This is a genomic window from Sphingobacterium sp. G1-14 (assembly GCF_002196555.1).
GTDB classification, from domain to species: Bacteria; Bacteroidota; Bacteroidia; order Sphingobacteriales; family Sphingobacteriaceae; genus Sphingobacterium; species Sphingobacterium siyangense.
In genome coordinates this window covers 5,764,422-6,225,794 of the sequence record NZ_CP021381.1, presented here as the reverse complement: position 1 = coordinate 6,225,794, position 461,373 = coordinate 5,764,422, and the positions used below count along the sequence as shown (strand labels likewise).

The 461,373-nt window shown below is 40.1% G+C and carries 368 protein-coding genes, 6 tRNA genes and 1 riboswitch (2 of these 375 running past the window's edge); of the genes, 212 read left to right on the top strand and 162 right to left on the bottom strand.

From position 1 onward, the window contains the following. On the top strand, positions 1 to 378 hold the 3' portion of the coding sequence (locus tag CBM24_RS26660) for a methyltransferase RsmF C-terminal domain-like protein (RefSeq protein ID WP_088163348.1). It extends 990 nt beyond the left edge of the window; the window shows 378 of its 1,368 coding nt (coding positions 991-1,368); its start codon lies beyond the left edge, outside the window; it ends in the stop codon at positions 376 to 378. Between the two features lie 46 nt (positions 379 to 424). Here the strand turns inward: CBM24_RS26660 and coaBC are convergent, their stop codons facing one another. The 3 genes from coaBC to CBM24_RS26645 are packed head-to-tail and all read right to left on the bottom strand — an operon-like array spanning position 425 to position 2,874. Beyond that, the gene (gene coaBC, locus CBM24_RS26655; protein ID WP_088163347.1) at positions 425 to 1,621 is read right to left on the bottom strand and encodes a bifunctional phosphopantothenoylcysteine decarboxylase/phosphopantothenate--cysteine ligase CoaBC; all 1,197 of its coding nucleotides are present in this window, start codon (positions 1,619 to 1,621) and stop codon (positions 425 to 427) included. A 10-nt stretch (positions 1,622 to 1,631) separates the two neighbouring features. After that, entirely contained in the window at positions 1,632 to 1,961 is a 330-nt protein-coding gene (locus tag CBM24_RS26650; protein ID WP_075990346.1) for a DNA-directed RNA polymerase subunit omega, read from the bottom strand. Then, positions 1,945 to 2,874, bottom strand: coding sequence for an outer membrane protein assembly factor BamD (locus CBM24_RS26645; RefSeq protein ID WP_075990345.1), 930 nt, complete (start codon positions 2,872 to 2,874; stop codon positions 1,945 to 1,947). Before CBM24_RS26645 ends, CBM24_RS26650 begins: the two co-directional genes overlap by 17 nt. A gap of 242 nt (positions 2,875 to 3,116) precedes the next feature. Between CBM24_RS26645 and CBM24_RS26640 the strand changes: the two genes are divergently transcribed. Next, positions 3,117 to 3,392, top strand: a complete 276-nt coding sequence (locus CBM24_RS26640; protein WP_075990344.1) for a NifU family protein — start codon at positions 3,117 to 3,119, stop codon at positions 3,390 to 3,392. A gap of 58 nt (positions 3,393 to 3,450) precedes the next feature. Continuing rightward, on the top strand, positions 3,451 to 4,098 hold the full coding sequence (locus CBM24_RS26635) for a hypothetical protein (RefSeq protein ID WP_088163346.1): 648 nt from the start codon (positions 3,451 to 3,453) through the stop codon (positions 4,096 to 4,098). Here the strand turns inward: CBM24_RS26635 and CBM24_RS26630 are convergent. The 11 genes from CBM24_RS26630 to polA form a co-directional block, all read right to left on the bottom strand. Further along, positions 4,095 to 5,324, bottom strand: a complete 1,230-nt coding sequence (locus CBM24_RS26630; RefSeq protein WP_088163345.1) for an FtsX-like permease family protein — start codon at positions 5,322 to 5,324, stop codon at positions 4,095 to 4,097. The two genes, CBM24_RS26635 and CBM24_RS26630, sit on opposite strands and share 4 nt — an antisense overlap. A 5-nt stretch (positions 5,325 to 5,329) precedes the next feature. Continuing rightward, the gene (locus CBM24_RS26625) at positions 5,330 to 5,971 is read right to left on the bottom strand and encodes an MBL fold metallo-hydrolase (RefSeq protein WP_088163344.1); all 642 of its coding nucleotides are present in this window, start codon (positions 5,969 to 5,971) and stop codon (positions 5,330 to 5,332) included. Positions 5,972 to 6,015: 44 nt separating this feature from the next. Further along, positions 6,016 to 6,762 (bottom strand): shikimate dehydrogenase family protein, encoded by a 747-nt coding sequence (locus CBM24_RS26620; RefSeq protein WP_088163343.1) that lies wholly within the window; start codon positions 6,760 to 6,762, stop codon positions 6,016 to 6,018. 98 nt (positions 6,763 to 6,860) lie between these two features. Continuing rightward, positions 6,861 to 8,273, bottom strand: a complete 1,413-nt coding sequence (locus CBM24_RS26615; protein ID WP_088163342.1) for a tetratricopeptide repeat protein — start codon at positions 8,271 to 8,273, stop codon at positions 6,861 to 6,863. Positions 8,274 to 8,453: 180 nt separating this feature from the next. After that, complete coding sequence (locus CBM24_RS26610; protein ID WP_088163341.1) at positions 8,454 to 9,845, bottom strand: OmpA family protein; 1,392 nt, start codon at positions 9,843 to 9,845, stop codon at positions 8,454 to 8,456. A gap of 240 nt (positions 9,846 to 10,085) precedes the next feature. After that, positions 10,086 to 11,096 (bottom strand): inorganic phosphate transporter, encoded by a 1,011-nt coding sequence (locus CBM24_RS26605; RefSeq protein ID WP_046671636.1) that lies wholly within the window; start codon positions 11,094 to 11,096, stop codon positions 10,086 to 10,088. A gap of 36 nt (positions 11,097 to 11,132) precedes the next feature. After that, complete coding sequence (locus CBM24_RS26600) at positions 11,133 to 11,780, bottom strand: DUF47 domain-containing protein (RefSeq protein ID WP_046671637.1); 648 nt, start codon at positions 11,778 to 11,780, stop codon at positions 11,133 to 11,135. A 90-nt stretch (positions 11,781 to 11,870) separates the two neighbouring features. Continuing rightward, positions 11,871 to 12,908, bottom strand: coding sequence for a sensor histidine kinase (locus tag CBM24_RS26595; RefSeq protein WP_075990338.1), 1,038 nt, complete (start codon positions 12,906 to 12,908; stop codon positions 11,871 to 11,873). 63 nt (positions 12,909 to 12,971) lie between these two features. Continuing rightward, a complete protein-coding gene (locus CBM24_RS26590) occupies positions 12,972 to 13,625 on the bottom strand; it encodes a phosphatidylserine decarboxylase family protein (protein WP_088163340.1) in 654 nt (217 codons plus the stop codon). Positions 13,626 to 13,649: 24 nt separating this feature from the next. Continuing rightward, the gene (locus CBM24_RS26585) at positions 13,650 to 14,780 is read right to left on the bottom strand and encodes a toxin-antitoxin system YwqK family antitoxin (RefSeq protein ID WP_088163339.1); all 1,131 of its coding nucleotides are present in this window, start codon (positions 14,778 to 14,780) and stop codon (positions 13,650 to 13,652) included. 4 nt (positions 14,781 to 14,784) lie between these two features. After that, on the bottom strand, positions 14,785 to 17,586 hold the full coding sequence (gene polA, locus CBM24_RS26580) for a DNA polymerase I (RefSeq protein ID WP_088163338.1): 2,802 nt from the start codon (positions 17,584 to 17,586) through the stop codon (positions 14,785 to 14,787). A 106-nt stretch (positions 17,587 to 17,692) separates the two neighbouring features. On the opposite strand from polA, the gene rsgA reads away from it, so the two are divergent. After that, a complete protein-coding gene (gene rsgA, locus CBM24_RS26575) occupies positions 17,693 to 18,613 on the top strand; it encodes a ribosome small subunit-dependent GTPase A (protein ID WP_075994557.1) in 921 nt (306 codons plus the stop codon). A gap of 89 nt (positions 18,614 to 18,702) precedes the next feature. Here rsgA and CBM24_RS26570 read toward each other — a convergent pair whose 3' ends face one another. Further along, entirely contained in the window at positions 18,703 to 21,156 is a 2,454-nt protein-coding gene (locus CBM24_RS26570) for a hypothetical protein (RefSeq protein WP_198386005.1), read from the bottom strand. Beyond that, positions 21,116 to 22,153 carry a hypothetical protein gene (locus CBM24_RS26565; RefSeq protein ID WP_088163336.1) on the bottom strand — a complete coding sequence of 346 codons (1,038 nt, stop codon included), beginning with the start codon at positions 22,151 to 22,153 and terminating at the stop codon, positions 21,116 to 21,118. The genes CBM24_RS26570 and CBM24_RS26565 overlap by 41 nt, the downstream gene beginning before the upstream one ends. 95 nt (positions 22,154 to 22,248) lie before the next feature. Here CBM24_RS26565 and CBM24_RS26560 point away from each other — a divergent pair, with 95 nt between their 5' ends. The 5 genes from CBM24_RS26560 (at position 22,249) to CBM24_RS26540 (ending at position 30,038) form a co-directional block, all read left to right on the top strand. Continuing rightward, entirely contained in the window at positions 22,249 to 24,144 is a 1,896-nt protein-coding gene (locus tag CBM24_RS26560) for a hypothetical protein (protein WP_088163335.1), read from the top strand. A gap of 178 nt (positions 24,145 to 24,322) precedes the next feature. Further along, a complete protein-coding gene (locus CBM24_RS26555; protein ID WP_232475641.1) occupies positions 24,323 to 26,113 on the top strand; it encodes a TrkH family potassium uptake protein in 1,791 nt (596 codons plus the stop codon). Positions 26,114 to 26,223: 110 nt separating this feature from the next. Then, on the top strand, positions 26,224 to 26,910 hold the full coding sequence (locus CBM24_RS26550; protein ID WP_075990332.1) for a potassium channel family protein: 687 nt from the start codon (positions 26,224 to 26,226) through the stop codon (positions 26,908 to 26,910). Positions 26,911 to 26,913: 3 nt separating this feature from the next. Continuing rightward, the gene (locus tag CBM24_RS26545; protein ID WP_088163334.1) at positions 26,914 to 27,234 is read left to right on the top strand and encodes a YbjQ family protein; all 321 of its coding nucleotides are present in this window, start codon (positions 26,914 to 26,916) and stop codon (positions 27,232 to 27,234) included. Between the two features lie 323 nt (positions 27,235 to 27,557). Further along, positions 27,558 to 30,038, top strand: coding sequence for a YfhO family protein (locus tag CBM24_RS26540; protein ID WP_088163333.1), 2,481 nt, complete (start codon positions 27,558 to 27,560; stop codon positions 30,036 to 30,038). Between the two features lie 28 nt (positions 30,039 to 30,066). On the opposite strand, the gene CBM24_RS26535 is transcribed toward CBM24_RS26540, so the two are convergent. After that, complete coding sequence (locus CBM24_RS26535; RefSeq protein WP_088163332.1) at positions 30,067 to 30,663, bottom strand: ribonuclease HII; 597 nt, start codon at positions 30,661 to 30,663, stop codon at positions 30,067 to 30,069. Between the two features lie 269 nt (positions 30,664 to 30,932). Here CBM24_RS26535 and CBM24_RS26530 point away from each other — a divergent pair, with 269 nt between their 5' ends. From CBM24_RS26530 to fabD, 3 genes are all read left to right on the top strand, one after another. Next, a complete protein-coding gene (locus CBM24_RS26530; protein WP_088163331.1) occupies positions 30,933 to 33,770 on the top strand; it encodes an outer membrane beta-barrel protein in 2,838 nt (945 codons plus the stop codon). A gap of 227 nt (positions 33,771 to 33,997) precedes the next feature. After that, positions 33,998 to 35,227 (top strand): M16 family metallopeptidase, encoded by a 1,230-nt coding sequence (locus CBM24_RS26525; protein ID WP_198386004.1) that lies wholly within the window; start codon positions 33,998 to 34,000, stop codon positions 35,225 to 35,227. A gap of 220 nt (positions 35,228 to 35,447) precedes the next feature. Next, positions 35,448 to 36,338, top strand: coding sequence for an ACP S-malonyltransferase (gene fabD / locus CBM24_RS26520; RefSeq protein WP_088163329.1), 891 nt, complete (start codon positions 35,448 to 35,450; stop codon positions 36,336 to 36,338). Between the two features lie 285 nt (positions 36,339 to 36,623). On the opposite strand, the gene CBM24_RS26515 is transcribed toward fabD, so the two are convergent. Next, positions 36,624 to 37,355 carry an RDD family protein gene (locus CBM24_RS26515; RefSeq protein WP_088163328.1) on the bottom strand — a complete coding sequence of 244 codons (732 nt, stop codon included), beginning with the start codon at positions 37,353 to 37,355 and terminating at the stop codon, positions 36,624 to 36,626. Between the two features lie 114 nt (positions 37,356 to 37,469). Here CBM24_RS26515 and CBM24_RS26510 point away from each other — a divergent pair, with 114 nt between their 5' ends. From CBM24_RS26510 to CBM24_RS26485, 6 genes are read left to right on the top strand one after another with little or no spacing between them, the layout of a single operon-like run. Continuing rightward, positions 37,470 to 38,432, top strand: coding sequence for a stage II sporulation protein M (locus tag CBM24_RS26510; RefSeq protein WP_088163829.1), 963 nt, complete (start codon positions 37,470 to 37,472; stop codon positions 38,430 to 38,432). Beyond that, positions 38,423 to 39,334 (top strand): ABC transporter permease, encoded by a 912-nt coding sequence (locus CBM24_RS26505; RefSeq protein ID WP_088163327.1) that lies wholly within the window; start codon positions 38,423 to 38,425, stop codon positions 39,332 to 39,334. The genes CBM24_RS26510 and CBM24_RS26505 overlap by 10 nt, the downstream gene beginning before the upstream one ends. Continuing rightward, on the top strand, positions 39,324 to 40,205 hold the full coding sequence (locus CBM24_RS26500; RefSeq protein WP_088163326.1) for a DUF4129 domain-containing protein: 882 nt from the start codon (positions 39,324 to 39,326) through the stop codon (positions 40,203 to 40,205). The genes CBM24_RS26505 and CBM24_RS26500 overlap by 11 nt, the downstream gene beginning before the upstream one ends. After that, positions 40,202 to 41,395, top strand: a complete 1,194-nt coding sequence (locus CBM24_RS26495) for a DUF4350 domain-containing protein (protein WP_088163325.1) — start codon at positions 40,202 to 40,204, stop codon at positions 41,393 to 41,395. Before CBM24_RS26500 ends, CBM24_RS26495 begins: the two co-directional genes overlap by 4 nt. Then, positions 41,392 to 42,381, top strand: coding sequence for an AAA family ATPase (locus tag CBM24_RS26490; RefSeq protein ID WP_088163324.1), 990 nt, complete (start codon positions 41,392 to 41,394; stop codon positions 42,379 to 42,381). Before CBM24_RS26495 ends, CBM24_RS26490 begins: the two co-directional genes overlap by 4 nt. Further along, positions 42,381 to 43,709, top strand: coding sequence for a DUF58 domain-containing protein (locus CBM24_RS26485; protein ID WP_088163323.1), 1,329 nt, complete (start codon positions 42,381 to 42,383; stop codon positions 43,707 to 43,709). Before CBM24_RS26490 ends, CBM24_RS26485 begins: the two co-directional genes overlap by 1 nt. On the opposite strand, the gene CBM24_RS26480 is transcribed toward CBM24_RS26485, so the two are convergent. Next, positions 43,702 to 44,106 (bottom strand): Dabb family protein, encoded by a 405-nt coding sequence (locus CBM24_RS26480; RefSeq protein WP_198386003.1) that lies wholly within the window; start codon positions 44,104 to 44,106, stop codon positions 43,702 to 43,704. The two genes, CBM24_RS26485 and CBM24_RS26480, sit on opposite strands and share 8 nt — an antisense overlap. Positions 44,107 to 44,278: 172 nt before the next feature. Beyond that, positions 44,279 to 45,532 (bottom strand): methionine adenosyltransferase, encoded by a 1,254-nt coding sequence (gene metK / locus CBM24_RS26475; protein WP_088163322.1) that lies wholly within the window; start codon positions 45,530 to 45,532, stop codon positions 44,279 to 44,281. A 306-nt stretch (positions 45,533 to 45,838) separates the two neighbouring features. On the opposite strand from metK, the gene CBM24_RS26470 reads away from it, so the two are divergent. From CBM24_RS26470 to CBM24_RS26350, 24 genes are all read left to right on the top strand, one after another. Next, positions 45,839 to 46,717 carry a diacylglycerol/lipid kinase family protein gene (locus CBM24_RS26470; protein WP_075990318.1) on the top strand — a complete coding sequence of 293 codons (879 nt, stop codon included), beginning with the start codon at positions 45,839 to 45,841 and terminating at the stop codon, positions 46,715 to 46,717. A gap of 4 nt (positions 46,718 to 46,721) precedes the next feature. Next, entirely contained in the window at positions 46,722 to 47,072 is a 351-nt protein-coding gene (locus tag CBM24_RS26465) for a translation initiation factor (RefSeq protein WP_075990317.1), read from the top strand. A gap of 432 nt (positions 47,073 to 47,504) precedes the next feature. Next, positions 47,505 to 48,329 (top strand): MotA/TolQ/ExbB proton channel family protein, encoded by an 825-nt coding sequence (locus CBM24_RS26460; RefSeq protein ID WP_088163321.1) that lies wholly within the window; start codon positions 47,505 to 47,507, stop codon positions 48,327 to 48,329. A 101-nt stretch (positions 48,330 to 48,430) separates the two neighbouring features. Then, complete coding sequence (locus CBM24_RS26455) at positions 48,431 to 49,093, top strand: ExbD/TolR family protein (RefSeq protein ID WP_088163320.1); 663 nt, start codon at positions 48,431 to 48,433, stop codon at positions 49,091 to 49,093. 24 nt (positions 49,094 to 49,117) lie between these two features. Next, entirely contained in the window at positions 49,118 to 49,675 is a 558-nt protein-coding gene (locus tag CBM24_RS26450; protein ID WP_075990314.1) for an ExbD/TolR family protein, read from the top strand. A 31-nt stretch (positions 49,676 to 49,706) separates the two neighbouring features. Then, entirely contained in the window at positions 49,707 to 50,594 is an 888-nt protein-coding gene (locus CBM24_RS26445) for an energy transducer TonB (RefSeq protein ID WP_088163319.1), read from the top strand. Between the two features lie 330 nt (positions 50,595 to 50,924). Beyond that, entirely contained in the window at positions 50,925 to 51,851 is a 927-nt protein-coding gene (locus CBM24_RS26435; protein WP_232475640.1) for a PstS family phosphate ABC transporter substrate-binding protein, read from the top strand. Positions 51,852 to 51,876: 25 nt separating this feature from the next. Then, positions 51,877 to 53,676 carry a tetratricopeptide repeat protein gene (locus tag CBM24_RS26430; RefSeq protein WP_088163317.1) on the top strand — a complete coding sequence of 600 codons (1,800 nt, stop codon included), beginning with the start codon at positions 51,877 to 51,879 and terminating at the stop codon, positions 53,674 to 53,676. Positions 53,677 to 53,795: 119 nt separating this feature from the next. After that, on the top strand, positions 53,796 to 54,170 hold the full coding sequence (locus tag CBM24_RS26425) for an NADH-quinone oxidoreductase subunit A (RefSeq protein ID WP_088163316.1): 375 nt from the start codon (positions 53,796 to 53,798) through the stop codon (positions 54,168 to 54,170). 60 nt (positions 54,171 to 54,230) lie between these two features. Next, complete coding sequence (locus CBM24_RS26420) at positions 54,231 to 54,782, top strand: NADH-quinone oxidoreductase subunit B (RefSeq protein WP_088163315.1); 552 nt, start codon at positions 54,231 to 54,233, stop codon at positions 54,780 to 54,782. Next, positions 54,783 to 55,280 carry an NADH-quinone oxidoreductase subunit C gene (locus tag CBM24_RS26415; RefSeq protein ID WP_075990307.1) on the top strand — a complete coding sequence of 166 codons (498 nt, stop codon included), beginning with the start codon at positions 54,783 to 54,785 and terminating at the stop codon, positions 55,278 to 55,280. A 10-nt stretch (positions 55,281 to 55,290) separates the two neighbouring features. Then, on the top strand, positions 55,291 to 56,526 hold the full coding sequence (locus tag CBM24_RS26410) for an NADH-quinone oxidoreductase subunit D (RefSeq protein ID WP_075990306.1): 1,236 nt from the start codon (positions 55,291 to 55,293) through the stop codon (positions 56,524 to 56,526). Next, positions 56,519 to 57,040, top strand: coding sequence for a complex I 24 kDa subunit family protein (nuoE, locus tag CBM24_RS26405; protein WP_088163314.1), 522 nt, complete (start codon positions 56,519 to 56,521; stop codon positions 57,038 to 57,040). Before CBM24_RS26410 ends, nuoE begins: the two co-directional genes overlap by 8 nt. Before the next feature lies 1 nt (position 57,041). Further along, the gene (gene nuoF / locus CBM24_RS26400) at positions 57,042 to 58,397 is read left to right on the top strand and encodes an NADH-quinone oxidoreductase subunit NuoF (protein ID WP_075990304.1); all 1,356 of its coding nucleotides are present in this window, start codon (positions 57,042 to 57,044) and stop codon (positions 58,395 to 58,397) included. A gap of 30 nt (positions 58,398 to 58,427) precedes the next feature. Then, entirely contained in the window at positions 58,428 to 59,447 is a 1,020-nt protein-coding gene (locus CBM24_RS26395; protein WP_075990303.1) for a 2Fe-2S iron-sulfur cluster-binding protein, read from the top strand. Positions 59,448 to 59,455: 8 nt separating this feature from the next. Continuing rightward, positions 59,456 to 60,499: an NADH-quinone oxidoreductase subunit NuoH gene (gene nuoH, locus CBM24_RS26390; RefSeq protein WP_075990302.1), complete on the top strand. Its 1,044-nt coding sequence runs from the start codon at positions 59,456 to 59,458 to the stop codon at positions 60,497 to 60,499. Between the two features lie 13 nt (positions 60,500 to 60,512). Next, on the top strand, positions 60,513 to 61,022 hold the full coding sequence (locus CBM24_RS26385) for a NuoI/complex I 23 kDa subunit family protein (protein WP_070560982.1): 510 nt from the start codon (positions 60,513 to 60,515) through the stop codon (positions 61,020 to 61,022). Between the two features lie 11 nt (positions 61,023 to 61,033). After that, positions 61,034 to 61,531, top strand: coding sequence for an NADH-quinone oxidoreductase subunit J (locus CBM24_RS26380; RefSeq protein WP_046673083.1), 498 nt, complete (start codon positions 61,034 to 61,036; stop codon positions 61,529 to 61,531). Continuing rightward, positions 61,531 to 61,860: an NADH-quinone oxidoreductase subunit NuoK gene (nuoK, locus tag CBM24_RS26375; protein WP_046673084.1), complete on the top strand. Its 330-nt coding sequence runs from the start codon at positions 61,531 to 61,533 to the stop codon at positions 61,858 to 61,860. The genes CBM24_RS26380 and nuoK overlap by 1 nt, the downstream gene beginning before the upstream one ends. 19 nt (positions 61,861 to 61,879) lie before the next feature. Then, on the top strand, positions 61,880 to 63,802 hold the full coding sequence (gene nuoL, locus CBM24_RS26370) for an NADH-quinone oxidoreductase subunit L (RefSeq protein WP_088163313.1): 1,923 nt from the start codon (positions 61,880 to 61,882) through the stop codon (positions 63,800 to 63,802). Positions 63,803 to 63,816: 14 nt separating this feature from the next. Beyond that, entirely contained in the window at positions 63,817 to 65,259 is a 1,443-nt protein-coding gene (locus CBM24_RS26365) for a NuoM family protein (RefSeq protein WP_088163312.1), read from the top strand. Positions 65,260 to 65,276: 17 nt separating this feature from the next. Continuing rightward, positions 65,277 to 66,653 carry an NADH-quinone oxidoreductase subunit N gene (locus CBM24_RS26360; RefSeq protein WP_088163311.1) on the top strand — a complete coding sequence of 459 codons (1,377 nt, stop codon included), beginning with the start codon at positions 65,277 to 65,279 and terminating at the stop codon, positions 66,651 to 66,653. 174 nt (positions 66,654 to 66,827) lie between these two features. Further along, entirely contained in the window at positions 66,828 to 69,320 is a 2,493-nt protein-coding gene (locus CBM24_RS26355; protein WP_157698592.1) for a DUF5686 family protein, read from the top strand. 5 nt (positions 69,321 to 69,325) lie between these two features. Beyond that, positions 69,326 to 70,105 carry an enoyl-CoA hydratase/isomerase family protein gene (locus CBM24_RS26350; RefSeq protein ID WP_088163309.1) on the top strand — a complete coding sequence of 260 codons (780 nt, stop codon included), beginning with the start codon at positions 69,326 to 69,328 and terminating at the stop codon, positions 70,103 to 70,105. Positions 70,106 to 70,278: 173 nt separating this feature from the next. Here the strand turns inward: CBM24_RS26350 and CBM24_RS26345 are convergent, their stop codons facing one another. Next, positions 70,279 to 71,172 (bottom strand): AraC family transcriptional regulator, encoded by an 894-nt coding sequence (locus CBM24_RS26345; RefSeq protein WP_088163308.1) that lies wholly within the window; start codon positions 71,170 to 71,172, stop codon positions 70,279 to 70,281. 129 nt (positions 71,173 to 71,301) lie between these two features. Between CBM24_RS26345 and CBM24_RS26340 the strand changes: the two genes are divergently transcribed. The 5 genes from CBM24_RS26340 to CBM24_RS26320 all read left to right on the top strand — a co-directional run bounded on the left by CBM24_RS26340 (position 71,302) and on the right by CBM24_RS26320 (position 81,782). Beyond that, a complete protein-coding gene (locus CBM24_RS26340; protein WP_075990295.1) occupies positions 71,302 to 72,678 on the top strand; it encodes a sugar porter family MFS transporter in 1,377 nt (458 codons plus the stop codon). 54 nt (positions 72,679 to 72,732) lie between these two features. Beyond that, the gene (locus CBM24_RS26335; protein WP_088163307.1) at positions 72,733 to 76,101 is read left to right on the top strand and encodes a DUF5107 domain-containing protein; all 3,369 of its coding nucleotides are present in this window, start codon (positions 72,733 to 72,735) and stop codon (positions 76,099 to 76,101) included. A gap of 6 nt (positions 76,102 to 76,107) precedes the next feature. Beyond that, the gene (locus CBM24_RS26330; RefSeq protein WP_088163306.1) at positions 76,108 to 78,891 is read left to right on the top strand and encodes a sugar-binding domain-containing protein; all 2,784 of its coding nucleotides are present in this window, start codon (positions 76,108 to 76,110) and stop codon (positions 78,889 to 78,891) included. 328 nt (positions 78,892 to 79,219) lie between these two features. After that, entirely contained in the window at positions 79,220 to 80,416 is a 1,197-nt protein-coding gene (locus tag CBM24_RS26325) for an ankyrin repeat domain-containing protein (protein ID WP_088163305.1), read from the top strand. A 19-nt stretch (positions 80,417 to 80,435) separates the two neighbouring features. Further along, positions 80,436 to 81,782, top strand: a complete 1,347-nt coding sequence (locus tag CBM24_RS26320) for an ankyrin repeat domain-containing protein (protein ID WP_088163304.1) — start codon at positions 80,436 to 80,438, stop codon at positions 81,780 to 81,782. Between the two features lie 105 nt (positions 81,783 to 81,887). Here CBM24_RS26320 and CBM24_RS26315 read toward each other — a convergent pair. Next, positions 81,888 to 81,959: transfer RNA gene (locus CBM24_RS26315), tRNA-Glu, on the bottom strand. A gap of 110 nt (positions 81,960 to 82,069) precedes the next feature. Then, the gene (locus tag CBM24_RS26310) at positions 82,070 to 82,711 is read right to left on the bottom strand and encodes a 4'-phosphopantetheinyl transferase family protein (RefSeq protein ID WP_070561499.1); all 642 of its coding nucleotides are present in this window, start codon (positions 82,709 to 82,711) and stop codon (positions 82,070 to 82,072) included. Positions 82,712 to 82,830: 119 nt separating this feature from the next. On the opposite strand from CBM24_RS26310, the gene dcd reads away from it, so the two are divergent. Both dcd and CBM24_RS26300 read left to right on the top strand, forming a co-directional pair. Then, complete coding sequence (gene dcd / locus CBM24_RS26305; protein WP_046673098.1) at positions 82,831 to 83,367, top strand: dCTP deaminase; 537 nt, start codon at positions 82,831 to 82,833, stop codon at positions 83,365 to 83,367. Positions 83,368 to 83,375: 8 nt separating this feature from the next. Beyond that, positions 83,376 to 84,476, top strand: a complete 1,101-nt coding sequence (locus tag CBM24_RS26300) for an MBL fold metallo-hydrolase (protein ID WP_198386002.1) — start codon at positions 83,376 to 83,378, stop codon at positions 84,474 to 84,476. 4 nt (positions 84,477 to 84,480) lie between these two features. Here CBM24_RS26300 and CBM24_RS26295 read toward each other — a convergent pair whose 3' ends face one another. Next, entirely contained in the window at positions 84,481 to 85,716 is a 1,236-nt protein-coding gene (locus tag CBM24_RS26295; protein WP_088163303.1) for a glycosyltransferase family 4 protein, read from the bottom strand. Positions 85,717 to 85,841: 125 nt separating this feature from the next. Here CBM24_RS26295 and CBM24_RS26290 point away from each other — a divergent pair, with 125 nt between their 5' ends. The 6 genes from CBM24_RS26290 to CBM24_RS26265 all read left to right on the top strand — a co-directional run bounded on the left by CBM24_RS26290 (position 85,842) and on the right by CBM24_RS26265 (position 92,909). Beyond that, entirely contained in the window at positions 85,842 to 88,436 is a 2,595-nt protein-coding gene (locus tag CBM24_RS26290; protein ID WP_088163302.1) for a phosphatidylglycerol lysyltransferase domain-containing protein, read from the top strand. Between the two features lie 21 nt (positions 88,437 to 88,457). After that, complete coding sequence (locus CBM24_RS26285; protein ID WP_088163301.1) at positions 88,458 to 89,126, top strand: AcvB/VirJ family lysyl-phosphatidylglycerol hydrolase; 669 nt, start codon at positions 88,458 to 88,460, stop codon at positions 89,124 to 89,126. A gap of 174 nt (positions 89,127 to 89,300) precedes the next feature. Further along, positions 89,301 to 90,341, top strand: coding sequence for an Atu2307/SP_0267 family LLM class monooxygenase (locus CBM24_RS26280; protein ID WP_075990286.1), 1,041 nt, complete (start codon positions 89,301 to 89,303; stop codon positions 90,339 to 90,341). A 71-nt stretch (positions 90,342 to 90,412) separates the two neighbouring features. Further along, entirely contained in the window at positions 90,413 to 90,994 is a 582-nt protein-coding gene (locus CBM24_RS26275) for a tRNA-(ms[2]io[6]A)-hydroxylase (protein WP_070561487.1), read from the top strand. A gap of 74 nt (positions 90,995 to 91,068) precedes the next feature. Beyond that, positions 91,069 to 92,169 carry a 23S rRNA (adenine(2503)-C(2))-methyltransferase RlmN gene (rlmN, locus tag CBM24_RS26270; protein WP_410528381.1) on the top strand — a complete coding sequence of 367 codons (1,101 nt, stop codon included), beginning with the start codon at positions 91,069 to 91,071 and terminating at the stop codon, positions 92,167 to 92,169. A 41-nt stretch (positions 92,170 to 92,210) separates the two neighbouring features. Further along, positions 92,211 to 92,909 (top strand): ComF family protein, encoded by a 699-nt coding sequence (locus CBM24_RS26265; RefSeq protein WP_088163299.1) that lies wholly within the window; start codon positions 92,211 to 92,213, stop codon positions 92,907 to 92,909. 191 nt (positions 92,910 to 93,100) lie between these two features. Here CBM24_RS26265 and CBM24_RS27430 read toward each other — a convergent pair whose 3' ends face one another. Beyond that, complete coding sequence (locus CBM24_RS27430; protein WP_157698591.1) at positions 93,101 to 93,484, bottom strand: VanZ family protein; 384 nt, start codon at positions 93,482 to 93,484, stop codon at positions 93,101 to 93,103. A 154-nt stretch (positions 93,485 to 93,638) separates the two neighbouring features. Here CBM24_RS27430 and CBM24_RS26255 point away from each other — a divergent pair, with 154 nt between their 5' ends. The 3 genes from CBM24_RS26255 (at position 93,639) to CBM24_RS26245 (ending at position 98,220) form a co-directional block, all read left to right on the top strand. Continuing rightward, positions 93,639 to 94,010, top strand: coding sequence for a PadR family transcriptional regulator (locus tag CBM24_RS26255; RefSeq protein ID WP_046673104.1), 372 nt, complete (start codon positions 93,639 to 93,641; stop codon positions 94,008 to 94,010). After that, on the top strand, positions 94,003 to 95,673 hold the full coding sequence (locus CBM24_RS26250; RefSeq protein WP_088163297.1) for a PspC domain-containing protein: 1,671 nt from the start codon (positions 94,003 to 94,005) through the stop codon (positions 95,671 to 95,673). The genes CBM24_RS26255 and CBM24_RS26250 overlap by 8 nt, the downstream gene beginning before the upstream one ends. Positions 95,674 to 95,811: 138 nt before the next feature. Beyond that, the gene (locus tag CBM24_RS26245; protein ID WP_088163296.1) at positions 95,812 to 98,220 is read left to right on the top strand and encodes a TonB-dependent receptor domain-containing protein; all 2,409 of its coding nucleotides are present in this window, start codon (positions 95,812 to 95,814) and stop codon (positions 98,218 to 98,220) included. 171 nt (positions 98,221 to 98,391) lie between these two features. Here the strand turns inward: CBM24_RS26245 and CBM24_RS26240 are convergent, their stop codons facing one another. Then, on the bottom strand, positions 98,392 to 99,402 hold the full coding sequence (locus CBM24_RS26240) for a LacI family DNA-binding transcriptional regulator (protein ID WP_088163295.1): 1,011 nt from the start codon (positions 99,400 to 99,402) through the stop codon (positions 98,392 to 98,394). A 218-nt stretch (positions 99,403 to 99,620) separates the two neighbouring features. Between CBM24_RS26240 and CBM24_RS26235 the strand changes: the two genes are divergently transcribed. The 4 genes from CBM24_RS26235 to CBM24_RS26220 all read left to right on the top strand — a co-directional run bounded on the left by CBM24_RS26235 (position 99,621) and on the right by CBM24_RS26220 (position 107,009). Next, positions 99,621 to 102,815: a SusC/RagA family TonB-linked outer membrane protein gene (locus CBM24_RS26235; protein WP_088163294.1), complete on the top strand. Its 3,195-nt coding sequence runs from the start codon at positions 99,621 to 99,623 to the stop codon at positions 102,813 to 102,815. Between the two features lie 4 nt (positions 102,816 to 102,819). Continuing rightward, positions 102,820 to 104,601 (top strand): RagB/SusD family nutrient uptake outer membrane protein, encoded by a 1,782-nt coding sequence (locus CBM24_RS26230; RefSeq protein WP_088163293.1) that lies wholly within the window; start codon positions 102,820 to 102,822, stop codon positions 104,599 to 104,601. 15 nt (positions 104,602 to 104,616) lie between these two features. Next, positions 104,617 to 106,173: a DUF5123 domain-containing protein gene (locus CBM24_RS26225; RefSeq protein ID WP_088163292.1), complete on the top strand. Its 1,557-nt coding sequence runs from the start codon at positions 104,617 to 104,619 to the stop codon at positions 106,171 to 106,173. Between the two features lie 68 nt (positions 106,174 to 106,241). Continuing rightward, the gene (locus tag CBM24_RS26220; RefSeq protein ID WP_088163291.1) at positions 106,242 to 107,009 is read left to right on the top strand and encodes a rhamnogalacturonan acetylesterase; all 768 of its coding nucleotides are present in this window, start codon (positions 106,242 to 106,244) and stop codon (positions 107,007 to 107,009) included. A gap of 211 nt (positions 107,010 to 107,220) precedes the next feature. Here the strand turns inward: CBM24_RS26220 and CBM24_RS26215 are convergent, their stop codons facing one another. The 11 genes from CBM24_RS26215 to CBM24_RS26165 form a co-directional block, all read right to left on the bottom strand. Then, positions 107,221 to 108,840, bottom strand: coding sequence for an NADP-dependent glyceraldehyde-3-phosphate dehydrogenase (locus CBM24_RS26215; protein WP_075990278.1), 1,620 nt, complete (start codon positions 108,838 to 108,840; stop codon positions 107,221 to 107,223). A 71-nt stretch (positions 108,841 to 108,911) separates the two neighbouring features. Continuing rightward, a complete protein-coding gene (locus CBM24_RS26210) occupies positions 108,912 to 110,348 on the bottom strand; it encodes an MFS transporter (RefSeq protein ID WP_376747254.1) in 1,437 nt (478 codons plus the stop codon). Positions 110,349 to 110,448: 100 nt separating this feature from the next. After that, entirely contained in the window at positions 110,449 to 111,093 is a 645-nt protein-coding gene (locus tag CBM24_RS26205; protein ID WP_075990277.1) for a bifunctional 4-hydroxy-2-oxoglutarate aldolase/2-dehydro-3-deoxy-phosphogluconate aldolase, read from the bottom strand. Further along, positions 111,090 to 112,115, bottom strand: a complete 1,026-nt coding sequence (locus tag CBM24_RS26200) for a sugar kinase (protein ID WP_232475639.1) — start codon at positions 112,113 to 112,115, stop codon at positions 111,090 to 111,092. The genes CBM24_RS26205 and CBM24_RS26200 overlap by 4 nt, the downstream gene beginning before the upstream one ends. 5 nt (positions 112,116 to 112,120) lie before the next feature. Continuing rightward, positions 112,121 to 113,521 carry a glucuronate isomerase gene (gene uxaC / locus CBM24_RS26195; RefSeq protein ID WP_088163289.1) on the bottom strand — a complete coding sequence of 467 codons (1,401 nt, stop codon included), beginning with the start codon at positions 113,519 to 113,521 and terminating at the stop codon, positions 112,121 to 112,123. A 14-nt stretch (positions 113,522 to 113,535) separates the two neighbouring features. After that, positions 113,536 to 115,182 carry a UxaA family hydrolase gene (locus tag CBM24_RS26190; protein ID WP_088163288.1) on the bottom strand — a complete coding sequence of 549 codons (1,647 nt, stop codon included), beginning with the start codon at positions 115,180 to 115,182 and terminating at the stop codon, positions 113,536 to 113,538. Between the two features lie 12 nt (positions 115,183 to 115,194). Further along, the gene (locus tag CBM24_RS26185; RefSeq protein ID WP_088163287.1) at positions 115,195 to 116,712 is read right to left on the bottom strand and encodes a tagaturonate reductase; all 1,518 of its coding nucleotides are present in this window, start codon (positions 116,710 to 116,712) and stop codon (positions 115,195 to 115,197) included. A gap of 12 nt (positions 116,713 to 116,724) precedes the next feature. Continuing rightward, positions 116,725 to 117,762, bottom strand: a complete 1,038-nt coding sequence (pelA, locus tag CBM24_RS26180) for a pectate lyase (protein ID WP_088163817.1) — start codon at positions 117,760 to 117,762, stop codon at positions 116,725 to 116,727. Between the two features lie 5 nt (positions 117,763 to 117,767). Continuing rightward, complete coding sequence (locus CBM24_RS26175) at positions 117,768 to 119,684, bottom strand: glycoside hydrolase family 88 protein (RefSeq protein ID WP_088163286.1); 1,917 nt, start codon at positions 119,682 to 119,684, stop codon at positions 117,768 to 117,770. 7 nt (positions 119,685 to 119,691) lie between these two features. After that, the gene (locus tag CBM24_RS26170) at positions 119,692 to 121,362 is read right to left on the bottom strand and encodes a glycoside hydrolase family 28 protein (protein WP_088163285.1); all 1,671 of its coding nucleotides are present in this window, start codon (positions 121,360 to 121,362) and stop codon (positions 119,692 to 119,694) included. A gap of 101 nt (positions 121,363 to 121,463) precedes the next feature. Continuing rightward, complete coding sequence (locus CBM24_RS26165; RefSeq protein ID WP_075990270.1) at positions 121,464 to 122,429, bottom strand: pectinesterase family protein; 966 nt, start codon at positions 122,427 to 122,429, stop codon at positions 121,464 to 121,466. Positions 122,430 to 122,743: 314 nt separating this feature from the next. Between CBM24_RS26165 and CBM24_RS26160 the strand changes: the two genes are divergently transcribed. From CBM24_RS26160 to CBM24_RS26150, 3 genes are all read left to right on the top strand, one after another. Further along, the gene (locus tag CBM24_RS26160; protein ID WP_088163284.1) at positions 122,744 to 124,045 is read left to right on the top strand and encodes a UDP-N-acetylmuramoyl-tripeptide--D-alanyl-D-alanine ligase; all 1,302 of its coding nucleotides are present in this window, start codon (positions 122,744 to 122,746) and stop codon (positions 124,043 to 124,045) included. Positions 124,046 to 124,375: 330 nt separating this feature from the next. After that, on the top strand, positions 124,376 to 125,131 hold the full coding sequence (gene truA, locus CBM24_RS26155; protein ID WP_088163283.1) for a tRNA pseudouridine(38-40) synthase TruA: 756 nt from the start codon (positions 124,376 to 124,378) through the stop codon (positions 125,129 to 125,131). A gap of 24 nt (positions 125,132 to 125,155) precedes the next feature. Next, complete coding sequence (locus tag CBM24_RS26150; RefSeq protein ID WP_075990267.1) at positions 125,156 to 126,919, top strand: ABC transporter ATP-binding protein; 1,764 nt, start codon at positions 125,156 to 125,158, stop codon at positions 126,917 to 126,919. Here the strand turns inward: CBM24_RS26150 and CBM24_RS26145 are convergent, their stop codons facing one another. Continuing rightward, complete coding sequence (locus CBM24_RS26145) at positions 126,920 to 127,441, bottom strand: hypothetical protein (protein ID WP_075990266.1); 522 nt, start codon at positions 127,439 to 127,441, stop codon at positions 126,920 to 126,922. A gap of 193 nt (positions 127,442 to 127,634) precedes the next feature. On the opposite strand from CBM24_RS26145, the gene CBM24_RS26140 reads away from it, so the two are divergent. Further along, positions 127,635 to 128,117: a DUF4293 domain-containing protein gene (locus tag CBM24_RS26140; protein WP_075990265.1), complete on the top strand. Its 483-nt coding sequence runs from the start codon at positions 127,635 to 127,637 to the stop codon at positions 128,115 to 128,117. Between the two features lie 67 nt (positions 128,118 to 128,184). Further along, on the top strand, positions 128,185 to 128,649 hold the full coding sequence (locus CBM24_RS26135; RefSeq protein WP_088163282.1) for a hypothetical protein: 465 nt from the start codon (positions 128,185 to 128,187) through the stop codon (positions 128,647 to 128,649). A 63-nt stretch (positions 128,650 to 128,712) separates the two neighbouring features. On the opposite strand, the gene CBM24_RS26130 is transcribed toward CBM24_RS26135, so the two are convergent. Continuing rightward, positions 128,713 to 129,252, bottom strand: coding sequence for a hypothetical protein (locus tag CBM24_RS26130; RefSeq protein WP_075990263.1), 540 nt, complete (start codon positions 129,250 to 129,252; stop codon positions 128,713 to 128,715). Positions 129,253 to 129,474: 222 nt separating this feature from the next. Between CBM24_RS26130 and ung the strand changes: the two genes are divergently transcribed. Then, a complete protein-coding gene (ung, locus tag CBM24_RS26125; protein ID WP_088163281.1) occupies positions 129,475 to 130,149 on the top strand; it encodes a uracil-DNA glycosylase in 675 nt (224 codons plus the stop codon). Positions 130,150 to 130,260: 111 nt separating this feature from the next. Here the strand turns inward: ung and CBM24_RS26120 are convergent, their stop codons facing one another. Further along, complete coding sequence (locus tag CBM24_RS26120; protein ID WP_046673117.1) at positions 130,261 to 130,731, bottom strand: Lrp/AsnC family transcriptional regulator; 471 nt, start codon at positions 130,729 to 130,731, stop codon at positions 130,261 to 130,263. Positions 130,732 to 131,063: 332 nt separating this feature from the next. Between CBM24_RS26120 and sufB the strand changes: the two genes are divergently transcribed. From sufB to sufD, 3 genes are all read left to right on the top strand, one after another. Continuing rightward, on the top strand, positions 131,064 to 132,515 hold the full coding sequence (gene sufB, locus CBM24_RS26115; protein WP_075990262.1) for a Fe-S cluster assembly protein SufB: 1,452 nt from the start codon (positions 131,064 to 131,066) through the stop codon (positions 132,513 to 132,515). 62 nt (positions 132,516 to 132,577) lie between these two features. Further along, positions 132,578 to 133,336: a Fe-S cluster assembly ATPase SufC gene (sufC, locus tag CBM24_RS26110; protein WP_046673119.1), complete on the top strand. Its 759-nt coding sequence runs from the start codon at positions 132,578 to 132,580 to the stop codon at positions 133,334 to 133,336. Positions 133,337 to 133,395: 59 nt separating this feature from the next. After that, positions 133,396 to 134,703 (top strand): Fe-S cluster assembly protein SufD, encoded by a 1,308-nt coding sequence (gene sufD, locus CBM24_RS26105; protein ID WP_088163280.1) that lies wholly within the window; start codon positions 133,396 to 133,398, stop codon positions 134,701 to 134,703. A 446-nt stretch (positions 134,704 to 135,149) separates the two neighbouring features. Here sufD and CBM24_RS26100 read toward each other — a convergent pair. Together CBM24_RS26100 and CBM24_RS26095 are read right to left on the bottom strand one after the other, a co-directional pair. Continuing rightward, a tRNA-Gly gene (locus CBM24_RS26100) sits at positions 135,150 to 135,222 on the bottom strand. A gap of 59 nt (positions 135,223 to 135,281) precedes the next feature. Beyond that, the gene (locus CBM24_RS26095) at positions 135,282 to 136,826 is read right to left on the bottom strand and encodes an NAD(P)/FAD-dependent oxidoreductase (RefSeq protein WP_088163279.1); all 1,545 of its coding nucleotides are present in this window, start codon (positions 136,824 to 136,826) and stop codon (positions 135,282 to 135,284) included. A 165-nt stretch (positions 136,827 to 136,991) separates the two neighbouring features. Here CBM24_RS26095 and CBM24_RS26090 point away from each other — a divergent pair, with 165 nt between their 5' ends. The 5 genes from CBM24_RS26090 to CBM24_RS26070 all read left to right on the top strand — a co-directional run bounded on the left by CBM24_RS26090 (position 136,992) and on the right by CBM24_RS26070 (position 141,090). Next, positions 136,992 to 137,570 carry a LemA family protein gene (locus tag CBM24_RS26090; RefSeq protein WP_046673163.1) on the top strand — a complete coding sequence of 193 codons (579 nt, stop codon included), beginning with the start codon at positions 136,992 to 136,994 and terminating at the stop codon, positions 137,568 to 137,570. A gap of 155 nt (positions 137,571 to 137,725) precedes the next feature. Beyond that, positions 137,726 to 138,154 carry a TPM domain-containing protein gene (locus CBM24_RS26085; protein WP_075990259.1) on the top strand — a complete coding sequence of 143 codons (429 nt, stop codon included), beginning with the start codon at positions 137,726 to 137,728 and terminating at the stop codon, positions 138,152 to 138,154. Positions 138,155 to 138,356: 202 nt separating this feature from the next. Beyond that, complete coding sequence (locus tag CBM24_RS26080; RefSeq protein WP_088163278.1) at positions 138,357 to 139,118, top strand: TPM domain-containing protein; 762 nt, start codon at positions 138,357 to 138,359, stop codon at positions 139,116 to 139,118. 74 nt (positions 139,119 to 139,192) lie between these two features. Continuing rightward, positions 139,193 to 140,335, top strand: coding sequence for a TlpA disulfide reductase family protein (locus CBM24_RS26075; protein ID WP_088163277.1), 1,143 nt, complete (start codon positions 139,193 to 139,195; stop codon positions 140,333 to 140,335). Between the two features lie 308 nt (positions 140,336 to 140,643). Beyond that, positions 140,644 to 141,090 carry a hypothetical protein gene (locus CBM24_RS26070; RefSeq protein WP_088163276.1) on the top strand — a complete coding sequence of 149 codons (447 nt, stop codon included), beginning with the start codon at positions 140,644 to 140,646 and terminating at the stop codon, positions 141,088 to 141,090. A gap of 168 nt (positions 141,091 to 141,258) precedes the next feature. Here CBM24_RS26070 and pfkA read toward each other — a convergent pair whose 3' ends face one another. From pfkA to CBM24_RS26050, 4 genes are all read right to left on the bottom strand, one after another. Beyond that, positions 141,259 to 142,233, bottom strand: coding sequence for a 6-phosphofructokinase (gene pfkA / locus CBM24_RS26065; protein ID WP_075990255.1), 975 nt, complete (start codon positions 142,231 to 142,233; stop codon positions 141,259 to 141,261). Between the two features lie 196 nt (positions 142,234 to 142,429). Then, positions 142,430 to 144,136: a protein-disulfide reductase DsbD family protein gene (locus CBM24_RS26060; RefSeq protein WP_088163275.1), complete on the bottom strand. Its 1,707-nt coding sequence runs from the start codon at positions 144,134 to 144,136 to the stop codon at positions 142,430 to 142,432. 86 nt (positions 144,137 to 144,222) lie between these two features. Then, on the bottom strand, positions 144,223 to 144,672 hold the full coding sequence (locus CBM24_RS26055) for a protein-disulfide reductase DsbD domain-containing protein (RefSeq protein WP_198386001.1): 450 nt from the start codon (positions 144,670 to 144,672) through the stop codon (positions 144,223 to 144,225). Between the two features lie 155 nt (positions 144,673 to 144,827). After that, positions 144,828 to 145,598 carry a biotin--[acetyl-CoA-carboxylase] ligase gene (locus tag CBM24_RS26050; RefSeq protein WP_232475638.1) on the bottom strand — a complete coding sequence of 257 codons (771 nt, stop codon included), beginning with the start codon at positions 145,596 to 145,598 and terminating at the stop codon, positions 144,828 to 144,830. A gap of 47 nt (positions 145,599 to 145,645) precedes the next feature. Here CBM24_RS26050 and rsfS point away from each other — a divergent pair, with 47 nt between their 5' ends. From rsfS to CBM24_RS26030, 4 genes are read left to right on the top strand one after another with little or no spacing between them, the layout of a single operon-like run. Continuing rightward, a complete protein-coding gene (rsfS, locus tag CBM24_RS26045) occupies positions 145,646 to 146,020 on the top strand; it encodes a ribosome silencing factor (protein WP_046673130.1) in 375 nt (124 codons plus the stop codon). 46 nt (positions 146,021 to 146,066) lie between these two features. Further along, entirely contained in the window at positions 146,067 to 148,148 is a 2,082-nt protein-coding gene (gene ftsH / locus CBM24_RS26040; RefSeq protein ID WP_088163273.1) for an ATP-dependent zinc metalloprotease FtsH, read from the top strand. Positions 148,149 to 148,201: 53 nt separating this feature from the next. After that, positions 148,202 to 148,849 carry a lactate utilization protein C gene (locus CBM24_RS26035; protein WP_070561445.1) on the top strand — a complete coding sequence of 216 codons (648 nt, stop codon included), beginning with the start codon at positions 148,202 to 148,204 and terminating at the stop codon, positions 148,847 to 148,849. A gap of 8 nt (positions 148,850 to 148,857) precedes the next feature. After that, positions 148,858 to 149,481 (top strand): rhomboid family intramembrane serine protease, encoded by a 624-nt coding sequence (locus CBM24_RS26030; protein WP_088163272.1) that lies wholly within the window; start codon positions 148,858 to 148,860, stop codon positions 149,479 to 149,481. Here the strand turns inward: CBM24_RS26030 and CBM24_RS26025 are convergent. Then, positions 149,478 to 151,022, bottom strand: coding sequence for a YifB family Mg chelatase-like AAA ATPase (locus CBM24_RS26025; protein WP_088163271.1), 1,545 nt, complete (start codon positions 151,020 to 151,022; stop codon positions 149,478 to 149,480). The genes CBM24_RS26030 and CBM24_RS26025 overlap by 4 nt on opposite strands. A 235-nt stretch (positions 151,023 to 151,257) precedes the next feature. Here CBM24_RS26025 and CBM24_RS26020 point away from each other — a divergent pair, with 235 nt between their 5' ends. The 3 genes from CBM24_RS26020 to CBM24_RS26010 all read left to right on the top strand — a co-directional run bounded on the left by CBM24_RS26020 (position 151,258) and on the right by CBM24_RS26010 (position 152,616). After that, positions 151,258 to 151,527 carry a YtxH domain-containing protein gene (locus tag CBM24_RS26020; protein WP_075990249.1) on the top strand — a complete coding sequence of 90 codons (270 nt, stop codon included), beginning with the start codon at positions 151,258 to 151,260 and terminating at the stop codon, positions 151,525 to 151,527. 179 nt (positions 151,528 to 151,706) lie between these two features. Then, positions 151,707 to 152,126: a hypothetical protein gene (locus CBM24_RS26015; RefSeq protein ID WP_088163270.1), complete on the top strand. Its 420-nt coding sequence runs from the start codon at positions 151,707 to 151,709 to the stop codon at positions 152,124 to 152,126. Next, positions 152,116 to 152,616 carry a hypothetical protein gene (locus tag CBM24_RS26010; protein WP_075990247.1) on the top strand — a complete coding sequence of 167 codons (501 nt, stop codon included), beginning with the start codon at positions 152,116 to 152,118 and terminating at the stop codon, positions 152,614 to 152,616. Before CBM24_RS26015 ends, CBM24_RS26010 begins: the two co-directional genes overlap by 11 nt. A gap of 16 nt (positions 152,617 to 152,632) precedes the next feature. On the opposite strand, the gene CBM24_RS26005 is transcribed toward CBM24_RS26010, so the two are convergent. Next, entirely contained in the window at positions 152,633 to 153,574 is a 942-nt protein-coding gene (locus CBM24_RS26005) for a GDP-L-fucose synthase family protein (protein WP_088163269.1), read from the bottom strand. Positions 153,575 to 153,775: 201 nt separating this feature from the next. On the opposite strand from CBM24_RS26005, the gene trmB reads away from it, so the two are divergent. From trmB to CBM24_RS25980, 5 genes are all read left to right on the top strand, one after another. After that, complete coding sequence (gene trmB, locus CBM24_RS26000) at positions 153,776 to 154,432, top strand: tRNA (guanosine(46)-N7)-methyltransferase TrmB (RefSeq protein WP_088163268.1); 657 nt, start codon at positions 153,776 to 153,778, stop codon at positions 154,430 to 154,432. 437 nt (positions 154,433 to 154,869) lie between these two features. After that, positions 154,870 to 158,121 (top strand): SusC/RagA family TonB-linked outer membrane protein, encoded by a 3,252-nt coding sequence (locus CBM24_RS25995; protein ID WP_088163267.1) that lies wholly within the window; start codon positions 154,870 to 154,872, stop codon positions 158,119 to 158,121. 12 nt (positions 158,122 to 158,133) lie between these two features. Further along, on the top strand, positions 158,134 to 159,603 hold the full coding sequence (locus tag CBM24_RS25990; protein ID WP_088163266.1) for a SusD/RagB family nutrient-binding outer membrane lipoprotein: 1,470 nt from the start codon (positions 158,134 to 158,136) through the stop codon (positions 159,601 to 159,603). A gap of 3 nt (positions 159,604 to 159,606) precedes the next feature. Then, the gene (locus tag CBM24_RS25985; protein ID WP_157698590.1) at positions 159,607 to 160,869 is read left to right on the top strand and encodes a DUF5689 domain-containing protein; all 1,263 of its coding nucleotides are present in this window, start codon (positions 159,607 to 159,609) and stop codon (positions 160,867 to 160,869) included. Between the two features lie 125 nt (positions 160,870 to 160,994). After that, positions 160,995 to 161,690, top strand: coding sequence for a DUF937 domain-containing protein (locus CBM24_RS25980; RefSeq protein WP_088163264.1), 696 nt, complete (start codon positions 160,995 to 160,997; stop codon positions 161,688 to 161,690). 127 nt (positions 161,691 to 161,817) lie between these two features. Here the strand turns inward: CBM24_RS25980 and CBM24_RS25975 are convergent, their stop codons facing one another. The 10 genes from CBM24_RS25975 to CBM24_RS25930 all read right to left on the bottom strand — a co-directional run bounded on the left by CBM24_RS25975 (position 161,818) and on the right by CBM24_RS25930 (position 171,229). Next, positions 161,818 to 162,804, bottom strand: a complete 987-nt coding sequence (locus CBM24_RS25975; protein WP_088163811.1) for a rhodanese-related sulfurtransferase — start codon at positions 162,802 to 162,804, stop codon at positions 161,818 to 161,820. 95 nt (positions 162,805 to 162,899) lie between these two features. Further along, positions 162,900 to 163,115 (bottom strand): DUF3820 family protein, encoded by a 216-nt coding sequence (locus CBM24_RS25970; RefSeq protein ID WP_046673143.1) that lies wholly within the window; start codon positions 163,113 to 163,115, stop codon positions 162,900 to 162,902. After that, positions 163,115 to 163,870, bottom strand: coding sequence for a glycosyltransferase family 2 protein (locus CBM24_RS25965; RefSeq protein ID WP_075990241.1), 756 nt, complete (start codon positions 163,868 to 163,870; stop codon positions 163,115 to 163,117). Before CBM24_RS25965 ends, CBM24_RS25970 begins: the two co-directional genes overlap by 1 nt. A 5-nt stretch (positions 163,871 to 163,875) precedes the next feature. Continuing rightward, positions 163,876 to 164,790 (bottom strand): glycosyltransferase, encoded by a 915-nt coding sequence (locus CBM24_RS25960; protein ID WP_075990240.1) that lies wholly within the window; start codon positions 164,788 to 164,790, stop codon positions 163,876 to 163,878. A 3-nt stretch (positions 164,791 to 164,793) separates the two neighbouring features. Further along, entirely contained in the window at positions 164,794 to 165,666 is an 873-nt protein-coding gene (locus tag CBM24_RS25955) for a glycosyltransferase family 2 protein (RefSeq protein ID WP_088163263.1), read from the bottom strand. Further along, positions 165,667 to 167,127: a lipopolysaccharide biosynthesis protein gene (locus CBM24_RS25950; protein ID WP_075990238.1), complete on the bottom strand. Its 1,461-nt coding sequence runs from the start codon at positions 167,125 to 167,127 to the stop codon at positions 165,667 to 165,669. Between the two features lie 23 nt (positions 167,128 to 167,150). Further along, the gene (locus CBM24_RS25945) at positions 167,151 to 167,894 is read right to left on the bottom strand and encodes a DeoR/GlpR family DNA-binding transcription regulator (RefSeq protein ID WP_046673148.1); all 744 of its coding nucleotides are present in this window, start codon (positions 167,892 to 167,894) and stop codon (positions 167,151 to 167,153) included. Positions 167,895 to 167,958: 64 nt separating this feature from the next. Beyond that, positions 167,959 to 169,434 (bottom strand): hypothetical protein, encoded by a 1,476-nt coding sequence (locus tag CBM24_RS25940; protein WP_088163262.1) that lies wholly within the window; start codon positions 169,432 to 169,434, stop codon positions 167,959 to 167,961. 119 nt (positions 169,435 to 169,553) lie between these two features. After that, on the bottom strand, positions 169,554 to 170,279 hold the full coding sequence (locus tag CBM24_RS25935) for a YebC/PmpR family DNA-binding transcriptional regulator (RefSeq protein WP_075994546.1): 726 nt from the start codon (positions 170,277 to 170,279) through the stop codon (positions 169,554 to 169,556). 2 nt (positions 170,280 to 170,281) lie between these two features. Then, the gene (locus tag CBM24_RS25930; RefSeq protein ID WP_088163261.1) at positions 170,282 to 171,229 is read right to left on the bottom strand and encodes an NAD-dependent epimerase/dehydratase family protein; all 948 of its coding nucleotides are present in this window, start codon (positions 171,227 to 171,229) and stop codon (positions 170,282 to 170,284) included. A gap of 576 nt (positions 171,230 to 171,805) precedes the next feature. Between CBM24_RS25930 and CBM24_RS25925 the strand changes: the two genes are divergently transcribed. After that, positions 171,806 to 172,795, top strand: coding sequence for an aspartate-semialdehyde dehydrogenase (locus CBM24_RS25925; protein ID WP_088163260.1), 990 nt, complete (start codon positions 171,806 to 171,808; stop codon positions 172,793 to 172,795). 127 nt (positions 172,796 to 172,922) lie between these two features. Here the strand turns inward: CBM24_RS25925 and def are convergent, their stop codons facing one another. Then, entirely contained in the window at positions 172,923 to 174,149 is a 1,227-nt protein-coding gene (def, locus tag CBM24_RS25920; RefSeq protein WP_088163259.1) for a peptide deformylase, read from the bottom strand. A gap of 322 nt (positions 174,150 to 174,471) precedes the next feature. Between def and ruvX the strand changes: the two genes are divergently transcribed. Then, on the top strand, positions 174,472 to 174,885 hold the full coding sequence (gene ruvX, locus CBM24_RS25915) for a Holliday junction resolvase RuvX (protein ID WP_088163258.1): 414 nt from the start codon (positions 174,472 to 174,474) through the stop codon (positions 174,883 to 174,885). Positions 174,886 to 174,933: 48 nt separating this feature from the next. Further along, on the top strand, positions 174,934 to 175,362 hold the full coding sequence (gene ybeY / locus CBM24_RS25910; RefSeq protein ID WP_088163257.1) for an rRNA maturation RNase YbeY: 429 nt from the start codon (positions 174,934 to 174,936) through the stop codon (positions 175,360 to 175,362). A gap of 134 nt (positions 175,363 to 175,496) precedes the next feature. Here ybeY and CBM24_RS25905 read toward each other — a convergent pair whose 3' ends face one another. After that, entirely contained in the window at positions 175,497 to 175,916 is a 420-nt protein-coding gene (locus CBM24_RS25905; RefSeq protein WP_075994543.1) for a nucleoside-diphosphate kinase, read from the bottom strand. A 279-nt stretch (positions 175,917 to 176,195) separates the two neighbouring features. On the opposite strand from CBM24_RS25905, the gene CBM24_RS25900 reads away from it, so the two are divergent. The 5 genes from CBM24_RS25900 (at position 176,196) to galK (ending at position 181,718) form a co-directional block, all read left to right on the top strand. Beyond that, positions 176,196 to 177,044 carry a 4-hydroxy-3-methylbut-2-enyl diphosphate reductase gene (locus CBM24_RS25900; RefSeq protein WP_088163256.1) on the top strand — a complete coding sequence of 283 codons (849 nt, stop codon included), beginning with the start codon at positions 176,196 to 176,198 and terminating at the stop codon, positions 177,042 to 177,044. Positions 177,045 to 177,125: 81 nt separating this feature from the next. Next, the gene (gene hemH / locus CBM24_RS25895) at positions 177,126 to 178,160 is read left to right on the top strand and encodes a ferrochelatase (protein ID WP_088163255.1); all 1,035 of its coding nucleotides are present in this window, start codon (positions 177,126 to 177,128) and stop codon (positions 178,158 to 178,160) included. Positions 178,161 to 178,172: 12 nt separating this feature from the next. Continuing rightward, the gene (locus CBM24_RS25890; protein WP_088163254.1) at positions 178,173 to 179,447 is read left to right on the top strand and encodes a metallophosphoesterase; all 1,275 of its coding nucleotides are present in this window, start codon (positions 178,173 to 178,175) and stop codon (positions 179,445 to 179,447) included. 68 nt (positions 179,448 to 179,515) lie between these two features. Next, a complete protein-coding gene (locus CBM24_RS25885) occupies positions 179,516 to 180,565 on the top strand; it encodes a UDP-glucose--hexose-1-phosphate uridylyltransferase (protein WP_075994539.1) in 1,050 nt (349 codons plus the stop codon). 1 nt (position 180,566) lies between these two features. Further along, positions 180,567 to 181,718: a galactokinase gene (gene galK, locus CBM24_RS25880; RefSeq protein ID WP_088163253.1), complete on the top strand. Its 1,152-nt coding sequence runs from the start codon at positions 180,567 to 180,569 to the stop codon at positions 181,716 to 181,718. Between the two features lie 88 nt (positions 181,719 to 181,806). Here the strand turns inward: galK and CBM24_RS25875 are convergent, their stop codons facing one another. The 5 genes from CBM24_RS25875 to CBM24_RS25855 form a co-directional block, all read right to left on the bottom strand. After that, positions 181,807 to 182,997, bottom strand: coding sequence for a trans-sulfuration enzyme family protein (locus tag CBM24_RS25875; protein WP_075994537.1), 1,191 nt, complete (start codon positions 182,995 to 182,997; stop codon positions 181,807 to 181,809). Positions 182,998 to 183,198: 201 nt separating this feature from the next. Then, a complete protein-coding gene (gene mfd, locus CBM24_RS25870; RefSeq protein ID WP_088163252.1) occupies positions 183,199 to 186,534 on the bottom strand; it encodes a transcription-repair coupling factor in 3,336 nt (1,111 codons plus the stop codon). Between the two features lie 292 nt (positions 186,535 to 186,826). Beyond that, positions 186,827 to 187,411 carry a hypothetical protein gene (locus CBM24_RS25865; protein ID WP_075994535.1) on the bottom strand — a complete coding sequence of 195 codons (585 nt, stop codon included), beginning with the start codon at positions 187,409 to 187,411 and terminating at the stop codon, positions 186,827 to 186,829. A gap of 137 nt (positions 187,412 to 187,548) precedes the next feature. Next, a complete protein-coding gene (locus CBM24_RS25860; protein WP_088163251.1) occupies positions 187,549 to 188,841 on the bottom strand; it encodes an HAD-IB family phosphatase in 1,293 nt (430 codons plus the stop codon). 109 nt (positions 188,842 to 188,950) lie between these two features. Then, on the bottom strand, positions 188,951 to 189,922 hold the full coding sequence (locus CBM24_RS25855; RefSeq protein ID WP_088163250.1) for an NAD-dependent epimerase/dehydratase family protein: 972 nt from the start codon (positions 189,920 to 189,922) through the stop codon (positions 188,951 to 188,953). Between the two features lie 189 nt (positions 189,923 to 190,111). Here CBM24_RS25855 and CBM24_RS25850 point away from each other — a divergent pair, with 189 nt between their 5' ends. Together CBM24_RS25850 and rmuC are read left to right on the top strand one after the other, a co-directional pair. Continuing rightward, positions 190,112 to 191,299 carry a formimidoylglutamase gene (locus tag CBM24_RS25850; protein ID WP_075994532.1) on the top strand — a complete coding sequence of 396 codons (1,188 nt, stop codon included), beginning with the start codon at positions 190,112 to 190,114 and terminating at the stop codon, positions 191,297 to 191,299. A gap of 205 nt (positions 191,300 to 191,504) precedes the next feature. After that, the gene (gene rmuC, locus CBM24_RS25845) at positions 191,505 to 192,827 is read left to right on the top strand and encodes a DNA recombination protein RmuC (RefSeq protein WP_075994531.1); all 1,323 of its coding nucleotides are present in this window, start codon (positions 191,505 to 191,507) and stop codon (positions 192,825 to 192,827) included. Between the two features lie 90 nt (positions 192,828 to 192,917). Here rmuC and CBM24_RS25840 read toward each other — a convergent pair whose 3' ends face one another. Next, entirely contained in the window at positions 192,918 to 193,994 is a 1,077-nt protein-coding gene (locus CBM24_RS25840; protein WP_075994530.1) for a DUF4407 domain-containing protein, read from the bottom strand. A gap of 171 nt (positions 193,995 to 194,165) precedes the next feature. On the opposite strand from CBM24_RS25840, the gene CBM24_RS25835 reads away from it, so the two are divergent. Continuing rightward, positions 194,166 to 196,277, top strand: coding sequence for a M3 family metallopeptidase (locus tag CBM24_RS25835; RefSeq protein ID WP_088163249.1), 2,112 nt, complete (start codon positions 194,166 to 194,168; stop codon positions 196,275 to 196,277). A 256-nt stretch (positions 196,278 to 196,533) separates the two neighbouring features. After that, positions 196,534 to 196,725, top strand: a complete 192-nt coding sequence (locus CBM24_RS27860) for a hypothetical protein (protein ID WP_228280105.1) — start codon at positions 196,534 to 196,536, stop codon at positions 196,723 to 196,725. A gap of 139 nt (positions 196,726 to 196,864) precedes the next feature. Here CBM24_RS27860 and CBM24_RS25825 read toward each other — a convergent pair whose 3' ends face one another. Next, a complete protein-coding gene (locus CBM24_RS25825; protein ID WP_232475637.1) occupies positions 196,865 to 197,338 on the bottom strand; it encodes a UDP binding domain-containing protein in 474 nt (157 codons plus the stop codon). Positions 197,339 to 197,418: 80 nt separating this feature from the next. Between CBM24_RS25825 and dnaG the strand changes: the two genes are divergently transcribed. Genes dnaG through CBM24_RS25810 form a run of 3 tightly spaced genes read left to right on the top strand, consistent with a single transcriptional unit; the run spans position 197,419 to position 200,846 of the window. Beyond that, complete coding sequence (dnaG, locus tag CBM24_RS25820; RefSeq protein WP_075994527.1) at positions 197,419 to 199,422, top strand: DNA primase; 2,004 nt, start codon at positions 197,419 to 197,421, stop codon at positions 199,420 to 199,422. A gap of 8 nt (positions 199,423 to 199,430) precedes the next feature. Beyond that, positions 199,431 to 199,787 (top strand): YraN family protein, encoded by a 357-nt coding sequence (locus CBM24_RS25815; protein WP_075994526.1) that lies wholly within the window; start codon positions 199,431 to 199,433, stop codon positions 199,785 to 199,787. Positions 199,788 to 199,817: 30 nt separating this feature from the next. After that, positions 199,818 to 200,846 (top strand): glutaminyl-peptide cyclotransferase, encoded by a 1,029-nt coding sequence (locus CBM24_RS25810; RefSeq protein WP_075994525.1) that lies wholly within the window; start codon positions 199,818 to 199,820, stop codon positions 200,844 to 200,846. A 475-nt stretch (positions 200,847 to 201,321) separates the two neighbouring features. Here the strand turns inward: CBM24_RS25810 and CBM24_RS25805 are convergent, their stop codons facing one another. Both CBM24_RS25805 and CBM24_RS25800 read right to left on the bottom strand, forming a co-directional pair. Beyond that, on the bottom strand, positions 201,322 to 202,344 hold the full coding sequence (locus CBM24_RS25805) for a Kelch repeat-containing protein (protein WP_075994524.1): 1,023 nt from the start codon (positions 202,342 to 202,344) through the stop codon (positions 201,322 to 201,324). A 3-nt stretch (positions 202,345 to 202,347) separates the two neighbouring features. Then, a complete protein-coding gene (locus CBM24_RS25800) occupies positions 202,348 to 203,715 on the bottom strand; it encodes a DUF4270 family protein (protein ID WP_088163248.1) in 1,368 nt (455 codons plus the stop codon). Between the two features lie 119 nt (positions 203,716 to 203,834). On the opposite strand from CBM24_RS25800, the gene CBM24_RS25795 reads away from it, so the two are divergent. Both CBM24_RS25795 and CBM24_RS25790 read left to right on the top strand, forming a co-directional pair. After that, positions 203,835 to 205,271 (top strand): sensor histidine kinase, encoded by a 1,437-nt coding sequence (locus CBM24_RS25795; protein ID WP_088163247.1) that lies wholly within the window; start codon positions 203,835 to 203,837, stop codon positions 205,269 to 205,271. A gap of 121 nt (positions 205,272 to 205,392) precedes the next feature. Further along, the gene (locus tag CBM24_RS25790; RefSeq protein WP_075994521.1) at positions 205,393 to 206,067 is read left to right on the top strand and encodes a response regulator transcription factor; all 675 of its coding nucleotides are present in this window, start codon (positions 205,393 to 205,395) and stop codon (positions 206,065 to 206,067) included. 36 nt (positions 206,068 to 206,103) lie between these two features. On the opposite strand, the gene CBM24_RS25785 is transcribed toward CBM24_RS25790, so the two are convergent. Beyond that, positions 206,104 to 208,842, bottom strand: a complete 2,739-nt coding sequence (locus tag CBM24_RS25785; protein ID WP_088163246.1) for an outer membrane beta-barrel protein — start codon at positions 208,840 to 208,842, stop codon at positions 206,104 to 206,106. A gap of 218 nt (positions 208,843 to 209,060) precedes the next feature. Here CBM24_RS25785 and CBM24_RS25780 point away from each other — a divergent pair, with 218 nt between their 5' ends. Beyond that, on the top strand, positions 209,061 to 209,603 hold the full coding sequence (locus CBM24_RS25780) for a TetR/AcrR family transcriptional regulator (protein ID WP_075994519.1): 543 nt from the start codon (positions 209,061 to 209,063) through the stop codon (positions 209,601 to 209,603). A gap of 357 nt (positions 209,604 to 209,960) precedes the next feature. On the opposite strand, the gene CBM24_RS25775 is transcribed toward CBM24_RS25780, so the two are convergent. After that, entirely contained in the window at positions 209,961 to 210,941 is a 981-nt protein-coding gene (locus CBM24_RS25775) for an IS3 family transposase (RefSeq protein ID WP_157698357.1), read from the bottom strand. Next, complete coding sequence (locus tag CBM24_RS25770) at positions 210,938 to 211,315, bottom strand: hypothetical protein (protein ID WP_075993755.1); 378 nt, start codon at positions 211,313 to 211,315, stop codon at positions 210,938 to 210,940. The genes CBM24_RS25775 and CBM24_RS25770 overlap by 4 nt, the downstream gene beginning before the upstream one ends. Positions 211,316 to 211,573: 258 nt before the next feature. On the opposite strand from CBM24_RS25770, the gene CBM24_RS25760 reads away from it, so the two are divergent. After that, the gene (locus tag CBM24_RS25760; protein ID WP_088163244.1) at positions 211,574 to 213,280 is read left to right on the top strand and encodes a glycoside hydrolase family 3 protein; all 1,707 of its coding nucleotides are present in this window, start codon (positions 211,574 to 211,576) and stop codon (positions 213,278 to 213,280) included. Between the two features lie 95 nt (positions 213,281 to 213,375). On the opposite strand, the gene CBM24_RS25755 is transcribed toward CBM24_RS25760, so the two are convergent. Continuing rightward, positions 213,376 to 214,923, bottom strand: a complete 1,548-nt coding sequence (locus CBM24_RS25755) for a glycoside hydrolase family 10 protein (RefSeq protein WP_088163243.1) — start codon at positions 214,921 to 214,923, stop codon at positions 213,376 to 213,378. A 215-nt stretch (positions 214,924 to 215,138) separates the two neighbouring features. On the opposite strand from CBM24_RS25755, the gene CBM24_RS25750 reads away from it, so the two are divergent. The 7 genes from CBM24_RS25750 to CBM24_RS25720 all read left to right on the top strand — a co-directional run bounded on the left by CBM24_RS25750 (position 215,139) and on the right by CBM24_RS25720 (position 223,393). Beyond that, complete coding sequence (locus tag CBM24_RS25750) at positions 215,139 to 216,566, top strand: L-serine ammonia-lyase (protein WP_075994516.1); 1,428 nt, start codon at positions 215,139 to 215,141, stop codon at positions 216,564 to 216,566. A 76-nt stretch (positions 216,567 to 216,642) separates the two neighbouring features. Continuing rightward, a complete protein-coding gene (locus CBM24_RS25745) occupies positions 216,643 to 217,455 on the top strand; it encodes an MBL fold metallo-hydrolase (RefSeq protein WP_075994515.1) in 813 nt (270 codons plus the stop codon). A gap of 387 nt (positions 217,456 to 217,842) precedes the next feature. After that, complete coding sequence (locus tag CBM24_RS25740) at positions 217,843 to 218,559, top strand: DUF4198 domain-containing protein (protein WP_088163242.1); 717 nt, start codon at positions 217,843 to 217,845, stop codon at positions 218,557 to 218,559. Between the two features lie 115 nt (positions 218,560 to 218,674). After that, positions 218,675 to 221,092 carry a TonB-dependent siderophore receptor gene (locus CBM24_RS25735; protein WP_088163241.1) on the top strand — a complete coding sequence of 806 codons (2,418 nt, stop codon included), beginning with the start codon at positions 218,675 to 218,677 and terminating at the stop codon, positions 221,090 to 221,092. 29 nt (positions 221,093 to 221,121) lie between these two features. Further along, on the top strand, positions 221,122 to 221,454 hold the full coding sequence (locus tag CBM24_RS25730; RefSeq protein WP_088163240.1) for a hypothetical protein: 333 nt from the start codon (positions 221,122 to 221,124) through the stop codon (positions 221,452 to 221,454). A 10-nt stretch (positions 221,455 to 221,464) separates the two neighbouring features. Then, complete coding sequence (locus tag CBM24_RS25725; protein WP_088163239.1) at positions 221,465 to 221,743, top strand: hypothetical protein; 279 nt, start codon at positions 221,465 to 221,467, stop codon at positions 221,741 to 221,743. A 6-nt stretch (positions 221,744 to 221,749) separates the two neighbouring features. Further along, positions 221,750 to 223,393: a PepSY-associated TM helix domain-containing protein gene (locus CBM24_RS25720; protein WP_088163238.1), complete on the top strand. Its 1,644-nt coding sequence runs from the start codon at positions 221,750 to 221,752 to the stop codon at positions 223,391 to 223,393. 240 nt (positions 223,394 to 223,633) lie between these two features. Here the strand turns inward: CBM24_RS25720 and CBM24_RS25715 are convergent, their stop codons facing one another. Further along, complete coding sequence (locus tag CBM24_RS25715; RefSeq protein ID WP_088163237.1) at positions 223,634 to 225,049, bottom strand: PLP-dependent aminotransferase family protein; 1,416 nt, start codon at positions 225,047 to 225,049, stop codon at positions 223,634 to 223,636. Positions 225,050 to 225,051: 2 nt separating this feature from the next. Beyond that, entirely contained in the window at positions 225,052 to 225,423 is a 372-nt protein-coding gene (locus CBM24_RS25710) for a hypothetical protein (protein WP_088163236.1), read from the bottom strand. A 303-nt stretch (positions 225,424 to 225,726) separates the two neighbouring features. Here CBM24_RS25710 and CBM24_RS28175 point away from each other — a divergent pair, with 303 nt between their 5' ends. Then, complete coding sequence (locus CBM24_RS28175) at positions 225,727 to 225,972, top strand: DUF4143 domain-containing protein (protein ID WP_088163809.1); 246 nt, start codon at positions 225,727 to 225,729, stop codon at positions 225,970 to 225,972. 43 nt (positions 225,973 to 226,015) lie between these two features. Here CBM24_RS28175 and CBM24_RS25700 read toward each other — a convergent pair whose 3' ends face one another. From CBM24_RS25700 to CBM24_RS25690, 3 genes are all read right to left on the bottom strand, one after another. Then, entirely contained in the window at positions 226,016 to 227,707 is a 1,692-nt protein-coding gene (locus tag CBM24_RS25700; RefSeq protein ID WP_088163235.1) for a HEPN domain-containing protein, read from the bottom strand. 23 nt (positions 227,708 to 227,730) lie between these two features. Continuing rightward, entirely contained in the window at positions 227,731 to 228,276 is a 546-nt protein-coding gene (locus CBM24_RS25695) for a hypothetical protein (protein WP_088163234.1), read from the bottom strand. 297 nt (positions 228,277 to 228,573) lie between these two features. Further along, positions 228,574 to 229,335 (bottom strand): hypothetical protein, encoded by a 762-nt coding sequence (locus CBM24_RS25690; RefSeq protein WP_088163233.1) that lies wholly within the window; start codon positions 229,333 to 229,335, stop codon positions 228,574 to 228,576. A gap of 190 nt (positions 229,336 to 229,525) precedes the next feature. On the opposite strand from CBM24_RS25690, the gene CBM24_RS25685 reads away from it, so the two are divergent. The 3 genes from CBM24_RS25685 (at position 229,526) to CBM24_RS25675 (ending at position 231,789) form a co-directional block, all read left to right on the top strand. Continuing rightward, entirely contained in the window at positions 229,526 to 229,942 is a 417-nt protein-coding gene (locus CBM24_RS25685) for a hypothetical protein (RefSeq protein WP_088163232.1), read from the top strand. Positions 229,943 to 229,970: 28 nt separating this feature from the next. Further along, entirely contained in the window at positions 229,971 to 230,351 is a 381-nt protein-coding gene (locus CBM24_RS25680; protein ID WP_075994501.1) for a hypothetical protein, read from the top strand. Positions 230,352 to 230,568: 217 nt separating this feature from the next. Next, positions 230,569 to 231,789 (top strand): hypothetical protein, encoded by a 1,221-nt coding sequence (locus CBM24_RS25675; protein ID WP_088163231.1) that lies wholly within the window; start codon positions 230,569 to 230,571, stop codon positions 231,787 to 231,789. Between the two features lie 181 nt (positions 231,790 to 231,970). Here the strand turns inward: CBM24_RS25675 and lipB are convergent, their stop codons facing one another. The 4 genes from lipB to CBM24_RS25655 all read right to left on the bottom strand — a co-directional run bounded on the left by lipB (position 231,971) and on the right by CBM24_RS25655 (position 236,974). Continuing rightward, complete coding sequence (gene lipB, locus CBM24_RS25670; protein WP_088163807.1) at positions 231,971 to 232,666, bottom strand: lipoyl(octanoyl) transferase LipB; 696 nt, start codon at positions 232,664 to 232,666, stop codon at positions 231,971 to 231,973. 60 nt (positions 232,667 to 232,726) lie between these two features. Next, positions 232,727 to 233,917: a GTPase HflX gene (gene hflX, locus CBM24_RS25665; RefSeq protein WP_075994499.1), complete on the bottom strand. Its 1,191-nt coding sequence runs from the start codon at positions 233,915 to 233,917 to the stop codon at positions 232,727 to 232,729. 460 nt (positions 233,918 to 234,377) lie between these two features. Beyond that, on the bottom strand, positions 234,378 to 236,483 hold the full coding sequence (gene recG / locus CBM24_RS25660; protein WP_088163230.1) for an ATP-dependent DNA helicase RecG: 2,106 nt from the start codon (positions 236,481 to 236,483) through the stop codon (positions 234,378 to 234,380). A gap of 65 nt (positions 236,484 to 236,548) precedes the next feature. Then, positions 236,549 to 236,974: a hypothetical protein gene (locus tag CBM24_RS25655; protein WP_088163229.1), complete on the bottom strand. Its 426-nt coding sequence runs from the start codon at positions 236,972 to 236,974 to the stop codon at positions 236,549 to 236,551. A gap of 105 nt (positions 236,975 to 237,079) precedes the next feature. Here CBM24_RS25655 and CBM24_RS27970 point away from each other — a divergent pair, with 105 nt between their 5' ends. Further along, positions 237,080 to 237,202 (top strand): hypothetical protein, encoded by a 123-nt coding sequence (locus CBM24_RS27970; RefSeq protein WP_262507978.1) that lies wholly within the window; start codon positions 237,080 to 237,082, stop codon positions 237,200 to 237,202. Between the two features lie 78 nt (positions 237,203 to 237,280). Here the strand turns inward: CBM24_RS27970 and CBM24_RS25650 are convergent, their stop codons facing one another. The 5 genes from CBM24_RS25650 to CBM24_RS28000 all read right to left on the bottom strand — a co-directional run bounded on the left by CBM24_RS25650 (position 237,281) and on the right by CBM24_RS28000 (position 244,008). Continuing rightward, positions 237,281 to 238,951 (bottom strand): RagB/SusD family nutrient uptake outer membrane protein, encoded by a 1,671-nt coding sequence (locus tag CBM24_RS25650; RefSeq protein ID WP_088163228.1) that lies wholly within the window; start codon positions 238,949 to 238,951, stop codon positions 237,281 to 237,283. Positions 238,952 to 239,047: 96 nt separating this feature from the next. Continuing rightward, entirely contained in the window at positions 239,048 to 242,107 is a 3,060-nt protein-coding gene (locus CBM24_RS25645; RefSeq protein WP_088163227.1) for a SusC/RagA family TonB-linked outer membrane protein, read from the bottom strand. Between the two features lie 434 nt (positions 242,108 to 242,541). Further along, on the bottom strand, positions 242,542 to 243,474 hold the full coding sequence (locus CBM24_RS25640; protein ID WP_232475636.1) for an EamA family transporter: 933 nt from the start codon (positions 243,472 to 243,474) through the stop codon (positions 242,542 to 242,544). Positions 243,475 to 243,477: 3 nt separating this feature from the next. Continuing rightward, entirely contained in the window at positions 243,478 to 243,864 is a 387-nt protein-coding gene (locus CBM24_RS25635) for a RidA family protein (RefSeq protein WP_075994494.1), read from the bottom strand. 12 nt (positions 243,865 to 243,876) lie between these two features. Next, the gene (locus CBM24_RS28000; protein WP_317042022.1) at positions 243,877 to 244,008 is read right to left on the bottom strand and encodes a DUF6728 family protein; all 132 of its coding nucleotides are present in this window, start codon (positions 244,006 to 244,008) and stop codon (positions 243,877 to 243,879) included. 147 nt (positions 244,009 to 244,155) lie between these two features. On the opposite strand from CBM24_RS28000, the gene nagA reads away from it, so the two are divergent. From nagA to CBM24_RS25620, 3 genes are all read left to right on the top strand, one after another. After that, the gene (gene nagA / locus CBM24_RS25630) at positions 244,156 to 245,262 is read left to right on the top strand and encodes an N-acetylglucosamine-6-phosphate deacetylase (RefSeq protein ID WP_088163226.1); all 1,107 of its coding nucleotides are present in this window, start codon (positions 244,156 to 244,158) and stop codon (positions 245,260 to 245,262) included. A gap of 95 nt (positions 245,263 to 245,357) precedes the next feature. After that, the gene (locus tag CBM24_RS25625) at positions 245,358 to 246,983 is read left to right on the top strand and encodes a glycoside hydrolase family 10 protein (RefSeq protein WP_088163225.1); all 1,626 of its coding nucleotides are present in this window, start codon (positions 245,358 to 245,360) and stop codon (positions 246,981 to 246,983) included. A 96-nt stretch (positions 246,984 to 247,079) separates the two neighbouring features. Continuing rightward, positions 247,080 to 247,634 (top strand): acyl-CoA thioesterase, encoded by a 555-nt coding sequence (locus CBM24_RS25620; RefSeq protein ID WP_088163803.1) that lies wholly within the window; start codon positions 247,080 to 247,082, stop codon positions 247,632 to 247,634. A 15-nt stretch (positions 247,635 to 247,649) separates the two neighbouring features. On the opposite strand, the gene CBM24_RS25615 is transcribed toward CBM24_RS25620, so the two are convergent. Further along, positions 247,650 to 248,297: a DUF6266 family protein gene (locus CBM24_RS25615; RefSeq protein WP_088163224.1), complete on the bottom strand. Its 648-nt coding sequence runs from the start codon at positions 248,295 to 248,297 to the stop codon at positions 247,650 to 247,652. 628 nt (positions 248,298 to 248,925) lie between these two features. Here CBM24_RS25615 and CBM24_RS25610 point away from each other — a divergent pair. The 17 genes from CBM24_RS25610 to CBM24_RS25535 all read left to right on the top strand — a co-directional run bounded on the left by CBM24_RS25610 (position 248,926) and on the right by CBM24_RS25535 (position 272,204). Further along, positions 248,926 to 252,084: a SusC/RagA family TonB-linked outer membrane protein gene (locus CBM24_RS25610; protein ID WP_088163223.1), complete on the top strand. Its 3,159-nt coding sequence runs from the start codon at positions 248,926 to 248,928 to the stop codon at positions 252,082 to 252,084. A 7-nt stretch (positions 252,085 to 252,091) separates the two neighbouring features. After that, positions 252,092 to 253,864, top strand: coding sequence for a SusD/RagB family nutrient-binding outer membrane lipoprotein (locus CBM24_RS25605; protein WP_088163221.1), 1,773 nt, complete (start codon positions 252,092 to 252,094; stop codon positions 253,862 to 253,864). 60 nt (positions 253,865 to 253,924) lie between these two features. Then, positions 253,925 to 254,581 (top strand): N-acetylmuramoyl-L-alanine amidase, encoded by a 657-nt coding sequence (locus CBM24_RS25600; protein WP_088163220.1) that lies wholly within the window; start codon positions 253,925 to 253,927, stop codon positions 254,579 to 254,581. Positions 254,582 to 255,024: 443 nt separating this feature from the next. Further along, positions 255,025 to 256,269, top strand: coding sequence for an exo-beta-N-acetylmuramidase NamZ domain-containing protein (locus CBM24_RS25595; protein ID WP_198386000.1), 1,245 nt, complete (start codon positions 255,025 to 255,027; stop codon positions 256,267 to 256,269). Positions 256,270 to 256,320: 51 nt separating this feature from the next. Next, positions 256,321 to 259,776, top strand: a complete 3,456-nt coding sequence (locus CBM24_RS25590) for a SusC/RagA family TonB-linked outer membrane protein (RefSeq protein WP_088163219.1) — start codon at positions 256,321 to 256,323, stop codon at positions 259,774 to 259,776. A gap of 11 nt (positions 259,777 to 259,787) precedes the next feature. Beyond that, a complete protein-coding gene (locus CBM24_RS25585) occupies positions 259,788 to 261,632 on the top strand; it encodes a RagB/SusD family nutrient uptake outer membrane protein (RefSeq protein WP_088163217.1) in 1,845 nt (614 codons plus the stop codon). Positions 261,633 to 261,807: 175 nt separating this feature from the next. Continuing rightward, the gene (locus tag CBM24_RS25580) at positions 261,808 to 263,667 is read left to right on the top strand and encodes a PQQ-binding-like beta-propeller repeat protein (protein ID WP_088163799.1); all 1,860 of its coding nucleotides are present in this window, start codon (positions 261,808 to 261,810) and stop codon (positions 263,665 to 263,667) included. 42 nt (positions 263,668 to 263,709) lie between these two features. Further along, positions 263,710 to 265,536 carry a glycoside hydrolase family 9 protein gene (locus tag CBM24_RS25575; protein WP_232475635.1) on the top strand — a complete coding sequence of 609 codons (1,827 nt, stop codon included), beginning with the start codon at positions 263,710 to 263,712 and terminating at the stop codon, positions 265,534 to 265,536. A 50-nt stretch (positions 265,537 to 265,586) separates the two neighbouring features. Further along, a complete protein-coding gene (locus CBM24_RS27855) occupies positions 265,587 to 266,231 on the top strand; it encodes a polysaccharide deacetylase family protein (RefSeq protein WP_232475634.1) in 645 nt (214 codons plus the stop codon). A 22-nt stretch (positions 266,232 to 266,253) separates the two neighbouring features. Then, the gene (gene murQ / locus CBM24_RS25570; protein WP_088163216.1) at positions 266,254 to 267,066 is read left to right on the top strand and encodes an N-acetylmuramic acid 6-phosphate etherase; all 813 of its coding nucleotides are present in this window, start codon (positions 266,254 to 266,256) and stop codon (positions 267,064 to 267,066) included. 39 nt (positions 267,067 to 267,105) lie between these two features. Further along, on the top strand, positions 267,106 to 268,596 hold the full coding sequence (locus CBM24_RS25565) for a sodium:solute symporter (protein ID WP_088163214.1): 1,491 nt from the start codon (positions 267,106 to 267,108) through the stop codon (positions 268,594 to 268,596). Positions 268,597 to 268,715: 119 nt separating this feature from the next. Beyond that, positions 268,716 to 269,531, top strand: a complete 816-nt coding sequence (locus CBM24_RS25560) for a purine-nucleoside phosphorylase (protein WP_088163213.1) — start codon at positions 268,716 to 268,718, stop codon at positions 269,529 to 269,531. Positions 269,532 to 269,644: 113 nt separating this feature from the next. Next, entirely contained in the window at positions 269,645 to 271,714 is a 2,070-nt protein-coding gene (locus tag CBM24_RS25555; RefSeq protein WP_088163212.1) for a putative porin, read from the top strand. A gap of 130 nt (positions 271,715 to 271,844) precedes the next feature. Beyond that, positions 271,845 to 271,922, top strand: a tRNA-Val gene (locus CBM24_RS25550). 10 nt (positions 271,923 to 271,932) lie between these two features. After that, a tRNA-Val gene (locus CBM24_RS25545) sits at positions 271,933 to 272,010 on the top strand. Positions 272,011 to 272,019: 9 nt separating this feature from the next. Beyond that, positions 272,020 to 272,094: transfer RNA gene (locus CBM24_RS25540), tRNA-Val, on the top strand. A 35-nt stretch (positions 272,095 to 272,129) separates the two neighbouring features. Then, a tRNA-Val gene (locus CBM24_RS25535) sits at positions 272,130 to 272,204 on the top strand. A gap of 119 nt (positions 272,205 to 272,323) precedes the next feature. On the opposite strand, the gene CBM24_RS25530 is transcribed toward CBM24_RS25535, so the two are convergent. After that, the gene (locus tag CBM24_RS25530; RefSeq protein ID WP_088163210.1) at positions 272,324 to 273,505 is read right to left on the bottom strand and encodes an acyloxyacyl hydrolase; all 1,182 of its coding nucleotides are present in this window, start codon (positions 273,503 to 273,505) and stop codon (positions 272,324 to 272,326) included. Positions 273,506 to 273,765: 260 nt separating this feature from the next. Here CBM24_RS25530 and CBM24_RS25525 point away from each other — a divergent pair, with 260 nt between their 5' ends. Next, positions 273,766 to 276,711, top strand: coding sequence for a M16 family metallopeptidase (locus tag CBM24_RS25525; protein ID WP_088163209.1), 2,946 nt, complete (start codon positions 273,766 to 273,768; stop codon positions 276,709 to 276,711). A 206-nt stretch (positions 276,712 to 276,917) separates the two neighbouring features. Here the strand turns inward: CBM24_RS25525 and CBM24_RS25520 are convergent, their stop codons facing one another. Beyond that, positions 276,918 to 277,439 carry an NADPH-dependent FMN reductase gene (locus tag CBM24_RS25520; protein WP_088163207.1) on the bottom strand — a complete coding sequence of 174 codons (522 nt, stop codon included), beginning with the start codon at positions 277,437 to 277,439 and terminating at the stop codon, positions 276,918 to 276,920. Between the two features lie 227 nt (positions 277,440 to 277,666). Here CBM24_RS25520 and CBM24_RS25515 point away from each other — a divergent pair, with 227 nt between their 5' ends. The 5 genes from CBM24_RS25515 (at position 277,667) to lepB (ending at position 282,640) form a co-directional block, all read left to right on the top strand. Beyond that, complete coding sequence (locus CBM24_RS25515) at positions 277,667 to 278,464, top strand: ParA family protein (RefSeq protein ID WP_070561294.1); 798 nt, start codon at positions 277,667 to 277,669, stop codon at positions 278,462 to 278,464. A 1-nt stretch (position 278,465) separates the two neighbouring features. Then, complete coding sequence (locus CBM24_RS25510) at positions 278,466 to 279,401, top strand: ParB/RepB/Spo0J family partition protein (RefSeq protein ID WP_075994480.1); 936 nt, start codon at positions 278,466 to 278,468, stop codon at positions 279,399 to 279,401. A 1-nt stretch (position 279,402) separates the two neighbouring features. Next, positions 279,403 to 280,125, top strand: a complete 723-nt coding sequence (locus tag CBM24_RS25505) for a DUF5683 domain-containing protein (RefSeq protein WP_088163206.1) — start codon at positions 279,403 to 279,405, stop codon at positions 280,123 to 280,125. A gap of 186 nt (positions 280,126 to 280,311) precedes the next feature. Next, positions 280,312 to 281,055: a 4-hydroxy-tetrahydrodipicolinate reductase gene (gene dapB, locus CBM24_RS25500; RefSeq protein ID WP_075994478.1), complete on the top strand. Its 744-nt coding sequence runs from the start codon at positions 280,312 to 280,314 to the stop codon at positions 281,053 to 281,055. A 16-nt stretch (positions 281,056 to 281,071) separates the two neighbouring features. Next, the gene (lepB, locus tag CBM24_RS25495) at positions 281,072 to 282,640 is read left to right on the top strand and encodes a signal peptidase I (protein ID WP_088163205.1); all 1,569 of its coding nucleotides are present in this window, start codon (positions 281,072 to 281,074) and stop codon (positions 282,638 to 282,640) included. Positions 282,641 to 282,792: 152 nt separating this feature from the next. On the opposite strand, the gene CBM24_RS25490 is transcribed toward lepB, so the two are convergent. Next, entirely contained in the window at positions 282,793 to 283,509 is a 717-nt protein-coding gene (locus CBM24_RS25490) for a pyridoxine 5'-phosphate synthase (RefSeq protein ID WP_088163203.1), read from the bottom strand. Between the two features lie 60 nt (positions 283,510 to 283,569). Between CBM24_RS25490 and cdaA the strand changes: the two genes are divergently transcribed. Beyond that, positions 283,570 to 284,364, top strand: a complete 795-nt coding sequence (cdaA, locus tag CBM24_RS25485) for a diadenylate cyclase CdaA (protein WP_046672648.1) — start codon at positions 283,570 to 283,572, stop codon at positions 284,362 to 284,364. An 89-nt stretch (positions 284,365 to 284,453) separates the two neighbouring features. Here the strand turns inward: cdaA and CBM24_RS25480 are convergent, their stop codons facing one another. The 5 genes from CBM24_RS25480 to CBM24_RS25460 form a co-directional block, all read right to left on the bottom strand. Further along, positions 284,454 to 285,299, bottom strand: coding sequence for a DUF2911 domain-containing protein (locus tag CBM24_RS25480; protein ID WP_088163797.1), 846 nt, complete (start codon positions 285,297 to 285,299; stop codon positions 284,454 to 284,456). 235 nt (positions 285,300 to 285,534) lie between these two features. Then, positions 285,535 to 286,827 (bottom strand): glucose/galactose MFS transporter, encoded by a 1,293-nt coding sequence (gene gluP / locus CBM24_RS25475; RefSeq protein ID WP_075994474.1) that lies wholly within the window; start codon positions 286,825 to 286,827, stop codon positions 285,535 to 285,537. A gap of 302 nt (positions 286,828 to 287,129) precedes the next feature. Then, positions 287,130 to 287,555 (bottom strand): hotdog fold thioesterase, encoded by a 426-nt coding sequence (locus tag CBM24_RS25470; RefSeq protein ID WP_046673622.1) that lies wholly within the window; start codon positions 287,553 to 287,555, stop codon positions 287,130 to 287,132. After that, on the bottom strand, positions 287,521 to 288,069 hold the full coding sequence (locus tag CBM24_RS25465; RefSeq protein WP_088163202.1) for a DinB family protein: 549 nt from the start codon (positions 288,067 to 288,069) through the stop codon (positions 287,521 to 287,523). Before CBM24_RS25465 ends, CBM24_RS25470 begins: the two co-directional genes overlap by 35 nt. Next, complete coding sequence (locus CBM24_RS25460; protein WP_075994471.1) at positions 288,050 to 289,279, bottom strand: sensor histidine kinase; 1,230 nt, start codon at positions 289,277 to 289,279, stop codon at positions 288,050 to 288,052. Before CBM24_RS25460 ends, CBM24_RS25465 begins: the two co-directional genes overlap by 20 nt. A gap of 121 nt (positions 289,280 to 289,400) precedes the next feature. Here CBM24_RS25460 and gltX point away from each other — a divergent pair, with 121 nt between their 5' ends. Further along, positions 289,401 to 290,921: a glutamate--tRNA ligase gene (gene gltX / locus CBM24_RS25455; protein ID WP_088163201.1), complete on the top strand. Its 1,521-nt coding sequence runs from the start codon at positions 289,401 to 289,403 to the stop codon at positions 290,919 to 290,921. Between the two features lie 223 nt (positions 290,922 to 291,144). Here gltX and CBM24_RS25450 read toward each other — a convergent pair whose 3' ends face one another. Both CBM24_RS25450 and CBM24_RS25445 read right to left on the bottom strand, forming a co-directional pair. Next, complete coding sequence (locus tag CBM24_RS25450) at positions 291,145 to 292,722, bottom strand: MFS transporter (protein WP_088163200.1); 1,578 nt, start codon at positions 292,720 to 292,722, stop codon at positions 291,145 to 291,147. Positions 292,723 to 292,728: 6 nt separating this feature from the next. Then, a complete protein-coding gene (locus CBM24_RS25445) occupies positions 292,729 to 293,778 on the bottom strand; it encodes an HlyD family secretion protein (protein ID WP_088163199.1) in 1,050 nt (349 codons plus the stop codon). Between the two features lie 381 nt (positions 293,779 to 294,159). Between CBM24_RS25445 and CBM24_RS25440 the strand changes: the two genes are divergently transcribed. Beyond that, positions 294,160 to 294,969 carry an AraC family transcriptional regulator gene (locus CBM24_RS25440; RefSeq protein WP_075994467.1) on the top strand — a complete coding sequence of 270 codons (810 nt, stop codon included), beginning with the start codon at positions 294,160 to 294,162 and terminating at the stop codon, positions 294,967 to 294,969. A gap of 9 nt (positions 294,970 to 294,978) precedes the next feature. Here the strand turns inward: CBM24_RS25440 and CBM24_RS25435 are convergent, their stop codons facing one another. Both CBM24_RS25435 and dapF read right to left on the bottom strand, forming a co-directional pair. Then, positions 294,979 to 297,864 carry a DEAD/DEAH box helicase gene (locus CBM24_RS25435; RefSeq protein ID WP_075994466.1) on the bottom strand — a complete coding sequence of 962 codons (2,886 nt, stop codon included), beginning with the start codon at positions 297,862 to 297,864 and terminating at the stop codon, positions 294,979 to 294,981. Positions 297,865 to 298,116: 252 nt separating this feature from the next. Beyond that, positions 298,117 to 298,896, bottom strand: a complete 780-nt coding sequence (gene dapF, locus CBM24_RS25430) for a diaminopimelate epimerase (RefSeq protein ID WP_088163197.1) — start codon at positions 298,894 to 298,896, stop codon at positions 298,117 to 298,119. A 227-nt stretch (positions 298,897 to 299,123) separates the two neighbouring features. Between dapF and CBM24_RS25425 the strand changes: the two genes are divergently transcribed. The 5 genes from CBM24_RS25425 to CBM24_RS25405 all read left to right on the top strand — a co-directional run bounded on the left by CBM24_RS25425 (position 299,124) and on the right by CBM24_RS25405 (position 303,712). Further along, complete coding sequence (locus tag CBM24_RS25425) at positions 299,124 to 300,677, top strand: Do family serine endopeptidase (RefSeq protein WP_088163195.1); 1,554 nt, start codon at positions 299,124 to 299,126, stop codon at positions 300,675 to 300,677. A gap of 511 nt (positions 300,678 to 301,188) precedes the next feature. Beyond that, on the top strand, positions 301,189 to 301,635 hold the full coding sequence (locus CBM24_RS25420; RefSeq protein WP_075994463.1) for a low molecular weight protein-tyrosine-phosphatase: 447 nt from the start codon (positions 301,189 to 301,191) through the stop codon (positions 301,633 to 301,635). Positions 301,636 to 301,706: 71 nt separating this feature from the next. Beyond that, complete coding sequence (locus CBM24_RS25415; RefSeq protein WP_075994462.1) at positions 301,707 to 302,054, top strand: hypothetical protein; 348 nt, start codon at positions 301,707 to 301,709, stop codon at positions 302,052 to 302,054. Between the two features lie 58 nt (positions 302,055 to 302,112). Continuing rightward, entirely contained in the window at positions 302,113 to 302,871 is a 759-nt protein-coding gene (locus CBM24_RS25410; RefSeq protein WP_088163194.1) for a peptidylprolyl isomerase, read from the top strand. A gap of 73 nt (positions 302,872 to 302,944) precedes the next feature. Continuing rightward, a complete protein-coding gene (locus tag CBM24_RS25405; protein WP_088163193.1) occupies positions 302,945 to 303,712 on the top strand; it encodes an exodeoxyribonuclease III in 768 nt (255 codons plus the stop codon). Positions 303,713 to 303,797: 85 nt separating this feature from the next. Here CBM24_RS25405 and CBM24_RS25400 read toward each other — a convergent pair whose 3' ends face one another. Then, positions 303,798 to 304,862 carry an Mrp/NBP35 family ATP-binding protein gene (locus tag CBM24_RS25400; protein ID WP_088163192.1) on the bottom strand — a complete coding sequence of 355 codons (1,065 nt, stop codon included), beginning with the start codon at positions 304,860 to 304,862 and terminating at the stop codon, positions 303,798 to 303,800. Positions 304,863 to 305,156: 294 nt separating this feature from the next. Between CBM24_RS25400 and CBM24_RS25395 the strand changes: the two genes are divergently transcribed. Together CBM24_RS25395 and hpt are read left to right on the top strand one after the other, a co-directional pair. Then, entirely contained in the window at positions 305,157 to 307,331 is a 2,175-nt protein-coding gene (locus CBM24_RS25395; protein ID WP_088163191.1) for a transglycosylase domain-containing protein, read from the top strand. Positions 307,332 to 307,358: 27 nt separating this feature from the next. Then, on the top strand, positions 307,359 to 307,898 hold the full coding sequence (gene hpt / locus CBM24_RS25390; protein ID WP_075994457.1) for a hypoxanthine phosphoribosyltransferase: 540 nt from the start codon (positions 307,359 to 307,361) through the stop codon (positions 307,896 to 307,898). 44 nt (positions 307,899 to 307,942) lie between these two features. Here the strand turns inward: hpt and CBM24_RS25385 are convergent, their stop codons facing one another. Together CBM24_RS25385 and CBM24_RS25380 are read right to left on the bottom strand one after the other, a co-directional pair. Next, positions 307,943 to 308,440 carry a hypothetical protein gene (locus CBM24_RS25385; RefSeq protein ID WP_088163190.1) on the bottom strand — a complete coding sequence of 166 codons (498 nt, stop codon included), beginning with the start codon at positions 308,438 to 308,440 and terminating at the stop codon, positions 307,943 to 307,945. 106 nt (positions 308,441 to 308,546) lie between these two features. Then, positions 308,547 to 309,110 (bottom strand): DNA-3-methyladenine glycosylase I, encoded by a 564-nt coding sequence (locus tag CBM24_RS25380; protein ID WP_088163795.1) that lies wholly within the window; start codon positions 309,108 to 309,110, stop codon positions 308,547 to 308,549. 123 nt (positions 309,111 to 309,233) lie between these two features. Between CBM24_RS25380 and CBM24_RS25375 the strand changes: the two genes are divergently transcribed. The 3 genes from CBM24_RS25375 (at position 309,234) to CBM24_RS25365 (ending at position 312,291) form a co-directional block, all read left to right on the top strand. After that, positions 309,234 to 310,208 carry a DUF4271 domain-containing protein gene (locus tag CBM24_RS25375; RefSeq protein ID WP_088163189.1) on the top strand — a complete coding sequence of 325 codons (975 nt, stop codon included), beginning with the start codon at positions 309,234 to 309,236 and terminating at the stop codon, positions 310,206 to 310,208. Between the two features lie 11 nt (positions 310,209 to 310,219). Continuing rightward, positions 310,220 to 310,990 (top strand): uroporphyrinogen-III synthase, encoded by a 771-nt coding sequence (locus tag CBM24_RS25370; protein WP_075994453.1) that lies wholly within the window; start codon positions 310,220 to 310,222, stop codon positions 310,988 to 310,990. 431 nt (positions 310,991 to 311,421) lie between these two features. Beyond that, positions 311,422 to 312,291 carry a cupin-like domain-containing protein gene (locus CBM24_RS25365; protein WP_088163188.1) on the top strand — a complete coding sequence of 290 codons (870 nt, stop codon included), beginning with the start codon at positions 311,422 to 311,424 and terminating at the stop codon, positions 312,289 to 312,291. A gap of 95 nt (positions 312,292 to 312,386) precedes the next feature. On the opposite strand, the gene CBM24_RS25360 is transcribed toward CBM24_RS25365, so the two are convergent. Both CBM24_RS25360 and CBM24_RS25355 read right to left on the bottom strand, forming a co-directional pair. Then, on the bottom strand, positions 312,387 to 315,266 hold the full coding sequence (locus tag CBM24_RS25360; protein ID WP_088163187.1) for a PD-(D/E)XK nuclease family protein: 2,880 nt from the start codon (positions 315,264 to 315,266) through the stop codon (positions 312,387 to 312,389). 7 nt (positions 315,267 to 315,273) lie between these two features. Further along, complete coding sequence (locus tag CBM24_RS25355; protein ID WP_157698589.1) at positions 315,274 to 318,624, bottom strand: UvrD-helicase domain-containing protein; 3,351 nt, start codon at positions 318,622 to 318,624, stop codon at positions 315,274 to 315,276. A 360-nt stretch (positions 318,625 to 318,984) separates the two neighbouring features. Between CBM24_RS25355 and CBM24_RS25350 the strand changes: the two genes are divergently transcribed. From CBM24_RS25350 to CBM24_RS25330, 5 genes are all read left to right on the top strand, one after another. Continuing rightward, entirely contained in the window at positions 318,985 to 319,506 is a 522-nt protein-coding gene (locus CBM24_RS25350) for a 30S ribosomal protein S16 (protein WP_075994449.1), read from the top strand. 119 nt (positions 319,507 to 319,625) lie between these two features. After that, the gene (gene rimM, locus CBM24_RS25345; protein WP_075994448.1) at positions 319,626 to 320,150 is read left to right on the top strand and encodes a ribosome maturation factor RimM; all 525 of its coding nucleotides are present in this window, start codon (positions 319,626 to 319,628) and stop codon (positions 320,148 to 320,150) included. A 103-nt stretch (positions 320,151 to 320,253) separates the two neighbouring features. Then, entirely contained in the window at positions 320,254 to 321,105 is an 852-nt protein-coding gene (locus tag CBM24_RS25340; protein WP_157698588.1) for a hypothetical protein, read from the top strand. 217 nt (positions 321,106 to 321,322) lie between these two features. Beyond that, positions 321,323 to 321,425, top strand: a riboswitch (SAM riboswitch). Positions 321,426 to 321,495: 70 nt separating this feature from the next. Then, the gene (metF, locus tag CBM24_RS25335; RefSeq protein WP_088163184.1) at positions 321,496 to 322,452 is read left to right on the top strand and encodes a methylenetetrahydrofolate reductase [NAD(P)H]; all 957 of its coding nucleotides are present in this window, start codon (positions 321,496 to 321,498) and stop codon (positions 322,450 to 322,452) included. Between the two features lie 266 nt (positions 322,453 to 322,718). Then, on the top strand, positions 322,719 to 325,748 hold the full coding sequence (locus CBM24_RS25330; RefSeq protein WP_088163183.1) for a DUF2723 domain-containing protein: 3,030 nt from the start codon (positions 322,719 to 322,721) through the stop codon (positions 325,746 to 325,748). Between the two features lie 146 nt (positions 325,749 to 325,894). On the opposite strand, the gene CBM24_RS25325 is transcribed toward CBM24_RS25330, so the two are convergent. The 5 genes from CBM24_RS25325 to CBM24_RS25305 form a co-directional block, all read right to left on the bottom strand. Continuing rightward, on the bottom strand, positions 325,895 to 326,560 hold the full coding sequence (locus CBM24_RS25325) for an OmpW/AlkL family protein (protein ID WP_088163182.1): 666 nt from the start codon (positions 326,558 to 326,560) through the stop codon (positions 325,895 to 325,897). A 448-nt stretch (positions 326,561 to 327,008) separates the two neighbouring features. Then, entirely contained in the window at positions 327,009 to 328,679 is a 1,671-nt protein-coding gene (locus CBM24_RS25320; protein ID WP_198385999.1) for a glutamine--tRNA ligase/YqeY domain fusion protein, read from the bottom strand. Between the two features lie 178 nt (positions 328,680 to 328,857). Next, a complete protein-coding gene (locus CBM24_RS25315; protein WP_088163180.1) occupies positions 328,858 to 329,505 on the bottom strand; it encodes a carbonic anhydrase in 648 nt (215 codons plus the stop codon). Between the two features lie 208 nt (positions 329,506 to 329,713). After that, positions 329,714 to 331,258 (bottom strand): SulP family inorganic anion transporter, encoded by a 1,545-nt coding sequence (locus tag CBM24_RS25310; RefSeq protein WP_088163179.1) that lies wholly within the window; start codon positions 331,256 to 331,258, stop codon positions 329,714 to 329,716. Positions 331,259 to 331,498: 240 nt separating this feature from the next. After that, positions 331,499 to 331,834, bottom strand: coding sequence for a hypothetical protein (locus CBM24_RS25305; RefSeq protein ID WP_232475633.1), 336 nt, complete (start codon positions 331,832 to 331,834; stop codon positions 331,499 to 331,501). A gap of 167 nt (positions 331,835 to 332,001) precedes the next feature. Here CBM24_RS25305 and CBM24_RS25300 point away from each other — a divergent pair, with 167 nt between their 5' ends. The 3 genes from CBM24_RS25300 (at position 332,002) to CBM24_RS25290 (ending at position 335,372) form a co-directional block, all read left to right on the top strand. Further along, positions 332,002 to 333,543, top strand: a complete 1,542-nt coding sequence (locus tag CBM24_RS25300; RefSeq protein ID WP_088163178.1) for a helicase HerA-like domain-containing protein — start codon at positions 332,002 to 332,004, stop codon at positions 333,541 to 333,543. A gap of 134 nt (positions 333,544 to 333,677) precedes the next feature. After that, the gene (locus CBM24_RS25295) at positions 333,678 to 334,589 is read left to right on the top strand and encodes a sugar phosphate nucleotidyltransferase (RefSeq protein WP_088163177.1); all 912 of its coding nucleotides are present in this window, start codon (positions 333,678 to 333,680) and stop codon (positions 334,587 to 334,589) included. A gap of 99 nt (positions 334,590 to 334,688) precedes the next feature. Continuing rightward, positions 334,689 to 335,372 carry a TIGR02117 family protein gene (locus CBM24_RS25290; RefSeq protein ID WP_088163176.1) on the top strand — a complete coding sequence of 228 codons (684 nt, stop codon included), beginning with the start codon at positions 334,689 to 334,691 and terminating at the stop codon, positions 335,370 to 335,372. A 111-nt stretch (positions 335,373 to 335,483) separates the two neighbouring features. Here the strand turns inward: CBM24_RS25290 and dnaK are convergent, their stop codons facing one another. The 3 genes from dnaK to CBM24_RS25275 all read right to left on the bottom strand — a co-directional run bounded on the left by dnaK (position 335,484) and on the right by CBM24_RS25275 (position 341,084). Further along, positions 335,484 to 337,388, bottom strand: coding sequence for a molecular chaperone DnaK (gene dnaK, locus CBM24_RS25285; protein ID WP_075994436.1), 1,905 nt, complete (start codon positions 337,386 to 337,388; stop codon positions 335,484 to 335,486). A gap of 131 nt (positions 337,389 to 337,519) precedes the next feature. After that, entirely contained in the window at positions 337,520 to 338,404 is an 885-nt protein-coding gene (locus tag CBM24_RS25280) for a GLPGLI family protein (RefSeq protein WP_088163175.1), read from the bottom strand. Further along, positions 338,397 to 341,084: a TonB-dependent receptor gene (locus CBM24_RS25275; protein ID WP_088163174.1), complete on the bottom strand. Its 2,688-nt coding sequence runs from the start codon at positions 341,082 to 341,084 to the stop codon at positions 338,397 to 338,399. Before CBM24_RS25275 ends, CBM24_RS25280 begins: the two co-directional genes overlap by 8 nt. A gap of 227 nt (positions 341,085 to 341,311) precedes the next feature. On the opposite strand from CBM24_RS25275, the gene CBM24_RS25265 reads away from it, so the two are divergent. The 6 genes from CBM24_RS25265 to CBM24_RS25240 all read left to right on the top strand — a co-directional run bounded on the left by CBM24_RS25265 (position 341,312) and on the right by CBM24_RS25240 (position 346,337). Next, complete coding sequence (locus tag CBM24_RS25265) at positions 341,312 to 341,866, top strand: thioredoxin family protein (RefSeq protein WP_088163172.1); 555 nt, start codon at positions 341,312 to 341,314, stop codon at positions 341,864 to 341,866. Between the two features lie 204 nt (positions 341,867 to 342,070). After that, on the top strand, positions 342,071 to 342,448 hold the full coding sequence (locus tag CBM24_RS25260; protein ID WP_075993755.1) for a hypothetical protein: 378 nt from the start codon (positions 342,071 to 342,073) through the stop codon (positions 342,446 to 342,448). Then, positions 342,445 to 343,425, top strand: a complete 981-nt coding sequence (locus tag CBM24_RS25255; RefSeq protein ID WP_157698357.1) for an IS3 family transposase — start codon at positions 342,445 to 342,447, stop codon at positions 343,423 to 343,425. Before CBM24_RS25260 ends, CBM24_RS25255 begins: the two co-directional genes overlap by 4 nt. Before the next feature lie 447 nt (positions 343,426 to 343,872). Then, positions 343,873 to 344,235, top strand: a complete 363-nt coding sequence (locus CBM24_RS25250) for an MmcQ/YjbR family DNA-binding protein (protein WP_088163171.1) — start codon at positions 343,873 to 343,875, stop codon at positions 344,233 to 344,235. 144 nt (positions 344,236 to 344,379) lie between these two features. Then, positions 344,380 to 345,576, top strand: a complete 1,197-nt coding sequence (locus CBM24_RS25245; protein WP_232475632.1) for a PCMD domain-containing protein — start codon at positions 344,380 to 344,382, stop codon at positions 345,574 to 345,576. 5 nt (positions 345,577 to 345,581) lie between these two features. Beyond that, a complete protein-coding gene (locus CBM24_RS25240; RefSeq protein ID WP_232475631.1) occupies positions 345,582 to 346,337 on the top strand; it encodes a porin family protein in 756 nt (251 codons plus the stop codon). Between the two features lie 100 nt (positions 346,338 to 346,437). On the opposite strand, the gene CBM24_RS25235 is transcribed toward CBM24_RS25240, so the two are convergent. Next, entirely contained in the window at positions 346,438 to 347,400 is a 963-nt protein-coding gene (locus tag CBM24_RS25235; protein ID WP_088163168.1) for an isopenicillin N synthase family dioxygenase, read from the bottom strand. A gap of 276 nt (positions 347,401 to 347,676) precedes the next feature. Here CBM24_RS25235 and CBM24_RS25230 point away from each other — a divergent pair, with 276 nt between their 5' ends. The 8 genes from CBM24_RS25230 to CBM24_RS25195 all read left to right on the top strand — a co-directional run bounded on the left by CBM24_RS25230 (position 347,677) and on the right by CBM24_RS25195 (position 359,849). Further along, entirely contained in the window at positions 347,677 to 348,117 is a 441-nt protein-coding gene (locus CBM24_RS25230) for a MarR family winged helix-turn-helix transcriptional regulator (RefSeq protein WP_075995002.1), read from the top strand. A 40-nt stretch (positions 348,118 to 348,157) separates the two neighbouring features. After that, positions 348,158 to 350,587 (top strand): 3-hydroxyacyl-CoA dehydrogenase/enoyl-CoA hydratase family protein, encoded by a 2,430-nt coding sequence (locus CBM24_RS25225; protein ID WP_088163167.1) that lies wholly within the window; start codon positions 348,158 to 348,160, stop codon positions 350,585 to 350,587. Between the two features lie 30 nt (positions 350,588 to 350,617). After that, positions 350,618 to 351,793 (top strand): acetyl-CoA C-acyltransferase, encoded by a 1,176-nt coding sequence (locus CBM24_RS25220; protein ID WP_088163166.1) that lies wholly within the window; start codon positions 350,618 to 350,620, stop codon positions 351,791 to 351,793. Between the two features lie 135 nt (positions 351,794 to 351,928). Next, entirely contained in the window at positions 351,929 to 353,710 is a 1,782-nt protein-coding gene (locus CBM24_RS25215) for an acyl-CoA dehydrogenase family protein (protein WP_088163165.1), read from the top strand. A 122-nt stretch (positions 353,711 to 353,832) separates the two neighbouring features. Beyond that, on the top strand, positions 353,833 to 355,089 hold the full coding sequence (locus tag CBM24_RS25210; RefSeq protein ID WP_088163164.1) for a YeiH family protein: 1,257 nt from the start codon (positions 353,833 to 353,835) through the stop codon (positions 355,087 to 355,089). Between the two features lie 772 nt (positions 355,090 to 355,861). Further along, positions 355,862 to 358,459: a TonB-dependent receptor gene (locus tag CBM24_RS25205; protein ID WP_075995000.1), complete on the top strand. Its 2,598-nt coding sequence runs from the start codon at positions 355,862 to 355,864 to the stop codon at positions 358,457 to 358,459. 144 nt (positions 358,460 to 358,603) lie between these two features. Next, complete coding sequence (locus CBM24_RS25200; protein ID WP_075994424.1) at positions 358,604 to 359,152, top strand: RNA polymerase sigma factor; 549 nt, start codon at positions 358,604 to 358,606, stop codon at positions 359,150 to 359,152. Beyond that, on the top strand, positions 359,142 to 359,849 hold the full coding sequence (locus CBM24_RS25195; protein WP_198385998.1) for a hypothetical protein: 708 nt from the start codon (positions 359,142 to 359,144) through the stop codon (positions 359,847 to 359,849). Before CBM24_RS25200 ends, CBM24_RS25195 begins: the two co-directional genes overlap by 11 nt. 77 nt (positions 359,850 to 359,926) lie before the next feature. Here CBM24_RS25195 and CBM24_RS25190 read toward each other — a convergent pair whose 3' ends face one another. Both CBM24_RS25190 and CBM24_RS27650 read right to left on the bottom strand, forming a co-directional pair. Further along, a complete protein-coding gene (locus CBM24_RS25190) occupies positions 359,927 to 362,455 on the bottom strand; it encodes a TonB-dependent receptor (protein WP_198385997.1) in 2,529 nt (842 codons plus the stop codon). A gap of 3 nt (positions 362,456 to 362,458) precedes the next feature. Further along, positions 362,459 to 363,100 carry a carboxypeptidase-like regulatory domain-containing protein gene (locus CBM24_RS27650; protein WP_198385996.1) on the bottom strand — a complete coding sequence of 214 codons (642 nt, stop codon included), beginning with the start codon at positions 363,098 to 363,100 and terminating at the stop codon, positions 362,459 to 362,461. Between the two features lie 312 nt (positions 363,101 to 363,412). Here CBM24_RS27650 and CBM24_RS25185 point away from each other — a divergent pair, with 312 nt between their 5' ends. Next, the gene (locus CBM24_RS25185) at positions 363,413 to 364,609 is read left to right on the top strand and encodes an ATP-binding protein (RefSeq protein ID WP_088163163.1); all 1,197 of its coding nucleotides are present in this window, start codon (positions 363,413 to 363,415) and stop codon (positions 364,607 to 364,609) included. A 90-nt stretch (positions 364,610 to 364,699) separates the two neighbouring features. On the opposite strand, the gene CBM24_RS25180 is transcribed toward CBM24_RS25185, so the two are convergent. The 7 genes from CBM24_RS25180 to CBM24_RS25150 form a co-directional block, all read right to left on the bottom strand. Next, the gene (locus CBM24_RS25180; protein ID WP_227550060.1) at positions 364,700 to 365,263 is read right to left on the bottom strand and encodes a nitroreductase; all 564 of its coding nucleotides are present in this window, start codon (positions 365,261 to 365,263) and stop codon (positions 364,700 to 364,702) included. A 17-nt stretch (positions 365,264 to 365,280) separates the two neighbouring features. Continuing rightward, the gene (pepT, locus tag CBM24_RS25175) at positions 365,281 to 366,543 is read right to left on the bottom strand and encodes a peptidase T (RefSeq protein ID WP_088163161.1); all 1,263 of its coding nucleotides are present in this window, start codon (positions 366,541 to 366,543) and stop codon (positions 365,281 to 365,283) included. A gap of 346 nt (positions 366,544 to 366,889) precedes the next feature. Next, positions 366,890 to 367,708: a DUF4197 domain-containing protein gene (locus CBM24_RS25170; protein ID WP_232475630.1), complete on the bottom strand. Its 819-nt coding sequence runs from the start codon at positions 367,706 to 367,708 to the stop codon at positions 366,890 to 366,892. Between the two features lie 229 nt (positions 367,709 to 367,937). Beyond that, complete coding sequence (locus CBM24_RS25165) at positions 367,938 to 368,774, bottom strand: endonuclease/exonuclease/phosphatase family protein (RefSeq protein ID WP_088163160.1); 837 nt, start codon at positions 368,772 to 368,774, stop codon at positions 367,938 to 367,940. Positions 368,775 to 368,876: 102 nt separating this feature from the next. Next, positions 368,877 to 369,644, bottom strand: a complete 768-nt coding sequence (locus tag CBM24_RS25160; RefSeq protein ID WP_088163159.1) for a glycerophosphodiester phosphodiesterase — start codon at positions 369,642 to 369,644, stop codon at positions 368,877 to 368,879. 264 nt (positions 369,645 to 369,908) lie between these two features. Further along, positions 369,909 to 370,556 (bottom strand): HD domain-containing protein, encoded by a 648-nt coding sequence (locus CBM24_RS25155; protein ID WP_088163158.1) that lies wholly within the window; start codon positions 370,554 to 370,556, stop codon positions 369,909 to 369,911. Further along, positions 370,549 to 371,727 (bottom strand): class I SAM-dependent RNA methyltransferase, encoded by a 1,179-nt coding sequence (locus CBM24_RS25150; RefSeq protein ID WP_075994999.1) that lies wholly within the window; start codon positions 371,725 to 371,727, stop codon positions 370,549 to 370,551. Before CBM24_RS25150 ends, CBM24_RS25155 begins: the two co-directional genes overlap by 8 nt. A 77-nt stretch (positions 371,728 to 371,804) precedes the next feature. Between CBM24_RS25150 and CBM24_RS25145 the strand changes: the two genes are divergently transcribed. After that, positions 371,805 to 372,179, top strand: coding sequence for a DUF3127 domain-containing protein (locus tag CBM24_RS25145; RefSeq protein WP_075994416.1), 375 nt, complete (start codon positions 371,805 to 371,807; stop codon positions 372,177 to 372,179). A 196-nt stretch (positions 372,180 to 372,375) separates the two neighbouring features. Then, positions 372,376 to 372,840 (top strand): copper resistance protein NlpE, encoded by a 465-nt coding sequence (locus CBM24_RS25140; RefSeq protein ID WP_075994998.1) that lies wholly within the window; start codon positions 372,376 to 372,378, stop codon positions 372,838 to 372,840. 21 nt (positions 372,841 to 372,861) lie between these two features. Here the strand turns inward: CBM24_RS25140 and CBM24_RS25135 are convergent, their stop codons facing one another. From CBM24_RS25135 to CBM24_RS25115, 5 genes are all read right to left on the bottom strand, one after another. Continuing rightward, positions 372,862 to 373,863, bottom strand: coding sequence for an acyltransferase (locus tag CBM24_RS25135; RefSeq protein ID WP_088163157.1), 1,002 nt, complete (start codon positions 373,861 to 373,863; stop codon positions 372,862 to 372,864). Between the two features lie 15 nt (positions 373,864 to 373,878). Then, positions 373,879 to 375,033 (bottom strand): MFS transporter, encoded by a 1,155-nt coding sequence (locus tag CBM24_RS25130; protein ID WP_088163156.1) that lies wholly within the window; start codon positions 375,031 to 375,033, stop codon positions 373,879 to 373,881. A 63-nt stretch (positions 375,034 to 375,096) separates the two neighbouring features. Further along, complete coding sequence (locus tag CBM24_RS25125; RefSeq protein ID WP_232475629.1) at positions 375,097 to 375,585, bottom strand: fumarate hydratase; 489 nt, start codon at positions 375,583 to 375,585, stop codon at positions 375,097 to 375,099. A 48-nt stretch (positions 375,586 to 375,633) separates the two neighbouring features. Next, positions 375,634 to 377,031, bottom strand: coding sequence for a class II fumarate hydratase (gene fumC / locus CBM24_RS25120; protein ID WP_088163154.1), 1,398 nt, complete (start codon positions 377,029 to 377,031; stop codon positions 375,634 to 375,636). Positions 377,032 to 377,161: 130 nt separating this feature from the next. Then, entirely contained in the window at positions 377,162 to 377,731 is a 570-nt protein-coding gene (locus tag CBM24_RS25115; RefSeq protein ID WP_075994411.1) for a hypothetical protein, read from the bottom strand. Positions 377,732 to 378,042: 311 nt separating this feature from the next. Here CBM24_RS25115 and CBM24_RS25110 point away from each other — a divergent pair, with 311 nt between their 5' ends. Next, positions 378,043 to 379,653, top strand: coding sequence for a S41 family peptidase (locus CBM24_RS25110; RefSeq protein WP_088163153.1), 1,611 nt, complete (start codon positions 378,043 to 378,045; stop codon positions 379,651 to 379,653). On the opposite strand, the gene CBM24_RS25105 is transcribed toward CBM24_RS25110, so the two are convergent. From CBM24_RS25105 to uvrA, 5 genes are all read right to left on the bottom strand, one after another. Beyond that, on the bottom strand, positions 379,643 to 380,806 hold the full coding sequence (locus CBM24_RS25105; protein ID WP_232475628.1) for an endonuclease/exonuclease/phosphatase family protein: 1,164 nt from the start codon (positions 380,804 to 380,806) through the stop codon (positions 379,643 to 379,645). The genes CBM24_RS25110 and CBM24_RS25105 overlap by 11 nt on opposite strands. Next, positions 380,751 to 381,629 carry a rhomboid family intramembrane serine protease gene (locus CBM24_RS25100; RefSeq protein ID WP_088163151.1) on the bottom strand — a complete coding sequence of 293 codons (879 nt, stop codon included), beginning with the start codon at positions 381,627 to 381,629 and terminating at the stop codon, positions 380,751 to 380,753. The genes CBM24_RS25105 and CBM24_RS25100 overlap by 56 nt, the downstream gene beginning before the upstream one ends. An 11-nt stretch (positions 381,630 to 381,640) precedes the next feature. Next, on the bottom strand, positions 381,641 to 382,327 hold the full coding sequence (locus CBM24_RS25095; protein ID WP_088163150.1) for a rhomboid family intramembrane serine protease: 687 nt from the start codon (positions 382,325 to 382,327) through the stop codon (positions 381,641 to 381,643). A gap of 12 nt (positions 382,328 to 382,339) precedes the next feature. After that, the gene (gene mutL / locus CBM24_RS25090; RefSeq protein WP_088163149.1) at positions 382,340 to 384,226 is read right to left on the bottom strand and encodes a DNA mismatch repair endonuclease MutL; all 1,887 of its coding nucleotides are present in this window, start codon (positions 384,224 to 384,226) and stop codon (positions 382,340 to 382,342) included. A 303-nt stretch (positions 384,227 to 384,529) separates the two neighbouring features. Next, on the bottom strand, positions 384,530 to 387,370 hold the full coding sequence (gene uvrA / locus CBM24_RS25085) for an excinuclease ABC subunit UvrA (RefSeq protein WP_070570252.1): 2,841 nt from the start codon (positions 387,368 to 387,370) through the stop codon (positions 384,530 to 384,532). Between the two features lie 156 nt (positions 387,371 to 387,526). On the opposite strand from uvrA, the gene CBM24_RS25080 reads away from it, so the two are divergent. Then, positions 387,527 to 388,582 carry a DUF2157 domain-containing protein gene (locus CBM24_RS25080; RefSeq protein ID WP_070570250.1) on the top strand — a complete coding sequence of 352 codons (1,056 nt, stop codon included), beginning with the start codon at positions 387,527 to 387,529 and terminating at the stop codon, positions 388,580 to 388,582. 3 nt (positions 388,583 to 388,585) lie between these two features. Here the strand turns inward: CBM24_RS25080 and CBM24_RS25075 are convergent, their stop codons facing one another. Beyond that, positions 388,586 to 389,260 (bottom strand): response regulator transcription factor, encoded by a 675-nt coding sequence (locus CBM24_RS25075; protein WP_070570249.1) that lies wholly within the window; start codon positions 389,258 to 389,260, stop codon positions 388,586 to 388,588. 83 nt (positions 389,261 to 389,343) lie between these two features. Further along, positions 389,344 to 390,687 carry a sensor histidine kinase gene (locus tag CBM24_RS25070; RefSeq protein ID WP_088163148.1) on the bottom strand — a complete coding sequence of 448 codons (1,344 nt, stop codon included), beginning with the start codon at positions 390,685 to 390,687 and terminating at the stop codon, positions 389,344 to 389,346. A 185-nt stretch (positions 390,688 to 390,872) separates the two neighbouring features. Here CBM24_RS25070 and CBM24_RS25065 point away from each other — a divergent pair, with 185 nt between their 5' ends. Next, complete coding sequence (locus CBM24_RS25065) at positions 390,873 to 393,245, top strand: outer membrane beta-barrel family protein (RefSeq protein WP_088163147.1); 2,373 nt, start codon at positions 390,873 to 390,875, stop codon at positions 393,243 to 393,245. Positions 393,246 to 393,398: 153 nt separating this feature from the next. On the opposite strand, the gene CBM24_RS25060 is transcribed toward CBM24_RS25065, so the two are convergent. The 3 genes from CBM24_RS25060 to CBM24_RS25050 all read right to left on the bottom strand — a co-directional run bounded on the left by CBM24_RS25060 (position 393,399) and on the right by CBM24_RS25050 (position 396,630). Further along, positions 393,399 to 393,815 carry an OsmC family protein gene (locus CBM24_RS25060; RefSeq protein ID WP_070570243.1) on the bottom strand — a complete coding sequence of 139 codons (417 nt, stop codon included), beginning with the start codon at positions 393,813 to 393,815 and terminating at the stop codon, positions 393,399 to 393,401. A gap of 237 nt (positions 393,816 to 394,052) precedes the next feature. Next, the gene (locus tag CBM24_RS25055; RefSeq protein ID WP_088163146.1) at positions 394,053 to 395,381 is read right to left on the bottom strand and encodes an SGNH/GDSL hydrolase family protein; all 1,329 of its coding nucleotides are present in this window, start codon (positions 395,379 to 395,381) and stop codon (positions 394,053 to 394,055) included. A 22-nt stretch (positions 395,382 to 395,403) separates the two neighbouring features. Further along, positions 395,404 to 396,630 carry an OmpP1/FadL family transporter gene (locus tag CBM24_RS25050; RefSeq protein WP_070570239.1) on the bottom strand — a complete coding sequence of 409 codons (1,227 nt, stop codon included), beginning with the start codon at positions 396,628 to 396,630 and terminating at the stop codon, positions 395,404 to 395,406. 147 nt (positions 396,631 to 396,777) lie between these two features. On the opposite strand from CBM24_RS25050, the gene tpx reads away from it, so the two are divergent. After that, positions 396,778 to 397,278, top strand: a complete 501-nt coding sequence (tpx, locus tag CBM24_RS25045) for a thiol peroxidase (RefSeq protein WP_046673694.1) — start codon at positions 396,778 to 396,780, stop codon at positions 397,276 to 397,278. A 94-nt stretch (positions 397,279 to 397,372) separates the two neighbouring features. Here the strand turns inward: tpx and CBM24_RS25040 are convergent, their stop codons facing one another. Then, positions 397,373 to 398,545, bottom strand: coding sequence for a trans-sulfuration enzyme family protein (locus tag CBM24_RS25040; protein WP_075994398.1), 1,173 nt, complete (start codon positions 398,543 to 398,545; stop codon positions 397,373 to 397,375). A 622-nt stretch (positions 398,546 to 399,167) separates the two neighbouring features. Here CBM24_RS25040 and CBM24_RS25035 point away from each other — a divergent pair. The 6 genes from CBM24_RS25035 to CBM24_RS25010 all read left to right on the top strand — a co-directional run bounded on the left by CBM24_RS25035 (position 399,168) and on the right by CBM24_RS25010 (position 407,590). Beyond that, positions 399,168 to 401,051, top strand: a complete 1,884-nt coding sequence (locus CBM24_RS25035) for an alpha-L-fucosidase (protein WP_088163145.1) — start codon at positions 399,168 to 399,170, stop codon at positions 401,049 to 401,051. Further along, positions 401,041 to 403,380 carry a glycosyl hydrolase family 95 catalytic domain-containing protein gene (locus tag CBM24_RS25030; RefSeq protein WP_088163144.1) on the top strand — a complete coding sequence of 780 codons (2,340 nt, stop codon included), beginning with the start codon at positions 401,041 to 401,043 and terminating at the stop codon, positions 403,378 to 403,380. Before CBM24_RS25035 ends, CBM24_RS25030 begins: the two co-directional genes overlap by 11 nt. Beyond that, positions 403,367 to 404,569 (top strand): DUF4369 domain-containing protein, encoded by a 1,203-nt coding sequence (locus CBM24_RS25025; RefSeq protein WP_088163143.1) that lies wholly within the window; start codon positions 403,367 to 403,369, stop codon positions 404,567 to 404,569. Before CBM24_RS25030 ends, CBM24_RS25025 begins: the two co-directional genes overlap by 14 nt. 65 nt (positions 404,570 to 404,634) lie before the next feature. After that, entirely contained in the window at positions 404,635 to 405,495 is an 861-nt protein-coding gene (locus CBM24_RS25020) for a helix-turn-helix domain-containing protein (RefSeq protein WP_070570223.1), read from the top strand. Between the two features lie 259 nt (positions 405,496 to 405,754). After that, positions 405,755 to 405,958, top strand: a complete 204-nt coding sequence (locus CBM24_RS27425; protein WP_159333438.1) for a hypothetical protein — start codon at positions 405,755 to 405,757, stop codon at positions 405,956 to 405,958. A 192-nt stretch (positions 405,959 to 406,150) separates the two neighbouring features. After that, positions 406,151 to 407,590, top strand: coding sequence for a hypothetical protein (locus CBM24_RS25010; RefSeq protein ID WP_088163142.1), 1,440 nt, complete (start codon positions 406,151 to 406,153; stop codon positions 407,588 to 407,590). Between the two features lie 93 nt (positions 407,591 to 407,683). Here the strand turns inward: CBM24_RS25010 and CBM24_RS25005 are convergent, their stop codons facing one another. Next, a complete protein-coding gene (locus tag CBM24_RS25005) occupies positions 407,684 to 409,153 on the bottom strand; it encodes a glycine--tRNA ligase (protein WP_075994392.1) in 1,470 nt (489 codons plus the stop codon). 63 nt (positions 409,154 to 409,216) lie between these two features. After that, positions 409,217 to 409,678 (bottom strand): thioredoxin-dependent thiol peroxidase, encoded by a 462-nt coding sequence (gene bcp, locus CBM24_RS25000; protein WP_088163141.1) that lies wholly within the window; start codon positions 409,676 to 409,678, stop codon positions 409,217 to 409,219. 227 nt (positions 409,679 to 409,905) lie between these two features. Here bcp and CBM24_RS24995 point away from each other — a divergent pair, with 227 nt between their 5' ends. Continuing rightward, positions 409,906 to 411,657 carry an SWIM zinc finger domain-containing protein gene (locus CBM24_RS24995; protein WP_157698586.1) on the top strand — a complete coding sequence of 584 codons (1,752 nt, stop codon included), beginning with the start codon at positions 409,906 to 409,908 and terminating at the stop codon, positions 411,655 to 411,657. A gap of 16 nt (positions 411,658 to 411,673) precedes the next feature. On the opposite strand, the gene CBM24_RS24990 is transcribed toward CBM24_RS24995, so the two are convergent. From CBM24_RS24990 to CBM24_RS24955, 8 genes are all read right to left on the bottom strand, one after another. Next, positions 411,674 to 415,147, bottom strand: coding sequence for a DEAD/DEAH box helicase family protein (locus CBM24_RS24990; protein WP_088163139.1), 3,474 nt, complete (start codon positions 415,145 to 415,147; stop codon positions 411,674 to 411,676). A gap of 61 nt (positions 415,148 to 415,208) precedes the next feature. After that, positions 415,209 to 416,162, bottom strand: a complete 954-nt coding sequence (locus tag CBM24_RS24985) for a nucleotidyl transferase AbiEii/AbiGii toxin family protein (protein ID WP_088163138.1) — start codon at positions 416,160 to 416,162, stop codon at positions 415,209 to 415,211. Between the two features lie 6 nt (positions 416,163 to 416,168). Then, complete coding sequence (locus CBM24_RS24980) at positions 416,169 to 416,738, bottom strand: hypothetical protein (protein ID WP_088163137.1); 570 nt, start codon at positions 416,736 to 416,738, stop codon at positions 416,169 to 416,171. A gap of 30 nt (positions 416,739 to 416,768) precedes the next feature. Further along, positions 416,769 to 417,083 carry a hypothetical protein gene (locus tag CBM24_RS24975; RefSeq protein ID WP_088163136.1) on the bottom strand — a complete coding sequence of 105 codons (315 nt, stop codon included), beginning with the start codon at positions 417,081 to 417,083 and terminating at the stop codon, positions 416,769 to 416,771. 97 nt (positions 417,084 to 417,180) lie between these two features. Further along, positions 417,181 to 418,314, bottom strand: coding sequence for a restriction endonuclease subunit S (locus tag CBM24_RS24970; protein WP_088163135.1), 1,134 nt, complete (start codon positions 418,312 to 418,314; stop codon positions 417,181 to 417,183). A 1-nt stretch (position 418,315) separates the two neighbouring features. Further along, the gene (locus CBM24_RS24965; RefSeq protein WP_088163134.1) at positions 418,316 to 419,791 is read right to left on the bottom strand and encodes a class I SAM-dependent DNA methyltransferase; all 1,476 of its coding nucleotides are present in this window, start codon (positions 419,789 to 419,791) and stop codon (positions 418,316 to 418,318) included. Positions 419,792 to 419,878: 87 nt separating this feature from the next. Next, complete coding sequence (locus CBM24_RS24960; protein WP_088163133.1) at positions 419,879 to 420,577, bottom strand: hypothetical protein; 699 nt, start codon at positions 420,575 to 420,577, stop codon at positions 419,879 to 419,881. 117 nt (positions 420,578 to 420,694) lie between these two features. Then, positions 420,695 to 421,702, bottom strand: coding sequence for a helix-turn-helix transcriptional regulator (locus CBM24_RS24955; protein ID WP_088163132.1), 1,008 nt, complete (start codon positions 421,700 to 421,702; stop codon positions 420,695 to 420,697). A gap of 200 nt (positions 421,703 to 421,902) precedes the next feature. Here CBM24_RS24955 and CBM24_RS24950 point away from each other — a divergent pair, with 200 nt between their 5' ends. Further along, entirely contained in the window at positions 421,903 to 422,280 is a 378-nt protein-coding gene (locus CBM24_RS24950; protein ID WP_088163131.1) for a hypothetical protein, read from the top strand. Positions 422,281 to 422,297: 17 nt separating this feature from the next. Continuing rightward, positions 422,298 to 422,795: a hypothetical protein gene (locus tag CBM24_RS24945; RefSeq protein ID WP_088163130.1), complete on the top strand. Its 498-nt coding sequence runs from the start codon at positions 422,298 to 422,300 to the stop codon at positions 422,793 to 422,795. A 109-nt stretch (positions 422,796 to 422,904) separates the two neighbouring features. On the opposite strand, the gene CBM24_RS24940 is transcribed toward CBM24_RS24945, so the two are convergent. Beyond that, positions 422,905 to 423,366, bottom strand: coding sequence for a helix-turn-helix domain-containing protein (locus CBM24_RS24940; RefSeq protein ID WP_088163129.1), 462 nt, complete (start codon positions 423,364 to 423,366; stop codon positions 422,905 to 422,907). Positions 423,367 to 424,034: 668 nt separating this feature from the next. On the opposite strand from CBM24_RS24940, the gene CBM24_RS24935 reads away from it, so the two are divergent. Beyond that, on the top strand, positions 424,035 to 424,283 hold the full coding sequence (locus CBM24_RS24935) for a hypothetical protein (RefSeq protein ID WP_088163128.1): 249 nt from the start codon (positions 424,035 to 424,037) through the stop codon (positions 424,281 to 424,283). A 135-nt stretch (positions 424,284 to 424,418) separates the two neighbouring features. Here CBM24_RS24935 and CBM24_RS24930 read toward each other — a convergent pair whose 3' ends face one another. Then, on the bottom strand, positions 424,419 to 425,141 hold the full coding sequence (locus tag CBM24_RS24930; protein WP_088163127.1) for a 3-ketoacyl-ACP reductase: 723 nt from the start codon (positions 425,139 to 425,141) through the stop codon (positions 424,419 to 424,421). Between the two features lie 97 nt (positions 425,142 to 425,238). Between CBM24_RS24930 and CBM24_RS24925 the strand changes: the two genes are divergently transcribed. Continuing rightward, positions 425,239 to 425,943 carry an IclR family transcriptional regulator gene (locus CBM24_RS24925; RefSeq protein WP_088163126.1) on the top strand — a complete coding sequence of 235 codons (705 nt, stop codon included), beginning with the start codon at positions 425,239 to 425,241 and terminating at the stop codon, positions 425,941 to 425,943. 425 nt (positions 425,944 to 426,368) lie between these two features. Here CBM24_RS24925 and CBM24_RS24920 read toward each other — a convergent pair whose 3' ends face one another. Then, positions 426,369 to 426,830, bottom strand: a complete 462-nt coding sequence (locus CBM24_RS24920) for a helix-turn-helix domain-containing protein (RefSeq protein ID WP_088163125.1) — start codon at positions 426,828 to 426,830, stop codon at positions 426,369 to 426,371. A 1,440-nt stretch (positions 426,831 to 428,270) separates the two neighbouring features. Here CBM24_RS24920 and CBM24_RS24915 point away from each other — a divergent pair. Both CBM24_RS24915 and CBM24_RS24910 read left to right on the top strand, forming a co-directional pair. Beyond that, a complete protein-coding gene (locus CBM24_RS24915; RefSeq protein ID WP_088163124.1) occupies positions 428,271 to 429,083 on the top strand; it encodes an RNA polymerase sigma factor in 813 nt (270 codons plus the stop codon). 10 nt (positions 429,084 to 429,093) lie between these two features. Then, complete coding sequence (locus CBM24_RS24910; protein ID WP_088163123.1) at positions 429,094 to 430,188, top strand: hypothetical protein; 1,095 nt, start codon at positions 429,094 to 429,096, stop codon at positions 430,186 to 430,188. Positions 430,189 to 430,328: 140 nt separating this feature from the next. Here CBM24_RS24910 and CBM24_RS24905 read toward each other — a convergent pair whose 3' ends face one another. Continuing rightward, positions 430,329 to 432,059 (bottom strand): M23 family metallopeptidase, encoded by a 1,731-nt coding sequence (locus tag CBM24_RS24905; RefSeq protein WP_232475627.1) that lies wholly within the window; start codon positions 432,057 to 432,059, stop codon positions 430,329 to 430,331. A gap of 11 nt (positions 432,060 to 432,070) precedes the next feature. After that, positions 432,071 to 432,682 (bottom strand): fumarylacetoacetate hydrolase family protein, encoded by a 612-nt coding sequence (locus CBM24_RS24900; protein WP_070570197.1) that lies wholly within the window; start codon positions 432,680 to 432,682, stop codon positions 432,071 to 432,073. A 482-nt stretch (positions 432,683 to 433,164) separates the two neighbouring features. Between CBM24_RS24900 and CBM24_RS24895 the strand changes: the two genes are divergently transcribed. The 10 genes from CBM24_RS24895 to CBM24_RS24850 all read left to right on the top strand — a co-directional run bounded on the left by CBM24_RS24895 (position 433,165) and on the right by CBM24_RS24850 (position 448,927). Further along, positions 433,165 to 433,800 carry a DUF6266 family protein gene (locus tag CBM24_RS24895; RefSeq protein WP_088163122.1) on the top strand — a complete coding sequence of 212 codons (636 nt, stop codon included), beginning with the start codon at positions 433,165 to 433,167 and terminating at the stop codon, positions 433,798 to 433,800. A 36-nt stretch (positions 433,801 to 433,836) separates the two neighbouring features. Beyond that, positions 433,837 to 434,496 carry an HAD family hydrolase gene (locus tag CBM24_RS24890; protein ID WP_070570193.1) on the top strand — a complete coding sequence of 220 codons (660 nt, stop codon included), beginning with the start codon at positions 433,837 to 433,839 and terminating at the stop codon, positions 434,494 to 434,496. A gap of 87 nt (positions 434,497 to 434,583) precedes the next feature. Continuing rightward, positions 434,584 to 435,072, top strand: a complete 489-nt coding sequence (locus tag CBM24_RS24885) for a gluconate 2-dehydrogenase subunit 3 family protein (protein WP_070570191.1) — start codon at positions 434,584 to 434,586, stop codon at positions 435,070 to 435,072. Positions 435,073 to 435,079: 7 nt separating this feature from the next. Beyond that, complete coding sequence (locus CBM24_RS24880) at positions 435,080 to 436,795, top strand: GMC oxidoreductase (RefSeq protein ID WP_088163121.1); 1,716 nt, start codon at positions 435,080 to 435,082, stop codon at positions 436,793 to 436,795. Positions 436,796 to 437,219: 424 nt separating this feature from the next. Then, positions 437,220 to 440,366 (top strand): SusC/RagA family TonB-linked outer membrane protein, encoded by a 3,147-nt coding sequence (locus CBM24_RS24875; RefSeq protein ID WP_088163120.1) that lies wholly within the window; start codon positions 437,220 to 437,222, stop codon positions 440,364 to 440,366. Between the two features lie 18 nt (positions 440,367 to 440,384). After that, positions 440,385 to 441,950 (top strand): RagB/SusD family nutrient uptake outer membrane protein, encoded by a 1,566-nt coding sequence (locus CBM24_RS24870; RefSeq protein ID WP_088163119.1) that lies wholly within the window; start codon positions 440,385 to 440,387, stop codon positions 441,948 to 441,950. Positions 441,951 to 442,465: 515 nt separating this feature from the next. Next, a complete protein-coding gene (locus CBM24_RS24865; RefSeq protein WP_088163118.1) occupies positions 442,466 to 445,510 on the top strand; it encodes a SusC/RagA family TonB-linked outer membrane protein in 3,045 nt (1,014 codons plus the stop codon). Between the two features lie 12 nt (positions 445,511 to 445,522). Continuing rightward, a complete protein-coding gene (locus tag CBM24_RS24860) occupies positions 445,523 to 447,154 on the top strand; it encodes a RagB/SusD family nutrient uptake outer membrane protein (protein WP_088163117.1) in 1,632 nt (543 codons plus the stop codon). A gap of 55 nt (positions 447,155 to 447,209) precedes the next feature. Next, positions 447,210 to 448,376: a glycoside hydrolase family 76 protein gene (locus tag CBM24_RS24855; protein ID WP_088163116.1), complete on the top strand. Its 1,167-nt coding sequence runs from the start codon at positions 447,210 to 447,212 to the stop codon at positions 448,374 to 448,376. A gap of 143 nt (positions 448,377 to 448,519) precedes the next feature. After that, positions 448,520 to 448,927, top strand: a complete 408-nt coding sequence (locus tag CBM24_RS24850; RefSeq protein WP_198385995.1) for an alkaline phosphatase — start codon at positions 448,520 to 448,522, stop codon at positions 448,925 to 448,927. Between the two features lie 69 nt (positions 448,928 to 448,996). Here the strand turns inward: CBM24_RS24850 and nrdF are convergent, their stop codons facing one another. From nrdF to CBM24_RS24830, 4 genes are all read right to left on the bottom strand, one after another. Continuing rightward, positions 448,997 to 449,983 carry a class 1b ribonucleoside-diphosphate reductase subunit beta gene (gene nrdF / locus CBM24_RS24845; protein WP_070570180.1) on the bottom strand — a complete coding sequence of 329 codons (987 nt, stop codon included), beginning with the start codon at positions 449,981 to 449,983 and terminating at the stop codon, positions 448,997 to 448,999. Between the two features lie 132 nt (positions 449,984 to 450,115). Further along, positions 450,116 to 452,221: a class 1b ribonucleoside-diphosphate reductase subunit alpha gene (gene nrdE, locus CBM24_RS24840; protein ID WP_070570178.1), complete on the bottom strand. Its 2,106-nt coding sequence runs from the start codon at positions 452,219 to 452,221 to the stop codon at positions 450,116 to 450,118. Beyond that, positions 452,181 to 452,588: a class Ib ribonucleoside-diphosphate reductase assembly flavoprotein NrdI gene (gene nrdI, locus CBM24_RS24835; RefSeq protein WP_088163114.1), complete on the bottom strand. Its 408-nt coding sequence runs from the start codon at positions 452,586 to 452,588 to the stop codon at positions 452,181 to 452,183. Before nrdI ends, nrdE begins: the two co-directional genes overlap by 41 nt. A gap of 34 nt (positions 452,589 to 452,622) precedes the next feature. Then, positions 452,623 to 452,856, bottom strand: a complete 234-nt coding sequence (locus CBM24_RS24830; RefSeq protein ID WP_046673718.1) for a thioredoxin family protein — start codon at positions 452,854 to 452,856, stop codon at positions 452,623 to 452,625. Positions 452,857 to 453,318: 462 nt separating this feature from the next. On the opposite strand from CBM24_RS24830, the gene CBM24_RS24825 reads away from it, so the two are divergent. Then, the gene (locus CBM24_RS24825) at positions 453,319 to 455,721 is read left to right on the top strand and encodes a prolyl oligopeptidase family serine peptidase (RefSeq protein ID WP_088163113.1); all 2,403 of its coding nucleotides are present in this window, start codon (positions 453,319 to 453,321) and stop codon (positions 455,719 to 455,721) included. 203 nt (positions 455,722 to 455,924) lie between these two features. Beyond that, a protein-coding gene (locus CBM24_RS28170) for an IS3 family transposase (protein ID WP_410528349.1) occupies positions 455,925 to 457,294 on the top strand; the annotation gives its coding sequence in 2 pieces (ribosomal slippage) (positions 455,925 to 456,420 and positions 456,420 to 457,294; 1,371 coding nt in all). A gap of 221 nt (positions 457,295 to 457,515) precedes the next feature. Here the strand turns inward: CBM24_RS28170 and CBM24_RS24810 are convergent. The 4 genes from CBM24_RS24810 to leuB all read right to left on the bottom strand — a co-directional run. Beyond that, positions 457,516 to 458,031 (bottom strand): DUF2911 domain-containing protein, encoded by a 516-nt coding sequence (locus CBM24_RS24810; RefSeq protein ID WP_088163112.1) that lies wholly within the window; start codon positions 458,029 to 458,031, stop codon positions 457,516 to 457,518. A 153-nt stretch (positions 458,032 to 458,184) separates the two neighbouring features. Further along, complete coding sequence (gene ilvA / locus CBM24_RS24805) at positions 458,185 to 459,432, bottom strand: threonine ammonia-lyase IlvA (protein WP_088163111.1); 1,248 nt, start codon at positions 459,430 to 459,432, stop codon at positions 458,185 to 458,187. Positions 459,433 to 459,643: 211 nt separating this feature from the next. Then, positions 459,644 to 460,807 (bottom strand): 2-isopropylmalate synthase, encoded by a 1,164-nt coding sequence (locus CBM24_RS24800; RefSeq protein WP_083296124.1) that lies wholly within the window; start codon positions 460,805 to 460,807, stop codon positions 459,644 to 459,646. 41 nt (positions 460,808 to 460,848) lie between these two features. Continuing rightward, positions 460,849 to 461,373, bottom strand: partial view of a 3-isopropylmalate dehydrogenase gene (gene leuB / locus CBM24_RS24795; RefSeq protein WP_088163110.1) — the end only. It continues 549 nt past the right edge of the window; the window shows 525 of its 1,074 coding nt (coding positions 550-1,074); its start codon lies off the right edge, out of view — the gene reads right to left on this strand; its stop codon occupies positions 460,849 to 460,851.

Genomic DNA, 461,373 nt, shown 5'->3' with positions numbered 1-461,373 from the left:
TTTCATACTTTCCTTCATCATGAGGATGTATATGTTTTCCCAAAAATGTATGAGGATGATCTAAAGTATCTACAAAATGTGCTCTATCTTAAGAATGCGGGAACCAATGTCGGCAAGCTTAATAGAAAGGAGCTAATACCAAGCCATGCACTGGCCTTGAGTAATCATTTGACCAAAGACTTTCAATCGGTAGAATTGTCGCTTGAAGATGCCCGTAATTACCTTAGAAAGGAAAATATAACTGTGGATACGATTGGCCAAAGTCTTCAAGGATGGACAATAGCAAGTTTTGAAGGTAAACCTTTGGGCTGGATAAAGGTATTGACCAACCGAATCAATAACTATTATCCAAAGGAATTGAGGATTGTAAATTTGTAAAATATAGCGGCATTGAACACGGAGAATGTGTTTATAAAAGTTGTGCTTAGGAAAGGCTTACGATAATTGAACAGATATCTTTAGCAACTTCTTCTTTTGATTTTAGGCTAAACTCACGGGTATTTCCAGACCGATCGATTATAGTAACTTTATTGGTATCTGTTGCGAAGCCGGCTCCTTTATCCTGCATGGAATTGAGCACGATAAAATCCAGGTTTTTTCGAATCAATTTGTCTTTCGCATTTTCGAGCTCATTATTGGTTTCCAATGCAAACCCAACGAGTAATTGGTTTTCTTTCTTTTTAGCCCCTAAAGTTGCCAGAATATCTACCGTTTTTTTCAGCTCAATGGATAATTCGTTTTCTTTCTTTTTTATTTTTTGGCTAGCAACTTCAACTGGTGTGTAGTCTGCCACAGCAGCACTCATCACAACAATATCTGCGGCTTCAAAATGTTCTTCACAGGCATGTAACATCTCAGCTGCCGAGGTTACTGAAATGGTATCGACGCCTTTGGGTAGTTTAAGGGCGCTGGGGCCTGATACTAGCGTTACGTCTGCGCCAAGTTCTTCAAGTTGTGTGGCGATAGCATAGCCCATTTTTCCACTTGAATGATTGCCAATGAATCGGACTGGGTCTATAGCTTCATAAGTAGGACCTGCAGATACTAACGCTTTCTTTCCTGCTAAGGGTAGTCCTGTCTCCGAAAATTTAACTAAGAAATCCAGTATTTCTTCTGGTTCCGCCAAACGTCCCTCCCCCACTAGGCCACTAGCCAATTCCCCTTTTCCTGGAGGAATTAGGATATTGCCATAAGAACCAAGCTTATTGATATTGGATTGTGTGGACGGGTGTTTCCACATATCTAAATCCATTGCTGGAGCGAATAGCACCGGACATTTCGCGGATAGATACACGGCAGTTAGGAGGTTGTCACAAAATCCATTGGCCATTTTGGCCAGTGTATTTGCCGTTGCGGGAGCGACTAAAATGTAATCCGCATTTAAGGCAATTTCGACATGATTATTCCATTCCCCGGTATTCGGCTGATAATAATCAATTAAAACAGGATTTTTGGAAAGAGTGGAAAGCGTAAGCGGAGTAATAAAGGCTGTCGCTTCTTTTGACATGACTACGTTAACTCGGGCATCTGCTTTTACTAAAAGGCGGATGAGGGATGCAATCTTGTATGCGGCAATACTGCCGCATACAGCAATTACAATATTTTTCCCAGCTAAAGCCATTGTTTAAGGATTAGTCCTGCTCTTTTGAAGGATTTCTGTAGTACACTTTATCGTGTAAAAATTCATCAATAGCAACCAAAGTAGGCTTTGGCATACGCTCGTAATGTTTTGAAATCTCAATTTGCTCACGGTTTTCGAATACCTCTTCCAAGTTATCGTTGTTACTTGCAAATTCCGCAAGTTTTCCGTTCAATTCTTCTTTAATGTCTACTGCAATTTGGTTCGCGCGTTTAGAAATAACTACAATAGATTCATAGAGATTGTCTGTGCCTTTGTCCAATTGTCTCAAGTCACGTGTAACTGTAGAGTTTGGAATTGAATTGTTATTTTTTTGACTCATCTTTTTGGGTATTTTCTTTTTCTTTTTTCGCCTTTTGTTCTTTGATATATACTTCCTGCTCTGCAACGGCTTTATTATAATCCTTCACTTGAGAGAGGGCGGTTTTAATCCCTTTTTCAGAATTTTCACGAAGGGATTCTGCCTCTTTCATATGTTTGCTATTCGGAAAATTACTTGCGAAGCTACGATAATAGTCCAAGGCATCATCAAATCTACTTTCTTGTTTCAGGAAGAAACTTTTGGACGCATAGATGTATTGTGCTTTTAATGTTAGAAACTCAATCTCTTCCGCGTATTTTGTATCAGGGTATTCTTTTAATACATTCTGTAATGCGATGACAGCTGCCCTGTAATCATCCGTCAGCCCCATGTCATAGTACAGTCTTGCATTGGCAAATGCTTTAAGCTCAAGCTTATCTCTTAATTTCTGAATAAGATCTGCGGCTTCTTTGGACCGTTCTGATTCGGGATAGAGATTGACAAAGAGCTGTAATGCATCAATTGCTTTTTTTGTATTCGCTTGATCCAACGTTGATCTCGGAGAATCCAAGTAATAGCAATAGGCATGCATAAATCTACATTCTTCTGCTCTTGCACTATTTGGATAAACATCTGCAAAATCCTTAAAGTGAAATGCCGCCGATGTATAATCTTTCAGCCGGTAATTGGCAAATGCCAAATAATAGTAAATATTTTCTGCTTCAGCTTGTCCACGGAATTTGGTCCGCAAGTCATCAAACAAAACTAACGCCTTTGTATATTTCTTTTTCTCATAAAGTTTTACGGCCTCTTCGTACTTTTGAGCGATGTTATTGCTTGCGCGCAATTTCTCAAATTTACTTTTACAACCAGTAAATACCAATAGAAACATCATGCCGGCACAGATAGCCGCTATACGCCTATTTAAAAACATTTTACAAAGATAAGTGAATTTGTTATACTAATCAATTAAATTTTACTGCGCAATATAGTTTAATAATTATTTGATCGCAAAAACAACATTTCTTATTAACATTCTTTAACTCGATTAGAGCTATGAAGAAGATATATTGTCATATACTTGTTGTTTTTCCATTGGTAGCGAGGCCTAAAAATACACATTTTAAAATATTTGATTATCTTTACATATTACAATCATTGAATAGCATTAAGAGTATGACTTTAAAAGAAAAAGTTGAGCAAGCATTAGATACCTTGAGACCATATTTGGAGACTGATGGCGGAAATGTGAGTGTTGAAGAGATTACAGCGGATAATGTCGTGCGTTTAAAATTATTGGGAGCATGTGCTTCATGTTCAATGAGCATTATGACCTTTAAAGCTGGTTTAGAACAGGCAATTAAGAAAGCTGTTCCTGAAATTACAGCAGTGGAGGCTATTAATTTAACAGATCCCGATTCCCCAGAAGCAACTTTACCCCCTGTTAATTAGTTTTTCTACTTAACACAATTTAACGGCTAGTTCGGCTACTTTTGTTTAAATTTGTTCCATGAAGTTGCTGGTTTCTATATTATTTGCTGTATTCTTATCTTTTTGTTCCTCTGCTTTACATGCTCAGGAAAGGAAGATTGTTCAGTACTCCGGTGTCGTAACAACAGTTGGGTCTGAACTTCCTGTAGGTTATGCGACCGTCACTAATTTATCTTTCAGGAATGAAGCATTTGCGGCAAATAACGAGGGCTATTTCTCTTTTGTAGCACATGTAGGAGATACCATTCGTTTTACTTCCGTTGGTTTTGATCCTTTAGTTGTCACTATTCCTGATGTTCCTGGAGATAAGTATACCGCAAATATCGTTATGCAGAATCTGGTTACGGAACTCCCGATGGTAACACCTTATCCATGGGCAAGTATCGAAGAGTTTAACATTGCATTTATGAATCTAGACGTTTCTGAAGATAACATCGTGAGAGTTAGGAGGTCGTTGTCTTATGAGTCATTAGCGGCAATGGCAGCTGTAATACCACGTGACGGAAATGAAATGCGTTCAATTAACAATGCGCAAAGCTTTAATACGATGAATAATAAAGTCATCAACCAACGTTATGCTAATCCATTGTTAAATCCTTTTGCATGGGGCAGTTTAATTCAACAGATTACAAAAGGTAGCCAGAGCCGAAAAAGCTCAAGTTATTAATCAGTTGCCTTTAATTTATTTAATTCTCTGACACTTAGCTTTGCTGAGAAATAGGAAACCAGACCAGAGATGCTAGTCACGGTTATGAACACCAAAATGTAGTCACTCCACTTACTTACCATAGGATAGCTGTCAATAATTGTATTTGCTCCATCTTCTACGCGAATGATTCCATAGGCTGACTGGATATAGTTGAATATGCCGCCAATCAATAGGCCCAATACACAGCCAATAATGGCGATCATAAGGCCTTCATAAAAGAAGATACGTTGAATTAGATCATTCGACCCACCGAGACCTTTCAGTATCGTCATATCCTTTTGTTTGTCTAGTACAAGCATGGTTAAGGAACCTACAATATTAAAGATTGCAATCACACTGATCAAGGTCAGTATAAAGAAGACAACCCAACGTTCAACACGTACATTTTTATATAAGGTAGGGTTTTGTTTTTCCCTATTCTTTACAATGTAATCCGGTCCTATTTTCTTTTGTACTGCTTGCTCAAATGAATTAACATCCACACCATCTTTTAGGTAAAACTCGATCGATGAAACGCGCTCATATTCTCCGAGAACCTCTTTAGCAAATGAAATTGGTGTAATAATCAAATTGTCAAAATCTTGTTGATAGCGCAATACTCCTCCCGGAGCTATGGATCGTATGTTGAATTCTTCTGCAGGATTGGAAGAATTCTTTACTCCCTTTCTCGGAGAATACACTTGAATTTGTTCCACAGAGTTCTGCATAGGAATTGCCAGATTTGCCTGTACGCTTGCCCCTATAATTGCGAGGTTAGTAGAATCATGAGTAAGTTCGTACTGACCATCTACGAGGATACTGTCTCCGGCCTTTTTACTTAGCGATTGAGGTTCGACGCCTTTTATATTTGCAATAAATTGTCTATTTGAATATTGCAGTAATACTTTCTCTTGTAGAACCTCCGTGTAATGAACCACATTGGAATCTTTTCGTAATTCACTGAAGACAGCCTGTTTACTGTCAAAGAGTTTTCCTTTCTTGGGTTCAATCTTCAGTTCAGGAGCAAACTTACTGTACATAGATAGTATCAGCTGTTCCATTCCATTGAATGAAGATAGCAAAATGATTAAAGCAGCACTACTTACCATTACGCCAATTACACTAATAGAAGAGATGATATTAATGGCGTTAACTGATTTCTTAGAAAACAGATATCTTTTTGCAAATAGAAATGGCAGATTCATGACTTTTATCCTCGGATAAATGGATTAGAATTTTTTTCAAAGCCAATCGTTGTCGATGGCCCATGCCCAGGATAGACGATCGTGTCGTCGGGCAAGGTATAAAGTTTTGTTTTTATGCTATCCAAAAGCTGCTGATGATTTCCCCCAGGAAGATCAGTACGGCCAACGCTATTGCGAAATAGGACATCTCCTCCGATCAAGAATTTTTGATTAGCTGAATAAAAGCAGATATGTGCAGGGGAATGTCCAGGTGCAAGAATGACCTTTAGCTCATCATTATCCAAATAAATGGTATCATTCTCATTTAGAAATGTTTCTCCAATTGGTGAGATGTCATATCGGATGCCCATTTGAGGAGCGTAATTCTGAACCGCTACTAAAATTGGTACTTCACCTTCGTGGAATTGTGGGAGCAAGCCAAATTTCTCATGGACAAAACTATTCCCCAAAACATGGTCAATATGGCAATGTGTATTTAATAGGAGTGTCGGCTTGAGATTATTGTTTGCGATGAAAGCTAATAGTTCTTGCTGATCTTGCTCGCCATACATCCCTGGATCAATAATAATGGCATTTCCTGACTCGTTATAGAGTAGGTAAGTATTTTCCTGATATGGATTGAAAGTGAATGTCTTTATCGTAAGCATAATGGTAAAATTACAGTTTTTATTGATTTCTTACTATTGAAAGCTCAACTATTCCAGATTTCCCAGTTTTTTTCTGCTTGTAGAACCAGCATTTCATATCCGTTTTTCGTTCTGGCGCCTTTTTCTTTGCTTTTTCGAAGAAATGCTGTTTCCTCTGGATTGTAAATGAGATCATAACAGAGGTGGTTCTCAGTTAAGAATTCGTAAGGAATTTTCGGATATTCTGCCGTATTGGGGAATGTACCAACCGGTGAACAGTTTATAATCACTGTATGGTCAACTAGGATCGCAGCATTAAGGTCATTATAAGTGAGCTGGTCTGCCTGTTTGGTTCTGCTTACTAAAGTATGCATTATTCCAAGTTGATTCAGGGCATAAATGACAGCCTTTGCAGCACCTCCATTACCTAAAATCAAAGCTTTCTTATCGGCCAGGGGATTCAGTAGCGGCCTAAGCGATTCCTCAAAACCGTAGGCATCAGTATTGTAGCCTTTTAGATGTGTTGTGCCATCTGATGAGTGGCTGATTCGAATGCAGTTTACAGCTTGTATTGCACGAGCTTCTTCTGAGAGCTCGTCCAAGTAATCCATAACCTCTATCTTATAGGGAATGGTCACATTAACACCATAGAAATCTTTATTGGAAGCAATCGTTGTAAAATCGGCTATTTGAGCAAGTGGATATAAATCGTAATCCACATCGGTAATATGTTCTTGATTAAATTTTTCTAAATAATATTTTTTTGAAAAAGAATGCCCCAATGGGTATCCTATTAAGCCTAATTTTTTCATTTTAATTGCGAAAAGTACGTTGTGGGGATAGGAATATATCTTCAATTTTATTATCCGGTCATTGCGTGGCAACGACCGGATGTGGCGCCTATTGTATGTTAATCTTTCGGCTTTGTATATTTTTTTACAATTTCAGTAATGATCTGATTCCCTTGTAGCTGCGGGAGGTAATCAAAAAGAATATGATGCTTATCGGGATCAGTCGCTAAGCCAAGCTCTAAAAAGTTGAGCGCTTCATTGTATTGTCCATTGGCAAAAAGATAAGCAACCACACGATAGTACAGCTCTGCTGCATTTGGATTTTGTGTGATGGCATCGGATATTACATTAATAGCTTCTTCAATTTTACTTTGTTCAAATAGAATTGAGGAGTAATCGAGCCACGCATCGATGTCTGTTGGGTTTAAAGCAACTACCTTTTTATAGGCTTCTTCTGCAAGATCTATTTGTTGTAGTTTGTATCGGGCGTCGGCAATCGCAAACCAGTAATCGGGGTTTGTGTCCTCCAGTTCCAATGCTTTTTTATAAAAATGCAGCGATTCAAAATAGCGTTCTTCGAAATCTAAGGTAACCCCAATACCGAACCAGGCATCAGCAAGCTCCGCATCTAATTTGACCGCCTTTTTATAATAATTGCGAGCTTCTTCCATCTGCTCAAGTTTTTCATAACATTCACCTATTGCACAATAGGTATCAGCACTTGGTTGTTCATATTCAAATGTTTGTTTGTAAACATCCAATGCTTCTTGATAGCGATCTAGATTGACTAGAGCATTACCCTTGTTGAAATAAGCGGAAGAAAAGTCTTCCTTAATTAATATAGCATAGTCGTATGCGTCTAAAGCTTCCTCAAACCGACTGATTTTATGGAAAGAATTTCCCAAATTGTACCAAGCATAGTAGGAGTATGGATCTGAATCAATGTATTTTTTATAAAAGGAGATACTTTCCTCTTGTCTATCCAATACATCATAACAGTAGGCCAATTCATAGAGTGCTTCTTGGTAATCCATGTTGAGCTCAAGGGCTTTCTTTAGATAAATTATAGCCTTGTCATAATTCATTTGCGCTTGAAAGATCATCGCAATATGGAAATAGACCTCATCTTTATTATCTAAGAGCGGAAGTGCTTTGAAGAGCTGTTCCAAAGCATTATCAAACTGGCCGATACTGCCTAATATGCCGCCACGGATCAAGAAAATGTCTCCCTCTGAAGCTTCCAATAATTCCGCTTTATCCAACGCTGCCAGCGCATTCTGATATTGTTGAATCGTTGAAAACAGCTGTGCCTGTTTCAATAAAAAGGTAATATCAAAAGGGTGTTGGCTGATCGCAAATTCGGTAACCTGTAAGGCCTTAACAGGGTCATTTTTTTCAGCGTAGTAATCAATAATTCCTTCAAAAGCTTTGGAGTCAAAAAAATACTGATCCTCGTTTCGAAGCATTTCCTCATATCTGTCCACCGAGATTTTTCTTTCTTCGGGGTTTTCAAATTCAAAATCCTCTTCCATTCTCAAAAGTTTAAAACCAGTATTCTGTTCCTTAATTCAAAATACTAATTTCTTATCTAATTTGTTCGAACTAATTTTCCACAAATCGGATATCCTCCACAAAGTTAAGGATAAATACGTGTAAAATAAAAGAGCCGGCTTTAAAGCCGGCTCTTATTATAATGTATAAGTTATATACGATTATTTTTTGATCTCAACACGACGGTTTTGAACGCGACCTTCTTCAGTAGCATTAGATGCAACTGGGTTTTTCTCTCCATAACCTTTAGCTGTGATGCTTGATGAAGAAACACCAGCATTTACTAAATATTGTTTTACAGAGTTAGCACGGTCTTTAGATAAAGTCATGTTATAAGCATCAGAACCTTCTGCAGATGCATAACCATCTAATTGTACAGCTGAATTGTTATCACGTAACTCCTTAGCCAATTTGTCTAATGTAGAGTAAGATGAAGTTTTCAATACTGAGCTATCAAATTCGAATTGAATTGGAGCGTAGTATCCGTTAGAAGCTACAGTTTCAACAACTGGCTCTGGGAATTTGATTGGACATCCTGAACCATCTACTGGAGTACCAGCTGGAGTACCAGGACATTTGTCAAATTTATCAGATACACCGTCACCATCAGCGTCAGCGCTTAATGTGTTAACAGTACCTTCTAAAGTGCTTACACGTTGTTTCAATGCTTCAACTTCGTTTCTCAATGAAGGATCTTTCAATTCATCGTACAATGTAGCAACTGGGTTAGCAAAAGTCAAGTTTTGTTTGTCTTTCGAACCTAAAGTGAATTCTAAACCTGCCATAACTGTAGAGAATTTACCTTTGTAATCAGTACGAGCTGGTCCATATAATAAGTTGTCATCAGTGAAGTTCATTGTATAACCTAAGTTCAACGCAACAACTTCAGATAATTTGAATTTAGCACCAACACCTACAGGAACAAAAGCTGTCAACTTATTGTCGCGGTCCCCTGTTCTTTCACGATCGCCAAAAATTTCGGAACCCCATTTACCTTTGTTGTTATAAACTTCGTTAGTAAAATCTTCGTTCGCAAATTGAACTGGATTGTTTGCTAAAACTCCTAAACCTACTTTTGCATAGAAATTAACTGCATTTTCTCTTCTTAAGAAATCAATTGTACCCAGTTGGAATACACCATTTAAGCTAGCAGCCCAGTTTACATCAGTTTGTGCTGATCTAGCGGAACCATCGCGGTTTGCACCAGAATTAGCTTCAAGTCCGTTAAATCCGTCAAGAGCCTTATTGTAAGTTTTAATCTTACCACGGTTTGCTTCTAATTCTAATCCAAATAAGTGAGAAAATTGTTTACGTACTGTTAAACCATAGTACTCACCTACTTTATTTTGGAAGTAACCAACTTTTTGTCCAAAAGCATTTGATCCTGGAAGGATTGTATTAGGTGTAGTGATACCACCTTGAACTCCGATAGACCAAGTTCTGTATTGTGATCTACCACCGAATACTTGTTGAGCTTGTGCTGTACCAGCGAAACCTAAAGCGGCAACTAATGTAGCAGCAACAGCTGTTTTTTTAATTGTAGAATAGTTCATACTCTTGTTTTTAAGGTTATTATTAATTTTAATTGTTTTCAAACTTAATTATTGTATTAACACTATGGAACAGTACAATTGCCGTGCCAAAGTCTTAAAATTATGTTAAAATTTTGTTTTTGCTATATTTTGTACTAAATTAAGTATTTAATGTGAAACAACAAAACAAAAATCCGATACGAAAGTACCAAATTTTTGTTTTGTTTCAATAGGTTTAAGAAAAAAATTAAGTATTTTTTTCTAAAGCAAATAATGTACGACCAATAACGACAATGCGCCCAACAAAGCTGAAACCGGAATTGTCAATATCCAAGCCCATAACAAGCTGATTGTTACCCCCCAACGTACTGCTGAAACACGTTTGACAACACCAACACCGATGATTGCACCTGTAATGGTATGCGTTGTTGAGGCTGGTATTCCAAAATGTTCTGTGATGCCCAAGGTGACAGCTCCCGCAGATTCAGCACAAACACCTTCCAAGGGTGTTACTTTTGTAATCTTGGTTCCCATCGTTTTTACAATTTTCCATCCACCGCTCATTGTTCCGGCAGCGATTGCTGCGTAACAAGTCAATGGAATCCATTCTGGCATGTGTTCAGTCGTTGGGACATAACCACCAGCTACCATAGCGACAAGGATAATTCCCATCACTTTCTGTGCATCATTACCTCCATGTGCAAAGCTCAAAGCCGCCGAAGAAACAAGTTGCAATATCTTGAACCATTTTTCGGCAACACTTGGACGGGAGTTTTTCGCCAGATTGATTACAATCAATGTGATGATAACCGATATCGTCATACCTATGATAGGGGCAAGTACGATAAATGCAATAATCTTTAAAGTAGCATCAATATTGATAGCGTGAATAGGATCTGCGCCAAGGATGAAAGCGTAAGCCATACCTGATCCTGCAAAACCTCCAATAAGTGTATGGGATGAACTTGATGGTACGCCATAGTACCATGTAAATAAGTTCCAACCAATTGCTGCAAGTAATCCTGCAAAAATAACTTCTAAGGTAATGTATTCTTCCAATACTGTTTTTGCAATGGTATTGGCTACTTTATGATCTGTAAAGTAGAAGTAAGCTGCAAAGTTGAATATCGCAGCCCATAAGACAGCCATTGCTGGCGTTAAAACTTTTGTTGATACAACTGTCGCAATAGAATTGGCAGCATCATGGAATCCATTGATGTAGTCAAAGGCAATCGCAAGGACAATCACAACAACGAGTAATGTTGACATCATAATCTCGTAGAATTTTTGTGCACTTAAATCGAATGATTATGCGTTTTTAACTAGAATGCTTTCTAATACGTTAGCAACATCCTCACATTTATCGGTTGCATCTTCCATTGCAGATAACACTTCTTTGTGTTTAATTAATGAAATTGCATCTTTCTCAAATTCAAAAAGGTCAGCTACAGCTTTATCGAAGATATAATCAGCTTTGTTTTCTACGCTATTGATGCGAACACATGAATCCGTAATATTCCGGATATTTTTCAAATCTCTAAGCTCATGAATAGCTTTTGATACATGTTCGGTAGCTTCAACCAATAAATCAGCAATTTCAATCATTGGCTCAGTGGCCTTTTCAACCTTGTAAAGGTCCATTCTATTGGCGGCACCGTGTATAAAATCTGCGACATCGTCCAATGAACTTGCCAAAGAGTGTATATCTTCGCGGTCAAAAGGAGTGATAAAGTTCTTTCCCAGCTCCAAATGAATTTGATGCGTAATGTTGTCGCCTCTATGTTCCAAATCTTCCACTTTGCGTGTTAATTCCTTTTTCTTTTCAGGGTTGCTTGAGTTAACAATATCTTTTAACAACTTTGACATCTCGATCAAGTTGTTGCCGGCTTGTTCAAACAAAGGGAAGAATTTTTTATCCTTTGGAACGAAGTATTGAAAAATGCTATTTAAAGACATATCTTAAATTTATTTTTGCAAAAATAATACCTTAATGTTAAGTTAATGTTAACATTGATTTTGTTTAAACACAAAAGTGTCATCAATTGTTTAATTTCCTGACTGAACTTTTTGTAAAGTAAAGCCAAATGTTGTCCCAATGCCTTCTGTACTACGAACATTGACGTTTTGCTGATGTGCTTCGACAATATGCTTTACGATAGCCAATCCTAATCCTGATCCTCCGATATCGCGTGATCGACTCTTATCAGTTCGGAAAAAGCGCTCGAATACACGGCTGAGATTTTTTTCTTCGATGCCATAACCGTCGTCTGTAATCTCGATAAGAACCTGTTCAAACAGCGGAAAGATCTTAATTTTCGTTGTTCCGCCCTCTTTTCCATATTTCAGGGAATTGTCAATCAAATTGTATAATACCTGGTGGATTTTATTGCGGTCTGCTTTAACCCAATGTGGTGTGCCCGCTTTTGGCTTGAATTCTATTTTGATATTGTGCTGTTTAGCTTTGTCCTCAAGAGAGTAGGTGGTATCTTTAATAAGATCAACGATATCGAATTTCTCTATATTCAGGACCATTTTTCCAGATTCCAGTTTGGATATCTCATCAAGATCCTGAATCAGGTAATTTAGCCTGTCCAGATTCCGGGCAGCCTTATCTAAGAAGTTCTTGGCCATTTCCATATCTTCTTCCATAAGGCCATCTTGCAGGGTTTCAATGTAACCTTGGGTAGCAAATAATGGCGTTTTGAATTCATGAGAAATGTTGGATAAAAATTCTCTGCGGAATTTTTCTTGTGATTTTAACTGCTCTATCTCGTTTTTTTTATCTTTTGCCCATGCTTTGACTTCGTTTTCAGCATCCGTAATCGGATCCTCACTGACATGTTCTCCGATAGCATCCTTAAGATCCTTGCCGAGTTTAAGGTTATGAATTAATTTATACATCGTATTGAGTCTACGATATATGTATTTTTCAAATAGATAGTTAAATAGGAGGAAACTCGTTACCACAGCAACAAAGAAAATGATCAACGCTGTCTGTAGGTCATGTTTATAATAAAAGCTGATCGTGGATATTGCAATACCGACAGTTGCGGAGTTTGCCAATAGTAATTGTCTAAAATTCATTTGCAGAATAAAAAAGGCCCCTGATTTGGAGCCTAAGTTACTTATAATGATATTAATAAATTGTTAAAATTTTCCGATAATCGTTTTTGCTCCAGTAACCTTATCACCAATGTTAACATTGATTTCAGTCCCTAAAGGAAGAAACAAATCTACGCGGGAGCCGAATTTGATAAAACCAAACTCATTGCCTTGCACGACTTCGTCTTTTTCTTTTACATACCATACAATGCGGCGCGCTAATGCTCCTGCAATCTGGCGGAAAAGAACTTCCCGTCCAGCCTTATCTTTGACAACGACTGTTGTTCTTTCGTTATCGGTAGATGATTTGGGGTGCCAAGCCACTAGAAATTTGCCAGGATGGTATTTAAAGAACGTGACTAAACCACTGATTGGGTTTCTGTTGACATGCACATTGACAGGAGACATAAATATCGACACCTGTATCCGCTTATCATGGAAATACTCATTTTCCTCAGTTTCTTCGATAACAACAACTTTTCCATCGGCTGGACAAAGAATCACGCCATCCTGCGGGTTAACCACTTTTTTGGGACTTCTGAAAAACTGAACAACTGTAATGAATAGGAATGCTGAGAGCGCATAAATAAACCATTTAGTGTATTGCGGAGCGTCATAATAATCCGCAACGGCATTGATGATGAAGATAAAAAGTACAGCGATCGCTAATGTGGTATATCCTTCTTTATGAAATTTCATATCTATTTATTTCTGCAAAGATAATTATTTACTCGAATTGTCTATTTGTCTTTCGATTTTAATTGAATGGGTATAGATTTTTCCGTCATTGCCCTGTGTGATTCCGCCAGATACTCTGATAAGGTCGTCTTGAGGCTGATTGTCTTTATATGTAGGGAAATAGAAGTCAACACTTCTCGCAATACGGCTCAAAATGCCATCGAAAGGCTCGTCGCCGGAATCTGATATTAACTTGAGGCTTTTTAGATTAGCCATTCCGCTTTTCTTTACTTCCACTAAGTAAGAAAAGTTAACCTGTTTGGTGATGTCTAGCCCGGTTTTATTGAGATTGTCGTTAAAACGTTTGGTTAGGAATGCATAAAAATTGGAATAATCATCAAAGCTGCAGGACTTACCGTTAAATAGTTCCGCTCGTATAAAATAGTCGTAAGGGAGGATACTTAGCGACATGAAATCCTCATTATTTAGATCTCCATTGTCGTCATAGGTCGTTGTGAGTACACCATTTGCAAAGCGTTGCGTCATGGCGTAAACTGCTTGCTGACCTACATTGTAGAAATATGTATTCCAATTTCCCTGCGGTCTACCGTTTTTTACCTTCCCTTTGCGTAGGTAGAAATCAAAACCGAACTCCGTAAAACCTTCAAAAGGAATAGAAAATTCATAGTTGCCTTCGCCGTCTATCACCTCTTGTTTGCCTCTGTTGTCCCAGTAATCTTTGATAAAATAACCTTGCTCATTATAGGCAATGGTTAATAAGGGTTTTCCATCCGGGTAGTAATATTTCCAGTCACCGGTTGGATGGTTGTTTTGAAAATTTACCTCCCATTTTAGCACTCCATTCGGATGAAAGGCTTGGAATAAGCCTTCTTTTCTACCATCTTTATAGGCACCAATGAGTATTCTCGATCCATTTGGCGCAAAATCGCGGAACTCTCCATCAAAAACTTGCTTTGCAAAATCAAATTTGCTCACACGTTCGATCGTTTTAAACTCACATTCTTTTGAAACTAAATAATAATATTTGTCAAAATAAAAGCGAATCAATCCCTGGTCTAGTTTTTCATAGAATACAGGTTTGTCATCTTGTGCATGTAGCTTTGTAAAGCTACAGACACACAATAATAATAAGATATGGATGAGTTTTCTAATCATAACTTTAATGTGCTTCTAGCCAATTTTTGCCTTCTCCAATTTCTACGATCAAAGGAACACTTGTTTTTATAGCATTGGACATTTTATCCAAAATAATTTTTTTGAATACCGCTATCTCGTCTTTAGGTACGTCAAAAACCAATTCATCATGCACCTGCATGATCATTTTTCCGGATAAACCTCGCTGCTCAATTTCCTTTTGAATGGCGATCATGGCAAGTTTGATTAAATCTGCTGCTGATCCTTGGATCGGAGCGTTGATAGCGTTTCTTTCTGCGAATCCGCGGACGGTCATGTTTGCGGAATTGATATCTCTCAGATAACGTCTCCGTTTTAAAATTGTTTCAACGTAACCATTCTCCTTTGCAAACTCGACGGCATCACTCATGTATTTTTTTATCCCTGTATATTGGTTAAAATATTCATTGATGATATCGGATGCTTCTTTACGTGATATGCCAAGATTTTGAGAAAGGCCAAATGCCGACTGACCATATATAATGCCGAAGTTAACTGCTTTCGCGTTGCGACGTTGTTCAGAAGTAACAGCATCAAAATCCATATTGTATACTTTCGCGGCTGTTGCTCTGTGGATATCATGACCTTGGCTAAACGCTTCCATCATATTTTGATCTTTACTTAGCTCTGCAATTAGGCGAAGTTCAATCTGCGAATAATCGGCAGAGAGGATCACATTGTCTTCAGATCTTGGGATAAAGGCTTTTCTGACTTCTCTCCCCCGTTCGGTACGGATCGGGATATTCTGCAAGTTCGGATTCGTTGAGCTCAGACGGCCTGTTGCGGCAACCGCTTGATTGTAAGACGTATGAATGAGCCCTGTTTCGGGGTTTATCAACTCAGGTAGTGCATCAACATAGGTTGATTTGAGTTTTTGCATTTGCCTAAAGTTTAAAATATCTTGGACGATATCGGATTTATGGGCCAAAGCTAATAACACATCTTCACCTGTTTTATATTGTCCCGTTTTTGTTTTTTTAGCTTTAGGATCCAGTTGCAGTTTATCGAATAAGACTTCACCCAATTGTTTAGGGGATGCAATATTGAAATTTACTCCTGCTTTCTCAAAGATAGCTTCCTCGAGATTTTTAATGTCCTGCTCCAGTGTTTTTGAAAATTCTTCAAGTGCCGGAACATCAATTTTTACACCGTTTCGTTCAATTTCGGCGAGTATATATACTAATGGGAATTCCACATCCTGAGCGAGCTGCATGGTGTTGGTCTCGACAAGAAGAGGTTGAAATATATTTTTTAGCTGTAGGGTAATGTCTGCATCTTCAGCGGCATATTCTTTTATTTTTTCGACTTCAACGTCGCGCATATTCCCTTGCTTCTTTCCCTTTTCACCGATAAGTTCGGTGATTGATACCGGGCTGTAATTTAGGTAATTTTCTGCGAGGACATCCATTCCGTGACGGGTATCTGGATCAATCAGATAATGTGCAAGCATGGTGTCAAAAAGGGTGCCTTGTACTTTTACACCATAGCGTGCTAATAATAAAATATCGTACTTGATGTTTTGTCCTATTTTTTCAATGTTTGGGTTTTCTAAAGCACCCTTGAAAATATCGACTATAGCCTGAGCGCTATCACGATCGGCAGGTGTTGGGACATAATATGCTTTTGCGTTCTCAAAAGAAAATGATAACCCAACAATGTCCGCAAGGTTTGCATCTAATCCTGTTGTTTCTGTGTCAAAACAAAAACTATCCAAAGAAGCAAGCTGTTGAGCGAGCGCTACTTGTTTTTCGTTTGTATCAACCAAAACATACTCATGTGCTGTATTATGGATGTTATTTATTGCTGCATTTTCGACGCTAACTTCGGTAACAATTTCGGTCGTGGTAATTGTCGTTGTTGTTGTCGAAAATAGATCCATTTGTCCATTTGTAGGGCTGCTCTTGTCAAGGACGGAGAAATCTTCGCCGAAAACTCGTTTTCCAAGTGTTCGAAATTCTAATTCAGCAAATAGCGGTTCAAGGATTTCTTTGTTTGGATCTTCCAGTTCTAGCGATTTTTCATCGAGTTCTATTGGTACATCCAATAAAATAGTGGCTAATTTTTTGGAGATGAGCCCTTGTTCTGCAAAATTCTCCACGTTTTCGCGCATTTTTCCTTTGAGTTGGTCCGCGTTAGCGATAATGCCTTCGACAGATCCGTATTCCTGAACAAGTTTTTTCGCTGTTTTCTCTCCAATACCAGGTATACCAGGGATATTGTCCACGGCATCGCCCCAAAGACCGAGGATATCGATGACCTGGCAAACATCAGAAATCTCCCATTTTTCGAGAATCTCTTTGACACCTTGTACTTCTGCTCCATTACCCATGCGGGCAGGTTTGTAGATAAAGATATTTTCAGACACAAGTTGCCCAAAATCTTTATCGGGTGTCATGCAATAGATTTGAAAGTCCTGTTTCTCGGCCTTTTTTGCAAGTGTTCCGATAATATCATCGGCTTCGTATCCATCCATTGTGATAATCGGGATATTGAAGCCCTCGATTAACCGATTTATATAGGGGATAGAGGCAGCAAGGTCCTCTGGCATTTTCTCCCGATGTGCTTTATAAGCTTCAAATTCAATATGTCGAGCGGTAGGTGCCGCTGTGTCGAACACTACTGCTATGTGGGAAGGTTGCTGATTTTTCAATACATCCAATAATGTATTGGTAAATCCCATGATTGCTCCTGTATTTAACCCTGTTGAGGTAATTCGAGGAGTTTTGCTCAAAGCAAAATAAGCTCTATATATGAGAGCCATTCCGTCTAAAAGAAATAGTTTTTTCACAAAATTGAATTTTAGTCTCCTTACAAAGGTAAGAAATTCATCAAAGGGTAAGTTTAATAAATTTTTCCGATTTTTGTACTATGACACATTTAATGCAACAGGATTTATGAGAGGACTGGTAACTAAATCGACAGGTAGTTGGTATCAAGTTTTGGGTGAAGATGATAAAAGATACGACTGTCGTATCAAAGGAAAGTTTCGAACCAAAGGAATAAAAACGACTAATCCTGTTGCTGTGGGTGATTGGGTACATTTTGATGTGGAACCTGATCAGGAAAGTGCGGTCATTCACGAACTGGAACCTCGTCGAAATTATATTATTCGAAAATCCGTCAATCTGTCCAAGCAAACTCAAATTATCGGAGCAAACCTGGATCAGGCTTTTTTAGTGGTGACACTTGCCTCGCCACCAACTTCTTTGGGTTTTATCGATCGCTTTCTAGTAACAACAGAGGCATACGGAATTCCTGCGGTAATTATTTTCAATAAATTGGATCTTTTTAGTGATGAAGGATTGGAGATATTGGCCGACTATAAAGCTATTTATGAACATATTGGTTACCCCTGTTTCGAAGTTTCTGCGTTAACAGGTACAAATATCGACGTTGTCAAGCAACTGCTTAAAGATAAAATAACCTTGGTATCAGGCCATTCCGGGGTTGGTAAATCAACGTTAATTAATGCAATCGTCCCTGAATATGGGTTGAAAACTGGTGAAATCTCCGATTGGTCCGACAAAGGAAAGCATACAACTACTTTTGCTGAAATGTTCGATCTCCCTTTTGGAGGGAAGCTAATTGATACGCCTGGTATTCGTGAGTTGGGAATTGTCGATATAGAAAAACAGGAGCTATCCCATTTTTTTCCAGAAATGCGCGCGTTGATGAATCAATGTCGATTTCATAATTGCCGGCATATCAATGAACCCGGTTGTGTCATTATGGAGGCTGTGGAAGAAGGCTCTATTGAGAGTTCGCGCTACGATAGCTACCTCAGTATATATCATAATGAGGATAGTAGATCTTAATCTATATAAATCTTAATCTTTATAAAAAAATAGCGTCTTCTTACATCAAGAAGGCGCTATTTTTTGTAAAGCGCGGTAGGATGAAGCCCTTAATGTATCGCTTGTGTTAAATTTAAAAAATCACGGAGATAAGTACACTCCCGCGAAGCGATTGTAAAGAAAGGCGTATCCTTATATTGTGTGCTCAATTCTTTGAAGTATTTATTTTGCATCGAAAAACGATAGAAAGGATTCTTTAATGGCGAATCATAGTATTGCCAACGCGATTCATTGGTATAGACAAAATCTTTCTGCTCACATTTGGCAAGCATAAAGGTACATTTCGCTTTGAACTCTTTGTCTGTGCTCAGCGTACGCGCTTTGCTGTACCATTCTTTTGCTGATTTTGTCTGTAGATAATTTCGTTGCCAGTGAAGTGTTGAAGCTGCGTGGTTGTCTGTGGACGACCAGTCATAGGACACCAGGGACCAAGCATTTCCATAGGTACTTGTCTGATAGATACCTGTGGCCATTTGGAAATAATACTCGGCTTTTTTCTGGTTGTTCTTTTCCGTTTTTATGGCATTTTCCAAGCGTGCCATGCGTTCAGCATATTTTAGCTTAGTGGTGGATTCTTTACCATATTTTTTGGGGTAATCATTTATCGTTACAATAAATGGATTCGGTGTAATATCGCTATCATCCGCATCGTACCAGTTTTTAATTTCTTTTATTTTATGGTCTTTAGGAAGTCCCGCTAAAGTTTTTGCTGCTTTTTGGAAATCCAGCTCGCGCAGGTAGGTTGTACCCAGTAATTCCGTGAGATAATCTTTATTGAAATGTTTGATATCCTTCAATAAGAATTTAGATAGGGTATTCTGTTGGGAATTATCCGACAGTAAATTTCTTATTTTTAACAGCGTTTTAGGTGTAAGGCTATTTTCCCAGAAGTGCATTGTTGTCCACTGCATATTATCTTCCAGCGAGTCTTTCACAAAGCCATAGTTGTAAAAGGCATCCGCCTTTACAGCAGCTAAACTAGCCATGGCGGTATCTTGTGTATTCAAATAATGTTTTACGACAAGATTTTGTAGGATATTCCGGCAGATTAAGCTATAGTTGCTATATTCGAAAGCACTATATCCCCAATTTTGCTTGCGGATATCTTCTTTACCATCAAGTTTTGCTTTTTCTTCTAACCAAGATAGCGTTTTGGTCAATTGAACTTCATCTAGTTGTTTACTGCTTTGCCAGTCAGTTAATTGCGTAAGTAATCGGGTAATTTGAAGCTGATCAATCAATTTTGGACTGAGGTCAGTATCTTTTATTTCGGAAAGGTATTCTTTTGCTAACGTATTTTCCTTATTCATCCAGCTTAGGTAGGCAGCAGTAATAAGGCCCAATTGGGGTTGAACATATTTTTTGTCGCGATAAAGTTTTAGGGCAAAATTGCGAAGAGAATCCAGATGTAGTTTAACCTTTCCTTTATCGTCATTTTTACTGTAGTAATTATAATTATCGCTACTGAGGTAAAAAGACTCGTTCATTTCTGTTTCTATCTTATTGACTTCGCGTCCCAATAGTACGGCATTTACGGTGTTGGCAGGATCGAGCTGATAGCAGTCGCTCAGATATTTCAGTGCATAGTCACTTGTGCCAAAGCCTATGATAGCATTGATATTGAACCGATCTGCATCATTTTTTGCATATTGAAATATCTCAGCATCACTGGCTGTGATATAATGGAAATTAGCATAAGCGAGGATGCGCCTTTCTGGACTGGCAGTGAATAATTTAGAAAAGAGATAAGCTGCCCTTGCTGCATCGCCATTTTTGCGGACAGCGCCAGCGTAGTTGGATAGTGCCCAATTGAGGATGGCTTCATCTCCCTTAGCGGATTGCAGGTACTTTTCATAGATCGTCATGCTCTTAGCGTATTCCTGTCCAAATAGATATAAACGGGCGGCTTGATAAGCATAACGGATATAGAGAAAGCTATTTTTGGGGTACTTGGAGATCTGCTGTTCGGCGAGCTCAGCAAATTGTGTAATTTCTTTGAAATTTCGGGTATCCGGATCCCAATAGTTATGTTGAATATTCGTGATAAGTTCCTGCTTTTTGGTGAACATAAAATACGCGCGTTCAGCTTCATGTTTTCCGTCAATCAACGTGCTTAGGAACGTATTTCCTCTAATGGAATCGGGAAGGTTTGTCCAAGCCGACTTTTGCTGATTGCTCGCTAAATTAGCGGTTGCATCGTTGCTATTGTACATCAATTGTTCGATATCCTTAACCTTGACCTGCGAACCTAAGTGTTTAGCCCAGGTTTCGGCATTGATTAAACTTTCTTTGACTGGAGCTTCTTCCGTATAAAGAAATTGGTAGGGGATAAATTGAAAGGCAGAAAATCCATTGTCCTCCAGATTGGGGAGATAATATGTCGTTTGATTGTCGTAAGGATCCACTTCAGGACCACAGGCGATATTGGTTGCAATCTCCCCAAAAAAGAAAGTTAATGTAGTGCTAGAAAGTAGCAATAATTTTTTGTAATTCGGCATTGCCATGGTTTGCTAGTGTAGCTTGATCTAAATGATAAAAAATAATCCGGTGTTCTTTTCCTTTCAGCTCTCCCTTCAAAAATTTTGCCGTTTGTAAGAGTTCCTCCTGATTTATGGATTCAAAACGTATAACATCTCCCTTTTTAAGGTTTGCTTTTGGGAGATCTTTCGTTAAAATATAGAGGTTCGTATTGGGGTTATGGGTAAACAATGACGAGTTTTTGAGATCTTCTTCATTGATATGTTTTGAAATACCGATGTAATTATTATTTCTGAAAACGACAAACCACTGAAATAGCGGTAATGCAATATCCATTTCCATGGGATAGTTGCGTAATGTTCCGCTTAGGTAGGTCTTGAGGTCCTGTTGATTTAAAATGGAGTTTTGATTGCCAAATTGTCTGAGATTTCCCATGTTGTAACACATTAACATCGCTTTTTTCACAGGCGGAATTCCGCTGGTGACTGTGTTTTTGACCTGGTGTAGCCGCAGAGTAGAGCTCACGACAACATCTTTTAAGGCCGGCAATTGTTGTAAATAGGTGAGCAGGTAGAAAAATTTATCACGGGATGTCTTTGTCCAATCGCAGTCCAGTTGGAGTTCGGTAAATTTTTCCTTTCCTGCTTGTTGTATTTTAGCCGTCACAAACGGAACAATTTTATTTGCCAGTCCTCTGATCTGCAGGCTATCCATTTCCACAAAAATACGTTGGTTGACAAATACTACAGGAATCAACTGCTGTTCTTTGGGGACAGGCTGCGAAAATGTAATGGGGCTAATAGGGACGGCTTGTACACCAGATGGATCGAAATCAATATCCATGATGCGGACATAGATAGATTTCGCGTCAATTTCCTTTAAAGAGCGGCTTTCTACGGTGTCTAACTGGAATACTGTCTTCCAAAAATAGAAGCCTGTTTCATGCTTTGTTTTGGTGCAGGAACTTAAAAAAAGTAGAGAGAGCGGTACAAGAAATAAAAATAGTTGTGTTTTACGCAGCATATTCACTTTATTTAGTCGTTATTCAAACAAAATGGGCTTAATTTTGTTTGTTATTCAATAAAATAAAGACGAAATTACAAAGAGATTGTGACTTTATGAAGCCTATTTTCAAATGGATCCTTGGTATTGTAGCGTTTATCCTATTGGTATTGGCTGGAGGTATTTGGTATTTTAGCAATAAGTGGAAGCCTCTTTTAGATACTAAAATCAAACAGCTGGTGTCTCAAGCAACGGACAATTTGTATACTATTAAATACGACGATATCCACGTCAACCTATTATTAGGTAACATAACAATAGACAATCTGCATCTCGTGTCAGATAGTTCCATCTATAAAAAGTTGGAGCTGGTCAAAAAAGCACCAGATAACCGTTTCGAAATTTCCATCAATAGGCTGAAAATAAAAAGCTTTGGAATTCGGAGGGTGTTGATGGATAAGGAACTTTTTCTGAATGATATCACTGTCGAAAGACCAACGATTCATGTCATTAATGAGGTACATCGTTATAATGATACGGTAAGTAGGGGACCTAAAAAACCACTGTATGAGAAAATAAAGGACAATCTGAAAAAAATTCAGGTGCGGGCTGTCAATTTGAATGACATCGATTTTAGATATACGCAAGTCCAAAAAGGGGTTTATCAAGATTTCGAGGTCAAAAAGGTCAAGGTCCGGATAGATGATGTTTTGATCGATTCAACTTCTGAGCACGACAGGCAGCGCTTTTATCATACGAAAATGATTGATATTGAGGTGCCTGGTTTTACCTATAAAACTCCGGATGGGTTTTATAAAGTAAACTTTGATCAGTTGAAAATCAATAGTAAAAACCGCAATGTCCTGCTGACTAAAGTTGCTTATCAGCCGACCCTGAATAAGGCGGCTTATTACCGGAAGAAAGGAGAGGGTGGAAGCTATATGGTGCTGAAAATGGACACACTTCTTTTGACGGGATTCAATTTTGCCGAGCTTTCCCGGGATAAGAAAATATATGCACAAAATGCACGCTTAAAAAATGGTTCACTTTCGATTTACAGTGATAAGCATTATAAAAGCCCTCCAACCAGTCAGATTGGAAATGCTCCGCATATGAAGTTAATGCAAATGTCGACACGCCTGGGAATTGATTCATTGATTTTGGATAATATAGGAATTTCGTATTCTGAAATGAGTGATGAGTATAGTCAAATCGGAACCATTACTTTTGATCACACTTATGGAACACTATTGAATGTGACAAATGATTCGACAAAATTGCTTAAACAGAAGCTAATGCGTGCAAATTTGAGTAGCAATTTTATGAATGCTGGTAAGCTTTCTACCAACTTTGTTTTTGATATGACCTCTAAAGTTGGAGCCTACACCTATAAGGGTACACTTGGGAAAATGGATCTAACAGTCGTTAATAAAATGATTCGTCCATTGTTAAATGTTGAAGTTAAATCGGGCAATCTCAGTCAGATTACATTTGACATTTGGGCTAACGATTACCGTAGTAAAGGAACCTTTAAAATGGATTATGACGACCTCAAAGTTAATATCCTGTCAGAGGCAGGTGATGATGGTCGTCGAGAAAAGAAGGGGCTGCTGTCTTTTATGATTAATCAGGTTTTATTTAATCCGGGCAATCCGGATTTATACGGTAAATATACGGTGGGGCATATTAACAAGCGTCGGGATCCCAATCATCCGTTTTTTAAAGCGATGTGGCAGACTTTGTTGGTTGGAATTAAACAATGTGTCGGCCTTGGTCCAGAACGGGAGGCTAAACTGATGAATACGGCTGGAAAAGTTGAAAAAGTCGTTGGGGGAATCAGCAAGGCCAAGAAAATGATTTCAAGTATATTTAAGAAACACAAAACTCCGGAGGAGTTGCTGAAGGAAGAAAAAGAAGATGAGGCCAAAGAGGCGGCAAAGATTGAAGAGAAGAGGAAGCGTGACCGTGAAAAAGCCGAAAAGGAACTCGAGAAAGAAGGAACGGGAAATTGAGGGGCCGTTTCACGTGGAAAGGTTCCCGTTTGGTGCCGTTGCCCTTATTTTTTAGAAATGGTTGAGGAAGCGATATACTGTATTTATAAATCCTCATTGTCGACTTCGTTAGCGCACCAAAAAATACAACGGAGATAGATTTGCATTTATTGACAGATTTATCTTAGTTTGAGACATTATGATAGATTCGATTTTAAGTTTTATCCGATTTGTTTTCAAATATAAAAATGGACTTGTAGACAAAATCATGTTCTATGTGAGCATGATTTGCGCCGCAATCGTTATTTTTAATGTGGGCTATGTTACTGATCCTACATTGGGGAAATTGCTTGGTAAAACAATTCATTATCTTTTCTTTGTCCTATTTTTCATGATTGCTCTCCGCGAGTCATCTTCCATTTACGCACTCAAAAAAATTGCTGTTGAGCATTACGCGGGCTTAGTTATCCTCATTTACTTTGTATTTATTCTTATTGCCCGTTTTGCAGGATTTGGAGCGCTTTCTGTTTTTTCAAGAGAACAGTGGGTTTATCTAGGAATCTATCTTATTTTTATCGCGGAGTTATCGAAGAGCACACTTTTCTTTGACAATTTTTATTTTAATCCGACAATATTGTTTGTCATCAGTTTCCTGGTTCTTATCTTGCTCGGGACCGTACTCTTGATGCTGCCCCGTACCACGGTAGAAGCTCCGTTAAGTTTTGTGGACGCCTTATTTATGGCAACGAGTGCTGTTTGTATCACAGGCTTGTCAGTTGCCGATATTTCAACCAATTTTAGCATGTTCGGACAAACTGTAGTCATTGTTTTGATACAGGTTGGCGGGTTGGGTATTATGACATTTACAGGTTTTTTTGGCTATTTTTTCTCTGGCGGATTTTCTTTTAAGAATCAATTGATGTTTGGTGAAATTCTAGGTGAAAATAAAGTGGCCTCTGTCATTAAAACCCTATTGACCATGATATTTATTACGCTGCTGTTTGAATTTCTTGGCGCTATACTGATCTTTAGTACCTTAGAAAGTGCTAATTTTCCAAATTTAGGGAGCATGGTTTTCTTTTCGATCTTTCATTCTATTTCTTCATTCTGTAATGCTGGATTTTCGATCTTATCAGGGGGCATTACCAATGAAGCCTATAAATTCAATTACCCATTCCAGTTGGCGTTATCTTCGCTTTTCATTCTTGGTGGTTTGGGTTTTGGAATTGTATTGAATTTCTACACCTATATTAAAGAATCTATATTGCTTTATTATCACCGATGGATCACAAAGAAAAACTATAAGCATAAAGCATGGAGCTTTAGCTTTAATTCTAAATTGGTGCTGGTCTGTAATGCGATTATTATTGTAAGTGCAACTTTGTTTTTCTACTTTTTGGAGCGAGGGAACACCCTTTCTCTTGAAAGGGGAATCGATGGTGAATGGGCAACTTCCTTCTTTATGGCCAATGCAGCGCGTTCAGCAGGTTACAATAGTGTTGATTTGAGTTTTGTCGGGCCACCGACTGTTTTTTTGATTATGATTCTGATGTGGGTCGGGGCTTCTCCCGGATCTACTGGTGGGGGAGTAAAGGTAACTACCGTTGCTGTTTCGCTGTTGAATATTGTTTCTCTGGCTAAAGGAAAAGAATATATTGAGATTTTTAAAAGGAGGATAGCCGGCGAATCTGTTAACAAGGCTTTTGCGATTATTCTGTTGTCGCTATTCGTCGTAGGGTTCAGTTTTTTTATGCTCATTTTTACAGATCCCGATAAGAGTATGAAAGCACTCCTCTTTGAATCACTATCAGCCTATACAACATGTGGATTAAGTTTGGGGATTACACCATCACTCAGTATGGGCGGAAAATTGATTATTGCCCTAACAATGCTCGTCGGACGTGTGGGTATGCTGACTCTGCTGGTCGCTTTTATTAAAAATACAACACGGAGAAATATTGTATTTCCGGAAGAAAAGATCTTGTTTTAGGTAGATCGACAAGCGTATTGACTAACTTTTGATGAACTTATCGGAGTAATATGAGCAGGTAGATAGAAAGAGAGCTTGGAAATAACAGTAAATTTATTTTAGTTTGATATATGAAGTATATTGTTTTAGGATTGGGGCATTTTGGACGTTCTTTAGGAGTACATCTTACTGAGCTCGGACATGAGGTGATTGGGGCAGACCGAAATCTCAGTATCGTTGAACAACTCAAGGACAAGATAACGCACACGGTATGCCTAGATACAACCGACCGAGAAGCGGTGTCGTCATTACCTCTTAAAGATGCCCATGCTGTCATTGTTGCAATTGGAGAGGATGAGGGAGCTTCACTCATGACCGTAGCCCTCTTAAAACAGTTGAAGGTTAAACGTATCATTGGGCGTATCGTTTCAGATTTACAAAAGACTGTTTTGGAGGCAATGGAAATCAATGAATATATTATGCCCGAAGAAGAAGCTGCTGAACGATTGGCGATGCGCTTGGACAATATTGATATTGTCGATTCGTTTAAGGTTTCGGATAAATATTCCATTGTGGAGACTAAAGTGCCTGCTCGTTATGTGGGCATGACATTACGTGAAGCGAACCTGACCAATTTATACAAGGTTATCGTGTTGACCACTGTGAAGATCACAGAAACGAAGAAGGACGGTGTGACCAAAGAACAAAAGGAAGCTTCTGGAATCGCTGCCTCGGAAACCATCATGGAAGAAGGCGATATTTTGGTTGTTTTTGGGGAGTTATCCAATATTAATAAGTTAATTCAAAAAGGAGAATAAAATATGTTATTGACAACAACTGGTACTATTGAGGGGCACCAAATTGAACGTTATTTGGGGATAGTCTCTTCCGAAGTGGTTCTGGGAGCAAACGCAATCAAGGATATGATGGCGGGCTTTCGTGATTTTTTTGGTGGAAGATCCAATTCTTATGAACGCGCATTCCAGGAAACTCGTGAAGCGGCGTTGCGCGAACTTGAAGACCGTGCACGCGCATTGGGTGCTGATGCGGTCGTTGGGGTTCGACTAGACTTTCAAACGGTAGGAACGGGCGGAATGATGATGGTAGGCGCAACGGGAACGGCCGTAAAAATGAAATCTTAATTACCTAAAGCCCTAAATAACATTAGGGCTTTTTTAGTGCTTAAAAGACATGACATTGATCGATCGTATTTAATACCTATTATAAACTTTCTGTTAACAGGACACTGAGCGATAATTATAATTGTATATAAAAACAAATTTATCTAAGTTTGGCTTTTAAGACTTTTAAACAACCTAAGAAGGTAAATGAAATCATCGAGTTTTATCAAACCGCGTGTAATGTGTTCATAAATACAACGAAAGGCAAGTTATGAATGAACGATTATTTGGTAAGTTGAATAAAATAGATATATTCATCACCTTTAAATGACAAATTTATACGGATGAAAAATTGGTTTAAGGCGAATTCGGCACATTTGATCGTTATTGCGATATTCATTGCGCTCGTATTTTTTTATTTTACCCCTGTTTGGCAAGGAAAAACGCTGGCGCAGTCGGATGTGGTACAAGCGCAGGCGGCACAGAAGGAATTATTTGATTTTAAGGCAAAGGATGGTAAAGCGCCCTTATGGACTAACTCTATGTTTGGCGGGATGCCGACTTATCAAATTTGGCAAGAAAATGAGAATAACATTGGTACTTATTTCTTAAAAGCGGTTAAGTTCGCCTTTCCGAGCCCAATGGATACGGTGTTGTTTTATTTGCTGGGGGCTTATTTTCTTTTCAGTGTCTTACGGATCAAACCCTGGCTTGCTGCGGTAGGCGCAATAGCCATTGCGTTTACATCCTATAATTTTATTTATATTGAAGCTGGGCACATAACAAGGGCTAATGCAATTGCATTTATTCCACCCGTTATTGCTGCGGTTATTATGTGTTATCGGGGAAGTAAATTGTGGGGCCCTGTATTATTGGCGCTGTTTCTTTCGCTGGAGATCCGTGTAAATCACTTGCAGACAACCTATTACTTGTTGATAGTTCTGATGGTATACGTGATTTTCACTTTCGTAGATGCAATTAAACAAAAACAATTAAAAGGTTTTTTTATTGCTTCGGGTAGGCAGATTATCGCAGTAGTCATCGCTTTGATGGTAAATGCATCTATTTTATTACCAACTTGGGAATATAGTAAATTAAGTACGCGTGGACATGCCAATATCACGAAGGTTGATAACAACACCACCAAAGAGAAAGGGCTTGATAAAGAATATGCCTATGAGTGGAGCCAAGGGATTGGTGAAACCATTACCTTTTTGATTCCAAATGCCTATGGTGGTTCAACTGGCGGACAATTGGACGAAAAATCACATGTCGCTAAGTTTTTGATGGAAAAAGGAGGGATCTCCGAGGTTCAAGCTGGGCAGTTTGCAGAAAGCATGCCAACCTATTGGGGTGACAAACGTTTCACTTCGGGACCATGGTATTTTGGTGCCGGTGTTTTTTTCCTATTTGTTTTAGGCCTTTTTATTGTCAAAGATCGGATCAAGTGGTGGATTTTGGCAACCACCATCTTAGCATTGCTTTTGTCATTCGGAAAAAACTTTACACTTGTATCGGATCTGTTCTTTGACTATTTTCCGATGTATAATAAGTTTAGGGCTGTTGAATCTATACTTGTTTTGGTTTCCATTACAGTGCCTATGATGGCAATTCTGGCTGTCAACGAGCTTTTGACACGGGCGAAGGAGATTCCAAACTTAGATAAAAAAGTGCTGTATACTTTTATTGGTGTCGGTGGCGTCTGTCTGCTTATTGGCGTGATGCCCGATCTCTTTTTAAGTTTTAGGAATGCTGAGCATAGCAATTTAGTAGCAACTTTTGAGCACCAGATAGGCGATAAAACTTTTGCGACCGAATTAGCAAATCAATTGGTCTTAGATCGCAAAGATATCGCAAGCAAAGATGCCTATCGCTCTTTTTTCATTGTCCTCTTAACTTTCGGATTCGTTTGGGTCTTTTTAAAGAAGAAACTGAGCGAAGGTGTATTACTGGGGACATTGCTGGTCTTATTCTTGTTTGATTTATGGAGTGTAGATAAGCGCTTTTTGAATGACAAATCTTTTATGGAGAAAGGGGCTACAGCACAGCAAGTATTCCAACAACGTGAAGTGGATCAATTGATCTTAATGGATAAAGATCCAAGCTACCGCGTACTAGACTTGACTTCGGATCCGTTTTCGGATGCCCGTCCATCCTACTTCCATAAATCTCTAGGTGGATACCATGCTGCAAAATTAATGCGCTTCCAGGAAATTTTGGAAAATCAATTTAATGGTGCGCTCAATGAAGATGTGTTGGATATGTTTAATGTGCGTTATCTGATTACAACAGATCCTCAAAATCAATCACAACGTATTGTGCGGAGAAGTACCGCGGCAGGAAATGCTTGGTTTGTGGATCGGGTAAGTTTTGTGAAAGGAAATGCCGAGGAGATGCAAGCAATCAGTTCTTTTGATCCACATAAGGAGGCGTTTGTGAATCAACAATATCAAAATGAGATTAAGGCTAAAACTTCGAATGCTTCAACGACAGGGGAGATTAAGTTGACATCATACCATCCGGATAAAATGCAATATGAATATACGGCTGCCAATGATGCCTTTGCGGTATTTTCTGAAGTATTTTATGATAAAGGATGGAAAGCCTATGTGGATGGAAAGGAAACGCCAATTATCCGTGCGGATTATATCCTAAGAGCACTGCAATTACCTGCGGGAACGCATAAGGTAGAATTTGTTTTTGATCCAGAGTCACACAAATTTGGTAATTTATTGACATTAATCTCGTCTATTGTTCTTGTATTGGGAATAGGAGCGGCGATATATTTCTCCTTTAGAGGGAATAAAAAAGAAACAGCGGCTTAGTTGCTGTTTCTTTTTTATTGTGTGAGCTTTAGAATAATTTGAGCTGCGGATCGGTTATTCTAAAGCTTTTTCTATGATGTGGAGTGGAGCCGTGTGCCAATACAGCTGTTCTGTGCTTAACTGTCGGATACCCTTTGTTGTTGAGCCAGTCGTAATCGGGATAATCCAAGGCGATGTTGTCCATGTATTCATCCCGGTACGTTTTAGCCAAAATAGAGGCCGCAGCAATGGATAGGTATTTTCCATCCCCCTTCACAATACATGAATAAGGTATCTCTTGGTAAGGAATAAACTTATTCCCGTCAACAATAATATACTCGGCTTTGGTCTTTAAGAGATCAAGTGCCTTATGCATCGCCAGGTAGCTCGCATTGTGGATATTTATGCGATCTATTTCTTCTGCTGAGACGCTCGCAACGGCATAAGCAAGGGCTTCGCGCTCAATGATGGGGCGTAAAGCCATCCTCTTTTTTTCACTAAGTTGTTTGGAGTCATTAAGAAGTTCGTGATGATAGTCTGTGGGGAAAACCACTGCTGCAGCGAAAACTGGCCCTGCCAGACAACCTCTTCCCGCTTCGTCACAGCCGGCCTCTATCCACTGCTCCTGATAATATGATAATAGCATGTTCAGTTCTTTAAAATAGCCGAAAATACAAATAAATTTAGAGTTATCTATTGTAACTTCTGTGTGAATATCGACCGTTTACATTAATTAACACTAATAATGTCTTCTTTTGTAAAGATTTAGAGCGCTAGACTATTAAAACGTTGGAATAATTTCCATTAACAAAATAAAAGTTTGTTCTTGTCTAGGCCATATTGTTTCAAATTAAACTTGAGCAATAGTTTTAGAGTCAAAGATTTATCAATTATAGAAATATAAAAATACGTATTATGAGAGGCTTTGTGCTTTTTTTGTTTAGTATGCTGATGGGATGGACCGTTTACGGCCAGACGAAGAGCGTACAGGGAATGTTGAAGGACGACAAGAATCGAATTGTCGCCGGTGCAACAGTGAAATTAACGTCAAAATTGGATTCCATGACGACAGGATCCAATATGGCCGGGATTTTTATCTTTGATAAAGTCAAGGCGGATACCTTTAAAATTACGGTTTCAAACCTTGGGTTCGAACGTTTTGAGCAGGAATTTAGTATCCCTAAAGGCGAATCAAAGCATATTATTCCAAGTTTGACTTTACAACAGAACTCACAGATGCTACAAGAAGTTGTTGTTGATGGAGTCCCTACAGTCGTTGTCAAAAGTGATACCCTCGAATATACGATGAAAGATCTAAAACTCCGCGATGGCGCGGTTGCCGAGGACGCTTTGAAAAAATTACAAGGGGTCGAAGTCGATAAAGACGGCAATGTTACGGCACAAGGAGAGTCTGTTAAGCGGGTTCGTATAAATGGTAAGGACTTTTTTGGTGGAGATGTAAAGACAGCAACACAGAATCTACCGGCAAATATTATCCAAAAGATGCAGGTCATCGACGATTACGGTGATATGGCCAATGTCACCGGTAATAAAACGGGTGATTCAGAAAAAGTATTAAATATTCAGATTGACCCAAAATACAATACAGGACATATGACTACCCTACGGGCAGGCGTGGGAACCGAAGATCGTTACCAGGCTACAGGGATGTGGATGGGGATGCGCGAAGGTGAACAAATTTCTGTATTGGGAAATTTGAACAACACCAATGCACCCTTATTTGATTTTAGTACTGTAGGTGGTGGTGCGCGTCGTGGCCAAGGTGGCGGCGGCCGTCGCGGCGGCGGCATGTTTGGCGGATCGGACGGTTTAACTAAAATCGGTTCTATTGGGCTAAATTACCGTAAAGACTTTAATGATAAATTGACGGTTTACGGTAGTTACAGTTATAGCCATAGCAACAATACAACAATCTCGCAGCGCTTTCAGGAAAATACATTGCCTAATATCATGCAAACGGATAGTGTTCAATCTAATTCCAATACGGTAGGAGCAAGCCACCGTTTTGAAGCAAATGTTGAATGGAAGCCTACAACGAAAGACTATATCAAAATTTCTCCTCAGTTTGGTTACGACAATAGCGATGTAACGACAGGTACTAATTCGCTAACTTACCGTAGTAGTGTATTTAATAATTCACAGGCCCAAGATATTGTTGCAAATTCTACTGCACCGAGATTTGGGATTAGCGGATTGTACAATCATAAATTTAATGATAAAGGAAGGAATGTTTTTGTAAACATGAACTTCAATAATGCAAAAACAACGAAGGATCAGAATGCAATTTTAGATAGGCTATTGGCTGATCCCAACAATGCAAACGCTCCACTAGATTCGATCTATGAAAAAACGATTCTAGAAGCAAATAATAAAAGTTGGAATGGGGGCGCTTCAGTGAATTATACTGAACCTGTTTCTGAGAAGGGAAAAGTGGAATTTACCTATGACTTCAACAAAAATAAGTATGACAATTCGAACAAACAACAAGGGTTTGATCGCGATGGAAACCTTATTGCAGAAGATCCCAAGTTGAATTTTGATTATAATTATGATTATTCCTTCACAACACATAAAATCGGGGCAAACTATTTGTATAGTGGTGATAAAATAACCTATTCCATTGGAGCTGCGGCTCAGCCTTCTCAATTAAGAGGTGATGCGATCAGTTCAGGATTAGTGGTTCCAATTCATCGCAACAACATGAACTGGATGCCTATTGCACGTTTTGAGTATAAATTTTCGAGACAGTCCAATATCTCTGTGAATTATTCGGGAACACCGAATGAGCCTTCAGTAACGCAGATCTTGCCATTTGATATGAGTACAAACCGGACCAGTATCGTAATTGGTAATGCGAATCTGAATCCGGAGTTTAGCCATCAATTGAATGTAAGATTCCGTAAGAATGATTTTCAAAAGGGAAACAACTTTTTTGCGTTCGTTAATGCCGGTTTGACTAACAACAAGATTGTAAGTTTGAGCAAAAGCTATTTTGATGATCTAATGGATTATCAAACTGGCCAAACAAATTCGACGTTAGTTTCTGAAACCCGCTATTTGAATGAAACAAGCGATAAGCCATTTAATGTGAGTTCTTTCTATCATTATGGTAAATCACTGAAAGAAAAAACATATAATATTATGTTAATGGGGGGTGTGTCTTACAATAAAAATATTGGATATGTTTCCACAGAGAAAGATGATAACGTAGGTCAAAAGAACATCGCCCGGAATATTGTATTAAATCAAGGTTTAATGTTTAGATATAATCCTTCCGAGAACCTAGAAATCAATCCGGGGGTACGCTACCAATTTAATCATACAGAGAATTCATTGACAAATCGTACGACGAATGTCTCATCCTGGACACCAACATTGATTGGCTCTGTTAACATAACAAAAACAACCATTTTCGGAGCGGATCTATCCAAGCAATTCAACAGTGGTTATGGAGCCGGCATTAATGCAAATCCTTTCGTCATAAATACCTATTTGGAGCAGAAGTTCTTGAGTCAACAACGTGGTACTGTGCGTCTACAAGCATTTGATTTGTTAAATCAGCAAACGAATGTTTCAAGAACAGTGAGTGAGTCTATGATTACAGATAGCCGTACCAACCGTTTGGGTCGATATTTTATGATTCTGTTTACCTATAAATTCCAAAAATTTGCGATGGGAAATCCAGAAGGAGAGAATAGATTTCCGGGCGGAATGAGACCTCCGCGTATGTAATCTGATTCCTATAGGATATAAAAACGGTCATAGTGATTTCGCTATGACCGTTTTGCATTTAAAAATGCCTAGTTTTGTGAAGACTTCATATGCCCATACGATTTTGAAGATTGAGTAACGTAGCAAAAAATGTAAGATTTTGTATTTTTTGTTTTAGGGAAGACTGTCAAGGTTAGTGGGCACAAAAAATAGATAAACTAAAAGAAGCTACAGCAAGTTTGTACTGCATGGAATACGAAATTATTAGACTTTCAAACGGAATACGCGTAGTATTTCAATATCAAAATTTACCGGTTACACATGTCTGCATGGTCATCAACGCGGGGTCTCGGGACGAGTCTGCTGGAAAGTATGGTGTAGCCCATTTTATTGAGCACCTTTTATTTAAGCGTACTGAAAGACGCTCTACACAACAGATTATAAATCATTTGGAATCCGTTGGCGGAGATTTAAATGCCTATACGACGAAAGAGTATACCTGTGTACATGCCTCTATTCTTCAGCCTTATTTAAATCGTGCGTTAGATCTTTTTGAAGATATCTTCTTTCATTCCACTTTCCCCGACATAGAATTGGATAAAGAAAAATCTGTCATTGTAGATGAAATGGCATCTTATCTGGATAGCCCGGAAGAGTCTATTGTGGACGATTTTGAAGATTTGGTTTTTCAGGGATCGGGTTTAGGGCATAATATTTTGGGCCTGGAAGATCAGCTTCTTGCACTGCAAAAGGGTGATATTGTCGATTTCATGCAGGCAAATTACGATACAAATGAAATGGTCATTGGTATCACGGGCAATTATACGCTAAAAGAAGTTGAGCGATTGTTGCACAAAGTGTTTGGGACCGTGCCTTCAAATACGATAGCACGTCTCCGCAATGACGTCAGACCACTTGTTGAACAGCATGTTGCCGTAGGCAAGCCGATCAATCAGGTGCATTATATGCTCGGTTCTTTAGCTTATAATTATCGAGATGACCGTAAGACGGGGCTGCTGCTTTTGAATAATATGCTTGGTGGAATGGGGATGGGGTCTATCCTGAATCTCTCCATACGGGAGAAATACGGAATAGCCTATACCATTGAATCTAATTATACTATTTTTTCGGATACAGGGTTATTTAGTATTTACCTCGGTACCGATGAAGAAAAAGTTGAAAAAGCTAAAAAACTCGTCTTTAAAGAACTTGCGAAGCTGAGCGAGCAACCGCTATCTGAAACTGCAGTGAAAAAGGCGAAGCAGAAATTTATTGGGCAGATTGCTTTGACCGAAGAGAACCGTATGAGTATGATTATCTCTGCCGCGAAAAACGTAATGGACTATGATCGTGTCATCTTATTGGACGAAGTAATTGAAAAAATTCAGGATTTGACGAATATAGGGCTGCTGGAAATAGCACAAGATGTATTTGATCCGAAGAAGATGTTGTCACTAAGTTTTGTTCCCGAAGACTGAATTTAAGGACCGATTTAGACCCTTCAGAGGAGATAAATAATATGAGACCGATGGGCCGACAATGGGAATAATAGCTGGCTGACATGAATTTATATTGCATATAAAAAGCAATTTATCTAAGTTTGCGCTTACGGGAATTCGTTCTTCTCAACCATTGACTGCCGAAGGCAGATTCAATACCTATGGTAGCAGACAAATAAATGAATAAAAAATATAAGGGATGAAAACAGCATATGTATTTCCTGGTCAAGGGGCCCAATTTGTTGGAATGGGGCAGGACCTGTATAATTTAAATGATGAAACGAAAGCTTTGTTCGAACAGGCTAACGATATTTTAGGATTCCGCATTACGGATATTATGTTTTCCGGTACAGATGAGGAATTGAAACAAACGAAAGTAACCCAACCCGCTATTTTCTTGCATTCGGTTATTTTGGCGAAAGCCTTGGGAGAGTCTTTTCAGCCGGACATGGTTGCAGGTCACTCATTAGGTGAGTTTTCGGCTTTGGTAGCGGCCGGTGCATTGAGCTTTGAAGATGGCTTGAAATTGGTTGCACAGCGTGCTAATGCGATGCAAAAAGCATGTGAGCTTCAACCTTCAACGATGGCTGCGATATTAGGTCTGGAAGATGCTATAGTGGAAGATATCTGTGCTCAGGTTGATGATGTCGTGGTAGCTGCAAATTATAACTGTCCTGGACAATTGGTTATTTCGGGATCTATTGAAGGCGTGGATAAAGCTTGTGCTTTATTGACTGAGGCTGGTGCTAAGCGCGCATTAAAATTAAACGTGGGTGGAGCATTTCACTCACCATTGATGGAATCTGCCAAAGTGGAATTGCAAGCGGCTATAGAAGCTGTAGAAATTTTATCGCCTAGCTGTCCGATCTATCAAAATATCGATGCCAAACCACAGACAGACCCAGCGGTTATCAAGCAAAATCTTATTGCGCAATTAACTGGCGCTGTACGGTGGACGCAGACAGTACAAAATATGTTGGCCGATGGTGCAACAGCTTTTGTAGAAGTTGGTCCAGGAAATGTATTGCAGGGATTGGTTAAGAAGGTAGACCGTCAAGTTCAGACTTCCGCAGCATCAGTGACCGCGTAACAAAATATTCAGTATAAAAAAGGAATTATTTTGCAGTGCCCTCAAAAAGTGTCCAACTTTTTGAGGGCATTTTTTATGAACGAAAAATCGAAATCACATCAAGGATTACCTGTAAAAATGGATAAGACCTAGGGATCATTTTCGGAGATTACTCGGTGCTTCTTCGGTGCTTGTTCGGAGCTCGTTCGGTACTTCTTCGGTTGGAAGCGAAGAAACACCGAACGAGCTCCGATCGATATCCGTCTTTTGACCGAGAAAATGCCGAATCAACTATGGGCTTAAAAACTATTTATCCTTAAACATACTGTAGTGATCTTTCATGACTTGCAGGACAAAATCATTGGGGGTCATTTTTTCAGGATGTTTTACCTCCATCACCGTTTCCAGGCGTTGTACTAAAGCAGTTAAAATTCCTACATCTCTTCTGTCAAAAGCCGTTTGATAGATCTCTTTGACCGAATTAGCATCTTTATCACTCAATTTAATCACTTGTGGAAATAGGATAGGGTGATTGTCGAATGTCTCTTCGTAAATTGTGTCGCTCAATTTTAAGGTAGGTTTGAGACTGATAACAGAAGTTTCACCAGCAATATCTCCAATGCGTTGTCCATTTTTGGATAAAACGATCGAAGTAATGGCGACACCACCCATCGTCATCCAGATATCTACGATAGATAGGCTCCATCTGGACAAGTATTGATAGAAGTTGGCACGTGAGCCGTCAAGTTTGACGACCTTTATTTTCATGATTTTCTTGCCGACTGTTTGGCCTCCGAAGGCTGTTTCAGTAATCAAAGTATAAAAAAATGCAGGTAAGGTCAATGCCATCATAATCCCATAAAAGAGATAGGGATCTCCTGTGTTCATGTTTATGCTGTCCAAGAGAAAAAAGCAAAAGAAATAATAGCAGACTATAATAAAATAATCTATTGCAAATGCGATCATTCTTGAGCCAAGACTGGCAAGATTATATTCGATTTTTACATTTTGTGCCGTATTTATCTCAAGCTTATTCATATGCAAATTAGTTGAATTTAATGTAATATAGCATATCTAGGTCATTTTAGCTCTAATTTGTGCTTTTCAATCATGGATATTTCCTATATTTGGTTATGCCAGTTAAAAAAATTAATGAGAGAAGCATCCTTTGTAGAACGAAATAAAGAAAAATGGACGTTAATTGAAAATAATTTATCAATTAATATGCAGGTTGATCCAGATGAATTGGCCTCAAATTACATTGAGCTCACAAATGATCTGGCATATGCACAAACCTTTTATCCTGAAAGTAAGGTAAAGGCTTATCTGAATGAACTGGCCGTGACCGTCCATCAGAAAATCTATAAAGATCAGAAAGCTTCCAATAATAAATTTAAATCTTTTATCACCGAAGAGATACCGCAGGCGATTTGGTCGATTCGCCGACCTTTGCTGTATTCATTCTTAATTTTTGTTTTGGCTTCGGTCATTGGTTTTGTATCGTCTGTATACGATATGGATTTTATTCGGCTTATTTTAGGCGACTACTATGTTGATTCGACGATAGAAAGCATAAAAGCAGGAGATCCTGCTGCGGTATATGGAAAGGGGAGTAACTTTGGGTCAGCAATTTGGATTACGATTAATAATGTGCGGGTTGCCTTTATGGCCTTTGCTGCTGGACTATTTTTTAGTGTAGGCACAGGTTATGTTTTGTTTAGTAATGGTATTATGCTTGGTGCATTTCACCATATGTTTTTCCAGTACGGCGTTATGGGGAAAGCCATGTCGGCGATTTGGATTCATGGCACTATTGAGATTTCGGTAATTATTGTGGCTGGAGGATGCGGATTGGCTATCGGTAATAGCATTCTATTTCCCAAATCGTTTACACGTTTGACATCTTTTGTCCGCACAGCAAAGATTGCGATGAAAGTTCTCGTCAGCACAATTCCTTTTTTTATTATCGCTGGTACATTGGAAGGTTTTGTAACACGGTATTATAATGTGTCAATTTGGTTATGCTTATTGATTATCGTTTTATCCTTACTGGCTATCCTTTATTTTTATGTTATTAATCCTTATCGACTAGCAAAACGATTTCAATGGAAATAGATTTTGAATTTCAAAAAGAACGGAAGATAGGGGACTTTGTCCAAAGTTTTATAGACCTTTTTAAATTGATCTATAGGCACTTTGTTTCTACTATTTTTGGGTTATCTGCTCTGCCACTGGCGGGGATTGCCTTGGTTTATTATTTTCTGTCTACAAAAATCACATTCTCTGCCAACAGTGATTCTTTTGAGGATATCGATGCTTTTACGTGGGCTGGATTACTCATTCTGGCGCTGATAGCTTTGGGGCTGTACGTTTATGGTATTTCTATCGAATATTTTGTACTGCTCAAAGAACGCAAAAGTACGGCATTTTCGGGAGCGGAGGTGCTGAAGAATTTCAGATCAAACCTCGGGAAATACTTTATGTTTTTGATTGCCATGATATTGGCGTTAATTGTTGTCTTTATTCCCCTGGCCATCGTCGCTGCAATTTGTGCTTTTATCCCTTTCGTCGGAAGTTTTGCGATCGGTATTTTGGGGTCTATGGTTGGCATTTGGTTATTTTGCTCATTTTTATTTTATCGGGAAGGTTATTCGGATCTGGGCAGTTGTTTTACGGATGCCTATGTGATGCTGAGCAAAAAGTTGATTCAGTATGGCATTGCCACCTATATCGTGAATTTTATTTTCCAAATGGCTGTCATGATGATTTCCATTGTGCCATTGATTATCATGGGGCTTTTGTCATTCAACTTCCTTGGAATAGATGCCGCTTTCTTTGACTCATCCTGGGGAAAACTGCTGATGACATTTGGGGGCTTATTTATCACACTATTTACCCTCTTTCTGTATATGTCCGGTGTTTTGGCCAACGGTATTATTTATGAAACGGCCAAGGATCTCAAATTTGGGGAACGTATTTATGGCATGATCGAAAAGATAGGAGGAAATGGTGAATAGACTCTTCGTTTTTCTTGGTATCGCCTTATTATCCGTTTTTTTTGCTTGTGATCCAAAACCAAGGGACACGGATTCCAATAGCGATAGGATTGATTCACTTAATGTGCAAATAGATTCGACCTTGGTGGGAACAGATTCTGTCGCTATTGACTCAATAGCCGTAAAAGCTTCTAATGGCCAACAGGAAAAAGATGAAATTGACCTGTGGGATCCAGCATTATTTGATTCAATCCCAAAATATACCGAAGAACGTTCGTTTAAAATGGATCCTTATCAGGATATCATCAAAAGATACGAGACCGATGATTTTGTTTATTCTGAAAATATTAAAGATCGGGTGGGAGCATTACAGCGCATCCTTGCCCGACTTGCGGATTGGATTGGAAGCATCATGCCAGATAATCCCTATAAATTTCGGGAAGAATTTGGCTACGTATTTGCCTTTTTAGCTGTTATTGCATTAGCGTTTATCCTCTATAAAGTACTCTACAACAGGAAACAATATTTTATTAAACATAGTGAAGAGGAGAGTGAACTTGACGTTTTAGCCTATGTGGAGCGAAACCTGATGAATAGCAACCTAGAACCTTATATTCAGGAGGCTATTGCCCAAAGGAATTATGCGTTGGGAATCCGATACTTACAGCTATTGAATATTCAGAAACTAGCGCAATCAGATCATATAAAATGGAAGCTGAGCAAAACAAATGCTGAATTTGCAGAAGAGATTCAAAACGAAGAGCTCCGTCGTGGATTTGCCGAATGTACAAGAATATTTGATTATGTCTGGTTTGGTCAATTTGAATTGACAGAAGACAATTTTAGTCAATATCAGCAATTGTTTCACCAATATCAAAAACAGATTAAATGAAGGGATCGGTAAAATTTGGATTGATATTATTGACTGTTGTGTTAGTGCTAATAGCTCTTATCGATGCAACAAGTAAGAAACCTATTATCTGGGATCGGACTTTTGATGCAAAGGATAAAAATCCCTTTGGAGCTTATGTATTGCGTCAAGAACTGAAGCATATCATTGATCAAAAGAATACAACGATTGAGCGACCATTGTATGAGTATCTGGATAGCACAAAGAAAACAGACGCTAACTTATTTTTTTATACGTCCTATTTTTCGATGGGTGAAGCAGCGGAAGATAAGTTACTGGATTATGTAAACCGGGGTGGGAAAGCAATGATTGTAGCCGAGGATATTGATAATTACCTATTGGATTCCCTGGGTTTGAAAGCCGATAATTTCTATGGTTTTAAAAAAGGTGTAGATATAAAAAGTCAGTTGCGCGTGCGGTTGATGAACGATAACAATAAAATTCATTACAGTAAATCAGATCTTGGCGAAGTCTTCAAAAAACTTCCTAAAAATGCGACCATTTTAGGCTCGATCACCTATAAGGAATTTGCGCTACCGAACTTCATTGCTGTTCAATTTGGTAAAGGAACATTCTATCTTCACCTGACCCCTGATTTATTTGGGAACTATTACTTGCTGAATTCCGCCTCGCAATATGCCTATGTTGCTAAGTCGTTATCTTATCTAAATGATAAGCCGATCGCTTGGTATGATTTTAAAGCGAATATGGAGCAATATCGGACACCTTTGCGTGTATTGCTTATGAATGATGGTCTTCGGCAAGCATGGTATGTTTTGTTAGCAGGACTAGTTCTTTTGCTTGTGTTTAGAAGTAGACGTGAGCAGCGGGCTGTGGCGGTAGTGAGTCCGGAACCAAATCTCTCGAAGGAGTTCTGTGGAACCATCGCTACTTTATATTATGAAAATGGTGCACCAGGTAATATGGTCGCGAAAAAAATAGATTATTTCCTGCACGATCTTCGGATGCGCTTTCATTTGGATACGCTGATGTTGCGGGAAGAAGAGTTCAGTGAGGAACTGGCCGAGCGGTCTGGGGTTTCGCTCGCAGAGACACAGTCTTTAATCAGGCTGATTGTTCGTATGCAAGATGCTAAACAACATGAAGTGGCTGATCTCAAATTGATTAATGATACAATAGAAGAGTTTAAACATAAAGCAAAAATGATATGAGTGACTTCGATAAATATATATCTTTTGAAAACCGAATAGATGTGTCCGTTTTATTCGATAAAATGGCGCAGGTAAAGTCGGAGGTGAAAAAAGTAATCGTTGGGCAAGATCAATTGATTGACATGCTCTTAATCTCGATCTTGGCTTCAGGGCATTCTTTGATCGAGGGCTTACCTGGGGTAGCAAAAACATTATCCGCAAAATTGATTGCCAAAACTATTCACAGTGAATTCAAGCGGATTCAATTTACACCGGATTTAATGCCTTCGGATGTAACAGGATCGTCGATACTCGATTTGAAAAGTAATGAATTTGAATTTCGTCGGGGACCTATTTTTGCAAATATTGTTTTAATCGATGAAATCAATCGTGCTCCGGCAAAGACACAAGCCGCACTTTTTGAAAGTATGGCGGAGCAACAAGTGTCGGTCGATGGAACGACCTATCGATTGCCAGGACCGTTTATTGTTTTTGCGACACAAAACCCCATCGAACACGAAGGTACTTATCGATTGCCGGAAGCTCAGCTCGATCGTTTCTTGTTTAAGATCAATGTGAATTATCCTGAACTTGAACAGGAACTGGAAATATTAAAGGAGCACCATGCCCAAAAAGCAGAGAATAAAGAGGATCAGGTTCAGGCTGTCGTTTCGGCCGCAGAAATTTTAGAATTCCAGAAATTGATCAAATCTATCTTTGTTCACGAAGAGTTGTTAACTTACATTGCTCAAGTTATTATAAAGACACGAACGAATCCAAGTTTGACCCTTGGGGCATCACCGCGGGCTTCTATTGCTTTGTTGGAATCAGCAAAGGCTTCAGCTGCCTTGACAGGCCGAGACTTTGTTACTCCTGAGGATATTCGGAGGGTGGCATCTGTCGTACTGGGCCACCGTGTTATGTTGACTCCAGAAAGGGAAATGGAAGGATTTACCACCGCTTATGTCATCGACCAAATCATTAATTCTGTAGAAATTCCAAGATAATGAAGAAATTAAGGCAGCTTTTTCTAACAAATCAATTCTTCTACACCCTATTAGGTGTAGCAACACTCTTTACATTTTCTTTTTTCGTTAAAGGATTGTTGATTGTGGCTTGGATTGTTTTTTGGATATGGTTGGCTGTTTTGGCTTTTGATTTTATTGTCTTATTTTCAGGAAAGGGGCGAATTGAGATCACAAGGATATATCCTGAAAAATTATCCAATGGCGATGAAAACCCGATGCGTCTGATTGTGAATTCTTTTTACCCGTTTGGGACAAAAGTTGATATTTTGGAGGAGTTTCCGGTACAGCTTCAAATTCGGGATAAAGATTTTGCGACAAGTTTGCTGGCCTTTCAGCGCTCGGAAATTTCGTTTTCCCTGCGACCCACACAAAGGGGTGTTTATCAGTTTGGTCGTTGTATGGCTTTGGTTCAGCGTTTTGGATTTTTCAAAAGAAGGTTTGTTACCAATCAAGAACAGGAAATACCCTGTTATCCGTCCTATATTCAACTCCGAAAATACCAGCTTTTGGCAACAAGTAATCGGTTGAATGAACTGGGGATCAAGCGTATTCGACGGATTGGTTCGGCTATGGAATTTGACCATGTTAGAGAATATGTGCAGGGGGATGACTATAGACACATGAACTGGAAGGCATCTGCAAAAGTAAAGAAGCTGATGGTCAACCAGTACGAAGAGGAGAAGTCTCAACCAATTTATTCTTTTATTGATCTAGGTCGGGCAATGCGTATGCCATTCAACGGTCTTACCTTATTGGACTACTCGATCAATGCTGCGCTGGTCCTTTCCAATGCGACCATCTTAAAGCAGGACCGAGCCGGATTATTAACCTTTTCAAAGGATATCAATGCATTTATAGCCGCTGAGAAGAGGAATAATCAAATGCACAAGATTTCGGAGGCACTATACCAGGTGTCGACCAAATTTGAGGAGTCGGAATTTGGAAGATTATATAGTTATGCCAATGCACATATTAATAAACGTTCGCTGATTTTTGTCTATACAAATTTTGAGACCTTAGATTCCTTAAGACGTCAGCTAAATTACCTGTCGATGTTAAATAGAAGCCACATTATAGTCGTTGTTGTTTTTAAAAACGTAGAAATAGAGGATTTAGCGAAGAGTACGCCGAAAAAGACAATCGACATTTACAACCAGGTCATTGCTGAAAAGTTTATCTATGAGAAACAACTTATCGTACAGGAACTGATTCGCAATGGGTTTCAGACAATCTATACAGCACCGGAAAACCTGACCATTAACTCCATCAACAAATATTTGGAAATTAAGGCACGTGGCCTTATTTAATGATGGAGGTATCTTTGACCATTACTTTTGTCCACAAATGCTGATATTTTTCGATCGCTTTTAAATGAATCGGATGTGTCTCGTACGTTGTAATATCTTTAAGGTTTTTGAAAGTGACAATCAACGTATAGTCAAAGCTGTTGTCTACGACAGGTCTCGGGTTTGTCTGCGCCGGAACTCCATAATTGAGCGTTTTGATGACGTCGATTTTTCGAAGGTCCTCAAAAAATCCAACAAAATTCTTTTTTTCTTTTTCACTGAGATCTTTTTTTAGCCAAAAATTGACAACGTGTACAATGGTGCTGGACTCGATAGCCTCATCCGATTGAACTGTATTTGCCCATGTGGGAGCAGTTACGAGCACCATGGGTGCTAGAAGAAAGTTGCGTCTTTTCATGATTGAAACGGTTTAGAAGCTTTAAGATACAAAACCTTCGTGAATTCACCAATACCAATGACGCTCATCGTGAGAAAAGGTTTTTTGTGTTTAATGAAAAATAGGCGTTTTTAACAAACAAAAAAAGGAAGACATCATGTCTTCCTTTTTTCTTTTTATGGAGGGTAGGTTCTTACAAACCAAACTCTTCTTTCACTTTATCGATATAATCCAGTTTTTCCCAAGTAAAAAGTTCAACCTCAATTTGCTTTTTCTCGCCAGTTGAGCTCTCGAATTCCTTGGTTACTTTTTTTGGTGTTCTTCCCATGTGTCCATAGGCAGCCGTTTCTGAATAAATTGGATTTCTCAGACCCAAACGCGTTTCAATTCCGTAGGGAGTCATATCAAACAAATGAGCAATTTTTTCAGCAATCTGGCCATCGGTCAAATTTACTTTGCTCGTTCCATAGGTATTTACATAGATTCCCATAGGATCTTTTACACCAATTGCATAGGAAATCTGTACGAGAATTTCATCTGCAACACCTGCTGCCACTAAGTTTTTAGCAATATGGCGCGTTGCGTATGCAGCTGAACGGTCTACCTTAGATGGATCTTTTCCTGAGAAAGCCCCGCCACCATGTGCACCTCGGCCGCCGTAGGTATCGACAATGATCTTGCGACCGGTAAGTCCTGTATCTCCGTGAGGTCCACCGATAACAAATTTTCCAGTTGGATTGATATGAAACTTAATTTCATCGTTAAATAACAACTGAAGTTCTGGTTTCAATTGTGCTTTAACACGAGGAATCAAGATCGTTTTGATGTCATGTGTAATTTTATCCAACATAACTTGTTCCGTATCGAAGTCGTCATGTTGTGTGGAGATTACGATTGCTTCGATTCTTTTTGGTTTGTGATCGTCACTATACTCAAGGGTAACCTGAGATTTTGCGTCCGGGCGCAAATACTTGATTTCGTTATTTTCGCGACGTAGCTCGGCCAATTCATAAAGTAAGCGATGTGATAGGTCCAATGCCAGAGGCATAAAATTTTCAGTTTCGTTGTTTGCATAACCGAACATGATACCTTGGTCGCCCGCACCTTGTTCTTGCCTTGTCTTGCGGTCTACGCCCTGGTTGATATCAGCAGACTGCTCGTGAATCGCCGAAAGAACGCCACAGGAGTTTGCCTCGAACATGTATTCAGACTTGGTGTAGCCAATCTTTTGGATCACCGAACGGGCTATTTTCTGAACATCGAGGTATATGTTTGATTTAACTTCCCCGGCAAGGACAACCTGTCCTGTGGTTACTAGTGTTTCAATAGCGACGCGAGAATCCTCGTCCCATGCTAAAAAATTGTCTATTAATGCATCTGAAATTTGATCCGCAATTTTGTCTGGATGCCCTTCAGAAACAGATTCTGACGTAAATAAATAAGCCATGCTTTACGTAATTTTTAATATTGGATTTGCGCTAGAATGAAATAACAGCAAAGTGATAAGAGCCGTGATAGCGAAGGGTTTTTAGCACTTTTTTACTGTGGTTGCAATCTCCTTGTCGTTGCCTTGTAATGCAACAGCACGCAAATCAGTCCACATTCTATTTTTTTTGTGCGACAAAGCTACAATACTTTGAGGATTATTTAAAATCAAATTTATATTTTAACTTTTAAAAGCATAGGGAAGTGCGTTAATTAGTATAAAGATTACATTATTTTAAGAAATTGGTAATTTCCGCTATCTTTGGATATGTCAGAACGTAAACAAATACTGTTTGTTATTAATCCTATTTCAGGGGGGAAAAATAAAACTTCCTTTAAAAAACAAGTGCTGGATGTGCTTGATCTGCAGAAGTTTGACCCTACTTTTCAGCAGACTGCGAGACCGAACCATGCTTACGAAATTGGGCTGAAAGCGGTCAAAGAAGGCTATGATGCAGTTATCGCGGTCGGTGGTGATGGGACGATCAATGAACTGGGCTCCGCTTTGGTAGGATCTGGAATTCCATTGGGGATTATTCCTGAAGGTTCTGGTAACGGCCTGGCGCTTTACTTGGGGGTTCCAATGAATGAAGCTGCTGCTATCCGACGGATTAATCGTTTTGAATCGATAGAGGTGGATTGTGGTGTGATTAATGATAGACGATTTTTTAATATCGCGGGTTTAGGTTTTGATGCCTCTGTAAGTGAAAATTTTGCCAATGAAAATATTCGTGGACCTTTGGGCTATATGAAGTCCGTTTTTAATGTGCTCAGTAAATACCAACCTGCCCATTATAAATTAACGATTGATGGAAAGGTTTACGAAAGGCAAGCGTTTATGATCAGTGTAGCGAACTCTCCCCAATATGGAAATAATGCCTATATCGCACCACAGGCTTCGGTTAACGATGGCATTTTAGATGTCTGTATCGTGCACAAATTTCCGCTTTACATTTTGCCAAAGATGATTTTCCATCTTTTTAATAAATCGGCAGATCAGTCCAGTTATGTCGAGATCATTCCTGGAAAGAACATACAGATCGAGATTGATAAGGTGTCACCGGTTCATGTGGATGGGGAGCCGATCGAACTTGGCGATAAATTGGATATTTCCATTATGCCAAAAGCGTTAAAGATAATTTGTTAAGATCATGAGTAAAAATAAGAAACAGTCCTATGAGGGCGTTGTATATTCAACAGACGACAGCTTCAGCTATCAGCTGGCTGATTTTTTTCAGGAAGCAGATACGTTACCTGTAAATCAGCAAAACTTAAAAGTGCAGCTTGACCGGAAAATGCGGAAGGGGAAAGTTGTTACGTTGGTTACGGGGTTCGTTGGAAAAGCGGAAGACTTGGAGAACTTAGGTAAATTGTTGAAAACGAAGTGCGGAGTGGGTGGAACAGTGAAGGACGGGGAGGTCATCATTCAGGGAGAGTTTAAACAAAAGATCTATGATTTGTTACTTAAAGAGGGGTATCGCGTAAAATTGGTTGGTGGTTAAACAAGTATATCAGGGATAATAGTGGTAAATCTAATGAATTGTCTATTAGGCAAGTATGCTTTGAGTGTGGGATGTCTGGCTGTTCGAAAACATGAGTAATCACTTACTTTTTGTCGTTTAAAATCCTTGATTTTTTTGCATATCAAAAAAAAAATGGCTTTCATTGTAAAATAATTATTGCGAATAAGCGATTTAGCATAGAGTAACAATGATTATATAACGGGAACTGCTGAGAAAAATAACACTGATTAATGGTGTATTCAGTTTTAAAAACAAATTTGATTTTTTTTATATATTTAAGAGGAATATTTTAAATTTGACATTAAATATTAAATTTGCTTTGCAAAATTGGTTTCAAAAGCGAATAAGAGTGCATATAATTTAAACAACATTATATATTTAAACAACAGTAAAAAACTAAAAATTAGAAAAATGGCAAACGCACCTAAAACTGCTGCAAAACAAGAGAGCAACAACGGAGGATCTTTCTTCGCTCAAGCTGCAATCATCATCTGTTTCATCGTTGGTTTCTGTTTATGGAAATTTGTAATGGGTAACCCTGCAAACTTTGTTGACAACAATAATGAAAATGCTCCAAATCCAGGTAACTATTTAGGAATGGTTTACCATGCTGGGGCTATCGTTCCTGTTTTGCTTGGTTTATTCTTAATGGTATGGGTTTTCTCCGTAGAACGTTTTATCGTTATTAACAAAGCTTCTGGTAATGGTAACGTAGGAAACTTCGTTCGTAAGATCCAAACGTTAATCAATGGCGGAAACATCGATTCAGCTATCGCTGAGTGTGACAAACAAAAAGGTTCAGTAGCAAATGTTGTAAAAGCTGGTTTATTGAAATACAAATCAGTATCTGCAGATCCTGAAGTAAACACTGAAAAAGCTGCTATTGCAATTCAAAAAGAAATCGAAGAAACTACAGCATTAGAAATGCCAATGTTAGAGAAAAACTTAAACGTTATCGCTACATTAGTTTCTATCGGTACATTATGTGGTCTATTGGGTACGGTAACAGGTATGATCAAAGCCTTCTCGGCATTGGCAACAGGTGGTGCTCCAGATTCAGCTAAATTGGCAAACGGTATCTCTGAGGCCTTGATCAATACAGCAACTGGTATCGCGACTTCAACATTCGCTATCGTATTGTATAACATCTTTACTGCAAAAATCGATAAATTAACTTACTCTATCGACGAAGCTGGTTTCTCAATCGTACAAACATACGCTGCAAACCACAAATAAGAACTATGATGAAAGTTTTTGATTTTATTTTATGGAAATCAAAAATCAAAAGCATCATAGGATAGAAGATTGAGTTTTTAATTTAAAAAGAAGAATTTAAAATGGGTAAAGCAAAAGTAAAAAGAGCCAGTACGTCGATCGACATGACAGCGATGTGTGACGTATCGTTCTTACTGCTTACGTTCTTCGTCTTAACGGCGACTGCGCGCCAACCGGAGGCTTTGCAAGTAGATACCCCAGCATCGACTACAAAAGATAAGTTACCTGATTCAAATGTAGGTATGATCACAATAGGCGATCAAGGTAAAGTTTTCTTCGGTACGACTGATCAACAGGTTCGCGTAAAAGCACTAGAAAGAATGTCCGCAAAATATGGCGTTGGCTTTTCACAAGAAGATTATGATCGTTTCAAATTGATGGAAAACTTTGGTGTACCAATGTCTAAATTGAAAGGATTATTGGCCCTGGATGGAAGTAAGCGTACAGAAAAAGGTCTGCAAACTGGTATCCCGGTTGATAGTACAGAGAATACTTCAAATGAGTTGTATTACTGGGTTCAAAATGCCCGTCTTGCAGCTGAGGAAGTAAATAAGGAAAAAGAAGCATCTGATAAAAACTTCGTGCATCCAGGACCTTTAAAGATGGCTATCAAAGCAGATGCGAATGAAAAATATCCTTCGGTTAATTTAGTTATTGAAACGTTGCGCAATCAAAAGCAAAACAAATTTAGTTTCATAACAGGCATGCGTGCTGAGGAGAAATAATTGACGATTTAATAAGAACAAACAATGGCAGAATTAAATCAGGATAGTGGTAAAAAAGGCAAAGGCGGGAAAGTAAGATCCAAGAAGAATGGCGGTAAGGTCGACCTTACAGCGATGGTGGATTTGGCATTCTTGTTGATTACCTTCTTCATGTTGACCACGTCCTTAAATAAACCGCAAGCGATGGATGTGGCTATGCCAGACAAAAATAAAATTAAGGAGCAACAAAGCGATGAATTGCTTACAGCAGATAATCGTTCACTTACAATTTTATTGGGTTCTGACAATAAAGTCTCTTGGGTATATGGTCAAGTTGCTCGTCCGATCGAAGGTCCTACTGTTGCTGGTTACGGTGCAGATGGGATTCGTAAGGTTTTGATGGAGAAAAAGGCATATGTACCTCGCGTTTCAGGCGGTAAAGACATGATCGTAATCATAAGACCGAGTGATAAATGTACACAACGTAATCTTGTTGACATTCTTGACGAGATGAAAATTGTAGACGTAAAACGCTATATGATCGGAAAGATTACTCCAGAGGAAGTGGACGTGTTAAAACGTGACAATATCTATAATGATTAGTTATTAGATTGACACAAAAAACTAAAATAAGATGATAGGGTCAAAATTAGATATTTTTAAGAAAGAATGGCTTGACGTCGTTTTTCAAGGCCGCAATAAGGAGTACGGAGCTTATGAGCTTCGTAAGCTAGCGCCTAAAGCGACTAACAGGGGACTTCTTGTCGTTATCGGCATTGTAGTCATAGCCAGCTTCCTTAGTGTTTATGGAAGTAAGCTGTTCCCGAAGAAAGCCGTTGAGGCTCCTCCTGCAGTAACTGAAGTTACTTTGGAAGACCTTGAAGAAATCAAACCACCAGAGCCTGAAGAAGAGGAACCGCTTCCACAAGAACCGGAAGAAAAACCTCAACAAGTGGCTATGGATGTACCGAAAGAAGATTTGGTTCGTTTCCCTGAACCTAAAGTAGCTCCTGCAAACAAAGTTGTGGAAGAAGTTGCTTCTCAGGAAGAGTTGAAAGATCCAAATAAAACTCCAGCGCGTATTACTTTGAAAGGTAGCCCGACTGGTACTTCTGTTGCACGTGGTGAATTTGGTTCGAAGAAACAAGATGGCGCAATCACTGGTGCTGCAAAAGGCGATCCAAATGGTAATGGAGATGAAATTCTTCCATTTAATGCCATCGAGGTTCAGCCAATGCCTGTAGGCGGTATGCAAGCATTTATGTCTTGGGTAGGTTCAAACTACGAGTATCCAGCTGCGGCAACTGAAAATGGTGTAAATGGTGTCGTTGAGGTATCTTTCGTTGTAGAAAAAGATGGTAGCTTAACAGACATCAATATCAAACGCGATTTGAAATATGGTACTGGTGATGCAGCCGTAAGGTTGCTTAAGAAAGCGAAGAAATGGAAACCTGGTATTCAAAATGGTCGTCCAGTTCGTGTAGCGTACACTTTACCAATTCGATTGAACCTTCAAAATTAGAATGACAAATTTTAATTCGAATAATAGTTCAAATTATAGACAGAAATCGCCTCTGAAGCGGTTTCTGTCTATTTTGGGACTATTTATGTTTGGCTTTTATTTTGTTTTGGGCCTTTTGATTATATTCTGGGACAATTTTCCCATTGAGATTAATCCAACCTACAAAACAATCTTTGGTGTCGTATTGATCCTGTATTCTTTTATGCGATTTGTACGGCTTTGGCAAAATAATTTTTAATTAACTGCCCTCTTCTTTTTGGCTACAACCAATTCTCTCTTCAAAAATTAAACTATTTTTTAATTAAACTGTCTTATTTTATGATGTATCATATGAGAAAATATAAAATGGTTCTTGTGATGCTTGGCATCTGTATGGGCATTTTTGTTTCCTGCAAAAATAAAACAAAGCAAGCGAAAGAGGGCGATGATATTTTAACAGGTAAGCTGCCCGTTATTGTGGATCAAACTTTGTTGCCTATTATCCAAGAATCTGCGGATGTGTTTGAGAGCTCTTATCCAAATTCGAGTTTGGAGCTTATTGCTCGTCCTGAAATTAAAGCGGTGAATGCATTGCTTGGCGATTCGGCCTATGTGGTTGTTTTGACGCGCAAGCTGACAAATGAGGAAGATAGCTACTTTAAAAAGCGAGGGATTCAACCTAAAATATTCCAAATGGCGTCGGATGCCGTTGTATTGATCAATAATCGTAACAGTGCTGATACTATAATGCCTCAAAAAGACGTTAAGTCTTTGTTGGAAGGTAACTTAGCAGGACAACGACTGATCTTTGACAACGCCAATTCAAGCACACTACGCTATTTGAAAGATTATTTTAAATTGAACAAAATCGATCCGAAAGCTGTTTCTGCTTTGAAAGATAGTGAGGATGTAATGAAATATGTGAGCGAGAATGCAAATACAGTGGGCGTTATTGGTTATAATTGGTATTTAAAAGCTGTAGAAAAAAATTCGAATTTATTGGATAAAATTCGTACATTGAGCATCGAAAGTGTTGGTAAGGAGGGCGAAAAGGTCAGTTTTTATAGACCATCCCAATCGACTATCGCCGACGGCTTATATCCTTTTGTAAGACCTGTCTACATTATGAACTATCAGCCGAATATGGGCTTAGGTTTAGGCTTCAGTGCCTTTTTGACAGGAGATCGTGGACAACGTATTGTATTGAAAGCTGGACTGGTTCCTGCTACAATGCCTGGACGTGAGATCATTATTAGAGATGAAAGTTATATTAAATAGATAATAAATAGTACAAAAATAGATTATGACAAACAGTAAATTATTATTTAGTCTTTTATTGGCGGGATCTGTGGGCACAGTAAGTGCACAAAGTTTGAAAGATGCTAGAGCAGCCATCGAGGCTGAAAATTATGGTAAAGCGAAAACTATCCTTCAACAGTTAGTGACTAAGCAACCTAAGAATGGAGATAATTATTTCTATTTGGGTCAAATTTATTTGGTAAACGACAGAGCGGATTCTGCCGCTGCGATTTTCAACCAAGGTTTGGCTGCTGATCCAAAGGCTACAATCAACAATGTAGGTTTGGGCTATGTTGACTTAATGAAAAAGGATAAAGCGAGCGCTGAATCTAAATTCGCTTTGGCAACAGCAAAATTAGGTAAGAAAGATTACGAGCCATTATTGGAAATCGGTCGTGCATATATAAAAACGCCTGAGCCCGATTATGCGAAAGCTTTGGAATACCTAACGCAAGCGAAAGAAAAAAACAAAAAAGATGTTGCAATTCCTATCGCATTAGGTGATGCATACCGTGGTTTAAAAGAAGGTTCATTAGCTTATACAAGCTATGGTGAAGCGACTGATATCGATCCAAATTCAGTACAAGCGAAAGTTGGACAGGCTGTTATCGTACGTGGAGCGCAGGCTTTTGATGAGGCAATTGGACAATTGCAGACTATCGCTACAGAAACTCCGGCATACGCACCTACTTACCGTGAGTTGGCTGAAACATATAACCAATGGTCTAGATTGCCGGGTACTTCTGACGAGAAATATGTCGAGTTAAATAAAAAAGGTGTTGAGCAATACAAAAAATACCTGGAAGTTGCGGGTGATAATTCATTGGAAGCTAAAATCCGTTATGCCGATTTCTTGGTTTACGCGCGTCAATACGACGATTTGAAAGTAGTTTCTGAAGAATTAGCTCAAAACCCTTCTGTAGATCCAAAAATCTATCGTTATTTGGGGTATATCGCCTTCCAAAAAGCTAAAGATTATCCGAAAGCATTGGAGTACTTAAACCAGATGTTTAGCAAAATGGAAAAAGATCGTGTAATTCCATTGGATTATATGTATCTAGGTATGTCTGAGATTGCTGCAAATAGCCCAAAACCAGCGGCTGCTGGTGCAGATAGCACGGCTACTGCGGCTCCGGTATTGACAGCAGAGAATACGGCGAATATTCAAAAGGGTATTGCTGATATTAAGAAAGCAATTGATTTAGACAAAGAATTGTTGGGAGAAACAGCTGAGTTGGCATTTGCTAAATACCAAGAGCAAGAATTGCAGACAGCAGCCTCTTTATTCGAGCTAGTTGCTTCTTATAAAGATAACAAAACATATTTGTTTGATGCAAACTACTATGCTGGAGAAGCCTATTACCAAATCGGTGCAAAGGAAGATGCTGCTAGTAAGAATGAAGAACAAGTCGTCGTTAATCAAGAATTGAGAGATAAAGCAATTGCTGATTTGCAAAAAGCACAGACTTTCTTATCTGTTATTGAAACGACAGACAATAAAGAAGCACAAGATAAATATTTGATCAATGCGCTTTATTATAAAGCTTTTGCTGCCTTAACCGCGGACAACTTGGAGCAACCTAAAGGTGATTTTGTTGCACCATTCCAAAAATTGATCGAAACCATCAATCAACGTGGCGCACAAGAGAAGAATAAAAATTATTTGATCGATGCAAATACATATATCGGACTTTACTATTACGTGAAGCAAGATCTTCCTAAAGCGAAGGAGTGCTTCCAAAAAGTATTGGCTATAGATCCGGCAAATGAAGCTGTTAAAGGTTACTTAGAGGGCCTGAAATAAGCTTAAATAAAATCATTCTAAATTAGGCGTAGATAGTAATATCTACGCCTTTTTTGTTTTGATTTTTACCTTGAAATCTCTATATTTAGAGATAGTTACCAATATAAATTTTAATTGAGATGGAGCAAGCCAATAGTATGCCGATAGACTACTTGCCTATATTTATACAGCTTTTAGTAGCTGTAGGATTTGGAGTAGGTACCATAATTATTACACATCTTATCGGGCCAAAAGTCCGCACGGAAAACAAGCTTGGAGCTTTTGAGTCGGGAATTGAAGTTGTCGGAAATGCCAGGCAGCCTTTCTCCATAAAATATTTTTTGGTCGCTATCCTGTTTGTCATATTTGATGTTGAAGTTATTTTCATGTATCCATGGGCAGTCAACTTCCGGGAAATGGGACTACAGGGCTTGATCGAGATGTTTATTTTCATGGGACTGCTCTTGTTGGGCTTTATCTATGTGATCAAGAAAAAAGCATTGAGTTGGGATTAGATATTCCCGTGATGGTTGGCCTTTGGGCCAGCAATACTTAAACCTATAAATCGACTTTTCATGAGTGATATAAAATTGGCAGAAGCTCCTCCGGGAGTAGAAGGCGCAGGTTTTTTTGCGACAAGTTTGGACAAAGCCATTGGCTTGGCCCGAGCCAACTCCTTATGGCCTTTACCCTTTGCCACATCCTGCTGTGGTATCGAGTTTATGGCTACGATGGGCTCTACTTACGATTTGGCTAGATTTGGTGCCGAACGCCCGAGTTTTTCGCCGCGTCAGGCAGATATGCTATTGGTGATGGGTACCATCGCTAAGAAAATGGCTCCGGTGTTAAAGCAGGTGTATATCCAAATGGCCGAGCCGCGCTGGGTAATTGCTGTAGGGGCCTGTGCATCTAGTGGGGGTATTTTCGATACGTATTCTGTGCTACAAGGAATAGACGAAATTATACCGGTTGATGTGTACGTGCCTGGTTGTCCTCCCCGTCCAGAAGCAATTTTGGATGGTGTGTTGCGTCTACAGGATATTGTAAAGAATGAATCATTGAACCGGAGAAATACACCCGAATACAAAGCGCTGCTTGAGAAGTACGGAATACATACAAATAAATAGATGATGGAAAACAGTTTTTTATTGGATAAGCTCCAAGGAAATTTTCCGGCAAAGATTAACGAAATTCAAGATGCACACAATTTATTGACGATTGTCGTGGATACGGAAGATGTGATTGATGTACTTCGTTTCTTGAAATCGAATAAGGAGTTGCAGTTTATCCATCTCACGGATATTACGGCGGTACATTATCCGCATTTAGAAAAGGAGTTTGCTGTGGTTTATCATATTCATAGTCTCGTTCATAATATCCGAATCCGAGTGAAGGTCTTTTTGTATGGGCCGAATCCTGAGATTCCGACAGCAACCGTCGTTTGGAAAGGTGCGAACTGGATGGAGCGTGAGACTTTTGATTTTTTTGGTGTCAATTTTATAGGACATCCCGATTTGAGGAGGATTTTGAATGTAGATGATATGGAGGTGTTTCCAATGCGTAAGGAATATCCTTTAGAGGATCCAAATCGCGTAGATAAGAAAGATTTGTATTTCGGCCGTTAATTTATACGATATGAGCGAATTTATAAGCAAGATAACATCTAATCAGCCTGTCTTCGAAGACAACGATCCGCAAGACGAGTTGATTACCCTGAATATTGGTCCCACGCATCCCGCCACGCATGGCGTATTTCAGAACGTGGTACAAATCGATGGCGAGCGTATTGTGAGTGGCGTGTCCACGATCGGTTATATTCACCGCGCATTTGAAAAAATTGCTGAACATCGACCTTTTTATCAAATAACACCTTTGACTGATCGTCTAAACTATTGCTCGTCTCCAATCAATAATATGGGCTGGCATATGACCGTTGAAAAATTACTTAAAATAGAGATTCCTAAGCGGGTGCAATATATGCGTGTTATCGTCATGGAGCTTGCCCGTATTGCGGATCATATTATTTGTAATGGTATTTTGGGGGTAGATACGGGTGCTTTTTCGGGCTTTTTGTATGTGATGCAGGAACGCGAGTTTATCTATGAAATCTTTGAAGAAATCTGTGGCGCTCGTCTGACAACGAACATTGGTCGTATTGGAGGCTTCGAGCGTGATTTCAATGCTATAGCCTTTGAGAAAATACGTGAATTTCTGAAACGCTATCCTCCGGTATTGCAAGAGTTTGAAGAGTTGTTTGTTCGTAACCGCATTTTTATAGAACGAACGTCGGGTGTTGCTGCTGTAACAGCAGAAGATGCCCTGGATTATGGCTGGTCTGGTCCTATTTTACGTGCGACAGGTGTAGATTACGATGTGCGTGTACAGAATCCTTATTGCTCGTATGAAGAATTTGATTTCGATGTGCCTGTTGGCACGACAGGTGATGTATACGATCGTTTCATGGTTCGCAATGCCGAAATGTGGCAATCACTTCGGATTATTGAACAGGCATTAGCGAAAATTGAGAAAGAGCCTAAAGGAGTCTTCCATGCGGAGGTTCCTGATTTCTATTTACCTCCGAAAGAACAGGTGTATACCAATATGGAAGCTCTAATTTACCACTTTAAAATCGTCATGGGTGAGGTGGATACACCTAAAGCCGAAGTTTATCATGCGGTCGAAGGGGCAAATGGTGAACTTGGTTTTTATTTGATTCATGATGGTGGACGGTCACCTTATCGTCTGCATTTCAGGAGACCTTCTTTTGTCAATTATCAGATGTTTGCACCAATGAGTGCAGGAATGCTGATTTCAGATGCTATTATAAATATGAGTAGTCTTAACGTTATAGCTGGAGAATTAGATGCTTAGTGTAAAACAACATAATGAAAATGTAACGTTTTCTCTAGAATTGTTAGCCAAGTTTGGAGAAGTGGTAAGCCGTTATCCCGAAGGAAAGCAGAAATCGGGCTTATTGCCCATTTTACATTTGGTTCAGGCGGAATACGGCTGGGTCAGCGCAGATGCGATGGATAAGGTTGCTGTTTACCTGAATATATTACCGATTGAGGTATATGAGGTGGCAACCTTCTATACCATGTTCCTGTTGCAACCCAAAGGAAAATACGTACTGGAGATTTGCCGTACCGGGCCTTGTTGTTTGGTCGGTGCAGAGCGTATTATGGGGCATTTAGAGCAAAAGCTCGGTGTAAAGGAGGGGCAGGTCACAAGCGATGGGCTTTTCTCTTGGCGTGGTGTAGAATGTTTGGCTGCCTGTGGTTTCGGACCAGTCTTACAGATTGGCCCTGAATATACATTCTATGAGAATCTGACAGAAGATAAAGTCGACGAATTGATTGATAATTTAAAAGCTAAAACAGAATAATATGGCACGTAAACTTTTGTTGACTCATATCGATGTTCCGGGCATCAATACCTTTGAGGTCTATCGACAAAAAGGTGGTTATGTTGCTGTTGAAAAAGTATTAAAGACAATGTCCCCTGAGGATGTTGTCGAAGAGGTTAAGAAGTCTGGATTACGTGGCCGTGGGGGAGCTGGTTTTCCTACGGGGATGAAATGGTCCTTTTTGGCTAAACCTGAGGGGGTGCCACGCTATTTGGTCTGTAATGCCGACGAGTCTGAGCCAGGGACATTCAAAGACCGTTATTTAATGACACATATTCCGCATGCACTCATTGAGGGAATGATTGTATCCAGCTTCGCTTTGGGGGCTCACACGTCGTATATCTATGTGCGTGGAGAGATGATGCCACAGATCAGAATTTTGGAGCGTGCTATTGCTGAAGCCAAGGAAAAAGGGTTTTTGGGTAAAAATATTTTAGGTTCGGGGTATGATCTGGAGATCTATGTTCAACCGGGAGGTGGAGCGTATATCTGTGGTGAGGAAACGGCTTTATTAGAGTCTTTAGAAGGTAAACGAGGTAATCCGCGTATTAAACCCCCTTTTCCGGCGATAGCGGGTTTATATAACTGCCCGACAGTGGTGAATAATGTGGAATCTATTGCAACGACAGTTCCCATTATAAATTTGGGTGGTGAAGAGTATGCTAAGATCGGTGTAGAGCGTAGTACCGGAACAAAATTAATTTCCGCTAGCGGAAATATTGTAAAACCAGGTGTCTACGAGATCGAACTCGGTCTGCCTGTTGAAGAATTTATTTACTCGGACGAATATTGTGGTGGTATTGCCAACGGAAAACGAATGAAGGCTGTCGTGGCCGGAGGCTCTTCGGTGCCTATTTTACCGGCTAATCTGATCTTGAAAACTGCTGCTGGAAATAGTCGATTGATGACTTATGAGTCATTGGCTGATGGTGGCTTCCAAACTGGTACAATGCTCGGATCAGGTGGTTTTATCGTATTTGATGAGGATCAGTGCGTGGTGCGTAATACCTGGAATTTTGCGCGATTCTATCATCATGAAAGCTGTGGTCAATGTTCGCCTTGTCGTGAAGGAACAGGCTGGATGGAGAAGGTGTTGCATAAGATCGAGAGCGGTCACGGCTCGATGTCAGACATTGATTTGCTGTGGGATGTGCAGCGGAAAATTGAAGGCAATACAATCTGTCCATTAGGGGATGCTGCAGCATGGCCTGTGGCAGCAGCAATAAGACATTTTAGGGATGAATTTGAATGGCATATCCTGCATCCGGAAGAGTCACAAACACGGAATTATGGACTGGCACATTATGCTGATCCTTTACAACCAATAGTATCATAATAGAAGCTGTAACGATAAATTAATCATATCATGGCAGAAGCGGAAGATATAAAGTTTAAGGTCACCATCGATGGTATACCGATAGAGGTTGCTCCTGGGACAAGCATATTAAATGCAGCGAGACAGATCGGCGGCGATATAGTCCCTCCGGCAATGTGTTACTACTCCAAACTGGAGGGGAGTGGCGGTAAATGCCGTACCTGTTTGGTAAAAGTCTCCAAGGGATCTGAAAAAGATCCAAGACCGATGCCGAAATTGGTGGCTTCTTGTCGTACAACGGTGATGGACGGTATGGAAGTACAAAATATTACTTCGCCAGAGGTGGTGGAAGCAAGAAAAGGTGTTGTTGAAATCTTATTGATTAACCATCCCTTAGATTGCCCAATCTGCGATCAGGCTGGTGAATGTAAATTGCAGGATCTTGGATATGAACACGGCAGCGCTCATACACGCTACGAATTCGATCGACGTACCTTCGAACGCATTGATCTGGGCGATAAGATCCAATTGCATATGAACCGTTGTATCTTATGTTACCGTTGTGTTTATGTCGCAAATCAGTTGACCGACCAGCGTGTACACGGTATCTTAGGACGAGGAGATCATGCCGAGATATCGACTTATATTGAAAATGTAATCGATAATGATTTCTCCGGAAATGTTATTGATGTATGTCCTGTGGGCGCTTTGACCGATAAAACCTTCCGTTTCAAGAACAGGGTATGGTTTACGAAGCCTGTCGATGCTCATCGCGACTGTCCGACATGTTCGGGTAAGGTAACCTTATGGTATAAGGGAGAAGAGGTCATTCGGGTAACTGCTCGAAAGGATGAGTTTGGTGAAGTGGAAGAGTTTATCTGTAATACCTGTCGCTTTGATCAGAAAAAAACAAGCGATTGGGTGTTGGAGGAACCGACAGAAATAGACCGACATTCCGTCATTTCTGCCAATCACTACGAGTTATTTAATCCGCCGAAAGTTGTTAAGGAGAATCCATTACTACAGGAACAAAATCGCGAACAGTTGGCTAGAACAGAAAAATTGAAATAATCACAAACATGGAGTGGTCTTTTGTCATAGAAAAATTAATACTGGTGTCTGTTATTTTTGTTATCACCTTGGTGATCGCGATGTATTCGACACTTGCGGAACGTAAAATTGCAGGCTTTATGCAAGATCGATATGGTCCTGATCGGGCTGGTCTCTTTGGTATTTTGCAACCGTTGTGTGATGGAGGTAAATTCTTCTTTAAGGAGGAAATTATCCCGGCGGGCGCACACAAAGTGCTCTTTATTTTGGGGCCTACAATTGCGATTATAACGGCATGTATTAGTTCAGCCGTTATTCCTTGGGGGCAGGAATTGCAGATTGGAGATCGCACAATTTCTTTGCAGGTTGCGCAAGGAATCAATGTTGGGGTGTTGTATATGTTTGGTGTGATTGCACTTGGCGTATATGGCATCATGTTGGGTGGCTGGGCCTCCAATAATAAATTCTCGCTTATGGGTGCAATTCGTGCAGCATCACAGAGTATAAGCTATGAGATTGCAATGGGATTGTCGCTTATCGCTTTGTTGATGGTAACGCGTACCTTGACACTGGAAGAAATCGTTGCGCAGCAGTCGGGCTTTGTCAATTGGAATATCTGGGCACAGCCCTTGGGTTTTATCATTTTTATGGTCTGTGCTTTTGCCGAATGTAATCGGGTTCCCTTTGATTTGCCTGAATGTGAAACGGAGCTTGTCGGTGGTTACCATACAGAGTACTCCTCCATGAAATTGGGACTCTACATGTTTTCCGAATATATTAACATGTTCGTTTCCTCTGCATTGATGGCATCACTTTATTTTGGCGGATATAATTTCCCTTTTATGAATGATCTGGGATTATCTGCCAATATGATCACGATCATCGGGGTGGTTGTATTCTTCATTAAAATATTGCTGTTTATCTTTTTCTTTATGTGGGTGCGTTGGACTTTACCACGTTTCCGCTACGATCAATTGATGAATCTAGGCTGGAAGATGTTGATTCCATTGGCGATTGCCAATATTGTACTTACAGGTGTATTTACATTGATTAAAGATACTTATTTCTCATAAGAAAGGACTTTTTATGCAACTAACCAATCGTAAAAAAGTAATCGAACAAAAACCGATGACATTTTCGGAAAGAATTTACTTTCCGGCCATTATCAAAGGTTTACGCATTACATTAAGGCATTTTTTTAAGAAAATTCCAACCATTAAATATCCTGAGGAAATAAGACCTTATTCGAAAAACTTCAGGGGGCAACATTCGCTCAAACGTGATGAGGAAGGGCGTGAGCGGTGTACAGCCTGTGGATTATGTGCTTTGTCCTGCCCTGCAGAGGCGATTACAATGACTGCTGCCGAGCGAAAAAAAGGTGAAGAAAATCTTTACCGCGAGGAAAAGTATGCGTCAGTATATGAAATCAATATGTTGCGATGTATTTTCTGTGGTCTATGTGAAGAGGCCTGTCCGAAAGAAGCGATCTATCTGGATGGACCGCATGTGACAGCAGATTATCTCCGTAAGGATTTTATCTATGGAAAAGATAAATTGGTAGAACCAACTTTTGATATTACCAAATTAAAGAGCTAAACCAGGAAATTATGACAGTATTTTATTTTGTAGCCTTCTTGTCTATTTTCTTTGCGCTGCTGACCATTTTTACAAAAAATCCTGTACACAGTGTACTGTATCTGGTCATTACGTTTTTTACGTTTACAATACATTATATTCTTTTGAATGCACAGTTTTTGGCTGTGGTGAATTTCATCGTATATATGGGAGCCATCATGGTTTTGTTTTTATTTGTATTGATGCTGCTCAACCTGAATAAGGATACCGAACCCATGAAATCCAATTTGGTTAAGTTTATGGGTGTTATCGCCGGCTGTTGCCTATTGGTGACTTTCTTCGGTGTATACCGCGTATTTGATATTTCTAATCCCTTGACTGTTGTTAATCCAGAAATCGGGTTGGTTAAGAATCTGGGTAAGGTGTTGTTTAACGAATTTTTGCTTCCTTTTGAGTTATCATCATTATTGTTATTGACGGCAATGATTGGAGCAATATTATTAGCTAAGAAAGAACCTAAACAAATCTAATGGAAACAGTTGTTCAACAGTTGCAGGGGGTGCCAATAAATCATTATCTGATTTTTTGTGCGATTATTTTCGTTATTGGTGTTATCGGTGTTCTTATTCGCCGTAACGTCATTATTATTATGATGTCTATTGAATTGATGCTGAATGCGGTGAACCTTCTTTTAGCTGCTTTTTCAGTGCAGCATGGCGATTCGTCAGGACAGGTCTTTGTCTTCTTTATCATGGCATTGGCGGCGGCAGAAGTTGCCGTAGGTCTTGCGATTATTATTATGGTATATCGGAATACGAAGTCTGTGGATATCGATTCCTTAAATAAACTTCGTTGGTAGAACTTAAGAAATAAATACGATGAGTGAATTAGTTTGGTTGATTCCCCTTTTGCCCTTAATCGGGTTTATAGTGAATGGATTGGGTAGGAATACCTTTTCCAAAGGTATGATAGGCGCTGTTGGCAGCGCTGTAGTGCTTATTTCTTTTGTATGTAGCTGCCTTCTGTTCTCTGAAGTTTACCAAGCGAGACAAGCTGGACAAGCAGGCATCGTTGAACAACATGTATTTGATTGGATTGCAGTGGGCAATCTCAAGATCGGTCTTTCCTTTTTGGTAGATCCGTTAAGTGCGATCATGCTCTTAATCGTTACGGGAATTGGTTTCCTTATCCATGTCTATTCCATTGGTTATATGCATCATGATAATGGATTTGGTAAGTTCTTCGCTTATTTGAATCTCTTTATCTTTTTTATGTTGCTATTGGTATTGGGATCCAATTACCTGGTCATGTTCATCGGTTGGGAAGGTGTAGGACTATGTTCCTATTTATTGATTGGCTTTTGGTATAAGAATAGTTCGTATGCAAATGCAGCAAAAAAAGCATTTGTGATGAATAGAATAGGGGATTTAGGTTTTCTGCTTGCGGTATTTTTAATACTTGGGACTTTTGGCTCCTTAGAATTTTCGACTGTATTTCCAGCGGCCAAGAATTTTGCTGTTGGTGATATCACAGTCGTTAGCATTACCATTTTGTTATTTATTGCTGCAACAGGTAAATCGGCGCAGATACCTTTGTTTACCTGGTTGCCAGATGCCATGGCTGGCCCGACACCCGTGTCGGCCCTGATCCATGCGGCGACGATGGTTACAGCCGGTATTTATATGATTGCACGTTCCAATGTATTGTTTATCCTTTCACCGTTTACGTTGCAGCTCATTTCTGTCATAGCTATCTGTACAGCACTATTGGCGGCTGCGATTGCACTGACGCAGAATGATATTAAGAAGGTATTGGCGTATTCAACCGTTTCACAACTTGGGTATATGTTCCTTGGCCTTGGTGTCGGAGCATTTACGGGAGCATTTTTCCATGTATTGACTCATGCCTTTTTCAAAGCATTACTATTCTTAGGGGCCGGATCTGTTATACATGGTATGAGTGAGGAACAGGATATGCGTAAAATGGGCGGCTTGAAGAAAGCAATGCCTATTACTTATCTGACGATGTTGATGGGGACAATTGCGATTGCAGGAATTCCACCATTCTCTGGCTTCTTCTCGAAAGACGAAATATTGGCGGGGGCTTTTGCCGCTAGTCCGGTCTTATGGGGTTTAGGTTTTATTGGCGCATTAATGACGGCATTCTATATGTTTAGGATGCTGTTTATGACCTTTTTTGGAACATTCCGTGGCACGGAAGAACAAAAACATCATTTGCATGAATCTCCAAAGAGTATGACCATGCCACTCATTGTATTGGCTATACTTTCTGTGGTTGGAGGTGTGATCAACTTACCAGCTGTTTTGGGAGGTAATCATTGGCTTGAGGATTTCCTGGCGCCAGTGTTCTCAGAGGGAAAAGCGATAATACCTGCAACTCATCATTTGGAACACAGTACTGAATATTTATTAATGGCCGTTTCTGTTGTTGGAGTATTGATTATGGTTGCTTTAGCCTTTAATAAGTATGTTAAACGACAACAGTTACCTGAAGCGGGAGAAGGTACCAGAAGTTTCTTGGCGAATCTATCTTACAATAAGTTTTACGTGGATGAACTTTATGATAGCATCATTGTCCGTCCGATCAATTGGCTCTCGGCTTTCTTCGGGAATGTTGTGGATCAACGTGGGATTGACGGTGTTGTTAACGGTGCCGGGAAAGCAACATTTGATACAGGAAAAGTATTGCGTTTGCTCCAGAATGGTAATGTTGGTTTTTATTTATTGATGATGGTAATTGGGGTGATTGCCATTTTCATCTATGGATTGTTGAGTCTTTAATTTTGGTATAATCGATGGATAACTTGTTTTTACTTATTTTATTGCCGTTAATAAGCGCATTGATTCTAACGTTTTTAAAGACCAATGCTGCAAAGTCTATTGCCTTGATTTTATCATTACTGTCTTTGGCTTTGACTATTCCTTTCCTTTGTACTTTTGACGCAAATGGCGGAATGCAATTTGAACAAAATTGGCTATGGATTTCTTCATTGCATATTCATTTTCATATCGGCGTTGATGGAATTAGCTTGCCGTTGATCTTATTGACGAATGGGCTGATGCCTTTAATTATTGCCACAACCTTTAAGAAGGATTATAAAGGAAACTTTTATGCTTTAATGGCTTTTATGCAAGCGGGCTTACTGCTCGTATTTATGGCCTTGGATGCCTTTACTTTTTATGTGGGGTGGGAGATTGCCTTGATTCCGATTTATTTTATTTGTGCACTTTGGGGTGAAGGAGATCGTATTCGCGTAAATTTGAAATTCTTTATTTATACTTTTTTGGGTAGCCTTTTGATGTTGATCGGTATTCTTTATCTCTATCAACAAGTGCCCAATCGTGATTTTGAATGGACTTCATTTATTGCATTAGATTTGGGGGAAAACACACAGCGATGGTTATTTTGGGCTTTTTTTGTTGCTTTCGCCATCAAAATACCAATTTTTCCTTTTCATACTTGGCAACCCAATACGTATACAAACGCACCTGCAGCAGGCACGATGTTATTGGCGGGTATCATGCTCAAGATGGGGGTTTATGGTTTAATGCGTTGGCTATTGCCTATCGCACCAGCTGGTATTGCTCTATACGGACATTTTGCAATGATCTTATGCGTCATTGGGATCGTTTATGCTTCCATTATTGCAATTAAACAAGATGATGTGAAGCGATTGATCGCATATTCATCAATAGCCCACGTTGGCTTAATTAGCGCTGGTGTCTTCACATGGAATACCAATGGCCTGAGTGGAGCAACTATTCAAATGTTAAATCACGGTATTTCTGTGATAGGACTTTTTTATGTGTTGGATATTATACAGCAACGCACACAGACACGTCGTCTTACTGAGCTTGGTGGAATAGCAAGCAAGGCGCCTCGGTTGGCCATCTTCTTTATGATTATTTGTATGGGAGCAGTGGGGTTACCGTTAACAAATGGATTTATTGGTGAGTTTTTATTATTGAAAGGCGTCTTTCAATATGGATTTTGGTTTGCTGTTTTTGCGGGTTTAACCTTAATTCTGGGTGCAGTTTATATCCTTAGGCTTTATCAAGGAACGATGCTGGGAGAAACGACCGAAAGAACTATACAATTTGAAGATGTAAAAGGAACGGAACTTATTGTATTGACAGTGGTCTCTGTCTTGATCCTTTATATTGGTATATTCCCTAATTTCCTATTGAGCCTTTCTGCAGGTTCTGTGGAAGTTTTAAGTACATTTTTAGGCAGATAATAGATATATTTAATTGTATGGGTGCAATAATTACACTTTCGATATTAGCATTAGTCGTCCTTTACCTTGGCTTATTCAAGATGAAATCTATGCTGCTGCCTGTTTCTATTCTTGGCTTCTTGGTCGCAATTGGTTTCTTATGGAATGACTGGACGTCTATCAGCGGACCTCTCTATAGTGGGATGGTTCATTTTGATCATTATGCTATTGCTTTCTCGATCTTATGTATCGCGGTTACCTTGTGCATCTTTGTAATCTCAAAGGGATATTTTGATGAGGAGGGACAAATTGCGGAGTATTATTCATTATTGATTTTCTCTCTCACAGGTGCTGTTCTTGTGAATAGTTATCATAATTTTTCAATGCTTTTTTTAGGTATTGAAATTATGTCTGTAGCGCTTTATATTTTGGTCGGTATACGTAAAAGAGACAAAGCATCAAATGAAGCTGCATTAAAGTACTTTTTGATGGGAGCTTTCTCTACTGGGTTTCTACTGTTTGGTATTGCCCTGTTATACGGTGCTACCGGATCATTTGATTTAAGTGAAATCAGAAACTATGTCGTCAATAACCCGCATGCAATTTCGCCTTTGTTTTATGGAGGTATATTGTTCCTCATTGTGGGACTGACGTTCAAGGTGGGGGCTGTTCCCTTTCATTTCTGGACACCAGATGTTTATGATGGGGCTCCGATACTGATTACGAGTTATATGAGTACGGTCGTTAAAGTTGCTTCGTTCGCCGGATTGTTACGTTTATTCAGTTATAGTCTATTGCCTTTACAAGATTTTTGGACTCCGGTTTTCTTAGTGATCGCTGTTCTCACCTTATTTGTTGGAAATATTTCTGCATTAATGCAGTCTTCCTTCAAACGTATGCTTGCTTATTCAAGTGTTTCGCATGCTGGGTATATGTTATTTGCTATTGTAGCAGTAGGGGCCACTTCGGCTAATAGTATCTTTGCTTATGGCCTTGCCTATTCACTGGCAACCATTGTTGCCTTTACGGGATTGATCCTTGTCAAGAAAACGACCGGCTCTGAGCATTTTGAAGGTTTTAATGGCTTGGGTAAACGAAATCCTTTGCTCGCATTTGCTATCACGATAGCCATGCTTTCTCTTGCGGGAATACCACTGACAGCTGGATTTATTGGTAAGTTTATGATGTTTTCTTCTGTTATGGAAAATTATCATATTGTTTTGCTCGTATTGGCGGTAATCAATGCAGGCATTGCCGTGTATTACTACTTAAAAGTTGTCGTTGCGATGTACTTTAGAGACAGTGACGAATCCTGTGTCAATGTGCAGTGGAATTATTCATTGGTATTATTCCTTGCCGTAATGCTTACCATATTAATTGGGGTATATCCAGACTGCCTTTTAAAATTAATATAAAGTTTCTGTTAAAATACTTGTTGTTTATTAGAGCATGGCGATTTCGCTGTGCTTTTTTTATTTTTATTGGTATAACTCTTGCATACAAATTGTATATTGTAAAAAAGAAATCCTATCAAATTGCAGATGGCGTTTAAAGTGTGTGTTAAATCTTTTTCGATTCATGTTTTATGTGTGTTACTTTTCTTCGTTATCTGCGAACAAGTAATTGCACAGGACTTTATTCGTGGAAAGGTCGTTGATGCACAAACAGGCAAGGGCATTTCAAGGGTTTCAATCAACTGGCTTGGGGAAGATAGCGGTGGTAGCAGCGATACCCTTGGGTATTTTAAGATTCAAGATATCAAGAAATACAGACAGCTTGTATTTGGAGCAGTGGGGTATGAGCGCAGGACAGTGGATGTTCGTCGGTTACAAGATTCTATGCTGACGGTGCATTTAATTGCCTCGAATAATACATTAGAGGAGGTCGTGGTCAATAGAAAAAACAAAAAGCCTAAAGATCCAGCTATTGCACTGATCGAACAGGTGATAGCACATCGACCACAAAATCATTATACCCGTATACCTGAAATTCGTTTTGACGAATATGAGAAGACGCAATTTGGTTTTGTCAATCCTGAGGATAAAGCGAAAAAATTTCCGAAACCATTCCGATTCCTCTTTGAAAATGTTGATTCTACAGCTTTTAGGGGGCAGACCATTGCACCCTTTTATTTGGAAGAAAACTATGCCAATATCTATTCATCCCATAATCCAGATCGTAGTAAGAAGATTGTCATCAGCCACAATCAGACCGAATTAAATCCACGCTTTTTTAACAATGATAATTGGCAGACACGGTTCCAGACGATACTCCGTGATGTTGATCTCTACGATAATACGATTCAGGTCACAAACAAGGGTATCTTAAGCCCTATTGCTACCGGTGCTACAGCGTTTTATAGGTACAAAATTCAAGATACGATAAAGATCGAGGGGAAGGATTATATTGAACTCCATTTTGAAGGTAAATCGGAAATTGATCTGCTCTTCTATGGTGATCTACTGATCTCAGATGATACAAGGTATGCGGTTCATCGCGCGACATTGAATATCGGACGTACTGCAAATATCAATTGGATAAATGACGTGCAGATAGATCTCAGCTATAGCGAATTTAAAAACGGTAGCATGTTTCCCGTTCATGCAGACCTGAAAATGTTATTTGGCGGGAGCAAGTCGGATGTATTGTATGGGCGCAGGGAAACCCAATACTTAGGACATCGCACCGATTCTATTTCGAATGAGAATTTTGCTGGTGTACCTGTTGAAAAAAGGTATCTCCTCCAGTCCGCACCGCATGTACCCATAGTAGGGGTCAGACCAAGCCCATTAAGCCATGCTGAAGTAGGGGCATATCAAAAAGTTGATTCGGTACAGAATATGCGTTCTTTTAATCAGTTAGTAGCATTGGGCTATTTATTGGCAAAGGGGTATTATAATGCCGGGAAAGTTGAGTTTGGTCCACTGGAATATCTTTATAGCCGTAATAATTACGAAGGGAATCGTTTTAGGATGAGTGGTCGAACAACACGCTTGTTTTCGGAAAAAGCCTACATTGAAGGATACACAGCCTATGGTGATAAAGACAAGGCGCTAAAATACTACCTGAGTACGGCACTTACTTTAAATGGAGAACGTATTGTTCAGTTTCCAGCAAATTATTTGCGCTTTACCGTACAGCACGACGTTATGGAACCGGGGCGAGGTTTGGGTTTTTTAAAAGGAGATGGTTTCTTCCGTTCTTTTGGAAAAAACAGACCTAATAAATGGCAGTTTAATGATATCTATCGTATCGATCATCTGATCGAATTTGGGAACCATATTAGTGTAGGAACGGCATTTACACATACCCGCAGACAACCTCGCGGTGATTTGTTTTATATCAATAGTCTACCTTCACCCGATACAGTCCGCCAAGTAAATACAAATGATCTACAGCTAATTTTGCGTTGGGCTCCGAATGAAGAATTTACTTATCATAATCTCGACAGGGGAACAGTAGAAAATAAATATCCCATTTTTACCCTGCAATATAATAAAGGCCTGAAAGGATTTTGGGGGGCAGATTATAGTTATGATGCGTTGCGGTTCAGTGTGTTCAAACGATTGTTCTTATCGCCAGCAGGGCAGGCTGATTTTGAATTCTCAGGCGGGAGAATTTGGGGGAAACACCTGCCTTATACTTTACTGGAACTTCCAGAAGTCACTAAAGATAAGCAAGGACCGTTAGTGAATTTTGACTTGATGGCGACCTCGGAATTTGTTTCAGACCAGTTTTTGAAATTAACTTATTACCACAATTGGAATGGTTTCTTTTTTAATAGAATTCCTTTGTTCAGACGGTTAAAGTGGCGTGAAGTAACAGGATTCAAGGCTTTTTATGGAAAGTTAAGCGATGCCAACAATCCCTTTATTACGCCCGAAAATATTCAGTTTGAAGCGGACAAGGATGGTATTATTCAAACAAAAGCAGTGCGTAACAAACCTTATGTAGAAGGACTTGTGGGGGTGGATAATATCTTTAAATTGATTAGATTAGAGTATAAAAAGAGATTAAGCTATAAAGGCGGTGAAGGAGTTCCTTCTGATACTTTTACGGCATCCTTACATTTTAATTTTTAGCAATTATGGTTCAATATTCAAATTTAAAGTATGCCATTAAAGATAGTATTGGCTATGTCATCATTAATCGCGAGCCGCAACTGAATGCCTTAAATCAGGAAACGCTTGATGAATTGCAAGATATCTTCAAACATTTCAATTCCGATGATCATGTAAGGGGTATTATCCTGACTGGCGCCGGACATAAAGCATTTGCCGCGGGCGCGGATATCAAGGAATTTATGGATTTGTCTGTGATTCAGGCACGATGGCTTAGTGAAAGAGGACATATTATTTTTACGGATCTTATCGAAGCTTCCCCGAAGCCAGTTATTGCTGCTATAAATGGATATGCTTTAGGCGGAGGACTCGAGATGGCTTTAGCTTGCCATATTCGTATCGCTTCTGAAAATGCCAGAATGGGACTTCCGGAGGTTTCTTTGGGCCTGATTCCGGGTTACGGAGGTACGCAGCGTTTGCCCAAATTGATCGGAAAAGGACAGGCTATGCAAATGATTTTAACGGGCGATATGATTGATGCGCAGCAGGCTTATGAACTAGGACTGGTCAATGAGGTGATCGCACAGGATAAACTAATTGCCCGGGCAGAGGAAATACTCCAAAAGATATTTACGCGCTCTCGTGTTGCCATAACAAATGCCATTGCGGCCATTAACGCAGCTGAAGACAGACAACAGAATGGGAATAAGGTGGAAATGGACGCCTTCGGTCATTTGTTCGGAACAGAAGATTTCAAAGAAGGTGTGTCGGCGTTTTTAGGGAAAAGGCCACCCAATTTTGAATAAGGCCGCAATACTTCGCTAAACGCTATACGTTGTGTATTGGCAGGTTTGAATGTCGATGAAGAGATGAGATAACACCAAGAAAAGATGTTCGAATGGAGAGCCAATCGTTTATAACCAATTGTTTAGAGGTAACTGATCTAGATGGCTTATGAATCTGAAGGGTTTAACCGACATTATTTTTGATATTTTTTGCGATATTCTTGGGGGGACATTTTCATTTCTCGTGTAAAGGCCTTTGAAAAATGAAAGGGATCATAAAATTGGAGCTTAAATGCGATTTCTTTAATCTTGAGTAGCGTAAATTGCAAGTAAGAGCAAGCTCTTTGCATCCGTAGTTGATTGTAATACACCATGGGGGGGTAAGACGTTTTCTGCTTGAACAAGTTAATAAGATGTGATTTAGAATAGTTGAAATGTGCGGCAATCTCTTCCAAATTGATATTGTTCTCCAGATTGTCTTTCATAAATATAATGATGTCCTGTATGATATTATCTACTTGAATTCGGTTGCTTTCTCTAAACTGCGCCTGATATTGAATAGAGGCTAAAAAATATTGAAAGCAAAAACTTGTATACTCCAAATTTTCTGGGCTGTATCCCATTTCGAGATTCTTGTAGATGCTCTCAAAAAGCTGAATACGGTTGGCATGTTTGTTTGGGTCGGAATCAGTTATGTGGATGACTTGACCCATGATATGTTTAAAAAGTGCCGCATCTGTCCCGGCGAAATGAATCCAATAGATACTCCAGGGATCATTTGATTTTGCGCCATAGCAATGTGCACTATCTCTCGGTATGATATATATATCATTTCTATTGAGGTTGTGCGTTGTATCATCCTGTTTTATCCAACCACTTCCTTTTTCGCAATAAATCAGAATATATTCCTTGCATCCTTCCTGACGATCGCGATAATGTTTTTTTGCATTGGGATAATAGCCGATATGTGTGATGTGTAATTTTGTTGTGATGTTATTGTCTGTCTGGTAGTTGCATACGGCATAGGGAAGGACAATTGCCTTTTCTCCTTTGAATCCTTCAGCGATGACATCTTGGTTTTGTTTCATAAATCGAGCTTGTTTTTGGTTATCCTTATAAAAATAGTAATATTTTACATGTTTATCGTGTTCACTTACATGATTCTCCCCAAGTAATCCATTACTTTTACCTAAGTAAATCTAAATATGTAAACTCTTATGCAAAAGACTGCAACAACCTATCTGCTATTGATCACTTTTGTGGCTGCTATTGGTGGATTTCTATTTGGATATGATTGGGTAGTTATTGGAGGTGCGAAACCATTTTACGAAGCTTATTTTCATTTGGAATCCGATCCTGCATTGCAGGGATGGGCCATGTCTTCGGCGATTGTGGGAAGCTTTGTTGGTGTATTGCTCTCGGGGGGACTGGCAGATCGCTATGGTCGAAAACCACTGATTTATACAGCCGCAATTTTATTTATAATTTCTGCATTGGGAACCGGCATGGCGTCCGAACTTGATACCTTTATTATTTATCGGATTTTGGGCGGGATAGGTATTGGTGTAGCCTCCAATTTGGCTCCGATGTATATCGCGGAAATCGCCCCTGCGGAAAGTCGGGGAAAATTTGTATCGGTCAATCAATTAACCATTGTACTGGGCATACTTGCAGCGCAAGTGGTCAATTGGCTCATTGCAAAGCCCATTTTAGCTGGAGAATCTATTCTAGAAACCTGGAATGGGCAAGAGGGGTGGAGATGGATGTTTTGGGCAGGAGCGATCCCAGCGGTCGTTTTTTTAGTGCTGCTTTTCCTGATTCCCGAAAGCCCCCGTTGGTTGTATACGAAAGGGAGGCATGAACAGGCAAAGCGTGTGTTTTTACGCATGGGTGGAGATGAATATGCAGCAGAAAATATACGATCTATTGCCGAGGCGGCTGAACTAAATCAGGGTAAAGCCCGAAAAAGAAATTTATTCCAGGGCAAGTTGCTGCGGTTGTTGTTGCTCGGGAGTTTTATTGCGGTCTTTCAGCAATGGTGTGGGATTAATGTTATTTTTAATTATGCCCAAGAAATTTTTACGGCTGCTGGATATACCGTTTCGGGGATGCTTTTCAATATTATTATCACTGGAGTGATCAATGTAATTTTTACATTCATCGGCATGTATCTGGTCGATCGAATTGGTCGCCGTGCATTGATGCTCTTCGGATCAGCAGGGCTTTTTGTGATTTATATTGCCCTAGGGGCTTGTTATTATTTCAATTGCAGTGGCATTTTCGTGCTTCTTCTTGTGTTAGCCGGAATTGCGGTGTATGCGATGACTTTGGCACCTGTTACTTGGGTAATCATCGCCGAAATATTCCCTACCGCTGTAAGGGCGCAGGCGATGGCGATCGCGACATCATTACTATGGATTGCATGTTTTGTGCTCACTTATACTTTTCCTTTACTGAATCAAAATCTGGGCGCAGCTGGTACATTCTGGCTGTATGGTGGAGTCTGTTTTATCGGTTATCTGTTTCTATGGAGCCGACTGAAAGAGACCAAAGGAAAAAGCTTAGAAGAAATTGAACAAGAACTTGAAAGATAATTGGCACTAGGATAATCAACTCGACCTATATAAACCTATTAGCGTATTAAGAAAATGACAGAATTGACGCGTTACCTCATAAAATCAACAGTTGACCAGAAAGGGATCGTAAAAGCATGGGAGGAGCAGGTTGCGATTCCAACATACGAGATTGGGACGATGGAGAAGAATCCCATATTTGCCGAAAAGCGCGTATACCAAGGTAGCTCGGGGGTAGTATATCCCTATCCGATCATAGAGAAAATTAGCGATCAGAAGCGAAACAAGATCTATCAAGCGCTATTTCTTGAAAATGAATATATCAAGGTGATGATTCTTCCAGCTTTAGGTGGACGGGTTCATATGGCTTATGATAAAGTTCGAGAACGACATTTCGTTTACTATAATGAAGTTATCAAGCCCGCTTTGGTCGGGCTCACTGGTCCTTGGATTTCCGGAGGGATTGAATTTAATTGGCCCCAGCATCATAGACCGACTACATTTATGCCCACAGAGCATTTAATCGAACACAACAGCGATGGAAGTATTACGGTTTGGTGCAACGAAATCGAGCGTATGTTTCGGATGAAGGCCATGCAGGGATTTACTTTGCATCCCGACAAAGCGTATCTGGAAATCAAGGTTCAGGTGTATAACCGGACAGCATTGCCACAAACTTTTCTGTGGTGGGCCAATCCGGCTGTTGTTGTGAATGACGACTATTATTCCGTGTTCCCTCCCGATGTCAATGCCGTTTTTGATCATGGAAAGCGAGAGGTCTCTTCTTTCCCGATTGCTACGGGAACCTATTACAAGTACGATTACTCGGGAGGTGTTGATATTGCACAATACAAAAATATTCCTGTTCCGACATCCTATATGGCCATTCAATCGAAATACAACTTCGTTGGCGGCTATGAGGCTGGTGCTACCAATGCGGGGATGTTACATGTGGCCGACCATCACATTTCACCGGGGAAAAAACAGTGGACCTGGGGAAATGGTGACTTTGGTGTCGCTTGGGATAGAAACCTGACAGATGAAAATGGGCCATATATTGAATTGATGGCTGGTGTATATACAGATAATCAGCCTGATTTTGCTTGGTTACAACCCTATGAAGTGAAATCCTGGTCTCAGTATTTTATGCCATACGCAGAAGTCGGACAGGTGAAAAATGCAACAAAAGATGCGGTGCTCAATATGGAGGTTAGGGAGCAGACTGCTCACATTGTCTTGTATACAACAGGGAGGTATGAAAGTATACGTGTTTTGTTACGTAATACGGCCGGTAAAATCTATTTGGACGAACAAGTGACTTGTTCTCCTCGGAATATTTATACCCAAAGTGTTGCTGGATTGGACAGTGTACCAACCGAACTCATATTGACTGTGTATGATAAAAATAACCATGAAATATTGGTCTACCAGCAAGAACAGGCGAAGAATGCCAAAGATATACCCAAACCAGCACAGGCAGCATTGCTGCCCGAAGACATTTGTTCTATCGAAGAATTGTTTTTGACAGGACAGCATCTGGAGCAGTACCGACATGCAACTTATAATCCATTGGATTATTATAAGGAGGCTCTGCGACGTGAACCGAACGACATCAGATGTAATAATGCAATGGGCGCTTTCTTGTTGCGGAACGGTAAGATAGAGGAGTCCATTACTTATTTTGAGACCGCGATCGCTCGCGCTACGGAACGTAATCCCAATCCTTATGATGGAGAACCTTACTACAACCTTGGTGTAGCTCTGCAACTATCTGGGGATCTGAATGGGGCATATGCAGCTTTCTACAAAGCAACATGGAATGCCGCGTGGAAGGATTCTGGCTATTTTGGCTTGGCACAAATAGATGCCAAGAGAGGTGATTGGAAAGCTGCTTTGGAAAAAATAGATCAGTCATTGAGCAGAAACTGGTATCACCATAAAGGAAGACAGCTGAAGGCCTCTATTTTAAGAAAAATCGGGGCAAAAGATGCTGCTTTAGCATGGATTCAAGAATCAATGGAATTGGATCCGTTTAATATGGGCTGTCGATTCGAATGGTACCTGTTAACACAAGAAGAATCGATATTTTCTCCTATTCTCGATTTAGCGCGCGTTAATATTCATAGCGTGATGGAGTATGCATTGGATTTTGCTCATGCCGGTCTGTATGAAGAAGCATCTTTACTCCTTGAAAAAACCATTGAAGACGTAACCTTAGTTTACCCTATGGTATATTATACACTAGGGTATTTTGCGACTCATCTGGGCTTGCATGACAAGGCAAAAACGTATTGTGATCAAGCCGCCGTTATGGATCCGACTTATTGTTTTCCAAATCGTTTTGAAGAGATTGCAATTCTCCGACATGCCCTAGTTTTAAATAGTGCTGACGCAAAGGCCTCGTATTATTTGGGCAATCTTTGGTATGGTAAAAGACAGCATCAGGATGCTGTTGACTGTTGGGAGCATGCTATCCAATTGGATGGACAGTTTCCTACCGTTTATCGTAATTTGGCCTTAGCTTATTATAATCGGATAAACAAGAAGAAAGAAGCCTTGCCCCTATTGGAGAGCGCATTTTCATTGGATGAAACTGATGCACGTTTACTCATGGAGCTTCATCAGCTCTACAAGAAGGAGGGACGCTCTTACAAAGAAAGGTTGGCCCTGCTCGATCGATATCCGGATTTGGTGATGCTTAGAGATGATCTATTCTTGGAGCGGATCACCCTGTTTAATCTCTTGGGTGAATATGAGAGCGCGAAAACGTTGCTTGCTTCCCGGCAGTTTAAGCCCTGGGAAGGAGGGGAAGGTAAGGTCTCTCGTCAATACACCATATGTCAGCTGGAATTGGCCAAAAAATCGATACTGCAAAACGAGCCGCAACAGGCGCTTTCCTTGCTAAAGGCGCTTGATTATTATCCACATAACCTTGGTGAAGGTAAGCTGATTACAATGGAAGAAAACGATGTTCACTATTATAAGGGACTCGTCTATCGTTTATTGGGGATGGACGAAGAAGCTAAAGTTTATTTCTATAAAGCAACAGAAGGTGCTGATGAACCCCAGCAGGCCCTTTTCTATAATGATCCACAACCAGATAAGATATTTTATCAAGGTTTAGCCTGGCATGAGCTTGGTGATCCAGTGCGAGCTGAACAACGTTTTCAATGTTTAATTGATCATGGAAAGTTATTTATTGACAAGCCCTTCAAAATAGATTATTTTGCAGTTTCCTTGCCTGATATGGATATTTGGGAGGAAGATCTGGATCATAAGAATAAAATACATTGTTTGTATGTCATGGGATTGGGGTATTTGGGGAATGGAGATCGTGCTTTGGCAATGGATTATTTAGCACAAGTCCAGCAGTTGGAACCCAATCACCAAGGGAGCCAGGCTATTATGTATTCTTTCTTAGGTGAAACTTCTTTAAAGAATTAATTCAGTATGTATCGCTATATCATTGTATTCGTCGTTCTATTTCAAAGTTATACGGTCTGGGCAGATGGACTAAATCGTCTTGATCTTGCAGGAGAGTGGAAAGTTCGGCTTGATCCCGAAGATGTCGGTATCGAGCGTGGCTGGGCTGGTAAATCGTTCGAAACATCGATTAAATTACCAGGAACAACAGATGATGCGGGTTTAGGAGTCGTAAATACATTGACACCTGCTCTTGCCAAACCTCAGCTTTCGCATCTAACGCGAACACATTGTTATGTGGGGGCAGCATGGTATACACGGGAACTTTCAATCCCGGCAGGTTGGGCAGGTAAAGAGATGATCTTAACCCTCGAGCGTGTTCTTTGGGAGTCTATGGTTTGGATCGATGGGATAGCAGTAGTACAAAAGCAACGTAGCCTTGTCAGTCCGCATGAGTTTGACTTAAGTTCCCTACTGAAAGCAGGAAAGAAGCATCGGTTGACAATCCGCATAGATAACAGGAAGAAGCTCCCAATTAGCGTTGATGATATGGCGCATGCTTATACCGATCACACCCAAATTATTTGGAATGGTATTCTTGGAAAGATTGCTATTCAGGCCTACGATGCGGTGCGTCTGAAGTCTGTGTATGCGAGCCCTAATCTAGCGAAAAAGGAAATCAATCTGCAGATCAATCTCCGTAATAGACTTGCAAAGGCCGTTGTCGGTAAACTGAAAATAAAGGTAAAATACAAAATGGGGTCCCTAACACCAGTTGAAAGAACCATTCAGCTGTCGCCAGGGGATTCAGCGATCAATCTAAACTACCTTCTTGGTGACAAACTGAAACTTTGGAGCGAATTTTCACCGCATTTGTACGACATCAGTCTGGAATTGAAAACCATAGATGCCGTATCAACATTGAGTACCTCAATAGGTATGCGTGAGCTTTCTACAGATGGGACCATGCTAAAAGTCAATGGTGAGCCTTTATTTTTGAGGGGAACATTGGAATGCAGTATCTTTCCGTTAACGGGACATCCGCCGATGGATAAGGCCGGTTGGAGAAAAGTCTTTGTGACAGCGCGCGAATGGGGGTTAAATCATCTGAGGTTTCATTCATGGTGTCCTCCTGAGGCGGCCTTTGCTGTTGCTGACGAATTGGGATTCTATCTTCAAATTGAGTTGCCAATCTGGGAGAATAATCTTGGTAAAGATGAGGGAGTGATGAATTTTCTCTATGAAGAGGCCGATCGAATAATGCAGACTTATGGAAATCATCCGTCCTTTTGTTTTTGGAGTATGGGTAATGAGTTGAGTGGTGATTTCAATGCGCTGAATGCGCTGGTAAAATACGTAAAGGAAAAAGACAAACGGCATCTTTATACGGCAACTTCTTTTACATTCCAGCAAGGGCATGGTGTGAAGGAAGAACCCTATGATGATTATCTGATTACCCAGTGGACAGCCAAGGGCTGGGTACGGGGACAAGGTGTATTTAATAGTGAAGCACCTACATTCAATAAAAACTACAGCAATTCTTTGGAAGGAATTTCGATTCCGGTCGTAACGCACGAAATTGGACAATATGCTGTCTATCCCAATCTCGCCGAAATCAAAAAATATAAAGGTGTTTTAAAACCGTTAAACTTCATTTCTGTAGCAGAAGATCTAAAACAAAAAGGATTATTACATAAGGCCAGCGCATATACGATGTCCTCAGGAAAATTGGCAGCTATGCTGTACAAAGAGGAGATGGAAAGAGCGTTGAAGACACCGGGTATCAGTGGTTATCAGCTCCTTGATCTTCACGATTTCCCTGGTCAGGGAACGGCATTGGTGGGCTTATTAGATGCTTTTTGGGACAGCAAACATATTCTCTCAGCGGCAGAATTTCGACAATTTAGCGCTCCAGTAGTGCCTTTGCTCCAGTTTGCGAAAGCTGTATATACCAACGATGAAACGTTCAAAGCTTCTATAGATGTGAGTAATTATGGACAGGAGATTTTGAAGAATCAGGGGATTAGTTGGTTCCTGAAAGATGCGGGACAAATAGTCGCACAGGGACATTTTCAGTCAACCATTGGAAAGGGACATCAAGGCAATGTGGGGCATTTAGAAGTACCATTACAAACAATTGGACAGGCGAAGAAATTGACGATTCAACTTAAACTTGAGGGTACTTCATACGAAAATCATTGGAATATTTGGGTGTATCCTCAAAAGGTGGCCGTTGATTTTGGGGAAGTTAGCTATACGCGCGAATTGGAGGAAGCAATGCACTTGCTGAAAGAAGGGAAAAAAGTACTTTTAAATCCCGATTGGAAGAAAATAAACGGTATTGAAGGGAAGTTCGTTCCTGTTTTTTGGAGCCCGGTACATTTTCCAAAACAGGCCGGTACAATGGGCTTGCTTTGTGACCCTAAACATCCTGTATTTGCCGATTTCCCAACAGATAATCATACAGATTGGCAATGGTGGGATCTCCAAATTAAATCGACTACGATGATTACGGATCAGGTCAAAGGTGGACATGCAGTTGTAGAGCTCATTGATAACTTTGCCAATAATAGAAGATTAGCATCTCTTTTTGAAGGGACGGTAGGATCAGGCAAGCTGATGATCGCTTCGTTTGATCTGGAGGCGGATCTAGCCAACAGGCCCGTTGCAAGACAGCTGTTGAGCTCCATCTTAACGTATATGAACAGTACAAAGTTTAGGCCTAAAGTGATCGAAAATCCAGCGATTCTATCGCAGGTGTTGCGCTACAAAGAAGCGCAAGAAAAATCCGAACCCAAAGAGATCTATTAGTTAGAAGATCGCTTTGGAAAAATTTAACGCATCAGCCTAAGGCTAATCGTTCAACTTCATCCGCTATTGCAGAATTATATGCCAAAGGTCTGTGACAGGATACATCCTGTTACAGACCTTTGGCATAAATCAATTATAGACTAACTTTCAATCTGATATAGTTGAAGGCCACTCCATTTTCCGGAGTAACTTTTTTATATTCCTGCAGTTTAAAGGCTTATGGTGATTCTGTTGTTACTATCAAGTGCCTGTTATACTATTTTTCTAGTTAAATCGTTTTCAATTTAATCATGCGGATTTCTTTTCTTTAGACTAACAGAAGTAAAAAATGACAAATAATGAATTAAGGACGCTTGCTGAATTTTCACGTAAAGGTGAAATCGCGGAGATGGAACGGATTGTTGCAGAAGCAAATAATAGAGTTGACTTTCACGATTACGAATTGAATAGTTTAGTGAGCCAATTGATTAGAGCCCAGCATTATGGAGTCTTGGATCATTTTGTAAAAAAAGGACTAATCTCAACTGATCTATACGATTATGATCGTTTTAGCACATCCGTGATTAATACGCTATTCAAACCTCAGATTGCATCCGAAGTGCAGCTTGAAGCCCATTTAATTTGGATGAAAGGCTATTTAGCACAGATAGATGATATCAACGAAGAAGTAGGTGGCATTACTTTATTGGAATATGCATTACAGGAAAATGTGGTTATTCCTTTCTTAAAGCTTATTTTTGAGGCAGGTGCCGACCTGCAGCGGATGGATCAGTATGGACAAACGTTGCTTTTTAAAGTTTGTAGCCTACGTATGCAGTCCAATGAACGTATTAGCGAGCTCGTAGACTGGCTGTTAGTTGAAGGTTTAGACCCGAATATCGGCAATGTTGAACAAAAAACAGCCCTGCACATGGCTGTTGATACATTGAAAACTGATGTTGTGATTAAATTACTCAATGCGGGAGCAGATCCAGGGCTAAAGGATTGGCATGGCGAAAGTTCATTTTATTATGCAGCAGTAAGGCATTTTAATCCAGATCTGCTCGTTCCCCTTCTCAATTATGGAAGTCCAGATTTTCATAGCGTCAATAAACAAGGAGAAAACCTACTCAATGCATTCCTTCGCATGATGCATACGGATAGCGAGACTAATCTGAGTGTGCTGATCTTACTTTTGGAACATGGGGCAGATTTGACAGCTGCATCACTTTGGTATCAGAAAGAAAAAACAGGCGTAGATTGGCTAGCAGAAAAATCAGTCCTAGTTGTACAGGAAATTATGGACAAAGGATATCTAGACCTCAGTTATGCGGATAACGAGGGTAATACACTATTGCATAAAATTTGTCAAGTAAACCTCAATTACGATGAAAATAGAGCCCGAGACCTTTATAAAAAAGTAAAATATCTTGTCGGTGAAGGAATCGATCCTCAATTGGAAAATATAATGGATAAAAAAGCTGTCGATTATGCTATGGAGGATAATATAAAGGTAAAGACAGTCGAATGGTTATTAAAACAATAAAAAAACAGAAAAAATTGTTATGTCTCAGTCATTTATAATAGCGTGTGAAAGCGGAAAACGTAAAATAGCGGAAATATTATTGGAGAAAAATCAAGTTGATGTATCTTACACCGATGAAATGGGACGGACAGCATTGCATTATGCGGCGCATCGAGGTTATTTGGATTTGGTGAGAAAGCTGGTTGAGGCTGGAGCCACAGTGGACTACGAGGATCATCGGGGGGAAACCCCCTTATATTTTGCCCTGTTACAAAAGCAAAAACAAACAGCAGTCTATTTATTGGAAAATAATGCTAATATTCTGATCAACGACTTTTTGGGAAATAGCTTGCTCCATATTACAGCTCGAACAGGGCAACAGGAAATGGCTGAAAAACTGATTGCACAGGGATTAGACGTAAACGCGTTGAACAATAGTGCTGAATCACCACTACTATTGGCTGTGCAGGCAAAATATCCGCCAGTGGTACAGCGGCTTATTGAAAATGGCGCTCGTGTAGATATCTCTGACAAGGAGGGTAATACGGCCCTAAATTTGGCGGTGGTTCTGGGCTCCGTTCCTATTGTCAATATGTTGTTGGATAACGGTGCATCTGTCAATATTCTGAATGACTTAAGTGAAGGTCCCTTGCTGCTCGCAGTAAAAAATGGAAACCGTATTCTTGCTCAGAAGTTACTGGAGCAGGGGAGCGATATTTTTGCTGAATCTGCCGAGGGAATTTCTCCTGTGTGGTATGTTTGTAATAGCAATCAAAAAGAGCTTCTCGCTTTATTTTTAGAAAGAGGCCTCTCTGCAGATTATGCGCGTCCTGTAGACTCATTTGATGGAAAGGACGGTAAATATTTGGAAAGGTTGATCGAACGGACAGGGGGGCGTATCTTTATTCTTGGTTTTGAACCTCATTATGCAGGAGAAACATTACTGCATACAGCTACAAAAATGGGTTATCTGTCTTTGGTCAAACAACTTTTAGACAGTGGTGCAACAATTGATAAACAGGATGCTACCGGCAATACTGCGCTTCATTATGCTGCTGCCTATGGTAAAAAAGATGTGTTGCGGTATCTCTTATCTAATGGCTCCGTTACAGATATAACGAATGTATTGGAACAGAAAGCAATAGATTATTCCAATATGCAAGGATTTAATGAAATAACGGCATTATTGATTGATGCCGGCGCACAGACCGATCCCCTAAAAGGTGAGCCCGGCCTTCCAGAGAAAAAAGTATTCACTGAACCCTTATCAAACATGGATATGGGAATGAAGAAAAAGGCTCTATTTGATTTAAAAGATCTGTTGGACGCGGGAATTATAAACCAGGAGGAATTTGACGCGGAAAAAGCGAAAATTTTAAAGAATTAAATTTTATTGAAATCCCCTTTAAAAATCTGTTGGCCTGTTTCCTGAATTTGGTATTGGGCACTTAGATAAAAACTAAAAAAGCGACTCTTTTGAAGTCGCTTTTTGTAGCCCGTAGGGGAATCGAACCCCTGTTTCAAGAATGAAAATCTTGCGTCCTAACCCCTAGACGAACGGGCCATATCGTTTTCGATGATGCAAATATAGAAGCTTTTTCAAAAAGCACAAAAAAAAAGTGCTGTCTGTGTGCTAATTCATTGAAATTGAGAAAAATTATTTTTTTAAAGGATCTATTCTACAGCGTAAGCGAGCATATATTCATTGAACTTCTCGTAATGTACATCATAAATATGCTTGTTTTGATCGCTGTCGAGTTCAAGTTTTAATATACCTTGCGTTTGGTATTCGAATGGTTGTATGGTCATGTTGTTCAAGAAGGAGACCCCTGCATTGCCTTGAAGTTTATAAATCGCTTCTTTGGCGCACCAGCAAGCATAAAGCTGCTCATATCGGCTATCATCCTGGGCGATGAATGCAAGCTCCGCAGGTTTTAGAAACTTATGTTGGATGCGCTCTACTTTTGTTTTGATGATTTCCATGTCGATACCAACTTCACCTTTTGTACTGATCATTGCTGCAGCGTAATCAAATGAGTGTGAAAGTGATATTTTTTGGGGAAAATTAGCGAGATAAGGCTTGCCATTTGCATCCGAAGGACATTCGATGTAGCGGGATGTGTTTAATAAGGTTCGCAATAGCACACGGGTGGCAAGCCAATGTAACCGTCTTTTCCCTTTATTGAAGGACCCTAATTTTGCTTTTTCACGTTCATCCAATTGAAGTTTCGACAGCAAATCGTCGTCCGATTCCTCAATTCGCCAAATTGCAAATTTGGTTTGATTATCAATTTCACGTAGATACACTAGACTCATACCCAAATTTAAAAAACAAATCGCAGATTTTTGTTTTGAAAAATGAAGTAAAATTAGTGGGAGAACTGTATTTTTGAATTTGTATAGCATTGCCTGACGCTTTTGCTATTTTGATACACATGATTTTATCTGATAAAAGAATTCTCGAAGAGATTGAAAATGGCAGTATTGTCATTCAACCATTTGATCGTAAATGTTTGGGAACAAATTCCTACGATGTGCATTTGGGGAAATATTTGGCAACGTATGCAGACCGTGTACTTGATGCCAAGAAACACAATGAAATTCAGCATTTTGAAATCCCGGAAGAAGGTTTTGTATTGGAACCCAATACCCTTTATTTAGGCGTTACGCAAGAGTACACCGAAACGCATAAGCATGTTCCTTTTTTAGAGGGCAAATCGAGCACTGGTCGCTTAGGGATAGATATCCATGCAACTGCAGGGAAGGGTGACGTCGGTTTCTGTAATACCTGGACCTTGGAAATTTCGGTTGCCCAACCTGTTCGGGTTTACGCGGGAATGCCTATTGGACAATTGATCTATTTTGCTGTAGAAGGCGATATCGAAACATTTTATAATACCAAAGGTAACGCAAAATACAATGGCAAGACCATCCGTCCGGTGGAATCCATGATGTGGAAGAATAATTTCTGATGCGGAATATGGGATGGATTATTTTAGGGGCTCTATTGATTGTTTTTATCAGTGGAGTACTCTATTATTTTGTTCATCCAATGTTTGGTGGAAGTTTCAAAGGCGCTCGACTGGAACGGATGAAACAGTCACCAAATTTTAAAAATGGTATTTTTCATAATCTCGAAGTAACGCCATCGTTGAAAGGCGATGTGAATATGGCCTCTTTGCTGTGGGATTTCCTTTTCAACAAAAATCCCCACTTGAAACCAATCAACGTATTGCCTGCTATAGAATGCGATTTAGCACATCTTCCCGCAGATGACGCTCTGATTTGGTTTGGTCACTCCTCCTACCTGATGAAGTTAGACGGGAAATTAATATTGGTTGATCCGGTGTTCAGCCAAAATGCTTCTCCTATCCCAGGTAGCAATAAAGCATTTAAGATGTCTGTCGACTATGCGACGATGGTTTTTCCGAAAATTGACTATTTGTTTATCTCTCATGATCATTACGATCATCTGGACTATGAGACTGTTGTGAAATTGAGGGATAAAGTCGGTCAGGTGATTTGTGGTCTTGGCGTGGGGGCGCATTTTGAATCTTGGGGATATAAGGCCGACCAGATCATCGAGGGTGATTGGTACGACCAGATAAAACTGGCGCCCGATTTTCAGGTAACCTTCACTCCCGCAAGGCACTTTTCGGGACGAAGATTTACACGGAATAATACCTTGTGGACATCCTTTGTGTTAAAGACTTCCCAGTACACTATTTTCTTGGGTGGAGACAGCGGATATGGTAAGCACTTCAAAAAGATAGGTGACCAGTTCGGTCCATTTGATTTAGCAATCTTGGAAAATGGCCAGTATAACGATGCCTGGCATTATATCCATTCCTTACCTGACGAATGGGCTGCTGAAACGAAGGATCTGAAAGCTCAAGTTATTTTGCCCGTTCATTCTTCTAAGTTCGCGTTAGCTATGCACGACTGGAAAGAGCCAATGGAGAAATTTTACGAGACAGCGAACAAAGAACAGATCACTCTCCTTACACCAAAAATAGGGGAAATGATCCATTTTAATAGATTAGATACAGTATACGCGCCCTGGTGGCGTGAAGTCAACTAAAGATCTATTTATTTTTTTCCTCAATCCATAAAGACATATATTTTGTGCTCTGCATCGTGTGGTGCAACAATATCTGACTAATAAAGTTTTGTTGGCGGTGCCTGTCAATCTGCACTTTTAGCAAAGATAGATTCGTCATAAAGTCGGCCTGATACTTTCGTTTCTCATAACGTTCGTTGATAATACGGATGCCATGTTCTTGGGCCGTTTTCCAAAGATCTTCGTTTTCGTAGAGCTCAACTGTCTTTCGGCAGAAAGTTTCGGGATCGTCTTCGATAAAACCATTCCAGTCCAAATTACCCTTCATGGCTTCTGCTCCAACTGTCGTGGTGACAGATGGTGTGCCGGTTTGCATGGCGTCGATAAACTTTCCTTTTACGCCGGCACCAAATTGAATTGGAGCGACCAGTACACGGTAGTTTTCCATGGTAAGGCGAGCAGATTCCGCCCGTCCCTTGATCAGGAAATTCTCTTTAGAGTTGTTTAACTGGAGTACTTTTTGGGTTGCGTAGGCACCATAAATGTGCAATTCTACTTTGGGAAGCATCTTCCGTAATTGGGGCCAGATTTGTGTTTTTAGATATTGAACCGTATGCCAGTTCGGCTCATGGATAAAATTTCCGATAAATAATAAGTTCTTGCGCTCTTCAAAGGGCTTCCATTGATTAATTTCAGTAGAACTGATCTCGTGTTCAAGGAAAGGGAGGTAATAGAGGATGTCGGGTGAAATTCGAAATTCTTCGATAAGAATCTTCATTTCGGATTCGGAGATAATCAAAGAGAGGTCACTTCGCAGAATAGAGGCAATTTCCCGTTTAGCGGTGTCTGTAAATAACTCTTGAAAGGAGAAATCACCGTTATTTTTGACGGATGCCTGTCTCGCCTGGCGTAAAAAATGCAAGTCTTCCGTATCGAGTATGCGGAGTGCATCGGGACAATGCTGTGCGACACGCCAACCATATTGTTCTTCTACCATAAAACGATCAAAAACAACAATATCGGGCTGTAGTTGAGTAATAAAATCGTCAAAGCTATTACTATTGAGCACTATTGCTTGTTCATATATCCCGAGAGACTGCAAAGGGGCACTATAAGGTGACTTCGCAGCAGCCGAAGCAAATGTAATGTGATAAGAGCGGGTAGTGAACGTTTCAATTAATTGCATCATGCGAAAACCCGCCGCTGAAGATGTTGGCTCTGGCCACACAAGTCCGATGAACAAAACCTTTTTCTCTTTCATGCAGGAAAATTACTGATTAATGTGAAAAGAATTGACGAAAAATTAACAATTAGTCATTTTCAAACGATTAGCTTTATTTTAGTGTTTATAATATATTTAAAGGTTATTCATCATTAAACGATCATATGACCAAAACTATTGCTCAACGGATTCGACATTTTTCGCCAAAGACCTATTGGAAGGAATTAATAGCTGTTTTGGTTATCTTATTGGCCTTTGTATTTTTTAGAAATGAGCGGAAAGAGCTTGCCGCAATTATTCCGCAGTTGCGCACGGCCAACCTAACCTGGGTTTCAGTTGGAGTTGGAATTACCATCGTCTATATTGTGCTTCAGGGATTGATGTATGTGCAGAGTTTTAAAGCGATCGGCCTTTCTATTAATCTGAGAATCGCCATTGATCTTTTCCTGAAGAGAAATTTACTCAGTGTGTTTCTTCCTGCAGGTGGGATTAGTTCTTTGGCATATACAACAACGGAGTTGCGGAAAAGAAATTTGAATACGACTCAAATTCACCAAGCAGGGGCGCTGTATGGCTATGTCGGACTACTGACGGTGTTTATGATTGGTGTACCTGTTATATTGTATACGATCTGGCATAATAAAAATTTTGGTGACGCCTGGATCTCATTGGTGGTTTTGGGACTGCTCCTGGCTGTCGTATTTTGGCTGGTCTGGTCTTTTCGAACACACAAAGGCATTTATCGCTGGGTCGAATTAAAGTTTCCTGCTGTAGCCTCTAACATCGATGAAATATTTTCAGGGGAAGTCAAGCTAAAATATTTGTTGGGTACCATGTTGGCGTCCATGGTCGTCGAATGTTGCGGTATTGCCCATGCTTTTGTAAGTATGTATGCTCTTGGTTTGGAACACTCCTTCGAGGCTGCGGCTATTGCCTATACTGTTTCGGTCGTATTGATGATTGTTTCTCCTTTTCTACGGGGCCTTGGGGCTGTAGAGCTGACCATGCTGTATATTTTTAAAGCGTACGGCTACTCGCAGGCAGAAGGATTGGGCATTACAATTCTCTATCGGGCATTCGAATTTTGGCTTCCATTACTCTTGGGAATCCTTGCCTTTGCATGGCGTGGTAAGCAATTGCTGGCACGTATTGGACCGGCGTTGCTTATATTTTTCTTAGGTGTGGTAAATCTTGTTTCCGTATTGACACCTCCTTTGGCTGATCGTATGAAACTTGATCGTTTTTATTTACCGCTGGAAGCAATTCATGCTTCTAAATTTATGGTATTGGTTTTGGGCTTAGGATTATTGGTAACTTCGGCATACCTGATTAAAGGTTTCCGTATTGCGTTCTGGATCGCCGTGGTGTTTAGTGCTTTGTCGCTGTTTGGACATGTGTTTAAGGCACTGGACTATGAAGAGGCATCGGTTGCTTTGTTGACGTTGATTTTATTGGCAATGAGCTATAAACAATATCGCATCAAGAGTAATATTAGTTGGGTAAGAATTGGGTTTATCACATTTTTTGTCGCTCTGATAGCGATATGCCTGTTTGATGTGTTGAGTTTTTACTTCATTGATAAGCAACATTTCGGGCTAGACTTTACATGGGGACAATCAATATATCATACGGCACGGAGTTTTCTGTTGTTTGCAGATGATGAATTGATGCCACAAACAGTTTTTGGTCAAGAATTTTTGCGCATCACTCAAGTTTTGGGACTATTTTGTTGGTTCTTATTGATCTACGCACTTGCACGCCCTCGGCTGATTGATGACGAAGATTCGAGTAGCTCCAAAATGGAGCATGCAGAACAATTACTAATTGAGTTTGGACAGTCTCCGATGGACTTCTTTAAATTGGGAAAAGATAAGAGTCTGTTCTTCTCGGAAGTCTCGGAGGGATTTACGGCGTATCGCTTGGCGAATGAATTTGCTATCGTATTGGATGAACCTGTCTGTGAGCAGGGAGATAAGGAAGAGCTGGTGCAGGAATTTGATCAATATTGTTATGCGAACGGTTTAAAAGCCATTTATTACCGTGTTGATGAAAATAGCTTGGTTCATTTTTCATCTCTTCGTAAGCAAAAAATCACCATTGGACAGGAGGCTGTATTAGAATTGGAAACATTCAAGCTAGAAGGAAAAGACCGTAAGTCATTACGTAATGGACTTAATGCAATTCAAAAAAAGGGTTTTACAACGGAGGTGTTGAAAGCTCCGCAGGAAAAAGCAATTATAGACGAGCTAAGATTGATTTCCAATGAATGGTTGAAAGAATTTGATAAAAAGGAAATGGTTTTTTCGCAAGGAATGTTTGATGAAAATGAGCTTATTATGCAAGATATTATTGTATTGAAAAATGAGCAAAATAATATTGTCGCCTTTCTGAATATTATTCCCGATTATGCTAAAGATGAGTGCACTTATGATATGATCCGAAAATCGCTTGACGCACCAGGTGGGAGTATGGATGCATTGATTGTTGAGCTTATTGCATATGCTAAAGCCAAAAAGTATGTCTATCTAAATTTGGGCATGGTGCCAATGACGGGCTTGGGAGCGACAGATAGTCCCGCTGAAAAGATTATGAAGTTTGCCTCAACACGATTGGGAAACTTTAAACATTACCATAGTCTGCGTGATTTTAAAGAGAAGTATGCGACATTTTGGGAAAATAAATACCTTATATTTGATAACGATTTTGATCTCTTACAACTTCCTATAGCACTGGTCAAAGTGATGAAACCGAATGAATAGCTTCATGTAAATCTCATACAGATGAAAAAATTAGCCACTTTATTTATAATTGGTAGCATAGCATTTCATGCTTTTGCTCAACAACGTTTGATTGACATGAAATATTGGAATAATAAAGCTGTAGTACCCCTGGTTCTCTATCTGAGTGGAGATGGAGGATTCAATTCGTTCTCAAATAAGCTCTGTGAGCTGATTGCTGGAGCAGGATATACTGTTGCAGCTCTTGATTCAAAAAATTATTTCTGGAAGAAGAAAAGCCCGAAAGAGATAGCAGAAGATATTTCTAATACCTTGAGGACTTTGCTATCCTCACGGCAGAATATGCGTGTTTTCATTGTTGGATATTCATTTGGAGCAGATGCGGTCCCTTTTATTGTTAATCGTTTGGACCCTGTCGTTAAGAAGAACGTAAAGAGCGTTGTTCTTTTGGAACCATCCGTGTCTACAGATCTGGAGATCCATATAGCTGATATTTTAGGCCGTAGTAATACAAAGCGAAGTCTTGATGTCATCTCTGAAATCAATCGCATGGATGGAGTCAAAACGGGCGTCATTCTCGGTGACGACGAAGCCGATTTTCCTGTACAAAAAATAACACTTAAGAATTTTACAAAAAAATACCTCTCCGGGGGCCATCATTTTAGTGGGAATGCAGACCAGGTAGCGAAGAATACGGTCGCTCTCTTTTAATTGGGCGGGGTTATTGTCTGCTAGCTTTCCTTTATGGTGGTTATACAGTAGCGATAGGCCTTTTACCTTGTCAAAATCGGTGAAAGCGCTGAAGCTAATCGGATTTCTTGTCCTACATCAATTTAATTAAATGAAGAAGGTCTTAATTTTGATTTAGAATTTAAATAGACAATTATGGAATTAGGAATTGGAATGTTTGGTGACTCGAGGATAGATCCTGTTACAGGTCAGATCCAGGCAGCACAAGATAGAATGAAAGAAATTATTGAGGAGATCAAGCTTATGGATCAAGTAGGATTGGATTTCTTTGGAATCGGGGAACATCACCGGGCAGATTATGCGGTTGCAGCACCCGAAATTGTCTTGGCTGCGGCTTCTACAGTTACCAAAAATATTAAATTGGGCAGTGCAGTTTCGGTATTGAGTTCTGCGGATCCTGTTAAATTATTTCAGGATTTCGCAGCAGTTGATCTTTTATCTGATGGACGTGCTGAGCTGATGGCTGGAAGAGGATCCTTCATTGAATCCTTCCCTTTATTTGGTTATGATCTGAAAGATTATTCCGAATTGTTTGAGGAGAAACTTGAGCTTTTGTTACGATTGAACAAGCAAAATCCAATTACTTGGCGAGGAAATTTTAGAGCACCCTTAATCAATCAAGAAGTCTTCCCTCGGCCTAAAAATGGATCACTGCCGATCTGGGTTGCTGTAGGTGGTACAACATCTTCTGTTATCCGTGCAGGAAAACTGGGTTTACCGGTTATGTTTGCTATCATCGGCGGCATGTACGAAAGCTTCGATCATTTATTTGAAATGTATCGTCAAGCTTATGAGGATAATGGACATGATATGGCTAATTTTCAAGTAGGAGTGCACATGCATGCGTTCTTTGGCGACAACAACGCTCAGGTAGCAGATTATTACTATCCGATTTATTCGGCACAGATGGACCGTATCGGAGCAAGTAGAGGTTGGCCTCCATATCAACGTACACAATATGACTTTGGAAGAACTTCAAGGGGGCATCTAATTGTTGGGGATGCTGCCTATGCAGTAGATAAAATTTTGCAAATACAAGAGAAATTCGGATTGACACGTTTCTCTGCACACATGGATGTGGGCGCCCCTGGACATAAAGAGATGCTCCGTTCTATTGAGATTTTTGGCGAAAAAATAGCGCCTGAAATTCGAAAGGCTCTTCATAAAGATGCCTAAAGAGCGATTATCATTTTTTTAACGCTGAGATATTCGCTACCTTTGTGGCGTAAATCATTTTAGAGAGTAAGATGCTTGGATTAAAGTTGTTGACAGATCCGCGATGGGCAAACATCGCAGAAGGAAATTTAGAAGAAATTTTGACTGATCATGCCTGGTGTGAGCAAAAGGCTGCTTCAAATGCAATATCATTAATCACAAACAACTCAGAATACGAAGATTTAGTGCATGAACTGACAGCAATTGCTATCGAAGAAATGGAACATTTTAAGATGGTTATTGATATCATCAAAGAACGTGGCTATACCTTGGGCCGTGAAAGAAAAGATGATTATGTTGGCCAATTGATGAAATTCTCTAAAAAAGATGGCAGTAGAAATATGGCTTTTATTGACCGTTTATTATTCGCGGCAATGATTGAAGCCCGAAGCTGCGAACGTTTTAGAGTGCTCTCGCAAAATATTCAAGATAAAGATCTTGCGAAGTTTTACCATGATTTAATGGTGTCTGAGGCAAATCATTATACAACATTTTTAAATTTTGCACGCAAATATACCGTAGACGTCGATGTAGAAAAGCGTTGGAAGGAGTGGTTGGAATTTGAAGGGAAGCTGATTCAGTCGTACGGAAATAAAGAAGCCATTCATGGCTAATCGGACCGCGCTCCTACCTATTTTAAAACACATACATAACAGTTGTCCCGTTCTATTTCTTAGAACGGGATTTTTTGTCACTTATTTATTCTTATCTTTGTACCGTGATTGAAAAAAGTAAAATAATAGATATCAGGAGTTTGTCTTTGGATCAGATCAAAGATCAACTTACAGCGTTGGGGGAGCAGGGCTTTCGTGCGAAGCAGATTTATGAATGGCTTTGGGTAAAATCTTGTGTAGATTTTGATCAGATGAGTAATTTGAGTAAGTCCCTTCGTGAGAAGCTGAAAGCGAATTTTACGATCAATGCAGTAACAGTTAAAGAATCTCAGATCAGCTCGGATAAAACAATTAAAAGTAGTTTTTGGCTGTATGATAACAATATCATTGAAGGGGTGTTGATACCCGCTCCGGAACGAATGACAGCCTGTGTCAGCTCACAGGTGGGCTGTAGCTTGACCTGTAAGTTCTGTGCAACAGGCTATATGGACCGTAAGAGGAACCTCAATGCCGATGAGATTTATGATCAAGTCGTTCTGATCAGCAAGCAAGCCGAAGAGAACTACGGGCAGCCACTGACAAATATCGTTTATATGGGGATGGGTGAGCCTTTGTTGAACTATGCCAATATGATGAAGTCGGTTGAACGCATTACGGCCCCCGACGGATTAAATATGGCTGCTAAGCGGATCACTGTTTCCACTGCGGGTATCGCAAAAATGATTAAAAAATTGGGTGATGACCAGGTACGTTTTAATCTAGCACTTTCTTTGCACGCCGCAAATGATAAAAAGCGAAATGAAATTATGCCGATCAATGAGCAGAACTCACTAAAAGCTCTGGCAGAAGCCCTCAAATATTTTTATGCGAAGACAAAAAGTCCAATTACATTTGAATATATTGTCTTTAACAATTTCAATGACGAATTGGAGGATGCAAAAGAACTTGCTAAGTTCTGTAAACACGTTCCTTGTAAGGTCAACCTGATTGAATATAATCCTATCGCACTGGCCGATTTCTTGAATGCTGAAGCAGATAAAATCGAGGTATTTGCAAATTATCTAAAAAGTCAAGGTATAATCACGAATGTGAGACGTAGCCGTGGTAAAGATATCGATGCAGCCTGCGGACAATTAGCAATCAAGGATGAGAAAAAGGAGGAATCCGAGGCATAATCTGAAGGATAGTTCCTATCTTTAATAGGGGAATTAACCAGATGAAATCCGAATTAAATAAACTTTTTAGCGATTTTGTATCCATCTTTTTTCCAAGAGAATGTGGCTGTTGTGGCTGTGTGCTAAAATATCAGGAAAAGTTTATTTGTATAGCATGCGATTTCCACTTGCCTTATACTAACTTTCACGAATATTCAGATAACGATACCGCAAGACAGCTTTGGGGGAAAGCTCCAGTGGAAGAGGCCTGTTCTTTTTTGTTAATGCAAAAGGATAGCCGTGTAGAGCACCTCATTTATCAGATTAAATACAATAATCAACCTTTTCTTGCGGAATATTTTGGTTATCTATACGGCTTAAAATTAATAGAAGTAAAGGCCTATCAGGATATCGATTGTATTGTTCCTGTGCCATTACATAAGAGCAAACTCCGAAAAAGAGGTTATAATCAATCCACTTACTTTGGGAGAGGTTTGTCCAGAGCGATGGAAATCCCGTTGCGTGAAGATATTTTGGTAAGAAAGAAAGCGACAATTAGCCAAACAGGTAAGGGACGACTCGACCGTTACGAAAATGTAAGTGATATTTTCGATTGTCAGGCCACTGGGGTGCCGGCCAATGTACACATTCTATTGGTGGACGATGTGTTAACAACAGGCGCTACGATTGTTTCCGCGGCATTAACACTCTTAGATGCTGTTGACTGTCGGGTATCTATTGCTACTTTAGCAAGGGCCTAGGCCCAATCTGGCCCATAGCGTATGGGTTATTTAAAAATAATAAGGAATAAAATTCACAGCCCGGAAGAACGCGTTCAGATAATTTAAAGCGAATTCTTATAATTTAAGTAGCTAATTATATAGACCCAATATATAGATCTGGTAAAGCACTCAATGATAACGAAATCGTCAAAACTAAATCAACCCGGTATTTACAACCTTCGGTTGACATAGTTTAGTAGATAGGCAAACCCGGCCATCCCTATTCCGATGCTGTCGGCAAATAAATCCCACCAATCACCGCTCCGATAAGTAAAAATATAAAGCTGAAGTAATTCTGTCAGTCCAGCAAATAAAAATCCGAGGATAGATACGATAAAAATCGGAAGCCAGCGGGTTGGTTTACCGCTGAATTGCTGGATAACACCATTGTAAAGCAGCGTACAGAAAACAAAAAACATCCCACAATGGACTAATTTGTCCATACCTGGATATGCGGGAACTGCGTCAAAATTGTTACCCGGGAGTGTGCATAAAATAATAACTATTATGGCCCAAATAAAACACCACTTATAGTCTAATAAGATTTTAATCATGGCGTTAAATATCCAAAAATTTCCTGATAGAAATAAAAATATTATGAATTTAAAAATTATTCAGCTGTAAATCAGTGATTTAATAAAATTGTTTTGTTTTGTATGGTACTATGTATTGCATGGTACCATAAAATACATATATCTTTGTATTGTTATGATAGCTGAAAATACACAAATCCAAATGAGGAAGGGGATACTTGAATATTGTATCCTATCCATAATTTCTCGAGGAGAAATTTATGCCTCCGATATTATCAGCGAACTGAAGAAAGCTCAATTATTGGTTGTGGAAGGAACCTTATATCCGCTTTTAACACGTCTAAAAAACAATGGCCTGTTAAGCTATATATGGAAGGAGTCGACTTCAGGTCCGCCTAGAAAATATTATGAAATTACCCAAGAAGGGTTAGAAGTCCTTTCGCGACTAGATGTTACCTGGAATGAGCTCGTGTTTGCTGTAAACACGTCATTGGTGGGTAGGAACAATGATTCAACTAAACCAGTTAAAGACAATAACGATGAATAAGACAATAATTATCAACATAAATAGTATCGTCTTCCATATTGAAGAGGATGCTTATGAGGTGCTTCGCTCCTACATGATTGATATAAAGAAGCACTTTGGACAATCGGAAGATAGTCGGGAGATTTTAGAGGACATCGAAAATCGTATTTCTGAAATGTTTACCGAAAAGATTCAGGCGGGCAGCAAAGAAGTTCTGAATATGGACGATGTTAATGCTGTTATAGAGCAAATGGGGAGTGTAAGTGATTTTGAATCTGAGGATCAGGATGGTTATGCATCTTTTCAGCGCCAGCCAAATGCAGACGGCTTTAAAGTAGGGAAGAAGCTGATGCGTGACCCTGATGACAAAGTTTTCAGTGGAGTATGTAGTGGACTGGGACATTTTTTTGGCATTGAGGCCAAATGGGTGCGCTTACTCTTTGCTTTATTTGTTGTGATCGGTGGATCGGGTGTATTGGTCTATGTCATCCTATGGATCGTCATGCCGCTCGCTGTAACTCGTGCAGATAAGATGGAAATGCGTGGGGAGGCACCGAACATTCAGAACTTTAAGCGTTCTTTCGACGAAGAAATGAGCGGGGTAAAGGATTCATTTTCGAGAGGAATGGATCGTACAGGCGATAGTGTTGCTAAATTATTGCAGGTCTTTGTGAAAGTCATCGGCGTATTCTTTGTTATTATCGTTGGGTTGACGCTCATCGGGTTGATTATTGGACTTATTTTCTTTGCACTGGCTATTGTGAACGTTATTCCTGACGTCATGGACGATTCTGGTCCTTTTTATCTCATGAATCCGAGTGACGTACCTTTTGCTTTGATAGCGGGTTTCTTGGCCATTTTTATCCCTTTTGCTGGATTGTTCTATTTGCTTCTCCGCGTTCTCTTCGAGAAAAAACCAATGAACAATTATTTGACAACCACCTTATTTTTAGTCTGGTTGGCGTCGATAGGCGCAATTATCTACTACGCTACATCGGTAGCAAAGGAATTCAAAGAGTCTAGTACGATTGTTGAAGAGAAGCCGCTGCAAAAACAAGCTGTTTATTCCTTAAATGAAAATGATATTCGGGTAATCCGCTTAAAAAATGGTGTAAAAAGCGGTTTGGGGATAAAACACGAAAACCTCTCTATTTATCTGAGACGTAATATTCGTATCCGTGTCGAACGTATAGACTCCCTACAGGAACCTTATGTACGTTATGAGTATTCGGCCAAAGGAAATTCCTATAAAGTCGCAACAGACAGAGCAGGTAAAATTAACTATGCGCTGAGACAAGATAGTACATCATTAACATTTGACAATGCGTTCCAATTGAATGAAGGTGAACTCTATCGGGATCAAGAAGTCAATATTACCTTGTTTCTCCCAGTAGGCACCAAGTTGATCATTAATGATAATTTGGAAGATAAATTAAGGGATATTTCATTTTACGAATGTCGGGATCGTTATCGGGAAGATCTAGGGGATGTAAAAGATGTTGAGTTTGTGGTCACTTCACTCGGGTTGAAATGTGCCTTACCGCCCAAAAAGTCAGATGACAGTGACGAAACAGATGCTGAAGGCAATGAAGTAATCGCAACTGATACGTCTGTTGTCATCCGCAGGGATACCATTATTAATGTCAAAAAAGATGGAGTTACCATAGAGACAAAAAAGAAATAACATAAACCAAGTCTTCCGCCTTTAGGCGGAAGACAAATTATTGAAGCTGTAACCAATCGAAAATCACTACTGAACCTCGTGTGATAAGCCTATTTAGTGCCATCAAAAGTGAAAGCTATTACACCTATTTATAAACGAATGAAAAGATATTTTTACCTCTTACTCTTAAATTTTTTAATTGCTTCCTTTGCCTATGCGCAAGTGAAAGTTACAGGCAATGTACGGGTGGAAAATAATGTGCCTTTGGCTTCTGCAACTGCTTATCTGATGAAGGCAAAGACAACTGTTATTTTGAAAGCAGTTGTTACAGATGAAAATGGAGAATACCAGTTTTCGGATATCCAAACTGGAAGTTATTATGTCGACGTCAAAATGGTTGGGTATACGGCCAATAAGAGCAGCGTTTTTGATATCAGTAAATCAGATTACAAGCTCCCAACGATCCTGCTGAACGCGGACACACGAAAATTGCAGGAGGTCGCCGTAGAGGGTAAGCGGCCGATGGTTGAAAGCAAGCCTGGTAAACTGGTTTTAAATGTCGAAAACTCTCCCTTGGCCGCAGGGAATAATGCCTTAGATATTGTACAGCGGGCCCCTGGAGTGAGTTTAGATAACAATAATAATCTACAGTTGATGGGTCAATCTGGTGTATCAGTGACCATCGATGGTCGGCAGACCTATATGTCGGGTGAACAGTTGGTGAATTTTTTGAAGAGTACGGATGGCAACCAGATTAAGTCCGTCGAAGTTATCACTACCCGGGCAGCAAAAGATGACGCTGAGGGGGCTGTGGGGACTATAAATATTGTGCTCAAGAAAAATCGGATGGAAGGATTTAATGGAACCTTTAACATGACGGCAGGGCGGGGAGAAAAATTCAGAGGAAATAGCTCCTTATCCTTAAATTATAAAAAGAATAATACGACAGTATTTGGATCGTATGCCTATTCGAATGAGAAAAGTCACCGGAAGCTCCTGCTTGATCGTGTTATTCAGAATAAAGGGGAAAAGACCTATTTTAAACAAAGGTCGATATTGGATGAAAAAGAACAGAATCATTCCTATCGCTTCGGTGTTGAGCAAAGGACATCAGCCAGAAATACGTTAACCGTGCAGTTTAATGGTTCGAATAATATCGAATACAATGATAACGATAGTAAGACCAATGTAGGAAAGTCTTTTACAACATTGGATTCGCTTTTGATTTCGACATCGCAATTCAAAGAGTTATTTGATCGGTACTCTGCTAATTTAAACAATGAGTTTAGAATTGATTCTAACGGCAGAAAACTTACCCTTGATCTGGATTGGAGTAAATTCAAAAGCAGTAAAGGCGTGGGGTATAATAACCAATATTTTGATGGTCAGATGGATGCGATTACTCCCGAGGAGATCCAACGGAGTAGAATGCCCATCGGAATCGATATCTATGTCGCCAAACTGGATTATGAACAACCGCTATCTAAGGTCTCCAAGCTTGAGATGGGAGCTAAATATTCTAATGTTACGTCGGATAATGACTTAACCTTTGAAGATTTTTTGAACAATTCCTGGATCAATAATGAAAAGCGGACGAATCATTTTGTGTATAAGGAGCAGATCGCCGCTGGATATATAGACTATAATAATACGATAGGAAAATGGGGGCTGAAGGTCGGTGCGAGAGGAGAATATACATTTTCTGATGGAAACTCATTGACCTTAAATAAGCAGGTGAAGCGGAACTACTTTAAACTTTTTCCGAATGCAAATCTGACATATACCCTCGATGAGAATCATATTCTTTCCTTAGGTTATGCAAGGAAAATAACCCGTCCCAATTACAGACAGTTGAATCCTTTTGATTATTTCATTGATAAATTAACCTTCGAACGTGGTAACCCCTATCTGAATCCGCAATTTTCCAATGAATTCACACTAAACTATACGTTGATGCAACGTTACAATGTGACATTGGGTATTAACGATGTGCGGGATGCTATTGTAGAGAGTATGGGGCAAGATTCAGTGTTGAAACAAACTTGGGTTATACGTGAAAATTTAGGAAAGAATTTGACTGCTTACCTGAATCTGAACATACCGATAACGGTATCCAAGATCTGGAGCATGAATAACAATATTACAGGCATCCATTTTAACTTTGATGGCATGGTGAGCGGTCATCCGCTGAAAAGGAAGTCATTTCTTTTGCAGGCTACATCGATGCACAATTTAAAATTAGCGAAAAGTCTGTCGGCTAATGTCAATTTGCGATATTTCTCTCCTTTCAAATATAATGTGTACGATATGAAAGCCCGATGGGATATGGAAATTGGAGCGACAAAGACATTTAAAGATCAACGTAGTTCTTTGAAACTGGCGGTGAGCGACTTGTTTAATACAGGGAATCAGAATCTGAAAACTAATTTCGGCGATTTTGACTCCAGTATCAGGCAATACCAAGATCGTCGTGTGGTTCGATTGACCTATTCGTATAAATTCGGAAATTTAAAAAATAACTATCGTAAGAAAGATACAAGTAACGAGGAGAAGGAAAGAGCGCAATAGGACTCGATTGTTTTTCTAATATATAACCGTAGGAATGTCATATTCTTACGGTTTTTTGGCATTGTCTGTTTCATATATTTAAGTTATTCGGAGTATTTCATATAGCTTATGAATCAGAAAGCATCTTTTTCTGTGTAGCTGTTGTTATTTAAGAAATGCACCAAGTTATAATTAGTCATTTCTGACCAATTCCGTAGGCAATACAAGGGTTTCAAATTCCGTAATGGGATATTTTGCTTCTATTAACTTAATAAGCAATTCTGTGGCAATTTTTCCCATTTCGAATGCAGGTTGGCGAATTGCGGTCAATTTGGCGGAAAATAGGTCCACAACGTTTGAATTTGTGAATCCTGCAATGGCGATACCTTGTGCAGGCCCGAAAGGCCTTTTTTTTATGACATGAAGATATCCTGTGGTTAATTTATCGCCGGAAATGAAGATAGCATCGAAACCAATGCGGAGAAGTTCCTCGACAGCCGTCTCAATTTCCTCTACATGTAGTCCACCATGTTGACAATATTTTACCAAATTGGGGTCAAAATCGATGTGATTTGCCATAAGGGCCTTTTTATAGCCAACTAATCGATCTTTCGTGATGGACAGTGATTTAGAGTTTGTTAGGTGCGCGATTTTCTTCTTTCCGAGTGTTATGAGGTGCTGAGTTGCGTCATAGGCTCCTTGTTGATTGTTTACGACAACTTTGTAGGTGTCGAACTGCTGTGGGATCCGATCAAAAAAGACTATTGGAAATCCTCTTTCTTTCAATTGATGTAGATAGGAGATGTCTTCAGTTTCTGAAGACAATGCAATCAGTAGTCCATCTATAGACCTAGAAGTTAGGTATTCGACATTCAGTCGTTCCCGTTCGGAAGATTCATGTGTTTGTGAAATAATGATCTGAAAGTTCTTATCATAGGCAATTGATTCTACACCGCTTATGACTTGGGAGAAGAAATTATTAGCTATTTCGCTAACGATAATACCGATTGAGTGACTTCGCCGCTCTTTTAAACTCCTAGCAATAGGATTGGCACGATAGTTTATTTTTTTCGCGTATTCTAATACAACCTTTTTTGTTTCGGGACTTATTTCATAACTATCTCTCAAAGCTCTTGAGATCGTAGAAGTAGATAAATTGAGCGCTTTAGCAATATCTTTGATTGTATAGTTTTCGAATTTCATAATTGGCAAAATAGACTATAATATTAATCAAAAAAAATTACAAAACCTAATTCACGGGCATATGCAAACGTTGCCGGCAACGTTTGCATAACTTTTTAATGATACTTGCATGAACAAGTGAAATATAACTTGTAAACTTGATTGTATGATAACCAGTTAAATTTCGATGCAGTTCCTGCAAGAGTGATTTAATCATTGTAATTTAAAAACCTAAAAATATGAGTAAGGCCTTAGTAATATCTACTGCTATTTGCGCTTCGTTATTCACATTAAATGCACACGCTCAAGCCCGAAAAGTCCAAGGAACGGTCGTTGGTACGGATCAAAAAGGATTGGTTGGTGTGAGTGTAACGGTGCCAGGAACAAGAATTGTTGCTGTGACGGACAAAAGTGGAAAGTTTAGTATCGAAATAGCCGGTAACAATCAAGAACTTCAATTTACCTATGTTGGATTTCAGACAAAAAAAGTAACAGTTCTTGAGAATCAGAAGACACTTAACATTATTTTGGAAGAACAGTCTAATGCATTGGAAGAGGTAACTGTAAACATCGGTTACGGGACGGTCAAAAAGAAAGATCTGACAGGAGCTGTAACTTCGGTAGGTGCAGAAACCATTTCTAAAGCTCCAGTATCTTCAGCTCTTGAGGCGATTGCGGGAAGAATGGCTGGGATTCAAATTTCTTCTACAGAAGGATCCCCAGATGCAGAAATGAAGGTCCGCGTCCGTGGCGGAGGCTCCGTTACAGGAGATAATGCGCCTTTATATATCGTGGATGGTTTTCCGATGTCTTCGATATCAGATATCGCGCCAGCAGATATTGAGTCCATTGATGTGTTAAAAGATGCATCTTCGGCAGCCATATATGGCTCTCGGGGAGCAAATGGGGTTGTTATCGTAACCACCAAAAGTGCAAAGTCAGGAAAAACATCAATTAGTTATAGCGCTTTTGGCGGAATTCGAAATTTGGCAAAAAAGCTCGATGTATTGTCTCCCTACGATTATGTAACCTGGCAGTACGAACAGGCATTGTTGCAAAATAAACTGGATACTTATGTCAAATACTTTGGTAATTTTCAAGATATTGACCTCTATAAAGACGTGCCTTCAAATGATTGGCAAGAGCTTATATTTGGAAGGACCGGTAATACTTTTAACCAAAATTTTAATTTGTCAGGGGGGAGTGATAAGACGAAATATTCAATTTCTCATTCCTTTGTGAGAGATAAAGCGATTATGGAAATGTCTGGTTTTCGGAGACAAAATGTCAATTTTAAACTAAACCATAAACCATCAAAGAATACTTCCATAGATTTGGGTGCGCGATTTTCGGATGTTCGCATTTCAGGTGGAGGCATGAATGAACAGAATGAAGCCTCTTCATCAGATTCCCGTTTAAAATTCGCCATGATTTATCCTCCCTTTCCTGTTGGGGGCCTAACAAATAGTGATGAAACCGATGATGAATTCAATCTGTATAATCCGTTAGAGTCTTTGGTCGATAATGATCAATTGCAACGAAGGAGAACGTATAACCTAAATGCTGCATTTAGCTGGGATATTGTTAAAAACCTACGGTTCAGGACAGAATTTGGCTTTGATGATTATCACAACTATAATGATCGGTTTTATGGTCCAACGACGTATTATGTGCGTAATATTCCCGCTGCTTTAGATCAAAATAAGCCTGCTCTTATCTCATTGAATACGTCGACTCAGGGGATACGCTCCACAAATACATTAAACTATAACTTTCAAGATTTCCTTCCTAAAGGACATAGTTTAAGTGTGCTGGTTGGCCAGGAATATTTGTTTACACAAAAAACATTAAATACCAATACGACACACGGTTTTCCGAACAGCTTTAAACTGGATGATACCCGAAAATTAACGCCGCAAGGTGCATCGAGTACGATAAACAATTACATGTTTGCTGACGAAAAATTACTTTCATTTTTTGGCCGGGTAAATTATGACTTTGACTCGAAGTATTTATTTAATGCAACTTTCCGGGCAGATGGTTCCTCCAAGTTCTCGGCAGACAATTATTGGGGGTATTTCCCATCCATGGCAGCTGCTTGGCGGATCTCATCAGAGCGATTTATGGACAAGACGCAATCTTGGCTTGATGACTTAAAACTTAGAGCAAGCTTGGGTACCTCGGGAAATAATAATATTCCATTAGAGCAGATATATCCAATATTTTCAGTTAAGAACACAGAATGGGTCAATGGGTATAATAATTATTGGGCTACGTCAAAAACGATGTCTAATCCGGATTTGAAATGGGAAACGACCATTTCAAAGAATATAGGTTTGGACTTTACTTTATTCAAGAAAAAGCTATCGGGAACGGTCGATGTGTATAAAAATAAAACAAAAGATCTCTTGATTCTTTTCCCAATTGCCGGATCAGGTTATGATGATCAATATCGAAATTTAGGTGAAACCCAAAATAAAGGGATAGAGCTTACACTAAACTGGTCTGCAATAAATAAGAAGAACTTTGATCTCAATTTTAGTGGCAATATTAGTTTCAATCAAACGAAAGTTAATTCTTTGGGAACCTTGACCTCGATTCCAATGGCTTCGGGTTGGGCTTCAACGGAAATTGGAACGGATTACGTTGTAGAGACTGGTGGGCGGGTTGGAAAAATGTATGGTTACGTGAGTGACGGGCGATATGAAGTTTCTGATTTTACAGGCTATGATGCAGCATCAAAAAAATGGATTTTAAAAGATGGCGTAGCTGATGCCTCTACTGTCGTTGGCACCATAAGACCGGGAACAATGAAATTAAAAGATCTAGTTGGTGATGATCATAAAATCGATGCAAGTGATCAGACGATTATTGGAGATGCAAATCCACTACATACCGGTGGATTTTCAATCAATACACGTATCTATAACTTTGATATGACAGCATTATTTAACTGGAGCTATGGAAACGATATCTACAATGCCAATAAGATTGAATATACATCTACGAGCAAGTATAATAACCGCAATATGCTCACGGTAATGGAAGAAGGGCAACGTTGGACGAACTTACTGCCCGATGGAACGATCAGTAATGACCCTAACCAATTGGCCGATATGAATAAAAATACGAGTCTCTGGTCTCCGCTTACAAGTAAATTTGTATTCAGCGATTGGGCTGTGGAGGATGGCTCCTTTTTGCGCTTGGGAACTGTTACAATAGGTTATACGCTGCCTAAAGCGTTTACTGATAGGTTGAAAATCCGGAACTTTAGAGTATATATTTCCGGATATAATCTCGCGGTTTGGACCAATTATAGTGGCTTTGATCCTGAGGTATCTACACGGAGAAAGACCAACCTCACGCCGGGGGTGGATTATTCGGCTTATCCGAAAAGCAGAACTTTCGTAGCAGGTCTTAATTTAAACTTCTAGTCTTATGAAAAAAACACTATTGCATATAACCTTGGCTTTATTATTTGCAGGAACCGTATCATCTTGTAATAAAATATTGGAAGCACCGTCGAAATCTGCATTGGATGAGTCGGTTATATTTTCTAACCAAGATCTCGCGGAAGGGGCTGTTGCAGGAATTATTCAATCTTTTGGTGAAACAAACTCCTATCGGGGTAGATATTTGGTCTTCTATGGTATCAACACAGATGCAGAGGTCAATAATAGTCTGAAGAATCCTGGCGATGAAAAATCACGATTGTCAAATTATAATACTAACGTGAATAATACCCAAATGAATACCGATAACAATGCCTGGGCTAAATTTTATGAAGGTATTGAGCGGGCTAACTTAGCGATTAGGGGCCTGCGTAGTTATGGGAATATTGAGCAGCGCCCGGAGATGGCTTATATTCTAGGCGAAATCCTGACTTTGAGGGCTGTGGTATATAATGATCTGGTTAAAGCATGGGGCGATGTACCAGCTCGCTTCGAACCATTGAGTACAGCGTCAATCTATATCGAGCGTAGCGATCGTGATGTAATTTACAAGCAGTTGCTGGCCGATCTGGAGGAAGCTCAAAACTATCTGCCTTGGCCGAACCAAAGTGCAAAGACATCCAATGTTGAACATATCAATAAAGCGTTTGCTAAGGGCTTGCGTGCTCGTTTGGCGTTGTCTGCCGGAGGTTATTCTCAACGGGCAGATGGGGTTCGTAAAAGTAATGATCCTGAATTGGAGTCGAAAAAGATGTATGAGCTGGCAAAAAAAGAATGTTTGGATATCATCAATAGTGGCGCCGCAAAGCTTCTCGGTTTTGAAGAAGTTTTTAAGACACTATGCCAAGAGAAAGGACAGGCTGGATTAGAATCACTATGGGAGATCCCTTTTAGTGAAGGCCGTGGCCGTGTCATATTTGACCTCGGTGTCAAACATACCACAACAGATAAGTATACTGGCCAAAATAAGGGCGGGACAAATGGCCCGAATCCCATTATGTTTTACGAATACGAGAAAGAAGACGTGCGCCGTGACGTAAGCTGTGTCCCGTATGAATGGACGGGTGGTGTACAGGTACCAACAAATCTCGGTAAGTGGTATTTTGGGAAATATCGCTATGAGTGGATGTCGAGGGTGGTTACTTCGACCAATGATGATGGTTTGAATTGGATGTATATGCGCTATGCTGATGTTCTTTTAATGGCAGCAGAGGCAATAAATGAATTGGATGGCCCAAATGCTGCGGCACCTTATTTTAAAATGATCCGTGAACGGGCTTATCCAAACAATCCGGAGAAAGTAACGGCTTATATGCAGCAAATCACCACAAGTAAGGATGTTTTCTTTCATGCCCTCGTCAACGAACGTGCATTGGAGTTTACGGGAGAAATGTTGCGTAAGGGTGATTTGATCCGCTGGAATCTTCTAGGGGTCAAGTTGGCTGAAGCTAAACAAAAGTTACAGCAGCTGGAGAATAGACAGGGTAAATATGCGGCATTGCCTGCCAATATCTACTACAAGACAGCAGCTGATGGTGAAAAAGTGGAAATATATGGCTTAAATTTTGGCGACACAGATGCAGTGGGCGCTGCGGCAGGATATACTTCCTCAAAAAAATGGACGATGGCAGCAAGTAGTGATCAGGCAACCTTCTGGGATGCTTTATACCTCCGCGATCCCAATACACAGCAATTTTGGCCTATTTGGCAGTATTTTTTGGATAATAGCAACGGTAAGTTGAATAATAATGGTTTTAGTTTTCAATAGAAAATAAGCATAAGAATGAAAAGAATCAATATATTGCTATATCTCGGTCTTGGGCTTATATTCGCAAATATAAGCTGTTCTGATGATCGTGTAAAAGAACTAACAGAACTGACGACAGACCGTTATTTTTCTCCTACAGGAGTGAGCGCACGAATCGTTAATCAAACAGGAGTTCAATTGACCTGGAAGAAAAATGCCGAAGCGAAAGGTTATACAATAGAACTGTTTGCTAATGGCGAACTCAATTTTGAAGGGAGTCCTGTCAGGATAATTGAAGAGATCACAAATGATCAGATTCCCTATACGATTATTGGATTGGATGGAGCAACAAACTATTCTGCCCGTATCAAGGCTGTAGGAACTGAGGTGGCTGATTCCAAATGGAGTACCATTACCTTTAAGACCAACGAAGAACAGATTATGAAACCTGTTAGCCCGGAGGGAATCCAGGCAACTTCTGTTCTGCTAAATTGGACCGCAGGTGAAGAGGCGACAGCCATCGCGATTAACCCAGGGAATATTATCCATCCCGTGACACCGCAAGAGATTGCTGCAGGGGAAGCAACAGTCACAGGTCTGGTAGGAGAAACAACCTACACCGCGACACTATTGAAAGGAAACAAGATCCGCGGATCAGCGACATTCACGACATTGATTGACTTGGGGGATGCAGTTGTTGTGCAGCCCACAGATGATCTCGTTGCTGTAATCGGAACTGCCAAAGCAGGGGATGTACTCGCATTAATGCCAGGAACCTATTCGCTCACTGCTGATGTACTGATCGATAAAGCGATAGCTATCAAAGGTGCGAAACCCGCCGATCGCCCGTTGGTAAAATCTGCTTATTTTAATTTGGATAAGGGCGCATCACTATCATTAAAAGATCTTATACTTGATGGAGAAAATAAGTCGGGGGGAAACTGTGTCATTACATTGCAGGCAGGTGCTTTCGGAAGTATTCGCCTAGAAGATAGTAAGCTGATGAACTACCCGAAAGGGATTATTTATGGCAGTTTCGATGCTTCGGTAGAGAGCGTAAGCATGAGTAATAATATTTTTGACAATATCGTCGGTAATGGAAATGAGTTTATTGATTTTAGAAAAGCTATTGCGAGGATTTTTGAATTTACAAATAATACAGTTTCCAATGCTGTCTTGAACCGGGAATTTATCCGGATGGACGCAGGTGGATCCGCAGCTTATCCGGCTATTACAAGCATCATCAAAGTGAATAATAATACCTTTTACAATGTCATACAAGATGCTACTAAACGTTTCTTCTATGTGCGTTTAGCGAAGAATGAAATTACATTCGCTAAAAATTTAATTGTGAAGTCACTGGCAATGACCGCTAATCAGTCTGCAACTAATCTGGTCGAACTCAAAAGTAACAATTACTTTGATGCGGTAAACTTCTATAACAGTTCTGCCTCTGGAGTAAAAAATGATGTTAGTGCTAATGGCTATACACTATTGGATCCTGGATTCAAGGATGCCCCCAAAGGAGACTTTACACTAACAAACCAAACATTAAAGGATAATGGTATTGGTGATCCAAGATGGGGTCAATAGTATGTTTTATGTTATTACCGCACGCCTTCTGCTTAATTAAGAAGGCGTGTGTCTTTCTTATAAGTTCAATGAAAAAAATTAGTATACTTGTTTCAGGCTTTGTGATGGTAATTTTCCTTCTTGCTTTACAGCAAGAACAAACCCTCACAATTTATATAATTGGCGATTCAACAGCTGCAAATAAGGACAAACGCACCTTTCCAGAAACTGGTTGGGGAATGGCTTTTGCTAAGCTGTTTGACCAGCAGGTGAAGGTCGATAATCGCGCATTAAATGGGCGGAGTACCAAATCCTTTAAACAAGATATAGGCAAAGACGGGAGCATTGTTAATCATTGGGAACCTATTTTTGAAAACCTCCGTCGCGGAGATTATGTTTTCATCCAGTTTGGACATAATGACGAAAAAGTCGATAAGCCCAATGTAGGCACTTCTTTGGAAGAGTTTGAGCAGAATTTGATCTTTTATATCAAGCAAACGCGAGAAAAGGGAGGAATTCCGATTCTTTTGACACCTATCGCACGACGTAAATTTGAAAATGGCCTGCTCATTAAAACACATGGCGAATATCCGGCTATTATCCGTAAGGTGGCTGCAGATACGCAAACAGCTTATATTGATATGGAGGATAAGACGACAAAACTTGTACAGTCTTATGGCGACGAAGGAAGTAAAAAATTGTTTTTGCATGTAGAAAGCGGAGATCGGAACTATCCGCAGGGAAAGAAAGATGATACACATCTGAATACTTTCGGGGCAAGTGAAGTGGCAAAGCTTGTTGCCGAGGGCATTCGCGAGTTGCAGTTAACTATTCAGAATAATCTGGTGCTGAAGTAACTTTAAGACGGTATAAAATCAGAAAGAATTGTAAACTCAAATCAATTTGATTGACTGGGGAAGGGATTTTCATAGAAAGCCTTCATGATTTCGCCGATACCAACCGCAATGAAAGCGAACTGAAGGTTCTTTCTAGCCAATACAATCAGACACTTTCAGAAAAAAAGCGACATCGATTATTTCGATGTCGCTTTTTGATATCAGCCGTATACTAGAAAATATATTTCGTACTTAAGAAATTTGATTCATTTTCACTCACGATTTCATTTAACAATTTCTTGTTTTCCTCTGTGAATTTTGTAGCCACTAGAGAACGTATAGAGAATGACCGTAAAGCATCAACTACTGACAAGGTTCCTTCAGCACTGTCCTTTCTACCTGTGAAAGGGAAAGTATCTGGGCCGCGTTGGCATTGACAATTGATGTTTACGCGGCTCACTTGATTGACCAGTGGATCAATAAGTGATGAAACAACCGCTGCATTATTACTAAAAATACTTACTTGTTGTCCGTGCGAAGATCCGATTAAGTACTCGATAGGTTCTTCAAGGTCGTCAAAAGGAACAACAGGGATAACTGGCCCAAATTGTTCCTCTCTATAAAGTTTCATCTGTGAATTGACAGGGTAAACAATTGCCGGATAGAAGAACGATTCTGCAACTTGACCACCATTCTCATTGACGACTTTTGCACCATATGCTTTTGCATCTTCAATGCATTCAGTTAAATAAGCTGGTTTATTGACTTCTGGAAGCGGAGTCAATGATACCCCCTTTTCCCAAGGCATTCCATATTTCAATTTTGCGACTTCAGCAGAGAGACGTTTTAGGAACTCTTGCGCTAAGCTGCGATGTACATAGATAATTTTTAATGCTGTACAACGTTGGCCATTGAAAGAGAGTGATCCTAATACGGTTTCAGAAACCGCGAGGTTCAAATCTGCGTCTTTTGTAATAATTGCTGCGTTTTTTGCGTCCAAGCCAAGAATAGCGCGAAGGCGATTCACTTTTGGATGCAATTTTTTAAGTTCATCAGCAACACGGCTTGAACCGATTAACGTCAAAACATTGATCTTTCCTGATTGCATTAAGCTAGGAACAATCTTGTTGCCACGGCCATAGATTGTATTGACAACACCTTTTGGGAAGCTGGTCCTAAAAGCTTCTAATAAAGGATAATGCAATAAAGTACCATGTTTAGGTGGTTTGAATAACATGGTATTTCCCATGATCAATGCCGGAATCAATGTCGTGAATGTCTCATTCAATGGATAGTTGAATGGACCCATACAAAGAACGACGCCTAATGGAGATCTTCTGATCTGGGCGACGATACCTTGCTCGATCTGAAAACGTGAAGAATCGCGGTCTATATCTTTCAATGCATCGATCGTTGCATAGATGTATTCTACAGTACGATCAAACTCTTTTACCGAGTCTGCATAGGATTTGCCAATTTCCCACATAATAAGCTTGACAACAATGTCCTTTTTGGCAATCATCTTCTGTGTGAAATTTTCAACACAAGTAATACGATCGGCAACGCTCATTGTCGGCCATTCTCCACGGCCATTGTCGTATGCTTTTACAGCAGCTTCCAAGGCTTCCATGGACTCTTTTTCAGTACAAACAGGGAAACTACCGATGCGCTTACGTTTCAAGCCATCCTTAGTCTTCACACAGATTGGTGAAAAAACCTCGTTTACTTGACCCGTCCAAGAAATCATTTCTCCATTGGAAAGGAACTCTCTTTGATCGACCTGTTCGTCTAGTGTAAATTCTGCGGGAATGTCTTTCTCCTCATAGAAAATACTTTCTAAGTTTAAGCTCATTGTTTTTAAAAATGGTTTAGATTGATATTTATAAAGATATTGCTAATATAATACAAATTTTGCAATATATGTTAATTTTTTATTAAAATAAGTTTAGGTACTAGTGTTTTCATTACAAGCCATGCAATTAAATATGCTATGGCGCAGAAAGAAAAGATAATGAAGTATCCTGCCTCTTCTCCTTTAAAGCCCATAAAGACTAGCTGAGTTTCTTTTGCATAATCAAATAACCATCCAGACGTTTTGTTGATGATAAAGGCTCCTACACCCCCAGCGAGTCCCCCAATTCCAGTAACAGTCGCAATGGCACGTTTAGGAAAAGAATCACCGATAGTCGAAAAAATATTAGCAGACCAAGATTGGTGTGCAGCTCCGGCAAAACCGATCAAAATGACAGGTATCCAATAGGAAATATGACCTAGGGGTTGGGCGAAAAGTACAACCAAGGGTACAAAAGCAAATAACAACATGGCTTTCATGCGGCCCTCATAAGCATTCATTCCTTTTTTGTCAACAAAATAGGTTGGTAGCCACCCGCCATAAATAGACAACATGGTAATGGCATATAAAACGAAGATAGCCAATTGCCCTTCGGTATCTGATGATTTGATATCGTATACAGCAGAGAGATAGGCCGGCATCCAAAATAAGAAGAACCACCAAACACCATCAGTCATGAATTTACCAAAGACGAAAGCCCACGTTTGCTTGTATTTTAAACATTCCGATATGGTAGTTCGCGGTTGTTTGGTTACTCCGGTTTGTTCTGTTTCATGATCATCTTGATGAATGTAAGCCAATTCAGCGGCATTTACTTTCGGGTTTTCATGTGGCTTCTTATAAAGAAAAATCCAAAAACCCATCCAGACAAATCCAAGGGCGCCTATAATGATGAAAGACATTTCCCAACCCCAATGTGCTGCGATGACAGGGATGGTTAAGGGTGCTGCCAATGCTCCTATGGTTGCCCCTGAATTGAAAATACTCGTAGACAGCGCCCGGTCTTTTTTGGGAAAATACTCTGCTGTAGCTTTAATCGCGGCTGGAAAGTTACCAGCCTCGCCGACAGCGAGAACAAAGCGGGCAAAAATAAATAGATTGACACTCACACTCATTACTAAACCCACATTGTTAACATGAGAAATTGCCTCTTTTGCGCCTTCGAAACCGACGAACCATTCACCGGCGACGATACCTGAAGTGGCTATACCACAGAATGCATGTAATATCGCGCCAATAGACCAGATTCCGATCGCCCACAAAAAGCCTTTTTTTGTATCCATCCAATCCACAAAGCGACCTGCAAAAAGCATACTGATGGCATAAAAGATCGAAAATAATGCGGTGATGTTGCCATAGTCTGTATTTGTCCAATGAAATTCAGGACTAATAAAGTCTTTCCAGGTTAAGGACAGCACCTGTCGATCCAGGTAATTGATTGTGGTAGCAAAAAATAGTAGCGAGCATATCACCCAACGGTAATTACCCTTTTTCTCCGTGTTAATCATAATGGGTTTAATAGTTTATTTTTTAGTATACGTGTCTGTTGCCTGTTGTCAATTAAGCGTTCTTCAGTATGATCTTTCTGAACTCACGATATAAAGACCTTTACCGTGCTTTTGAGACAAATTCAAGTGCTTTTTTAGTGTTTTCAAATAAATTGCTTGTGTCTTTGGGATCAATTAACTTGCTGCCCATGCCTACTGCGCAAACCCCCGATTTGAACCATGCTTTTAAATTCTCCATTTCGATTTCTACGCCCCCCGTCGGCATAAATTTCTGCCCTTTAAAGAGCTCGCGTATCGACGACATAAAGGCAGGGCCTAGTATATTTGCAGGAAACAATTTGATAAGTGCGGCCTCTTGCTGTTGTGCGGTATAGATTTCTGTGGGGGTCATACAGCCCGGAATCCATAGCTTATGCTGTTCATGTACAAGGGAACCGACTAGCGGATTTACAATAGGAGAAACAATAAAATCTGCTCCAATCTGTAGAAATTGTTGGGCTTCGTCAACTGACTTGATGGTGCCAATACCTAAATAAAGGTCAGGCATGTCGAGGTTTCTTGCAGCAACTAAACTTTCAAAAACATCCAATGCTTCGGGGCCTCGATTTGTAAATTCAAAAACACGTATACCTGCCTGATATAGGGTTCGCAGAATCTCGATACTTTCGGCTTTATCGTGGTGGAAAAACAAAGGAAGTGTCCCTTGCGCTATAATTTTCTCTAATACAATCTCTTTCAAATTCATGCTATCATTCTATTTTTTATGTCTTCCACTGTACTTGTTGTAGCATCGCTCGCGATGAATAGTTTATCGAATGCGGCAAGTGTTGCAAACGCTAAGGTCTCCTGCGGAGAAAGGTTGGAGTATAAGCCATAAATCAGCCCTGCCATAAAGCAATCTCCACTACCTACCTTATCCAAAATTTCTTCGGCTGTATATTCCGTTGATTTAATCAGGCTGTCTTTGTCAAATAGTGTGGTATAATACTTGATCCCTTTGCTTTGATAGTCAAAACGAAAGGTGTTGGCCACATATTGACAAATCGGATTCACGGAAATGATCTCTTTACTTGTACGATCTGCCTGTGCCAGTAAATCTTCTTCCTGATACCCGGAAGAAGAAGTTAGGAACTTATCATCTAGCTGTGTGCCGAGCATTTGGTGTGCAGCCCAGATATTCCCCATGATTAAATTACAATACTTGGCAATTTCGGGCATAATCTCTTTTGGTGTCTTTCCATATTTCCACAGTTTAGCGCGGTAATTAAGGTCCAATGATACAAAGATTGCCTTCTCTTGTGCTTTTTTAACAGCTTCCAGGCATAGGTCAGCAATATCTTGACTAATTGCAGGACAGATGGCTGAAAAATGAAACCATTTGACATCGGCAAAAATCTCTTCCCAATCAATACTGCCCACTTTGAGGTTTGCAAACGATGAGTTTGCGCGATCATAAATGACCCCCGCATTTTTTAGATCTTTTCCTTTTGGGAGATAGTAAATACCTAATCGTTCGCCAGTCCATTGCATCGCTGATGTGTCTATATTTCTGCGTTTCAGGTAGCTATCAATACCTTCACAGATGGCATTTTGAGGAATTGCAGATAAGTAGGATGATGGTACATTCCACAACGCCAAGGCTGTGGCTACATTCAGCTCGGCCCCGCCGACGTAAAAAGGCAACTGGTGTTGTTCAATCCAATCTTGTTCGATGTCGGGACAGATCCGCAACAACAATTCTCCAAAGCTTAAAACTTTACCCTGCATGTTCATTAAAATTCAAAATATTCTTTTGCGTTATTATAGCTGATATCTGTTATGATTTTCCCTACCCATTCGATATCATGTGGTATCTCTCCCTTTTCAATGTCCTGTCCGAAGATGTCGCACAACAATCTTCTGAAATATTCATGCCTTGGAAATGAAAGGAAGCTTCTAGAATCTGTCAACATACCAACGAGACGGCTCAATAAACCCATATTTGACAGTGTGTTGATTTGTTTTGTCATGCCGTCTTTTTGGTCCAGAAACCACCAAGCCGAGCCAAACTGGATTTTTCCCTTAATTGATCCATCGTTGAAATTCCCGATCATGGTTGCAATAAGTTCATTGTCGGCAGGATTGAGATTATACAAGATGGTCTTGGTTAGCTTATCTTGATTGTCTAATTTATTCAAAAATTTTGACAATGCACGTGCCTGACTAAAATCTCCGATCGAATCCCAACCAGTATCAGGTCCGATCAAACGATGCATACGGGCATTATTGTTGCGTAAAGCTCCTAGGTGGTACTGCTGAACCCAGCCCTTTTCATGGTCCCATTCTGCAAAATAAATCAACATCGCAGATTTGAATTTCAGATTTTCGGTCGGAGAGATTTCCTTTTTTGTACGAATCTTATCAAAGATCGTCACGATTTCCTGTTCAGTATAATCTTCTGCATAAATTTGTTCCAAGCCGTGATCTGATACTTTACATCCGTTGACAGCAAAAAAATCATGTCTTGTTTTTAGCGCATTTAAGTAATCACCGAAGCTACTGATCTGCATGTCGCTGACCGCTTCCAATTTATCGATATATTGATTCAGTGCAATGATATCATCCGAGTTCATTGCTTTATCCGGACGAAAAGCCGGAAGCATCTTGAACGACTCCTTTTCTTTTGCAAATTGTTGGTGAAACTCGAGGCTATCGATAGGATCGTCAGTGGTACAAACCACTTCAACCTTCATCATTTTCAGTAAGCCGCGAACGGAATGGCTGTCTTGTTGTAACAAAGCGCCTGTATCGGCATATATCCTGGCAGCCGTCTTTGGTGACAACAAATCTGTGATGCCAAAATAGCGTTGCAGTTCAAGGTGTGTCCAATGGTGTAATGGGTTGCGCAATGTATAAGGAACAGTTTCTGCCCACTTGATAAATTTTTCCTCATCGGAAGCATCACCTGTAATATAACGCTCATTGACACCATTGGCCCGCATGGCCCGCCATTTGTAATGATCGCCATGTAACCAGACCTGACTAATATTGTCGAATTTTACATTATTAGCGATTTGTTCAGGAATCAAGTGATTATGATAATCAATGATCGGCAAATGCTTTGAATAGCTGTGATACAGCTGTTCTGCTGTTTTTGTGTTTAATAAAAAGTTGTCGTCTAAAAAAGCTTTCATACAATATTCTATTTTTATAAACTCACACCTCTTTTCCAAGGTATGAAATCGTCTTGGTTTAATTGAACAGCCTTAGGTGCTATTTCACCACTAGCTGCTTTGATACAATATTCTAAAATGTCTTCGCCCATGGTTTGAATCGATTTCTCACCGTCTATAATAGGGCCGGTATTGATATCGATAATGTCGGCCATTCTGGTTGCTAGGACATTATTCGTTGCTACTTTGATAACTGGGCAAATAGGGTTGCCTGTAGGCGTACCTAAACCCGTTGTGAATAAGATAAGTGTTGCGCCTGCAGCAGCTTTCCCTGTGGTCGCTTCCACATCATTTCCGGGGGTACAGACCAAATTAAGACCGGGTTTTGTTGCTTCCTCGGTGTAGTCCAAAACATCAACAACAGGGGAGGTTCCTCCCTTTTTCGCTGCACCATTGCTTTTTATCGCATCAGTGATAAGTCCATCACGAATATTGCCTGGAGATGGATTCATATAAAAACCTGAACCAACAGCCTCGGCAGCATTGCTATAGGCGGTCATCAGGTCAATGAATTTATTGGCAGCCTTCGGATCGATGGTGCGGTCTATTAAGTTTTGCTCGGCACCACATAATTCTGGAAATTCAGCCAACAGTACTTTTCCACCAAGGGCAACCAGAAGATCGGCCGTATAACCAACAGCCGGATTGGCCGAAATACCACTGAATCCATCACTACCACCGCATTTTACACCCAAGGTTAATTTGCTCAATGGTACCGGCTGTCTTCCAAGTTTATTAATTTCTGTCAGCCCCACAAAAGTCTGTAGTATCGCCTCTTTCAGCAGTTGCTCCTCACTTTTTGATTGTTGCTGTTCAAATAAGTACAATGGTTTGTCAAATCCTGGATTACGCAGCTTAATGTCGTTGACGAGATCGTTCAGCTGCAAATTTTGGCAGCCCAGACTCAATACCGTAATACCGGCGACATTCGGATGGTCGGCATAAGCGGCAAGTAACTTACTCAAGATGGCAGCATCTTGTCGGATTCCACCACAGCCCCCCTGATGGTTTAAAAATTTGATCCCATCTACGTTTCTGAATACACGATCCGATTGCTCCGTAATTGTGTTTAGCTGCCCGAGTGAGGACAGGTCTAGTGTTTCACCCTTTTCATAAGCTTTTAACAGCTGATGGGTGAAGTTCTTGTATTTTCCAGTGACTGAATAACCAAGCTCATTGTATAATGCCTCTTTGATAACATCAAGATTTCGGTTTTCGCAAAAAACGGTTGGGATAAATAACCAGTAATTCGCGGTGCCAACACGACCGTCCGGACGGAGGTAACCATTGAAAGTTCTTCCTTCAAACTTTGAAACGTCAGGCTTTTCCCAGTGATAATGTGAAGGCCGAAAATGGTAAGGTTCAGCTGCATGTTTGGTGTTGTCGGTATTCATGATGCTTCCCTGTGGGATATCAAATTGTGCTTTTCCCACGAGAACCCCATACATGTAGATTTCGTCACCAAAATGCATATCCTGCATAAAAAATTTATGCTTGGCCGGAATATCTTCCTGTAGAATATATTGTATACCCTCAAAAGAAATTGCATCACCTTTTTTGAGATCTTGTAAGGCGACTAAAACATTGTCTTTGGGATGTATCTTTAATACGTTGTTTTTCATCTGTAGCGCTATTTATACTTTTTTATTGTCAAGAACTGATGAAATTTCGAGTGCCTTTAATGCCCCTTTTTCAATGATCTGTTGCAATTTTTGGTTGACTGTTTCTTCAAAATGAGGGAACTCTGTTAAATTGGTCCCCCATAAATCCGTAGCTGAAAGCACGGTATGGACAAGTGTATCTGGATTGCACCAAGCGGTATGTAATATTGGTGCAGACTCATCCTGAAGCACGACTGTTCGTCCATTAATCAATTGCTCATACTGAGCACCGTTCAGCGTGGATTTTAGTAGATAGAGATAAGCCGCAAATCCAAGGGCGAAGAGTTGTGGAGCTTCGTGGTGTGTTGTATACCATTTTTTTAGCAAGGGAATATTGCGCATTGCCATTTTTGAGCTATAATTTAAAGCAATGGATTCCCATTTATGTTCCAGATGCGGATTGGCAAAGCGATCGATGACTTTGGATGAAAAATCGTTGATGTCCGCGACTGAAATAGTGTCGCTTAAAATGGCGGGACCAATTTCATCCTGCATTAAAAGACGTATAAATTGATTGAATGCAGCATTTTGCATGGCCTCCTTTACAGTTTCGAAGCCCGCAAGAAGGGCAAGGGCACAACTTAAAGTATGCGTTCCATTGAGCAGCCTTAGTTTGATTTCCTTGTACTTTTCAATTGATGGAACCAACATGACATTCGGATCTGCCAATGCAAAGGACAGGCGTTGTTGTATACGTTCAGAAGTCGCTTCTATCGCCCATAAGCGAAAGGGTTCGGCCATAATCATCAATTGATCTTCGTAGCCCAGTAAAGCGCAGGTTTTCGTGTATTCCGCTAGCGGCAATGCTCCGGGAACGATACGATCGACTAGCGTGTTACAAAAATCATTGGCGGTATCAAGCCAGTCCATAAACTCTTCTGGAAGCTCATTCAGCTTAGCCAAGGCTGTGATGATTGATTTCAGTTTAGTTCCATTGTCGGTAATCAATTCGCTAGGGACGACGGTTAAGCCCTTGTTTTTATCCGCATTGAAGTAAACAAATCTCCGATAGAGAATAGCCAAAAGTTTACCCGGGAAAGAAGCCGGTGGTGCGTCACTGATGCGGTCTTCACTCATAACAATGCCGACTTCGGTGGTGTTGGAGAAGACAATTTCAAGATCCGGATTTTCGGCGCTTTTTAATATTTCTGACCAATGTTGGTTGGCCGCCAATACACGGGAAATCGAATTATTGATTTCATATTGTGAAATCTCTTCACCGTCTTCTATACCTTTAATGGATAATGTGTATAGGTTGTCCTGTTGTTCGAAGGCATCAGCACCGCCCGAGCTTGTTGACTTTACAACCAGTATTCTGCCGCAAAACAGGTTTTGTTGATTTGCTTTATGGACAAAATAATCCGGGAGGCCTCTGAGTAATACACCGGTGCCAAATTGAAGAATCTTTTCTGGATATGCGAAGGACGCTGCCGTCGGTTTATTCACCAGGTCAGTGCTCATCGTTTGTATAGTATGTTGTGTCAGTAACATCTGCTCGTTTTATTATTGAATTTTGTGTTGTTTTTTCCACTTTGGATACTCCTTTTGGATCAGCTTTTCCGGCCAGTTGCCGAACCAGGCATAGCCATTTCTACGCTCCTCTGAAACCTCCTCAAAGTTGTATTTGATTGTGTCGTCCCGATCTCCAAACAAAGGACGGTTGTCTTCGAGATTATAAAATCGCGCCCAAATCGTGGAAGTCCCATCGGCGACAAGCCGCCGTTGATATTTTCCAGTCAGCTTATCTTGTACACGGTCGAAGCGGTAACCTTCGATATCATGTTGCTCAAACCAGTGTACTGCATCTTCGATGGCTTGCTTAATTTCAGCCGTTGCAGGCTGCAGCATGAGAAAGCGGACGATGGCAACAGATTCACTTGTGCTTAATGCGGCAGGTTCAAACTTTCTTGCCTGAGCGGGCTTTAACGTGTTCTGATCGTATTGCGCAGCCCAGATACTCCTTTTTCCGTCTTGCATGACCTGTGTTTTCAGGATACAGGCTATGCCCTTTTCTACCGCTTTTTGTGCTTTTGACACAAATATGGGATTGATAGCCTCAAATCCGTCTTGCTTATTGGCGACTTTGTAAAGCACCAGTAATGCATTGATCATTGCATTATCGTTGTAGGTTATCTCAGCTCTATAGAGTGATTTATTTGGGTAGTACTGTGGAAATCCGCCATTCTCATATTGAGCCGATAAAATATAGGCAATACCTTTTTCTGCGGCAGTCAAATAAGCCTTATTCTGAGTAAGCTTAAAAGCCTTGACCAATCCAGTTATTTCCCGGGTTGTTGCACTGTTGTCGAGTGTGGCATGATCAATAGCTGTTTTCTTGACCTTTTGCAAGAGCTCTTTTGTTAATGGAAGTCTGTAATCGACCACACTTTTGTCGAACAACTGCTTGGGCCATGCTCCATTTGATAGCTGGTACTGAAGCATCTTTTCGGCCAATGAATCTTTGGTGGGCACGGTCTGTCCAATACAGTAATGATGAAACACTGATACCGCGATGAAACTCAGCATAATTGTCTTTCTCATGGTCTCTAGTTGTTGATCTGTTTGAATAACCATTGCACTAAATCATTCGCTGCAGTAAAGTTTTCATATTCCTTAGGGAGCTTTCTTCCATCGGTATATTCATTATATAACCAAGGATCTCCAATGGCAAATACAGTACCTTTTCCATATTTTGCCGTAGCAATGATGGTATCCCCATGATCTTGAATCAATGCTTGGGCGGGAGCGTTTACCTGTAATGTTGAGATTTCCTTGATATATATTTGGGCCGTATTCGGAAATACGGCATTACCTTTTGGAATAGCAATTGTGCCCGTCTGAAAGTCATTTCCTTTCACCCGGTTGCGACTATCCTCATGGAATGTGATGCCAAATTTTCGTGCGAGGGTATTGAATTTGCTGATTTCGCAGTTACCGCTATCATTTAATAAAAGAACGAGTACTCCGCCCTGTTTAACCCATTGCGTAATTTGTTGGGCGTCGGTTTCATTCATAAAATGCGGATGCTCAGTTTCTTTCTCCGTGTCGGGGTCTACGATGATGTAGACGTTGGATTTTGAGAGATTCTGTACTGTAGGTGCTGTCCGTAATGTGTTTAATTGACCGCCATTTTTTTCAAATACCCTACCCAATAGGGAAAATCCGTTGTTGTCGTCACCATCCCAAAGATAGTGGTAGGGTTTAATTTCCCCCGATGCAGTCTTTTTATATTCGTTATTGAAATAATTGTCCAATGTAACCGTGCGTCTTTTTTTTCCTTTTTGTTCCTTTCCAAATTCAACTTCGGACGCCGCTAGGATAAAAGCACCGACTCCCTTGGGATCATTGGTAATAACGGGTTCACTCATGTAATATTCGAAACTACCATCGCGATATTGTTTTCCGCCTAGACCGGAAACTTGGACAGTCTTTGTGAGATTGACACGGTTTTCTCCAGCAGGGGTGATGAATTCTTTTACAAGCCCTTGGTAGCCCCGATCCAGATTTTGCTGAAATGAAGCCGGGATATAACCTTTGCGTAATGATTTTGCCAATGCAAATACAAACATACTGGAGGCCGAAGATTCCAGGTAATTTCCTTTTCTTGTACCCAGGTCCACAATGTCATACCAAACGCCGGTTTTGCCATCTTGGTACTTGACGACTGCCGATAACGTTCTGTTTAAGATTGCAATGAGTTCTTGTCTACGAGGATGCTCCGCTGGGAAATAGTCCAATACATCAACAAGCGCCATGACATACCAACCCATACCCCTAGCCCAAAAGTGTGGCGATAGGCCTGTTTTGGGGTCCGACCAGCGTTCCTTTTTTGATTCATCCCAGCCATGATACAGCAGGCCTGTTTTCGCGTCACGGGCATTTTTTTCCATGTAGCTAAACTGGTTGGCGATATCGTCAAAGGCGGCAGGAATATTCATCAGGCTAGCATATTCCGCATAGAAAGGCTGGCCCATATATAAGCCATCTAGCCACATTTGGTAAGGATAAATTTTCTTATGCCAAAATCCACCTTCATGTGTGCGCGGATGCTTTTGAAGCTGTGCATATAATTGGTGGCAGGCCTTCAGATATTTTTCTTTACCGGTTACTTTGTAAAGTGTTAATAGGGTGGTACCATTTTTAATATTGTCAATATTAAAATCCTGCGCATGATAGTTCTTAATTGAATCCGGAATGCTGAGGTAGGCATCCATGCGCGATTGCATATAGTTAAAATAATCGGCATCTGCAGTATTGCGCCATACATCTGTCAGGCCTTCAAAAATAACCCCCATATCGTATGACCATTTTGGAAATTTGTCGGTCCTGTTGAATAATGAATCCGGATAGAGCTGTTCAAGTACAGTGTTGGCCATTTGTTCGGAAAAAGGCTTTTGTTGGCCAAACCCTGAAAATGGAACAAGTGCTGTAAGGTTTAAAAGAATTAAAAATAACTTTCTCATCAGGGGCCTAATTTTTGATTGTTAAGGATTTGTCCGTACTTCCGGCTGTAAACTGACTGACAGTCTTGGCAGTTCTTGTGTTGGATTTCGAAAGATGGATATTACTGCTTTTCTCACCCGCGACCTCGATATATAGTTCAGGAGCTTCTAATGCTTGGATATGATCTAGATTTATCGCAGTGCTATTACTTATGGCGATCAACGGATTATTTTCTATCGTTTTTAAAGTGATATTTTTCAGATTGACCTGAGAAGCTTCAATGATTTCTATGCCTTTATTGGCCTCCAAGGTTGCATTTTCTATCCAGATCTGCTGAATATGCATTTCGGGGAGACCGCGTAAGAAAATTCCTTTTGATGCTCCTTTCGCTGCGATATTTTTGATATAAAAGTTTTTGAATTGCGGTGTTTCTTCTGTAACCGGAAGCGTGACTGTTTTTACAGCAGACCTCTTTTCTCCTGCCAATGGAACCGGATCTACAGCCGCATAATACATGTCAAATAGAATCGCTTCGCCTGGGATATCAACCATATTGATATTGTTGATGAAGATGTTTTCTACAACTCCTCCACGACCTCTTGTCGTTTTGAAGCGAAGTCCGATATCAGTCCCAATAAACGAGCAATCTTCCACCCAAATATTACGGGCACCACCACTCATCTCGCTTCCGATTACAAATCCGCCATGTGCATGATACACAACGTTATTGCGGATAATTACATTTTCGGTTGGCCTGCCACGGTTACGCCCAGCTTTATCACGTCCAGACTTAATGCATATGCCGTCATCGCCAACATCAAATGTACAGTCTTCTATGAGGACATTTTTGCAAGACTCCACATCTACACCATCGCCATTTTGGCCATACCAGGGGTTACGAACCGAGAGCTTGCGTAAGGTTAGGTCTTCACATAGTAAAGGGTGTATATTCCATGCCGGTGAGTTTTGTATCGTTACTCCTTCTAACAATACTTTTTTACAGTCTGTGAATACCAAAAGATTGGGTCTTAAAAAATCCTTGACATCTTTGAAATCATCGATTGTTGTGCCGGGACGAATAACCCCAGCTTTCTTTTCTTGCGAACCTTTCAGCGAACTTGCGGAGGGGTACCAGATCTCATTGGTGGTGTCGACAGTGCCACCCGATGCAACGAGATTTTTCCATTGCGATGCGGTTAGTTTGTTCTTTTTAACCATCCTCCAGGCATCTCCATTGCCATCAATAATGCCATCGCCCGTAATTGCGATATTATATAGGTTCTTGCCCGATATCGGATTTTGATTGCGCCAGGCCGGCTCACCTTCCCAATTAGATTCAACAAGCTTATATTGATCGAAGTCCTTGGTGAAAAGCAGTACGGCATCTCGTTTGAGGTGCAGGTTTACATTGCTCTGCATTTCAATAGGTCCTGTCAACCAAATTCCAGCGGGGATTAGTACAACACCGCCACCAGTTTCGCTACATCTACGGATAGTTTGATTGATTGAAGCCGTATTAAGAAATTGACCGTCACCTTTCGCGCCATAATTGCCGATATTTAACGTGTCTTTCTTAAATTCGACCTGTTGTACGATAGGACGGGCAGGCTCTTGGGCTATACACAGCTGTGGTAGCATGAGAAGCAATGCAAGAGCGGATTTCAATGTACGTGAATAGTGCTTTTTAAACGAATTCATTTTTTACATTTTGGTTTAAAAATGGTTATTTGTAAAAGCAATTGTACATTCTTTGTCCCTAACTTGGATGAAAAACTTATGCAATCGTTACCGGTCATGACTTATCGATCAAATGTAAGCGTTGGTACCCAATCCTTGAATACACGTTGAAAATTAAGGCTATCGGCCTCTCGATCTGTTAATAGGCGACTCCATTTGACACGATTTTGTGACACTGAGCCTGCGCCTTTGTTTTTATATTCTGCGAAATAAGCTGTTTTCTCATTTGACTCTTTGCCCCAGTTGTGCCAACCTTTATCGTCAATAAATTGGGGAAGATTACAATGCATGAAAATTACTTTGGCATAAGGTCGCCAAGGGCGTCCAAGGTAGAACGTCTTTGTGTCTTTATTGCCCGTGATGTTGCAGTTGTTAAAGATATAGCCAAAATCTACCTGTTCGGGCGTAGATGCTGCGGTAATATAGCCCTTGTTTTTGCAGTGCAGTTCACAATTTTCAAACCAGGCCGTGGACCCGCCAAAGATAAAATCTACAGTACCTTCGATATAGCATTGGTAATAAAGCTGTCTTGTTCCCTTCCCGAAAGTGTATAAGGTGTCTTGAAATCCTAAGAAGCGACAATTGAGAAACAAATTACGGTCTCCGGAGATCCATGCCGCCACTGCCTGGCCCACCGGGCCGGATCCATTTTCGAAAGAAAGGTTTATGGCCGTAAAATCGTCCCCATAGCAATAAAAACTTGCTGAGCCAGAAGTACCCATTTCCTCACCAAAACGATTTTTCTTTTGCGCATAATCGTCATAACTGATAATCGTTTTAAATTTATCTTCACCGACTAATGTAACAAACTGCTTGCTCCCCGGGAGGATGATTTTTTCGCGATATGTCCCGTTTTTGATATATATTTTCGTTTCCTTTTTTCGAAAATCTGGGACAGCATGAATGGCATCTTGAATTGTCGTGAAATTTCCCGTACCATCTTTGGCCACGACAAAATCATAGCTCTTTACTTCCGTAGCAAAAAGAAAAAAAGGAATTAAAAAAAGGGAAAGTATGATCGTTCGCATTCCAAATTGTTTAATTGGTCAATGAAATTACCAATATTAAAGCCTTCCTTAAAGGAAATCCACCAAAATAAATGCGCAAACGTTATCGGTCACGTTTGCGTGAACCGATTGAAAAGACAATTCTAGCATGCTACCATGGCATGAAGCGTGCACTTGTATCTTGAAATATTGCGTGTTTTGGATATCTTTGATTGAGCTTGTATAGCCACAAAAGGATGTTCAGAACGATTAAGGGGCTAAATTGTCTATATGGAGTTCAATTGTATTGCATATAAAAAGCAATTTCTCTAAGTTTGTTCAACAAATTTCTCAACATGGACATCCAATCACTCTATCAGATTTATAAACAGTATCCGAATATTACAACTGATACACGTAAAATAGAAAAGGATAGTATTTTTTTCGCCTTAAAAGGTGCTAATTTCAATGGAAATGCTTTCGCCGAGAAAGCGCTTGAAATGGGCGCTAAATATGTTGTTATTGATGAAGAGACCTACCGAAAAGGAGATGCGTATATTCTTGTTGATGATGTTTTAAAAGCACTACAGCAACTCGCAAATTACCACAGACATCAGTTGCACATACCAATTATTGGTGTGACAGGTACAAATGGAAAAACGACTACGAAGGAATTGCTGTATGCCGTTGTTTCACAGAAATATAAAGCATACGCGACGAAAGGAAATTTGAATAATCATATTGGTGTTCCCTTAACATTATTGGCAATAGATGATTCCATTGAGCTGGCAATCATCGAAATGGGGGCAAACCATCTGGAAGAAATTGCTTTTTTGTGTGGGATTGCCGAACCGACACATGGTTTGATTTCTAACGTTGGTAAAGCACATCTAGAAGGTTTTGGATCTTTTGAAGGAGTGAAGAAAACCAAAGGTGAGCTATACGATTGGCTGCAGGACCATCAAGGTGTATTATTTTTGCAGGCCGATAACCCACACCTCAAAGAGATGGCTTCCGCTCGCCAGATCGCTAACATTGTTACTTATGGTTTTTCGGAAGATAATGACGTGATTGGAAAGCTTCTTAAAGCAAATCCCCTTTTGCAGATTGAGTGGCAAAAGAAAGGGGCGGCCGAATCTTATGTAGTTGATACGCAGTTAACAGGCTCTTATAATACCGAAAACTTTCTTGCGGCAATTGCAGTGGGTCTGCATTTTGGCATTTCTTCTGCGGCGATCAATCGGGGCATTGAAGGCTATACACCCACAAATAATCGCTCGCAGATTATGAAAACGGCCCACAATACGCTGATCTGCGATTATTATAATGCCAATGCAACAAGCATGGCTGCTGCACTGGATAATATCCGGATTATTGAAGCGGATAAGAAGGCTATTGTATTGGGTGATATGTTTGAATTGGGAGCCGAATCCTTTGAAGAGCATAAAAAAATTGTTGAAAACGTAAGAGCTATTCCTGCAGATCGCAAGATTTTTGTCGGCAAAGAATTTTTCGCACATCGGTATGAAGGTGGAGAGTTTTATGAAACTACTGCCGAAGCAAAACAAGCAATCAGCAAAAAGCCGATAACTGATGCCACAGTTTTATTGAAAGCTTCACGCGGCATGGCTTTTGAAAATCTGGTCGATTTACTCTAGCCTTTTTAGCTTTGTGTTATGCACAACGAGGGGATAAGTTCGGGGTGCGACCATATTGCGACCATGGTGCTCCCGCATTGAATGTACTTAAAAAGGTGGACTCAACGTGGACTCACGGTGGACTTACCGTGGTCGCAGGGCGAAGATAGTAGGTGTTTACTGTGGCTTTGGTGCCGCTGAATACCAAATTACCCATCAGGCAGATTTGAGTGAAAAGGAAGTGCAAAACAAACAGTTTTGTCATGTAAGGATTAAATAATGAGTAAAATGAGGAAATTCGTTCTATAGAGAAATGATGCTCATTTGGAAAACGTACCTTTGTTCCATATAATGGATAAAAGACGTTTTTTTTTAGAAATAGCCTATTTTGGACAGGCTTATCATGGTTGGCAAATTCAGAATAATGCAATTTCCGTGCAGGAAGTGCTGAATAAAGCGCTTGAAACCCTGTTGCGGGAGCCGATTGAAACAACTGGAGCTGGCCGTACAGATACGGGTGTTCATGCCAAGCAATTGTATGCACATTTCGATGCAGCCCCCGTGGGTATTCTACAAAAAGCTGATCGTTTCATTCATTCGCTCAATGCCTTATTGCCCTTTGATGTGGCCGTAAAGCGCTTGATCGAAGTGGAGCCCGAAGCACATGCTCGCTTCGATGCAACGCAAAGATCATATGAATACCATCTTCATTTTCATAAAGATCCTTTTATCTATCCCTATTCATGTTTTATGCGCGATCGTCCGGATGTTGAAAAGATGAATGAAGCTGCACAATTTTTATTGGGTAAACAAGATTTCGAATGCTTTAGTAAGTCTCATACGCAGGTGTTTACAAATATTTGCGATATTCGTAGAGCTGAGTGGGTATGGCATACTGAGCAGCATCTGGTTTTTCACATAACTGCAGATCGTTTTTTGCGCAATATGGTGCGTGCCATTGTAGGGACATCGTTGGAAATAGGGATAAAAGGCAAGCCGGTTTCATTTATGCAAGATGTTATTCAAAGTAAGAGCCGCGGAAAAGCGGGTGTTTCTGTTCCTGCACATGGTTTATATTTAACAGAAGTAGCATATCCTTATATATAGAATTTAATAGATATAGAATTTAACGTGAGTCAAGATAAAATAACTGGTAAAACCTACGATATCAATTTAGTGAAACGCATGAGTCGCTATATGCGGCCCTACCATGTGTCATTTTGGATATCGGTCGTTCTAACGATATTGTTGGCCGCTGTGGCGCCCGCTTTGCCTATGCTAATTCAGCATACATTAGATAACTATATTTTAAACTTCGATACCAATGGGTTGTCCCTCATGCTGATAGCGATGTTGGCATTGGTTATCCTGCAGACCTTGATTCGTTATTACCATACCTTAATGACAAATACCTTGGGGCAGTCGGTCATTCGCGATATCCGGATTCAGGTATTTAACCACATTGTTCAACTCCGGCTCAAGTATTTTGATCGTACGGCATTGGGAAAACTGATTACACGTACCATTTCTGATCTGGAGACTCTTTCCAATATTTTCTCTGAGGGCTTGATCCAGATTATCGGTGATTTATTGCAGCTGGTCGTTATTCTGGTTGTGATGTTTTACTCCGATTGGAAGCTAACATTGATTGTTTTAATTCCCATGCCTTTGATGGTGGCAGCAACTTATGTGTTTAAAGAGGCGATGAAATCTGCTTTTATTGATGTGAGGAAATGGGTTTCCAATTTAAATACCTTTTTGCAGGAACACATTACGGGAGTCGGGATTATCCAATATTTTGCACGTGAAAAGCAGGAAATGGATAAGTTTAAAGAAATTAATGCGCAACATCGCAATGCACATATTCGAACCAATTGGTACTTCTCCATCTTTTTCCCTGTTTTGGAAATTATCATGGCTATTGCTTTGGGATTATTGGTATGGTTTGGTTCCAAACAAATTATGGGTGATGTGATCTCTCCGGGTGTAGTTGTGGCCTTCATCATGTATATCAATATGATCTTTAGGCCCATTCGGGAACTTATTGACAAGTTCAATACACTTCAAATGGGTATGGTCAGTGCTGAACGAATTTTTGAAGTCTTGGATACCGATGAAAAGACGCCTAATTTGGGGACTTTGAAACCCGCACATATCAAAGGAGAGATTGCGTTTCGCGATGTTTGGTTTGCTTATAATGAGGAAAATTGGGTTCTGAAAGATGTTAACTTCAATGTTAATCCGGGCGAGACCTTAGCTTTAGTTGGGGCTACCGGTGCCGGAAAATCTTCTACCATCAATATTCTAAGCCGGTTTTATGAAATCAATAAGGGTGAAATTCTATTGGATGGCCGTAATATCCGGGATTATGACCTTGATTATCTGAGAAATACTATTTCGACGGTATTGCAAGATGTATTTCTCTTTTCGGATAGTGTCATCAATAACATTACATTAGGTGATCCTGCAATATCTAGAGAGCAGGTGATCGAAGCGGCAAAGGAAGTCGGTGCGCATGATTTTATTATGCGACTTCCTGGGGGCTATGATTATGATGTGAAAGAGCGGGGAGCAACTTTATCTGCGGGGCAGGCACAATTGATTTCTTTTATACGGGCTTTGGTACACGATCCTCGCATTCTTATTTTGGATGAAGCGACTTCTTCTGTTGATACCGAAACGGAAGAAATGATCCAACATGCAATTGATAACCTCATGAAAGGAAGAACATCGATTGTTATTGCCCACCGCTTGTCCACCATTCAGAAGGCGGACAAGATTATTGTGTTGGATAAAGGCGAAATCAAGGAAATCGGAACGCATCAGGAATTGCTATCTTTCGATGGTTATTATAAAAAACTATACGACTTACAGTTTCATTCCGCAGGGATTTAATTAAGCGATAATACTCTCTTTGGGGATAGTTTCTTCGTCTTCGATACGTGTATTTGCTTTAATTTCTGAACCTCGACCGACTAGAACGTTTGCTCCGATTGAGACATTTGGGCCGATGTTGACAAAATCTTCAATAATGGTGTTGCTTTCGATAACGGCGGAACCGGCAATAACGCAGTGGTTGCCTATTTGTACATCTGGAGCGATCGAAGCGCCTGGGAGAATAATGGTGCCTTCACCAATTTCGGCTCTTTTTGATACGTAGGCTTTAGGATGGATGAGGGTCTGGAAGTTCCAGTTTGCGTTTTCTGACACAATCCTTTGGCGAAGACCAGGATTCTTCACTGCGACAAAGAAATTTTCTTCCGTGCCTTTTGATTCATGATGAAGTTGAACCTCATAATCAAATACATCTTCAATTAGTAGCGATTTGTCGATAAGACCACCAATTTCAATCGCTAAATCTTCTGCTACATCTACCGCAGTTTTAGCATGAGCGGTTGCTCCATATATGTATAACATGGTATTTTTTTTTCGCAAAGATAAAGCTTTCTAAAAAGAAGCCCTTTGATATGATGTAAAAAAATACAACAAAATGTCAGGTTTGATTGTTTTGGTGTTTATAGAGCTGTAGGGTTGGTTGTTTTTTCGGTCGCAATTATATTGCATATGAAAATCAATTTATCTAAGTTTGTTGATATACAAAAATTAAACTATGATTCAACGTATCCAAACTGTTTATTTGCTGATAGCAGGATTAGTCATATTTGGCTTGTTTCTATTTCCCTATGTTAATTATAGCGATTTAGTGGGTTTAGGAAAGAATGTGAAGGTGACTGGTGTGTATAGTGTTGCTGCTGGCCAGTCTGTACATGAGGGGGGATTTGGTTATATTCTCCAGACCGTGGTGACCGTGTTATTGGGAGGACTTCCGCTATTTACGATATTTAAATTTAAAAAGCGTAAAGTTCAACTTTTGCTTATATGGGTGGAGATTGTGGCAATTATCTTATTTGCAATCTGGTTATACTCGTCTGCAAGTACTCATCTTGCCACCGTGAGCCAGTTTTTAGGTGCCGGGAATATCGGGGTAGGTTTCTTTTTGTTGCCAATTTCGATTATTTTCTGTGCGTTAGCGATGGGTGGAGTACGTAAAGATGAAAAGTTGATCCGATCTGCCGATCGATTGCGAGCATAATTTTAAGACAATAAAATAATACGAGTTAAAGCCACGAAGATCGTGGCTTTTTTAAATATAATATGATATGAATGTTTTTTTTAGATATGTTGTTGTCTTGATCCTCTTTCTTGGAGGTGGGCTTGTAAAGGCTCAGTCGGCAGATTCATTGCTGGTTGTTGACGATATTCAATTCGATGTGCGGGAATTTCACTTCGATGAGGGTAAGAATGAACTGGTGATCAATTTGTTTGCGATATCTTATAGTACCGATCCACGAGAATATAAAATGAACACCTTTTCCACGCAAGTGTTGGATCAGAAGAAACAACCCCATTTCTTTTCAACGATTCAGATGGGAAATGTTTTGGTTAAATTTGAAGATAAGCAGAATTATCTGCACTATTTGCTAGAAGAAGATAAGCCTGTGGATATACAGGTCATTGTTAAGGATTGGAAGAAAACGGATAAGCCGGTTATGATTAAACTGGTGTTTGAGAGTAGCACGGAAGAGGGGGAGTTTTTGGAAGTTCCTATTCCATTAAAGAAATAGATTTTGGCTCTTGAGCAAAAAAGCTTCAAAGTTATACTTTGAAGCTTTTTTGATTATTCAATATTATCGATTGTATCTGATCTGCTGTTTGTCCATCATACCCATTTGGTCTTTCATCATTTTGATCTGATCGGCCAATAATTTGTTTTTATCTGCTTTTTTCGCTTCTTGAAGTAGTTTTTCGGCTTCACGCTTGTTGCGTTTTGCCATTGCTACACCTGCCAGGCTTAATTTTGCTAAAGCGATATTATGATCCATATGTAAGCCCAACGCCAATGCCTTCTTAAAATATTTTTCGGATTGCATAGGTGCGCGTTGTGATTCGATCAGTCCGATCAGCATATTGTAGTAACCGTGCTGTTGTGGGATCAATTGCTTTTCGTAGTTGGTGATTTTACGTAGCCATTTTTCAGCTGCGGCCATATTTTGTTTACGCATATACCATTGCGCAATCAGCATATATTCGTGGAAAAATACAGTAACAAAGCCTAAGATCGTGATCAGGATACCTAAGATTCCCCATCCCCAATTTCCAGTCCAGAATAAGGCAACTGTTCCGATCAGCAATGCACTGCAAATAATGATTCTAACGAGATTTGACATAAATCTTTGTTTAAAATATTTGTATTCAATTTAATTCTGCAAATATCCGTTAATTTCATCGTTTAAGCAACTCGTTCAGGTGGTTATTTTGTAAAAATGTGTTTTTCCCCCTGAAGAGGATATGGATAAACAAGATGTGATCGTTTTTTTTGCTGTAGTTCCTTGAAAAGAGCTTATGAGGATAAATTTGCCTTTATATGCAACTTTATCTATGTTTGGGGTATGGAAAAGCAATACGATGATTCTTGGGCTCCTGTGCTAAAGCCTTTGTTTGGTCAAACCTATATGAAACAACTGTCTACTTTTGTGCAAGAAGAGCGTCAGAAAACGAAAGTGTTTCCACCGGCAGATCTGGTGATGAATGCTTTTAAGCTGACGCCATTGGACCAGGTAAAAGTAGTTATCTTAGGGCAGGATCCTTACCATAATGATGGGCAGGCACATGGCTTGTCTTTCTCTGTGCCAGAAGGGATTGCTTTGCCGCCATCCTTAAAAAATATCTTTAAGGAATTGCAAGACGATATACCCGGTTTTGTTGAGCCGCGTGCTGGCGATTTGACCTATTGGGCCAAACAGGGTGTACTGTTGTTAAATGCGACATTGACAGTGCAGGCGCATCTGGCAGGTTCCCATCAAAAGAAAGGTTGGGAGATTTTTACAGATAGTATTATTTATGCCATTTCGGAGCGTTGTGAACATGTCGTATTTCTGTTGTGGGGAAGTTATGCCCAAAAGAAAAGTGTGCTCATCGATGCGAAGAAGCATCTTGTGCTAACGGCGGTTCATCCATCACCGTTGTCTGTCTATCGTGGTTTTTTTGGTAGTAAGCATTTTTCACGCGCAAACCAGTATTTGATGGAACATGATAAAACCCCAATTGATTGGCGCCTGGTTTAAGTTTTGTCTTGAGTTAAATAAACATCATTGCCGGTTATCGTCGCATGGAGCAAATACGTACAAAAGCGGAGATTCCGGTAATGATGTTTTTGATTGGGCTTATTCCTTCGCTTAATATTCTAAAGGAATAATTGGCTCTTTTTTGCTGGTTGACATAATCATCATGGTTTGGAATGTCTTTACAAAAGGTATTTTGGAGATTTTTTCCATGATGACACCTTCATAAGCTTTAATATCTTTTACGTAAACCTTGAGGATGAAATCACAATTGCCTGTAACGTGGTGGCATTCGGTTACCTCGGGTATCATTTTGACAGCAGCAACAAACTCAGGGATAGCGTTATGTGTATGGAAATCGAGTGAGATCTGGATAAACGATTTGATTCCAAGTCCCAGTTTCTCCTCGTCTACAAAAGCATGGTAACTTTTGATGAAGCCAGAGTTTTCCAGTTTTCGCACACGCTCTAAAGTTGGTGCGGGAGATAGTCCGATGCTAGATGCGAGTTGCAAATTAGTTATACGACCATTCTCTTGTAATAATTTAAGAATTTTTAAATCTGTTTTATCCGGTGCAAAGGGCATATCTTAAGTCTTAATAATCAATAGTATTTGTAAATATACAAAATTATATTTGGAAATTTAAAAATATACAAAATTATTGATGATTAATAGATTTTAACTATATTAGGGTTGTTTAGTTATAATTTTAATCGATGTAAAATCATTTGACTGTCATAATCGATTGAAATGTGCTCATTTTAATGAAATGGAGTGATAAATGTCATTTTTTTATTAAAAATGCCTTCGTAAGGTGCTATTAAATGCTGTTTTATTGGCTTTGAAATTGTAACTTTGCAGTTCGATAGGTGCGGAGGTGAAGCCCTCCCAAATTAGTTAAACCGTGAGAGCGCAATATGAGTACTAAAGACGACGATTTGTTAAAAGAGCTGGAGCTCGAAGAATATAAATACGGGTTCACGACAGATATCGAAATGGAAATTGCAGCCAAAGGCCTTACTGAGGATACGGTTCGTTTTATTTCGGCAAAAAAGAATGAACCTGAATGGCTATTGGAATGGAGATTAAAAGCTTTCCGTCATTTCTTGACGTTAAGAATGCCTACTTGGCAGAATTTCAAAGCTCCTGAAATTGATTTTCAAGAGATTTCCTATTATGCAGCCCCAAAAGCAAAACCACAGCTTAATTCGATGGATGAGGTTGACCCTGAGTTGATTGCTACCTTTGAAAAACTGGGGATTCCTTTGGATGAGCAAAAAGTATTGGCAGGAGTTGTGGCGGTAGATGCTGTCTTTGACTCGGTATCTGTCAAAACAACGTTTCGTGAGAAATTAAAAGAACAAGGTGTTATTTTCTGTTCATTTGGTGAGGCCGTGCAAGAGCATCCTGACCTGGTGAAAAAATATTTGGGTACAGTGGTTCCACAGACGGATAACATTTATGCAGCGTTGAATTCTGCAGTATTTTCGGATGGATCCTTTGTTTATGTTCCAAAAGGTGTTAGATGTCCAATGGAATTATCTACCTACTTCCGTATCAATGCACAGAATACCGGACAATTTGAACGCACGTTGATCATTGCAGATGAGGGAGCTTATGTTTCTTATTTGGAGGGATGTACTGCACCTATGCGTGATGAAAACCAGCTGCATGCTGCGGTAGTAGAATTGATTGCCGAACGCGATGCTGATATTAAATATTCTACCGTGCAAAACTGGTACCCTGGTGATAAAGATGGAAAAGGTGGTATTTATAACTTTGTAACCAAGCGTGGAATCTGTAAAGGTGATAACAGTAAAATCTCCTGGACACAGGTAGAAACTGGTTCTGCAATTACATGGAAATACCCTGGTGTGATTTTAAAGGGTGATAACTCTATTGGCGAGTTTTACTCTGTGGCCATGACACGTAATTATCAGGTAGCTGATACAGGAACGAAGATGGTTCATTTGGGTAAAAACACGAAATCTAAAATTATTTCTAAAGGTATTTCTGCCGGTAAGAGCCACAACAGTTATAGAGGTTTAGTGAAAATCGGCCCAAATGCAGACAACTCACGTAACTTTACCCAATGTGATTCCTTATTGATCGGTGATAAATGTGGGGCACATACATTCCCTTATATCGAAAATAGAAATAAGACAGCCAAATTAGAGCATGAGGCGACTACTTCCAAAATCGGTGAGGACCAAGTATTCTATTTGAATCAACGTGGTATCGATTCTGAGAAAGCTGTTGGTTTAATTGTCAACGGGTATGCAAAGGAAGTATTAAATCAATTGCCGATGGAGTTTGCTGTAGAGGCTCAAAAATTATTGGCAATTTCATTAGAAGGTTCAGTAGGATAGATAAAAAATCATTGGGAATGTAGTTTATGACGCTACATTACACCATACTCAATACGAATAAAATGTTAAGCATTAAAAATTTACATGCGTCTGTAGAAGACAAACAAATATTAAAAGGGTTAAACCTAGAAGTAAAAGCTGGAGAAGTTCATGCGATTATGGGACCAAATGGTGCTGGTAAAAGTACATTAGGTAATGTATTGGCCGGACGCGAATCATATGAAGTAAGTGAAGGTTCTGCACTATTGGACGGTGTAGATTTATTGGATCTTTCACCTGAGGACCGTGCACGTGAAGGGCTGTTTTTGGCTTTTCAATATCCTGTTGAAATTCCGGGCGTATCGAATATCAATTTCTTGAAAACAGCTGTAAATGATATTCGTGAGTATAAAGGCCTTCCTCCAATGGAAGCGAAGGAATTTTTACAAATGGTAAAAGATAAGCAAAAATTGGTTGAATTTTCGGCTAATTTGGCTAACCGCTCTTTAAATGAAGGATTTTCCGGTGGTGAGAAAAAGCGTAACGAAATTTTTCAATTAGCGATGTTGAATCCGAAATTATCTATTTTGGATGAGACAGATTCTGGTTTGGATATCGATGCCCTTCGTATCGTTGCAAATGGCGTGAATCAATTGCGCTCTAAAGACAATGCTTTTATTGTTATTACACACTACCAACGTTTGTTGGATTATATCGTTCCAGATTTTGTTCACGTATTGTACAATGGCCGTATCGTGAAATCGGGACCTAAAGAATTGGCTTTGGAGCTCGAAGAAAAAGGATACGATTGGTTAAAAGAATATGATACACAAAACGCCTAATCTTTTACCTGAGTAAATAGGATTGGAAGAGAATTTTGGCGATTTGATTAAAAAATAACATGAGTACATTAGTTTCAGAATCATTACTTCAACAAGTGTTGGGAGCTTTCAAAGAGCAAGGCGTTTCAGACGAACCTTCGTTTTTCGTGGAGGCCCGCCAACTTGCATTCGAACGTTTCGAAGCAGCAGGCTTTCCCACCGTTAAGAATGAAGAATGGAAATATACAAACATCCACAGTATTATCAATAAGCCTTATGCGCTTGATGTCGATGTGGATATCGAAGGCTTAGACTTTAGTGCAGGGGAGATTCCTCAGTTGGATGCTTACCGCATTATCTTGGTGAACGGTCAGTATGTGTTGGCGGTAAGTGAATTAGAAAATGTGAAGGGACTGTCGGTTATTCCAATGGATGAAGCCACTTCAGAGCCTGCATTTGAGAGCCATTTTGCTAAATATGCGGACAAGTCAGACAATATTATGGTCGCATTGAATACGGCTGCTTTTACAAATGGTGTTTTTATCCATTTGAAAAAGGGAGTTGTACTTGATAAACCAATACAGATTATTCATGTCGCTACAGGAAAAGAGGATTTCTTTGCACAAACACGTAATTTGATCGTTGTCGAGCCAAATGCAGAACTTGAATTGATCGAAAGTTTTATCACTGCAGCAGGTACCGCAAATAATGTGCACAATAAGGTCTCTGAGATTATCGTCAAAGAGAACGCTAAAGTACAACATTATTATTTGCAGCTCGCAGAATCTGTAAGTCGTTACTTTAATCATACAGAGGTATACCAAGAAAAAGATAGCCTTTATAATAATTACAACTGTAATTTTCCTGGCGCCTCGTTTATCCGTAACAATATCAATGTTCGCTTGGATGCAGCGCATGTGGAGAGCCATTTATATGGAATCAACTTAACTGCAGGTGATCAATTAGTCGATAATCATACCATCGTAGACCACCTTAAGCCACATTGTGAGTCTTACGAATGGTATAAAAATATTACACAGGACAAATCCGTTGCAGTTTTCAATGGAAAAATCTTTGTACGTGAGGATGCTCAAAAAACAAATGCTTTTCAGCAGAACAATAATATGCTGATGTCAGACAATTCGGCGGTTTATACCAAACCGCAATTGGAGATCTTTGCGGATGACGTAAAATGTTCACACGGATGTACCATCGGTCAGTTTGATAATGAGGCCTTATTTTATTTGAGAGCAAGAGGAATTGGTGAAGAGTCTGCCCGTATCCTGTTGGTACATGCATTTGCATTTGACGTAACTACACGTTTCTCTAATGAGGTTGTTCGCAAATATGTTGAAGAGCTTGTAGAAGAAAGCCTAAGAACAAATTAAATCCATTTAGGATCATATAGCTTTTAAAATGGCGTTTACCGATACGGTGAACGCCATTTTTATAGAAACAATTGGATCTGTGGTATCTTTCTGTGGTTTTGTACGACCATGTACTTGTCTTTATATACAATTTACGCTTATAAACCTTGGGTTTTATAGCGTGTTCGCTTTTTTCTTGTTAAGCCTCTATCGATAAATAGATGATAGTGAGTCTAAATCTTACTTATTTTTGTATTAAGGTGGCCTATTGTGCTTATTTTATGGTAATGTGCTGACCGTTCAGTATTTACAGCAGATGCTATTGCAACGGCTTTTGTTATAGCAGGACTTATTGTGGTATTGGTTGGGGTATTATATCTTTTCAATGATCCAATTAGAAGGCTGGCAAAAAAAAAGTATAATGCTATAGAATAGAAAAAGCTTCCAAATTTTGGAAGCTTTTTTAGAGCGAAAGACGAGATTCGAACTCGCGACCCCAACCTTGGCAAGGTTGTGCTCTACCAACTGAGCTACTTTCGCGTTGATGCTACAAAAGTAAGGCATTTATTCGTATTCTGCAAGAGAAAAAACAAAAAATGTTAACTTAAATTGATCGCATCAACACAATTAATACCGTCTATAGCCGCTGAAATGATGCCTCCGGCATAACCTGCACCCTCACCACAAGGGTAAAGTCCTTTGACCTGAGGGTGTTGTAAATCTTCTTTATTTCTAGGAATCCGAATCGGCGAAGATGTACGTGATTCTACACCAACCAAAATGGCTTCATTGGTATAATACCCTTTCATCTTTTTGCCAAAGATTGGCAGTGCACCGCGTAATGCTTCGTGAACAAAAGCAGGTAGCACTTCGGTGAGATCTGCAGAGGCTGTTCCGGGCTTGTAGGAGTTTTCTGGCAGATCCATCGATACACGCCCTTCGACAAAGTCGACCATACGTTGTGCGGGAGCAACAAGTTTACCGCCACCTACGGCAAAAGCCTTTCGCTCGATCTCTTTCTGAAAATTAAGTAATGCAAAAGGATCCTTATGTGCATTGGCAACGTCCTCAAGGTTAATCTGAATAACGGTACCTGAATTGGCGTGCGGATTATTTCGTTTGGATGGGGACCATCCGTTGACAACGATTTCATCTAAATCTGTTGCACAGGGAGCGATAACGCCACCTGGGCACATGCAGAATGAAAATACTCCACGGTCATTAACCTGCTCAACCAAACTATAATATGCAGGGGGTAAATGCTCGCTTCTAACCTGACAATGGTATTGCGCCTGATCAATGATTAACTGCGGATGTTCGATGCGCACACCCAATGCAAAGGCTTTGGCTTCGATCAGCCAGTTATTACGGTGAAAAAGCTCAAAAATGTCCCGTGCAGAGTGTCCTGTTGCTACGATGACGTGATCGGCCTTAATTTCTTCGCCACTGGCTAACTTGACACCTCGCACATGACCGAAAGATTCTAAAATGTCGTCGACACGTTGATCAAAATGAAATTCGCCGCCAAATTCAATAACACTCTCACGCATTGCTTCAATAATATGCGGTAGTTTATTTGTGCCAATATGTGGCCGTGCATTGACTAGAATATCTGTCGTAGCACCATGGGAGACAAAAAGATTGAGCACTTTGTCTACATCACCTCTTTTATTGGAACGTGTATATAGTTTCCCATCAGAGTAAGTTCCGGCTCCACCTTCACCAAAACAGTAGTTTGATTCGGGATTTACGATGCCTTCCCGATTCAGCTTTGCGAGATCGCGCCTACGGTCTTGGACCTTTTTACCGCGTTCGATTACAATTGGTTTGAGCCCACGCTCAATGCAGCGGATAGCCGCAAATATGCCGGCAGGGCCTGCACCAATAATAATAACGGGTTTTCCGTCTTTGACAGACTTGAAATTATTTTCGTAGATTTCAGGAACAGGCAGTTCATCGATATAGTAGATAACCCTTGCCCGGTAGACCACCTGCTTGCTTCGGGCATCAATTGAACGTTTCCGGATTTTATAACCTTTGATTTGCTGGGGTTGAACGCGTAAAGCTTTTATGCCCTGCTGTATAATGTACTGTTCGTCCTCGATCCTTTCTGGAAGTATCGCAATTTCGATTTCTTTTTGCATAGTATGAGGGCTGGGTTTTTATCCCAAAACCGAGACAAAGTTAATGATTATTGGCTATTTGGAGATTTGGAAATAAAAATATTCTTATCTTAGTAAGAGCTTGGTATATGCTTTGATAGTGTAACCGTATAATTTGAATAGTATTTAATTCTTTGAACAATGAAAATTAAAAGATTTTTGGTCGCCCTATGTGGTTTATTTGCATTAGTATCATTAAACTCCTGTGGCTACAATACGATGGTCTCACAAGATGAGAATGTTAAAGGAAAATGGGCACAAGTTGAAAATGCGTATCAACGTCGTGCGGATCTAGTTCCAAATTTGGTTAATACGGTAAAAGGAGCGGCAAAGCACGAAGAAAGTACATTGACAGCCGTTGTAGAGGCAAGAGCTAAAGCAACTTCGGTAACGATTAATGCCGATGATTTGTCTGAGGAGAATATTGCCAAGTTTCAAAAAGTTCAGGATGAATTCAGCGGTTCGTTGAGTCGTCTTTTGGCGTCGGTTGAAGCTTATCCTGATTTGAAAGCAAATCAGAACTTCTTGGAATTACAGGCACAGTTGGAAGGTACTGAAAATCGTATTTCAACAGAACGTAGATCTTACAATGAAGCGGTACAGCAATACAATACCACCGTACGTAGCTTCCCGAATAATTTAATGGCGGGTATGTTCGGATTTAAGGCGAAAGGTACATTTACTGCAGCCCCAGGTTCGGATAAAGCGCCAACGGTATCATTCTAATAATAAATTGTTAGTAATGAACAGGACGATGGATGATGCGGCTTTCGTAGAAGCACATCATCCATTTTTTTATCGTGTTTTAACTAGTTTTAGGTACTTTGAATCTGGAATAACCGTCTGGTAATCTGGTTTTGAAGTGTAAGCGTATACAGATTATGGCATTAAATTCTGAAGAACAAGAGAAGATCGTTCACGCCATTAATGTGGCTGAAAACGAGACTTCTGGTGAGATTCGTGTAGTGGTAGAAAATCATTGCCCCGATGAGGTACATGATCGTGCAACACATTATTTTTCCAAATTGGGCATGCATAAGACCACGTTGAAAAACGGTGTTCTTATCTATATCGCGCTTGAGGATCATAAATTTTCCATTATCGGCGATAAGGGAATCCACCAACGTGTAGAAAGTGATTTTTGGAACAGTACCAAAGATCTTATGGTGGCAGAGTTTCGGGTGGATCGCATTGTTGAGGGCTTGGTCAAAGGGATCGAGCATGCGGGTAAACAATTGGCAAAATTCTTTCCGCGTGAACACGATGACATCAATGAGCTTCCAAATGATATTGTTTTTGGAGACCGTTAATTGTTAAGTGACCAGCAAGAACCCCGAGCTGCTATCGCCTGTCTCGCAAATAGATTGATAAAAATTGTGATAAACCCGACTTCGGGATTCACGGAACGCCATTAGGAGCATCAAGATTGCTTAAGGCAAATAAAAATGAATAAAAGAGAATAATAGGATGAAATTTGTATCGAGATTATTTTCTCGGATTCGAATCCCTGCTATGGCTATGTTGCTTTGTCTGCTGTCGATAGCCACAGTATTGGGTCAAGATTTCCCAGAAACATCAAACAGACTTGTCAATGATTATACAAACACATTGACAGCAAGTCAGAAGCAATTATTGGAGCAGAAGCTATTGGCATTTGAGGATTCCGCATCTACGCAAATTGCTGTGGTTATGATGAATTCTACCGGCGGCTATGATATTTCTGATTATGCAGTCCGTTTAGCGAAAAAATGGGGTATTGGGAATAAAAAGTATAATAACGGTATTCTGTTGTTGGTAGCGCTGGGAGATCGTGCGGTAACTATTCAAACAGGTTATGGTATAGAAGGGGCTGTCCCCGATGCCATTGCATATCGTATTATTGAAAATGATATCAAGCCGGCTTTTCGTCAGGGAGATTACTACAAAGGAGTCGACGATGCGACCAGTTCCCTAATTTCCTACACAAAAGGCGAATACAAAGCTGATCCAAAACAACCGAAAGGAAAGGGATCAGGTTCGGTGATGTTTGTCATTATTATTGTGATATTCTTGATTGTTATTTTCTCCAATCGCGGTGGCCGCGGTGGCGGTGGTGGCGGTCGTGTGATGAATGGACGTGGCGCTTCTGATATCTTTTGGTGGACATTGCTGAATGGTCTTGGCGGCGGTGGCGGCCGAGGTGGCGGCGGTGGCTTCGGCGGCGGCTCAGGTGGCGGTTTTGGCGGTTTCGGTGGCGGTGATTTTGGCGGTGGCGGTGCTTCAGGACGTTGGTAACAACTTTGCTAAATAATGTTAAATAGGACGACAGTGAAACGGAAATGTTTTACATTTATGGGAAGTATATAATTATGAAAAAGGGAATATTAATGGGTTTAAGCTTTTTACCAGCCTTGTTAATGGCACAAGAAAGCTACACGGTTACAGGAAAGGTAAACACGACGTCGGACAAAGCGAAAGTGTTTATGCAATATGCTGGCAACAATGGAACTCGCCAGACAGATTCAGCAACGGTTGTAAAAGGTGAGTTTAAGTTCAATGGACAGGTGGCTTCGCCAACGAAGGGTATGATGATCTATTCACCGGAAGGCTTATCTTTCGCTGAACTTAGAAATAGTCAAAAGCAGCCTGAAACAGCACAGCTGTATCTTTCTAAAGGAGTTATCAAAGTCGATGCAACCAAAGGGTTCAAAAATGCAACCGTCTCAGGTACAGCGCTCAATGATGATCTGACGCAGTACAAGGCTTTTGTGAAACCTCATACAGATGCGTTCGAGGCGTTGAACCAACAATATTATGCGGCTTCGGAGACGCAAAAACAGGATCCTAAATTCATCGAAGGTCTGCAAAAACAGGCTGGTGAGATTTCCGAAAAAATGGAAAAAGCAGATGCTGAATTTATTAACAAAAACCCAAAAAGCTGGTACACGTTGGATTTGTTGTCTGAGAATGTCAGCGGTGAGAACGTCAATGAATATGTGACTTCTTTTGAGAAATTGTCTCCTGAATTGAAAAATTCTGAAAAAGGGAAGGAATTGGCTGAGCGTATCCAGAAATTGAAAGCAGTTGCTGTTGGTTCGGTAGCGCCTGACTTCACATTGCCAGACACAACAGGAAAGAATATTTCCCTATCTTCTTTAAGAGGTAAATATGTTTTATTGGATTTTTGGGCAAGCTGGTGTGGTCCTTGTCGCCATGAAAATCCGAATGTCGTTGCGGCTTTCAATAAATTCAAAGACAAAGGATTTACCGTGTTTGGTGTTTCTTTAGACAATCCGGGTAAAAAAGATGCTTGGGTGAAAGCTATTCATGATGATAATTTACAACAATGGCCACACGTTTCGGACCTACAGGGTTGGAAATCGGCTCCGGTCAAGTTGTACGAAGTACGTGGTATTCCGCAAAACTTCTTAATCGATCCTTCAGGTAAAATTGTAGCATCAAATTTAAGAGGTGAGGCTTTGGAGGCTAAGTTAGCTGAATTGCTAAAATAAATCGGTATATAACTGCCATTAGGCATTTGAATAACCCCTAATTGTTATACTCAGGTGAGCTGGGTCTACAATTAGGGGTTTCTATTTAATAATAGCTGTCCTGATCAACCTGCGCTTTCATCGTTACTGCGCTAGCGGCTGTGATAACGTGGAGGGAATTCACTAACTTCGCCTGCTGCTATAGCGAATGATCACTTGGAACTACTATATCCTCGTGTACAATCCAACTAGGGGATGATGAATCCTGAGTTTTAAACAAGTTGAGCAATGGGATTTCTAAAGCAATTGTGGCAATAAAAATTATATAGATGAAGAAAACAGTAATTTTGGGCATATTCTTGGGGACGGTTCTTGCTTCCTGCAGTGGCGATCAGGGTAAGGGGATTCCCGTTGTCAACCTAGAGGCATTGCATGCCATTCCTTTGGATCATGCTATTGATCAATTGGCTAAAGACACGACTTTTATCGATGTCACGCTGCCGCCTAATGCCAGAATCGATCAGTTATCGCAACAGGAGCTGGGCCAACTAAAAGCTGCTGCATATCGTTTTTATCAGCATGTTACACTGGAAAATAATCAATACCGTGTTGATCTCAAAGATCCTAAGGTATTGCACTTATCGGAACAGGTTGTGAAGGCCTACGAACAGGCGATCAGCAACACGAATCATTTTGCTGACTCGATGGCGAAAGCAGGCCAAGCCATTCAATTACCTCCGGTATCTGAAGAGTACCTCAATAATTTGCTTAAATAACAACTGTGCCGGATATGGTACTATTGTGGCTTTAGGTAACATGATAGTTTAGGTGTCAGGCCTTTGCCTAAAGGGTTTGGACAATCTAGCAACGAAAGGCATAAAAAAAGAGTATACATCACAGTGTATACTCTTTTTTTATTGTTAGTTAAGAATAACTTATATCACTTACAAAGAAAGGATTTCAATGATACGAAGTAGGTCTTCATTCATTTTTACGTTATGCTTGATGGCACTCTTAAAAGGAGTGAATCTTACTTCACTGCAAATCAGTCCGGCCATTTCACCCCTGCGACCTTGTAGTAAAGCCTCTACGGATGCCACTCCAAGTCTGCTGGCTAACACGCGATCCATGCATGTTGGGCTTCCGCCGCGTTGGATATGTCCTAAAATTGATAATCTAACATCGTAATGCGGAAAATTTTCCTTGATTTTTTCCGAAACAACCATGCCGCCTTCTTTGTCACCTTCAGCAACAATAATAATGCGGGATGATTTATTTTTACGGGATTTGTCAAGTCTTTTCATGATCGCATCATAGTCTACCTCGAACTCAGGAACCAGAACTGCTTCGGCACCGGTACTGATACCAGAGCGAACGGCGATAAGTCCAGAGTCGCGGCCCATCACTTCGATCACAAAAAGTCTATCATGAGACTCGGCGGTGTCGCGAATTTTGTCTACGGCTTGGATAACTGTATTAATGGCTGTATCATAACCAATCGTAAAGTCTGTGCCGGCCAAATCGTTATCAATTGTGCCCGGAAGACCGATGATCGGAAAATCGAATTCTTCTATAAACTTGGACGCACCGGTAAATGTACCGTCGCCACCGATGACAACCATGGCATCAATACCGTGGCTGCGTAAATTTTCATAAGCCTGTTTACGTCCTTCAATAGTTTTGAAGGCCTCGCTACGGGCTGTTTTTAGGATAGTACCACCACGTTGTATGATATTGGCTACAGATTTAGCATCCATGGGGATAATCTCACCATTAACTAGACCATCATAACCTCTGCGTACGCCAAATACTTCAAGATTATTGTAGATACCCGCTCTAACAACAGCACGGATACCAGCATTCATTCCTGGAGCATCTCCTCCAGATGTCAAAACAGCAATTTTTTTAATGTTACTCATACGTACTCAAACTTAGCTATTTTTAAGCGTATATACAATTATATTTCCGTTATTAGAAGTTGCCGATAACGCTATTAAGAACAAGCAATAGCTTTTTTAAGTGCAATTCATCTAAGCGTGAGCTAAAGATAATGCAAATTTAATAATTGCTTTTTCTCATGTATCATTCCAGACGGATATCTCCAGCGTATACAGCCTATTTTTTTGCCTTAAAGGCATCAATTCCGCTCTGTAAAAATGCAGTATATTCCGCGACATTATAGTTTGCGCCCGTTTTTGGAACTAAAACTGTTCCTGATGCATCGACGATGACATAGAGTGGTTGCGAATTACTGTCGAAAGCTGATGCTTGGAAATCACTGTTTTTATTACCTATGGTTTTGATTTTTTTGCCACTATATTTTGAAACGAATTGTTCGTTTGCCGGTAATTCTGTTTTATCATCGACAAACAATTCGGCCATAATAAATTCTTCCTTCAGTAGTTTGGCAACCGCGGGATCAGTCCAGACATTTGCCTCCATTTTTCGACAATTGACACAGTTCCAGCCTGTAAAATCAATTAATACCGGTTTATTCTGTTCTTTTGAAGCTGCGAGAGCCTCTTCATAATCATAATAAGGATCAAATCCTTTTGGTGTACCACGTTCGTGAAAAATCTCCGCGTATTTTTTAACCTTACCATCATTGTGTGAAGGAGCGGCTGCTATTCCTGCCGACAGGTCAAAGTCCTGTGTTGCCGAAGGTGGCAAGAAGGCTGAAATCGATTTTAGGGGAGCTCCCCACAGTCCCGGTACCATATAGATAACGAAGGAAAATACAATGATAGCGAGAATAGTTCTCGGTACAGAGAGGAATTTTAATTCGCTGTCATGTGAAAACTTGATCTTTCCAATAAGATATAAGCCCATCATACTAAAAATGGCAATCCATAGCGATAAGAACACTTCTCGATCCAGCCAATTCCAATGGTAAGCCAAATCTACATTTGATAAGAATTTCAGCGCTAGTGCGAGCTCTAAGAAGCCAAGTACAACCTTCACCGAATTTAGCCAACCGCCAGATTTTGGTAGGGATTTTAACATCGAAGGGAACATCGCAAATAAGCCAAAAGGAATTGCAAGTGCTATAGAAAAACCGAGCATCCCGACTGCTGGACCTAAGCGTTCTCCTTTTGAGGCCGCTTCGACCAATAAGGTGCCAATAATGGGGCCAGTACAGGAAAAAGATACCAGTGAAAGGCTGAATGCCATAAAGAAAAGCCCTACAAGACCGCCTTTGTCGGATTTGGCATCCATTTTATTGACGAAAGAACTTGGTAACGTGATTTCAAAAGCACCAAAAAAGGACGCGGCAAAAACAACCAATAAGAGGAAGAATAGGAAATTAAATACCCCATTTGTCGATAAAGCATTCAAAGCATCCGAACCAAACGAAATGGTAATAATCATTCCTAAAGCGACATAGATCACAATGATGAAGAGACCATATAGAAGTGCCTTGCTGATACCGCTTGCGCGGCTTCCGGCCTGTTTTGTAAAATAGCTTACGGTAAGTGGGAGCATTGGGAATATACAAGGCATGAGCAGCGCTGCGAAGCCGCCAACTAATCCAGCAATAAAGATACTCCAAAGTGATTTTTTCCCTGATTCTTGATTCCCTGAGGAAGCGTTTGCCTTAGTTGGAACTATTTTACTGCTATCTTGACTAACCATCGTGTCAGGTGAAGCTGTAAAATTTAGATCCTCGGGTACCGCTTCAACAGCAGTAGCTGTATCCGGTGATGATTCAAATTGAAGCCCTTCTGTACTTGTTAAACTATCTTGTGCTGAGGCAAAAGTTGCTGTAGTTAAAGAAAGGCTGAAAAAAGCAATTAAAAGTAGAATGAATGTGTTTTTTAACATGCGTATGAATTTCTGATGTTATGGTCAAAAATAAAAAAAGGCGATGAGAATCGCCTTATTAATTTATCCGTGTAGAATCATTTTTACTATTTGATTGTCACAGCAAAAGCATATTCGTCTGGAGGAAGACATTGTGATGCATCACATGCTTGCCATTCGACAGTACCTTTAACGGTGGCAGTTCCTTTGTTTAAAGTTACTTTTTGTTGGAAAATTACCTCGTTTGTAAAATAACCAACATCCATCTTAAATACATCCTCATGTTTTACTTTTGGTTTCGGCTCTGCAGTTTTACCGACCAGTGCATAATCAGCAGCTTTGGCGAAGGTGAAAGAAGTTGGAATTGGCCCGCCATCTTTCACATTTTGTGAATAAATGTGCCATCCATTTTGAATTGTCGCTTTTACATAAACTACAGCTTCTTTATTATTTAACTTTTTGCTGGCCACAGTCCATTTTACAGGTTTGTGAATCTGAGCGAATGCTCCCGTAACTGCAAAAATTACCACAGTCATTAACAGTATTAACTTTTTCATCAGAATTTAATTTGTTCTTTCCTTTTTCACTACAATGATTGCAGTGTGTTCTTGTTCTTTGATGCTTCGGGTGAATAAAGGTTTAATCACGCTGTTGACAAATTTAGAACAAAGGTATGACAATTCTAAAATGGGTTATCCTTTTTTTGTAAAGATTAAGTAATAAGATGTGTAATTTCTTTGATATCAAATTCGCGCAAGGTGTCTTCCAAAAGAACCAGTAGCTTCCCGTCATTAGACACCTGTTGGATAATACCGGTCTTCTTGGAGCCGTCGACTAGGAATGGTCTTTCTTCACCTCTCCAAAACAATAACGCGTTGTAGCGGTTTAACTGATATTGAGCGCCCTCCTTATACAGGTTCAGGTACTCCTGTTGGATCACTTGGAATAACTCCTGTGCCAGTTCCTTGATGTTGTAATCCTGTCGATCGGTCAGGCAGGCGAGCGAGGTTATTGTTGTTGCTGTGTCAAAATTAAGTTGATTAATATTTACACCAATGCCAATAATTGCGTGCTCCATTTTACTGCCTTTTAATTTATTTTCTATTAAAATGCCTGTTATTTTCTTTGAATTGACGTAAATATCATTGGGCCATTTCACGGCTACAGGCTGCTCGGTTTTGCTTTTCAGCCAATTGACGGTTGCAATGGCGATTGTGGCGGAAAGTGCAAATTGTTCCGCTATTGGCAGGAAATGAGGCTTTAAGAGGATAGATGTCGTTAGGTTTTTCCCTGGTTCACTGACCCAGGAGCTTCCGCGCTGCCCCTTGCCCTGAAATTGTTCTTCTGCTAAAATGGCAGTCCCCTCAGCTAGTGGCTTGAAATTTGACAATAATTCCCTGAGATAATCGTTTGTAGAGGCGACTTTGTCAAGATATATTGCATTTTGACCGATGATAAGTCCCGAAATATTGTTATTTTGCAAACTGAAAGTATTAAATAAATATTAAGTCAAAACTATCACATTTTTTAATGAGTAAAAATAAAAGTTCAGAATTGTCCCAACGTCTATCAGAAATTATCGTTTATGGTATGCAAGAAAAGAAAGCAAACGAGATCGTTCGCTTGGATTTAAGAGATCTTCACAGTTCTGTTTCCGATTATTTTGTGATTTGTCATGCCGACTCTAACATTCAGGTGAATGCGATAGCAAAGAGTGTCGAAGAAGAAGTCTATAAGGCATTTGGTCAAGAACCCCAATATAAAGAAGGACAATCCAATGGTGAATGGTTGATTTTGGATTTTGTGGATGTGGTTGTACATATCTTTAAGACCGAAAAAAGAGCGCATTATGGTATCGAGGATTTATGGGGAGATGCAGAAGTACAGCATTTCCAAAGCGCTTAATTGTTCTCAACGAAAAAATTTATAAAGAAAATATAATTACGATATAATGAAAAAAATCCCGAGTAGTAAGGTAAGCCCGAAACCGCCAAAATTCAATTTTGTGTGGCTTATGATTGCCATGTTTTTAGGTTTTTTTGCCTTACAGTACGTTTTTGGAGAAAGCCCAGCTAAGGAAGTTAGCTATAGTGATTTTGAGACACGTATGTTGAATACAGGCGCTGTAGAGCGTCTCGTCGCCTATAAAAAGAATGATCTTGTCGAAGTGGAGGTCTATTTAAAAAAGGGCTGGAAAGATAATCCAAGTTTTAAAGACGCTACAAAAGCTGCTGATCCGCTTCCAAGTCTATCAGGACAGGAAGACAAGGGTCCACAATATATTTTTAAGGATGCCTCTCCCGATGTTTTAGAAAAGAAATTAGCTGCATCGCAAGCGGAATTAACGCCAGGTACACCAAAGGTCCAGTTGACTTATGATGATCGTTCCAACCCTTGGGCAAGCTGGTTTATCACGTTTATGTTGCCGTTGTTGGTATTGGCTGCAATCTGGATCTTCTTGATGCGTCGTATGGGCGGTGGTGCTGGCGGCGGTGGCGGTGCGATCTTTAACATAGGTAAATCTAAGGCGACGTTGTTTGATAAAGAATCGCAGATCAATATCACATTTAACGATGTTGCTGGTCTTGAAGAGGCGAAACAAGAAGTTATGGAGATTGTGGATTTCTTAAAAAATCCACGTAAATATACCAATTTAGGGGGTAAAATTCCGAAAGGCGCTTTGCTTGTAGGGCCTCCGGGAACGGGTAAGACTTTATTGGCTAAAGCGGTAGCCGGAGAGGCTCAAGTGCCATTTTTCTCATTATCCGGATCTGACTTTGTCGAAATGTTTGTGGGTGTAGGTGCATCGCGTGTTCGCGATTTGTTTAAGCAAGCGAAAGAGAAAGCACCATGTATCATTTTTATTGATGAGATTGATGCTATAGGTCGTGCTCGTGGTAAAAACTCGATGATGGGCGGTAATGACGAGCGTGAAAATACATTGAACCAATTATTGGTGGAGATGGATGGTTTCGGTACGGATTCAGGCGTTATTATTTTAGCGGCTACTAACCGTATCGATGTACTGGATACAGCATTGTTGCGTCCAGGACGTTTTGACCGTCAAATTTCTATTGATAAACCGGATTTGATTGGCCGTGAGCAAATTTTCAAAGTGCATCTAAAGCCGTTGAAATTATCGGCTGAGGTCGATGCAAAAAAATTATCGGCGCAGACACCTGGTTTTGCGGGAGCTGAAATTGCCAACGTGTGTAACGAAGCAGCCCTTATTGCTGCCCGTAAAAATAAACCAGAGATTGATATGCAGGATTTTCAGGATGCCGTTGATCGTGTGATCGGTGGTCTTGAGAAGAAAAACAAAATCATCTCTCCGGAAGAGAAACGTATTGTTGCTTATCATGAGGCTGGACACGCTATTGCGGGCTGGTTTTTAGAGCACGCCGATCCTTTGGTGAAAGTGTCTATTGTGCCACGTGGTGTCGCTGCTTTGGGTTATGCACAGTATCTTCCCCGTGAGCAGTTCCTATATACGACAGAACAGCTTATAGACAGTTTATGTATGACTATGGGAGGTCGTGTCGCTGAAGATATTACTTTTGGAAGAATTTCAACAGGTGCTCAAAATGACTTAGAGCGTATCACGCAACTTTCGTATGCGATGATAGCAATCTACGGTATGAATGATAAAGTTGGCAATGTTTCCTTCCGAGATAGTTCTGAGGCGTCTTTCCAAAAACCATATTCTGACAAAACGGCAGAGCTGATTGATGCAGAGGTACGTAACTTAATTAATGACGTCTATGCACGTACCAAACAGTTATTGCTGGATAAACGTGAGGGTTTGATTAAAATAGCAGAAAAGCTATTGGAAAAAGAGATTCTTTTTCAGTCGGACTTGGAAGAGATCTTAGGTAAACGTCCATTTGAAACCAAGACTACTTACGAGGAGTTTGTGAATGGTGCTGATGGTGGTGGAGTTCCACAGACAGATTTACCGTTGGATGTTCACCCGGACGAAGCGCGATCTAACGAAGGGCAGAGCTCAGAAGCACCCTCCAATAATTTGAATTAATTTGAATGCTGCAGCGCTAGAGTGATCTAGCGCTGCATTTATATATTTGCGCCATGAACGTGAAGAACGCAACAGCGAAAGAGATAATGTTAAAACGAGTACGTCAGGCATTACTACAGAAAAACGATAATCCACATCCCAATTTCAAAGAAACGCCGCTTTATAAAGAAGAGGATGAGTTGGTGGATATTGTTTTTGTTCGCGAATTGACTGCTGCGGGAGGCAAGTTTCTGTATTGTGATGGTGAGATCGGTCTGATTGAAAATCTGATTTTATTGACCGAGGAGAATAATATCAAAAATATATACGCTTGGGAACAAGGTGTTCAAAATTTACTCAGTCCATATGGTTTCCCTTTTTTAAAAACAGCGGAAGATTTTGAATCAGCAAATGCAAGTATTACATCATGTGAAGCATTGGTTGCACGTAATGGGAGTGTTATGGTGAGTAATGCAAATGCTTCAGGACGCAGGTTGAGTATATATCCTCCAATTCATATTGTTATTGCCAAAGCTTCGCAATTGGTTTGGGATCTTAAGGATGCTTTAGCTTATATGCAGAAGCGTTACGGTCAGGAAATCCCGACAATGATTTCGACAATTACCGGCCCCTCCAGGACGGCTGATATCGAGAAAAGATTGGTTTTGGGCGCACATGGACCAAAAGAACTTTACGTTTTACTTTTAGAGGATCGATTCTAGGAATTACTATGCTATTATATTATCTAACAGAAATGCCTGTTGCGAGTATTATTTTCTTTTTTACGCTCGTTACCAGTATCTATACGTTTTCACATGAACAACTTTACGGTAAACTGATGTTGCATCCGTATAGTATCGCACGTAATCGAAAATGGTATACCATCCTTACCAGTGGCTTTGTGCATAAAGATTGGGGGCATCTGCTGTTTAATATGCTTACCTTTTATTATTTTGCATTTGGTTTGGAGCGCATACTTGCAGAAGCAAGTCCATACGGTCATATTTTATTTGCCGTAATCTATATCGGTAGTTTAATCTTGAGCGATATTCCAACAATCATCCAGCAAAAAAATAACCCCGGTTACTATAGTTTAGGCGCCTCAGGTGCGATTTGTGCGGTTCTGTTTAGCTACATTCTTTTCGATCCGAAAATTACCATTGGTGTGATGATGATTATACCGATGCCGGCTTATCTGTTTGCATTTTTGTTTTTAGGTTACTGTGTGTGGGCGTCAAAAAAAGCGCAAGATGGTATAAATCACGATGCTCATTTCTTTGGCGCATTGTCGGGTCTGATCTTGACGATTATCTGTTTCCCTTGGGTTATTAAGCATTGTTTGGCTCAGTTTTAAAATTTTCCACCCCAGGTTTCCCGATCTAAATTTCTATACTGGATCGCTTCGGCGAGATGATGATTTTCGATCATTTTACTTTGCTCCATATCAGCGATTGTTCGAGCAACTTTGAGTATTCTATCGTATGCTCTTGCAGATAGGCTCAGATGTTCAATAGCTGTTTTAAGTAACTTTCTTCCGGGCTCATCAACCTGACATATTTCTCGGGTCAATTGTGTACTCATTTGCGCATTACAATGAACGTCTGGAAAAGAGTCAAACCGTTCTTTCTGAATTTCTCGTGTCTGAATGACCCGACTTCGCACAGTACGGCTGTCCTCGGCTTTACGTGTTGTGCTCAGTTGATCAAATAGTACAGGCGTCACCTCAATATGCAGATCGATGCGGTCTAAAAGAGGTCCCGATATTTTACTTAAATACCGTTGTACGGTGTTGCTGCCACATATGCATTCCTTTTCGGGATGATTGAAATAGCCACAGGGACAGGGGTTCATGGCCGCTACCAGCATGAAACTCGCCGGATAATCCACCGTAAGTTTTGCCCTTGATATGGTAATCTGTCGCGATTCGAGAGGCTGCCGCATGACCTCGAGTACACTCCGTTTGAATTCCGGTAATTCATCCAAAAACAATACGCCATGATGTGCTAGTGAAATCTCACCAGGCAGCGGATTGGAGCCTCCACCTACCATGGCTACGTCGGATATGGTATGATGCGGAGAACGAAACGGCCGTGTAGTCAAGAGAGACTCCTTGGTCTTCAGGTTTCCAGATACAGAGTGTATTTTGGTGGTTTCTAATGATTCAGTCATGTTGAGGGGTGGAAGTATCGTCGGTAATCTTTTGGCCAACATAGTTTTTCCTGCGCCGGGGGGACCTATTAAAATAAGATTATGACCACCTGCTGCGGCAATTTCCAGTGCCCTTTTAATATTCTCCTGTCCTTGAACATCCGAGAAATCGACATCGTAATTTGCTGTATCGGTATGAAAGAAAGTTTGAATATCAACTTTTGTTGGTTCAATTTTCAGCTTATGATTTAGGAAATCGACAACTTGGTTGAGATTCTCTACTCCGATAACATCGACTCCCCTGACAATAGCGGCCTCCTTGGCGTTCTCTTGTGGTAAAATAAGCCCTTTAAAGCCTTCTTTCAGGGCCTGTAAGGTAATGGGTAAAATACCGCGGATGGGCTTAATGCTTCCGTCTAATGATAGTTCTCCTAAAATGAGATAATCTGCCAGAAGCTCATTTGTTATTTGCCCGGAGGAGGCCAATATGCCGATTGCGATTGATAGGTCGTAACTGGAACCTTCTTTGCGAAGGTCTGCAGGTGCCAAGTTGACAACAATCTTTTGACGTGGCATGTGAAGTTGACAGGAAGTAATGGCACTTTCGACACGTCTTAAGCTTTCTTTCACAGCATTGTCAGGCAATCCTACGATATAATAATGTAGGCCTGTAGATACGATTACCTCAACGGTAATTGTGCAGGCATTGATTCCATAGACAGCACTGCAATAGGTTTTATTTAGCATAATTTTTATAATGGGTTGATTTAAAGATACTAAAAAACTGAACGGGTTAATAATTGTTTGGTGAATTATTGAAAGTCAATCGAAGTTTATCAAAAAATGATTATATTGGAAGATATAGTTTCTTGTAAATAATGGATTAAATGCCGCGTTTGGCAAACGATTTGCTCTGTTAATTGTATTATTAACGAGGACTAGATTCATCGTAATAGAATTAGAACTTTAAAACGAAAAAGAAATGAATGACACAAGTAAAGTAGCTTTGGCGTTGTTAGCGGGTCTTGCTGCAGGTGCAGCTTTGGGAGTTTTATTTGCTCCGGACAAAGGGTCGGATACGAGAGATAAAATCAATGATTCATTAAGCGATTTGAGTGATGCTATTCGTGAGAGAGCGGAAGAACAATTCGATCAATTGAATGATTTTAAAGAGAAAATTGTTTCTACATTAAAAGGAAAATTAAATCAGACCGAAGAAGTGCTAGATGATGATATCATCGAACATGCATAGTTCGCAAATTATTCGTATGAATAATTGGTGTAGAATACATATCATCAGGCTATTTCTAGGATAGATTTTTACGATAACACCTTTCTTTTAGGATAGAGGATTGAAGTTGCCGGCGTTGAGCCGAAACAGGATTCGTTTTAGAACTAGACATTGAAATAGCCTGAATAATTTTAAGATGCATGGAAGAAGAAAAATTTTCACTTAGCGGTACTTTTCAAAAAACCAAAGAGTACATTGACTCCCAGTTTAAGCTTGTCAAATTAAAGACAATTGAGCGTTCTTCTCGATTGATCGCTAGCCTTGTGGTTGATGCGACAAAGCTGATATTCACGTTATTTGTCCTGTTTTTTTTATGCCTGGCACTGGGTTTTTGGCTCGGAGAATTACTGGGGAGTTATTCCTTGGGCTTTTTGGCGACAGCGGGTATTTTCTTGGTGATTATTATCTTAATACGGGTTTTTGAGCCGATGTTAGAGTCCAAATTTATGGATCTTTCTATCCGCCGTTTTTTGGCTAAATGGAACGATGAGATTGAGGAGGAGGAAGAAGATCTACATAAGGAAAAACTTGATAGAGAAAGGGCTACAAATGAACAATAAACATACTAAAATACGTAACCTACAAGAGCTTAAGGCTGAGATTTCCCGTTTGAAAGCCCTTAAAAATGAGCAAGAAGTCTATCTTAAGACTCAATTTACCTTGCTCAACAATAAAATAGAGGCTCCAATTCGCTTTTTCAATACATTAAAAGACAACATCCCAGGGGTAAATATTGTCCAGCAGCTGTTCTCTAAAAGTAGCAATCCAGATTCCGATTGGCTAACGAAGACCTTACGTATCGGCGTGCCTTTTGTTATGAATAGGTTGTTCCTAAAAAATACCGGTGTTTTTAAGAAAGCGTTGATGTTGCTGTTGTCAGAGCGTGCTGTCGGCCAGATCAATCAAGATAAAATCAGTGGCCTCCTTAGCAAGTTAACACAGTTTATTCGTCCCAAAAAGAAGAAAAATAAAGCTGCCCAAGCTGAAAATGCGGTTATCAAGGATGAGGTTAACGAGTACGGAATTCCTTCCTATAGCGAAACCTACTAATGCGATCGCATTGGATTTATTCGGAAGCGTTTGCTTCTTTTTCCAAAAAATCCGCATAAGCTAGTTGAATGCCTTCCCGGAGGTTAACTTGATGTTTCCAACCCAGTGCGTGCAGTTTCGAGACATCCATGAGTTTTCGTGGTGTTCCATCTGGTTTGGAACTGTCGAAGGAAATAGTGCCCTTGTAGCCAATAACGTCTTTAATCAATTCGGCAAGGTCCTTAATGCTTAGATCTTCGCCAATGCCAATGTTGACAAATTGTTTCTCATCATAATTATTCATTAAAAAGACGCAGGCATCTGCCAGGTCATCGGAAAAGAGAAATTCCCGTAAAGGGGTTCCTGTTCCCCAGATAATAACTTCAGGGAGCTGATTGATCTTAGCTTCATGAAATCTTCTGATCAAGGCCGGTAAAACATGTGAGTTTTGCGGATGGTAATTGTCGTTAATTCCATAAAGATTCGTTGGCATAACGGAGATATAATTGCATCCATACTGATCCCGAAAAGCTTCTGCCATTTTTATTCCGGCGATTTTAGCAATAGCGTAGGGCTCATTTGTAGGTTCCAGTGTGCCCGTAAGTAGCATATCTTCGTTCAAAGGCTGTGGTGCCATTTTTGGATAAATGCAGCTTGAACCTAAGAACATTAATTTTTTAACCTTATTATCGTAGGAAGATTTGATGACGTTGTTCTGTATAGCCATATTCTCGTAGATAAAATCTGCGCGATAGGTATTGTTCGCCATGATCCCTCCAACTTTGGCTGCGGCTAGGAAAACATAGTCAGGTTTTTCCTGATCGAAAAAATCAGCGACCGCTTGCTGGTTGCGCAAATCTAATTCGGAAGATGTGCGTGTGACAATATTGTTGTAGCCAAGCTCCGATAATTTGCGATGAATTGCCGATCCGACCATGCCGCGATGGCCTGCTATGTAAATTTTAGCGTCTTTCTCCACGATAAGTTATTGATTCCTGCAAACTTAGATAAATTGCTTTTTATATGCAATATAATTCGCCCTTAAGAGGGTGATTTATTCATTCATGTGTGTGCTATCGGACTTCGGACTGTTCCGTAATTGGCGGTATTGGTGCTGTCCTTCAGATTTATTTTTTTTAGCGGGAATATAAGGTTATTTTTGCGGGATATTTATTAAAAAATGGGAAAGGACAAACTACGTAAATTTGCTGAAGTTGCTACTTTTGAAAATGTAATCCAACTCGACGCAGGCAAAGAATATAAAGGAAAATGGGCTGAAAAGCAATTTGGTAACAATAATCCAGTTGTTTTGGAGCTTGCTTGTGGTAAAGGTGAGTATACTGTTAATCTAGCGAGATTGTTTCCGGAGAAAAATTTCATCGGTATCGATTTTAAAGGTAATCGTATTTGGCGTGGAGCCAAGACAGCTTTGGAAGATGGAATTCGGAATGTTGCTTTTCTTCGGATACAAATTGAGACTATCCTTGAACATTTTGCTGAAAATGAAATTGATGAAATCTGGATTACCTTTCCGGATCCGCAACCGCAAGATAGTCGTGAAAAGAAACGATTGACAGGGCCAAAGTTTTTAGATCGTTATAAAATCATTATGAAACCCGAGGGGATGATGAATTTGAAAACAGATAACGATGGTTTCTATGCTTACACACTGGAGCAAATTGAGATACAGCATTTGAAAAAATATAAAGAAACGACGGATCTTTACCATTCAGACTTGGTGGATAACGTTTTATCCATTAAAACATACTACGAGCGGAAGTATTTGGCACATGACAAGAACATTAACTATGTGAAGTGGAGTTTCGAAAAACGATAACGAATAGGTTTATTTCATAATAGAAAGTCTAAACGAAAGTTTAGACTTTTTTTTGTTTTTAGTAATTGCATTATTTTTGCTGTATTTTATTGGATTTCAATTGATTTAAGAGTCTTTTTTGGAGAGGCTCTTTTTTGTTTAATCGATATTTAAATAATTTCGATTTATTTCGTTTTTTAAATATTATTAATTATTTTCGATTTGAAAATAAAAAATAACCAAAGAGCGATCGCTTTAGATCGAGCCTAATGTGTGATATTCCTGCCGATGCGGACTTCAATACATTTTTTAAATATTTTAAACAATGATAATATCATTAAAAAGAAATGATATTCGAAACAATTGTTAACAAAAAGAAAACATTAAGTTAAAGTATACTTTTTGTTAAGAATATATTTTTGTGCCAAATTGAAAATTAACAATTTACACCAATAACTATGTTTAGTATTAACCCTATCCAAATTAATCTGAGGCACTCCTCCTCGAAAGTGCTATTTGCGGCATTAGCAATTGCGTGCACTACAGATTTTACGGCGATAGCAGCTCCACTGGGATCTGACCACGCTGTGCATGCAATTAAGCAGACCAAGATTAAAGTAAAAGGTCAAGTTGTCGATAATCAGACGAAAGAACCCTTGGCATCCGTATCAATCCTTGCAGCAGGTGTAGTTAAAGGAGCGACTGACCGGAATGGTAATTTCGATATTGAAGTTGAATCAGGAGCAGCGATCCGTTTTCAGTTGATAGGCTACGAAGCGGAGACGAGGACGTTTTCATCCAGCCAATTGGATGCTAAAATTTCTTTAAGTGCGAGATCCGAGGCGCTCAATGAAGTCGTTGTGACAGCGCTAGGCATACAGCGAGAAGAGAAGGCATTAGGCTATTCCATAAGCACGGTCAAAGGCGAGGAATTGACGAATGCAATTTCAAACAATTGGACGGATGCTCTAACAGGAAAAGTCGCTGGTTTGAATTTGGTAAAGTCGGGTGCGGGGCCATTGGGATCCAATCAGATTATTTTAAGAGGGGAAACATCTTTTACGGGCGATAATTCCGCATTGATTGTTGTGGATGGTGTTGTCATGGGAGGAGGGACGCGGATGACCGGTAATGGTAGTTCCAATTATTTGGATAGTGATTCTCCTGTAGATTTTGGAACATCATTGGCGGATATTAATCCGGATGATATCGAGTCCGTTTCAGTATTGAAAGGACCAGGCGCTTCAGCGCTCTATGGTTCCCGTGGCGCACATGGCGCTGTGATTATTACCACAAAAAAGGGAAAAGGGGCTAAAAATAAAATTGGTGTATCCGTTAATTCGAATACGGCAATTGGGACAATTAACAGATGGCCCGATTATCAATACGAATATGGTCAAGGTGCGATTGATCAGGATCTTTATTATTCCTACGGACAGTCAGAGGATGGTGCAAGTACTTTAAGTACGTCTTCTGCTTGGGGACCCAAATTTGATGGACAGTATTATTACCAGTACGATCCTAATTTCTATCGTTTGACACCTCCAGAGCGGACATTATGGAGACCCTATGAAAATAACCGAAAGGATCTTTTCCAAACGGAGCTCACGTCTACTAATTCGATCAGTATTTCTGGTGCTACTGAAAAGACCAGTTCACGGTTTTCATATACCAACGTAACGAACAAATGGATTATTCCCAACATGGGTTATAATCGGAATACCATCGCTATGCAGTTCAATAACAAGGTGACGGATAAACTGAGCCTCTCAACAAAAATTAATTTTAATAATAGAGGATCAGACAATTTACCAAATAGCGGTTATAACAATCAAAGTTACATGTACTTTGTACGGGGCATTGTGCCGAATGTGAATGCAGCTTGGCTAGAGCAGAATTGGATTCCAGGAAAGGAAGGAATTGAACAGATGACTCCGTTTTCAAACCTGTTGGATAATCCAAGAACCATATCTTATGATATGATCAATGCGCAGGATAAAAACAATATTATTGGAAATTTACAGGCCGATTATAAATTCAATAAGGAGTTGAATTTGATGGTGCGGACAGGAATCGATTGGAGCTATGATAAACGCAAACAATCCAGGCCATTTGATACCTATAAATATGCTTATGGCTATTACCGGGAGCAGTCCATCAATAACCAGGAAATTACTTCCGACTTTTTATTGCAATATAACAATCAACGGAACAATCTTCACAAATTTGGCGCATCGGTTGGAGGTTCATTGATGCACAATAAGTATATTAAAGATGATGCTTACGCTAATAGTCTTATTTATCCAAACCAATATAATTTTGCCAATGCGAGGGAAAAAATCGTTTATTTACCTTACCGCGAGGAATATGCAGCCAATAGCTTATATGCCTTACTAAATTATAGTTATAAGGATATGATTTTTGTCGATGCAACGAATCGTATCGACTGGGCGAGTACATTAGCATCTCCGAAACGGAATGAAGTTAAACCATTTATATACCCTTCGCTTAATACAAGTTTTGTTATTTCCCAATTGCTAAACCTGCCAAAAGCGATAAATTTTTGGAAAGTCAGAGCATCGATTGCTCAAGTCGGAGGTGGAGGAAAACGGGCTTATCTAAACTCTTATGGTTACCGTAGTGTTGAGGGGACCACTGGAGGGCTTACAAATCCAACCACCGTTCCAGATGAAAATCTGACGTTCGAAAGTACGCGTTCTTATGAAGTAGGAACAGATTTTAGAATGTTCAGAGATCGACTTAGATTAGATCTTACTCTGTATTCAAACTCGACATTTGATCAGATTATTGAGTCTCCGCTGGATCCTTCAAGCGGTTTCAGAAATCAGATTACGAATGCTGGAGAGGTACGGAATAGGGGGATAGAGATTGCGCTTTCTGGCGATATTATCAAGAAGAAAGATGGCTTAAATTGGAATATGTATGGAAATTTTACGAGCTATGATTCGAAAGTTATTTCCATACCTGCAGATCTGCAAGGCGAGTTAGTGCTATCCACGTTGTTTGGAAGTAGAGGAACAATTGTGGCCATACCTGGTAAACGATTTGGTGATATCTATGGACTCGGATATGAGCGAAATCAGGATGGTCAAATTATTTATGAAAATGGACTTCCTGTATTGTCCCAACAGAACATGTATATCGGTAATCCAAATGCAACGACCAAATTTGGTTGGGGGAATGAATTTAAATACAAAGGATTTAGATTTAATTTCTTATTTGATGGTCAATTCGGCGGAGTGGGATATTCGTTGACGCATGCCGTATTGATGGAAGAGGGAAAATTAAAAAAGACAATTCCGGGACGATATAATGGTATTATCGGCGATGGTGTTGTGAAGAATAGTGATGGAAGCTACAGCAAGAATACAGTTGTTGCGTCTGCTGGAGATTATTATGCTAAACATTTTAACCGGGATAATATAGAATCAAATACGTTTTCCACGGACTTTATAAAGCTTCGTGAGGTCAGATTTGACTATACATTACCTAAGTCTTTTGTTGAACGCTTGAAAATTGAGCGCGCATCAATTGGCGTGTACGGAAGAGATCTGTTTGTCATGACCAAATGGCCTTCATTTGACCCAGAGTTTGGATCGCTAAATTCAAGCGGTATTGAGAAGGGCGCAGAGATTGCGCAGTTCCCTTCAACCCGCACAATGGGTGTCAATTTATCATTCTCATTTTAAATCCAGCGTATTATGAAAAAGAATATAAGAAAAGCTTTTATTTTGTTGGCAGCCTGTGGGATACTACAGAGCTGTACAAAAGATTTTGTCGCAATAAATACAAATCCAAATGCAATTTCTGCGGCAGCGCCACAAAGTCTCATCGCGCCAGCTTTACTCAATGTGTTAAACACAAATTTATCACGGAATATGCGCATCAACAATGAGCTTATGCAAGTGACTGTAACGGTGAATGATGCATTGGAGATTCAACGGTATGAAATCAGACCGTCAGAAGCGGAATCTACCTGGTCCGGATGGTACGTACAGTTGACGAATATACGCGACATTTATCAGAAGGCAGGGGAAGGGCAGCAGAAGGGTTACCAGACATACCAGGGTATTTCGCTTATATTGGATGCTTGGGTGAGTTCGTTAATAACTGATATGTATGGTGATGTACCTTATACAGACAGCAATAAAGGGTATAGTGATAGTAATTTAACTCCTGTATTTGATAAACAGTCCGATATTTATGCGGATATCTTTAGAAAATTAGAAGAGGCCAATACGCTTTTGAAAGGTAAGGTTGCTGTCGAATCGACCAATTTAGCGATGGATCCTATATTTAATTCAGATCCTGGAAAATGGCAGAAATTTGGTAATTCTTTATATCTCCGATTATTGCTACGTATAGCACATAAGTCAGAAACCAATGCTGTTGCAAAGATCAAAGAAATATTAGAAACGAATGCCGCTGAATATCCGGTGATGCAAAGCAATGCAGAAACGGCTGCTTTATACTACACCAATGTACAGCCTTATATGAATCCTTATTTTAATAGCCGTGACATAGATTTTAATGGAAACAAAGGCTATTCAGAGTTTTTTATCAATAATCTGCTGGACCTTTCAGACCCACGATTAAAAATTTGGGCCACTGAAGCCACATTAGGAGTATATGGCGGTATGCAGTCCGGATACCAGAGAGGAAATGTCCCCGAGCAACAATCAACGCTTTTAACAAGTCTAAAAGCCGACTCGCATATGGGGAATATCATGAATTACGCCGAGTTGCAATTTATTATTGCTGAATGTGGTATGAGAGGGTATGCTCAGGTTGATGCGCCTGGAGCCTATTTAAAGGGGGTGAACGCGGCTATGGAATACTGGGGGCTAACAGCGCCATCATCTTACCTAAGCAGTGCAAAGGTTCAGTTGCTGCCCACAGATAGTGATCATGCGAAATTGAAAAAGGTGCATTTGCAAAAATACTATGCGATGCTATTTACGGATTTCCAACAGTGGTACGAATATCGTAGAACCCAATTATTGGATTTATACAAAGGTCCGGGCTTGTTGAATCAAGGGAAAATGCCAGTACGTTTAAATTATCCAACAATTGTACAATCTTTAAACAAAGTAAATTATCAGGATGCTGTGAGTCGTATGGGGGGAGACGGGATAAATGAAAAAATGTGGTGGCAACCTTCAATCAACTAATCAATGAAAAAGTTAAAATCAATACTATGCAGTATGTTGGCGATGTCAGCATTGCTGTCCGGCTGTATCAAAGACAACGTCAATGAATCGATAGGGACGCTAAATCCTGAAATATCGTTGTATGCGCTACGCAGTCTATATAAAAATGCCGATTTACAGCTTAATGCGTCTTCGCTACAAGGGGCAGAACATATCAAAGCAGTGGTCGTTTCGCATGCGGAAAATAAGAATTTACCAGAAAATACACTTGCTGTACAGAATATTTGGCGAAATCAACGCCGTGGAATATTAGTTCAGGTACCCAATGCGTCTGAATTTAAATTTGGAGATTCGGTTCAGATCAATATTAGCGGTTCAAAACTGATTAAAAAAGATGGCTTATTAGTTCTTTCAGTAGATAATAATCAACAGCTTAAAGTCTACTCATCTGGTAATACTATTGCCCCATTACCTGTTGCTGTTTCCAGTCTAAAGTCGAAGTTTGATGAGTTTGAATCAACCTATATCGATATTACAGCCGATGTTGAACCTGAACCCGCAGCTGGGACAGCGTTGAAAGGAGATAAAATCTTAATGGATGGTGATAAAAATGAGATTATATTGCATACACAAGATAATGCGACATTTGCTGGGGAGTCCATCGCTCCAAGTGCATCATTCAGAGGAATTGCATTCAAGGAGGGCGAAAAGCTACAAGTTAGGATGCAGAGTTATGCTGATATGGCTTATGCCAGCGGTAAGTTATATGCAGGTTGGCCCGAAACTTTTGATGCTGTCGATGCAAGTGTGAAAGGTAGCTATGATATGAAGGATAAAAACGTGGTCTCTTTTCCGACAGGACAATGGTATCTGTATCAAGCTATCTTAGGAAATACAGCTGGGCGGGACCGCATTGTTTCTGGAAAAAATGCTATCCGAATGCAACAGAATTTAAATGTGGACGGTTATGTACAAATGAATTTCGATGTGCCAAATGGCGCGTCAAAAGTCACTATTTGGTATGGCTCTTACTGGACAGATCGCTCGAGTACATTTAAGTTGGAATATTCGACGGACAATGGGATAACTTGGACACAAACAGGTGAGTCTATTTCAGATGCCCATACAACGACAGAGAGCATGAATTCAAAACAGGCTGTATTCTTAATGAATATTCAGGGGGCAGTACGCTTTAGAGTTACCAAGCTTGGATTAGGAACAAGTAACAATGTGATTAATAACGGAAGGTTGGGATTGGATGATATCGCTATTTATAAAAGTTATTAATTTAAAAAATTGATTATAAGCCCCATTGAATTACACAGTCCAATGGGGCTTTCTTATAATCAGGTATTATCTCAACTCGTCAAAAAAAATCGTTATCTTCATGATATAACTATAAACGAAGACTTATGAACTTAACAGATTTAGTTACAGGCGGAGTAGGCTCTAAAGCGATAGAGACTATCTCAAAAATTACTGGTGTCAGTGAATCTAAAGCAAAATGGATAGTAGCGGCGGCAGTTCCTTTGATGATTGCTGCATTGAACTATAATGCGAAAAACAAAGGCCAGGCAGAAAATATTGACAATGCTATTGATCAGCATAGCAATAGCGGAATACTCGATAAAATTGGTGATCTATTCGGACAGGGAGGAACGGAGCAGAATGGATCTGAAGATGGCAATAAAATTGTCAACCATATGTTTGGCCAAAATACTGAAGTCGTGACACAGAATATTGCGGATAAAGCGGGCTTGAGCTCTTCTCAAGTGACAGGCGTACTGGCCACACTTGCTCCAATCGTAATGGGGTATTTAGGGCAACAAAAGCAGGCTTCGAGTGGCGGAGGGATTGGTGATTTAATTGGTTCTGTACTAGGTGGCGGAACATCACAAAATGCAGGTGGTGGTATGTTGGGCGGTATTTTGGGTTCTTTTTTAGGCGGTGGCCAAGAAGAACAGCCCCAAACAACAGAGCAGCCAGCAGCGGGAGGTAGCATTACGGACATGCTTGGTGGATTGGCAGGTAGTTTTTTTGATAAAAATAACGATGGACAGGCGAAGGGAAATATTCTTGATTCGATAGCCGGTATGTTTGGGAAGTAAGCTATGTTAAGCTATTATTTGTTCTGATAAAAAGCTAGTACGGGATTAAGCTAAGATGACGCAGATCTTAAAAGAATGAGGTCGGAAGTTCTACTCTTCCGACCTCATTCTTTTTGTCCAATTCGTATTAATCTTCGACCGTTACTTTCGGCGGGAAATTTTTATGTTTTCTTTTGCTGATTTTGTCAATATTGACGGGTTGAGGTACTTTTACATAATATCCTGTTCCGTCATATTCACGTTTATTGGGGTTTTCTTTACATGCTGTTGAGCAGCATCCGTCCATCTCCCAGCCGCACTCATCACATTGTGTGAAATGTTCATTACAAGTCGGGTTGGCACAGTTGATCATTTTAGTGGTTTGCTTGCCACAGTTAAAACAAGTCGATACTACAGATGGATTGACAGAGTTTACATCAACTGTAACACGATTGTCAAAGACATAGCATTGGCCTTCGAAATCTTCGCCACCAGCTTCCTTCCCGTATTTGATAATTCCGCCATGTAATTGATAAACGTCCTCGAAGCCTTCTTTTAACAAAAGAGCAGATGCCTTCTCACATTTGATACCCCCTGTGCAGTATGTCAATATTTTTTTTCCTTTATATTGTTCAAGCTCTTTGATTTTCTCAGGGAACTCGCGGAAATTGTCAATATCTAGGGTGACAGCATTTTTAAAATGACCAACATTGTGCTCGTAATTTGAGCGTACATCCAATACAACCACATCCTCTTGGTCCTTCATGGCTAAGAAATCTTTCGGTTCAAGGTGCACACCGGTTTGACGGTTAGGGTCAATTTCTTTTGGATCTCTCAAGCCAGAGTGAACGATTTCGGCTTTATAGCGACAATGCATTTTAATGAATGACGGTTCATCTACAGCGTCAATTTTGAACTCTGTTTTGTTGAAACGACCGTCGGCATAGATGGCATCCATATAGCTTTTACAGGCCTCTACAGTACCTGAAACAGTTCCATTAAGACCCTCATCAGCGACAATGATACGGCCAACCAAGTCCAGAGATTTACAAAATTCTAAGTGATCTGATGCAAATTTTTCGGCATCCTCGATAGGGCTGTAACAATAGTACAGCAAAGTTTGATATTGTGTCATGATATTCATTGATACCGCTGCAAACGGCGTTTAATGCTAAAAATAAATTTAGTGCAAAGCTACAAAAAATAATAAGTGGAATAAAATGACCGTCGTCACCTTTTCTTTAAAGGTTCGAGCAGGTATTCCAAGCCATTAAGCTTTATTTCATAGAGTGTCGCTAATTGCTGGCCTAGCTTTCCCTTTGGAAAGCCTTTTTGGTTATACCAGACTAGATAGGGTTCAGGAAGGTTACATAACGTGTAGCCCTGATATTTACCAAAGGGCATCTTTACTGTAACAAGCTCGGTTAAGATTTCAGGATTTAACATTAGTCTTGGGGTTTTCCATAATTAAGACGGTACCAAATAGCTTTTAGTGCGATGATGCCATGATTGAATAAATTGGGAATGGTCCCATAGTAGTGTTTGAAAATAGCGAAGCGCTCTTTCAAGGATTCCTTATGTCTTTGTTTTGACATCCCACCCACAAGATACCGGGCTACATATTGCTGTGCATTGACTGTTTTTTTTGCCTTTTTGGCACAACGAATAACCCAGTCAATATCAGCACATAATTTATAATTGAGATCGTATGGCTCGGCAATTTCCCGCTTGATATAGATGGCCTGATGGCATATATTCATACCATATCGAAAGCTTTTCCAGTCGAAATGAACCGGAACTTTGTGCCTCCGTTCACCAATAATATTTCGATTGTCATCTACGAGGATAGTTTCGCCGTAAAGAATATCCGCGTCATCGCTCAGTTTGGCAAGATTCTCAATGCTGTTGAGATCATAGATCTCATCTCCTGAATTTAGAAAAAGAACATAATCACCTGTTGCTAAGGCTAATCCCTTATTCATTGCATCATAGATCCCCTTATCCTTTTCGGAGAGTAGAACGGTGATTTTATCCCTGTATTTTTGGATGATCTCTAATGTTCCATCAGTTGATTGTCCATCAATGACAATATACTCTATATGATCATAGCTCTGATTGACAACAGATTTCAGGGTGTGTTCTATGTCACGCACATTGTTGTAAACGACAGTTATAATCGAAAATTTGGGATGAGCAGACATGTTGTTTATATATTGAATTTATTCATTTTCTTCTTCAGGAATCGGATGCCACGGTTGAATAAAGATCCTTTCCGATGTGCATAGAAATACTTGATGGCCTCATAAGCTTGCTTGTTTTCTGAAATTTCCGTCGGAAAATACCGTACAGGGCTTTCTGCTAGTGTAACCTGATAAGTTGCTTCCGCAGCTGTATGTGTACCCGAACCATCGTTGCCAATATTCTGTGTCATCGAATTCCTTGGATACAAAACTAACCCATTTTTTTTGAATACAGAAGCATACCAGCGTATCGCCCAAGAGTTGATCTTTCCGGCCTTAAATTCCTGCACTTGTTTCCAGAAGTTTTCTTTTCCCTCTATACTGAATTGATGTATCTGCTCGGCCGTAAAATCCGATACAAGTTCATCAATATTCGGATTGAAATGTTGCCAGGCGCGGTCCCAGGTTGCCCAGCCCCAACTATTGGCGACCCGAAAAAAGAAGGTCTCAGGCAGTTTATTTAAATCTTTTAGTGGATAACCATAACCGCTGATCTCCATCACCTGATCTTGATCTTTATAGCGCTCCAGTGCTTGATTGAAATAATCTAGGGCAAATACAGCAGTTTCCAGATCGTCCTCCAAAACAATAATCTTTCCATGTGCATTAACCACTTTTGTAACTCCGTCGATCACATTGGCCGCCAAACCCCAATTTTCTGCTCGTTCGACAATAATAACTTCTTTAAAGTTCCAGGACTGGTTGATAATCTTTCGGACTTCAATAACAGCTTGAACAGATTTTTCGTTTTTTGCAGCATCCGAATAAATGTAAAGCGTAGTCTGGTCTGCAAGCTTGTTCTGTTCTAAAGCTGAGAGTGTTCTTATTGTATGATCAGGACGATTGTACACAAAAAGTATGACTGGAGCAATATTGTTCATTTATCAATAGATTTTGTTGTATGCTTTTTTGTTGCTTAGACGAGTACGATAAACTGCTCCCGATTTGCCCAGCAATCTAAAAGCAATGTTTAAGTAGCTTTTTGCTTCAAAAATATGACCTTTAAAAATTGAAGCTCCCATTTTTTTCAGACTCGCCAATACGGCCATCGAAAAAGATCTTACAAAGGTATAATTGATATTGCAATACTCTGTCAAATGATATACAAATTCGCTTTTCAGAAAGGTTTTTCGGTCTGTTTTACGCTGTTGTCTATCGTGATAGGCCTTGGCCCTGTCGGCGAGAATGATATTTAACCCGTAGTACTTGATGCGATTGGCATAATCCTTATCTTCTCCATAATGGAAAAAGATCGGCGCGAAACCACCGACTTTTCTGATCACTGGGTTGGGGATAAACCAAAATGCTGCGTTGACGAAAGAGCAAATGCGATGCGAATTTTCGCTAGTAGCATTTTTTGTATATAAAGCAAAACCATGGTCCAGTGTTGTTTCGGTTCCATCGTAGTGAATAGGCGAGATAATTCCGATATTGTCTGCGTTTACTTTCACTAAGTTGGCGATGCAGTCCCGATCCAGCCAAGCATCCTGGTTGACTAAAAATGCATAATCATATTCTTCCTTCAAAACAATGTCAAGTCCGATGTTGTTGGCCTTTCCAAAACCCAGATTTTCGGAACTTTCTATTAGTCTTATTGTCGGATACGTTTCTTTTATGATCTGTGTGGTATTGTCTCCCGAATTGTTGTCGACAACTAAAATATCTGTGGGGTAGCTCGAATCCAATAGACTGGGTAAGCACTTGTGGATCCAAGGCTCAAAATTATAAGAGACGATTATGGTGAGAATCCTGGCCATCTATTTTTTTCGGATAACTGTTAGGAAATAGTGGAATAATTCCAACAAAATGCTGGGTTTAAAGATTCTATTGACAATGATATATGCACATACAGCCACTCCAATTGTACTTGCAAACCGTAGATAGAGGTTGGCGATAGCTGCGGTGGCATAGTGAGCTGCAATACAACTGGCAGCTGCCAATAATGCATAAGCAAAAATATCTGCCAGAAGATAACGAAATGAATAATTCATATAAGGTTTAGCGGAAGCATACCAAACGAATATCCAGAGGGCATTTAATGCTGAGGTTAATCCAATGAGTAGTTCAAGACCTAATGATTTGCCGAAGAATAGAATAGCGATTTGGAGCAGACCAAACACGATGATATTCCGCATATAAACTTCGGGTTTTCCCTTGCTAATGATGAGGTTGGAAAAAACATTGCTTACAGAATCAAATGCAGCGCCAATACAAAATATTTGAAGAAATATGGCACTTTGTGCCCATTTATCGGTGATCGCAATAGTAATGAAATCTTGTGCTACAGTTGTTAAACCAAATAACATCGGAAAGGCTAAAAAGGCCGTAAAGGAAATTAGTTTTCGAAAAACCCGAATTTGTCTATCCTTATCATCTTCTATTTCCTTTAAAATGGGCTGTGTCACATTATTGACCATATTGGTCAATATATTCTGTGCCATGATGCTCCAACGATTAGGATTCACGGTATATCCCAGTTCTTCAGCGGTATAATGCCGGCCTAAGATCGCTGCGTATATATTCTTGTTGATGTTGATGAAAATATTGGTGACTAGTATTTTACTGCTAAATCCTAAAATGTCGCGAATAGGTCGGAAATCGAACTGGAAAGTAGGTCTGAATTTGGAAAAATACCAGAATCCAAGCATATTGAAACCACTATAGGAGACAATTTGGATCGCGTATGCCCAATAGGCGTAGTCCTTATAGGCTAAATAAACCCCGACTATATTTGATGCAATAAGCGCAAAGGTGCCTGTGATGACTCTTTCTTTGATTTTTAAATTCCGGAAGAGGTAAGCATTGTGCGCAATACCAAAGCTACCTAGCCAAAAGGATAAAAAAGTAAATCTGCTAAGTTCTACAAGTACTGGTTGATTATAGTATAAGGCGATAAGAGGAGCCGCAAAAAATAAAACAATATAAATAAATGTTCCAATTCCTACACTTGTCCAGAATACCGCGTTATAATCTTTATGTTCAACTTCTTTTTTATTGACAATTCCATACACAAATCCACTTTCTTGAAAAGCGGAGGCGAGAACAGAAAAGATGGTGATCATAGCTACTAAACCATAATCTTCTGCTGTTAGCTTACGGTTTAGTAGGATGCCGAAGCCGAAGCCCAAAAACTGCTGGATGATACTGGCCATACCACCCCATAGCAGTCCTTTTGTTGTTTTTGATTTTAAAGAGTCATTTTTCGTTTGCGATGACATGCTAAATTAAATGAGCGGCAATATTAAAGTATTGCAATTGTATTCGCAAATTCTTTTAGGGAAACATCAGTTGGATTGACATCGGTAATCAAATAAGAAATATCACGTAACGGCACAACTTTCATTTTTTGAACTGAATTTAGTTTCTCAGCAATACTTAAAATAGCCACTTTTTTTGAGCATTTAATCATCGCACGTTTGATTTGTACCACCTCCCAGTCTGAATCGGTCACCCCATCTTCTACTGAAAGAGAATTTGTTCCCAACAAACAAAGATCGACCTTAAGATCTGCCAATTCATTAGCGACTTGGGCTCCGGAAACGATGTTTGTATTGCGTGAAAGTTTTCCGCCAACTAAAATGACTTCAAGGTTTGGCTTTTCGGCCAATTCTAGTGCAACTAATGGACTTATAGTAAAAAACGTACACTGAAGATGATCGGGTATTGTTCTCGCTAATTCAATTAAGGTTGTCCCGCCTCCGACTAAAACAGTCATTCCATTGGAGATTAAAGTGCTTGCTTTCTTGGCAATTTCTTTTTTTGCCTCCTTGGCATATACGTTTCCATCCTGAAATGGGAATTGAAAAGATTTTGATAATGCCCCACCATAGACTTTTAGAACTTTTCCATTCTCCGCGAGTTCGTTTAAGTCACGTCTAATTGTATCTTCAGACACATTCAGTTGAACACTTAGATCTGACGATAAAACTTTGTTATGTAGGTTAATCTGATGTATAATGAATGCTTGTCTTTCTTCCTTTAACATTGGTCTTTGGTTTTTAATCGGAATTTAAAAATAATTAAAAAAATCAGTCTAAATGTAGTGAAAATTATTCTTCCTTTTTGTCAATTTTTGTTATGCCAGCTTTGAATCTCGGTTTGAAGCCCGTGGGTTTACTGGCAGCGGGTTCCTGTGTTTCTGTGCTGTTGTTTTCAGGTTCAGCCTTTACGCTGTTATCTAGCTTAATTTCGTCTTTCGTATCGGGCAGCTGTACCTGTTCAGAAGTTTCCATTTTGGTTACGCCAGCTTTGAACCTCGGTTTGAAGCCTATGGGTTTACTGGCAGCGGATTCCTGTGTTTCTGTACTGCTGTTTTCAGGTTCGGTCTTTACGCTGTTATCTAACTTAATTTCGTCTTTCGTATCGGGCAGCTGTGCCTGTTCAGAAGTTTCCGTTTTGGTTACGCCAGCTTTGAACCTCGGTTTGAAGCCTGTGGGTTTACTGACAGCTGGTTCCTGTGTTTCTGTGCTGCTGTTTTCAGGTTCAGCTTTTACGCTGTTATCTAACTTAATTTCGTCTTTCGTATCGGGCAGCTGTGCTTGTTCAGAAGATTCCGTTTTGGTGATTCCAGCTTTGAACCTCGGTTTGAAGCCTGTGGGTTTACTGGTAGCGGATTCCTGTGTTTCTGTGCTGTTGTTTTCAGGTTCGGTCTTTACGCTGTTATCTAGCTTAATTTCGTCTTTCGTATCGGGCAGCTGTGTCTGTTCAGAAGTTTCCGTTTTGGTTACTCCAGCTTTGAACCTTGGTTTGAAGCCCGTCGGTTTTGGAGCAGAGTTTGTTGTCTCGTCGGTCTTTTCGTCGGATGCAGATGTGCTTGCGGCCACATCAGGAGCTTTGGTTACACCAGCTTTGAACCTCGGTTTAAATCCTGTGGGTTTACTGGCAGCGGGTTCCTGTGTCTCTGTGCTGTTGTTTTCAGGTTCAGCCTTTACGCTGGTATCTAACTTAATTTCGTCTTTCGTATCGGGCAGCTGTGCTTGTTCAGAAGTTTCCGTTTTGGTTACTCCAGCTTTGAACCTCGGTTTGAAGCCCGTCGGTTTTGGAGCGGCTGTTGTTGCTTCGTCGGTTTTTTCTTCGGATACAGATGTGCTTGCGGCCACATCAGGAGCTTTGGTTACACCAGCTTTGAACCTTGGTTTGAATCCTGTGGGTATTGAATCAGGAGTGGATTCCGTTAAATCAGTTATTTCCTTTTTGGATGTTGCCTTGACTTCATCTTCTACGGCTGTAGGAGGTGCCTTGAATCGCGGTTTAAAGCCTGCTGGTTTTGCCGTATGAATACTGGAGGTCTCGGATGCTGTATCAGCGATAACCTGCTTTACAATAGGTTTTGCAATAACAGTTTCCTCCTCTGCTAGATGGAAGCTTTTTCGGAGCTTGTTGAACCAAAACTTTTTGCTGTGGTCAAAACTCTTTTCTCCCATAGCAGAATAATGTGCTTTGAACTCTTCAAATAAAGGTCCATCTGCAGCTTGTAAAGCTTTTAAATCAATTTTCTTTTTTATGAAAAATTCTTCAAAAGTCATCCTGTTATGAGTTTAATATAGTCTATTACAAATGTAGTAATTTTTCTGACGCAGCTGGGAGGCCTAAAATAAAAAAGAGCGACTAGCGCTCTTTTTTATTGTTTTATAGGTTCAATAGCTTAAGCCATGTTATGGTAAACTGCTTGAACATCGTCATCTTCTTCGATTTTATCGATCATCTTCAAGACATCAGCAGCTTGTTCTTCCGTGATATCTGAATGCGATAAAGCAATACGTTCCAATTTCGCAGATGTTACTTCAATTCCCTTTTCTTCGAGTAATTTTTGCATATTACCAAAGTCTTCGAAGGAAGTTTGAACGACAGCAATATCATTGCCTTCTTCATCAGCTTCTACGTACAATTCTTCTAAGCCTCCATCGATCAACTCTAATTCAAGTTCTTCTAGGTCCAGTTCGTCTGTTGCAGCAAAACGGAAAATGGATTTACGATTGAAAATAAAATCCAATGATCCTGTTTTCCCCAATGAACCACCTGCTTTTGTAAAATAGCTACGGATGTTTCCTACGGTGCGGTTGGTATTATCTGTTGCAGTTTCAATTAAAACAGGTACACCATGCGGGCCATAGCCTTCATATACATACTCTTCGTAACCTTTTGAATCTTTTTCTGAAGCACGTTTGATTGCGGCTTCGATACGATCCTTGGGCATATTTACTGCCTTGGCATTGTGTATTGCTGTACGAAGTCTCGAGTTAGTTTCAGGGTGAGGGCCGCTTTCTTTAACCGCCATGGCGATTTCTTTACCTAAACGTGTAAATTGAACGGCCATTTTGGCCCAGCGTTTGAATTTCCGCTCTTTTCTGAATTCGAAAGCTCTTCCCATTGTTATATTTTGTTTTTAAGATTTTCAATCATGTCGACTGTCATCTTCTGGATGTCAAATTCCGGCGTCCAGTTCCAGTCTTTTCTTGCATAAGAATCATCTAGACTAGCAGGCCATGAATCAGCAATCTGTTGTCTTGGATCGTTCTCGATGTAAGAGATTGCAAAATTAGGAAGAATTTTTTTAATTTCTTGTGCAAGTTCTTTTGGAGTAAATGTAATACCACCAAGGTTATAACTGTGGCGAATGCTTAGGCTTTCCTTCGGTGCATCCATTAATTCGAGTGTACCACGGATGGCATCCTCCATATATAACATGGGTAATGCTGTGTTTTCAGATAAGAAACAGGCGTATGTCCCGGTTTTCAATGCTTCATAAAAAATATCGACTGCATAATCTGTCGTTCCACCTCCTGGTTCAGTTTTCCAGGAAATGATGCCCGGATAACGGACACTACGAATATCCAGGCCACGGTGTTCTTGATACCATTCGATGAGACGCTCACCTGCAAGTTTGCTGATGCCATAAATCGTGTTGGGATCCATTACGCAATATTGTTCGGTATTTGTTTTCGGAGAGTGTGGCCCAAAAACAGCAATAGAGCTTGGCCAGAATATCTTGGAGACGTTATAGTTCACGGCTAGATCAAGAACATTCAATAAACCATTCATATTCAATTCCCAAGCCTTTTCAGGGTATTTCTCACCTGTAGCCGAAAGCATGGCAGCTAGTAGATATACTTGAGTAGGTTTGTATTTTTGAAATAATGTCTCGAGTCCACTTTTGTCAAGAACATTAGCGATTTCGAAATTCTCATCAGGGCTTTTAATCTGCGGTTCTCTAATGTCGGTGGTTACAACATTCTCTGCACCAAATTTTTTGCGCAAGGCAATAGCTAATTCTGTGCCGATCTGGCCATTTGCACCAATGATAATAATGCTTTCTTTCATTTGTAAGTTTTATTTTATGAAGCTCCCGCTTTCACTATATTGAGGATCTATACTCAAGAATATAAATGAATCGCTTCGTTCGTTTCTTCCTATCGATATAATAGGATCTAGCCTGACATAATTTACGTTTCATCATGTAATGAAAAATGAAATTTCAACCATGGCGGTTTATGATGCAAATATAAAGGCTTTTCAGTATCTATCAACTTTGTGGCCTTTTAGGAAGTAGGGAAAAAATGCTAATTTTTAGACTCTTGGGGCTGTTTTTATGAGATTTTAAACTGTTTCAATCGTTTGTTCTTTTTTTTTGAATAAGCAGCGAAAATTTTTATTTTTTTTGAATTGCTTTAATCCTGATTTTTAGCAATAGTTATGGGATGCACGGATTCCTTTTTTAGCAATTATGGAGGAAAAATTATTAATGTTGTGATATTTTTAGCAGAGGGAGTAATATTTTGTTATTTTAATAGTGGAATTAGGGAATATTTTTTAAATTTGAAGAATTCATTCTTCGAGAATCAACTAAAAACAAAATCAAATAACAATTTTATATACACAATTTAAACACAGACAAAAATGAAAGTGGCAGTAGTCGGCGCAACAGGCCTTGTGGGTACTGAGATGCTAACCGTGTTGGCGGCGCGAAATTTCCCAGTAACAGAATTAATTCCAGTAGCTTCAGAGCGTAGTAAGGGTAAGGAAATTGAATTCAAGGGAAAGAAGTATAAGGTGGTTACACCATCTGAGGCTATTGCTTTGAAACCTGATGTTGCGTTATTTTCTGCTGGTGGTGATACCTCGAAAGAATTCGCACCTAAATTTGCTGAAGCTGGAATTACAGTGATCGACAATTCTTCGGCATGGCGTATGGACCCAACGAAAAAGTTGGTTGTTCCAGAAGTAAATGGCGATGTGTTATCTGCTGAAGACAAAATTATTGCAAACCCGAATTGTTCAACCATACAAATGGTGGTGGCTTTAAAGCCATTACATGATAAATATAAAATCAAACGGGTTGTAGTTTCTACCTACCAATCTGTAACAGGTACTGGTGTTAAGGCCGTTAACCAGTTAATGGATGAGCGTGCCGGAAAAGATGGTGAAAAAGCTTATCCTTATCAGATTGATTTGAACGTTATTCCACATATTGATGTTTTCCAAGAAAATGGATACACGAAAGAGGAAATGAAGATGATTTTGGAAACAAATAAAATCATGCGTGATGACTCTATTAAAGTAACTGCAACGACAGTGCGTATTCCGGTTATGGGAGGACACTCTGAATCATTGAATATTGAATTTGAAAATGACTTTGATTTGAATGATGTACGTGCAGCTTTAGCGGCGCAAAGTGGCTGTATTGTTGTTGATGACCCTGCGTCACTACAATATCCAATGCCAAAGGATGCGCACGGCAGAGATGAGGTTTTTGTAGGACGTATCCGTCGTGATGAATCTCAACCAAATACCCTTAACATGTGGGTAGTAGCAGATAACTTACGTAAAGGCGCTGCAACAAATGCAGTTCAGGTAGCAGAGTTATTGGCCGAAAAAGGATTGATCTAACTCAAGTAGATTCCATAATAAATATTGAGCCCCCATGAACGAATTCGTTCATGGGGGCTCTTTTTGTCCTATCATCAAATCACAATTTATATACTTATGATTTGGCCCTTGATACAGGGGCTAGAAATTATGGCGTCAACGTTGTGGGTTGGATAGAAAATTCAATCTTGTCATTCAACGGCGCATAGGCTTCTTTGCTTTGCTCTTCCAGCCGATCTGGAAATAGAATGCCGAAAAGATGATCCGTTTCGTGCTGAAAAATAACCGCAGTAAAACCCTCGATGTTTTCTTCGATAACTTTACCTTCTTTATTGATGTATTGCAGGCGGATAGCATAACTCCGTAATACATCCTCTTTACGATTAGGGATAGAAAGACAGCCTTCGGCGCCTTTACGTTTCAGTTTGGAGCGCCATAGAATTTTAGGATTTACATAAAATTCAAATGGTTGATCTGGTTTGTCAAATCGCTGTACCCAGATTAGATTTTTATTTATACCGATTTGTGGCGCTGCGATGCCTACACCGGGGTGATTGGGATCACGTACAGTCGCGAACATTCTTTTGGAAAGTGACTCAATCAATGGGTCGTTGTATTTGACATCACTGCTTGTAGCTTTTAAAACTTTCAGATCTTTATCGTCTGTTGTTTGCAATACGCGAAGAATTGCATTTTCATCTCCTGATAAAATGATTTTCTTGTCGGCAGCACTGAACTCCTGTCCTGCATTAAGGTTGACTGGTCTTTCATTCTTTGACTTATGAAATGCTTTTTCGCCGGCCATAATTTTTGTTTCTAAATTGTTCTCAACTGGTGGGACTGGGCAACGGTAGCCATTGCTATAAGCGCAATACGGATTATAGGCTTTGTTAAAGTCTATCTCAACATTGTTTCCTTTAATGTCGTCTGTAGATAAATCAATATACCGGCCCCCACTATAGCTTTCCTGACCATTTGTTAAATCTAAAAATGGTAAAAATAAATGGTTTTTGTATGCAGGATTTTGAAATAATGCGACACTTTGGTAGATATTCAACGTATGTTGTTTTCCATGAAGAGTAAAGGTTATGATGGCGTAACGTTTGTACTCGTTGCTTGTGCCATCGTAGGTTGGCATCCGGAATACCGGTTCGTTAAATAAAACTTCAATTTTGGCGTTGACTTTATAGCCCGCATCTACGGGAAAGTAATCCAAAAACGCTACTTGATCTGATTTCAATGGACCATATTGTTCTTTCGCCAATTCAGTGGCTTTTTTTTCACGAAGAGCCGTAATTTGTTGCTCATATTTACTTTGAGCATGCGTATTTAAGCATAAGGCCAAAAGGAAACTGGCAATAAGTGTTTTTTTCATCTGTTTAAATATTTATTCTTCCGATTTCGTACAGCCAAATGCTGCATCGCCTTTGGTGTTGCCTTGATCAGTGTGCCTATAGGGCAATTCTATTGGCCCGCTATGATCAGATCGAATTCGGTGATCTATTGCCTCAAAAAGCAAGTTGGCTTGTCGTTGTTAAATAGTCTATCAAAGTTATAGTTTTTTTTGGTTAAAAGATCAAAATTAAAAGATCAAAAACGAGAAGAGGATGTATTAGAAAGCGGAGTCCAATTGAAATATTAAATCTTCCTGTGTAATACTCAGGACTACTTTGTATTTTTGTGAAAAATATATATCCATGAGATTGATGGCCTTTGATTACGGTACAAAACGAATAGGGGTTGCGGTGACCGATCCAATGCAAATTATCGCTACAGCATTGACGACAGTACATCCGCAAGATATCTGGACATACTTAGCCGATTATTTACAGACAGAACAGGTGGAAGCGTTTGTTGTAGGCAAGCCACGGCAGCTGGATGGGACTGACTCTGAATCCGCACAACATGTTGTCGGTTTTATTCGGAAGCTGAAGAAGACTTACCCCACGATTGCTGTCGCCGAAATAGATGAGCGTTTTACTTCTAAAATGGCTTCTGCAGCGATTGCACAAAGTGGGAAAAAAAAGAAGGACCGTCAACAAAAAGGACTGATTGATACCGTGTCTGCAACGATCATTTTGCAAAGCTACATGGATAGCCGTAATTTTTAGATACACATCGACTGATAAGTCAAACAAAAATGAATAAAAAATAGAAGGATGAAGAGCATATTATTTTTTACCGAGGATACGGATTTCAAATTAAAAGAAAAAGGAAAGATTCGTCAATGGATTGCTGATGCCATCAAATCCGAAGGATTTAAACGTGTGGGCGAATTGAGCTTTATCCTTTGCTCGGATGCCTACTTACTAGAGATCAATAAGCAGTATTTAAATCACGATACCTATACTGATATCGTTACCTTTGATTCTTCCGAATATGATGACACCATCGCTGGCGATATTTTTATCAGCGTGGAACGTATTCAGGAGAATGCTGAGAAATTTAAGGTTGATGTGCGTGATGAGCTTCATCGGGTTATCATTCATGGTGTAATGCACCTGTGCGGCTATCCGGATAAAAAGCCGACAGATAAAGCCAAGATGACCGCCAAGGAAGATGAGTATCTAGGTAAAAGAAACTTTTAATATACTCCATCGTACGCTTATTAAGGCCAACAGTTCGGTGAACCGATAGGGGGTATATTTTACTCGGGGGAGAGGTCGCATAAAAAAAGCGCTTTACAATTTGTAAAGCGCTTTTTTTATGTTGTTTCTTACGACTAGAATCTTTCAAATTGAGAGAAGAAGAAGTTTCCTTCGATAGCAGCATTCTCATCTGAATCCGATCCATGGATAGCGTTTGCGTCAATAGATTTAGCATATTTGTTGCGGATTGTACCTTCAGCTGCATCAGCAGGATTAGTCGCGCCGATCAATGTACGGAAATCTTCAACAGCATTATCTTTTTCCAAGATTGCAGCAACGATAGGACCTGAAGTCATAAATTTTACCAACTCACCATAGAAAGGACGCTCTTTGTGTACTGCATAGAATGCACCAGCTGTCTCTTGAGAAAGTTGGATGTATTTCATTGCAATGATTTTAAAACCACCAGCAATGATATCGTTTAAGATTGCACCGATGTGACCGTTCGCTACTGCGTCAGGTTTGATCATCGTAAAAGTTCTGTTAGTTGCCATTATTTTAATTTTTTTGCAAAATTAGATAAATTGCTTTTCATATGCAATATCATTAGGCTTCATATAGACACAATTATTGAAAAGCCAACCGGCTGATGCAACCCTTATCGCTAAATCTTATACGCCTCGAAAATATGTTTATATTGAAATAGACGTTTCGCATGCTCCTAATCAGCCGTTTTTTCTAGATATGTAACAAGGCTTTGTATCCGGCCGTTTATAGAAAAGTAAAAAAACAATTGATCTAAGTTCAATACGAATATGTAACTTTGTGATATTATGGCATTAAATCTAACAGTAGACATCGATAAAGATTCAGGCTTTTGCTTTGGAGTGGTATACGCTATTGATATGGCGGAGGAGATCTTGGAGGAAGAGGGATATCTTTATTGTTTGGGAGATATTGTTCATAATGATGAGGAAGTTGCTCGATTGAAAGCAAAAGGCTTACGTATTATCGATCATGCCGCTCTGCCAACGTTAAGCAATGAAAAGGTATTGATCCGTGCCCACGGTGAAGCCCCAGAGACTTATCGTGTTGCTTTGGAAAATAACATAACCTTGATAGATGCCTCTTGTCCAGTGGTGCTCAAACTGCAGAACCGTATAAAAACTTCGTTCGATCAAGAGGAGAAAATTCTAATCTTTGGTAAGCATGGACATGCTGAAGTGATCGGTTTGCAGGGGCAGACAAATAATGAAGCCTTAGTTTTTCAGGATATTACGGAATTGGATCAGGTCGAATTGCCCGCCTCATTTACTCTATATAGCCAAACAACAAAAAGTGTAGATAAATTTTATGCGATCAAAGATGAACTGATCAAGCGCGGGTATGAAGTAAAGGCCAATGATACCATCTGTCGACAAGTTTCCAATCGATACGAAGATCTTGGCGCTTTTGCCAGACAATACGATAAAATCGTCTTTGTATCGGGCAAGAAATCCTCCAATGGAAAGGTGCTGTTTGAAGTTTGTCAAAACGCCAATCCCGCTAGTTATTTTATTTCTGATCCAGCAGAATTAGATGCTTCGGTCTTTGCTGAAAACGATCGAATTGGTATCTGTGGCGCTACTTCTACGCCAATGTGGTTGATGAAAGACGTAAAAGCAAGTTTAGAAGCATTATAAGCACAATTACCCGTCACAGATATTTCATAATTCCGCGGTTTAGATCCCGAGTGCATTCTTTTTTGCGTAGCTTTGTAAGCTATGAGCAATAAAGGCAAAAAAGGTATTCTTTTAGTACAATTGGGTACACCTGATAGTCCCACTACTCCAGATGTAAAAAAGTATTTAACGGAGTTCTTAATGGATCCACGCGTCATTGATATTCCTTATTTTCAACGAACCTTATTGGTAAAGGGAATCATTGCACGTACCCGTGCTCCCAAATCTGCAAAAGTATACGAAACGATCTGGGATAAAGAAACGGGATCACCTTTGATGCATTACAGTATTTTGCAACGTGATCTGCTTCAAGAAGCATTGGGGGAAGAATACCATGTCGAATTAGCGATGCGTTACCAAAACCCATCGATTGAGGCTGCATTGAAAAATATGGAAGGTCTATTTTTGGAGTCCATTCGCGTAATCCCTTTATTTCCACAGTACGCTTCAGCAACATCGGGCTCGGTTATTGATCGTGTCATGGAGCTAATCCGCAAATGGAATTATCTACCGGAAATCAGTTTCGTAAGCAATTTCTGTACTGACGATTTGATGGCAGAAACTTATGCAGATCATGCCCGCAGGCACGATTTGGAAAGCTTTGACCATTTTGTCTTTAGCTATCATGGCCTTCCTGTGCGGCAGCTCGGTAAAGTGGATCCGACAGGTCAACTTAAATGTCCCGAAGCAGGCTGTGATTCCTGTAAAACGACAGCCAATTCATACTGCTATCTCTCGCAATGTTATGCAACTACACGGACGATAGCTGCAAAGCTTGGTTTAAAAAAAGAACAATATTCGCTTTGCTTTCAATCCCGGTTAGGTAAAGAGCCCTGGATACAGCCGTATACCTCGGATTTGTTGCACGACCTTGCCGCGAAAGGTTATAAGAAGTTATTAATTTTCAGTCCTGCTTTTGTAGCGGATTGTATCGAGACCATTGATGAAATTGGCGTGGAATATGCTAATGAATTTAAGCACTTAGGTGGAGAAGAGGTTTGTTTGGTAGAAAGTCTTAATGATGATCCCAAATGGATCGAGTCTTTAAAACAATTGGCACTCAATGCCAAAAACTAAAATAGGTAAATGATGTTGTTCGTAAACGCGTGTGTATTACTCATATTGGATTTTTATATTTTCTTTGCCCTTCGCGCAACGAAGATCAAATTTCCCAAAACAAAAGTATTTTCCATCCTCTGGTGGTCTTATTCTGTTTTACTGCTATTGGGAGTTTTTATCTCAGCACAATATAGTATTCCTTTAATCGTACGGTCGGTTATTTTAGTCGCCTTTTTTCTGACTGCCGCATCAAAGATATTTTTCTTTTTGATTTTGTTGATTGATGATATCCGACGCGGTGGTGTGTGGTTAAAACGGCTGTTTACAAAAAAAAGATCTATTGAGGATTTAGTTGAAGATGCCGGAGACCCTTTACCGGAGAATCCGGTGAAAGGGATTAGCCGATCCGAGTTTTTGACCAAAGCTGGTATTCTAGTTGGTGCCTCACCCTTGATACCATTGAGCTGGGGTATTATTTCAGGAGCCTATGACTATCGTGTAAGGAGAGTGCCCTTGTATTTGCCAAATTTGCCTAAAGCATTCCATGGAATGACCATCGCGCAGATTTCAGATGTGCACTCGGGATCTTTCTACAATAAAAAGGCTGTCAACGGTGGTATTGATATGCTTTTAAAGGAAAAAGCTGATGTGACTTTTTTTACCGGTGATATTGTGAATGCCCAAGCTTCTGAAATGCGCGGCTATCAAGATATTTTTGCTCGTGTGAAATCTGATTTAGGTGTGTTTTCTACATTAGGTAACCACGACTATGGTGACTATTATTATGGTAAAGAAGATTCTCCTGCAAAACGCAAGAACCTCAAGGATGTGATCGATGTTCATAAAATCATGGGCTGGGATCTGTTAATGGATGAAAATCGTAAGATTAAGGTTGACGGTGAAGAGCTTTGTATTGTCGGGGTTCAGAATTGGGGGACAGGCCGTTTTCCGAAACATGGTGATATCAAGAAAGCGTTAATGGGTACCGAAGAGCAACCTGTTAAGTTGCTGTTATCTCACGACCCCTCGCATTGGCGGGCTCAGGTATTGGATACCGACGTGGATGTGATGTTTGCCGGACATACCCACGGTATGCAATTTGGCGTAAGGTCCGAGATGTTGCAATGGAGTCCAGTACAATATATCTATAAGGAATGGGCAGGGCTATATCGTGAACAACAGAACAAACGATTATATGTGAATGTCGGCTATGGTTTTTTGGGTTATCCAGGACGCGTTGGAATTCTGCCTGAAATTACCATATTCGAATTGCTAAAAGCGCATGACCCAAAGTTTAAAGCCTAAAAAATCTCCTTTGACTTTTGAGTTAATATAGCTATAATTGTGTATTCTGTACACCAGTTATACATAACATGCAATCAACTTTAAACTTTGGGGACTCTCCCCACACACGTGTTAATATTCTTACCGGGGAAAAGGTACTTGTGTCTCCGCATCGTAGTAAAAGACCATGGCAAGGGCAAGTGGAGGATCTCCCCGGGGATAATAGACCCGAATATGATCCACAATGCTATTTGTGTCCGACAAATAAACGAGCAGATGGTGATGTCAATCCAGATTATAAAGAAAGTTTTGTCTTCGTGAACGATTTCTCGGCTTTATTAAAAGATACAAGCCAACAGGAATTTAATGAGGATGAATTATTTGTCGCAGAGACCGAAAGAGGGATCTGTAAGGTAATTGCATTCACACCACGCCACGATCTTACACTACCCGAAATGGATCAGGCCGCAATCAAATCGGTGGTTGATCTTTGGCAAAAGGAATTTGTCGAACTCTCCAAGGTTGACTGGATTAAATACATTCAAATTTTCGAAAATAAAGGCGCGATTATGGGCTGTAGTAACCCACATCCCCACGGACAGATCTGGTCACAAAATCATTTGCCAGTAGAAATCCAAAAAGAATGCGTTCAGCAACAGCAATATTTCAACAAATATCAACGTACAATCCTGTCAGACTATGTTAAAGCGGAGTTGAGAAAAGAGGAACGCATTATTGACGAAAATGATTCTTTTGTTTCTCTAGTCCCTTTTTGGGCTGCCTGGCCTTACGAAACGATGATTGTCAGCAAACGATCTATCCAAAACATTGCCGGGTTTGACGAGAAGGAGAAGACGGATTTTGCCGCTATCCTCAAGTTATTGACGACGCGATATGACAATCTCTTCAAAACATCCTTTCCCTATTCTGCAGGAATGCATCAGGCCCCGGTAAATGATGGTGATCATCCAGAGTGGCATTGGCATATGCACTTCTATCCACCATTGTTACGTTCTGCTACCGTTAAAAAGTTTATGGTAGGTTATGAGATGCTAGCAAATCCACAACGTGATATCACACCGGAAGTTGCCGCAGAACAGTTGCGAAATTGTTCGACAGTACATTATAAAGCTAAATAAGATGATAACAAAAGATACAATTGTAAACAAATTTAAAGAACTCTACCAGGAGGAACCTCTTGTCGTTACTTCCCCCGGACGGATTAATATTATTGGAGAACATACGGATTATAACGATGGATTTGTATTGCCTGCTGCAATTGACAAGGCAATATACGTTGCTGTAAGTAAGCGATCGGATGATAACATTGTGCTTTATGCGGAAGATTATAAAGAACATCATGAGGTAAAACTAGCGGATATTGCAATCTCAGAAAAACATTGGCCAAACTATATTCTCGGTGTAGTTGATCAGTATCAGAAACGTGGGGCAACGCTAGGTGGATTCAACCTGTATATCGATGGCGATGTACCATTGGGGGCCGGATTATCGTCTTCAGCGGCCGTTGAGTGTGCCGTTACCTTGGCGCTCAGCGAACTGTTCGATTTACAGGTCGAACGACTTGATATTCCACAGATTGCACAAAAGGCCGAACATACCTATGCTGGTGTGATGTGCGGTATTATGGATCAGTTTGCTTCAGCCTTTGGTAAAGAGAAAAATGTCATCAAACTGGATTGCCGTACTTTGGGTTTCGAGTATGTGCCACTTGATCTTAAGGGTTATGAAGTTGTGTTATTGAATACAAACGTAAAACACTCATTAGCTTCTACAGCTTACAATACACGTCGTGAACAATGCGAACAGGCGTCTGCATGGGTACAGGAAAAATACCCGGAAGTCAAGAACCTACGTGATGTAACAGTGGCGATGCTGGATGAGTTGGTAAAGGACAAAGATGCCGATATTTATGCGAAAGCTAGTTTTGTGGTCCGTGAGAATGAACGTGTAGAGAAATCTTGTGATGCACTACGTTCAGGAGATGTTGTTCAGCTTGGACAGTATATTTTTCAGAGCCACGAGGGATTAAGTAAAGTGTATGAAGTCAGTTGTCCGGAACTGGATTATTTAGTGGATTATGTCAAGCAATTTCCTGAGGTGATCGGTGCCCGAATGATGGGCGGCGGTTTCGGTGGCTGTACGATCAATATCGTCAAAGAAGGTGTATTACCTTCAATTTTACCAACACTCGAAAAAGAATACAAACAGAAATTTGATAAAGAACTTTCGGTTATTCAGGTCAGGATTGCCGATGGTACCCGCGTACTTTGATAAAAAAGTAGGTACAGTAAGGGGAATAGCATGTTCATGCTATTCCCCTTATTTTTTTCTTTTTTGATAACGACTTACTACACAAGTCCTAGTTAAGCTGGTCTAATGCCTGTTTTAAGTCGGCGATTAGATCATCGGCATGTTCGATTCCAACAGAGATGCGCAACATGCCTAGCGTGATTCCGGAAGCTTCTTTCTGTTCCTTCGTATGATGACCGCCCCACATACTCGCGGGGTGTACAATAAGCGATTCGACCCCTCCCAAACTGGCCGCGTTGATAAATATATGCAGCCCATTGATGAGTTTCTGTGCATTTAAAAATGCCTCTTCTTCATCTTTACCGTTGACATCGATGCAAAGCATACCGGAGAAACCGTTCATTTGTTGGGCCGCGAGCTCATGTTGTGGGTGATTGGGTAATCCAGGATAACTGACTTTTTTTATTTTTGGATGTTGATCCAGAAATTCGGCTAGCTTCAGCGCATTTGTATTGATCTGTTTGACGCGTAGACTTAATGTTTTCAATCCCCGTAATAGTAACCAGGAATCAAGCGGTGCAAGTGATGCTCCCAAAGCGACGGATCGTTTCCATACGCTGGCGATATAGTGCTGCGTACCGCAGACGATACCCGCGGTGAGGTCGCTGTGTCCGCCCAAATATTTCGTGGCGCTGTGGACAACGACGTCTATTCCAAAATCTGTCGGTGTTTGGTTGATAGGGGAGGCAAATGTATTATCGACCATACTCTGGATTCCATGTTTTCTGGCAAGCTCTCCGAGTGCTTTTAAATCGCTAATGTTGAGGTTTGGATTCGATGGAGTCTCTATATAAATCAGTTTGGTATTTGTTTGAATAGCCTTTTCAAAAGCTGAAACATCTGTTTGATCCACAGCCGTAACCGTGATGCCATAATCTGTTAGGAACTCTTTAAAGAAAATAGCTGTTCCGGAATAATGTGCATGTTGGGCGACAATATGATCGCCCGATTTAACGATGGCCAATATGGCTGTACTGATCGCTGCCATACCTGTTGCAAATACAAGTGCATCCTCCGTTTTTTCCAATTTTGCTAGGATGGACGCTACTTGGCTATTCGTTGGGTTGCCATGGCGATGATAAAAATAAGGGTGTTTCGGTTCGGTAGCAGCCTTGATGTATTCCGTTGGGTCAGGATCTGCAATGTATGTGGATGTCTGATAGATTGGAGTAGTTACTGCAGATGTCTGGTTGAATTGCTGTCCTTCATGGACGAGTATCGTTTCGGTATTGGTAGCCATACTAATAATATTGATTGATGCTTGTATCGCCTTAAGAATCCATAACTCGATCTTGTCGAATCTGTGATCGTAAGGAACCCTTAGCTCGTTTGAAAGCACTGTTGGTGCTAACAGCTCGAAGAAGGTTTGTCTTGTATATCAAATATAAATAAAATCTACTCAATATGTAGATTTTATTTATATCGGATGCATCAATATATCTTACAACATTTCTCTCAGCAGGCTCAATGCATACCCAATGGTATTCACATTGTTTAATGCTAAACGAAGCTGGCCTTTGACTTCTTTGAGGTTGCTGATCTCCGGATGGCTTTGTACAAAGGACAGTACTCGGCCGAATTGATCAGATTCAAAGTAGCTCGACTTGGGGTTATTGACAAAATAACCTTTCAGTGTATGCTTTTTATAGGCTATTTTTTCGAATCCGATCGTTTTGCCAAACCACTGTAAACGGAGTGTATTGAATAATTCAAAGACTTCTCGTGGGATAGGGCCAAAGCGATCTTCAAGTTCTTTTTCAAACGCTGCCAATTGCTGCTCGTTTTCCAATTTAGAGAGTTCCGTATACAGATTATATCGTTCAGTGATATTGGTTACATATTCATCCGGGATCAATACCTCGAGGTCGGTGTCAATCTGTGTAAAGGACACATATTTTCGTTCTTTCTCATCAGCGAATACTGCTGAAAACTCATCCTCTTTCAGTTCCTGAATAGCTTCGTCCAAGATTTTATGATACATCTCGAAACCGATCTCGGCAATAAATCCGGACTGTTCGCCACCTAATAGGTTTCCCGAGCCACGTATATCCAAATCGCGCATGGCAACATTAAATCCAGAGCCGAGTTCAGAGAATTCTTCTATCGCAGAAAGTCGTTTATAGGCTTCCGACGTTAAAGTCGACAATGGTGGACTCAGTAGATAACAGAAGGCCTTTTTATTAGAGCGACCGACCCGACCCCGCATTTGGTGCAGGTCACTCAGTCCGAACATATGTGCATGATTAATAATAATCGTATTCGCGTTTGGAATATCAAGACCCGCTTCAATAATTGTTGTTGCGATTAAGACATCGAAATCGTGATTGATAAACTTAAGCATCACATCCTCGAGCTCATCACCCTCCAATTGGCCATGTGCAACACCGACCCGTGCTCCTGGAACCAGCTTGCGAATCAAATTGCCCAGCTGCGGAAGATCTGCGACCCGATTATGGATAAAGAATACCTGTCCACCACGATCAAGTTCGTAACTGACGGCCTCTCCGATCAGTGTTTCATTGAAAACGTGGAGTTCGGTCTGTACAGGCTGCCGGTTGGGTGGTGGGGTCGAGATGATACTCAGATCGCGGGCGCCCATCAATGAAAAGTGCAATGTTCTTGGAATTGGCGTTGCTGTCAATGTCAGTGAGTCTACATTCGCACGCATGACCTTCAATTTTTCCTTTACTGCAACCCCAAACTTTTGTTCCTCATCGATAATCATTAGACCAAGATCTTTGAACTTGACATCTTTGCTAACAAGGCGATGGGTGCCAATGATAATGTCTATTTTTCCTTCAGCGAGCCTGGCTAAGGTATCTTTGATCTGTTTGCTCGTTTTGAAACGATTAATATAGTCGATCGTGCATGGAAGGCCCTTTAGGCGCTCCGAAAATGTCCGGTAGTGCTGTAATGCAAGAATGGTCGTCGGTACCAGGACAGCAACTTGTTTACTGTCTGCTACAGCTTTGAAGGCTGCACGGATGGCAACCTCCGTTTTTCCGAAGCCAACATCCCCACAGATCAATCGGTCCATCGGATGCGGCGATTCCATATCCTTTTTTACATCGGCAGTAGCCTTTTCCTGATCGGGTGTATCCTCATAGATAAAGGAGGCCTCCAGTTCATTCTGTAAGTAGCTATCCGGTGAGAACGCATTTCCATGCTGGGCCTTTCGTTTGGCATAAAGCATGATCAGGTCGCGCGCAATATCCTTAACTTTTTTCTTGGTCGTCTTTTTGAGTTTGTCCCAAGCATCGGTACCCAGTTTATTCATTTTGGGAACAGTACCCTCTTTTCCGGAATATTTGGAGATACGGTTTAAGGAGTTGATGTTTACATACAAAAGGTCGTTGTCTGCATAGATCAGGCGGATCATTTCCTGAGATTTACCGTTGACGTCCACTTTTTCCAACCCTCCATAGCGACCAACACCGTGGTCAATATGGGTAATGAAGTCACCAGGTTTAAGATCCCGTAGATCTTTGAGCGTAATTGCCTGCGAGCGCTCGTAAGCCTTCTTACGTTTATATTTATAATAGCGGTCAAATATCTGGTGATCCGTGTAACAGGCCAACTTTAAACTGTCGTCTCTAAAACCTTCGCGTAAAGCTTTATGAATTGGAATAAAGGTCGCTGATTTATCGAGATCTTCTAGAATCGTATAGATACGTTCGACCTGTTTGGTTGAATCTGAAAAGATCAGATTCTGGATCCGCTGGCCCTCATTCTCCTTGAAATTATGGATTAAGAGATTAAAATCCTTATTGAACGAAGGTTGCGGGTGGATATCGAACTTGAGTGTTACCTCAGCTTTATAAAAGAACTGTTTGCCGAATTCGATGATAGGGAACTCAAAGAATAAGGCATTGAGATTCTTCTCATCTGTAAACTCATAGGCTGGATTATGCCATTCGGGATTATCCTTTTTCTGCTTATCTGTTAGCCCCGCCCATAATTTTTCCGCTTTTTTTAACCCATCTTTTACAATATCTAACGTAAATTGAGCGTCTTTGATCCAGATCGTAGCGTCCTGATCTACATATTCCAATAAGGAAATGTGTTGGGATGTCAGGAATTTCGCTTGGACATTCGGTACAATGGTTACTTTATGGATTTTTTTGACAGACAGCTGGGACTCAATGTCAAATGTACGTATGCTTTCGATGTCATCGCCAAAGAATTCAATACGGTATGGGAGGTCATTCGAAAAAGAGAAGATATCTACAATGCCACCGCGTATCGCAAATTGCCCCGGTTCATACACAAAGTCTACACGTTCGAAATCATATTCGATCAAAAATTCGTTGATGAAATCAATACTTAGAGCGGTGTTTTCTGTTATTTCCAACGTATTTTTATCCAGATCGTTGCGATTGATCACTTTCTCAGCAATAGCCTCCGGATAAGTCACAACCATTTTCGGTAATTCCGAAGTATGGTTGAGTGAACTTAAAGTCTCCGCACGTTGTAATACATTGGCAGAGTCAGTTTGTGTAAAATCAAAAGCTTTGCGATAAGACGAAGGAAAAAAAAGAACTTGCTTATCCAACAGGCTTTCCAGATCACTTAAAAAATAAGAAGCGTCTTCATGAGTTGGTAAAATAAAGACCATTGGACGTTCCTGTAAGTTGTAAGAAGATACGGCTATGAACGCATCCGAAGATCCAATAAGCCCTTTCAGCTGAATCTTTGGGTTTTTGGATTGTATAGCCTTGGTAAGCGACTGGACAGATTCGCTTTGGCTGTATTTTTCTAATATTTCTTGAATTCCCACGAGCAAAAATTTCGAATAATTGCGAATTTAACGAAATAGTATCAAGTATTGGGTATGAAGTACTAAATTTTTTGGTAAAAAAATGGCTGAATCCCTCATTAAGAAAGGCATGACTTTGGAGAACTCAAAAGCTATAACAGATTGATCTGTGCAGGAGTTTATTTCGCGAGGTAAAAGGTGTAGGCAAAAGCGAGCAACACCAATAATGTGGCCAAGTAAATTAATTTATATTGCTCGTAAGCTGTAACATGAAAGGATCCAATTTTAACGCGGTTTTTGCTATTTCTCATGACTAATTTAGGTCGAGGTCAATCTTCTGTTCACTAATATAGCTTTTAAGTGTTGTATTACCAAAAGCATCCAGTGTATTTTGAAAATCTTCCCGGTAGTCAAACTGAAAGTCCTCATGAAGTTTACTGTATTTACCCACCGCATGCTTTATACGCCCTGTTATATATTTATGCAATTTGTGGGCGGCAGACTGATAGGAGGAGTCGAAAAGCCTGTCGTAATCAGCAATGGTTCTCTTCAGGATATAGCATCTAAATTCTACTTCACTGATTTTGTCCTTGGTGACTTTTTCGTGTTCATTCACTAAACCGCTTGCTTGTTTCACCAGCTTGCTAAGTGCAATAAAATGACTGTGTTGTGGCGTATTGCCAATTTGACTTAAACCAATATCGAACAATTGCGCCAGTTGCTTTCGTAGTTTTTCAATACGTTCCTCTAAATCGTCCGCATTTTCCAGTAATTGGAAATGCAATTGTTTGATCAGCATTTTGTCCTTGCTTATCAGGCGTACAAGGAGTTTGTCTTTTTCCTTCTGAGGTAGGTCAAGTACAGCTTTCTTTAATTCGGCATCTTGATGTAAGGACATAATCTATGTTTTAGTATAAAAAGAGTTGTTGAGCGAAAAGTCAGGCACACTGCAAGTGTGCCTGAATAAATTTCTCGTTTTATAAGCCGGAATTTAAGCAGGCAATAGCTGCCGCCCATATTTACCGCCGCTTGCTATTAATACAATATTCTGAACTTAATTGTATTGTCGATCTGTTTGAGTTGTTTCAATAGATCTTTATCATATTCACCTTGTATATCGGTTACCGCATAGCCAATATCACTTTTGGTCATTAGAAATTGGGCAACGATATTGATGTTATTTTGGGCATAGACCTTATTGATCTGCGCCATAATTCCGGGAACGTTTTGGTGGATATGCAATAATCTCGTTACCTGTTTTACTTTTGGTAAAATCAGATTTGGGAAGTTGCGACTTAAATAAGTATCACCATTGTTGATAAAATCGGCCATCCGGCGAGGTATAAACTCGGAATTTTTCTTTTTATTTTTCTTATCATCAAAAACGACAATACCTTTAGCATTGCAGATATCCTTATTGATATGCCCTCTGATATCACCCAAATATCCGATCGTTTTTAATTTGTCAGCATGTTGGAGTTGCTCATCACTGATATCGATATTGTCCCCCAATAGAAGCATCCCTACATCTTTCACATACTTTTCTTCGAAGGTATCTTTTGTGCGGATAGAAAAACCGTCTCTTTTTAAGATATGAGCCGCTATTTCTGGTACATCACCCACGATCAAACAAAGGATACGGTTTTTAGGATAGGATATTGCACGGGGCAGATCATTTACATATAAGAACTCATCAAAACTAGGTGTGATGAAGTCTGCTTTCTCAGTGACACTTTTACGTTGGATATTCTCTGTAAATGCAAAGAATTTTTCAATTAATCCCGATTCTTTCAGTTGAAAATCTGAATAACCGTCACCAATGCCAAATAGTCTTCCTTCAATATTTAACTGTTTTAATAATTGCACTTTTCCACCTTCATTTGATAATGGATTCTCTTCATCAAAACCGATGATATTACCTTCTTCATCAAATCTGAATGTATTGGCATAGATATTTTCAGTCTTGATATGATATGGTGTAACAACAGGAGTAATAAACTCCTTAAAACCTCCTGAAACAATCCATGCGGTGTCGGCGTGTTTCTTGAAAAATTCACGATTTCGGGAAAAAGAGGTTGAAACCTTTTTCTTAAGATGTGAAACAAGTTTATCCAGATGAGATTTGTTGGCATTTAAAAGTTTGACGCGACCAGCCAAAGCCTCACGGAAAGATAGTTTACCCTCCATGGCAAGATTGGTGTACCGCTCAATTTCGTGATAGATAGATTCGCGATCCGGATGGTTCTCAAGGGAGATCCGTGCAAGTTCATCAAGTGCCTCTACTTGCGTAAATGTACTATCGAAATCAATGATGTAATAGTTTTTCATCTTGTTATTTTTTTATGAAACGATCGTGAGCAATAGCGCTGAATGCAGATCTCCGATATCGGTAGGTTTCCGACGGTTTCAAGGTTTGGTTGTTTGTTATGTTATAGTTTTACTGTTTGTTATATAAATCTGCAATTTCCTTTAGCGTTTGTTCCAAAGGTCGATAACTGTGGTTTAGAAGTTCCTGGATTTTAGCGTTGGAATACTGCAATTTGGCACTTGACGCTGCCGCTGTTTCCTTTGTCAATGTCGTATCCGATTTTTTAAATACGGAAAGCATGCTGGAAACAGTAGAGGCAATTTGGAGTAAGGTTTCAGAAACTTCGATTGTCGGTTCAGGCCTATTCATTAATACACTTGCCACGCTCAGCAGATCCTTGTTGCTTATATTGAGATGATTGATGATATAGCGCTCAGCCGTGATATCATCTCTTCCCATTAATTGAATCATGATTGCAGCAACATCTTCAACGTCAACAACGCCGACACTTCCTTTCGGATAAAATCGTAGACCTTTATTGATCATCGAAAAAATAGCGCCAGAGCCTTTCTCGTTTGCCGAAGCACCTAAAATTACTGAGGGGTTGACAATAACTGCACTTAAACCTTCGGTAATGCCACGCCAGACCTCCATCTCCGCCTGATATTTTGATAACGAATAGTTCGATGTCAATGAATTGTGTTCCCAATGGTCTTTCTCGGATACCGGAAGGTTGTCTCGATTTGTCCCTAAAGCTGCGATCGAGCTGACATGAAGTAGGCGAATACCCTTTTCAAGGCAAAGATTGACCAGATTTGTCGTTCCTTCCACGTTCACTTTAAAGAGTGCCTTAGCGTCTTTCTTTTGGTAGGAAACCAATGCTGCACAATGGAATACTTTAGTAACCCCATCAAGAGCATCTTCTAATTCAAAATAATTGTTGATATCAGCGTCGATCCATTGGACCAACGAAGACGATAACAACGAGGCCGGAATAGTCGATTGAGCTCTTTTGATGGCAATGACGTCAATTCCTTGGTCTATCAACTGTCTGATTAGTGTAGACCCTAAAAAACCTGTTCCTCCAGTTATTAATATCACTTGATAAAGATACTGTTAAAAATAATGTTTTCAAAAGTTAGTTAATAAATGGATATTTGTGTGAATTGCATCCTGAAAACCTTCATGCTTTCGCGGGTATCAAACGCCATGAAAGCCAAGGTAGATTCTTTCAGTCCAATTAAAACAGTCGTTTTCAGAACAAATAGGAAATTTTACAAATTATAGCTTATGTCATCACTGTCCGTATTCTTTAGCCCGATTTCAATTACAGGTTTTGCTCCTGAGCATGGGTTCTTGAGTTCTCAACTAGGGAACATTATTCAAGCCTATGAAATAGATTTTCCGAGCTGGGAAGTGGATAAACAGCCTCAATTGGCTATTGTCGGTGTGGAGGAAGACCGTGCATCCATGAATAATAACGGAACGGATAAGGCGCCGGATGCAGTACGAAAACATCTCTATGCGCTATATCAGGGCGATTATAAGATGAATATCGTTGATTTGGGAAATATCAAAGCCGGTAATACAATTCAAGATACCTATATCGCTTTAAAATCTGTCGTAGAAGAACTGGTCAAAGAAAATATTCTTCCGATTATCATTGGTGGTGGACAGGACCTTACCTATGCACAATATTTGGGGTATCAAAACTTAGAGCGAAAGATAGAGCTGGCAATTATAGATGCTCGTTTTGACCTTGATGAGGAAAATGCTGAAAATGTAAGCCTGAATTCCCGATCTTATGTGAACCATATTATCTTGCACCAGCCGGACTATTTATTCAATTTAAATGCCATAGCCTATCAAACCTATCTCGTAAGTAAAGAGTCTATCAATATGTATGATAAACTATTTTTTAATGCAACACGAGTCGGTATGATTGCCGGTAAAATGGACCAATCAGAGCCTTTGATCCGAGCAGCGGATTTAATTAGTTTTGACATAGGAGCCATTCGGGCCTCTGAAGCACCTGGAAATGCCAATGCAATGCCCAATGGTTTATTTGGCGATGAAGCTTGTCAACTCGCCCGCTATGCCGGGATGTCGGATAAATGTTCTTCCATCGGTTTTTATGAATTCAATCCAACATTTGATCCAATGGAGCAGACGGCTATGTTGGTCTCCCAAATGATCTGGTGCTTTATTGATGGTTACTATAACCGCAAACAAGATACGCCACTGTACCCCAAATCATCTTATATCATTTATCGCACGACACTGGAAAATGAAGAGCATGAATTGGTCTTTGTGAAAAGTAAAAAATCAGACCGCTGGTGGATTCAAGTGCCTTATTTTGGATCTAAATCAGTCAATGAACGCTATTACCTCGTGCCTTGCCGTTATGAAGACTACCAATTGGCTATTTCAGGTGAAATGCCTGATCTATGGTGGAAAACACACCAAAAGTTACAATAATGTACCACTAAGTGGGGACATTGGTATTACGCCTTACCATAGAGAAGTGTGTAATACATCGTGCAAACTGATAACAGATTGGAGTTATCTGTTTTTTAGTGGTGCCGATTCATTAAGATTGAGACGTTATAGGTTTAGTTAAATGCAGTGATGGCAAAATAGACCTGCTCAGGTAAGCATACACCATCTTCAGAAAATACAAATCATGGAAATATTTTTCTTTGCGGGAATCGTATTGTTATTGGTCATTTTGATCGTATTGGTACTAAAAAAGAATACCGATACCAGTACCGGTCCTGCGTACAGTAAAGAGGTTGAAACACTAAAAATTGAGCTTGCTAGATCGCAACAGCGGGAACAAAGTTTGCTGGAAGAACGTCTTATGCTAAAAAATGAATTGGATAAGGAACGGGAGAATCTTCTGGTCGCAGAGCGGTCTTTAGAGAGTACACGTTCTTTTTATGAGGCGCAGCTCGATAAATTTCAGGAACAGAAGAATGAAATCGCAGAGATTAAACGACAATTCAACAATGAGTTTCAGGTTATTGCCAATAAAATATTGGAAGAGAAGACACAAAAGTTTACAGAGACCAATCATCGTTCCCTGGGCTTGATCTTGGATCCATTGAAGGAAAAAATCAAATTGTTTGAAGAGAAAGTCGATAAAAATTACAATCAAGAGGCCGCGGAAAGAAATTCTTTAAAGGGAGTTGTCCTTCAGCTGGTCGAACAGAGTCTTAAAATTAAAGACGAAGCCAATAGCTTAACCAAGGCATTAAAAGGGGATACCAAAAAGCAGGGCAATTGGGGCGAGGTAATTTTAGAGCGGGTTTTAGAGCGTTCGGGACTTATGCGCGATCGCGAATTTAGATTACAGGTCTCTCTGATGGATGCCGAAGGAAGAAGAATGCAACCCGACGCGATTATCGACCTTCCTGAAGATAAACATCTGATTGTAGATTCAAAAGTTTCGCTGATTGCCTACGAACGTTGGGTCAATGCTGAGACGGATGAGGACCGCGCAATTTTCGCAAAACAACATGTACAGTCTGTGGAAAATCACGTGAAAGAACTTTCCGCAAAAAACTATCACGAGTTATATGGTATAGAATCGCCAGAATTTGTATTGCTGTTTATGCCGATCGAATCTGCATTGAGTATGTCCGTCGCTGAAAAACCGGATCTATTCAGCGATGCTTGGGATCGTAAGGTTGTCATCGTTAGCCCTTCGACATTGTTGGCGACATTGCGTACTATCGCTAGTATCTGGAAGCAGGAACGTCAGACCAGGAATGTAATTGAAATAGCGAAAGAAGCGGGGAGCCTTTACGATAAGTTTGTGAGCTTTCTGAACGATATGGAACAGGTGCAAAATCAGTTGGAGCGCGCATTAAAAAGCCATGAAGATGCAACTAAAAAGCTCTCTACAGGCGCTGGGAACGTGATCGGAAAAGTGGAGAAATTAAAACGTTTAGGAGCCAAAGCAAATAAACAGATCGATTCCAAATTTTTAGATGCGGAAGATTAACAAAAACGGGCTTGCCGAAAGGTAAGCCCGTTTATAATTTTTAACCGTGCAAAGCAAAGCCTGTTCTACTAACTTATGCTAGAGGTTCTACTAAAGCTCTTTCATCCGTTTATTGATGGAAACATCCACATACGTATCCTTTAAACGATCTACAGCCTCTTTTTGAACAGTGACATTGCTGTCTGATTCGTAATCATGAATAGTCCTTTGGTTTTGGACTTCGTTGTCATAAGGATCCTTTCCTGCCAAGAGCTTGACGATTACCGGAAGACATTCGAGGAAGACAAAAAGCAGCGCAATAAAAAACACAGCATTTGCATTGGATTCGTTGACCTTTCCATTGGCATCGTACCTTAGATTGCCCAGCGCAGAGTTGCGGTCTGCAAAACCAGCGACATTGACAGCGCTGTCCAAAGAAGCGTTGGATAAGACTTTTTGGTCCAATATCCCTTCAAATTTCTGTTTCTGACGTATTGCGTTTTGTTGGGTCGTTATCTTGTTCCGTAAAGTGTCCAAATAGCCCTCTTTTTTCTTCAGCTCTTCTTCTTTCATTTTGGCATAAGGGCCATAGCCCATGACACCGGATGTTTCAGTTGTTTTGTTACCGAATATCTCGTAATTCAATTTTGTACGGTCATTTTTAATACTGGCTTCTAATGAATCACGTTCGACCGTAATCGCTTTTAAAAGCGAAACTTCATTGGCATATTTCTTATTGAACGTACTGTTGAGCGTGTCGATTTTAGCGCGTTGATCTGCGAGAAAACGTACACGGAGGTTTTCTCGAATCTCTTTATCGAAGATTTTTAACTCCAACGGCCTAGAGATAACCAAACCAATCAAAATTGCCAATAAAATTCGAGGAAGAGCCTGCATAAGCTGCATAAGGCCGCTTTTTGATTTATTTATACTGAGTACAATATAGCGATCCATATTGAATATCGCTAAACCCCAAATGATGCCAAATACAATGGCCAAAAGCCAGTCAAATGCCCCTCCACTAAATACGAAATACATGGCATAGCCACCCGAAAGGCTGGCAAACAATCCCGTAAAAAAAATAGTAGCACCTATGGCTGTGTACTTACTATGCTCTTCCGGATATTTTTCAAGAGTTTCTTGATGTACCCCCGCACATCTCCAAAAGAAACGGTTAATATCGCTCATTAAAATATTTTTACTCAAATTGACAGATTATTTTTAACAAGGTTTATGAATAAGTTTTTGTTTTACAATACGATGACGGTTTTTATGTTCTTCTGCAACCCCTCTCTAACAAGGCCGACCATTTGCCTAATTTTATTATCTTTGAAAAAAAATCAGGAATAATCAGATAATATGAAGAAAAGACAACTTTTGCCATTTTTTGCGATAGTGGCAACTGCATTTGTTGGTTGTGAGGAAAAAAAAGTGATGACAGATAATCCTCTTTTATTGGCTTACGAAACCCCATTTAATGTACCGCCTTTTGACAAGATCAAAACAGAGCATTTTAGGCCAGCTTTTGATGAAGCGATAAAAGTACACAATTTGGAAATTGACACGATAGTCAACAATTCGGATAAAGCAACATTTCAAAATACGATAGTCGCCCTGGAAAATGCAGGTGGATTATTGAATAATGTATCTACTGTATTTTATAATCTAAATAGTGCCAATACAAATGACAGTATTCAGGCGATAGCAAAAGATTTGGCTCCCATCTTATCGAGTCATTCTGATGAAATTTCGATGAATACCAAACTATTTGACCGTATCAAAACAGTTTGGAGCAGTCGAAATACACTTGGATTAGACGAACAGGACAATAAACTGTTGGAGGAAACCTATAAGAGTTTTGTACGTTCCGGAGCGAATTTAAAGGATGCTGATAAGGAAAAAATGAAAAAAATTAATGCTGAGCTTTCAACATTAACAACACGATTCGGACAAAATTTGCTTGCTGAAACCAATGCTTATACACTGGTCGTTGATTCTGCTAGCCAATTGGAAGGCTTGCCTGAATCGTTGAAAACGGCAGCAGCTGAAGAAGCCATAGCAAAAGGAAAGAAGGATAAGTGGGTGTTTACTTTACAGAATCCTTCCATTATGCCCTTTCTTCAATATGCAAAAAATCGTGAACTGAGAAAGCAACTTTGGGAGGCTTATCAGCTACGCGGTAATCAAGATAACACCAACGATAACAAGGCGATCATTCAAAAAATTGTAAACCTACGCCTTCAAAAAGCAAAATTATTGGGTTATTCTTCACATGCGGCCTATGTACTAGAGGAATCAATGGCGAAGAATCCGACCAATGTCTATGCACTGTTAAATAAACTTTGGACTCCAGCACTCGCTAAAGCAAAGGGTGAAGAAGCAGATATAGCAAAGGAAATAAAGGCTGAAGGAGGTAATTTTGCTGTGGCCCCTTACGATTGGAGATATTATACAGAAATTATTCGCAAAAAACGTTTCGCATTGAATGAGGACGAAATTAAACCTTATTTGAGTCTTCCTGCAGTTCGTGAAGGTGCGTTTGCTGTAGCCAATAAATTATATGGTTTGACGTTCGTAGCCTTAAACAATGTACCAACTTACCATAAAGATGTGGAAGTGTATGAAGTTAAAGACAAAGACGGTTCACATTTAGGTCTGCTATATGCCGATTTCTTCCCACGTGAGTCAAAACGAGGGGGAGCCTGGATGACTTCTTACCGTAACCAGTCGACAAAAGATGGCAAACGTGTTGCACCAGTAATTTCCATCGTATGCAATTTCACAAAACCAGTGGGAAAAAATCCTGCCTTGTTGACATTTGATGAAGCGACTACTTTGTTCCATGAGTTTGGACATGCTCTGCATGGTCTTCTTTCCAATGTGAGATACCGCTCTATGGCCGGAACTTCTGTACCACGTGACTTTGTTGAACTACCTTCACAAGTGATGGAAAATTGGGCAGCAGATCCAGAGGTGTTAAGAACATATGCTAAGCATTATAAGACCAAAGAAGCAATGCCAGATTCATTGATTCAAAAAATGGAAAAGGCCGGTACCTTTGATCAAGGATTTGCAACGGTTGAATACCTTTCTGCCGCGTTGTTAGACATGGATTATCATGCTACCACAAAAGAAATTTCAAAAGACATTAAAGGCTTTGAAAAAACAGCAATGAAAAAGATAGGTATTATTGATGCTATTATTCCGCGCTATAGAAGTACATATTTTCAACATATCTTCGCTGGTGGATATTCTGCAGGTTATTATGCCTATATCTGGTCTGAAGTATTGGATTCAGATGCCTTTGCAGCTTTCAAGGAAAAATCATTGTATGATCAAGTGACAGCGGATTCTTTCCGTAAAAATATCCTTGAAAAAGGAGGTACTGATGATCCTGCTAAAATGTACCGTACATTTAGAGGTGCAGATCCAGATCCAAAATATCTATTGAAAAAGAGAGGTTTGAACTAATGCTCTCTAATTAAAAAAAGGCGATATAGAAATATATCGCCTTTTTTTTGTTCAGGTACTTGTTATTCTAAAAACTATTCTTACATTTGAATATTATTTATAATGAGTCTAAATAAATGTAGATAGTATGTGTGACACAAAAATTCTAAGCCAAAGAGGAGATACCCATATTAGTGTTTGCCATAAGTGTCAAACATATTATATCTGGCAACAAAGTTTTGTACTGACATTTACGAGGAATAAATTCTTCGATTTCTTGAATATTACGAAAAGTAATGGTGATGAGCTCTTTTTTAGCACATTCCCAGATGGTGAATTTCGGTTGATTATGAAAACACCTTATCCAGATATCGTATTTTCATTTGATGAAGAACAATGGCAGAATTTCAGGGATGCACTCCAAGAATCTTATTACATGAATGAGTTTTATGGAATGCTGAATAATTAAGATAAAAAGTCCTGTTGCATCGCTTGTGTTTCATCTCTCTTTCCTTACGCGTTGACAACAGGCACAAACAAAACCCTCAGTTATAGTCGCATACACTTATGCGACTATATGCTGAGGGTTCTTTTTAGCTATATATTGATTACTCGCCTATCGCGTAATATTTAAAATCAAGGTCTTCAAGTTCCTTACGGTTCAATAGTTTACGGCCATCGAACACAAATGCAGGTTTTTTCATATGCTCCTTAATTTTGGCCCAATCATAATGCTTAAATTCATCCCATTCAGTCAATACTGCAATTGCATGTGCATCATTGCAAGCCTCATAGGCGGTATTGACAACCTTTACCAAAGCTCGGTTTTCTTCCGAAGAGCGCGTATTCAGATAATCTAGGTCGGCATAGATGCGTTCAGCAGACACTTTGGGGTCATAGACCGTGATTTCAGCTTGTTCACTCAATAGATAATCTGCAACATAAATCGCTGCAGATTCACGCGTATCATTGGTGTCTTTTTTGAATGCCCAGCCTAAGAATGCAATCTTTTTGCCCGATACAGTATTATACAATGTTTGGATAATGTTATCTGCAAATCGCTGTTTTTGATAATCATTCATCAAAATCACTTGATCCCAATACCATTTCGTAGTGGAGATACAAAAGATTTATTCTAATTTTACATTAAAAAAGAAACGGTTTGATAAAGCAGGAAGTTATTGATAAAGTACTGGAAACAGCACGGATAGAAGAGGTGGTGGGGGACTTCGTTGATTTAAAGAAACGGGGAACTTCTCTGATTGGAAATTGTCCTTTTCACCATGAAAAGACGCCCTCCTTCCACGTTTCAGTTGCAAAGGGTATCTATAAGTGTTTTGGTTGTGGTGTTGGTGGAGATTCCCTTAAATTCGTCATGGAACTGGAAAAGTTCTCTTACCCGGAAGCGATCCGTTATTTAGCCGATAAATATTCGATTCAAATTGAAGAAATCGAGCGTTCTCCGGCCCAGCTTGCTGCGCAGGATAAACGGGAAAGTCTATATGTCCTAAGTGCTTGGGCCAGTAAATTCTTTGCCGAACAACTCTGGAAAACTGAAATGGGTCAGGTCATCGGACTCAACTATTTCAAGGAGCGTGGCTACCGGGAGGATATCATCAAAAAATTTGAATTGGGCTATTCGCCTGAAGAATGGACTGCATTGGTCGATAAAGCACAGGTAGCTGGTTTTCACCCAGATTATTTGGCTGCAAGTGGTTTGGCTATTGAACGTGATGATAAATCTTTATATGATCGTTTCCGTGGCCGGGTCATGTTTCCGATTCATAACCTGACAGGGCGTGTAATTGGCTTTGGCGGTCGGACACTAAAGACGGATAAAAAGGTCGCCAAATATGTAAACTCTCCCGAAAGCGAAATCTACCATAAATCCGATGTGCTGTATGGATTGAATTTTGCCAAAAAAGCAATTATGGAAGAGGATAATTGCTACTTGGTAGAGGGCTATGCCGATGTTCTTTCGGTACATCAAGCTGGAGTCGAAAATGTTGTTTCCTCCTCGGGAACGTCTTTGACAACAGGTCAGATCAAGCTTATTTCCAGATTTACAAAGAATGTGACCATACTTTATGATGGGGATGAAGCAGGGATCAAAGCCTCCCTACGCGGTACAGATATGCTGCTCGAAGAAGGCTTAAACGTTAAAGTGCTGCTTTTTCCCGACGGTAATGACCCCGACTCTTATGTTCAAAAGTTTGGTGCCACGGCTTTTAAAGATTATGTCAAATCCAATCAGCAGGACTTTATTTTCTACAAAACGAATATTCTGCTTCGCGATGCCAATAACGATCCAATAAAAAGGGCTTCGGTAATCCGTGATGTCGTCGAGAGTATTGCATTGATTCCCGATGAAATTAAGGTTTCTGTTTTTATCCGGGAATGTAGCAGCCTTTTGGATATCGAAGAGCGTATTTTATTGGCAGAACTCAACAAGATTAGGCTCAATAGAGCAAAGAAGGCAGATAAGGATGCCGCTCGTAAACCGCAGAGCCCGCCGCCTAATGCAGGGATGCCACCTTTTGGGATGGATGGTCCACCTCCGGATTTCTTCATGACAGATGATGAAAGAGGGGGAGTAGCTCCTATGGAGAATGTCGAACAACCGGTACAACTGACTTCGGAAATTCTTCAGGAACGAGAGATTGTCCGTATTCTAATCAACTATGGGGATTATCTGGCAACCTGGGAAGGTGATGGGGATATTCCCGTTGCAGGACTGCTACTGGGAAATATCAGCGACATCGAATTTAAGGATAAAGCTGCGGCCTATATTTTAAAAGTCTATAGAGATGCTGCAGAAAATTACGAAATTCCAGATGCCAAGCAGTTTTATTCGAATTCGGATACAACAATATCCGATTTGGCGATTAATAGTGTTGCCAGCAAATATTCGCTCAGCGAAAATTGGAATGACGATAAGCGTAAAATTTATGTAACGCAGGAATATGAGCATTTAAAACAACTTGTTGTTACAGCGATCTATCGGATCAAGAAGCGTAAGATTGAGGCAGAAATGCATCATATTCGTGAAGAAATGAAACATGAACAAGATGTGGCAAACCTAGAAGTCCTTATTTTTAAATATCAGAAACTTAAAGAAGCCGAACGGCTCTTGGGAGGCTTTCTGGGAAATACGATTGTTAAGTAATACTTGATATGGCCAAGCATCTTGAAACGGGCGAATGGGGTGAGCAAATGGCCATGGAATACCTCGTGGAGCAAGGCTATAAAATAGTGTTAAGAAATTGGCGATTTAAGAATTTAGAAGTAGATTTGATTGTCGTGGACAGGGATACCTTGGTATTCGTTGAAGTAAAAACACGGTCGGGAACGGATTTCGGCGAACCCTACGAATTTGTAGATCGCAAAAAACAGCGATTGCTAATTCGTGCAGCACAGGCTTATATCCTTAAAACAGGTTATGTCGGTGAAGTCAGATTTGATGTTGTCGCAATAACAAGATCCCCCAAAACAGTACTCACCCATATCAAAGATGCATTTTGGGATAGCTAAGGATACGTACTTATAAATAATTATACATAGATGAGAAAAATCACTTATTTTATGGCAATTGCAGCGCTAGCTTTTGCTTCTTGTAAGTCAAAAAAATCAAGTTTGGAATTTGCATCCCCTGGAGCAAATCAAGCTGTTTTAAAAGGTGCTCAAGTCCAGTTGAAATTGAAATTTGAATCAGTATCAATGGACTCTGTGGCTTATTTTGTCGATGATAAACATGTGGGTTCATCAACTGATACTACGGCAATTACAGTAGATACCAAAGACATGGCCTATGGCACACGCAATATTTCCGCCTTGGTATACAATGCTGGAAAACCCGATTCTGTTTCAAGTACATTTTATGTTGTACCTGAAAATGCGAAGAACTATGGTTTTGAGGTTGTCAACAAATACCCGCACGATACGACTGCTTTTACACAAGGGCTACAGTTTGCTGATGGCATTCTCTACGAATCTAATGGCCGTTATGGTGAGTCAAACTTGAGAAAGGTCGACCTAAAAACAGGTAAAGTACTCAAGGAAATCAAATTTGATGAAAAGACTTTTGCCGAAGGAATGACATTGGTAGGTAATAAGTTATTTATGTTAACGTGGCAACAGGGAGAAGGATATGTCTTTGATAAAAACTCGTTTGTAAAGGAAAGTTCCTTTAAATATGAAAATAGCAAAGAGGGGTGGGGCTTGACCTACGACGGGCAGCATTTGATAAAGTCTGATGGATCCAATAAATTGTTCTTTTTAGATGCAACGACCGGTAAGGAGCTAAACGCTATCGGAGTTTACGATGAAGCTGGACCAGTGGATGAACTTAATGAACTGGAATATATAGACGGCAAAGTCTACGCAAATGTCTATCAAAAAGATGTTATTGTTATAATCAATCCGCAAACAGGAGCGGTAGAAGGACGGATTAATCTTGTGGGTATCTATGAGCATACTTCCGCTTATGACAATGAATTGAATGGAATTGCTTACGACCAAGCTGGAAAGCGTCTCTTTATAACAGGGAAGTTATGGAATACATTATTCGAGATCAAGACAGTTGAAAAATAAATGAACTTCAGATCTTGATCCTCCTTTGTGAGGCAGACAGTATTGCACATTCGAATAAAATGGAAACCTTGTCAGAATTATCTGACAAGGTTTTTTATTGCGCCCCATTCTTCTTTGAAGTATGGATGTTATCGTATGAGGTTTTCAATTCCATCTTTTTTATAAATGCGGCCCGGGGCTGAGACAGATCGGTTTTAAAACTGTATCGGAAGCTTTTAAAACTGCATGGAGAGAAACATTATGACGAGCAGATCTCTCGTCAGGTGCGCCTCAATTAATGAAAAACAAGAGAGTTGCCCTATATTAGTAAATAGTAGCTGGATGTATCTATTATTGATGACTTATTTCGCTATAGCGGACAGCCATAAAAGGGAGCTAGAAATCTTTTTTAACCAATAGAAACAAAATATTTGAAGCAAAAAAAAGGAATGAAGTTTGAAACTCCATTCCTTTCTTTATATTGATTTTATTTCGATTAATAAATCGGAGTAAACATCCAAGTATCGTCAAAACGAGATGAACCATTAAGTCCAGTAGTGATGTAACCGTTATTTCCTACAGCGAAACCAACAGCATCTTGGCGTGCTGAACCAGCAAAAGCGCCGTTGTCATTTGTCCAGTAGTCACCAGAAATATTATATTTCCATGTGCTGTTGATTACGGCATTTTTGTAACCGCCAACAACGAATGGAGTACCATTGATTGCGAAAGCAGAAGCATTTGAACGAGTCAAATCGTAAGTATATGAATCATCTGCTCTATTTAGATCGTTCAATTTAGTCCATTTGCTACCATCAAATTTATAGAAATCTTTTGGGTAAGAACCGTTAGAGATACCACCACCTACATAGGCTACATTATTGACAACAAAAGAGAAAGCTGCTTTTCTTTTCGCTGAAAATGGAGCATCACTGATTGCTTGCCAAGTATTAGCAGCTGGATCATATTTGTAGAACTCATTTGTATTTGTTGTTCCACCACTAACGACAGTTTCACCTGTTCCAACATAAGCAGCGCCATTTAAAGTAAAAGCTACTGCATTAGACAAAGCAATAGGAAGTGGAGCAATGCTTGACCAAGCACCTTTTCCGTCATTAGCTGTAGGATCAAATTTGTAGAAATCTGTTAGGTTGTTTGTTCCGTCATTTCCACCACCAACATAACCGATATTACCAATGGAAAAACCGATGGCACCGTTTCTCTCAACACCTGTGAAAGGCGCTTTTTCAGCCCATGTATCTGATGCTGCGTCATATGCATACGTGTCTTTCACACGAAATGGCTTACCACCAGCATTACTTGCTAGACCAGTAGTAACATACGCAACATTATTTATCAAAAAGCTAGCAGCAGATGAAGTTTGTGGGCCTTTAAAAGCAGCTTTTGCAAACCATTCGTCTGATTTGTCTTCGCTGTCGTCACTTTTTTTACAAGAAGAGAAAGTTGTAACTGTAAATACAAAAGCTAATAAAACGAGTAGCCAATTTTTCTTGTTCATAAATTATTGAAATTTAGTATAAAGGATGTTTAATTTAATTTTCGGATCATTCTCATTATCTTTTGCCAATATTAACCTATTTCCAGTTGAAAACAAACCCGATGTCGGTAAAGATAGATATAATGAAGTATTATTGTATGCTGTTGTTTTAATTTTTGTTAAATATTCAATCAGATTGAATGTATATGTTCCATTCGAACCAAAATCATTTCCTCGCACTAATGTTGCTTGTTGTGTTGTTGTCGAATAAGGTGAAGTGACCAAACTAATCGGATTTCCATTATTACTTGCCACCATTAAGACCAAACTCTGAGGCTGATCAAAAATCGAGGAAGCTCCGTTAGGGACTTCAATGACAAGTTCAGCCTTATTAATCGCAATTGATGGATTATTAACCAATTCTAATAACGTTGGGAATTCAATTTTTGCTACAACACCCGTTGAGCCTTCTAAAAACACATTTCCATCAGTTTGTTGACTCGCAATTTGAGGATTTTTTAAGCTCATAGGCGCAAACTTTGTTGCAGAGCGATCCGCTTCAATCTGATTGTACTGATAGGCCTTGTTATCAATGGAAAAATATTGCTTACCAACAGATTTCGTTCCTTCATTATTCAGGAATGAATAGTGAACTTGTAGAAATACGGTGTCTTTAAAACCGATCAAAGCCGTGTTTCCGTTGTCAGGAACAAGTGCCAATCCTTTGAAATACTCCTGAAAGCTTGTGCTGTTCTGAATCCGGTTGTCATTATTTTTGATCATCGTAAACAGCTCATTGCTAATGGTACTGTTGAATCTAAAGAATAATGAATCTGCTGATTGTATACGTGGTTTAAAGGATAGTTCTGCCAGTGGCGTATTTTCATAGGCAAACTTTTGCTTACTGAAGATTGCCGCTGAAGTGACAAAAACAGGACGTTCATCAACTGGTTTGGTTAAATCAATCTGTGTTTGCGTAATTTCTTCCGTAACACGGTGTACCGATATCTTTTGTACTTTCGTTGTGTCACCGTAAGAGTATTTGTTAGGTGTTAATACCAAGGTCACAGAATCCAAGGTAGCGTCATCTGGAATAGAAGCATTACTTATCGTTCCTACTCCAAGGCGCATATAAGCGGTAGACTTCATACTACCCGTAACAGCATCGCTGTTCTTTCCAACGAGCATTGTTCCAGTAGAGGAAGTCGGAATATCGTCCAATTGATAAGTCGAAACTTTGGCGGAAACCGTATCAATTGGTACTAAACCGATTGTTTCATCTCTTGAACTATCCAATGAGAGCGAAATGTCTTTATTACAACCAACAAAAGCGGCCAATGTAAAAAGTGGAAGTAAAAGTTGAATACTACGTCTCTTAAAGTCTTTAATCATATTAATTTTTGAATAGTGCAAAAGTAATCAATGCGAACTGTTAATCAGTGTTATATTTTGTTAAATATGGTTAATTACCACAGCGATTGCAAATCTAGTAATTTAAATTTGTTTTAGTTATGGGTAGAAGATTTAAATTACTGATCAGTTTGATCGTTTTAATAGGGGCAGGAATTACTGTTGTACTGGGGATTTGGCTTTATGGAAGTTATACAAATCGTCGCGACCTGTTTCTTTCTACCGCTGAGCGTTCGCTCTTCAATGCGGTCCAGGAGGCATACCAAGCGCGAAATGGTGATCGGCAGTTAGATGGGCCAGAAGCGGACCGGAATCGCCTCCTCCAAGATGTAAAACGGGAGCTCTCGGCTTTAGTGCCCGCTGCTGAATTGGATAAGGCTTTACAACGTGTAAATACCGAACGGCCTAAAACAGAGCGATTTGATCGCGAGATCCACAACAGACGGGAGAAAATGTTTCCCAAAGACCGGGAAGGGCAAGGCGCAATTATACCGCCCTTTCTGTTCCGCGACTTTGAGATGAACAAAGCCAACCTGGAGTTAATTGAAAGAAAGTTTAAAGAATCCCTGAACAATAAGAGCATTTCAGTACCATTTGAAATGGCTATTGTCACGATTCCACACGATCAAATCAAAGATGCGCGCCGCAAGTACCGCGAAGCAAATCTTGCTTGGACGAGACCCATGATGGTTAACCCATTAAAAAATGAATTTCTTGTGATCAAGTTTCAGGAGGATTGGAAGTATCTGCTGTATAGCTTAAGCTGGCAGCTGCTCATCTCACTGCTCTTGATTGGACTGCTGCTCGGGACGTTCTTCTATTTGATGAAAACCATTCTCAACCAAAATAAGATGGCCGAGCTGCGTAAGAACTTCGTTGATAACATGACACATGAACTCAAAACACCGGTATCTACAGTCATGGCAGCCATAGAAGCGATACAGTTGTATGGTGTACAGGATGATAGGGAAAAGATGAATCGCTATCTGAATATCTCCAAAAAAGAACTGGAACATCTATCCAATATGATTGAAAAAGTGCTTCAAATGGATATCGATGCAACAAGGGGCATTGTTTTGCAACGTACTGACTTCGATCTTGTCGCCATGGTGAAGGGAGCCATTGAAGTTGCTCAGCTGAATAAAATTAAGCGAGTGGACTTTAAGCTTATTGCTGTTCCAAGTGAAATAAGGATCAATGGTGATGAAGCCCATCTAAAGAATGTGATCAATAATTTGTTGGAAAATGCGATAAAATACGCTGGACAGCAGGTTTATATTGAAGTGGAAGTAAAGGAAATGAAAGAAAATGTCCATATTCGTATTACAGATAATGGTAAGGGAATTCCTTCAGAATACCATAATCAGATTTTTGATATGTTCTTTCGGGTTCCTTCGGGTAATCTGCACGATGTAAAGGGCTTTGGTTTGGGGCTTGCTTATGTCAAGCAGGTGGTAAAGAGGCACGATGGCAAGATTACCGTCGATAGTGAACTGGAAAAAGGAAGTACCTTTAATATCCGATTACCGTACGAATAAACAGCATTGTTTATTTTTCTGAGCGGAAATAGGGCTTTTTATAGCGCAGTAAATAGGCTGATTTATCCGAAAGATGTCTTTGAAACAAGGCCGAAATATATTTTGATTGAATGACAACCCTATGATTGAAATTTTATATGTAGAAGACGAGCCAAGTCTCGGAATGATCGTTGCCGATAGCCTGGAAGCTAATGGATTTCATGTTACCCATTGCAGTAATGGTCACGAAGCTTTGGAAGCATTTACAGCGGCTCGGCCAGATATTTTGGTCGTCGATGTCATGATGCCCGTCATGGATGGCTTTACATTGGCAACAAAAATACGCGAATCAGATACGCAGGTGCCCATTATCTTCTTGACAGCCAAAGTGCAGACAGAGGATGTTGTGAGGGGATTTCGTTTGGGCGGGGACGATTATGTCAAAAAGCCGTTTAAGATTGAAGAGCTCGTTGTGCGGATAGAATCCTTGTTGAAAAATAGTCCTAAGATGTTATTCGGCCAAAAGCTGATGATAGGAGACTATAGCCTCGATAGCTTAAAACATCAGTTGACTTATCAGGGTGAGGTACTTAAGCTGTCTTTCCGCGAAAGTGAACTGCTGCGGAAACTGTATGAACAAAAAGATAAAGTCATACCGCGGGAGGATATCATGCGAGCCTATTGGAGCCATGATAAGTATTTCACGGGACGGAGTCTGGATGTGTTCATCAGCCGTATCCGGAAATACCTCAGTCAGGATGATCGCATCAAGATTATCAATGTCAGAGGAGTGGGCTACATGCTTACCGTCGATTGAGAGGTGTTCCACGTGGATTGGCGATGATGGTGCATATTAACGACGGGTTTTCATTTCTCCTTTTCCGCCAAGTCCCCGGATATGGTAGGTAAAACTTAATATGGCATAGCGCGTTATGGCGTTGGATTGCGAAACTCGTACCCAAAGATCATTGACCTGCTGATTAATGTTTTTATTGTCATTAAATAGATCAAATACCGTGAGATTGATTTCGGCATTCCTACGCTTGAACAATTTCTTGCCTATAGAGACGTTCCATAACAAACTTGTTGTACTTGGTGAATTCAGAATGCTGCCATTGTAAAGGTAGTTGAATGTTGAATTGAGCGTCCATGTTTTTAACAAGGTCAATGCAATGGAATTGCCAATGGTATGTTTATAGACCGAATAATTCGATTTCTCGCTTGCGGAGTTCTTGGAAAAGGCGATGTTTCCATTGTAATCCAATCCGATGATGATATCCTTGCTAAATGCCGTGTTTACACCGACCCGTTGACTTAGGCCGTAGGTTTGCGCATTGACCTTTTCGAGATTCAATAAGGTGTAATTCTGGTTGAAATAGAGGTTATTGTTTAGGTTGAAATTAAGTTTCAATGGTTCAAAGCGGTATCCAAGGCTATTTTGCCATTTCAGGTTATAGACACCATTGAAATTTTCAGGCCTGATGTATTGCCCCCCCGGCCCGAGTATAACATCCGCTGTGATCGTAAAGGCTGAATCTGTGGTGAAAATGGTATTGGAGATTTTATGCTCAATAAAATCTACTGTAAAGTCTGAGGTAAAACTTCTGCCCGAACCTTTATTGATTGATCTAAATTGTACCACAAGGTTGTGGTCATATTCTTGCTTTAGATCCGGATTCCCCGAGCTAATGCGTAGTGGATTTTGATTGTCTATAAAATCCTGTAATTGATCGATAGAAGGAGTGTTCGTCTTTGCATTATACCGAAACTCAACCCGCGTGTCTTTATTGAAATTATACTGGAAGTTTAGATTGGGCAGCAAACTATTGAAGTGGCTTTTTGTGGTCAGTGTATTGGGAAACAATTTATCATTGACCTGGGAAGCCGTCTGATAATCTAAGCCAATCTGAAATCTTATACTGTCTTTTTTGTTAAATAAGTAGGATACTCCACCGCTATGGTAAACAAAATCATTACGAAATTCATTGGAAAGACGGTTTTTTAATTCACCTAGCTGACCTGTTTCGACCAGAAATTCATAGGTCTTGCGGTCCGAGTAGCGCGCCGTATTCCGAAAAGTATAATTCCCTTGCAGCCGTGAATACGTACCGAACATCTCGGTATAAGCTATCTTTGAGCGAAAACCATTATTATCACCAATGGAGTAATTCCTGTTGTTGACGGTATCGACCCGGTTAAATAGCCCGTCTTTATAATAGGAATTCAGTGCAAAATTTTCAGCATGGCTCTTGTTGCTGTTAAATGAACCATTGAAATTAAAACTGATCGTGCGCCCCGGTTTGTTGAGTCTCCGCATGTAAGTGAGGTCTCCTCCCCAGTTGAAATTTTCTCCAAAACTGTTGTTCCTACGATCAGAGCTATTAAGTATTTCTGTAAGATTTAATAACGTATTGCCTGTAGAACTTGTATTCCTGTCATTATTCTGATAGGAAAAATTAGGTTGAAAGTCAAGTTTCTGAATAGAATCTATCTTCCAGTTTGCGCGGATAGAGAGTGCATGATTGTTGCTGTAAGTGCTGTTTAATTGATCCTGATTGTTGATTTGGTTGGCCCGGTTGCCTGCCGTATATTCTGTTTTACTTTGGCTAAGGATATTATTTTCCGTGTAGTTGTACGTGTAATTCGCATTGAAATCCATTCGGTCATCGAAAAAACGATCCAAATAGTTGAACCCGGCGTTGAAGCGAGTTGTCACTCCCTGTCCGGTACGTCCTCTTGTGTTTCCACGTGGAGCAAAGCCGTTGGGCTGATTGACATTGTTGGTATTGATGTCGATAGCATACTGACGTTTGGGATTCATTTTGGTCACCTGGGTATTTATAGCATATTTCTGGTCGGGACCCACTCCACCAGAGAGCTTGCCAAAATATGATTTTCTTTTCTCGGGCTTGGTGACGATATTGATCACTTTCATACGTTTTCCATCGTCAAAACCACTAAATTTGGCCTGCTCAGTTTTGTCATCGATAATCTGGATCTTAGCAATCACATCGGCCGGAAGGTTTTTTAAGGCAACCTTCGGATCGGTGCTAAAAAACTCCCTACCGTCAATAATAATCTTATTGACAGGTTCTCCCTGTGCTTTTACATTGCCATCGTCATCAATTTCAACACCGGGAATCTGTTTGACCAATTCGTCAGCATCTGCAAAATCCTGTGTGACATATTTCTTGGTGTCAAATTCAAGTGTATCCCCTTTAACCTGTATACTGCTCGAAGAAATGTTAATTTCATCCAGTACAATTTCGGCATTAGTGAGTTTAAACGTTAGATCGATCGTTTGGCCGATTAGTTTTACACGCCGAAGATCCATGCTGTAGCCCATCGGCTGTGTGCTGACCAGATAATCTCCATTGGGAAGTGTGCTACTGCTGAACCTGCCCAAAATATCTGTAGGAACCTGTACTTTACTGGAATCTTTTACCGCGATAATGGTGATGCTTGCACCTCTGATAGGCTGCGAAGTCGTATTATCGAGCAACTTGCCCGTAATATACTGTTGGGCTTGCCCGTTTGTACCCAATAATAAGCAGATAGAAAAGATCAAAATGGTCCAAAGTTTGGTCTTCATCGGTCGAGGTACAAATGTGTTTTAATGTATTGTTGACGGTTATATAATTTTATTTCCCAAAAATATGGCACTATTTGTTACGAATTATTATCATTTTAGTTACAATAACCCCAAGTGAATGGAAAGATTAGATATATTTGCAGTAGAATTATAAAATCAACTGAACAAATCTGTATAACGATCTAGTGATATACGGATATAGATTAAAAAAATAAAAGATGAAAGAAAGTGTTTTGAGTAGAAAAGAGCGTATTATGAAAGAAGCATTGTTGCTTTTTTCAGATCAAGGCTATACGAATACCTCTACCAAAACGATTGCCCAAAATGCAGGAGTCTCCGAAGCATTAATCTTTAAACATTTTGGGAATAAAGACGCACTGTTGGTTTATTTGATTAAATCAGGTTATCGTAAGGTCCTTACACATCACCGTGGTATGATGACCTATCGTGAACCAAAGGAATTTCTGCGCACGATGATAAACCTCCCGGGCAAGTTGGTCAGTGCAGAACCCATATTCTGGAGATTGCAGGAGCGTTTGTCTCATCACCCGTTTTCCAAACAGCAGCATGAACAATTTATGAAACCTGTTCAGCCTATTATTCATCGTGCTTTTAAAGAGCTGGGCTATGAGAGTCCTGAGTTTGAGACAGAATTCTTATTGCTGATCATAGATACCCTATGGAAAAAAGAGGCCATTGGAGAACTCGAAAATACCATGGAGTTGACACTCTTTCTCGAGAAAAAGTATCATCTGATTTAGAGTTCATGCTTAAATTATTCTATTTCCTGCAACCTGTTTCGGTCTTAATGTATCGCTGCTCATGAAAATAAATGTGGCCTGGTAGACACGTTATAGGTCGCAAAATAATCTGTTCATAGTGGATACCAACTTCGGCGATAAGACGTTATTTCTGCGAAGATAAAACGGTACTTAGTCGTATTTTCTTCGGTTGCAACCGAAGCAGCACCGAAGGAGCTCCGAACAAGTACCGAAGAAGCACCGAACAAACATTGAAAGAGTCCCTGGCTTGCTACCCCGGTTTACCTCGTGTCTTATACTGAAATAGGTTTACATTTACCGAACAGATTACTATATAGATTTTACATCCTATTTTTTCTACTGGATTTGGTTGTCATTGTCCGTTTTCTGACTGTTATCGGTTGTCCTTTCCCTAACCACAGTTTCCCTAGTTTTGCTGCGGAACTTTTTTGACTCAGCGTTACGTCTTTGAAACATTTTGGGAACTTTTTGGTTCTGCAATTGCTGATGTGCCTGCTGGGGAGACATCATATTGCAGGACATATGTGGCCTAAAATGATTGTATATATTGACTGCCTTGACCAGCTGTGCAAGTGCCGTTTTGTAGTCTGGAAAGGTCTCAGCCATGCGATATTCGCTTTTTAGGATGCCATTTAGCCTTTCTGCCACGGCATTGTCGTACGGGCTTCCGGATTGTGTCATGCTTATTGTAATCCTATTTTCCTGCAATATAGTGACATAATTTGTACTGCAATACTGGATGCCGCGATCGGAGTGGTGGGTCAGATCGCTCTGTGGATACATTCTATGTGATATTGCCATCCTGAGCGCTGATATACAGGCCTGTGCTGTTGGCCTGTGCGTAAGTTTGTAGCCCACGATCTTTCGGGAATAGGCATCTGTGACCAGGCACAGGTAGATCCATTTGTCCCGGATGCGGATGTAGGTGATGTCACTTACCCATATCTGCTCGGGACGCAGGGCCTGCCTGCGCTGCACAAGGTCGGGCCACTTTTTGAAACGGTGGTCGGACTGGGTGGTGATGGCATACCTGCGTTTGCATTTGACCAAAAGGTCATTTTCGCGCAACAGTCTGAAGAAAGCGTCCCTTCCCAGTCCAACCATCGCACTACCCATTTCTTTGACCAATATGCTGCGGAGTTTAAGGGTACCCATGCGATGGGAGTCCTTCCGAATTTCACGTACCCGCGCCAGCACAAGCCCGCTGCGAACGGAGTATTCCTGTTCTCTGCCCATATATTTATAGTAGGATTGCCTTGTTCTGCCAAATAGTCCACAAAGTCTGGAGACCGAAACATTCTGGTAACACGACTTCATTTCTTGGACGATTTGGCCCCAGACTTTTTTACAAAATCAGCCCCATGGAGCTCCTCCGCTTTTTTGATCAACATCTCCAGGGCAGTAATTTTGAGGTTCGCCTGGAAGAGTTCATCCCTGAGATCCTGCTCATTTTTCACCCCAGTGTCTTCTGGCTCAACAGTCTGGGAAACTTCCAGCTCCAGATTGTTTTCCCACTGCTGGTACCATTTCATAAAATACCGCGGAGTGGCTTCCCCCGGAAGATTGTACTTCTGGGCAAGTTGCGAATAACTCAGCTTGCCGGCAAGGTATTCTCTGGAAACGAGGATCTTGAAGCTATCACTGTAAACTTGCTGTCCCCCTGATTTACGTTTTGTCATACGCTTTTTCATAATATTAAATTTAAGATTTTAATATTCGGTTTTTGTAAACCTTTTTCAGGAATGGACATCGCTTGATGTAAAACAATAGATCTCTCGGGTCTCAAGTTTATTTTCTCAAATATACAAGTCTTCAGTACCCCTTGTGCGTTGTATTGAAATGCTGTTTTGTGCATGTTTATATGAAATTGTTGCAAAAACAATTTCATATTGTCCAAAATAATAACGTTCTTAGTAGTTCTATTTTAAATACATTATACAAACTAATTTATGTTCAAAAAACTCGGTCTGGGAATATTGGCATTAGTCGGCACAATTTCTTTTTTGAAAGCTCAGGACAAAAAAGATTTTGTGAAATACATCAACTCGCAGCATGAATGGGTCGATGCGGTATTCAATACCTTGACGCCAAAAGAAAAAGTCGCTCAGTTATTTTTGGTTAGAGCACACACCAATCTAGGGCAGAAGTATATTGACTCGGTAGCTCAGGTGATACAGGACGAACATTTGGGTGGTCTAGTTGTTTTTCAGGGCGGTCCCGTACGTCATGTCGATATGTTCAATCGCTATCAATCCCTGTCCAAAGTACCTTTGATGATGACTTTTGATGGCGAGTGGGGATTAGGTATGCGTATGCCGGATTCAACATTGTCCTTTCCTTATCAGATGACTTTAGGAGCCGTCCAAGATAATCAGTTGATCTATCGCATGGGACGTGAGGTTGCCTTAGATTTCCAACGTATAGGTATGCATTTCAATTTTGCACCCGATGTGGATATCAACAATAACCCTAAAAATCCGGTTATTGGTATCCGCTCCTTTGGTGATAATAAATATAATGTAACCCAGAAAGCAAAAGCGTATATGGACGGTATGGTGGATGGCGGTATATTAGCTTCCATTAAACACTTTCCGGGTCATGGAGATACAGATGTGGATTCTCATTATGATTTGCCACAACTTCCTTTTGACAAAAAACGCTTAGATACCCTGGAAATGTATCCGTTCAAAGAACTTATCAAAGCTGGAGCACCTGCTGTTATGGTGGCGCACATGAATATCCCGAGTTTGGACGATACACCTAATATGCCATCTTCCATCTCTAAAAAGGTCGTTACGGACCTTTTACGTAACGAACTTGGCTTTAAAGGGCTAGCAGTCACCGATGCAATGGATATGAAAGGCGTAAAGAAGTTTTTCCCAAATGGAGAAGCCGACGTACAGGCGATTATCGCAGGACATGACTTACTTGAAGTATCGGAGAATAGCAAACGTGCGATCGACTTGATCCTAAAAGCCATTGAAGAGGGACGCATAGCACAGGCAGATATTGATGCGCGTGTTAAAAGAGTGCTGGCCGCCAAATTATGGCTTGGTTTAGATAAATATCAGGCCACAGCACCACAGAATCTATACAATGATTTACATCGTGCCTCAGCGGTTCAGCTCATTGACGAACTGTCAAATGCAGCGATCACAGCATTAAATTCTACCGAAAAAATAAAATCATTCAAAAAGGATTTACCTACCGCTATTATCAATATCGGAATTACGGCTAATCAGACTTTCCAGAATGAATTAGCGAGTGCGCTGACCAATGAAACACAGTATTTCGTCACAGACAGCATGAGTAAGGATGATATTAAACGTATTACCAAAGAAATCAAGAAAAATAAACAATTTATTATCGCCGTGCATGACACGAGACTTCGTCCACGTCCGACCATGGTATTGAATAAAGATGTTCAGAGCTTGATGAAGAAATTTGCGAAAAAATCGATCTTGACCTTATTTACCAATGCCTATGCTTTGGATGGTTTTGAGGCGACGAAAAAAGCAAAGACAATTTTGCTGGCTTATCAAAATGATGCCTTCATGCAGAAAGCAGCAGTAAAAACGATTTTGGGGCAAAATACGCCGAAAGGAAAACTTCCGGTTACGATCAACAAAAAATTTAAATACGGACAGGGGAAATAACGTATTATAAAATCACACAAACAGGATGCCTCTTCCGAAAATGGTCCCATTGCATTAGCAAAGCCATTTAGGAAGAGGCATTTTTTTGTCAAATTCTAAATTTCTTCGTTAGCACTCCTGCTATCTGATGGCTTACTTTCATTTTTCATGCGATCAATAGCTGTAACGACATATTTGTACTGTTGATGCTGCTTGATATCGTCATCCGTATATTGAAGCTTATCGCCATCAAAGGTGATAAAGATGATTTTTCCAGGATCCTTAATGTTCACTTTTTCATCGAGATTGAACCGATAGACCACGTAGCCATAAGCAGACTCCCCATCAGTGGCCAAATCTGGTTTTTGCCAAAATAAGGTGTTCATTTTACCATTGGCCGAATTTTTAACCAGAAGACCGAAAGGTGCATTGGGTGGGATACTATCTAACCACGGCATTGTAGGGGGTAAAGCTGGTGTACGATACAGGTCATTTCGCATGGAATCCTGCAGTCCAACAAGATTGTCCGTGAGTGATTTGGAACTGAAATAAATACTTCCTTCCACGTCGTGCTCCTCTCTTAAGTGGCGTACCTGTCTGGGAATTTGGCTGCGGTCTGTCCAGCCTATTTTATTTTCTGTAACACGATAAGCCCCATGCCCCACATAAAAGTGACGGCCATAGGTGTGTTTCTGCCACCAGTCAACTAAGATCTCATATGCTGCAGCACGATTTTTGAAAGGAAAGTAGATCTGGGGATTGATGTAGTCTATCCAGCCTTCCTGCATCCATTTTACACCATCAGCATATAGTTCACGGTAAGCACTCAGCCCACGGGTATCTGAGCCAGCAGAATTATTTTCTTTGTTGTCCCATACGCCACAGGGGCTAATGCCATATTTTACATAAGGTTTTATCTTTTTGATGGCAACACCAAGATCGTGTACCAGTACGTTGACATTGTTGCGTCGCCAGTCGTCAATTTTCTCGATCCCGTTGTTATATTGACCAAAGGTAATCTGATCCGGTACCGGTGTATTTCTGCTATCAGGATAGGGGTAAAAGTAATCATCGAAATGAATACCATCTACATCGTAGTTTTTGACTACATCCATAATCACATCAATGATATATTTACGCACTTCCGGAATACCTGGGTTGAAAAGCTTCTTGCCAGCATAGGTGAAGAACCATTCTGGGTGGCGCTTGGTAATATGGTCATCCGAAAAATGGGCCGGATTTAATGTTGTTGATGCGCGATACGGATTGAACCAGGCATGTAGCTCCATCCCTCTTTTGTGGGCCTCGGTGATCGCAAATTCCAGGGGGTCATAAAATGGTGACGGAGGCAGGCCTTGTTTTCCGGTCAGGTATCTACTCCAGGGTTCTCTGCCCTTTGCATAGAAAGCATCGGCAGCAGGACGCACCTGCAAAATAATCGCATTCAGCCCCGCGCTGCGGTGTTGGTCCAGTAAATCAATAAACTCCTGTTTTTGCAGTGCGACATTATTGCCCGCTTTGACAGAGGGCCAGTCTATATTACCTATGGTTGCAACCCACACTCCACGAAACTCCCGCTTAGGTAGTTGTTGGGAATACGTTCTAATCGAAAATAAACAGATAACAATGGTAAAAAAAGAATATAAATATGTTTTTCCCGTCATTCTATAAATTATAGCCAACAAAGATAGGGAAGCATTTCTTACTTTTTCCCTAAAAAATGTAAGATGTTTGTTGGATACTTGTTAAAAGAACCTGAGCTTGGTTTTCAAATTGATAATAATGCAAATACAGGTAACATTGTACTTTATTTGTACTAATTTAGTTGCGGTTTTCACAAAAGCAATAGCTTGATCAGCTAACCGCAATAAAAAAGATTATGAGCAAAGAACAAATATCCGTTTTTGACATGTTTAAGATTGGTATCGGCCCCTCGAGTTCGCATACCTTAGGACCTTGGCGTGCAGCCCAGCAATTTACCGCTGTGCTCAAGTCAAAAGGCCTATTGCATGAAGTCGAACAAGTCAAAATTCTGCTATATGGTTCTTTGGCGAAAACCGGTGCCGGGCACGGTACTGATATTGCTGTTCTACTGGGGCTAAGTGGAGATGATCCGGTTACCTTTGATGTCAATAGAGTGACACCCAAAGTCGAACATATCAAGGCGGTCGGTGAACTGGAAGTCGCTGGCGAACGGACGATTCCTTTTTCTTACCAGGAAGACCTCCTGTTTCTATATGCCGAAAGCTTACCTTTTCATCCCAATGCCGTTACCTTTCAGGCCTTCCTATCCAGTGGTAGGGCGATTACCGAAACTTATTATTCTATAGGTGGCGGTTTTGTGGTCCAAGAAAATGATACGGAAAGCGTCCTGTCTGAAGTAGATCTTCCATTCCCTGTGGATACTGCACACGAACTCTTGCATTGGACGATGAAAACAGGGCTGAAAATCTCTGAGCTGGTCCTTGAAAATGAATGTGCATGGCGTGAAGAAAGTGAAACCGTAGCAGGCGTATTGAATATTTATAAAACAATACACGAATGTATCTACCGGGGCTGTCATACAGGCGGAACATTACCTGGGGGCTTAAATGTTGAACGTAGAGCAGCCAAACTAAATAAGAAATTAATGCAGGGACGCAGTTATCAAGATTACGAGTCCTGGATAGCGGCCATTCGTGAGGGCGGCCAAAACTTCCAATATATTCTTGATTGGGTAAGTTGTTTTGCACTTGCCGTAAATGAAGAAAACGCCTCTTTCGGACGCGTGGTTACAGCGCCTACCAATGGAGCTTCGGGCGTTATCCCGGCTGTATTGCAATATTATATTACTTTCCACGACGGAATGCGTGAGAACAAAATTATCCAATTTATTCTTACAGCATCTGAAATCGGTTCGATCTTTAAGAAAAATGCAACGATCTCTGCTGCAATGGGTGGCTGTCAAGCGGAGATTGGCGTTTCCTCAGCGATGGCTGCCGGAGCGCTGACAGAAGTGTTGGGTGGATCGCAGCGTCAGGTTCTGATGGCTGCCGAGATTGCGATGGAACATCATCTTGGATTAACATGTGATCCAATTGGTGGATTGGTTCAGATTCCATGTATTGAGCGTAATACTATGGGAGCCATTAAGGCAATTACTGCTGCGCAGTTAGCACTGCAATCGAACCCAGATAAGGCAAAAGTGAGCCTGGATACTGTGGTTAAGACGATGTGGGAGACCGCTTTGGATATGAATGCTAAATATAAAGAAACAGCAGACGGTGGACTTGCCGTCAATATTCCATTGAGTTTGCCAGAATGTTAATGACTGTCTGAGTTTTCTCGTTTTTCGTATCTTTGACGCGGTAAAATAGATATATTCTTATAAATAGCGTAAACGAATGAAATATTGTGCAATCGCCTCCGGAAGTAATGGAAACTGTTATTATGTGGCTAAAGATGATTCTGCTATTTTGATAGATGCTGGAATCAACAGCAAACATATACACCTTCGGATGTACAATCTGGGGCTTTTACCGACTCAGATCAAAGCAATTTTCATTACCCATGAACATTCTGATCATATCAGAGGCCTATCAGTATTTGCCAAAAAATATAATCTACCGGTTTATATCACCAAGGGGAGTTACGATGGTACCCGATTGCATCTTCCATCCCATTTGGTCCATATAATCTCTCCGGACGAAGTCGTTGAAATTGGAGGTCTCAAGGTGTATGGTATTCCCAAATATCACGATGCCAAAGAACCCTGTAGTTTCCTTGTTTCAGATGGAACATACAATATCGGGGTATTGACGGATATAGGACGGCCTTGTGAAAATGTACAGCATGTTATTCAGCATTCGGATGTATTGCTTCTGGAATCAAATTATGATGAGGAAATGTTGCGTACAGGACGCTATTCGTATTTTCTGAAAAACCGGATCAGCAGTGGTTGGGGACATCTTTCAAATCGTGTTGCCGTCGAACTGTTTAACGCTTATAAAACCGATCGCCTTAAACATCTTATCTTAACTCACCTCTCCGGTGAGAATAATACGGTCGATCTGGTGCAGCAAACTTTCGAACCACACTGCGAACGTATCCAGCTTCATGTAGCAACACGCTATCAGGAAACAGAATTATTCGACCTGAAAGTTGTGCTAGAGAATCATGTAACAGCTTTTTCAATTCCTTCTGCACTCTCTTCCTAGTTTAAAATGCTCTTTTTGTTCGTTTTATGTCTTCAACTAAAGCGTAAGAATACTGTAAAATAAAAAAATTAGTTGATTTAAAAAGATTTCCTATTATATTTGCTTTGTTTTTAATCAGTCTAAATAACTCATAGTATGCTTACTTGGACAAAGAGAAACAAAAACACCATGTAATAGACGGCAATCTATCACATGGCGTAAATCTACATACAGCGGCAACTGAATGTAGGTGACTGAAACAGCACGCTGTGTCAGTTACTCCCGATATACGATATGGAAGAACTTGCAAGATAACGAATTTTATTGTTTTATTCGTTGTAGAGCTCGCTTAAACCAGCAAATTCTCCCATAATAAGTTGAAGAAAACTAAACATCAATCAACATATTATGAAAATTTTAATTTCATTTTTTACATTTCTTGCGGTATTACTGTGTAGTCATACCAGTCATGCACATGCCCTTTGGATTGAATCATCTTCTTATGGGACGTTAAACCAATCCCATGAAGTCAAGGTATATTACGGTGAGTTTGCAACGAATGAAAGAGATCAGATCGACAAATGGTACTCCGACGTGAAGGACTTCTCATTAATGTTGCATGCCCCTGGAAAGGAGCCTGTCAAGATTCAGTTGACGAATAAAGGTGATCACTTTAGCGGTTCATTTCAACCTACAGCAGCAGGAACCTATTTCCTGTCAATAGTTAAAGCACCTAAAGATCTCGGCGGCAAAACGAAGTATGAATTTTCTTCCTTAGTACCTGTTGTCGTAGGAAAGTCTACAACACTTGATTATACGGCCGTAAAAAGCCCATTGCAGATTGAGTTGCTTGGTGCGGCTAACGCAAAAAAAGGACAAAGCGTACAAGCAAAGATCACCAGCTTTGGCAAAGTTGTGCCTCAGGCCAAAGTTTCTGTTTTTTCGGCTACTGGTTGGGGAAAAGAGTTTGTTGCGGACGAGAATGGTATCCTGACATTTGATGCAATTTGGTCGGGGCCATACGTTTTGGAAGCAAGTACGTTTGCTGAGACAGCAGGTGAACATGAAGGAAAACCCTATGCTTCGGCATGGCAGGGAAGTACAACTTTTATTACCATCAAATAACTGCAGATACAGCGCAGACAAAATAGTAAAGGGTCCATCTGAAACGATGGAAACACCAATGGATCCTTGCAAAAAAAGAATATCTACTATAAAAAACATCTACCACACTACATTCATGAATAAAACTTTATCCTTTCTGGCTATTCCTATGATTAGTTCGGTTTTCTCTGTTGCACAGGCACAGACGAACAAAATAATTGAGGGAATTCTTATCAATGAAAAATCTGAACCGATCACAGGGGCGACAGTAAAATTAACCAATACGGGTACGACCACCAGTACCGATAATGAGGGGCATTTCGCTTTTCATAAGCTTTCATCCAAAACTTATCATATCGAGATTAAAGCGATTGGTTATAGTAAGCATACAATGGAGGTGAATGCAAAAGATGAGGTGACAAACCTTGGGCCCATCATCGTAAAAGACCAATCGCAGGCCATCGACGAAGTTGCGGTTTATGGTAAATACTATGAGCATTATAAGTTTGACAGTATCTCCGGATCGTTACGTCTTAAAACACCAATCTTAGAGTTACCTCAAAATATACAGGTTATTTCTGCTGATTTAATGGCCGATCAGCAAGTTTTTGATATTGTGGATGGTATTACGCGTAATATTAGCGGGGCTACACGTCAAGGCCATTGGGACAACCAATATGCCAATATACGTATGCGTGGCTCTAAGATCCCAGCATTCCGTAACGGGATGAATATCGAAGCTTCTTGGGGACCTACAGCCGAAGATGCGAGTATGATCGAGCGGATCGAGTTTGTAAAGGGGCCTGCGGGTTTTATGCTTGCAAACGGTGAACCTGGCGGGTTTTATAATGTCGTAACTAAAAAACCGACAGGAAATACCAAGGGATCTGTGACGCTGAATACAGGTAGTTTTAGTACGTATCGTGCTGCTCTTGATTTAGATGGTAAATTGCGGAAAGATGGAAAGCTACTCTATCGTTTGAATGTGGCTGGCCAACAAAAAGACTTTTTTACAAAATATAATTACAGTAACCGGCTTGTCATAGCACCGGTTGTGACCTACAAAGTGGATTCTTTGACGAGTTTAACATTTGAATATACCTACCAAGGATCTTCGTACCTGGCAAATGGTAATTATACTTTTTCACCAAAAGGTTTTGCCGATCCAGGTATTGCCAATGATTTCTTCTATGCAGATCCTTCCATGGAACCTGGTAAGCTAAGAGACCATAGTGCTTATATCTACTTGGACCACAGGCTGAATGAAAACTGGAAATTGCATGCTCAGATGGCTTATTTTAATTTTGATATGCAAGCGACGAGTACCTGGTTGAATTATATGAAAGCCAATGGCGATATGCCACGTTATTATAGTATCGGTGATGAGCATGGCGAAAATAGTTTCGGTCAGATTTCTTTAAATGGGGAAGAATATACTGGAAGCGTTCGTCATAGAATTTTAGTGGGGGCAGATTATGGTAATAAGAAATTTTGGGGTGATTTTAGAACAATCTTAGATTCTATTCCTTCGGCTCCGCTTAATGTCTATGATCCTAAATATGGTATCCCAGGAAGTGTATTCCCTACATTGGATCGTTCACAGAGTGTAAAGGTGCGTGCAGGAGGAAGCAACTATGTGACTTCGACAAACTACATGTCATTCTATGCACATGATGAGTTGGCATTCTTGGACGAGAAATTGCGTTTGTCTCTTGGCTTACGATATACAATTAACGAGACGATAGGTAAAACGGCAGCCGCAGACAGAACTGATAAAGCATTTACTCCGCGGGTAGGGTTGAGTTATTCTATCGACAAGTCCATGAGTGTGTATGGATTATTTGATCAATCGTTTGTTCCTGTCGCTGGTACGGATTGGGAAGGAAATACGTTCAAACCGATCCGTGGAAATGATTTGGAAGCCGGAATTAAGAAGGAGTGGATGGGTGGAAAATGGATATCCACATTAAGTGCATATACCATTGCACGTAAAAATGCGCTGGTAGCTGACCCCGATCCTAGCCATGTCGTTAACGGTGTATCTTTCCAGACCCAATTGGGAGAGACTAGAAGTAAAGGTATCGAATTCGATGTCACTGGTGAAATAATTAGGGGCTTGAATGTTAATGCAAATTATGCATTGACAGATTCTAAGATCTCAAAAGATACGAAAGAAGAAAATATAGGTAATATCACGCCTAATACTGCAAAACATACTGCTAACGCATTTGTTTCTTATCGTATTCAGGATGGAAAGGCTCGTGGGCTTGGCTTTATGGGGAGTGTTCAAGGGATGTTTGACCGTGCCGTAGGAACAACGAAAGAGAGTAATTTTAAGAATTATTTACGTACGGACGCGGGTATTAGTTTTCAAAAAGGAAAGTATAACATCTCTGTTGTGATCAATAATGTTTTGGACAATCGGAAATTGTTAACTGCTGGATCGATCTCCAAAGCGAGTGCAGCTGTTCAGAAGTTAGGAGGTGTGGATTATTATTCCTATATCGTAGAAGCTAGACGTAATTTCCGTATGGGAATTACCTATAAATTTTAACGGCCCGATATAGATAAATTATAGAATCGATGTATAGTACACTACTAGTCGTTATACTCTTTGGAGCATACCTTTTTTACAACACGAGCAAAAAGGTGAAATTTGGCCCTAGGCCACAATGGCTGGAAAAACTGTGCGCACAAACTAAGTTTGTGCGCACTTTGAGTATATTACTACTACTCTTTCCATTTGGCACTGTTCTCTATATGCAAGGATTTGGCGCGGGCTTTTTTGCATTTTTCGCCTATTTCATGTGCATGATGTGTCTTGTTGTCCTATTGAATCCTTATCGCTATATCAAATTATACCCAATTGTGGGATTGTATGTATTTAGCCTTTGTGTTGAATTATTGATTTCCTAACCGATAAAATATGCCTGCTAATAAAAAATACCTCAGTACGCCCTTTCAGCGCTTCTTGAAAATTACAGCCGGATTTATCGGTGGTTATGTTGTCATGATCTCTTTCCACGTCTTGGTCACACATGTTTTTGAGAAAAAGGATGTTGTTGTCACGGCTTGCTTCACGGGCTATCTCCTATGGGCAGTACTGCTCTTGTTGGCCTTCCTTGCAAAGAACGGATGGAAAATATGGGGACTATATTTACTCTTGGCTGCAGTTTTTTCGCTGCCTTATTTTTTCAACATGTAATTGGCCATGAATAACCGAAATTATAATATCTATTTCAATACGCATACCATTAGTGGCATTATTATTTGCGCCATCCTGTATGTAATATTTTTTGCGGGATCATTTGCATTTTTTAGGGATGAAATTGCTGCCTGGCAGAATAATACATCCTATAAGACCTATCGCGAAGATCATCAAAACTTTGATCGTTTGCTCGATTCACTCCAAGGACAAACAAATTTGCATGGACGCGATATCACTTTTTATATGCACCGGGAAGGGACCTCAGCCTATGTGGGCTTGAGTGCATCTAACGATAGCATCCTCAACAAAGAAAATCTAGCAAAGGTAACGCCTGAACAGAAAGCAGCAAAACAGAAGGGCCGCAGAAGAGGTGGCGATGATGATTCAAAGAACTTTACCTATAATTTTGCAAATAAGAAGTCAGGTGATTATACGCAGAATTACGATATGGGCGAATTTCTGTTTCGCTTACACTTCATGGCTCAGCTCAATCAGGTGCCAATTCGCGTAGGTATAGCCCCCTTTGGTTATCTTATTGCTGGAATTACCGCTTTTATTTTCCTATTTGCTCTTATTACAGGATTATTGTTGCATTGGGACAAGATCGTCTCAAATTTCTTCGTGTTCCGACCCTTCAGTAAATGGAAAACGGTATGGACCGACATGCATACGGCATTGGGTGTTATTGGTTTTCCGTTTCAATTTATCTTTGCGGTAACAGGTACGTTTTTGATCATTAATTCTGTCCTGGCTTTGCCGCTGAGTAAGTTGTTGTATGATGGTGATCAACAAAAAATGTATCAGGAGATGGGGGTTAGTGCCGAGACCGATTTTCCTTATACCTACAAACCTTTAAAAGCAGACATTAAGATCGCTCCATTTTTGGATCTGGCAAAATATAAATGGCCTGAATCCGATTTTCAGCGCATTACGATCAAAAACTATGCAGATTCCAATATGCATGTTGTCATGGAGCTGGAGCCGCAGTTTAATAAGAGCTTTGCTGGATCGGGTATATTGTCTGTGAGAGCGGCCGACAATAAGGTGGTTGCCGAAAAATCCCCGATCAGTGAAGCTACTTATGCCGATGGTGTCCGCAGCCTTTTATATCGCCTGCATTATGGAGATTATGGCGGTTATCCGCTTAAGATGGTATACTTTATTTTAGGTGTTATGGGCTGTTTAGTCATTATCTCTGGTATATTAATCTGGCTGGTAGCACGTGACAAAAACAACGTAATTCCACGAAAGCGAAAATTCAATTTCTGGGCGGCCAATATCTTCACGGCAATATGTCTGACGATGCTGCCTGTCACAGCATTGACTTTTATTGCCATTAAATTGAGCCCAGAGGTTAATCAGGATTTTATTTACCGTGTGTATTTCTATAGTTGGCTTGTACTTTCACTGTATTATATTATACGGAGAAGCATTCGACGCACCAATCGCGAAACATTGCTGGTTGGAAGCATATTGGCATTTTTTATTCCACTAGTCAATGGTTTTATAACTGGTAACTGGATCTGGGATACATTTCGCAATGGACAGCGTGATATTTTTGTGGTAGACTTTTTATGGCTTATGATCGGTATCATCGGTATAATCGCCTATAACAAGACTAAAAAATTCTTTGAGACTATTCGTTAACAAAGATTCTTTTCTCTCTGCGAAGTAAGTACACTTCGTTTTTTAATTCCAAGGGCGCTCACAAGGTGCCCTTGGAACGTTTATAGGGTAAGGCTTGGGAAAAATCTTTGATGCCATGTTGATCCTTGATGGAAAAGTGGTAATTTTTCCAAAGAAGGTCCCAATGATATTCCTCCTTTCGTTCAGGCCGATGATGTTGATGAAATAGACTGGGATTGATTTACTTGGAGTATGGCTTTCTTAGCGTACAGCTTTGAAAAATCGCCCAAGGCGCATCAGATCCTGTGCAGTCTTTTCGTTCCAGTCCACGGCATAGTTGAGCCGAATACAGTTCTTAAACTGATCATGCTGCGTAAACATCCTTCCTGGAGCAAAACTCAACTTTTGCCTAAGGGCATAATCGTAGAGCAGGGTCGAGTCTATTTTAGGGTCCATCTCTAGCCAAAGTACAAACCCACCCTCAGGCTGTGACATTTTTGTGTTTTCCGGAAAATGGGCCTCAATGCTGTTTCTGAAATTGATATAATTGCTGTACAGTTTTTTTCTGAAGCTATTGAGGTGATGGTCGTACCTGCCGATCTGTAAGAATTTGGAAACCGCCTCTTGATAAATTGCAGGCTGCGAAATCGTCTGTATGAGTTTTTGTTTTAGGATTTTATCCTTGTATTGCCCGGGCTCAACCCATCCGAGCCGAAAACTTGGCGCCAATACTTTGGTAAATGATCCACACCACATCACCAGTCCCTCTTCATCAAAATATTTGCATGGCTTGGGCCGTGACGAACCGAAATAGATGTTTCCATACAGATCGTCTTCAATCAATGGGATATGGTGATGGGCGAGCAGTTTGACCAGCTCCTTTTTATGCTCATCGGGCATGAGCGCGCCCAGTGGATTGCTAAAGTTGGTAACGAAGCAACAGACATCAATTTTATGAATAACTTTTTTCAGGGCATCTAATTCAATTCCCGTAATAGGATGGGTCGGAATCTCGATGGTTCTGAGTCCCAGTAGTTGAAAGGCCTGAATAAAACCAAAATAAAGGGGGCTTTCCACCGCGATGGTGTCGCCGGGTTTAGTGACAGCCCGAAGGCAGCTGTAGATCGCATTCATGGCACCCGATGTGATAATAAGATCCTCGTCACTTATTTTTCCTTCAAGTACCAATGACCATTTGGCAATTTCTTTCCGCAAGCTTGGACTTCCCTGTACCTGTCCGTATTGATCACCGTAATCATGCAGTTCATGAACCGACTCTATAATGCATCTATTGAGTTTCTGAATCGGAAGTAATGATGCGCTGGGTAAACCCAGTGAAAAGCGTGTAATTTCCTTGTCTTCCAGGGAGTGAAAAACTTTATCGATCAATGCTGCAGGATCTTGTTTCTTTTCGTCGATTTTAAACGTGGAAATAGAAGGAATAGCCATCCGACGAAGCCCCGACCGACTAACGAAATAGCCTGATTTTGGTCGTGACTCAATGAGAGATCTACTCTCTAATTCCATATAGGCGCTTTTTGCTGTATTTAAACTTACATTGTATAGCTTCTGAGCGCTCCGGACAGAGGGCAAACGATCTCCATAGACCAAAGAGCCATTTTTGATCTGGCTCTCAACAATATTGGCTATTTTCTTATATAACAGTTGCTGCTCCATGCTTATGCTAATTTACTGTTTCTGTTTTGATTTAACCAGTTGTTATATCGATGGATTCCTTTTCTGAGCAATTCTTCCGAACCAAATAGGTCAATCAACTGGTGCTCGAAGAAGGATTGTGCTTTTTCCGTGAATACTTTGGAGAGCGTGTCCGAAATAGGAGCTTCGTAGGTAATTTCGATCGATAACAGATTTTTTTTGCAGATTGTTACGGACGAAAAAGCTGTTAATTGATTACATTGATCGAGTGCCATAAAAGGCATGCCTATCGAGTCTGTATCCAGTTGTTTTTTGTTGAGTATTTCTTTGATAAGCGCTAAATCAGAAAGATCCACTTGTCTGATCAGATACGGTTGATTTGCAGTTGTCGCCATAAGAATAAATCTTTTTGCTAATTTAAGAAGGGTACAGGATGCTGTTTAGGTACAGACTGCAGTTAAAATAAGGGTACAGAAAAAAATAAGATGACCATGAGTTTTTTTAATTTCCATTTGAGATCTTTACACTAGGAAAAGGATATCTCTGGATCCATAAATTATGAACTCGTATGCATAGCTTGTTTCCTTTATTTATCGCGATGATCGCGATCATCGTATTGATCGAAATGTGGGCCACCAAACTACGGATGTGTATTCACCAAAAGTAATGCTTTTTGGTGAGTTTGTTCACCGAAAAGCATTACTTTTGGTGAACGCTTAAAACATAACAGTTATAGCCGGCATTTTGTTAATAAGTACTTTTGGCGAACAAAACAGCAGCAAGAAATTGATTACGTAGAAGAAGCGGATGGTAAAATAACTGGCTACGAATTTAAATGGAATCCTAAGGCGAAAGCAAAAATACCATCAAATTTTGTAGAAGCATATAGTGCAGATGTTCAGGTAATATCAAGGGATAATTTTAGAACGTTTATTGGTCTTTGATAGCATTTGAATCATGGTGCTCAGGCTTCTGTTTTAATCTCTTTTATTCAACTTGTTCGAGCAGCTGTTGGCTGTAAATTTTCTCAAAATAGATTTCCATCTCATTGTTGCATTTTTCGATAAATGTTTTTGTGCGTTGTTGCAATTCTATGATTGTTAGTGGATCTCCTTTGTAATTTGCATTATATCTAAATTCCTGCTGTGCTTCCGTAATATTCTTAAAAGCGGCGAAATGTTCCTCATGGTCAAGGCAGAATGTTGCGTAGGCATCAGGGACTATCAATTTGCAGAGTGTCATTAGAAAAGTCAGGTTGACACGTTGCGGTTTGTATTGGATGACGGAATTGATTACCCCGAGACAAGCCTGCTCCAACGCTTGCGATAGCATATAATATGAGGCCTCGATGCTTATTGACGACCAGTCTTCCTCGTAGGGTAAATATAATGTGCGCGCATTATTATAGCGCGTCTTCCATTGTTGATGTACATAATCCAGATTAAGCTGTGGGGCAACGATGCTTTCCAGATCGATATTTGCTATTGATGGATTCTGAAACCAGATGTCACCGGCTTTCAGGAGCGAAAGAAAAAAGGGATGACCTTTTGAAAGCTGTTTGCTGAAAGTGGTGGTGTTTTCAGGGGCGAGCGTAAGCGATACATTGTTGGGGAGCAAATCCGTTATGAGCTGCGTTAGATTATTGATCTCGGCGCTTAAAATATCATAAGCAACAAAAATATAGTAGGCATGCGTGATACAATCATTTTTTGCCCTTCGGAGCGCATTCTGATAGTTGTGATGATCAGAATCATAACCGAAACATACTACCAGCGCAGGAGTGCAATAGTGCTCTATAGCGTTTAAAATGAGGTCTCGATAATTGGCGTTACAATAGTTTTGTTTGTATATTTCATTGTTATTTTTGCAATTTTCGACTTCGTTGTTAGCAGCTGGGACTGGGTTAAGTTTTGACTTAATTTCTTTGAATAAAAGATTGGAATAATCGTAGATCCAGTTTAATGTATTGATAGCAATCTGATAGGCTGTTTCTAAAACATCTTCATCGATAAAATAGTCAAAGTGATATCGATAGTCAATGTAAGCCTTGTTGATTTTCTCCAAAGCTTGTTTGTCTTCGTTTTTATCAGCTAGTGTGCTGAGGCGATCGTCGAAAGCTTTAAGATAGTTTATATGGTTTTTTAGCGAATGAGACTTTTTATCCTCAACGACGAGGATATTTTCTGCTGTTCGAAATGCAAGTTCTAACGCTTGGTGTAGCATGAATGCTGCGTGCGCATAATTTTTATGCTCGAAATAGAAATTGTAGCCATCTATAAAAGATCGAATCTTGCCCTTTTCCTTATCGATATATGTCCGTGTTTTTTCGATGACTTCGTCACTTTTATTATTTGGTAAGACAAGGGGTATATCTTGCACAGGATTCTGATAAATGCGGTTGTCAGGTTGGCAAATAAGATAGGCTCGGCCTAAACCTTGATTTATTTTTTGTTGTATTTCGTGGGTGAAGTTCACATTGATATACACATTGGGATAGGAACCAACGGTTTTGTTTATCAGACTGTTTGCATCGGAAAATCGAATTCCGGCATTTGACGTAAGATTGACTTGTAACATCTGATACTTTTTACCATCGTGGTCAAAAGTCCATTGGTAAATTTCATCGACGGCAACAGCACGAAGTATTGCTTCGATAATAGGGTTAATATCGGTGTTCATAATAAATTGGTTTGGTGTTGTGGTTATTTATCTATTTTTCCTTCATTTAGATGTATGGTTTTCAAAACAATTGGGAGATCTGAGAGTATTTCTTGAAGAGGTATGAGATCTTCTGAATAACTTAAAAAAGTGCAACTAAAACTTGGGTCCAAGTAGGAAAAGAGAAGTTCGTCTATAGCGGTATACCAGTCTCTGTGACTTTGGTAGCTAAACATTTTCGTTAAAAAATCGGGAGGATATACTCCTAGACGATAATTACAGGAGCAGTCAATCTCGTCGCTATGGTTTGGAAGAACATATTTTTTATTCTTTCTTCTTAATCCGGATTTGTTAAATATCAGCCAAGCAAGATCGATCGCTTTACCGAGTTCTAGATAAGCATGCGTTGAGTTAAAATCCTTACAGCGGATCTCTTTGCATAAACACATGTTGATAAAATGCAAGAAGTTTTTACTGCAAGTTTTTTTATCCTCTGAAAATTTTTTGAGGGTCAACAAGTGATTATTGAATTGGCCTTTACGGAGGTATCTAAATTCTCTCCATGTTATTTTTCTGCTTTTCTTTTTCATCTTCTTAAGTTATTTGATTATCAATTGTTTTTTTTGATTCAGTTATTTATACTACACCAGAGAGGCGCTGTTGAGCTGAAACTTTGTGAGTACCTTCGTGGACGCACAAACTAGGTCTTTATTAAGCGCTGTTTTAAGCAATATTCAACGAGCCTAATGCCATTTATTAATTCCCCTCGTAATTACTCATGCATAGTTTATTTTTCAGCTGTATTCATGAATTCGTTGCATTTTGGTTGAATAAATTATGCGGATTTCATTGATCTTTGGTGCTTTAAAAGCGTTAGTTTATTGTTTCTAAGTTGCTATTTCGCTTACGGGGATTTCTGATATGTGTGAGTTTTGGCTGTCTTCAATATCATTGCTGTTTTCCTGCACTTCTTTTTGAGCATATTTTTTATCAATACTTTCTTCTATGATTTGCCGTAATTTAGTTTTCTCTTTGGTAGACTGATGAGGTTCATCATTTATAGCTTTTACATAGCATGGAACATTTAAGGATATTCCTTCATCTTCATAGATATAATGTAGGGCGAATGCGAGTCGCATCAGCAATTCTCGTATGGCCATAATTTGATCGCCAAAATATTCGTAGTTACCTGAGTCGGATACCGTTAGATAGTGCATGATATCATCCATTGTTTCATACCATTTTTGAAGAGATTGATATGAGAAAAACTTACTGATGGTGTCAGAAGGATCTATATGTCCGTTGGTCGTATATTCCAGTTTAAATAGATAATTGTGGTAGTCTTCTTTTGTCGAAAAGAAATTCAATGGCGTTTCTTGTATAGAGAGTTGACATTGATGAAAAATTACAAAAGCCACTTCAATCTGTTTGATCATTTGTTTGCAATGATATCCGTTTTCAGCAAAATTGTGATCTGCCATTTCGGGGACAGTTGCTGCGTTGACAAAAAGCTGAATATGATTCACCCAGTAAATAATATTTGTTCCATAGCGATAGAAATCCCTGATATAGATCATTGGATTTTTGACTATATCCTTGCTTAAATAGCGAAAATGTTTCGCTTTTAGTTTCTTTTGCGTATTTTTCATCAGATTATATGTTTTAAAGTTGATGAAACTGCTGCGTAGGGCTAATAACGATCCGTGCACCTGATCTAAAGCCTTATCGGTTTCATTTGTAAGTTTTTTTGGTTAATGTTGTGTTTATAATTATCAATAGTTAAGCTAATTTAAACACTAATTTTCGATTAAACAAATTTTATATTGATAATTATTGATTATGAGTTCTTTTTTAACGAGAATTAAAGTTATTGCAGATAGAGAAGGACTGAGCGTAACAGCCTTTGAAACTGCCGTTGGAGCCAGTAGAGGCGTATTTACACGTGCCTTAACCAACAATACAGATGTACAGGCGAAATGGTTAATTAGTATTGTTGAAAAATATCCTGCATATTCTTCCGATTGGTTGTTAAAAGGCGAAGGCGAGATGCTAAAGCCTATTCTTACGCAGGAAGAGGAGCGGGAAGGCTATCTGACAAATGAAATTGAAGGCGTTACTAATGCCGTTGTCAGTTCACTAAAACAGGTTATATCGTCACAAAATATCACAATTAAATCTCAAGAGAAGACAATTATTTCGTTGGAGCGATTATTGTCGATTCAAGAGCAGGAAATAAAATCGTTAAGAAATAAATAAACAGCCAACATTTAAAAAAAAGCTATAGGTGAATGTAAAGGAACGTGTGCTGCTTATTGCTGAAACCAAAGGGATCAGCAAAACCGAATTTTTCAAAGATGTGCAACTTTCCTATGCAAACTTTAAGGGAGGGCAGAAAAATACTGCACTCAGCTCCGATGCCATGGTTGCTATACTGTCTAAACATCCCGACATTAGTCCGGCCTGGTTACTCATGGGGGAAGGAACTATGATGCGGAAGGATGAGAGGAATGTGGTAAGTGCTCCACCTGCCGAAACAGCTCCTTCTACTGCCGAAGGCCTCGGAATTTATAGGCAGCTGGTCAATGCCTTAGAGCAAACAGTCAAGGCACAGGAAAAAACAATCCAGTCATTAGAAGGACAGGTGAGTTTATTGCAACGCAAATAGCCATATCGCGTAGTTTAGAAACCAAATAATCTCCTCTCCAAAAAATACCTGATTCCGGTGATTTCATTGGCCTCCTTTTTGTTTTAATTTCGTTATTGTAACGGTGCATGTTTGACCGGCAGCCAGAAAAAGTTTCTGTTGCATTTATAGATGTCTCGTTCCCTGCGGTTGATCGCAATGGAACGACCACTAGTCCTTTATTCAAAGAATTAATTTTATGTCGAAAAAAGTATTTGTTATATGCTGTCTGCTTTTAGCTTGTTTTGTGCATCAGGCAGTAGCACAGGCTGCGGGTCAGCGCCCAATGTATACCTCAACATGGGGGCACCTTTACCGTGAAGCAGGAAACAGTAAAGACCTCTTGGGGGTTTTTCCGACCGAGGCTCCTGTCTACCTGCTAGATTCCACCAATACACAGTATAAGGTGCAGGTGAGTAATGGGGATATCGGCTATATTGACCGTCAGCCCCTCAAAAGTGCAATGTTCGGAAAAAGATCTGCCGGCGAGCCAAAACAATATTTCTATCGCGGAACAACAGATGCCCAATGCCCACATTTCTATGTGCAGGTGTCGCAATTGCGCGTGCGTAAGGCTCCTAATACAACAAGTACCGCTGTGCGTAGGGCAGGGCTCAATGAAATGGTATGTATCGATTATGTGCCGCTCTACACAGATGGATGGGTCTACATCGGAGACCACTTTCATGAAAGTCCGGAGTATATTCAGATGAAATTTTTGGGGTCAGAACTAACGTATGACAAGGTGCTAAGAGAATATCTGGCCATAAAAGGAAAGGACCAGGAGAAAGAGCTGGCAGCAGTTGGCCGCCTGCGTGAGATCGGTTGGACCAAGTATCCCAAATTAAAACAGGCCCTTACTTATTGGAAGGAATCTTATGCTCAAGCGGGAATAGTAGATCCCAAAGTTGATATAGACTTTGAATTACTCTTGGCCAATAAATTCCAAAATGAGCTCCAGTCCGAAGTTTATGCCAAGAAACTGAAAGCGCTGAATTTCCATTTCGAATGGAAAGGAGTGTCGTTATCTGACGGCAAAATTACGGATGCTCAGATGAAGCAACTCGCTTTACAACGGGTTTCCGAAATCCCGGATATGACCGAATGTGGCTGGGAGCCGCGGTATTACTATAAAACACCGAATATGATCGTAGCTTTCGAAGAAAACTATAAAGGGAAAGTGGTCGGTTCGATATATAAGCTATTTTTTAGTGATGGCGAAACCATTGTCATGGGCAACGAGCGAATGGATGCCAATTACGCAGAAAAAGACTTTGTAAACCACTTTGGTGAACTGCTTTCGGCAGATTGGATTTCAACGCCACATACGTACTATATTCAAAATGGCGATGCCGGGTTATTTATTTTCAAATTTGTCGAAGGAAAACTGGCCAGCTATGAGTGCATGTATTATTGTTAATGCTCCGAAATTGTGTAGGGGTTAAGTATAGACTTCCAAGCGTTTGAAATGTCCTTCCTTTGTGATGTTAGCAAGGATTTTATTAACGAGCATGAACAGGGATGCTCAAAAAATAAGGCCCTTTGAAGGGGAATTAAAACTCCGCTTTCAAAGGGCCTTTGGATGTTATTGAAATCTTAAATTAGACTACTTGCATTTCAAAGAGTTTTGCAATATGTCCTTTCAATTTTTCTTTCACGTCTTCCATATCGACTTCTTTGCCAAGTTCCCGCTTTAAAGACGTTACATCCTTATCGTCGATACCGCAAGGAATGATGTTGCCAAAATAGTCGAGGTCTGTGTTGACATTGAATGCAAAACCATGCATGGTCACCCAGCGTGAAGCGCGAACCCCCATCGCACAGATTTTGCGTGCGGTCGGTTTATCGGGCTCTATCCATACACCGGTAAACCCGGGATATCTCCCGGCTTCGATACCGAAATCAGCACAGGTTAGTATGATGGCCTCTTCCAGTGTACGCAGATAAAGATGTATATCGGTAAAGAAGTTGTCGAGATCCAGGATCGGGTAACCGACAATCTGTCCCGGACCGTGATAGGTAATGTCGCCACCCCGGTTGATCTTGTAGAATTTGGCCTCTTTCTCTTCGAGCCCTTTTTCATCTAACAGCAAGTATTCTTCGTGCCCGCTTTTCCCCAAGGTATAAACATGGGGATGTGCTGTAAAGATCAAGTAATTCGGGGTACTGGTTGCTGTCGCGTTGACCCTATTGTCGTGCTTAATGTCCAATACTCCCTTAAAGATGGATTCTTGTCTGTCCCAGGCTTCTTGGTAATCGACAAGACCCCAATCTTGAAACTGCACCTTTTTGTTCATTTCGTGTTTTTTTAAGCTGTGAATGGACATAAGGTCCATTCACAGCATTGTTTGTCAAAATTAATACAATAAGTTATTGTATGGATAACGTTCATTGTGCATCTTCACAATGATATCGTAAAGTTTTTGTTTGAACTCTTCGATATTCGTTTTATTTGTTGCTGACAGAAAGATTGCGGGATCTGAATTTTTTGCCATCCAGGAATTACGGAAATCATCCAACGTTACCTCGATCTCCTCGCCATCGTGTCCTTCTTCGACGGCTGGTTTATAAAGGTCAATTTTGTTAAATACCGTAATCACCGGTTTGTCCAGCGCTTTAAGGTCCTTCAATGTTTCGTTTACCGCCTGGATATGATCTTCAAAATTCGGATGGGAGATGTCGACCACGTGGATCAGGACATCGGCTTCCCGAACTTCATCCAATGTGGATTTGAAACATTCCACCAAGTGATGCGGCAGTTTGCGGATAAAACCAACGGTATCTGAAAGCAAAAAAGGAAGGTTGTCGATAACAACTTTACGTACTGTCGTATCTAATGTCGCGAAAAGTTTATTCTCGATCAATACATCAGACTTGGAGATCATATTCATGATCGTCGATTTTCCGACATTGGTATAACCTACCAAAGCTACACGGATCATCTCACCACGGTTTTTTCGTTGTGTCTCGTTTTGCTTGTCGATTGCTTTTAGGCGTTCTTTGAACAAGGAAATTTTGTCCAGAATGATCCGTCTATCGGTCTCGATCTGTGACTCACCCGGACCGCGCATACCAATACCCCCGCGCTGACGTTCCAAGTGGGTCCACATACGGGTCAAACGAGGTAAAAGGTATTGCAGCTGTGCCAATTCCACCTGTGTCTTCGCCTGTGCTGTTTTGGCATGACGGGCAAAGATGTCCAGGATGAGATTGGAGCGGTCCAATATCTTGCGTTTCAGTTCTTTTTCAATGTTGCGCAACTGCGAAGGTGAAAGCTCATCGTCGAAAACAACGATGTCGATTTCCTCGGCTTCGACGTATGCTTTTATTTCTTCCAGCTTTCCACTACCGACAAATGTAGCGCGATCTGGGAAGCCCAGTTTCTGTGTAAACATACCTTTGGTCTCGCCACCGGCAGTCTGTACAAGAAATTCAAGTTCCTCCAAGTATTCCTTTGCTTTTGTCTCCGTCACACTTGGCGTGATGACACTCACCAAGACGGCTGTTTCGGGTTTTATAGCTGTATCGTGTATTTTAAATCTGGCCATTTTGTACTATTAAGTCTTTCAAGTGAAGTCGGCAGGTCATTAAGCTTTACACTGTATGCTATTGCCTACCTCTTGTTATACGTTCACTTTTTAATTATTTTCAATGAGCTCGCAAGCCCGGTTTTTGGATGCCGATTATGACATAATTCTCCATTAACCAATAAATTTCCTGTGATTTGCTTACCAGGGCAACTCAAAATATGTAAGCGTTCGGTCGCCATCTTTTGCCTAGTAAAAGAAGGGATATTTTTCTATATCATGTTCATAATGATGCAAAAGTAAATAAATTTGGTTTTATTTACAAAAAAGATAAATTGTCTTCAAGCGCTAATTAAAAACAATTCGCATCCTATTTATGTTGAAGAGCGGCCTTTAGATTCCAACGCGCTCTGTTTATTCCCTTAAACACGTTGTCGATTGATTTGCTGACCCCGTTTTTTATTTCGAAAATGACATGCGGTTAAGAAATCTTATCCCAGGCAATGCCATCGGATTTTCTTGCCAGGAAGCTTCGCAGCAGATGATTCTTTTCACTTTGTAGTGTTGGGTCTTCTTTGAAGATAGCAATGACGGTGTTACGGCATTCGGTAAGCAATGCCTGATCTGTCGCTAGGTTCGCCATCTTGAGGTCAAGTACACCCGACTGTTGCGTGCCTGATATGTCGCCCGGACCACGTAGCTGTAGGTCGACTTCCGCAATCTCAAACCCGTCATTGGTACGCACCATTGTATCCAGCCTTAATCGTCCTTCTTTGCTCAGCTTATTGCCCGACATCAGGATACAGAAAGACTGTTCGGCACCACGGCCTACGCGGCCACGCAATTGGTGCAGCTGGGATAATCCAAAACGTTCGGAATTTTCAATGACCATGACCGAGGCATTGGGAACATTAACTCCAACCTCGATAACGGTGGTGGCAACCATAATCTGCGTTTCATGTTTGACAAATCGTTGCATCTCAAAGTCTTTATCTTTTACGGGCATCTTGCCGTGAACAATACTGATCTTGTATTGTGGTAGTGGAAATTCGCGTTGCAAGTTCTCAAGGCCTGCTTCTAAATAAATCAGATCCAGTTTTTCGCTTTCCTTGATAAGGGGATATACCAAGTAGACCTGCCTGCCTTTGGCGATCTCCTCGCGCATAAAACCAAACATCCGCAAACGCGAACTTTCAAAAAAGTGAACAGTCTTGATTGGTTTACGCCCAGCAGGTAATTCGTCTATCACGGAGATGTCCAAGTCGCCGTACATGGTCATCGCTAGTGTGCGTGGAATAGGTGTGGCTGTCATGACTAACATATGCGGTGGAATGACATTCTTCCGCCAAAGTTTGGCCCGTTGTTCTACGCCAAAGCGATGCTGTTCGTCAATAACAACGAAGCCCAGGTTTTTGAACTGCACCTTATCCTCGATCAGGGCATGGGTGCCAATTAAAATATCCAGGCTGCCATCTTCCAGTGCCTGGTGGATCAAGCGACGTTCCTTCGTGCTTGTGGAGCCTGTAAGTAGCTTGATATTGACGATGTCATCGCCCACGAGCTGCTTGAGTCCATGATAATGCTGTGTCGCCAGGATTTCTGTTGGTGCCATCATGCAGGCCTGAAATCCATTGTCGACAGCGAGCAGCATACTCATGAGGGCAACAACTGTTTTGCCGGAGCCAACATCGCCCTGCACCAGACGGTTCATCTGCGCGCCTGTATTGGTATCGATACGGATTTCCTTCACAACGCGCTTCTGTGCACCTGTCAACGGGAACGGAAGGCGCTCATTAAAGAATGTGTTGAATTTTTCACCGACTTTATTGAAGCGCTGGCCTCTAAACTTCTGAGTATTGAGCTGTTTGTTGTTGAGCAGCTTGAGTTGTATAAAGAATAGTTCTTCAAACTTGATGCGTTTGATGGCTTGATTAAGCTCCTTTTGATCGCTTGGAAAATGTATGGATGCGAAAGCCTGCTGTCGCGATATCAGGCCATGTTTAGTGAGAACATCCTGAGGAAGGGATTCGCCTATAGTGCGAAATACGGTTTCCAATGCAGTCTGTTGTAAGCGTTGGATTCCTTTGGTATCCAGATTGAACTTTTTGAGTTTCTCTGTTGATGAATAAACCGGCTGTAAACTCATATTGCCGATCTGTTTTACCTGCGGATTATACAGATCCATTTCGGGATGGGTAATGGATAGCTGACCATTGAATTCGCTTGGCTTGCCATAAATAATATAGGCCGAACCAACTTTCAATGATTTTTGAAGCCATGGAATAGACTGAAACCAGACAAGCTCCATGGAGCCGGTTTCATCTTTGAAAGAACCGACAAGACGTTTCGTTCTCTTCTCGCCCACGAGCTGTAAAGAAACCAGACGGCCCAGAACCTGTGCAGCCATCATATCAGGATGAAGTTTCCGGATTTTATGAAACTCCGTACGGTCGATATAACGGAAAGGATACTGTGTCAATAGATCGCCAATGGTAAACACCTGTAGCTCTTTTTTGAGTACATCTGCTTTTTGTGGACCTACACCTTTGAGGTATTCTATGGGGGTAATTAAACTTAATTCAGCCATTCTTCTTGAATGGCTAAATTACGAAAATTTATGCTTTTGTGGAGCCGTTTATTGGCTTGGTATAACTATTTTGAAGCAGGTTCTTCATAGTTAATGTCTGCTTTTCCTTCTTTACAGATCACGCTCAATGGTTTGCGATAAGGTATACAATTTATTCGGGGAGCCATCATAGGCTGGTATATTTCCATCAGTTTGTTGTTGTCATTGATCATATTCTGCAAGGTTGTTTTATCAACGGATTTGTGGTAGGGAAGATAACTTGTCCCACATACTGTCCGTATTTCTATCATTTCCCATTCTGTAGCATCACTGCATGCTTTGGGGCTGGCGAAGGCAATTATTTTACTGTATTTTTCATTGGAAAGCGACTCAAGTTCCTTTTCTGTTTTGTCCTTGTAGGGGTTTTCTAAATGTGATTCTGATTTACAGACAACAAATAGCATGCTGCAGGCTAAGAGGGTGGTCATACCCAAAATGGAAAGATTTTTCATAATATTCTTCTTGGTTTTTTAACTAAACGGGTAATTTTTGATCTCTGCTACAGGAGGTCTCTATTAAGTTTTTGTTAAGCGAACTTGGAGTATGTCGCAGTAGCCGTGAGAAGAGAAGAGAAGAGAAGAGAAGAGAAGAGAAGAGAAGAGAAGAGAAGAGAAGAGAAGAGAAGAGAAGAGAAGAGAAGAGAAGAGAAGAGAAGAGACTTGGTTAAAGCTGGAGGATAGATATTAATTGCATAAAAACAGGGCTGTCCAATCGTTTTGGACAGCCCCGTTTAAGATTTATTTCGGATCATTTCTCGATTAGAAATTACCCTTATTTACATCCCACCAAAGTCTGGTACCGCCGTTGTCAGGTCCGCCCAACAAGGAGATTGCAGATTGTACTTCGGCTGCATTTGTATTGTATTCATTTTGTGGGAACGGTAAACGGTGGATCTGTATTTTAGTATCGATCAGTCCACCGCTATTGTTGACAACAACTGGGAATAGACGTGGATATCCTGTACGGCGGAATTCACTCCAAGCCTCTTGTCCTTCAGGGAAGATCGCCAACCATTTTTGTGTGATAATACGTTCCAATTTTTCTTCGTTGGTAGCGCCCTCATTCCATTTGATTGTAAGAGCACTTGGTGATTCTGCATTATTCTTCGCATTGAACGGATCCTCGTAAGCTGCTGCCTTACTTGTATTATCATTTAGGTAAGTGCTTAAACCAGAAGTTACACCCCATTGCGTAAAGGAAGTTTCCACTCCTTTTTCATAAAGTGATTGCGCTGTTCCGCCAGCATTGTTCCAACCTCTCAATGCCGCTTCGGCACGTAGGAAGTAAACCTCAGCAGCAGTCATTAATATCGGTGCTGTTGTCGCTACGAAAGTAGGCGTTGTACCTTCGGTATTCAAAGCGGATAGTTTTTGGTATTTATCCTTTTCGATACCATCAGCACCCGTACGGATTCCAATGTATTTACCGGCGAAAGCTGTTGTGGTTGCATCTTTAATGACAGGTGCCATGTATTTGGAGATACGCGGGTCATTCAATCCTGTCATATAAGACGAAAGCGTCGCATTGATGCGGGTATCGGCCCAGTTTTTGGAAATAAACCAAAGTGGATTGCTGTAGGTTCCATCTGCAGGTACAGTGATCTTGAAGTTTTCGCTATTGCTTTCCAAGACACCACCATTTGCCGGATCCAATGCTTTCTCAGCCTGTGTTTTCGCTAACGTTGCATCGATTTTAACCAAACGCATCGCTAAACGAAGGCGCAATGAATTGGCAATTTTCAACCAATTTTTAAATCTGACCTGATTATCTGTATTCGGAAATACAAGATCGATCTGGTCAATTTTGGCAGCCATTGGACTATCTGCTTTGTACGATTTCAATGCTGTTACAGCCTCATCAAGCTCTTTGAAGAAAGCAGCATATACATCGGATTGTTTGTCGTATGGAACAGTATTGGAGGTGCCTACTTTACTATATGGGATAGGACCATAGATATCTGTCACCCGGCTGGCAGCTTCTACTTTGATCACCAAAGCCGAACCCCATAATGCAGGATAGGTTTCTGCAAGTCCATTGCTTTTTAATTTTTCAATGGATTTGATGACATTCAGATAGAGTACTTTAAATGGTTCTCCATTCCAGCCGTTCACCATGGCATAATTCAGGTTGTTCTGTCCACTATTAAAAGGCGTAGGAGACATGAAGAAACCTGAAAATACATCCGCGTTCAGATTCTGTTGTACTTGATAAGAGTTGGGATCGCCTGCGCCTGAGAAATTGTAGATAGACATCTGTGCATTTCGCAAGAAAATGACAAGATCTTGGCCATCACCTTTTAAATCCTCATCCGTAACGCCAATGTTATTTTTGTTATAGTCCTCAAAATTCTTGGTGCAACTACTTAAGGTGCCGCCAAGCATTAAAAAAGCGAGTGAGAACTTGGATATGTTTTTTATGTTAAATTTCATCTTTTAATCGTTTGTATTTTAAGACTATATAAAATACCCTCGCCATGTTTACCGATATAGGTATTTTTTAGCGGTGGATATTTCATTGTTGGCCGTTTAGAAAGTTGCATTTAGTGTAAGACCGTAGTTACGCGTTGCCGGCATCATAAAGATGTCCACACCACTTAAGGAATTACCTGTAGACATCGTTACTTCAGGATCGAAAGGAGCCTTTTTCGAAATATAGAATAGGTTTCTTCCGACAGCATTTACGCGAAGTTTTTTGAAGAAACTGTCTTTAATATTGAAGTCATAACCGAAAGTCAATTCACGCAATCTCACCACCGTTCCGTCGTAAATATATTGGCTGCTAACAGGGCCCATACCAGCCGTAGAAGTGTACCATTTTTCGGCGTCCACTGTTGTTACGGCTTTACCGCTTGGTGTAACCCCATTGATACTAACACCTCCATTGGCACGAGCATCGCCACTAGCTTTAGAGACGCCGTAACCGTCAAGCAATGCTTGTGTCACGGACATCACTTGGTAGTCAAATTTACCGTCGATCAAGAAGCTTAAGTTGAAATTTTTATAATTGAAACTGTTGTTCCAGCCCATCTGCCAAATGGGGTTTGAATTCCCAAGTTTGGTGTAGGTGTTGTTCTTCTGTGGAATACCGTCCTCGGAAATAAGAATCCTTCCTTGTTCGTCACGTACAAAATCTTGACCATAGATGTCTCCGAAAGAACCACCAACTTGCAATTTGGATGCAAAATTATTACGTCCCTCACCTGTTAATGTAAATTCAGAAATACCGTCAGCAAGTTTTACAATTTTGTTTTTATTGTACGTAAAGTTGAGGCTGGTCGTCCATTTGAAATCGTCATTTTTGATCGCATCCAGTGATACCAATGCTTCTACCCCTTGATTTTGAATGTCTCCGGCATTAACCGCATACATGTTATTGAGGGATGCATTTCCAGCTGCAATTTTGAAAAATTGATTTGTGGTGTTTGTTTTGTAATACGTAACGTCAACATTCAAACGGTTATTCCACATGCGCCATTCTGTACCAATCTCCAAAGAAGCTGTTTTCTCTGGCTTTAATTCTTTCAAGAAGGCAATATCATTTACCGTTAGCACCGCATAAGGATCTACCCGGTTGGTAAGCAATGTGGTATAAGGCGGAAGATCATTTCCGACTTTTGCATAGGAACCACGGATTTTGGCCATATTCACAAATTCGGGAAGATTAAGTTTGTCGTTCAATACGACGCCCAAGCCAACCGATGGATAAGCGTATGGATTTTGCGGTGTATAGGCCAATGTGCTCGACCAATCCCAACGTGAAGTCAAATCCAAATAAATCCAGTTGTCATAGGCTAAGTTAGCCGATGCAAATACCGATTGTAATTGTCTTCGGTTTGCAGATAGTGTCGAAGTGACCGGAGTTGTCGTATTTTGGATAAAGAACTGGTTGGGAACTTTCAAACCATCTTTACCGGTGTTGAAGTCTGTACCTTCTGTTTTCCAGTCGGTGATACTTGTACCAACCAATCCGGTGATCTGTAGTTTATCGCCAATATTAAAGTTCATGTTGGCGGTTAAATCACCATATTGTTGGGTGATCGTGGTATTTGTATAGCTATAAGCCCCATTTTCACGCGCTAAAATGTGTTGTGTGCCGGCATAAGCTTTCCGATCCCATACTTCGCTGGTACGGTCTACACTACCACGGGCCTGTACGCTGATCCAAGGTGCAATCTTGTATTTTGCGCTACCATTCAAGAGTAAACGATTACGTGTTGAACGCGTTGAATTACGGTTCATGATCCACCAAGGATTTTGTTGGGTAGTCTCGTCGTCCGAAAGAGTAAACCAGTTTTGATCATAAAGATTACGGCCTGTGTTGAAGGTTTCGAAATTTTTATAATCCGCAATATTTAAGCTTCGAGGTAATAGGTAGGTTCCAACCAATGGGTTGTAATAAAATCCTGAAGTAGGCGCATTATCCAATTTTTGGGTAATGTAATTGGCACTACCTTCAACGGTTAACTTATTATCAAAAAATGAAGCACTCTCCTTAAGGTTGAAATTGTGACGCATCAGGTCATTTTCTGGAAGAATACCTTTTGCAAGCGTATTTGCATAAGAGAAATACGTTTGATTTTTTTCGTTACCTCCGGACAATGTCAATGAATTGGTGAAATTGCTACCTGTGCGGAAAAATTCGCCTACGTTATCATAGTTGGCGCCATCGGTTTTGTCGCCCCAGCTAAATACACTGGTGTTACTGTTTTTACCACCCGAACCTTGGCCATATTGGTTTTGGAATTTAGGTGTAGATACAGCTTGTTCGATCTGTGCACTTGACGAGAAGTTGATCGTTGTGCGGCCTTGTTTACCTGATTTTGTTGTCACCAAGATAACGCCGTTGGCTGCTTGGCTACCATATAATGCCGCCGCAGATGCTCCTTTTAATACGGAGATGTTTTCGATATCTTCTGGGTTGATCAATGAAATAGGATCGCCACCATCGCGCTGTCCACCGAAAACGTTGTCTGGCTGACTTGCCAATGTCTGGTTATTGATTGGAACCCCATCGACAACATAAAGTACCTGATTGTTGCCGGAAGCCGATTTGTTACCACGCAAAATAACTTTTGCCGAACCACCCGGTCCAGAAGAGCTGGAAGCAATGTTAACACCGGCGACTTTACCGTTTAAATTATTCGCCAAGTTGGTGCTTTTAACTTTGTTTAATTCGTCACCACTGACCTGTTGTGTAGAGTATGTTAATGATTTTTGTGCACGGCTAATACCCAAAGCAGTAACGACCACACTTTCCAGTTGTTGGGTTTGTTCTTCCAAACTCACCGTAACTGTCGTTTCTCCAGGGCCCAATGTGACTGTTTTATTTTCGTAACCGACCGTACTGATGTTCAGTATGCGGTTTTTATCGTCGACATTGATCTGAAATGCACCTTTACCATCCGTAGAACTTGCGTTGGATGTGCCCAATACTTTGATTGTGGCACCTGGAATAGGAGCTTTGGTTTTAGCGTCTACAACCGTTCCCTTTACCTGGTTGGTTTGCGCGTGCAATAAAGATGCTGAAAAAAGCATTGTTGGAACAATACCTAACACCCTTAATGTAGAGTATAATTTGTTATTCATATAGTATATGTGTTATATTCAGTTTTTTATATACATATTTTCATAACGGTGAAATTTTTAATGAAAATGGGCTAATTCCATTTAGCATTTTGGTTAGAAGAGAAGATATTGAATAATCGGGGGGCAAAATAAGTGATTATTTGTAATAGTGTGTATGCTATTCAATACCTAGTTATAGGAAGAAAAAGCGGTGTGATTTTCCTTAATAAAGATCTAATTTACTATAGTTGAGGAAAAATCAAAAATTTTATGAAACAAAAATGATACATATAAGGTGTTTTTTGCTTTTAAAGCCTTGATAATTATTTTGTTATATGTTTTGTCATTTTTTTAAGTAGAGATCGCGGCATTGTCTTGCATCATCCGAAAGATGTAATCTGTTTAATTTCAGACAGTGTACTTGATTTAAGGGTTCATTGAAAATAATAAATGATCTATTGTTTTGCATGCGTCTTCGATGTGGATACTGACTCCTTGATGTTTTTGATATTAAAAAGGATAATTGCAACAAGTATGATTCCGTAAGCAATATATTTTATTGGAGAAACGGGTTCTCGGAAATAGGTCGCGGCCAAAGTAAATGCGATCAGCGGATTAATATAGAGCAGAACGCCAGTCGTTGTTGATGAAATGCCAACGAGTGCATACATGCTCAGGAAAAGGGGGATAATCGTAAATAGCGATGCGATAAGAACTATGGTGCACCAAAATAGGGGTTCTGCCGGAATTATATGATGATTGTAGATCAGTTTGGGAATCACAAACAATGCACATATACTGAGCTGGATCACCAATTGATTGAGTTTATCGAAACCTGTAGATACCCGTTGTACGATCAGATAAAAAGCGTAGCAGGTGGCAATAGTAATAGCCCAGAGGACATCATGTAACGAACCTTTTGCAAGAAGGCAAACGCTGCCAAAAGCAATAAAAAGTGCTGTTTTTTGCCAGCTCGTTAGCTTCTCCTTGAGTATGAGGTAGGCTCCCGCCGCAGTGATCAAGGGGCAGGTCAGGTAGGCCAATGCCGCAGACTGAATGCTGATGTGGTTGACCGCATAGATATAGGTAAACCAGTTTCCAAAGATGAACGCCGACGCGAGCAGGGTAAGGCAGGTCTGGCGAAGCTTGCCCACCCGAGGTAGAAGTTGGAACTTCCGAATATCAGCTTGCATGGTTTTCCTTCGAAACAACAGCAGGTATATCCAGAGGATCAGGAGCGCCGTTATTATTCTAAAATACAGAATATCCTCGGCCGGATAGCCACGTATCCAGCGTACAGGGATAGACATAAACCCCCAGATAAAAGGGGCCAAAAAAGCCGCGAAAAGATATTTTCCGCGGCTTGTTGTTTCGTTGCTATTTTCCACGGATTAATCTTTCCAGGCAATCACTGAAATTTCGACATTGACGTTCTTGGGAAGAGTTTTGACCGCAACACACTCGCGTGCAGGCTGCGCTTCTTTAAAATATTCCGCATATACTTCATTGACTAATGCAAAATTGCCCATATCACTTAAGAAAATCGAAGCTTTGACAACATCTTCAAAAGTATATCCCGCATGTGTCAGGATAGCTTCAACATTTTTCAGTACCTGGTGCGCTTCGTCTTTAACTCCAGATGAAATTAACTCCATTGTTTCGGGAATCAATGGAATTTGTCCAGAGACATATAATGTATTACCGGCTTTGATAGCCTGATTATAGGGGCCAATTGCAGCAGGAGCTTTGTCGGTATTTAAGATTTCTTTTTTTGACATGGATAACAGTGTTTAGGATGTAAAAAATATTTTGTAGATCAGGCCCAATAAAAAGACAATAATGGCCGTTGCATTAATAATATGCATAGCTTTTATGCTGCCATTTGAGGGGCGATCGACGTTACGCTTTCTAAAAAAGTACATGGAACTAAGTTACAACAGTAAATTAGAAAGTGAAAATGAAAAGATCAAAAACTTTGAAGGAACTCTCGGTAGACGATAAAACAAAATCTTGTACAAGTGGACGGATTTTTTTGAATTTTGGTAACTTGGTAAACGAAAAAAAATTATATGAATAAGATAGCATTAATTGGAGGCAGAATATACACTGGTGAGTCGATTTTGGAACAAAAAGCATTGCTGATCAGCGAAGGTAAAATTATAGCGATTGTCAGTGATCAGGAGGTGCCTGCAGATTATACCAGTTATCCAGTTAACGGGTCTAATATTTGCGCTGGGCTGATTGACCTTCAATTGTATGGTGACGGATCGGACTTGTATTCCGCCGAGCGTAGTGTAGCCTCTTTGGAACGCATCGCCGAGGGTTTGGTCGGTAAAGGTACGACTTCTTTTATGATGACCCTGGCGACCAATACCATCCCTGTATTTAAAGATGCCATTCGGGTGGCAGAAGGTTTCCGACATGATGCATTTTTAGGATTGCATTTGGAAGGCCCTTTCTTGAATCCTAAAAAACGGGGTGCTCATCCTGCGGAATTAATTATCGAGCCTACGAAGGAAAAGATTGACGATCTTTTGGCAGGAAATCAGGTTGTCAAGATGATGACCATAGCGCCTGAATGTATAACGGACGATGTCTTAAAGTATTTGCAGAGCTATAATTTGCTGCTCAGTGCGGGGCATAGTGATGCTACTTTTGAGGCAGGTACCCATGGTTATGATTTGGGGATTCCAACAAGCACCCACCTGTTTAATGCAATGTCGCCTTTACATCATCGCGAAGTTGGGTTGGTCGGTGCAATTTTTAATCATCCGACGGCACAGGCAAGTATTATTGTCGACGGACATCATGTAAGCTTTGAAGCGGTAAAAATTGCGAAACGTCAGATGGGTGAGCGGCTGTTTATGATTACTGATGCTGTAGCCAGTTGCGATAAAGATATTTATCAGCATGTGTTGAACGATGGATATTATGCTTTGCCTGATGGTACCATTTCAGGGGCTGCAATCTCTTTGCTCGAAGGGGTGAAAAATGCTGTGCAAAAGGTGGGTATACCACGCGATGAAGCGATCCGAATGGCTACGCTGTATCCCGCAAATCTTTTAAATAGAGGTGATATCGGAAATCTCAATCATGGAAGTATGGCGAATGTTATTGTCTTTAATGACGACTTTAAGCTGGAGCAGGTGATCTTCAAAGGAGAGCTAAAGCGCTGATCCATTTCGGAGAAGATTGACCGACAGACCGAGATTGACTAATATTATCCGTATCTTCGTTAGTTATTTTTGAAAAAACACTATTCTATAGATTGATGAAACGTTCCCTATTATTTTTAGCGGCAGCACTTTTTGTTTTATCTTCTTGTTCATCCAAGAAAAATAAAAAACAGGAGCCTGTCAATACCACAACTACAACTGTCGAAATTGTAAAAAAAGATCCGCCTTCGGTACCTAAGCGGGAACGGGTGAAAAATACAATTGAAACAAAAGAACAGCCAGTTGCAGAAAAGAAGAAGGAAATCGTTGTCGATCTTCCGGTGTTACCGCGCGAGTTTCGTGCAGCTTGGGTGGCCTCTGTTGCAAATATCAATTGGCCGAGCAAAAACAACCTGAGTACGGCCGAGCAGCAACAGGAAGCGATTGGTATATTGGATTTTTTGAAAAATAATAATTTTAATGCTGTTGTTTTTCAGGTACGCCCATCAGCCGATGCTTTTTATAAAAGTGATCTTGAGCCCTGGTCGTACTTTTTGACCGGTACAGAGGGGCAAGCACCTTCTCCTTATTACGATCCGCTTGATTTTTGGGTGGAGCAGGCGCATAAAAGAGGGATTGAACTTCATGTTTGGTTGAACCCCTACCGTGCCCACCATACCGCTGGCGGCGCCGTTACTTCAGCTTCCATGGCGCGCAAAATGCCCGAGTCGGTTGTTAAATTGAAACAGGGCTATTATTGGTTTGATCCATCCAAAAAATCTACACAGGATCACGCCGCGCGCGTGGTTATGGATATTGTCAAACGTTATGATATCGATGGTGTGCATTTCGACGATTATTTCTATCCTTACGCGGAATACAATGGTGGCCAGGATTTTCCGGATTCAGATAGTTACAATGAATACAAACGTAATGGTGGGGATCTATCGCGCGGAGACTTCCGTAGAAATAGTGTAAATACCTTTATCGAACGTATCTATAAGGATATTAAGAAAGAGAAGAATTTTGTGAAATTCGGTATCAGTCCCTTTGGTATCTGGAAACCTGGTTATCCGTCAGGAATTCAGGGGTCTAGCCAGTATGACATGCTTTATGCAGATGCTAAATTATGGTTGAACAAAGGCTGGATAGACTATTTTGCTCCGCAGTTGTATTGGCCTATACAGCCAGCCAAACAGAGTTATACGGCTTTGTTAAAATGGTGGGAAAGTGAAAATACGTTGGGGCGCCACCTTTGGCCGGGCATCAATACGGTTGGCAGACGTGGTCCGGAATATGTTCAGGAAATTGTGAATCAAGTGGAGGCAGCACGTACACTATTGCCTGATAACCGGGAAGGTGTAATCCACTGGAGTTTGGCGGGACTGACCAAAAACCCGGCCATGACACAAGCTTTGGTGAATGGTCCTTATCAGGTGAAAGCATTGGTGCCAACAAGTCCTTGGTTGAATGCAAATCCTTTGTTGAAACCGACTTTGCTACTGACTCCTCAAGGGGGCAATATCTTTGCGAAATGGCAGCACCAGCAAATTGATCAGGTTTCAAAATGGGTACTATATCTCAACTACGGTGGGGTATGGCAATATGAGATTCTGGATCCGGGGGTTACAAGTAAGGACATTCCAGCGGCATTGAACAACAAAAAACTGCAGTATGTTGCGGTAAAAGCTGTTGACCGTCTGAGCAACGAAGGGCCTTATATCGCTGAGAAGATAAAATAACGAGTTGTTGTATCAACACTTAAAAAAGGGATATCTGAATTTTAGATATCCCTTTTTTGTTTTGAATTGTAATCTATGCAAGGTAAATTTATAGGTATGGAAGAAATCTATAAAACGGTAAGCGACTCTGTGATCCGGATGTCACAGCTGATGTTGCCCTCGAATGCTAATTTTGGTGGTAAAATACACGGCGGATATATTTTATCATTGATGGATCAGATCGCATTTGCTGTGGCGTCCAAATTTTCTGCACATTATTGTGTAACGGCGTCAGTTGGCAAGGTTGATTTTTTGAAGCCTATTGAGGTGGGTGAATTGGTGACATTGATCGCTTCTGTGAATTATGTAGGTAACTCTTCCATGGAAGTCGGTATTCGGGTCGAAGCCATGAATATTCAGACGGGTGAAACCAAGCATTGTAATTCCTCTTACTTTACGATGGTGGCAAAAGATGAAACAGGCAAGCCTGCCCGGGTGCCAAGGTTAATATTGGAGACCGAAAAAGATGTATTTCGTTTCTACCGCTGTGTGGTGAAGATGGAGGTCGACAAAGAAAGGGATCGCGCTATTCACGATCTGGAAACGGACTCTGCCGAGCAGCAAGCTTATATCACAGCGCATTTTGATGTGAAGATCAGTCTGAGCTCTTAGGTCTTCTTCCCTTTCTTACCATTCAAATGTTCCTAGATATTTACTGTCTGTGCATTGATCGCTTCCGTCTGTTTTGTAGAAAAATACATAGACATGGTAGTTGCCGACGGTCTGCTGTCGGGTTAGGGTGGCTGTCTGTGTTTTATGCGTCAGGGGATTCATGCTTTCATTTGTGAAAGCGCACTCATCGGGATTGTATAACAGCAAACGACAATTACTTGAGCTAATGTCATATTGCGATGCGGTATTTGCGTCGTATTCCCAGGTGAGTGTAAATGTTTTTGTCTCTTTATCTACCTGAAATGTGTAGGTGGAAATCGGATTGGGGGTCCCTTTACTCACGCGAAAGTTTTCATAATTGATGGCATGGCCAGTTGCGGTTTTTTCTATCGCATGATTGAGATTGTAGGACATGGCGTTACTATAGGCCTTTTTATCGGGGTTATAGTTTTTAAATCCGATCCTTAATAAGCCTAGCATTGGAGAGATGAATTTCTGGATGAGGGAAAAACGCGACCTTGATTGAATTTGATCTGCAGAAGGTTTTTTTCTGGTTTTCTTTGGTAGGCTCCTTGCATAGGTTGTATTTCCATTGGTAACAAACACGACTGATCCTGCTTTGCCCGAAAGCGTGCCATTGGCACCGTTTTTAATGACTGCCATAATATTAAGTTAATTGCTATTGATTTTTCTTTAAGTTACAAAATAAATAGGTATTGGTCAATATTAAGTTCGATTTTTTTTCGGAATTACAACGAAGCTTAAACGGAACTTAGTCGGACTTTATTCGGTAGAGACCGAAGAAGCACCGAAGGAGTACCGAACAAGTACCGAAGAAGCACCGAAGAAGCACCGAAGAAAGACGGAAGAAGAGCCGGGTAATATCCGAATACAATAGCTATTAATTAGTTTAAAGTGGCGGTGTAAATCGAATAATTCCTTGCATAAGCACGCTGTTGTGTGTTGGATGATGCATGCTGTTGGTGGTTTTGTTGTGCTAATGTTTGTTTTTTGCTCTTAAATGCGGTGAAAAGGTCTTGCTAAATGCTTTTATAAGATGTTTTTGTTTTTATTTTGCTGTGCTGTGCGTTTTTGCATCTGTTTTCATGTGGATTGATGGCTTTTTTGTTGTCAGATTGTGCGTTAATGTGTTTATTGTTATTTCTTTTTCAAATAATTACGCATAAGCTTGCAAAAATAGGAAGCTTTTCATACTATTGTGTAGTAATTGATATAAACCTAGGGTTGGAACCGCCCGTTATGGAAAATTATTAACAACTAACTAAAAACCATGAATAAAAAATTTCTCTTATTCTGTTCAGGGGTGATGCTGTCAACCAGTTTATGGGCACAGACCAAAACTGTAACGGGTAAAGTGACGAATGCCTCTGATGGTGGTACAATGCCTAATGTAACCGTGAGCATCAAAGGTAAATCTGTCAGTACACAAACCAAGCCCGATGGAAGTTTTACCATCAATGCAGAGCCAGGTGATATTTTGATTTTTAGAGCAGTGGGCTCTCAAGAAAGACAACAATTAGTCGGGACAAATGCAACGATCAATGTTGCGCTTTCTGGCAGTGAGGAGGCGCTTGAAGAGGTGGTTGTGACGGCAATGGGAATTAAGAAGGAAAAAAAAGCACTCGGTTATGCCGTTCAGGATATTAAATCGGATGAGTTGATGAAGAATAAGACCGCCAACGTGGTCAATTCATTGGCCGGTAAGATTGCGGGGGTAAACGTAACACAATCTTCGGGAGCAGCAGGTGCAGGTGCGCAGATTATCCTTCGCGGTGGTACTTCGCTAGAGCGGGATAACCAACCTTTATTTGTTGTCGACGGTATTATCTACGATAATTCAACACCCATTGGAGGGAATAGTGGATTTGATGGAATGCAGGCTACGTCAACTTCCAATAGCAACCGTGTCATGGATATTAATCCGGAAGATATTGAAAATGTTTCTGTGTTAAAAGGCCCTGCAGCAGCGGCGTTATATGGCTCACGTGCAGCGGCTGGAGCGGTTGTTATTACGACGAAACGTGGTAGTGAAGGGCGTGTTGAAATAGGCTTTTCGAGTCGTTTTTCTGCAAATTGGGCTAATCGTTTGCCTGAACAACAAGGTAAGTACAAGCGTGGGTACTATAACAGCGCTGGGACTTTAGATAACTATACAACACAATCTTGGGGAGAAGCTTTCAAGCCAGGGGAAGAAGTTTATGATAATGTTGGGGACTTTTTTCGGACGGCTACCGTTTTTGACAATACAGTCAATGTTACCGGGGGAAATAAGAATGGATCTTTTTATTTGTCAGGATCTCGTTTTGATCAGCAGGGTATTATCCCAGAAACTGGTTATGGAAAAACGGCTTTTCGCTTTAATGGTGATCAAAAATTCGGGAAATTAAGTGTAGGAGCCAATGTGGCCTATACTTTAGCCAATACCGATAAGACTTTAACTTCGGCGGGGCTGTATGGTTCTGGGGGAGCTGGAGCAATTTCTTCAGTTTACGGCTGGTCGAGAAGTGATGATATGAAGAAATATCTGAATGATGATGGAACCAAATATCGGATGTTCGAAGGTTTGCAGGAACTTCAGGATGATGTTGAAAACCCTTATTGGACGATAAATAGAAATAAATTAACCGATAATACAGAAAGGATCACAGGAAGTATTAATGCCAATATGAATATTTTCGATTGGTGGAATGTATCTTATCGTGTTGGGATGGATAGTTATTTAACTAAAAACTCTACATTAATTGCCGAAAACGGAGCTGTTAAACAACTTTGGCAAAACGGTATGATGTCTGAGAATGATTTGAAATTCAACTATTGGTCTTCCAATTTAATGTCCAACTTTAATAAGAAAATCGGTGATTTTGATTTAGGTGCCATGGTCGGTTATTTTGCTGAAGAGACCAAGGTGAATACAAATAGAAGGATGGGATATGATTTTGTCGTTAATAACTTCTATAGTTTTGGAAATATTGATAAAGCAAATAAGCTTTTTGATGAAGTTACCTCCAAGAAGAGGTTATATGGCCTATATGGTGAATTACGGGCTTCCTATAAAAATTTCCTTTTCTTAAATGTAACCGGTCGAAATGACTGGACATCCACGCTTCCGGTTGCAAATCAGTCCTATTTTTATCCATCTGTGGGAGGAAGTTTTGTTTTTACGGAGCTGTTGAAAGATAAAGGGCTAGATTGGCTGAGCTTTGGTAAGTTGCGTGCCTCTTGGGCCCGTGTAGGTAAGGACGCTACACCATATGCTACTAATACCTATCTGTGGACACCTAGAGAATCTCTAGGCGGAATTATTGGAACAGGAAATAGCTGGACAAAAGGGAATCCAAATCTTAAACCAGAAACTACAGGATCTTTTGAAGTTGGGGCTGAACTACGTTTCTTAAACGGTCGATTGGGCGTAGATTACGCGTATTACACCAATAATTCGTATAATCAGATCCTTTCACCACGTTTAGGACAGTCTGTGGGTTATATTTTTGTCTCGGTCAATGCGGGCGATATTTACAACAAAGGTATGGAGCTCTCATTAACGGGTAAACCTATAAAAAGAGAAAATTTTGAATGGGATGTTACCTTAAATATGTCTCGGAATAAGGGGACAGTAGATAACCTGATTTCTGGCGTGGACATTCTTTATGTAACGGATGTGCAAGTTGGTAATGCTAAGGCTGCGTCATTCAATGGTGGAAGCTTTATGGGTATTTCTGGATCAAAATATGCGCGCACTCCGGATGGTAAGTTGATCCTTGATGCCAATACAGGTATGCCAACTAGTGATAATGCGACGACGTATAATATCGGTAATCGGGAGCCGAAATTAATTGGCGGTTTAAATAATAGTTTGACCTACAAAAATTTCAACCTCTCATTTTTGTTGGACTATCGTATTGGCGGTGATATTTATAACGGAACAGATTATGCGATGACACTTAATGGGTTGAGCATGCGTACATTGGAACGTGATGAATTGACATTGTCTGGTGTTGTGAATACTGGGACAGCTGCAGCTCCAGTTTATGAGGATAAAACATTTACATTCAATGCAAATGAATCTTATCTGGTGAGTGGGGCGCAAACAAGTGGTAAAAAGATCATTCAAGACTATTGGGGGGTACATTATATAAAAGAAAGTGCCAATTTTATGACGAAAACCAATTGGCTGAGATTACGCACTGTTTCCGTTTCTTATGATTTCGGAAATTCTTTGCTTAAAAAATCTAATGTTTCCAAAGTTATTAAAGGGTTGACCGCGACGCTGACAGGTACGAATTTATGGCTTTTGACTAATTATAAAGGATTGGATCCAGAGGCTAGTGCAGCAGGATCGGGAGTGACAGGTTCGAGTTCTGTTGGTATTGATTATAATGGAGTGCCGAGCACTGCAGGTGTAACTTTTGGTGTTAATTTAAAATTCTAAGCACATTATGAAAAAATCAAAATATTTATTGGCTTTGGTGATAGGGGTGGCTAGTCTTTCTTCCTGTAGCAAGGGTTGGTTGGATATCAATGTGGATCCCAATACACCTTCTAGTACGGTAGCATCGGTTGATAGTCGATTGGCATGGATTCAGCATTATTATTTATATGCGCAAGGTACTGCTGGGGCGCGTGCGGGTTATGTGACACAACAGTTGAGTTTTACGAATGGTACCGCTTCCAACAGTATGATTGCTGGTTGGAACCCCATTGCAGGGATGTCGACGACACCTTATCAGTTCTTTTTTGTGGGAGCAGGGGCCAATTTCTCTGATTTAGAGGTAAAAGCCAAAGCAGAAAATGCCTATCATTATATTGGTGCGATGAAGGCAATTCGTGCCATGGGTTTTATGCTGATGACAGATTGGTATGGGGAAATGCCTTATACAGAGGCATTGGGAGATGTTATCACCCCCAAATTTGATGATGGAAAAACTATTTTTGAAGGTTGCCTAAAGGAAATTGATGAAGCTATTGCTTATCTCAAGATGGAGCAACCTGCCACAGCGACGGCTTTGTCTGCGGGAGATAGCTGGAACGGTGGGGATGTTTCGAAATGGATAAAGATGTGTTATGGAGTAAAAGCGCGCTGGTTAAATAACTTATCGAAAAAATCAAGTTTGTACAAGCCTGATGATATTTTGGCTGCATTAAATAATGCGCCATTAGCCATTAATGAAAGTACAATTGTAAATCATGTTGACGTACAGGGGGATAATCTTGGCGATATTTTGTTTGCAGATCCAGTTAAGACTTCCATTATTTATGATAATGTGGGGATGAATTCCAATATTTTGGTGACCAAATGGTATGAGAATTTATTGACCAATTTTGATAACAAAAATGTCGAAGATCCGAGGGCAGATAAGTTGATTCCATGGGCGGAATATGGTATTCCGAAGAAAATGGTACGTTCTAAAGGGGTTGATATGCAGTCTGATATCCGTATGAAATCTGGTCCTATTGTGGCTTCATATAACGCGAAAGATGTTGCTATTGAAAGTAATAATCGTTCGGTGGCTCCGCATAGTTGGTATATCAATTCAGCGAACACTGCCCGCTGGGGTGACACCGTATATGTTTCGTTTAGGAGCACCTCGAATGCAAAGGCCGAGAAAACACCGGATATTTATAAATGGGACGACGGTGTTGTTGCTGCAAGTGGAACTTTTTATTCGCGACCCGATGCACCGACTCATCTCTTAACATCTGTTGAAATGAATTTTATTAAAGCGGAGGTGTTATTTAAAAAAGGTGATAAGGCAGGTGCTTTTGCTGCTTATAAAACTGCTATACAAGGGCATATTGACTTAATGAATCTTAAGTTGGCTACTTATGGCAACGTCAATCAGAGCAAATCTCCAATGGCTCAAAGTAAAATTGATGAATTTATCAATAAAGGTATTGGAACTGCTGCAGATATTACACTGCCGAAAATTATGACACAAAAGTTTATAGCGATGTCTTTTACGCAACAGAACTGGAATGATATGCGACGTTATGATTTTAGTGCTAATGTATATCCTGGCTGGAGCGTTCCCTATGAGTACACGGTTACAGCGGCCGCGAAAACTAAAATACCCGATGGTAAACAATTTAGACGTGTTAGACAAGTGTCGCATGAGATCAACTACAATGCGCAAAGCCTAATGGCATCACATCCTAATGCTTTAAGTGATGATATTTGGTCTTATCCAGTATGGTGGGATATTGCCGAATAATATAAAATATGTATTGTACAAAGCCGTTTTTTAACGGCTTTGTTTTTGTAATTTTAACGTATGAAATTCACTAATTATTTAACGACAGCTGTTGCGTTGCTGTTGGCATCTGTAGGATTTGCACAATCACCCAAGATTGTTCAAAAACCGATTACTTGGAATCAAGAACGTATTCAGCTGTCTTTGGATTATTTGAAAAATAGACATGGTCTGACGCAGTCAACACCGATTATCCATCCTAAAATGGTGGTGGTACATTGGACGGCCAATAACAGTGTAAAGGCAACTTTTAACACCTTTAATCCCGTACGGCTTCCGGGGCGTCCGGAACTGACCAAGGCCAGTCCATTGAACGTGTCTTCGCAATTTGTCATTGATCGGGATGGGACTATTTACCAGTTTCTGCCCGATTCTATTTTTGCGCGGCATACGATAGGTCTCAATTATTGCGCGATCGGTATTGAGAATATAGGTAGCCGTCAGAACCCGTTGACCGATGCGCAGCTAAAAGCTAATGAAGAACTGATCCGCTATCTCAGTAAAAAATATCCCATCGAATTTGTATTGGGTCATCATGAATATCAGCGTTTTAAGAAAACAAGTTGGTGGAAAGAAACTGATCCCAATTATATCACGGGTAAAGATGATCCGGGAGATAAATTTATGAATAACTTGAGAAAAAATTTGACTGACTTAAAATTGAATCCGCTCCCTTAGGTAGGTGTGATATTTTTTTTGATGCCTGTCGGATTAACAGCTGATGTTGAGCGAATGTATTTTATAGCTATTGTTTATTGGAAGGTAATCGTATTGATCCTGCTGATTTGCTGTATTTTGCTGTGTTGTTAATGATGTGTTAATTGTATCTTATATGTTACAATATATTGTTATTTGTACACTTTCTATTTCTTTATCCTTTGTTTTGTTTTATAGTAAAGTTCTGATAATTAGCTTTTCATATTTTTTTTAAAACAAATTGTTTATTGTTTATTAATCAATTTTGCTAGTTCTGTCTGCTTATTGTATAAGTGAACACTTACTTTCTTTTGCGTTTTTGTGTAGTTTTTAGTTTTAAAAACGAAAAGTTCTACTTACTTTTATTCTGATTTTCAATTATTCATGCATAAAACTGCATTTATGCATGAGCTAAAAGTCTATTTATGATGAAAACTACCGTACTAAATTTGACCTTTTTGGTTACGATTGTCACCTGTATTTCTTGTGGAAGTTCGTTGAAGTCTGTTCGGACTAATGAAAAAGCAGGAAACAGCATTTCTGGTGATATAACGAACAAGGTTGTTGTGCCAGGGGCAGATCAGTTAGCCTTGTATCTACCGCAATTAAAAGGTAAAAAAGTAGGGGTGATGGGGAATCAGACATCTATTGTTGGGTCGGATAAAAAACATCTCGTTGATGTTTTAATGGATAATAACGTTGACTTAAAATTTGCCTTTGCTCCTGAGCATGGCTTCCGTGGTAATGTAGAGCGTGGCGAGAAGTTTGGAAATGATATTGATCAGAAAACAGGTTTACCACTATTTACATTATATGGTGGAAATAAGAAACAGGATTCGATTGTCAATTCCATCGATGTTATGATTTTCGATCTACAGGATGTCGGAGCGCGTTTTTACACTTATATCACTTCCTTACATCGTGTGATGGAGCTTTGTGCAAAGCATAACAAAAAATTAATTGTATTAGATCGCCCAAATCCGAATGGAGATCAGGTCGACGGTCCAGTAAGGCATGACGATAAGTTTAAATCCGATGTTTCTTGGCATAAAATAGCAATGATCCACGGTTTGACAATTGGTGAGTTGGCACAGATGATCAATGGGGAACACTGGTTGGAAAATGGTCGTCAGGCAGATGTGCAGGTTGTAAAAGTACAAAACTGGGATCACAAAACGATGTACGATTTGCCGGTAATTCCTTCACCAAGTCTACCCAATCAGCTTTCTGTACGATTGTATCTTTCATTATGCCTTTTCGAAGGAACTGATATTTCGGTAGGGCGTGGGACGGATTGGCCATTCCAGGTTTTGGGGTATACAAATCCGGTGTACGGCTCCTTTACGTTTACTCCGGGTGAACGTCATGGTATGTCCAAGCATGTGGAGGGGAAAGGTGCGACGAATTATGGTATAGATCTACGTGCCCTGGATCCTGAAAAGCAAAAATTCACACTAAAATATGTCCTGGATTTTTATCAAAAGACGCCTGATAAATCGACTTTCTTTGCGAGGCCTGAATTTTTTGACAAGCTCGCAGGCACTGATCAGTTGCGTAAGCAGATTCTTGCAGGTAAATCCGAGGCACAGATTCGCGCTTCCTGGTCGGATGACTTGAAAAACTATAAACAAATGCGTAAGAAGTATTTGTTATATACTGATTTTGAATAGCAATAACTAACAATATTAACTAGAATCATTTATTTTAAAACTCTATAATCAATGAGAAAATTTGTACTATTTTCTGTTGCTCTTGGATTGAGTTTTCCTTCTGAATCCTATTCTTTTACAAAAAAGGAAGGCTCTTTGAAGAACGTTAATTCAACAAGCGTTCTTTTAAGTTCTTCTGCAAAAAGTGCGGTTCAAAATACAGTGCAAGGTACTGTAACGGATGGAAAAGGTCCAGTCTCTGAAGTAAGCGTGTCTGTAATTGGTGGTAATGCATCAACGAAGACCGATGCGCAGGGGCATTTTAAAATTACAGCTGCCGTGGGGAGCAAGTTGCGTTTTTCATCCGTAGGTTATATTACACGAGAGGTTCCTGTGACTTCGAATTCGCTAAATGTAACTTTGGTCGATGATAATCAAACGTTGAATGAAGTCGTTGTTGTTGGATATGGTACGCAGAAAAAGAGTAACTTAACAGGTGCTGTTGCGTCAGTTAATATCAAAGAGACAATGCAAGGACGTCCTATTGCTGATGCAGGACGTGCCATGCAGGGTACGACACCAGGATTGAGTATCGTTATCCCGAGTGGAGAGGTGGGATCTGATCCAACGATCAAAATTCGCGGTCAAATAGGTTCAATAACTGGATCCAATAATCCATTGATATTACTGGATAATGTGGAGATTCCGAGTATCAATATTGTGAATCCCGATGATATTGAATCTATTTCAGTTTTAAAGGATGCCGCAGCATCATCTATTTACGGAGCTAAAGCCGCGTATGGTGTTATTTTAATTACAACAAAACAGGGAGCTAAAACTGATCAGGTGTCAGTAAATTATTCTAATAATTTCTCCTTTCAAAACCCATTCAAGAAATACGAAATGGGGACGGTTGATGCGTTGAGATATTCGTTGGATGCAGCTTTGCGCGTTGGTAGCAATTTTACTGGAGCTTTCTATAAAATAAATGAAGAAAGTTATCAAAAATCGGTTGAATGGCAGGATAAATATGGTAGCTCGGTCGGTAAAGATGATCCAACGTTGTATGGACGTGACTGGTATTATGATCCTGCAACAGGTTATAAATATGGCGTACGTACGTATGATCCTTATGACTATATGGTTCGTGAATGGGCTCCTACACAACAACATAATTTATCGCTATCGGGTAAGTCAGGTAAAACTTCTTATAATGTAGGATTAGGGTTGCTTGATCAGTCTGGTATGTTGAAGACTAATACGGACAAGTTCTCGAGATATAATGCTTCAGTACGGGTTTCTCATGAGATTAACAAATACATTACAGCGAGGGCAGGAGCTATTTATTCCCGTACGAATAAACAATATCCGTATGCAACGAATTCGACAACAGCAGATCCATGGTTATATATGTACCGTTGGAGTTCGCTGTATCCGTTTGGAAATGATGGAGACGGGGACCCAATTCGTAGTCCAGCTTATGAGACTGGTGCGGCAAACGTGGCGAGCCAGTTAAAAAACTATATGAATTTCAATGGTGGTGCTACTGTAAATTTCACGAAGAATTGGAAATTGGATTTTGATTACACATTGACCAATCAGGAGATGATCTGGAATAAGCCGGGTACACGTTTTACGGCAGGCAATTCCTGGGGAAATCCAGTAGCGAAAAAGGATGCAAATGGAAACCAGATGTATGTCGATGCAAATGGAAGCTATGTGGACGCATCTGCTGCGGGAGCGATGGCTGCATATGATCTAGATTATTTCCAATATACAGCTGCAGGCTCTAATCCTGACCATTACCGTAAGGAAGATGAGAATTTCTTGCGCCATACGATCAATGCCTTCTCTACTTACAATTTGAGCTTGGATGGTGGGCATGAGTTTAAATTTATGGCAGGTTTAAACCGTGTCGCGGAACAAACTGAAAATTCTTGGACACAAATTACAAACCTGCTGGATATCAAGAATCCACAATTAACGTTTGGATCGGGAACAGTGACTGGTTCCGGTTATAAAAAATGGGAATCTCAGATTGGTTTTTTTGGCCGGGTGAACTATGCTTATAAGGATAAATATTTGTTTGAAGCAAATTTACGTCGTGATGGATCGTCTAAATTTCCGACAAGCTTGCGCTGGAAATGGTATCCGTCGTTCTCTGCAGGTTGGGTGGTATCGCAAGAATCTTTTATGGACTGGTCACGTGAGTTCGTAAATCAATTTAAAATCCGCGGTTCATGGGGCTCGATTGGAGATCAGGCTGTTCCGAACAATTTGTATACAAGTTATATGACGAATGCCCAATCTAACTGGATTAACAGCTCAGGAAATAAGGATTGGTATGTAGGATCTCCTGCCGCCGTTTTATCTCAGGTGGGCTGGCAAGATATCCAGACCTTGGATTTTGGACTTGACGCAAGATTCCTCAAGAATAAACTGGGGCTTGTATTCGATTGGTATCAACGCGATACTAAAAATATGCTAGTGCCGATGGAAGGTGTTGCTGCGACTTTTGGTGCTGAGGCTCCTAAAGGTAATTTTGGCGCTTTACGTACGAGAGGTTGGGAGCTAGCAGTTGATTTTAACCACCGTTTCGAAAATGGTTTGGGGATTAATCTACGTGCAAACGTATCGGATGCAAAATCTGTCATCACAGAATACGGTACAACAACTTTAGTGGATGGATACTATAACGGTAAGACATTCGGTGAAATTTGGGGTTATGAAACGGATCGTCTGTATCAAAAAAGTGATTTCGTTTATGAAAATGGAAAACTAGTTACGACAACCGTCAATGGTAAGACAATGAACAAGTTGTCTGATCCAAATGGAGCTTACCAATCTTGGGTTCAAAATTCATCTACCTTCCTTTATGGTCCCGGTGATGTTAAGTTTAAGGATTTAAACGGAGATGGTGCTATAGATAACGGAAAGGGGACAATTTCAGATCATGGTGACCTTTCTGTGATCGGTAATTCGACGCCGAGGTATGAATATGGATTTCGTTTAGGGGCTGATTTCAAGGGCTTTGACTTCTCTGCGTTCTTCCAAGGTGTAGGTAGCCGTCAAGTTTGGGGAAAAGGGTTCTTGGCACAGGCCGGCTTTAATGCATCAGATGGAGCAATGCCTGCAGTTATGTCTTCAGATTATTGGACTGAAAATAATACGGGCGCATTTTATCCAGCAGCATACAGCAACGGTGGAACAGACAATATTAATAATATGCAGATACAAAGTCGCTATTTGTTGGATATGTCCTATTTGCGTATTAAGAACTTAACCTTGGGTTACACTCTTCCGAAGGGAACGTTGAGTCGAATCGGAGTAAGCAATTTACGTATATACACTGCTTTGGAAAACTTCTTTACATGGGATAAACTTAATGGCTTGCCTATCGACCCTGAAGCTGTTGTTGGGGTGAATATGTTTGTTGATCAGAGCTTGAATAATTACAATAGTGGCCGTATTGGTGTTGGAACGCCAACGTTCAAATCTGCTTCTTTTGGCGTTCAATTGACATTTTAATTGAAATTATCATGAAAATTAAAACAAAATTCTTATATATATTATTAGGTTCCTCAATGGTGTTGTCAAGCTGTAACAGCTTGTTAGATCGCCCGTCTTTGGATCAGATTACAGATGGTTCGGGGCTTTATTGGAGGGATGAAAATGACCTGAGGTTATTTGCGAACGGTTTTTATACGCAATATTTCAACGGCTACAATAGTTCCTTTACGACGGATTATACGCCAGTAAGGGGGTATACCTTTTCAGACGATTTGACTTTTAGTGGTCAACAAGCTAATTTTGAAAATGCTATACCTGATACGCGTTCATCCACATCTGAAGTTGCGGCATGGCTTGATACGTATGCTGGTCCCACATGGAATTATTCGTGGGTTCGCAAATCCAATATTTTCTTGAATAGAATAGAGACTATTGCTAAGCCGAACTTAACCACGGCTCAATATAATCACTGGACTGCTGTTGCGAAATTCTTTAAAGCTTTTGAGTATTCGAGGTTGGTCTCTGTTTTCGGGGATGTTCCATATTTTGAATCTGAAGTAGCTGCTTCTGATTTTGATACGCAATATAAAGATCGTGATAATCGTGGTGTCGTGATGGATCATGTGTACGATGACTTTGTATATGTATTACAGAATATGAAAGCCGATGATGGTGCAAATGTGTTGAATAAGTATATTGCAGCGTCTTTTATATCACGTTTGATGTTGTTTGAAGGTTCTTGGCAGAAATACCACGGTCTTGATCAGGCAAGAGCAAAGAAATATTTGGAGCTTGCCCAAAGTGCAGCGGAGGTTGTTATGAGTTCAGGTAAGTATTCATTTACTGCTGATTTCAAAAGTTTGTTTTCTTCCCAGGATTTAGCTACCAACAAAGAAGTGATTATGTATCGTAAATACGATGCATCCGTTAGTGTGCTGCATGCAATCGGATCTTATCAAAATGGCGTTGAGGCACAGGCCACAGCTCCAAATTTAAAATTGATCAAGGAATTTATCTGTGTTGATGGTAAGCCTTATTCTTCATCATCACTCGCTAGTGCGACGGATTTTTCGTTAAGCAAGTTGGCGACCTCTCGTGACCCACGTTTTGAGGCTTCCTTTGATACGGATTTGAACTCCAAGGCTTCAACATTTGTCTATGGAACAAAGTATGTCGCTCGCAATGGTTATAAGATAACAAGTGCAAATCCTGATTATGCTAAGTGGAATTCAAATACCAATACATCAGACGCTCCTGTTATACGTTATGGAGAAGTTGTGTTAAACTGGATTGAAGCAAAGCAAATTTTAGCCGAAAACTTTGGTGGTGCAGCTGTTACACAAACAGATCTCGATAAGTCAATCAATGCAGTAAGAAATAGGCCGCTTGACGAGGTTGCTATAGCTAAAGGAGTGACAAAGACTGCGCCGTTACAGATTGGTTCAATTGCTAATGATCCAGCTAGAGATGCAGATGTAACACCGCTAATGTGGGAAATACGTCGTGAGCGCCGGATGGAATTCGTGTTTGAATACTCGCGATTGCTGGATTTAAAGAGATGGAAAAAGCTGGGTTATATGGACTTTTCGAAAAGTACGGATTATTTCACGGGAATTTGGGTTGATGTAGCAAAGCAGGCCCCGGATTTCTTAAAATCTAACTATGTTGGCGTCACCAAAGTGAGGAAAGTGGATGGAACCGTAGTGACTTATAATGGTTCTAATGCTGCCGATATGGTTGGTTTTATAGTGGTTCAAAATGCAGCAAATAGAAATGCCGTGGATGATAAATTTTATTTAGCTCCAGTGGGTAAAGCGCAAATTGTTGACTATGAGCAAAGAGGGTATAAATTAACACAAACTAAAGGGTGGTAATTTAATCCACATATTATGAGGCCTTGTCTATGTTTTTAGACAAGGCTTTTTTGTGTCCATGATAGCCGAGGCTGTCGAAAACAAACCTAAATCTATATCTAAAATACTTTGCATAAAAACGCATTTTTATTTTATTATTATGCATAAAAACGCTATTTTTAAGAAAACATTACGCATGAGGTTTCCAATTATCACCTTTTTTATTGCATTATCCTGCGTTTTTAACGTTGTGATGGCGCAGCAGTCCTTCAAATTTGCCCACGTAACAGACACGCATGTCGGTGGTGCAACAGGAGAGGAGGATTTGCGACGTACTGTAAAGGACCTGAATACATTGAAAGATATTGATTTCGTTATACTTTCTGGGGATATCACCGAGTTTGGCGCTGATCATGAGTTGAAGCTTGCAAAGCGCATCTTAGATAGTTTGCAGCTGCCCTGGTATGTGATTCCGGGAAATCACGATGGAAATTGGTCTGAAAATGGAGCCAATACATTTCGCACCGTTTTTGGTGGTGAAACCTTTTTCTTTAAGCATAAAGGTTACGCATTCATTGGAACCAATTCAGGACCAAATATGCGTATGAGCCCTGGTCAGATTCCTCGTGAGAACCTGGTCTGGATGGATTCCATTTTTGCAGCGAATCCGGATAATCAGTTGCCATTGATCTATATTAATCATTATCCACAGGATTCTTCGCTAAATAACTGGTTTGACGCTTTAAAAAGAGTTAAAACGCGGAATGTTCAATTGGCGCTTTGCGGACATGGTCATGCCAATAAATTATACGATTGGGAAGGAATTCCGGGGGTAATGGGGCGGTCTAACCTGCGTGCGAATAAAGCGGTTGGCGGCTATAATATTGTGACCATCGCCGATGGTAAAGCGAGTTATCAGGAGCGTAATCCCGGTGTAGGGATGCAGGAGAAATCTTGGGTTGTTGTCCCTCTATTTAATCATCATTATGAAAATGAAACGGTAAGCTACCCGAGACCAAGTTATGCTGTGAATGCAAAATATGCAGATCAGGTTAAAGTCAATTGGACGTTTGAAGATGCTAGTGATATTGGGGCGGGACTAGCTGTTTACAAAAATAGCGTGATTACATCAAATACCGCTGGCGATATCTTTGCGCTTGATTTAAAAACGGGTAAAAAGCTATGGGCATTTCGCACCGGTGGTAAAGTTTATTCTACGCCAGCTGTGTGGAAAGGGATTGTCGTGGCGGGATCATCGGATCATGCAATTTATGCGGTAGATGCCCGTAATGGCAAGTTGTTGTGGAAGGTACAGACTGAAAAGGCGGTTTTGGGTTCGCCCCTGCTACATAATGGCGTGGCTTTTATCGGTGGTTCGGATGGTAAGTTTAGCGCACTGGACATCAAGACTGGGGTTGTAAAATGGAGTTTTGATCAGGTCAAAGGATTTGTATCGACCCTGCCAACGTATTATTTGGGAAATGTAATTTTTGGCTCCTGGAGTAATGGATTCTATGCTTTGAATGTCAATACAGGTAAGCTGTCCTGGGAATGGAATAACGGACAGGCTAATCGGATGTTTTCGGCGGCGGCATGTAATCCCGTGGGCGTAAATAATCGTGTTTTTGTAGTTGCGCCGGATCGTTTTATGACAGCACTGGATGCGAAAACGGGGGCGGTCATTTGGCGGGAAAAGAAAGATACCATTCGGGTGCGCGAGTCTATGGGGCTGGCTGCAGATCATAAATTGGTTTATGTGAAGACGATGGACGGCGATCTTTTAGGTATTTCAGTTGCTGGGAACAGCATGGATGTTGCCTGGAAGTCCAAGCTTAAATTGCCCTACGAATTGACGCCTTCTGCAATTACCTCCAATGGCAAGTTGGTATTTGTGCCGAGTCATTCGGGTTTGCTATCCGGGGTTGACGCAAAAACAGGCGCGGTAGTATGGCAATATAAAATATCCAATGGAATGGTTAATCCTGTAGCGCTAAATGGCAGAAATACGGTGATAGCGAGTACGATGGATGGCAAAATAGTTTCATTACAGTTTTAAGCAATCGATTGAATTGATCTTTTTGAAAATAAATGCCTTGATATGATAAAAAAATGTCTAAACTTCTTAAATTTACGTCAAGCTTTTTTGCTTGTTTTTGCATGTTTTGTTTGTAACTTTGCGAAAGCACAGCAAAATGCTTGGATTAGAATAAACCAATTGGGCTATACTCCGGCGGGCAAGAAGGTCGCGGTATGGGGCGGGAAATCAATCAGGCAGCTTCGTTCTTTTGAAATTAAAAATGCAGAAACGGGTAAAACAGTCTATGTGCATCCTGTTGGAAAAGATTATGGAGCTTATGGTCCTTTTGTTCAGAGCTTTCGTTTGGATTTCTCTTCTATGCAGGATACAGGACGCTTTTTTGTTCAGGCTGGAGATGTGAAGTCTCCAACATTCCGAATTGCGCGAGACGTTTATAAAGGAGCGGCAGATTTTGTACTGCGTTATATGCGGCAACAACGCACATTGTTTAACCCTTTTCTGAAAGATAGCTGCCATACACATGATGGATTTGCGCTTTATGCAGGAAAGGTTGGTATTCCCGATAGTTCCCATATCGATGCGGGTGGAGGTTGGCACGATGCTTCTGATTATTTGCAATATGCGACAACGTCGGCAAATGCGACATTTCATCTGCTAGCGGCTTACCGCGATTTTCCAAAGGTGTTTGGTGATCTAAAGCAAGCAAATGGTCTTGATGGAAAAAACGGTCGTGCCGATGTACTGGACGAAGCGAAATGGGGCTTGGATTGGTTGTTGAAAATGCATCCTAAAGCCAATCAAATGTACAATCAGATTGGTGACGACCGGGATCATGCAAGCATGCGGATGCCAAAGGAAGATCCCTATTATGGTCGTGGATTTGAAAGACCGGTGTATTTTATCGATGGCGAACCACAACAGCGTGGTAAGTTTATGAATAATACGACGGGGACAAGCTCTACTGCTGGTAAATTTAGTAGTGCTTTTCGCCTGGGGGCGATGTTGTTTGACAAAGAGGATGGTAAATATGCAAAGCTGCTTTCGAAGAAATCGGAAACGGCCTATGCTTATGCCAATATAAAACCAGGCGTGACACAGACAGTTTCTGTGAAATCGCCTTATATTTATGCCGAAGATAATTGGGTGGACGATATGCAGTTGGCCGCTGCAATGGGGTTTTCGGTGACAAAAAAAGAAAAGTTTGCACGAGAAGCCTTAGGCTACGCACGGCAAGAAAAGATTACACCTTGGATGGTAAGCGATACTGCTGCACATTATCAGTGGTACCCTTTTATCAATCTTGGGCATTATGAGTTGGCAAAAGGATTAAAAGGACAAGATCGCGAGGAGATTGTTTCCTATTATAAACAGGGGATTGAGGAAGTCAATCGGAGAGCCGAAAAAAATGCATTTTTTCGCGGAGTTCCCTTTATCTGGTGTAGCAACAACTTAACGGTATCCTTTGCGATCCAATGTCTCTGGTATAAAGAATTGACGGGAGATGCACATTTTGATGAGCTAGCGCAAGCAAATTTTGACTGGTTATTTGGGACGAACCCTTGGGGCACGAGTATGGTATATGGTCTTCCATCTGGGGGCGATACACCTGTTGATCCGCATTCGGCGTTTACCTTTCTTGGAAAGCATCCGATCGATGGCGGTTTGGTTGATGGGCCCATTATGGCATCCACGTATCGCAATCTGATCGGTATCAAGTTGAATAATCCGGATAGCTATGCGGAGTTTCAAAGTGATTTGGCGGTCTATCATGACGACTACGGAGATTATAGTACGAATGAGCCGACAATGGATGGTACCGCTTCGTTGATTTATTTGTTGGCTTCAAAGGAGGGTAAGGCAATGGAGGAGCCGACCGGAAAAAAGTAACACGGGATGTTTTCGGAGCTATTGTCCGGGGCGACTCGACAAAGCGGCAGGTGGCTCTGGTGTTTACTGGTCATGATTTATCTGAAGGTACAGCTGAGATATTGACGAGTCTAAAACATAATGGCGTTAAAGGCTCTTTTTTCCTGACAGGTGATTATCTCAGAACGCCAGATTTTGAGCCGTATGTCCGTCAGATGTTAAACGATGGTCATATGGTTTCGGGGCATTCGGATAAACATCTTCTGGTGAGTGACTGGGGGAGTAGGGATGTTCTTTTGGTGAAGCGTGACTCTTTTGTCGCTGATCTAAAGGCAAATCTGAAAGCTCTGGAACGCGTGGGCGTTCAAAGAGAGCAGCTGTCCTATTATATTCCTTCTTATGAATGGTATAATAGTGAAACAGTCGATTGGGCAAAAGTAGTTGGTCTACATTCGATTAATTATACACCAGGAATACGGACTGCGGCTGATTATACTTATCCAGAAATGGGGGCTCGTTATGTATCGTCGGCAGCGATTCTCGACAATCTCTGGTCTTACGAAACTCGATATGGGCTCAATGGATTTCTGATATTGATTCACATGGGAACCGATGATCGTCGGAAAGATAAACTGTATCATCATTTGGATGATATCATTAGCATATTAAAGGGGAAAGGGTATCAACTTGTGGATGTGCCCGATTTATTGAAATAAAGAAATACAATATATACTAATAATGGTAAATACAACGGAGAAAGATTCGAATTATCAGGATTTAGACAAGATGTCTGTGCATGAGTTATTGACAAATATCAATAATGAGGATAAATCTGTGCCACTTGCTGTAGAGCAGGCTATCCCTCAGATTGAAGCATTGGTCAAAGTGACTGTGGAGAAAATGAAGGCTGGTGGTCGAACTTTTTATATCGGCGCTGGTACAAGTGGTCGTTTGGGCGTGTTGGATGCGTCAGAATTACCTCCGACTTACGGCGTTCCATTTGAATGGATCATTGGACTGATTGCTGGTGGTGATACTGCAATTAGAAAAGCAGTCGAATTTGCAGAAGATGATCTGGAGCAAGCCTGGAAAGATATGGAAGCGTATGATATTGATGAAAACGATGTTGTTATCGGTATTGCGGCCTCAGGAACTACACCTTATGTTATTGGTGGATTAAAAACGGCAAACGAGAAAGGACTTGTGACAGGATGTATTGTCTGTAATGGGGGTTCTCCGATTGCTGAAGTAGCGCAGTATCCGATTGAAGTCATTGTTGGGCCAGAATTTGTTACTGGGTCTACGCGGATGAAATCGGGTACAGCACAGAAACTTGTTTTAAATATGTTCAGTACTGCAGTGATGATCCAATTGGGTAGGGTAAAAGGGAATAAGATGGTCGATATGCAATTGTCAAACCATAAGCTGGTCGGTCGTGGTGTACGTATCATTATGGATCAAACCGGGGCGCTGGAAGAAGAGGCTGCGGCTTTACTTGAACAATTTGGTAATGTAAGACAGGCAATTGAAGCTTATCAGGCTACCCATTGAGTATAACCTACTAAAAATCACCTATTTTAAAAACAAACTATGTCACCAGTAATATTATTATCTTTTATAATAATCTATTTTGCAGTTCTGCTTGCTGTAGCTCACTTCACGTCGAAGGGGGCTTCCGATAACTCTACTTTTTTTGTCGCAAACCGGAACTCTAAATGGTATATGGTCGCCTTTGGGATGATCGGTACCGCGCTCTCCGGTGTAACTTTTATTTCGGTTCCCGGCGCAGTCGGTGCGTCTGAATTTAGCTATTTTCAATTTGTTCTTGGGAACGCCGTTGGTTTTGTCATTATTGCCTATGTATTGCTTCCGCTCTATTATAGAATGAATTTGACTTCCATCTATACCTATTTGGAAGAACGTTTTGGGCACACCACGTACAAAACAGGTGCTGCTATTTTTCTAGTTTCCCGTACGATCGGTTCGGCATTTCGTCTTTACTTGGTGGCAATCGTATTGCAGCATTTTATTTTTGATGCCTGGAATGTGCCTTTCGCAATTACGGTTGTTATATGTTTGGTGTTAATCTGGATGTATACAAATAAGGGCGGTTTAAAGACGATCATTGTAACAGATACCCTACAGACTACCTTTTTAGTGACTGCAGTAATTCTTTCCATTTATTTTATGGCAAAAGGATTAGATTTTGGTATTGTGGATACTTTCGAGGCTGTGAAAGAAAGTAGCTACTCTAAGATCTTTTTCTGGGATGATTTTGTTGGCAGTAAAGCAAATTTTTGGAAACAATTCTTGGGAGGGATTTTTGTGACCATTGCAATGACGGGGCTTGATCAGGATCTGATGCAAAAGAATTTATCGATGGGGACCATTAAAGAGGCGCAAAAGAACATGATTACGTTTACAAGTGTATTTGTGGTTATTAATATTTTCTTTTTGGCTGTCGGTGCTTTGTTGTATATCTACGCGGCCAAAAACGGAATTGATGTCACTCAACTGGCAACACGTGATTATTTGTATCCAGAAATTGCATTAAACCACTTGGCTATTGTTCCTGCAATCATCTTTATGATGGGATTGACGGCGGCGACTTTTGCAACGACAGATAGTGCGCTGACTGCCCTAACGACATCTTTCTGCGTAGACTTTTTAAACTTCAATAAAAAAGAAAATCCCAATGATCCAGCGCTGATCAAACAGCGTAACTATGTGCATTTTGGTTTTTCCATTGTGATGTTGTTGGTTATTTTGGTCTTTAAGCTGATCAACGATGATTCGGTCGTCAATGCAATCTTTACTGCGGCGAGTTATACGTACGGACCTTTGTTGGGCTTATTCGTTTTTGGAATATTCACAAAATATGCCGTGCGGGATAAGGCTGTGCCCTATATCTGTGTGCTTTCGCCTACCGTATTATTTTTGCTTAAAACCTATGTTATTGAGGTGTACACACCGTATGTTATCGGATTGGATTTGATCATTATAAATGGTTTTATCACGTTTGTGATGCTTTTGATCAGTTCTCCAGGTAAAGCAAGTGAAAAAGCATTGTCCCACAATTAATGTAATTTGGTTATAAAAAGTTTCTCCATTGGTGAGAAGATGTAAATACAAGTATTGATTTTGATTTGTACGTACAGAAAAATTAAGTTAAGTTTGATATACTTAGTTTTTCTGTACGTATGTATCATAGCATAAATGAGACTACGGAATTTATCCGTAGAAAAATTGGAGATTTTGCTCCAGAATTCGGTATCATCCTAGGTACTGGTTTAGGTAAATTGGTTGATGAAATTGAAGTCGAGTATCAGCTGATGTATTCCAATATACCTAATTTCCCTATTTCAACTGTTGAATTTCATTCTGGTAAGCTTATTTTTGGAAAGTTGAGCGGACGCAATGTGGTCGCTATGCAGGGAAGGTTGCATTACTATGAAGGTTATGATATGCAGCAGATTACATTTCCGATCCGGATCATGAAGGTTTTGGGGGTGCAGAAATTGTTTGTTTCCAACGCTGCGGGATCCCTGAATCCTGATGTGAAAAAAGGTGACCTTGGAATTATTGAAGATCATATCAATTTATTGCCGGATAATCCGCTTCGCGGACAAAATTTGGCTGAGTTTGGACCACGATTTCCGGATATGAGTGAGCCTTATAACCGAAAGATGATCGAGCAGGCTCTTGAAATTGCAGCCAAACATGCTATTGCTGCGCGAAAAGTTGTTTATGTTTCTTCTGCAGGTCCAAATTTGGAGACAAAAGCTGAGTATCGCTATATGCGGCTTATTGGTGGCGATGTAGTGGGCATGAGTACCGTTCCTGAAGTTATTGTCGCTAATCATATGGCTCTTCCGGTATTTGCTATTTCTGTTGTTACGGATGAGGGCTTTCATGAACAACTTAAACCTGTCTCGTTGCAGGAAATTGTCGCTGTTGCGGAGAAAGCGGAACCTAAAATGACATTAATTTTGAAAGAATTAATAGCTTTGCAATAAATTGCATCTTCATGTAACACCGGTGAGGGAGAAGGTTGTTGGATTTGTGTGGGGTGAAGTGTAATTGGTTCATTCAGGTGAATTTAGCTTTTTTGGTTTTTATATAATTTTAGATGAAGTTGATCGTACGCATACTTGCCGCATGGTGTGTTTTATTTATTTATTCCGTGGATGTTATTGCGCAGAGCAAAGAGGATTGGAGCAGTGCATTGGATTCGGCGAGAGCCAAGGAGGATGGAAAGAAGGATTCTGTTATCCTGTCTGCAAAGTATATCCGATATGCAACGTTGGATATGCTAAAAAAAGGCACTTATACACGGCAGATTGATACGTCACATCATAATTATCAATATTATAATCCGCAGAATTTACCCTGGAATCCCAGTGTGAACCTTGGAGCCTATGGGCTTGCCACACGGGATCTATTGTTCCAGCCTAAAAAGACCATTGGCTTTCAGTCTGGTTTTACAGCATTGGAACGTTATTTATTGAACCCCGATTCGGTCCAATATTTTAGGGCCCGTGCGAGGTACTCCGAATTGTCTGCGGTAGGATTCTTTTTTAATGATCAGGTTTTTAGAGCTCGGGTGGCCCAGAATATCAATTCCCAATGGAATATGAATGTCGATTTCCATTCCACCAAAACGGATGGATTTTACCTTGGACAGAATTACTCCGATTTAAAAGCTTCGGTGGCATCCTGGTATGAATCAAAAAATAATCGCTATAATTTGTTGATCAATGGGGTATTTAATCGTTTGGATGCCATGGAGAATGGTTCTATTACGGAAGATCTTCCATTTGCGCCTGGAAATAGACAATCGCCGGACCGATTTATACCAAAATTCTATGATGCGAGTAATACAAATATACCTCGGTCTAAATGGTGGGATAATTCATTTTTCCTGAGACAGTCACTTTATTTGGGGCGATTGGATACGATCGATAAAGGTAAGCCTACGATGGAGATCCGTCCAACGAATAGCATGGCACATAATACCCGCATCCGAAGGCAGACTTATAGTTTCTTCAAGAACATGGATGACCAAAATGCAGCTTTGCCATACAATAATAGGGCATTGGCGCTAAACAATGATAAGACGCTGATCACGAATGTTTCCAATGAATTTGAATATAACTTTTTTCTCAGAGGAAAGTCGGTCTTTAAGAACGAGGCAAAGTTGAATTTGGCTTTTCAGCACGATATGAACTGGGTAGAGCAGAATCAGTTGGACTCCATGCGGTATTATAATAATACTTCAGCTTATCCACAGCCGCTGAAGAAGCTGCCGGATAGCACGACATTTGATCGTTTTTATCAGAACGGGATCGTGAAAGGTGAATTAGGGTATAAGTTTTCAGATCGACTTGATTTTAGTTTAAAAGCGAATCAAATCGTATTTGGCCACAACTTTGGAGATTTCTTGTATGAAGCTAAAGCGGATATCTCGATGGGGGATAAAATCGGAAAGGTGACGTTGTCAGCTTATTCACAGAACAAATCCCCGGAGATGGTTTTCGAGAATTTGAATTATACCTACGGAAAATGGAATGATTTAGATCTTAAAAAGACGAAAATTCAGAATCTGGGTTTTCAATATGCCAATCCGATGCTTGGTTTCCATGGCAAGGTGGAGTATTTTCTGATGAACAATTATACCTATTTCGAAGAGTTGTCCAATCCACAGAACGATCCGAAGAAAGATAAATGGATTGTTCCTGCACAATTGGATAAAGCTAATTTGTTAAAGGTAACCGTTGGACAAAAATTTAAATTAAACCATTTTACCTTCGATAATCTTGTGGTCTATCAAAAGACAGATCAACAGAACACACTGGCTGTTCCGGAGCTGTATACCTGGCATAGTTTGTATTACAGTAACCTGTTTTATAAAGTTATTGATTATAGTATCGGTCTGGACGCAAAGTTCAACACACCCTATGCCAATCCGAATTATTCGATTGGGACAGGACAGTTTTACAATGCTTACAAACAGATTGAGTTTTCGACATATCCGATCATGGATTTATGGATTACAGCGAATATACAACGGGTAAATATGTTTTTGAGTTATAATTTTTTAAATCAGAACTTCTATCCGCATGGTTACTATACGGTCAGACGTTATCCGATGAATAGTGCTAATTTTAGGTTTGGTATTTCTTGGAAGTTCTATGATTAAAAATTATTTCGGTGTTTCTTAGCTTGTTGTGATATTAAAGGCATAAAATCTTATAAAATAATTTTGAGAATAGAATTTTTAAGCTATATTTGCACACGCAATTAGGGAACGGCGTTCTTTAAAAAAGTATGGAGGCTTAGCTCAGCTGGTTCAGAGCATCTGCCTTACAAGCAGAGGGTCACAGGTTCGAATCCTGTAGCCTCCACCATACAAAAGTCGGAGAATTAGCTCAGCTGGTTCAGAGCATCTGCCTTACAAGCAGAGGGTCACTGGTTCGAATCCAGTATTCTCCACCAATCCAAAACGGAGGCTTAGCTCAGCTGGTTCAGAGCATCTGCCTTACAAGCAGAGGGTCACAGGTTCGAATCCTGTAGCCTCCACAAAAGCATCATCAAATGGTGCTTTTTTTTCGTTAGGGGGTTTAGCTCAGCTGGTTTAGAGCACTACCTCGACAAGGTAGGGGTCACTGGTTCGAACCCAGTAATCCCCACGATAAAAAAAAGCGTTCTTCATGAACGCTTTTTTTTATGGGCTGAATGCGCTGTAAATTTGAAAGTCCCCGATCCGGTATTCAATCTGTCTCGGGAATCCCTCGCGTTTATTTTCTTACTATTTCCGTTTCTTACCTAGTTTAATTCCGTAACCTGTCGTCCATTCAATAAAATCAGCTTTACCGCCATGGGCTTTAATGGAAACACCGGCAAAGAAATCTTTGTATACTTTATAACGTACACCTGCTCTTAAATACACGGGCATGCTTTCGCCATTGAATTCGTTGCGATGAAGGTAGACTCCTACATTTCCGTTGATGTATAGACGTGAATTTAACACATGATCAATGTAGAATGCTGGGCCGTAAGAAAATAGGGCTGAGAATTTCCCGGCTTGATCGCCGGCAACCTTCTCATCGTTTCCGCTAGCTGAATAAAATGCATCGAACCCAGCGCCAAGCCGCCATTTGTAGCCGAAATGCCTGCTGTAGTATGCGCCTAATGTAGATTTAAAATATTGGCCATCGTGTTCGCGGTCAATCTGTTTGAAGCCAAAGGCATAGTTGAAATGGAGTTCCTCTGTTTTCTCCAGTTGTGGAATACTTGTTTTTCTGTAATCAAAAGGTTTGTTTGTTGGTGTATACGAAACAGATAGGCTCAAGGGGACGAGGTTTATCCCGGTGTTCGGTAATGCCAGGGCTCCATTGCTGAAGTGATGAAAGGCTGCGCCGGCCCCAACCTGGAAGTTTTTATTTAGACGGTAGTTGGCCTGAAGTCCAAGATCAATAAATACATTGTTTTTGCTGCCAATAAGTAGGTTGAAAGGATTGTCTTCTTCATTATAGGGGTTGAATCTGCCAGAGAGACCGAGTGCAATCCGATAGTTGAAATTCCACCTCGAGTTTACTTTTGGTCTAATGGGAATGGCGACAAAGCCATAGGCCGCGAAAGGTCGTCCGAGGTGTTCCTGACCAAAAGTACTACTGTAGATTCCGATGCCGTATATCGGATAGTTGTATATTTCATTGTAAATGCTCTTTAATGAGTCTTGAAACTGAGTTTGAAAACCGACTCTGAAATTTAGTCCACTATAGTATGAGTCAGCAAGGGTTTCTTTGGAGCGCTCATTGAATTTGAGTTCGCCCCCGCTTTCATGTTCAAGTTGAAATATAAGTCTCGTCTTGGCTGGGGTACGGCTTTGTAAAGTGTCTTTCGGATTCTCTATTCGGGGTGTGACCTGTGCAGTGGCACGAAAGGAGAGTAGTGCCAGGGCCACAAAAGCAAGTATTCTTGATCTCATGAAATAAAACGTTAGCGTTTTTTAAAATTTTTGCAAAAATAAGAATGATATATCATTGTAACAATAGTATTTAAACAGTAGCGAAATCTAGATGTAAAAAATGCCATTTTTCAGCCACATCTTGTCGGTTAGTGGCGAGAGAAACTGGGCGGCTTAACCATCAGGATCTCAAATGGGTAAATAATTATTGTTTATGTCTTTAATTGTATTGCATATAAAAAGCAATTTATCTAAGTTTGAAGTGAAAAGAAAAAGGAAATATGATTAAAAACCTATTTAGAATTACTGCTGTTACGTTTGCACTAACAACAGCAGGGGGTGCTTTGTTTGCCCAAAACACCAAATTTGATTGGAAAGAAGCATCTGAGGGGGGGTACACCTACAAGTATGTAACCAACGATCCTACACATTCACGGTTTTATAAGCTAAAAAATGGCTTAACTGTGATTTTGAGTCCGACCAAAAAAGAACCACGTATTCAAACTTACATTGCAACAAAGGCGGGGAGTAAAACAGATCCGAAAGATCACACCGGTTTGGCTCATTACCTCGAGCATATGTTGTTCAAAGGAACGGATAAATTTGGCTCTAAAGACTGGGCAAAGGAGAAACCTTTGTTAGATCAGATTGATGCGCTCTATGAGAAATACAATGGTACAACAGACGAAACCGAACGGAAAGCAATCTATAAGGAAATCGATAAAGTATCTGGAGAAGCTGCGAAATATGCTATTGCGAATGAGTATGATAAATTGATGGCATCAATGGGAGCGGAAGGTACCAATGCTTTCACTTCATTTGAGCAGACTGTTTATCAGGAGCAAATTCCTAGTAATGTAATGGATAAGTACCTTGCTGTACAGGCAGAACGGTTTAGATATCCGGTATTGCGTCTGTTCCATACTGAGCTGGAAGCTGTATATGAAGAGAAAAATATCAGCTTGGATAAAGATAATCGTAAGGCTGTGGAGTCGATGTTTTCAGCAGCGTTTCCCAATAATAATTACGGAAAGCAGACGACAATTGGTACGGTAGAGCACCTTAAAAATCCGTCTTTGAAAGCGATTCGTGAATATTTTCATACCTATTATGTCCCTAATAATATGGGGGTGATAATGTCGGGGGATTTTGATCCTACCGAGGTGGTGAAAAAGGTGGATAAGACTTTTGCTTTTATGCAGGCGAAAGAAGTTCCGGCCTATACTTTTGATGCGGAGAAACCAATTTTAACTCCTGTTGTCCGCGAGGTTAAAGGTCCGGATGCTGAATTTATGTTAATGGGATTCCGTTTTCCTGGGGCTGCGACAAAGGATGCCCGTATGCTTAATCTGATGAGTCAGATCTTGACAAATGGTTCTGCTGGTTTGATTGATCTGGATTTGGTGAAGAATCAAAAATTATTAGGTGCAGGTGCTTTTCCTTATGTGTTAAAAGACTACTCTTTGCTCCTGTTGCAGGGTAATCCTGGTCAGGGACAGAGCTTGGAAGAGGTGCAACAGCTGCTGTTGCAAGAATTGGCGAAATTGAGAAAAGGTGAATTCTCGGATGATTTGATTACAGCCATTGTCAACAACGCGAAGAAAGATGAAATCAAACAGAATGAAAGTTATGGTGACCGGGCTGAATCATTGATGGATGCCTTTACTTCGGGTCAGGATTGGGCGTCTGTTGTGGGCTATTCGGATGAATTGAATAAAATCACCAAGCAAGATGTAGTGGATTTTGCTAACAAATACTTGAATGACAATAATTATGTAGTTGTTTATAAGCGTAAGGGCGTTGATAATAATGTTGTTAAAGTTGTTAAACCTGAGATTACTCCTGTAACGGTGAATCGTGATGACCAGTCTGAGTTCTTGAAGCGGGTTGAAGCAATGCCAGAGGATAAAATCCAACCGGTATGGGTCGATTATAATAAAGATATTCAGAAAGCTACAGCGAACGGTTTACCAGTACTTGCTGTAAAGAACTCAGATAATGAGCTGTTTTCGCTGTCTTATCGTTTTGATGGTGGAAAATGGAGCAATAAGTTACTTTCATTGGCTGCGGGCTATCTTGAGTTTTTGGGTACAAAAGACAAATCCAGTGAGCAATTCAGCAAGGATTTCTATCAATTGGCTTCTGATTTTTCGGTGTCTGCAGGAAATGAGGAAACCATGGTGTCGATTTCAGGTTTGAATTCCAACTTTACGGCTACATTGAACTTGATTCAGGATTTGTTGCGTAATTGTGTTGCTGATCAGGAGGCTTTCAAAATGTATATTGCCCGTCTTAAAAAAGCGAGAGCAAATGCGAAAGAAAACAAGGGCGCGATCATGGAAGGCCTAAAATCTTATGCTAAATATGGCGCTAAAAATCCGTTTAATAATGTGTTTACAGATGCGGAATTGGATGCTTTAAAAGCGGAGGATTTGGTGAAGGCATTGCACGATTTGGCTAATATGAAACATACGATGCTTTATTTTGGCCCGTTAACTGCCTCGGAATTTGTAGCGAAAGCGAAACCTTTGAAACAAGGTGCTGGAGAGTATGTTCAGGCGAAAAAGGCGGTCGTGTTTGCAGAATTGCCAACAAGCAAGAACCAGGTCCTTTTTGCTAATTTTGATATGAAGCAGGCTGAAGTGTTTTGGTATAGAAGTTCAGGAGTATACAACAGTGCCTTAACACCAACTGTTTCATTGTTTAATAATTACTTTGGTGGCGGAATGGGAAGTATTGTCTTCCAGACTATCCGTGAATCAAAAGCATTGGCTTATTCAACTTATGCTTATTACGGACAGCCTTATAAAAAGGAAAATCACTATACTGTTGGAGCCTATGTTGGGACGCAGGCCGATAAATTTAACGATGCGATTAAAGGCATGAATGAGTTGCTGGATGTGTTGCCAGAAAGTGCTAAGGGGCTGGATATTGCTAAAGTAAGTCTGGAAAAATCAATTGCCAGTGAACGTGTATTGAATGCTTCTATCTTAGGTAGTTATCTGGCTGCACAACGTTTGGGAAATGCAACTGATATTCGTAAAGTTGTCTATGAGCAAGCGCCAAAATTAACTTATGGCGATCTAAATACTTTCCACAAGAAAGAAATGAGTCAAAAGCCGTACGTTTACTGTATTGTAGCGAAGGAAGAAAGTCTTAAGCCAGAAGATCTTGCGAAACTGGGCGAGGTTAAAAAGCTGGATCTTAAAGAGATCTTCGGCTATTAGATCCCGGATGGCTTGTCTTCAGAATTAGATTAGCGTATGAAATTAAAAAAGCCTCCGGTGTTTGCCGGAGGCTTTTTTTGTATCAGGTTTTGTGATGCCCTTTGTTTTTTTATGCTTGTTTCACGCTACAGAATCCTTGTTTCACTGTTCGTGAGTAGGATTAGTTTTAGGGTGAATTCGCTATCGTGGCTACTAAAACTAGCGTATTAAAACCGGATAATCTCCTCAATCTGTTCGTTGATAAATTGCAGCGTATCTTCTTTGAATAACTGCCCTTCATCATTCAGTTCGTTCTGAACATTGGGTAGAAAGATCTTGAGGGGAAGCACGTGCATTCTTAAGTAGTGGCATATGCCGGTCAGATGATCGATGCCGCGGAGGTTGCCATAGCGTCCCGAAGATAGTCCGACCAATGCAACTTTCTTGTGATAAAAGCTGATCGGAAAAGTGCAGCAATCGATAAAAAGCTTGAGCGCTCCTGGTATACTTCCGTTGTATTCTGGTGCGATAAAAATAAACAGATCCGCTTTACTGATCTTTTCTTGGATAGGTTCAAATGCTGTACTTCTTTTGCCATAAAGATCTGTTTCTAAAATGTTTGCTGGTAGATCTTCCAACGAAAAGATGTCACTTTCAATTGACTTACGGTCAAGTAATTGCTGGTAGCACTTTGCTATTTTTAACGTCTTACTATTGGGACGGTTTGTTCCGGATATTATTAAAATCATTGTGTTGTTGATACTTATAAAAAGCGCAGTTTCAAAGTGGATACATATCTTGATTTTTTGTATCTTAGCATCCTGAGGATATGTGCTTTCGATCAATCAAAAGTACGAAATATGCTGAATTTGTTTTGTTAATTTGAATTACGGATAAAAAATTTGGCAAATTGATCTTCAAAAAAGTGAAATGTAGTATAAAAAGACATTTTAATTAAGAAAGGTTTTCATTCAAGATGGGAAAAGTAATTGCAATCGCAAATCAAAAGGGTGGGGTCGGAAAAACCACAACGTCAATTAATTTGGCGGCTAGTTTGGCGGTTTTAGAATATAAAACATTGTTGGTCGATGCAGATCCCCAAGCAAACTCTACTTCTGGGATTGGCTTTGACCCTCGTACAATCAGCGCAAGTGTATACGAATGTTTGGTAAATGATTTGGATCCTCGTGAGGCGATTCAATCAACAGAAACACCAAATTTGGATCTTTTACCCGCTCATATTGATTTGGTTGGGGCAGAAATTGAGATGATCAATATGCACGAAAGGGAGTACAAGATGAAAAAGATCTTGGATCAGGTGAAACAGGATTATGATTTTATTATCATCGATTGTTCGCCTTCCTTAGGCTTAATTACAATCAATGCACTATCTGCTTCAGACTCAGTCATCATTCCGGTACAGTGCGAATACTTTGCCCTAGAAGGACTTGGTAAGTTGTTGAACACAATTAAAATCGTTCAAAACCGTTTAAATACAAGTTTGGAGATCGAAGGAATTTTGTTGACCATGTATGATGTTCGTTTAAGATTGTCAAATCAGGTGGTCGAGGAAGTAAAAACACATTTCACAGATTTAGTTTTTGATACGATTATTCAGCGAAATACCCGTTTGAGCGAAGCTCCAAGCTTTGGAATTTCTGTTATCATGCATGATGCGTCCTGCAAAGGGGCAATTAATTATTTGAATTTGGCACGCGAGATTTTACAGAAAAACGGGCATCTTAATGAAATGAATAAAACAGTAACCGCATAATATGGCAGCACATCAGCGTAAAACAGGACTGGGAAGAGGTTTAGGTGCGCTATTAAACGATAGTGTAGAAGTTCCTGCTAAAAGTAATCAGCAAGTGGAAGAGGCTCCTCTAGTTACATCAACTGCTGTAAAAACAACAAAAGAGAATGGCAGTATCAGCCATGTTCGTGTAGAAGAAATATCTGTCAACCCTTTTCAGCCGCGTACGGAATTTGATCCGGTTGCCTTACAGGAGTTATCGGAATCAATTATTTTACAAGGATTAATTCAGCCGATTACCGTACGTAAAATTTCGGACGGTAATTATCAGTTGATCTCCGGGGAGCGACGTCTCCGCGCTTCTCGCTTGGCCGGTATTACCGAAATCCCAGCGTATATCCGTACCGCCAACGACCAGCAGATGCTGGAAATGGCCCTGATTGAGAATATTCAGCGGGAGAACCTAAATGCGATTGAAGTAGCCTTGAGCTTTCAGCGCATGATTGAGGAATGTAATCTAAAACAGGAAGAATTGGGGGAGCGAGTCAGTAAAAACCGTTCTACTGTTACAAATTATCTCCGTTTATTAAAACTCCCACCTGTCATTCAAGCGGCAATACGTGATGGAGCATTGACCATGGGACATGCTCGTGCCTTGATTAATATTCCTGAGGTTGATAAACAGCTTTATATCTTTAAGTTGATTATTGATCAAGGTTTATCCGTTCGTAAGGCGGAGGAGTTGGTTCGTGAGTTACAAAAAGGCGGTAAGAAAAAAGCCGGGAAAGATAAAGCTCCGATGTCTTTTCAATTGCAGAAGATTGAAGATGATCTGGCTTCGAAATTTTCTTCTCGTGTCAAATTGAATCTGAAGAGTACAAAAGGAAAAGGAGCAATTGAGATTCCTTTTGAATCGGAAGATGATTTAAGTCGCATTCTTGAATTGTTAGATTGGTAATATGGCCAAGTTAATAAGCTTGATATTTGCGGTGTTTGCACTGTCGGTGGTACATGGACAGACTGTGGATACAATTCCTAAGAAACAAATAACACCCGTCAAAATAGATAGCATAAAGCAAAAATCGGTACAGGATACCGTAAAGAAGGAATCTCGGAAGGAACGTAAAAAACGGGAGAAGGAGGAGGCTAAGGCGAAAGAGAAGGTTGTATTCAAGGATTCGACACGCTTGGCTATTGAAGCAAAAAATAAACAGGCTTGGAAACGTTCTTTGGTCCTTCCAGGCTGGGGACAATATACCAACGGTGGCGTTTGGTGGATAAAAGTGCCTGCAATCTATGGTGGCTTAATAACAACCGTACTTGTTTTTGATTTTAATAACCGTTATTATAAGGAATTACTGGGGGTGTTACAGGACAAAGCTCTTGGTAAGCCTATTGATCCTTATTACATCGGAATCTCAGACCAATCTATCATCCGAGCAAAAGATAATGCGCGGCGAAATCGAGACCTCATGGTGCTACTTACGTTAGGTGTTTATGGCCTGAATGTCGCAGAGGCTTATATTGACTCGATGCTTAAATATCGCTGGAGCATTGGCGACGATAAACCCAAAAAGACTGCTTTCTTAATTGGACCTACTTTAATGGATGCGAGTCTCGCGTCGGGAACTTATTCATTTAAACCTACTGTAGGACTTAAATTAACCATGAAATTCAATTAACTTCCGTATTCCTAAGGTGGATATTTCGATTGGAAATGATTGTTGATCAGGGTTTATCTAATTTGTCTTTTAGTGAATATTGCATATACACTGCTCGTTCAGATTGATGTTTGTGGTTTTTAAACATGGGTATTTCATTGGAATTTTTTAATTTTAAAAATAAACTATACTTTTTTTTCTAAATATATGAACATCATTCTCTTGGGATATGGCAAAATGGGGCAGATTATCGAAAGATACGCACTGAAAAGAGGCCATCAAATTTTTTTAGTTGTCGATGAACATAATCGTCCTAACCTGACTGCTGATGATATCAAAGGGGCTGATGTCGCAATAGACTTTAGTGTACCTTTCGCGGCACTGGATAATATGAATCTTTGCCTTGAGGCAGGTGTACCTATTGTCGTCGGAACAACCGGTTGGTATGATCAACTGGAGGAAGTTAAGGCGAAGTGTTTGGAGGCTGATGGTTCCATTTTGTATGGATCTAACTTTTCCATCGGAGTGAATGTATTCTTCCATATCAATAGAATGTTGGCGAAGGCCTTACAGCCGTACAAACAATATGATGTCCAGGTAGAGGAGATACATCACATTCACAAACTGGATGCACCTAGTGGTACAGCAATTACGATTGCTGAGGGGATATTGGATAATAGCGATGTGAAAACCAACTGGGTGAATACGGTTATTGGTGATCAGGATGAAATTATTCCAAAACCACAGGAGCTTTTAATTGAAAGTCATCGTATCGAAGAGGTTCCGGGAACACATACGGTACTTTATAGTTCTGAGGTTGACCAAATAGAGTTTAAGCATACCGCACATAGCCGCGATGGATTTGCCTTAGGAGCTGTAGTTGCTGCTGAATGGTTGAATGGCAAAAAAGGTTTCTATCAGGTTACTGAAATTTTTGATTTTAATAAATAGTATTAATAAGTAGATTATGGGCTTAATTATATTTGCGGTTTTAACAGCAATATCGGGATATGGACTGTGGCAATTGTTTGTTAAAGCTGGCAGAAATGGCTGGGAAGCAATCGTACCTTTTTATAGCCAGTATATTCAGGCGAAATTGACAGGAAGACCTACATGGTGGGTAGTTTTATTGCTCGTACCGATTGTCAATGTCTTTGTTTTCTATAATCTTTACCTTGATTTTATCCATTGCTTTGGAAAACGCCGTTTTTGGGAGAATGCTGCTGCAGTTTTAGTACCTTTTATTGTTCTGCCAATGTGGGCAAAGGACAATAACGTACGTTTTTTGAATGGCTTATATGCTAAGAATTTAAAGGCTGCAAGCCAAGAAGGTCTTGAATTGACTGAAGAGAAGCGTGCCGAAATTGCACTCGAATCTTATAAAGAATATAAAATTAAATATCCGTACAAGAAATCGATGGTACGCGAATGGGCAGATGCCATTGTATTTGCAACCGTAGCGGCATCGCTTATTCGTGGCTTCCTGATTGAAGCTTATATGATTCCAACAGGATCTATGGAGCGTACCTTGTTGATCGGGGATTTCTTATTTGTGAGCAAGTTAAATTATGGCCCCCGTGTTCCTAATACGCCGATTGCCTTTCCTTTTGCGCATCATACGATGCCCATCACTGGCGGAAAAGCATATTCTGAATTGATTGAGCTTCCTTATAAACGTTTGCCAGGATTTCAAAAAATTGAACGTAATGATGTCGTTGTTTTCAATTTTCCTGCGGGTGACACTGTCGCGCTTGAAAACCAAAATTCAAGTTATTATGATCTTGTTCGAGTTTATGGTTGGCAGACTATCAATTCTCAGTTTACAATTCAGGCAAGACCTATCGATAAGAGGGAGAACTATATTAAACGCTGTGTTGGATTGCCTGGCGATAAGATTTTCATGAAAGATGCTAAACTCTTTGTGAACGATCAACCAGGATTTGATCCTCCAGAAAGCCAATTGGACTATCTTGTATTAACGGATGGTACCCCATTAAATATGGATAGATTACGGGAGTTGAGAATAGAAGCGGTCGGTGGCGATCAGCAGCCTGGCGTTTATCAGTTGTTCATGACAAAAGATGAACTAGCCATTGTAAAATCTTGGTCGAATGTCAAAGAAATCAGAAGGAATCCTGTTGGAGAAGGAGCTTATCCGTATGATCCACAATACAAATGGAATTTTGACAATTTTGGACCGATTTTAATCCCGAAGAAAGGATGGACAGTGGCATTAAATGCACAGACTCTGCCCATTTATGAAAGAGCTATCCGTGTTTACGAGAATAACAAGTTAGAAAAACGTTCGGATGGGATCTATATCAATGATGTGAAAGCAGACCATTATACGTTTAAAATGGATTACTTTTGGATGATGGGTGATAATCGCCATAATTCCCTGGATTCAAGGGGCTGGGGATTTGTTCCCGAAGATCATGTTGTCGGAAAGGCTTTATTTACTTGGATGAGCTGGGATGACATTGGTACAGGACTTTCGAAAATTCGCTGGAACCGTATCTTTAAAGGAATTCATTAATAATTGCAAGTTCAGCAATAGTTTTGCTATTTTGAGGGTAATAAAAAGGGCTTTCGTTTAAGAAAGCCCTTTTCTATTTATGCATTTTTGTGCAATTCGGTAGATCACAAGAAGCTCATTTATAAAGTTAGCGCTCTTCGCCGAACATGCTATTACTTCAAACAAGCCAGATAACGTTTGATTGTTTCTTCTAATCCTTGGTATAGTGCATCAGAGATGAGGGCATGGCCAATACTTACTTCCAGGAGTTCAGGGATATGTTGGTTGAAATATTGCAAATTGTTGAGATCTAAGTCATGGCCCGCATTTAGACCTAAACCGACTTCACGTGCTTTTAATGCAGCTTTGAAATACGGTTTTATAGCGAGTTCCTTGTCAAAGCCATATTCCGTGGCAAAACCTTCTGTGTAAAGTTCAATGCGATCTGTTCCTGTTTCTGCCGCAGCCTCTACCATTTCTTCAACCGGATCAACAAAAATAGAAACACGTATACCTGCATCTTTGAACAATTTGCACATATCTTGTAGGTAGGCTTTGTTCTTAATGGTATCCCAGCCATGATTCGAGGTCAATTGTCCTTCGGTATCTGGCACTAAGGTTACTTGTGCTGGTTTATTGGCCAATACAAGGTCAATAAATTTCTGTTCCTGGCAATTTCCTTCAATATTGAGTTCGGTCTGGATTGCTGCTTTTAAGTCAAAGACATCCTGATAGCGAATATGTCTTTCATCAGGTCTCGGGTGGACAGTGATACCCTGTGCTCCAAAACGTTCACAGGCTAATGCTGCAGATACTAGATTAGGATTATTGCCACCTCTGGAATTTCTGAGCGTTGCGATTTTATTGATATTTACTGAAAGTCTAGTCATTTTCCTGTATGTTATGTTGTAAAAATACAAATAATATCTATTTTTTTTTAACTTGCATATATGGATGGAATCGACTATAGCCTGTTTAGCGGCTTTCGCCTATTGGACGTTATTGATATCATATTGGTAGCGATTATTATCTACTATATCTATAGTTTGATTAGAGGGACCATTGCTGTTAATATCCTGATTGGTGTAGCACTGTTTTATGGTGTTTATATAGTCGTTAAGCAGATGCACATGCGTTTACTGACCGAGATATTCGGCGGTTTTATATCTGTAGGGTCCATTGCATTGATTGTCGTGTTCCAACAGGAAATCAGGCGGTTCTTACTGCACGTTGGGAAGAACATATCCATGAAACGGAAAAAAGTTTTTTGGTCATTTATCGGGAATAAGAAAGCTATACAAAAGGATTTGACGGAAGACTTAAAACCGGTTATTGAAGCCTGTAGAAGCATGTCGCGTACACGGACAGGTGCTTTATTGGTTTTTTCAAAATATTTTGATGAGGAGTATTATCAGAGTAGTGGTGAGTATATCGATGCCCATATTTCGAAGCGCCTGATTGAAAGTATCTTTCATAAAAATAGTCCTTTGCATGATGGAGCAGTCGTTATTGTTGATTTTAAGATTATGACAGCATCTTGTGTGCTACCATTGTCGGATAGTGAGGATTTGCCGCTGCAATTCGGACTACGCCATCGCGCTGCTATTGGGGTGACGGAAATCTCGGATGCGATTGCTGTTATTGTCTCTGAAGAGACCGGTGAGATCTCTTTTGCGAAAGACGGAAATGTCAATATGAACGTTTCACCAGAAGAACTTGAGCAATTGCTAAAAGACGAGCTATAAAACTAAAAGCCGATTTATAAAAAAGGCTTTAAATGCAATGCCCCCAAAAAGTGAGATACTTTCTGGGGGCATTTTTTAGCTATAAATACCTATTTCTTTGCAGCGTTGATAACTTGTGTGTTCAATTTGATGTATTCACTATTTTTATCTGCTGTGGCAACTTCAAGACCTTTCGTTGCAGTTTCTATTGCACCTTTTTTATCTCCAGCTTTTAATTGAGCTTTTGCTTTCCAATAAAGGACGTGGGCAGCTTTAGGTTGAGCTTTGGCGGCTTCGTCATACCAGTTTAGCGCTTTATTTAGATCTAAGTTATTACTGAAGTAATATTGGGCTGCGGCAAAATAAGGTTTTTTCTCGCCCTTCATAGCTTCGTCGATGGAAGCTAATATTTTAGCCTGTTGATTGACTTTGAGATCAACCTTTACTGACGTTTTTTCCCAAGCCAAACTCAATACAGCACCTGTAGGCGTAACATTGTCGAAAGAAATGCTGAAAGTTTCTACTGGATTTGCTAGCGTATGAGGTTTCACATTGAAGCGCAAAGCATCTTCACTTTGTTTATAGGTATAGGCGCCCCATTGTTTTGTGTTTTTACTGATGATGATCGTCCATTCCGATTTGTTGGGGATTGTGAAAAGAGCATAGGTTCCGGCGGAAAGCTTGTGTCCATTCAGCTCAACATCCCCTTCAAAAGTTAATGTGGTATTTGTATTTGCACCTGTGCGCCATACTTCGTTGTAAGGAACAAGATCACCAAAAATCTTACGACCGTTCACGCTAGGTCTGCTGTAATTAAGGGTTACGTTTTCAATACCTAAACCTTGTGTAACTGTCTGTGAGCTACTTGCTGCAGGTAGCTTTAGCTGAGCAAAAGATTCGTTGACCGTAAACATCATTGTTGCGGCAATGGCAATTGCAAAAAGATTCTTTTTCATCTGTATCATTGTTTGTTTGTTGTATGCTTAATCCTGTGGTTCAATATGCTCTTGATATGCATTTGATCATAACTTCTATTTCTCCTGTTGAAAAACAGAAAATCTGATTATAGCATGGCTGTAATATTTAATGGCTCTTACAGCATCTATCTCCTAAAAATAGGAAGAATTTTAAGAAAAAAGGGCATCTATTTTTTAGATGCCCTTTTTTCCTAAAATATAAGATGGATTTACATTAATTCGTTTTGCCAACTTTATGGCCTACTATAGAGAAAAACATAATGTATAGATAGCCCGGAATCATTGCATATAGGAATGCATGTTGAAAATCAATATGTAAATGATCTTTTAACAATCCGTAGATCAAAGGCCATATAGCACCACCTGCAATACCCATAATCATGATGGCTGACCCTGTTTTCGTGAACTTTCCGAGGCCTTTAATTCCTAGCGGGAAGATCGCTGGCCACATGAGGGAGTTAGCGATTCCTAACAAGGCAACGAATATAAATGAAGTTGTACCAGTCGTAAAAACAGAAATAATGGTGAATGTGATGCCAATGATTGTGCAAATGCGTAAGGCCATTTGTTGTGATACAAATCTTGGAATAGAAATAATACCAATAATATAACCGATCAACATACAAGCGAGTGTAAATGCTGTTGCATAGGTTGTAAAGAAAGGATCAACTTTCAGTTCGCGTGCATAGACGCCAATGATATCTCCCGCCATAACTTCGACGGCCACACAGAAGAAGATTGCCAAAGCTCCCAAGAACAAATGTGGATATTGAAATATCGATGTTTTCTTTGCTGCCACAGTTCCGCTTTCTGCGCTGGTTTCTTCTTCTGCATCCACATCGACCTCAGGCAGGTGTGTGAACTTTAAGAATATTGCGAAGGCAACGAATATAATTGCTAGCGAGATGTATGGAGTATGTACGCGTTGAAGAAGATCATCTAAGATCGCATTCTTTTGGACAAGATCCGTTGTTGCTTCCAATTTTGCTGTTACCTTTTGAGCATCTTTTAAAAAGAGTGTTCCGAAAAGGATAGGTACAATGATACCAGCCGATTTATTGAAAAATCCAGCTATTGAAATACGTTGTGCAGCGCTATCAATGGGACCAATAATACTTAAGTAAGGGTTAACGGCTGTTTGTAATAATGCCATTCCTGAACCTTGGATGAAAATTCCTGTTAAAAATAGGCCGTAGCTTCTATTATCTGCCGCAGGAATAAAGATCAAAGATCCTAAACCTAATATAATAAGACTGACAACTAAACCATTTTGGAAACCAATTTTTTTAATGATGACTGAGCTTGGAAGTGCTAGGAAAAAATAAGCAATATAGGAAGCAAAGGTTACGAAGAAAGCTTGCAAATCTGTTTCGAGGTTACAAGCAATTTTTAAGAATGGAATTAAGGTTCCGTTTGCCCAGGTAATAAAACCGAGGATAAAAAATAAACCACAGCAGATGGCCATAGGGCGGAAAGCTGTTTTACCAACGTTAGGATTAGTGGTCATGTTTTGTTTTATTATATTTAGTTAAGTTATCGTTCGAGGATTGGTAAATCAGCAGGAATAAGGAATGAACAAACGATTGCGCTTCATAATTACTGATTTTTAAAGTATCCATCCTACAAGACTACTTAAATTTCTTGAATATTGGAAATAAATAAAGGCATATTTTTGGGGGATTTTGATAATTAATTGACAAAAAAAAGAAGGATAAATTGTGAAATTTATCCTTCTTTGCTTATAAATATTGTCGAATTGTAATTGGAACGTGGTGATAAATCGAGTTAGCAAGAGCCGTATAGTTATCGTTATTTTGGAACGATAGCTACTGTAAGTCTTGAGATACAATTTAATTTGTTGAAGCGATCGTACATTTTTATTTCCCAAATATGTGTGGATCGACCAATGTGTATTGGGCTACATTTTGCTGTTATTACGCCGCTACTTACCGGGCGTATATGATTGGCATTTACTTCAAGTCCAACTCCGCGGTATTTTTCTGGATCAACCACGAGGTTAGATGCGATACTTCCCAAAGACTCCGCCAGAACGACAGAAGCGCCGCCATGTAAAATACCATGTGGTTGCTTGACTTTATCTGTTACCGGCATGGTCGCCGTGATGGAGTTGTCATCAATTTCTGTCGCTTGAATCTCGAGCAGACCCGATAGGTATTTGTTGAAAAATACGTTTATTTCCTCAATGCTGTAATGCTGAAACCAAATTTTTGACATCGTCTGAGTTTAAATAACGTTCTTGAATAATGATGCGATGATGATTAAGGTGACCAGCAATGACATACAAGAGTGCTTTTACACTTGTTAGCCGTTCAGATGCCATCCCTTTACGTTCCAATTCAACCTCATTAAAACTGTTGAAAAGCATCATGTTCGCTTTGCGAAGAAAAGTAAATTCCTTACTCAGACTTTCTAAAGTGCGATCGTTGTAACGGGAATACTGAATGAAGTAGTCTTGGTCGTATCCAGCGAGCTCTTTAAGGTCATTACGTGAAAAACGCAATGCCCGATAAGCCATGATACGCTCATTATCGATGACGTGGCCAACAACTTCCTTGATTGTCCACTTATCTTCGGCGTATTTAAAATTACCTCTTTCCTCTGGTATCGTGTCCAGAAATGCTGGAAAGGAGAGCGTTTGTTCTTCTAGTGCATCGAACACATTATCGACGACAGTCTCAATATAAGGCGCGTAGACCGCTGGATATTCGTCAGATTTGAGTGGCTTCATATTTTAAGTTGCTTTTTAAGATTATTCGAAATGTTGTTCCTTTACCTACTTCAGATTCTTTTACAAAAATTTGCCCCTGGTGGTACCGCACCATTCTTTTTGTCAGACTAAGGCCAAGCCCCCAACCTCTTTTCCGTGTTGTGAACCCCGGCTGGAAAACAGATTCAAAATTAGATCTCGGAATTCCTTTGCCCGTATCACTAATGTCTATAAAAATTTCTTCTTTCGCAATATTTTCTGAAATATTAACAGTTATCTTTCCTTCTGTGCCAATGGCATTTACTCCGTTTTTCAATAAATTTTCGATAATCCAATCAAAGAGTGGAATATTAAGCTGTGCTTCAAGATGTGTGTCTCCTTTTAATTCGAAAGCAATTTTATTACTGGTTCGTATGCGAAAATAATCCATGTAATTTTTGATGACATCATACAGGTTATGGTTAGTCAGTACGGGAGTAGATCCTATTTTTGAAAAGCGGTCGGCGACGATTTCAAGTCGCTTAATGTCATTTTCCATTTCATTTAGGGTGTCATCTTCTTCGGCATCAAATTTTATGCGAATCAATTCTAACCAACCCATCAACGATGAAATAGGGGTACCCAATTGATGTGCGGCTTCTTTTGTTAGCCCTACCCAAACGAGATTTTGTTCAGATTTCCGGATAGAATTGAAAACGGTATAAGCAATAATGAGAAAGAGGGCAATCAGCGATAGTTGTACATAAGGAAACACCCTTAACTGTTGCAAAAACCATGAATCTTTATAATACACATGCCATTTTTGTCCATTTTCCAATTCCAACGTAATAGGCGGATGGCTTTTCTTCATAAACGCAAGCTGTTTTTGAAAATAAACGGGATCATAATCGAGATGTTTTGTAACACTGTCGTTGTGTCCGGGTTTAATATTTGTCTTTGTGGAATCGAGGTTACGCCAGAAAATGATGTCTTCCTTGTCGTCAGTAATAATTGCGGGTAAATTTAGACTGTCTCTTACGGCGTAAATAAATGTAATGAATTCATCATCAACGTCGGGCATGGTCATTATATTTTTGGTACTCATAGCCCATACCTCAGCCTTCGAACGTTCGGCATGTGCAAGATTTCGAACGAGGTAATTGGTATAAACCAGGGAGGCGACAGCAATGACTGCTGCAAAGATAAGCAAGATAAATTTCCAGCGTTGCTGGCTAATCTGATAGGGTTTCATGATTCCGTATTCGTGTCCTTCATTTGCAAATTACTGAATAAATGTCTGTTTTCTGCACTTTTATTTCATTGATGAGGTTATCGTGCCGCCCAAATCAAAAATTTTGTGGTAATTTTGCGCCATGAGTTCAGAAAGAAAAGTAAGAGTGCGTTTTGCACCAAGCCCGACAGGTGGTCTTCACCTTGGTGGGGTACGTACAGCTTTGTTTAATTTTCTCTATGCGCGTCAGCATCAGGGAGATTTTATTTTACGTGTCGAGGATACGGACCAAACTCGTTTTGTCCCAGGTGCTGAGGAATATATCAACGAATGCTTAGCATGGTGTGGTTTGACTCCAGATGAAAGCCCATTAAAAGGAGGCGAGTACGGACCTTACCGTCAAAGTGAGCGAAAACCATCTTACCGGAAATATGCTGAACAGCTGATTGAGAATGGTTATGCTTACTATGCTTTTGACACAGCAGAGGAGCTGGATGAGCAGCGTAAGTTACAGCCTAATTTTCGATATAGTCACGAGAACAGACTTCAATTACGTAATTCATTGAGTTTGTCTGCCGCTGAAACTCAACAATTATTGGATGCGGGCACACCGCACACCATCCGTATAAAGATTCCAACTGATGAAACGGTATCGTTCACTGATATGATCCGTGGAAAGGTTGCTTTTGATACAAATCTTGTCGATGATAAGGTATTGCTTAAGGCAGATGGCATGCCGACTTATCACCTCGCTGTTGTTGTAGATGATAAGGCCATGGAAATATCGCATGTATTCCGTGGTGAAGAGTGGTTGCCTTCGGCACCTATCCACATCTTATTGTGGGAATACCTTGGTTGGGGGGATAGTATGCCAGGCTGGGCGCACCTTCCATTGATCCTTAAACCAGATGGAAACGGTAAACTAAGCAAGCGTGACGGTGATCGTTTGGGTTTCCCTGTTTATGCTATGAACTGGACCGATGCTAAATCTGGCGATACAACAAAAGGATTCCGTGAGATGGGCTTCTTACCCGAGGCTTTTGTCAATATGCTCGGCGTGTTAGGTTGGAATGATGGCACCGAACAGGAGCTTTTCTCCTTAGATGAATTGATTCAGAAATTTGGTGTTGACCGTATCAGTAAAGCTGGTGCGAAATTTGATTTTGAAAAAGCAAAATGGTTCAACCATGAATGGATTAAACGCACGTCGACAGAATCCTTGTTGCCAAAGATCAAAACAGTATTGGAAGATCATCAAGTAGATGCCGATGAAGCTTACGTGAGCAGGGTATTGGATGCTGTGAAAGAGCGTTTAACTTTTGTTGAGGACTTTTGGAGTCAGGCGTCTTTCTTCTTTTTGCAACCTGCGGAATATGATTTGAATGCTGTGAAGCCTAAGTGGACTGCTGAAAAAACAGCATTTTTTGAGGGTATAAACCAGTCATTCGAAGAATTTGATACGTGGAAAGCTGCTGAATTGGAGCCTTTCTTCAAAGATGCGATTCAGGCATCGGGAATGAAAATGGGTGAGCTGATGATGCCATTCCGGATTATGTTGGTAGGCGGTAAATTTGGACCAGATGTCTTTCAGATTGTTGAATTGCTCGGTAAAAACGAGGTCATAGCACGTGTGAAAAAAGCTCTTAAAGAATTTGATGCTTAAATAGATTAAGTACGAGATACCAAAGAGGGGTTGTCTGCATTGATTTGCAAACAGCCCCTTTTTTTGAAAGAACCAGTTTAATTGATGCGTATTGTTTTTATGAAGGCATCAATGAGCTCGTGATACTTGGTTTATTAGGCCGAAAGAATCTTCGGTTCGCTTTCATTGCTGTTACTGCTTGCGAAAGCATGAAAGTTGTATATAGGAGATTTAGCTGCCTCATTTACAAGTATGGGATTCTTAGGCGCATGAAAAGTGTTTTGGCTGGGCCGAATAAAAATATTAGCCCTGTGACCAGCATTCCCAGGATTCCCAGATAAGTAAATATCTCCATGTTACTGATTAGTGATGCTTGCTGACTTAGGATTCCCGAAATACTTTTGCTTGCAATACGACCTGCTATTTGATCTCCATATATTCCGGTATATTTGTCCATTAATGTATTCCAATAGTTTATTGTCAGTGGGTTGCTTGTATTCAGTGTCTGTTCGAGTTGAATATAATGCTTTTGATTTAGTGTATAGCTGGCATTTTGAATAAGTGCAAATCCGACATTCGTACTCCAAAACCGAACGGTTGTGCCCATGAGGCCTGCATTGCCAGCATGATGGGATTCTACACCTGTCAAAATATAAATAACCAGTGGTGTAAAAAGCCATCCTTGTCCGATTCCTTGAATAAACAAAGGAAGCCTGATTGCCCAGATTGTGGTATCAGGGTAAAATATAGGTACAAATAAAAAACATGAAGTCGCCAATATCAAAAAGCCAAAACCAAAGATATATTTAGGAGATACATCGCGGAGGAGTAAGAATCCTGAACTGCCAACACCCAGTATTGTACCAAGGACATTGATGTACTGTACATCAACAATATAATGCCAGGGCCACTTCCATACGGTAGCCATCACTGTGTATACATTATTGAGACAGCTGCGAATAATATAAAAGAGAAAAAATAGGATAACACCAAAGATCACATTTTTGTATCTGAGGATCTCAAAATGAAACAGCGGTCTTTTGACAATCCGCTGTTTAATGATGAAAAGTGCTCCGAAAATAAGGAAAAGTGCGAAGTTGATGGTGATCTTGGAGCATTCAAACCAATAGTATTTGCGACCATAAATTAAAACGTAGGCCCCGCAGCTCAATGATATCAATAAAAATAGACAGCTGGCCAGATCCAGTTGATAGAGTGGAAACTTTTTACCCAAGCGATTATTGTTGAGTAACAGCAAGGCTATTGCAATCACTATCAAATGCCAATAGAGTACGACATGGATCATATCTTGCCATCCATAGTCCATTATGCTTTCTTTGAGTAAGGATGTCGTTAAAGTTGATCCTGTAAGCATAAAGGTATATAGGAAAAAATAGGCGATCGTTCGGCTTTTGGTATGCTTAATCTGCATCATAAGCAGTGGAAGAAAGCATGCACCTTCCAACACACAGAAAATACCTTCGATCACGCGGAGAATACCAATAAGGAAAGGGTCTCTTGTAAGTGAAATACCGAGTAGAATAAGGATGGAGAGGCTACAGGTCAAGAGTATGTATGTCCTTACCCTAAAAAACGAAAACAGCCGTTGAAATATGAGTAAGGTAACGACAATGGCACCATACATCAAGGATAGAAAATACTGAATATCCTCAGCTTCAATATCCAGTGCCGAAGCGGTAAATGCCGTATTGGAATGGAAGAGCGACATTAGCATGAGATGTGGGAACATCGCTACGATCATTAGCGGGAGTTTTATCCATTCGGGTACCCAGCTGTAGTATAAAGATTTGTTCGTACTCATGGGCGATTAGGATTGATGGGCGGCATGGACAACGACATTCATACCTGCACGTAATTTCTTGAGATCCTGATTTGGATCAAATACAATTTTAATGGGAATCCGTTGCTCAATCTTTACGAAATTTCCGGTTGCATTGTCTTGTGGTATCAGGGCAAATTTGGAACCTGATGCCGGAGAAAATGAGTGGATTCTTCCTTTAAAACTGAGTTTGGGAAAAGCGTCGACCTGTATAGTAACGATAGTGCCTTCTGCAAGATTTTCGAGTTGAGTTTCCCTAAAGTTAGCGTTGATCCATTTCTCTTCACTAATGACATTGGCAAGTGTCTGACCTTCCTTTACATATTGTCCTGCTTGGATGGTTCGTTTTCCAACAAAGCCATCATAAGGTGCTGTAACTACGGTATACGAAAGAAAAAGCTGTGCATTTGTTTTTGCGGCCTTTTTAATATTGATATTGGCTCTTGCCGGTAGTTCGCTTGTTTTTTCTTTGTTGGTGTTTAGTTGAGCTGAATTATATTCTTCGATTATAGTGTGCAGTTGTGCCAATGCTATATCATATGCTGCTTTGGCATTATCGTACTGTTGTTGGGTCGCAGCCTCTGCTTCAAATAAATTCTTGAATCGCTTGTAATCCTGTTCGGTCTGCCATACACTTACTTTTGCCGCTTCTAATCTTGCCTTTTGAACAGAAATGCTATTGGCTGTTGCATTGGCTGTTTTGCTGATTACCTCAGCATTGCTCTGGCTACTTTGGAGCTCGGCATTCGCCATATCAACCTTTGTTTGATACTCACTGGCATCTATAATTAATAAGGTATCGCCCCGATGTACATATTGGTTTTCCTCAAATCGTACCTCCTTGATAAAACCAGAAACCCTACTGGCAATAGGTGTCAAGTATTGATCAATTTGTGCGTCATTTGTTGTTACATATTGATTGGTAAAAATAAGGTGTCTGACTAAGACGCCGATACCGGTCAATAATAATAGGCTGGCAAATATGACGAGCATTTTATTAAATCCTTTTGTTTTGTCTTTTTTATCTTCTTTATTCATTGTTATTTTGATTGCGTAATTTTAATAGTCTGCTTTATGTGTTTATAGTGTGTCAACACAGGCGAACTGTGTACTTTTAGCATCATCTAAATTTACAGTTGAGCCTTTTTATTTGATCCGATGTTGTAGGAGACTTTTAAAAATTTAATTAAAGTCCGTTGTGCCAGTATTCAGTTCCGCTTATGATGTACTCGGAGTAGCAATTTTTCTGTTTTTGTATGTTACTTAATCAGGGTTACCCGGAATACGAGCAAACTTCCTCTGAGAGCATGAGCATATGGCTGTACAAAGATACTGTGGAATAGAAACGTTTTGTTTTGTATAGTCGGACGGATATATGTTCATTTGCGCCATGTTGTAGGAAAAGTGTAATTTTAAGTTATGGAAGAGGAAAAACTTGTAGCTATTGATGCTGACCAATATGATTTTTATGTAGACCATATGTATGTCGATCGTATCGATTCTCGTGAGTACAAACATAAAAAGGCGCGGCTGCTCTATGCTGACGGTGGTATTATTCATGTGTTTACAACAACAAAGCACTGGTATTTGCCAGCAAGGTTTTATATGTGGATTCCGGCAAATACAACTTATCATCTGGAAAGTACAAGCTCTCGTATTCCGCTATATAGTTTTTATTTCAAGGAGAAGCAGCATATGCCGTCCGTACTTTCAACGCCAAATATATTTCTAAGCAATGATCTGGTGCGTGAAATGTTTTTATTTGCTCAGGATTGGAGCGGAGGGATCAGCAAAACGGCTGATTATTCAAAGTACTGTCTCTTGCGTGCGATGATGGCGATTATTCCGGATACGAGTTCACCAATAGATGCTTTTCCGATGCAGCATCCTTATCCTAAAAGTGAAAAACTCAGGAGCGTAGCGAGATATCTAAATAGCAATATTGATCAAGCATTTACCATTGAACAGGTTGCTGTGCGCTTTGGTATGAGCAGCCGCTCGTTGTCACGGTTGTTTAAAGAAGATATGGGGATTAGTTATATCCGTTTTTTAAGAGCCATACGAATTGCGAAAGCTCTGGAACTGATGTCTGAGAATAGCTATTCCATTCTAGAAATAGCCATGCGTGTAGGGTACAATGAGCTGTCTTCTTTTAGCAATATTTTTACGCGTGTAACGGGTATCCGTCCATCGATATATATGGCGAAGATTAATGAATATAAACAGTAATGTTTTTATTTAGGCCAAAAGTTCCTGCAGATCTTCCTGTGATAGTGACTTGATGAAGCTTTCTTCTGTCGTGATCAGGCTTTGTGCAATCGACTTCTTTTTATTCTGTAAAGCTAATATCTTTTCTTCGACGGTATCTTTACTGATAAATTTATAGATAAACACGTTGCGCGTTTGACCGATGCGGTGTGAACGGTCTACAGCCTGTTGTTCCACAGCTGGATTCCACCACGGATCCAGAATAAAAACATAGTCAGCTTCAATCAGATTGAGTCCCACCCCACCTGCTTTTATCGATATAAGGAATAACTTGGTATCGTTGTTTTTACGAAATTGGCTGACGGCTTCATCCCGATTCTTTGTGCCGCCATCCAGGTAGGCATAATTTGTTCCTTTATGATCGAAATACTGACGGAAAATATTGAGCTGTTTTACGAATTGGGAGAAAATCAGCACTTTGTTGCCTCTTCGCATGACCATCTCAAGCGTTTCAATGACAGCTTCAAACTTGCCGGAATCACCCGAGAATTTCTCATCCACCATTCTGGGATGATTGGCTAATTGTCGGAGCTTTGTCAGGCCTTGCAACAACGCAATTTGCGTAGATTTAGGCTTGCTGTCCAATTGTCCGTCAAGAATTGCATTGCGATATTCAGATTTGACTTTTTCGTACAACTCGGATTGTTTTTCAGTCATTTCACAATAAAGGATCTGTTCAGTTTTTGGCGGTAATTCTGTTGCCACCTGATCTTTTGTACGTCTTAATATAAATGGTTTGACAATCGCTTGAAGACGCTGTGCTTTTTCTTCATCTTTTTTCTTTTCTATGGGCTGTACAAATTCCTTTTGAAAATAAGTATAGCTGCCTAGTAGTCCTGGATTGGTGAAGTGCATCTGTGCCCAAAGATCCGAAACGGAATTTTCTACAGGAGTTCCACTCAAAGCCAATTTGTTTTTGCTTTTTAGGCTTTTGATGGCTTTAAACGATTTGGAAGTTGGGTTTTTGATATTCTGGCTCTCATCGAGGATAATGTAATTAAAATAAAAGCCACTCAAGGTTTCTTCGTCAATACGGGCAATTCCGTAGGTGGTAATTACCAAATCATATTTGGCGAAAAGAGTAGCATCTTTGATGCGGTTGTTTCCGGTATGAAGGTGGATATTAAGCTGTGGGGCAAATTGCTGTGCTTCTTTCTGCCAGTTGTATACCAATGATGTTGGCAACACCAAAAGTGAGGTACGGATATCCTGTTCGTCTTGGAGTTGTTCTTTCTGCTGTTGCAATAGGGCTAAAGTCTGTATGGTTTTACCCAAACCCATATCATCTGCAAGACAGCCGCCAAATTTATACTGCTTCAAAAAATTAAACCAATTGTATCCTGCTTTTTGGTATGGGCGAAGATTTCCCTTGAAATGTTTTGGTTCGGGAATATCAGCAATCTCTTCAAAGTTGGCTAGATTCTGTAGTTTTCGTGTAAATACCAGCTGTGTATGCTCACTAATTTCAAAGAGTAGACCAATATGTACCTTATTTAGTTTGAGCTCATGCCGATCTGCAGAAAATTGGAAGAGATGATTGTATTTTGCAAACCATTCTTCCGGAATCATGGCAATTTCTCCATTCGGTAAGGTAAATTCCTTAATGTTATTAAGAATATGATTGCGCAGCTGGATAAATGGGATCTCATAGGGACCAAATTTTGCGATAGCGCTGATATCAAACCAATCATTGTCTTCATCAATGGAGATATCTAAGGAGGTGTGCCCTATGAAGAAGCGTTTTTCTTCACTATTTTGTATAATGTGGAATCCTAGAGTCTCAAGTTGTTCTTGATGGTTGTTCATCCAGTCAAATACTGAAAGCCGTTTTCCATTATGGGTAGTTGGCGTTAATAAACCGAGTTGGAGGTCGACATCCTGTAGCCCCAATTTTTTTAAGCTTTCATGTTGTTGTTCTTCCCATTGCAAAGATCGTTTTACACGGTGGAATATATATTGATCATCTTTCTCATTATATTCCATACGAACAGTAACTTTATTCTCGGCTCCTGCGGTAAAGGTGTGCGGCCCGTACTTGAATTGCAGTTGTAATTGCGATGCCCCGTCTTCAATATAAATCAAATGGAGGAGTGGAATTGCTTGGTGTTGGTGGGTTTGAATTTCAAATCCTTCGGCATAGACATGATAGCGTTCAATCAGCCCACATACAAAGGTTTCGAAATATTTTTTTTCGGTACTTCTACCGACAGAAATGTAACGTTTATTTAGGAAAGGGCTGAGTTTCTTGCCCTCAAGTGCCTGATCGAAATAATATAGGGTATTGTTTAGAAGTAACCATGCTTGTACATTGGTCAAGACAATGGCATTTTTGAACATAAACTCCAGACGCTGATTTTCGTATTTGATTGTCGGGAAATAACGTGTTTCTTCTTCGTTTCGTCGAAAATGAAATAGAATCGATGCCGCGGAGGTTGCCAATTTAATTTCTTGATCTGCTGGATAACCATCTTTGCTCATCATGAAAAGCGGTTTGTCTCCAACAGCTTCAAAAAATTGGATCATTTTTTCATCAATTTTAGGACGAAGAAGCTCATGTAGCTTTTTATCGAAAACTTTGGAAAAGAAATCGACAGGTCTAATTGCTTTTTTGTAGTATTTTTTAATGAGGTGAGTTTGTTCGATTTCATCGAGCAATCGAATTAGTTTGTAATCTAATTCATCCAATTCAGCGGCGTAAGCATCTACAGTATTGCTAAATATACGTTGATAGCGTAGTGAGTAAGTCCCATTGGGATTGAGTTTGACCATGTGTGGCTCAATAAGATAGCCAAGATAGGGGTGCTCACATATAGAATAAACGATTTTATATACTGGAAATGACTTTGACTGTTGCATTAAAAATAGCGGACCTTATAAATAAAGGTTTCTAATATACAATAAAATATACCATTAATCGCAATTTGCGCGTTGAAATTTTAAAAATCGATTCTAAGGGATAGCTAGTTAAGATCTCGTACTAACCTTCATTATGAGGTTGTGCACAGGTGTCGTTAAATATCAAGGGGCGTAGGCCCTATTTCACGGCTTGATTTGCTTGGACTGAAAATTTGGGTTGCAATTAGCCTTGATCGCTATAGGAGTAAAAATCTAATAGTTCCCTTCAAAGACAAACTGTGCCGGCCCTTTTAAGAACACCTCTGAGAAATGGGAGCCTTTCTTATGGAAGGAGATATACAGCTGTCCTCCTAATACTCGGATAGGAATATTGATATCACCTTCTAAATTTTGCTGCAAGGCGACAGCCATGGCCGCGGCAGTTGCTCCAGTGCCGCAGGCATAGGTTTCATCTTCAACACCGCGCTCAAATGTACGGAGGAAATAACCATCTCCTTCAGCTTCAATGAAATTTACATTGATGCCTTCTTTTCCATAAGTAGCGTTATTGCGAATTGCGTAGCCATCTTGGAAGACATTCTTATCCTGCAGATTTTTTACGAACTCAACATAATGTGGAGAACCGGTTTGTAACAGATAGGCTTCTCCATCACGGGTAAAATCCGTTACATCGATCATCTGGAGATTGACAAGGTCTGCTGATAAAGAGGCCTGGTGTATACCGTCTACTGCCAAAAAGACAGTTTTGTCAGTAATAATGCCTAAGTCGCGTGCAAAAGCGACGATACAACGCCCCCCATTACCACACATGCTGCCTTCTCTACCGTCGGCATTATAATAAATCATCTCAAAATCGTAATTTTCTTTGGTTTGTAAGAGCATTAAACCATCGGCACCAATGCCAAACCGGCGGTTACAGAGCTTTTCTACCAATGCTTCATCTGCGCGGTCAAATGCTTTGTTGCGATTGTCTACTAAAATGAAGTCATTGCCTGCTCCCTGATATTTTGAAAATCTTACTTTTGATGCCATTACGTTGATTTGTAGTAACAAAAGTACGTTTTTTTGTTACAAAAAAACGGAGAAAAGTTAAGATTTGTTAAAATGGTTGCATTTGTCTAGTAATTAACATTTTTTAACGTGTCGGATTTTCCGAAGGCTTCGAAATGGTATTACATTTGAACATATCCGAATAAAATCGGTAATTTTAAGAGCAAAAGTTATCAGCTTATAAGACATTTTAAAATAAAAATAAGTTTATGAATAAGGTCGGTTTAACGCTATTAACAGCTGTTTTCGGTGGAGCGGTAGCATTAGGAGGTTACAAGCTTATTGAGAATAAGAAGTTTGATGGTATGTCTTTCGAAGACAAACAAAAGGTTTATTTCGCAAACAATCCAACTGGGGTGATGTCCTCAACAGGTAACCCTGATTTTACCCAAGCTGCAGCGGCGGTATCACCTGGGGTTGTACATATTAAAACAACATATAGTCGTAAGGGGTCGCAGCAATCGCAAGGTTCTCCGTTCGATATGTTTGAAGAGTTTTTTGGGATGCCACAGGGTGGTGGACGTCGTCAAATGCAATCGCAACCTATACAGGCATCCGGATCAGGTGTAATTATCTCTGATGATGGTTATATTGTAACCAACAACCACGTCGTTGAAGATGCAGATAAAATAGAAGTCGTATTAACAGACAAACGTACGTTTGAAGCCAAATTGATCGGACGTGATCCGAACACAGATTTAGCCTTGTTGAAAGTATCAGGTAAGGGCCTTCCTGTTGTCAAATTGGGTAACTCAGATAATGTCAATGTCGGTGAATGGGTACTGGCTTTCGGATACCCACTTGGACTTCAATCTACAGTGACCGCAGGTATCATTAGTGCTAAAGGTCGTCAGATTGGTATTTTGAATGAAGGTCAACAACAACGTGGTAATCCATTTGGTGGTGGACAGGATCAAATCCCTGTAAGTTCAGCGATCGAATCCTTTATTCAAACAGATGCGGTTATCAACAAAGGGAACAGTGGCGGAGCCTTGACTAACGCTTCAGGAGAATTGATTGGTATTAACTCTGCCATAGCCTCTCCAACAGGAACATATGCGGGTTATGGTTTTGCGATTCCAGTTAATTTAGTGAAAAAGATTGTTGATGACTTTGTCGAATACGGTAATGTAAAACGTGGTTATATAGGTGTTACTTATACTGAAATAACACCTGAATTGGCCAAGGAAAAAGGTTTTACAGATGTGGATGGTTTATATGTTCAAGATGTAGTTGGTGGCGGTGCTGCAGAGGCTGCCGGTATCAAAAAAGGAGATATCTTGACAAAAATCAATGGAAAAGTGATTACAGGTTCACCGGTCTTAAGTGAAACTATAGGCCGTGCGCGTCCTGGAGATAAGGTGAACGTTACCTATAAACGTGATGGTAAAGAGAAACAAGTAACCATGACATTGAAAGGCGAAGAATCCTTAAAGACTGCAAGCACTGGCGGAAAAGCTTCGAAAAGTGCAACGGAGATCTATAATAAATTAGGAGCAAGCTTTATTCCTGCTTCAGCTCAGAAGAAAAAGGAATTGGGCGTAAATTCCGGAGTTGTTGTAACTCAGGTGAACCGTGGTGGTATCTTTGATTATTTCGGTGTAGAGCGTGGACTGGTCATTACAGAGGTGAATGGAAAAGCGGTCAATACAGTAGATGATGTTGAAACAGCGCTTGGTGCAACGCAACGCAATATTGTACGATTGAAAGGAGTATCTCCGCAAGGTGGTGCTGTTCAATTGAGCTTCCCTGTAGAATATTAAGCATTGAATTAAGAATTGGTTGATTAATATAGTTTAGGTGGTTCTAACCGTAAGGTTAGGCCACCTTTTTTATGCTTTGTGTTATTGATCGTATTTTTTATGACGATATCATTCAGCTCGTTACATTTGGTTTAATGAAAAGTGTTTAGTCTCATTGGCTTCATTGAATTGGGGTATTGGACAGCAAAGTTCTCCCGTCTGTTTTCATTGCTGGCGGTGGATCCGGAATCAGAAGGACTTTATGGGAAAGCTAGGACACTTGGTAAGAAGTAAGTCAATTTTAAGCCGGTTGTTTCCTTAATCATTTTAGTTTAGCTATTTTGCGGAATGAAGTGCCGATACAGTTCCAGCACTTTTTATGCTGGGCCTTTCTGGCCTTGTGATTTATTACATATTTTGCTATTGACAAGCATGAAAACCTGATTATGTCGGCTAATCGCGTTCTTTGCGCCGTTTAGTTGGATCATAGCGTGGTATTGTTACTCTTTGATAGCTTTTAAAAATTATAGAGATGAAGATTTTAATGGTTTGTTTGGGAAATATCTGTCGTTCTCCCCTTGCACATGGTATATTGAAACAAAAAGCAGCAGATAATCAATTAAACTGGGTCGTTGAATCGGCGGGTACAGGCGACTGGCATATTGGTGAAGCCCCCGATCGTAGAGCTATAGCAATTGCAAAGAAATATGGTGTCGATATTTCCGGTCAGCGGGCTCGGCATTTCAAACCGCAATTTTTTTCCGAATACGATCTTATATTTGTAATGGATAGACAAAACTATGCAGATGTATGCGCTCAGGTGATTGATAAGGAAGATCTGCACAAAGTTAAATTGTTTTTGGGAGATGATGTTGTTCCTGATCCATATTTTGATGATAATTTGTTCGATCCCGTGTTTCAGATGATTGATCAACGTTGTGCAGAGGTTATTGCCAAAGGAGGGAATCCAACAGCATAACTATATTTATCTGTGCGTTAATTTGCTTGCAAATCATCGTAAATTTATCTTAGTTTGTTTAAAACAAAAAAATGAAGGCAGCAGAAGTAAACAAGAAGTGGAACATCCTACAGGATGAAATTGCTTCGCTATTCGATATGGAAAAGCCTGACATCAAGGTTTGTTTATTCCTTATTGGTGTTCAGGAATTGGGCAAAGGTGCCCAAAAATTCTCAAAACGAGAAAAAGAAGAGTTGATGCACATTGCGACGTGTCGTCTTTTCAGTGCTATGGGATTTTATAATCTGAAAGGTCTGGATGAAGAAGGGTGGCCACATTGGGAATTGGTAAAACCTATTCCTAACTATACTCTTTTGGAGCAAGAACTGATTATGAAGTCCTTGATCATAAATTATTTTGAAGAGTTAAACGTTATCTAGAAGATAACACAAATGAAAAGATAGGAAGTTCTAAATGGGAACATATAATTATTAACAGATGAGATTTTTAAAGGCTAGTTTAATAGCAGTATTCTGCTTTTTGCAGGTTTTGGCATTTGCGGCTAAACCCGAGTTTAAATATGTACAGATCGTCACTGACAAGGGGACCTGTGTGCTGCGGTTGTACAATGAGACACCAAAACATCGGGATAACTTCGTGAAATTAGCAAAAAGTAAATACTACGATGGAACCTTGTTCCATCGCGTCATCCAGAATTTTATGATCCAGGGAGGCGATCCTGACTCAAGAAATGCAGTTGGAGGAGCGCAGCTGGGTAATGGAGGACCAGGGTATACCATTCCTGCAGAGATTCAGGACGGTTTGTTCCATAAAAAAGGGACCATTGGAGCGGCTAGGGATAACAACCCCGCAAAAGCTTCTTCGGGTTCTCAGTTTTATCTTGTTCAGGGAAAGGTATTCACACCTGAAGATCTTAATCGTTTGGAGCAAACACGGATGAATGGTAAGAAATTTTCGGAAGCACAGCGTCAGGCTTATACAACTATTGGTGGTGCACCTCATTTGGATTGGAATTATACTGTATTTGGTGAGTTGGTCAAGGGAGTAGATGTTATCGATCAGATTGCAGCTGTGAAAACAGATAAGCACGATAGACCAGAAGTCGACCAAAAGATGAACATGCATGTACTAACGCGGCGAGAAGCGTTAAACTTAGAGCGGGAACTAAAAGGTCTAAAACCTCAGACTGGTATCTTTTCTAAAATCGGTGATCTGTTCTCTTCTAAGGATTATTAATGTTTTTATGAAGTCGTAAATCAGGGATTGAAGCGCTTTTTTTCCTATTATTTAGAATCTCAATACTCAAAAAATGAAAATAGTAACCTATAATGTGAATGGTTTACGTGCAGCCTTGAAGAAAGATTGGTTAGGCTGGTTGAAAACTGTAAATGCGGATGTCATATGTCTTCAGGAGATTAAAGCTACACCGGATCAGATTCCCGAAATTGCTTTGTTGGAGCAGATGGGCTATGAGCATTACTGGTATCCAGCTCAAAAAAAGGGGTATAGTGGAGTCGCCTTGTTTACGCGGATCACACCTAAGCATATTGAGTATGGTTGCGGCCATGAAGATTATGATTTTGAAGGACGTATTATCCGTGCTGATTTTGATCGGGTCTCCGTGATGAGTACCTATTTTCCATCAGGTACAACTGGAGATGTGAGACAGGATTTTAAATACCGTTTTCTGGAGGATTTTCAGTCATATAGTGATAAGCTTTTGATCGAAAAACCGAATTTGGTCGTTTGTGGTGATTATAATATTTGTCACCGTGCCATCGATATTCACAATCCAAAATCAAATGCAAATTCTTCGGGATTTCTTCCGGAAGAGCGCGAATGGATGGAGAATTTTATTAATTCGGGTTATATTGACTCTTTCCGCCATTTAAACCCTGATCCACACCACTACAGTTGGTGGAGCTATCGTGCAGGGGCTCGTGCAAAGAATTTGGGCTGGCGTATTGATTATAATATGGTTTCAAAACCTTTGGCGGAACAAATCAAATCTTCCAGTATAATGCCGGATGCAGTCCATTCCGATCATTGCCCGGTATTGCTGGAACTTGCTATCTAATACTTAGATGACATTTCATAAAAAAGGCTTTCATACGTATGAAAGCCTTTTTTATGGTGAAGCGCAAGAGCGCATTATTCACTAACTATCTCCCTTGGCTATGGATAATGGAAAGTTGCTGGGCAACTTTCTCTGCGATCGTTAAAAATGATTTCGTTACAGGATCTTCGTTATCTATGGCAACAGGGAAACCATTATCTCCTGCGTCAGAAATGCCTTTTAACAAAGGGATTTCACCTAGGAAAGGAACTTTATATTCTTCTGCAAGACGTTTTCCGCCATCTTTACCAAAAATATAATATTTGTTCTCTGGCAGTTCAGCTGGTGTAAAATAGGCCATATTTTCCACGACACCCAATAATGGGATATTGATGCTATCCATTAAGAACATTCCGATTCCTTTGACAGCATCAGCCAGGGCAACGTGCTGCGGGGTTGTGACAATCACAGCCCCGGCAATCGGGAATGTCTGTGATACGGTGATATGGATGTCACCAGTACCCGGAGGCATATCAACAACCAAATAATCCAGTTCACCCCAATGTGCATCGTTAAAAAGCTGCTTGATGGCCGAGGTCGTCATCGGTCCACGCCATGGAATAGGTTGGTTTGGATCGGTGAAAAATCCTATTGAAAGTAATTTCAGTCCAAATTTTTCAAGCGGTTCAATTTTAACCTGGCCGTTTGGCATTTCTATCGAACCCGGTTTGGCACCTTCTAGGCCAAACATAATTGGAAGCGATGGCCCATAGATGTCGGCGTCTAAAAGACCTGTTTTAGCTCCTTTAGCATGGAGTGCAAGTGCAAGATTTGCAGCGACAGTAGATTTACCAACTCCACCTTTGCCTGAGGATACCAGGATGATGTTTTTAATACCCGACACTTGCGCGCCTTGTTTCCCGATCACATTGGAAGTCATATTGATATGAACTTCGAGGTTTTTGTCGATGAAATGGGCTATGGCGTTTCGGCAGGCATGCTCAATATGGTCCTTAAGCGGGCAAGCTGGTGTAGTTAAAATGACATCGAAAGAAATTTTTTCACCTTCGATCTCGATATTTTGAATCATATTCAATGTTACAAGATCCTTTTTCAAATCAGGCTCTTCAACATAGGATAATGCATTTAATATTTGTTCTTTGGTAACCATCTATTATTCATTTGTAATCATGGATTACAAAACTACTCATTGCGGATCAATTTCATGTCATTTCTTTGTTTTTAATGGGATTAAGATTACTGTATCGTACTCCTAATCTTTAGGAAAGATCCGTTATCCAGTACATTTTCGTTTTCGGGTAACCAACCTGTTTTCTAAATAATTTTGTTGGACTGTAGAAAGGGATAAAGGCCATCCTTGTTTCAGTGAATTATAATTGTATATGCAGCCAAATTTATCTAAGTTTGACTGTTGATATGCACGAATTTGCATTAAGTAATAATTATGTCCAATCGATTTATAACATCTTTTAAGTCCCGCAAATGGCGATGGCTTTATATCGCTTTAGCTGCTATTTTGGTTTTGGCGATCGCAGTAGGCACGTATGCTTATCAGAAAAGAGATGCCATGCTCATGGGAGCAATCAACAAAGCGAAAGCGAAGTTGCTTGAAAAGTATGATATGGAATTGAAGATTCAATATTATGCTTTCCAGGGGATTAATGCCGTACAGTTTAAGAATATACAGCTATTGCCCAAAAATAGAGATCAATTGGCTCAAATCAATGATTTGACAGTGTCTGTAAAATTGTGGCCTTTGTTATTTGGGGATGTGAAGTTAGGACAAGTTCTTTTAGATAATGGGAAGGTTTCTCTTGTTAAAAAGGATTCGATCAGTAACTACGATTTCCTGTTCAAGAAGCAGAAAAAGGATACTGTTGAAAATGATAACCCAAAGCAGAATCTGGCGGCCTTGGCAGATCGATTGTTGAAAAATGTATTTTTTAAGATTCCAAATGACCTCGATCTCAAGAACCTTGAGCTTTCCTATCGTGACGACAGTACTTCACAACGCATTGTAATTCCTTCTGCTGTGATAGACGGCGGAGATATGGAAACCAAGTTTCTGTTAAATGACCATGAGGCGGCCTGGAATCTGACCGGAACGATTGATTCAGATAATCAAGAATGTGACCTTCGTCTTTTTTCCGATAAAAAGGAGGTAAATCTTCCACTATTACAGCGCAAATTTGGTCTCGCGGTAAGTTTTGATGAAATATCCTTCCGATTGGACAAGGCTCATAGAAGAAATAAGGAGTTACTGGAGTTGCATGGGCAATGGGGATTTAAAAATCTGAAAGTAAATCACTGGCGTATTTCTAGTAAAGATGTTATCTTTCCTGAGGCCATCATGCAGGGGGCATTGAATATTGGAGCATCATCGATTGAAGTGAGCAAAGAAAGTACCGTTCAGGTCAAAGATTTCGTGTTTTCTCCTTATATCAAATATGTGCACAAGCCGGAAAAAGAACTCTTCCTTGCCATTCATACTGATAGGATAGAGGCGCAGCACTTTTTTGATGCCATGCCAGTTGGATTATTTCCTGGCTTAGATGGTATTCAGGTGGAGGGGCATATTCAATACGATCTGAACTTTGCTCTCGAAATCAAAAAGCCCGAAAAGCTTCTTTTCTCTTCCAAAATGGATGATAGGGATTTAAAGGTAGTCAAATGGGGGGAGGCCGATATTGCGATGTTAAATACACCATTCACGTATACAGCCTATGAAGATGGTAAGCCGATGCGGGAAATTGTTGTCGGACCTCAAAATCCTAATTTTACACCTATAGATCAAATATCCCGTTATATGCAGATTAGTTTGATCAATACAGAAGATCCATTTTTCTTTAAGCACAAAGGCTTTGAGGAGAAGGCTTTTAAACTCTCTATTGCTACAAACATTAAGGAAAAAGGATTTAAGCGTGGAGCGAGTACGATATCAATGCAACTAGTGAAAAATGTTTTTCTAAATCGCAATAAGACGGTTGTACGGAAGCTGGAGGAAATTTTGCTGGTATGGCTGATGGAACGCTCGCAGCAAGTGAGTAAAAAACGCATGTACGAGGTTTACCTGAATGTCATCGAGTGGGGAAATAATGTATATGGTATTACCGAAGCTGCACGCTATTATTTTGGGAAAACACCAGCGCAATTAGGGCTTGGAGAAAGTATATTTTTGTCGAGCATTGTTCCGCGTCCTAAAAAGGGACTCAACTTTTTTGACTGGACAGGGCACCTGAAAGGGAATATGTTGCGCTATTTTAATACCTATGGTCATATTATGACCAAAACAGGGCAGATTAGTGTGGATTCAACAACTTCAAATTATGGTTTTTATGAAGTTGTTCTGCAGCCGCATCTGCGGGCAGCAAGACCAGCTGTGGTAGATTCTGTTGATGTATTTGATATGGGAGATGATCCATTGTTGTTCGATCGTCTCGAAAGTAGTTCTCCTGCCGACAATCTTGAGCATGTATCTGTTCCAAAGAAGCTAAAACAAATGGATCTAACAGAAAAGAAAGATGAGGAGGCTAGTGAGCAGGAGAAACCAAAACGGTCGCTATTTGACAAGATATTAGGGCGTAAAAAAGAGGAAAAAGAAAACGACACACACAAATAGTGCCTGTGTTGAAAGAAGAATATTAGCATGAAAAAGATAGAAATTGACGGATTGCTTTTCGAACCTTTATTTGAAGAGGAGCAAATTCAGAAACGAGTGCGCTTGATGGGGATTGATATCAGCCTGCGTTATGAACACAAACAGCCTGTTTTTATAGGCGTCTTGAATGGATGTTTTATGTTTATGGCAGATTTGCTTAAGCAAATTGATGTTCCTTGTGAGATGTCGTTTATTAAGTTGGCTTCTTATATTGGAACCGGGCAATCTGAATTAAACGAGCTTTTAGGGCTTGGTATCGATCTTGAAGGCCGTGATGTGATTATTGTAGAAGATATTGTCGACTCTGGGCATTCACTGAAGTATACCTTGGATGCCGTAAAAAAATTAAATCCAGCGAGTGTGATTGCCTGTGCACTTTTGGTGAAACCCGAGGCGCTGCAGTATCATTTCGAGGAATTGACCTATGTTGGCTTTGAAATAAGTAAGGAATTTGTGGTTGGGTATGGTATGGACTTTAATGGTCTTTGTCGGAATCTCCCTGATATTTATAAAAACGTAGCAGTCTAATGTACTAACAGGTGATCATTAGATTTTAACTATAGAATTTTGATTTATTCAGGTGTTTGATTGTTGTATAATTCTTTCAGATTTATGCGTAAAATTTCTAAATCTGATAACGGTAGTTTGGAGACAGTTTCAAATATTTCCTTTTCATCAAATTTAATGACTAAGACACCTTTGTTATCTTCCTCATAGCCCGATTTTTGTATTGTAAAGTCTATCTTTTCAAAATCAAATTCTTTTTGACCTCCTTTAAACCATTGGTAGTCGGCGGTGTAGTTGATTTTGTTTTTTTGAAATTCAATAATTTCAGCGCCATAAGTATTCCATAATGAAACACGGAGCATATAGTATGCTATTAATCCAAATAAGCCAAGCATGATAACACTCACAATTGTCAGCCCGCTATTGGATACATTGACAGTGACGCCACCAAGGGGTAGAATTATAGAAAATATGGTAAGTAAATAGATGAATAGTCTGGCAATTAGAGGCCCCCTTTTTTCTTTTAATACCAATTGGTTTTGTTTTAGGTCGATTTGATTCATATGTCGTATTTCTGTTCTTAACGATCTGTTTTTTATGGTGTAGAGAACCTGTTTTGATTTTTATAAATTGGTATTTGCGAAACCTATGCGCATTTTAATGGTTAGCTTATTTAAACGAACAGGTTTCGATATGGTCGTTCACCATTCCAACGGCCTGCATATAAGCATAACAGATGGTAGAACCGAAAAATTTAAATCCCCTTTTCTTCATGTCTTTAGCTATTTTATCAGAAATAGCTGTAGTTGCAGGGACCTGTTGCAAACTGGTCCAGTGGTTGACAATTGGTTTTTTTTCAGGCAAAAAAGTGTATAAATAGTCGTAGAAGCTACCATATTCTGCTTGGATTTTCTTGAAATGCTGCGCATTGGTAATGGTGGATTCAATTTTATTCCTGTGTTTGATAATTCCCGAATCGACCAAAAGTCTAGCAACATGTTCATTGGTATAAGCAGCGACTTGATCAACATCAAAATTGGCAAAAGCTTCTTGGTATGCCTTTCTTCGACGAAGAATCGTGATCCAGCTTAAGCCGGCTTGTGCAGACTCTAATATCAAAAATTCAAATAAAGTTTTGTCATCGCGGACTTGTCGTCCCCATTCTTTATCGTGATAATCGACATATTGCGGATCAGATCCGCACCATTGACAACGTATGATTTCTTTGTACATGTTCTCTGAAGATTTTTTGAATGCAATATAACTTTTTATCCTAACTTTACGACCACAATTAAAGAGTTTCGAATATAGACGGTTCATGAGCATTTCATTACCGTTAAGAGACAATTCATTTTAATGAGCGTAACTATCTTCAAATATCATATTCTATTTGTAGTACTTCTGCTGTTTTCAATTACGGGATTGAATGCGCAGCGGCGGACTTTTCGGACGGTTGTACAGGACAGCAGCACAGTTAGTACTGATAGTCTAAATATTGTAAAGGATTCTGTTGAATCGCCAAACCAGAAAGTTTTGGCATCCTTGAACCCTGCGTTACAGAATCAATATCGGATCGTAACAGTGAATGGGGGAGGTTTAAGGATTCATAACATTTATAATTTTGATGTTCAGCAGTATTTTCAGATTAAATTAAGAAGTAGCAATTTGGATCGGCAATATGGAACGCTCAAGGCTCATCGTGAAAACTGGATTTTATTTACAGTTCTCGCATTAATTTTTGGTGTTGGGTTGATTCGGGTATTTTTCCCTTCTGATATTAAATTGGTTTTTCAGGGGTACTGGGATGATAGGGTCTTATTGTCTGTAAGCAAAGAGGACACGATTCTGACGTCTTGGCCATTTATTTTTCTATTTATATTATTTTCTGGGGCAATAGGCTTATTTGTAAGTCTATTTTATGCATATGAATTAAATAGATTCGATTTTATTACTTTTCCCAATTATATGAAGACTGCGGGAATGGTTGGTGCGTTGTTTGCGTTAAAAATCGGATTTATCCGATTCTTATCCTTTGTTTTTCAAATTAGAAAGTTGGTAAAGGAATATGTGACCGTGCTGTATCTGATTTATTTCAACACACTTTTTTTAATGCTTCCTGTACTATTAATTTTGAGTCTTGTGCCTTTGACATCGGTCGGAGTTGTACTGCATTTGGCTATTGTTGGAGCTGCTTTACTCTTTTTCTATCGATTTCTTAAGACAGCGACTCATATTATGTCTATGTATAAATTTTCAATTTCCTATTTAATTTTGTACCTTTGTTGCCTAGAAATAGCACCAATATTAATACTGTTAAGATTATTGAGCTAAAACTGGTTAATATGCAAACTTCAGACGTAGAAAGAGCAAAGAAGGTAAAAAGTGTACTGGTGACTTTACCAAAACCTGAAAACGATAAGTCCCCTTATTATGATTTAGCAAAGAAATACGGGTTAAAATTAGACTTTCGAGGTTTTATACACGTAGAAGGAGTTCCTGCCAAAGATGTGCGTAGGGATAAGGTTAATTTAGCAGATTATTCTGCTGTAATATTTACGAGCAGAAATGCTGTAGATCATTATTTTAGAATTTGTGAAGAGATGCGATTTGAAGTGTCTGCAGAAATGAAGTATTTCTGTATTTCAGAGACGATTGCCCTCTATCTTCAAAAGTATATCCAATATAGAAAACGGAAGATTTTCTTTGGTAAACAGACCGCGAAAGACCTTGAAGAGGTATTGAAAAAACACAAAGGGGAGAATTTCTTGTTCCCTTGTTCGGATGTGGCCAATGAGGAAACAAGTAATTGGTTACAACAAAACGGCTATAAATTTACACCGGCTGTGCTTTTTAGAACTGTTGTAAGCGATTTGACTGATTTGAAAGATGTTTTCTACGATGTTATCGTGTTCTTTAGTCCTTCAAGTGTACAGTCCTTATATGATAACTTCCCTGACTTTAAGCAGAATAATACAAGGATTGCAGCATTTGGTGCTTCTACTCAACAGGCTCTTTTAGATCACGGATTGATTTTAGATATCCCTGCTCCAACACCAAAAGCGCCTAGTATGACGATGGCTGTTGAAGAATATATCAAAAAGGTAAATAAGTAGTAGCCTAACATAAGGTAAATAACAAAAAAAGGGTTCTTAAGACCCTTTTTTTGTTATTTGTGCAGTTTAAGATCCGCAAGGATCTGTAAAGACTTTTACGGGCGTTGTTGTTGAGTTTTATCATTCCGAATCGGGAATGGTACGATGACAATTTTACGAATTGGCCGGATGATCAATTTGTGAGGTATGTTCATGTTGTATGAAAGATAGATGAATCGTATTTTTATCTGTAGGGGTATAGAAATGGTGGCGAGTCGAATCGATGATGTTAAAATGTAATAAAAGTGACGATGGTCATTGAGATTTTAAGTATATTTCTATTAAATTGCTTGGAGTAATTTATTCCAATTAAAAATAAAGCATAGGCAGTATTTTTAAAATTTGATAGAAATATTTTTTTTATGTTTGTAATTAAGCAAAATTAGTCAGTCGTGAAGTTAAAGCAAGTTGATAAAATTTCGGGCATTCAATCAGAGGACTTTTTAAAGAATTATCTGAAACCAGGTTTTCCTGTAATCATATCAGATTTTATCAGTGCAGAAAGTCCAGCGTGGAAGAAATGGAGTTATGATTACTTTAAGGAAATCGCAGGAGATATAAAGATAGATGTCTATGGAAAAGAGGAAGAATCAATGGACCGTGCTGCCAGTGCTCCTGTTGGCCATATGACATTTGCAGAATATTTGGATCTGATCACAAAAGAACCTACAGAGTTACGGTTGTTTTTGTTCAATCTACTCAAGATACGTCCTGAACTGAAACACGATGTTATTTATAACGATGTTACAGGCGGTAAGGTATTGCAATGGTTGCCGTTTATGTTCTTTGGTGGAGAGGGGTCAAGTACCCGTAATCATTTCGATATTGATATGTCACACGTGTTTATTTCTCAATTCCAAGGATTAAAACGTATTTGGCTTTTTCCAAATGATCAATCTGATTTGATGTACAAATTGCCATACAATTTTCATAGTATTGCAAACCCCAAATATAGTAGTGAAGAGGAATATCCCGGAATTAAATATCTGGATGGCTATGAGGCGGTGATCCATCCTGGAGAGACCTTATATATGCCAGCAGGCTGGTGGCATTATATTCAATATGAGACAGAGGGCTATTCGATTTCTGTTAGGGCGTTAGCAAATTCGATCAGTGAGAAATTGCAGGGGGCACGTAATCTGTTTATCACAAGGCATTTTGACAATACGATGCGAAAGATCTTCAAAGACCATTGGTTCCATTATAAAATTAATACAGCAAAACGTCGAGCCAATAATGCAATTAAAAGAAACAAACGTTAATATAGAAAGGGGACAGTAAAATGTCCCCTTTTGTTTTTAAAATGTATTTTTTGTACAGCATTTCGTTTGACCTCTCCTTAAAGTCTTTGCTATATTCATTCTTCTGCATCGCCCCATTTGCTAGCTTCCCGGTAGAATAGTGTATAAGGGTCGCTTGGGTAAATCATTGAGTCCGGGTTATGCCGAAATGGAACATCTGGGTTAAAGATTTCCTGAAGAATATCTCGCAGGAATCTGACAAAATTTTCTTTCTGGAAAGCAAGGAATTCATCAGTCAATATTCCCTCTTTACCACTGAATAATGTCCCTTCTTCCCGCATTTTACGGGCGACATAGAGATGGGGTTCGAGTTGTTTTCTTCCTGTTTTCTGTTCAAATACATAGGCATAGAATAGCGTTTGCACCATGGCTTTATTTTCGGTATTTGGCGCAAATACCTGGTCGATTTCTTTGAATATGATCGAGTCTCCACCAGTCTTGTAATCAACAATTCTACTGATAATACGATCGTCGTGTGTTACGACCTCATCTACACGGTCGATGATGCCGTAAAGTGTGACCTGTTGTTCTTCTCCATTGATCTCAATAGGAAAGGGCAGTACATAATCGTTGTCATTCTCGAGTTCAATAATCCGAAATGCTTTGTAGTTGTTGATGTCATATTCAAGATACATCTTGACATACTCGCAGGCAATCTTCAGCATGATCCGCTGCAGGCTGTTTAAATCATGTGTTGTCTTTAATTCGATCTGATATTGCAGGCCTATTTCTCGAATCACCTGTGCTTCTATCTTGTCGATCTCGTGCCGTAAGACAGTTGTCGGTGTAAAGTCCTGTTGCCCCTTGAAAGGTAGGAATATTTTCTCCATGACATTATGGATGACAGTTCCCAGTTTATTCATCTCAAATTCCTGAGAGATTGAAGGCGGTTCTTTGATGCCGGCAATATGTTTTAAAAAAAACTGTAGCGGGGATTGCAGGTAAGTTGTTAGTGCCGTTGCAGATATCCTTTTCTGGTTGACGATAAAATCCTGATACATCTTTTCCCAGACTTGACCACGTTTCTCGATGACAATCTCTTGCGCCTTATCGGCAAATTGGATGGTCTGTTGTTGAATTTTTCGGTCAAACTGAAATTTACTTTCAAACTCCAGCTGTTTGATAAAGCGACTTTCTTCGCCGGTAGAGCTTTCGTCTACTAAGCCATTGTAGAAAATATGTATTCCTTCACTGTATTGAAAATGGCGATAGAATAAATAAGCTGACAGGGCATCCTGATTCTCTAATATGGGGAGGCCATAAGCGCTTCTCAGGCTATTGGGTATAAAGGTCGGTGAATTGGACGTTTTGGGTAGAATGCCTTCATTTGCGCCTAGAATATATACGTTGTCAAAATTTAAACAACGACTCTCCAAGAGTCCCATAATCTGAATTCCTTCTAGCGGATCTCCCTCTATCGCCGAATTTATTGGGGCGATTGCTTTTTTAATCAGGCCAATCTGGAAGCTGATGCTTAAGGGCGCAACTGTTTCAAAGCCCAGTAGCAGCTGGTTCAGCGTTTTCTTCGTTTCGATCAGGAGGTTGTTGTCAATTTGGCGGATGCGCTCCTGAGAAGAGATGCTATGCAACAGGTCATCGACGATCAGAATGAGCGAAGGGATCAAATGCGCCGAGTTTTCGATTGGCACAAAAAACTGAGGCAAGGAGCTTTTGAGATGAATGTCTTCCAATGCGATCTCAAAGAGCTGTTTGTCGGCAATCTCTTTTTGGATCTGAAGTTTATCTGCTAAAGAAACCATGCTGAGCGGATGGTTGATGAAGGTCTCTATGACCTGATAAGGAATCTTCCGCCTCTTGAACTGTGATATCTCCAAATGTACATCCATCCATAAGTCCAGGATGCCGAAAATGGGAGACTGTGTCAGTGGATATCCCGTTGTGATGTTGGGGTTGACATCGGGTAGACTCTGCAGCAAAGGAACAAGCAGGTTTTCATCTGCTAGAAGAATGGCAGAGGTCTGTTCCGTTTTATGGTGCTGTTCGAGGATATCATAGAGCAGTTTTGTTTGGCTGATCTTTCCGGTGCTGGCATATAGATTTACGGTAGAGGTTCTATTGCCAATAATGTTCGGGCTATCGCCAAGGGCATTGACCAAACCTGTTTGAAAAATATTTCGACGGATAAAAAGTCCCGCCTCCTGCATAGTGTCCTCCAGGTAATAGGCATCGGCATCAAAGTAGAATAGTGCGCTGCCTTTGTCCTGCCATTGTCTAAATAATTTTGCCTCGGCTTTATTTAAAGCATTGAAACCGACAAAAAGGATATGCTGAAAGGAAGATGCAAACTGCTGATGTGTAGCCTTGCCTTCAACCAGATCACGGTAGATTGTTGGATAGTTGGTTTGGCCTTCTGTTTTAAGCTTTTCTTTAAATCGATTATATAATACCGGTAGTCTTTTCCAAAGTTGAAGAAAGCGCTCTTGTACTCCACTATGCCCCGCAATAGAAAAGGACTGCCAAAATTGACGGATAAACCCTTGCTGTTCTTGCGTGAGATGTTGAAAAGCAATGTCGATTTTGGTATTGTCATAAAGTTCTAGATAGATCTGCTCGATGGGAACGAGATCATAATCCAGTTGACCGAAGTCACTCAATATAATTTCGGCAATTGGATAGAACTCTTCCAGCGTTTCTGGTTGCCTGCCCTCAGCTACCAATAACTCATTATGAATATTAAACAGATGAAAAAATTGGGTTAAAGGACTGGCTTCGGTATCATCCGTCGAAAGTCTGAAAAATTCCTGAATCGTAAAAAACTGCGGCGACCAGATCGCCTGACCATACACTTCAGCAAGATGTTTTTTGAGGTAGGTAATCGGCCGTTTATTATTAAACACGATGGCAATTTCACTCAGATCGTTTCCAAAACGTTTTTGAATGTCTGCTGCTACTAATTTTAGAAAGGCTGTCTGCATCGTGCTATTATTTTACTTCAGTTAATTGATTTGATTTCGCATAATAGAGATAGGCTTTAACGTTGTTATAGCCAAGGTTCTCCAAATTCTTTTTATAGTTGTCGACTTGGTACTTGTGCCCAATATAGTCTGTCTGTGTGAATTTAAAATCCAGAACGATTGTTTCTTCCGCGGAGGTGAAGACTTTATCGGGACGAATGGTCTCACCCTTGGCGGTAATAATGCTTGCTTCATTCCAGATTTTATAGTTTCCGGTGAGCCATTTATTGATTAAGGGGTGCTTCCAGATCTGATTGATCTCCTGCATGAGAAAAGGTTCTTCCTCTTTGGAAAGGATTCCTTCCTGGATCAGTTGGCGTACCAGTTTATGGATGTCTTCTTCCTTTGAAATTTGAGCCATAATATCGTGGGCCAATATACCGTACTGCGCGGCTTTTTCCAGCATCATAATATCATTGATGTTACGCGTACTCGATTTTTCTAAGGCCATTTCCAATTCTTTGGAAATGGGGTAATGGCGAAGGGAAATAATATTGTCGTTCTGAGCCTGATGTTTTTTTTGTTCGATCGTTTGATCGATGTGTACACCTTTTTCTTCCAGTGCAAACGGAGCTATGGGGCTATCCAAGACTTGATAGAGCACATCGCTGATATATTCGTCTTTAATATCATATCCTGTAATTTCACCCGTTTTTTTGTCAACAGATTCTTTAAAGGAAGGAGCCGTAATATAGAGGTGTTCAACAGCACGTGTTGTTGCTACATAGAATGTGTTGAGGGCGTCCATGTAGTTGAACAGCATCTCTTCAAAATATTGCTTGAAAAATACAGATTTGCCGACTGTGGATGTATATTTTATTGGAATTTTTCCCAATTGGGCAAAAGGAGTATCCGAGGTCTCTATCCAAAAATCGCCATTGATCATGCCGTCGAGATCCCAGGAACAGAATGGAATCATCACAACGTCATAGGCTAGACCTTTTGATTTGTGGATTGTTGTTACCTCGATCGCATTAATTTCTCCGTTGGAAGGGAGCACCGCCCGGTTGCCATCTTCTTCCCAAAACTCCAGGAACTGTATAATGCCACGTTCGCCATTGGTGGAGAAAGCTGAGATCATATCTTTGAACGCCAGGAGGTAAGGGAGGTGGATATTGTCCGTGGTTGTGAAGCCGTAGATTTCAATGAGTTTTTCAATTAAATGGACTAAAGGCTGTTTCTGCGCCATTTCCCAGGAGTCAATCAGCGCCTCAGGGAGATAATCTTTAAGTGCGCGGATGTCGTTGCCGGCAAATTTTAACCATGCATTCTGATCGATTGTCTTATTTTGAATATGCTGGTATAGATAGACCATCTTTGCTTTATGGATGGTATGTTTATCCGAATTGTAGACTAAAGCCTTTAACGTTTCGATCAATAATAGTACAGCATCATTGCTCGCTAAGGATAATGCATCACCGGATATCACTTCAAATGTAAGTTGCTGCTCTTTTTTGAAGTCCATGAGCTTTTGGATAACCAATTTAGCCTGCACATTACTCCGTACCAGGATACCGATCTGCTGCGCCTGATATCGTCCACTACCGAGCCAGTCGCCTATTTTCTGACATAGTTGGAGTAGCGATTCTTCAATAACCTGATTTCTTCTGTAGCGTCCATCAGAGACAGGAATGTAAGAGATTTCGATAGATCCTAATTGCTCAAGTTTCCCTTTTTTATGTTCAGGTATTTCCTGTTGGCTGTTTTCATAAGCTTTGACCAGCATCGTGTCATTGCCAGTAGAAATCCACCACTGTTTACCTTCTTCATCAAGGCTTTCGAATACTTTTTCATTCAGTACCTGTTGCAGATGCTGGGGAATACTGCTAAAGAGGTAATTGTTTAAATGGATGATATTTGGAAGACTTCTAAAATTGGTGTCAAGGCTTCCGTTTTCGATAAAGGTGGTTCTGCTATCCTCGTCTAAGTGAAAAGTATGACCAACCTGTTGTTCTACCTGTTGCAGGAGTATACGCCAATCCCCATTTCGCCAGCGATAAATACTCTGTTTGACGTCCCCAACGATCAGGTGTTCGCTGATTGTGCCTTTGGCATCTGCCAATGCATTGATCAGTAGTGGACTATAATTTTTCCACTGAATACGCGAGGTATCCTGAAATTCGTCAAACAAAAAGTAGTTAAAACGATTGCCGATCTTCTCCCAGATAAATGTTGGATCGCTATTTTCATCAAGTCCGAGTTTGTTTAATAAAATCTGCGAGTCGGAAATTAATTGAGCACCATTATCCCGCCGCCATTGCGTCAGTAAGTCGCTCATTTCCTTGAGCAGGCGTAGGTAATAGAGATTACTTTGTACCGCTTGATAAGCAATGTAAGCCGATAGATTATCGTGTAGCTTTTGGAACGATGCCAGAATGGGGCTGAGTGCGGCGATAAGATCATGCCGTATATTTTTGTCACTATCTGTAAAAGCATCTTCATTGTCGATCAACTGGAGATACTTTTCCAGTACCTTGGCAATTTCGGAAGCGCTCAGCTTTTCCGTTTTTTTATTGGTTTTGCTAGCGGAGATTATTTTATTGCGCGATTTACCTTTAAGGTCACTTTCGGAGATATTAAAATTCCTGAATGTTTCACTAAAGGCTTCAATTGTCATGGAGAGCGCTTCCGTGAAGGAGTTTATCTTCTGTTCAACTTCCTGATTGAGGAGATTAAAAACCTCCTTTGGATTGGCAGAATTGATGTAGCCATCAAATTCCTGAAAATTTTCAGAGAAAATAAGACTTGCCAAACCCATTAGTTGTTGGCGGTAGTTCCAATTTTCATTTTTTGCTATTTTCTTTTCCGCATAAGCGATAATCCAATCCAGTAGGTCGGGTCGTTCATCCAGCAATTGATTAAGCATGACTGTCAGGTCATTTTTCACTTTATTGACATTCATTTCAATCTTATAAGCAGCATCAAGATTGAGTTCATACGTAAATGCGCGAATAACTTTTTGGGAAAATCCATCAATTGTACTTATGGTAAAATGACTGTAGTCATGTAGGATACGTCGATACACCCGAAAAGCTTTCTCTTGTACCAGATGCGGATTCCAGTCTGGCTGCTGCTGGAGTAAAAGCTTTCTGAAATCTTCAATTTTAGGGTTAGGATCGCCTGTTGCCAAGCCATGGAGTACCGAGAGGATACGTTCTTTCATCTCGGCGGTTGCCTTATTGGTGAATGTCACCGCCAAAATCTCCTTATAGCTATTCTCGTTGGAGAGTAGGAGTGTGAGATAGTGTAAAGTCAAGCTAAAGGTTTTTCCCGAACCGGCCGAAGCTTTTAGTATTTTTAATGGCGCAACAGATTTCATAGAATGAAGGTAGAAAGTAAAAAGTGAATTGGCAAAAATGTCGATGACTATTTCGAAGGTACTGTACCCAAACGGTTCATCCTGCTTACCGATTTGGTAAAGATGTCCTTTTGAAGGAAGGAACTGTTTTTTGTCTTGATTTTTGAAAAGTTTGTTGTAGCTTCCGTATGGAAGCAAGAAAAGATGAAGGTCTAAGGGGCAGGTATTACGGTTGAAAGAGCTTGTTGAAAGAGCTAACCCTGTCGTTTTCAGTGAAGTTTTATTAAATTATAATGATGATTAGAAAAAAATAACTATCTTTGCATCCCCTCTAGTATGAAGCTCGGGGGATATGTTGAATACATAAAATAAAATTAAAAAATGGCAACTAAAATCAGATTGCAAAGACACGGTAAAAAAGGACGTCCTTTTTACCACGTAGTCGTAGCGGATTCTCGCGCTCCACGTGACGGTAAATTCATCGAACGTATTGGTTCTTACAACCCAAACACAAATCCAGCAACTATCGTTTTGGATTTTGAAAAAGCTTTGGATTGGATGAATAAAGGTGCTCAACCAACTGACACTGCTCGCGCTATCCTTTCTTACAAAGGTGTTCTTTACAAAAAACACTTGCAAGGTGGTGTGAAAAAAGGTGCTTTTGATGAAGCTGCTGCTGAAGCTAAATTTACAGCTTGGACTGAAGCTAATGATGCAAGAATCTCTGGTAAAAAAGATGGTTTAGCACAAACTAAAGCTGAAGCTAAAAAAGCTGCTTTAGTGGCTGAAGCTAAGAAAAAAGAAGAAAAAGCTGCTGCTGTAGCTGCTAAAAATGCTCCTGTAGCGGAAGAAACTGCTGCTGAAGAGACTGAAGCTCCTGCATCAGAAGAAACTGAAGGTTAATTCTTTCATAAAGTATTCGAGAAAGCCGACTCAATCTTGAGTCGGCTTTTTTTGAAACAGCCAATAGGCTAATGGTTTGCCAAATCATGTCTCACAGCTAATCGCTAAATACGAAATATATGACTATTGATCAAAGCTTTTACATCGGTTACATCAGTAAAACAAGAGGTCTTAAAGGAGAAGTACAACTATTTTTTGAATTCGAGGAATACGAGAGTTTGAATATCGATGTTGTCTTTGTGGAAGTGAACAAAAAACTTGTTCCTTATTTTGTTGATACCATTAAATTTCAAAAAAATAGTACAGCGTATGTGACATTTGAGGATGTGGATCATATCGATAAGGCTCAAGTACTTGTACGTAAAAAGCTATATCTTTCCAATGATAAGATGCCCGAGCGCGATCCAGATGATTTTAGATATACTGATTTAATCGGTTTTTTAGTGATTGATGAAAACCATGGTGAATTGGGGCAAATAACAGATGTTCAGGAATTTCCACAACAATTTGTCGCTTCGGTAAATATGGATGGCAAAGAACTGATGTTCCCATTGTCCGATGATTTGATCTTAGGAATCGATGGCGAAGAGGAGATCATTGAAGTTGAATTGCCAGAAGGCTTGGTGGATCTTTATAAAGAATAAGCATATCCCCAAGCTTATTCAAATAAATAGCGGTACACGAATTATTGCAGTAATTTCTTATCTTGGTCTGTATATTATTACTGGCCATAATTATTGATTTATTTTGAAACCGTTATTACTGCTGCTATTCCTATTCTCGTTGTCTTCTTGTGCTTTCTTTGGGAAGAAAAAGGACTTTCCTGAAGGCAATTACCAAATGATATTGGGCTATTCAAATGAGGAGTATCATAAAGTAAAAAGAGAATCACCCCAAAATGTGGAGGCAGATGTCTATGGTAATGACCCTACGATATACCGGTCCTTTCTCTCCCTCCATGATAAAGATAAGTTTGTCATGGCGATCGATGATATCCTACTCTTCGGTAAGTATAGATTCGACGGCGATCGATTAGAATTGACCGATGAGAAAAAGGGTAGTCTCGCTTTGGATATTGTTAAGGTAAAAAACGATTTTGTTCAGCTGAGAGGTGATTTTTCACAGTTTAGCTCAGCACGTGTGCCCACAAGTGAAAAACTTTATATCAACTTTGCGTTAGATAAAACCCCTATCCGGGAGACCCCGAGCAAATTTGATAGCCAAGTGAATCTATGGCGAAATGCCCCTGTAAAATCAGAAAGTGAAATGGAGATAAAAGCCAGGGCATTGAATTTTGTAGATTATTCTATCGCTTATTTCCAGCACATATCAAGTTCAGGCACACATCACGATTATCGAATGGATGGTGTTGAATCACCCATTATTTATGCTGAGAATGGCATTGTGCTCAAGGCATGGGCAGATGTTCCCGATTCTTGGAAAGAGTTATTTTACAACGAAAAAAATGCATTAATCGCCTACAAATATTTATTTGATGGTTTTAAATATGGATCGAAAGAGGAGTACCATGTTACGGGACTCTTACTGATTACATTTTATCTCAAAAATCTACGGAATTCCCTAGCAACGAATCTTTAGCCGATCCTGTTGTGACGTAGTCAGTCTCTTCGCTGTCGATGATCCGCGATCGTTAATTTTATCTTTTTTTAGAGTCTTTTATATTTGGTGGAGCCTAAATTCCTGTTGTTGCCTGGGAATAAACCTGAAGCCGTATTTATTGCAATCTTTTTGCCGCTATTTTTGCTTTTTCGAAAAAATATTTTTGTCTTTTGATTTTTTAAAACGATATTAGCAACGCTTATAGAGAAAGGCCGAGGGACTAGACCCGTTGAAGCCTTAGCAACCTGTATTGTTCAAGGTGCTAAATTCTACCCTACTCCATGTGGGAAAGATAAGTTACATGTAGATAAACGATTCCTCGACGTGTGCGTTTCGATGTAAGCCAACCAAACTAAAAACAGTTTTTTAATGAAGATTATCGATCATATCCAGAATGCCAAAGGAAAAACATTGTTTTCTTTTGAGCTATTGCCACCGGCGAAAGGGCAGGGCATCCAAAGTATTTTTAAAACCATGGATGAACTGATGGAGTTTAAACCTCCTTTTATCGACGTAACCTACCATCGGGAAGATTATATCTATAAAGAGCATGCGAGTGGATTACTGGAACGCGTTTCCTATCGTAAACGTCCTGGGACAGTGGCGATATGTGCTGCAATCATGAATAAATATAAAGTAGATGCGGTGCCCCATTTGATATGTGGTGGTTTTACAAAAGAGGAAACTGAAAATGCATTGATCGATTTGAACTTTCTGGGGATAGATAACGTCTTGGTATTGCGGGGCGATGCACGTAAGGGCGATGCCGATTTTATACCGACCGATGGTGGACATGCCTTTGCAACAGACCTACTGGAACAGGTAACTGATATGAATAAAGGAAAGTATCTGCATGAAGACATTATCACATCGGAAAAGACTGATTTTTGCATCGGTGTAGCGGGTTATCCCGAAAAGCATTTTGAATCGCCAAATTTCAATACTGATTTTAAATACCTGAAACAAAAAGTCGATATGGGAGCAGAGTTTATTGTGACTCAGATGTTCTTTAATGTTGAAAAATATAAGGAGTTTGTAACAAAATGTAGGGACAATGGAATCCATGTGCCTATTATTCCAGGATTGAAACCACTGACAACGAAAAAACAGTTGGTTACCCTACCAAGGATATTTCATTTAGATATTCCGGAGGAACTGAGCGATGCTGTTTCAGCATGTAAAACGAATGCCGACGTTAGACAAGTAGGTGAAGAGTGGTTGGTGCAACAATGTCAGGAGCTGATTAAATTTGGCGCTCCGGTATTACATTTCTATACGATGAGTAATCCTGGTCCAACAAAGAAGATTGTTGAAAAACTAGCCTAACTCATAAAAATAATACGAAAAGGGAGCGCATAAGCTCTCTTTTTTTTGGGGTAGTATTCGTTGTGAAAGCTTATAATAAGTTCAGAATTTCGATCGTGTGGTTTTAGGTCGATCTCTATATTCAGGGTTTAATAGCCTGTTTGGTTTAATAGCCTGTTTATAGTCAGGTACTTGTGTTAAATAGTGTTAATTAACTTATTGGAGTCAGGATAACTTTTTAACTTAAAGTGCTAAAAAGGATTTTAACAATAGACCAAATTGACCTTATGACGTACACTAGATTAAATTCTCTACTCGGCTTTGCTTGCGGACTAATTGCTACATGTGTATATATCGCCACCGTTGAAAAGACGGTAAGCTGGTGGGATTGTGGTGAATTTATTGCCTGTGCCTACAAGCTGGAAGTGGCACACCAACCGGGAGCACCATTATTTCTTCTTATTCAGAATATATTTTCCAACCTGGCTTTGGGTAATGCAGGTAAAATCGCCTATTGGATGAATATTGGATCCGCAATCTGCAGTGGGCTTACTGTTACATTTTTATTCTGGACAATAACAGCAATTGCCAAAAAGATACTCAACAGGCAAGAGAAAGTTCAATTATCGAATTATTTCCAAATTTTTGCTGCGGGTTTAGTTGGTGCAATGGCTTTCTGCTTCAGTGATTCATTCTGGTATTCGGCTGTTGAATCCGAGGTATATGCGATGTCTTCATTGTGTACTGCGATTGTTTTTTGGGCAATTTTAAAGTGGGAAGTCCGTGCAGATGAGGAAGGTAGCGATCGTTGGCTGGTGTTTATTGCTTTTGTTATGGGCCTTTCGATCGGAGTGCACCTATTAAATCTGTTGGCAATTCCGGCTATAGCGATGGTTGTCTATTTCAGAAGAGCAGGACAGGTTAGTGTGAAAGGTACAATAAAAGCTTTCTTGGTAGGAGTGCTGATCTTGGGGGCTGTTTTGTGGGGAATTATTCAATGGTTGGTCGGTCTCGCAGCTAAGGTAGACCTCTTATTTGTAAACTCGCTAGGTTTGGGCTTTGGCTCAGGCATCTTCTTCTTTTGTCTGCTGTTGGGGTGCTTCCTCGTTTATGGGCTATATTATTCTTATAAAAAGCGGCAATACACACTGCACACCGGGCTGCTGGTCTTTTGTTTTATTCTATTTGGTTATAGCTCCTATACCATGGTTTTAATCCGTGGAAAAGCCAATCCGTCGTTAAACAATAATGCGCCGGACAATGTGTTTTCTTTTTTGGGTTATCTGAGCCGGGAGCAATATATCCGGGAACCTTTACTCAAAGGACCCAATTATGATTCACAAGTCGTTGGTGTCGAGAGTAAAACCGGTTATCGCAAAGATGAATCAGGGTATATTCCTTTTAGTCAGGTCGATAAGTATACGTTTGATAAGGAAACTTTCTTTCCCCGCATATATAGTCAAGATGGAGCCCATCAGGCTTATTATAGGAGTTACCTCAATTTGAAGGAGGGGCAGCAGCCACAGTTCTCGGATAATTTTAAGTTCTTTTTTAATTTTCAACTGGGTGATATGTATACCCGATATTTCTTGTGGAATTTTGTCGGTAGGCAGAATGACAGGCAAGGGTATGGGACCTATAGTGACGGCAACTGGTTGTCGGGGATTAAACCATTGGATAATTGGCGTTTGGGAGGGCAAGATAAAATATCCCAATCACAGGAGCATGACCCGAGCCGGAATACCTATTTTTTCCTTCCATTGCTACTGGGAATAGCCGGAGCGATCTGGTTGTATCGAAACAATAAACCTTATACCTTGGTCTTGACCTTACTTTTTGTGTTTACGGGAATAGCGATCGTTGTTTATCTCAACCAAACTCCTATGCAACCTCGGGAACGAGATTATGCTTACGTAGGATCTTTTTATGCGTTTGCGATCTGGATCGGACTGGGAGCAATAGCATTTGTTCGGTTTCTCAATCGTTTTGTACAAACACGGTATGCATTAGCGACAGGTATTTCTTTCGCTTTATTGGGCGGTCCCATTATTTTGGCCCATCAAAATTGGGATGATCATAATCGTTCTGAAAAATCGCTGGCAAGGGATATGGCACGTAATTATTTAGAATCCTGCGCTCCAAATGCTATTCTATTTACCTATGGAGATCATGATACATTTCCTGTATGGTATTTGCAAGAAGTGGAAGGAGTACGTCCGGATGTTCGGGTTGTGGTATTAAGTTATCTGACTGGCGATTGGTATATGCAGCAGGCGAAGCAACCGACGTATCAAGCGGCAGGTCTTCCCGTGACGATCCCAGCTGAAAAGACAAAAAAAGGCGTTCGTGATTATATCCCTTTTGTGGATAGACAGCTTGATAATGCGGTGGATATACAGCAATTATTTCAGTTTGTCACATCGGATGATCCGGAGTATAAAGTTCAGCTGAATTCAGGTGATATGGAAAACTATTTCCCTTCCAAGAAAGTCCAATTGCGCGTTGATAAAGAGGAGGTGGTTAAGAAAAATGCGGTTCCGGCTTATTTTCAGAGTGCTATTGTTTCTGCAATGGAATGGGAAATTCCGAATGATCATCTGACCAGGGCGGATTTAACCCTGTTATCGGTGCTTGAAAATAACCATTGGGACAGACCGATATATTTTTCGAACATGTTGCCAAGTGACATTAAATTGGGCTTGGATAAATACCTGGTCAATGAGGGCTTTACTTCCCGATTGATGCCTGTCGCTGCTACAGATCAGTCGACAGGAAAACGAAATGAGCAGGCCGGGCTAGTTAACATGGAAGCATTATATAACAATATTATGCATACATATCAGTGGGGCAATGTTAAAAATGCACAGTATTTAGATACCGATTCGTTTCGCTTTACAAGTATGTACGCTCGTGATATATTTGGAAAAGCCGCCCGGATGCTCTTGGCCAATGGTCAGGTCAAACAAGCTGGGGAAGTAGCGAAAAAAGCATACGATCAATTACCCGATCGCGTATATGCGATGTCGGATGCCATCAATTATGCCGATATTATCGACAGTCTATATCGTTCGGGACAACCTCAGCTAGCCAACAGGATGATGGACCGAAACCTTGATTATGTTGCTGAAAATATGGAGTATCTACATCAGTTGGTGTCGGATAAGAAAAACCTGAGCTTCGAGTGGAATGATATTCAGACCGGTTTGGACTCGGTGGACCGGTACAAGGCTATTTTATTGGAAGCAAAAGATACCAAGCGACTGGCACGTGTTGAGCGCTTGAGACAGCAATATCAAAATTGGTACGGAGTAGAATAATTTTGATGACATACTGAACCAAATTTAGGCAGTCTGCCTAAACGGCAAATTGACTGCTATACTTGAGGTAAAAAAACCAGATGAGGCCTCTTCTAAAATATTGGAAGAGGCCTCGATACATATAGGATAGGGAATGAGCCAAATGATTAGAATTTCATGCCGACGCCAAAGCCGAGCAGGAAGGGATTGATGTCAACTTTTGCCGGTATGGATAAGTTAGGTGCAAGATTTGATGCATCAACATTGACATCTGTTTTTAAAAGAATATACTTCGCATCCAAATTCACGAAATATTTTTCAGATAGCTTAAAATCAATTCCCAGCTGAGTCGCAAAACCGAAAGCATTATCGTATTTTACATTTTTTACCGTTTGTCCCGCGTTGACGCTATAGAATATTGTATAATTTATTCCTGCACCTACATAAGGTTTAATGGCACCATCGGGGAAGAAATGATACTGAGCTGTCAGTGTCGGAGGAAGGAGCCATACACTGCCAAGATCGACATTGCTGGATGAACTGCCACCAATGGCAGTTAAATTTGAGCCGGTTGTATTAACTTTATGTTTTGTAGTCCCAAGAATCAATTCCGCCGCAATGTTTTTTGTGAAGAAATAAGTGAAGTCTAGTTCAGGAATAAATTTTGTATTGATGTCGACGTCTCCGCCTATAGTATTAATATTGGCCGATTCGTTTGGCATGACTGTCACACCTCTGAGTCTCATTTGCCAGCGTTGATTAGGGATTGTTTGTGCCTGTAAACTTAGTGCGCCTAGGGTGAGTGTTAGTGCAATTAAAAGTAGCTTTTTCATATCATTAAGGGTATTTTGTTTGCTGTAAAACTATTGCTAAAATCACGACAAAAGAGTGACGATAATCAGGTTGAAAAATGAATGATACGATGTTTTTCTTATTGCAGATGATGTACCTTTATAAATTACTGCTGTAAAAAAGGGGAAGGACGGGAAAGGTAAATCATCTGTTGTAGGTTTTCAGTTCGAAGAAAGTAAATGGGCAGGCATTTATCTAGCTTGAGGATAGGCCAACCTGATAAAAGGTGGTCATTTTCGAGCAGGAGTGGACCCTTTGTGAAGCTTTATGCTATGAGAGCTGATGTTTCAAGAGGTTGACAGAGGTGTAGTTTAGCAAGATTAATGGGGATATAAATCCGGCATGTTGGAGAATATTGGGGATAAGAATACACGATAAAAAGAAGAGGTTGGAATCACTTCCAACCTCTTCTTTTTATGGGTTACGATTTTACGCGTTTTTCTTTACTTCCTTACCCCAAGAGTCTTTTAATGTAACCGTACGGTTAAAGACTAAATGAGCTGGAGTTGAATGTGTATCTAAGGTAAAATACCCCAATCGTATAAACTGATATCCTTTCCCGGGGGTTGCATTTGCGAGATCCGGTTCAATGTAAGCACGTTCAATAATATGTAGGCTTTCAGGATTGATCGATGCTTTAAAATCTTCTGCAGCAGCAGGATTTTCATCATTGAACAATCTGTCGTACAATCTCACTTCGGCTTCTTTTGCATATGGAACCGAGATCCAGTGGATTGTTCCTTTTACTTTTAATCCCGAAGTGTCTTCTCCCGATTTTGAGTTTGGAACATACGTACAATGAACTTCCGTTACATGGCCATTTTCATCTTTCACAAAATCATGACAGGTGACGATGTAAGCATGTTTCAAACGTACAGAAAGCCCAGGGCCTAAACGGAAGAATTTTTTTGGTGCATCTTCCATAAAATCATCGCGCTCTATCCAGAGCTCCTTTGAAAATGGAATGGAGCGTGAACCTTCACCACCTTCGACTTCTGGATTGTTCTCGCCAAGAAGATCCTCTACCTGACCATCAGGATAGTTTGTGATCACCAATTTGATTGGATCAAGAACAGCCATTCTGCGCCATGCCGTTTTGTTGAGATCTTCACGGATACAAAATTCCAAAAGACTGACATCGATCATGTTTTCACGTTTTTGAACGCCGATTTTTTCACAGAAGTTGCGGATACTCGCAGGTGTGTACCCTCTTCTGCGCAATCCTGAGATCGTAGGCATACGCGGGTCGTCCCAGCTTTCAACAAACTTCTCATTGACCAATTGTAGCAATTTACGTTTACTCATGACGGTATAAGTCATATTCAAACGTGCAAATTCGTATTGTTTGGAAGGGAAAATCTCCAATTTATCAATACACCAATCATAAAGTGGACGGTGTGGAATAAATTCCAGCGTACAGATCGAATGTGTAATTTTCTCAATGGAATCTGATTGTCCATGCGCAAAATCATACATGGGGTAGATACACCATTGATTCCCTGTTCTGTGGTGATGCGCATGTTTGATACGGTATAACAAAGGATCACGCAAATGCATATTCGGGCTAGCTAAATCAATCTTTGCACGTAGCACTTTTTCACCATCTTGGTATTTACCGGCACGCATAGCTGCGAATAAGGTTAGATTTTCCTCAATAGACCTATCGCGATAGGGCGTTGGAACACCCGGTTCTGTTGGGGTACCTTTTGCTGCTGCAATTTCTTCAGCAGTACTGTCGTCGACATAAGCTAGGCCTTTTTTAATTAGATCAACGGCATAACTATATAGTGTCTCGAAATAATCTGAAGTATATAATTCCTCTGCCCACTGGAATCCAAGCCATTGAATATCTTTCTTGATACTTTCAACATACTCAGTGTCCTCAGTGACAGGGTTAGTGTCATCAAAACGTAGATTAGTCTTGCCATTATACTGCTGTGCTAATCCAAAATTCAAACAGATGGATTTGGCGTGACCAATGTGGAGGTAACCATTTGGCTCAGGAGGAAAACGTGTCAATACACGTCCGCCATGCTTCCCTGTACGAAGATCCTCTTCGACAATTTCCTCGATAAAATTTAATGATTTTTCTTCACTCATAATACAAAGTTAATTATTCGCCGTGAAATATTAGCTAGGAGATCGTAGATATTCGGCTTAGCAAGAGTGGTTGAATATGCCAGCTGTATCTGTTGGAATGGAGAGACTTAATAACGTTGGGATATGAAATAAAAAAGGGACGAAATTTCGTCCCTTTTTACCGATTTTTATTACTACTCTATTTATAAGCGAAGACTTCACCTAGCTCATCATTATTGGTAAAGGTACAGTGTTGATCGATCAATTCTCCCGTGCCGATATTGATAATCATTCCATGTACCGCAAGATCATTACGCTCTTTCCATGCGTTTTGGATAATCGACGTCGCACAAAGATTGAAAACCTGTTCTTGTACGTTGAGCTCGATTAAGCGATCTACTTTTTTATCATGTTCCTGGATCGCATCGATCTCTGCACTATGTAAGCGATAGACATCCTTGATATGGCCCAACCAGTTGTCGATAATACCATACTGCTTACGGCTTAAAGAAGCCGCAACACCACCGCAGCCATAGTGACCAGCGATAATCACATGTTTTACTTTCAGCACATTCACGGCATAGTCTAATACGGAAAGCATACTCATATCCGAGTGAATGACCATGTTGGCAATATTACGGTGAACGAAAACTTCCCCCGGCTTTGTACCTGTCAATTCATTTGCGGGTACACGGCTATCTGCACAACCGATCCAAAGAATTTCTGGATTTTGACCTTTAGCAAGTTGTTGGAAGCGTCCCGTAGCGTCATTCTTTACAAATTCCATCCACTCTTTATTTCCCTTTATGATATTGTCAAATCCTATTTTTAAATCTTTATTTTCCATATTCTTCTTATTTCACTCTTGCCCAAAGGCATCGTTTCGATTTTATTATAATAATACAAATGTCTAAATTCATTGTTTACTTCAAACAACTTATTTTTTATTGAAAATCTGTTCTTGATGTTCAATAATCCTTCCTCTTGTTTCAACCAAGGGTGCTGGTAGAACGATGGAACGTAATGGCTTACGCGATACGTCGAAAACCTTTCCCTTATGAGGAGGGTTTTTTATAGACAACCTGCAAAAGCTCGATGTCTTTTCCCTTACTTCTCGCGTTCTGCTCAAAATCTTTTATGACTTCGATGACATCCTTGTCTATAAATTTACTGAATGTTCCATCGATGCGGATCTTACTGATAGATTTTGGTAAGCTGTATAATTTCTGTTGGATAGGAACCTTGTTCAAAAAGGATACTTCCTCCGCTAATGTAATGACGGCCTTATCTTCTTCATTGTCTTTTTCAATATTATATTTGAAAGCATTTTTCATATTTGCTCTCAAAATATAGAATGTCGCCACGACAATACCTATTCCTACACCCATAAGAAGGTCGGTAAACACGATCGCTACAATGGTGACAAAAAATGGAATAAATTGATCTAAGCCTTTTTTGTACATTGAGGTGAATAGGCTTGGTTTAGCCAATTTATACCCTGTATGGAGAAGGATAGCCGCTAAACAGGCCAAAGGAATCATATTCAGCATTGTTGGGATAGCGAGCATAGCGACCAATAGCCACATACCATGCATGATAGCAGACTGTCTTGTTTTTCCACCTGCATTGACGTTTGCTGATGAGCGTACGATAACGGATGTCAATGGTAGACCGCCTAGAAGTCCACTGGTCATATTACCGATTCCTTGTGCAACGAGTTCACGGTTGGTTGGCGTATTTCTTTTGTAAGGGTCTATTTTATCAACCGCCTCGATGCTCAATAAGGTTTCTAGACTTGCAATAATTGCAATCGTAAATGCAGCTATCCACACATCTTTGTTGACAATCTGTGTGAAGTCCGGTAGGGTAAATAATCCTGTGAATTCAGCAAAAGAACCTACAATAGGGACCAGAACAAATTGTTTATCATGCAACTGGAGTGCTGAGCCGTTGAAAAAATAAGCTAAGCTTACGCCCAGAATCACGACAACCAATGGGGCCGGAACCTTATTAAGCTTTGGAATAGATGGCCAGAAGATTAGAATTGCCAATGATAGTGCACAGATGATCAATGCACCAAAGTTGATCGCAGAGGCGATCGTATCAAAATAGGCGCCAATACCATGTCCATTGTCCATTTCGAAGGCATGTGTTTCCACTAAGCCCAATGCCAAAGGAATCTGCTTCATGATAATTGTGATGCCGATCGCGGCAAGCATACCTACAATGACCGCTGAAGGGAAATAATTGCCGATCATCCCGGCTTTTAATATACCAAGAATGACCTGTACTACACCAGCGATCACGACGGCAAGTAGAAAGGTTTCATATGCGCCCAGGCTTTGAATAGCACCTAAGACAATAACGGTAAGACCAGCAGCTGGCCCACTTACACTGAGTGGTGATTTACTGATTGAAGCGACAACGATTCCACCAATTACACCAGTCAATAATCCTGCAAACAATGGCGCACCAGAGGCCATTGCAATTCCCAAACATAATGGAAGTGCCACCAAAAACACCACAACACTAGCAGGGAAGTCATATTTTAAGTCTCTTTTCGATAGTTTCAGAAAAGCCGACGTACGAGTTCCAAACATAAAATTTGTGTTTATCTATAAATAAAGTTTTCATCAGGCAACCTTTAGTGAGCTGTAGCTGTGTATCGTTATATCATCTGACCTTCAATAACATTGACAACGTGTCTTGCTGAGAAAGCTAAACGATAAGATTCAACCGAACTAAAGCCGATAGGTTACTTCAGAAAAATCAAGGATACCGCACATGCTTTATCTTTTGCATGCGGGTCGATGGAAGTACATCCCCGAGGGATGCCTTTATTAACAGTTAGGAGGCGGTGTTGGAACCGTAGGATGGAAAGCTAAAATGCTTTTCTCATTTTTAAGATAATTCTTCTGTTTTCCTTGGTTCTCAACGATAATGGTTTCAAATACAATAGGTTCTTCTGTTTTTGTATTGAAAAATTTTGAGGCGGTTTCAAGTGTGTCGTTACTTGCACCGTTATTGTTTTCGATTTCCAGTTGTAAAACGACCTGTAAGATGGTGCTTTGATCTAAGCTGTTGGAAAAAATAGGCGAAATAGAGATGGCCATCTTTGTGAAAAAGATGATAGCACAAAGGAATGCTGCCACAAATCTAAACCGCTTATTTAACATTTTTTATTACCTTTAATCTTACTGTTTACATCGTAAAAATAGTAATTCTATGTTAAATTCAAATTAATAGTGCACTAAAAATAAAATTTGGCACGAAATTGTGACGAAGAGATTATTTTTTGAAAAGTTTTCAATTTTCTTTGATTTATAAATATTAAGCCTTTCGTATGGCAAATAAAGAACAATTTATTGAGAAGGTCCAGGCCTCCTATAATCCCAAGGGAGCATTTATCTATCTGGGAGCGGGAATGCTCAATGGTGAAATTTTGGCTGAGGCAAAAGTGAATCTAGCCTTGAAAATGATGAACCGTCACGGACTTATTGCCGGGGCCACCGGAACCGGTAAAACGCGTACGCTACAATTAATCGCCGAACAGTTGTCGGATGCCTCTGTACCTGTATTTATGCTGGATGTCAAGGGCGATTTATCAGGCTTAGCAGAACCAGGTGTCACCAATCAGGCCCTTATTGATCGGGGAAACGCCGTGGGCGTGCCGTTTGAGCCGTCGTCATTTCCCGTTGAACTGTATTCACTTTCTGGCAATAAGGGGATTCCTATGCGGATTACCGTAGAAGATTTCGGACCTGTCTTGCTGGGCCGGATCCTGGAACTCAATGAAACACAAACAGGGGTATTGGCCGCAATGTTTAAATATGCGCAAGATCATCAAATGCCATTGATCGATTTTTCAGATACCAAAAAACTGCTAAGCTACCTTTCAGAAGGACCTGGTAGCGAAGAAATCAAAAACGATTATGGTAAGATTAGTTCCGCCAGCTCGGGAACTATCCTGCGTAAGATCGTCGCTTTGGAGCAGCAAGGTTTGGCTCATATCTTTGGCGAGAAAGAGTTTGACATCAACGATTTGTTTCAAAAAGTAGATGGGAAAGGCGTGATTAGCCTGTTGAATATTTCCGATGTGCAAGATCAACCTGTACTGTATTCTACATTCTTATTGAGTTTATTGGCACAATTGTTTAAAAATATGCCCGAAGTTGGCGACCTGGATAAACCGAAGCTGGTCTTTTTCTTTGATGAAGCCCATCTGCTGTTCAACGGAGCTCCTAAAGCCTTTTTGACACAGGTGGATCAGATTATTCGTCTTATCCGTTCGAAGGGGATAGGTGTTTTCTTCTGTACACAGTCTCCAACCGATGTACCGGAGTCTGTATTGGCGCAATTGGGAAATCGGGTGCAGCATGCATTGCGTGCCTTTACACCCAACGATGCTGAAAACTTAAAGAAGACAGTCAAAACGTATCCAAAATCTGATTTTTATGAAATTGATCAGATGTTGACCGCTTTGGGGACGGGACAGGCATTGATTACCGTATTGAACGACAAAGGTATTCCTACAGAGGTTGTTGCTACGCATTTGGTACCAGCACGTGCCGTGATGGGGCCTGCAGCTGATGCAACAATCAACCAGATTATCAATCAGTCTGATTTGAAAGCTAAATACCAGGAGCGACAGGAAAATCGTTCTGCAGCTGAAATCATAGATGAAAGAATGCAGGCCGCTGAGCAGGAACAACAACGTGCGGCACAGGAAAAAGAAGCAGAGAAGGCAAGTCGGCCTTCTTCCAGAAGACAGACGCCTTTGGAGGCTGCACAACGAACTGCGACAACGACGCTAGCACGGGAAGGAGTTAAGTTGTTGGGCAAATTAGCGACGGGTTTATTAAACGCATTTTTAAAAAAGAAATAATACTAATTTTTTGATTCTTTTCGTTTCAATACTATACCTTTGAAGGTGGAGCTGAACTTAGCTAAATTTGCTTTTAAGGGCAAATTTAGCTAAGTTTGCGGACGAAAAGAAAATTCTATTAACGCAATTTAAATATGAGTAAACCAACCCTTTTGATTTTGGCAGCAGGAATGGCTAGCCGGTATGGTTCTTTAAAACAAGTCGACAGTTTTGGCCCACACGGCGAGACAATTATTGACTATTCAATTTACGATGCCATTTGCGCAGGATTTGGAAAAGTTGTCTTCATTATCAGGGAGGAGTTCCTAGATAAAATGAAAGAAGTTTTTGATGAAAAATTGAAAGGTAAAATAGAAGTAGATTACGCTTTTCAAGATTTTGACCTAACGAAATTTGGCGTTAACCACGTTATCGAAAGAACTAAACCTTGGGGTACTGCCCATGCGGTGATGAGCGCTAAGGATAAAGTGCATGAACCTTTTTGTGTAATCAATGCAGACGATTTCTATGGTTCGGATTCTTTTCAAAAAATGGCCGAATTCTTAACAACCGAAGTCTCTGATGAGCAAATGTCATTGATGGGCTTCCAGGTTGGAAATACCATGTCTGATTATGGTTATGTTTCACGCGGAGTATGTGAGGTTACCCCTTCTGGACATATGGAAAGTGTAACTGAACGTACAAATATATACTACAAAGGTGAAGGTGACGATCGCAAAATCGTTTATGAAGAAAATGGTGTTGAAACAGACCTAGATCCAAAAACCCGCGTTTCGATGAACTTTTGGGGCTTTACACCAAAGATTTTCGAAGTGGCGCAGGCGATGTTCCCTGCATTTGTTGAGGAAAATAAGGAGAATTTAAAAGCAGAATTTTTCATTCCTTCCGTACCGGATTATATGGTGAAACATAAGTTGGCTGATTTTAAAGTGATCCCAACTTCTTCGAAATGGTTTGGCGTAACTTATAAAGAAGATAAACCTATCGTACAAGAATCGATTTCGAAATTAGTAGCTGATGGAATATATCCTGAAAAGTTATTTTAAGAGCTAAAAGAAATAGCTTATCTTTCACCTGTATTGTCAAGCAATACAGGTTTTTTTTTGACCTGTGCGCTAGATTAATTGAGCGGAAATAGATCTTAGATGAAAAAAATTCTTAAAGTGTTTGGTTATATTATTTTAGGATTGTTGTCTTTTTGTGTGCTCTATATTGTTGCTGAATACAGCCTGTCAAGAATTTCGGCTCCAACGAAGAATATAGACGAAGAGAAGACGATTCAGGTTTTTGTTCAGTCCAATGGCATTCATACCGATATTGTATTGCCTGTCGTTAACGAAGAGATGGATTGGTCGCAACTATTTCCCTATGGGAATACAGTTGGGAAACATAGCGGATATCGGTATGTAGGTATCGGTTGGGGTGATAAAGGATTCTATTTGGACACACCAGAATGGAAGGATTTAAAAGCATCGACGGCCTTTGTTGCTGCCTTTGGATTGGGGGAGTCTGCCATGCATGTGACCTATTACAATTCGGTTCAGCAGGATGAGTTATGTTTTGCTTATCAGATCAGTAGATCCCAATATCGGGATCTGATAAAATATATAGAAGATTCGTTGGATCGAAATCAAGCGGAAACTATTTTGGTGAAAACAGATGCACAGTATGGTGACTCAGACGCTTTTTATGAAGCAAAGGGAGCCTATAGCATGTTTTATTCCTGCAATACCTGGACAAATAATGCCTTAAAGAAGGCAGCTATGCCAGCAGGTATATGGGCGACATTGGACAAAGGAATATTAAGTCACTATAAAAATAAGAAGTAGCTGGAAATCCATAAGCAGGATCTCGTTTAATGTGAAGTGAGATAGTGAAAATGATAGACATAAAAAAAGCTCCAGGATTAATCCCGGAGCTTTTTTTATGAGGAGGAGTGATTACTTCACTTCTTCGTAATCTACGTCAGTTACATCATCACCACCTTGGTTTCCACCTTGAGCTTGACCTGCATCACCTTGAGGTTGTTGTGCACCACCTTGAGAAGCAGCATACATTTCTTCAGAGGCAGCATTCCAAGCATTTTGCAATTCTTCAGAAGCAGCGTCGATATCAGCAAAGTTTTTCGCTTCGTAAGCAGCTTTTAATTTTGTTAAGCCAGCTTCAATTGGCGCTTTTTTATCTGCTGAAATTTTATCGCCATATTCTTTCAATTGTTTTTCAGTTGAGAAGATTAAAGCGTCAGCTGCATTTACTTTGTCAGCTTCTTCTTTCATTTTTTTGTCAGCATCAGCATTTGCTTCAGCTTCTTCTTTCATGCGTTTGATTTCGTCGTCAGACAAACCTGAAGATGCTTCGATACGGATATTTTGTTCTTTTCCAGTAGCTTTATCTTTTGCAGATACTTTGATGATACCATTCGCATCAATATCAAAAGTAACTTCGATTTGAGGAACGCCACGAGGAGCTGGTGGAATGTCATTCAAATGGAAACGGCCGATTGTACGGTTTTGGTTTGCCATAGGACGTTCACCTTGTAAGATGTGAATTTCTACAGATGGCTGATTGTCTGAAGCAGTAGAGAATGTTTCCGATTTTTTAGTTGGAATTGTTGTATTTGCTTCGATCAATTTAGTCATCACACCACCCATTGTCTCAATACCTAATGAAAGTGGAGTAACATCCAATAATAAAACGTCTTTTACTTCACCTGTCAATACACCACCTTGGATAGCAGCACCTAAAGCTACAACTTCATCTGGGTTTACACCTTTAGAAGGCTCTTTTCCGAAGAATGCTTTTACAGCATCAACGATTGCAGGGATACGAGTAGAACCACCTACTAAGATAATTTCATCAATATCAGATTTGCTGAAACCAGCATTTTTCAATGCAGACTCACAAGGAGCAATTGTTCTCTTGATCAAGTCAGCAGCCAAAGCTTCAAATTTAGCGCGTGATAATGAACGAACTAAGTGTTTTGGACCAGTTGCATCAGCAGTGATATATGGCAAGTTGATTTCAGTAGAAGTTGCGCTTGATAATTCAATTTTCGCTTTCTCAGCAGCTTCTTTCAAACGTTGCAATGCCATTGGGTCTTTTTTCAAGTCAAAGCCATTGTTTTCACTTTTGAATTCTTCGTTCAACCAGTTGATGATTACGTTATCAAAGTCATCACCACCTAAGTGTGTATCACCGTCAGTAGATTTAACTTCAAATACTCCGTCACCTAATTCTAATACCGAAACGTCATGTGTACCACCACCACAGTCAAACACAACAATTTTCATGTCTTTGTGTGCTTTGTCTAAACCGTAAGCTAAAGCTGCAGCTGTAGGTTCGTTGATGATACGTTTTACAGATAAACCAGCGATTTCACCAGCTTCTTTTGTTGCTTGACGTTGTGCGTCGTTGAAATATGCAGGAACTGTAATAACAGCTTCAGTTACTTCTTGACCTAAGAAATCCTCAGCTGTTTTCTTCATTTTTTGAAGAATCATGGCAGAGATCTCTTGTGGTGTATATTTGCGGTCATCAATTTCTACACGAGGTGTATTGTTGTCACCTTTAACGATTTTATAAGGTACGTGTTCAGCTTCTTTCACAGCTTCATCGTATGAAAGTCCCATAAAACGTTTGATGGAATAAATAGTTTTATGCGGGTTAGTAATTGCTTGACGCTTTGCTGGGTCCCCAACTTTGCGCTCGCCACCTTCTACGAAAGCTACGATCGAAGGAGTTGTACGTTTACCTTCGTTGTTCGTAATTACTACAGGCTCGTTACCTTCCATTACGGCAACACATGAGTTTGTAGTACCTAAGTCAATTCCTATAATTTTAGACATATCTTGTGTTTTAATTTTTTACTTAATAAATTCTATCAGTCTATTATCAACCCTTATGCCAATCCAAAAGTTTTGTAAAAAAAACACTATTTGTCATCAATTTGTCTTTAGGTACTGCCAAACTGACATTTTCAATACACCAGTTGCTCTAATATCCTTTTTTTTGCTGACTCGTTTTGGCGATTGCGTGGCATATATCTGCCAAAGATTTTCGAAAATTCGGCAAGTTTCATTTTTTTTGATTTCTTATCCCGCCAGTCAGAAGGAATAAGTTTATTGGTATAGGCGATATTGGTAGCCCAATATTGAATGTGCATTTCTGGGATGACAAGACCCAATATCATTCCCGGGAGGCCATGGCTCAAGGCTGGTCCTGCCGATACTGGGATTTCTTCCGAATAGTAGGCAATCAGATAAAGTGAGTCTTTGGTGGCACCGTTGACTCTACGGCAATTTACACCAGCAATATTGCGGAACTCCTCCGTGAAACGCCAAGTGATGCTGTCCAACGTTTCCGAAAGAATATATTTTTCGTCGATATCAAGTTGGATGTCTGCTGTACCAGCTTTCAGATCCTGGTAGAGGACCTTGCCATTCTTGTTGGCGCCACCTCTAAACTGCCCCCTTTGGTTTCCTCCGCTTCGGGCCGCACCCTGAGATCTGCCCCTTCTGCCATTTGCCGAAGTTATCGTAGGTGCAGCCATTTTTACTTCAGCACGTTGCTTTTCGGTACCCTCGCTTTCCTCGGGCATCAACAGGGTAGAATTCTCATCAAAGTAGAAGTTTAATTTTTCTGTATGTGAATCCGGTACCTTGTCGAGATATTCCATCATTCCCATACCCCTGTCCATTCCTTTCGAGTTCATGTCGTTGGACATCTGCCGTATGCGTGCTTTTGTGTAGGTAACTTTGTCAAAACTGATGGTACCCCTACTTCCAAAATAGGCGTATTGTGCCTGAAGGGATAAACCATACAAGCAGCAGATGATTAGTGTTAAATATATTTTTTTAATCATTTCCTTTCCCTAGATATTTGTTGAAATCCCATTTTACACCGACCAAAAAATACTGCGTCAATACCTGTTGAACAGATTCGGAATAGTTGGTGTCACTCGCATTACGGCGTGTGTTGTTAAAGGTGTTGAAAAGGTCAAAGGCCTTTACGCTGAGTGTCATGCTCTCATCTTTCAGTACTTTTTTCTCCAATTCGATATTGGTATAAAATTGATTGATTGATTTCTTATAGAGTTTTGTAGGTCCTGTGTAGCTATAGAAAAGGTTGGCCATGATATTAAACTTCTTTGGTAGAAAGTATTTGACATAGGCCGAGGTCCCACCTTGAAAACTTGTTGCGTTGTATTGTGTATTGATCGAGTTTTGTTGGATATTGAAGCCTGCGTTTGCAGAAAGGTCAAAATCGAACCCTTCTGAATCTTGTTCATTTAAGCTTGAACCTAGGCTAAAGTTGGTATTCTTTGCATTGTTCAGCAGAAACTCGGCATCGGATTGTCCGCCTTCAAATTTGGTGTAGCTATAGCTGTTGTTAAATCTAACATTTGCACTTTTGTTAAAATTGATACGTCGATTGGCCAAAGGCTGCATATGGTTGATATTCAGACCACCATTCCAGTTGGATTTGCCGGATAGATTTTCATAAGTACTGATCTGGGCAGAGTTGTCCAGTATGGTTGTTTTGTTGACAATCGGATTATTTACGAAAGATAAGTTTCCGTTGATATTGATGTTGGTTCCTTTCAATAAACTGAAAGCATTATAGTTGGCCGAAATATTATTGTTCACCGCACGTTTTAGGTCAGGATTACCAACTTGTTGAAACAAAGGGTTGGTCTGAGGTTGCAGCGGTTGTAACTGATCAAAGGATGGAATGATATTCGAACTTTGATAAGCTAAACGTATATTTTTGCTATTTGAAAGGCGATAATTCGCATCAACATTTAAATTGTTGTCCCAAAAATTCCGGGCGAGATCGATTGACCTATAACTATCATTTAACTTCTGATTCTTATAGAACGTACGGTTGGAAAAATTGATCTCCAACTTTTCCCTACGATAGGAAAAATTCACATTAACGCCCTGATTGGTGTTATTGTCGATCTGGTTTTGAGAATACAGCGAATCAAACTTTTGGGTAATATTGTCTATCGAATTTTGGGTATTTGTATTCTTCGAATGATTGAAGCTATAACCTAAAGCTAGATTGATATAGTCACTGATTCGGTTATTGAAGTTAATTGACGAGTTGAAGTCATTTCCGCTAGTCCGTCCGTGCCGATCTTGATCAATAATTGTGCTGTCTCCTGTTTTGTAGAAATAGGTTCGCGAATAGACTTTGCTGTCTGAATTTGACTCTTTGTGGTTATTCCCGACCATTAGGTTGACGGAACGACCCGCTTTTAACCGTTTTCTATAATTTAACCGAAAATTATTGTTAGAGCTTGAAGAGTTCGATTGATTGTTCTCTCTAAAGTCGCTGATCGGATTACCTGATCCGTCGCCCGTTTTGCTGTCTGTATAGGTTAGATTAGCGTTGGTGGCCCAATTGGCATTGGATTGCAGGTCCATAGTTTGCGTGGAATCCAGTCGCATGTTAAGGTTTGACCTTAAACCATTGCTTCGACTATGCCTTTCATTATCGTTTTTGCTGTTTTTTTCCTGAATGGACTCGTCTGGCAGTACATTCTTATTGTAAGTCTCCGAGTGATTCCTGTTGCTGTTGTTGTCGTAACCATAGTTGGCATTGACTTTTAGGGCTTTTTTGAAGAACTGATTTTCATAATTGGCACCAAGGTTTGTGTTCAGAGGTTCGCCCGTAATTTGGTTGTTCATGCGTAGAGAGCCTTCACGGCCGCTTGAACTGCCCATGTTGTTGTGACTCGCGGTGATGCCAATCCGCTCAGTCTTATTAAATTTCGCCGCAAAGAGATTTCCCGCATACAATTCTTTTGATCCAGCCAATGCTTCCATGTTTCCAAAGACACCCTTTCTTGCTTTCTCTTTGAGTACAACATTAACTGTCTGAATTCTTACGCCATCATCGATGCCTGACAGCTCAGCTTCCTCCGATTTTTTCTCATAGAGCTGCACCTTGTCAACGGCATCTGCCCGTACATTTCGAATGGCTATTTTAGGATCATAGCCAAAAAATTCTTCCCCATCGATAAACACTTTCTGTACAGATTTTCCTTGAGCCGTGATACTTCCATCTCCAGTAACCGTGAAACCGGGTAGACGACGTAGTAAATCCTCTAGCTTCGCATTTTTTTCTGTTGCAAAACTCGCCGCATCATATTCGATGGTGTCGCCTTTCAGTGTAATTGGAAGACGTCGGGTGACAATCACCTCCTGCAACACATTTCTTTGGGAATTTATTTTGATATCATGCAGGTCGAGATCTTTGTCTGCAATTTGGATCGTATCACTATATAGTTCAAACTTAGGGTACGTTGCCAAAATAATGTAGCTCCCGGGTTTGATATTTTTGACCTGGAATTTTCCTTCTTCATTGGCTCGGTTAAAATAACGGAGGACTGAATCGCGGTTCAGTAAAATAATGGAAGCATTGGTCAGGGGCTTGTCATCCGCCTTGTCTAGAATCCTCCCCTTGATGTTTATTTGGGAGTAAGCACTGTTGATGACGATAAATAGTAAAAGTATTAATTGAACTAATCTTTTCATGTACGGGTTGTATCTTTCAAATATAATTTACTTAATCGTTAATAAATGTAAAACATCTCTTCTGAATGTAAAATCTTTGGTATATAAGGTAGAGGAAATCACATTTTTTCTTGCTATACATGTACTTTTTGAGCATCATTTTTTTTATTGCATTCAATACAGATTGTTGGCGGAAGGTTGTTTGAGAAAGTTAGAAGTAAAATTTACCTTTGCAAAAAATTGGTATTATGACGTTTGAAAATTACTTACAACAATTCGAAGATATCTTAAATCATCCTGAGAATCACCCTGCCTATCAAGATGATGAATATTATCAGTACACAAAAATGAACTGGACAAGAATGGGCCGTTGGTTAAAACGCTTTGAACCAACGTCGACTTTTGAACAATTTGTGGAGTCAATTACGGAAAAGCAACAATGGATCATCATTACTGAACCTTGGTGCGGGGATGCAGCGCATTCGGTGCCTATGTTGGCGAACATGGCCTCAAAAAATCCCAATATCACGGTGGATATCCAGCTGCGTGACAGCGCTCCGTTTCTGATCGATTCTTATTTAACCAACGGAGGTAAATCTATTCCAATTCTAGTGATACGTAATGAACAGGGGCAGGATTTGGCTGTCTGGGGTCCAAGACCTCAAGCCTGCCAGGAGCTGTTTTTGAATATGAAAGCGCAAGGGGCAGATTTCTCCGAAATCAAAGAGGAGATTCAAAAGTGGTACAATGCCGATAAAGGAACCGAAATCCAAAAGGAAATCCAGGCCTTGCTAGAAAAATAAGAAAAAATTCATCTTTATAAAAGACAGGCAATTTTTAAGTTTAACCAGATAATCATCTCAGGAGTAGACCTGGTCTTTCCTGAGCATGGTTCGAAAAAGCGAAAGAATTCGCTGTAACAGTCCGCGTTTAACTTCGGTATATGTAATGTCCATTCCTGAAAAAGGTTTACAAAAACCGAATATTAAAATCTTAAATTTAATATTATGAAAAAGCGTATGACAAAACGTAAATCAGGGGGACAGCAAGTTTACAGTGATAGCTTCAAGATCCTCGTTTCCAGAGAATACCTTGCCGGCAAGCTGAGTTATTCGCAACTTGCCCAGAAGTACAATCTTCCGGGGGAAGCCACTCCGCGGTATTTTATGAAATGGTACCAGCAGTGGGAAAACAATCTGGAGCTGGAAGTTTCCCAGACTGTTGAGCCAGAAGACACTGGGGTGAAAAATGAGCAGGATCTCAGGGATGAACTCTTCCAGGCGAACCTCAAAATTACTGCCCTGGAGATGTTGATCAAAAAAGCGGAGGAGCTCCATGGGGCTGATTTTGTAAAAAAGTCTGGGGCCAAATCGTCCAAGAAATGAAGTCGTGTTACCAGAATGTTTCGGTCTCCAGACTTTGTGGACTATTTGGCAGAACAAGGCAATCCTACTATAAATATATGGGCAGAGAACAGGAATACTCCGTTCGCAGCGGGCTTGTGCTGGCGCGGGTACGTGAAATTCGGAAGGACTCCCATCGCATGGGTACCCTTAAACTCCGCAGCATATTGGTCAAAGAAATGGGTAGTGCGATGGTTGGACTGGGAAGGGACGCTTTCTTCAGACTGTTGCGCGAAAATGACCTTTTGGTCAAATGCAAACGCAGGTATGCCATCACCACCCAGTCCGACCACCGTTTCAAAAAGTGGCCCGACCTTGTGCAGCGCAGGCAGGCCCTGCGTCCCGAGCAGATATGGGTAAGTGACATCACCTACATCCGCATCCGGGACAAATGGATCTACCTGTGCCTGGTCACAGATGCCTATTCCCGAAAGATCGTGGGCTACAAACTTACGCACAGGCCAACAGCACAGGCCTGTATATCAGCGCTCAGGATGGCAATATCACATAGAATGTATCCACAGAGCGATCTGACCCACCACTCCGATCGCGGCATCCAGTATTGCAGTACAAATTATGTCACTATATTGCAGGAAAATAGGATTACAATAAGCATGACACAATCCGGAAGCCCGTACGACAATGCCGTGGCAGAAAGGCTAAATGGCATCCTAAAAAGCGAATATCGCATGGCTGAGACCTTTCCAGACTACAAAACGGCACTTGCACAGCTGGTCAAGGCAGTCAATATATACAATCATTTTAGGCCACATATGTCCTGCAATATGATGTCTCCCCAGCAGGCACATCAGCAATTGCAGAACCAAAAAGTTCCCAAAATGTTTCAAAGACGTAACGCTGAGTCAAAAAAGTTCCGCAGCAAAACTAGGGAAACTGTGGTTAGGGAAAGGACAACCGATAACAGTCAGAAAACGGACAATGACAACCAAATCCAGTAGAAAAAATAGGATGTAAAATCTATATAGTAATCTGTTCGGTAAATGTAAACCTATTTCAGTATAAGACATAAGCCTATTTCAGTATAAGACATTCTGCCTTTTAACGCTGCTTGTTCGGTGCTTCCTCGGTACTTGTTCGGTACTCATTCGGAGCTTCTTCGCTTGTAACCGAAGAAGCTCCGAATGAGTACCGCTTCATATCCGTCGATAATTCCTATAAATACCGAAGTTGTCCTATGCTTTTCATTGTCTAATTCCAGTTTATTCCGCATTTGTTTTTCTCTGTATCCATATCGCTTTATTGCCAATAGGTTTAATATCGTCTTTGCTAAAGATTAAAAGATTTTAAGTAAAACGATCCGCTGTTTTTGTTAGCTTTATATGGATTATTGTCCATTTTATGAAGGGCATTCAGATTAACTTAAAGGATAACTAAAACAAAAAAATATGAACATTGAAGATCTGAGAGAATATTGTTTGTCTATTGGGCCAGTTATGGAGGAGACGCCATTTGGTCCGGATACACTGGTATTTAAGGTTGGTGGCAAGATTTTTTTATTGGTGGGACTGGATCAGATTGATGAGCTTCGGTTTAATGTGAAGTGTAATCCGGAGTGGGCAATTGAACTGCGTGAAAGGCATGAACACACAGTGCTTCCGGGGTATCATATGAATAAAAAGCATTGGAATACCATTATTGCTAATCGGGAACTTGATGATAGAAAGCTTGAAGAGTTAATTTTGCATAGCTATCAACTTATTGTCGAAAGCCTGCCTGTGAAGATTAGACAAGAAATAAGTGGGCGCTAAGTGTGGTTTACGTGTAAAGAATTAGTTGCTTGGTGCATAAAAGGTATTAAAAGGGCTGTTTTTGGAGCGAGGAATAGTAGCTTTGCTAACTCGATGTATCGCTCAATAACATCGATCATTAAATTTACACTAAATATTATTTTTATGAAACGAACACGAAATTACTCGTGGTTAATCTGTTTTATGCTTCTTTTCAGTTTGGGAAGTTGTATAAAGGAAGAAGCGCTAAATATGGAAGCGGATATTGTCGGTGTTCATGCCGATGAAGATGTCTTCTTGCTGAACCCGGTCATCTCAAATACGCAAGTTACACTTTATCTTCAGCCCAATATTCATGATCTTACCAAGTTGAATATGACTTTTGACCTGACTCCTGGTGCCTCGATTGAGCTTTTGAAGGATTCTTTGAAAATGCCGGTCGGAACTCAGAATATGAATAAAGTAATTGTTGATGAATTGCTAAAAAACGGCGTATATTATAAAGTTACGTCCGAAGATCATCAGTTTACAAAGAACTACCTGATTAAAATTGTGAAAACAGATGGTGGATTTGTTCCAACAGAATATGGCTTTGAAGATACGGCGATCGATAAAGATGATAAATACACCATATTTTACAATAAAATTGATGGCCAGGATTTCTATAATTGGGCTTCCGGAAATCCAAGTTTCTCCTTGACATTGAGCTTGGGAGGAGGTACAAAGGAGCCCGAGTCATATCCTACTAAAACGAGTTCGGATGCACATTCAGGATCGAAAGCGGCTTTATTGGAAACGAAGTTGACCGGTGCTTTTGGGGCGATGTTCAAGAAACCTATTGCTGCCGGAAATCTTTTTATAGGAGCGTTTGATACGGGGCCTGTATTGACAGATCCACTTTCGGCAACGCAGTTTGGTCTTCCTTTCAATCAGATACCGTTGGTTTTGGAAGGTTACTATAAATATAGTCCTGGCGCGACGGTGACGGACGAAAACATGAAGCCGGTCAATACCAAAGATTCCTGTGATATCTATGCGGTTTTTTATAATCGCAAGCAGCTGATGGATTCGGAGCCTGATCCGAAGAAGAAAGTTTCCTATTTGACCGGACATAATATTTTGAAAGATCCAAGTATAGTGGCTATAGCCAGGCTGGAAAATGGTGGCGCAACAGCGACCAATGGTTTTGTCAAGTTTACATTGCCATTTAAGTACACGGCGAAAGTAACTGATGCTGACGTTGCCAATTTGGATTATAGCATTGCTATTGTGATGTCTTCGAGTAAATATGGTGATAATTTTATTGGTGCTGTCGGTAGTAAGTTAACGGTGGATGATCTCAAAATTGTAACGAAGAAATAATGAAAATGATAAAATATACAATCGCAGTGGCTGCGATGGTTTTGATAGGGTCTGTTGCAAATGCGCAGGAAAATACATCGGGTGAAAGTAAATTAGGTTTTGATGTGATGGTTGGCAGTAAGATCGGCGGAGCCGCACCGCTTTCATTGCCACGTGAGATCCGAAAAATTAAAAGCTATAATCCGAATGTTCCCTTTTTTGTCGGAACAAGGGCAAACTATCGTATTGATCCCAAATGGGGAGTATCTTTGGGACTCGTCTTCGAAGGAAAGGGAATGGATACGAAAGCGACTGTTAAAGGATACAAGACGACATTCAATGCTGTGAATGATGCAAAAGAGGAGTTGAGAGGTTATTATACGGGTGATATTACAACTAAAGTGCATAATCTGTATCTGTCTGTGCCGATTCAAGCGACTTATCAGCTTTCAAATCGTTGGAATGTGCAGGCAGGTCCTTATATTTCTTTTGCGGTAAAAAAGGAATTCTATGGCGAGGCTTACAATGGCTATCTTAGACATGAAGAACCTACTGGAAATAAAATTGTTGTGGATAATGCCGATTATGATTTCTCGGAAAGTGTTAGGAGTATTGATGTTGGTATGAGTTTGGGAGCCCATTATGCTATTGACAAAAGATTTTTTGCGTTGGCACAGTTGGATTATGGCTTCAATAATATTATGAAAACCGGATTTGAAAGTATTAGTTTCGGATTGCATAATATCTTTATGAATGTTGGTATAGGTTATAAATTGAAATAGCTTTCATATCCGTAAAAAAGAAATGGCCGATCCTAAGATCGGCCATTTCTTTTTTATATGCTGTTCTGCTCATTTAAACCAATTTAAATGATGCGGAGTGTTACATTTTTAATCCGATTTCTCTTAAGCGTTCATCCAGGTATTGACCGGCGGTATAATCTTCATAGACTTTCGGGTGTTCTGCATCGATGCAGGAATCTAATGAAGCCAAACTCATGGCGGATTTTGGGTGTAAAAAGAATGGAATAGAAAAACGGGAAGTGCCCATTTTTTCACGTGGCGGGTTTACTACGCGATGCGTAGTGGATTTCAACTTATTGTTTGTTAACCGTTGCAACATATCACCCACATTGATGACGATATCTTCACCTTTGGCTTTGATAGGGAACCATTCTCCGTCTTTTGTCAATACTTCAAGTCCATCCGCACTAGCCCCAATCAATAAGGTGATGAGGTTGATATCTTCGTGAGCGCCTGCACGTACAGCATCTGGAGATAAGGCATCCGGATCGCTGATTGGGAAGTAGTGTATTGCACGTAGAATAGAATTACCGTTGATAACATATTTTTCAAAGTAATCTTCTTCCAGATCGAGGTAGGTAGCAATCGCTTTTAATAAGTCCCGGCCTGTATCTTCTAATTTTTTATAGACCTCAGCTGTCACACCATTAAAGCGAGGTATTTCAGCCACTTCAGGATTGTCCGGAAAATCAGCTTTGGAGTATTCTTCACCAACGATCGTTTGACCGCGTTGCCAAAATTCCTTTAAATCAGGAGTCTTCGCATCTTTCGCTTTTTCTCTTCCTTTTGCTGTATAGCCACGTTGACCTGCAAGTTCTGGAAATTCATATTTTTCCTTCGTCTCGGTCGGCAAACCAAAAAACTCAGGCACTACCTGATATAATTCTTCAATCAGCTCTTTTGATAAGCCATGATTTGCAATCGTTACAAAGCCCGTTTCGTTAAAAGCCTTGCCAATATCTTGGATGAATTGATTTCGTTGTTCTTGGGTTCCTTGAGTATAATGTAGCAAGTCCAAGCGAGGTATGTTTACTAAAGCCATACGGTGTTGATGTTTGTTCAGGACAAAGTTAACGGAATTAATTTTGATTATTAAACAGGGGCTGTTAATAAAAGTTTTGTGTTTTGTTTTATTTAGTTGTATTTCAGTGCTTAAAAGTTTTCCACATTTTCTATTATTGGCAAATTCAGCGAAGAAATATGAAGCGCAGTCATGCTGACGAATATATGACAAAATTTATATTTTGGATCTTGTTATTCTGATTACTAACTGGTATATTTGTTATGCAAGCATAACAAATAGCTTGTGAGTACGCTTATGAACCAAAATCAGACAATCGACTATTTTTTAAAAACAGGCTGGCAGACAATTGCCAATAAATATAATCAAATTGCTTCGCAGTACGGTTTTACCCAGGCCGCAGGTTATATTTTGATTAACATTCATAAAGAGGGTACACCTGTTTCTCAGATTGCAAATTTGACAGGAGTTAAAACAACTAGTTTGTCTCGGGTGTTGAATAATTTGGAATCATTGGGATTTATATACCGTGAGACGAGTGAGACCGACAAGAGATCTGTAAAAGTATACTTGACTGAATTGGGTCGGGAGAAAAGAAGAATTGCCAAGGATGTGGTGCGTAATTTCAATCAATACTTAGCGGATAATTTTTCAGAAAATGAACGTGATCAATTGATTGCTTCTTTAGCGAAACTCAATGAGCTTGCAACCAGTTACAAGGAAGAAGTAATCGTTTAGAAGTTAAACCAAATGTACAGAAGTGCATAATAAATATGTTATGATGAACAGAAATATTAGAAAAGTGGCGGTTCTCGGTTCGGGTGTTATGGGCTCGCGAATTGCTTGTCATTTTGCTAACATTGGTGTTGAGGTTTTATTGTTGGATATCGTTCCACGTGAACTGCTGCCAGCGGAACAAGCCAAAGGTCTCACGCTGGAGAGTAAGGTTGTTCGGGACCGAATTGTCAACAGCTCCCTAGAAACGGCTTTAAAAACAAACCCTTCGCCAATTTATAGCAAGTCATTTGTCAGACGTATCAAAACAGGTAATTTTGATGATAATCTAAAAGACATTGCTCATGTGGACTGGATCATAGAGGTTGTTGTTGAGCGACTTGATGTTAAAAAGTCTGTTTTTGAGCGTGTTGAGCAATTTCGTAAACCAGGAACATTGATTACTTCCAATACTTCTGGTATTCCTATTCATTTAATGACAGCGGACAGAAGTGAAGATTTTAAAGATCATTTCTGCGGTACACACTTCTTCAATCCGCCACGCTATCTTCCTTTATTGGAGGTTATTCCCACACCGCACACGAAGCCTGAGGTCGTTGACTTTATTCTTCATTTTGGCGATAAGATGCTGGGAAAATCTGTTGTATTATGTAAAGATACACCTGCATTTATTGGTAATCGTATCGGTGTTTATTCGATGTTGGCAGTTACTCATTTGGTAGAACCTCTTGGGTTGACAGTGGAAGAGGTCGACAAATATACCGGTCCTGCAATGGGGCATCCTAAATCGGCAACTTTTCGTACGGCTGATGTTGTAGGACTTGATACCCTGGTGAATGTTGCCAATGGACTCGCACAAAATGCGCCCGAAGATGAAGCCAAGGGTGTCTTTCAACTTCCAACATTCATCAGTAAGATGGTAGAGAATAAATGGTTGGGTGAGAAAACCAAGAAAGGGTTTTATGAAAAAGTAAAAGCTGCCGATGGTAATTCGGAGATTTTGTCTCTAAATCTAAAAACACTGGAATTTGGTTCACAGCAAAAAGTGAAATCAGCAACTTTGGAAGCCACCAAGCCTGTGGAGGATATCCGCAAGCGGATGAAAGTATATGAACAAGGGAGCGATAAAGCGGCGGAACTTTTCCGTGCCATGCATTATCCATTGTTTGAATATGTATCCCGCCGTGTTCCCGAAATTACAGATGACTTCTTCCGCATTGATGATGCCATGCGTGCTGGATTTGGTTGGGAGTTAGGACCATTTGAAGTATGGGATGCGCTAGGTGTCCGAGAGACCTTAGCTAAAATTAAGGCCGAAGAAAAACGACTTCCAGGTCAGGATGGGGAGGTTGCTTCCTGGGTACACGAGATGTTGGAGGCGGGATGTGAATCATTCTATAAAATTGAAAATGGTGTACGTCACTATTATGATATTGCGACCAAATCTTATAAAGCTATTCCCGGAACGGAAGATCTGATCGTATTGGATCATATTCGGGAAAGTAATACAATCTGGAAAAATACGGGGGTTTCTATTATTGATCTTGGCGATGGTGTCATTAACTGTGAATTTCATACCAAGATGAATACCATCGGCGGAGATGTTATCCAGGGCTTGAATAAAGCTATTGATCTCGCTGAAAAGGAATATCGCGGTTTAGTGGTGTCCAATGATGGGAAAAACTTTTCTGCTGGCGCCAACATTGGAATGATTTTCATGATGGCCGTAGAACAGGATTTTGATGAATTGAATATGGCAGTCCGTGCCTTTCAAAATACATCCATGCGCTTACGCTATTCGTCAATACCTGTAGTCGTTGCGCCATTTCAAATGACCCTCGGTGGGGGCTGTGAATTCTCCATGCATGCTGATTTTGTGCAGGCTCACGCCGAAACCTATATGGGCTTGGTTGAACTTGGCGTTGGTGTTATTCCCGGTGGCGGTGGAACCAAAGAATTTACACTACGTGCCTCGGAGGAATTTAAGGAGGATCAGATTGTTCAGAACACCTTGAAAGATAAATTCCTGACCATTGGGCAGGCGAAAGTTTCGACTTCTGCTTATGAAGCCTATGAACTCGGCTATTTGCAGAAAGATAAATTTGCAATTACAATGAACCGTGCCCGCCTTTTGGCAGATGCCAAAGCAAAGGCATTGGAATTGGCTGATGCGGGTTATATTCAGCCTGCTCCACGCAATGATATCAGGGTTTTAGGAAACCAAGGATTGGGGATCGTGTATGTGGGGGCTTCGTCGATGCGTGAAGGTAATTATATCTCTGATTATGATCGAAAGATCTCAGAAAAACTAGGCTGGGTGATGTGTGGTGGAAATTTATCGTCACCGACCGAAGTATCTGAACAGTATCTACTGGATCTTGAACGTAAAACTTTCCTCGAGCTTTGTGCCGAACGCAAAACGCTTGAAAGGATTCAATTTATGCTGACCAAGGGTAAGCCTTTACGGAACTAAAAATCACTACTCACGAAAAAAATAAAAATAATGGAAGCATACATAGTAGCAGGATTTCGTACAGCAGTAGGCAAAGCGCCGCGGGGAGTATTTCGCTTCATGCGGGCGGATGATTTAGCCACGGATGTTATTAAACATCTTGTATCCACTGTGCCAAATTTAAATAAAGAAGATATAGACGATGTCATCGTTGGGAATGCGATGCCGGAAGCGGAGCAGGGACTCAATATGGCTCGTTTCATTTCACTGATGGGATTGGATACGGATAAGGTCCCGGGAGTAACCGTTAATCGGTACTGCGCTTCAGGTTTGGAGACTATTGCAACAGCGGTCGCAAAGATCAAGACTGGCATGGCAGATGTTATTATCGCCGGTGGGGTAGAGGTGATGTCCGGAATGCCCTTTGGAGGTTGGAAAATTGTTCCTAATCCTGTCGTAGCAAAAGAGCATCCCGATTGGTATTGGGGTATGGGATTGACTGCCGAAGCTGTAGCCAAAGATTACAATGTCTCACGTGAAGATCAGGATGCTTTTGCACTTAAATCAAATCAAAAGGCAGTTGCAGCTATTCAAAATGGTCATTTGAAAGATGGTATTGTGCCTATCACCGTAAAGGAAAATTACTTGAAAGACGGCAAGATTGCAACGCGTGAATATGTCGTTGATACGGATGAAGGTCCTCGAGCTGATACTTCCCTGGAGGCTTTAGGGAAATTAAAACCAGTTTTTGCAGCGAATGGTTCCGTGACAGCAGGGAATTCCTCACAAACTTCTGATGGGGCTGCATTTGTCTTGGTGATGTCTGAAGCAAAAGTGAAAGAGCTTGGTGTAAAACCTATAGCAAAGCTCGTTAGTTTTGCTGTAGCAGGTGTTCCACCTCGCATTATGGGTATTGGACCTATCTATGCCATACCCAAGGCTTTGGCAAGAGCCGGTCTTAAAAAGGAAGATATTGATCTCTTTGAGCTGAATGAAGCTTTCGCCTCTCAATCGCTAGCCGTAATTCGTGAACTTGGATTAGACGAAGAGAAAGTAAATGTCAATGGCGGTGCCATCGCTTTAGGGCATCCTCTTGGATGTACAGGAGCTAAATTGACGGTCCAAGTCTTAAACGAGTTGAAACGCAGAGGCAAAAAATATGGCATGGTGACGATGTGTGTCGGAACTGGTCAAGGAGCTGCTGGTATTTTTGAGTTATTGGACTAAAATTAGCCGCTAAGAATAGCAATATAAACGAAATATGGATCTCTGATCTCATAACGCATAGAAGTATTTAAAAACATGGTGGACAGTAGCGTCACTAAGCAGTGATTATCTGGTCCATATAAATCTAAAAAGACAATGAGCGAAAATAAAGCAATTAAAGGCGGAGAGTTCGTGATTAGAGAGACTCCCTATACAGCCGTTTTTATTCCGGAAGAATTTGATGAAGAAGCCAAAATGATTCGTCAGACCTGCTTGGATTTCTTGGATACGGAAGTATTGAACAAGCTGGACCGTATCGATGCGCAAGAAGAAGGACTTATGCCTAGTTTGATGGATAAGGCCGGTGAACTGGGGATGTTGGGTGTTTCTATTCCCGAAGAATATGGTGGTTTCGGCAAGAATTTCAACACTTCTATGCTTGTTGCCGATGCGGTAGGTGGCGGGTTTTCTTTTGCTGTCGCATTGTCTGCTCATACGGGAATCGGTACGCTGCCTATTTTGTATTATGGTAATGATGCCCAAAAGGCAAAATATGTTCCAAAGCTTGCTACCGGTGAATGGAAGGCGTCGTATTGTTTGACAGAGCCCAATGCTGGGTCGGACGCAAATTCGGGCCGTACTTCCGCAAAATTAAATGCCGAGGGGACACATTATTTGATCAACGGGCAAAAAATGTGGATTACAAACGGTGGTTTTGCAGATATCTTCATCGTATTTGCAAAAATCGATGATGATACAAACCTGACGGCATTTATTGTCGAGAAAGACTTTGGTGGCATCACGATGAATCCTGAAGAACATAAATTGGGTATCAAGGGATCTTCAACACGTCAGATCTTTTTCAACGATTGCGCCGTTCCTGTAGAGAATATGCTTTCTGATCGTGAAAATGGATTTAAGATTGCTGTAAATATCCTGAATATTGGTCGTATAAAACTGGGCGCTGCCACGATCGGTTCGGCACGTATGGTGATCAACCATGCGGTGCAGTACGCCAATGAACGTGTGCAGTTTAATCTGCCGATTTCTAAATTTGGCGCCATTCGTTATAAGCTGGCTGAGATGGCAACACGTTTGTTTGCTGTGGAGTCGGCATCGTATCGTGCCGGTCAAAATATTGATGATGCCTACGATGCATTGATTGCCGGCGGGATGGATGAAGCAAAAGCAAAATTGAAGTCGGTGGAGCAGTTTGCAATTGAGTGTGCTATCATCAAAGTATGGTGCTCGGAGATGTTGGATTATGTGGTAGACGAAGGGGTACAGATTTATGGTGGAATGGGGTACTCAGCAGATGCGCCAATGGAACGCGCTTATCGGGATTCACGGATCAACAGGATCTTTGAAGGTACGAATGAAGTGAATCGATTGCTTGTCGTTGACATGCTGTTAAAACGGGCCATGAAGGGTGAATTGGATCTGATGGATCCTGCGCAAGCTGTAGCCGGAGAGCTTCTCGCTATTCCGGATTTTGGTGAAGAGGACGATGCACCTTTTGCTGCAGAAAAGAAAATTGTGGCAAACCTTAAAAAAGCAGGATTATTGATTGCGGGAGCAGCAGTGCAAAAATTGATGATGTCTCTTTCCAAAGAAGAGGAAATCCTCATGAATATTGCAGATATTATCGGGTATGTTTATATCACCGAGTCAGTTTTGTTGCGCGCAGAAAAATTGCTGCATACAGGATCTGATAAAGCAGACTATGCAAAAGATATGGCTAAGATCTATCTGTATGGCGCTATTGATAAAATCAGCGCTGCCGGTAAAGAAGCATTATATTCTTTTGGTGAAGGTGATGAACTGAATATGATGTTGGTTGGTTTGCGCAGATTCACGAAAGCACAGCCATTTAATGTGAAAGATGCACGTCAGCGAATCGCAAAGAAATTGATAGATGAGAATAAATATTGTTTTTGATTGATAATAGATTATTGGTTTTGGTTGATGGCCGGAGAGAAATCTTCGGCCATTTTTGTGTTACAATCCTAGAAAGTCACTGTAATTATGCTAAATTTAACCTTTTAAACCCTAACCATTATATGACATCTTCAAGATCATTTACATTTACAGAAGACTGGGTAGTCGTCATTTTGGGGATCGCTACCATATTTCTCGCACTCTCAGGAATTGTTGCGCCAGTACCTGGTTTTTCGTGGAGTAATTCCGCCGAACTCGTCACAACGGTTTTCGACCCGACAAATTTAATGAAGCTTTTTGAGCAGTTTATTTTTGTATTCGTTACCGCGATATTGGGTGCCTTTCTTTTGGGGAAATCTGTAAAACATTTATTCGTTGTATTTCCTGTTGTATTTATCCTTACCGTATTTGCATTGGTGCTGGCAGGGAATGCAACGGTTAAAGAATACAATCTCGAAGCTGTAATTTTTAGTTTGATTATCGGTTTAGTCATCAGCAATTGCTTTAAACTGCCGAATTGGTTTAAAGAGGCGCTCAGTACCGAGCTGTATGTCAAGATAGGCCTAATTCTGCTCGGGACTACCGTGATCTTCGGGGATATCCTGAAAGCGGGATCCTTGGGACTTATTCAAGCGCTGGCTGTCGTATTGTCTGTTTGGTACTTTGCGTTCTGGATCTGTAAAAAATTAAAGATTGACAAGGAGATGTCGCTGATGCTGTCGAGTGCAGTATCTATTTGTGGTGTTTCCGCAGCGATAGCAACTTCGGGAGCAATCAAAGGCGATAGCAAAAAGCTTTCCTATGTCATTTCACTGGTCCTTATTACAGCGATTCCAATGATGATTTTCATGCCTTATATGGCGGAGTGGATGGGCTTGTCGCAAGAAGTTACCGGTGCTTGGCTCGGCGGGAGTATTGATACAACTGGTGCTGTCGTGGCTTCAGGTTCGCTGGTAGGAGAAGAAGCGTTGAAGATCAGTACCATTGTGAAATTTTCCCAAAACGTATTGTTGGGGCTGGCTGCTTTTGCAATCAGTATTTATTGGACTTATGCGAAATCGGTTGATGATGAAACCAAGCGGGATAAGCCTACGCTAAAAATTATATGGGAACGTTTCCCGAAGTTTGTGTTGGGATTTGTATTTGCATCGCTGCTCTTTTCATTCGTGATATCTCCCGAGAAGATTGATGCCGTCAAAGGAAGTTTGAAAAATTTACAGGGCCTCTGGTTTACCTTGGCATTTACATCCATTGGTTTGGAAACGAACTTTAAGGATCTTTTTGCTCAAGATAACAAGAAACCGCTATATGCTTTTCTGATTGCGCAGACTTTTAATGTTATTATTACCTTATTGATTGCTCTGGTGCTATTTCGCTAAGACGGTAAGTGTTTCAAGGTGAAATAGATCGTTAAAATATGACTGTAAAGATGGCCGTCTAACTAGGACGGCTTTTTTTATGCTTTTTCATCAAGGGTTTATGCGTGAATTTTTTTCTGATTCGTAGCACAGATCTTCGTTTTTTATAAAATCGCTTGCTTCTTGATTTTCGCTGGATTGTTGGTGATTAGGATGGCTGCCTTCATGATTTTTTTCATGCTGAAAGAAATTCGAAGCACTTTTTATTTGCTTTAAGTGTCTTAAAATTAAGGTTTAATGGCTTTTTTTAAAAAATATATCATTAAATCTATCAAATTAGTAGTCTTTTAAAAAATATTTATATATTTGTATCGTTATCTGATTTACAGATAAATAGGAAGGCGGGCAAAAAGGACTGACTTGATTATGAATCGAACTAGCCATGAAATTGATTTTATAAAAAAGAAATGTGATGAAAGTTGTTTGAAATTGCCGCCTGATAAGTGCATATACGGATTCGTTTATGCAGCAGGAAATAAAAGAAAATAACAAGATAAAAAGAATGAAACAAAATTACTCTCCAAAAACAAATTTATTGGTTGCTTCGGTAGAAGGATCTGTTGTTACCCTAAAAAGTGACAAGAAACGAATGTGTTGTTAAAATTTCTCTCTTACACTCTCTTATATTAGAAAAGGGAAGCCGAGGCTTCCCTTTTACAAAGTTTTAACAATGAAGCAAGTATCGATTGGCGTTGGCACTTGTTTTAGATTCACCATTAAACTGAATAAATTTATGAAAAAAAATGCTATTTTTCGAATTAGCGTCATTTTTAGCTTGCTTTTAACAGGTTCTTACCATACCTACGCGCAAGTAGAAAACCCTAAACCTATTATAAATGCCTCGTTAACAGGTACCGTAATTGACGCCGTAACAAAAGAGCCCCTGCAAGGCGTAACGGTTCAGTTGGAGGCCGTTACACACCAGGTGAAAACCGACAGTAAAGGCGTTTTCCAGTTTGTAACTGGACAAAAATTGCCATTTTCATTGATCGTATCCATTGTTGGTTATCAAACTCGTCATATCGTGGTGGACCATTCTCCAGCAGTGATTGAGCTTACCCCACGATTGGAAGCATTGGATCAAGTAGTGGTCACCGCACGCCGTCGTAAGGAGCAGTTACAGGATGTTCCGATTCCCGTATCGATTATTCGTGGCGCTGCATTGGAGGATGCAGGGGCATTTAATGTCAATCGACTGAAAGAGCTTGTACCTACAGTTCAGTTATATGCATCGAATGCACGTAATACGACGCTTAATATCCGGGGACTGGGCTCAACTTATGGCCTCACCAATGATGGTATCGATCCTGGTGTAGGATTTTATCTTGATGGTGTATATATCGCCCGCCCTGCCGCGACTTGGCTGGACTTTATTGATATCGACCAGATAGAGGTGCTACGTGGACCTCAAGGTACACTCTTTGGAAAGAATACAACAGCAGGTGCATTTAATATAACCTCACGTTTACCACAATTCACACCAGAGGCCAATGTGGAAGTCAGCTACGGAAACCAAGGTTTTATTCAGGCGAAGACTTCAATCTCGGGGCCATTGGCCAAAAACCTGGCTGCGAGAGCTTCTTTCTCTGGCACACAGCGGGATGGAAACTTGTTTAATGTACATACCAATAGGAAGATCAATGATATCAACAACCTGGGCTTTAGAGGGCAATTGCTGTTTACCCCAACCGAGAATATCAAACTGGTGCTTTCGGGTGATGTGTCATCACAAAAACCCGATGGTTACGGCTGGGCGGTTGCCGGAGTTGTAAAAACACAGCGTGCAGACTACAGACAATTTGATGCAATTATTAAAGATCTGGGCTACGAGTTGCCTTATAAAAGTGCCTTCGAGCGTAAGATAGATTTGGATACGCAATCTAAAGCTGATAATAAATTGGGTGGGGTCGCATTGAATGCCGATATCAAGATTGGAGAAGGGACACTGACCTCAACCTCTGCGTGGCGGACATGGACATGGGTCCCGCTCAATGACCGCGATTATTTAGGACTTCCGGTATACACCGTTTCAGCAGGTAATTCCGTCCATAACCAGTGGTCACAGGAGTTCAGATACTCTGGAAAAATCAGTGAAAAGGTTAGCGGGGTTGTCGGTTTATTTGGCCTTTGGCAGGATCTGGGCACAGATCCCGTACATACCGAAGAAACAGGATCTGCCTTTTGGCGTTTTCAAAAAAGCTCTACCAGTGCTTTGTGGCAGACACCGGGATTATTTGACAATTTTGGAATCAAGACCGTTTACGGGATTAAAAGCACAAGCTTGGCAGCCTATACACAGATTGATTGGGCTGTGACGCCAAAATTACATATCCTCCCAGGGCTGCGCTACAATTACGATAAAAAGGTGGCCAACTACGATAGGCAGACCTATGGTGGTTTGCAGACCTCAGATCCCGCCCTGCTTGCCTTAAAGAACGGTGTATATACCAATCAGACTTTTGATGTCAATGCGGATGCAGACAATTTCTCTGGTCAACTCTCCGCAAGATATCGCTTCAATCCAAAGATAAATGCTTACGCAACGTATTCCATCAGCTATAAACCTGTCGGTATCAACGTCGGCGGATTGCCGACAGCCAATGGAGCAGTGTTGCTGGATCTCGCCGAAGTAAAACCTGAGGCTGTCCGTCATAAGGAAATTGGTGTGAAGACGAATCCAACACGCAATTCACTGCTCAATCTGACCGTCTACCAAACGGATATCAAAGACTACCAGACCCAAGTGCAGACTCCTGAACCAGGGGTGAACCGTGGTTATCTGGCCAATGCCGAGAAGGTGCGTGTAAAGGGTGTTGAATTGGATGGAAACATCAACATCGGACATTTTCTCCGATTGAATGGAGCACTGGCCTATACAGATGCCAAGTATGTCAAATTTACCAATGCACCTGTCCCTTTAGAAGAGGTTGGCGGAGCTCAGGCTTTTAAAGATATTTCTGGTGGCGTCCTTCCTGGTGTTTCCAAATGGTCCTGGTCGCTGGGTGGCGAAGCGAATAAAAGCGGTAAGCTGATCGGGCTTAATGGATCTTACTTTTTAGGTGCAGACCTATTTCACCGTTCTAAATTTTCGTCCAGTTCTTCACCATCCCAATACCTAAATATTGATGCCTATTCGGTCTTGAACGCCAGGCTAGGATTCAGGGGATCGAATGGTATTTCGGTGTTTGTGTGGAGTAGAAATCTAACAAATAAAGATTACTACGAGCAGTTGCTGGCGGCACCTGGAAGTTATGGGCAATACGCAGGTGTAGTTGCAGATCCGAGGACTTACGGCGTTACACTGCGATACAATTGGAAACAAGGGAATTAAATCCGTAATTCATAGTATATTCTTATCGACCGTCTCCATTTTATCATGGGGACGGTTTTTGTTTTTTCGGTAATTTTGAATAGCTCCTTTTTTTATATATGGAAATTTGTATATTAAATCATCATTAAGGTGAATGATTTGCGCATGAACGAAAAAGAGCTTTTACAACACTATAAAACAAGCGGTGACTTGTCTACACTGGGGAAACTATATTCGCCCTATATGTCTTTGCTTTATGGTGTGTGCTTTAAATACTTACAGGATCCCGATCGTAGTCAGGATGCTGTGATGCAGATATTTGAAGAACTGATACCGAAGCTTCGTCAATATGAAGTCGATAATTTTAAGAGCTGGTTACACGTTTACAGTAAAAATTATTGCCTTATGCAATTACGTAAGGATAAGCGGACGACGCAGGTTGATATTGAAAACAATTTGTTTGAAAGCGAACAAAAGCTAAATGATACCAGTGAAGCGAAGTGGGAAGAAAAGGATTTCGAGAAACTGGAAGGCTGTATGCAAACTTTAAACCGCGAACAAGAGGAATGTGTACGTTTGTTCTATCTCGAGCAAAAATGTTATAAAGATATTGCAGATTTGACTGGATATGATTTGAATAAGGTCAAAAGTGCTATTCAAAATGGAAAGCGCAATCTGAAAATCTGTATGGAAAGGAAAGAAAATGGAAAATAATTATCAATTATCAAGGATCCATAATTACATCCATGGTTTGATGAGTAAAGAGGAGATGTTTCAGTTGGAACGTGAAGCGTTGGAAGATCCCTTTTTACAAGATGCCATCGATGGTTACCGATTGCAAAATGGTGTGGATGCCCGGCAATTGAGCCTATTGCAACAACGCCTGAATCGTAGGGTGGAAGATACTGTTGCAACAAGACACGCCCAGTATTTCACATGGCAGCGTTTGGCCATAGGTGCTACCGCGGGTGTACTTTTTGTGACTTTATTGGCCCTGTTATATTTTAAACATTTTAGCGGTAAAGCTGAGCGCACAACGGATGTAGAATTAAGTGAACCTGAAAATAGGGTATCTGTTCAACCTTTGCTGGATGGGGGGGATGCAACACCCCGTGAAGGATGGAAAATTTTTGAACAGTACCTCAACCAGAAGTCCGTAGCGCCTGCAGGAGGTGGCGAAATTATTGTCAATTTTACAGTCGACAAAAATGGAGTGCCCACTAATATTAGTACCGAAGGGCAACCCGATCAATCACTCTATAATGAAACGGTTCGCCTTCTCCAGAATGGACCAAAATGGCAGGGAACAAAAGGACGTTTAAAGATTGTTTTCCCCGCGAAAGCGGAAAATAATCCGGCACAAGCAGCTGTCATTAAACCTCCGCATTGTTTTGGAATTGAGAAGAAATAGAAGTGATCTGATAAAAGCAGCGAGCCATTTCTTTCATAGGAAATGGCTCGCTGCTCTTTTTATAGGGTCTGAATTACTTAAAATGCATATCTCAGGCCCAGTTGTACTTGATAAGGATTACCATTTAAGTTAGATACGCCAACGCCTGAACTCATATTATAAACATATTGTTGATTCGCTGCATCAAAGCTTTTGATGGCATATAGATTTTGTTTACCCAGATTGTGTCCTACGCCCCAAGTTTTTTTCAAAAGGTTGGCTACATTGAAAATGTCTATCGAAGCTTCGATGCCATGTTTCTTGTAAACTTTTAGATTTTTGGCCAAGTGCAAGTCAAATACGCCATAAAAACCGTTGATGCCTCCGTTACGTTCGGCTATGCGGTCGAGGTTTCCATTGATGTATTTTTTGATGCTTTGCTCTGCATTTGGATCGTCTAAAATAGCTTGAATGCCGGTTTTGATGTAATCGGGGGTGTTTTTGTTATTTGGATCGTATACGAAGGCAAGATCGTTGGAATTTACAAAATCACCGTTGACATTCCCATTGACCGCTAAAGAATAGCGTGTTCCTGCAATTCCGCTGAAACGTAAACCCATCGAAACACCCCATAATGATGGCATGGTACCATAAAAGACGACTTTATGGCGGAATTGATTGTCCGAATATGTCATCGTACTCAAGTCGCGTGGATCATCTTTGACCATCAGGGAAAGGGTGGCGGAGTTGGCAACATTACCGTTATAGGAGGTATTATCTTTTGTATCGTTCCAAGTGTAAGACATGGTGATCTGACCGTCCTTATAATAACGATAAGTTCCGTCCAGTACAACGGTGTAAGAATTATTTTTCCCTTCACTGTTCATTTCTAATACACGGCCTATTTGTTTGGTTTTACGGCTATTGGTCCAGTTGGCGGCACCATTTGTCGTGTTGATGCTCGATGCAGGAACATACACCCCACGGTTACCTTCGGCAGTAAGTCTAAAGTAAGGGTCCTCCACCATATTGCGATCTACATACATATAATTGTTGCGTCCCCAAGTTCCGTAAGCACTTAATCCGATACGTAATGAAGGTGTGAAAAAGTGATTGATGGAGATATTGGCTTTATATACCGTCGGCACTTTCACATCCTTACTATTGGTATTGATGGTGACAAGTTTTTCAATCTTTGGATTGTCCAACAATTCACGTCCCGGAGCTGTATCGGGATCCTTGCGATATCCTGCAAAATTTGGCTTGGGAATTAAGGTCGGGTCAGTAATATCTACACCGGCAATGCGTGAACCATCAAACAACATATTGTTTAACATAGAATAGGGGTTGAGGGCCGAACCGAATATACCAGCGCCAAAACGGATGATATTTTTCTTTTCTTCATTGATATCCCAGTTGAACTGCACACGGGGCTGTATCTGAAAGGTATTGATCCCATTATCGGTCGAGAGACCCAGTTCGTCATAGACCGTTTGGTTGAATGTTGCCTTCTTTAGGTATTTCGTGTTGTCTAGACGTAGGCCGCCGACAACATCAAGACCTCTTGCGATTTTAGCTTCCATTTGTCCATAAAGGCCTACAGCCAGATTGTTGACCAGGGTGTTTTCTTTGTCGGTCATATATACATCACGGGCATAGCGATAAGGAGTCAGGTTGTCGAAATTTTGCAGACCGGTAAAATAAAAGCGACCATTCATTTCGCTGCCGTAGCGGAAGTCCATGTTGGTATACATGACATCTGCACCGAAGGTATATTTGATTTTATCTGTATTATAATATAGGTTGTTGACCAATTGTAACATATTTCCGTTGAACCATTCTGGCGCGTAACGCTGACCACCAAGCTGTATTGAATTGGTATATTTATTTGTACCGTCTACAGATTGAACGGATTCGACGATCGCACGCGGAATACTGTGTGATTGATCAAATCCAGCAACATTATGCTGTGCTTCTGAGCGTTCATAGAAATGTTGTACCTTCAAATCGTTGGTCAGTTTGGAGTTGATAGACGTACGCAAGGAGGCCATTAGGCTATTGTTTATGTATCTTCTGTTGGTATAAGATTCAAAAACATTGATCCCTGTATTGTCCCCTTCCTGTTGATTGTCCATATCGTAGACAAAGTTGTTACGAATTGTCAATAGGTTTTTATCGTTCAACTGCCAGTCAATGCGGGCAAAGGCAGCATCGGTCTTTTTCTTTTTGTCGAAAGAGCCAAACAGACGATCGGCGCTAGCGCCATATTTGCCCACAGCAATGCGGGTAAACTCATCTAAAGTAGCCTGCGTTACTTTGTAACGTGCAATATCCTCGGTTGTTTGAATATCAGCGATCTGAAGTGGGCGGGTATCCATTTGACGGTCCCAGGTTACAAAGAAATGGGCTTTGTCCTTGATGATTGGCCCACCAAGTGAAAATCCATATTGATAGGTGGAGAATTTTTGTTTACGTGCCGTTCCATTCAGGTTGTACTTGCTCGAAAGCCAGCCCGCACGAGCAAAAGTGAACGCACTTCCCGTTAAGGTGTTGGTGCCTGATTTGGTTACTGTGGTAATACTTCCGCCACCGCTGCGGCCGAACGTGACATCGTAGTCATTGGTCACTACCTAGAATTCCCGAATCGCTTCCATGGAGATTGAATAGGCGCCACCGCTGTTCCCGCCAGCGACGGTACTCCGTGAATTCATGCCGTCTACCGTAAAATTGGTCGAAGATGCTCGTTGTCCGGCTAGATTTGTTCCACTGCTAACAGGTGATAAATCAATTAGCGAGGAGAAATTACGTCCATTTACAGGCATTTTTTTGAGATCATTGGCCGTAATAGCTGTGGATGCACCCAATGTCTTGATCTTGTTTTTTAGATCAGCTGCAGTTCCCTGAACGATGACTTCATCCAATTTATTTTCGGCTGATGATAAGGTAAAATCTACATTGAGTTCGTCACCATAGCTTAATTTATAGTCGGTCTTTTTTTGTTCGGCATAGCCAACATGGTTTACTGATATGCTGTACGGTGACCCTAAAGGTAATTGTGGAAAGGTATAGATACCATTTTGATTCGTCAGTGTTGTTTGTTTAAACCCGGTAGATTCATTTTTTACCGATACAGACGTTCCTTTTACGGGGCCATTGTTGTCCATGATACGACCTGTAATGGTTGCTTCCGTACCCTGAGCCCAGCTGTTGGTTGGAATTTGAAAAAATGTAATGATGGTCAATGAGATTAACCAAATGATCTGTCTTTGCATAATAATTTCACTTTTTAGTTGATTAGTGTCTGTCACAAGTATGTTGCGAAATTATCCCTGCAAGATTGTTAAATGGTTAAGGGCTCATTATTAAATATTTAATAAAAATGGATTTAGGTTGCCTATTGCGTATAATTAATTAACCTATACACAGAGCGGGCGGCTCGGAAGAAACCGAGCGGTTTGCTATTAAAATATCTTTAAATAGATAAATATTTGTTTCTTTTGTTCAGTGCAGTGAACGATTTTTTATATTTTTGTTTTTTATAATAAACAAAATAGGCATTTTTCAAACAAAATAAACATTATCACATGGAAGAACTAGTTCAACAATTTAAACGACGCATAAGGTTTGTGGATATGAATTTTGTGCGAAATATAATGTATGAAATTAATTGGTCCGCTCGCTTAATTGGAATTAAAGGAGCAAGGGGAATTGGTAAGACGACCTTATTGCTTCAATACATTAAGCTAAATTTGTTCGACAGGTTGGACGAAGTGCTTTATGTCAGTTTGGATGCAGTGTGGTTCAATAATAAGTCTTTGCTGGATTTAGTATATGAATTCGATCAAAAAGGAGGAAAGTATCTGTTTTTGGATGAAGTACATAAATATGAAGGCTGGGCCCAAATATTAAAAAATATTTATGACGACTACCCTGAGATGAAGATCATCTTTACTGGCTCCTCCCTTTTAGAAATTCTGAATGCCCGTGCTGATTTAAGTCGTAGGGCAGTAGTTTACAAAATGCAGGGATTTTCCTTTCGTGAATTTCTTTCATTGGAAACAAAAACTACTTTCCCAATATTTAGCCTGGATCAAATTTTAGAAGAGCATAGCAAAGTGGACTATAAAATCAATGCCATAGTTAAACCTTTTCAGCATTTTGAGAAATATTTGAAATATGGTTATTATCCTTATTACCGAGAACAGCTTGATTTATATGAGATGCGAGTAATGGAGGTCATTAATATGATTCTGGAAATTGAATTGCCGCTCTTACGAAATGTAGATATCGCTTATGTTACTAAGATTAAGCAATTGCTTGTTATCATTGCTGAATCTGTCCCTTTTGTGCCTAACATCAGTAAGCTCAGTGAAAAGATTGGTATTAGCCGGACAACTCTGTTGTCTTATCTCTACTATTTGGATGAAATTAGTTTAACGCATAATCTCTATAAGGTGGGTGAAGGTATAAGTCAGTTACAAAAACCATCTAAAATTTTTCTAGACAATACCAACCTTTCCTTCTTATTTGCACATGAAAATGTTAACCCTGGAAATCTAAGGGAAACATTTTTTGTTAACCAACTTGCATTTCAACATCAGGTGAACTATGCGGAGCAAGGAGATTTTATTGTTGATGAAAAGTACACCTTTGAGGTAGGAGGGAGAGACAAGTCCAATAAACAAATTAAAAGAATAAACAATGCCTACATTGCAGCAGATGACATTGAGTTTGGTCATCAAAATAAGGTCCCACTATGGTTGTTTGGCTTTTTATATTAATAGCATACTATTTGATGCAAATGGTAGCAAGAAAAAATCAGAAGCGGCCTGGAAGTGTGGCTAGACCGCTCTGTATTTCTATATAGAGATTTACTCTTCCCAACGAATTTTATCTGCAATGGGTGTACGGATAGGTTCACGCGCCTCAGATTGGTGGTGTCCTAAGTAGAATAGACCGATACATTTTTGATTTTCTTCGAGATTTAAGAAACCACCCAAGTGATTGATTAAACCTGGAGTCGCCCAGTATCCCCCGATATTTAGCGAGTGTGCAGCCAACCACATGTTTTCAACTGCAGCAGCTGTACAAGCCAATTCTTCCCATTCAGGAACTTCGCCCGTATAATTGACAACAATCGCAATGGCAACGTTTGACTGTGTTGCTTTTTTGCCCATTGTTATTTCTGTTGCTTCAGTATATTTCTCTGTAGGTGTTACCGATTTGTAGATACGTGATAATTCGGTGCCTAAACGTTCTAATCCTTCTTTGCGGAAGATCACAAAACGCCAAGGTTGTGTTCTTTTGTGTGTTGGAGCAGCATTGGCCGCTTCCAAGATACTCAAGATATCCTCTTTACTGACTTCTTCTTCAGTAAAGGAAGCTTGAAATACGGATCTTCTGTAGTGTATTGCTTTTAATACGTCGTTTTTCATTATAATTTATTTTTCCTTTATGCTTTTTCTTCCCATAAAGATACAACATGCAAAATTGTTTTGACGGCTTTTTCCATATCTTGTACAGCTACCCACTCTTGTTTTCCGTGGAAGGCATGCCCTCCAGCAAAAATATTTGGACAAGGTAAGCCCATAAACGAAAGGCGGGAGCCATCTGTTCCACCGCGGATACTTCTTCTTTCGGCCACCATTCCTGCACGGTTGATGGCTTCCATACCGATTTCCATAATTTCAGGATGCTGATCCAGCACTTCTTTCATATTACGGTATTGTTCTTTTACGACAAAAGTATAGGTGCAGTTTGGATATTGTTCCACAATCGATTTTGCGATGCCTTCCAGCTCATCTTCATGTTTCTTTAGATTGGCTGTAACGTGATCGCGTACGATAAATTGAATTTCAGCTTTTTCCACAGATCCACTGATATGAACAGGGTGTACAAAGCCGTCTTTTTTATTGGTACTTTCAGGTGAAAGTCGATCTTTTGGTAGTGCATCAATTACCGCACTGGCGATTTTGATGGCACTTTGCATTTTACCCTTAGCAAAGCCCGGATGTACGGACACACCATGAATAGTTAATGTAGCTCCATCCGCTGAAAATGTTTCATCCTCAATGGTTCCCGCTTTTTCGCCATCCATTGTATAAGCAAAATCTGCTGCTAAACGTTTCAAATCTGCTTTATCAACACCTCTGCCAATCTCCTCATCTGGTGTGAAAAGAATTTTGATATCACCATGTTTGATTTCAGGATGTTTCATTAATAAACGGGCAGCATCCATGATTTCGGCCACACCTGCTTTGTCATCTGCACCCAACAAAGTGGTGCCACTCGCTGTAATGATATCATGGCCAATTTGATTGGCTAGATCGGGATGTTCGGCGTATTTGATGATAATACTCTTGTCGTCAGGAAGCACAAGATCCTGGCCCTGATAATTAGGATGAACCAGTGGTTTAACATCTTTTCCAGAAGAGTCCGGAGATGTATCCATATGAGAACAGAAGCAGATAACAGGAACTTGCTTTGCAGTATTGGATGGAATAGTTGCATAGATATATCCATTTTCATCCATTGCTGCGTCTGAAATACCCAATGCTAGCAACTCCGCTACAAGTAACTTTCCAAGGTTCTTTTGCTTTTCCGTAGAAGGACATGTTGGTGAATTTGCATCAGATTGTGTGTCAATCTGTACATAGCGTTGAAATCTTTCGGATACCGAAAAATCACTTATGTTGTTGATCTCAAATGTGCTCATTTTCTAATAGCCTTAATGTGATAAGGGTGGTCAAACTTAGATAAATTGCTTTTTATTTGCAATTTAATTTGGTTGCATTTACAAACAATTTGCTCTTACTCCACAGGTTTAATTCTATTTGTTAACAAACTGACAATAACTGAAACTCACAGGAGTGGGCACAACCCCAATTCCCGCTGAAGGGAATTTATTGTTACCTATAATTTGTTACTACATACAATGTGCTGTAGCGCTTTTGAACAGTAAAGTTTTACCCATAGCTATGTGAGCAGAAATCTTGGATGATCTCACATTAAAAAAAAGACCTATCAAATCGTTGACAGGTCCTTTTTTATTGTATCGTTCTCTATTTCTTTTCGTCTGCGTAACCAAATACTTTCTGTAAAATATTGGTATTTCTACTGCCGCCTATGTTCTGTCTAATTTTTGACTCCTGGTCGGCAACTTTGATGAAAAGACCGTCTATTGCTTTCTGTGTAACGTAGGCATTAAGATTTGTCTCCACTTTATTGCCTAAAGGGAGGTTGTTATAAGCTGAGGTCAATTGTGTCCAATACTGGTCCACATTGTTAGTACCCATGGCAGATTTGATAACTGGACTAAATTTGTTCGTTAACTCTGTCGATGTATTTGTTTTAAAAAACGTTGTCGCGGCGTCTTCTTTGCTGCCTAAAAGAATATTGGTCGCATCTGTAATTGTCATCTTTGAAAGTGCATTGACAAATACGGGGGCAGCCTCTTTAACGGCTCCCTCAGCAGCTCTGTTCATGCTCTGTATAAACTGATCGCATAATTTTCCCATACCAACAGCACGAAGTGTTTTTTCTACTTTCTGTGCTTCGGCAGGCATCAAAATCTTTACTGCCGCATCACCCAAAAAACCATCCTTCTTGGCTAAAGATTCGATACTCAGATTTAAACCATTGCTTAAAGCCTGTTTGATCCCCAATGAAGCATCTTTGTTGGATAAAGACGTCAAGGTATTGGATTTGGATGCTGTTGCTTTAGTATTTGATGCTGTCGTCGTTTTAGTACTGTCGGTTTGGCCCTGACTTGCTTTTGTCAATGTTTCACTGATTTTCTTAAAAATCTGTGCTTCACTTGCATTGGAATAAAGTAGTCCTGAGACAAATAGTGTACAATATAATAGTGGAAATTTCATCATGTTATGTTTTGCTGTCAAAATTAAACATATCGACTGTTAATTTATGTGAAAGTTTAAAGCAATTGCTAGGAACCATAGCTATTGTCAAGAATCGTAGCAGATGCGCTACAGCGTGCTGAATCGCTATCCCCTGATGCGGTATAAATAAAAAGCTGTCCCACAAAATAAAACAGCAGATTCTAAGCGAACCTGCTGTGTGTGTTATAGGGTTGTTGTAATTAACATGATATTATTTCCAGGAGAGCGTCGTTGCTACTGGAAAGTGATCTGAGGGGAATTTATTCATATACGTGTCCGTCAGGATACCATATTTTTTAACCTGGAAAGGTTTGGTAATAAAAATATGATCAATGCGGCCTGTTGGTCTGATGCTTTTGCCCCAGCCATTGAAGGAAGAATTGGGTTCATATTTGAATGTTGCCAGTTCATGTACGTCAGTGACTACTTTGCTATTGGCTAATGTGAAATAAGCCTCATCTTTTTCATCCACATTGAAGTCGCCGGTTAAAATCAAAGGTAGGTCTTTGGCAAACTCTTTTGCTTTTTCTAGAATCAACTTGGCACTCTCGGTGCGTGCAGTACGGCCGATATGGTCAAAGTGCGTGTTCATGAAGATGAAGCGTTTTTTGTTGGCCTTGTCTTCAAAAATACCCCAGGTACAGATCCGCGGTAGCGCTGCATCCCAGCCTTTATTCGGGTGTTCGGTATCTGTTGCCGAAAGCCAGAAAGTTCCGCTCTTTATTGCTTTAAAGCGATTTGTATTGTAATAAATAGCTGAGTGTTCGCCCTCTTGTGCACCATCGTCGCGACCAACACCCACATAATCAAATCCAGGAAGGAGCTTTTTAAGATCTTGAACCTGATCAAAAAAACCTTCTTGGATACCAAAGATATCAAAGCCATGGTATTTAATCAGATTGGTTAGCGGAACTTTGCGGTCGTTCCACATGTTGTCAACATCGACGGTATTTCTTTGACGGATATTATAGCTTGCTGCAATAAATTCCTGTGCATAAGATAGATAGGATAGGCAGAGCGCTAAAGCGAGAATAATACTTTTTTTCATTTAGAATCTAGTTTTTAAAAAGGTACTGAAACGGTCATGCTCATGAAGTCGGCCTGATAAGTGGTCGACTGATTAGAATACATGACTATTTCAACGGTATTGTTATTTCTTTAATACACGGAGCAACAATTCAGGTTCGTCAGTTGTAATAAAATCAATTTTCTGATTAATTAGATTTGTCATTTCCTCTTCTGTGTTTACTGTCCACGCGTTCACTTTCATGCCAAGTTGATGTGCATCTTTCAGCCATGTCGCGTTCTTTTTGAAAACCGAAAAGTGATAATCCAAACCATTTATTCCTGCGGCCTTCACCTCAGCAGGAGTTTTATCGCCTGTGAGGTATTGAATATTGGCCTTAGGCGCCAGTTCGTGAATCTTCTGACAAGCCTCAAAGCTAAAGGAAATATAATCAGTGACTTTCTCTGCTTTCAAGTTTTTAACCATTTCCACCGTTTTTGTGGTCGCTTCAAGTGTACGCTCTACCCCTAGTTTATTGATTTTCAATTCAAGGATAAGACGTAAACCTTTCAATTTTTTACCAGCGTTAAGATATTCTTCCAAGGTGGGAATAGATTCACCGTTAGGATGCTTCTTTTCTAAGAGCTCCTTGTACGTTGCTGTGGCAATATCGATACCATAGAAATCATTATCGTGGTTGACCACAAGAATATTGTCTTTGGTCAAATGCACATCAAATTCGGATCCGAAGAGCTTAAGGTCGTGGGCTGCTGTTAAAGAAGCAATGGAATTTTGCGGAAGGTGGCTGTTTTTCCATACGCCACGATGTGCAATGGCCTTAGTTTGTGCAAATAATGCCGACGATGAGATCACCATGGCTAGTGTCAGACAGCTAAAAATATGTTTTTTCATGTGATAATTATGTATGAGTGTTTGTTTTCAACGGCATAATTTGCACGTTTCACTCGTTGATTTATTCCTATTCTATTTCTCTTTTTGGGCATTATATTACCGATTAAGATGTTTATGGTAAAAAATCGACCCCTAATGATAGGATCGTTTCTTACAAATCTGTTTAAAAGCTGATTTTACATAGGACAAAAAAAGTGGTACTTTTTATCTCGATGTACAAGATCTAAAGTACCACTTTTATATTTAGGAATTGTTAAGTGTAATTTATTTTTTACCGTTCCATTCGGCCATGAACTCATCTAGGAAGCTGAGCATATAATCATGGCGATGCGCTGCGATTCTTTTCGCGGCTTCTGTATTCATCTTATTCTTTAACAATAGTAGCTTTTCGTAGAAGTGATTGATTGTAGGAGCTTCCGAATGCTTGTACGCTTCCTTATCCTTATATTCCTGAACGGGAACATTGGGATTATACATCTCACGGCCTTTGTTTCCGCCAAAGCTAAACGCGCGGGCAATACCTATTGCGCCAATAGCATCTAGACGGTCAGCATCTTGCACGATCTCCATCTCTTTTGAATGGAATGAAACTTCACCTAAACTTGCTTTGAAAGACATGTTGAAGATGATTTTCTTGACATGGTCAATGATCTCAGGCGAAATTTCTAGACTTGCCAAAAACTCTCCGGCAACACGAGGGCCGATTGTTTCGTCGCCATCATGGAATTTACTGTCAGCGATGTCATGTAATAGCGCCGCCAATTCGCACACCATAACATCTGCTTCTTCATCTTCTAAAATTAACTTCGTATTGTTCCATACGCGTTGAATATGCGACCAATCGTGGCCTGCTTCTGCAAATTTCAACCGGTCTTGCACAAATGCTACTGTGCGCTCAATAATGTTATTCATACAATACTTTTGTTTTTTCGCGAGTACCCTCGTATAATTCGTATTCTAATAATCTACAATCTAATTTACCATTATAAAATTCTATACGTCGGGATGCGCGCAACCCGATTTTCTTTGCCAGATCTGGATTTCCAGTAAATATATAGCCTCTATAACCTTTGCATTCCTGTTTCATGAAATCTCCCATACGCTTATAGGTAATTTCTAGCTTGCTGTGTGTGCCCAAACGTTCACCATATTCAGGATTGAATAAAATGACCCCTCCTTCTTTAGGAACGTGTGTTTCGGCAAAATCGCATACTTCAAATGAAATTAATTGCTCTACACCAGCAGTTCTTGCGTTCATCTTGGAGACGTTGATAGCCTCTTCCGAAATATCACTTGCGATAATTTGCGGGGCCGCTTTTTTATTGATCTGATCTTTAAGTACGCGACGCTCCTGGAAGAAAACTGTTTCATCATAACCTATGAAATGCATAAATGAATAGTTCATGCGTAATAATCCAGGTTTTCTGTTTGTAGCAATCAGAGCTGCCTCAATAGCTAAGGTTCCGGATCCACACATCGGGTTCACAAAAGGAGAATTACCATCCCATTTGGATGCAATAATAGTTGAGGCTGCCAGGGCTTCTAACATTGGCGCTTTTCCAGGGATTTTCCGGTAGCCATGTTTCGCTAGTGTTTCACCTGAGGTATCGAGAAAAATTTCAGCACGGTCATCTTTCCAGTACAAGTGCACAACCGCTTTATTATTGTCCGGACCTGAATTAGGGCGCATACCCTTTTTTTCCTTGATACGGTCTACGATTGCATCTTTAACCTTGACGTTTGCAAATAATGGTGTGCTGATTGTCTCATTGTCCACATTGGAACTGACAGAGAAGTATCCGTCAAATTGAATGAGTTCTTCCCATGCGATTTGACTTAATTCGTCATAGAGCTCCGTCGGATTATTGGCCGTAAACTCTTTTAACGAATACAAAATCTGAGATGCTGTGCGCAGGTTCAGATTGAGCTTGATCGTATCGTTTATACTGACCTTTAATTCTACTCCTGTAGGAAATGCCCTGACAATGTCAAAACCTAACTCTTTAACTTCCTGTTGCAAATAAGGTGATAAGCGCTTATTGCACGTTATAATAACTTTATTGGGGGTGTTGAAAACTTCCATCATATTTTGTACAAAGTTAATTAAACTCTTCCTCAAAAATTGCTTAATTTTACGCTTTAATATTTATTTTTTTGATTATGGAAATTAGAGGAAAAGTACACGAGATAGGAGCGACACAACAAGTGACAGAATCATTCAAAAAACGCGATATGATTGTAGCTTATGCCGAAAACCCACAATTTGTTGAGTATATCCGTTTTGAATCAACACAAGACAGAACGTCAATTTTTGATAACCTAGCAATTGGTGAAGAGGTAGAAGTATCTTTTAATCTTCGTGGTCGTCCTTGGACTAATAAAGATGGCGTAACAACTTATTTCAATTCATTGGTTGCATGGCGTGTAACAAAATTGGGTAATGCTGCTCCAGCACCATCTTCTCCAGGTTACGCAGATATGCCTGCTCCTGTAGATTTGGCTGGTTCATCAGATGATGATGATCTACCATTCTAATCTGAATAGGATTTTATGCACTATCGCCCTTGCGGTAGCCAATAGATTATTTGAACTGTAAACAATCCGGTTATTTACAATAAAAAAGGCTTCTTCAAGAAGCCTTTTTTATTTCATAGCATCAGCATGGGCGCCTGATTTTTCTTGGCGCTGAAATTGCTTGCTATACGGTGTCGTACATCAAAAAACAATAGATATGAAATTATCCGTATTATTTCTTTGCTTAGCAGCCGTTTCGCTAAGTGCATGCAATCAAACTTCAAAAGAGAGTCCGCATGCTACAGCAGATTCTTCAGTACATGAGACTGCGGCAGTAGATACTGCCCATACATCGCAAAACTCACTGGATTGGGCTGGTACCTATGAAGCTACTATTCCCTGTGCAGATTGTGAAGGTATCAAAACCAATATCACCTTAAAGAATGATAATACCTTTGCCATCGTCAGTGAATATATTAATAAAAATACCAAGGTTGAAGATACTGGCAAAGTCATGTGGCATGACAACGGATCCGTTGTTCATCTCACAGGGAAGGAGACAAATATGAAATTGAAGGTCGGCGAAAATAAGCTGATTGGACTGGATCAGGAAGGCCATGCGATCGATGGTCCCAATGCACATCTCTATGTGTACAATAAGGTCGAAGGAGAGAAACTGTAAAACGAAGCTCCGATAACTGAATTAGCCGCTGACGTATTTACCGTAGGGAACTTTTCGGAGAAGATACGTCAGTAAGGCACTCGCCAACAGGGTGAGAACCGTTGCTGCCGGGATTTTCCACAAAGTGGATAATGGAAGCAAAGGATGAATATAATTCAGCAATAAAATATGGCATAAGTAAATGCCAAAGCTGTGAATGTCAATAAATTCCCAGAAAGCGTTGAGCTGTTCTGGGAGTTTAAGGCCTTGCACGAAGATGAATAAAAAGCCTGCACTCAATGCGATATTTGGCGAAAGATAGTTGTAAAGTGTCGGGTCAAATTCTCCACGAGAAACACTCAAATGCGATGTCCCCGAAGCCGTAATTAAACAACAGATCAGAAAAAACGTAAAACTTGATAATTTGACCATTTGGATTGGATAATTACGTAAATAATGCCCCAAGACAAGGTAACCCGCATACCCCGAGAAAAAGCTCAGGTCAAAATTAGGTAGGTAACTATTGAACCATTTATTCGTAAAAAATAACGCTGCAAACCACAATCCCAAAAAGATCTCAAGCTCCCTTTTACTGCAGTTTCCCACAATTTTGCGTATGAAAGGAACTGCGAGGTAGAGCCCAAGTATCATGTATAGATACCAAAGGTGCGCATTCGTTCCTGATTTTAAGCGAATTAACACGATGTTAATAACTTGTGGAAAACCAATATAGTCAAAATCAATGTACCGAATAAAATAATAGAGAAGATAGACGATCGTCCAAAAAAGAAAGGGCGGGACAATTTTTAACAGACGTTTCCGATAAAACTGTCCCGTACTTTCATCTTTCTGTAGCAGCAGAGCGCCTGAAATAATGACAAACAGGGGTACTGCAAAGCGCGAGAAGCTATTGATCCAATTGGCATAACTCCAGTCGAATGACTCAAATTCATTGCTGTTTAGGTAGCCCGAAGAGGAATGAATCAAGATAACGAGGAATATCGCAACAATACGTAGTACACTGATATAACTGGTTCGCGCCATTTGATTATGCTATTTTTATTGACTTTTACTGTCGTAGGCTTTCAAATACAGCAGCGTTAGGAGTGCGCCAATGCTCGCCATGCCCACGCCAACAAGCGAAGGTGTGTTATAAGCTAAACCCCAGGTTATTGGAATTCCACCTAAAAATGCACCTAAGGTATTGCCCAGGTTAAAGGCAGCCTGGCCACCTGCCGCAGCCAATGTTGCAGCTTCTTTTGAAGCGCGAATTAACATCAGTTGTGTCGGCGAACCAATGGTGAAGGATACCAGTCCAGTAATAAATGCCAAAGGATAAGCAGTCCAGCCCAATGGCGATATAAAGTAAACCATCACAAGGCATAGCGCCATGGCAGAAAAACTAGCGATCGCAGCTTTGGTTGGGGAGATTGTATCGGCCAATTTTCCGCCGATAAGATTCCCGAAAAACATACCAACACCGATCAGGACCATAATCAACGGTACGCGATCAGCAGCGATGCCCGACACATTGGTCACTAAAGGTGCGATGTAACTGATCCATGCAAAAAGTCCACCGGTACCGATGGCGATAATAGCCATTAATAGCCAGGCAATTTTTTTGTTGAAGAAGTTGAGCTGGCTAAAGATGTTATTCCCTTTGGAAGCTTCAATTTTTGGCATCCAAGCATAAATTGCTGCAAAAGTGATTAACCCCAATATACTGATGATACCATACGTCAAACGCCATGAATAATGATGGCCGAGGTAGGTTCCTAGCGGTACTCCAGCCAAATTGGCAATGGTCATTCCTGTAAACATGATAGATATAGCCTGGGCTTCTTTTCCCTTTGGTGCCAACCGAGCAGCAACAACAGATCCAACACCAAAAAATGCACCATGCGGAAACCCCGCCATAAAACGGGAGAGGCTGATCAAAAATTGACCTGGAGCAATACTAAATAGGCCGTTGAAAATAAAGAAGAGCAACATTAAAAAAAGTAATACCTTCTTTGGCGGATATTTTCCCGTAAATAGGACTAATGTTGGGGCACCTACAACAACACCCAGTGCGTATAGTGCAATCAGGTGCGCGGCAGTAGGGATCTCGATATGAAGATCTTTGGCAATATCAGGCAGGATACCCATCATCGTGAATTCGGTCATTCCGATGGCAAGTCCGCCAAATGCCAAAGCGATAATTCCTTTGTTCATTGTATTTTAAGGTTGAGGTTGTACGATAATGGTACGAAGATAATAAATAGATTGTACTAAAAATTATTGATACCTTTTTTGAGGGACACAAGTAACATTTTTAGTCTTTCTTAAGATGATCTGACGTTGATCTAATCTGCTTTCCAGTACCACCGAATCCGCAGCATGATAAACAACTTTAAAGCGGGGGATATACTGGCCGGAAAGATAGCAGCCTGAAATTTTCTGCTTGCCATTCTCTTTAGTATAAATACCATCGACAATGATGGAGTCTCCACGCAAAACATAAATACCCTTTGCATGTTCTGTCCAGGATCCATTTTTGTAACAGCTATCCGGAATTGTTTGTACCTTATTGTTGACGTGCATGGTCGCGTAAACAGAATCACAGGTAAACTTGAAATCGGTCAAGGTATATTGCATCATCTGCTGTTGTCCTGGAATACTGTCTTGGACCCATTCTCCCTGTAAAAAGGGTGCGCCTTCGTTCTGCATATCCGAATTGAATTTGCAGGCAGTAAAAAAGAAAAACATACCTATGGCAAGTGCCAATAGGTATGTTTTTGTTCGTATGTTTTTTATTGAAATAAAAGTCACAGCTTATTTTAAACTTCCAACCATATCTTCTGGTTTTACCCAGGCATCGAAATCTTCAGGAGTCACATAACCTAAGCGTACGGCTTCTTCTTTAAGCGTAGTACCATTTTTATGTGCTGTTTGTGCGATTTCTGCTGATTTGTAGTAACCAATTTTTGTGTTCAGTGCCGTTACTAACATCAATGAGTTGTCTACCAATTCTTTGATGCGTTTGTAGTTCGGTTCAATACCAGCTGCACAGTGCTCTTCAAATGAAACACAAGCATCACCCAATAGGCGAGCAGACTGTAAGAAGTTTGCGGCCATCAATGGTTTGAACACGTTTAGTTCATAGTGACCTTGCGTTCCACCAATTGTAATAGCCACATCATTACCCATCACTTGCGCCGCAACCATTGTCAATGCTTCACATTGCGTTGGATTAACTTTACCTGGCATAATCGATGATCCTGGTTCGTTCTCAGGGATCAAGATTTCACCGATACCTGAACGTGGGCCAGAAGCCAACATACGGATATCATTTGCAATTTTATTTAATGAAACAGCCAATTGCTTCAATGCACCGTGTGTTTCAACGATTGCGTCGTGAGCAGCCAATGCCTCAAATTTATTTTCAGCGGTTACGAAAGGTAGGCCGGTAAATTCAGCGATATATTTAGCAACGACAACGTCATAGCCGTTTGGTGTATTTAATCCTGTACCTACAGCAGTACCACCCAATGCAAGTTCTGACAAATGCGAAAGTGTATTTCTTAAAGCTTTCAGACCATGGTTCAATTGAGCAACATAACCTGAAATCTCTTGACCTAAAGTCAATGGGGTAGCATCCATTAAGTGTGTACGGCCAATTTTAACCACGCTTTTAAACTCCTCAGCTTTTTTCGCCAATGTGTCACGCAATTTTTCTACACCTGGAATGGTAACTTCAGCAACAGCTTTGTAAGCCGCAATATGCATTCCTGTAGGGAAAGTATCGTTAGATGATTGTGATTTGTTTACATCATCATTTGCTTTTAATACAGGTTCACCTTCACCAATTTTATGTCCAGCCAATACTTGTGCACGGTTTGCGACAACCTCGTTCACATTCATATTGGATTGTGTACCCGAGCCCGTTTGCCAAATAACCAATGGAAATTGATCATCCAATTTACCTGCCAAGATCTCATCACATACTGTAGCGATCGCATCACGTTTCTCTACAGGTAATACCCCCAACTCGTGGTTAGCATAAGCAGCTGCTTTTTTCAAATAAGCAAAGCCTGCGACGATTTCGTGTGGCATTGAAGCTGCCGGTCCGATTTTAAAGTTGTTGCGTGAACGCTCTGTTTGTGCACCCCAGTATTTGTCTGCAGGTACTTGAACTTCACCCATTGTGTCTTTTTCAATTCTGAATGACATAGTATGTAAGTATAAGTAAAACGTAAAAATTAAAAGCATATGTGCAAAGCACATTATACATCACTCACAAAGTTACAGGATAATACAGTAAAGAACAAGGATTAAAGCATAAAGACACAATAAGCAGGTTTTAAAAACCAAGACGTTTTGTCAAGGAATCATTCACATGATGGAAAACCTGTTTCGGTTTTAACGTCCGCCAGGGAATTACGTTCAATGTACCACCGAAATTAATGTAATAATCTATATTTTGCTGTTGGAATTCTTCAATAACATGCTCTCGGAAACCAATGCCCGCAATCCATCCGTCCTCGATATCCTGAAACCATTCCTCATAGTAAGAGTCGTCTGAAGCATGAAAATTCAGTACATTCTCTCCAATTAGAATAAAATACTTGATCCCTTGACTGATCAATACATCGATAATCTCTCGCTTGAGCAACATGATGTCATTGTAGATTGCATCATTCCATTCACCAATCAGTTCGATAATACAGTACTGTTTCTCATAGTCTACAAACAGTATTTTCAGATATAAGGTAAGCGAACCGAATTCATCCCATTGTGGGTGCAAAAGAAAATTATAGATCTGTTTGTCAAAATCGAATTCGCTGTAGACTGTACCATAAAATGGGGATTGTTCATCTTCAGCGGCAATGTAATAGTCCCGCCAATTGTAATAAGGTTCGATTTCGTGCATAAAGTGGAATCTTTTTCAATTCAAACTAAGATAAATTTACGCGAATTTGCAAGTTAAATTATAGGGATCATTGTCATCTGTTGAAATTAAATGTTTGGCACTCCTACGAACTGTTTGGTTATGATTTTTGATAAAGACTTTTAATCATGGACAGCTTTGTTTCCTGACCAAAACAATGACGTGAACTTTTTGTTTTTAATGTAAAAATATGGGTTCAAAAACTCGTTTAACCGAATAAACTTGCTATTTTTGATAAAGTAATTAATTGTTGAATAGTTTGTCTCATCTTCGGTAATTCATGAAGATTTCCCATGCAGAAAAGTATTAAACGAAATATTTTTGTAGCCGCTACATATGCTGCAGTATTGCTTCTCGGCTTGCTGTTGGGACAAAATTATGCCGAGGAACAGGGAAGTAACCAGAAAACAACCTTTTCAAGTTTGCGCTCCAATGGCAATTCTGATAAATTACAATATCTCATTCAATTAATTTCCGAGAATTACGTCGACAATGTCAGTATAGACACCGTGCAGGATGAAGCCATCGAGCATGTTGTTTCCCGCCTGGATCCCTTTTCCACCTTTTTGAAACCCAATCAAGTGCTTGCAAAGCAGGAAACTCTTGAGGGAACATTTGATGGTATCGGAGTAGAGTATTTTCGCCTGAAAGATACGCTACTTGTTGTTGGGATGGTTGCAGCAGGTCCCGCTGAAAAAGCAGGTATGCGTATTGGCGACCGCATTTTAAAGATCGGAAATAAGGATCTTGTCGGAAGAAAGGTTGCCGAATCCGAAATTGAAAAACTGATCCGCGGAAAGAAAGGAACAGCTGTATTGATCTCCATTCAACGCAATGGAGAGGTATTGGGCAATCCAATAAAAGTCATTCGTGATCAGGTAAATGTTTCGAGTTTAGATGCATCGTATATGATCGCTCCGAAAACAGCTTATGTGAAAATTCGAAGATTTGGACATAAGACAGCAGATGAATTCAGGCAGTCACTCATTGACTTACGAAAAAGCGGAGCTCAAGATCTTATTTTGGACCTACGTAATAATGGCGGCGGATTTGTACATACGGCAATTGACCTGGCAGGTCAATTTTTCAAAGAAAAGAGACTGTTGATGTATACCGAGGGTGCGAATGAACTGCGCCAGGATTTCTATTCTGAGAAGGCGGGCGATTTTGGTGATGGCCGGGTCATTGTGCTGATCAATGAAAGTACAGCATCAGCGAGCGAAATACTGAGCGGTGCTCTTCAGGATTTGGATCGGGCAACTATTGTCGGCCGCAGATCCTATGGCAAAGGTTTGGTGCAAGAGCAATTTGATTTTTCAGACGGTTCTGCAATCAATCTGACTGTGGCTCGCTACTATACACCGCTTGGAAGATGTATTCAGCGAAAATATGCACGGGCGAATTTTGATGCAGCAAAATACATGACAGGCTTCGATCTATGGACAATGGATACCGAATTCAGCCAAAAAGAAATGTTTACAACCAGCAAAGGAAAGCTTGTCTTCGGTGGTGGCGGTATTCTTCCGGATGTAACCATCCCGATTGACACCAATGAAACCAGTGCCAAGTATCGCGAGATATTTCATTCCAATGCGATCGAAGAGTTTGTTTATGATCGCTTTACGAAACATCTGCCGGCATATTCTATCGAGAATTTTATTAGTGGCTATCACTTGCCAGCAACAGAATTTGATTTATTCATTTCATATCTTAATAGTCAAAAGCGGATCGCGGTCACAGCCAAAGAAGCAAAAAACTTACATGATTTAATTCAATCCGATATCGAGGCCTTGGTAGGTCGATATTATTTTGGTCGTGAAGCGTATTACAAAATCAAAAACCGAAGAGATAAATTTATTGAAATAGGTCTTAAAACGTTGGGCTATCAAATGCCTAAGGTTTAAGTCTAAGATCAGACCATACAGGATAATGATCCGACAATTTCTGTTTGACAATCTGATAGTTCATCACCTGAAATTTCGGACTGGCAAAAATATAATCGATCTGGAATATCGGAAGGAGGGCATGATGGGTTACTCCCCAGCCATTACCTTTCTCCTTAAATGCATTGTACAGCCCGTCTCCAATTAGATTGACCGAGTAGCTCATTGGAGTATCATTGAAATCACCTACGGCAATATAAGGATATTGACATTCATTCATGTGTTTCTTTAACGAATGCGCCTGTTCGCTACGAAGCTCGAAGGCATTCTTAAGTTTGCGGCTCAATTTACGTGTCCTCGAATTATCCGATTCATTATTATTGGACAGATTTTGGATAAATTCCTTGTCTTCATTTTGAAGCGCAAAAGAACGGAGATGTATATTATAGATGCGAATCAGTGTATCCTGTTTTTTGATATCTACATAACTAATCCGGTTGATTCCGTAATCGTTGTCTCTGATGGTACCTGAATCATAGATTGGGAAGCGGGACAGGACAGCCATTCCATAAGCCTCGTAATCGTTTTTAGAGCTAGGTTCAAAGAAAAAATAATCATAGCCCAGTTTATCCTTGAATTCTTCGGAGAACACATGTTTTCCTTTGATCTTGCTAATATATTCCTGAAAGCAGATCACATCGGGAGATATGCTGTCAATAATTCGGACAACGTCGGCTTTAAAGTTTTTTTTCTCATCGTTTACTTTTTTGAACAAATGAGCATTGAAGGTCATGATGCGCAGGGTACGTGTCTCGGAGGATACAGGGGCATTCTCTTTGCGAATGTTCCAATGTTTAGTTAAAAAAGGCCATCCAATGAGGATTGTTACGAGTGAATAAAGTGCAATTTTTCGTTTGCGGAGTAGCCAGTAAAAGATAAATCCAATATTGATAAGGAGAATTGGAAGGTAGCCCAGGCCCATAAATGCAATGGGCCAAAAAGATTTAGGATTAATGAAGGTCGCCGAATAGCTCATAAGTAATGCAACGATCGCAAGCATATTTGCCAGGAACATTGTTTTACTTATAAAGCCCAGTTTTCTTCTTAAAAATGTCCTTTTATCCATCAACCTTGTCACCACTATTGCTTGCCCTAAAGAGCGTTTCTTTTTCATGGTTCGTTAGACTGTCGTAGCCAGAAACAGAAATTTTATCTAAGATAGCATCGATTTCGTCCTGATTGGGTAAGTCATAACGATGTTTCCGATTTGTCGGAATATTGTTACCTACAACGACTTTCATTTTTGCAGGCTTCTGTTGTTTTTTCTGAAAAATCGTAGACCAGTCCATTCCCGATTTTAGCGCATAAGTGAATCCCATTCCAAAAAGTATAACTGCAAAATACGAAATGGCAGCAGGTCGATTGGTCATCGTAAGGGTAAGGAATTCCAATCCAAAATAAATAATAGCCACTAATTTTAGCTTAACAGTACCAATAAGGAGAAAGCGTAATTCGTACTTGGGAACCAAAGTCACAATCGCGGCTAATACCGCTGCCAGGGGAAGAGAACCTCCCATAAGCTGTAAGTTACTTGGCATGGGAATAAGTGACCCAAAGCCCATATAGAGCACGCTGCCGAGCAGCCATGAGGCGATATAGACAAATAGAAATTGCCGTTTGTTTAAGAAGGTAAAGAAGATCTGACCGACCCAATAGAGCCAGAGACTATCAAAAAGTATGGTCCAGAGCTTGACGTAAACGAAATTCGATGTAACCAATGACCAGGGTTGTGCAATAAAGCTTGAGAAATTACTCGGTAAACTTAATAGACGCACCGTAGGCTCCAAAAAGCTTTGTGGTACAATTTTTAATTCGAAGAGCAGGTCTAAAAAATAAATGAGGACAAATAAACAGACCTGAATACTGATCACCAAAGGTACGGGCGATCCAGTTTTATAGGTTTGTCTCCAAAAATCTTTTAAACCGATGTTATTCATTGCGCACGATATTAATAAATTCCTTTTCTAATCTTCCACAGTTTAAGCAGTAGATAGCCAAATAGTGCACCACCGACATGAGCCAGGTGAGCCACAGAATCCCCTGGTCTAGACAAACTCATATAAATTTCGATGAGGATGAATCCACCGATCATATACTTTGCTTTGACTGGTACAGGAATAAACAAAAATTGAAGCGGTATGTTTGGAAAAAGGTAGGCAAATGCTAATAGAACACCATAAATGGCTCCTGAGGCCCCCAACATCGGAATGAGGTAGGTTAGTGCTTCATTATTTCCGGTATTGGCCATGGCAATAAGTTCGTTTCCGCTTATGCCGTGAAGTGGAGCGAAAGAACCTGTCGCATTATAGAGTTGTATACCATTTACAGCTGTATAAAGAAACCAGGCACCGATTCCCGAAACCAGGTAGAAATTTAAAAAACGTTTTGAACCAAGGACCTGCTCAATCATAGGACCGAACATGACCAGGGAAAACATATTGAAGAAGATATGGCTAATATTGTTCTTGTCGTGCATAAACATATGCGTGATCACCTGCCAAATTTTAAAATAAGGGGAGTCCGGATAATAGACCGCAAGATAATCATATGCTACAGGTACAAGTTGTGATCCAATATAAAATATGATATTGATGATCAATAAATTCTTGATAACAGGTGTCAGTTGTGGAAACATATATTTTATCTTCTAATTTTTGCCAAATTTTTCCGCTAATTCTTGCAATGTAAATGTTACAATCACAGGGTTGCCATAGATGGAGATATTGGGTGAGTGACAGGCAAATAGTCTGTCCACAAGCTCTGCCATTGCTGTATTGTCCAACGCGGTACCAGGTTTAATGGCCGCATTACGGGCAAGGCTTTTTGCAAGATTTTCGCGCTTAGCGAGCTTATACTCAGATTGATTGTTTTTGTAATCCTCCAATATTTTCTCAATCATCTTTATTTCGTCGAACCCTGTCCCTAAGTCTGCAGGAATTCCGTCAATAATATAGGAATTTTTTCCAAATTCACGAATTTGAAAGCCTAAGCCATTGATGTCTTCCAGGAGATCTTTCATTAATTCATTATCTGCAGCATTTAGGTCCAAAGTCTGTGGAAACAAACTTTGCTGACTCAGCCCTTTATGTTGGTCCAGTTGCGCAAGAAATTGCTCAAAGAGAATACGTTCATGTGCAGCCTGTTGATCAATTAGAATAAATCCAGAGTGAATCTGAGAGACAATATATTTATTATGGAGCTGAAAAAAGAGCTTTGAGGATGACTTATCCTCCACCTGAATGACCTGTGAGCTATCCGTATGCAATTCCGGCTCCGCATGCAATGGCAGCTGAACAGATTCCTCCTCTTCGACGATTTGGTACAGGGAATCCCAATTGCTAGGTATGCCACCTGTTTTCTTGTTAAGTCCTTCAGCGTAGCTTTCTGAACGGGTGTAGCTCGAATTGGATTTCGATTTGTCTGTATCAAATGGATTGAAGTCTGGATTAAAAGTTACCGTTGGAACGATAATTTCATCCAATGCCTTTTTTGTAATAAGATTGGTGAAGCTTGTTTCCTGTTCAAAATCCAAAGATGGCATGATATTGTACCGTCCCAACGATCTTTTTACGGCTGAACGGATAATGGCGTAAATAGCCTTATCGTCTTCATACTTAATTTCGGTCTTGGTAGGGTGTACGTTGATATCGATGCGTGCAGGATCTATGTCGATAAATAATACATAGAAAGGGAATGTTTCGGCCTGTAAAATATCTTCATAAGCATTCATGACTGCATGGTGCAGGTATGGATCACGTACAAAGCGTTTGTTGACAAAGAAAAACTGTTCACCACGTGTTTTTTTTGCAAATTCAGGTTTCCCAACAAAACCTTCTACCTTGATGATGGACGTATCTTCTTCCACCGGGACAAGTCGCTGATTGTAATTGTTGCCAAAAATATGGACAATACGTTGTTTCAGCGTCTCAGCCGGCAAATGGTAGATCTCATTTCCGTCGCTATGTAGGGTTAGGAAAATCTGTGGATTTGATAAGGCAATACGTTGAAATTCATCAATAATATGACGCATTTCTACCGAGTTGCTCTTTAGGAAGTTCCTTCGCGCAGGAATATTGTAAAAAAGATTTTTAACTAAAATATTTGTTCCGGCAGCAACAGCTTCCGGGTATTGGTTGACAACTTTTGATCCCTCTATCTCAACAACTGTACCCAGTTCATCTTCAATGCGGCGTGTTTTGAGCTCTACCTGTGCAATCGCAGCAATGGATGCCATTGCTTCACCACGGAAACCCATCGTACGGATAGCGAATAAGTCTTCAGCCTTACGAATTTTCGATGTTGCGTGACGTTCAAAACAAAGACGAGCATCAGTTACGCTCATGCCACAGCCATTGTCAATGACCTGGATCAATGACTTGCCTGCATCTTTAACAATAAGTTTTATTTTGTCAGCTCCAGCATCAATAGCATTCTCAATCAATTCTTTAATGGCAGACGCTGGTCGCTGCACCACTTCTCCCGCCGCAATCTGATTAGCAACATTATCTGGAAGTAATTGAATAATATCCGACATATAATACAAAGTTAAGAAATATCCATATTTACAGCGTATAAACACTGATGAAAATCAACTGGACATTCCGTATGTTCTTTAAAAGCAAAAACCTTTAATGTGTTCATTTATACAAATGAAAATGGATGGCATTGATAAATAGTTGTGTCCTATTCCTCGGCCGTCAACGTCAGTGTGCGATATCTATTGCCCCTGTAAGACAAAGCCCAAGGAGTTGGAAAACATTCCTGCGCAATAACCGAGCCATCCCGGGCAAACAGCAGCCGTGAAACATAATACTTCGCGGCTGCCGTTTCAAAGGCATTACATTTCCAATTTTAAGAAACGTGCTGTTTCGCTTTTATTATTTTTAATTAAGTTTTCAGGTGTTCCTTCAAATAGAACCTGCCCGCCGTCTTTGCCACCTTCGGGACCGATATCAATGACCCAATCGGCCGATTTAACGACATCAAGGTTATGCTCAATAATCAAAATGGTATTCCCGCGCTCGACCAGACGATTGATAACGCCCATAAGGACATTGACATCTTCAAAGTGAAGACCTGTTGTCGGTTCATCAAGGATATAGAATGTATTTCCAGTGTCTTTTTTAGAAAGTTCAGTAGCCAATTTTACCCGTTGTGCCTCACCTCCCGATAAGGTTGTGGAGGACTGTCCTAAGGTGATATAACCCAAACCTACATCCTGCAGTGTTTTGATCTTTCGGTAAATACTCGGTACATTTTCGAAGAAATCCACAGCATCGTTGATGCTCATATCAAGTACATCGGAAATGGATTTTCCTTTGTAGCGTACCTCTAAAGTTTCTCGGTTGTAGCGTTTTCCGTGACATGTTTCACAAGGAACCTGTACATCGGGAAGGAAATTCATTTCGATGACTTTCAGCCCGGCTCCCTGACAGGTTTCACAACGACCACCTTTGACGTTAAAGGAAAATCTTCCTGGTTTATAGCCTCTGATCTTAGCTTCTGGAAGTTGAACAAACAAGGTTCTGATATCCGAAAATACACCGGTATAGGTCGAAGGGTTGGACCGTGGTGTACGGCCGATAGGACTTTGGTCGATCTCGATGACTTTGTCAATATGTTCTAACCCTTCAATTTTTTTGAAAGGAAGTGGAATTGCTTTGGCTCTGAAAAAATGTTTATTCAAAATCGGGTATAAAGTACCTGTGATTAGGCTTGATTTACCCGAACCTGAAACACCCGATACAACAATGAGTTTTCCTAATGGAAAAGAGACAGACAGATTTTTTAAGTTATGTCCGGTTGCTCCATGTAATGACAATGTTTTTCCATTGCCCTCACGGCGTTTCTCGGGAATCTTAACCTCTTTTGTCCCGTTGAGGTAAGCTGCTGTTAAAGAGTTCGATTTTAGGATTTCTGTTGGTGTACCTTCGGCAACCACAGTCCCACCATGAACGCCTGCAGCAGGTCCCATGTCGATAACATGGTCGGCATGTAGGATCATGTCTTTGTCATGTTCCACAACAAGGACCGAATTGCCAATATCGCGTAGGTTTTTAAGCGCATTGATCAAACGTTCGTTATCCCGCTGATGGAGCCCAATACTCGGTTCATCCAGAATATAAAGTACATTCACCAGTTGGGAACCAATCTGTGTGGCCAAACGGATCCGCTGTGCTTCACCACCCGAAAGTGTTTTAGCTGTACGGTCCAAGGTCAAGTAATTTAGGCCGACATCCAGCAGGAAGCCTAAACGTGCGCGGATTTCCTTTAAAATCTCTGTTGCAATAATGAGCTGGCGTTCATCAAGTTTGCTTTCTACCTGATCAAACCATTCTTTGATGGATGTAATGTCCATCGTTGAGAGCTCATGGATGTTTTTATCCGCAATTTTAAAATGTAAAGATTCTTTTTTCAGACGCGCTCCCGCACAGGTTGGACAGGTCACTTTCGTTCTGAAGTCATCTAAAGAAGGTGCCTCATCCGATGATTTTCCCGAAAACTCTTCCAGCATCTTAAAGATTCCTTCAAATTCAACACGATATTCACGTGTGCCATAACTTCCATAAGATACGGTGACAACGATAGGCTCTTCCTTATTGCCAAATAAAAGCTGGTCAATCTGTTCTTCAGTTAGTTTTTCAAGCGGTGTTGTAATGGTAAAATCTAATTTTTTTGCGACAGCTTTCAATACTTCCGAAGTCCAATTTTCCCGGGTAGGTCCCAAAGGGGCCAAACCACCTTTTTGAATACTTAGTTTTTTATCCGGGATAACGGCATTCTTATCAATTTCAAAAATATAGCCCAAACCATCACATGTCGGACACGCACCGTATGGGGAATTGAATGAGAAGGTATTTGGCTGTGGCTCATCATAAGAGATCCCCGATTCGGCATCCATGAGATAACGGCTATAGAATTGCTCCTGATTATCTTTCGTGGAGACCTTGATGATACCTTTCGCTGTTTTCATCGCCTGCATCACGGAAGTTTGTAAGCGCTTTTTATCTTCACGCTCTACTTTCAGACGATCTACGACGATTTCAATATCGTGTATTTTGTAGCGGTCAACCTGCATTTTTGGAACAAGGTCCAATATTTCTCCATCCACACGTACTTTCACATAGCCTTGCTTACGGATTTGTTCAAACAACTCACGGTAGTGGCCTTTACGCCCCTTAACCACTGGTGCCAGGATGTTCAGTGCCTGTCCTTCAAACTCAGTCAAAATCCGTTCGATAACCTGATCGTCCGACATACGCTCCATTTTCTTCCCAGTCACATAGGAGAAAGCTTCTCCTGCTCGGGCAAATAGTAGACGCATAAAGTCATACACCTCAGTAATGGTCCCAACAGTGGACCTCGGGTTTTTGCTGGTGGTTTTCTGTTCAATGGAGATCACTGGACTTAAGCCCGATATCTTGTCCACATCCGGACGTTCCATGCCTCCCAAAAACTGACGGCTGTAGGCACTGAATGTCTCCATATACCGACGTTGTCCTTCGGCATAAATGGTGTCAAAAGCCAAGGAAGACTTTCCGCTGCCACTTAAACCTGTGATAACAACCAATTCATTTCTCGGAAAAGAAACATCTATATTTTTTAGATTATGCGCACGCGCTCCAAATACCTGAACTTCACTTTGTTCGCCCAAATCTGGGCTTCTTTTTACTGCCATGAAAACTCCTTAAGGTCCCGTGTGAGGGATTAAATGCAAAACATGCAAAATTACAGATTTTAAAGGAATTATGCGAGCATTTCTGACTTTTGGAACAAAATGTGATATACAAGTGATTTAAAAAAATAATGTACCTTGCACAGTAAATCTAAATTTATGCGAAAATACGACGTCAGCAAACAAGAGAAACAATCGATCGACGATATTGTCCAATTTTGGAAGAAAGAGAACTTATTAGATGAGCAAAAAGCGAACGAGCTGATGGATAGTTTAGACGTGAAAAGTTTTGATTGGGGACAACTGGCTAGATATGCCTTTTGGATTGCCTTGGCATCTCTGGTCTTCGCTGTCTTTTCGTTGTTTACAGATGCATCATTCTTGGCCTTTGTGGATACACTCTACGAAGCACCTAATATCCTATTTTGCTTCTTTTTCGCTGCCGTGGCTGTATTATTCTATACGCTGGGTTTTCGGTATAAGAAACGCTATCCTTATAAAAATCTATCTACGGAAACCATGATGCTGATTGGAGTTTTCGGAACTGCGGCCTGTATCGGGTTTATGGGTAAAGTATTGGATAAAGATACGATGCACTATTCCCTGTTATTTTTACTCTCCGTGGCGATTTATGGCTTTCTTGCCGTCAAGCTCGAGAGTAAGCTGATTTGGACGTTTATGCTTTTGGCCTTGGGCGTATGGTTTGCGACCGAGACCGCCTACCATAGCAATTGGGGATTTAAGTTTTGGGGGATGAACTATCCGCTGCGTTTTACCATTTTTGGGGCACTGATAACCGCGTTGGCTGTTTGGGTTCAACCCAGGTTTGAAAGGCTACAAATCTTTCAGCCCATCAGTTATATTGTGGGATTGATCTATCTGATGGTATCCTTGTGGACCCTTTCTATTTTTGGAAATTATGCTGATTTCTATGAATGGACGACTGTACGTCAATACCATATGTTCTACTGGGGTATTTTATCCACTGCCGTGTCGGTATTCCTGGTTGTCTACGGCTTAAAAGCGAAAGATAACGTCAGCAGAGAAGTAGGCTTTGTATTTTTAGTGCTCAATATCTATACCCGCTATGTCGAGTATCTCTGGGATAATATCAATAGAGCAGTGTTCTTTTTAATTTTGGCCGTGTCCTTTTGGTTTGTCGGCCGTTGGGCAGAGAAATTATGGAACAAACGGAAGGAAGAGATTGCTGGATAACTCTTAAAATTGAATCGTAAATCCGACACCTCTATTCGAACTGATGCTCAGATTAGGATCCAGGCTTAAATATTTGCGGATCCGGGTAATAAAGACATCCATGCTCCTTCCTGTGAAGAAATCTGCATTTCCCCATACTTTTTCAAGGATTTCTTCACGCGTGACAAGCTGATCATTGTGTTGCCATAGAAAGAGGAGAAGTTGGGCTTCACGTTCAGTGAGCTTATATTGTTTCGAAGCATGGCTTAATAATAATTGTTCAGGATGGAATAGATAGCTCCCGATGGCGATCGATTTTGGAGTACTATTTTTCTGATTCCGCTTTAATATATTTTGTATGCGAAGCAATAGTTCCTCGGGATCACAAGGTTTAGTGACATAATCATCGGCACCGATTTTTAGTCCCGTGAGCTTATCTATTTTTTGCTCTTTGGCTGTTAAAAAGATAAAGGGTAAAGTAGGGTATAGTGCATTGATTTCTTTGGCGAGGCTAAAACCACTGATTTGAGGAAGCATAACATCCAGTATAACCAGATCGTAATCGGCTAGCTGCTGGAAATTTTCCGTAAGATCATTGGGCTGTGCTATCCAGTCTATGGCAAATGTGGATAGCTCAAGGTATTGCTTAAGCATAAAACCAAAATCGGGATCGTCTTCAACGAGTAATATTTTATTCATTTTTGTTTTCAGTAGTTGAGTTAATATAAATACTTTAGTCTATGGCCGTCTATTGTCTTTTCACAGCTTATCCTTGTTTTTGGTCATATTTCCGATGATGGGACAAGCGCATGCGGCAGCTGGATTTTAAACGTAGTCCCGACATTGGGTTCGCTGGTTACAGTAAGTTGTCCGTGATAACGATCGACGATTTTTTTTACAAGGAAAAGACCTATTCCCAGGCCTTTGGTGTCGTGAATATTGTCTTTTTGGATGCGGTAAAACTTGTCGAAAATATAGGGTAGCTCGGACTCCTCCATGCCGTAACCGTTATCCTGTATATAAACCGAGAGTTTGCCTTTCTGATCCTCAAAAGAGATATTAATCCAAGTTGCACCATATTTTACGGCATTGTTCATCAGGTTCTGAAATAGTGTTGTCGCATCATTTGGGCTCAGGCATAGTTTGCCGTCAGGCAAGAGACTTAATTGGAATGCAATAGCGGAGTTGGTCAGTTGAAAATCGTCGAAAATAGCTTGTAGTTCTGTGCTTTTAACAGGAGGCTGATCAATAGTTTGAAGATTTTCGTTAAGTGGATCAAGGGTTTGTTCCAAGCGATTTACTTGTCGTTCAATGACGGTTATAATGCTTTCGTCTGTTGATTTCCGAAGTGTTTTAGCAGCAATTTTCAGGGTTGCAATAGGTGTTTTGAGTTCATGTGAAATATTGTCGACGACATCGTGCAGTACAGTGATCTGTTTCTGCTGTTTTCGGAGATTCTGAATGGTTCTATAAAAAAGCCAAAGAAAAGCGGCCAGAATAAATAGGGTGCTCAGTAGAAGCGAAGTGAGTTCCCTGAACAATATCCAGTTGAGATTTGTCACCTCAAAGGAAGTCTTCCGGTGAACAAAAAAGGTGTACAAGATCTCCCTGCTTTGGATACTGTCTTTGACTTTCTGTGTTTCCGTTTTTTCTGTTATCCACTCGCTTGAAGAGAGTTCTACAGGCTGACGAAATGTCCCATTCGTTATGTAAACCGTGATTGGACCAGCCGCAATCTGTTTTTCTAGGTTCTTAAAGTAGATACCCAAAATTTCCTTTTTCAGGATAACATCCATTCCCAAGGGTTTAAATAAGCTGTCGACGTATCGTGTAAGCTTTTGGGATGTTTTATGGGCGTTTGTGCGGTATAACTCCTTTAATTTTTCGGCCGTTATCTCATGTTTAACCAATTTGATGTAGTAATCTCTTGCAATGTCTTTGCTCATTAAATCATCATCAAAAAGCCTATCATTTTCATGGAGCTTGCTCAGCTTATTTTTCACCGTGGTAAAAATATCGCGTTGTTTGAGCTGATAGGTGTTGTGTAATTGATAGCTCTGTATGCCGATAAGAACGGCAAAAAATAATGTAAAGAGAACGATATAACTTTTGGGCTTCAATTCCATATACAAATATAACTGCTGAGGGCTAAGATAATATACCTTAACCCAGTATTAACCCTTTATTAACCATTATTTGCCGTCACTATAGACACTTTTGAAGCATAGCATATCAGTATGAAATGGCCGCGATTGTCAAATAGAATAATGCGGATAAGCTATACTAGAATTAAAAGACTAATTATTTGTACATGAAATTGATCCTATTTTTTCTGGCTTTCCCCCTGTTGCTTTCGGCACAGATTAAACAAATCGGGGGACAAGTACAGGATGCAAACAAAATTGTGCTGGCGGGAGCGACCGTTATGCTATTGGATAGCAACTATCAAGAGATCCGTGAAGTAAAGACTGACCATTTTGGAAAGTTTATACTTACGCTGGATCATCCTAGTGGATACTATCTACGGACAACCTATCTGAACTTCAAGTCTCAGGAACTTTTTTTTCGCAGCGATACCATTTCTTGCCCTTTGTTACTTGAACTTCTTCCTGAAGCAAAGGTACTCGAAGAAGCGCAGGTCGTGGGTCGAGCTCCCCGATTGATCCGTAAGTTGGACCGCTTGGAATTTAACGTTCAAAATTCCAATCTTTCAGCACTGAATAGCTGGGATATTTTGAAGCGTACACCCTTAGTGATGGTGAATGGTGCGGATTTAATGGTCCGTGGAAACAAAAATATTGTTGTCCTCATTAATGACCGCAAAGTGATGCTCACGGGGGACGAACTGAAAACCTATCTGGAGAATACAGCAGGTAGCGACGTGCAATCGATAGAGGTTATTACCAATCCACCTGCAAAATATGAAGCTGAGGGAAGCACGATTATCAATATTAAACTTTCCAAATCCAACCTATATGGCTTTAGAGGCACGGTGGTTGCATTGGCCGAAAAAAGCAGTACCTGGAAGCAACTGTTTGGACTGACCCAGTATTATAAAGATGAAAAATTCAATCTTCGTGGTACTTATAATTTCGGACGAGGGACCTACGCACGCTATGAAACGAATTATGTATATTATCCGAATGAGCAAACCTCATGGGAAGGTGTCATGGATCGATTTGATACCAATAACAGTCAGAACAGCTATGTATTTTCGATAGACTATACACCCGATACAACCTGGACGGTTAATGCTGGGCTAAATGGTTATTACGGACCGAAAACCTATGGTATTTATGAAGTGCCCACCATTATATACGATAAAAATCATGTACAGGAGTCTAGTTATTTTACCACCAATGATCATCAACGGTCGACAAAAACGAATAACCTCTACCTTCAGGTAACAAAGAAGCTTAATTCCAGGTGGAGCATAAATTGGTCATCCTACTTCACTGACAATCATTCGACAAATGATCAGGATGTACTGACAGCGCTGCGATTTAAGGGGGAGGAACCGACAGATACCCGATTTATTAGTAATAATGGAAATAAAAATCGGCTTTTTTCTTCCCAGATAGATTTCACCGGAAAAATAAGGAAGCTGGGGATGGAGTTTGGTGGAAAATTTAGCGATGTGAAAACGACGAGTACCCTTGCTTTCTTTGATGATGAATCAGGAGAGCTCGAGCAAAGGCCTGATAAGAGTAGTGTGTTTGATTACAAAGAACGTAATGTGGCTTTGTATGGCTCATTGGACTATGCCTGGAAAAAATGGAGCTGGAAAGCAGGTTTAAGGGGAGAATATACCGATTTGGAAGGTATTGTATCCGAACCAACTGATATCAATAAGCGTGATTATTTTGTGCTCTTTCCGACATTTTACATGCAATATGCCTTGACTGACGATCAGCAGTTTGGTTTTTCCTATGGGAAGCGTATCAGCCGACCTTCTTACTCTTGGCTTAATCCCGCAAAATCCTATTACAATCGTTTTTCTTATTTTCAGGGAGACCCACGTTTAAGGGCGACGATCGTTCATAACCTGAATCTGACCTGGACAAAAAACAACTGGAATATCGATCTCTTCTACCGATTTGAAAAGTGGCCCAATATGGAAATTTCCCGCCAAGATAACAACAATCACCAACTTATTTTCCAATATACCAATATCAAGAAAGGACAAGGGGCAGGGATAGACTTAGGAAAGAGTTTTCAGCTGACCGGCCGCTGGGGATTGAATCTGCAGCTAGAGGGGATGTATAACCAGAATTACTTTATGGGTACTGATGACATATTGCACAAGAATGATGTGTATATCGGCAACGGAAACGTAAGCACCAACTATGTGCTGAATAAGGATGCCGGTTGGAACCTTGAACTGGGTAATACATTTACATCGCCCACGATACAGGGGCCATTTCATATTACAGGGTATTCAAGTACCTATGTGATGACAAATCGAAAATTCTTTAAAAAGAAATTTGAAGTAAATCTATCATTTATAGATATTTTCAAAACAGAGAAAATGACGATATCATCCAAGTACGGCGATCAAAATAATTTTTATAGGGACTATCGGGATACCAGAAAAGTAAATCTGACGCTGCGGTATCATTTTGGAAATCAGAAAGTCAAAAGCAGTAATCAACCCACTAGAACAGAAGAGCAGAATCGTTTGTAAATCAGTTAACCCTAGTAAAGTTAAATCCTTCCGATTCCCTGTATCTATTTTATTCATAATACATTGGTAAAGGAAATGGATGTCGCATTCATTAAAAACAATAATCCTCCACATCGCATGTGGAGGATTATCAGATGCTAAGAAAGTATTTTCTTAGTTTATTTTCAAAGAATACGTGATATTAATACCACCAGCGGCAAGCATATCGTGTACTGAGCAATATTTTTTAACGGCTAATTCAGCCGCTTTGGCTGCTTTTACCTCATCAATTTCACCTTTTAGGAAAAAATTAATGTGAATATCTGTAAATACTTGTGGAATTTCTTCCCGGCGTTTACCTTCTACTTCGACCTGGATATCGTCAATTTGTTGGCGTTGTTTTACCAATATGCTATGGAGGTCAAAGACGCTGCAAGAACCCAGTGCCATTAAAACCAATTCCATTGGACGCACACCTTTTCCTTCACCGCCGATAGCTTCCGAGCCATCAATGTTGACTTTGACAGGGGATAATTCACTGCTGGCTTCGAAATGCACAGCTTGGTTGACACGGTTTAATTTGATTTTCATCTTATTTTATTCTTTTTTTGCTCGTTTAGGCTGTGGAACGTGAAACGAGTTTTTTTCTGTTCAATCTATACTAAACAAACTTAGATAAATTACCTTTTATATACAATATAATTGCGTAGTATATAAAAGTAATTTATCGATCTCTCCTCTGCCTATTGAGGAACTTATTTATAGAGGAAATATACAAAAAAGGCAGACGATTATTCGTCTGCCTTTTGTCAGTATGTTGATCACTGTTTATTTTGTGAAGGTATCGGGCAGTTTGACACCGCGATATTTCGCTACATCAACTTGTGGAATCTTTGAGCCATATTTAGAATTGATGGCACTGATAAAGATGTTCGCCATTAGGGCGTTTCCAATTGGTGTTAAGTGAATACCATCTAAAGAGAATGAATTTCCGGTAATGTATTTTGCGCTCACCGCTAGTCCGTTGATACGAACACCTCCTTTTACATTATTCAAGAATTCATGCACATCAGCTAAAGCTAGACCTTTTGAATTTGCAGCAGCTTTGATAGCCGCATTATACTCGTTGATACGTTGTACGACCGTTGCTGTTTCGCTTACATCAAGTACGTATTTGTCTTCGACGGGGTTCAGTGGGTGTAAGCCGTACGGAATTTGTGCAGCATTTGGTTTTCCTAATAATCCTGTTGAGGAGAAAGGAAGAACAAAATAATCTTGATCGGTAGCTGCACGGGGACCTGACTTGGTTGCTATGTAGATATTTGTTACCGGTGTCGGCGGATTTGTTGCATTGACAGCAGCCAATAAAGCAGCACGGGTTACCGTTGTAAAATAGGGTGTTGCTGTTACATCTGGAATTGTTGCTAGTACTCCTTTTCTATTCCCCTCAGTCAGTGCCTGTACATAGCCATTGAGAATCGCAGTAAACTGAGCCGTTTCTGTCAACACAGTTGTCGGATCCGGTTGTTTTGTTGTTGGGTTAATGTTCACTACACCACCATTTGTTGCCCAGCCGAGCGCGTCGTTATTTCCAAGCGCAAAACTAAAGAAGGTATGGTTTTGCGTGGTGGAATAGGTGAAATATGTTTTCATCGCATCTGCATCAGGTAGTAATCGCTCGAAATACATGTTTCCAGCGGGAGACCCCATACCTGCTACCATAGAAAGATCCATACGCATACCTGGTACACCAAGGTTGTTAATCGGGTCGGTATATTTTGTCAATAATTTTGGTGAAGCTGAGCGATAGGCCAATTTATCCGTTACTTGGGCAGTAACAGGCTGTCCATTGACAAGTGCTGTAAGCGTAATATAGCCAGAACCATTGGCTTGATCTTCACTGAAAAATGGCGATTTGAACTCACCACCACCCACTTGTTTTAATTGCTCTGCAATTAAATTGGGGTAAGCCACCTTTTGGCCCTCCAAGTAGAGTCCGCCATCGGCATAACCTGCTGTCAATGAATTTCCGATGGCAACATATTTTGAAAAATTAAGCGATCCAGCCGAAGGCGTATATTCGTCCAAGGTAGGTTTACATGAGGCGATCGCTAAAAGTGCTAACGCCGCAGCTATATAAAGTTTGTTTTTTTTCATCTTAGTCAAATTTGGCTGTTAATTACCATTTATAGCTTACACCAATACCAGGAGCAAAAATATTTGTCGCATAAGTCCCGGAAAGATGACTCTCCACATTGGTTGATTGGCGAGCCACGATGCGTTGGTATGCAAAGGAACCTGTGACGTCAAATTTTGGTGATGGTTTTATTGTAAAACCTCCTGATATCAAATACCTGGTGTTATCTGGTGTCTCCGGATAAACATAAGCACTCTGCTGTACTGGAGTTGCGATCACACCGCCACCTATACGTAATTGCAAGCGGTCGGAAGCAATATATTCCAATCCTGCTTTGACGGATCCTGCTTTATCGTATTTTTTTGGAGAATGCGTATCTTGCAATACCGGCGTATTTTCTTTGTAATCGAAATCTAGCGCCTTATAGATGTCATAATTGATGATTGTTGCATCAAGAGCCATCTTCAATTTCTCCGAAATAGGGAAGGCAACGCCCGCGGCAAATGTGGATGGTAGCGGTAATTCAGCACTGAATTTGTTGCCCGCAGGGAAGTTGCTTGCTACCGATTCAGGCACGTCAAAATTTGCATCTCCATTTTTAAGTTTGGTGACGACTTTAGAGCGGTAACTTACCGATATAGCGAAGTCGTCTTCTAAGTTATAATGAATACCCACGTTATACCCCGTTCCAGTTCCAGTTCCTTTTAGGGTTGCCAGTCCGGCGTGACCGTCTGGATAGAATACCGGAACAGAATTCTCGAGGTCTACGGTACCAATGTTGTATACAAAACCACCCCCAACACTAAAATTTTCAGTCAGTTTGAAACTCAATGTGGGCTGAATATAGATTGCACGTAGCGAAAGGCTGACCAAACTGAATTTACCTACCCAATCTTTCCCCCAATCGACGGCTCCACCGTAAGGTGTGTATACTCCAATACCGGCTTTCCACCAGGAGTTTTTAGGGCCGAATGCAGCAAATAATGAAAAAGGAGTTGAAATCTGATTTCTAGTATGATAAACAACTGTACTGCCGACCTCTTGAAAGCCAGATTTGTACATCACGGCATTACCGGCAACTGAAATAGCGTTATGGTCCATTTTTGCTAAAGCACCCGGACTATAAAAAATGGAAGACTCATCTAAAAAGTAAGCAGAACCTGCTCCCCCCATTCCCACAGCTTTGGGACTTTGTAGATTCACTTGAGATCCTTGTGCAAACAGGAGTGACGGACTTGCACAAAGTATTGAGAATAGTAGTTTCTTCATACTAGTGTTTATTTTTGGTTAACATTCCACTTTCAAATACAATGCTAACATAATAAATGTTTGACTAAAATTAATAAATGTTGTGTAATATTTTTTTTGCTCGTACCTTTAAGTGCAAGGATACTAAAAATTAAACGATCATATTATATGGCTACAATCACTTTTAAAGGCAATCCAGTAAACACAAAAGGCAGTTTACCACAAGTTGGCGAGCAAGCTCCTGATTTTAAATTAACTGCAGGCGATCTTTCCGATAAGTCTCTTGCAGACTTTAAAGGAAAAAAAATTGTATTAAATATTTTTCCTAGTGTAGATACCGGAACTTGTGCCGCTTCCGTACGTGCATTTAATAAAGAAGCATCGCAGTTGGATAATACTGTCGTGTTATGTATATCGAAAGATCTACCTTTTGCACAAGGTCGCTTTTGTGCGGCAGAAGGTCTAAATAATGTAGTGACGTTATCAGAGTATAAAGATTCAAACTTTTCAGATGCTTATCAACTGGCTATTGCGGACGGACCGTTGGCAGGTTTGTTGAGCCGTGTTGTCATTACATTGGATGAAACTGGAAAAGTACTGTATGAAGAGCAAGTTGCAGAAATAGCTGACGAGCCAAACTATGCGGCAGCGATCGCATCTTTGAATTAAGAGTAACTTTGGAATAATCTAAAAAGCCTTTGCTTATGTTATGCAAAGGCTTTTTTAGTTAATGTATATTCGTTAACTATGACAAAGCGAACGTTTATTTCGTTTTCTCTAAAGCCTGCAAGATATCGTTGATGATATCTTGTTGATCTTCCAGACCCACAGACAGGCGAATGCTACCCGGTTTGATGCCTAAGTTCAAGCGTTCATCTTCCGACAATTTTGAGTGTGTAGTGGAAGCTGGATGCGTTGCGATTGATCTTGAATCTCCTAGATTAGAGGTGTATAAAATCATTTCCAAATGATCCACAAAGGCTTTTGCTCGCTCAAAACCACCTTTGACAACAAAGGTTACAATACCGCCACCAGCTTTCATTTGTTTCTTGGCCAGCTCATATTGTGGATGGCTTGGTAAAAATGGATATTTTACATCCTCAATTTCCGCATGATTTTCCAATGCCTCGGCCAAAGCCAATGCGTTGGAACAATGGCGGTCCATACGAATGCCCAGCGTGTCTAAACTTTTTGATATGATCCATGCATTGAATGGGGAGAGTGCTGGGCCTGTATGACGGATAAAGAACATCAATTTGTCGATTAGCTCTTGTTTTCCGACCACAATTCCACCTAATACACGACCTTGCCCATCCATATATTTGGTGGCCGAATGGATAACTAGGTCAAATCCATATTGAATCGGTTTCTGAAGATAAGGCGTAGCAAAGCAGTTGTCGATCGACAGAATGATATGGGGATATTTCTCCTTGAATTTACCCAACCATTCCAAATCAACCAGTTCCAAACCAGGATTGGATGGCGATTCCAAAAAGATGATTTTCGTATTGGGTTGAATCGCTTTTTCCCATTCTTCAGGATTAGCAGCGTCTACGTAAGTTGTGGTAACACCCCAACGTGGGAAGAGTTCCGTAAATAACTGATGCGTGGAACCGAATATCGCGCGTGAAGAAACGATATGGTCTCCACTTTCGATAATGCCCGCAAAGGAGGCAAATACTGCTGCCATACCTGATGCAAAAGACAACCCTGCCTCTGCGCCTTCAAGAATACAAACTTTGTTGATGAATTCTGAAGTATTTGGATTGGCATAGCGGGAATAAATCATTGCATCCTCTTCGCCAGCAAAGACCGCCCGACCTTGTTCAGCGCTGTCGAAGATAAAACTTGATGTAAGGTATAAAGGAGTCGAATGTTCGCGAAGTGCTGAACGATCGACCTGTTCACGTATGATTTTAGATTGATCTTGTTTCATGATGGGTAAAGTTACGAGATGAAATTTTTATATTCGTATAATTAGCAATGAAATAACCCATCTTATGAAAAAAATATGGCTTTTGCCTTGTACTATATTCCTAGTGCTTTGCTTTTCCTGTTCAAAGGAAGGAGAAATGGACTTAAGGAACAAACCGAAAAAAATTGCCAATCTCGAGTATAGCCTAAGCGAGCATCTAGTAGAACGCTGTTAACTATTTTATCCCCTAATTAAAGGATCGATGATTTTTGAACCACGAGGGAAAGAATCTGATTTTTCAGGAAAGTAGAATAAAAAAAGGATATTTTAGGTGCGATATAGCTGATCAATTGACTGAATGATTGCTTTTTCTTTAGCATTAGAAAATAAATAGGAGCTGAAAAACGGTTATAGCTTTACAGGATAAGCTAAATTCTTGCTAGAAAATAGCAGCATGGATAAATTGGAATACTTATTTTAATCAATCGATTGATTTGAACAAAGAATACGATTTGACCCAGGGGTAAATCCTATTGGAGCTGAGCATCGGTCGGTTTTGTACGCAAATGTTACATACAGCATTTTGCAAAACTTCTTATCTTAGGGCTTTACAACCTAATTTTCTAGAACATAAATATAGACTATGTTGACAATCTTGTTATCCTCCATTTTACTTTCCAGCGGGCCTGTAGCCAAATCAGATACTTTAAAAGCTTACGGGGCTCTGCCAACCGAGCGTCAATTAAAGTGGCAAGAGATGGAAACGTATTGTTTGATTCATTATACGCCGACAACTTTCCAAAATAAGGAGTGGGGTTATGGTGATGCACAGCCCTCGTTGTTTAATCCTTCGGCTTTTGATGCAAATCAAATTGCTAAGGCAGCGGCAGCAGGTGGTTTCAGGGGCTTAATTAGTGTGGCAAAACACCATGATGGATTCTGTTTGTGGCCAACCAAGACAACATCCTATAGTATCGCTTCTTCACCATGGGAAAATGGAAAAGGTGATATGGTCAAAGAATTTATGCAAGCGACCCATCGAAATGGGATGAAATTTGGTGTATATCTTTCTGCTTGGGATCGTCACGATGAACGTTACGGTACGCCGGCCTATGCTGAAGCCTACAGACAGCAGCTGACTGAATTGATGAGCAATTATGGCCCTTTGTTTACATCCTGGCATGATGGAGCAAATGGTGGTGATGGCTTTTATGGTGGCCATGAAGGAAAGCGTATCATCGACCGAACAACTTACTATGAGTGGCATGAAAAAACCTGGCCAATTGTACGAAAATTACAACCTGAAGCGGTTATTTTCTCAGATATCGGTCCGGATATGCGCTGGGTGGGTAATGAAAAAGGATTTGCTGCTGAAACATCATGGGCAACATTTACGCCGATTGGCTTAAACGGAAAAGTCGCTGTACCCGGAGCGACAGAATCACATAATGCCGAAACAGGTGACCGTAATGGTAAATATTGGATACCTGCTGAATGTGACGTGCCACAACGTCCGGGATGGTTTTATCATGAAGAACAAGATAGCCGTGTAAAAACACCAAATCAACTTTTTGAGATCTATTTAAAATCAGTTGGAAGAGGAGCATGCATGAATCTTGGTTTAGCACCGATGCCTTCTGGTACATTACATGAGAATGATGTGAAGTCGCTGCAGGCTTTTGGGAAAAAAGTGAGGGAAACTTTCCGTACAAATCTGGCTAAGGGAGCAACCATCACGGCATCTAATGTCCGTAATGGTGATTCAAAATCCTATGGTACTTCCTTTATTACAGATAACGACCGCTATAGCTATTGGGCAACAGACGATTCCAAAACATCGGCAACATTGGAAATAAAATTAAAATCCCCTGCGAAATTTGATCTTATTCAGTTGAGAGAGAACATTAAGTTGGGACAACGTATCGACAGTGTCTCCATTGAACGTTGGGAAAATAACAGCTGGAAACCTTTGGCCAAAGCAACAAGTATCGGCGCAAACCGCCTCATCAAACTCGAGCAACCTCAAACTGCAAGTAAACTACGTCTTCATGTTTATGCTCCGGTAGCAATCACGCTCAGTGATTTTGGACTGTTCAAGGAGTACAACGAACCCTTTGCATTTAATACCAAAGAGGTGAAAAAGCTGACAGGGTTTAAGATTTCGACAGGTAGATCCAATAATAATGCTTATTTATCTGACGGAAAACCAAGTACTTTTGCGACTGTTGCCGATCAAGGTGTAATCGTTGTCGCTACAGACAAACCTGTTTCTGGTATCGGCTTCCTTCCTCGTCAGGATGGAAAGAACGTAGGGACACCAACACATTACAAAATATCAACTAGTACTGACGGGAAAACATGGATCCTTGTTAAAGAGGGTGAGTTTTCCAATATTAAGGCGAATCCGATTTTGCAACAGGTGTTTTTCGATACGAACAGCGCAACCAAGTTTATCAAATTTGAACCAAAACAATTTATTGATGGCAATGAATTGGCCATAGCGGAATTTGAATTGTATGGTAAATAGATTTTTAATGCTTATCGTGGTATGTATATGTCATACCACGATGCTTTTTGCTCAACAAAATCCACTCGTACTTTGGTATAATAAGCCCGCGAAGGTTTGGGAAGAGACCTTGCCATTAGGAAACGGACTCATCGGCATGATGCCAGATGGAAATCCTAGTCATGAAAAGATCGTACTCAACGAGATTAGTATGTGGTCGGGCAGTCCAGAGGATCCCAATAATTATGAAGCCTATAAAAATGTTGAAGCTATTCAGGCGTTGCTTAAGGCCGGTAAAAATGATGAAGCCGAAAAATTGGTCAATGAAACTTTTGTGACCAAAGGCAAGGGGTCTAGTTTTGGTAATGGGGCAACGGTTCCCTACGGCTGTTATCAGCTATTCGGCGACCTTATACTCGATTATAAATTGCCCGCGGGAAGGATCAAAGATTACAAGCGTTCCTTGGACTTAGCGACAGCCTCGGCACAAACTTCATTCAAGATCAACGGACAACAGTTCCAACGTCGTTATTATACTTCTTTTGACAATAATGTAGGTGTTATCCAATTGAGTCAACATAACGATGAGGTACAGCAGTTAGGCATATCATTCCAGCGCCAGGAAAATATTGACCGTTATACCTTGTTGGACGATGGGATTCTGGTTGAGGGATCTTTGCCTGATGGAAAGGGAGGTAAAAATCTGAAATTCGTTGGATTTATTCAGGTTAAAGGTAAAAATCTGCAGATCAACAAAAAGGATAAAACCTTAGAGGTGTCGGCAAATGGTGGTCTTACTATCTATTTCTCAGCAAGTACTTCCTATTATGGAAAGGACCCCTTACCTGTTGTCAAAGCAGCGGTTACAGCAGCAAAAACTGCTGAAGAACAAAAGGTATATCGGGATCATCTCGCTGCGTATCAAAAGGTCTTCGATCGGGTAAGTCTCAATCTGTATGGAAATACAGTGAATAACGCTATTCCGACCAATGAACGCATTGCTAATTTTTATAAAAATCCGGTTCAGGATCCCGATTTGGCAACGATTTATTATCAATACGGAAGGTATTTGAATATTTCAAGTGCTGCCCCGAAAAATACAAAAGCACTCCCGCCAAACCTTCAGGGACTATGGGCTAATCAGATCAATACGCCTTGGAATGGTGATTATCATCTCAACATCAATGCACAAATGAATCATTGGGGCGTGGAGGTTAATAATCTGAGCGAGTATCATAAGCCTTTTATCGAAATGATAAAACGGATTGCAAAGACAGGTGAGCAGACTGCAAAGGCATACTATAATGCACCGGGTTGGGTGGTCTATATGATGACGAATATCTGGGGCTATTCCGCTCCGGGTGAGCAGGCTTCCTGGGGAGCCAGTACGGCATCGGGCTGGCTATGTAATCATCTCTGGGAACATTATCTGTTTACCGGCGATAAAAATTACCTCAAAGAGATTTATCCGATATTAAAAGGAGCAGCCGTATTTTATGATCACACACTTGTTCAGGATCCTAAAACCGGATGGTGGGTCACTTCACCATCGGTGTCGCCGGAAAATGCTTTCCGAATGGCCAATGGAAAAGTTGCTGCGGTTGTGATGGGGCCTACCATTGACAATCAGATCGTACGGGAGTTGTATCAGGCAGTAATTCAAGCAGATTCTATCCTGGCGATGAACGATAGTTTTGCCGGTACCTTGAAAACAAAGCTGAAGGATATCCCTCCGCCTGTAGTCGTTAGCCCATCCGGGCGTGTCATGGAATGGCTCGAAGATTATCAGGAAGTTGAACCTAAACACCGACATGTATCGCATTTATATGGTTTGTATCCTGCGGCATTTATCTCGCCACAGACGACACCTGAATGGGCTGAAGCAGCACGTAAGACTTTAGCTGTGCGCGGCGATGAAGGAACGGGCTGGTCGAGAGCCTGGAAAATATTGTTTTGGGCGAGATTACAGGACGGTGATCATGCACTCGAAATTCTAAGGCAGTTGCTTAAACCTGCTTTTACCAATGAAACAACCTATCAGGGAATCGGGGCAGGTACCTACCCTAATTTATTCTGTGCGCATCCGCCTTTTCAGATCGATGGAAACTTTGGCGGTGCAGCCGGGATTGCCGAGATGTTGATACAGAGCCACAATGGTTATATCCATCTATTACCTGCTCTACCCAAAGCTTGGTCAAAGGGTGAAGTTAAGGGACTTAAAACCCGTGGAAACTATACCGTAGACATCAAATGGGAAAATGGAAAGGTTTCCGCCTTGCAGATTAAAGGTAAAAAAGGAAAGCTTCGTCTATTTGAAAACGGAAACTATAAAGATTATGAAGTTCGTTAACTATTTTTGTTTGGTGTCTGTGCTGGCCTTGGGGACGACAGCCTGTACCCAAAAGTCCGAATCGGCGAAGACAGCCGCCTTGTTGAATAGCTTTAGCTATAAGATAACTGGAAAAACCACTGCCGCGGACGGGACTCAGGTGAGCCTCGTCGATCACGATAATAAACTGCAGCAATTTGTAAAAACGCCGGTTGCCAATGGGCAATTTGTTTTGGAAGGCGAACTAGCCATGGCCGGATTTTATGATATTCAGATAAAGGGTATGGAGGCCTATACATTATTTGTCGAAGGCGGGAGTGACTATGATCTGAGTGAAAATCAGGGTAAGTTTACCTTGACAACCTCTTCGCAGAATGCCAAGGATTTCATACAGTTCAATGCGAACTATAAACAGCGTGAAGAGGAGGAAAAAAATAAAACAGCAAATAAAAGCCAACGGGTAAGGCAGCTGGAGAGTCAGTTGCCTTCGATGGCTGCAAGAAATGATGGTTCCTATGAGAAAACAGTGGATGAAATACAGCGCTTAAGCGGTAATGCCGCATTTAATCCACGCACACTATACGCCGATTTTATTCTCGATAGTACCCACCGTTCATCCTTAGTATTGCCTTATTTTTTTAAATACATCTCCTTGGATCAGACGAATTATAAAAAATTCGATGCCGCATTGCTGAGTTTTAATACGGATTTGCAGAAGCATCCTTATTTTAAATTTGCCCGCGAAAAGGTCGATAGGGTGAAAGACTTCTATGAAAATATGCCTGTATTTCCTGCTATTAGCCCGATGAATGTAGAACGGGATAGTTTGAATTTAAAGAATATTTCAAAGGCTAAAATGCTGATTGCCGCGTTTTGGAGAACTTCCAATACAAATAGCAAGGCAGATATAGTGATGTTACGGAAAAAAGAATCTCAGTTGAACGCTATGGGGGTAAGGGTTATCTATTTTTCGCTGGATAAGGATCTGGATAAATGGATCAAATCAAGTAAGGAGCTGGCGCTAGGGAAGCAGAGCTATTTTTTGAATTATAATGACCAGGCAACGATGGAAAATGATTTTGGTATAGATCGTACGCCAAGTTATCTATGGATAAATCCGCAGACCTTCCAAATTTTATCCTTGAGTGGTGAGGATCCAGCAATGCCACAGTTTTTAGGAAAGGTAAAGGAATTTCTTGCTAAAAATTAACGATTATTGTCTTAAAAAATCTTACATTTGAATTAACTGTTTAATATTTGTTATTTCAATACATAATGAAAGTCGTTCAATTTACAGTTCCGGTTGTTTACCAAGGATCTATTTGTGTGCAGGAAGACATTCTGCCTTCATTCTATAGCAACTATCACCGACACAAGGAAATCCAACTGACCTACATCCTGAAAGGGCGGGGAACCTTTATGATTGGCAACTTTACACATAGTTTTGAAGAGGACGAGATCTATATCGTTGATGCGGATGAACCGCATATGTTCAAAACGGGGGAAGATATAAGGGATGGCATTCATGCCATCCATATTTTTTTCGACTACGAACATTTTAAACCCTTTCTGGATTTCCCTGAATTCGATGATGTTAAGTATTTCCTGGAACACATCAACGTCAGTAAAAAATTGGATGCGGAGCATTCCGTCGCGTTGAAAGAAAAATTTGTACAGATTAACGTGAGTGCGGGCATAGATCGTCTCCTCTCGTTTGTGAAGCTGATTAATTTTTTAAGTAAAAAAGTAGATCAATGGACTTCGCTGTATACAGGTATTCCACAAAAGAAGTTCTCAGATGCCGAAGGATTGCGAATCAATGAAATATTCCAATATACTTTCCAGCATTTTGGAGACAAGATTTCCTTGGAAGATATAGCAGCGGTAGCACACATGACACCACACGCATTTTGCAAGTATTTTAAGAAACATACCCGGAAAACCTATGTTACCTTCCTCAATGAAATCCGGATTGAACGCGCCTGTAAAATGTTGATTGACGAATCTTCGGAAAGTGTTTCTAATATCGCTTTTAAAACAGGGTTTAACAATGTTGTCAATTTCAATCGGGTGTTCAAGAAAATAACCAAACTGTCGCCGAGTGAATATGTACAGGAACATCGTATGCGCGATTAAGCTGTTTGACGCATGTTACGATGCGGGAACCTTATCCCATTGATTTTTGGTAGGCGCCCTGCGGAGATCTGAAGAAGGGTTTTATTGACAATATCGGAGAAAGACTCGTCACTGTTAATTTTAAGAGCAATGACATCGCGATGCGCGAAATTGGACATTCCTTTGCCCAGCTTTCCGATGAGTATTGGACTGGTAATCCATATGCTATTGAGTCTGTAAACCGCTCGCAATCGGCAGATGCAAAGCAGGTCCACTGGAAATGCTGGCTTGGAAAAGACGGAGTTGGTATTTGGACAAAATTGATAAGCCAAAGAATATTCAGGTTAAAATAGACAAGAAGAAAAACACAGTACAGTTGACGGTAAAAGATAAAGTCGATGCGCATTATAACTATATCTGGTTGAATGAAGATGGTAATCCGATTAGGAATGGGACGAATTTAATGGCGAGTATGTACGTCTAAGAGGGCTGAATAATGTGCTCAAAATGAAATTAACAATCTCTTCTGGAAAGATATACGTTCAAAAAATAGATAAAGAGACCACTTGTAAAAGCGAGAAAACGATTGTAATTTTTTAGTTACGCTATTGGAGTGAAATGATTTATAAGTTAATTTTAATCTGCCGGTTAATTAACTTATAAATCATTTATATTTATGAAAAGAAAATCCAAGTCAACTTGGGGAATTCTTTCATGTGTATTCATCCTGGTTTTAGCCGCAATGCCTTCGTGCAAAAAGCATGCAAAACTTCCCGATGAAAACGATGAAACAATTCATGCGGTAAAATTCAAAGTCAAGGATTTTGAAGCGATTGTTACTCCCCTAAAAAAACAATCAATCAAAGCAAAACGGGCTGCGCTAAGCGGAGCTGCTTCCGAAAACGAATTGCTGTACCACTGGACGTTTGATAGTAGCAACACTGTTCCTGAAGTCGCACTCGATGCCGCCGTTTCGATCGATTACAACAATGAAAAGACAGACTATGATTTCTTGGCTGGTTGGCCTGCAACGGGAAAAGCCGTTAGTTTTAAAGGGAGTAAAGAGATACTAGTCAAGATTCCTACTACAAGTATTCACTCGCTGGGTACTTGGACCTTTGATTGCAATAGTTCGAGTACAGGACCAAGGGCGCTGCTTTTGAGTTATTCGCTTGATAAGGGGAATAGTTTTTCCGCACTTTCAGACACAGTCAAGTATCCTTCTAATCTGTCTCTTTCATCTAAAGTTTCTGTAAGTGCTTCTTTGGCTGACATATCGCTTGGCAACAGTAAAGAGCTTTGGTTGAAAATCTCATTATTTGCGGGTAGCAGGGATGGAGGAGCGGGTTACAGTCCAACGACAGGTACCTTTAAGATGGACAACTTGATGATTTACGGACAAGTCAACCCGGCCGTTTTACCAAGCAAGTTTTACTATCATGTGTTCGATGCAAAATCGAAGGCCATGATCAAATCGGGCGTGCTTACTTCGCAGGAAACATTCGCTGTTGAATTGCCGATTGGAACTTATTACCTCAGTCTAATAGCTAAAAATTCAACATTACCGCTGATTATGGCAGAGGCTGTGGATTTTGAACATTTTTATGCTACGAATGCTTTTTCTGAACAATCTGCGGAGTTGTTTGCCGCTCGGGATACCTTTGAGGTTAAGGGGGCGTTAGAGCGGGTACTGAAGTTAAACCGGATCTACAGTGAGGTCAAGTTGACCTTTACAGACAGCGAAGATCTGAGCGCAATTGATAGTATTCAGGTAGAGCAACTTCATCCTGTATTTCATTATTATCCTTTTATGACGCGAAGTAGCGATCAGTTCGATAAAAGTGTGTTGACGGTTGTCCCACATTTTACGGTAGCTGATCAAAGTTTTTCGTTCAACCAATTTATGGGCTATTATCTCGATAACAAGGCTATTCGGTATCAGTTTCGAGTTTTCAAAGACGGCCAATTACTGCGTACATTTGAACTCGGGAGTGAAATCCGAAACAATGTTCAAATACAGTTTAAGGGCAAATTGCTGGAATCTGCCAACGGAAATCTGGGTTTTCAGGTCGTGAAGAACGAGCACTGGGACGACAATATTGTGATAGAATACTAGTCAAAGCTTTTAATACAGCATCTAGCCTCCCTACATCTATCAACACAAAAAAGGTGTCCAGCAGTGGACACCTTTTCTGTTATAGTGATTTGATTATATTAATTTTTTAAGCAGGGTGTTCCAACCAGCCAAGTCATTCAATATTTTTTCAAGATCGGCAATGGCAACACGCTCCTGTGCCATCGTATCACGGTGCCGGATGGTTACGGTGTTGTCTTCCAATGAATCGTAATCGACTGTGATACAGATTGGTGTTCCGATTGCGTCTTGACGACGGTAACGTTTTCCAATGGCATCTTTTTCGTCATATTGAACGTTGTAATCCAATTTTAACGTATTTAGGATCTCACGTGCTTTTTCTGGTAAACCATCTTTTTTGGTCAATGGTAAAATTGCAGCTTTTACCGGTGCCAATGCTGGTGGAAATTTCAATACAACACGAGAATCTTGTTTTTCTGCTGTAGAAAGATCTTCTGTTACCAAAGAGTTACATAATACAGTTAAGAAAAGGCGATCCAATCCAATTGAAGTTTCAATTACATATGGAATGTAGTTTTGATTGATTTCAGGATCAAAATATTGCATTTTCTTTTTAGAAAATTCCTGATGTTGTTTCAAGTCAAAATCTGTACGCGAGTGGATACCTTCAACTTCTTTGAATCCGAATGGGAAGTTGAATTCAATATCAACTGCAGCATTTGCGTAATGCGCTAATTTATCGTGGTCGTGGTAACGGTAGTTTGATGGATCGAAGCCCAATGCCAAGTGCCATTTCAAGCGTGTCTCTTTCCATTTGTTATACCATTCCAATTCAGTACCCGGGCGGCAGAAAAATTGCATTTCCATTTGCTCGAATTCACGCATACGCATGATAAACTGACGTGCAATTACTTCGTTACGGAAAGCTTTACCAATTTGTGCAATACCAAACGGAATTTTCATACGTCCTGTCTTTTGAACGTTCAGGAAGTTGACGAAAATACCTTGTGCAGTTTCAGGACGAAGGTAAACCTGATCAGCTCCATCTGCCATAGCACCCATTTGGGTTGCAAACATCAAATTAAATTGACGTACTTCAGTCCAGTTTTTGGTGCCTGAAACCGGACATACGATATTATGTTCTTCAATGATGGTTTTCAGTCCAGCTAAATCGTCTGCATTCAATGCGGTATTCAAAGCGTCTAATAGGGCAGCAGCTTCAGCTGTCTTACCATCTGCTTCATAACGTGCAATCTTATCTTCGATCAATTGATCGGCACGGTAACGTTTTTTTGAATCCTTATTGTCGATCATTGGGTCGTTAAAACCATCAACGTGACCAGATGCTTTCCATGTTGTTGGGTGCATGAAAATTGCGGCATCAATACCAACAATGTTTTCGTGCAATTGCACCATGGATTTCCACCAATAAGTCTTTAGGTTGTTTTTTAATTCCGAACCCAATTGACCATAATCGTAGACGGCACTTAATCCGTCATATATTTCGCTCGATTGAAATACAAAACCGTATTCCTTCGCGTGTGATACTACACTTTTGAAAAAGTCGTCTGTCTGTTTGCTCATAAGTGGCAAATATAGATATTAGTTTTAGATTTTAGATATAAGATTCTTGATAAGAGGTATTCTTTAAATGCCTAAATCACGGATCTGCTGGGACGCATTTTTGTTATCTACTTTTTTGATGATATGCTGGATAATGCCATCTGCATCAATCACAAAGGTTGTGCGTGCTGTACCCATATATTTTTTACCATACATGTTTTTCTCTACCCATACCCCATAAGCCTCCACGAGACTTTTGTCTTCATCGACAAGGAGCTGGAAAGGTAATTCGTGTTTAGTGATAAATTTTTTATGTGATGCTTCGTCATCCACACTTACGCCGATGATTTCATAACCGTCCTTTTTCAGGGACTGATAATTGTCTCTGAAATTGCAGGCCTCCGTGGTGCAGCCTGGTGTATTGTCTTTTGGATAAAAATATAAAATAACTTTTTTCCCTTTGAAATCCGAAAGATGTACCGTTTCACCATTTTGATTTTTTGCACTAAAATCCGGTGCTTGTTGTCCTATTTCTAGTGTTGCCATATGTATTTCGATTTAGTCGATTAAGATACGAAATTATAACAATAAATCTATCCGATGGTATGCTTAAGCATTTTGGTTAACGTGCCTGCTGCTACTCGTGAAGTCGACAACTTGGTTCTCGCCAAGTAATTTGATAAAAGATCTGTCGGCTGGTACAGTGAGGATAATTTTTAGAAAATCAATTGTTCTATCGACACATAAATTACTATTTTTAAAAAAACATGGAAATGGAACTATCATCTTTTGAAAAACAGATCAATAGTACGATTTTACAGCGAGGTAAAGTCTACTACCAAAAAGGACAGGTTGAATCTCTTGAAGAAACAGAAGATGGTGTCTGGAGTGCTGCGGTAACCGGCTCGGACGATTATTTTGTAGAGATTGGAATAAGCAAAAAGGGATTTGTAAATAATTATGAATGTGACTGTCCTTTCGATAGCGATTTGTGCAAACATGTGGTTGCTGTCTTGTATGCTATACGGGATGAAAAAGCGATTGCTCCTGAGGATGTACCTAAAACTACCAAGAAAAAAACAAAACTATCCTTTCAAAAACTACTGGACAATATCAGTAGCGACGAGCTGAAAGCATTTATTGTCCAGTACAGCAAAAAGAACAAGAGCTTTAAATCTGATTTTGAACTATTCTTTGCAGAAAAAGATGAAAACTTTGACATAGAAAAACAAATAAAGGATCAGATTAGAAAAGCGATCAAGACCTACAGCAAACACGAATTTATCGATTATGGTTCAAGCGGTAAGCTGGCTCGGGAATTAGAAAAAATTCTGATGCAAGGCCAATATTATCTGTCCCAAAAAAACTTCCTATACGGCAGTCTGTTATGCATGATATATATACAGGAAGTTATGCCCGTGATTACTTACGCTGACGATAGCAATGGATATTTAGGAGATGCTATCGATAGTGGTATATCCTTATTGACAGATATTGCGGTCCAGTCCCCAGTCGATTTGAAACAAAAGATTGCCACGTATTTAAATAAAGTGCTGCAACAGGATCTGTACTTTGACTACGGCAACTTCGGATATGACATGACGGATCTTTATGCGCAGCTATGTCTGGATTTAAGTAAAATCGACGATTTTATGAACTTTGCCGATGCGGCTATTTATAAGGCTCGTTTAGACCATTATGATTACCGAAGTAGCTTCTTTATACAAATTAAAGCCTCCATCCTTCAAAATGGAAACAGGATCGAAGAGGCACAGCAACTGATGGAACAACAAATCCATTTGCCAAAAGTGAGGAAGATTCAGGTCGAAAAAGCCATTGAAAATGGACGCTTCGAAGAGGCCAAGGAATTGCTGGCAGAAGGCATACGACTAGCGGAAGAAGCCCAGCATCCCGGTATAATAAGGGACTGGGAAGAAATCCTATTGCATATTGCCGTATTGGAAAATGACATTCAAATGGTGCGCTTTTTTACAGAAAAATTCGCTATTGGGTACTCTTTTAACAGCCATTACTACAACCAGTGGAAAAACACATATACTCCAAAAGAATGGAAAAGCATCATTAATAACAAAATCAACTCGATTCGTGCAAAAGCAACTGGAGAAAAAAGTTCCTATTGGAAAAATCAGGACTACTGGCTTTTAAACGAAATAGGTCCTATCTATATTGAAGAGAATATGTTCGACAAATTACTCGCAATTGTGCAACGACAGACCGATTTGGAAACCATACTAAACTATCATGATCATTTATATAAATTGTATCCTTCGCAGCTCATGAATTTGTATTCCCCGCTACTGGATCAACAAGCCGAGTCTGCAAATAAACGTAGCGCTTACCAAAGATTTATGGACATCGTATTCGCTATATTTAAAGATATACCTTCTGGCAGGGAAACACTTTTGGCCCAAATGCTTCACTGGAAAATGATCTACAGGCACCGTCCTGCGATGATGGAAGAATTAACGAACATAATGGACAAAATCAACGTTCAAGGCCGGTAGATGAATACATTGTCATCTAGGCCCCGATATCTGCATTTTGGTTAACTTGTTTGATTAAGCTCATGAGTTTGACAACATTGTTTTCGTCAAATAATCCGATAACCCCGCTGTCATCTAGCTCCGTAAAAGGAGGTTCCATGAGATCGGTGGTTTCTAGATAACCGTTGGTTACGAAATAACGTATTACAGTGTCCATAAACTTGATCTGCTTGGCCGAAAGGTTAGCTTCGCCAATAAAATTTGTGAAATGAGCCTGTATAGCCTCTTGATCCAAGCCGATGATGGACCGAATAAAAGTCCCTAGCGGCTGATCGCCAAATTCTTTTATAAACTCCTCTTTGGACCCTAGTGCCTCCGCGACGAGGTATTGTTCTAACTGCTGTAATTCGAAAGCATTGATCGGTTGATTTTTATACAACTTGTCGATCACAAGATGATGCTTATTCCTCTTGATAAAGGCGGTTACCCGATCCTTATAACTTTGTAGATTTTTAAAATTTGAGATAATATCATACCCGATAATTTCTTCCTTTAAAAGATTATCATCAAGCTTTGTATAAATAGGTTTAATATTATTTTCCTCTTTGAGCAAGTGTATAAGATCTCGAATTTCCTTTCGTAGATTTTCAACTTTTGATAATGATATTTCTTGCCAAAAATCTATGGAGGCCATCTCTCTTATGAAGACTTCTTTAGCCGCCACAGCAGGTACATTTCGCTTTTTTAACAGTCTCTTTCCTATATCCATAAAGTTCTGGATCAGGGCTGTCTGCCGCGGAGATTTATTGATCATTGCTGCTTGCAGTTTGTAGCTATTTAGATCGAAACGTTTAGCCATTTCATCTCTGTCTTCTGTGTAAGGGATGAGATGAGATAGCTCGGTTTCAATAGCAATGATGTCAGATTTATTGAGGTTTTCCCACTTGCTTCGATCCGCAAATTGATGCACTACAGCGAGATGCTTTCTGACCTCATAGCGAGCTGTATCCAACTGGGCTACTTTGGCATGTAATCCATCGATGTATTCCTTTGCTAAAGCTAAATCAAGGCTATTAGCTTCGGCATTCTCCTGAATAAGGTTAGCAACATGTAATTGTTCCAGAAACAACAGTTGACTTAAAGGTCTTTGGGTATTCGTTTGATAACCGTCTGGATTCTCCTGAAAGAACTCAAGGTTTCGGCAGTAGTCAAATAGTAGGAAGAATTTTTTATCCTCATGGGGTCCAAATAAATCACGACGTAAACGAGTACCCCTTCCTACCATTTGCCAAAACTTAGCGTATGATTTTATCGGTTTAAAAAATATGAGATTCAGTACGCTAGGTGCATCGACTCCTGTATCCATCATATCGACCGAAATAGCAATCTGAGGTTCTAGTTCTTCTTTGTCATAACAGAACTTTTCAAGTAAATCTTGCGCTTTGTCATTGTAATTGTCAATGACCCGGCAAAAGTTGCCTCCATATTCGGGATAGTTTTTGTTAAATCGATCTTCGATAAAAACAGCATGGCGATGGTTTCTGGCAAAAATTATCGTTTTGCCGACCTTATCGCCAGAAGCTACTTTTAACCCATTATTCATTAGGTGATCCAAAACAAGATCTACTGTAGGTTCATTAAATAAGAAAGAATTAATCTGAGACGCTCCAACTTCAAATTCCTGAAGGGCTTCATCAGATACCTCTGTCAATCCCAGCTTTTCCTCTAATTCGGCCTTATCCTCATCGCTTAAATCTTTGTACTTCACGCCATCCCGTACCATCTGTACGGGGACAGCATACGAGCGTGGCGGTACTAAAAAGCCGTCGTTTACTGCAGTATCTAATTCGTAGGCAAAAGTTGGTATATCATCCTCTAATTGAAAAAATGAATACGTATTTTTATCAAGATCTTTTTTGGGTGTAGCCGTTAACCCAATCAATAAACCATCAAAGTAATCGAAGATAGATTGGTACTTTTGATAAATGGAGCGGTGTGCTTCATCGATGAAAATAGCATCAAAGTGACCTACACCATAATCGCGACTTTCGCCTTCCATTTGGTTATTGATAAGGTTCATCATGGTTGGATAGGTCGAAAAGACAAGCCGCGTGTGACCTGTTTCTTTTTCCTTCGTCAGATCCACTGCCGACAAGTGAGGTAAATGCTCCTTAAAGGCATTTTTAGCCTGTGTGACCAACGCATTTCTATCTGCCAGGAAAAGTATACGTTTGGCCCAATTGGATTTAGTAAGCATATCCACAATGGCCGCAGCAGTACGTGTTTTACCTGAGCCCGTTGCCATCACCAATAAAGCGCGACGATTTTTTCCTCTCAGTTTATCATTCTTCACCGTTACAAAATGCTCCGAAAGTCGCTGTATGGCCTCTAACTGGTAATATCTCCCCGCGATGGCAGCATTTACTTCAAATTTCCGGATGTCCTTTCGCGATTCCCTTCTTTTGATCAATGTTTGTAACTCTGATTTGCTGTAGAAACCATAAATCTGTCGGGGCGGATAAAACTGATCATCCCATATATACGTTTCATACCCATTGGAGTAAAAAATAATAGGGCGCTGGCCGGTGCTTTTTTCCAAACAATCCGCATAAAGTGTGGCCTGATGTTGGCCCTTATGCACATCATGCAATGTGCTTTTAGCTTCAACAATCGCTAGTGGTTTGGCATCATCGTTCCAAAGGACATAGTCGATGTATCCTTTGCCCGAAGGATTCGTTGATAAAGGCATTCCACTTACTTCAAACTCCAGATCGCGGGGTTTTTTTAGGTTGTCCCATCCAGCTTCTCTCAGATAAAGATCGATGAGCAAGCGACGTGTCTCCAGCTCAGTTATGAGCATAGGCGGCGCTGGTAAAGCGGCGATAACTTGTTCTCGTTCTTCCTTTCTGTTGGCGAGTAGCGATTGTACTTCTTCCAACTGTTTGCGTAACACTTCATTCTGCAGTAAAGCCTTTTGTTTTTCTTTGTAGGCTTCATCTGCAAGCTTTTGTGCCTCTTGATAAGATTGATTTAGTTCTTTAACTTTCTTGGCGTTGATATCATCGACCAGACCACGAGGGATTAGATTCTCATCGAATTGTGCTTCTCCCGGAAATCTTTTGGCGTATAATTTTGCTATCCAATGTAAAAAGTTGTACATGCATTTGAGTGCATGTAAGGCCTCTGTATCTTTAATTGTTTTTACGGTATTCCCTTTTCCTGCGTGCGAAGCGATATTGCCTAATAAACGAACAGTATTCAATTCTTCACGCACAGAGGACCTTATGTTTTCACGGAATGAGTCCGTATGCAGCAGACTATTGATCGATTTGTCAAATGGCATTTCAAAATCCGGGTCATTTTCGTAAAGCCAAAAAAGCGACCTTTCTAAGGTAGAGCGGCATAACATTGCCGCAAAACGCGGTGCTGTAAAAGTATGCTGTTCAGCCTGTGTGATTTCTTGGTAAATAAGAGGAAACTCTTCTGCTAAAAAGTCAAAATTTGATGCCATCAACGAGATACTTGGTTTTTCTTTAAAGATAAATAAAATATATTTAGGAGTAAAGAGGAAGTTATAATCGAGGTAGCTGCTTGTGAATATCAGACAACATCAATTCAAATTCTGGTTGACCATTGTAATAAAGGGCCTCAGAACTATGATAAAGTTGAGCCAACTTAGCTCTAATCTCCATATCTTCTAGCAGAAAAGCTTGATTTTTTGCTAGCGGGATTTCGTAATCTGCTTTTGGGAATCTGTGTTCTTTATGGCTATAATACGCTTTGGTGCCAATGAATTCGTTTACTTCTTTTTGTTGTAATAGGTGAAATATGTCGTAGTACTGGCGCATAAAATTGATCTGATCGTTGCCGGATTCGATCATATTTCGATATTTAGTTGCTATGGTTTGAAGTTTCTCTATAAAGGTATACCCCATATGATAGCAGGGGACATTTAACGCCTTATTATTGAGAATTGGTACCTTTAAATCTTGAGCTTTTTCCAAAGCCCAAGAAGATACATCTATTGGCATATTGGGATTTATAGTGTCAAATCCCACTTCTAGCAATATTCCTTCTTTGATACCTGGTACTGATTGAAAGTGCGATGGATATATTAGTCTTATGCCACCACTACGGTAGTGTTTTTCATCGTCAAAATTAGTATCTCTGACTACTTCTGCTATTCCATCTATATCGATAGTTTGCGCTAATGAATCAAAAAACGTTAGCCTTTTTTTACTATTGTTAATATTGGTATTTTTAGGGTTTTCATTTATATTTAACTCCTTTGGTGGTTGAATATGAATGTCTATGTCTTCAGAAAATCGGTGTATAATTTTATAGGCCTTCGATAAAGATGTCCCTCCTTTGAGCTCAAATTGTAGCCCCAGTTTTTGGAGACCATATAGACTCTGCATGATCCAGTAATCTTTTTCAGCTAAATATGGGTCAATACTTTTTTCTTCTGCAATAATGGATAGCAGATCTTTAAAATCTGAATGATGGTGTAAATAGTTAACCTCCATATATCTTTAGATAACTTCTTGTATTAGCTTTTTGGTAGCTATTGTACCGTATTTATTCGCATTACGATTCAATTCTTTAGCATTGAAGTTTTTGAGCTTAGTACGTAGAGCTGAAGTTATAACCTGTTTGTCTTCCGCTAATGTATCTAAATTATTAAGTAAGTCAACAACCACATACTCTTGAGTTAGTTTCTTAGGGAATTTGGGTTTTCGCCTAAATTGGTAAACTCTGTTACCCAATTTTATGTCCTCATGTCTTTTGTGATTGTATATACGTTTTATATTATACAACTGCGTGCTACCAAGCCCTAACGCATTGTAGTAGTTGGGCGAAGTTATTAGATAATCGTCACCTTTAAGAAATACTTTTATCAGTTGCTCTTCATCTGGTGGAGCTATACCGAAAGCAGTCATTTTGGGGGCATAGTAAAGCCCCTGAGCCAGCTTTTGTAGTGAGCCATCAGCAATGGATTCAGCAAGATGTCTATCGACAGCTGTTGAAAACTTAGCCAGTTCCTCCCGCCTATAAACTTTGCCTACCCGTAGTTTTTTCTTAAAATTATCTAATGATGACATATTACAAATGTATGAAATATTATTAAAAATTCATGCAAAGTATTTCATGAATTTTGTTACCTCTATTAGATAGTGTTTGTAAATCGAGGATTTAATTTCATTCAGTTCTTTTAGATAATCTTCTTTTCCAAAGATTGAAATTCTCCGATAGTCAATTAACCAATCTTTATCTGAAAAATTATCCCAATCACGAATGTGTATAGCTTCCAAATTTAGATAATCGCCTCCTTTCTTTAACTGTGCTTCATCTTCTCTAAATAGTTGTTCTAATTTTTTAACGGTGAATTTATAGGTTTCTATTTGAGCCAGTAGCTTGTCTAAGTAATCTTTGTAGTTTTTTTCCATTTCTTAGGCTTTAAATAATTGTTTGCTAGAGATTATGTCGCTACGCTCGCAATGACCTGTTTTGTACCGTCATTGCGAGGAGGAACGACTCAATTAGCTACGAGACCAACTCACCCTTGAATGCTTTCTGCAATAAGGATTGAAAAAGTTCCTCGGATTTCTGTGCATTGGTTTGCGCTTTGAGCTGGTTGATCAACTCTATTTTTTTAGCGAAGGCTTCTTGGAGGTGGAGAGGGGGATTAATTATTTCATAATTTTTAATCAAACCAGCATTAAGGTTAGGTTGATTTCCTCCTCTGCCTAAACTCCTCAAGTCTTCATAATTTAGCTTTAATAATTCGAATAAATAAGCATAATTCATTTTTTTTGAGGGAGATATAACAGCGCAAGCTTGATTCGTTGCGGCATCAATACCAAGAATACCGATCTGCCCTCTTGTCTTCCCCTGTCCATACATTGCAATAATTATCGACCCTTTAGGGTAAATTCTACAACTGGAAGACTTTAAAGCTTCTTCGGATATTTTTTCGTCTGTCTCTAAGATCGTTGTACCCCTAACTTCACCAGTTTTTACCCAGGGAATATTGCCAACATAAAAACTATCATTTGATCTGCTAGGGGTACTACCGGAAGAAACATTTGATAGGTCAGCTATCTTTATCACCTCCCAACCTTTCTCATTTCTAACCGGATCGCCGAACATATCGATAAAAATAGCTTGCGCAAGTTCGTCGTATTTGGTTTGTAGGTCTTTGTCTTTGCGACGTAATTCATCCGCCTTGTCCAAGATCGTAGCTATTTTTTCTTGAATAGGTAACGGGGGGAGCGGGACTAAGGTATTATCAAAATTTCCTTTCGTAATATGTTTCATGGTAGCACCATGTACTTGAGATTTTAAGTCATCTAAAACATATTGAATAAGGTATATAAAAAAAGACTTATTAATTTCTTTTTTATTAAAAACTACTTTAAAAATATGTTGATTTAACCAACCATCAGACTTATTCCAAGTGTACACTCCAAGCGTAGCAGACCATGAAATCAGTATATCACCTTTGGTTATTTTGTACTTACTATCAAGTTGTCCTTTATAATAATTAGTTTCTGATGATGATTTTGTTAAATTTTGAATCCTAATTATTTCATGTCCCTCACTGGACCAATCAGAGGGCTTAAATGCGTAACCATTAATAAATGTTGCTAGTTCCCCTAACTTAACTTTCTCCCACATATTACAACAGCCCTTTCAATTCGTTTAACAATACCTGTCTCTCCCGATCAATCTCCGCTATCTGCTCAAAGATTACCGCTGGCTTTTCATAGCTCACGTCTTCATACACGACCTCTTTATAGCGGTTGATACTCAAATCATACCCATTATCGCGGATTTCCTGCGCTGGCACGAAGAATGACTGATTCGTACGTGTACGATCTTGTTCGTTAGCTTGGTTATGGTATCGTGTGATAATATCTGGGATATCATTGGTCGCAATAGCATTGCGCTTGTCATCCAAGCTATAACCATCGGCTTTCATATCGTAATACCAAACCTTGTCAGTACCGCCCGAATTGGTTTTGGTGAAGATCAGAATTGCGGTACTTACCCCTGCATAAGGTTTAAATACCCCTGAAGGCATGGAGATTACAGCTTGCAATTGTTGGTTGTCCACCAATTCTTTGCGAATGGCTTTGTGCGCAGTGGATGATCCAAACAAAACGCCATCAGGAACGATCACAGCAGCACGCCCCCCAAGGGTCATCATGCGTAGCATCAGACTCAAGAAAAGAATCTCGGTTTTCTTCGTATTTGTCATTTGGAGCAAGGAGCTCTCAACATCATTTGCATTCAGCGCGCCCTTAAATGGCGGATTGGCTAAGATAAGGGAATATTGTGAACTGATACCATTGCGCTCAGCTAAGGCAGAACCTGAAAAAAGTACGGGGTTCTCAATGCCGTGCAACTGCAAATTCATCGAAGCTATGCGCAACATGGAGGGATCGATTTCCATTCCATTGAACATATTGCCGTAATAGTGCTCACGGAAGGTTTTATCGAGCAGCCAATCTTCATGCGTTTCTTGGATGTACTCAGCAGCGTTCACCAAGAAACCTGCAGTACCCATTGCTGGATCACAGATGGTATCGTCTTGTTGGGGTTGCATCAGCTCCACCATCATGCGGATGATATGCCGCGGTGTCCGGAACTGCCCATTGGTACCTGCCTCGGCAATTTTACTTAGCATATACTCGTATAGATCACCTTTCGTATCTCTGTTACTCAACGGTAATTTGTCGATCTGTTGTACTACGCTATCTAACAGACTTGGACTCTCTATCATGAAAGTTGCGCCTTTCATGTACTGCGAAAATTTACCTCCTGCGGTACCAAGCGTACGCATAAAGTCAAATGCCGTCAGGTTCTCTAGATCTGTTTGTGGTATGCGAAAGATATCCATCATGCGCTCAGGATCTAAGTCTTTAAAATAAGACCAACGTAGTGGCTTCTGCTCTTCAGTGTAGATATCTGCTTTTTTTGAGCTTCCCAATAATTGTTTTTCTTTGTCAATCGTAATCTGCCTATCATCCAATTGTTTTAAGAAAATCAGATAGGTAAATTGTTCAATAACGGTCAAGGGGTTAGAAATTCCTCCTGTCCAGAAGTCATTCCATATTTTATCTATTTGGGATTTTATTTCTCCGGTAATCATCAGTATTGGGGTAATTTGTTTTTTTTGCTCTGTAAAGGTAAAGATTTGTTTTTGTTCTTTATTTCCTAAAAGTTTGTATGCGGCCTTTTAAGACTGAATTTTATATTCTGATTCTAAAAGTGATTGCGAATCCAATAAAATAGATATATCAGTAATATCTCCAATAAAAACAGAATTGTCTTCAATAAGATTCACTGCTATTCGGAATTCATTTTGGTATTCAAATGTCTTTTGCTTTTGAAAGATTTCATATTTGCCAGCAAACATTGGGCAATTGTCATAATATGAGACATGATCCATATCATAATTTGATTCTATTTTTCCAATCAATCTTTCTAAGAACTCCAATGGCTTGGTGATTATTAAAGCACTTTCACCAAATTTCAGCATTTTGCTGTCAATTTTATACGTATCGTCAATCACATTTGGAATAGCATATAAACAGTAGAGATGGCTGTATTTATTCTGAAAGAGATTTAACTTCATTTCAGGGATATTTATTGTAATATCCTTTTGATCCTTGCTTTTGAATCGTATAGAACCCGACCCCGAAAATCTTCTTTCCAACCCCTCTAGAGGATCTCTTCTATAAAAATCCGTTTGGTCTAAGTCAATATCTTCTTTATTTAAAAAACTATTTAACATTCGCTGGAATTCTTCTTTCTCTTGCGTTCTGTACCCTTCGAATGTGCCAAAATAGACCTGTCCCAATTGTTGTAATTTAACCAAATCTTCTTTTCTTCCTATCTTTATTAGAATTGGAGGAACCTTAATTGTTTTGTTCATACTGCTTTTTATTAATGATATAAAACTAATAAGAAACTATGCAGTAGATGTGCATAGATGTTGTCTGGCTTAGCAGGCTATCCAATAAGGTTTGATATTGAGCGATATGGTTTCATCCTAATAATATTGCTTCACGCTTTCTTCGAGCTTTTCACGAATTATCGCTCTTACCTCTGTCGGCTCCAAAACCTCCACAGCAGGACCAAAACCTAGTACCTGAGCATAAAACTCATAATTAGGAATAATCTCCAGTTGCAAGATGATATATTCCGAGCCGCGTTCGATAACAGTCTGTGAAGGATGTAAAGGCTTCGATTCAATATATGGCCATAGCGACTTATTCACTTTGATTTTGACAAACTGACAAGCGCCGCCAATAGGTTTACTAACGCCTATTATATCTTCGAAGTACGCTTCATGCGTGTCCTTCTGAAGACTAAATGCGATACCTTCGGCTGACTCAAACGTAATCATACGATCCAGCGCTAGACTGGTCCAAGTATCAAAGCCGTCCCGCTGGCCAAAGAGAAACCATCGCTTATTATATTGTTTCAGAAAATATGGATGTATTAAAAAATCTTCTTCTTTATCTTGATTGAACGATTTGTACCGTACGGTCAATACTTGTTTTTGCTGTATGAATTTTAGCAAATCTCCCAAAAGATGGAGATTTTTAAGGTATTCATTTTGGTCAAAAAAGATGCATTCGTCCAGATCCTCCAATTGAAAACTCTTTTTGAGTTTCAACGCCAGTTCTTGGACAAAATCAAATTGGGGCAAACCTTTAAATCTTCCTAACATATCCAGCGTCATTTTTAGTAAATCAGCTTCCACGGGGTTGATTTGTTGCATGCCGATCGAATATCCTCCGTCGGCATAACGGTAGTAGGTCTTTTTCCCATCTTTAAAAGATGCTATGGGGGCTCGGAAACCTGTCTCACTACGCATAAAATCGATGTCTTTCAATATTTGTCTGCGAGAGATAGAGGAGTTCCTGCCAGTATAGTCCATTAAAGCTGCTGAGACATATTCGATAAGGTCATCGATAAAAAATTTCCGGCCTTTGTTGGAAAAACACCTGTCCAAGGCTTCGTAACGTATAATTGCATGTTTGTTGGTGGCCATCACTAATTTATTGGTCTATAACAAAGATAAGGCTTTTCTATGCATTGTATGTGCATAGAAGATCGTAAACCAGTGAACATACAGTGCACACGACCTTATTTACTTTGTAGCAAGTTTATTCATTCAATAATTACATTTCCTACGGTAACCCGTAATGTTGAGTGAAATGAACTGGATATGTTTGCCAAAATTATTTAACTATGTATAAATTACTACTTTCAGGATTATTGATCTTATCGCTGAGCGCTTGCCAAAGTTATAAATATGGCAGTGAGGGCCCCACAGAAAAGAGCAACCTGACCATGGGGGTGGTCAAAAGCCGAATCATCAAAGGTGAAACAACACAAGACGAAATCCTCAAACTATTTGGATCGCCAAATCTTGTTTCCAAAAATAAATCAAACCGTGAAGTCTGGAGCTACAACAAGATGTCAGTCGAACAAAAAGCGGGATCAACAGATTTTTTTGCTGGTCAACGTGCGAGCCAAAGCAGCAGCAGTAGATCTTTTGATCTCATCATTACGTTTGATGAAAAAGATATTGTTGTAGATTATTCCGTTATATCTACCGCATTTTAACCTTAAAACACACAAAAATGAAAAAAATTATTACGTTATTATGTATTGCCATCCTATTTGGCTCATGTGCTACAAAAATGGTTACCAAATCACCTAGTGAAGTAAAGATGATGACCACAAAGCAATTGGAATCTAATCAAGAACTCGTATTCAAGTCAGTAATCAGTCTACTACATTCCGAAAGCTATATCATTGATCGCGCCGATAAAGAAACAGGATTGATCAACGCCAGCAAAAGAATTGAAAATAAAAATGCTGCTTCCCAGCGTTTTTGGACGGGTGTATCCAAAGATGCCAATACTTCCAAAGCGATGTTTTATATAGAACCGATAAATGATGAAGTAACGGAAGTCAAGATTACCATGTACGAAGGGTCTGAGTCTAGCCGCAACGGTTACTGGGGTCAGGTGAATAAAGATACAAAAGAACAAATGATCTATGAGCCGCAGGTCTACCAAACCTGGTTCCAAAGCCTACAAGCCGAAATCGAACGTCGCAAAGCATTGGGTAGATAAATTGTCGTTAACAATATTATTCACTTAGATTTATAAATGAATAGTCATAAAAAAGGGATGTTCATTCTTGCAGAACATCCCTTTTTTATAATTTTTATACGACGGAGTACTATTTTCCTTCCTTCAATTTTTTTACTTCATTGGTAAGGTCCAACACCGCCTGGCTCAATGCTGCAATGGATTGTGTCTTCGCTCGATCCTCCTCAATAAATTTTTCAAGCAATGCGACCAGCTTATCTGATCCATCATTGTTAAATGTTGGTTGGGAATGTTGACTAGAGTTGGTTGAGTGATCGTTAAATGTATGTGAATGCTGTATATTATAAATTACATTCTCATCCTTAAAAGATTGAACAAATTCAGCTGTTACCCCCAATGCAGTAGCCAGCTCTTCTAAAAGCGGCTCATCGAGTGCGACCATATTTTCAAAGTCCGAAATCCGTTGCTGCGAGTACTTGTTGCGGCAAAGCTGACCGAAAGCCTCCTGCTTAATTCCCTGAATCTCACGGATGCGTTTAATATTGTGACCGATATGCATGGTTTCGTTTTTTTCTTTAAAAATAGTATTCATAATCTAGCAAAATTAGAGGGTGGTTTTTTACCGGTAAATCGGTGGAATACCACACCCTAAAATAATAAGTAATGCAATAACTTTGCCTTTAAAGTTACGAATTATTATTGTAACGAACAGCAACCGCTGAATGCTCTTTGACCTATTGGTATTGAAAGAAATTTTATAAGATCAATAAAAATTAAAAATAATGAGGCTGCTTGATAAGGCTTCTTGTCCTAATATACACAACTGAGGCCGTTCCTTGTTAATAAGGAAACTTTATAACGTATGCATAAAGTGGCTGTCTTACGTGTGCTACATATAAGAATAGCTGACCGTTTGTGACACCGCAGGTTGAAAGTGATTTCAAGTACAAAATCTATATTATGCACAACTAGTTTCTCACGCGCTCAACAGTACTAAAAGTATATACGATAGGTGGGCATGCTCTTGATAGAAACTTACACAATTGGCGTTCGCTTACTCGTTTTCCGTAGCATATCAATAATTCGTATACACAAAGGTTGGCGCTCGCTTTAAATCTGTTTAATAAGAAATATATCAATACCAATTTTGTCAATGTGCTATTCAGCTTTAATATACCTATTATAAGATCAAGGTTTTCCAAAAAATCCGTCAGAGCCGGTCGAGATCTGTAAAAGTGATAAACCAATTAAACATGGATTATGGAAAAAGGAACTTTGACACAAGAAGACGAGGAACTCATGGGGCAATACGGCGAATACAGACAGATTAAAAAGGGAGCTTTGCTCCACAGAGAGGGAATGGTAGCAAACTATGCATCAACTCGAAGACTCACCCCAGAAACACTACGAAGATTTTGTATCAAATTATCCCAATATCTACAGTCGCATTCCGCTTTATATGATCGCTTTTTACCTAGGTATTTCAAGAAAAACACTGACAAGGGTTAGGGGCGGGAAATAATTAGTCACTTTATCACCATCTACACTCCTGATAAAAAGGTTTATCAAAATAATGATGATAAAAAAGGCTAAATTAACCGTAGTTCAGTTAGCCTCTTCTTACAACGTTGACAATAAAAAACCTTATGGATTGGTAGACCACAAACTGAATTCTTTTACAAAAGCACGTTTTGGCAATTTCAGATGGTGTACGACTAGGGTCGCCAAATCTTCCGGCTGTAATACTTTTTCTTCGTTTCCATCGGTGAAGTTGGCGTTCACCGTCATATCTGTGGCAATGGTACTCGGGTTGATGGTCGATACACGAATGTTGGACTTGCGGCCTTCTTGCATCACACTCTCGGTAAGATTGATCACCGCTGCTTTTGATGCTCCGTAGGCACTCATTTTTGCAGAACCTTTCAAACCTGAGGTAGATGCTATGTTAATGATATCACCACCATTGTTTTTGACCATTTCCGGGAATACCTCGTGGATCATATAATACGTTCCAAATACATTTATTTTGAAAGCTTGCTCCCATTGCTCAACTGGCAATTCGTTGATACCTCCTACAGCCAAAACTCCGGCACTATTAATAAGAATATCAATAGTTTCAAAAGTTTCCAAAATACTTTTTACCGTGTCTTGCACACCTGTATAATCTGAGACATCCAAGGCATAAGTTTGCACTTTTACATCGCTGTTAATGGCACTGATTTCAGCAGCTACCCGTAACAAATCTTTTTCTGTACGACCTGCCAGAGCTATATTGACCCCTTCTTTTGCCAATTCCAAAGCCATCGCTTTACCTAACCCTTTACCAGCACCTGTGATAAGGGCATTCTTATTTTTTAAATCTTGCATATTTCTATTTTATATATCGCAAAATTCTGTTTTTATTTTATTATAAACGACTATTGAGTATTAAAATGTAAATTTGTTCCGTAATAATGAACAAAACATGATACAGTCGCTCGAGAAGCTATTTCTCATTATGGATTATATGGTACAAAACGGTAATCGGGTGCGTATACAAGATATTGCATCAGGTTTGGATATGAAAAAATCTACGGTACATAATTTTGTTAAAACCTTGGTGCAGATGGGCTATGCAGATCAAGAGGAACTTTCTACCCGATATTACCTCACAGGCAAAATGCATCACCTCATCCCAACGGAATATTCTACCGCTACACTGAAGACAGACTATCGTCCTATCGTAGAAAAAATAACCGAACTCACCGGTGAAACCGCTTATCTAACCATACAGCTAGGATCCTATATGCGGCACGAACTAAAAAGCGATCCCAAACGCTCTGTACGTATAAGTCTAGAAGTAGGTAAAGAAATGGATGTAATGAATTCGGCTTTGGGTAATGTTTTTATGGCACATTCACCGAGTTTGACCAAACAATTAATGTTTAATCTCATCGAGCCAGAACAAATCAAATTGCAAAAGCAACTCGATAATGTAATAGAAAAAGGCTATGCTGAAGATTATGAACGTTTGGAAAAAGAGATGAATTGCGTAGCGGTACCAATTTATAGTAATAATAAATTATTGGCAGCAATTGGTATTTCAGGCCCATCGTATCGTTTTGGAACTAAAGAAATGCAACAGGGAATACAGATCATTCAATCATTATTAAAGAATAAGGTATCTTAATCTACACGATAATCGTTCTATAGCGTGTAGATGGAATGCATCATGCTTATTGTACTGTGACAATTAAAAATGTAACATTGAACAACGTAAAACGACTGCTTTTGGTATTCTGACATATCAAGATACGCTACTGTCTTTAATGCCACCATTGGATACGTTCAAAAAGCATTAATTAAAACTAGCACGGAATTCCAAAGGTGTCTGATTGGTATTCAAGATACAAAAGAACAAATGATCTATGAGCCGCAGGTCTACCAAACCTGGTTCCAAAGCCTACAAGCGGAAATCGAACGTCGCAAAGCATTGGGTAGATAAATTGTCGTTAACAATATTATTCACTTATACCTATTAAATGAATAGTCCTAAAAAAGGGATGTTCAGCAAGAATGAACATCCCTTTTTAATAATTTTTATACGACGGAGTACTATTTTCCTTCCTTCATTTTTTTTACTTCATTGGTAAGGTCCAACACCGCCTGGCTCAACGCTGCGATAGATTGTGTCTTCGCACGATCCTCCTCAATAAATTTTTCAAGCAATGCGACTAGCTTATCTGATCCATCATTATTAAAGGTGGGTTGCGCGTTTAAGCCTACAGAATTATCGCTGAAGGTCGAATTGTTGTTATGCTGTATATTATAAATTACATTTTCATCCTTAAAAGATTGCACAAATTCAGGTGTCACCCCCAATGCAGTAGCCAGCTCTTCTAAAAGCGGCTCATCGAGTGCGACCATATTTTCAAAGTCCGAAATCCGTTGCTGCGAGTATTTGTTGCGGCAAAGCTGACCGAAAGCCTCTTGCTTGATTCCCTGAATTTCACGGATGCGTTTAATATTGTGACCGATATGCATGGTTTCGTTTTTTTCTTTAAAAATAGTATTCATAATCTAGCAAAATTAGAGGCTGGTTTTTTACCGGTAAATCGGTGGAATACCACACCCTAAAATAATAAGTAATGCAATAACTTTGCCTTTAAAGTTACGAATTATTATTGTAACGAACAGTAACCGCTGAACGCTCTTTGACCTATTGGTATTGAAAGAAATTTTATAAGATCAATAAAAATTAAAAATAATGAGGCTGCTTGTGAAGCCGTAGGGTGAGGATAACGATCACTCACCAAATAAACTTATTGTAGTACACATAGCGTTTGGCTATGCCTGTTAAAATGTGACGCATTACCATTCAAGCTATTTTATGAAAATACACAATGGCCTGTTGATTACTGCAATTTAAGAGACAAATTATCTCGAGAACCTTTAATAACACACACAATGGCGGACTTCATGTCAAACTTATTATCTGTAACAACACGCAAAGTTTCTGGCAGAACCATCTTACTTTTGCGAACTGACTAGCTAAATTATACTTGAAAAGCACAATGACGGTCCTTGCGTAAAAGAGGAATATATACAATTGGTCGTTTTATCAAGCTATGAATAATAGTAAAGATTTTTTTTAGAGGCTGCTTGTGAAGCCGTAAGGTGAGGATAACAATCACTCACCAAATTCTTATATCGAAATATACATCGTACTTAGCGGCACCACATTATGTTGCGGATCGCCCGCAATACAAAAAAAGAAATGCAATGGTGAGCTGTCTGTAAGGTTGAGAATAATACAATGTCTCGCGTAAACTTTAACAAAAGGAACACAACGGCGGACTTTCTGTCAATCTACAAGGAATTCTACTTGTAGAAATAATCTTTACAAAATAACATCAACAATCTTGAGGCTGCTTGTGACGCCGTAGAGTGAGGATAATTTCACTCACTAAATACTATTTATTTGTACTAGAGCTCGGTATATACAAAGGGTGGGCCTTGCTGTGAAAAATCGGGAGACCAACGATCTGCGATAAGGCTTCTTGTCCTAATATACACAACTGAGGCCGTTCCTTGCTAATAAGGAAACTTTATAACGTATGCATAAAGTGGCTGTCTTACGTCTGCTACATATAAGAATAGCTGATCGTTTGTGACACCACAGGTTGAAAGTGATTTCAAGTATAAAACCTGTATTATGCACAACCAGTTTCTCACACGCTCAACACTACTAAAAGTATATACGATAGGTGGGCTTGCTTTTGATATAAACTTACACAATTGGCGTTCGCTTACTCGTTTTCCGTAGCATATCAATAATTCGTATACACAAAGGTTGGCGCTCGCTTTAAATCTGTTCAATAAAACATATATCGATACCTAGTTTGTCAATGTGCTATTCAGCTTTAATATAAACCTATCATAAGATCAAGGTTTTTCGAGAAATCCGTCAGATTCGGCCGAGATCTGTAAAAGTGATAAACCAATTAAACATGGATTATGAATAAAACTTTACAACAAAAGCAAACAGAAAAGTATATCGCTCTACTTCAAAACGGAGACGAACGAGGCCTGAATTTTTTCTACCATCGCTTTTACAACTGCCTCTTTGCACGAACATACCGCGCCACGCAAGATGACTGTGCTGCGGAGAGCATTGCACAGGAAGCTATATTGAGGCTATGGCTATTTCGAAGGGAGGTTAAAGATGTGGACCATATTTTAGCCTTTTTAAAAGCACAAGTCAAGGCCGCTCTCCATGCTTTCTTCAACAAATCGCGAAATAGATTTCACCGCAGCTTGCTTCGCCTGGATGCTATTGAGGACTATCAGGAATTTTTGTTAGGCTACGAAACGGAAGAAGTGGAGGAGATGGATCTCGTTTATCTGGAAAAACTGGAAGAGGAAAAGCAACTGCGTTTGGATCAACTTGGCAAGCTGTTGCCAAGTCTTAACCAACAACAACAATTATTCATTAAGCTCTGTCTGAAATACAGTTTTAACTACGAGCGTATTGCCTACTATCTCGGCGGAATTTCAGACTATGAAGTTAGCCTGCAGGTAGAAAAAACAATTGATACGCTCCGATCAGTATTTAATAGCTCGCAAAAAATGGAGCTTTTGAATAGACCGAGAAAGATCGTGCTGGAGGGTGAATTTGATGAGCAACAGGCAGAAATTTTCCATATGCGCTACGAATTGCAATTGTCTTTTGAGCAAATCGCAGAAGCATTAAAACTGAATTCATCTATGGTAAAGAAGCTGTTTGTACAGGCACATATCAAGCTAAAAACAGATAAGAAAACCGCATAATAAAAAAATTATGGAAAAGGATACGATCATCTTAACACGCAAAATACAGATCTATTTGGATTGTGAAGATAAAGAGCAACGCGCAGCATACTTCAAACAATTATTTGAATGGCAGGATATGGTGTATAGAGGTGCCAATATGGTGATGACGCATCAATATGTACAAGAACAGATCAAAGATCTGATCTACCTGCGCGATGATGTTAAGGTAAAACTGGCGGACTTCAAAAAGGATCCCGACGGCATTTTCACGTCTTCAAAAATGAATACGACCTATCGTATACTATCGTTGTATTTTAAAGGGAAGCTACCGTCAAAAATTATTTCAGCGATGAACATGACTTTGAATAGAGCATATAGCACAGATCGTTTGGCTTACTGGAAAGGCGAAAAGTCGTTGCGCAATTATAAAAAAGATATGCCGATTCCCTTCGGTGGAGATCAGATCAAACTAAGCAATGATGAGAAAGGCAGGGATTTCAAATTGACACTCTTCAAAATTCCTTTCCGTACCTATCTGGGTAAAGATCGGTCGGATAAAAGAGTCCTTATACAAAGAGCCTTAGTCGGCCAGATCAAAATATGCACCAGTTCCATCAAAATTGTGAAAGGGAAATTATTCTTGCTCTTGGCGCTCGAGCTTCCAAAGAAACAACTTGAACTCAAAGAACATATTATCGCCGAAGCTTCGCTTTCAGTGGAACATCCAATCACCGTATGTATCGATAAGGACAATTTTCAAATAGGAAATAAAGAAGAGTTTTTATACAGACGAATGGCCATTCAGGCAGCAAGACACCGGATACAAAAAGCAGCTGCTTATAACAAAGGTGGACATGGCAGAAAGAAGAAGTTACAAAGTCTGGATCATTTTGAGGAGAAAGAACGTCGCTATGTCGATAGTCGACTGCACTTATATAGCCGTCGTTTGATAGACATCTGTGTGAAATCTGAGGCTGGAACACTGCTATTGGTCAATCAAACTTCTAAAGAGGAGGTCGCTAAAGAAGATGAATTTTTATTGCGCAATTGGAGTTACTATGGGCTGATCGAAAAGATTAAATATAAGGCGAGCATGGCCGGTATACATGTTATTGTTGAGTAAAGGAAAAGAGTCCTCGCCAATTCCAGGACTCTTTTCATTTACTCATTTTATCATTTCCCTTTTGTTTGAACCAAAATTCGAAAATTGCAATTAATGTAGCAGATCAGGTCGGACAAATGTTGTAAGTTTGAAATTAGCTGTTAACGCGATGTGGAGAATGAAGCCTCGTAGACCTTCAAATTCCCTTTGTTGTCTTTCACTTCAAGTTTAAAGTCGTGTCTGCCACTGCTGAGTTCCGGTTCGAAGTCATGCCAGATATGTCTTGTTTTAGGGTCATATTTCATTAAAGCCCATTTCCCGTCAATATAAGCGTCAAAAGTAGCTATACCCGATAGATTGTCACTGATGGTAAAATCGATGGAGCGTTGATTGGAAACATTCTTGCCGTCAGTCAGGTTACGCGCAGTGATATTTGGTGCAATGGTATCGACAGCGATGTAAAAACCACCAAATTCGCGTACGTTGGCTACCACCCAGCCGTTCTCATATTGACCACCTTGTGCTCCGCCATCAGAAGAAACAATCAAGGCTTTGTCATAAAGATTTTCAGACAAGCTGTAGTCTGGTTTGATCATGAGCTTATAATATCCGAACACCGGTGTATAAGCGTTGTGGATATAGTGCATTGCCGAGTAGCCTTTTGCAGGTTTTGCTCCCTGCGAATAATTGAAGTAAAGGTCGTCATACAATATATTTTTGCTCATATAAACCCGAGCATTCTCCGCTTCATATTTGTTTTCATCGGCATAGTGAAACATTTTAAGCCCCTTCGCATTTGGGCGGCTGATGGAAAGTGAAGGGTTATTCTGCACCTTAAAATTCAATTCGCTCGTATTCCCTTGGACATCTTTAACGACATATTTTACATCATGTACCTCATTGTCTTTCAACGTGATTTTACCGAGGTTATCCAAGTTTTTGAAGATGTTGATCGGATTGTTAGGATCTTTGAAGCTCTTTTGCACGCGTACCCCTGACTTTTTTAAATAAGGGTAGTCTACGTAGGACTGTATCGCACGGGTCTGATCAAAAGGAATGGATTCGAACAGTACCGTGCTGATGTTTTTATTGTCTAAAAATAGTTCAATCGAATATACACCATATGTAAAAGAGATTCCTCTCCGTTTATCAACGGTGTTGATTCCCAATCCAAAGGTACCATTCACAGAGATAGGGGCGTTTGTTGCTAAACTATAATTGCCGCTACCAACAGATCTGATGGTTTGATGCCTGCGGGGCGTATTTTCATCAAACAGTTCGGAACCCAAATCGTAGACCGTCATACCGCGGATAATCGGTTTGACACCGTCTGGAAACAACAGTCCAAACAATTGCGGATTGAGCGGCAATTGTGCTTTTGTATCCCGGATTTCAAAATGAAGATGTGGACCTGCAGACCCGCCTGTATTGCCCGAATTTGCAATAAACTCACCTTTTCTTACAAGTACTTGGTTGGGTTTGAGAAATATATCGACATCAAAACGTTTTTGCTTGTACTGCTCATCTTTGATGATTTTCGCAAGATCCGAATTGAAACTTTCGAGGTGCATGTACACCGAGGTGTAACCATTGGGATGATCAATGTAAACATAATTACCACCACCACCTATCTGTACCCTGACGCGGGATACAAAACCTTCCGCCGCTGCATGCACAGGAATATTGATGCGTTGTTGTGTCCGGTAATCGTCTCCACCATGAAAATGCGTTGCGCGCAATTCGCCGAACGATCCTGAAGCCTGCGGCGCAATGTCCATGGGGCGTACAAAATAATTTTGTGGATAATTGCGGCTTTTGATAATATCTTGTCCCTTGCTTAGACCTGCCATGCAGGCCAGCAGGGAGAGCATTGCTGTCGTTTTTTTTATCATGCTATTCCCAGCTATTTGATTTTACAGCTAAACATCTTCTGTTCGCCAATGAAACCTTCCAATAAATCGCCGATGGCTACAGATCCGACACCAACTGGAGTTCCGGTGTAAATGAGGTCACCTTTGCGTAGGGTAATAAATTTGGAGGTATATACAATCAGATCTTCGTAGGAAAATATCATATCCTTGGTATTTCCCTGCTGAACTTTTTGCCCATTTTGCTGCAGGGAGAAATCAATCGAATTTACTTCCGCAAATTCTTCTTTAGGAATCAGGTTGCTGATGACTGCCGAATGGTCAAATGCTTTTGCCAATTCCCAGGGAAGGCTTTTTGCTTTTAATTCTTGCTGCACGTCCCTTGCGGTAAAGTCAATCCCTAGGCCGATAGCATCGAAATAGGTTGATGCAAATTTTGGTGTCACATGTTTTCCTTCCTTACAGACCCGGAGGACAACTTCGGTTTCGAACTGAATGTTTTTGGAGAATTCGGGGTAATAGAAATCTTTGTTATCCTTTAAGACCGCTGTATCGGGTTTTAAAAATATAATGGGATTCTCTGGGACTGGATTATTGAGCTCTTTCGCGTGGTCGATGTAATTGCGACCGATTGCAATTATTTTCATGATATAAATTTTTAAGGCAATGAAGCTTTCAGATTTCTTGCGAACTCATGAGCTCGGTTTTCATCGCGTGTACGTTTGAGGCGGTATTCGAAAGTACTATATGCTATTTGTTAACTACCTACACTTGGCCGGAATGCGCTATGCTAACGAACGTAATGGCTATCTTCTAAAAGCTTGTCGTGCATTCATACTCGGTATACATTAGTTTTCGTTTACCACAACAAACTTAATAAATGTCCAAAGCTTATCCAAAAATGAAGGAAAACAACTGCTTTTATACACACTATCAAAGTAACTATTTACATAGGTTTTAGTTAGGTTTTGTTTAGGTTTTGGTTAGGTATAATATAGGTTATAGCTAACTAAAACCTATACTATACCTAACCTAATTCTAATTTATATCTAACTTAATTAAAACTTTAGTACTGATCATTTGTTTAGCGGTAGATGTTAAGATTGCAATTAAACAAAAAACTTAAAATATGGCTATATTAGAAGATGGTCCAAATGGTGGTTTCCGGGGTAAAGTTGGATCGATATATGGATACAATCGTATGGGGCAATGGATTATTCGGGGAGCAAGGAGGAAAAGTAGTAAACCTCCGACTGAAGCTCAGCGATTACATCGCCAAAAAATGAAGGCTGTCGGAAAATTTTGTGCAGAGAACAAGGCTGTCTTTGATTTTGGCTATGAGTTAAAAAAAGAAAATGGATCTAAATATGGTGCATTTCAGCTCGCGCAAAAACATGTTTTCAATGATGTACTGGCTTTTGATGCCGATCATAATCCTGTTGTGAATTTTGAAAATTTGAATGTGTTTGTGGGGGATCTAATACCGCCCACGGGTACTAAGGTAAGTGTGAATGAAGGTCGTATATTTTTGGAATGGATACCAAACCCGGTGTATGATGATGAAATTTATAAGCTAAATCTAGCATGTGTTAGCTTAAATGATTTCTGCTCGTTAAAACCAGCAGTTGCATCTGCTAGGGATGGCCAATGTTTTGTGGACGTACCGGTTGAATTAAGCAAAAAAGCTGATTATCATGTCTACATCGGTTTTTGGGATACGTATCATGGTGCATTCTCAAATTCTACGTATTGTGGCGTCATTTAATAGGATTTTTCCACCTACTTGTCTATCTTTAGCACTATGAATAAAATACAGGCGGTATTGTTCGATCTGGACGGTACGTTAATTGATTCGGAATATTTCTATTTCAAAAACTGGGCACCTATATTAAAACAGGAATTTAACCTTCAGATCAACTATGAAGATTGGATTCGCGATTTTGCTGGACATACTTTAGCACATAATGTCAAGCGTCTTACCGAGGACTATGGCTACGACGTGACGGAAGAACATATGTGGAAGCGTACACGTGCGGCTTATGCCGATTCTAACATGAGCGATATTGAATTGATGCCTGGAGCACGAGAAATTTTAGCTTTTTTGAAAGCAGAAGATATCCGTATTGGGCTTGTGACCTCGAGTTATAGAAGCACAGTCGATACTGTTTTGGGCAAGCACGAGCTTTTGGATTATTTTGAGTTTTTTGTCACGCGTGAGTGTGTGGAGCTGCCAAAACCCAATCCGGAACCTTATCGTTTGGCATTGACACATCTGGGTCTACCAGCCGACCGCTGTGTGGCTATTGAGGATACGTCAACAGGAAGTACATCGGCATTGGGAGCAGGGACACAGTTGATTGCAGTTACGAAGCAAGAGGTAGAACGTGCTAGACTAACAGCTGTTGATAACATTGTGGAAAACTTATCTGAGGCGAAAGCCCTGTTGGCGCAATGGATTTGAGGGTTGTAAAATAATTTAATCGTTTTAGCATTTGTATTTTTATTCGGATATATGTAATATTACCGAATTGTAAAGGGAACTCTGATTATGAACCGTAGAACCGCAATAAAGCAATTTTTCATTATCGCTGGCGGACTGACAATTTTGTCGTCCTGTCTGAATGATGGAGGTGCATCAATTGTATTAAATAAGCTGAAGATTTCGGCGGAAGATGAGCAATTTTTGGGCGATCTGGCTAACATCCTGATTCCGAAATCGGATACACCGGGAGGAAAGGATCTGAACCTGCATCTTTTCGTCATCAAAATGGTAGATGACTGTGAGTCGCCAGAAAATCAGGCTAAATTTGTCGCTGGTTTCAACAAATTGAGAAAACAGTTGAATTTAAAAAATAACAAAGAGACTGAGACCACTTTGGCGGGGTTAAAAGACCAAACCGACGAGAAGGCTTTTTTTGAGACCTTCAAATCGCGTGCAATTCAGGGGTATATGAACTCAGAATACGTGATGAAGAATAAGGTGATCTATAAACTTATTCCGGGTCCGTACAATGGTGCGGTAAAAGTTAAGGCATAAATAGCACATGGCAAATCTAAATATTGACAGTGAAAAAAACAGAACCTACGATGCGATCGTGATCGGTTCGGGAATTAGTGGCGGTTGGTCCGCAAAAGAGTTGTGCGAGAAGGGCTTGAAAACATTGGTTTTGGAACGCGGACGTGATGTGCAACATATCAAGGATTACCCAACCACCAATATGATGCCTTGGGAGTTTGAACATCGGAATGAAATGCCTTTCAAAGTAAAAGAAGAAAATCCGATTGTCAGCAAATGTTATGCATTCCATGAAGATGCAGCCCATTTTTTTGTAAAAGACAAGGAACACCCTTATATTCAAGAGAAACCTTTTGACTGGATCAGAGGCTATCAAGTTGGTGGAAAGTCCTTATTATGGGCGAGACAGACACAACGTTGGTCTGACTTTGATTTCGAAGGGCCAGCGAGAGATGGTTTTGCAGTAGATTGGCCGATACGTTATGCTGATTTGGCGCCTTGGTATGCTTATGTCGAAAAATTTGCCGGTATTGCAGGTAATCACGATGGACTTCCTGAATTGCCTGACGGTGAGTTTTTGCCAGGCTACCCCTTAAATATTGTCGAGAAGTATTTTAAAGAAAGCGTCCAAAAGAAATTTCCGGAGCGCAAAGTGATTTCAGCACGTTGTGCACACCTATCAAAACCAAATCAGATTCACATCGAACAAGGACGTGTACAGTGTCAGAATCGCGTACTTTGTCAGCGAGGATGTCCTTTTGGTGGATATTTCAGTTCCAATGCAACGACAATTCCTTGGGCGGCCAAAACCGGAAATATGACGCTACGTCCATTTTCGGTTGTTCATTCGATTCTCTATGATGAACAAAAGGGAAAGGCAGTGGGTGTACGTGTTATTGATACCAATACAAAAGAGGAAATTGATTTTTATGCCAAACTGATTTTTGTCAATGCGGCTGCAATCAATACGAATTTGATCTTATTGAATTCTAAATCGAACCGTTTTCCAAATGGTTTGGGTAATGATAGTGGTGTGCTCGGAAAATATGTTGCCTTTCACAACTATAGTGCACGCATTTATGCAGAGTATGAAGGGATGTTGGATTTTACGGCCGAAGGGCGGAATCCCGCCGGTGGAGGCTATATTCCACGTTTCAGAAACTTGCACAAACAGGAAACGGACTTTTTAAGGGGCTATGCTGCCGGTTTCGGAGCTTCGCGTAGTAAAGAGTCGGATCGTTCGGGCTTAGGGCTAGATCTGAAGAACAATTTGTTGAATCCTAAATTAGGTGTTTGGCAGGTTGGATCTCACATGATGGGTGAAACGATACCGAAAGAATCAGGAATGGTTTCATTGGATAGCAGTAAGAAAGATGACTGGGGTATTCCTTTGTTAAAAATTGCTGTCGATTATGATGAGAATGATGAAAAAATGAAAAAGGATTACATTGCTGTCATGACGGAGATGTTTACAGATGCTGGCTTCACAAACATTCGCCCGGATACACACTGGCAGGCTCCAGGTTTGGATATCCATGAAATGGGCGGTGCACGTATGGGGCATGATCCAAAAACTTCGGTATTGAATAAATGGAATCAGATGCATGCGGTGAAAAACGTTTTTGTCACCGATGGTGCAAGTATGACCTCGACATCAACACAAAATCCTTCATTGACCTATATGGCATTTTCGGCTCGATCTGTCGATTATGCGATTAGCGAAATGAAGAAAGGAAATATCTAATGTGCTGGGGAAAGGTTTTGAAAATAAATCTTTCCTCTGTAAAATTAAAGTTCTATCTTTCCACCCGAATAGCACGTTAAAACCAAGAAAGAATAACCAAAAAGGAAAACAATAACGAATAAACAATTAATGAACCAATAAGTAATCAAAAAAAAGCAATTAAAAAACCAAAATAGGGAAACCAAAAAATTTTACAACAAAAGCAAAAGCGATTTAGCAGACTTTATTGCAGATTCTATGCGGCAATAATACCATAGACATTTGAACCCAGACGTTTTCTGTTAAGTGAAAGCAATGGAATATAGCAGGCAATTTTAAGAAAGTAGATCGATTTTAAAAACATCAATTAAGGGAAACTAAATTAAACTAGACGTTCTAAGCATCTTTTTGCTAAAACGTTTTTATAAACCAAATCACTATTAATATGAGCAAAGTTGACGTAAAATCACTTGCGCAGCTTGGGAAAAAATCAAAGTTATTTTTCTCATTGGCTGTCATTGCTGGTACTTTCCAACAAGTCAATGCCGCTGTCGGAACTTCAGCCAATTACGATGGAAAATCCTTCGTAAAAGAAGTAAACCATGTGCAGCAGCAAGTTAAAGGAAAAGTATTGGATGCTGCTGGAAAACCAATTTCAGGAGTTAACATCGCCGTTAAAGGTACTTCAAAGGGTACACAATCTGATGCTTTGGGTAATTTTACATTGGATGCTAAATCGGGGGATGTATTGGTGGTTTCTTCCATTGGTTACAAAGCCAAAGAAGTCACTGTTTCTGGTGCAACTGTTTCTGTACAATTGGATGATGATCAGAGCCAATTGGACGAAGTTGTCGTTGTGGGTTATGGTACCATGCGTAAATCTGATGTAACAGGTTCCATTGCTATGGTTAAAGGAGCCGACATGATCAAAGATCAGAACTTTAGTCCCTTGGATAACTTAAGAGGTAAGGCTTCGGGGGTTAATATCTTTTCTAACTCGAGCCAACCTGGTGCTTATGCGAACCGTGTGGTCATTCGTGGTGTGGCCACAATCAATTCATCATCCAATCCACTGTATGTCGTGGATGGGGTTGTGATGGAAGACTTTCAGTTGTTAAATCCGAATGATATCGAGAATATCGAGGTATTGAAAGACGCATCTTCGGCAGCGATCTACGGTGCACGTGGTGCAAATGGGGTTATCTTAGTAACGACAAAACGCGGAAATAAAGATGGATCCAGAACAATTAACTATCAAGGTTCAGCTGGTGTAAGCTCTGTTCAACGGTATATGGATTTATTGAATGGACAGGAATGGGTAGATGCCTTTATGATCGGCCTGGAAAATGAAAATAAGTATCAGGGCAAATCCTGGTCCTTGGATAAAAAGACCTGGTTTAATGATCCCAACTATTTTGATGCTAATGGTAACCCTTTGTATAATACAGATTGGCAGCGTGAAGCAACGCGTACAGCCATTTCACATAATCATCAGTTAAGTGTACAACAAGGCGATGATAAATCATCTGTTGGGGCTTTCTTAAATTATACCGATCAACAAGGTGTAATGAATAATACCTGGAATAAACGGGTAAATGCAAAAATGGCCTATGATGCTAAACCGACTTCTTGGCTGTCTACAGCGATTAATTTAACCGTTAACCATACTTGGGGACGTTATACACCAGAAGATGGTGGCGGACAGGAGGCACGTCGTACCATGATTGAAATGCTTCCTTGGTATCCTGTGTACGATAAAAATGGACAATATACATTTTCATCATCTTCGACTGTTTCGGACAAATTAGGGTTTGAAGGAATGGCTAATCCAGTGTCTATCCTAGATTTGCAAAAGAGGATGCGTTATAATACACAGATATTTGGTAATGCGGCACTAACATTTCATCTGGCCGATGGTTTGGATCTTAAGACACAATTGGGGATAGATAATCATAAAAAAGCGTATAAAGGATATTCTTCCATTACCTTGAATAATATCTCAAGACCAAATGGCTGGGCTGAAATGAACAATACCAATACCCTATATTGGCAAGAAGAGACTTATCTGACCTATAATAAGCAGTTTGATAAACACCGCATTAATGCTATGGCAGGTTTATCCTGGCAAGAAAGAACTTACGACTTCAATAGTTCTAGAACCGAAGGCTTTTTCGACGATGCTTATGAATACAATAATATGGGAATTGGAATTACACCATCGACACCAGGGTCTAGCTGGAACAAATGGGCTATGAATTCCTATTTCTTAAGAGCAGCTTACTCCTATAACGATCGTTACTCGGCGACAATTACAGGACGTTATGATGGATCATCCAAATTCGGTAAGAATAATAAATATGCTTTCTTCCCATCTGCTGGTTTCGCATGGAATGTGTCGAATGAGGACTTTTTGAAAGACAATACCACCGTTAGCAATTTAAAGGTCCATACAAGTTACGGATTAACAGGTAACTCGGAGATTGATCCGTACAGGTCCCTGGCAATTGTTGATGCCGGAACGATATTGCTAAACAATTCAAGAGCTCCATATTCCTTTGTGAATTCTATTTCGAATCCAAATTTGAAATGGGAAAAAACCGCTCAGGTTGATGCTGGAGTTGAATTGGGCTTATTTCAAAATCGTTTAAATTTTGATGTGTCTTTCTATCATAAGAAAACGACCGACTTGCTACTGGATGCGCCAATTCCAACCGCATCAGGATTCAGTACAGTGATGAAAAATATCGGATCTGTGCAAAATCAGGGTTTAGATATTATGATTAAAGGAACGATTATCAATAAAGAAGACTTTAGCTGGAATGCTTCACTTAATGCCAATTACAATAAAAATAAGGTGTTGAAATTAGGTGAGAACAATGCCGATATTCAGATGAATAGCTGGGTAGGTGGTGCTAATAGTGTTATCCGTGTTGGTGAGAACTTAAATAGTTTTTATGGTTACCGAAGATTGGGGGTATATACTCAAGCTGATGTCGATGCCGGAAATGCTACGCTAAGTCAAATCGGACGTGCAAAAAGAACGACTGAGAAAGAGATTATCGGTAAAGGATTGCCCGATTGGACAGGCAGTTTTATCAACAATTTAAAATATAAGAATTTTGATTTTACCTTGGACCTGCAGTTTGTTAAAGGCGTGGATGTCATGCAACAATTCTTCCATTCAACGTATGACCGTTTCGGTATTACCAATGGTTTGAAAAATATCTTGACCGATGCGTACAATGGCTCAAATCCAAATACGATGGAACAAGCTATTTACTTGACCAATAATGGACATGCCGGACAAGATACCAATGTGGATGATGCTTGGGTAGCTGATGGTTCGTATTTACGGGTTAACTTAATTCAGTTGGGATATACGTTCAATCCAGAAGCATTGCAACGTATCGGTCTAAAACGTGTTAGAATATACGCAAATGCAAATAATCCGTTTTTATTCACTGCAAAAGAATTTTTAGGATACGATCCTGAAAGTACTTCACAGGGAGAGAGTAAGTTTGGCCAAAATATGACATTTTTCTCTTACCCAAGAGCAAAAACCTTTTCATTGGGTCTGAACGTAACATTTTAAAAATTAGAAAATAAGGAAATGAAAAATAAATTTTTTATGTTGTTAATGCTTGGATTAAGTCTTACAACATCATGTAATAAATTTTTGGAAGAGGATCCGCAGTCTAATTTGTCCCTAGACGGGTATTACGAGAATCCGGCACAAGCACAAGCTACGGTAAACTCATTATATAGAAGAGGTGCTCCACAACGTTATTCGGTTGCAGGAAGCGCTTATATTGGACCAGCAGCTTCGGTGAATACCATGTTGACAGGCTATTTTACCAATAGCTATGAGGGGCAGGAACGAGTATGTTTATTTGCTAGACAGTTAACTAGACAGCAAAATACAAACCTGATCACCGGCTCAATGAACACCATTTGGGATGAAAGTTATAAAGCAATTAATATTGCAAACGCCGGAATAAAATATATTCCTACTATCTCATTTGTTTCCCAAGATCAGCAAAAATCTTTATTAGCAGAAGCGAAGTTTTTTAGAGCCTATAACTACTTTTATCTGGTTAAGACGTTTGGTGCCATTCCGCTCAGCACAACGCCTGTTGAAACATTAGAAGATAATCTCTATCTAGAAAGAACAGAGGTTGCGAAAGTGTATCAGTTAATCGAGACTGATCTTAAAGAAGCTGTACAAGATTTACCTGCTAAAACGTTTGCTGATAATGGACATCGAATTACAAAATATGTAGCGGCCATGACATTGGCTAATGTTTATTTACAAGAAGGCAAGTATAGTGAAGCTGCAGAGATGGCAAAAATTGTTGTCAATTCTGCTCATAAAATGACTGAAAATGTCGATCTTAAAATGAGTAGCGCTTATAATAAATTGCGTACAACGGATGATTTAAGTGAAGTGATTTATGCACAGGAATATGACGCAACAATTAGCACAAGCAGCTGGTGGACAACGTATGCATTTAGTTCTTCGGCAACATCCGTGTTTGATAAATATTCGATATTTGAACGTGTTTTTGGGCCTACAAAGCAATTTTTAAATGTCTACGATACGAAAGACCTGCGGATTCAACCAAATCAGTTTTTCCATTGGAAATATACAAACCCTGTGAACAACAAGACCTGGGAATCTACGGAAGCCGGCATCTGGTATTATTTTGATGAGCAAGCAACTACTGTTACTGGTCGAGGAACCAAAGACTGGAACTTCTACCGTTATCCTGAGGCCTTGCTTATAGCTGCAGAAGGAATCGCTAAAACATCTGGTGTGAGTGCCGAGGCTGCAGGTTATTTAGCTCAGGTAAAAGCACGGGCAAATACCGAAGGAAAATCAGTTGCTGCTTATACAACCGAATTGCAAACATTATCAGCAGATAATTTCGTGAAAGAATGCTGGAAAGAGCGTCTCCGCGAGTTCCCATTGGAATTTAAAATGTGGGACGATATTGTTAGAACTAAAATGTTCCCTGTAATTTCAACGACTGAGGCTGGTAAAGTCGATTTCGTGCCATTGATTGGAGCTAAGAACGGATCTGGTGCAACATTCAAAGAAACAGATTTATTATGGCCAATTTCTCCTGATGAAATTCAGCGCAATAATAAATTGACACAAAATGCAGGCTATCAATAGTCTTTAAAATCTGAGTTTAAAATGGCCATCAATTGATGGCCATTTTTTTTATAAACAATGGCTAAATCAATCTAGTGACAATAAATGGAGCAATTATTTGTTTAGGTAACATCTATAGCGGCACTGTTTAAAATTTTTAAAAAACCTTTTCCCTTTAAAATTAAAATCCTATCTTGAATCCACAATTAAACACTTAAACTAAAAACAATAACCAAAAAGAGAAAAATCAACAAAACATATAATTTAGATAAAATCACATTCGCTTTTTTTTTCTTCAAATAGCAAAAGCGCTTTTGCTTTGTTTTTTACAATGATTATATGCTGAGTTGTTCCAGCTTAGGTGCATTTTTACGTTTTTTTTTAAAATAAATAATTAATAGACTGCCAGATTTAATCTATTACGATAGAGATGGGGATCAGGTATTCGTATTAATTATTGAAGATGATACTAATTAAACATGATCGTTTAAGCTTATCAAAGCTAAAACGTTTTATAAACCAAAATCACTAATTATATGAGCAGAATCGATTTAGAATCATTTGCCCGCTTAACGAAAAATACCAAGCTGTTTTTTTCGTTGGCTATTATCGCAGGGACGATACATCAGGCAAATGCGCATGTCATCGCCAAGAGGGAAGATCCAAAAGAGACCTTTACCCATAAGGTCGCTAAGTTTCAGGGTTTAATTAAAGGAAAGGTACAGGATGCAAAGACTGGAGAAGGGATCTCCGGTGTTTCGGTTACCGTCAAGGGATCAGCAAAAGGTACAACATCGGATGGCCAAGGTAATTTTGCCCTGCAAGCCAAGATAGGAGATGTCCTGGTCGTGTCGTCCATTGGTTATCGAACAAACGAAGTCAAAGTAATAGGAAATGCCCCGATTGATATTCGACTATCCGCGACAGAAGACCAATTGGAGGAGGTTATTGTTGTCGGTTATGGTACGCAAAAGAAAAGCGAAGTTACCTCAGCTGTAGCTTCTGTAAAAGAGAAGGATTTCAATCAAGGTGGTATGCGCAACCCAATGGATCTGGTGCAAGGTAAAGTTGCCGGGCTAAATGTGACGAGAACCCAGGGCAGTAATCCAAATGCTGGTTCAGATATCCAATTGCGGGGTATGGCCTCCATGAAAGGCGGAAACTCCCCGCTGATTGTCATTGATGGCATTCCTGGTGGAAATCTAGATTTGATCAAGCAAGGAGATATTGAATCCATAGACGTGTTAAAGGACGGATCTGCAGCGGCTATTTATGGGACGCGGGGTAATGGTGGTGTAATTTTAGTAACCACTAAAAAAGGCAAATCTGGAGAACCACGATTTGAATATTATACCTATGGTCAACATGAGTCTGTCGCAAAGAAACCTTCGATGCTGAGTGCGCAGCAATTTAGAGATTATGTGGTCAACGGACAGAATAAACCTGATCTTGACCTTGGCGCTTCAACAGATTTGTATGACGAATTGATCAATAAAGGTAATTTCTCAACATTCCATAATTTTGTTGCCAGCGGTGGTGGCGATAAATCCAACTACCGTGCTTCAATTAACTATGAAAATGCCGAAGGCATTGCTAAACAGAATGGACGTCAGCAATTTGGCGGTCGTGTCAATTTTTCGCAAACTGGATTAAAAGATCGATTGACTTTCTCCGGTAATATTGCTGCCAATTTCAATAAAGCAGATCTTTTGGGTGGAAAAACGGAATATTTCGAACAGGCAATCCAGCGTAATCCAACTGCTCCACTATACAATCCCGATGGAAGTTTTTACCAAACCCAGGGTTATAATAATTTTAATCCGCTGGATCGTATGGCCAACCGTGTAGATCAACGCAATCAGGAAACTTTTTCGGGAGACGCACGTATGAAACTCAAGATTATAGAACCATTGAGCATCTCAGCCTTCGGATCCTATCTTAGAAATAATTGGAACGATCGTCAATATCGTTCGATAAAAGATTGGGACCAACGCCAAAATTCTGAGTATCAGGGTATGGGCTATGCTTGGAAAAGAAATGAGTTGAATTGGTCCAAGACCTTTGAAACAACAATTGATTACAACCAGACATTCAACGACAAGCATAATATAACGGGTTTACTCGGTTACAGTTTTCAATATAATGGTTATGAGCGGTTTGAGATGTCCAATAATGGTTTTACAACAGACGCTTTTCAAGATTGGGACATGGGAAGTGGTACGGCTCTGACAAATACCAAATTGCCAAGACCATCGATGGGCTCATTTAAGGAAGACAATAAATTGATTGCTTTTTTTGGACGGGTAAATTATAATTATGACCAAAAGTATTTTGTGAGTGCAATTCTTCGCCGAGAGGGATCTTCGCGATTTGGTGCTAATCATAAATGGGGTAATTTCCCTGCCATTTCTGCGGGATGGACCATTACAAACGAAGACTTTTTCTCCAATAAAGACCTTGTCAACAATCTGAAGCTCCGTGTGGGGTATGGGGTAACCGGTAATCAGGGCTTCCCAAATTACAATTCGTTGATCTTGTTGGGAACAGGTGGGGTATATCCGCAGGATGGCATCTATTATCAAACGTATGGACCGACACAGAACCCCAATCCCGACTTAAAATGGGAACAAAAAGCCGAATTGAATATCGGGCTCGATTTTGGTTTGTGGAATAACCGACTAACAGGGTCTCTAGATGTCTATAATCGTAAAACCAAAGATTTATTATACCAATATAAGGCGCAACAGCCAGCCTATGTGAGTACAAACATTTGGTACAATGTAGGCGAGGTTTCGAATAAAGGTGTTGAGTTGCAATTGTCTGGAGTTCCAATTCAAAAAGAAGATTTTAAATGGACGGTGGATTTTGCGGGAAGTTATCAAAAGAATAAACTCGTTACCATGTCCAATGATATCTTTAAGAGTAATTGGATGACTTTTGGCGGTCTGCCCTCTCCAGGTAATCTCGGAGATGCCATTCGTCTTGAAGAAGGCGGTGAAATTGGTTCCTTCTATGGAAAACGTTATGCGGGTCTGAATGATGCTGGAGAATGGCTCTTCTATAAAGCTGACGGCTCCAAGGCTACCATTGCGGATATAAATGATAATGATCGCGCCTATATTGGAAATGGTGTTCCCAAATTCAATGCGTCGCTAGGTAACCGGTTTGCCTATAAGGGCTTCGATCTGACCGTATTTTTCAGAGGGAAATTTAAGTATGATATTTTAAATACAGCGGATATGTTCTTTGGTAATCAAAAATGGTTGCCTAATAATGTTTTCGAAAGTGCTTTTACTAAACATGCCGACCTTAAACAGGATCCACAGTATTCGGATTACTACCTTGAGAATGGAAGTTTTGTGAAACTGGATAATATTACATTGGGATATAACTTTAAACTAAAGACTGATTATATCAAAAGTCTATATGTATATGCGACAGGGAGAAATATCGCAACCATGACCAAATATACGGGGATTGATCCAGAGTTGCAGGATACAGGTTTTGAAGCAGGGATTGATTCGCGCAGTTTCTATCCAAGAACAAGATCTTGGACAATTGGTTTGAATGTTGGATTTTAAAATAGTAAGGTTATGAAAAAAACAAATAAATATTTATTCGCCATCCTGAGCACTGTTACCTTAGGTATCTCTTTTAGTTCCTGCACCAAGTTGGATGAGACAGTGTATAGTAAGATCAAGGATGATAATTTTTATAAGAATAAACGGGAGGTTATGCAAGCTGCGCTCCGCCCTTTTACACATATGCAGGCCTGGCTTGCACCTACAGGTGGAAATGGCTTTTATTATCATTCCGAATTAAGTGCCGATCAGGTGGCCTGGCCGCAAAAGGGACGCCATGGATATGACGGTGGAGACCATATCCGGCAGCACTATCATACCTGGACAAGCAATGAAAGCCGAATGCGTGGGGCCTGGGAGTTGATGTGGGGCGGCGTTGGCTATGTCAATAATGCTATTCAGGATATTGAGAAACTTGATATCGCTAAAATTGCGGATCTGACAGAGGATGAACGCACGCAAATACTTGTGCAATTAAAAGTAATGCGGGCATTTCACTACATTAAGATAATGGATCTTTGGGGCAACGTTCCTATCGTGACAAAGGTAGCCGATCCTATTAACCCCGAAACCAAACCGAGAACAGAGGTTTTTGCATTTGTGCAGAAGGAGCTGGAAGAAAATGTGGATAAGTTGCCTAAAACCTCGGCCAGTAATATCGGTCAGGTATCTATGGCTGCGGGTTATGCCATGCTGGCTGAACTCTATCTCAATGCCGAAAAATGGTCGGGTAAGGCAATGAATGATGAATGTATCGCTGCTTGTGATAAGATTATTTCCGGACAGGCTGGCGGCATTGGAGGGGCTCCCAAATTGAGCCCTGATTTGAATGCATTGTTCAGTAATACCAATTCGGCGAATCCGGAATCCTTATTTCAATTTCAATATAGCAGACAGGCGGGGTTTACATTCGATTGGTCGGGATTCTATATGAGTTATGACTATATGAAGGAAGTGCTCAAAGTTGGTTACGGTGGATGGAATGCATTTGTTGTTATCCCTACCGCATTTAATGCCTATGCTGAAAATGACTTGCGGAAGAAAGAATGGTTTTTGTTTGGACCACAATATAAATACGGCACCACTACACCTGTATTGGGAACGGAAGAGTATTCAGGTAAACCGCTGGTGTTTGTCAATTCGATCCGCAGAGAAAGCGAAGGTGATAAAACTTCAGAAGGTGGTATGACAAAAGGAGAAGAGAATTCTGGAGCTCGATTTAATAAATATAAATCAGGTACCTTGGACGATGCCAACTACTGGGAGAATGATTATATTATTTATCGTTTAACGGAGATCTATTTCGATAAAGCTGAAGCACTTATGCGTAAGAATGGTGGAAAAGCCAGTAGTGAGGCTGTGGAGTTGGTCAATGAATCCAGAAAAAGAGCATTTAGTAAGGCTGACTGGCCTATGGCGCAGTATACTGTCGCTACATTGACGCTGGATGAATTACTGGCGGAACGGGGACGTGAATTTATTTTTGAAGGAAAGCGCCGGACAGATCTAATCCGATTCGGAAAATATATATCCGGATCTTGGTGGGATCATAAAGCTACGAACGATAAGAATAAAGAACTATATGCGGTACCGATGGATCAATTGGCAATCAATCCCAATTTAAAACAAAACCCTGGTTATTAATGTTCAGGAATAGTAGATGCCGTATAGGCATCTACTATTCTTTTACCTAAAACACATGAAAAGATATTTTACGTTGTTTCTTTTGAACTTTATTGGTGTAACCTTATTTGCACAAAAAAATAATTTTCAGAACTATGCTATCCAAACTTTAGATAGCATCTATAGCAAGTTTGGAAATACCAAGAATCAGCTCTTGGCTGAAAAATATCCCTTTGATGAAAACTTTAAAGCTGATTATCTGGATAATAATCAACAGGCAGCGCAGCAAAAGAAATATGCTTATCTATGGCCTTTCTCGGGTAGTTTCTCGGCTGTAAATGCCTTGATGGAATTGCCAAAAACAAAAAAGGCATTTCAGTTCATACTTGACAAAAAAGTCCTGGTTGGGCTACAGGAATATAGGGATGAAAGTCGGTCGCCGGTTGGTTATGCTTCTTATTTAAATACAGCTCCTCCCTCGGATCGTTTTTATGACGATAATATCTGGTTGGGTATCGATTTTACCGATAGCTATATCCATACAAAAAAAATAAACTACCTGTCTTCGGCCAAAGAGATCTGGAATTTTGTAAAGAGTGGGGAGGATGATAAACTCGGCGGTGGCATTTATTGGTGTGAACAGAAAAAGGAATCTAAAAATACCTGTTCGAATGCACCAGCAAGTGTATTTGCACTGAAGTTATTTATGGCAACCAATGATAGGTCCTATCTGCAAGAAGGGGAACGTCTTTATGAATGGACAAAAAGAAATCTTCAGGATCCCGAAGATAAGTTATACTGGGACAATATGCAGCTCAATGGAAAGATTGGAAAAGCTAAGTTTTCGTACAACGCCGGACAAATGTTGCAGGCAGCAGCCCTGCTTTATAAGTTAACGAAAAATAAACGGTACCTTGAGGATGCACAACAGCTGGCTGAGGCCTGTCTAGGCTATTTTTTCGAAACGGATGCGAAATTGAATTTCCCAAAATTGAAAAATAGCAATTTGTGGTTTCATGCCGTAATGATGCGTGGTTACATCGAGCTCGCTGCGGTGAATGGCGACCAAAGGTATCTCACCGTTTTTGCGAAAAATCTTGAATTTGCCTGGCAGCATATGCGCGATAAAGATGGACTTTTCAGTCCAGATTGGACCCTGAAAGATCAGCATAAATCGAAATGGCTGCTCGATCAGTGTGCTTTTGTCGAAATGTACGCACGGTTGGCAAAAGCTGGGTATTAAAATCGATGTAAAACGGTATAAGGTTAAGACGCTGAAAATAATTTTTCAGCGTCTTTTTTTGTTCTGTAACATATTGGTTAGAGAGATTAAATAATGTTTACTTAACATAATAGATGCTGTAAAATTTCTATTTGAACACCACCGTGGATATCATAAAAAAGGAGAAACCGACGATTACTTTTGTGCATTTCGACCAACCTGATGGCGTAGGCCATAATATCGGGCATAATACACCGGAATACTATGCCGAACTAAAACAGGTCGACAGACGTATTGGTACCTTGCAGCAAGCTGTAAAAGACGCAGGAATTGCAGACGAAACAATTTTTGTTATTGCTGCGGATCATGGTGGTACCGGAAAAGGACACGGTGGTAAATCGCTGGCCGAGGTGGAGATTCCTTGGGTAATGACCGGACCAGGTGTACCAAAAGGAAAAGAAATCAAGGAAACTTTGATGATTTATGATATCGCGCCTACGTTAACTTGGTTGCTTGGTGCACCGCTTGATGCCGCTTGGCGCGGACAGGCAATCAAAGCATTCCAACAATAGTTGTTTCCCGTCAAACAAAAAGCCCCAAAGAATTTTCTTTGGGGCTTTTTGTTTGACGAATCGTCAATATTATATATCTACGACCACATCCATTTTGAAGTCGTCATCTTTTAGATGGACAATTTCCGTTGCTTTTTCGTAGTTAGTTGATTTCTTGGAGAAGAAGTCATGTTGTGTCGTTTCAGTATTCAAACCATTCAATACGATTGGGTTGACTTGTTTTACTTCGAAGATCGGATCAAAGCCTAAATTCATCAATGCTTTGTTGGCATTGTAACGAACATATTCTTTTACCTCTGCAGTTAAGCCAACTTCAGTATAGATCTCTTCTGTATATTTCAGCTCATTTTCATACAAATTGTAAAGCAGGGCCAAGAAACGAGCTTTTACCTGATCTTGATTTTTTAATTTTTTGAATTGATCTTGGGCTATTAATCCAACGAATACACCGTGAATGGATTCGTCTGCGATAATTTTCTTGATGATATCGGCAGAAGCAACCATTTCACCTTGTCCACATAACCATAATGGCAAGAAGAATCCAGAATAGAATAAGAATGACTCCAATAATACAGATGCAGCCATCGCCATATAAATCTCTTCGTCCGAAGCATCTTCTTTATCGATCGCGCGGTAGTAACCATCAATCGTTTCTGCTTTGTATTGAAGATATTTATTTTGTTGAACCCATTCGAAAATGTCGTTTATTTCGGCGGTTGTAGAAACTGTCGTGAAAATAGTGGAATACGATTTTGCGTGGATAGCTTCCATCATACACATATAGGACAATACAGCTTTATTCTGTAATGTATCGATATGATCGATGATTTTAGGCATACCTGTGTGGCTTTGAAGGGTATCCAATAAGGTTAATCCTCCTAAAGCTTTTTTATACGCATCTTTCATTTCTGGGCTGATACGTTTCCAGCTATCGATATCTTTTGAAGGAATGTATTCCGTATCGATCCAGAATTGACGGATATTTTGTTCCCAGAACATCAATACATAATCGTTCTCAGGGGTATTCCAATTGACAGCTTTATATGTTTTACTCATTTTTAGTTTAAAGTATTAGGCATTTATTATCACGTATTTGGATTGTTGATTTTAGATAAGCCAAAAGCCGCCAATGACGTAGGCAACTTTTGACTTTCTCCCATTATATATCCAAATACTAAAATCTCAAAATTAAGCTGAACAAGAGACACATTCGTCGATGGTCGATTTTCTTGTCCGTGTATAATAAAGGGATTTCAATCCCAATTTATGTGCATAGATATAATATCTAGACAAATCTCTTGTCGAATCCTTTGAGTTTGTATGCAAAATGGTCGATACACCCTGATCAATATGGCGTTGGATAACCGAAATCAATTTCAAGACTTTGAATTGATCCATATCATAAGCCGATTTGAAGTAGAAATAATTATCGTTTGTCAAATATGGCATTGGATAGTAAGTTGTACTATCTCCATATTCACGCACTTCAATGATATCAACGATTGGCATAACTGATGCAGTTGCATTCATGATATACGAAGTCGATTGATTTGGAGCAATGGCCAAACGGTAAGCATGGTAAATACCATGTTCTTTGATTTTTGCTTTTAGTTCCAACCAATCTTCGACTGTTGGAATATGTATTCCTTCAAATAACTCCGTTACCTTAGCTGTTTTAGGCATATAATCACGGTTGATGTAATTGTTGAAATACGTACCATCGGCATAGGCTGATTTTTCAAATCCAACAAATGTTTTACCACGTTCTTTGGCAATTTCCATCGATGCTTCCAATGAATAATAGTTCATCATCATAAAGAAGGTATTGGCAAAATCCAGCGCCTCGTTAGATTCATACATGATGAAGCTTTTTGCAAGGTAACCATGGAGGTTCATTGCACCTAGTCCTACAGAATGCAACTCGCGGTTTGCTTTTGCAATAGATGGAACCATATCGATATTGGTCACGTCTGTAACGACAGTCAAAGCACGCATAGCCGTTTTTACGGTCTCTTTGATACGTTTGTTGTCCATTACAGTCGCGATATTTAAGGAGCCTAAGTTACAGGAGATACCATAACGGATCGTGTCCTGTTTGCCATAGATCTCAATATCGGATACTTGAGATACTTGCATGATTTCAGTACACAAGTTTGAGAATTTCACTTGACCGATTTCATTCAATGCATGGACACGGTTGGTGTTCTCTTTGAAGAAAATATAAGGATATCCCGATTCTTTTTGTGTCTGAGCAATTTTAACTAAAAGGTGACGAGCATTGATTTTTTTCTTTTTCACGTTTGGATTCGTGATCAATTCGTCGTACATTTTGTCCATATCCATCTCATCCAAGAATTGTCCATACTCTTGCATCACCGTATGTGGGTAGATCAAATAGCATGGTTCATCTTTTTCTGCCAATTCCATGAATTTATCGGGAACGATGATACCGATCGACAATGATTTGATACGTACTTTCTCGTCAACGTTGATTTTTTTACAATCTAAAAATTCTTCGATGTCAGAGTGGAAAATATTGAGGTATACTGCACCAGCACCCGGACGTTGTCCCAACTGGTTCGCATATGAGAATGTATCTTCCATAATCTTCATGATTGGAAGTACACCGCCGGCACGGCCTTCAACACCTTTGATAGCTTCTCCGCGAGCACGGATTTTAGAGATATTGAACGATACACCACCACCGATAGAAGACAACTTCATTGCGGAATCAACAGCATAACCGATACCATTTAAGTTGTCGCCGATTTCATCCAAGAAACATGATACTAATTCACCCGAGCGTTTCTTTCCTGCATTCAAGAATGTAGGGGTCGCTGGCTGATACTCTTGATTGATCATGATTTCTGCATATTCAATTGCTTTTTGAACACCCTCTTCTCTTGCTAAGAACAAGGAAACAGCAACTACACGGTCTTCATAACGCTCTAAAAACTTCTCGCCAGAATCGTCACGTAAAGCGTAGCTCTGGAAGAATTTGAATGCCGCCATAAAAGATTCGAAACGGAATTTCTTCGCATACACATAGTTGAATACCGTTTCCATTTCTTCAAATGTAAACCATTGGTAAAAGTCAATATAATAGTTGTTTTCTACCAAATAGTCTATTTTTTCTTTTAATGTATAAAAGAACACGGTGTTCTTATTTACATATTCCAAGAAATATGCACGAACCGCTTCCTTATCTTTATGTAAGCTGAATTCGTCATCATGCTTAATCATGATTTCATTATTAAGCAATATCCAGTTTTTTGCTACTTCGTTTGCTACCATCGCAAAAGTTCTTTAAGATGTCAATAAATTGATTAATATCTTCCATTGTTCCGGACAGTTCAAATTTGAACGCCAGTGGAATGTCGAAATCCTGTGAAATGCGATCAGCTGCCAGACCAAAATTCGGTCCCCAGTTGCGGTTGCCACTGGAAGTAACAGAATAGATATTTTTAGCTTCGCGTTTCATGAATTCTTTTGTGTTTTCGGGCACCTGTCCAAAATTTGTGGTGAAAGTGACCAAATGACCAGGGTCTTTTACCATTAAATCGGCGGTAATCTTATGAATTTGCCAACCCGTTATCTGCGCTACTTTATCCATAAAACGTTGTACGTTCCCCGTTCTGGAATCATAATAAATGTGTATCATGTCACTGTTTCATTTTAATGATACGCTGAATTTATTAAAGTGCAATCGCAGCCAATTCCTCTGGTTTAAAGCCAATGATACGGTGTTGAATCTCTTCATTTTCCAACACAATTACCGTAGGAACTGTGCGGATTTTGAATCTTGCGGCCAAGTCTGGTTCATCAAAAGGATTAACCGTTTCATATTGGATACCTTTTTGATCCAAATAAGCCGATACTTGTGCACAAGGAGCACAATCGTTTTTCTCAAATTTGATAATTCTTGCCATGTTTACTTGTTTATTTTTTTATTCCAATCTTTATAGAAAAACTCGGTACGGAGTTAATGGTATCAATTTTAATCGGGGAGACCAGATTTAAGGTGCATCTGGCCATTTAAAATAGACAATTCATCAAAAAGAAAAGTCTGTGTTTTCGATACTTAAAAACTTCGTTGAGTTGCCAATTCTTTCATTAGCTTAACAAATATCTTATATTTTCTTTCGATGCGGTAGTTTGACTTTTCCACATTTTGGGCAAAAGTTTGTCAGAGAATGCGTTTGCTGCAGATTGGTGTTTGTAAGTTATTGATTATCTTAATTTTGTAAATGTGGATAACTTTAAATCAGTAAATTTTACCACTATTTTACAAATGATTTAAGTTTAATTTTACTGTCATAAAAAAGCTACAAAGCTTGCTTTTTTATGAAAATTTTATTACCTTATTTTGCCCTAATTTGAAAAATAAATTTATGAAGAAACTATTCTATGGTCTCTTGCTTCTAGCGTCGCTACAGACGCAAGCGCAGGAAAACATTACCTTTCAAAAACCCTCTACTGAAATTTTGGCCTTAGCCGATTATGTACGCCCCCCTCAGATAAAGATTTCAAGCGATAGAAATTGGATGTTATTTACATTCCGGCCTACGTATAAAAGCCTGGCAGACTTAGGCCAGGAAGAAATGAAACTGGCTGGATTGCGGATTAATCCGAAGACGAACATGGAAAGTTCGACAATCTTTTTCGATAAGATTACCTTGAAAAAAATAGGACAAAATATGGAATTTTCCGACTTCACGGGGATACCCGAAAAAGCGGCGATGGCCAATTTTGTGTTCTCTCCAGACAATAAGCGTTTGGCATTTAGCAATACAAATGAAATTGGAACGGCCTTATTTGTCATTGATCTTGCAACGCGAAAGGTCAAACAGTTGACAGCTTACAATTTGAACGGAACATTGACAGCACCATTTCAGTGGCTGAGAAATTCTTCCGGTTTAATAATAACAAGCCTACCAAAGGATAGGGCTGCCCTGTTGGATCCCTCAAAAGATTTGCCGACGGGACCTATTGTCTCAACTAGTGATGGGAAGGTGTCTCAATTGAGGACATACCAAGATCTGCTTAAAAATCCGCAGGATGAAGTGAATTTTGAAACATTGGTGCAATCCAACCTTGAACTTGTAGATCTGGACGGCAAGATTTCTTCCTTTAAAAATAAAGCCATTTATACGGGGATCAGTTTCTCACCGGAAGGTGAGTATGTGATGATCACGACCATTACAAAACCTTATTCCTACGTAGTTCCGGTTTCGTCTTTTCCACAGCAGGTTCGAATTTATGATCGGTCGGGCAAGGAAATAGCGCTGGTGAATGAGACCCCCTTGACAGAGGTAATGCCGAAAGGTTTTTCGTCGACACGATCGGGAAAACGGGCCTGGCATTGGCGGAGTGATCAGCCAGCTACGTTGGCTTATGTAGAAGCCTTGGATGGCGGGGATGCGAACAAACCTGCGGAGTTTCGTGATGCCTTATATACTTTATCTTACCCTTACAATGGTGCGGGAAAGCTTATTTTTAAAATCAAAGACCGTTACGCTGGTGTAACATGGGGGAATGATAAATATGCATTGATCAATTCGCAATGGTATGATACGAGAAATGCAAAAACTTTTGTGGTGAATCCTTCCTCGGGAGAATCTAAACTATTGCACGAGCGGAACAGTCAGGACGTCTATAATGATCCGGGAGATGTGTATATGGAAAAAAATAGTTTAGGCACTTATTCGATGTATATAGATAAGGATAAAGCGTTGTTTGTAGGTAAGGGTTTTACTAAAAATGGCGAGTTTCCTTTTGTGGATGAGCTTGATCTGCATTCATTGAAGAAAAAACGCATCTACACTGCTCCAGCATCTGAAATGCAAGAACGTATCGCCCAACTCGTGAACCCTAAAACTGGTGATCTGTTGATTTCGCTTCAGTCAGCATCGTTTTATCCGAATTATTTCATGAAAAATATGAAATCGGGGAAACAGGTGACGCTCACCACGTTGGAAAACCCGTTTAAATCGTTGGAAAAAGTTCATAAAGAGATTTTAAAATACAAGCGCAAGGATGGAGTCGAACTTTCTGGAACATTATATTTACCTGCCGGTTATGATTTTACGAAGAAAGAGAAGTTGCCTCTGCTAATGTGGGCTTATCCACGGGAATATAAGGACAAGAATACAGCCGGACAAAGCACGGCCAATCCGAAGGAGTTTACCTTCCCAAGTTATGGCTCTTTTATCTACTGGGTATCGAAGGGCTATGCTGTATTGGATAATGCGGCCTTCCCTATTGTTGGAGAGGGAACAAAAGAACCGAATGATACCTTTATTGAGCAACTTGTGGCAAATGCCGAAGCTGCAATTGATGCGGTAGATCATTTGGGTTATATCGATCGGAAAAAAGTTGCTGTGGGTGGGCATTCCTATGGTGCGTTTATGACAGCACATCTGTTGTCCAATTCAAAATTGTTTGCCGCAGGAATTGCGCGTTCTGGAGCATACAATCGGACCTTAACACCATTTGGTTTTCAGAGTGAACAACGAAACTTCTGGGATGATCCAACCTTGTATATGACCATGTCTCCATTTGTGAGTGCTGATCGGATGAAAACCCCACTTTTGTTGGTTCACGGCGGAGCCGATAATAATCCCGGAACATTCACCCTGCAGACGGAACGCTATTTCCAGGCCCTGAAAAATTTGGGAGCTCCCGTGCGTATGGTCATTTTACCACGCGAAGCTCATGGATATGTCGCCAAAGAAAATATCTTCCATTTACTTTGGGAGCAGGATCAATTTTTGGAAAAATACCTTAAAAAATAACCGGTCGATTAACCAGAAGCAATAGTGTTAAGGTGTACAAGGATTCAATGTAAAAGAAGGTGTCTAAAAAGTAAAAACAAACCCTCTGAGAATTGAATATTTGAAAAGTACCTGTATAGGGATTCGGTAAAAATTCAATATAAAAGGGGCTATCCACCTTGCAGTGCCCCCAAAAAGTTAGACACTTTCTGGGGGCATTTTTTATGAATAAGAAAAAGAAGCACAGCTTTGAATTTAAGCTGAGCTGTGTTAAACAGATGGATGAGCATTATCGCTCTGCAAAATCTCTTGGCAGAGAATTAGGAATCGCCTATTCGTTACTTGATACCTGGTATAGGATATATAAGTATCATGGATCTGCAGGACTTCTTCCCAGAAAAGGGAAAAGGATCTTTAGCCCGTCTTTTAAGTTGTCAGTCCTTAACGCAATCCGTGAAGAAAGTTTATCTTTGAAAGAGGCTCGCGTGCGCTTCGACCTTTCCTCGGATGACCACATTATCAACTGGCAGAAAAGACTGGATGAGTTTGGTCCGGCAGGATTGGAGCCGCGGGCTAAAGGAAGACAACCTATGACTAAGAAATCAAACCAACAGATCAAGCGAAAGGTCAGGAAAACGAATAAACCACTCACGCGTGAAGAGGAACTTTTGCAGGAGAAAGAGTATTTACGGGCGGAAAATGCTTTGCTAAAAAAGCTCCAAGCCTTAGCTCAAGAAGAAAACAAGCGCAAGCCATAATGGAGCTAAGGCATCAATTCGACCTGGATACCATGTTGAGCTGTGTTAAAATGGCAAGGAGTACTTTTTATTATTACTCCGGGAAATCAGGACAACCGGACAGGTATGAACGGGTAAGGAACCTGATCAGCAGGATATACCATGACCATAAGGGGCGCTTTGGCTATCGCCGTATCGTACTGATGCTCAGACGACATGGAGAGGGTATCAACCATAAGACCGTGCTTAGGCTGATGGGAGAAATGAAGCTGAAGAGCCTGATCAGGGTGAAAAAATACCGGTCCTACCGGGGTGACCTGGGCAAGATAGCTCCCAATATCCTTAACAGGGAATTCAAGGCTGACAGCCCAGCCCAAAAATGGGCTACTGATGTTACAGAGTTCAAAGTCAGGGGAAGAAAGCTCTACCTTACCCCGATCATTGATCTGTTCAATCAGGAAATTATCAGTTATGAGCTTACTGACAGACCGGTGTTCAAGGCGGTAATGGACATGTTGAAAAAATCACTTCCTTTTGCAAAAGTATCCTCACAGTTGATTTTACATTCAGATCAGGGATGGCAATATCAAATGCAGAAGTATCAACAGTGGCTCAAAGAAAACGGAATCACTCAAAGCATGTCCAGAAAAGGAAATTGCCTTGATAATGCTGTAATTGAAAATTTCTTTGGAACTTTAAAATCAGAGCTGTTCTATCTAAAACAATATGAATCAACAGAGAAGTTAAAAAGCGAAATAGAAGATTATATATCCTATTACAATAATCAACGGATAAAACTAAATTTAAATGGAATGAGCCCGACAGAATATCGAGCTCATTATTACAAATCTAATTAACTAAATTTGTCCAATCTTTTGGGGGCAGTCCAACCTTTGGACTGCCCCTTTTATATTGAATGAAGTATTTGTTTTATTGATTTGTGTTTTTTTTACTAAAGTATCAATAGAATCAATCGTTTGGTTTATCGCGAAATGCAACGAATTCATTGGTCTGAATAAACCTTGCGCTTGCATTTATACAACGGTAGGCTTCCGTAATCATAAATAAGTTTTTTTCGCTATTTACTCGCTTTAACCGTAAATGGAACGACATACTGTCCCCACTCCAAAGAAACAGTTCCTTGTGGCGTCGCATTGATCTTAAACTGTTCCTGTGAATTGCTTGCTGTGGCATTGCTAACAGAAACACGTAGGGCATCTTCGTTAGCATCATATTTTGTTCCCCACTGATTCCACACTTTATTAAACATAATTGTTGTTTCGTGTTCCCCAGGGATACTGTAAAGACCATATTTTCCAGCGGCTAATTTCTTGCCTTCAACCAATACATCTTTATTAAATTCGATGGTGGTCGCTTCATTCGCTCCAGTACGCCATACAATGCCGATAGGGGCGATATCAACACCAAGCTGACGGCCTTTCAATGAAGGGCGGCTATAATTAATGTCGATCGTGACACCATCGGTGGTGGTTACTTTGGTGTTGTCTGGAGGACTCGGGCGTTTACTTTTGTCGGTCTGCGCAAAGGTAAGTTGCCCAATTAAGGTCAGAATTGTTAAAATTAGTACTCTCATTTTTCGTATAGTATTGATTAAACAATTAAATATAAGGTTTTTAAATTATGGAATTGTTAGTTTTTTTTGAAGACTTTGGGTGAGGTCTTTTGGTTATATAAACGGGAAAAGCCAGGATATGAATCACTGGCTCTTTTCATTTATACCTATTATTTAAACAAGATATTCAAATAGTGTCTGGTCTTTGTTGATTTCAATGACATCAAACTTATATTCTTTCATGCGTTCAATCAATGTTTCGTAATCTTCAGGCTTGTTGAGCTCTATGCCGACTAGGGCTGGACCTCTTTCGCGTTCTGTTTTTTTGATAAACTCAAAACGGGTAATATCATCCTTAGGTCCCAATACTTCAGAAACGAAGAGTTTTAATGCACCTGGGCGTTGTGGGAAACGAACGATAAAATAATGTTTGTAGCCTTCGTAAAGCAGAGACAATTCTTTGATTTCACTCATGCGGTCGATATCGTTGTTTCCACCGGATATGATACAGACGACTTTCTTGCCTTTAATTTCATCTTTGTGAAATTCAAGAGCAGCTACCGATAAAGCACCCGCGGGCTCAACGACAATTGCATCCTTATTATACAGCTCTAGGATGCAGGTACAGATCTTTCCTTCAGGAATAGAGCGTGTATCATCCAACAATTGCTTGGCAATTTCAAATGTCGTTGCACCGATCTTTTTAACGGCGGCCCCATCAACAAATTTGTTGATATGCTCGAGCTCGATCGGTGCGCCATGTGTCAAAGCCGCTTGCATAGAAGGAGCTCCTTCGGGTTCAACACCATAACATTTGATCGCTTTGTTTTTACTCTTCAGGTAATAGCTCGCCCCCGCGGCAAGTCCACCGCCACCAATTGGGATAAATATGGCGTCCATATCGGGAAGATCTTGTAAAGCTTCAACGGCTACAGTACCCTGTCCTTCCACAACTTTGAGATCATCAAATGGCGGAATGAAAGTCATGCCATGCTCTGCTGTATAAGCCAGCGCTGCTTTTTGGCAGTCATCAAAAGTGTCTCCGGTCAAGATAATTTCTACATTGCCGTTACCCCACATTTCCGTTTGTGAAATCTTTTGGCGTGGTGTCGGACCCGGCATAAATATCACGCCTTTGATGTCGAGTTTATTGCAGGAGAAAGCAACGCCCTGAGCGTGGTTGCCTGCGCTGGCACATACAACGCCACGTTGTCGCTCTTCCGCTGTTAAGGAAATAATTTTATTGTAGGCACCGCGTAATTTATAGGAACGTACGACTTGTAAATCTTCCCGTTTGAGATAGACTTCAGCGCCATATTTTTCGGATAGATGCCGATTATATTGAAGCGGTGTTCTGTTGACCACAGACTTGATGCGGTCAAGCGTAGCTTCTGAATTGATGTTTAAGGTTGATAGATTCATTGTTAGATGATTGCCTAGTTAAGGTAGCAAATAAAACGCAGATATTCGCTGTTATATGAGAGATTCTACCTATATAGTATTTAAATTTAGTTGATTTTAAATGGAAGATCGTTTGTACGTATGATAAAATAATAACTAGCAACGTATCATTTGGATCCTTTAAAAAAATGTATTTATGATAAAAAAAGGCTGCATCTGCAGCCTTCCTTTTTTATATTTTTTCTTGGATGAGGCTTTTTAGGTCATCATCACAAATATTTTTCTTTTCGTCGGCCAAAACCAAGAAACGTTGATAGCAATCAGCTAAATCATCTTTTTCAAGATGGAAGCCTAAACGCTCCAAATGGTGCTTAAGGGCATGTCTTCCTGAACGTGCAGTTAAGATAATATCAGCTTCAACCAAACCAACATCTTCTGGTCTGATGATCTCATAGTTCTCACGGTGTTTTAGGAAACCATCTTGGTGAATACCCGAGCTATGCGCGAAAGCATTACGGCCAACGATTGCTTTATTCGGTTGGACAGGCATGTTCATCATTTCACTTACCTTGCGCGATAAGTACGTAAACATGCGGCTATCGATGTTTGATGTCAAGCTTCCAAACGACTGGTTGTGCACTTTAAGGATCATGGCTACTTCTTCAAGTGACGTGTTTCCGGCACGCTCACCGATACCGTTGATGGTACATTCCACCTGACGGGCTCCATTTTGAATCGCAGCGATAGAATTTGCTGTTGCAAGTCCCAAGTCATTGTGACAATGTGCCGAAATAATGGCCTGATCGATATTGCGTACATTCTCCTTGAGGTAATTGATTTTTGAGCCATATTGGTCTGGCAGACAATAACCGTTTGTATCGGGGATATTGACTACCGTAGCACCGGCAGCAATCACCGATTCAACCATTTTAGCTAGAAATGCTAAGTCTGCGCGACCCGCATCTTCTGCATAAAACTCGACATCTTCCACATAGGATTTGGCATGTTTTACAGCCGCAACGGCACGTTCTAAAATTTCTTCTCTTGTGCTGTTGAATTTATATTTGATATGCATGTCCGAAGAACCAATACCCGTATGGATACGTGGGCGTTTGGCATATTTTAATGCCTCGGCAGCTACGTCAATATCGTTTTGATTGGCACGGGTCAATGCGCATATAATGACATCGTTTACCGCTTTAGATAATTCGACGACCGATTGAAAATCACCAGGGCTAGACACTGGGAAACCGGCTTCGATAATATCCACCCCTAGTTTTTCCAGGTCTTTAGCAATCTCAATTTTCTCTGGAGTAGTTAATTGGCAGCCTGGTACCTGTTCGCCATCACGTAAAGTGGTGTCGAAAATGTAAAGATGATTAGGATCGTGTAACATAATTTCTTAATTCAAAAGATTTACAAATTAAAAAGGGTATACTATTTAATAAACTCCAATACTTTTTCACCCATTTCCTGAGTACCTAAGATTTTTGAAGCTTCTGTGCTGCTGTTGGCAATATCACCGGTTCTCCAACCAGCTTTTAATGTTTCAGCAACAGCATTGGTAACCGCTTTAGCTTCCTCCTGTAGACCAAAGCTAATATCAAGCATCAAGGCAGCAGATAAAATTGAAGCCAATGGATTTGCTTTATTTTGACCAGCGATATCGTGTGCAGAGCCGTGGATAGGTTCGAAGAAGCCTGTGCCATCACCTACGGAAGCAGAAGCCAACATACCCATTGAGCCTGCGATCTGTGACGCTTCGTCTGTCAAGATATCACCAAAAAGATTGGCCGTTAATACCACATCGAATTTCTTCGGATTTTTAACCAATTGCATGGCTGCATTATCGATAAACATGTGCTCGGTTTCAACATCCGGATATTCTTTTGCGATTTCCTGTACTACTTCTCTCCATAGGCGGGATGTTTCCAATACATTGGCTTTATCAACAGAGCATAA

What these genes read in the sequence shown, in the direction of transcription:
- coaBC (WP_088163347.1), bottom strand. Translation starts at nt 1,621, where the DNA reads ATGGCTTTAGCTGGGAAAAATATTGTAATTGCTGTATGCGGCAGTATT.
- CBM24_RS26650 (WP_075990346.1), bottom strand. Translation starts at nt 1,961, where the DNA reads ATGAGTCAAAAAAATAACAATTCAATTCCAAACTCTACAGTTACACGT.
- CBM24_RS26645 (WP_075990345.1), bottom strand. Translation starts at nt 2,874, where the DNA reads ATGTTTTTAAATAGGCGTATAGCGGCTATCTGTGCCGGCATGATGTTT.
- CBM24_RS26640 (WP_075990344.1), top strand. Translation starts at nt 3,117, where the DNA reads ATGACTTTAAAAGAAAAAGTTGAGCAAGCATTAGATACCTTGAGACCA.
- CBM24_RS26635 (WP_088163346.1), top strand. Translation starts at nt 3,451, where the DNA reads ATGAAGTTGCTGGTTTCTATATTATTTGCTGTATTCTTATCTTTTTGT.
- CBM24_RS26630 (WP_088163345.1), bottom strand. Translation starts at nt 5,324, where the DNA reads ATGAATCTGCCATTTCTATTTGCAAAAAGATATCTGTTTTCTAAGAAA.
- CBM24_RS26625 (WP_088163344.1), bottom strand. Translation starts at nt 5,971, where the DNA reads ATGCTTACGATAAAGACATTCACTTTCAATCCATATCAGGAAAATACT.
- CBM24_RS26620 (WP_088163343.1), bottom strand. Translation starts at nt 6,762, where the DNA reads ATGAAAAAATTAGGCTTAATAGGATACCCATTGGGGCATTCTTTTTCA.
- CBM24_RS26615 (WP_088163342.1), bottom strand. Translation starts at nt 8,273, where the DNA reads ATGGAAGAGGATTTTGAATTTGAAAACCCCGAAGAAAGAAAAATCTCG.
- CBM24_RS26610 (WP_088163341.1), bottom strand. Translation starts at nt 9,845, where the DNA reads ATGAACTATTCTACAATTAAAAAAACAGCTGTTGCTGCTACATTAGTT.
- CBM24_RS26605 (WP_046671636.1), bottom strand. Translation starts at nt 11,096, where the DNA reads ATGATGTCAACATTACTCGTTGTTGTGATTGTCCTTGCGATTGCCTTT.
- CBM24_RS26600 (WP_046671637.1), bottom strand. Translation starts at nt 11,780, where the DNA reads ATGTCTTTAAATAGCATTTTTCAATACTTCGTTCCAAAGGATAAAAAA.
- CBM24_RS26595 (WP_075990338.1), bottom strand. Translation starts at nt 12,908, where the DNA reads ATGAATTTTAGACAATTACTATTGGCAAACTCCGCAACTGTCGGTATT.
- CBM24_RS26590 (WP_088163340.1), bottom strand. Translation starts at nt 13,625, where the DNA reads ATGAAATTTCATAAAGAAGGATATACCACATTAGCGATCGCTGTACTT.
- CBM24_RS26585 (WP_088163339.1), bottom strand. Translation starts at nt 14,780, where the DNA reads ATGATTAGAAAACTCATCCATATCTTATTATTATTGTGTGTCTGTAGC.
- rsgA (WP_075994557.1), top strand. Translation starts at nt 17,693, where the DNA reads ATGAGAGGACTGGTAACTAAATCGACAGGTAGTTGGTATCAAGTTTTG.
- CBM24_RS26570 (WP_198386005.1), bottom strand. Translation starts at nt 21,156, where the DNA reads ATGGCAATGCCGAATTACAAAAAATTATTGCTACTTTCTAGCACTACA.
- CBM24_RS26565 (WP_088163336.1), bottom strand. Translation starts at nt 22,153, where the DNA reads ATGCTGCGTAAAACACAACTATTTTTATTTCTTGTACCGCTCTCTCTA.
- CBM24_RS26560 (WP_088163335.1), top strand. Translation starts at nt 22,249, where the DNA reads ATGAAGCCTATTTTCAAATGGATCCTTGGTATTGTAGCGTTTATCCTA.
- CBM24_RS26555 (WP_232475641.1), top strand. Translation starts at nt 24,323, where the DNA reads ATGATAGATTCGATTTTAAGTTTTATCCGATTTGTTTTCAAATATAAA.
- CBM24_RS26550 (WP_075990332.1), top strand. Translation starts at nt 26,224, where the DNA reads ATGAAGTATATTGTTTTAGGATTGGGGCATTTTGGACGTTCTTTAGGA.
- CBM24_RS26545 (WP_088163334.1), top strand. Translation starts at nt 26,914, where the DNA reads ATGTTATTGACAACAACTGGTACTATTGAGGGGCACCAAATTGAACGT.
- CBM24_RS26540 (WP_088163333.1), top strand. Translation starts at nt 27,558, where the DNA reads ATGAAAAATTGGTTTAAGGCGAATTCGGCACATTTGATCGTTATTGCG.
- CBM24_RS26535 (WP_088163332.1), bottom strand. Translation starts at nt 30,663, where the DNA reads ATGCTATTATCATATTATCAGGAGCAGTGGATAGAGGCCGGCTGTGAC.
- CBM24_RS26530 (WP_088163331.1), top strand. Translation starts at nt 30,933, where the DNA reads ATGAGAGGCTTTGTGCTTTTTTTGTTTAGTATGCTGATGGGATGGACC.
- CBM24_RS26525 (WP_198386004.1), top strand. Translation starts at nt 33,998, where the DNA reads ATGGAATACGAAATTATTAGACTTTCAAACGGAATACGCGTAGTATTT.
- fabD (WP_088163329.1), top strand. Translation starts at nt 35,448, where the DNA reads ATGAAAACAGCATATGTATTTCCTGGTCAAGGGGCCCAATTTGTTGGA.
- CBM24_RS26515 (WP_088163328.1), bottom strand. Translation starts at nt 37,355, where the DNA reads ATGAATAAGCTTGAGATAAATACGGCACAAAATGTAAAAATCGAATAT.
- CBM24_RS26510 (WP_088163829.1), top strand. Translation starts at nt 37,470, where the DNA reads ATGAGAGAAGCATCCTTTGTAGAACGAAATAAAGAAAAATGGACGTTA.
- CBM24_RS26505 (WP_088163327.1), top strand. Translation starts at nt 38,423, where the DNA reads ATGGAAATAGATTTTGAATTTCAAAAAGAACGGAAGATAGGGGACTTT.
- CBM24_RS26500 (WP_088163326.1), top strand. Translation starts at nt 39,324, where the DNA reads ATGGTGAATAGACTCTTCGTTTTTCTTGGTATCGCCTTATTATCCGTT.
- CBM24_RS26495 (WP_088163325.1), top strand. Translation starts at nt 40,202, where the DNA reads ATGAAGGGATCGGTAAAATTTGGATTGATATTATTGACTGTTGTGTTA.
- CBM24_RS26490 (WP_088163324.1), top strand. Translation starts at nt 41,392, where the DNA reads ATGAGTGACTTCGATAAATATATATCTTTTGAAAACCGAATAGATGTG.
- CBM24_RS26485 (WP_088163323.1), top strand. Translation starts at nt 42,381, where the DNA reads ATGAAGAAATTAAGGCAGCTTTTTCTAACAAATCAATTCTTCTACACC.
- CBM24_RS26480 (WP_198386003.1), bottom strand. Translation starts at nt 44,106, where the DNA reads ATGAAAAGACGCAACTTTCTTCTAGCACCCATGGTGCTCGTAACTGCT.
- metK (WP_088163322.1), bottom strand. Translation starts at nt 45,532, where the DNA reads ATGGCTTATTTATTTACGTCAGAATCTGTTTCTGAAGGGCATCCAGAC.
- CBM24_RS26470 (WP_075990318.1), top strand. Translation starts at nt 45,839, where the DNA reads ATGTCAGAACGTAAACAAATACTGTTTGTTATTAATCCTATTTCAGGG.
- CBM24_RS26465 (WP_075990317.1), top strand. Translation starts at nt 46,722, where the DNA reads ATGAGTAAAAATAAGAAACAGTCCTATGAGGGCGTTGTATATTCAACA.
- CBM24_RS26460 (WP_088163321.1), top strand. Translation starts at nt 47,505, where the DNA reads ATGGCAAACGCACCTAAAACTGCTGCAAAACAAGAGAGCAACAACGGA.
- CBM24_RS26455 (WP_088163320.1), top strand. Translation starts at nt 48,431, where the DNA reads ATGGGTAAAGCAAAAGTAAAAAGAGCCAGTACGTCGATCGACATGACA.
- CBM24_RS26450 (WP_075990314.1), top strand. Translation starts at nt 49,118, where the DNA reads ATGGCAGAATTAAATCAGGATAGTGGTAAAAAAGGCAAAGGCGGGAAA.
- CBM24_RS26445 (WP_088163319.1), top strand. Translation starts at nt 49,707, where the DNA reads ATGATAGGGTCAAAATTAGATATTTTTAAGAAAGAATGGCTTGACGTC.
- CBM24_RS26435 (WP_232475640.1), top strand. Translation starts at nt 50,925, where the DNA reads ATGAGAAAATATAAAATGGTTCTTGTGATGCTTGGCATCTGTATGGGC.
- CBM24_RS26430 (WP_088163317.1), top strand. Translation starts at nt 51,877, where the DNA reads ATGACAAACAGTAAATTATTATTTAGTCTTTTATTGGCGGGATCTGTG.
- CBM24_RS26425 (WP_088163316.1), top strand. Translation starts at nt 53,796, where the DNA reads ATGGAGCAAGCCAATAGTATGCCGATAGACTACTTGCCTATATTTATA.
- CBM24_RS26420 (WP_088163315.1), top strand. Translation starts at nt 54,231, where the DNA reads ATGAGTGATATAAAATTGGCAGAAGCTCCTCCGGGAGTAGAAGGCGCA.
- CBM24_RS26415 (WP_075990307.1), top strand. Translation starts at nt 54,783, where the DNA reads ATGATGGAAAACAGTTTTTTATTGGATAAGCTCCAAGGAAATTTTCCG.
- CBM24_RS26410 (WP_075990306.1), top strand. Translation starts at nt 55,291, where the DNA reads ATGAGCGAATTTATAAGCAAGATAACATCTAATCAGCCTGTCTTCGAA.
- nuoE (WP_088163314.1), top strand. Translation starts at nt 56,519, where the DNA reads ATGCTTAGTGTAAAACAACATAATGAAAATGTAACGTTTTCTCTAGAA.
- nuoF (WP_075990304.1), top strand. Translation starts at nt 57,042, where the DNA reads ATGGCACGTAAACTTTTGTTGACTCATATCGATGTTCCGGGCATCAAT.
- CBM24_RS26395 (WP_075990303.1), top strand. Translation starts at nt 58,428, where the DNA reads ATGGCAGAAGCGGAAGATATAAAGTTTAAGGTCACCATCGATGGTATA.
- nuoH (WP_075990302.1), top strand. Translation starts at nt 59,456, where the DNA reads ATGGAGTGGTCTTTTGTCATAGAAAAATTAATACTGGTGTCTGTTATT.
- CBM24_RS26385 (WP_070560982.1), top strand. Translation starts at nt 60,513, where the DNA reads ATGCAACTAACCAATCGTAAAAAAGTAATCGAACAAAAACCGATGACA.
- CBM24_RS26380 (WP_046673083.1), top strand. Translation starts at nt 61,034, where the DNA reads ATGACAGTATTTTATTTTGTAGCCTTCTTGTCTATTTTCTTTGCGCTG.
- nuoK (WP_046673084.1), top strand. Translation starts at nt 61,531, where the DNA reads ATGGAAACAGTTGTTCAACAGTTGCAGGGGGTGCCAATAAATCATTAT.
- nuoL (WP_088163313.1), top strand. Translation starts at nt 61,880, where the DNA reads ATGAGTGAATTAGTTTGGTTGATTCCCCTTTTGCCCTTAATCGGGTTT.
- CBM24_RS26365 (WP_088163312.1), top strand. Translation starts at nt 63,817, where the DNA reads ATGGATAACTTGTTTTTACTTATTTTATTGCCGTTAATAAGCGCATTG.
- CBM24_RS26360 (WP_088163311.1), top strand. Translation starts at nt 65,277, where the DNA reads ATGGGTGCAATAATTACACTTTCGATATTAGCATTAGTCGTCCTTTAC.
- CBM24_RS26350 (WP_088163309.1), top strand. Translation starts at nt 69,326, where the DNA reads ATGGTTCAATATTCAAATTTAAAGTATGCCATTAAAGATAGTATTGGC.
- CBM24_RS26345 (WP_088163308.1), bottom strand. Translation starts at nt 71,172, where the DNA reads ATGAAACAAAACCAAGATGTCATCGCTGAAGGATTCAAAGGAGAAAAG.
- CBM24_RS26340 (WP_075990295.1), top strand. Translation starts at nt 71,302, where the DNA reads ATGCAAAAGACTGCAACAACCTATCTGCTATTGATCACTTTTGTGGCT.
- CBM24_RS26335 (WP_088163307.1), top strand. Translation starts at nt 72,733, where the DNA reads ATGACAGAATTGACGCGTTACCTCATAAAATCAACAGTTGACCAGAAA.
- CBM24_RS26330 (WP_088163306.1), top strand. Translation starts at nt 76,108, where the DNA reads ATGTATCGCTATATCATTGTATTCGTCGTTCTATTTCAAAGTTATACG.
- CBM24_RS26325 (WP_088163305.1), top strand. Translation starts at nt 79,220, where the DNA reads ATGACAAATAATGAATTAAGGACGCTTGCTGAATTTTCACGTAAAGGT.
- CBM24_RS26320 (WP_088163304.1), top strand. Translation starts at nt 80,436, where the DNA reads ATGTCTCAGTCATTTATAATAGCGTGTGAAAGCGGAAAACGTAAAATA.
- CBM24_RS26310 (WP_070561499.1), bottom strand. Translation starts at nt 82,711, where the DNA reads ATGAGTCTAGTGTATCTACGTGAAATTGATAATCAAACCAAATTTGCA.
- dcd (WP_046673098.1), top strand. Translation starts at nt 82,831, where the DNA reads ATGATTTTATCTGATAAAAGAATTCTCGAAGAGATTGAAAATGGCAGT.
- CBM24_RS26300 (WP_198386002.1), top strand. Translation starts at nt 83,376, where the DNA reads ATGGGATGGATTATTTTAGGGGCTCTATTGATTGTTTTTATCAGTGGA.
- CBM24_RS26295 (WP_088163303.1), bottom strand. Translation starts at nt 85,716, where the DNA reads ATGAAAGAGAAAAAGGTTTTGTTCATCGGACTTGTGTGGCCAGAGCCA.
- CBM24_RS26290 (WP_088163302.1), top strand. Translation starts at nt 85,842, where the DNA reads ATGACCAAAACTATTGCTCAACGGATTCGACATTTTTCGCCAAAGACC.
- CBM24_RS26285 (WP_088163301.1), top strand. Translation starts at nt 88,458, where the DNA reads ATGAAAAAATTAGCCACTTTATTTATAATTGGTAGCATAGCATTTCAT.
- CBM24_RS26280 (WP_075990286.1), top strand. Translation starts at nt 89,301, where the DNA reads ATGGAATTAGGAATTGGAATGTTTGGTGACTCGAGGATAGATCCTGTT.
- CBM24_RS26275 (WP_070561487.1), top strand. Translation starts at nt 90,413, where the DNA reads ATGCTTGGATTAAAGTTGTTGACAGATCCGCGATGGGCAAACATCGCA.
- CBM24_RS26265 (WP_088163299.1), top strand. Translation starts at nt 92,211, where the DNA reads ATGAAATCCGAATTAAATAAACTTTTTAGCGATTTTGTATCCATCTTT.
- CBM24_RS27430 (WP_157698591.1), bottom strand. Translation starts at nt 93,484, where the DNA reads ATGATTAAAATCTTATTAGACTATAAGTGGTGTTTTATTTGGGCCATA.
- CBM24_RS26255 (WP_046673104.1), top strand. Translation starts at nt 93,639, where the DNA reads ATGATAGCTGAAAATACACAAATCCAAATGAGGAAGGGGATACTTGAA.
- CBM24_RS26250 (WP_088163297.1), top strand. Translation starts at nt 94,003, where the DNA reads ATGAATAAGACAATAATTATCAACATAAATAGTATCGTCTTCCATATT.
- CBM24_RS26245 (WP_088163296.1), top strand. Translation starts at nt 95,812, where the DNA reads ATGAAAAGATATTTTTACCTCTTACTCTTAAATTTTTTAATTGCTTCC.
- CBM24_RS26240 (WP_088163295.1), bottom strand. Translation starts at nt 99,402, where the DNA reads ATGAAATTCGAAAACTATACAATCAAAGATATTGCTAAAGCGCTCAAT.
- CBM24_RS26235 (WP_088163294.1), top strand. Translation starts at nt 99,621, where the DNA reads ATGAGTAAGGCCTTAGTAATATCTACTGCTATTTGCGCTTCGTTATTC.
- CBM24_RS26230 (WP_088163293.1), top strand. Translation starts at nt 102,820, where the DNA reads ATGAAAAAAACACTATTGCATATAACCTTGGCTTTATTATTTGCAGGA.
- CBM24_RS26225 (WP_088163292.1), top strand. Translation starts at nt 104,617, where the DNA reads ATGAAAAGAATCAATATATTGCTATATCTCGGTCTTGGGCTTATATTC.
- CBM24_RS26220 (WP_088163291.1), top strand. Translation starts at nt 106,242, where the DNA reads ATGAAAAAAATTAGTATACTTGTTTCAGGCTTTGTGATGGTAATTTTC.
- CBM24_RS26215 (WP_075990278.1), bottom strand. Translation starts at nt 108,840, where the DNA reads ATGAGCTTAAACTTAGAAAGTATTTTCTATGAGGAGAAAGACATTCCC.
- CBM24_RS26210 (WP_376747254.1), bottom strand. Translation starts at nt 110,348, where the DNA reads ATGATTAACACGGAGAAAAAGGGTAATTACCGTTGGGTGATATGCTCG.
- CBM24_RS26205 (WP_075990277.1), bottom strand. Translation starts at nt 111,093, where the DNA reads ATGAATTTGAAAGAGATTGTATTAGAGAAAATTATAGCGCAAGGGACA.
- CBM24_RS26200 (WP_232475639.1), bottom strand. Translation starts at nt 112,115, where the DNA reads ATGCAGGGTAAAGTTTTAAGCTTTGGAGAATTGTTGTTGCGGATCTGT.
- uxaC (WP_088163289.1), bottom strand. Translation starts at nt 113,521, where the DNA reads ATGAAAGCTTTTTTAGACGACAACTTTTTATTAAACACAAAAACAGCA.
- CBM24_RS26190 (WP_088163288.1), bottom strand. Translation starts at nt 115,182, where the DNA reads ATGAAAAACAACGTATTAAAGATACATCCCAAAGACAATGTTTTAGTC.
- CBM24_RS26185 (WP_088163287.1), bottom strand. Translation starts at nt 116,712, where the DNA reads ATGTTACTGACACAACATACTATACAAACGATGAGCACTGACCTGGTG.
- pelA (WP_088163817.1), bottom strand. Translation starts at nt 117,762, where the DNA reads ATGAGAAAGACAATTATGCTGAGTTTCATCGCGGTATCAGTGTTTCAT.
- CBM24_RS26175 (WP_088163286.1), bottom strand. Translation starts at nt 119,684, where the DNA reads ATGAGAAAGTTATTTTTAATTCTTTTAAACCTTACAGCACTTGTTCCA.
- CBM24_RS26170 (WP_088163285.1), bottom strand. Translation starts at nt 121,362, where the DNA reads ATGAATTCGTTTAAAAAGCACTATTCACGTACATTGAAATCCGCTCTT.
- CBM24_RS26165 (WP_075990270.1), bottom strand. Translation starts at nt 122,429, where the DNA reads ATGCGAACGATCATACTTTCCCTTTTTTTAATTCCTTTTTTTCTTTTT.
- CBM24_RS26160 (WP_088163284.1), top strand. Translation starts at nt 122,744, where the DNA reads ATGGACATCCAATCACTCTATCAGATTTATAAACAGTATCCGAATATT.
- truA (WP_088163283.1), top strand. Translation starts at nt 124,376, where the DNA reads ATGGATAAAAGACGTTTTTTTTTAGAAATAGCCTATTTTGGACAGGCT.
- CBM24_RS26145 (WP_075990266.1), bottom strand. Translation starts at nt 127,441, where the DNA reads ATGTTATACATATATGGAGCAACCGCTCATGCTAAAACTGCGGTAGAT.
- CBM24_RS26140 (WP_075990265.1), top strand. Translation starts at nt 127,635, where the DNA reads ATGATTCAACGTATCCAAACTGTTTATTTGCTGATAGCAGGATTAGTC.
- CBM24_RS26135 (WP_088163282.1), top strand. Translation starts at nt 128,185, where the DNA reads ATGAATGTTTTTTTTAGATATGTTGTTGTCTTGATCCTCTTTCTTGGA.
- CBM24_RS26130 (WP_075990263.1), bottom strand. Translation starts at nt 129,252, where the DNA reads ATGTCAAATCTCGTTAGAATCATTATTTGCAGTGCATTGCTGATCGGA.
- ung (WP_088163281.1), top strand. Translation starts at nt 129,475, where the DNA reads ATGGAAAAGCAATACGATGATTCTTGGGCTCCTGTGCTAAAGCCTTTG.
- CBM24_RS26120 (WP_046673117.1), bottom strand. Translation starts at nt 130,731, where the DNA reads ATGCCCTTTGCACCGGATAAAACAGATTTAAAAATTCTTAAATTATTA.
- sufB (WP_075990262.1), top strand. Translation starts at nt 131,064, where the DNA reads ATGAGTACTAAAGACGACGATTTGTTAAAAGAGCTGGAGCTCGAAGAA.
- sufC (WP_046673119.1), top strand. Translation starts at nt 132,578, where the DNA reads ATGTTAAGCATTAAAAATTTACATGCGTCTGTAGAAGACAAACAAATA.
- sufD (WP_088163280.1), top strand. Translation starts at nt 133,396, where the DNA reads ATGAGTACATTAGTTTCAGAATCATTACTTCAACAAGTGTTGGGAGCT.
- CBM24_RS26095 (WP_088163279.1), bottom strand. Translation starts at nt 136,826, where the DNA reads ATGCAAAAAGAAATCGAAATTGCGATACTTCCAGAAAGGATCGAGGAC.
- CBM24_RS26085 (WP_075990259.1), top strand. Translation starts at nt 137,726, where the DNA reads ATGGCATTAAATTCTGAAGAACAAGAGAAGATCGTTCACGCCATTAAT.
- CBM24_RS26080 (WP_088163278.1), top strand. Translation starts at nt 138,357, where the DNA reads ATGGCTATGTTGCTTTGTCTGCTGTCGATAGCCACAGTATTGGGTCAA.
- CBM24_RS26075 (WP_088163277.1), top strand. Translation starts at nt 139,193, where the DNA reads ATGAAAAAGGGAATATTAATGGGTTTAAGCTTTTTACCAGCCTTGTTA.
- CBM24_RS26070 (WP_088163276.1), top strand. Translation starts at nt 140,644, where the DNA reads ATGAAGAAAACAGTAATTTTGGGCATATTCTTGGGGACGGTTCTTGCT.
- pfkA (WP_075990255.1), bottom strand. Translation starts at nt 142,233, where the DNA reads ATGAGTAACATTAAAAAAATTGCTGTTTTGACATCTGGAGGAGATGCT.
- CBM24_RS26060 (WP_088163275.1), bottom strand. Translation starts at nt 144,136, where the DNA reads ATGTTAAAAAACACATTCATTCTACTTTTAATTGCTTTTTTCAGCCTT.
- CBM24_RS26055 (WP_198386001.1), bottom strand. Translation starts at nt 144,672, where the DNA reads ATGAAAAAGTTAATACTGTTAATGACTGTGGTAATTTTTGCAGTTACG.
- rsfS (WP_046673130.1), top strand. Translation starts at nt 145,646, where the DNA reads ATGAGTAAAAATAAAAGTTCAGAATTGTCCCAACGTCTATCAGAAATT.
- ftsH (WP_088163273.1), top strand. Translation starts at nt 146,067, where the DNA reads ATGAAAAAAATCCCGAGTAGTAAGGTAAGCCCGAAACCGCCAAAATTC.
- CBM24_RS26035 (WP_070561445.1), top strand. Translation starts at nt 148,202, where the DNA reads ATGAACGTGAAGAACGCAACAGCGAAAGAGATAATGTTAAAACGAGTA.
- CBM24_RS26030 (WP_088163272.1), top strand. Translation starts at nt 148,858, where the DNA reads ATGCTATTATATTATCTAACAGAAATGCCTGTTGCGAGTATTATTTTC.
- CBM24_RS26025 (WP_088163271.1), bottom strand. Translation starts at nt 151,022, where the DNA reads ATGCTAAATAAAACCTATTGCAGTGCTGTCTATGGAATCAATGCCTGC.
- CBM24_RS26020 (WP_075990249.1), top strand. Translation starts at nt 151,258, where the DNA reads ATGAATGACACAAGTAAAGTAGCTTTGGCGTTGTTAGCGGGTCTTGCT.
- CBM24_RS26015 (WP_088163270.1), top strand. Translation starts at nt 151,707, where the DNA reads ATGGAAGAAGAAAAATTTTCACTTAGCGGTACTTTTCAAAAAACCAAA.
- CBM24_RS26010 (WP_075990247.1), top strand. Translation starts at nt 152,116, where the DNA reads ATGAACAATAAACATACTAAAATACGTAACCTACAAGAGCTTAAGGCT.
- trmB (WP_088163268.1), top strand. Translation starts at nt 153,776, where the DNA reads ATGGGAAAGGACAAACTACGTAAATTTGCTGAAGTTGCTACTTTTGAA.
- CBM24_RS25995 (WP_088163267.1), top strand. Translation starts at nt 154,870, where the DNA reads ATGTTTAGTATTAACCCTATCCAAATTAATCTGAGGCACTCCTCCTCG.
- CBM24_RS25990 (WP_088163266.1), top strand. Translation starts at nt 158,134, where the DNA reads ATGAAAAAGAATATAAGAAAAGCTTTTATTTTGTTGGCAGCCTGTGGG.
- CBM24_RS25985 (WP_157698590.1), top strand. Translation starts at nt 159,607, where the DNA reads ATGAAAAAGTTAAAATCAATACTATGCAGTATGTTGGCGATGTCAGCA.
- CBM24_RS25980 (WP_088163264.1), top strand. Translation starts at nt 160,995, where the DNA reads ATGAACTTAACAGATTTAGTTACAGGCGGAGTAGGCTCTAAAGCGATA.
- CBM24_RS25975 (WP_088163811.1), bottom strand. Translation starts at nt 162,804, where the DNA reads ATGACACAATATCAAACTTTGCTGTACTATTGTTACAGCCCTATCGAG.
- CBM24_RS25970 (WP_046673143.1), bottom strand. Translation starts at nt 163,115, where the DNA reads ATGTTAAATCCTGAAATCTTAACCGAGCTTGTTACAGTAAAGATGCCC.
- CBM24_RS25965 (WP_075990241.1), bottom strand. Translation starts at nt 163,870, where the DNA reads ATGTCTGCTCATCCCAAATTTTCGATTATAACTGTCGTTTACAACAAT.
- CBM24_RS25960 (WP_075990240.1), bottom strand. Translation starts at nt 164,790, where the DNA reads ATGAACAATATTGCTCCAGTCATACTTTTTGTGTACAATCGTCCTGAT.
- CBM24_RS25955 (WP_088163263.1), bottom strand. Translation starts at nt 165,666, where the DNA reads ATGGCCAGGATTCTCACCATAATCGTCTCTTATAATTTTGAGCCTTGG.
- CBM24_RS25950 (WP_075990238.1), bottom strand. Translation starts at nt 167,127, where the DNA reads ATGTCATCGCAAACGAAAAATGACTCTTTAAAATCAAAAACAACAAAA.
- CBM24_RS25945 (WP_046673148.1), bottom strand. Translation starts at nt 167,894, where the DNA reads ATGTTAAAGGAAGAAAGACAAGCATTCATTATACATCAGATTAACCTA.
- CBM24_RS25940 (WP_088163262.1), bottom strand. Translation starts at nt 169,434, where the DNA reads ATGACTTTTGAAGAATTTTTCATAAAAAAGAAAATTGATTTAAAAGCT.
- CBM24_RS25935 (WP_075994546.1), bottom strand. Translation starts at nt 170,279, where the DNA reads ATGGGAAGAGCTTTCGAATTCAGAAAAGAGCGGAAATTCAAACGCTGG.
- CBM24_RS25930 (WP_088163261.1), bottom strand. Translation starts at nt 171,229, where the DNA reads ATGAAAGAAAGCATTATTATCATTGGTGCAAATGGCCAGATCGGCACA.
- CBM24_RS25925 (WP_088163260.1), top strand. Translation starts at nt 171,806, where the DNA reads ATGAAAGTGGCAGTAGTCGGCGCAACAGGCCTTGTGGGTACTGAGATG.
- def (WP_088163259.1), bottom strand. Translation starts at nt 174,149, where the DNA reads ATGAAAAAAACACTTATTGCCAGTTTCCTTTTGGCCTTATGCTTAAAT.
- ruvX (WP_088163258.1), top strand. Translation starts at nt 174,472, where the DNA reads ATGAGATTGATGGCCTTTGATTACGGTACAAAACGAATAGGGGTTGCG.
- ybeY (WP_088163257.1), top strand. Translation starts at nt 174,934, where the DNA reads ATGAAGAGCATATTATTTTTTACCGAGGATACGGATTTCAAATTAAAA.
- CBM24_RS25905 (WP_075994543.1), bottom strand. Translation starts at nt 175,916, where the DNA reads ATGGCAACTAACAGAACTTTTACGATGATCAAACCTGACGCAGTAGCG.
- CBM24_RS25900 (WP_088163256.1), top strand. Translation starts at nt 176,196, where the DNA reads ATGGCATTAAATCTAACAGTAGACATCGATAAAGATTCAGGCTTTTGC.
- hemH (WP_088163255.1), top strand. Translation starts at nt 177,126, where the DNA reads ATGAGCAATAAAGGCAAAAAAGGTATTCTTTTAGTACAATTGGGTACA.
- CBM24_RS25890 (WP_088163254.1), top strand. Translation starts at nt 178,173, where the DNA reads ATGTTGTTCGTAAACGCGTGTGTATTACTCATATTGGATTTTTATATT.
- CBM24_RS25885 (WP_075994539.1), top strand. Translation starts at nt 179,516, where the DNA reads ATGCAATCAACTTTAAACTTTGGGGACTCTCCCCACACACGTGTTAAT.
- galK (WP_088163253.1), top strand. Translation starts at nt 180,567, where the DNA reads ATGATAACAAAAGATACAATTGTAAACAAATTTAAAGAACTCTACCAG.
- CBM24_RS25875 (WP_075994537.1), bottom strand. Translation starts at nt 182,997, where the DNA reads ATGGCTACCAATACCGAAACGATACTCGTCCATGAAGGACAGCAATTC.
- CBM24_RS25865 (WP_075994535.1), bottom strand. Translation starts at nt 187,411, where the DNA reads ATGTCCTTACATCAAGATGCCGAATTAAAGAAAGCTGTACTTGACCTA.
- CBM24_RS25860 (WP_088163251.1), bottom strand. Translation starts at nt 188,841, where the DNA reads ATGAAAAACTATTACATCATTGATTTCGATAGTACATTTACGCAAGTA.
- CBM24_RS25850 (WP_075994532.1), top strand. Translation starts at nt 190,112, where the DNA reads ATGTCATCACTGTCCGTATTCTTTAGCCCGATTTCAATTACAGGTTTT.
- rmuC (WP_075994531.1), top strand. Translation starts at nt 191,505, where the DNA reads ATGGAAATATTTTTCTTTGCGGGAATCGTATTGTTATTGGTCATTTTG.
- CBM24_RS25840 (WP_075994530.1), bottom strand. Translation starts at nt 193,994, where the DNA reads ATGAGCGATATTAACCGTTTCTTTTGGAGATGTGCGGGGGTACATCAA.
- CBM24_RS25835 (WP_088163249.1), top strand. Translation starts at nt 194,166, where the DNA reads ATGAAGAAAAGACAACTTTTGCCATTTTTTGCGATAGTGGCAACTGCA.
- CBM24_RS25825 (WP_232475637.1), bottom strand. Translation starts at nt 197,338, where the DNA reads ATGAATGATTATCAAAAACAGCGATTTGCAGATAACATTATCCAAACA.
- CBM24_RS25815 (WP_075994526.1), top strand. Translation starts at nt 199,431, where the DNA reads ATGGCCAAGCATCTTGAAACGGGCGAATGGGGTGAGCAAATGGCCATG.
- CBM24_RS25810 (WP_075994525.1), top strand. Translation starts at nt 199,818, where the DNA reads ATGAGAAAAATCACTTATTTTATGGCAATTGCAGCGCTAGCTTTTGCT.
- CBM24_RS25805 (WP_075994524.1), bottom strand. Translation starts at nt 202,344, where the DNA reads ATGAACAAGAAAAATTGGCTACTCGTTTTATTAGCTTTTGTATTTACA.
- CBM24_RS25800 (WP_088163248.1), bottom strand. Translation starts at nt 203,715, where the DNA reads ATGATTAAAGACTTTAAGAGACGTAGTATTCAACTTTTACTTCCACTT.
- CBM24_RS25795 (WP_088163247.1), top strand. Translation starts at nt 203,835, where the DNA reads ATGGGTAGAAGATTTAAATTACTGATCAGTTTGATCGTTTTAATAGGG.
- CBM24_RS25790 (WP_075994521.1), top strand. Translation starts at nt 205,393, where the DNA reads ATGATTGAAATTTTATATGTAGAAGACGAGCCAAGTCTCGGAATGATC.
- CBM24_RS25785 (WP_088163246.1), bottom strand. Translation starts at nt 208,842, where the DNA reads ATGAAGACCAAACTTTGGACCATTTTGATCTTTTCTATCTGCTTATTA.
- CBM24_RS25780 (WP_075994519.1), top strand. Translation starts at nt 209,061, where the DNA reads ATGAAAGAAAGTGTTTTGAGTAGAAAAGAGCGTATTATGAAAGAAGCA.
- CBM24_RS25775 (WP_157698357.1), bottom strand. Translation starts at nt 210,941, where the DNA reads ATGAAGTCGTGTTACCAGAATGTTTCGGTCTCCAGACTTTGTGGACTA.
- CBM24_RS25770 (WP_075993755.1), bottom strand. Translation starts at nt 211,315, where the DNA reads ATGAAAAAGCGTATGACAAAACGTAAATCAGGGGGACAGCAAGTTTAC.
- CBM24_RS25760 (WP_088163244.1), top strand. Translation starts at nt 211,574, where the DNA reads ATGTTCAAAAAACTCGGTCTGGGAATATTGGCATTAGTCGGCACAATT.
- CBM24_RS25755 (WP_088163243.1), bottom strand. Translation starts at nt 214,923, where the DNA reads ATGACGGGAAAAACATATTTATATTCTTTTTTTACCATTGTTATCTGT.
- CBM24_RS25750 (WP_075994516.1), top strand. Translation starts at nt 215,139, where the DNA reads ATGAGCAAAGAACAAATATCCGTTTTTGACATGTTTAAGATTGGTATC.
- CBM24_RS25745 (WP_075994515.1), top strand. Translation starts at nt 216,643, where the DNA reads ATGAAATATTGTGCAATCGCCTCCGGAAGTAATGGAAACTGTTATTAT.
- CBM24_RS25740 (WP_088163242.1), top strand. Translation starts at nt 217,843, where the DNA reads ATGAAAATTTTAATTTCATTTTTTACATTTCTTGCGGTATTACTGTGT.
- CBM24_RS25735 (WP_088163241.1), top strand. Translation starts at nt 218,675, where the DNA reads ATGAATAAAACTTTATCCTTTCTGGCTATTCCTATGATTAGTTCGGTT.
- CBM24_RS25730 (WP_088163240.1), top strand. Translation starts at nt 221,122, where the DNA reads ATGTATAGTACACTACTAGTCGTTATACTCTTTGGAGCATACCTTTTT.
- CBM24_RS25725 (WP_088163239.1), top strand. Translation starts at nt 221,465, where the DNA reads ATGCCTGCTAATAAAAAATACCTCAGTACGCCCTTTCAGCGCTTCTTG.
- CBM24_RS25720 (WP_088163238.1), top strand. Translation starts at nt 221,750, where the DNA reads ATGAATAACCGAAATTATAATATCTATTTCAATACGCATACCATTAGT.
- CBM24_RS25715 (WP_088163237.1), bottom strand. Translation starts at nt 225,049, where the DNA reads ATGGAGCAGCAACTGTTATATAAGAAAATAGCCAATATTGTTGAGAGC.
- CBM24_RS25710 (WP_088163236.1), bottom strand. Translation starts at nt 225,423, where the DNA reads ATGGCGACAACTGCAAATCAACCGTATCTGATCAGACAAGTGGATCTT.
- CBM24_RS25700 (WP_088163235.1), bottom strand. Translation starts at nt 227,707, where the DNA reads ATGAACACCGATATTAACCCTATTATCGAAGCAATACTTCGTGCTGTT.
- CBM24_RS25695 (WP_088163234.1), bottom strand. Translation starts at nt 228,276, where the DNA reads ATGAAAAAGAAAAGCAGAAAAATAACATGGAGAGAATTTAGATACCTC.
- CBM24_RS25690 (WP_088163233.1), bottom strand. Translation starts at nt 229,335, where the DNA reads ATGAAAAATACGCAAAAGAAACTAAAAGCGAAACATTTTCGCTATTTA.
- CBM24_RS25685 (WP_088163232.1), top strand. Translation starts at nt 229,526, where the DNA reads ATGAGTTCTTTTTTAACGAGAATTAAAGTTATTGCAGATAGAGAAGGA.
- CBM24_RS25675 (WP_088163231.1), top strand. Translation starts at nt 230,569, where the DNA reads ATGTCGAAAAAAGTATTTGTTATATGCTGTCTGCTTTTAGCTTGTTTT.
- lipB (WP_088163807.1), bottom strand. Translation starts at nt 232,666, where the DNA reads ATGAACAAAAAGGTGCAGTTTCAAGATTGGGGTCTTGTCGATTACCAA.
- hflX (WP_075994499.1), bottom strand. Translation starts at nt 233,917, where the DNA reads ATGGCCAGATTTAAAATACACGATACAGCTATAAAACCCGAAACAGCC.
- recG (WP_088163230.1), bottom strand. Translation starts at nt 236,483, where the DNA reads ATGGCTGAATTAAGTTTAATTACCCCCATAGAATACCTCAAAGGTGTA.
- CBM24_RS25655 (WP_088163229.1), bottom strand. Translation starts at nt 236,974, where the DNA reads ATGAAAAATCTTTCCATTTTGGGTATGACCACCCTCTTAGCCTGCAGC.
- CBM24_RS25650 (WP_088163228.1), bottom strand. Translation starts at nt 238,951, where the DNA reads ATGAAATTTAACATAAAAAACATATCCAAGTTCTCACTCGCTTTTTTA.
- CBM24_RS25645 (WP_088163227.1), bottom strand. Translation starts at nt 242,107, where the DNA reads ATGAATAACAAATTATACTCTACATTAAGGGTGTTAGGTATTGTTCCA.
- CBM24_RS25635 (WP_075994494.1), bottom strand. Translation starts at nt 243,864, where the DNA reads ATGTCAAAAAAAGAAATCTTAAATACCGACAAAGCTCCTGCTGCAATT.
- CBM24_RS28000 (WP_317042022.1), bottom strand. Translation starts at nt 244,008, where the DNA reads ATGTACTTTTTTAGAAAGCGTAACGTCGATCGCCCCTCAAATGGCAGC.
- nagA (WP_088163226.1), top strand. Translation starts at nt 244,156, where the DNA reads ATGAATAAGATAGCATTAATTGGAGGCAGAATATACACTGGTGAGTCG.
- CBM24_RS25625 (WP_088163225.1), top strand. Translation starts at nt 245,358, where the DNA reads ATGAAACGTTCCCTATTATTTTTAGCGGCAGCACTTTTTGTTTTATCT.
- CBM24_RS25620 (WP_088163803.1), top strand. Translation starts at nt 247,080, where the DNA reads ATGGAAGAAATCTATAAAACGGTAAGCGACTCTGTGATCCGGATGTCA.
- CBM24_RS25615 (WP_088163224.1), bottom strand. Translation starts at nt 248,297, where the DNA reads ATGGCAGTCATTAAAAACGGTGCCAATGGCACGCTTTCGGGCAAAGCA.
- CBM24_RS25610 (WP_088163223.1), top strand. Translation starts at nt 248,926, where the DNA reads ATGAATAAAAAATTTCTCTTATTCTGTTCAGGGGTGATGCTGTCAACC.
- CBM24_RS25605 (WP_088163221.1), top strand. Translation starts at nt 252,092, where the DNA reads ATGAAAAAATCAAAATATTTATTGGCTTTGGTGATAGGGGTGGCTAGT.
- CBM24_RS25600 (WP_088163220.1), top strand. Translation starts at nt 253,925, where the DNA reads ATGAAATTCACTAATTATTTAACGACAGCTGTTGCGTTGCTGTTGGCA.
- CBM24_RS25595 (WP_198386000.1), top strand. Translation starts at nt 255,025, where the DNA reads ATGATGAAAACTACCGTACTAAATTTGACCTTTTTGGTTACGATTGTC.
- CBM24_RS25590 (WP_088163219.1), top strand. Translation starts at nt 256,321, where the DNA reads ATGAGAAAATTTGTACTATTTTCTGTTGCTCTTGGATTGAGTTTTCCT.
- CBM24_RS25585 (WP_088163217.1), top strand. Translation starts at nt 259,788, where the DNA reads ATGAAAATTAAAACAAAATTCTTATATATATTATTAGGTTCCTCAATG.
- CBM24_RS25580 (WP_088163799.1), top strand. Translation starts at nt 261,808, where the DNA reads ATGAGGTTTCCAATTATCACCTTTTTTATTGCATTATCCTGCGTTTTT.
- CBM24_RS25575 (WP_232475635.1), top strand. Translation starts at nt 263,710, where the DNA reads ATGATAAAAAAATGTCTAAACTTCTTAAATTTACGTCAAGCTTTTTTG.
- murQ (WP_088163216.1), top strand. Translation starts at nt 266,254, where the DNA reads ATGGTAAATACAACGGAGAAAGATTCGAATTATCAGGATTTAGACAAG.
- CBM24_RS25565 (WP_088163214.1), top strand. Translation starts at nt 267,106, where the DNA reads ATGTCACCAGTAATATTATTATCTTTTATAATAATCTATTTTGCAGTT.
- CBM24_RS25560 (WP_088163213.1), top strand. Translation starts at nt 268,716, where the DNA reads ATGTATCATAGCATAAATGAGACTACGGAATTTATCCGTAGAAAAATT.
- CBM24_RS25555 (WP_088163212.1), top strand. Translation starts at nt 269,645, where the DNA reads ATGAAGTTGATCGTACGCATACTTGCCGCATGGTGTGTTTTATTTATT.
- CBM24_RS25530 (WP_088163210.1), bottom strand. Translation starts at nt 273,505, where the DNA reads ATGAGATCAAGAATACTTGCTTTTGTGGCCCTGGCACTACTCTCCTTT.
- CBM24_RS25525 (WP_088163209.1), top strand. Translation starts at nt 273,766, where the DNA reads ATGATTAAAAACCTATTTAGAATTACTGCTGTTACGTTTGCACTAACA.
- CBM24_RS25520 (WP_088163207.1), bottom strand. Translation starts at nt 277,439, where the DNA reads ATGATTTTAATAATATCCGGAACAAACCGTCCCAATAGTAAGACGTTA.
- CBM24_RS25515 (WP_070561294.1), top strand. Translation starts at nt 277,667, where the DNA reads ATGGGAAAAGTAATTGCAATCGCAAATCAAAAGGGTGGGGTCGGAAAA.
- CBM24_RS25510 (WP_075994480.1), top strand. Translation starts at nt 278,466, where the DNA reads ATGGCAGCACATCAGCGTAAAACAGGACTGGGAAGAGGTTTAGGTGCG.
- CBM24_RS25505 (WP_088163206.1), top strand. Translation starts at nt 279,403, where the DNA reads ATGGCCAAGTTAATAAGCTTGATATTTGCGGTGTTTGCACTGTCGGTG.
- dapB (WP_075994478.1), top strand. Translation starts at nt 280,312, where the DNA reads ATGAACATCATTCTCTTGGGATATGGCAAAATGGGGCAGATTATCGAA.
- lepB (WP_088163205.1), top strand. Translation starts at nt 281,072, where the DNA reads ATGGGCTTAATTATATTTGCGGTTTTAACAGCAATATCGGGATATGGA.
- CBM24_RS25490 (WP_088163203.1), bottom strand. Translation starts at nt 283,509, where the DNA reads ATGACTAGACTTTCAGTAAATATCAATAAAATCGCAACGCTCAGAAAT.
- cdaA (WP_046672648.1), top strand. Translation starts at nt 283,570, where the DNA reads ATGGATGGAATCGACTATAGCCTGTTTAGCGGCTTTCGCCTATTGGAC.
- CBM24_RS25480 (WP_088163797.1), bottom strand. Translation starts at nt 285,299, where the DNA reads ATGAAAAAGAATCTTTTTGCAATTGCCATTGCCGCAACAATGATGTTT.
- gluP (WP_075994474.1), bottom strand. Translation starts at nt 286,827, where the DNA reads ATGACCACTAATCCTAACGTTGGTAAAACAGCTTTCCGCCCTATGGCC.
- CBM24_RS25470 (WP_046673622.1), bottom strand. Translation starts at nt 287,555, where the DNA reads ATGTCAAAAATTTGGTTTCAGCATTACAGCATTGAGGAAATAAACGTA.
- CBM24_RS25465 (WP_088163202.1), bottom strand. Translation starts at nt 288,069, where the DNA reads ATGAAGCCACTCAAATCTGACGAATATCCAGCGGTCTACGCGCCTTAT.
- CBM24_RS25460 (WP_075994471.1), bottom strand. Translation starts at nt 289,279, where the DNA reads ATGAAACCCTATCAGATTAGCCAGCAACGCTGGAAATTTATCTTGCTT.
- gltX (WP_088163201.1), top strand. Translation starts at nt 289,401, where the DNA reads ATGAGTTCAGAAAGAAAAGTAAGAGTGCGTTTTGCACCAAGCCCGACA.
- CBM24_RS25450 (WP_088163200.1), bottom strand. Translation starts at nt 292,722, where the DNA reads ATGAGTACGAACAAATCTTTATACTACAGCTGGGTACCCGAATGGATA.
- CBM24_RS25445 (WP_088163199.1), bottom strand. Translation starts at nt 293,778, where the DNA reads ATGAATAAAGAAGATAAAAAAGACAAAACAAAAGGATTTAATAAAATG.
- CBM24_RS25440 (WP_075994467.1), top strand. Translation starts at nt 294,160, where the DNA reads ATGGAAGAGGAAAAACTTGTAGCTATTGATGCTGACCAATATGATTTT.
- CBM24_RS25435 (WP_075994466.1), bottom strand. Translation starts at nt 297,864, where the DNA reads ATGCAACAGTCAAAGTCATTTCCAGTATATAAAATCGTTTATTCTATA.
- dapF (WP_088163197.1), bottom strand. Translation starts at nt 298,896, where the DNA reads ATGGCATCAAAAGTAAGATTTTCAAAATATCAGGGAGCAGGCAATGAC.
- CBM24_RS25425 (WP_088163195.1), top strand. Translation starts at nt 299,124, where the DNA reads ATGAATAAGGTCGGTTTAACGCTATTAACAGCTGTTTTCGGTGGAGCG.
- CBM24_RS25420 (WP_075994463.1), top strand. Translation starts at nt 301,189, where the DNA reads ATGAAGATTTTAATGGTTTGTTTGGGAAATATCTGTCGTTCTCCCCTT.
- CBM24_RS25415 (WP_075994462.1), top strand. Translation starts at nt 301,707, where the DNA reads ATGAAGGCAGCAGAAGTAAACAAGAAGTGGAACATCCTACAGGATGAA.
- CBM24_RS25410 (WP_088163194.1), top strand. Translation starts at nt 302,113, where the DNA reads ATGAGATTTTTAAAGGCTAGTTTAATAGCAGTATTCTGCTTTTTGCAG.
- CBM24_RS25405 (WP_088163193.1), top strand. Translation starts at nt 302,945, where the DNA reads ATGAAAATAGTAACCTATAATGTGAATGGTTTACGTGCAGCCTTGAAG.
- CBM24_RS25400 (WP_088163192.1), bottom strand. Translation starts at nt 304,862, where the DNA reads ATGGTTACCAAAGAACAAATATTAAATGCATTATCCTATGTTGAAGAG.
- CBM24_RS25395 (WP_088163191.1), top strand. Translation starts at nt 305,157, where the DNA reads ATGTCCAATCGATTTATAACATCTTTTAAGTCCCGCAAATGGCGATGG.
- hpt (WP_075994457.1), top strand. Translation starts at nt 307,359, where the DNA reads ATGAAAAAGATAGAAATTGACGGATTGCTTTTCGAACCTTTATTTGAA.
- CBM24_RS25385 (WP_088163190.1), bottom strand. Translation starts at nt 308,440, where the DNA reads ATGAATCAAATCGACCTAAAACAAAACCAATTGGTATTAAAAGAAAAA.
- CBM24_RS25380 (WP_088163795.1), bottom strand. Translation starts at nt 309,110, where the DNA reads ATGTACAAAGAAATCATACGTTGTCAATGGTGCGGATCTGATCCGCAA.
- CBM24_RS25375 (WP_088163189.1), top strand. Translation starts at nt 309,234, where the DNA reads ATGAGCGTAACTATCTTCAAATATCATATTCTATTTGTAGTACTTCTG.
- CBM24_RS25370 (WP_075994453.1), top strand. Translation starts at nt 310,220, where the DNA reads ATGCAAACTTCAGACGTAGAAAGAGCAAAGAAGGTAAAAAGTGTACTG.
- CBM24_RS25360 (WP_088163187.1), bottom strand. Translation starts at nt 315,266, where the DNA reads ATGCAGACAGCCTTTCTAAAATTAGTAGCAGCAGACATTCAAAAACGT.
- CBM24_RS25355 (WP_157698589.1), bottom strand. Translation starts at nt 318,624, where the DNA reads ATGAAATCTGTTGCGCCATTAAAAATACTAAAAGCTTCGGCCGGTTCG.
- CBM24_RS25350 (WP_075994449.1), top strand. Translation starts at nt 318,985, where the DNA reads ATGGCAACTAAAATCAGATTGCAAAGACACGGTAAAAAAGGACGTCCT.
- rimM (WP_075994448.1), top strand. Translation starts at nt 319,626, where the DNA reads ATGACTATTGATCAAAGCTTTTACATCGGTTACATCAGTAAAACAAGA.
- metF (WP_088163184.1), top strand. Translation starts at nt 321,496, where the DNA reads ATGAAGATTATCGATCATATCCAGAATGCCAAAGGAAAAACATTGTTT.
- CBM24_RS25330 (WP_088163183.1), top strand. Translation starts at nt 322,719, where the DNA reads ATGACGTACACTAGATTAAATTCTCTACTCGGCTTTGCTTGCGGACTA.
- CBM24_RS25325 (WP_088163182.1), bottom strand. Translation starts at nt 326,560, where the DNA reads ATGAAAAAGCTACTTTTAATTGCACTAACACTCACCCTAGGCGCACTA.
- CBM24_RS25320 (WP_198385999.1), bottom strand. Translation starts at nt 328,679, where the DNA reads ATGAGTGAAGAAAAATCATTAAATTTTATCGAGGAAATTGTCGAAGAG.
- CBM24_RS25315 (WP_088163180.1), bottom strand. Translation starts at nt 329,505, where the DNA reads ATGGAAAATAAAGATTTAAAAATAGGATTTGACAATATCATAAAGGGA.
- CBM24_RS25310 (WP_088163179.1), bottom strand. Translation starts at nt 331,258, where the DNA reads ATGTTTGGAACTCGTACGTCGGCTTTTCTGAAACTATCGAAAAGAGAC.
- CBM24_RS25305 (WP_232475633.1), bottom strand. Translation starts at nt 331,834, where the DNA reads ATGTTAAATAAGCGGTTTAGATTTGTGGCAGCATTCCTTTGTGCTATC.
- CBM24_RS25300 (WP_088163178.1), top strand. Translation starts at nt 332,002, where the DNA reads ATGGCAAATAAAGAACAATTTATTGAGAAGGTCCAGGCCTCCTATAAT.
- CBM24_RS25295 (WP_088163177.1), top strand. Translation starts at nt 333,678, where the DNA reads ATGAGTAAACCAACCCTTTTGATTTTGGCAGCAGGAATGGCTAGCCGG.
- CBM24_RS25290 (WP_088163176.1), top strand. Translation starts at nt 334,689, where the DNA reads ATGAAAAAAATTCTTAAAGTGTTTGGTTATATTATTTTAGGATTGTTG.
- dnaK (WP_075994436.1), bottom strand. Translation starts at nt 337,388, where the DNA reads ATGTCTAAAATTATAGGAATTGACTTAGGTACTACAAACTCATGTGTT.
- CBM24_RS25280 (WP_088163175.1), bottom strand. Translation starts at nt 338,404, where the DNA reads ATGATTAAAAAAATATATTTAACACTAATCATCTGCTGCTTGTATGGT.
- CBM24_RS25275 (WP_088163174.1), bottom strand. Translation starts at nt 341,084, where the DNA reads ATGAAAAGATTAGTTCAATTAATACTTTTACTATTTATCGTCATCAAC.
- CBM24_RS25265 (WP_088163172.1), top strand. Translation starts at nt 341,312, where the DNA reads ATGACGTTTGAAAATTACTTACAACAATTCGAAGATATCTTAAATCAT.
- CBM24_RS25260 (WP_075993755.1), top strand. Translation starts at nt 342,071, where the DNA reads ATGAAAAAGCGTATGACAAAACGTAAATCAGGGGGACAGCAAGTTTAC.
- CBM24_RS25255 (WP_157698357.1), top strand. Translation starts at nt 342,445, where the DNA reads ATGAAGTCGTGTTACCAGAATGTTTCGGTCTCCAGACTTTGTGGACTA.
- CBM24_RS25250 (WP_088163171.1), top strand. Translation starts at nt 343,873, where the DNA reads ATGAACATTGAAGATCTGAGAGAATATTGTTTGTCTATTGGGCCAGTT.
- CBM24_RS25245 (WP_232475632.1), top strand. Translation starts at nt 344,380, where the DNA reads ATGAAACGAACACGAAATTACTCGTGGTTAATCTGTTTTATGCTTCTT.
- CBM24_RS25240 (WP_232475631.1), top strand. Translation starts at nt 345,582, where the DNA reads ATGATAAAATATACAATCGCAGTGGCTGCGATGGTTTTGATAGGGTCT.
- CBM24_RS25235 (WP_088163168.1), bottom strand. Translation starts at nt 347,400, where the DNA reads ATGGCTTTAGTAAACATACCTCGCTTGGACTTGCTACATTATACTCAA.
- CBM24_RS25230 (WP_075995002.1), top strand. Translation starts at nt 347,677, where the DNA reads ATGAACCAAAATCAGACAATCGACTATTTTTTAAAAACAGGCTGGCAG.
- CBM24_RS25225 (WP_088163167.1), top strand. Translation starts at nt 348,158, where the DNA reads ATGATGAACAGAAATATTAGAAAAGTGGCGGTTCTCGGTTCGGGTGTT.
- CBM24_RS25220 (WP_088163166.1), top strand. Translation starts at nt 350,618, where the DNA reads ATGGAAGCATACATAGTAGCAGGATTTCGTACAGCAGTAGGCAAAGCG.
- CBM24_RS25215 (WP_088163165.1), top strand. Translation starts at nt 351,929, where the DNA reads ATGAGCGAAAATAAAGCAATTAAAGGCGGAGAGTTCGTGATTAGAGAG.
- CBM24_RS25210 (WP_088163164.1), top strand. Translation starts at nt 353,833, where the DNA reads ATGACATCTTCAAGATCATTTACATTTACAGAAGACTGGGTAGTCGTC.
- CBM24_RS25205 (WP_075995000.1), top strand. Translation starts at nt 355,862, where the DNA reads ATGAAAAAAAATGCTATTTTTCGAATTAGCGTCATTTTTAGCTTGCTT.
- CBM24_RS25200 (WP_075994424.1), top strand. Translation starts at nt 358,604, where the DNA reads ATGAACGAAAAAGAGCTTTTACAACACTATAAAACAAGCGGTGACTTG.
- CBM24_RS25195 (WP_198385998.1), top strand. Translation starts at nt 359,142, where the DNA reads ATGGAAAATAATTATCAATTATCAAGGATCCATAATTACATCCATGGT.
- CBM24_RS27650 (WP_198385996.1), bottom strand. Translation starts at nt 363,100, where the DNA reads ATGCAAAGACAGATCATTTGGTTAATCTCATTGACCATCATTACATTT.
- CBM24_RS25185 (WP_088163163.1), top strand. Translation starts at nt 363,413, where the DNA reads ATGGAAGAACTAGTTCAACAATTTAAACGACGCATAAGGTTTGTGGAT.
- CBM24_RS25180 (WP_227550060.1), bottom strand. Translation starts at nt 365,263, where the DNA reads ATGAAAAACGACGTATTAAAAGCAATACACTACAGAAGATCCGTATTT.
- pepT (WP_088163161.1), bottom strand. Translation starts at nt 366,543, where the DNA reads ATGAGCACATTTGAGATCAACAACATAAGTGATTTTTCGGTATCCGAA.
- CBM24_RS25170 (WP_232475630.1), bottom strand. Translation starts at nt 367,708, where the DNA reads ATGATGAAATTTCCACTATTATATTGTACACTATTTGTCTCAGGACTA.
- CBM24_RS25165 (WP_088163160.1), bottom strand. Translation starts at nt 368,774, where the DNA reads ATGAAAAAAAGTATTATTCTCGCTTTAGCGCTCTGCCTATCCTATCTA.
- CBM24_RS25160 (WP_088163159.1), bottom strand. Translation starts at nt 369,644, where the DNA reads ATGAAAAAACATATTTTTAGCTGTCTGACACTAGCCATGGTGATCTCA.
- CBM24_RS25155 (WP_088163158.1), bottom strand. Translation starts at nt 370,556, where the DNA reads ATGAATAACATTATTGAGCGCACAGTAGCATTTGTGCAAGACCGGTTG.
- CBM24_RS25150 (WP_075994999.1), bottom strand. Translation starts at nt 371,727, where the DNA reads ATGGAAGTTTTCAACACCCCCAATAAAGTTATTATAACGTGCAATAAG.
- CBM24_RS25145 (WP_075994416.1), top strand. Translation starts at nt 371,805, where the DNA reads ATGGAAATTAGAGGAAAAGTACACGAGATAGGAGCGACACAACAAGTG.
- CBM24_RS25140 (WP_075994998.1), top strand. Translation starts at nt 372,376, where the DNA reads ATGAAATTATCCGTATTATTTCTTTGCTTAGCAGCCGTTTCGCTAAGT.
- CBM24_RS25135 (WP_088163157.1), bottom strand. Translation starts at nt 373,863, where the DNA reads ATGGCGCGAACCAGTTATATCAGTGTACTACGTATTGTTGCGATATTC.
- CBM24_RS25130 (WP_088163156.1), bottom strand. Translation starts at nt 375,033, where the DNA reads ATGAACAAAGGAATTATCGCTTTGGCATTTGGCGGACTTGCCATCGGA.
- fumC (WP_088163154.1), bottom strand. Translation starts at nt 377,031, where the DNA reads ATGTCATTCAGAATTGAAAAAGACACAATGGGTGAAGTTCAAGTACCT.
- CBM24_RS25115 (WP_075994411.1), bottom strand. Translation starts at nt 377,731, where the DNA reads ATGCACGAAATCGAACCTTATTACAATTGGCGGGACTATTACATTGCC.
- CBM24_RS25110 (WP_088163153.1), top strand. Translation starts at nt 378,043, where the DNA reads ATGCAGAAAAGTATTAAACGAAATATTTTTGTAGCCGCTACATATGCT.
- CBM24_RS25105 (WP_232475628.1), bottom strand. Translation starts at nt 380,806, where the DNA reads ATGAAAAAGAAACGCTCTTTAGGGCAAGCAATAGTGGTGACAAGGTTG.
- CBM24_RS25100 (WP_088163151.1), bottom strand. Translation starts at nt 381,629, where the DNA reads ATGAATAACATCGGTTTAAAAGATTTTTGGAGACAAACCTATAAAACT.
- CBM24_RS25095 (WP_088163150.1), bottom strand. Translation starts at nt 382,327, where the DNA reads ATGTTTCCACAACTGACACCTGTTATCAAGAATTTATTGATCATCAAT.
- mutL (WP_088163149.1), bottom strand. Translation starts at nt 384,226, where the DNA reads ATGTCGGATATTATTCAATTACTTCCAGATAATGTTGCTAATCAGATT.
- uvrA (WP_070570252.1), bottom strand. Translation starts at nt 387,370, where the DNA reads ATGGCAGTAAAAAGAAGCCCAGATTTGGGCGAACAAAGTGAAGTTCAG.
- CBM24_RS25080 (WP_070570250.1), top strand. Translation starts at nt 387,527, where the DNA reads ATGCGAAAATACGACGTCAGCAAACAAGAGAAACAATCGATCGACGAT.
- CBM24_RS25075 (WP_070570249.1), bottom strand. Translation starts at nt 389,260, where the DNA reads ATGAATAAAATATTACTCGTTGAAGACGATCCCGATTTTGGTTTTATG.
- CBM24_RS25070 (WP_088163148.1), bottom strand. Translation starts at nt 390,687, where the DNA reads ATGGAATTGAAGCCCAAAAGTTATATCGTTCTCTTTACATTATTTTTT.
- CBM24_RS25065 (WP_088163147.1), top strand. Translation starts at nt 390,873, where the DNA reads ATGAAATTGATCCTATTTTTTCTGGCTTTCCCCCTGTTGCTTTCGGCA.
- CBM24_RS25060 (WP_070570243.1), bottom strand. Translation starts at nt 393,815, where the DNA reads ATGAAAATCAAATTAAACCGTGTCAACCAAGCTGTGCATTTCGAAGCC.
- CBM24_RS25055 (WP_088163146.1), bottom strand. Translation starts at nt 395,381, where the DNA reads ATGAAAAAAAACAAACTTTATATAGCTGCGGCGTTAGCACTTTTAGCG.
- CBM24_RS25050 (WP_070570239.1), bottom strand. Translation starts at nt 396,630, where the DNA reads ATGAAGAAACTACTATTCTCAATACTTTGTGCAAGTCCGTCACTCCTG.
- tpx (WP_046673694.1), top strand. Translation starts at nt 396,778, where the DNA reads ATGGCTACAATCACTTTTAAAGGCAATCCAGTAAACACAAAAGGCAGT.
- CBM24_RS25040 (WP_075994398.1), bottom strand. Translation starts at nt 398,545, where the DNA reads ATGAAACAAGATCAATCTAAAATCATACGTGAACAGGTCGATCGTTCA.
- CBM24_RS25035 (WP_088163145.1), top strand. Translation starts at nt 399,168, where the DNA reads ATGTTGACAATCTTGTTATCCTCCATTTTACTTTCCAGCGGGCCTGTA.
- CBM24_RS25030 (WP_088163144.1), top strand. Translation starts at nt 401,041, where the DNA reads ATGGTAAATAGATTTTTAATGCTTATCGTGGTATGTATATGTCATACC.
- CBM24_RS25025 (WP_088163143.1), top strand. Translation starts at nt 403,367, where the DNA reads ATGAAGTTCGTTAACTATTTTTGTTTGGTGTCTGTGCTGGCCTTGGGG.
- CBM24_RS25020 (WP_070570223.1), top strand. Translation starts at nt 404,635, where the DNA reads ATGAAAGTCGTTCAATTTACAGTTCCGGTTGTTTACCAAGGATCTATT.
- CBM24_RS27425 (WP_159333438.1), top strand. Translation starts at nt 405,755, where the DNA reads ATGCTGGCTTGGAAAAGACGGAGTTGGTATTTGGACAAAATTGATAAG.
- CBM24_RS25010 (WP_088163142.1), top strand. Translation starts at nt 406,151, where the DNA reads ATGAAAAGAAAATCCAAGTCAACTTGGGGAATTCTTTCATGTGTATTC.
- CBM24_RS25005 (WP_075994392.1), bottom strand. Translation starts at nt 409,153, where the DNA reads ATGAGCAAACAGACAGACGACTTTTTCAAAAGTGTAGTATCACACGCG.
- bcp (WP_088163141.1), bottom strand. Translation starts at nt 409,678, where the DNA reads ATGGCAACACTAGAAATAGGACAACAAGCACCGGATTTTAGTGCAAAA.
- CBM24_RS24995 (WP_157698586.1), top strand. Translation starts at nt 409,906, where the DNA reads ATGGAACTATCATCTTTTGAAAAACAGATCAATAGTACGATTTTACAG.
- CBM24_RS24990 (WP_088163139.1), bottom strand. Translation starts at nt 415,147, where the DNA reads ATGGCATCAAATTTTGACTTTTTAGCAGAAGAGTTTCCTCTTATTTAC.
- CBM24_RS24985 (WP_088163138.1), bottom strand. Translation starts at nt 416,162, where the DNA reads ATGGAGGTTAACTATTTACACCATCATTCAGATTTTAAAGATCTGCTA.
- CBM24_RS24980 (WP_088163137.1), bottom strand. Translation starts at nt 416,738, where the DNA reads ATGTCATCATTAGATAATTTTAAGAAAAAACTACGGGTAGGCAAAGTT.
- CBM24_RS24975 (WP_088163136.1), bottom strand. Translation starts at nt 417,083, where the DNA reads ATGGAAAAAAACTACAAAGATTACTTAGACAAGCTACTGGCTCAAATA.
- CBM24_RS24970 (WP_088163135.1), bottom strand. Translation starts at nt 418,314, where the DNA reads ATGTGGGAGAAAGTTAAGTTAGGGGAACTAGCAACATTTATTAATGGT.
- CBM24_RS24965 (WP_088163134.1), bottom strand. Translation starts at nt 419,791, where the DNA reads ATGATTACCGGAGAAATAAAATCCCAAATAGATAAAATATGGAATGAC.
- CBM24_RS24960 (WP_088163133.1), bottom strand. Translation starts at nt 420,577, where the DNA reads ATGAACAAAACAATTAAGGTTCCTCCAATTCTAATAAAGATAGGAAGA.
- CBM24_RS24955 (WP_088163132.1), bottom strand. Translation starts at nt 421,702, where the DNA reads ATGGCCACCAACAAACATGCAATTATACGTTACGAAGCCTTGGACAGG.
- CBM24_RS24950 (WP_088163131.1), top strand. Translation starts at nt 421,903, where the DNA reads ATGTATAAATTACTACTTTCAGGATTATTGATCTTATCGCTGAGCGCT.
- CBM24_RS24945 (WP_088163130.1), top strand. Translation starts at nt 422,298, where the DNA reads ATGAAAAAAATTATTACGTTATTATGTATTGCCATCCTATTTGGCTCA.
- CBM24_RS24940 (WP_088163129.1), bottom strand. Translation starts at nt 423,366, where the DNA reads ATGAATACTATTTTTAAAGAAAAAAACGAAACCATGCATATCGGTCAC.
- CBM24_RS24935 (WP_088163128.1), top strand. Translation starts at nt 424,035, where the DNA reads ATGGAAAAAGGAACTTTGACACAAGAAGACGAGGAACTCATGGGGCAA.
- CBM24_RS24930 (WP_088163127.1), bottom strand. Translation starts at nt 425,141, where the DNA reads ATGCAAGATTTAAAAAATAAGAATGCCCTTATCACAGGTGCTGGTAAA.
- CBM24_RS24925 (WP_088163126.1), top strand. Translation starts at nt 425,239, where the DNA reads ATGATACAGTCGCTCGAGAAGCTATTTCTCATTATGGATTATATGGTA.
- CBM24_RS24920 (WP_088163125.1), bottom strand. Translation starts at nt 426,830, where the DNA reads ATGAATACTATTTTTAAAGAAAAAAACGAAACCATGCATATCGGTCAC.
- CBM24_RS24915 (WP_088163124.1), top strand. Translation starts at nt 428,271, where the DNA reads ATGAATAAAACTTTACAACAAAAGCAAACAGAAAAGTATATCGCTCTA.
- CBM24_RS24910 (WP_088163123.1), top strand. Translation starts at nt 429,094, where the DNA reads ATGGAAAAGGATACGATCATCTTAACACGCAAAATACAGATCTATTTG.
- CBM24_RS24905 (WP_232475627.1), bottom strand. Translation starts at nt 432,059, where the DNA reads ATGATAAAAAAAACGACAGCAATGCTCTCCCTGCTGGCCTGCATGGCA.
- CBM24_RS24900 (WP_070570197.1), bottom strand. Translation starts at nt 432,682, where the DNA reads ATGAAAATAATTGCAATCGGTCGCAATTACATCGACCACGCGAAAGAG.
- CBM24_RS24895 (WP_088163122.1), top strand. Translation starts at nt 433,165, where the DNA reads ATGGCTATATTAGAAGATGGTCCAAATGGTGGTTTCCGGGGTAAAGTT.
- CBM24_RS24890 (WP_070570193.1), top strand. Translation starts at nt 433,837, where the DNA reads ATGAATAAAATACAGGCGGTATTGTTCGATCTGGACGGTACGTTAATT.
- CBM24_RS24885 (WP_070570191.1), top strand. Translation starts at nt 434,584, where the DNA reads ATGAACCGTAGAACCGCAATAAAGCAATTTTTCATTATCGCTGGCGGA.
- CBM24_RS24880 (WP_088163121.1), top strand. Translation starts at nt 435,080, where the DNA reads ATGGCAAATCTAAATATTGACAGTGAAAAAAACAGAACCTACGATGCG.
- CBM24_RS24875 (WP_088163120.1), top strand. Translation starts at nt 437,220, where the DNA reads ATGAGCAAAGTTGACGTAAAATCACTTGCGCAGCTTGGGAAAAAATCA.
- CBM24_RS24870 (WP_088163119.1), top strand. Translation starts at nt 440,385, where the DNA reads ATGAAAAATAAATTTTTTATGTTGTTAATGCTTGGATTAAGTCTTACA.
- CBM24_RS24865 (WP_088163118.1), top strand. Translation starts at nt 442,466, where the DNA reads ATGAGCAGAATCGATTTAGAATCATTTGCCCGCTTAACGAAAAATACC.
- CBM24_RS24860 (WP_088163117.1), top strand. Translation starts at nt 445,523, where the DNA reads ATGAAAAAAACAAATAAATATTTATTCGCCATCCTGAGCACTGTTACC.
- CBM24_RS24855 (WP_088163116.1), top strand. Translation starts at nt 447,210, where the DNA reads ATGAAAAGATATTTTACGTTGTTTCTTTTGAACTTTATTGGTGTAACC.
- nrdF (WP_070570180.1), bottom strand. Translation starts at nt 449,983, where the DNA reads ATGAGTAAAACATATAAAGCTGTCAATTGGAATACCCCTGAGAACGAT.
- nrdE (WP_070570178.1), bottom strand. Translation starts at nt 452,221, where the DNA reads ATGGTAGCAAACGAAGTAGCAAAAAACTGGATATTGCTTAATAATGAA.
- nrdI (WP_088163114.1), bottom strand. Translation starts at nt 452,588, where the DNA reads ATGATACACATTTATTATGATTCCAGAACGGGGAACGTACAACGTTTT.
- CBM24_RS24830 (WP_046673718.1), bottom strand. Translation starts at nt 452,856, where the DNA reads ATGGCAAGAATTATCAAATTTGAGAAAAACGATTGTGCTCCTTGTGCA.
- CBM24_RS24825 (WP_088163113.1), top strand. Translation starts at nt 453,319, where the DNA reads ATGAAGAAACTATTCTATGGTCTCTTGCTTCTAGCGTCGCTACAGACG.
- CBM24_RS24810 (WP_088163112.1), bottom strand. Translation starts at nt 458,031, where the DNA reads ATGAGAGTACTAATTTTAACAATTCTGACCTTAATTGGGCAACTTACC.
- ilvA (WP_088163111.1), bottom strand. Translation starts at nt 459,432, where the DNA reads ATGAATCTATCAACCTTAAACATCAATTCAGAAGCTACGCTTGACCGC.
- CBM24_RS24800 (WP_083296124.1), bottom strand. Translation starts at nt 460,807, where the DNA reads ATGTTACACGATCCTAATCATCTTTACATTTTCGACACCACTTTACGT.